Origin of the sequence: Phyllobacterium sp. CL33Tsu (assembly GCF_900113985.1) — a bacterium.
GTDB classification, from domain to species: Bacteria; Pseudomonadota; Alphaproteobacteria; order Rhizobiales; family Rhizobiaceae; genus Phyllobacterium; species Phyllobacterium pellucidum.
This window is the reverse complement of sequence record NZ_FORJ01000001.1, coordinates 169,052-626,218: the sequence shown is the minus strand read 5'-3', so window position 1 is coordinate 626,218 and position 457,167 is coordinate 169,052. Positions and strand designations below refer to the sequence as shown.

The window sequence follows — 457,167 nt, the reverse complement described above, 5'->3', positions numbered from 1 at the left end:
GTCACAGGGCTTTCCGCAGTCGCGCTTCGGCGGGGATTGCCCGAAACTTCCGGTGCATTCCGCCTTCGCCCAACCCGGCCAAATCCTTGTCGAGGCGGTCGAGATGCCGGGCGGCGCGGAGTTCCTGACGATTGCCCGCACGCTGGAGGGTCCGCAAGGCGCTTTCAACGAGCGTCCACGCCGCACAGCGATTCTCGTTGGCTGCGATATCGCGTTTGCCGATGATACGGTCTATGGCAGCGCGCTCGGCAACCGCAGCATCAGTGCTGCTCCGCTTGGCAAGTTCATCGGCATGACACAGGTTGGCCCCGCATGCCGGCTGTGCGAGCGGGTGGCGTGCCTCTCGCGCGCCGAGCCGCCGGTGACGCGGCCGCTCGGCCTCGACGAGATGGTGACGGGTCTGAGCGCATTTGATTTTCAATGAATGTGGCGATGGCGCAAAACCGATAATAGCTGGTCGCTCTGGTAGCTTTACCGCGCGCAAAGCTTAGGCATTCTCCGCGCATGAGCGCCACTGCAATTCCTATGCCTCCCGTCATTGGGCCCGATCCCGTCAAGAGTTCGGCGGAGACCGCGATCGGCTGTTTGCTCGTTGCAGGCTCGGCGATCGCCTGGGGCACGGGCGGCGCGTTTGCGCGGTTCCTCGATGTATCCGACAATTGGACAGTCGTTTTCTGGCGATCTGTTTTTGCGGCGCTGTTTCTCCTGTGCTTCATGCTGGTGCGCGACGGTCCACGCGGCACGTTGCGGCTTTTCCGGCACATGGGTTTGGCCGGGGTGGGCGTCGCCATATGCTTTGCCATCGCCTCGTCGTGCTTCATCATCGCGCTCTCCTATACGACTGTTGCCAATGTGCTCCTGCTGCAAGCTGGCGTTCCTCTGTTCGCCGCGCTGATCTCCTGGGTGCTGTTTCGCGAACGCGTGAGCGTTGCGACCTGGATCGCCATAGGCACCGTCATGGCCGGGGTGGCGATCATGGTGTCGGATTCGCTCGACGGCGAAGTTTCGCCCATCGGCGACATGCTGGCGTTGCTGATCGCCATATCCTTCGCCACTGCGACAGTGATCACCCGGCGTAAAGCGCACCTGCGCATGACGCCCGCCGTTTTCCTCGGCGTCGTCATCGCTGCAAGTGTGGCTTCGACTATGGCAGGCGAGTTTCGTGTCAGCGCCCACGATTTCGGACTGCTTTTCGCGCTTGGCGCCATCAATCTTGGCCTTGGGCTCGCACTCTTCGTCAGCGGTGCGCGCCTCATCCCGTCGGCGCTGGCCGCGCTGATCGGAACGCTCGAGCCAGTCCTTGGTCCGGTGTGGGTCTGGCTCCTCCATAATGAAGTGCCTTCGCCGCGCACAATCATCGGCGGCACTATTATTCTCGTGGCGCTGCTGCTGCATCTCGGCTGGGAATACCGCCGCCAGCGCCATCTTCGGACAGCCTGACGCGTCGCGCCGATGCCAGGCGCGTGCACAAAAATCACGCTCGCGCAAAATTAAGCAGCGAAGTCTTCGCAACACGGTTGACGAAGCAGTTGCAATCTAAAAAGGTAGGTCCAGCAAGGGAACACGGCGCGCCGCGGGAATGGCGTGCCGGCAGCATGGAGACCTAAATGGGAATGAAAACTGTACTGTTGACGGCGACACTCGCGCTCGGCCTTGCGAGTTCGGCATTGGCCGCGGACCGCGTCGTCAACGTCTATAACTGGTCGGACTATATTGATCCCACGATCCTTGAAGAATTCACCAAGGAGACTGGTATCAAGGTCGTCTATGACACGTTCGACTCCAACGAGATTCTTGAAACGAAGCTGCTCGCCGGTGGAACCGGCTACGACGTCGTGGTACCAACCGCCAACTTCCTGCAACGCCAGATCGCTGCTGGCGTGTTCCAGAAGCTCGACAAGTCGAAACTGCCCAACCTTTCCAACGCCTGGGACGAGATCACCCAGCGCATCTCCACCTATGATCCCGGCAACGAATACTCCGTCGACTATATGTGGGGCACGACCGGCATCGGCTACAATGCCGACAAGATGAAGGAAATCCTCGGCTCAGATGAGAAACCGAGCTGGGACGTCCTGTTCAAACCTGAACTTGCGGCCAAATTCAAGGATTGCGGCATTCACATCCTCGACTCTGCTTCCGATGTCATGCCATCTGCTCTCAACTATCTCGGGCTCAATCCTGACAGCAAGGACCCGGATGAACTTGCAAAGGCCGGCGCCTTGCTTGAAACCATCCGCCCCTATGTGCGCAAGTTCCACTCTTCGGAATATATCAATGCGCTCGCCAACGGCGATATCTGCCTTGCGCTGGGTTATTCCGGCGACATCCTGCAGGCGAAGACCCGCGCTGACGAGGCCAAGGCCGGCGTAAACGTTGCCTATACGATCCCTTCGCAGGGTGCGCAGATGTGGTTCGACCTGATGGCGGTCCCGGCCGATGCGCCGCACGTCGCTGAGGCTCACGAATTCATCAATTACATGCTCAAGCCCGAAGTCGCCGCCAAGGCCTCCAACTACGTTTCCTATGCCAACGGCAACAAGGCTTCTCAGGCGTTGATGGACAAGGCCGTGTTCGAAAATCCGGAGGTCTATCCGGATGAAGCGACCTTGAAGAAACTCTTCACTGTCACACCCTACGACACCAAGACCCAGCGGATCGTCACGCGCCTGTGGACGAAAGTGGTCACAGGCCAGTAACTCCAAAAAACCCCGGCATCCCTGCCGGGGTTTTTCACGTTATGAATAGAGACCGGGGCAGGACATGAAATCACTGGGAAGCTTTCGCCGTAAATTCGCACCTTGGAACGATCCGGAGGCCAAGCCTTTCATCGCCATCGAGAACGTCACGAAGAAGTTTGCCGATTTCACCGCGGTCGATGACCTGTCCCTCAATATCTACAACCGGGAATTTTTCGCCCTTCTTGGGGCTTCCGGTTGCGGCAAATCTACCTTGCTGCGCATGCTCGCCGGATTCGAGGAGCCGACCGCCGGCCGCATTCTTCTTGACGGCCAGGATATGCGCGGCATCCCGCCCTACAAGCGGCCCGTCAACATGATGTTCCAGTCCTACGCGCTTTTCCCGCATATGACGGTGGAAGCGAACATCGCCTTCGGCCTGAAGCAGGACGGCATGAACAAGGCCGATATCGACACGCGCGTTGCGGAGATGATCAAGCTCGTCAAACTCGAACGGTTCGTCAAGCGCAAGCCGCACCAACTATCGGGTGGCCAGCGCCAGCGCGTCGCCCTCGCGCGTGCCGTCGCCAAGCGCCCGAAAGTCCTGTTGCTCGACGAGCCGCTCGGCGCGCTTGACAAGAAGCTGCGCGAAGAAACCCAGTTCGAACTGATGGACCTGCAGATGAAGCTCGGCCTGACATTCGTGGTCGTCACGCACGATCAGGAAGAGGCGATGACCATGGCCGACCGCATCGCGGTCATGGACAAGGGCAAGGTCATGCAGGTGGCGACGCCCGCCGAGGTATACGAGGCGCCGAACTCGAAATTCGTCGCGGATTTTATCGGCAATGTGAACATGTTCGAAGGCATGACCGAGAACGTGGCAAACGGAAAGATCGAAATTGCCGTCGCGCCCGACAACATGCTCATTCGCACCGATGCGACCAAGACTTGCTCGGTGGGGCAGCCGGTTGGATTTGCGATCCGGCCGGAGAAAATCCGTATCAGCCGCAAGCAGCCTGCCGACGCCACGTTCAACTCCGCCTACGGCGAAATGTGGGATATCGCCTATTTCGGCGACATGACGGTCTTCCATGTGAAGCTTGACAGCGGGCGGATCATCAAGGCCGCAAGCCTCAATGCCATGCGGACGGTCGAGGACCCATTCGGGTACGATGACAAGGTGTGGATCAATTTCGATACCGATGCGGGTATCGTGCTCACTGCGTGAGAAGGGGCGATGTCATGCAAAGACTGATATCGTCAATCGCGAGCCGGCTCGTCATTGTCGTGCCCTATATCTGGCTGCTGGTTTTCTTCCTTGTTCCGTTCTTCATTGTCTTCAAGATTTCCCTGTCGGAAGTTGCGATGGCGATTCCGCCTTATTCGCCGGTATTCGACCTTTCTGCCGGCTGGACAGCATTCAAGGACAGCGTTTCGAAGTTCTCTTGGGATAATTATATCTGGCTGACGCAGGACCCACTCTACTATAGGGCGTATCTCTCCAGCCTCTTTATCGCCGGCGTTTCGACCGTCCTCACACTGCTCGTCGGCTACCCCATCGCCTATGGCATGGCGCGCGCGCCCGCCACTGTAAGGCCGACGCTGCTGATGCTGGTCATCCTGCCGTTCTGGACGAGCTTCCTCATCCGCGTCTATGCCTGGATCGGCATTCTCAAGCCCGAGGGCCTGCTCAACCAGTTCCTGATGTGGGCGCATGTCATCGACACGCCGCTGAACATTCTCAACACCAACACCGCCGTCTTCATCGGCATCGTCTATTCCTACCTGCCGTTCCTCGTCCTGCCGATCTACTCGGCGCTGGAGAAGATGGACTATTCGCTGGTTGAAGCGGCCGAAGATCTTGGCTGCCCGCCGATTGCCGCCTTCTGGAAGATCACCTTCCCGCTATCGCTTCCCGGCGTCATTGCCGGATGCTTCCTGGTCTTCATTCCAGCCGTGGGCGAGTTCGTCATTCCCGACCTTCTCGGCGGTTCGCAGACGCTCATGATCGGCAAGACGCTGTGGAACGAGTTCTTCTCCAACCGCGACTGGCCTGTCTCTTCAGCCGTCGCGGTCATATTGCTGCTGCTGCTCGTCGTTCCAATCGTGCTCTTCCAGCGCGCCGAAGCGCGAGCCCAGGAAAGCGAGAAATGAGGCACATGAAATGAACACGACCTGGTCCCGCTTCAACATCGCTTCGTTGGTCGTCGGCTTCGCCTTCCTCTATCTGCCTATCGTCCTCCTGGTCATTTACTCCTTCAACGAATCGCGCCTCGTCACGGTCTGGGCCGGCTTTTCGGTCAAATGGTACGTCTCGCTTTTTCACAACCAGAGCTTCATTGACGCAGCATGGGTGACGATCCGCGTCGGTCTGTTTTCGGCGACCGTCGCCACGATTCTCGGGACGCTCGGCGCTCTCGCAATGACCCGGTACATGCGGTTTCGCGGACGCCTGCTGTTTTCAGCAATGATCTATGCGCCGCTGGTGATGCCTGAAGTCATCACTGGCCTTTCGATGCTTTTGCTCTTCGTTGCCGTTGGCATGGATCGCGGCATCTGGACGATCACGCTTGCGCATATCACCTTTTCCATGTGCTTCGTGGCGGTGGTCGTTCAATCGCGCCTTGTGACTTTCGACCGCTCCCTCGAGGAAGCCGCGATGGACCTTGGGGCGACACCGGTAACGACCTTCTTCAAGGTGACGCTGCCGGTCATTCTGCCTGCCGTCGTGTCCGGCTGGATGCTGGCATTCACCCTGTCGCTCGATGATCTCGTCATATCGAGCTTCACATCGGGGCCGGGCGCAACGACGCTGCCGATGCGCATCTATTCGCAGGTTCGCCTCGGTGTGACGCCCGAGATCAACGCGGCCTGCACCATCCTCATCGCCATTGTGACCGTCGGCGTCATCATCGCGTCGATTGCCAACAAGCAGCGCGAAGTGCAGCGGGCGCGCGACGAGCAGGCGGCAGCCAGAAACTAGAACGTTCAAGCCATAGCTTTATCAATACTGCATTAGCTCGATGCGATTCCCGAATGGGTCATGGACGAAGCGACGTTCGATCCCATCCAGCGGCGACGCTTCATCGCTAAGGGTAATGCCGGCGGCTTCCAGTTTCTGCTGCAGCAATGCCAGATCATCGACCACGAAGGCCGGATGGGCCTTGCCTGCCGGGATGAAGTTTGGGTCTACACCGAGATGGACCTTGACCGTTCCGGCTTGGAACCAGCACCCGCCACGCGAGATGAGCTGTGCGGGCTTTGCGACCTCACGCAGGCCAAGGAGCCCATCATAGAAGGCGCGTGCGGCCGCTTCGCCGTTGACCGGCATTGCCAATTGAACATGGTCCATACCGATGATGCGCATTATTCAATATCCAGTCAGTTCTGCGGCGAGATGATCGGCGAGATGAAGGGATTGTCCCACGATCCACCGATGAAGAAGCGCGTATGGTTGACGGCGGGCTCCGCCGCCGGCGTTGGCTGCTCGGTTCCTTCCGCTGCCTTCGGCGCGGGTATTGGCGCGGCGTAGTCGCCGGTTAGCGCAAGGCTCTTGCCGGCGAGCGTGACGATCCCGGCAAAGTTCAAGGTGCCGGATTTGTTTTGCATCTGGGCTGTGTCGATGGCGGCGACCCCATCCATGATGTTGGCCTTGATCTCGAGCCGGTCAAATGCCAGCCAGGCATTGGTTTGTTCGTTGAGGCTGAAAAAGCGGTCGGTCTTGGCCTTGCCGAGCAGGCTGTTGAAGTCGAGGCTGCGGATTTGGCCGGCGCCAAAGCGCATGCTCAATGTTCCCTTGGCGTTGGCGAGCGCCGATGACCAACGCGAAATCGGACCCTTGAGCACCAGCGAAATCGTCCCTTTGCCGAGTTCGAAGCGATCGCCCAGGCTGAGCAGCGAGGCGATGGAAGCGCTGTTGACGTCTGTCCCATTGAGGCGCAGTTCGCCGAGCGTAGCGCCATCGCCTTCATCGGCAAGCTGGAAGCTTGCCGCCACCGAACCGTCAAAGGCAGATGCCTCGCCAATGTCGAATATTGCCCGGCCGTTGCGAATTTGCGCAGTTGCGGCCACTTTGGCGAGGTTGACCGATCCAAGCGTCGCCTTCTGCGTGGAGAGGCGCAGATCGAGATTGAGTTTTTTAAGAAAGGCCGTGTCGATCACGGCGTTGGAATTTTCCGGGCTGTCCGGCAGAGGCATGAAACCGGAAAAGACGGAGCGCAGGTCGAGAGTCTCGAACGCAAGCGTCCCTGTGACACTCGGCGTGCCATCGTCAAGCACAACCTCGATGACACCCTTGGCCGGATTGTCGTTCAGCGTAGCCGTCAGGCCGTCGAGCTTCATGCGCGACGCGGAACCCGAGACGGACGCATCGAGTGCGAAACTGCCGACCGGCGCGCCCGGGATCGAGACCATTCTCGACCATTCGAGCGTTCGGCGCAGCGAAGGCGAGGTCAGCGACAGGGTGCCCTCGAAGAACTGGTCCTTCGATATGTTGGCCGATCCGTTGAAGGAGAGGGTCAACGGTGTCGAACTGAGGTTCATCTGCAGCGGGCTGGTCCCCCCGGCCAAAAGCAACAGGGCCTTGGTAGCGGAACTGTCGATCTCGGTTTCCTCGTCGTGCCAGATGGCCGTGCCGCGGAAGCTTGCGACGCCGGATGTCTGGGGCCAGTCGAATACGCCGCTGATGCTCGATATCTCTTCCTCGACGCCATTGATGGGCCGCTTGAAGGTAACTCTTGCATCTTCGAGACGCACGCGGCCGAATGGTTGCGACGAGACCGTGCTCATATCCGGCTTGGACGGGTTCGCCTCAACGGCGGAACGTGCCTCGCGCACGACATCGCCAATGCGCCCATCGCTCTTAGCCAGCGCTTCGCCAATTTCGGAAAGGCTCTTTATCGGCTCATCGATGACAAAGCGCGGCCGCACGATTTTGGTTTCGGTGAATTCGATATTCCCCATCAATGCCGAAAGCAGCGACAGGTCGACTTCGATACGCTCGGCCTCCATGAAGGCGGCGCCGCCACGCTGCCATGGATTGCGTATGGTGATATCGCCAAGCGAGGCGCTGAAGACCGGGAAGAATGCGATTTGCGGCGACTGGCGGGACTCGACGCTGTAGCCGGTCCAGTTGCTGATTTCCTGGATCAGGCGCGCCCGGATCAGCTCCGTGCTCACCAGATAGGGCAGGGCAACGAGAACGCCGCCGGCAACGAGAGCCATCACCACAACCGTTGCGAGAAGGTTCCTTGGCCTGTACCAGGACATGAGCGTTTCCGAATTTGCCTTTGCGTGTGTTGGCCGCGCAAAACTTTATGCTTAACGACGGTTTAGCGATCATGCATGGCAATTCAAGCCGGTACAGGCATTTCCGCGTCAAATTGTTGCATATTGTAATAATTGCGTGCGTTACGCGACGTTGAGCGCGGCATACCCGCTCATCACCGCCGCCGCCGCCATCCCTCCAACCGCCGTTATCCTCGGGGCATTGCCGGCGTGACGGCGGAGAGGTTAAGAATCAAACAGTCAGCTGCCGTACGCTTCTTTCCCCAAAAGGCCGACAAAGCCCGCCCGGCGTTATTCGGCCAGCACGCGTGTCGAGGGGAAGGTGATCTCGACCATCGTGCCGCGCCCGGGCGTCGATTCGATGCTGAAATTGGCGCGGTTTGCCTCGGCCATGGCCTTGGTCAATGGCAGGCCGAGCCCGGTACCGTCGGTGCGTGCATGGCGCGGCGTGGTAATCTGCTTGTAGGGCCGCAGCGCCTGCTCGACCTCCTGCCGCGTCATGCCGATGCCAGTGTCGCGAACCCGCAGCAATACGTCTCCGCTGGCCTCATAGTTCGTTGAAACGATGACTTGCCCCCCCGGTCCGGTAAAACGGACGGCGTTCGACAAGAGGTTGAGTGCGATCTGCGTGATGGACCGATGGTCGGCCACGATATCAGGAAGGCGCGACGTCAGGCTCGAGCGGATGATGACGCGCTCGCGGTTTGCCTGGGGCTGCATGATGGCGACAGCTTCGGTCAGCGCATCGTTGAGCGAGACGGCCTCGAAGTCCATCTCGACGGCCCCGGCCTCTATCTTCGAAATGTCGAGGAGATCGTTGACAAGCGAGAGCACATGGTTGCCCGACCGGCTGATATCCTTCAGGTAATCGCGGTAGCGCTCGCTGCCGATGGGCCCGAATTTTTCGTCGGCCATCAACTCCGAAAAGCCGATGATCGCGTTGAGTGGCGTGCGGATTTCATGGCTGATGCGGGCAAGAAACTCGCTCTTCTGGCTCGACGTGCGCTCGGCTTCGCGTCTTGCGCTGACAAGCTCTTCTTCTGCCCGCTTCCAATGGGTGATGTCACGCAGGACCGCGCAATAGCCCTTCGAGACATCGAGCTTGCCGATGGTCATGAACAGCGGAATGAACCGGCCCTGGCTCTCGCGGCCGATAACCTCGCGGCCGTCATTGAGGAGGCTCGCGACGCCGTTCTCCGAGAGGCTGTTCAGATAATCCATGGCGGCGCGCTGGCTCTCGATCGCAAAGAGCAGCGAGAAGGGTTTCCCCGACACATCCTCCGGCTCATAGCCGAAAAGCGCCGCCGCCGAATGGTTGATCGAGCGAATCGAACCCGCCGCGTCGAGCAGGACCACGCCATCGGTGGCGGTATCGAGAATGGCGTCGAGTTCATCGATGCGCGTCTGAAGTTCGAGCCGCTCTTCATCGCCAATGACGCGCGGCGCAGCGGCCGGCTGCGGCGAGAGCGCAAGGAGCAGTGCGCGCTCGCCGTCGTCGTCCCAGCGCACGGCCTGAAGGTGCGCCGCAACGCGCAAGATCGTACCATCGCTGCGGTGCAGGGATGTACCAGCTTCATCGCCGTCGTCAGCATCCTGTGGCGCATCGGCAAAGAGCGCGCCAAGGCCGCCGGCGTCGTTGATCGCCTCCAGCGTCCCGTAGGCCAACGCATCGAGAAGCGCCGGATTGGCATAGAGGATTTGCCCGTTGCGGTGGATGAGAACCGGCAGGGGCAGGGCTGCCAGGATGGACGTATCGACCCCCTTGCGGGCCTGCTCGCTGATCCGCCCGGCAAATGTACCGCCATGCCCCGCAACCTCGACTGCATCATCCCCGCGCGACGAGACGGCAAATCCCGGTCCGACGAGTTCGGCGTCGGGCACCATATCGGCAGCGGCGAAGGATTCGGCCTGTCGAGGCGTCACATCGACTGGAGCGGCTGGTTCGTGGGTTTCGTCCTTCGGCCGGGGCGATTCAGCCAGTACCTCGCGGCGCAGCCGCTCGGCGATCTCACGGAATGCATTGCGTTCCGCATCGTTGAGGCGGCCCTCATTGCGGGGCGGGCGCTGCGTATTCAAGGATATGACATTATCGCCTGCGGTCGGCGCAATATCGAGCACGGGAGTCTCGGGGCCAAAATCCTCAGAGGGAGAGACCTCGACGGCTTGCGTTTCCGCCGGACCGGCGCGATTACCGAGCGCAAGGCCCGTTGCTCTCGGGTCCGTTTCGGTTTCGCTCATCCGGGCGACGCCAAACCCGCGAAAACCCATGAAGGTTCGATCGCGCGAATAGATCGGAAGTGCCGCGAGCTCGATCGGCGCGCGCAGGTCCGTTCCCTCGATCGGCCAGAATACGGTACGGCCGGACCAGGTGTCGCGGCGTTCGAGCAATGAAGCGATCTCCTCGCTCTCGGCAAAGGCGTAGTCGGAGGCAACCTCGCGGAACGACCGGCCGACGATGGCGGCAGAGGCAGGGCCGACGGCCCTTGCGAGTTCGGGCGAGATTTCATTGAAGCGCGCATCGGCATCGACCTTCCACACGAAACGCACCGGCGCATCGGAAGGCACATAGCGGAAGTGTTCCACTTTGTCGGAATCGACTGGATCCTCATCGCGTGCGGCACTGGAAGCGTCTGTCTGCGGCCGATGGGGCGCAGGCCCGGCGGGCTTGGTTGCTGCAACCGGGCCAGTCTCGATGAGGGGCAGTGACTTTTGCTCCACGGCTTGGCGTTGCCCGGCCGGTTTTCCTTCATCGATCGCCGCAGCCTCCGCCTCGACGGCAAAAAGCAGGTGCAGGGCAGGGCTGTCCGTCAGCCGCGCAATTCCGGTCGGAACGACACCGCTCGCGGTCTTGACGGGACGCTTCACGAGACGATTGCGTTCGTGGCGCACATCGCGCACCAGATCGCCGAGTACGCGTTCACCGAGGCCAAGCCTCACGAAATGCTCCGAGGCGGCCATGACCTTGCCGAAGGCGTCGAGTATGGCGGCGTGGGTCGTCTGGTCGCCGAAGCCCTGGATCGCCCGGGCCGCAGCCTGTTGATCCGAACCTTTGCGATCGCCATCGTTGATGGTCAACAAAATGGCGCGTTCCCCGCGCGGCAGGGCGATGTCGCTTGCCTGAAAGGTGAGGATGCGGCTGGCGAGACCATGCGCGACGCGCAGGGAAACGATACGCCCATGGCCGATTGCCGGAAAACCTTCGAGCGCCATTAACTGGCGCCGTGCGCGCACGTCAAAAACCTGATCGCTGCCGAGGATGTCGTCGATGGAGCCATATCCCAGCATCGCAGCCCCGGGACCGTTCGCCCAGATGATCGAGCCGAGGTCAGGCGCGACGACCACCAGCGCATCGCCATTGGCAAAGTGCTCGCGAATATCGTCGAGAACCGCAATGTCGATGAAAGGATAGGTACCAAACGCCATGTGCCGACCAGCTACTCCCAGAGCGAACGATCGCATTCATGCGGCCGTCTTAATACTTTGTTAATAATGGTGCGGCCGCCGCCCGTCCACTCGCAGCCCCTTATCTTACATGCCTTTCTCTTGGTTTAGTTAACTTCGGGCCGGGCCGGCCAGCCATCCACATAATAATTTCGATTGAGAAAACAGGCATTTAATTGTGCGCTGCAAAAGAAATGTTGCAATGCACAAAAAAATGGATTATATCGGGGTCATCAAATCAGATGCAGACGGAAGAACCATCTGCACAAGGAAGGATCCACTGTAATGAGCAAGACCACCAAACAGACTGCTGATGCGTTCTCGATCCCTGCTTTCGATGCCACCGCTGTAACCGACCAGGTTCGCGAATTCACCGAGAAGGGCGTTGCCCAGTCCAAGGAAGCTTATGCCAAGATCAAGGATCAGGCCGAAGCTGCTCAGAAGACCCTCGAATCCACTTTCGAAACTGCACAGTCGAACACTGCTGCTCTTTCGCTGAAGGCACTGGCTGCCCTGCGCGCCAACACCGAAGCCAGCTTCGCTCATATCGAAGCGCTGATCGGCGTGAAGTCCTTTGGTGAAGTGATCGAACTGCAGAGCGCATTCGTTCGCAAGCAGGCAGAAGCCTTTACCGGCCAGGCCAAGGAATTCCAGGCTGTCGCCACCAAGGCCGCTGAAGAAATCGCGGCGCCGGTCAAGTCGGCTGTCGAGAAGGCCTTCAAGGACGTCAAGGTCGCCTAACAGGCTACTGACAATCAAAAAGCTCCGTTGGCACTCCTCCTCCCAGCCATCGGAGACGCGAGACCCGGTCCCTCCCTCCCTCGGGGGCTCGCATTGATGGAAAAGGCCGGATTAAACTCCGGCCTTTTCTTTTTTCTGTGAGTTTTTGCCTTTGTTGCATCGAGCGCTTGCAAAAAGCGTCAATCCTCCGTATGTGACGCCTGTCAAAAATCATGACGGTACGCGGTCGTAGCTCAGTTGGTTAGAGCGCAGGATTGTGGCTCCTGAGGTCGGTGGTTCGAGCCCACCCGACCGTACCATTCCCACTCCAAAATCACTGTTGATGAGAAATCTGTCTTACTTGTCGCCAAAAGTCGGTTCTATTTTAGTAACCGCCAGGGTTTTGCGTTGCGCGTTCTGAACCGTTTCGCCGATTGGATAAGTCCAGAAATCACCGGCTTGCGCGCAGTCGGTTTCTGAAGGACCGGCCCCGCTTTCATCCGCCGCCAAGTTCTTCAGATCGAAGTTCAGGTATTTTGCCACAAGCTTGGAATAGTCATCATTGGCGTCGGCAACGACGCCGTAGTCCTTGGATTGAGCCAGTTTGACGGCAGCCAGCATTTTGGATGAGGTGTCCTTGCAAGGGAGCGTAAGGACCGATGGCTGGTTGGCACTGGTCACGATGAATCCGGATTTATCGGCATCGTATGTCCACTTGGCCGCGAGGCCGATCGATATGGGCGGGATTGGCCGGCCCGGAACGGAGCATTCGTCCGTGGGTTCGGGCGCAATCTTGGTGACCTCCAACGGTATTGACGGTCCGGACGGGCAGATGAAAAATTGCACGGTGGTCGCGCTGGTTTCGAAGTAGTAGCCGCGTTCGAGGTTGCCCTCGGTGTGAACACCGAACTTACGTTTTCCTATGGCAGCAAAGGTCCCCGCTTTATAGGTGGAGAAAAATGTCTCCCAATCCTTGCCCGCAATGTTGTCCTGCGCCAAGGCGCTCGTACCAATGAAGGCGAATGTCGAGATCGCAAGGAGCATGGTCTTCATCGCTTGAACTCCCTTAATGGCAAAAAACCAGTCCCGTCATTCGATTGGACCAGAAGCAGGCCTTCCGTGGGCGTCGCCCGGCATACGGCATAGGTATATTTGTCTGTCGTAAGGATGTGCAGTAGCCCCGTTCTGCATCGTTCAAAGCGAAGCGCGGTACTCGCTGACATTTCAAATTCATATTTGGAGAAGGGCGCCTTGAAGCTTACCCAGGCCGTGTCTCCGCTCAAGACCTTCTCGCTACGCTGATCCGCCGCAACCTGTGCGATCTTGTTGATCAGCAATCCCGCCACAAAAACCCCGATGATCATTATGACTGCGAGACCGCTTCGCGTGGCGATCACGGACTTTAGTTTGGCATCACTTAGTGCGAGCAGCGCCACAATCGCCAGTCCGATCGATGCAAGGAGAAAAACCGGATTGGAAAACACGTTGAAGGAATAAGAAAGCACGATTGGAATCGGCAGATCGACCTCGTGCACCGAGATCGAAAATTTTGCGAGGTAGGCCGATAAATAAGCGATGCCCGCGAAGTAGGCCAACACAAGCGGGGCTGTTGCCGCGATGACTTCCAGTATTTTCTCGTTCAGTTTGTCCAAATCTTCGGACCCTTCGCCGGAAACACGTGGCAACCTAATTGTCAAAACCCGCGAGCGTGTGACGCTTCATGCCTGCAGTCAGCACGAACCGGAGGGCGTGCTACCTTGGCCGGTCGTGCATGGGTCGCCATCGTGGCCACGTCCCTTGCCACTGTTTCCGCCGCTGCCGCCTTTTCCGCCTCCAGAGCCACCGCCGCCGCCTTTGCCGCCGCCGCCGCCGCCCCCACCACCACCTCCGCCACCGCCACCGCCACCGCCACCGCCGCCTTTAGCGGCAGTGATCTCCACGGCATAGGTACATGCGAGGATTGCGCCGGCGATGATCAATACGCGGCGCGACAGATGTGATTGACGTGAATGTTCGTCGGATGTCTTTCCCATGATCCCCTCCAGTTGACGGATGATTTGGTGAAAGCCTGTCCCTCAAGACCTCCATCAGAAGCAGCATCCGAGCCCCGTCATTATGGACCGCAATTTCGGGAATGCATGTTGCTCTATCGGGCTACACCGATGGGACAGTTCACCGCCTCGTCATAATGTTTGCTGGCACTCGTGTTTCGTGCCAATGAAAGCGCCATGCGTATATTGCTCGTAGAAGACACGCGCGATGTGGGGGAAGCCATCTGCAAGCGTTTTGAGGCGACCGGCCATGCGGTCGATTGGGAAACCAATGGGCGCGACGCAGCTGAGATCATCGACTTCACGGACTATGCGCTGGTTATCCTCGACGTGATGCTGCCCGGTATGAACGGCTTTGAGATCCTCAAGCATATCCGCAAGTCCGGCAATGCGGTGCCGGTCCTTGTCCTGACCGCCCGCTCCGAAATCGACGATCGCGTTGGTGCGCTTGATCTCGGCGCCGATGATTATCTGGTCAAGCCTTTCGATTTTCGCGAGCTCGAAGCGCGTGCGCGCGTTCTTATGCGGCGGCGCACCGGCGGGGAAGCAACCAATCTCATCAAATGCGGCGATATCGCCGTTGATCGGGCCGCGCGCTCCGTCCATGTCGGCAAGCGCGAAGTTCAACTCAAACGCCGCGAATTGACCTTGCTGGAAGTGCTCGTGGCGCGTCCTGGCCGCGTTTTCAGCAAGGATGAGTTGCTCGATCAGATTTTCGGGTTCGATGAAGCTGCCAATGCCAATGCGATCGAACTCTATATCGGCCGGTTGCGCAAGAAGCTCGAAGGCGCAAAGGCGCGCATCGTGACTGTGCGCGGCCTCGGCTACCAACTGGTTTCCGACGATGCGCCGTGAACCGTCGCTTTTTGCCCGACTTGCCCGGCGTATTTCCGTCGTTCTCGGCATCGGCGCGGCCTTGCTCGTGACTGCCGCCTGGTACTATGCGGAAACGGCCGCCAACAAGGCCTACGACCGCCTCCTCGTCGGCGCCGCACTTCAGATGTCCGAGAGTCTTGCTGTCGAGGACGGAATATTGACGGTGCGCCTGCCGACCTCGGCCTTCGAGCTTCTCGGCCTTGCCGAACGCGACCGGATTTTCTACCGCGTCATCAATACGCATGGTGAGACGCTGACCGGTTATGACGACCTCGAAAGCCCGGTTCCGCTCGATCGCATCGAAGACGTATCGAACGCGGAAGAGGGGTTCTACAAGGGCGAGCCCGTCCGCATTGCCAGTGCCAAGCGCGTCCTTGCGGACCCCGCTGTTTCAGGCGAGGCTTTTGTCATTGTTGCGCAGACAAACGAGGCCCGCTCGGCGCTGACTCGGGAATTGACGCTCCGCGCGACCATTCTCGTGCTCGTCATGAGCCTCCTCGCCTTCGTCGGCGCGATGCTGGCAATTCGTTATGCGCTGCAGCCCGTCGAACATCTCGGCACGGCGGTGCGGCGGCGCGATCCGCATGATTTGACACCCGTTACTGTCGATGTTCCGCGTGAACTCGATCCTTTCGTCGGGTCGATCAATCACTTCATGGGTCGTCTTAATGAGCGTGTCGATCTCTTGCAGCGCTTCATCGCTGATGCCGCACATCAGATCCGCACCCCGCTGACAGCGCTTTCGGCGCAGATCGACCTCCTTGGCGGCGACAAACTCGACAAGGCCGGGCGTCAGCACTACGAACGCGTGCAGGAGCGCGCGGGGGAGCTGGCACGCCTTACCAATCAGTTGCTGAGCCACGCCATGGTCATTCACCGGGCGGATTCTGTGCAACTTGAGCCGATCAGTCTGGTCGATGTGGCGCGGCGCGCCTATCGCGCCGCCATTCCGATTACTGTCGATCCGGATATCGTCATCTCCTTCGAAGCGCCCGACGAGCGTCCATTTGTCCTTGGCGACGCGGTGAGCCTGCGCGAAGCGATCGTCAATGTCATCGACAACGCCTTGCGGCACGGGGCCAAACACCGTCTGGAAGTGCGCGTTCGCACAAACGATGACGAGGCTTTCGTCGAAGTCGAAGATGACGGGCCCGGTATTCCCCCTGAAGGCTGGGAAAAGGCGACGCAGCGCTTTGCTACCTCCAAGTCACACGAAGGAAGTTCGGGGCTCGGCTTTGCCATTGCACTTGAAGTTGCCAAGGCCCACGGCGGCACGTTGAGCTTCCGCGCGCGCGACGAAAGGGGATTTACGGTGATACTTGCGCTTCCGCTTTTGAAGGGTGGTACATCATGATCCGGATAATCCTCGCAAGCCTCGTCGTCGCCTTCAGCGTCTCGCTCGCGAAAGCTGCGGACGACGACAAGACGGTGTTTCCGGCGAGCGGTGTTGAGACAGGCCGTTTGACGATCTATTCGACCACCGATCTCGTGGCGATGAAACCATTGATCGAGGATTTTCAGAAATCGTCGCCGGGCATCACCATCAACTATATCGAATATCTGACCAACGAACTGAATTCGCTTGCGAGCGAGGCCTGCCGCAAGGGCGAGCCGCTTGGTGATCTGCTCCTGTCTTCCTCCGTGGATCAATTGGTAAAGCTTGCCAATGACGGCTGCGCGACGGCTCACCGATCCCCGGAAACGGCAAGGGTCGCCGAATGGGCCAATTGGCGCGACGAGGTTTTCGGCTTTACCTATGAACCGGCTGTTTTCGTCTACAACAACCGTTTGGTTCCAGCCAATGAAGTGCCGCGCACCCACGTCGAACTCGCGGACCTTTTGCGCGAACGCCTCGACTACTATCGCGGGCGCGTCGGCACCTATGATATTCGCTTGTCGGGTATCGGCTATCTTCTTGCTTTCAACGATGCGCGCCAGACGACCACCGTTTTTGGCCGGCTGCTCGAGAGCATGGCGCGTGCTGCGGCGGTGGCGCGTTGCTGCACCGGCGAAATCATCGAGGAAGTCGCCAAGGGCAATCTCTATATCGGCTACAACATGCTGGGGTCCTATGCCTATGAGGCGGCGCTGCGCCATCCGCAACTGCGCATCGTCGTGCCGCGCGATTACACGCTGGTTCTCAGCCGTGGCGCGCTCATCCCGAAAGCCGCCAAACAAGCCGAACTCGGCGCACAATTCCTCGATTTCTTGCTTTCCGAACGGGGACAGGCAATCGCGCGAAGCAACGCCTTCTATTTTACGGAAACCGGTGGGCTGCCGCCCGATGTCGACGGGCCGCAGAATATGAAGGAGTCCGGCATCGCCCAGCCGATCCGCATCGGCCCGGCACTGCTTGCGGTGCAGGATCGCGCCCAGCGCCAGCAATTTATCGACGATTGGTCACAATCACTGATCGAACTCAATAGTCCTGACTGGACGCGGGAATAGTCAGAAAAGCGAGCCCTGCGAGCCGCTTGGCACTGGCGGCTTCTTGGCCGGGGCAGGGGCAGGCCGTTCGGGTTTTGGCTTGGCCGGGCGCTCGCTTGCCTCCGTGGCGACGGCCTGCACGTCGCCGTCCTGAAAACGTAGCGTGAGGTCATCGCCACCGGCAATGTCCAGTGCCCGCTTTATCGGAGCACCTGAGGGGTCGAGCACAATCGCAAAGCCGCGTTCCAGCACGCTTGCATGCGATAGCGTGCGCATCAGCCGTTCGAGTTCAAAGCTTTTCCGTTTCGCGCGGTCGAGCCGAAGATCGATCGATTGACCAAGCCGCCGGTCCAATTGCTGCAGATGCTGACGTCCGCGCTCGGTCCGGCGTCCGGTCGCTTCGATCGAAAGGCGGCCAGTCCGTCGGTGATAGAGCGCCCGAAGATCGCGCACGAAGACATCGAGTGCACGCGGCAAACGAACAGCAAGTATGCCGGTCTCGCGCCGCTTTTCACGCAACCTGTGTTGGAGCAGGCGCGGTGACAATTGCCGGGCCCGCCCGTCGAAATGAGCGCGTTTCCCCTGGGTGTTCGCCTGGAGCGCGCGGGAAAGACGCGCGGCGGTCTCGTCGAAATGCCGTCGCGGCAAAGCCAGCAATTGATCCGCCGACGGCAACGCCCGCGAAAGGGCGCGCTGCGTTTCGCGGCGGCGGTTCAAATAGCGCGACATGCTTGAGGCGAGCCGCGCACCCATCATGGCGATGTGCGCCGCAAGGTCTGCTTTTACCGGCACGGCCATCTCCGCCGCGCCTGTCGGTGTCGGCGCCCGCACATCCGCGGCAAGGTCGATCAGCGTCCAGTCGGTTTCGTGCCCGACCGCCGAAATGACCGGAATGCGCGAGGCCGCGACCGCACGCACTACGGCTTCATCGTTGAACCCCCAAAGGTCTTCAAGGCTTCCGCCGCCGCGCGCGATGATAAGCACATCAGGGCGAGGCAGAGCACCGCCGTCCAGGCCGTTGAAGCCATTGATCGCATTGGCAACTTCCATGCCGGAGGTCTCGCCCTGCACGCGGACCGGCCAGACCAGGACGTGCAATGGGAAACGGTCGGTGATCCGGTGGATGATATCGCGAATGACCGCGCCCGTCGGTGAAGTGACGACGCCGATGATGCGCGGCATGAAGGGGAGGGCCCGCTTCGCCGAAGCATCGAACAGGCCTTCTGCGCCGAGCCTGCGCTTGCGCTCTTCGAGAAGCGCCATCAGCGCGCCGGCACCCGCTGGCTCCATCTGCTCGATGACGATCTGGTATTTGGATGAACCCGGATAGGTGGTCAGTTTGCCGGTGGCAATGACTTCCATGCCTTCTTCCGGCTGGAAGCGAAGGCGGTTCATGGAACTGCGCCAGATCACCGCTTCAATACGGGCCTTGTCGTCCTTCAGCGAAAAATAGGCATGGCCGGACGAATGCGGTCCACGATAGCCGGAAATCTCCCCGCGCACGCGCACATGGCCAAAAGCATCTTCAACGGTGCGCTTGAGCGCGCCGGATATCTCGGAGACGGTATATTCGGCGGCATTGGTGGCAGATTCGGGCACTTCGCTCATGACGTATAACTATCGGGGCCAGAAACAAGGTCAAGTCTCGCCCAACCATCGATTGCGCCATTGTCAGCCGACGCGATATCGCCTTTAACTTGGGAAAAAAGGAATCGTCATGTCTGCAACAGCCTCCCTAACCGCCAAGCGACTGAAATTGCGCCATTATCTGCTAATCGGAGCGCTGATGATCGCTGCCGCTGCCGCGATCCTTTTGTGGATGGGCCGCAATCCGATATGTACCTGCGGTACAATTAAGCTGTGGGTGGGCGAGACGAACTCGTCCGACAATTCGCAGCACATCGCCGATTGGTACACGCTGTCGCATATCATTCATGGCTTCCTGTTCTACGGTCTGCTTTGGCTTGTCGCCCGCAGGACGCCGCTTGGGGCGCGGCTCTTGATCGCAATTCTGATCGAAGCGTCCTGGGAGATATTCGAGAACACCGACATGGTCATCAATCGCTACCGCGAGGCCACGATTGCTCTGGGCTACGTCGGCGACAGTGTCCTGAATTCCGTATCCGACATCCTGTTCATGGTCATCGGCTTCTTTTTTGCGGCCCGCGCGCCCATCTGGCTGACCGTGGTTTTGGCGATCTTCTTCGAGCTTCTGGCTGCGTGGGTGATACGCGACAACCTTACGCTCAACGTCTTGATGCTGCTTTATCCCCTCGACGCGGTCAAAGCCTGGCAAGGCGCAATGTAAGCGTCTACTTACCAGCCCGGCGCGAGTTCCGTGGCGCGCACCTGGCGCAGTCGCTGGTTCGCAAGGATCGGAGCCGCGGCCTGGGTCAACGTGACCGGCGTCGGCATCGACAGGTTGTCGAGGCTTTCGACGATATGCTGTGCCAGCGCATCGACGATCGCCGAGGGCTTGGTATGCCCGCGCATGATGCCGATGCCGAACTCCGGCAACCGGCCGAAACCATCGGCCTCGGTCAGGACGCGCATGCCTGGACGCAAGGCACATTCCGGCAGGATGGAGACGGCAAGGCCCGCAAGGACGGCTGCCGCCAGCACGGTTGCCGACCAGCTGGTGAAGAGGATGCGGTAGTCGTGGTTCATCCGGTCGAGAACGTCGATGGCGGCAGCACGCCAGATGCAGGTCGGCCGGCCGACTGCGAGCGGCAAAACAAGCTCCTCATGGACATTGTGATGCGCGGACGTTACCCAAAGTAATTGCTCGCTGCGCACCACTTCCGATCGCCGCTGTTCGTCGCACTGGGTGACAAGTGCAATATCGAGCTGGCCCTTGCGGATCATCTCGTCGAGATTGACGGTGGGCTCGCATACGACGGACAGTTCGACCCGCGGGTTGGAGCGCGAGAAACGCGCCATGATTTCGGGCAAGAAGCGATCGGCATAGTCGTCGGGCGTGCCAATGCGGATGTGACCCTGCAACTGCGTATCATCAAAAGCGGCGATGGTTTCATTGTTGAGCTGGAGCATGCGCCGCGCATAGGCGAGGAGGCGCTCGCCGTCCTCGGTCAGCCGATTCGTGCGCCCATCCCGTTCGAACAGCGCCTTTGCGACCCGTTCTTCGAGGCGGCGCATCTGCATCGAGACCGCGGACTGTGTCTTGTTCACCTTGTCGGCGGCTTTGGTGAAGCTGCCAAGGTCGGCGATTGCTGTAAATGTCTGCAACTGGTCAAGATCGAGCGGTGCGTTCATGGTCGTGCTCCCAGGCGGCTCATCCATCATTATTATTGAACGTTTACATTAAAAACATTCGTTTGAATAATCAATTCTTATGGATCATTCTGAGGATGTTCAGGAAGCGCTGGCAACGATAGGCCAAGCGTGATGCGTGGGAATGGTTCCTGCGCGGTTTAACTTTCTTGATCAGCGCCACCAAAGGAGTAACGGCGATGACGACGACGACCAGATTGACTGAAGTAACCGGTTCCACCCGCCCGACCGCAGGATTTGCGTCGCAAGTGGCCAACTTTGTCACCCGTATGCTCGTCGCTCGCCGCAATCGTAAAACGATTTTGAGCCTTGGCGAATGGAGTGACGAGATGCTGCACGACATCGGCGTCACCCGAGCTGATCTGCATTCGGCTATTGGTACCTCATTGCTCGATGATCCAAGCGAACGCTTGGGTGCGTTGGCTGACATGCGCACCCGCGTGCGCGCTGCCCGCAGCATCGTCTGAGGACCTGACTGGTTAGCAGGCGCCCATTCACGCCGGAATCCCCTCCCGGCGCCTCGCCTGCCTACTGCCCGGCCCACCTTGCATCTGCAGCGTGGCCGGGCTTTTTCTTTTAGCGGTTGCGGTCCATGCCGCGCAGATATTGGTCGAATATCGACTCAAGTCCCTTCTGGTACTGGTCGTTCGCCTGGCGGCCGGTGTCGAACATCTGACCCAGTATGTCTTTCAGTGGATTGTCGGACGGCGCCGGCGGCGCATCGGGATCCGACTGCGCCTGCCGCTGCCTTGCCTGCGGTTGCGGCGGTGGCGTGCCCCGCGGGGCACCGCCGCCCAGCATCTCCTCGAAAATCTTGCCGAGCGGATTGTCGCCAAAAGGATTTTGCCCCTGTGCGGTATCCTCGCTTCCATCGTCTTGCGGCGCGCGGCTGCGTGGTGTCGGTGCCTGCTGGGCGGCACCCGGGAGGCCACCCTTCATCATCTCTTCGAATATCTGGCCGAGCGGATTGTTTCCAAGCGGATTGGCCGATTGTCCTTGGCCCTGCTGCCCGGCCGCACCGCCGCCGAACATGCCTTCCAGGATCTGGCCCCAGGGATTTGCCGAGGCGTCGGGCGCGCTCTGGCGATTGGGGGCCGGCTGACCTCCGCCCATGGCGGCGCCGCCCTGCCGCATCATCTGCTCGATGAGATCGCCGATGACATTGCCGCCGCCGAGCCCTGAGGCTGCGAATTGGCCGGTTGATTTATTGTAAAGTCCACCCATCATCATCGAAGCGATGACCGGCAGCATCTGCCTGAGCGTTTCCGCTCCAAGTCCTGTCATCTGCGCCGCATGGTCGGCGACAGCGCGCGACAAGTCTTTCGAGCCAAACAGCTGACCAAGAATATTATTGCCGTTGGCGATGCCGGACGAATTGAAGGCTGCCTGCGGATTGTCGAAATAATTGGTGTGCTGGCCGGCGGACAGTGCCTGAATGAAAGCGCCGAAGCCCATCGGATCGGCGGCATTTCGCTGCAGTCCTTGGGAGAATGCCGGCATCAGCGCTTGGATGGCGGCGACGGTCTGCTGTTGGGACAGGTTGAACTGACGGGACAGCGCCTCGATATTCTGGCCCCCTTGTCCCTTTAGAAACATGTCTACAAGATTCATGGCGGCGATCCTCCTTCGCACTGGGCTGGGCAGAGTTTAGCGCCGCCAAAGGACAGACTCCAATGCTTTATTCGTGTTCGACCGAGCGACCTTCGTAGTATGGAGAAGCGCCTCTGCGCCCTAGTCGGGCAAACCGGCAATGCGCAGTGCCTCTATATACCTGTCTCGATCATCTGGCCGCCGGAACGGCGGCAGTATCTCGGCGAGGTTTGAAATACGCAGTGTCGGATCGAATGCGCAAAGGCGAGCAACCATTTCCCGCGCTTCGGCAATCCGCCCCGCCTTGGCGAGGCCGGCAGCCGCGACGCGCATTGCACTCGGGTAATTGGGCTGGTGCCGCATCGACTTTCCCGCCCAGGCGGCGGCCTCGTCATAGCGGCCGGCACAAAAATGCGCGAGCCCGACATTGAACTGCCAGGCAAACAGGCGCGGATCAAACGGGCTAAGACGCATGGCAAGCGAGGCGTGCTCGATCGCCGTTTCCGGCTCGCCCAAGCAAATCTTGACCCAGCTGCTGACGCCAACGGCGGCGGCGAAATTCGGATTGAGAACGAGCGCCCGCTCGATGCATGCCGCGCTGGCGTCGAGATCACCGCTGACATAGCCAAGAACATATCCGCCATAGGAAAGCGCAATCGCGTCATCCCAGCCAAGTTCGACCGCCCGCCGGGCAAGCCTGGTCGCCTCGGCGGTTTCCTCCGCGCGGTCGATCATCCAGCCATTGCTCTTTCGGGTCGCATAGCAGCGCGAGGCCCGCGCATAAGCCACGGCGAACTCCGGGTCCCGCTCGATTGCCTGCATGAAAAGGCGCAGGGCCTCCTCAAGAGACGCTCTGTTTGTGATCGTCCGGTCAAATGCCGCCAGCCCCCGCAGGTAGTAGTCATAGGCGTCGAGGCTTTCTGTAGGCTTGCGCTTGGCGCGCTCGATTTCGGCCTCCTCGACCTTGGGGGTGATGGCGCCCACGATGCTTGCGGCGACCTGGTCCTGCAGATCGAAAACGTCGGCCAAGGTCCCGTCAAAACGATCGGCCCAAAGGTGGGCGCCCGTCGATGCATCGATCAGCTGCCCGGCAATGCGCAATCGGTCGCCTGTCCGCCGCACGCTGCCTTCAACCACATAGCGCACGCCGAGTTCGCGCCCGACCTGCTTTATGTCTACGGCCTTCCCCTTGTACGTAAAGCTGGAATTGCGTGCGATAACATAGAGATGGCGGAACTGGGCGAGGGCGATCGTGATGTCTTCTACGATGCCGTCGGCAAAATATTCCTGCTCCGGGTCTCCGCTGAGATTCTGGAAGGGCAAGACAGCGACCGACGGCCGGTCGTGAAGCGGGGTCGAAACGGACGGCGCCGGCGGCTTTGGCCCAGTGGCAGCGTTAGCCTCGGGTGCAGTCAGCGGAAGGTCGCCTGCCTTGCCCGCCTGCAAGGAAGCCGCGAGCGCGGTCGTTTGGGCCTCTGGTTCTGCGCCGAGGTGCCGCTTCAACAGGGCCTTGCATAATTCAAACTGGCGTAAAGCCGCGTTCTCATGGCCGCGCAGCGTATGTATGCGCATCAGTGCCCGATGCGCAGCCTCTGCGGTTGGGTCCGACGCGAGCAGCCTTTCCGCAAGCCCTTCGCAAACAGTTTCTTCCGGGGAGCCAGGCTGGGACAACGCAAGACTGAGCCGTTCCACCAACTGTTGCGCCTTCTGCTCGTATTTGTTCTGGTGGGGTCCAAACCACTCGTCCATGCCATCCGGAAGGGCTTCCCCCGCAAGCATCTCGCCGCGGTAAAGGTCCGCGGCGATCGCAAGATCGGAAGGACGGTCCGATTGTAATTTGAGGTCGAATACGGAGATGTCCGTTTGGTCGGGATCGACAATCAGGGCGACCGAATCCTGATCTCCGTCGATATAGGTGGTGGCATGCTCTCCGGGCGGGAACGACCGCCGGATGTCGACAAGCGCCTGCCGCAGGCTGTTGCGGGCTTGCCCGTCGGCTCGTCCCGGCCAGAAGAGTTCAGATAGCTGGTCGCGGCGATGGCCGCGGCGGCCAGCGAGGACGAGGGCGGCGAATAGAAGCGAAGTCTTGCGCGTTGTGAAGCGGACTTGCCGGTCATCCGGTGAGGTAACTTCTAGGCCGCCCAGCAACCTGATGCGCACAGATCATCTCCAGTTTATTGACCGCATTCGCAGAATAACATTCCGATGCCAGGATTTAACAGCGATTTAGCGCTATTGCGCGCCTCTTTCACGCGCCGCCGAACAGCCGCAAAGCGCGCCGGTGCCACACTCCCATCTGCAAACATGCAAAAAGGGAGATTGAAAAATGGCTCACACGGAAACCCACATCGGCCGCGCCCCGACTGAAACGCAGGTATGGGGGACGAAGCTCAACATCGTTGCAACAGCGATTGCTGCTTTCAGGAAGCGGAGGCAGGCCCTCGCAGCCCGAAGAGTTCTCGCCGAACTGACGCCCGAACAACTAAACGACATGGGTCTGCCGCAGGCCAATCACCCGGCGCTCGATATCAAGGCGGCTCTGATCACCAATCTTATGTCTATGCGATAACTTGGATCTCGAAGTATTTGGTGCGGGGTTCGATATTGGTGGAAGCCTTTCGATTATATCAAAAGAACCGCGCCAGATTATCGCGAATACGCTCGAGCGGATCGACATCGGCGCTACCGGGGTCGAAGGTCCTGTTGGTGATCGTTTCGTAAGCGTGGATGTAAACCTTGGTGGTCGCGTCGATCACGTCTTCCGGGATTTCCGGGATATCGTCCTTGTAAGGATCGCAGCGTTCGACCACCCAGTTGCGCACGAAATCCTTGTCGAAGCTCACGGGCCGCTTGCCTGGCGCATAGCTGTCGGCAAACCAATAGCGGCTGGAATCGGGTGTGTGGATTTCATCGGCGAGCAGAATATTGCCCGCTTCATCCATGCCGAATTCGTATTTGGTGTCGGCAAGGATCAGGCCCCGGCCGGCAGCGATTTCCTGGCCGCGGGCGAACAGCTTGAGCGCGTGGCTGGAGACGGTCTCCCACTGGTCTTGCGTGAGAAGCCCTTCAGAAAGGATCGCCTCGGCTGTCAGAGGCTCGTCGTGGCCGCCGTCGAACGCCTTTGATGTCGGTGTGATGATCGGCGCTGGAAGCTTCTCATTGTCCTGCATGCCGTCTGGCAAAGTGAAGCCGTACATTTCGCGCTTGCCGGCTTTGTAAAGCGTCAGGATCGACGTGCCGGTGGTGCCGGCGAGATAACCGCGCACCACGATTTCGACCGGCAGGATCGTCAGCTTGCGGCAGACGAGCACGTTCGGATCCGGATACTCGATTACATGATTGGGGCAGATATCGGCGGTCTGCTCGAACTGGTAGCGCGCAGTCTGCGTCAGCACCTGGCCCTTGAGAGGGATCGCCGCAAGAATGCGGTCGAAGGCGCTGATGCGGTCGGTGGCAATGATGATGCGCCGGCCATCGGCGAGGTCATAGTTCTCGCGCACCTTGCCGCGGTAATAGTTGGGCAATTCGGGAATATAGGCTTCCGCCAACGCTTTGAACTTTGCCATGGTGTCAGAAATTCCGCTGAAAAACGATATCGTCCCGCATAACACATATGCGGGAGGTGGCGAGTCAAAATTGTCGGGTAAAGAAGATTTACCGGCCGCCGGTGACGTCGAGAAGCGACCCTGTCACATAGGATGACGCGTCGCTCAAAAGCCAGACGATCGCCTCACCAACCTCATCCGCGGTGCCGGCGCGGCCGAGCGGCGCGGTCACGCCAAGGCGCTGGGCCCGGTCGGGCTGGCCGCCACTTGCGTGAATTTCTGTCTCGATCAGTCCCGGCCGGATGGCGTTGACGCGAATGCCTTCGGGGCCGACCTCCTTGGAAAGTCCGATGGTCAACGTATCCATTGCGCCCTTGGAACCGGCGTAATCGACATATTCATTGGGTCCGCCGATGCGGGCCGCAGCGGAGGAAAGCAGCACGATCGATCCGCCATTGCCGCCACGCGAGCGGGCAAGATGGCGCACCGCCTCGCGTGCGCAGAGATAGGCGCCAAGCACATTGACGTCGAAGATGCGGCGCATGCGTGCCGTGTCCATGTCCATCAGCTTGGAGGCCGGAGCAACGATCCCGGCATTGACGACCACTCCGTCGAGCGTGCCGAGTTCGCTTGCCTGTTCGAACATTGAAACAACATCGGCTTCGACCGAGACATCGCCCCGGATGGCCCTGGCTTTCCCGCCAGCATCTGCAATTGCCGCGACGACCTCGTCGGCGGCCGCTTTGTTACGCGCATAGTTGACCGCGACCGACCAGCCCATTCGCCCGGCAAGAATTGCGGTAGAGCGGCCGATGCCTCGGCTGCCGCCGGTGACGAGAATTGTCTTGGTCATGTCAGAGATCCCTCAGTAGGCATATTCCAGGAATGCGGGTTCCACCGAGCTGCCCCAGACCGAGTGATACTGGGAGAGCATCTGTTCGGCCGAGGTCGTTCCGCGCGCAACGACCTCTTCCAGCGAGGCGAGATAGTGCGTTTCGTCGAAACCTTCGCTGTTCAAACGGGCACGATTCTTGAGGCCGAGGCGTGAAATGGCAAGTGCGTCTGTTGCAATCTCACGCACTGCCCGGTTGCGGAGGGTAGCATTAAGCCCCTTTGCCGGAACCTCATCGCGTAGAGCCTGGACTTCCGGATAGGTCCAGTCTTTCGTCATCGCCTCGGCGGCGTTCAATGCCTCCGCATCATAGAGCAGGCCGACCCAGAAGGCGGGAAGGGCGCAAATGCGCCGCCACGGACCACCATCTGCGCCGCGCATTTCAAGAAAGCGCTTCAGGCGAACTTCCGGGAAAAGCGTCGAAAGGTGGTTCGCCCAATCCCCCATGTTGGGCGTGCCGTCCGGTATTTCGTGCTTGAGCGCGCCGTTCATGAACTGCCGGAACGTGACATGGGTGCAGTCGTGGTAGCGGCCATGGCGCATGACGAAATACATCGGAACGTCGAGCGCCCATTCGACATAGTCCGCAAAGCCGAAATTTTCGTTGAATATAAACGGCAAGACGCCGGAGCGGTTGTTGTCCGTGTCCCGCCAGATATTGGAACGCCAGGAAAGAAGCCCGTTTGGCTTTCCTTCGGTGAAAGGAGACATGGCGAAGAGGGCCGTCGCGATCGATTGCAGCTTCACGGATACCTGCATCTTGCGGCGCATATCGGTCTCGGAGGCGAAATCGAGGTTCACCTGGATCGTGCAGGTACGGTACATCATGTTGAGACCATCCTTGCCGACCTTCGGCATATAGTTGGTCATGATGTTGTAGCGCGACTTAGGCATGCGCGGCGTCTCGGCCAGTGTCCATTTCGGGCTGCCGCCAAGGCCGAGGAAGCGGATGCCGAGCGGTTCGGCGATTTCCCGAACCTGCGCGAGATGCGCATTGGACTCCCGGCATGTCTGGTGGATCGACAGCAGCGGTGCGCCGGAAAGCTCGAACTGCCCGCCGGGCTCGAGCGAAATCGCGCCCTGTCCGGTCGGCTCGACGAGCCCGATGATATTGCCTTCGTCGATGATCGGCTCCCAGCCGAGCTTCGATTGCATGCCTTCAAGAATCGCCCGAATACCGCGCGGTCCATCATAGGGGACCGGGCTGTTGTCTTCGGTGTAGAACGGAAACTTTTCGTGTTCCGTGCCGATGCGCCAGGCGGACTCCGGCTTTGATCCCGCGGCAAGATAGTCAGCCAGTTCTTCGGTGTTCGAGATCGGTGTTTCGTCTGTCGTGTCGCGCGCCATGGACGGTGCTTTCCGCTTGGATGGAGGTGGTTGCGCGTGATTGGCCGTTTTCAGGCAGGAGCGCAAGCGAATTTCTCTTATCGTCTTATCAAGAGAATTTGTATCTCACCAATCGCCGATTGTCGCCTGAATCAGGGCGAGGGCGGCCACCGCTGCGGTATCCGCCCTGAGGATGCGCGGGCCGAGCGGTATCGCGGTGACGAAGGGGCGTTTGTGCAGGGCCAGGCGCTCCTGTTCCGAGAAGCCGCCTTCCGGTCCGACGAGGACTCCAAGCGGTCCGCGGGGAAGGGATTGAAGCTGCGGCAAGGGGTTATGCGTCTCGTGCCCTTCGTCGCAAAAGATCAGGCGGCGTCCAGGCTCCCAGCCATCAAGCAACTTGTCGAGCTTCAACGGCTCACGCGTCTTAGGGATCGCCAGCACGCCGCATTGTTCTCCCGCCTCGATGGCGTTCGCCTCGATACGATCAATACCGATGCGGGCAACCTGCGTATGTTGGGTGATGACCGGTTGCAGGATACCCGCACCCATCTCCACGGCCTTTTGCACGAGATAGTCCAGCCGTCCCTGTTTCAGTGGCGCGAAGCAGTAGACAAGATCAGGCGTGGCCGGCTGGTCGCGCGTCCTTTCGAGCGGTTCAAACGCGAGTTTTTTCTTCGTTTCGAACCGAAGGGCGACGCGCCATTCACCGTCCCGGCCGTTAAAGGCCAAAATCTCGTCGCCATCCTTCATGCGAAGCACATTGGCAAGGTAATTGACCGCATCGGGCGTCGCATCGACGCGTGCAGCCTGGGCGAGATCACCGGCGACGTAGAGTCTCTGCATCTTGTAGTTGGCGCGCATGCTGAACCTGATCAGGAAAGAGGTGGCAAGCGACGCTTCACAGGCGACGACTTGACGATCGAGGTGTTGGTTTCAGCTTTTTCCGCGATCCGGTCAAGAATGGAATCAAGCTGCTCCATACTGCGAAACTGCAGCTTACCGATGAAGCAATCATCCCCGGTGACCTTGTCGCATTCTGTGATTTCGGGCGTTTCCTGGAGCAGGCGCTCGACGATATGCAGCATGCCGGGCAGGGGACGAATGCGGACGATCGCCGTCAATCCATAACCAAGCGCCACGGGATCGATGTCCACTGTGAACGAGCGAATGATATTCTTTTCCTCGAGCCGGCGGAGCCGCTCGGAAACGCTTGGCGAAGACAGGCCGACTTTCTGGCTGAGTTCCTTCAGCGAGATGCGTGCATCATCGATAAGAATTTCTAGAATTGTTCGGTCAAGTTCGTCCATGACAATGTACCCGTAAGGTGTTTCCCGCACTTCACCTGCATTAAAAAGGAGAAGCTGGTCCTTCGCCTTTCTTCAAACATAGCAAACGTTGCCGCATCCGCCTAGTCTTTGTCTCGCAGCATAAGGAGCAACGACATGGAAAAGGATATCGTCAGAGGCAGCGTCGAGATGACCGCCGCCATGATCATTTCGGGAACGATTGGCTGGTTCGTCTTGATGTCCGGCCAACCGGTATTCTCGGTCGTGTTCTGGCGGTGCGCCATCGGTGCCCTGACGCTGCTCGCCGTTTGCGCGGGTCTTGGCCTGTTCCGGCGAGACATCATTTCTCCCAAGCTCTTCGGGCTCGCCGTAGTGGGCGGCATGGCGATCGTCGCCAACTGGGTGCTTCTGTTTGCAGCTTATCCGCGCGCCTCCATCGCCATCGCCACGACTGTCTATAATGTCCAGCCTTTCATGCTCGTTGGCCTCGGCGCCTTGATCTTCAAGGAAAAGCTCACCGCCACCAAGCTATTCTGGCTGCTTGTCGCTTTCGCCGGAATGCTCCTGATCGTCCAGGCCAAGCCCGGCGCCGCCTATAGCGGCTCGGACTATATGACCGGGATCGGTCTCGCGCTTGGTGCTGCGTTTCTTTATGCGATCGCGGCTATCGTCGCCAAGCGGCTGAAGGGAACCCCGCCACACCTGATCGCCCTGATTCAAGTGTGCGTCGGCATCGTCATGCTTGCCCCGCTCGCCGATTTCAGCGCCTTGCCGCAAGGTGCCGGGCAATGGGCGAGCATCGTCACGATCGGCGTCGTTCACACCGGCCTCATGTACATCCTGCTCTATAGCGCGATCCAGAAATTGCCGACTCACATCACCGGGTCACTTTCGTTCATCTATCCGGTCGCTGCGATTCTCGTCGACTACCTCGCATTCGGCCATGCGCTGCAGCCAAGTCAATTGGTGGGGTCCGCCGCGATCCTGATCGCCGCTGCCGGAACAAGCCTGGGCTGGAGTTTCGGCAGGCGCGCGCCTGGGGGCGTGAACCTCAGAAGCCGTGCATGAGCGGCCGGTAGCCTGCGCGCAGCGCCCGCACTGTGGAGGGCGGCGTCAGCAGCATGGCGTCGCCATCCGGCCTCGCGCCCTCGTAGCCCTGCCACGACCAGCGATACGTGTTCCCGTTTCTTACGATAAAGGCGTTGTCGCCGCGGGTGATCATCGCGCCATCGGGAAGATCGCGGACGTGGCCCTTGATCGCGTGCAACGCCTTGCCGCTCTCATGATCAAGCCGCTCCCCGTGCAGGACGCGATCCATCTCCGGCGCTTTCATGGGGCGCCCATTGCCTTCCGCCCAGGCAGCTTGAAAGGCGAGTGCGCGTTGACGCTGGCAATAGAAACATGGCCGGTGCCCTGCGGAAAGCGCAGTTGCCTCATCGAGGAAGAACAGTTCCGTCCAGCTTTGCCGCGCCATGACGGGGCGGCGCACGTTCTTGAACTTGCAGACGCAAATGATCCAGGCGTCATTGGTCCAGCGCTTCCTCAACAGCGTCCGCGTGGCCGGATCGTGGATGATGCCGCGATTGCCCATCATCGTGCCGCGATAGGGTGCCGCGACAATCTCGCCAAAAGGTGTCACTCGGTTCTGCAGGGTCATTTGACGGCTTTCGACTCGTTCGGGGCCATGCTATCCGACAATCCACTTGGGTTTGGGGCACTTATCATGCGCGTTCTCGTCGTTCAGAATTATCAGGATACAGGGCTTGGGCAAGTGGGACGGGCGCTGGCGGAAGCGGGGGCTGCCATCGATTTGCGCCAGGCCTATCTCGGCGAGGCCCTACCGGCCGATGCCTCGGGCCACGATGCGCTGGTGGTACTTGGAGGCGATCAGAACGCGCTTGCCGACGCCACGCATCCGTACCTTCCGGAACTGGCGCAATTGACGAAGCGCTTCGGCGACGCAGACAAGGCTGTGCTCGGCATTTGCCTTGGCAGCCAGTTGGTCGCGCGCGGCTATGGGGCTGACAATATCCTCGGCCGCACGCCGGAATTCGGCTGGCACGAAGTCACCCGCAACGAGGCGAGCGAAGCCGATCCGGTGCTGGCATCCGTACCCGTTCGTTTTCCGATCTTCCACTGGCACAGCGACACGTTCACGCTCCCGGAAAATGCCATCCGCCTTGCATCGAGCGATGTGACCGCCAACCAGGCATTTCGCATCGGCCGCGCGGTCTACGGCATTCAGTTTCATTTCGAGGCGGATACAACTCTGGTCGAGGAGTGGCGGCGGGTCTTCCACGACCAGATCGCGTCCAATTATCCGGGATGGCTCGACAATTACGACAGCTACGTTGCCCGCGATGGCGCGGCGGCGGATGCCGCCGGGCTGGCGCTGGCCCGCGCCTGGGTCGCTCAGATCCAGCGTTAAATTAGGCTTCTTCTTCCCTCGCAAGTAGCACGCGCCACACGGATTCGTTGCAACTCTGCAACAGGTAAATCCAGAATCGGATAGCGACTGGCGATTCCTTTGGAACGTGTCTTCGATTCACTAGTTGGTAAGCAAACTGTCCTGTAGTGCCCCCACGGCTAACCGGCATCAAGCCGCGCCCTAAACGATGGAAACGCCTAAAATGACCACCAAGAGTGCTGCACTTTTGACTGCCGTAATGCTCTCAGCCATTCTGTTCATGGGCGTAGGTCTTTTCTCGGTGGATGCCGGCGGGCGTGTCGTCTCCAGCGATGGTTACGGTGTAAGCACGTCGTCGCGCTGAGCCACCTCCAGCAACAGCTTCCTGTCCTCTTCGATCATCAAGCCGCTGAGCCGGCCACTGGCAAAGGCGCCGGTATCGAGGTTCACGCGGTTTGACCGGACGTCCGCGTCGTCAACCGGCGTGTGGCCGTGCACGATGACCTTCGGATGAAGCGTTGCATTGTTGAGGAATTCGCCGCGTATCCAGATAAGGTCATCCGGGTTCTGCAGGTCGAGTGGGACGCCGGGCCGGATGCCGGCATGGCAGAAGTAAAAATCGCCGAAGGCGACCGAACGCTTGAGCCCGCGCAGGAATTGCTTGTGCGCATGGGGTATGGCGCGAATCAATTCTTTCCACCCCGCAAGCACCGAGACCGCATCGTCGAAATCGATATCGACACCGTAAGAAAGAGCTGTCTGCCGTCCGCCATTATGGGCGAAAACGCCGAACGCATCGCCGGTTGAAAGAAAGTCCAGCAGTCCGATATCGTGATTGCCGGCAAGTGCCAGCATATTGCGCGACTGCCTCGTCTCGCGCTCCAGCAGATCAAGCACCTCTCGCGATTGCGGCCCGCGATCGACATAGTCGCCGAGGTGGATGACGAGCCAGTCGTGCGGCGGCTGTTTGGCGTTTTCCCTGGCGATCAGCCGGTGCATCCCTTGCAGCAGATCAAAACGGCCATGCACGTCGCCAATGGCATAGATGCGCAGTCCGGCTGGCCCGCGTGCATGGTCGAACCCGATCATCCGCGTTCCGACTCGCGCTGGTTCCGGCGCAGGCGCGATACGTTCTGCCAGGCGCTACTGCGCGCTGCTTCGCTCTGCGCCTGCTCGATGTAGTCTATATGTTGCCCGACTGCCGCGCGCGCCGCCGTCGGATTTGAATTGATGATGGCCGCGAATATCGCCTTGTGCTGGTCCAGCAGTTTTTCGCGCGCCCCGGGGAAACCGTAGATCACCGTACGATTATAGAAGACATCGTCGGCGAGCAGGCGGTAACAGGAGCGTAGCGTGTGCAGCAGGATAATATTGTGCGCGCATTCGCCAATGGCATTGTGCAGCTCGACGTCGAGTTCGGCTTCCCGCTTGAAATCATTGGCCTTATAGGCCTCCTCCATCGCGGTCATGATGCGATGTAGCATGAGCCTGTCATCCTCCGTCGCGCGCCGTGCGGCGTATTCGGCAGCGACGCTCTCGATTTCGCGCCGGTATTCGAGATAGTCGGCGGCGGCCTTGCGGTGGCTGGATATGAGATCCATCATCGGCTTGGAAAACACCTCGCCGATGACATCGGCGACGAAAGTTCCGCCGCCATGCCGCGTCACAAGCAGGCCCTTAGTCTCCAGGAGTTTCAATGCATTGCGCAGGATCGGTCGCGAGACGTCAAACTGTACCGAAAGGTCGCGCTCGCCGGGGAGACGATCACCGACGCGCAGAACACCTTCGAGGATAAGCGTTTCGATCTGGCCGACAATATCATCGGCCGTGCGGGAGGACTGGATGCGCGCGAAGATAGGGCTGCTCATGGATAGCGGGTCCGCAAGAAAGATATCGATCCGCAGCGTAGCGGCAAAAATCGAAACTGGTCAAATCAATGATCCAGTTGCAAGGCAGTGCGGGGTCTTATTTGCCGCAGCCACGACAAAATAGAATCTGTTGAAAGCCGGACCCAATCCGTTCACGATCCTGTGACAGCCGATCAAGCCCAAGACCGGTCAGGGGATATATGGCCAAGAGACTAAAATCAGTCGCGACAGCTGCCGAGCTTGCGTCCGTTGTCGGCGGCGTTCTCGGTTTTCCCGCGCATGCGGAACGCGCCGTGGCGCTCGGCGAGGTGCATGCGCGGCCCTATCCGCTTGTCGATACGCCCCGCCTCCTGATCCAGCTCGCCTTCATGACCGAAGGCGGCTCGACGGTCGATCATGCGGTTCTGGCCGAACTCAGCCGCAGCATCGGCATCGCGCCGCCTGCGCGCGATGCCCGCCACCACGTCATGCCGTGGGGCAATGGTACCTTGCGCTGGGAACGCCATACCGAGTTTTCGACCTATCTCTGGGAAGGTCCTATGCCGCGCAGCGGCGCGGGGGCGCAGCATCCTTTCGGCCATGGTTTCAACCCGCCCGGCACCGTCATCGATGGCGTGCGGCTGGAGATCGTCAAGAAGGACGCAAATGCGCTGGCGATGATCAGCGAGTTCGATCCCGCAAGCCTTTGCTACAGTGATGTCGAAGGTGGTCTCGCCTCGATCGTCACGGATTTTCGCCAGGACCGCGACGGCCTGACGCGCATTCTCATCCTCGACAATGGGCTGTCCCCAGCGCGTGCCGGCGCGCTGTCGCAGCGTGTCATCGAGATCGAGACTTACCGGACGCTGGCGATGCTCGGCCTCCCGCTGGCGCATTCGCTGTCGCCGCGCATCCGCCGGATCGAGGATCGTCTTGCCGGCCTCACCAATGAGATGCGCCATGCAACCTCAGACAGCCACAAATTGCTCGACGAATTGACCTCGCTGGCGGCCGAACTCGAAGCGGACGCAGCTTCGAGCCTTTACCGCTTCGGCGCCAGCCGCGCCTATAACGGCATAGTCCTTGAACGCCTTGCGGCGTTGCAGGAGGAACCGGTCACCGGCTATGAAACCTGGGGCGCCTTCATTCAGCGCCGCATGGCGCCGGCGATGCGCACGTGCCGCTCGGTCAGCGAACGGCAGGAGAGCCTCTCCGAGAAGCTTTCGCGCGCGGCGACATTGCTGCGGACTTCGGTCGATGTGGAGCTCGAACGCCAGAACCGCGATCTCCTGACCTCGATGAACCACCGCGCGCAACTGCAGTTGCGGTTGCAGCGGACGGTCGAGGGCCTGTCCGTCGCGGCGATCTCCTACTATGTCGTCGGCCTGTTCTATTACCTGGCCAAGGGTGCGGAAACTTACATTCCCGACCTGCATTCAACGGTCCTTACCGCCATATTCGTGCCGGTTGCGATCATCGCCATGTGGTTTGTCGTAAAGTCGATCCGTAAATCGCATGCCGACGATTGATCAGTGCCTGTCCCATGGCGGCACCGGTCCATAGAGCGCCGCAAGATAGTCGATGAACAGGCGCACTTTCGCCGGCAGGAATTGCCGCGACGGATACACCGCATAGATGGCGACGTTGCGCGAGGCGGCATAGTCGCCGAGAACGCGCACAAGTTGTCCCGTCGCCAGTTCGGGACCGATATCCCAGGTGGAACGCAGGGCGATGCCGAGTCCGCCGAGCACTGCCTCGCGCACCACTTCACTCGAATTTGTCAGGAGCGGCCCGGAGGGGCGCCAGACCACAGCGCCGTAAGTGCCGACCAGACGCCACGGGTCGCCATTATGCGCCGCAAGGCAAATATGATTTTCGAGATCGGAGAAGGATTTCGGCGTCCCGTGCTCGGCCACGTAGCGAGGGGAGGCGACCAGAAAGCGCTCGACCGGCGCAAGCTTGCGCGCAACGAGGCTCGAATCGGAGAGTTCCGCAATTCGGACCGCAAGGTCGTAGCCTTCGCCGACGATATCGACGAACTCGTCGGCAAGGACCAGGTTGACGGCAAGGTCGGGATTGGCGCGCATGAACGGTTCGAGGTGCGGCGCGATATGCATGCGCCCGAACGTCGTCGGCACGGCAACCTTGAGCATCCCGTGCGCCTGTTCGGAACGGCGCGACACGAAGGCCTCGGCCTCCTCGACCCCGGCGAGGATTGCGAGCACGCGCTCGTAATAGCCTTGCCCGGTTTCGGTGAGCGCGATCTGGCGCGTCGTACGCTGCAGAAGCCGCGTGCCGAGCCGTTCTTCCAGCCGCCGCAGCCGCTTGGAGACGACCGCTGGCGAAAGGCCAAGCTCGCGGCCCGCTGCCGACATGCTGCCGGCGGCAACCACGCGGGCAAACACTTCCATATCGTTGAATTCACTCATGCGCGCACTCTCACTGGCGCAATTCAAACGTCAAGTCCCTAGGCCCGGAAATTCATCGCAGGCGAGATCGCCCGCACTGCCTGTTCTCTCCGATCGAGAAAGGTTCTAAACTATTTACATTCGTGCTGGGCAAGAGGTAAAGATAGTTTACCAGTTGCGCGTGCGGTGCTGGCAAGGGAGAGGCAATGACCGGACTGACAATGCCGAAAAGTGATGAAGCGACGCTTGGCCGCCGGGCCGAGATCGTTGCGGCATTACGCGCGATCGTTCCGGGCGAGGGCGTCGTCGACGTCACCAACGAAATGCGCGCCTTCGAGTCCGACGCATTGACCGCCTATCGGCAATTGCCGCTCGTGGTGGTTCTACCGCAAACCGTCGCCCAGGTTTCCCGCGTCCTCAAATATTGCCACGAAAACAATGTAAAGGTCGTGCCGCGCGGCTCTGGAACCTCGCTTTCCGGCGGTGCACTGCCGCTTGAGGACGCCGTGCTCCTCGTCATGTCGCGCTTCAATCGCATCCTCGAAATCGATTTTCCGAACCGCGTTGCCGTCGTCCAGCCCGGCGTGACGAACCTCGGCATAACGAAGGCGGTCGAGCACGAGGGCTTCTACTATGCCCCTGATCCATCGTCGCAGATTGCCTGCTCGATCGGCGGCAACGTCGCTGAAAACTCCGGCGGCGTACACTGCCTGAAATACGGGCTGACGGCCAATAATGTCCTCGGCATCGAGATGGTCCTCATCAATGGCGACATCATTCGCCTTGGTGGCAAGCATCTCGATAGCGATGGCTATGATCTGCTTGGGCTGATGACCGGCTCGGAAGGGCTGCTGGGGGTCGTCACCGAAGTGACCGTCCGCATTCTCCAGAAGCCGACAACGGCACGTGCCCTGATGGTTGGCTTTCCGACCAGCGAGGAAGCCGGTCAGTGCGTGGCCGATGTCATTGCCGCCGGTATCATCCCGGGCGGCATGGAGATGATGGACAGGCCGGCCATCCATGCCGCCGAGGACTTCGTCCATGCCGGCTATCCGCTCGATGTGGAGGCTCTGCTCATCGTGGAACTTGACGGTCCCGTGGTCGAGGTCGATCACCTCATCGCCATGGTCGAGGCGATTGCGCGCAAGAATGGCGCAACGACCTGCGTCGTCTCGCAGAGCGAAGAAGAACGAATGATATTCTGGGCGGGACGCAAGGCGGCATTTCCCGCCGTAGGCCGTATCTCGCCGGATTACCTTTGCATGGACGGTACCATACCGCGCAAGGAATTGCCGAAGGTGCTGGCCGGCATGCGCGAACTCTCGGAGAAGTATGGATTGCGCGTTGCGAATGTCTTTCACGCCGGCGACGGCAACCTGCATCCGCTGATCCTCTATGACGCCAACATCCCGGAGGAACTGCACAAGGCGGAAAGTTTCGGTGCCGACATATTGCGGCTCTGCGTCAAGGTGGGCGGGGTTCTGACCGGTGAACACGGCGTTGGCGTCGAGAAGCGCGATCTGATGCCGGAAATGTTCAATGACACCGATCTCAATCAGCAGATCCGCGTCAAGTGCGCCTTCGACGAGAAGCATCTGCTCAACCCCGGCAAGGTATTCCCGCAACTGCACCGCTGCGCTGAACTCGGGCGGATGCACGTGCATCAGGGTAAGATGCCGTTTCCCGACATTCCGAGATTCTGAGCGTGAGCACTTTCCAGCCTAAATCCGAGGATGAGATCGTCGAAGCTGTGCAATGGGCTCTTGGCGCCAACGCGCCGGTGGAAGTCGTCGGCCAGGGCTCCAAGCGCGGGCTCGGCCGGCCGTTGCAGACCGAGCATACGATCGCATTGTCGGATTATGCCGGCGTCACGCTCTACGAGCCGCATGAACTGGTCTTGAGCGCCAAGGCAGGCACGCCAGTTTCCGAACTCGAAGCACTGCTTGCGGCAAGCGGGCAGGCGTTTCAGTTCGAGCCGATGGATTACGGACCGCTTCTGGGACAGCCTGCCGGTCAGGGGACGCTTGGGGGTTTGCTGGCCACCAATCTTTGCGGACCCCGGCGTCTCAAGGCGGGATCGGCGCGCGACCACGTGCTCGGCGTGCGGGTGGTCTCCGGCCGGGGTGAACTGTTCAAATCCGGCGGACGCGTCGTCAAGAACGTGACCGGTTACGACCTGTCGAAAGGCATGGCCAATTCCTGGGGCACGCTCGGGATCGCCACCGAGATCACCTTCAAGGTGCTCCCGGCGCCCGAGACCGAATCGACGCTCGTCATACGCGGTCTTGCCGATGACGAGGCGGCGCGCGCCATGGCAATCGCCATGGGGTCGAGTGGCGAGGTGGCATCTGCCGCCCATCTTCCGGGCAACGTTGCGGCAAGGGTCATCGATGGCGCGCTCGGCGGCGAGGCTTCGACCCTGCTGCGGCTCGAAGGGTTTGCGCCTTCGGTTGCCGACCGCATGACCATGCTGAAGAACCTCCTGGCCTCGGCAGGCGAGATGGCGGACGTCTCCGGCGACCAGTCGCGCCGGCTCTGGCAGGAAATCCGCGACGTCATCCCTTTCGCCGACGGTACGGAGCAGCTGGTTTGGCGTGTTTCCATGGTGCCGATGGAGGCCTGCAAGCTCGTCGCCTCCCTGCGCATGGGAGCGGCAGTCGATGCCTATTACGATTGGCAGGGCGGCCTCGTCTGGTTGCGCATGGAGGGCGAGCCGGAAGCGGACGCCGTAAGGGCGCTCTTGCGCAAATATGGCGGCGGGCATGCAACCTTGGTACGGGGGCCCGCAAGTGTTCGGGCGGCCGTCCCCGTGTTCGAGCCGCAGGCCGCCCCGCTGGCGGCGCTTTCGAAGCGCCTCAAACAGCAATTCGATCCGAGCGGCATTCTTAATCCCGGCCGCATGGTTGCAGGAGTGTAGCGTGCAGACAAATTTCAGCCCCGAGCAGCTTCTCGATCCGGGTGTCGCCGAGTCTGAAAAGATCCTGCGCAAATGCGTGCATTGCGGCTTCTGCACGGCCACTTGTCCGACCTACGTGACGCTCGGCAACGAACTCGATAGCCCGCGCGGCCGCATCTATCTCATCAAGGATATGCTGGAAAACGGCCGTCCGGCCGACGAGCAGATCGTCAAACATATCGACCGCTGCCTTTCGTGCCTTTCGTGCATGACGACCTGCCCATCGGGGGTCAACTACATGCATCTCGTCGACAATGCGCGCGCCCACATCGAGAAGACCTACAAGCGTCCGCTTATGAACCGGATGACCCGCGGCGTGCTTGCCTTCGTCCTGCCCTATCCCGGGCGGTTTCGCCTGGCGCTCAACCTCGCAAGGTTTGGGCGGCCGTTAGCTGGACTGTTCGGCTCGCTGACGGCAACAAAGCCACTGGCGGCGATGCTCGAACTTGCGCCGAATTCCGTCCCGGCAACATCGTCCTCGGCCGTACCCGGGGTGCACAAGCCAAACGGCGAAAGAACGGGTAGGGTAGCGCTTCTCAGCGGCTGTGCGCAGCCTGTCCTGAAGCCGGGTATCAATGAAGCGACGATCCGGCTTCTCAATCGCCTCGGCGTCGAGGTGGTCCTGCCAAAAGGCGAGGGCTGCTGCGGCTCGCTGGTCCACCATATGGGCCGCGAAGAGGAAGCGCTCGCGGATGCGCGCCGCAACGTCGATGCGTGGACACGCGAACTTGAGACAGGCGGTCTCGATGCGATCATCATCACCGCCTCGGGTTGCGGCACGACGATCAAGGATTATGGCTACATGCTGCGGCTCGACCCGGCTTACAAGGACAAGGCGGCGCGCATCTCGTCGCTTGCGAAGGACGTCACCGAATATCTTGCCACGCTCGACATGCCGGCGTCGCAACAGGCGTCCGGCCTGACCGTCGCCTATCATTCCGCCTGCTCGATGCAGCACGGCCAGAAGATCACGCGCCAGCCCAAAGACTTGCTGAAGGCGGCAGGTTTCATCGTCAAGGACCCGGCCGAGGGCCATTTGTGCTGCGGTTCGGCCGGCACCTACAACATCATGCAGCCGGAAATCGCCCGCACGCTGCGGGATCGCAAGGTCAAGAATATCGAGGCGACCGGCGCCAGCATCGTCGCCACCGGCAATATAGGCTGCATCACCCAGATCGCCGGCGGATCAAGATTGCCGATCGTCCACACGGTCGAACTGCTCGACTGGGCCTATGGCGGCCCGAAGCCCGAGGGGCTTCCCGCGCCGAAAAACATCCTGCAGGCGGCCGAATGAAAAAGGGCAGCGGCTTTCTCGAGAAAGCCGCTGCCCGTTCCCGGCACCGCCCCCGGTGCCGGCCCCCACTAACCCTTATCGGACGATGACTTTCGTGCCGACATTGACCCGTGCATAGAGCTCGGTGACATCCTCGTTGCGCATGCGTATGCAGCCGCTCGACACCGCGTGGCCGATGGTCCACGGCGCGTTGGTGCCATGGATACGGTAGAGCGTGGAACCGAGATAGAGCGCACGGGCGCCAAGCGGATTGGCGATGCCGCCCTCCATGTGCGCCGGAATATAGTGGCCCTTTTCGGCCTCCCGATCGATCATGTCCTGCGGCGGGTACCAATCAGGCCACATGGCCTTGCGCGTAATATTGTTCGTTCCCGACCACGCAAAGCCTTCCTTGCCGACGCCCACGCCGTAGCGTCGCGCCTTGCCGCCGGCTTCAACGAGATAAAGAAAACGCTCGGACGTATCGATAACGATCGTACCCGGCTGTTCAGCGCCATCATAAGCGACGCTTTGCGGCAGGAACTGCGGATCCATGGCCTGCTTCCTGGGCTGGTCTTCGCCCAGCGGGACGTCCGGGCGCTGGAACGAGACCTCCCGCGCGGCAGGATTGGAAAGATCGCGATTGCGGCGCGGCCTCGTCACGCGCTCCGGGCGCTCGCTGAAGACGACATAGCCGCGCGGGTTCACCGGGCGTCCGACCTGGTTTACTGCTTCGCCGACTGGCCGCTTGCGCAGTTGCGTCACCCATGGCGCGGAAAGATCGGGGCTCATGACGACAGGAGGCTTGGTCGCATAGCGTTCGCTCGCCATTGCGGACGGGATCGCCGCTGAGAGAACCGCTGATGCCAAAACCAATAATGCCGACTTCATTGAAATTACTCTGGAACTCTCCTGACAGGATTTGTCAGGTTTCGGATTGAGTTTGCCGATTGGCAGGTAGAAAAAAGTGAATCAGAATCAATAAAACATAAAATGCCGCGAAAACCGTGGGTTATAGTTACCGGCGGGTTTGCAAGCACGGTTAACAATAGGAAAGGGACAGGCGCGATGCAAGACGAAACTCCCCCGAAAACCGGACTTATCACGGATGATGCGGGCGAGACGCGCTGTTTTTGGCCGGGAACGCTGCCTGAATATGTCCACTACCACGACCACGAATGGGGACGTCCGGTGACAGACGACACCCGGCTCTTCGAAAAGATCTGCCTCGAAGGCTTCCAGTCCGGGCTCTCCTGGCTGACGATCCTGCGCAAGCGCGAGAATTTCCGCAAGGCGTTTGACGGTTTTGACTATCACAGGATTGCAGGCTACGGCGAAAAAGAGGTGGACCGCCTGCTCGCCGATGCCGGCATCATCCGCCATCGCGGCAAGATCAACTCGGCGATCAACAATGCCGGGCGCGCCATCGAACTCGTCAAGGAAACCGGCTCGCTCGCGGCCTATTTCTGGCAGTTTGAACCGCCGGCGGACGAGCGGCCGAAGGTGGTCGACTACCCGACCTTGATCGCCAACCCAACCTCGCCGACATCGGTTCGTCTTTCCAAGGATTTGAAAAAGCGCGGCTGGAGCTTCGTCGGCCCGACGACCATGTATGCGCATATGCAAGCAATGGGTCTCGTCAACGATCACATCGAGGGCTGCAAGTGCCGCCAGGAGATCGAGAAGCTGCGTTCGAACTTCAAGCGGCCGGCCTTGGCTTCATAGCGTCGAGACCCGCGCCATCAATCCTTGCCCTGAACACCTCTATGCGTTAGAGCAAACCGGCTTGGGCTCGGGACCGTCCTGAACTCGCGAAAAGCTTCATTTCAGGGTATCGGAACAGCATCATGACGACGAAGGCAGACAGGGTAAAAGCGCGGCTGCCGCGCGGTTTTGTGGACCGTGCGCCTGACGATTTGCGCGCTGCCGACAAGATGATGGCCGAGATCCGCAAGGTATACGAGCTGTATGGTTTCGAGCCTGTCGAGACCCCGCTTGTCGAATATACGGATGCGCTCGGAAAGTTCCTGCCCGACCAGGACCGCCCGAATGAGGGCGTGTTCTCGTTCCAGGACGATGACGAACAATGGTTGTCGCTGCGTTACGATCTCACAGCGCCGCTCGCGCGTTTCGTTGCCGAGAATTTTGAAAGCATCCCCAAGCCCTACCGCAGCTACCGCGCCGGCTGGGTGTTTCGCAACGAGAAGCCCGGCCCCGGCCGCTTCCGCCAGTTCATGCAATTCGATGCCGATACTGTCGGCGCGCCATCGGTCTCGGCCGATGCCGAAATGTGCATGATGATGGCCGATGTCATGGAGGCGCTCGGCGTTCCGCGCGGCGACTACATGATCCGCGTCAATAACCGCAAGGTGCTCGACGGCGTTCTCGACGCCATCGGCCTTGCTGGAGATGACAATGCGGGCCGGCGGCTGAACGTGCTGCGCGCCATCGACAAGCTCGACAAGTTCGGGCCGGAAGGAGTGCGTGAATTGCTCGGCAAGGGCCGCCTCGATGAAAGCGGCGACTTCACCAAGGGCGCCGGCCTCGACGAGGCGGCGATCACCAAGGTGCTCGATTTCACCTCTGCCGGCGGCGCAACTGGCAGCGAAACCATCGCCAATCTCGAACACGTCATCAGCGGCAACGACAAGGGCGTCGAGGGCGTCGCCGAACTTGCCACGATCGAGGCGCTATGCTCGGCGGCCGGCTACGAGGGCCGGGTCAAGATCGACCCCTCCGTCGTGCGCGGCCTCGAATATTATACGGGTCCCGTCTTCGAAGCCGAACTGACCTTCGACGTTACTAATGAAAAGGGCGAGAAAGTCGTCTTCGGTTCGGTCGGGGGCGGCGGCCGTTATGATGGTCTGGTTTCACGCTTCCGCGGCGAGCCGGTACCGGCGACCGGCATTTCCATCGGCGTCTCTCGCCTGATGACGGCATTGAAGAACCTCGGCAAGCTCGACGTCTCCGACAATATCGGACCGGTCGTCGTCCTCGTCATGGACCGGGATACGACAAGCCTCGGACGCTACCAGAAGATGGTGTCGGACCTTCGACAGGCCGGCATCCGGGCGGAGATGTATCTCGGCGGATCGGGCATGAAGCCGCAGATGAAATATGCCGACCGCCGCGGTGCGCCCTGTGTCATCATCCAGGGTTCGCAGGAGCGCGACAATGGTGAAGTGCAGATCAAGGATCTCATCGAGGGCGCACGGCTGTCGGCCGAGATCGAAGACAATGTAACTTGGCGCGAAAGCCGCCCGGCGCAGATCACCGCGAAGGAAGGCGATCTCGTGATCGAAGTGCGCAAGATTCTCGAGGCGCAGGCCGAAGATCGCGCCAAAGGTCTGAAGTAAAGCTGACGCACATGCTGCCATTTGTCATTTCACCCCCCTCTGGGCTGCCGCCCATCTCCCCCACAAGGGGGGAGACCAGCATTCCTGTACGTCTCGACGAAACGCAGGTCGTTGGTGCCCAATGCGCCGCTGATGCCGTTTCGATCTCCCCCCTCGGGGGGGAGATGTCCGGCAGGACAGAGGGGGGTGAGTGCTGCCATTCGCGAGGAATGCGCCAAGCATGACCGCATCCCGCGCCCCTGCCTTTTCTGCCGATCTCGCGGCGCTGATTGCCGGCCGCGATGCCGAACTCGTGGATATTCCGGTCATCCAGCCCGCCGACCAGTTTCTCGATATGGCGGGCGAAGATCTGCGCCGGCGTATTTTTCTCACCGAGAACGAAAACGGCCAAAGTCTCTGCCTGCGTCCCGAGTTCACCATTCCGGTCTGCCGCAATCATATCGAACGCAATGCCGCGACGCCCAAGCGCTACGCTTATCTCGGCGAAGTCTTCCGCCAGCGCCGCGAAGGCGGCAATGAGTTTTTCCAGGCCGGCATCGAGGATCTCGGCGACGCGAACCGCGCCCGTGCCGATGCCCGGTCACTTGCCGATGCGATTGCATCAATCAGGCTGGCCGCGCCCCAGGCCCAACTTGAAACGCTCCTGGGTGACCAGGCCATTTTCGAAGCTGTGCTCGCCTCCCTCGGCTTGCCGCGCGGCTGGCAGAAGAAACTGGCGCGCGCTTTCGGCAATCATGCCCAGTTGAAAGGCCTGCTTGCCGATCTTGGCTCAGACCGCGAAAAGGGAACGCTACCGGATCGGCTGGCCGCACTTGTCGAAACAGGTGACGAAACAGAGCTTGCCGCCGAACTCGAAAAGGACATGCAGGCCGCCGGCATCTCACCGGCATCCGGGCGGGCACCGGTGGAAATCGCCCGGCGTCTCATCGAAAAGGCGAGCCTTGCCTCGGTTCGCCTGCCGGTGCGCACCATTGCGGCGCTTGAGGAGTTTCTCGCCATCCGCGTGCCTCTCGCAGAAGCCGCCGGCTATCTTCTCAGCTTTGCCCGCGCCAATGAGTTCGACCTCGGCCTCGCACTGGAACAGTTCGAGGCACGCGCCGTATCGGTTAAAGAGGCAGGGATCGGCAACGAAACGATCATCTACGATGCGGCCTTCGGACGCCCGATCGACTATTACACCGGGCTTGTCTATGAGACGCGCGCGATTGATCGGCCTGACCTTGGCGCAATTGTCGGCGGCGGCCGCTATGACCGGCTGCTGACGATGCTCGGCGCGGTAGGTTCCATTCCCGGTGTCGGCTTTTCCGTTTGGCTGGACCGGCTTGAAGAGATCGCGGGAGATGCACAATGACCGTCACTCTCGCGCTTCCCTCGAAAGGCCGTCTCAAGGAACAGGCGCTGGAGGTGCTGGAAAATGCCGGCCTCAGCGTCATCCTGCCCAAGGATCAGCGCAGCTACCGGGCCAAGGTCAAGGGCAACAGTGACATTGACATTCTGTTTCTTTCGGCCTCCGAGATCGCACGCGAGCTCGGCTATGGCAGCGTCGATCTTGGTGTCACGGGTGAAGACCTGATCCGCGAAACGCTTGCCTCCGCCGACGAACGCGTTCGCGTCGAAGCGCGGCTCGGATTTGGCCATGCGGATGTCGTCGTTGCCGTCCCGGAGGTTTGGTACGACGTATCGACGATGGCAGACCTCGATGATGTCGCTGCGGATTTCCGCCAGAGGCATGGCCGACGCCTGCGCATCGCCACGAAATACTGGCGGCTGACCCAGCAGTTCTTCTCGCAAATGCACGGCATTCAGGTCTATCGGATCGTCGAGAGCCTCGGCGCTACCGAGGGGGCGCCTGCTTCCGGCGCCGCCGACATCATCGTCGATATTAGCTCGACTGGATCGACGCTACGCGCCAACCATCTGAAAATCCTAGATGATGGGGTCATTCTGAAATCGGAGGCCTGCCTGGTCTCGTCCCGGCAAACCGCTGAAACCGGGGCCGTTGCGGAGCTTTTACAGCGTATTGCGGCGGCACAAGCAAAGCACTGATCCATCAACTCTACGTGATGGACGGGTTGCACTGTAACCTTTCGGTCGATCCTTACGTATTTCCCTGCAGAATACCGGGCATCCTCGGTATCTTTATGCTGGGAGTTATCTCATGATGACACGTCGAACGCTTTTTAGCGGTGCGCTTGCAGGGCTCGGCGCCCTCGTCGCGGCAAGGTTCGCAAATGCGCCCAAGGCCGTGGCGGCAGGCACATTCGAAGTCGAGCACAGCGACGCCGAATGGAAGAAGTTGCTGACGCCGGAGCAATATTACGTCTTGCGCCAGGAAGGCACGGAACGTCCTTTCACCAGCCCGCTCAATCACGAAAAGCGCAAGGGCACCTTCACCTGCGCCGGGTGCGACCTTGCTCTCTTCGACTCCGATACCAAATTCGACAGCGGCACGGGCTGGCCAAGCTTCTGGACAGCGATGAAGGGCGCTGTCAACGAGACCAAGGACAGTTCGTTCGGCATGACGCGTACGGCCGTGGAGTGTCACCGTTGCGGCGGCCACCTCGGCCACGTCTTCGATGATGGCCCAAAGCCGACAGGGCTGCGCTATTGCATGAATGGGGTCGCACTCAACTTCAAACCGGTTGCTGCTTGAACGCGCAAAGGGATAAGACCATGAAACCATATCATTTTATGCTTGCTGCGGGCCTGTTGCTGTCACCCGGCTGCGCGCTTGCCGGTGAAGACGTCACCATGGTGCCGCCCCCGGCTGTCGACCAGACGGCATCGGCGAAGTCCGAATCCATTGTGCTTGCCGGTGGTTGCTTCTGGGGCGTGCAGGGGGTCTACCAGCACTTGAAAGGCGTGACGAGCGCCGTTTCCGGCTATGCCGGCGGCAAGAAGGAAACCGCCAGCTATGAAATCGTGAGCGGCGGCGATACCGGCCATGCCGAGTCGGTGGAAGTCACGTTCGACCCGAAGGTGGTCAGTCTCGGCAAGGTTCTGCAGGTCTATTTCTCCGTCGCGCATGACCCGACGCAATTGAACCGGCAGGGCCCGGATTCAGGGACCCAGTACCGCTCGGCGATCTTCACGACCAGCCCCGATCAGGAGAAGATAGCGAAGGCCTATGTCAGCCAGCTCGATAAGGCGAAGGCCTATCCGAAGCCGATCGTCACCAAGATTTCTGCTTTGGAAAAGTTCTATCCGGCCGAAGCCTATCACCAGGACTATGCGACGCTGCACCCTTCGCAGCCTTATATCGCGTATAATGACCTGCCGAAGATCGCGAACCTCGGCAAATACTTCCCCGGCGACTACCGGGAAAAACCGGTGCTCGTCGGCGAGGCGAAGCCGTCGAACTGATCGTCAAACAAGAAAAAGGCCGCTCGAAGCGGCCTTTTTAATCGATGCTGTATTTGATCAGCCGCGTTTTGCGTCGATCGACAGGGCGCCTGCGCCGCATGCAGCAAGCACGAAGAAACCGCCGGCTACGCCGAGATTCTTCTGGAAGAACATCCACTGCACCATGCCGGCGTCGCCCGTCCAGTTCAGGTGGGCCGCAGCAGTTGCCGCAAGCGTGAAAATGCCAAGCGCCAGAGCAGCAATCCGCGTCTGGAAGCCAACGAGTACGGCAAGGCCGCCTAGAAGCTCAAGCAGCCCGACGAGCACCGCCACGATGGTCGGCGCCGGAAATCCGAGGCTGCCGAAATATCCGGCGGTGCCACCGATGGCAGTGAGCTTTCCATAGCCAGCCAGGATGAACATGAATGATAGCAGTATGCGACCTATAAGAATGAGTGCGCTGTTGTTCGCCATAGAAAGTCTCCAGGGTTTGTCGTGACAGGCCAATAGCTAGATTCGATTGTCAAACAAAGCCACTATTTTCTCGACAGATTGTTCACAATAGAATGATTTTCCGGGGTTACTCCGGCGATATCATTCGTTCGGGACGCACGAGGCGATCATAGTCCTCGGCCGAGACGCCGCTGGCGAGTGCTTCTTCGCGCAACGTCGTGCCGTTCTTGTGGGCTGTCTTGGCGATCTTGGCTGCGTTGTCATAACCAATAGCAGGGGCAAGCGCAGTAACCAGCATGAGCGAACGATCGAGCAGGTCCTTGATGCGGACCTCGTCGGCCTCGATGCCGTCCACGCAATTATCTGCGAAGGATACCATGGCGTCGGAGAGAATGCGGATCGACTGGAGCACGTTGAGCGCCACCACGGGCTTGTAGACGTTGAGCTCAAAATGGCCCTGGCTGGCTGCGATGGTAACCGAGGTATTGTTGCCGAACACTTGCGTCGCAACCATGGTCAGGGCTTCGGCCTGGGTCGGGTTGACCTTGCCCGGCATGATCGATGAACCCGGTTCATTTTCCGGAAGCTTCAGTTCGCCGAGGCCCGAACGTGGGCCCGAGCCGAGGAAGCGAATGTCGTTGGCCATCTTGAAGAGATCGGTCGCCAGGGAATTGAGGCTGCCGTGGAAGTTCGTAAGAGCGCCATGGCTCGCCAGTGCTTCGAACTTGTTCGGTGCCGTCTTGAACGGCAGGCCGGTAATGTCCGATACGGCCTCGGCGAAAGCCGTATCAAATCCCACCGGGGCGTTCAGTCCCGTTCCGACCGCGGTACCGCCCTGGGCAAGAAGGAAAATATCGGCAAGGCTCTGCTCGATGCGCTTGCGCGCATACTCGAGTGCGGCGCGATAACCGGAGAACTCCTGCCCGAGGGTGACAGGTGTCGCATCCTGCGTGTGGGTGCGTCCGATCTTGATGATGTCGGCGAAGGCCTTTTCCTTCTTGAGTACCGCCTCCGTCAAGTGGGTGAGCGCCGGAAACAGCCGATGCGTGGCTTCAATTGCGGTCGCGATATGAATTGCCGTCGGGAAAGTATCGTTCGACGACTGGCTCATATTGACGTGGTCGTTCGGATGGACCGGCTTCTTCGATCCCATTGTACCGCCGAGCATTTCGATGGCGCGGTTGGAAATGACCTCGTTGGCATTCATGTTCGACTGCGTGCCCGAGCCGGTCTGCCAAACGACGAGCGGGAAATGATCGTCGAGCTTTCCTTCAATGACTTCCTCTGCGGCAACGGTGATCGCGCGGCCGATGACTTCATCGATCTTTCCGAGGGAGAGATTCGTTTCGGCTGCTGCGCGCTTGACGATACCGAGCGCCCGCACCAGCGGAATGGGCATTCTTTCGCCACCGATCTTGAAATTGTGCAGCGAACGTTCCGTCTGCGCGCCCCAATACCTGTCGGCTGCAACGTCGATTGGGCCAAAAGTATCTGTTTCCGTACGGGTAGAACTCATCGTGTCATTTTCCTGGTGGGAGTTGGCAAGAGCACTACTGCGAAGCTCCCGGAGAGGCAAGGTTTGGCGATGGAATGTTGGTCTGGATTTCGCCCGGCTTTCGGATAAAATCGATTAAGCGCTTATGATCAATCAACATTGGCGATGCGGCGTGAGACAGTCAGGCAACGAATCCATCCCAGCGCATTCAGCCGGGCGCTACCGCGAGTTCTCGCCGACGGCCGAGTTGCGGCCGCATTTCCTCTGCGCGTGGAACCACGAGGGTATCGGCGAATTGGCGGCGACCGTGGCGGTCTTTCCCGATGGTTGTGTCGACATATTGTGGTCGGAAGGCAAACTGACGATTGCGGGTCCCGACACGGCCCCACATATCGTCGATGGTTCCCTGGCCAATATCGTCGGCATCCGCTTTGCTCCAGGCGCTGCGAGCAAATGGCTTGGCATTCCAATGTCCGAACTCGTCAATCAGCGTGTCGACGTGTCCGAGCTTTGGGGTGCGCGCGCCGAGGCTCTCGCCGAAAAACTTGTCGTAGCGAAAACCATCGGGGACGCGACGGAACGGCTCCAGTCTGCCTTGTCGGACATCGCTCCATCGATTGCATCGCCCGACAGGGCCATGGTTGCCGCCTTCGACACGCTCAAGCGCTCGAAAGATATTGTGGCTATTGCCGAATTGGCGACAATGCTCAATGTGAGCGAGCGCACCTTGCGCCGGCAGTTCCTGCACAATTTCGGATATGGGCCAAAAACGCTGGAGCGCATCCTGCGTTTTCAGAGATTCCTGAAGCTCGGCCGGCGCGATCCCGGAAGCGGCATTGGTGCTCTGGCGTTCGACGCGAACTATGCCGACCAGGCGCATTTGAGCCGCGAGGCAAAATCCCTGTCAGGTCTTTCGCCCTCGGCGCTCCTGCAGCATCTCGCGGCATAAGTGGCCGTTTTGTTCAAGACAGAAAGTCGTTAGGCGCATAAGCTTGCCGTACGCGATGAGGGAGGACAACCATGGCTACACATGAAGCAAGGACCCTTCAAATTTCAATCGGACGCAATTGGCAGGATGTTTATGACTACGTCAGCGTTGCGGAAAATCTGCCGCAATGGGCATCCGGCCTGACATCCGCCTTGCAGAAATCCGGTGATGAATGGCTGGCCGATGGGCCGGCGGGCAAACTTCGATTGCGCTTTGCGCCGAAGAACGAAGTCGGGGTTCTCGATCATTGGGTGGTTATGGAGACCGGGGACGAGGTCTATATCCCTATGCGGGTGGTGCCCAACGGCGACGAGAGCGAACTCATATTTACGCTTTTTCGCGTGCCGGGCATGGATGACGAAAAATTCAACGCAGATGCGGCCTGGGTCAAGCGTGATCTTCAGGCGCTGAAGGACCTGCTCGAAGCGCAACTTATAGGATGAGGACGATGGCCAGTTCAGGCAAAGATAAATGTATCGACTATGTCGAATTCAATGTCAGCGATATTGGCGCGGCGCGCAGCTTCTATGGCGACGCGTTCGGATGGACATTCACGGACTATGGTCCGAGCTATTGCGAGTTTTCCGACGGGCATCTCAAGGGCGGCTTCACCACCGAAGGCAAACCGCGTCCCGGCGGCGCGCTGATCATTCTTTTCGCCGATGATCTTCAAGGCACGCTCAAACAGGTCGAAAAAGCCGGTGGCAAGATCACCAAGCCGGTATTTACCTTTCCCGGAGGCCGGCGCTTTCACTTCGCCGACCCGGACGGATACGAGCTTGCCGTCTGGTCGGATAAATAGCCGACAGTTCAGCGCGCCAGCGTCAGCATGTACGCTTCATATTTTTGCAGGAAGGCGTGCAGTAGCTGCGGATATTCCGGCGTTACCGCCTCGCGAACGCTTGGATGCGCTGCGAGTGCTTCGCGCCATGCCCGCACTTTCGGGTAGTCGGTGAAAATGCCGAGTTCTACGATCTCGTCGAATGTATCGAAGTAGCGGAAAATCGGGGCGTAAACCGCATCGACTAGGCTGAAGCCAGCGCCCGCAAAGACGGGACCGTCGCCAAGAACCTCTTCGACGCGGCCGAACTTTTCAGTGATCGCCTTGCGCTTCTCTTCGAAAACCGCAGCGTCCTTCGTTGTCTCCAGCGCCCAGAGGTCGGAAAGGATCGATGAACCAAATTCCATCCAGCCGCGATGGCGTGCCCGCGTCAGCGCGTCGTCGGGATGAAGTTTCGGCCCCGGCTGCGATTCGTCGATATATTCAGCAATGACAGAACTCTCGAAGAGAATCGCCTCGCCGCCATCCGCCTGGGGGACGCGCAGAAGCGGCACCTTGCCGAGCGGCGATATTTTCAGGAACCAATCTGGTTTCGCTGCAAGGTCGATATAGATCTTTTCAAAGGGCACGCCCTTTTCAGCGAGCGCGATTGCAGCACGCTGGACATACGGGCACAGCAGATGGCTGATCAGAACGAGCGACGCCATGACGATGATCCTCCGGATTTGCCGGCTGGGCGATCGCGTTTCGACCGCCCAGCCCAGCGATCAGGCCGCGCGAGCGGTCTTCAAGGCGTTGGCCCACCAGACGAGCTGGTCGAGCTGGCTGGTGGCTGCTTCATTGAGATGCGGGTAGTCGCCGAGCTTCTTCTCGCCCTTGACGGCGCTCAGATACTCGGAATAGGCGATGTGAACGCCGGTCTTTACCGAAGCCGATCCCATTTCGACGAAGATGAGGCGCAGATGCTCGATGGCGCGCGCGCCGCCCACGCCACCATAACCGACAAAGGCGACCGGCTTCTGGATGAAATCGCCAAGGTCGATGGCGTTCTTAAGGACAGCCGTCGGGCCGTGGTTGTATTCGGCGACCGTGAAAACATAGCCATCGAATTCGCGCAGCTTCTTCTTCCAGCGTTCGGCGGTCTCGTTCTGGGCGTCGCTGGTGCGTTCTTCGCCGAAGAAATTCATGGGATAGTCAAGCAGATCGATAATTTGGACCTCGACATCTCCGCGCTGTGCAGCGACGTCGGCAATCCATTTGGCGGGAAATTCGGCGAAACGGCCGATACGGGTGCTGCCGACAATAACGGCGATCTTGGCTTTTGACATAAAAATTCCTTCGTCTTGGGGGGATGGTAACTAATAGTGCCCGGCGCTATATAAGTGACTGTTCGAAACCCCCGCAAGGAGGCACTTTTGTGAAACCAGATCACTTTCAGGTAACCTCGGCATGCACTGCGGTTAATCACATTCTGGCGCGCGTCGGCGATAAATGGACGGTTCTCGTCGTCAATTATCTCGGCAATAAATCGATGCGCTTCAATGAGTTGAAGCGGACCATCAATGGTATCTCGCAAAAGATGCTGACGAGCACGCTGCGCGGACTCGAGCGCGATGGTTTCGTGACCCGTACGGTTTACCCGACGATCCCGCCACGCGTCGACTACGAACTTACCGATCTCGGCCGCGACCTTCTGGTGCCTGTCCGCGCGCTTGGCGACTGGGCGATCCGCAACGAACAGCGGGTCGCCGAAGCACGCGCGCGGTTCGATGCCATTCATGAAGGTTCGGAGCCAAAGCAGATCTTCTCCCAGGCGGCTGAGTGAAGAAAAGTTCAACGCGCATTAGGTGGCACTGCCCCGATAGAAGGATTCTCTCGGCGTCTTGAAACTTGAGTAAAAATCGCTGTGCCACAAGTGCGGCGGACGAACGAGCCGCGCGAGCAGAAGTTGAAGAACACGCAAATCAAAACAAAAAGGCGGGTCGAAACCCGCCTTTTCCGTATGTCGCTGGATGAGGACTTCTTAGAAGTCCATGCCGCCCATGCCGCCCATGCCGCCGCCCGGCATTGCCGGAGCAGCCGAGTCTTTCTTCGGCGCTTCAGCAATCATGGCTTCGGTGGTGACGAGAAGGCCAGCAACCGAAGCTGCGTCCTGGAGAGCGGTGCGAACGACCTTGACCGGATCGACGATACCGAGCGTGATCAGATCGCCATACTCGCCATTGGCCGCGTTGTAGCCGTAGGTGTCCTTCTTGTTCTCAAGGATCTTGCCGACAACGATCGAAGCTTCATCGCCTGCGTTCGTTGCGATCTGGCGGGCAGGAGCCTGCAGAGCACGGCGAACGATGTTGATGCCAGCGTCCTGATCGGCATTGGCGCCCTTGATCGTAAGAGCAGCCGAAGCGCGAAGCAGGGCGACGCCGCCGCCAGGAACGATGCCTTCTTCAACAGCCGCACGGGTTGCATTGAGGGCGTCGTCGACGCGGTCCTTCTTTTCCTTCACTTCGACTTCCGTCGCACCGCCGACGCGGATGACGGCAACGCCGCCAGCGAGCTTGGCAAGGCGTTCCTGCAGCTTCTCGCGGTCATAGTCGGAAGTGGTCTCTTCGATCTGCTGCTTGATCTGGCCAACGCGAGCGTTGATTTCGCCCTTCTTGCCATTGCCGTCGACGATCGTGGTGTTTTCCTTGGTGATCGACACCTTCTTGGCGCGGCCGAGCATGTCGAGCGTAACGCTTTCGAGCTTGATGCCGAGGTCTTCGGAAATAACCTGACCACCGGTGAGGATCGCGATGTCTTCGAGCATGGCCTTGCGGCGATCGCCGAAGCCAGGAGCCTTGACAGCAGCAATCTTCAGGCCGCCGCGCAGCTTGTTCACGACGAGCGTTGCAAGGGCTTCGCCTTCGACGTCTTCGGAGATGATGACGAGGGGCTTCGAGGTCTGGACGACAGCTTCGAGAACCGGCAGGAGAGCCTGGAGGTTCGAGAGCTTCTTCTCGTGGAGAAGGATGTATGCGTCCTCGAGGTCAGCAACCATCTTTTCCGGGTTGGTGACGAAGTACGGCGAAAGGTAGCCGCGGTCGAACTGCATGCCTTCGACGACTTCGAGTTCGGTCTCGGCGGTCTTGGCTTCCTCGACGGTGATGACACCTTCGTTGCCGACCTTCTGCATCGCCTTGGCGATCATTTCACCGATTTCGGATTCGCCATTGGCAGAGATCGTGCCAACCTGGGCGACTTCTTCCGAGGTCTTGATCTTCTTGGCCTTCTTGACGAGGTCCTTGACGACTTCGGCAACAGCAAGGTCGATGCCGCGCTTCAGATCCATCGGGTTCATGCCGGCTGCAACGGCCTTGCCGCCTTCCTGAACGATGGCCTGGGCGAGAACGGTAGCGGTCGTGGTGCCGTCGCCGGCGATGTCGTTCGTCTTCGAAGCGACTTCACGGACCATCTGCGCGCCCATGTTTTCGAACTTGTCTTCGAGTTCGATTTCCTTGGCAACAGTGACACCGTCCTTGGTGATGCGCGGTGCGCCGAAGGACTTGTCGATGACAACGTTACGACCCTTCGGGCCGAGCGTTACCTTTACTGCATCGGCAAGGATGTTGACGCCGCGCAGCATGCGCTCGCGCGCATCACGGCTGAATTTTACTTCTTTGGCTGCCATTTTATCTCTCCTGGGATTAAACCCGGTTTGATCTAAATTCGTTGATTGCGGGGATGCGCGGCGATTAGCCGAGGATGCCCAGAATGTCGGATTCCTTCATGATCAGCAGGTCTTCGCCGCCGATCTTGACTTCCGTACCCGACCACTTGCCGAACAGGATCAGATCGCCTGCCTTGACATCGAGCGGTACGAGCTTGCCGGCTTCGTCACGAGCGCCGGTGCCTACGGCGATGACTTCGCCTTCCTGCGGCTTTTCCTTGGCAGTATCCGGAATGATGATGCCGCCAGCGGTCTTTGCTTCGGATTCGACGCGGCGTACGACGACGCGGTCATGAAGCGGGCGGAACTTGGTCTTGGCCATGGTTAGAACCCTTGATGTTGGTGTCAAAACGATGACGCGAATGGCAGCGCCATTCGCGGTATTAGCACTCGCTTGGGGTGAGTGCTAACTGCGGCCGGAGATAGTGGGATCGGTTTGAAGAGTCAAGGGAAAGCATCATTTAAAATGGCCTGGAGAGGCAATGCTTGGAAGCCGGGTCCATCTACAAACCGCTTTATGGCATATTCATGTGAAATGCGAATGACGTGACGGCAGAATTCACACAATGCTGCAAGTCGGCGTGGGCGCGATCGGCGGAAACACGCGCCCCAACCGCATCAATCCTCGGCGCTTTCTTCGCCCACGTGATGCGTCATGTCGACAAGCATGTCGCTGACATGCTTGTCGGCCAGTTCGTAGAAAATCTGTTTTGCCTGCCGGTTGCCGCGCACGAGCCGGGCGCCGCGCAAGAGGCGCAGATGATGGCTGACCAGCGATTGCGATAGGTCGAGGCTCGCGGCGATATCTCCGACTGAGCGCGGCGCTTCGAGGCAGAACAGGAGTATGCGCAGCCGCGTCGGATCGCCGAGGAGACGAAAGGTTTCGGCGAGAACCGTGAGTTCAGGGGGGAGAGGAGGGGTTGAGCTCAATGTTTGTGCCCCTCATGCCCGTGCTCGTGAGCGGCATGATCATGTCCGCCGTGATCATGATCGGCCTCGTCGTGGGCATGGCCGGAATGGTCGTGTTCGTGCCCTTGCTGGAGATCATCGCCAAGGCAGCAATCGTCCCTCGCTGTATCCTCCGGCCAGTCGATGGCAATCGTTGCGTGCGATATCTCGAACTTCTTCATGAGTTCGGCTTCGACCTGTTTCACCAGAAGCCGCGGATTCGTATCCGGAGCAGGGCGCACATGCAGCGTTGCCAGCGGCTTGCCCGAGGTGATCATCCAGACGTGGACATGGCGGACGGCGGCAAGTCCCGGAACCGTCTGCTTTAGATACTGCTCGATGGCTTCAGGTGCGGCATTGCCTGGCGCGCCTTCGAGCAGGATATGCAACGAGTTGCGCAGGAGCGCCCAGGCGCTGCGCAGGATCAAAATGGACACGAAGACAGAAAGTATCGGGTCGATTGGCGTCCATCCGGTATAGTAGATCACGATCGCGGCAACGATCGTGCCGACGGAACCTAGGAGATCGCCCAGTACGTGCAGCACCGCTCCCTTGATGTTGACCTGCTCGGTATCGCCGCCGCGTGTCAGGATCCAGAAAACCAGCATGTTTATTAAAAGGCCGACTGTGGCGACGATAAACATGGGACCGGCCAGGACTTCGCCAGGATTGCGGAAGCGCTCGATGGCCTCGTACGTTATCCAGATGAGAATGGCGAACAGCGTGACGGCGTTGATAAGCCCGGCAATGACCTCGAAGCGCATATAGCCGAAAGTGCGTTTTTCGTCGGCGGCGCGCCGGCCGAAACGGAAGGCGAAGTAGGCCAGTGACAGCGCCACCACATCGGTGAACATATGGCCGGCATCGGCAATCAGCGCCAGCGAGCCCGCCATGAGCCCGCCCACGATCTCGACGATCATGAATGAAAAAGTTATTGCAAGTGCAATGAGCATTTTCGTCTCGTTGCCCGCAGTGACTTTAGGCGTGTGGTCGTGGCCGGCATGGGGGTCTGACATTGTGAAGCCTCTAGCAAACATATCAATATGTGTTCATGTGTTTGTTAGGCGAAGGCAAAGGTCGTGTCAATCGCAGATAGTGCCCGTCCGAAACCCCGAACGGCACAACGTGAGCTTTTTCAAACATAACCGGCGTGACAGGTCAGGCACGATCCGCTAATCGAGACAGTCTCAAGACTCTCGTCGCATAGTATTTTGCCTGAAGGGACCGGCATGACCGACATGATACATTTGCAGCGCCTCGATGCATTGATGGATCGCTACGACGTACTGCTGTGTGATGTCTGGGGCGTCCTGCACAATGGCGTCGATTCCTTCGCACCCGCCTCGGCGGCCTTGCAAAGGGCCCGTCAGGCCGGCCTGACGGTGGTTCTCATCACAAATGCGCCGCGCCCCTTTGCCGGCGTAGCGGAGCAGATTCATGCGCTTGGCGTGCCGGAATCGGCCTATGACCGGATCGTCACATCGGGCGACGTCACCCGCGAATTGATCCGCAACGCGCCGCGCCGTGTGTTTCATCTCGGGCCGGAGCGCGACGAAACCCTCTATGACGGCATCGACGTGGAACTGGTCGAGGAGCGCGAAGCCGATGTCGTCGTCTGCACGGGTTTCTTCGATGACGATACGGAAACGCCGGAAGACTATGCCGACATGCTGGTGCGCTTCCGCTCGCGCAACCTGCCGTTCATCTGCGCCAATCCGGATATCGTCGTCGAGCGCGGCGATCGCCTCATCTGGTGCGCCGGGGCGCTTGCTCGCGATTACGGGCAGCTTGGCGGCCGCACGCTCATCGCAGGAAAGCCGCATCGCCCGATCTACGAGGCGGCGGTTGCCGCGGCGGAAGACGTGCGCGGCACCCCTGTCGAACGTTCGCGGGTACTTGCCATCGGTGACGGCATGCTGACGGATATCAAGGGCGCCGATCTTTTCGGCATCGATGTTCTCTATATCTCCGGCGGTATTCATGCCGGCGATTATGTGATGGGCGGTGTCCATGACCTTGAGAAGCTTCTGGCGTTCCTCGCAAAGCACGGAAGCAATCCCGTTGCGACGATGCCCGCCCTGGCGTGAGACAAAGATATGCCGATCCTGCGTCTGAACGATCCGTCTCATTTGCCCGATGAACTGAAGGGCGCCATTGTCGCCATCGGCAATTTCGACGGCGTGCACCGTGGGCACCAGGCCGTTCTGGGCCGGGCGCTGGAGACCGCACGCGCCGAGGGCAAGCCATCGCTGGTATTGACCTTCGAGCCGCACCCGCGCAGCGTTTTCGTGCCGGACCAGCCGGTGGACCGGTTGACACCCGCCGCCGAGAAGGCATCGATCCTCGAAGCGCTGGGATTCGATGCGGTGGTCGAATGCAATTTTACCCGCGAATTCTCGCAATTGACGGCGGATGTCTTTGTGGACCGCATTCTCGTTGATGGCCTTGGCGCAACCCGTATCGTCGCCGGCTTCGATTTTCATTTCGGCAAGGGCCGTCAGGGTGGCCCGGCGTTCCTGATGGCAGCGGGCGAAGAACGTGGCTTCCACGTCACGCTCGTCGATGCCTTCCGTGACGAGGGGGGCCATGCGATCTCGTCAAGCCGCATTCGCGATATGTTTGGCGCAGGTGAAGTGGTCGAGGCGGCCGGGCTCCTTGGCTACCGGCACCGCATTCGCGCCACGGTCGTCGGCGGCAAGCAGCTGGGGCGCACGATCGGCTTTCCGACCGCCAACATGGTGCTTCCGCCCGAGACCCATTTGAAGCACGGAATTTATGCGGTGCGCTTCCGCCGGGCCGACGGTACGCTTCTTGACGGCGTCGCCAGCTTTGGCCGCAGGCCGACCGTCGATACGGATGGCGAGCCGCTGCTTGAAACATATGTGTTCGATTTCAGCGACGATCTTTACGGCGAAACCTGCGCCGTCTCTTTCTTCGGCTATCTGCGCGGCGAGGAAAAATTTGACGGTCTCGAGCCGATGATGCAGCAGATCCGGCGCGACGAAGAGGAAGCGCGTGCGCTACTTCAAGGTGTCAAGCCGTTGTCGCCGCTGGACCAGAAGATTAATTTCGACTGAGGAAGATGGGCGCTTTACCCATGATCTGACAATAAGGGAGCGATGGAATGAGACTGATTGGAATGCTGGATTCGCCCTATGTGCGACGGGTGGCAATTTCACTGAAAATGCTGAACCTGCCATTTTCCCATGAGTCCCTGTCGGTTTTCCGGGCCTTCGAGGCCTTTTCGAAGATCAATCCGGTCGTGAAAGCACCGACGCTCGTGACGAATGAAGGCGTCGTCCTGATGGATTCGTGCCTGATCCTCGAATATGCCGAGCGCATTGCAGAACCCGCGCTGGGGCTGACACCGGCGGAAATTACGCATTTTACGCGCTCGCAGCGGATCATCGGCCTCGCGCTCGCCGCCTGCGAAAAGAGCGTCCAGATCGTCTATGAGCACGATCTGCGGCCTTCGGAAAAGCGGCATCAGCCCTGGCTTGATCGCGTGCATGGCCAGCTTGCCGATGCGTATCGTTTGCTGGAAGCCGAAGTGCAGCAGGCGGACCCATGGATCTTCGCAGATCGGCCGCTCCAGGCGGATATTACGAGTGCCGTTGCCTATCGGTTTACCCGTGAGATGCTGCCGGACGTGATCGCGGCCGGCGAATATCCGGCACTTGCCGCCCTCTCGGAGAAATCCGAGGCGTCGGAGGCATTTCTTGCCTTTCCATTCAGTTGACGCCAGTGTGGTAAATTGTTTACCACGTTGCTCAATGCAATTTTATCTATCACTCGATTAGTTTTGACGCGTACGCTTGCCACCCCCCAGACAGGCCCCGGAGTTATTTCATGTCTATTCGCCTTGTTAGCGCCCTCGCGAGCGCCATAATCCTTTCCGTTGCAGCACCCGCTTTTGCCGATGAATATTATTCCGACAACCAGACCCAGAGCTCGCGCGGCGACCATTGGTGGTCGGGCGACTGGTACATCACGCTCGGTGCGAAGGGTTTCGTGGCTCCGGATTATGAAGGCGCGAAAAATTACAAGTTCCGTGCCGCGCCGGTCATTTCGATCGGCCGTCCCGGCAGTTCGCTCAAGTTTTCTTCGCTTAACGACAATCCGTCCCTTGGCTTTATCGACACGGGTGTGTTCCGCGCCGGTATTACCGGCAAGCTCATTACCGGTCGCGATTCCAGCGACTATGATGAACTCAAGGGTCTCAACGATGTCGATTGGGGCGTCGAACTCGGCGGTTTCGCGGAATTCTATCCGACCGAGAATGTTCGTGGCCGCGTTGAGGTCCGCCGCGGCATCGGCGCTCATGACGGTGTCGTGGCCGATTTCGCCATCGACGCCTTCAAGAATCTGACCGACACGGTCCGCGTTTCAGCCGGTCCCCGTGCAACGGTGGCAACCAAGGACTATTTCAGGGAATATTACGGCGTAAACGCTAGCGAATCCGCTGCATCCGGCCTTCGCCAGTATTCACCGGGCGGCGGTTTGAATTCGCTCGGCTTCGGCGGCCAGATCACCTGGCAGACGACCGATAAGATCACCACCAGCGCCTATGCCGAATATAACCGCTTGATGGGCCCAGCGGCCGATTCCAGCATCGTCAAGCAGCGCGGCTCGGAAAATCAGGCGACCTTCGGCCTGCAGGCGACCTATCGCTTCGACTTCAAGCTCTAACATTGCGCGAGGCATCCGCGAAGATAATCGCGCATGCCTCTTTATTCTGCGGGCGGTGATTGCTAAAAGCGCGGTCATGAAAAGCGATCGCCGGTCCTGCGCAAGGTCCATACCTGTTCAGACGATACGAATTACTGGCCCGGCCTTCCCGCGGACCTGAAGCGTGAGCTTCGTGGGGCGGAAGGTCCGGGATAGCGCCGTTGCGCTTCAATGTTTTTCATGAAATCCCTGCCTGCGGCGATCACGCGCGGGCCCTTATACAAGCTGGAAAAATGACCGACACCGCCACGACACTCGATTATTCGAAGACACTTTATCTGCCGCAAACGGATTTCCCGATGCGCGCGGGCCTGCCCGCCAAGGAACCGGAATTCGTCAAGCGCTGGCAGGATCTCGATCTTTACCGGAAGCTGCGCGAAGACGCGAAGGATCGCCCGCGCTATGTCCTGCACGATGGCCCGCCCTACGCCAACGGCAATATCCATATCGGCCACGCGCTCAACAAGATCCTCAAGGACGTCATCACCCGCTCTTTCCAGATGCGCGGTTTCGATTCCAATTACGTCCCCGGATGGGACTGCCACGGCCTGCCGATCGAATGGAAGATCGAGGAACAATATCGCGCCAAGGGCAAGAACAAGGACGATGTGCCGATCAACGAATTCCGCCAGGAATGCCGCGAGTTCGCAACGCACTGGATCAAGGTGCAGTCCGGCGAATTCAAGCGGCTCGGCATCGAAGGCGATTTTGACAATCCCTATACGACGATGGCCTTCCATGCGGAAAGCCGCATAGCCGGCGAGTTGTTGAAGTTCGCCATGTCGGGCCAGCTCTACCGTGGTTCCAAGCCGGTCATGTGGTCGGTGGTCGAGCGCACCGCGCTCGCGGAGGCCGAGGTCGAATACCAGGATATCGAGAGCGATATGATCTGGGCGAAATTCCCGGTCGCAGGCGGCCGCGGTGACCTTGCTTCGGCGCATGTCGTCATCTGGACGACGACGCCCTGGACGATCCCCGGCAACCGCGCCGTCGCCTATTCGCCGCGTGTCGCCTACGGTCTCTTCGAGGTCGAAACGGCGGAGAATGATTTTGGCCCGCGTCCCGGCGAAAAGCTGATCTTTGCCGATGCGCTCGCCGAAGAATCGGCTGCGAAAGCCAAACTGACCTTCAAGCGGCTGCGCACGGTTACGGCGGATGAACTTGCGGCGATGACGCTTGCCCATCCGCTCCATGGTTTTAGCGGTGGTTATGATTTCGCCGTGCCCTTGTTGCCTGGTGACCACGTCACCGATGATGCAGGTACAGGCTTCGTGCACACGGCGCCGAGCCATGGCCGCGAGGACTTTGATGCATGGATGGACGCCGGTCGCGATCTCGAAGCGCGCGGCATCTCGTCGGTGATCCCATTCACCGTCGACGACGCAGGCTACTATACCAAGGATGCGCCGGGTTTCGGTCCGGATCGCGAAGGCGGTGCTGCCCGCGTCATTGACGACAACGGCAAGAAGGGCGACGCCAACAAGGTCGTCATCGAAGAACTCATCGCGCGCGACGCACTTTTTGCGCGCGGCCGGCTCAAGCACAGCTATCCGCACTCCTGGCGCTCGAAGAAGCCGGTGATCTTCCGCAACACGCCGCAATGGTTCGTCTACATGGACAAGGACCTCGGCGACCACACGACCCTGCGCTCGCGCGCGCTTGCGGCAATCGACGAGACGCGCTTCGTTCCGGCAGGCGGTCAGAACCGCCTGCGCGCCATGATCGAGGATCGTCCCGATTGGGTACTGTCGCGCCAGCGCGCCTGGGGCGTGCCGATCTGCGTCTTTGCCGATGAAAATGGCAATGTCCTCAAGGACGACGCCGTCAATGCCCGTATTCTTGCCGCGTTCGAGGAAGAGGGCGCCGATGCCTGGTTTGCCAAAGGCGCGCGCGAGCGGTTCCTCGGCGAAAAGGCGAACGAGCCGTGGACGCAGGTGACCGACATTCTCGATGTCTGGTTCGACTCGGGTTCCACCCATGTCTTCACGCTTGAAGATCGCCCCGATTTGAAGTGGCCTGCCGACGTCTATCTCGAAGGTTCGGATCAGCACCGCGGCTGGTTCCACTCGTCGCTGCTCGAAAGCTGCGGTACGCGCGGCCGTGCGCCTTACAGTACGCTCGTCACCCATGGCTTCACCATGGACGAGGAAGGCCGCAAGATGTCGAAGTCCCTCGGCAATACGGTCACGCCGCAGGATGTGATCAAGGATTCGGGCGCCGACATCCTGCGCCTCTGGGTCATGACGACGGACTACTGGGAAGATCAGCGTCTCGGCAAGAACATCATCCAGACCAACATTGATGCCTATCGCAAGTTGCGCAACACGATCCGCTGGATGCTGGGTACCCTGGCTCATGATGAGGGCGATGAGGTCCCCCATGCCGATATGCCGGAACTCGAGAAGCTGATGTTGCACCGTCTCGCCGAACTCGATGAGGTCGTGCGTGCCGGCTATGACGGTTTCGAGTTCAAGCGCATCACCCGCGCGCTGATCGATTTCATGAATGTGGAACTGTCGGCTTTCTATTTCGATATCCGCAAGGACGCGCTCTATTGCGACGCGCCCTCGAGCGTCCGCCGCAAGGCAGCGCTGCAGGTCGTGAGGCACCTTTTCGACCGCATCGTCACATGGCTCGCGCCAATGCTGCCTTTCACCATGGAGGAGGCCTGGCTCGACCTGCACAGGGATGCCGTTTCGGTGCATCTGGAACAGTTCCGCCCGACGCCGGCCGAATGGAGAAATGACGAGCTTGCCGCCAAATGGCGCAAGGTCAAGGATGTGCGCCGCGTCGTCACGGGTGCGCTCGAACTCGAACGCGCCGACAAGCGGATCGGCTCGTCGCTCGAAGCCGCTCCTATTGTTTATATCGCCGACGCGGAACTGCTGGCGGCGGTCAAGGATATCGACATGGCCGAGATCTGCATCACCAGCGCGATCACGATCAAGGGTGAAGCCGGACCTGCCGATGCGTTTGTCACGGATGACGTCAAGGGCGTCGCAGTTGTCCCTGAGCGCGCGACGGGAACCAAATGCGCGCGGTCATGGCGCTATACACATGATGTCGGTTCCGATTCGGCCTATCCCGACGTTTCGGCTCGCGACGCGGCGGCGCTACACGAATTGGCCCGGCTCGGAAAGCTCGTTGCCTAATGTATAGAATGGCGGGGAGACAAGTTCTCCCCGCCATTGATTTGCTTGAGATTCCTGTTGGCTTGCTAAATACAACCGGTCTCATATAAAAGGCTGCCATTGAACTGCCTGATTTCTAAGGCAGGGCATTGATCAAGCAAAATTGATTGGCAGATATGCTGCCCGGCTTATCTCTGGAAAGTTGCAAGGATGAATTTGAACGGACGCATAACGGTTCTTGGTGCAATGGTCGGCGCGCTTGCGCTTGGCGGCTGCGTCTCGTCACCCACCTATGGTACGGACAAGTCCGCCGGCACCCAGCTGCTTGACGACGTCGCCAACATGGCCGCCTTGGGTCCCAAGAAGAGCAACCAGATTGCCTACAATCCGCGTCCGGAACTCGTTCGCCCGGCGACCGGCAAGCCAATGCAATTGCCCGCCCCGCAGGATGCGGTCGAGACCGCCGGAAATCCGGCCTGGCCGGAATCGCCCGAGCAGCGGCGCAAGCGCATCCGCGACACTGCGACGGCCAACCAGAACAACGCCGAGTTCGTGCCGGAAGTGGCGCCCGATCCGGTCACGTCCAAGTCTGCGAGCAACAGGACCGAATACGGGTTCTTCAACGACAAGGTCCCGGCCAACCAGGGCAACAAGACCGATGTCGGCGCAGATTTCCGCGCCCGCAAGATGGCGTCTACCGCCGGATCGCCGACGAACCGTCGCTATCTGAGCGAGCCGCCGCTGGAATATCGTCAGCCCGCGGCAACAGCCGCCGCCGATCAGCTCGGCGAAGACGAGGCCAAGAAAGAGCGCGAGCGCAAGGCCGCGGCCCGCAAGAGCAAGGGCTTCAGCTGGAGCAACCTCATCCCCTGGAACTGACGCGTTCGCACGCGGTCCTGTGCCGAAAAACGTTCATACTGCTGCAATAGTTCGCTGAAACGGTGGATGCTTCGATCCGCCGTTTTCGTTTATAAGGGATCCATCGCCTCTCCAGTCGAGGACCGTAACAATTGTTCATCCTGCGATTTCTTGGGTTAGTTCTTCTTATCCTCCTGACATTTCTGGCATTTCTCTGGGGCGGGCTGGCCCTCTGGTATCAGCTGCCCCTTGGTATTGCAGCGACCATCGGCTGCCTGATCCTGTGGGTGGCAATCGCCTTCGCCGTACTCTGGCTGGAATTCAAGGGCCGTGTCTGGCGCGCGCTCATCGTCTTGATCCCGATCATGATCGGGCTCGGCTACTGGTGGGGTACGATCAAGCCGTCGCTCAACCGGATCTGGGCGGATGATGTTGCCCAGACGGTGACGGGCACGCTCACCGGCAATTATGTGACGCTTTCAAATGTGCGCAACTTCGAATGGCGCACCACGACCGACTACACACCGCGCTGGGAAGTGCGCACCTACACGCTGGACGATCTTGCGACCGTCGACATTTTTCTTTCCTATTGGTCGAACCCGGCGATCGCCCACACTTTGGTGAGCTTCGGTTTCAACAATGGCGAGCACGTGGTGTTCTCGGCCGAAATCCGCAAGGAGCGCCATGAGGAGTTCTCGGAGATCGGCGGCTTCTTCAAGCAGTTCGAGCTGGCGATGATTGCAGCGGACGAGCGTGACATCATTCGCCTGCGCACCAATGTGCGCAAGGAAGACGTCTACCGCTACCAGGTCAACCTCAGTCCGGAAACGCGCCAGGCGCTGTTCCTGTCCTATCTCGACAGCGCCAACCATCTGGCGACGACGGCGAAGTTCTACAATACGATCACCGCCAATTGCACGACGGTGATCTTCAGCATGGCACGGGCGATCGCGCCCGGAATTCCTCTCGACTATCGCATTGTCTTTTCCGGCTATCTGCCGGGTTACCTTTATGACCTTGGCGCGATCGATCATTCCAAGCCGTTGGACCAAGTCATCCGCGAAGCGTCGATCAATCAGCGCGCCATGGCCGCCGATAGTGCGCCAGATTTTTCGGCAAGGATCAGGCTGCCCGCGAACTAGGCTAGAGCCGCTTGGTGCGGAAGAACGCCTTCAGCATGTCTTCGGCTTCCTGTTCCCGGAAACCTGGATAGACTTCGGGAACATGCAAGCAGGTCGGCTGGGCATAGAACCGTGCGCCATTTTCGACGCCGCCGCCCTTGATGTCCTGCGCGCCATAGTAAAGGCGCCTGATGCGGGCAAAGGAAATTGCCGCCGCACACATCGTGCACGGTTCCAGTGTCACATAGAGATCGCAGCCGGTAAGCCGTTCGTTGCTCAAGGCGCGGCAGGCCTCGCGGATGACCAGCATCTCTGCATGTGCCGTTGGATCGTTGAGCTCGCGCGTGCGATTGCCGGCGCTTGCGAGGATCGCGCCATCCTTGACGATGACAGCGCCGATAGGAACTTCGCCCCGCATCTCGGCGCTTTTCGCTTCGGTGAGTGCCAGGCCCATCGGGTCAGTTTTTTGCGTCACGCCGCCCCGCAATCCAGAATTTGCTCGCAAGCCAACCTCATAGCTGGTAGTGAGCCCTGCTGAAAGGCTTAACTCCATGACAAGTTCAAATGACAATGACAAGGGCGGCAAACGCCCCTTTGCAAAGCGCAGCTTCGACAAGAAGCCCGCGGGTTCAGCCCGTGGCGGGCGCCCCGCGCCGCGCAAATTCGACGATGCCGCGGCTGTAGCGGAAGAGGGCGAGCGTATCGCCAAACGCTTGGCGCGTGCCGGCATAGCCTCGCGCCGCGAAGCCGAGACAATGATTGCCGCGGGCCGCGTATCCGTCAACGGACGGCGTCTCGACAGCCCCGCGATCAATGTAAAGCGCAGCGACCGCATTGAAGTGGATGGCAAGCCGCTGCCGGAAAAGGAGCGGACGCGCCTTTGGCTCTACCACAAACCTGCCGGCCTGGTTACGACCAATCGCGATCCGGAAGGTCGCCAGACCGTCTTTGAATCGCTGCCGAAAGATATGCCGCGCGTTCTTTCCGTTGGCCGTCTCGATATCAATACCGAAGGGCTGCTGCTGCTGACCAATGATGGCGGTCTCTCGCGGGCGCTCGAATTGCCGTCGACCGGCTGGCTGCGCCGCTACCGCGTGCGCGCCCACGGCTCGATCACGCAAGCAAAGCTCGACGGCCTGAAGGACGGAATTGCCGTCGATGGCGTTTTCTATGGCGCGATCGAAGCAACGCTTGAACGCGAACAGGGCTCGAACGTGTGGATCATGGTCGGGCTGCGCGAAGGCAAGAACCGCGAAGTCAAGAATGTGCTCGGTGCCCTCGGCCTGTCGGTGAACCGGCTTATCCGCATTTCCTATGGCCCGTTCCAGCTTGGCGATCTTCCGGAAGGCGCCGTGCGCGAGATGAATGGCCGCACGCTGCGCGACCAGCTCGGTGAACGGCTCATCGAGGAATCCGGGGCCGATTTCGATGCGCCGATCATCAACGTTTTCTCCAACGATGCTGTAAAGGGTGAATTGGCGCAGCCCGTTAGCGATGCGCGCGAGCGCCCGACGCGCGGCTCTTCCGAATGGATATCGAGCGCGCCTGTCGCCAAACGGCGGCCGCCGCGCAAGACTGCCGACGAAAAGCGCGAGGAATCCTTGTCACGCCTGACGACCGATCGCAGCGAGCGGCCGGCCCGCCCCCCACGCGACGAAGACCGCAAGCCACGCCCGCCGCGTGCAGCAGGGCCGAAGCCCGGCCGCGGCGCTAAAGAGGAAGAAATCCCGGCGCGTTCCGGACGCACCGCCAACGTCTGGATGGCGCCCGGTGCGCGCCCGCTCGGCAAGCCCAAGGCACGAACGGAAGAGAAGCGCGGCGAAAGCCGCAGCGACAGGCCCCAGCGTTCGAATGAAGGCGCGCCGCGCGCACGCAGCGATCGCCCGCGCGAAGAACGCTCGTTCGGCAGCCGACCGGGCGGCGAGGAAAAGCGCCGGCCATATTCGCCCCGGCCATTTGCCAATGACGATCAGGGCGTGGAGAAGCCAAAGCGCGCATTCGGTGCTGGCCGGACCGAGGGCGAACGCCCGGCGCGGCCGCCCCGTGCCGGCAAGCGCGAACGCGCCGAGATGAAAGAGCGCGAGCAGCGCGGCGACCAGTCATTCCAGTCGGAGCGGCCCGCCCGCGCCGATCGGCCCTATGGCGCGAGCGGCAAGCCCGCACGCGGCCCCGCAAAGTCCGGCGATCGTCCCTACAGCGGAGGCAAGCCGCGCGGCGATGCACCGGGTGGCGGCGGGCGTCGCGGGCCTGGCGGTCCGGGTGGTTCGCGTCCGCCGCGTGGCAACAAGCCGCGGGGCTGATCGTGCGCGTTGTCGGCGGCAGATTTCGCGGACGTTCACTCGCAACGCCGGCTTCGAATGCGATCCGGCCGACGACCGACCGTACGCGCGAAAGCCTCTTCAATATTCTGGTGCACAACTATCCCGAAAAGTTCGAGGCGACGCGAGTCCTCGACCTTTTCGCCGGCACCGGGGCTCTCGGCCTCGAAGCCATGTCGCGTGGCGCGCGGTATGGCGTATTCATCGAGGAATCGACCGAGGGCAGGGGACTGATCCGCACCAATGTCGAAGCCTTCGGCCTTCTCGGCAATACCAAGATTTTTCGCCGCGATGCGACCAAACTCGGTGATGCCGGCACAATCGAACCGTTCGATCTGGTCTTCGCCGATCCGCCCTATTCGAAAGGCCTTGGCGAACTGGCATTCAAGTCGGCCCTTGATGGCGGCTGGCTGAAAAGCGACACGCTGCTGGTCCTCGAAGAGGAGGCCGACGCGGTCGTCGAACTCGATGCGCGTTTTTCTGTTGTCGAGGAACGTCCGTATGGCGGAACAATCATTCGGCTTGTCACATTGAAGACGTAAACAGCGGGATTGTATCGCAATCCTGAACAACAGTACTGGACCGATTTCAATGATCCCGACTATACGCCGCACATTTGCGGCATTTGTTGTAACGGGCGCGCTCGCCGGCGCGGGCCTCTATGCCCCTGCCCAGGCTGAAACTGCCGTGCAAACGCCTGCGGCGACCGCTGAGAGCAAGGATGACCTCGTCTCGTCATTCTATCTCGACAACGGGCTCGAAGTCGTGGTTATCCCGGATCATCGGGCGCCGGTCGTCACCCATATGCTGTGGTACCACGTCGGTTCGGCCGACGAAGAACCCGGAAAGTCGGGCATTGCACATTTTTTTGAACACCTGATGTTCAAGGCGACCGAGACCTATCCGGCCGGCGAGTTTTCCCGCAAGGTCGCTGAGATCGGCGGGCAGGAAAATGCCTTCACCTCCTATGACTACACCGCCTTCTACCAGCAGGTGTCGCCTCAGGCCCTCGAAATGGTCATGACCTATGAGGCGGACCGCATGGAGAACCTGATCCTCAATGAGGATGTCGTAAAAACCGAGCGCGACGTCGTGCTCGAGGAGCGCCGTTCGCGCACCGACAGCAATCCCGGCGCGCTGCTTGCCGAAGAGGTCAACGCCACGCTCTACCAGAACAGCCCTTACCGCATGCCGGTTATTGGCTGGCTGCATGAGATGGAAAAGCTGAATCTCAAGGATGCGCTGGCCTTCTACGTGAAATATTACACGCCCAACAATGCGACCCTTGTCGTGTCTGGAGACGTCGATCCCGCAACCGTCAAAGCCTTGGCGGAAAAGACCTATGGCAAGGTGCCGCGCCGGGCGGAGCCGGGCAAGCGCGACCGGCCGCAGGAGCCGGAACAGAATACCAAACGCACGGTTTCACTTGCCGACCCGCGCGTGTCGCAGCCGAGCTTCCAGAAGATGTGGCTCGCACCCTCCTATACGAACGCCAAGCCGGGCGAGGCGGAGGCTCTCGACCTTCTGAGCGAAATCCTTGGTGGGTCTTCGCGCAGCCGGATTTATCAGGCCCTGGTCGTCAAGGATGGTTCGGCAGCAAGCGCCGGCGCCTTCTATCAGGGCGGATCGCTCGACGACGGCAGTTTCGGCGTCTATGGCTCGCCGCGCGGGGATGCGACCCTGAGCGATGTCGAGGCCGGCATCGATGCGCAAATCGCCCGTATCATCAAGGATGGCGTCACCGAGGATGAACTCGAAAAGGCGCGCAATCGCTTCCTGAAAAGCATGATCTTTGCCCGGGACAGCCAGGCGGGGATGGCCCGCATCTATGGTTCGACCCTTTCCACCGGCCAGACCATCAAGGATATCCAGGAGTGGCCGGATCGCATAAAGGCTGTGAAGGTCGCGGACATCCAGGCCGTGGCCAAGCGCTATCTCGTCGATGGCCGTTCCGTTACCAGCTACCTCATGCCCGAAGACGGCAAGCCCGATGTGCCCGCCGATGGGGAGGCGGCGCCCGGTACAGCCGAACACGAACAGCCGCAAGCGCCCGCCGAAGGAGTCGTCCAATGATCCGCGCCGTTACCCCAATCACGAGACGGCTGGCTGCAACTTTCCTGCTGTTGCTCGTTGCCGTCGTCCCGGGCTACGCGGTCGAGATCCAGGAAGTAGTATCGCCGAAGGGCATACGCGCCTGGCTGGTACAGGATGATTTCGTGCCGCTCGTGTCCATGCGCTTTGCCTTCAAGGGTGGTTCCGCACAGGACCCGAAGGGCAAGGACGGCCTTGCCAATCTCATGACCGGGCTTTTTGACGAGGGCGCGGGCGATCTCGATTCCAATTCGTTCCAGGACAAGCTCGACGATGTCGGCGCCGAGATGAGTTTCAATGCCGATGACGACAGTATAACCGGCTCGATGCGCATGCTGTCCGACAAGCGCGATGAGGCCGTCGAGTTGCTGACGCTGGCCGTCAACAACCCGCGCTTCGACCAGGCGCCCATCGACCGCATTCGCCAGCAGGTGATTGCCGGCATCAAGGCTTCGGAGCGCAATCCGAACACCATTGCCGGGCGCAAATTCGCCGAAGCCCTCTACGGCGACCACCCCTACGGCCGTCAATCGGAAGGCACGGAGCAAAGTCTCACGAGCATCACTCACGACGACCTTGCTGCATTTCACAAGCGGAACTTCGCCCGGGATAATCTGATTGTCGGCGTCGTCGGATCGATCAGCCCGGAGGAGCTAAAACCGCTTCTCGACAAGGTCTTCGGCGATCTGCCCGAAAAAGCCCAGCTCGCGACGGTCAGCGATGCAAAACTTGCCTTCGGCAAGACCACCCAGGTCGATTATGCACTGCCGCAGACCTCCATTTCGATGGTCTATCCGGGTGTCCGGCGCAAGGATCCGGACTTCTTTGCCGCCTACATCATGAACCATATTCTGGGCGGCGGGACGTTCTCATCGCGCATCTATAATGAGGTGCGGGAAAAGCGCGGGCTTGCCTATTCGGCCGGTTCCAATCTCGCCAACCGCGATCATATGGCGGCTTTGATGATCTCGACCGCAACGCGGGCCGATCGCGCCAGCGAAACGCTGCAAATCCTCAAGGCAGAAGTGGCAAAGATGGCCAAGGACGGACCGACCGAGGAAGAACTCGCAGAAGCCAAGAAATATCTCGTTGGGTCCTATGCGGTAAACAATCTCGACTCCTCGTCGGCGGTCGCCAGCACGCTGGTTGGCCTGCAGGATGAGAACCTAGGCCGCGACTACATCGACAAGCGTGCCGATCTCATCAATGCCGTGACCTTGGATGAGGTAAAGGCTGCGGCCAGGAAACTGTTGTTGACGGACCCGGCGATCCTGATCGTCGGCCCACCGCTTTCATAGGAAAAGGACCGATGGTCGCGCGCGAACTTGATCAGGCAAACGGGTCGATAGGCGCAGGTAAAACTCCGCGCGAGCCGACCTTTGCCGTAGCGTTCGGCGGTGGCGGGGCGCGCGGCATCGCTCATATCAACGTCATTGAAGCCCTGGACGAACTTGGCATCAGACCTGCCGCGATCTCAGGATCGTCCATCGGAGCGATCATGGGCGCGGGTATGGCGGCAGGCATGTCCGGGCTCGAGATTCGTGAATACGCGGTCGCGATCCTCTCCAAACGTGGTGAGATTGCAGCGCGCCTGTGGAAGCTGCGCCCGGCAAGCTTCGGCGAGATGTTTGGCGGCGGCATTCGTCTCGGCCAGTTCAACATCGAAAAGGTTTTGAAGCATTTCCTTCCCGGCCGCATTCCCGAAACATTCGAGGAACTTGCGATCCCGCTCAGCGTCACCGCGACCGATTTCTACGGACAGCGCGAGGTCGTGATGGCCGAGGGCGATCTTTATAATGCCGTCGCCGCCTCCGCCGCGATCCCCGCCTTGTTCCGGCCAGTGCGACGAGACGACCGTATCCTGATCGACGGCGGCATTTATAATCCCGTTCCCTTCGATCATTTGATGGACAAGGCGCGGTTCGTTATCGCCGTCGATGTCGTCGGCGGACCGGAAGGCGATATCGGCAGATCCCCCTCGTCAATCGAGGCCATGTTCGGTGCCAGCCAGTTGATGATGCAATCGATCATCGCGACCCGCCTGCGTACGCAGGCTCCGGCAATCTTCCTGCGCCCCAGCGTGGCACGGTTCGGCGTTCTGGATTTTCTGCGAATCCAGCAGGTGCTCGAGGAATCGGCGGGGATCAAGGACGAGTTGAAGCGCGCCGTTGACGCGGCTATCACCTATGCCGATCGTGGCGGCGACAGCGACGCGGAATGACAATAATCAACGGCCGCCAATGCCGATTGTTCGTTCGGCCCGCCTTGATAGGCGCAAATTTGCACCATATAGGAGGGTGCATGCGACCATACGATAAATTACCCTAATCATTCATATAATCAGGTATAAAATGAGCGACTCTTTGAACTCCCGTGAATTTCTAGACAAAGCGACCGCGCTCGTCGAAGCTGCAAAAAAAGCAGGCGCCGACGCGGCCGACGCAGTCGTTGCCCGCTCGCGTTCCGCGGGCGTTAGCGTACGGCTCGGAAAGGTCGAAGAGACCGAATCTTCCGAGAGCGATGAGTTTTCCCTGCGCGTCTTCGTCGGTCGCAAGATCGCCAGCATATCTGCCAACGGCGGAGCCGAGCCAAAGGCCTTGGCCGAACGCGCCGTCGCCATGGCGAAAGTATCGCCGGACGATAGCTTCGAGGGTCTTGCCGTTCCCGAAAATCTTGCCCGCCAAATTCGCGATCTCGATCTTTACGATCCGACCGTCGTCGATGCCGCGCAATTGACCGAAGCCGCGCTGGCCGCCGAAGCTGCCGCGCTCGCCGTCGAGGGTGTTACCAATTCGGGTGGAGGCTCCGCATCTGCTGGAATGGGCGGGCTCGTACTCGTCACATCAGGCGGATTTGCCGGACAATATGTGGGGTCGCGTTTTTCCCGCTCCGTCAGCGCAATCGCCGGCAGCGGTACCGCCATGGAGCGGGATTATGATTTTTCCTCGCGCATTTTCTATGACACGCTTGAAGACGCTGCAGCCATCGGGCGATCGGCCGGGGAGCGCGCGGTAAAGCGCCTTGGCGCGCGCCAGGCGGCAACCGGCCGTGTAAGCGTTGTTTTCGACCCGCGCGTCGCCCGAGGTATCGCCGGCCATATTGCCAGCGCCATCAATGGCGCGTCGGTAGCACGCAAGACGAGCTTCCTTAAGGATCGCATGGGCGAGAAGATCCTGAGCGACGCGATCAACGTTAAGGACGACCCGTTGCGGGTGCGCGGTTCTTCTTCGCGCCCGTTTGACGGCGAGGGCATCGAGGGCGTTCCCTTGACGATGATCGAGAATGGCGTGCTGAAACACTGGTTCCTGTCGACCTCGACAGCAAAGGAACTTGGCCTCGCCACCAATGGCAGGGGCGTGCGTTCCGGCTCGACAGTCACGCCCGCCTCGACGAACTTCTCCATCGAACCCGGCGAAAAGTCGCCGCAAGACCTGATGCGCGATGTTGGTACCGGTTTTTACGTTACCGAACTGTTCGGCCATGGTGTCGACATGATCACCGGCGAATACAGCCGCGGTGCTTCGGGCTTCTGGATCGAAAATGGCGAACTCGCCTATCCGGTCAGCGAAGTGACGATCGCCTCAAATCTCAAGGACATGTTCCTTAATCTCACTGCGGCAAATGACATCGATCGCAATTTCGGCATTGCCAGCTCGACACTCGTAATCGAAGGCATGACACTTGCCGGCAAGTAAGCTCAATCTTGAAGACCTGGAACTGATCCGGCAGGCCGCCGAGGGCGCAGGCCGGATCGCTCTGTCTTACTTTCGGCAGGCGCCGCAGGTCTGGATGAAAACCGGCAACTCGCCGGTAACAGAGGCCGATCTTGCCGCCGACAAGTATCTGAAGGACATGCTGCTGACGGCCCGCCCGGATTACGGCTGGATATCCGAAGAAACCCAGGACGAACGCGCCGCTTCCCCGCGAGAGCGCTTCTTCGTCGTCGACCCGATCGATGGGACACGGGCCTTCATCGAAGGTGCCGACGTCTGGTGCGTCAGCGTTGCCGTCATCGAAAACGGCCGGCCCGTCGCCGGCGTTCTCGACTGCCCGGCCCGAAGCGAAATCATCATGGCGACTCCCGACGGCGGGGCGACGCAGAACGGCGCCGCCATTCATGTCCAGGCCCAGCACCTTCCCTACAAGGTGGCCGGTCCCTCGGCCTTCATCAAGCGGCTGCCGGAACACTTTCTCTCCTCCATCGAACACATGCCGTACGTTGCCTCGCTCGCCTATCGGATCGCCATGGTGGCGCGCGGCGATATCGCGGGCACTTTCGTGCGGCCAAGTTCGCATGACTGGGATCTTGCAGCGGCCGATCTCATCCTCTCGGAGGCCGGGGGCCGGGTCGTCGCCGCGGACGGAAAGCCACTCACCTATGGTCTTACCGACACCAGTAATGGCGACTATCGCCACGGCGCGCTCGTTGCCGCAAGCGGATTGCTCATGGATAACATGTTGGACGTTGTCGCCGAAACCGCGTTCGGATAAACAGTCAGCAACCTTCTCGATCATTTGGACAGGCACATGAGCGAAAACACTTCGGATCAAAAGCAACTGCTTCACCTTGTATTCGGCGGTGAGCTGAAGAAACTCGGCGGTGTCGAGTTCCGCGACCTCGACAAGCTCGATATTGTCGGCATCTATCCGGATTTTGCCTCGGCGCAGCGCGCATGGAAGTCGAAGGCGCAAGCGACGGTGGACAACGCTCATATGCGCTATTTCATCGTCCACATGCATCGCTTGCTGGATCCTGCCACGGGCAAGGCGGACTGACCGCGTGCGCGTGGTCGGACAAAGATCGACATGATTGACCAGAATTCAGCAACGGCTAAAGCGCCTCGCCGCAAAGCTGGAGCGCTCAAGCGCTTCTGGCGCTCGGTGCGCGGCCCGCTGGCGAATTCGCCGATCGTCCGCAGCATGATCGTGTGGTTGATCACGCAGTTCTTCCGGCTGGTGCATCTGACCAATCCCCGGCTCAAGGGGTCTTCGGACCTCGAAGATATGAAACGCGGGGGTGAGCCGTTCATCGCCGTTGCCTGGCACGGCCAGCATCTGATGGCGCCATTCCTAATGCCGCGCGGCGTGCGCTTCGTCGCCATGTTTTCCAAGAGCAAGGACGCAGAACTGAATGCGCGCGTTGCCGAGCGCTTCGGCGTGGAGATCGTGCGCGGCTCGGGCGGTCGCGACCGCTCGAAAGGGACGGAAAAGGGCGGAGCACGGGCGCTGCTCGTTTTGAAAAAAGCGCTGGCCGAAGGCAAGACCGCGGCGATGATCGCCGATATTCCGCATGGAACGCCGCGCGATAGCGGTCCCGGGGTTATTCTGCTGGCCAAGCTTTCCGGACGGCCGATCCTGCCGATCTGCTACCTGACCACCCGCAGAAAAGTTCTGGAGAAGAGTTGGGACAAGACCACCATTCCCTTGCCATTCGGCAAATCGGGGTTGATTGTCGGCGACCCGATCTTTGTTCCCGAAGATGCAGATGAAGCAATGCTCGAAGCCAAGCGTGTCGAATTGACCAATAGTTTGAACGCGAACACCAAGCGCGTGCATGAACTCGTGGACGGCGCGGCATGAGCGAAAGATGGGCACGCCTGGTGCTTGGCACCTATCGCTGGATTGGCGCGGCAACATTTCCCATTGTCGGCGCCTATGTTGCCTTCCGTGCCAGCAAGGGCAAGGAGGAGCGTGGCCGTCAGGGCGAGCGCTACGGTGTGGCGAGCGTTGCCCGCCCATCCGGTCCGCTTATCTGGGTCCATGCGGCGAGTGTTGGCGAAACGTCGGCTGTCACTCCGCTTGTCGAGGCAATCGTCGACATGGACATCCATGTCGTTTTGACGACCGGTACGGTTACATCCGCTAAGATGGTGCAGGAGCGTCTGGGCGACCGCGTCATCCATCAATATGTGCCGCTCGACCTGAAGCCCGCCGTCGACCGCTTCCTCACCCATTGGCAGCCTGATCTTGCCATCATCTGCGAATCCGAGATTTGGCCGATGACGATCCTGGAACTTGGCACCAGGCGGGTTCCGCAGGTGCTCGTCAATGGACGCCTTTCCGATCGCTCCTTTGCCAGCTGGCACAAGCGGCCCTCGATTGCCGAGGCCCTGTTCGAAAATCTCGCCCACGTCGTTGCCCAATCGGATATCGACGGCGAAAGGTTCCGGGCCCTTGGCGCGAGGCCGGTGACGGTATCCGGCAACCTCAAGGTGGACACGGCCGTACCGCCCGTGAACAATACTGAACTTGCCGCAATGCAGCGCATGATCGGCACCCGCAAGACCTGGGCCGCGATTTCGACGCATCAGGGCGAAGAGGAGATCGTTGCGCAGGTGCATCACATGCTGAAAGCGCGCCATCGCGACCTTTTGACAATCATCGTGCCGCGCCACCCTGATCGTGCCCCGGAGATCGCCGAGGCAATCGAAAAAATGGGCATGAAGGTGGCGCTGCGCAGCAAGGCGGACCAGATCGAGCTCGATACGGATATCTATCTCGGCGATACGATCGGCGACATGGGCCTCTATCTGCGCCTTGCGGAGATCGCATTCGTCGGCCGGTCGCTGACCGCGCAAGGCGGGCAGAATCCACTCGAGCCGGCCATGCTCAAATCCGCGATCCTCTCCGGGCGCAATGTTCAGAATTTCCGCGATTCCTATCAGCGCCTGATCAAGAATGGCGCGGCGAAACTGGTGCGCGACAAGGACATGCTCGCGGGCGCGGTCAACTATCTCTTCAATAATCCGGAAGAACGCCAGGTCATGATCGACGCTGGCCTCAAGACCGTCGAGGACATGCGCGGATCGCTCGATCGCACCTTGACCGCACTTGAGCCTTTCATCCAGCCTCTCGTTCTGCAGGCACGCCTCAGCAATCGCGAAGGCGGCTGGAAATGATGAGTGAGGCCCCTCCATTCTGGTGGGAAAAGCCGGATTGGCGGGCCTGGGCGCTAAGCCCGTTTTCCAAAATCTACGGCAGCGTGGCCGGGCGCCGCATAAGGCGGGCGAAGCCACCGACGATTCCGGTCCCGGTGCTTTGCATCGGCAATTTCACTATCGGCGGCGCCGGAAAGACCCCGACCTCAATCACCTTTGCCAGGGCCGCAATCTCCGCCGGGCTGACGCCCGGCATCGTTTCTCGCGGCTATGGCGGCGCGTTTTCGGGCATGCATCGTGTCGATCCAGACCACGACAGCGCGCGCCTTGTCGGCGACGAACCACTGTTGCTCGCCCGGCACGCGGCGGTCATCGTCACGTCCGACCGCTTTGCCGCGGCACAGGCATTGCAGCAGTCCGGATGCGATTTCATCATCATGGATGACGGCTTTCAAAGCGCCCGCCTGCATTTCGATTTCGCACTGATGGTAGTGGATGCCGGCCGCGGCGTGGGAAATGGCCATGTCTTGCCGGGAGGACCGTTGCGCGCGCCGCTGATCGACCAGCTGGTGCGAACCGACGCGGTGCTCAAGATCGGTACAGCGAACGGCGCCGACCGGGTCATTCGCAATGCGGCACGGGCGGCAAAACCGATCTATGAAGGAGTTCTTAAGCCGATATCCACATCTGAGATAGCCGGCAAACGATTACTGGCTTTCGCCGGCATAGGCGACCCGTCCAAGTTTTTCACGACGCTTCGCGAAGCGGGCGGCATCGTCGAGAAAACGCGTGCCTTTCCAGACCATCATCCGTACACGGACGAAAATCTCGCCGAACTCGCTGAAGCGGCCGATCGGGAAAACCTGACGCCGGTCACAACAGCCAAAGACCTGGTGAGGCTACTCGACGGCAGCGAGGCGGCGAGGGCGTTTGCCGGCCGTACCTCGGTTTTGGAGGTGGAACTCGTTTTCAACCAGCCCGGCGCACCCGCTCGCATCATACGGGAAACGCGCGATCGCGCCCGTCACCGGCGCCGGGATGCCTCATAAAATGCCGGGGTACCTCCGGTTGATCCGCGGAGGCGCTTCGCGCATCGGAATATTAAGGCTTGTTCCCGTGGTCTGGCTGTAGAGCCTGTCGTTAGAGAAGAGCGTTCCACCAGCGCGGGTGATTTCGACGCCAAGGGCAACGCGGGTCGAGGCTGCCGCCGGAACCCTGATTTCATAGGCGACCGGGAACGTGCCGTTTCTGTTCAGTGTAAAGCTGGTGCGGGCCAGCCGCGGCATGGGAGCCGAATTACCCCGGCTTGCGTCGTAGGCAGTGACGAACACCACTGAACTTGCAGTCAGGCGCGCCCATGGCGGTCCCTGCAGATAGCCCCGGATTGTTTTAACCGGGCCCGTATACGCCGGCGCATTGCTGGCCGTATCGGTGGTACAGCCGCTCACAAGAAATCCAGCCGCGAGAAGAGTGAACAGGGTTGCGCGGCGGGTCAGCATATCGCTCAGCCTTTGCTTCGACTGCGCAGGTCGGGATTCATCTGAAGCTCGCGCTCGAGCGAAATGCGCGCATCGGCATAGGCCTCCTGACGCGCGACGCTCCAATATTTGAGTTCGTCCAGGGGGATCTTCTCCGAGGTAACCGCACAGAGTACATAGGAACCCGGCGACAGGACCTGAAAGTCGCCGTCGAGATAACGAATTTTGGCTTCGCGCGAGCCGGGTCCTTCAAATCTGTTCATATTCTGCCGATGTTCCAGTCGATTGAATGTTCATTTACGGCTCAGAGCCGCAGGTGGTCAAGCATTGCGAGATTGAAAGCCCCTTATCGCCGGCCGAAAAGACGCTCTATGTCGCTGAGTTTCAGCTCGATATAGGTAGGCCGACCGTGATTGCAGGTGCCCGAGCCCGGCGTTGCTTCCATTTGGCGCAAGAGTGCATTCATCTCTTCCGGCTTCAACCGCCGTCCCGAGCGGACCGAGCCATGGCAGGCCATGGTGGCCGCGACGTGGTCGAGAATGCCTTTCAAACCATTTGACGTATCGTGCTCGGCGATCTCGTCGGAAAGGTCGCGGACGAGTTGTTGCGCATCGATCTCACCTAGCATGGACGGCGTTTCGCGCACGGCGATCGCACCCGGTCCAAAGGCTTCGATACCCAGGCCGAAACGTGCCAACGTTTCTGCATGGGCCGCGAGCCGTTCGACATCCTCCTCCGGCAGGTCGACGATTTCGGGGATGAGCAGCATCTGGGCCGGCAGCGGCCGTGAATGCAATGCGTTCTTCAGTGCCTCGTAGACAAGACGTTCATGCGCGGCATGCTGGTCGACAATGACAAGGCTGTCCTCGGTCTGCGCGACGATATAGTTGGCGTGTACCTGCGCGCGAGCGGCTCCGAGGGGCGCGGAAAGCAATTCCAATGGAGCCTCCGTGGCCGCACCGCGTGCGTCGGCGGCCACGGCTCGCGCAACATCATAGAGGAATGGCTGCGCCGGTTCGGCAAATCCGCCACGGGTGTCGGCGGCGAGGGCGCCTTCGACTTCGAACGGACGGTATGGGGATTGTTCAACGGAGTAATTCTGGTTGACGGTAGCGTTGCCGCGCCAATTCTGATGGAGCGGGGCAGCACGCTTGCCTTCTGCGCCACCAAGCCTGAAAGCATGCAGCATCGCTTCGGCCCCGCTGGTTGCGGCCCGGATTCCGGATTGACCGAGGGCTTCGCGAATTGCCCCGACGATAAGGCCGCGCACAAGCCCCGGATCGCGAAAACGCACATCCGCCTTGGCCGGGTGCACATTCACATCGACCAGCGCCGGATCAAGATTGAGGAACAGGACGACGACCGGGTGGCGGTCGCGCGCGATCACATCGGCATAGGCGCCGCGGATTGCACCCCAGATTTGCTTGTCGCGCACTGGCCGGCCGTTGACATAGGCGAACTGATGCAGGCTGTTTCCACGGTTGAACGCCGGAATGCCGGCAAAGCCGGTCAGGCGCACGCCATCGCGCTCGGCATCGATGGCGATGGCATTTTCGGGGAACTCCTTGCCGAGCACCTGCGAAATCCGCTCCAGCATGCCTGACGATCCAGCGCCGGTCGCCGCCAGCTCGATCGGCGTGCGGTCGCTGCCCGCAAGCGAAAAGCGGATATGCGGAAAGGCGATGGCGATGCGCTTGACGACGTCGCTGATCGCCGATGCCTCGGCTCGGTCGGTCTTCATGAATTTGAGGCGGGCTGGCGTGGCGAAGAAAAGGTCGCGCACTTCCGCGATCGTCCCGCCGTTCATCGGCGTCGGGCGCGGCCCGTCCTGGCGGCCGCCATGGATGCTGATCTCGAAGCCGGAATCCGCGTCGGACGTGCGTGATTTCAACGACAGGCGCGAGACGGATCCAATAGAGGGCAGGGCCTCGCCGCGAAAACCAAGGGCGCGAATATCGTGCACATCATTGGTGAGTTTCGACGTGCAATGGCGCGCCACCGCAAGGGCAAGTTCGTCGGAGCGAATGCCCGAACCGTTATCGGTGATGCGGATAAGGTTCTTGCCACCACCGGCGGTGACGACCTCGATCCGCGTTGCGCCCGCGTCGATCGAATTTTCGACGAGTTCCTTGACCACGCTTGCCGGACGCTCGATGACTTCGCCGGCTGCGATCTGGTTGATGATGGTCTCGGTGAGCTGCTTGATGGGCATTGCAAAATCTATAGTGGATTCGCCGCGTCCGCGAAATCCGTGGAGCGCCGGCATCCCCGGAAAAATCGGCCGGGAAAGCATCTGGTCATCGGATTGGATTTGATGATAGGTCTTGCTTCACATCTAAGGAGGAAAAACAACTATGGCCAATTCCAAGCCGTCCTTCGTCTGGACTGATCCCTTTCTCCTGGAAGAGCAGTTGACCGAAGACGAACGGATGATCCGCGACAGTGCACGGGCGTTTGCGCAAGGCGAACTTCTCCCGCGCATCGAAGAGGCCTATCTGGAAGAAAAGACCGATCCTGCGCTTTTCCGGATGATGGGCGAGTCGGGGCTTCTTGGGGTGACGCTTCCCGAAGAATACGGCACGGCCGGTGCATCCTACGTCGCCTATGGCCTCGTCGCGCGCGAGGTCGAGCGCGTGGACAGCGGCTATCGCTCGATGATGAGCGTGCAGTCGTCACTGGTCATGTACCCGATTTACGCTTACGGCTCGGAGGAGCAGCGCCGCAAATATCTGCCGAAGCTCGCTTCCGGCGAATGGATCGGCTGTTTCGGCCTCACCGAGCCCGATGCGGGCTCTGATCCCGCCGGCATGAAAACCCGCGCCGAGAAGGTCGCTGACGGCTATCGCCTGTCCGGCTCGAAGATGTGGATTTCAAACTCGCCGATTGCCGATGTTTTTGTCGTCTGGGCGAAGTCGGACGCCCATGACGGTCAGATCCGCGGCTTCGTCCTCGAAAAGGGCATGAAGGGCCTTTCCGCGCCGAAGATCGGTGGCAAGCTGTCGTTGCGCGCCTCGATCACCGGCGAGGTGGTCATGGACGGCGTTGTTGTCGGCGAGGAGCATCTCCTGCCCAATGTCTCCGGGCTCAAGGGGCCGTTCGGCTGCCTCAATCGCGCCCGCTTCGGCATTTCCTGGGGCGTCCTCGGCGCCGCTGAAGATTGCTGGCAGCGGACCGTCCAGTACGGGCTCGACCGCAAGCAATTTGGCCGCCCGCTCGCCGCCACCCAGCTGTTCCAGAAGAAGTTCGCGGACATGCAGACTGAAATCACGCTTGGCCTGCAGGCCTCCCTGCGTGTCGGTCGCCTGTTTGACGAAGGCAAGGTCGCGCCGGAAATGATCAGCCTCGTCAAGCGCAACAATTGCGGCAAGGCGCTCGACATCGCCCGCATGGCGCGCGACATGCACGGCGGCAACGGCATCCAGATCGGCTATCATGTGATGCGCCACGCCCAGAACCTCGAAACGGTCAATACCTATGAGGGCACGCACGATGTGCATGCGCTCATCCTTGGCCGGGCACAGACTGGTATCCAGGCCTTCTTCTGACACTATCGTCGGATGGACTTCGGTCTGCGAAGCCAAGGGCGTCCGTATCGTCAAGTCGCTGAAAGACCAGGATTATGGTCAGCGCGCCTTCGTCTTCGCCGACCCGGACGGCAACCGGGTCGACGTCGGACAGCGGATTTAGACGCCGCCTTCGCGCTGTGCGATGAGCTTGTCCACGGCGGCAAGGAGGATGCACAGCGCGATACCTTCAGAAGCGAGACGCACCTCTTCCTGTGACGGAAACGTCGGAGCAAGGCGCAGCGTGCTGTCGTTGGGATCGCGGCCGTAAGGAGAGGTGGCGCCTGCCGGGGTCAGAACCACGCCGGCTTCGCGTGCCAGTTCTACCACGTCGCGCGCGGTGCCGTGCATGGCGTCGACGCAGATGAAATAGCCGCCATCCGGCTGCGTCCACCGCGCAACGCCAGTGCCGCCGAGGCGGGTTTCAAGCGCCTCGATGACCGAATCGAACTTCGGCGCGATGAGGGCGCGGTGAGCGTCCATATGGCGGGCCAGGCCCTCCATGCTTTTCAAAAAGCGCACGTGCCGCAACTGGTTCAGTTTGTCTGGCCCTATGGTGCGTTTGCCGGCCCGGGCGAGATACCATTTCACATTTGCCGCTGACGAGGCGAACAGGGCGAGCCCCGCACCGGCGAGCGTGATCTTGGAGGTCGATGCGAAGACGAAGGCGCGGTCGGGATGGCCGGCCTGCGCGCAGAGCTCGATAATGTTGGCGATCTCATGCCGCTCTGTCGTCAGGTGGTGCACCGCATAGGCGTTGTCCCAGAACAGGCGGAAGTCGGGCGCACCGGTTCGCATGGCTGCAAGGCGTTCGATCGTTTCGGTCGAATAGGTTTCGCCCGAGGGATTGGAGTATTTGGGAACGCACCACATGCCCTTGACGTCGGGATCGGCGACGAGTTCCTCGACCATATCCATGTCGGGGCCGTGCCCGGTTAGCGGGACGGGGAGCATGCGAATGCCATATTCCTCGCAGATGGCGAAATGCCTGTCGTAGCCGGGAACCGGGCAGATGAAGGCCGGAGAACCTGATTGCTGCGACCAGGGCTCCATTTCGCCCGGTACGCCCTTCACCATCGCCCAGAGCAAACAATCATGCATCATGGCAAGGCTCGAATTGTCGCCGACGACGATGCGATCGGCCGACGCACCCATCATGGGTGAGAACAATGCGCGGGTTTCGGCAAGACCCTGGAGCCCGCCATAGTTGCGGGCATCTTCGCCTGCCTCGCTATAATGGTCGCCATTGCCTGGAAGAACCAGCATGCCATTGGCGAGATCGAGTTGTTCCGGGCTCGGCTTGCCGCGGGTCATGTCGATATTCAGCCCCTTGGCGCGGAAGGCTTCGTAATCGCGCAGGACGCGGTTGCGCAGGGCGTCGAGTTCATCGGCGCCAAGATCAGCGATGGGGAGCATGTGGTTAGCCCTTCTGCTGCTGGACGATGCCGTAAATATTGGTCGAGCGGGCGCCCGAGCGGCAATAGGCGAGGACAGGACCCTCAGCCTCATCCAGCGCGCGCGCCATGGCGTCGACGTCGTCCTGTGTCAATTGCCCTGAAACCACAGGGACGTAGTAAATCGCTATGCCCGCTTTTTCGGCAACGTTCTTGATCTCGGCAAAGTTGGGCTGATCGGCCGATTCACCGTCCGGGCGGTTGCAAATGATCGTGTGATAGCCTGCCGCGGCGAGATCGCGCACGTCGTCGGGTGAAATCTGGCCGCTCACGGCGTAGCCTTCGTCGATTTGACGGATATCCATCTTATGTCCCTGGGAAGTGTGAAAGTCGCACCACCATACATCAAACGATGGTCAACGCCATCTGAAAAGCATATCTCTCGCCCAACGGTGATTAAATTATCATCACTAGTACATATATGACTAAAGTATAAGCGGAAGTGCCGAGTTTTAGCGACGCGCAAACCTCGCGCCTCCAAGCCAGCTTGGCGGGAGGAGGCGCTAAAATACCGATAAATTTGAATAATTTATAATTTTCAATGCGGCTGCCGAAGTTGGCACACTCATTGCTTTTAATCCCTTGGTACACACAACCAAAAAGAGGGGTTTACCTGAATGTCCAGTCTAACAGCCAGATTTATCGGGACTTTTGCGGCCGCGGCCATGGGCGCGGCGCTGGCTTTCTCGCCTGCTATAGCTGCGGATGACACGATCAAGGTCGGCATCCTGCACTCCCTTTCCGGGACCATGGCGATTTCCGAAACTACGCTCAAGGACACGATGCTGTTCCTCATCGATGAGCAGAACAAGAAGGGCGGCGTGCTTGGCAAGAAGCTCGAAGCGGTGGTCGTCGATCCGGCGTCGGATTGGCCGCTCTTTGCGGAAAAGGCCCGCCAGCTGATCGAGCAGGACAAGGTCGCGGCCGTCTTCGGTTGCTGGACCTCATCGTCGCGCAAATCGGTGCTGCCGGTCTTTGAAGAGCTCAACTCCATGCTGTTCTACCCCGTCCAGTACGAGGGCGAGGAAAGCTCGCGCAACGTCTTCTATACGGGTGCCGCGCCGAACCAGCAGGCGATCCCAGCCGTCGATTATCTTGCCAAGGAAGAGGGTGTCGAGCGCTGGGTACTCGCCGGTACCGACTACGTCTATCCGCAGACCACGAACAAGATTTTGAAGGCCTACCTCAACGCCAAGGGCGTCAAGGATGAGGACATCATGATCAACTACACGCCGTTCGGCCATTCCGACTGGCAGACGATCGTGTCCGACATCAAGAAATTCGGTTCGGCCGGCAAGAAGACCGCAGTTGTTTCGACCATCAACGGTGATGCGAACGTGCCCTTCTATAAGGAACTCGCAAACCAGGGTATCAAGGCGGAAGACATTCCCGTCGTTGCCTTCTCGGTGGGTGAAGAAGAACTTGCGGGCCTCGATACCAAGCCGCTGGTCGGCCACCTTGCCGCCTGGAATTACTTCCAGTCGGTGGATGCCGATGCCAATGCCGAGTTCATCAAGGAATGGCACGCCTATACCAAGAACGACAAGCGCGTGACCAACGACCCGATGGAAGCGACCTATATCGGTTTCAACATGTGGGTGAAGGCAGTTGAAGCTGCCGGAACCACGGATTCCAATGCGGTGATCGATTCGATCGTCGGCGTGTCGGTGCCGAACCTGTCCGGCGGATCAGCCACGATGATGCCGAACCACCACATCACAAAGCCCGTGCTGATAGGCGAAGTGCAGGACGACGGACAGTTCGACATTGTCTATCAGACGCCTGGTCTCGTTGTCGGCGACGAATGGTCCGATTACCTGCCGGGCTCCAAGGACCTCATTTCCGATTGGCGCAAGCCGATGTCGTGCGGCAATTTCAACGTCGTCAGCGGCAAGTGCGGCGGCGTGACCAACTGATGCCTACCCGGCTTCGGTTTGGGGCACATCCGAAGCCACTCCACCTCCACGCAAGTGGGGGTGGAGCCACTCCGAGGATACTCGTACCCAGGATTGTTTTATGCCATTGATCCGCTTGCTGGCCGTATTCCTTGTGCTCTCGGGCGTGTTTGCGCCTGGAATGGAGGCGCGGGCTGAAACGGTCGACGATGCCACGCTGCGGCCGCTCATCCAGGCCCTTGCTGCAGAAAATTTCGACGAGACGACGAAGGCGGTTTCCGGCCTCGCCAAGACCGGCGATGCGCGGGTATCCGCCATCCTCAACGCGCTGACCGCCGGCGATCTATACATCGTCAAGGCGGACAAGGCCGTTTTCATCGGCAAACGCGATGGCTCGGACTACGCCGCCACCGATCCCCTGACGGGTGCCAAGCTTGCACCCGTGCCGCGCAATGCCGCGGAAAAGATCAAGGTCAACAACCGTCTGCGCCGCGATATAGCCGCGGCGATCGGCGGGCTCACGCTGATGAGCGACAATCCTGCGGAACGACGCTCCGCCGCCGAAACAATTCTGAAGACGCGCGATCCCGAGTCCATCGCTTTGCTCGATCAGGCCATCGCGGCGGAAAAAGATAGCGGGATCAAGGCCGTGATGCAGCAGGCGAAAGCTGCGGCAGTGCTGAATTCGACCGCGCCGGATGACGCCAAGATCGCGGCTATTGCGGAGGTCACCGCCGGCAACAGCCGCGACGCCCTGGGACTCCTGACGCCGCTGCAGGGTAGCGACGGCCCGGTGGGCGACGCCGCGCGTTCGGCGATCGACAGCATCAACAGCAAGCTCGCCTTGTGGAACGGCATCCAGAATATCGTCTACGGTCTGTCGCTGGGTTCCGTGCTCCTGCTTGCGGCGATCGGTCTGGCGATCACCTTCGGCGTCATGGGCGTCATCAACATGGCCCACGGCGAAATGGTCATGATCGGCGCCTATACCACCTTTGTCGTGCAGCAGATCATCCGCGCCTCGGCGCCGGGCCTTTTCGATTATTCATTACTCATTGCGCTGCCTGCGGCCTTCATCGTCTCGGGCGCCGTCGGCGTCGTCATCGAGCGCGGCATTATACGCTTCCTTTATGGCCGTCCGCTGGAAACCCTGCTTGCGACGTGGGGCATTTCGCTGGTCCTGCAGCAGGCGATCCGCTCCTGGTTCGGCGCCTCAAACGTTCAGGTCGGCAACCCATCATGGATGGCAGGGTCGTTCGATCTCGGTCTCCTGACGCTCACCTGGTCGCGCCTGTGGATCATCGTCTTTGCCCTTTCGGTCTTCGCGGTGCTGCAGCTGGTGCTGAAGAAGACGATGCTCGGGCTGCGCATGCGCGCAGTTACCCAGAACCGGCGCATGGCCTCCGCCATGGGCATCAGGACGCCCTGGGTCGACGCGCTGACCTTTGGCCTCGGCTCCGGCATTGCCGGCATTGCCGGCGTGGCGCTGAGCCAGATCGACAATGTCAGCCCCAATCTGGGTCAGGGCTATATCATCGACAGTTTCATGGTCGTCGTCTTCGGCGGTGTCGGCAATCTCTGGGGAACGCTGGTCGGCGCGATGTCACTCGGCATAGCCAACAAGTTCCTCGAACCCTTCGCGGGAGCCGTCCTCGGCAAGATCCTCGTGCTGGTGCTCATCATCCTGTTTATCCAGAAGCGTCCGCGTGGTCTCTTCGCACTCAAGGGAAGGGCCATCGAGGCATGATCACGCAGTGGTTTTTCACCCATGTCGATCGTCGAGGTACAATCGTTATCGCCTTGCTGGTGGCGCTGGCCTGCCTCGTGCCACTCTCGAATCTGCTGCTGCCGCCGACCTCGGCCTTGCATGTGCCGACCTATCTCGTGTCGCTGATCGGCAAGTACCTGACCTACGCCCTGCTGGCGGTCGCTCTCGATCTCGTCTGGGGGTTCTGCGGCATCCTTTCGCTCGGCCATGGCGCATTCTTCGCGCTCGGCGGCTATGCGATGGGCATGTACCTGATGCGCCAGATCGGTCCGCGCGGCGTCTATGCCGATCCGGTGCTGCCCGACTTCATGGTGTTCCTCAACTGGAAGGAACTGCCGTGGTTCTGGCACGGCTTCAACCATTTCTGGTTCGCGGCGCTCATGGTTGTGCTGGTCCCCGGCATTCTCGCCTTCGGCTTCGGCTGGCTTGCCTTCCGCTCGCGTGTCACCGGCGTTTACCTGTCGATCATCACCCAGGCTCTGACCTACGCCTTACTCCTTGCGTTCTTCCGCAACGACATGGGATTTGGCGGCAATAACGGCCTCACCGATTTCAAGGATATTCTCGGCTTCAACATCCAGGCCGACAGCACGCGCTCGATGCTGTTTGCGGCAACGGCGTTGTTACTCGCGCTTGCCGTATTCGTAACCAGTTTCATTGTCCGCTCCAAACTCGGCAAGGTCCTCGTCGGCGTGCGCGATGCGGAGAGCCGCATGCGCTTTCTCGGCTATCGGGTCGATCGCTACAAGCTCTTCGTCTGGACGGTCTCCGCCATGATGGCGGGCATTGCCGGCGCGCTTTATGTGCCGCAGGTCGGCATCATCAATCCCTCCGAATTCGAGCCCGCCAATTCCATCGAAGCGGTGATCTGGGTTGCCGTGGGAGGCCGCGGCACCATCATCGGGCCAATTCTCGGCGCGGTGCTGGTCAATTTCGGCAAGACCTATTTCACCGCGGCATTTCCGGAGATCTGGCTGTTCGCGCTCGGTGCGCTCTTCATCCTCGTCACCCTGTTCCTCCCGAAGGGCATACTCGGCCTTTACGGCACATGGCAGACAAAGCGAAAGGACCGCATCGCTCGCAAGCGCAGCGAACCGGGCTCCCCGGCAACAGAACGTGCGACACCGATCGCCGAACCCCAGGCAGCGGAGTAGACCATGAAAGCCAAGGATACACTCCTCTATCTCGATGGCGTGTCGGTCTCGTTTGACGGATTTCGCGCCATCAACAATCTGTCGCTCGTGCTCCAGGCCGGTGAAATGCGCGCAGTCATCGGCCCGAACGGCGCCGGCAAGACAACGATGATGGATATCATCACCGGCAAGACCCGCCCGGACACGGGCGACGTTTATTTCAAGGGCGAGATCGATCTTACCCGCCACGACGAGGCGGAAATCGCACTGCTCGGCATCGGCCGCAAGTTTCAGAAGCCGACTGTCTTTGAAAGCCACAGCGTCGAGGACAATCTTGTGCTTGCGCTGGCCGGCCCGCGCTCGGCCTTCTCGGCGCTGTTCCATCGCCAGAGCGCCGATGAGGCGGAACGGATCGACGACATTCTTCACACGATCCGGCTGCATTCCAAGCGGGACTGGCTGGCTGCAAATCTTTCGCACGGCCAGAAGCAGTGGCTGGAGATCGGCATGTTGCTCGCACAAGATCCGAAGCTGCTGCTCGTCGACGAGCCTGTCGCGGGCATGACGGATGCTGAAACGGCGGAAACCGCCAAGCTCCTGCGCGAAATTGCCAAGACGCGCTCGGTGCTGGTGGTCGAACACGACATGCATTTCGTGCGCGAACTCGACGTCAAGGTCACGTGCCTCCATGAAGGCTCGGTTCTGGCGGAAGGCTCGCTCGACTATGTCAGCAACGACCAGCGCGTCATTGAAGTTTACCTCGGACGATAGGAACATCATGCTCAGCGTTGAAAATGCCTCTCTCCACTATGGCGCCGCTCAGGCGCTGCGCGGCGTATCGCTGGAGGTCAAGCCGAAGTCGATCACCTGCGTTCTCGGTCGCAACGGAGTCGGCAAGACGAGCATGCTGCGGGCCATCGTCGGCCAGCACCCGCTGTCATCGGGATCGATACGCTTCGAAGGCGCGCCGATCGACCGGAAGCCGTCCTACGAGCGTGCCCGCGCCGGCATTGCCTTCGTTCCGCAAGGCCGCGAGATTTTTCCGCTGCTCACCGTCCGTGAAAATCTGGCAACCGGATTTGCCGCCGCCTCACGCGGCAATCGCACCGTGCCCGCGGAAGTGTACGAGCTGTTTCCGGTGCTGAAGACGATGCTGGGTCGCAGGGGCGGCGATCTTTCCGGTGGCCAGCAGCAGCAACTGGCAATCGGCCGTGCGCTGGTGACGCGGCCGAAATTGCTGGTGCTCGATGAACCGACCGAGGGTATCCAGCCATCGATCATCAAGGATATAGGCCGCGCTATCCAGTTTCTGCGCGATCAGGCCGGCCTCGCCATCCTCCTCGTCGAGCAGTATCTCGACTTCTGCCGCGAACTCGCCGACCATGTCTACATCATGGATCGCGGCGAGATCGTACATTCCGGCGATGCGCCGAGCCTCGACCGGCCGGAGGTCCGCAAGTTCCTGACAGTTTGAATTTGCCTTAGGTATTCGCTATGAGTGAATCCGAGGTTTGAAATTTTGATCGCCATTTGATAATATTGTCATGAAGAAATTAATTACAGTCGGTCTGCGCTGAAAGTACTTTCGCGTTTGCCTGTGAATGTTGCGGGACGCATCCGATCGAAAATCGCGCAATATGCGTCGAATCCTGGCGCGCAGGCGGCAAATGTTGTCTAGCTGCAGGGGGAGGACGGGCTATAGGCTACGCATAGGTGACTGGCGTGTCATATTTGACGAAGACGGAACTGTTCTGAGCATTCTTCAGATTGGACCGCGCGGCGGAATTTATGAATAGAGGTTGTTATGAATGAGATGACGATTTTCACGACGCCGAGCGGCGATGAAATGGTGGTCGTGCCGCGCGCGCATTACGAAAAGCTCGTGCACGATGCCGAGATGGCGCAGGATCTCGTTGCCTATGACGAAGTAAAGGCCCGGCTTGTCTCGGGCGAAGATGAACTTGTTCCCTCAGCAATTGCCGACCGCATACTTGCAGGTGAGAACAAGCTTCGGGTTTGGCGAGAATATCGCGGTCTGTCCAACCGTGAACTTGCTTCGGCGGCTGGCCTCAGCCCATCTTACATGTCCGACATTCAAAACGGCAAGAAGGAAGGCGGGTTGTCGGCCATGAAGAAGATTGCCGCTGTGCTGCGCGTCGATCTTGACGACCTGGTCTGACGGAAATGTTTGCTGCAGAAAACTTGCCTTGCTGACGACAGGTCAACATCGCTAGGTTCGCTCCGAAGGAGCAACCTTGATGATCGACAAGCTGGAATTTTTCATCGCGCTGGCGCGGCATCGGCATTTCGGTCGTGCCGCCGAGGAATGCGGCGTAACCCAGCCCACCTTGTCGGCCGCCATCCGTCAGCTCGAGGACACGCTCGGCGTCGTTCTCGTCCAGCGGGGCTCGCGCTTCAAGGGCCTTACGTCCGAAGGCCAGCGCGTTCTCGAATGGGCGCGGCGCATCGTTGGCGACACGCGCACCATGCGCGAGGAATTGCGCGCCGCCCGCCTTGGACTTGCCGGTCACGTAAAGATCGCGGCTATTCCGACCGCGCTTGCCATGGTGTCGCGGCTGACGACGCCTTTTCGGGAGAAGCACCCGGACGTGACGTTCTCGGTAACGTCGCGCACTTCGCTTGAAGTGCTGACGCTGCTCAGCAATTTCGAGATCGATGTCGGCATCAGCTATCTCGACAATGAGCCGCTCGGGCGTGTCACTTCGGTGCCGCTCTATACCGAGCGCTACCAGCTCATCACATCGGCCGGGAGTACCCACGCCGACCGGCAGTCCGTCACCTGGAGGGAGGTGGGGCAATTGCCGCTCTGCCTGCTCACCATGGACATGCAGAACCGCCGCCTTATCAACAAGCATTTGCAAGAGGCGGGAATCGAGGTCCATCCGACGCTCGAATCGAATTCGATGATCGTGCTGTTCTCGCATATCCGAACTGGTAAATGGGCGAGCATCATGCCGCTCAACCTTGCCGAGACGCTCGGATTTGCCGAACCGATCCGCGCCATCCCCATTGTCGAGCCCGATGCGCGCCACCTTGTCGGGCTCGTTGCGGCCGACCGCGAACCGCATACACCCCTGGTTTCGGCGCTTCTGCACGAAGCGCGGGCGCTTGCGCAAAGCCTGGACATGGTTTGATAGAAATCTTCTATCGAATGACGAGACTGCGATATTGATATATAATGCCATATTTGATCTGTTCTAAAGAACAGGGAGAAACATGAGGGAGGGCGCTGCACAGTATGCAGAGTGCAAGTACCGATATCGCCGAAAGGGCGATAGGCATAATCGATCAATTGAAGGGCAAAGAAGGCCCTCTGCTTCCGATCTTGCACGAGTTGCAGGCTGAGTTCGGCTATGTTCCAAGGGAAACGCTGCCGATCATCGCCAGCGCTCTCAATATTTCGCGCGCCGAGGTCCACGGCGTTTTCACATTCTATCACGACTACCGCGATCATCCGGCCGGGCGGCACGTTTTGAAACTGTGCCGGGCTGAATCCTGCCAGTCGATGGGCGGCGATGCGCTGGCCGATCGCGCCCGCGAGCTTCTTGGAATTGACTGGCATGGCACCACTCCTGATGGCGCCGTAACACTCGAACCGGTCTATTGCCTCGGTCTTTGCGCCTGCTCGCCTTCGGCGATGCTCGATGGTGAAGTGATTGGTCGCCTTGACGCAGAAAGGCTTGAAGAGATCGCGACGGAGGTGCGGCTATGACCGTCACCTTCTACGTTCCGCGCGATTCAGGCGCGCTCGCGCTCGGCGCCGAGCGGGTTGCAAAGGTTCTTCAGTCCGAAATCGACAGCCGCGGTCTCGATGCCCGCATCGTGCGCAATGGTTCGCGCGGCATGTACTGGCTTGAACCTTTGGTCGAGGTCGAAACCCTATCTGGCCGCGTGGCCTATGGTCCGGTCAAGGCGTCGGAGGTACCGGCATTGCTGGACAACGGGATGGGCGAGGGCAGGGTGCATCCGCTCTGGCTCGGCCTTACGGATCAGCTGCCGTTCCTGGCGCGACAGACACGACTGACCTTCGCTCGTTGCGGCATCATCGATCCCGTGTCGCTTGAGGATTACCGTGCCCACGACGGCCTCAAGGGCCTGGAAAACGCGCTTACGCTGGCACCGGCCGAGATCGTCGCCCAGGTGACGGAATCCGGACTGCGCGGCCGTGGCGGCGCAGGTTTCCCGACCGGCATCAAGTGGAAGACCGTGCTCGACACCGCAGGCGCGCAAAAATACATCGTCTGCAACGCCGATGAAGGCGATAGTGGCACCTTTGCCGACCGCATGATCATGGAAGGCGATCCTTTTGTCCTTATCGAGGGCATGACGATTGCCGGCATCGCCACTGGTGCGACCAAGGGCTATGTCTATATCCGCTCCGAGTATCCGCATGCGGTCGCGGTGATGAACGAGGCGGTCGAGGTTGCGCGCCGGGCGGGCGTGCTTGGAAAATCGGTGCTCGGGTCGCCCTATGCCTTCGACATGGAGGTGCGCGTTGGCGCCGGCGCCTATGTCTGCGGTGAAGAGACCGCCTTGCTCGAAAGCCTTGAAGGTCGCCGCGGCATCGTTCGTGCCAAGCCGCCGCTTCCCGCCCACAAGGGCCTTTTCGACCGTCCGACCGTCATCAACAATGTGATCTCGCTGGCCTCGGTCCCGGTCATTCTCGACAAGGGCGCCACCTTCTACAAGGATTTCGGTATGGGCCGGTCGCGCGGCACCATCCCGCTGCAGATCGCCGGCAACGTCAAGCATGGCGGCCTGTTCGAAACGGCATTCGGCCTGACGCTGGGTGACATCGTCGATGATATTGGCGGCGGCACGGCAAGCGGCCGCCCGGTAAAGGCGGTGCAGGTGGGCGGTCCGCTCGGTGCCTATTTCCCGCGCGAACTCTTCGATACGCCCTTCGACTACGAGGCGTTCGCGGCGAAGGACGGCCTTATCGGCCATGCCGGTCTCGTCGTTTTCGACGATACGGTCGACATGCTTAAGCAGGCGCGGTTCGCCATGGAATTCTGCGCGGTCGAATCCTGCGGCAAGTGTACGCCCTGCCGCATCGGTTCGACGCGCGGCGTCGAGGTGGTGGACCGCATCGCGGCCAATGTCGAACCCGAAAAACAGATCAAGGTTCTGACTGATTTATGTAATACAATGAAGTTCGGCTCGCTCTGTGCCCTTGGCGGTTTCACGCCCTATCCCGTCATGAGCGCGCTGACGCATTTTCCTGAAGATTTCCGGCCGGCGCCTGTCGCCCAGGCTGCGGAATAGGAGAAGACAATGTCCCTGATTCATGAAATCGATTACGGCACGCCCGCCTCGCGGTCCGAAAAGCTGGTCACTCTGACCATCGACGGAAACGAGGTGACTGTGCCGGAGGGCACTTCGATCATGCGCGCCGCCATGGAAGCCGGCATCGAGGTTCCTAAGCTCTGCGCCACGGATATGGTCGACGCTTTTGGTTCCTGCCGCCTGTGCCTCGTCGAGATCGAAGGTCGCGGTGGCACGCCCGCTTCCTGTACAACGCCCGCGATGCCAGGTCTGGTCGTCCATACCCAGACGTCGCGCCTGAAGGATATTCGCAAGGGCGTGATGGAGCTTTACATCTCCGATCACCCGCTCGACTGCCTCACCTGCGCCGCCAATGGCGATTGCCAGTTGCAGGACATGGCCGGTGCCGTCGGGCTCCGGGATGTTCGCTATGGCTATGAGGGCGAAAACCACGTTTTTGCCAGGGCGGGGACTGTCGCCAATGACCAGTGGCTGCCCAAGGACGAGTCCAACCCCTATTTCACCTATGATCCGTCGAAATGCATTGTCTGCTCGCTCTGCGTGCGCGCCTGCGAGGAAGTGCAAGGCACCTTTGCGCTGACGATCCAGGGCCGCGGCTTCGACAGCCGCGTGGCCGCTGGCCCGCATGACAGTTTCGTCGAAAGCGAATGCGTATCCTGCGGCGCCTGCGTGCAGGCCTGCCCTACCGCGACGCTGACGGAAAAGTCGGTGATCGAGATCGGTCAGCCCGAGCATTCGATGGTGACGACCTGTGCTTATTGCGGCGTCGGCTGCTCGTTCAAGGCCGAGATGCGCGGCGAAGAACTGGTGCGCATGGTGCCGTGGAAGGACGGCAAGGCCAATCGCGGTCACTCCTGCGTCAAGGGCCGTTTCGCTTACGGCTATGCGACACACAAGGACCGTATCCTCAACCCCATGATCCGCGAAAAGATCAGCGATCCGTGGCGCGAAGTCAGCTGGGACGAGGCCTACAAGCACGTCGCCAGCGAGTTTCGCCGCATCCAGTACCAGTATGGCCGTAACTCCGTCGGCGGCATCACCTCGTCGCGCTGCACCAATGAGGAAACCTACCTCGTGCAGAAGCTGGTGCGCGCCGGTTTGGGCAATAACAATGTCGATACCTGCGCTCGCGTCTGTCACTCGCCGACCGGCTATGGCCTGAAGCAGACGTTCGGCACTTCGGCCGGCACACAGGATTTCGACAGCGTCGAGCATACCGATGTCGTCATGATCATCGGCGCCAACCCGACCGATGGACATCCCGTCTTCGCCTCGCGTTTGAAAAAGCGTTTGCGCAAGGGCGCCAAGCTGATCATCGTTGACCCGCGCCGCATCGATCTTGTCCGCAGCCCGCACATCGAGGCCGCCTATCATCTGCCGCTGCGCCCCGGCACCAACGTGGCGGTCGTCACGTCGCTCGCGCATGTCATCATCACTGAAGGGCTTTTTGACGAGAGGTTCATCCGCGAGCGCTGCGACTGGGACGAATTCCAGGATTGGGCAGCTTTTGTCTCGTCTCCGGAACACAGCCCCGAAGCCACCCAGCAGATTTCGGGCGTCGATCCGCAAATGCTGCGCCAGGCTGCGCGCCTTTTCGCGACCGGCGGCAACGGCTCCATTTATTACGGTCTCGGCGTTACCGAGCACAGCCAAGGTTCGACGACGGTTATGGCCATCGCCAATCTTGCCATGGCGACCGGCAATATCGGACGCCAGGGCGTTGGCGTTAATCCCCTGCGCGGCCAGAACAACGTTCAGGGTTCCTGCGACATGGGCTCGTTCCCTCACGAGTTGCCGGGTTACCGCCACATCTCGGACGAATCGACCCGCGATATATTCGACAAGCTCTGGGGCGTGAAGCTCCAGGATGAACCCGGCCTGCGTATTCCGAACATGCTCGATGCCGCTGTCGATGGCAGCTTCAAGGGGCTCTATGTGCAGGGCGAGGATATCCTCCAGTCTGATCCGGACACCAAGCATGTTGCTGCGGGTCTCGCCGCGATGGAGTGCGTCGTCGTCCACGATCTCTTCCTCAACGAGACGGCCAACTACGCCCACGTCTTCCTGCCGGGTTCGACCTTCCTCGAAAAGGATGGGACGTTCACAAATGCCGAGCGTCGCATCAACCGCGTGCGCAAGGTGATGAGCCCGCTCAATGGCTATGCCGACTGGGAGGTTACGCAAAACCTCGCCAAGGCGATGGGGCTCGACTGGAACTACACGCATCCATCGCAGATCATGGACGAAGTTGCGCTGACGACGCCAAGCTTCGCCGGCGTATCCTATGAACTCCTCGAAAGAGAGGGATCGGTGCAGTGGCCGTGCAACGAAAAGGCGCCGCTTGGCACGCCCATCATGCATATTGACGGCTTCGCGCGCGGCAAGGGCAAATTTATCCGTACCGAATATGTCGCGACCGACGAGCGTACCGGGCCCCGCTTCCCGCTGCTTCTGACGACGGGGCGTATCCTGTCGCAGTACAATGTCGGTGCGCAGACGCGCCGGACCGACAATGTCGTCTGGCATGAAGAGGACCGCCTCGAGATCCACCCGCACGACGCCGAGCAGCGCGGCCTGCGCGATGGCGATTGGGTGAAGGTCGCAAGCCGTTCCGGCGAGACAACACTGCGCGCCCTGATCACCGATCGTGTGTCGCCCGGCGTCGTCTATACTACCTTCCATCACCCTTCGACGCAGGCCAACGTCATCACCACGGACTTTTCGGACTGGGCAACCAATTGTCCGGAATACAAGGTCACGGCGGTGCAGGTGGCTGTATCGAACGGTCCCAGCGACTGGCAGGTCAAATATGACGAGCAGGCGCGCCAAAGCCGCCGGATTGCGGCGACGCTCGACGCGGCAGAATAGCAATGAGCGAGCGGCCGACCCGGCTTTCCGTCCCGCGCATCATCCGTCGCCGTAAAGGCGCGGATGACAACTATGCGGTGGGAGGCCGGATTGTGCCCGAGGAAACGCCGATTGCCTTCAGCTATAACGGCACCACCCACGCTGTCATGATGGCGACACCCGCCGACATGGAGGATTTCGCCGTTGGGTTCAGCCTTTCCGAAGGGATTGTCTCGCAGCTTGGCGAGATCAGCGAAATTGCCGTCGAGGAACATAGTGAGGGTGTAGATGTCCAGCTGCGTCTTGCGACCGAAGCCGGGCAGGAATTGACGGACCGTCGCCGGCGCATGGCGGGTCCGGTCGGCTGCGGGCTGTGCGGCATTGAATCGATCGAGCAGGCGTTGAAGCCGGTCGCTTCGGTGGACAAGGTGCGCCTGACGCTGACGCCGCAGGAGATCGCCGATGCCATGACCTCCTTGTCGAAGCGCCAACCGCTCCACGGCGAAACAGGTGCGGTGCACGCGGCAGGCTTCTATGTGCCGGGGCAGGGCATCGTCGCGGTGCGTGAGGATGTTGGCCGGCATAATGCGCTCGACAAGCTCGCTGGCGCGCTCTGCAGGGCCGGTGTTGACGGCGAGAGCGGCGCGGTTGTCATCACCAGCCGGGTTTCGATTGAAATGGTCCAGAAGACCGCGATCATCGGCGCTTCGATGCTCATTGCCGTCTCTGCCCCGACTGCGCTGGCGGTTCGTACGGCTGAAGCCGCCGGCATGACGCTCGTTGCGCTGGTGCGCGGCGAAGAGTTCGATGTCTTCACCCGGCCGGAACGCATCCCGCATGTGCTGACGCAGGTGAAGACCAAGGCCGATGAGGCGGCAGCCACTGCCCCGGCAAAGGCCAATCCCGATTCCGCCGCATCCACACTTATTCAAAGTCCGACAGTTCAATTGGTGCAATATGGATAGTGAAAGCCACAAGTCGACGGAACAGAAACTGGTCTACATGGCCAATCAGATCGCGGGCTTCTTCCACACGCAGCCGAAGGACGAGGCGATTGTCGGCGTCGCCGAGCATATCAACCATTTCTGGGAGCCGCGCATGCGCACCCAGCTCTTCGCCATCCTCGACAAGGACGGCAACGGCCTGGATGATCTCGTCATCGCCGCCGCCAAGCATATCCGCAAGCCTGGATCGGTGGCCGCCTGAATTGTTATTGGGGACACACCGAGCGGGCATCGAAAGGCAAATCAGCCAACTCGTCGAGGCCCATCGCCTCGAGAACGGGATGCGATAACGGATCCCGTTGCCAGTTGAGGATTTCGCTGTCGCCGTGCACCCGCTTTGCGACAGCGGACTGCCAGAAGATGCGCATCAAAAAGAAAATCTTCACAATCGATCTCCGTAAGCTCGAGATTTGCGCTATTATTGGCCGAGCAATCAGCACGTGCAATCAAGATTGCCGATATTGGCGTGAAGAAAATCTACATGAAGAATCTCAACCGGTTTCATTTGAACGGACTGAAAGCCGTGGAAGCGATCGGGCGACTTGGCTCATTGCCGAAGGCGGCCGACGAACTCGGCGTCTCGATTAGTGCTGTCAGCCAGCAATTGATCCGCACGGAAGAACAGATCGGCCAGGCGATCTTCGAGCGTACGCGGTCCGGTCTGGTGCCGACGGGCTTCGGCCGCAGCCTGCTGCCACGCCTTGCCGATGGTTTTCAGCAAATTTCGCAGGCGGTCGCGCTTGCCGAGAGTACCGAACAGGTGCTGCTCCTGTCCGTCGCGCCCACTTTCGCCTCGAAATGGCTGGTGCCGCGGCTCGGGCGGTTGCGCGCTGCTTACCCCGATCTTAAAATCCGCATCGATCCGTCTCCGGGGCTGCTCGATCTCAACCGATCCGATATTGATCTTGCCATCAGGCTCGGCAGCGGTGACTGGCGCGACGGCGCGCCGGAACGCCTGCTGCCGCAATCCATGTTCCCCGTGTGCACTCCGGCCTTTGCCGCACGGCTGTCTTCGCCAGCCGACATCTTTCGCCAGCCCATCATCTGTTACGAAAATCCGATGTTCAGTTGGGATGAATGGCAGGTCGCGACGGGCCTTCAAGGGCCGCTGCCGTTTGACGGGCCGACCTTCTCCGATCCATGGCTCGCGCTGGAGGCGACGATCAGTGGGCAGGGCATCATGCTCGCCTGGGACCTGTTCGTTGAGGACAGCCTTGGCGACGGGAGGCTCGTCGCGCCGTTTCCGGCCCGGGTGCCGTCGCCTATCGCCTACTGGCTGGTTTCCCCGAAAAACCGCAAGCCGACGCCGCCGATGCTCCAGTTCCAGCGCTGGATCCGCACTGAAATTCAACAGGAGGGCGCTGCAGCTTCCGTATGATCTGTTGACAAGTTACGGCGAAGTTTGAACAGTGCCCAGCGTCGACATTGAGGGCCGGAATCTGCCGGTCCTGAGCGTTGGGAGGCCCTGATGTCCATGCGTGCTGTTTTCGGCTTTTCTCTCTTGGTTTTCAGTATGTTCGCAGCTTACACGCCAGCCGGGGCAGCAGAGACGAACCGTGATGTGGTCGTAACCAAGGACGGCGATTATTTCGGTTTCGATCTTCGAACGGAACAGGATGTTACCCAAGACCAATGTGAGGTTGTTTGCCTCGCTGATCGCACTTGCAAGGCTTTCACCTATAACCCCAAGGCCAGGTGGTGCTTTCTCAAGTCGGATTTCAAAGAGCTGAAGCCGGCGCCGGGATCGATTGCCGGCAAGGTCGTCGAAACGGCGGCAGAACCTGATATCGGAGCGCCGCCGAAGCTGCAATTCCTGTCGGATCAGCTCGTTCAGGAGGCGCGGCAGGTCAAGGGAGGCCTGACGGCGACGGACGCTCAGAAGGCGCAAGGCGTCGATGGCTTTCTGGCCGCCGCGCGGGGCGAGCTCGCTGCGGGCAATCTGGAAAATGCGCTGAACAACTTCAAGACGGCTCTCGCGTTGACCCCCGATGACAGCGCGCTCTGGATCGAGACGGCTCGCGCTGCCAATCGCGCCGAAAAGAACACCTATATTGCCGGCCAGGCCACGCTGGCGGCGCTGAACGGCTACCAGCTGACGCGCACGGCTTCGAGCCGTGCCGATGCGCTCGCCGCCCTCGCCGCAGCACTGCAGAACGCCGAGAATTATCGCGCTGCCCTCAGCGCCTACAAGGCCAGCCTCGAGCTTGTCTACGACAAGACGGTGGCGGCTGCTTATGCAGACTTGAAGGCCCGGCAAGGCTTCCGCGTTGTCAACCATACCATTGACGCGGACAGCGCGACGCCGCGCGCCTGCGTGCAGTTCTCCGAGCCTCTGGTGAAGATGGGCACGGACTACGCGCCGTTCGTCACGCTCAACAGGGCACCGCCAAAAGCCATGGAGGCGAGCGGCAGCGAGATTTGCGTGGAAGGTCTGGAACACGGCCAGCGCTACAAGCTCGCCCTGCGGCCCGGTCTGCCGTCCTCCGTTGGCGAGGCGCTGGAAGCACCTGTCGATCTTGACCTCTACATCCAGGATCGCTCCGCCATGGTGCGATTCACCGGTGACAATTTCGTGCTGCCGAGCACCGTCCGTCGTGGAATTCCCATCGTTTCGGTCAACACGGCGAGCGCCAATCTGAAGCTTTACCGTATCGGCGACCGTGGTCTTGCGCCGCTGATGACAAGCTCGCAATTCCTGACCCAGCTCGACGGCTACAACGCGCAGCGCCTGCAGGACGAATCGGGTGAACTCGTATGGCAGGGCGCGATCGACATTCAGTCTGAACTCAACAAGGACGTGGTTACGAGTTTCCCGGTTGATGAAGCACTGCCCCAGCGCAAGCCGGGCGTCTATGTGCTGACCGCCGTTTCGCCGGATTCGAAAGCCGAGGAGTGGGATGCACAGGCAACGCAGTGGTTCGTCGTCTCTGACATCGGTCTGACGACCTATGCCGGTACGGACGGGCTCAACGTTTTCGCCCGTTCGCTGGCGACAGCACAGCCGCTTATCGGTGTCGAATTGCAGCTTCTCGCCAAGAATAACGAGATCCTCGGCACGGCCACCACCGACACGGAGGGAAGGGCGACCTTCACCGCTGGGCTAATGCGCGGCACCTCAGCCACCGCACCCGCCGTAATCACCGCCAAGAACGGCGATGCTGACTACGTGTTCCTCGACATGACGCGCGCCGGCTTCGACCTCTCCGACCGCGGCGTGACAGGCCGCGCCGCCCCCGGCGCAATCGACATATTAGCCTGGACGGAACGCGGCATCTATCGCGCCGGCGAGACGGTGCATGCCTCGGCATTGGCGCGTGACAACGCCGCCAACGCCATCGAAAAACTGCCGCTTACATTTATCTTCAAGCGCCCCGACGGGGTCGAAGACCGCCGCATGGTCAGCGACGGAGCGAATCTCGGCGGCCATACGCTCGATCTCGCGCTCCAGCCCAATTCCATGCGCGGCACCTGGACCATGCAGATCTTTACCGATCCAAAGGCATCGCCCCTCGCGGAAAAGCAGTTTCTGGTGGAGGACTTCGTGCCGGACCGGGTCGAATTCGACCTGACCAGCGATGCAAAATCGATCGAGATCGACCAGCCGACGCCAGTCAAGGTCGATGGGCGCTATCTCTACGGCGCTCCGGCCGCGGGGCTCAATCTCGAAGGCGAGATCGCCCTGAAGCCGACGCATGAAAGCGCCGACTTCAAGGGCTATTCCTTCGGTCTTGCCGATGAAGAGGTCAGTGAGGACTCGCGTATTCCGCTGGAGGATCTGCAGCCGCTGGACGATGCCGGCAAGGGCACCTTCGATGTCCTGATCAGCGACGCACCCTCGACAACGCAGCTTCTCAATGCCGACATTGTCGTGCGTATGCAGGAGGCAGGCGGCCGCGCCGTCGAGCGGACGCTGACGCTTCCCGTCAAGCCGGCAGGACCGATGATCGGGATCAAGGCGGAATTTGCCGGCGACCTGCCGGAAAACTCGGTTGCGAAATTCCATGTGATCGGCATCGACCAGAACAACCAGAAGCAGGCGATGCAGGGTCTCGAATGGAAACTGGTCAGCGTCGAGCGCAACTATCAATGGTATCGCGACGGCAATTCATGGAAATACGAGCCGATTCTTTCGACGAAGCAAGTCGCGAGCGGACAAGTGAACACGACAATCGACGGCGCGGAGATTTCGGTGCCCGTCACCTGGGGCCGTTTCCGGCTCGAGGTTGAAACCACCGCTGCGGACGGCCCTACATCGAGCGTCGAATTCGACGCGGGTTACTATGTCGCCGCAACATCGACGGAAACGCCGGACGGCCTCGAAATCGCTCTCGACAAGTCGAATTATGCGCCCGGGGAAACGGCGAAACTCAAGGTGTCGCCGCGCTTTGCCGGTGAACTTCTCATCGCCGTTGGCGCAGACAATCTCCTCCTCACCAAGCGCGCCAACATACCTGCCGAAGGTGGCGAAGTCGAAATTCCGGTCACTGCCGATTGGGGCGCTGGCGCCTATGTCACGGCAACTCTGTTCCGCCCGGGCAACGACCAGGAAAGCCACATGCCGATGCGCGCCATCGGTGTCAAATGGCTGGGGGTCAATCCGGGCGATCGCAACCTTGCCGTCAAGCTCGACGTCGTACCAAAGACGGAGCCCCGCAAACCGCTCAACATCGCGCTGCAGGTCACCGGTGCGGGGGCAAATGAAAATGCATTTGTCACCGTCGCTGCCGTTGACGTTGGCATTCTCAATCTCACGCGCTACGAAGCCCCCAACCCCGATGCATGGTATTTCGGACAGCGCGAACTCGGCATCGAAATTCGCGATCTCTACGGGCGCCTCATCGATGGTTCGCAGGGCGTGACCGGCAAGCTGCGCACTGGCGGCGACGGTGCGCAGATGCCGATGCAGGGGAGCCCGCCGACCGAAAAGCTTGTCGCCTTCTTCTCGGGTCCGGTAAAACTCGACCCGCAAGGCAAGGCCAATGTCAGCTTCGACATACCGCAGTTCAACGGCACGGCCCGTATCATGGCAGTCGCCTGGTCGAAGGCCGGGGTAGGCCATGCCACGTCTGATGTGATCATCCGCGATCCCGTCGTCGTGACGGCGAGCATGCCGAAGTTCCTCGCCCCCGGCGACAGGTCGTCGCTTCGGCTCGACATCGCCAACACCGACGCACCGGCCGGCGATTATCAGCTGCAGGTAACGACCAATCCGGTCGTCAGTGTCGAAGCGGCGAACGCCTCGCAGACCATCAACCTGCCCGCCGGTGGCAAATTCGACATTACCCTGCCGCTAAAGGGAGAACACCCGGGCGACGGCGTCGTTTCGGTGAAGCTTTCGAACGCGGCCGGCCTGTCGCTCGAACAATCCTTGAATGTTCCGGTACGCGCGGCAACGCTGCCGGTCACTGTACGCAAGCCAATCAAGATCGCACCGAACAGCACGCTGAAGGTGGATGGCGAATTGCTGGCGGGCAGCATCCTGCAAGGAGCTTCGGTGAGCCTTAACGTGACGCGTTCGGCTGCCTTCGACATTCCGGCGCTGTTGATGACGCTCGATCGCTACCCCTATGGCTGCGCCGAGCAGACGACGAGCCGGGCATTGCCGCTGCTTTACATGAGCGAACTCGCCAAGCAGTCGGGAATTGCGGAGGATACGGACGTGCAAAAGCGCGTCCAGGACGCGATCTACCGCGTGCTGTCCTACCAGTCATCTTCAGGCAGCTTCGGCCTCTGGAGCCCCGGCTCGGGCGATTTGTGGCTCGATGCCTATGTAACCGACTTCCTCACCCGCGCCCGCGAACAGAAATACGAGGTGCCGGAACAGGCACTGGTGCAGGCGCTGGAAAACCTGCAGAATTCGCTGAGCTATGACGTCAGCGTCAAGGACAAGGGCAATGAGATTGCCTATGCGCTCTACGTGCTTGCGCGCAACCGCAAGGCGGCCATCAGCGACCTGCGCTATTATGCCGACACGAAACTTGCCGAGTTCCCAACGCCGTTGGCGCGGGCGCATCTCGCCGCCGCCCTCTCGCTCTATGGCGATGCGCAGCGTTCACAAAGCATCTTCACCGATGCACTGCAGCAGTCCACACTCGTTACCAATGTCAGCCTCGCGCGCTCCGACTATGGTTCATCGCTTCGCGACGATGCTGCCGTCCTTGCCCTTGCCGCAGAAAGCCGCCCGGTCCCGCCGATCATTCCGCAATTGTCGAAGATCGTCGCCAGCGAGTGGGAGCGCAAGACCTATACGAGCACGCAGGAACAGACGTGGATGCTGCTGGCGGCGCGTGCCATCCAGGGCGGCGATCAGGATTTGAAGCTTGACGTGAACGGCACGGCGCGGACCGGCGGCTATGTCGCGCGCCTGAGCGGTGACGAGCTCCTCGCCCAGCCCGTCTCGATCACCAACACATCGGCGGAACCGGTCTCCGCAGTCCTGACGACCCTCGCGTCGCCGGCGCAGCCATTGCCGGCGGGCGGCAATGGCTTTGGCATCGAGCGCACCTACTACACGCTGGACGGCCAGGAGGCCAATGCCAGCGAGGCCAAGCAGAACGAGCGCTATGTCGTGGTGCTGAAGGTGACCCAGAACAATAGCTGGCCGTCACGCGTCCTCATCACCGACCTTCTGCCGGCTGGCTTCGAGATCGACAATCCCGGCCTCGTCAACAGCGCCAGCCTGTCGAATTTCGACTGGATCGGCGAAGTCGAAGCTGCCCATACGGAATTTCGCAGTGATCGCTTCGTTGCGGCCTTCGACCGCGCCAACGGCGACACTGGCGAGATAACGCTTGCCTATGTGGTGCGCGCCGTAACCCCCGGCACCTATGATCATCCGGCAGCGAGCGTAGAGGACATGTATCGTCCGCAGTTCTCGGCGCGCACTGCCACCGGCCGCATGGAGGTCGTCGCAGGACAATAATGTCGATCTGGCGCAAACTGTGCATCGGCATGGCGGCCAACCTGGCTTTGGCTACGACGCTGGCGTTTGGCCTTGATGCAGCCGATCGCGCTTATCCGCCGCCTTTGCAGAAGGCCCGCGACATCTCCCCGGAGGTCCTTGACGCTGACGGGCAGTTGCTTCGTGCATTTGCAACACCTGGTGGGCATTGGCGGCTGGGCACAAAAGCCACGGATGTCGATCCGCAATTCGTGCGGATGCTCATCGCCTATGAGGACCAGCGCTTCTGGCAGCATCGCGGTATAGATCCGATCGCGCTCGCCCGTGCTGCCGTACAGCTTGTCGCCAATGGCCGCATTGTATCGGGCGCTTCGACACTCTCCATGCAGGTGGCAAGGCTGATCGAGCCAAGAGAAGGGCGCTCGCTGACCGCCAAGGTGCAGCAACTCGTTCGTGCGCTGCAGATCGAGCGACGCCTCAGCAAGGCCGAGATACTCGATCTTTACCTGACGCTCGCGCCCTATGGCGGCAATCTGGAAGGCGTGCGCGCGGCAAGCCTCGCATATTTCGGCAAGGAACCGCGCCGCCTGACTGTGGCGCAAGCGGCGCTTCTCGTCGCTCTGCCGCAATTGCCCGAACGGCGCCGGCCGGACCGCAACCTTGCGCTTGCCGAGGCGGCGCGTTCGCGCGTCCTGCACCGGATGGCGGTTGAAAAGGTCGTCGGCGATGGAGAGGCGGAGCGCGCCGAACTCGCATCGATCCCGGCGCAAAGATTGCAGCTGCCGGCCTATGCTGCCCATCTCGCCGAAGCCGCAAGGCGCAAGGAGCCGGACACGCTCCGGCACATGACCACGCTGCGGCGGCCGGTCCAGCAGGGGCTCGAAGGCGTGGCGAAGGACTTTGCTGCACGGCTCGGGGCGAAAGTATCCGTTGCCATGGTAATGGCGGATGTGCGCACCGGCGAGATTGTCGGCGAGGTCGGATCCGCCAGTTACTTCGATGCCAGCCGTTCCGGCTGGATCGACATGACGCGCATCAACCGTTCGCCCGGATCGACGCTAAAGCCGTTTATTTACGGGCTCGCCTTTGAGGACGGCCTCGTCAGCCAGGAGACGATCATCGAAGACCGGCCGGCCGATTTCTTCGGCTACCGACCGCGCAATTTCGATATGAGCTATCAGGGCGATGTCAGCATCAGGCAGGCGTTGCAGCTCTCGCTCAACGTTCCAGCAGTGCGCCTTCTCGATGCGGTTGGCCCGGCGCGGCTGATGATGCGCTTTCGCCGCTCCGAAATCAGGCCGGTCCTGCCGCCGAATGAAGCGCCCGGGCTTGCCATCGGTCTCGGCGGCGTCGGCATAACGCTGAAGGATCTTGTCCAGCTCTATGCAGGGCTTGCCAACCGGGGCAGGCCCGTCCGTCTTGGCGACGGCATTCAGGACAAGCCTGGGCAAATCATGGCCGAACCGCTGCTCGAGCCGGTGGCGGCATGGAACGTCGCGGACGTCCTCTCGGGCGTCATGCCTCCACTCGGCGCCGGCCAGCGTGGCATCGCCTACAAGACCGGTACCAGCTACGGATACCGTGATGCCTGGTCGGTGGGTTTCGATGGCAATTATGTGCTCGGTGTCTGGGTGGGCAGGCCCGACAATGGCGCGGTTCCGGGACTCACCGGTTTCGGGTCGGCAGCACCGATCCTTTTTGAGGGCTTCGCCAAATCCGGCGTCGCCATTACACCGCTGCCTCCAGCACCTGCCGGTGCAGCACGCATCGCACAGGCGCAACTGCCGATCAGCCAGCGACGATTCTCGGTAACGTCGAGCGGCCTCGTCACAGCATCGACGCGGGAGCCGGCGCCGCAAATCGTCTATCCGCCCGAAGGAGCAAGGGTTGATCTCGGTGCAAAGGCGGACGGCGAAATCATGCCGTTGGCATTGAAGCTGCAAGGCGGTCGCGCCCCGTTCCGCTGGCTTGCGAATGGCAAGCCGTTGCCGGAAACATCGCGCCGCCGCGTCAATCAATGGCTGCCGGATGGCGGGGGTTTTTCGACGCTCACCGTCATCGATGCAGCCGGACGGGCAGCGAGCGTTCGCGTCTTTGTTGATTGAATCGAAAAGGGCGGCGTCTGAACGCCGCCCTTCGAATATTTTCTACGCTCAGCGAGCCTGGACAAGCGCGGAAATGATACCCGTCGCGATGCTGACCATGACGTAGTCATTATCGGCCTTCACCCACTGATAACCGCGCGGTGGGGTGCGCAGGTGATAACGATGGTAATCACGCACGACATGGCGGCGGTAGCTCGGCGGAAGCTGCTTACCCCGCGACCAGTGATTTCTTTTCACGGTCACCGTTTTCTTGACGACAACTTCGTTTTGCGGATGGCCGTAGCGGTAACCCTGGTGCGAATGTTGCTGCTGGGCGAAAGCCGCTGGGGATGCCAGCAACGATAGGGCAAGTGTTGCCAGAGCGATCTTTTTCATTGTGTTACCTCGTCTGTTGCGTGGCTGAACTAAGCCACAGGTTGTCTTGGGAGACACCCCTGGTTTAGTCCTGACGAGATGAATGAAATCTGAACGCCAATCTAAACAATTTGTAATGTTTAAAATGGGTTAGCCGTACCGCGTGATTTCAAGCGGAGATGCGTCGACATCCGGCGATTTGCCAGAGACGATATCGGCAAGGACGCGCCCGGAACCGCAGGCCATGGTCCAGCCAAGCGTGCCGTGTCCAGTATTGAGGTAAAGATTCGAATATTTGCTGGCCCCGATAATCGGCGGACCATCCGGTGTCATCGGCCGCAGACCGGTCCAGAATGTCGCCTTGGAAAGATCGCCGCCACCCGGGAAGAGATCGCCGACCGAGTGATGCAGCGTTGCCCGCCGCGCGTCGCGAAGGCTCAGGTCGTAACCGGAAATTTCGGCCGTTCCGCCAGCGCGAATGCGATCGCCGAGACGCGTGATCGCGACCTTGTAGGTTTCGTCCATAACCGTCGAAACCGGTGCCGAATCCGGATCGGCAATTGGCGCCGTGATGGAGTACCCCTTGATCGGGTAGACCGGGATGTGAACGCCTATGCGCCGCAAGAGGAAAGGCGAGTAACTGCCGAATGCCACCACATAGGCGTCGGCAGTGAACTCCTCCGTTTCCGTCGAGACGCTGGCGATGCGATTTCCGGATGTGTTTATCGATGTGATGGTGGTGTTGAAACGAAAGGCGACGCCCTGTTCGGCGCATAGCTTTGCCAGCTTGTCGGTGAAAATCTGGCAATCGCCGGTTTCATCGCCGGGAAGACGCAGGCCGCCGACGAACTTGCCTTTGACATTGGCAAGTGCAGGTTCCGCACCGATGCAGCCCGCGGGATCAAGAAGTTCATAGGGAACGCCGAACTGCTTGAGCACCTCGATGTCGCCGGCCGTTCCTTCATATTGTTTCTGGGTGCGGAAAAGCTGCAATGTGCCTTGCATGCGCTCGTCATAGGCGATGCCGATTTCAGAGCGCAGCTCCTTCAGGCAGTCGCGGCTATATTCGGCAATGGGCACCATGCGCGCCTTGTTGCGGGCATAGCGGGCCGAAGTGCAGTTACGCAGCATGCGGATGAGCCAAAGCGCCATATAGGGATCGAACTTTGGCCGCACGACCAGGGGCCCGAAATGCATCAGCATCCACTTGATCGCCTTTACCGGAATGCCGGGACCTGCCCATGGCGAAGAGTAGCCGGGTGAAATTTCCCCTGCATTGGCAAAGCTTGTTTCGAGCGCCGGCCCTGGCTGGCGATCGACGACGACGACGTCATGTCCCGCCTGCGCCAGATACCACGCCGATGTGACACCGACGACGCCACTGCCGAGAACAAGAACTTTCATCGCCGCAATACTCCTTCAATGCGGATTCGTTACCGCCGCACTGTCATATGGCGTGATGCTTCTTTCCAGACATTTCTTTGCAATGCGATGAAATGTCTTGGTTTTCCCGAATGTCAAAAATCCGGACAAAATAAAAGGCCGGGAAAACCCGACCTTCTCAAATTCATCTCGCAACCAGTGCCAGTACATCCGTGGTCAAAGACCGCAGAGACGAATTATCTTTAGGCAGCCTGCAGCTGATCAGCTGTCATCTTGCCGGACTTGTTGTCACGGACCAGCTGGAAGCTGATCTTCTGACCGTCGTTGAGGCTGCGCATACCTGCGCGCTCAACTGCGGAGATGTGAACGAACACGTCTGCCGAACCATCATCCGGCTGAATGAAGCCGAAGCCCTTTGTGGAATTGAACCACTTTACTGTTCCAGTGCTCATGATGAACCCTTTCAATGGAAATATTTCTACCCTCGGCACGACGCGCCAAGCAGTTTTTTAGCTCGATTTTTGAAGAAGGATTTTTTCAGAGCGCCTAGTGGCGCAATAAAAGGACTGACAAACTACCAAATACCGATGGGACTTATATAAACACCAGGCTTTATTTCGTCAATGCCACAACCCAATAAAATATTTGCGTGTAATATAACGAATTGCCTCGGTCCTTCAGATACCCATTTCTATTTAAAAATATTTATCGCCGCCTTCAATGGGCGGAGAACGGCCGTCCGTCCGTGCGAACCCGGATTGAGCTCAAGAATGGGATCATCTCGCCTTTGCCTTGCGCACAGTCTTTGATTTCGTCGCAGGAGCACGCGTGGAAACGTCCGTCTGTTCCGCAGCTTCCTTTGCCAGGCGCAAGGCCTTGAGACGCGCGGTCTTGTTTTCCCATTTTGCGGTTTCATCGTTGATGATGGCGGTCGCGGCAAGCGTCGTCGCCAGGTTCTTCTGCTCGGAAGGACTTAGAACGGGTTTTGGCTTTACGCCGACCGCGGGTATTTGTTTAGGACTATGTTTCATCGTGCCTCGCTTTACTCTGCTACAAGCTTCGCACGTGACGCCGCTGAAGTCTATCGCGCCGGGGTCTGGCGTCCCGGCTTCCAGCCACGCGCAAAGCCATAAGACAGGGCGAGCGAGGCATACTCGATCTCGCGCAGAAGGAATTCGCGTTCGGAAAGCAGCGCGGCAATCGTCGCCCGAGCATCGCCCTGATGGTAGGCCAACGCCTCATCGATTTCATCCTCCGGTTGCCGGGATATCGCGTTCATCAGAATCTCCTTTTCCAAGAGATTGCCACAACCAGACCTATATGAAAAGGAATTTGTTCCTGTTTTGTTCGCGCGCGGAGCCTTGGTGGTGGATTGGTTTGGCGGGCCGATCGGTTGCGCTGCGGCTACTCCAGATACGTAACAAAATGCCCTTGCGCGGTTGCGGATTGGTGCTACCGCGCACTCCAACGTTCTGTTGATCAGTTCGGGAAGTGGTATGTCGGCTCGTCAACGCACAGACGCAATTACCACGCCGCCGCCGACCGCTTCACTCTGGGTGAAATTTGGTTCGGACCGCGCAAAGGCGCTGCCGACAAGCCAAATGACCACGAGGAAGATCAGGGTCGCTGCACACAAAAGTATAAGGCCGACTACGGAAACCGGCCTGTGCTCATGCTCTGGCATAAAGGATCCATCGGCTACGGTTGTACAATGATGAGATACAACCAGAAATTGCAAATAAAGCGTGTTACAGCAGTTCGTTGAGGGTCGGCGTGGGATTCTGGCGGAAGGTTCGACGGAACGCTACTAACATATGATCGCTGCTGCACATATTGGCCGCTTCTAATCCCTTTGGATTAATGGGGCGGAACATTCATGGAACAACAGGTTGCCAGATTTTACGACAGGAATGGATAAAGGCTCGTGATCTTGATGGACCGCGCTTCGCGCTAATTCAGCTCGTGCACTTTAATATTTGTCAAAGCGTGTTACATTATGTTCAACGTTAATTGAAAAAGCGTCCTGCTGCGTCCTTCAAGGTTCGCGCGGCGCTCAAAGGAAAATATCTTGAAAGACCCCGAAACGGGCGCGGGCAACGCGCCGCACGGAGGGGCGTCTGGCGGTGGCACGGTGCTGAATGGCAGCACAGGTCACTCCAAGAATGGGCCCGGGCCTCACGGGGATTCTGCGCTCGATGCGCGGAACGACCAGCCTGATTCCCAGGAAGGACGCTTCGACAAGAATCCCAGGAAACGAGCACGCCGTCGCAGGCGCGGCAAGTCGAAACAGGCGGCTGTTTCGAGTGCACCTTCGCTTGCGCCAACGCCTGTTTCAGTTTCCACCGGCGAAACGCCTCCCGCTGCCACCAAGCATGGAAAGAATCGCCGGCCCAATCGTTTTCGCAGGCGTGGCCGGGCCGGTGTAAAGCCGCCAGCGTCTGCAACGCCGGCGCCCGCGACCGTTTCTGCAAACGCATCGGCAACGCCGCAACCGCAGTCGTCTCGGCAAGACTTCCGCTTTTCTGGGCCCCTTTACGCCGCGCTCGATCTCGGCACGAACAATTGCCGCCTTCTCGTTGCCTCGCCAACGCGTCCCGGGCAATTCCGTGTCGTTGATGCATTCTCCCGCATCGTGCGGCTCGGCGAGGGACTTGGCGCCAGTGGACGGCTCGGCGACAGCGCCATGAACCGCGCCATCGAGGCATTGAAGATTTGCCGCGACAAGCTCGAGAATCACGATGTTCGCAAGGCGCGACTTATCGCGACCGAGGCCTGCCGTCAGGCAGAAAACGGTCCGGAATTTCTGGGGCGGGTCAAGGATGAGACTGGCCTCGAACTCGAGATCATCAACCGGCAGACTGAAGCACGCCTTGCCGTGTCCGGGTGCGGCACCCTGGTCGAGCGCGAGACCGATGCTGTCGTCCTCTTCGACATTGGCGGCGGCTCGTCCGAAATCGCGCTGATCGACCTCACGGAGCGCCGGTCGCCGCGTCTTGCCGAGCACATCATCGCCTGGACGTCGCTTCCGGTCGGGGTAGTAACACTTGCCGAACGCTTCGGCGGGCGCGACGTGACGACGGACAATTTTGCCGTCATGGTCAACCACGTCGCCGAGCTGCTCAATGATTTCTCCGAGCGGCACAAGCTCGGCGATCTCGTCAAGAGCCAGAATTTTCATCTTCTCGGCACGTCCGGCACCGTCACGACGCTGGCCGGCATCCATCTCGGTCTTGAACGCTACGACCGGCGCCGCATCGACGGCATCTGGATGGAGAACAACGACGTAACGGAAATGACGAGCAAGCTCCTCTCCTGGAGCTTTGACCAGCGCGTCGCCAATCCCTGCATCGGGGCTGACCGCGCCGACCTCGTTCTGGCCGGCTGCGCCATTCTCGACGCCATTCGCAATGTCTGGCCGAGCCAGAAGCTGCGTGTGGCCGACCGGGGTTTGCGCGAAGGTATCCTGACTGAACTCATGTCGCGCGATGGTGCGTGGCGCAATCGCTGGCACCGGAGTGCACATGGCTAAGACAACAACGGGCGGGCGCGGCGGCACGGGAACGCGCGGCCTTCATACCAAGATCAAGAAGAAGGCGGGGACGATCAAGGAATCGTCGCGCCGCTGGCTGGAACGGCACATCAACGATCCTTACGTGCAACGATCGAAGCAGGACGGCTATCGCTCGCGCGCCGCCTACAAGCTCATCGAGATCAACGACCGTTACAAGATCCTGAAGAAGGGCCAGCGTATCATCGATCTTGGCGCTGCCCCGGGCGGCTGGAGCCAGATCGCCGCGTCGATTGTCGGGTCGCCAGACGAGCAACCGACCGTCGTCGGCATCGACTATCTGCACGTCGATCCCCTGCCGGGCGTCACGCTTCTCGAAATGGACTTCCTGGACGATGCCGCGCCGGACAAACTGATGGAAGCGCTCGGCGGCCAGCCGGATATCGTGCTCTCCGATATGGCGGCACCGACCACCGGTCACCGTCGCACCGACCATATCCGCACCACGCATCTTTGCGAGGTCGCGGCGGATTTTGCCGTTGCGGTGCTGCGGCCCGGCGGGCATTTCCTGACGAAGACGTTCCAGGGCGGGACGGAAAACGAATTGCTGGCTTTGCTGAAGAAAAACTTCAAATCTGTTCATCATGTGAAGCCGCCGGCGTCGCGCGCCGAGTCTGTCGAGCTCTATCTGCTGGCACGCGATTTCAAGGGATGATGCCAGTATCCTGACGTGGAAATAACGAGGAAACTGCTAAATTCTGTCTTGGAGTGAGGGACGAGCGTTCGCCCGCCACCCGTTTCCTTATCGAATGAATTGAACCTGGATGCAGACTTGCCAGCCGATCCGGGTTCTTTTCATTGTAAGGGGGAAATACTCCCAAAAGCACCTCTTTAGCGTTCGCCTACTCCGCCGCGGCCGGCACTTTCACCAATGGCCGGTGGCCGGAAACTTCTGCGCCTGCATCGGCTCGCAATCCCCGGAACGACAGGCACGCGAAGCTCGATACTGCCGCGACGATAAAGAACGCGATGTGAAAATCGGAGAGTTGCAGCGGACCGCCATGCATCTTGGTCGACACCTCGAGGATGCCGCCCGCAACTGCAACGCCGAGCGCAATGGAGATCTGCTGGGCGACGGAACTGATCGGTGTTGCAAGGCTCGTCTGTTCGTTCGGGATGTCCGCATAGGCGAGTGCGTTCGTTCCGGTGAAGAACAGCGAGCGGAAGAAGCCGCCGGCTAGCAAGACGAGGATCATCAGCACATAGGGCGTTTCCGGGGTGAAGAAGCCATTGACGGCGATGAACGCTGCGGCGACCACCGATCCGTACATCAATGAGTTGCGGAAGCCGGTCTTCCTGTAAAACCATTTTGTTACCAGCTTCATGCTCATTGCTCCTGCGGCAGAGACGAAGGTAATGAGACCGGATTGAAACGGTGTCATGCCGAAGCCTATCTGGAACATCAGGGGCAGCAGGAACGGCACCGCGCCCACGCCTATGCGGAATAGACTTCCGCCGACGATCGATGCCCGGAACACCTGATTCTTGAAGAGATCGAGCGAGAGAAGTGGCTCCGGCGTCTTTCGCGCGTGAAGCAGGTAAAGGACCGCGGAGACAATCCCGAGCGCCAGCGTCGAAAAACCGACCCACGAGGGGAGGGCAGGCAGGCTCACGACGGAAAGACCGAAGACAATGCCGGAGGCGGCGATGCCACTCAGAAAAAATCCGGGAACATCGAGCGGCCGCTGGATCAGCGTTTCGATGGCCGGAAGATAGCGCGTGGCGAACCATATGCCGATAATGCCGATCGGAACGTTGATCAGGAAGATCCAGTGCCAACTGAAATAGGTCGTCAGAAACCCTCCAACCGGTGGACCCAGCAAGGGCCCTATGAGTGCGGGCATGGTGAGCCAGGCCATCGCACCGACAAGTTCGCTGCGCGGCGTCGAGCGGACGAGAACGAGGCGGCCGACCGGCGTCATCATTGCGCCGCCGACACCCTGAAAAAATCGCGACACGACGAAGGCAAACAGTGATCCCGATGCGGCACAGGCAATGGAGCCGAGGACAAAGACGACGATCGCGGCACGAAACACGTTCTTTGCTCCGAAGCGATCGGCCATCCAGCCGCTGACGGGGATGAACACGGCCAGTGAAACGAGATAAGCGGTCAGGGCGAGTTTCAGCGCAATGGGACTCGTACCGATATCCGCGGCAATTGCCGGAAGCGATGTCGAGATAACGGTGGAATCCATTTGCTCCATGAACAGAGCGACGGCAAGGACGAGGGGAACTATGCGGTTCACGATGTTTCCAGTTCTCACAACCGAGAAAACAGGAGGCAGGGTCCGATACGCAGGACTCAGTTGCTCTTGATGAAAGCTCCGATAGCACCGGCTGTTCCAGTGCTCAAGCTGCGATCAAAGAGATGTGATCCGGCAACGCCGTCTTGTGATCGATTTGCCATGGCCGCAAGGACGACGGCTTCGCATGCCGGTGTAAGCTTGGCTGTTGAACGAATACACAGGAGAGGCGTCATGCAAAGTTTCGAGATTTCCCGCCGCGACTTGCTCGTGGCCTCCACAGCAGCCATCGGAGGTTTGACGATGCCGCAATTGATTGCCGATTCCGCCATGGCCGCCGCCGTGCCCCAGTCGGACACGCCGCCGCCAGGCTTCAAGCGGTTCAAGCTTGGCGAGTACGAAATCACCACCGTCCTCGACGGACTGCGCCCCGGTGACGGACCCTATCCGACCTTCGGCGCCAACCAGACGCAGGAAGCCGTCTCGCAATTGATGCGGGCGAACTTCCTGCCTGAGACGAAATTCGTCAACGGCTTTTCCCCGGTGCTGATCAATACCGGATCGGACCTTATCCTGTTCGATACGGGCTTCGGGGCGGCCGGACGGGAGAATGGCCTCGGCAGGCTAGAGGCCAACATGAAGGCCGCCGGTTATACGCCCGACCAGGTTAGCATCGTTGTTCTCACGCATATGCATGGCGACCACATCAACGGTCTCATCAACGGCGACACGCCGGCATTCCCCAATGCCAGCATCGTTGCCGGCGAGCTCGAATATTCGTTCTGGACCGACCCGGCCCGCATGGGAACGCCGGCAGAAAACGGTGCGAAGGCCGTGGCCGCCAAGGTCAAGCCGCTTGCCGAAAAGATCAAGTTCATCAAGGCCGGCGATCCTGTCGCGTCGGGCATCACCAGCGAAGCCGCTTATGGACACACGCCGGGTCATATGATCTTCCACATTGAATCTGGCGGAAAACACCTCGTCATTACCGGTGACACGGCCAATCACTACGTCGCCTCGTTGCAGCGGCCGGATTGGGAGGTCGCCTTCGATACGGACAAGGCCATGGGGGCCGCAACCCGCAAGAAGGTCTTCGATATGATCGCGACCGACCGATTGCCTTTCATCGGCTACCACATGCCGTTTCCCTCGGTCGGCTTCGCCGAAAAACAGGAAGGCGGCTATCGCTTCGTTCCCGTCACCTATCAATTCGACGTCTGATCGTTGGCAGCCCTGTGGACCGCCGGCCGGGCATCGCGCCCGGCGGCGTGGATTTGCCTCAATATCGTGCGCCCGCAGCGCCGCGATAGACCACCTGTAGATCCGATGGCGATAAGTTGATCGTATTGGAATTGCGTTTGACCCTTTTCAAACGGACATATCCGTGTTACCAGCCCGTGCCAATTCATCTGAACTGAACGTGATCGGCGCTCCACCCGTGTGGTGCGCCCTTTAGTCTTTTACCGCAAGGAATTGGTCCATGGCAAAAATCGTTGAATCCGCAACAGGCGCATTGGCACTGACATTTGACGATGTCCTGCTGCAACCCGGTCATTCCGAAGTTATGCCCGGTCAGACCGACATTCGCACCCGCATCGCTCCGGATATCGAACTCAATCTCCCGCTGCTTTCCGCCGCCATGGACACGGTTACCGAGTCGCGGCTCGCCATCGCCATGGCTCAGGCCGGCGGCATGGGCGTCATCCACCGCAACCTCTCCCCGGAACGACAGGCGGAGGAAGTTCGCCAGGTCAAGAAGTTCGAATCGGGCATGGTGGTCAATCCTGTGACGATCGGCCCTGATGCTACGCTCGCAGATGCGCAGGCGCTGATGCGGTCGCACGGCATTTCCGGCATTCCCGTCGTCGAGAATGCAGGCGAAGGCAGTCGCAGGCCGGGCCGGCTCGTCGGCATTCTCACCAATCGCGACGTACGCTTTGCATCAAACCCTGCGCAAAAAATCCACGAACTGATGACGCGCGACAACCTCATCACCGTGCGCGAGAACGTGCAGCAGGACGAGGCGAAGCGTCTGCTGCATCAGCACCGCATTGAAAAGCTGCTGGTCGTCGACGATCGCGGCCACTGCGTCGGACTGGTTACGGTCAAGGACATCGAGAAGTCGCAGCTCAACCCGAATGCCGCGAAGGACGCCCAGGGACGCCTGCGCGTGGCGGCCGCGTCGAGCGTCGGCGAAGACGGCTTTGAACGGGCTGAACGGCTGATCGCCGCCGGTGTCGATGTTCTCGTCATCGATACCGCGCATGGCCATTCGCAGCGCGTTCTCGACGCGGTGACCCGTGCAAAGAAAATGTCGAATGCCGTGCGCATCATCGCCGGCAACGTGGCGACTGCCGCTGGAACGCAAGCCCTCATCGATGCCGGCGCCGACGCCGTCAAGGTCGGCATCGGCCCTGGTTCGATCTGCACCACGCGCATCGTCGCCGGGGTCGGCGTGCCGCAGCTTTCGGCCATCATGTCGGCTGTCGAGGCAGCGCAGAAGGCAGATGTTCCGGTCATCGCCGATGGCGGCATCAAATATTCTGGCGATTTCGCCAAGGCTTTGGCGGCAGGCGCCTCGGCCGCCATGGCCGGTTCGGCTTTGGCGGGTACTGAAGAAAGCCCGGGCGAGGTCTATCTCTATCAGGGGCGGTCGTTCAAAGCCTATCGCGGCATGGGCTCCGTAGGTGCAATGGCCCGCGGTTCGGCCGATCGCTATTTCCAGGCTGAAGTGCGCGATGAATTGAAGCTGGTGCCGGAAGGCATCGAGGGACAGGTCGCTTACAAGGGCCCGGTCGCGGGTGTGCTGCACCAGTTGGCAGGAGGCTTGCGTGCATCCATGGGTTATGTGGGTGCCAGGAACTTGGAAGAATTCCGCGAAAAGGCTACATTCGTGCGCATCACCAATGCCGGTCTGCGCGAGAGCCATACCCATGATGTCACGATCACACGCGAAAGCCCGAACTATCCGGGCGGCAACTGACAAAAGGGCGGAAGGCCATGTCTGACAGCGCCCTCCGCGACCACTTTTCGGCCATGGCGCGCAACAGCGCCTGGTCCAACCATCGCCTTCTGACCGCCTGCGAGCAATTGACCGACGAGGAATTCGCACAGGAGCGCACCAGCTTTTTCCCGTCGATCCAGCTTACGCTCAATCATAATCTGATCGTCGACCATATCTATATGGCCGACATGATCGGCAAGGGCCGGCAGAATGTGGGGATCGAAGGCGACGTGCCGTTTCCGAAGGCGAGCGATCTGAAGCGCGCCCAGGAAGAGTTCGACATTAGCCTGATCGAATTTTGCGATGGCTTGAGCCCAGAAGATCTGGACCGCGTCATTTCGATCACTTGGCGCACCGGCGACACCTCGCAGGAGCCGATCCGCCTCGTGCTGTCGCACCTTTTCGTCCATCAGATCCATCATCGCGGTCAGGCCCACGCAATGCTTGCGGGGACGCAGGTGCCGCCGCCGCAACTCGACGAATTCTTCCTCAACTACGACAGCCCGCGCCGTCAGGGCGAACTATTCACGTAGTGAGTCTTATGCGTGCGCGCGTCACTACGGCGTACCTTTGCTATACAAGGGCAACGATTTCGCGAAGACTGATATCGCGGCTGGCTGAGCCCTCGCACACCTTCAGGGAATGATTTTCCTGTCGCGAAGATCGCGGAAAACCCGCATGAACATTTCCTCGGTGTCCACATATTCGTGGAAGCCGGCGCGTCTGAGTTTCGTCCCGTCGGCAAAGAAATCGTAGTTCCAGCTGAAAACGGCATCGCCGAAGCCCCATGACGAAACGTCCTCATAGGGCGTATCAATAAGGTTGTGCTTGTCGATCATCCGCTTCCAGAGATCCGCCTTGTCCGCCATCACGACGCCGAGCGCCATCGGAAGCGGCGGCGCGACCTCGAGGTCGAAGAATTTCGCGATCTTCGGCCACATCTCGCTCCAGCGGAAAAGGTCGCCATTATTGATGTTGAAGGCCTGGTTGCCACATTGCGGGTGCGTCGCGATGAATACGGTTGCCCGCGCCAGAAGACCGGCGTCAGTCATCTCCATAAGGCTGTCATAGGCGCCGGGCTTGCCGGGGAAGCGCAAAGGTATGCCAAGTTCCCTGGACATCGACGCATAGACGGCGATGACGGAAGCGAGGTTCATCGGGTTGCGCAGGGCAAAGCCGATCACCACGGATGGGCGCAGCGCCGACCACGTCCAGGTCTTGCCCCTCTGCAGGGCTTCGAGAAAATCCTGCTGATCGATGTTGAACTCCGGCGGCATGTGATTGGCGTCGGTTTCCCGCGCCGGCGTCTTGAATGGCCCGAGATGCGCGCCGTAAACCTTGTATCCCTGCATGAGGCTGATGTGCTTAAGACGCGGTGCAATCGGCTCGATGGCATTCACCACATTGACCAGCATGGCGAGATTGGGCGGCACGAGCTCGGCCCAGCTCGGCCTGTCCTGGTAGGCCGCGTAAAAAATGTGGGTTGCGTCGGTAAGCCCCGCGAGTTTGTCCCTCGTATCATCGACGTCGAGCAAATCGACGGCGATGTGGGTTAGCTTGCCTGCCGCATTTCCGCCGCGCCGTGAAAGTCCAACGATCTCCCAGTCGCCGAGTTCGGCCAGATGGGCGATGAGATTGCCGCCAATGATCCCGTTGGCCCCGACGACAACCGCCTTCTTCCGTTCCGATTCCATTTGTGCCTCCTTGATCTGCTTCGAAGGCTAAAATGATTTATATGTTTCAATTTATGTAGACGCGAGATATTTATAACAATCATAAGTGAAGGTTTGAGGCCGTCATGGATCGTTTTGCGGCTATGAAGACGTTCGTTCGGGTTGCGGAGCTGGGCACGCTCTCGGCGGCGGCGCGTGAACTTGGTCTGACCCAGCCCGCCGTAAGCCAGCAGGTCATGGGGCTTGAGCGACACCTGAATGCGCATTTGCTGCATCGATCCACCCGCCGGCTGGCTTTGACGGAAGCCGGCGAGGCCTACTACCGGGAGGTGCGTGCGATCCTGCAATCCGTCGATGAGGCGGAGGAGAGCGTGGCAACGGCAACGATCGGCCTGCGCGGTAGCCTCAGGGTGCATGGTCCGGTCGGCTTCGGCCAGATGCACCTTTCCCCGGCCGTCATCGAATTTCAGCGGCTGCATCCGGACCTTGTGATCGAGCTAGTCCTTGACGACCGCATCGCCGACGTAATCGCCGAAGGGGTCGACGTCGCCATTCGGCTTGGCGAACTCAAGTCGTCCGGGCTGATTGCCCGCAAGCTTGCAACGTTCGAGCGCATTCTCGTGGCTTCGCCTGGCTATCTTGCCGAACATGGTACGCCGCAATCGCCGGACGATCTCATTCATCATCGGCATGTCCGTTTCGCGTGGACGCCGCTCGGAGAGGCGATCCCGCTGATTGGGCCGGCAGGGCCTGTTACCGTCCCGGTTCGCTCGACCTTTCTTGCCAACAACGCCTTCGTGCTCAACGACGCGCTTTGCGCAGGTCTCGGCATTGGCGGCGCACAGGTGCCGCTCGTCGAGGCGCGTCTTGATAGCGGCCGCTTGATCCGGGTGCTTCCCGACCATGCCTACGCGCCGCTCGATATCCACGCGGTCTACGCGACCTCCCGCTTCGTCCCACGCAGGGTCCGCGCGTTCATCGATCATCTTTCGACTTGTATGGCGGGGATTGAAGGCTTGCGCATGATCCACAAGCCTGACTAGAACGTATTCAACAATGGAGGGCTATGGATGTCACAGACCGCAATTTTCTGGCCGATGATCGCACTGACCTTTCTGATCTGCTGCGTTTACGCCGTGGTATTTCTGCGCCGGCGTGAGGCTGTAATCAGCGGTCAGGCACGACCGTCGGACTTCAGGTTGCCGCTTAACGAGCCAGAAGCAAGCGTCAAGGCAATTCGCAATCTGATCAATCTCTACGAACTGCCGGTTCTCTTCTACGTCGTCTGCCTGTCGCTCTATGTCGTCAACGGCGCCAATATTCTTGCCGTGGTTCTCGCCTGGCTTTTCGTCGCCTCGCGCGTCGCGCATACGATCGTGCACATCACGTCCAACCGCCTGCGGCTGCGGCAGCCGCTTTTCATGGTCGGGTTTATTTTGAACGGTGCACTATGGGTTATGCTGGCGCTGCATCTCGCATTGCCGCCTGTCGTATAGGTCCTCCCGATCACACTACCATCATCCTCGGGCTCTCGACCTGAGGATCCATGTTCGCCTGATGACGCTAGTGGGGGACTATGCGGCGAGCGTCTTCAATTCGTCCGCCGAGATGGCGAGTTGCCTGCCGCAATCGACGATCGTCGCGGCGAGCGCCTCGAAATCATCGCGCCGCTCGCTCTGCTTGCGCCAGATCAGGCCGATATCTCGCGCAGGTTCAGGATCAGCGAAAGCCACAATCCGCACATTGTTGCGCGTTGCTTCCGTGCGGACGGCGATTTCCGGTATCAGGGTCAGGCCCATGCCATGGCTGACCATTTGCAGCAGCGTCGCCATGCTCGTCGCGCCGTAGTTGACGAGTTGCCGCCGCTTCACATTGGTGCAAACAGCGAGCGCCTGATCTCGCAGGCAATGGCCTTCCTCCAATAACAGCAGGCGTTCGACGGCGACATCCTCCTGGGTCATCGGCGAGGTCAGGACATCGATATCATTGGTCGAGGTCGCGACGAGAAAACGGTCGCGAAACAGCGGCCGGGCGATCGTCCCTTCCGATTCGATCGGCAAGGCAGCGACCAGCGCATCAAGATCGCCGAGGCGCAAATCTTCGATAAGTTTGGAAGTGACCGCTTCGCGCAATTCGATCGATAGCTCGGGATAAGCCTCATGCAGGGCGGGGACGAGCAGTGGCAGGAGATAGGGCGCGATTGTCGGTATGATACCGAGCCGCAGCTGACCCTTGAGGATGCCGCGCTTTTGCGCTGCAAGCTCTTCAAGTGAACGGATCTCATCGAGAATCGTGCGGATGCGCGGCAGGAGCCGCTTGCCCATGTCGGTGAGGACAACGGTTCTGCGGGTCCGCTCGAACAGCGGCGCACCGAGCCGCATCTCCATCTCCGCGATCTGGGCCGAAAGCGCCGGCTGGGAAATACGCGCCATTTCCGCGGCCTTGCGGAAGTGGAGCGTCGTGGCGAGGATCTCGAAATAGCGCATTTGCCGGACGGAAAACATGATAACCAAATCCTATCAATAATTATTCTAAATACAATTGGAAACTATGATTAGAATGGTTCTATGGTGCGCGCGGATGCGGCAGCGCTGCACCGTGGGATTCTTTTTTCAACATGAAGATATTAGGGAGAGGCCAATGGCTGATCGTCCGACATTGACAACAACTGCCGGTGCGCCGGTTTCCGATAACCAGAACAGCATAACCGCCGGCGAACGCGGCCCGGTGCTGATGCAGGATTACCAGCTTCTCGAAAAGCTTGCGCATCAGAATCGCGAGCGCATTCCCGAGCGCGTCGTGCACGCCAAAGGCTGGGGCGCCTTTGGCACCCTGAAGATCACCGGCGATATTTCCCGCTACACCAAGGCGAAGGCGTTGCAGCCGGGCGCCGAAACGCCATTGCTCCTGCGCTTCTCGACCGTTGCCGGCGAGCTTGGCGCGGCTGATGCCGAGCGCGACGTGCGCGGCTTTGCCATCAAGTTCTATACAAGCGAAGGCAATTGGGACCTCGTCGGCAATAATACGCCGGTCTTCTTCGTGCGCGATCCGTTGAAGTTCCCAGACTTCATTCACACGCAGAAGCGCCACCCGCGCACCAACATGCGCTCGACGACTGCCATGTGGGACTTCTGGTCGCTTTCACCGGAAAGCCTGCATCAGGTAACGATCCTGATGTCGGATCGCGGTCTGCCCGTCGCCCCGATGTACATGAATGGCTACGGTTCGCACACCTATTCATTCTGGAACGACCAGGGCGAGCGGTTCTGGGTAAAGTTCCACTTCAAGACCCAGCAGGGCCACAAATTCTACACCAATGCCGAGGCTGAAAACCTGATCGGCAAGACCCGCGAATCCTATCAGGAAGAGCTTTTTGGCGGCATCGAACGTGGACAGTTCCCGAAATGGACTGTTCAGGTCCAGGTCATGACGGAAGCCGAGGCCGAGAGGACTTCCTATAACCCCTTCGACTTGACCAAAGTCTGGCCGCACGGCGAATTCCCGCCGATCGTGATCGGCGTCATGGAACTCAACCGCAACGCCGACAACTATTTCGCCGAGATCGAACAGGCGGCCTTCTCGCCATCGAATATCGTTCCTGGCATTGGCCATTCGCCCGACAAGATGCTGCAGGCGCGCGTATTTTCTTATGCGGATGCCCATCGCTATCGCCTTGGCACGCATTATGAAGCGCTCCCGGTCAATGCACCGAAATGCCCGGTCCATCACTATCACAAGGATGGCCCGATGAATTTCTTCGGCCAGAAGACCGGCAATGTCGATGCCTATTACGAGCCGAACAGCTTCTCGGGAGCTGTCGAACAGCCCGCCGCGAAAGAACCGCCGCTGCCCCTGTCGGGCGCTGCCGATCGTTATAACCACCGCATCGGCAATGACGACTATGGTCAGGTCGCGGCGCTGTTCGGCCTGTTCGATGCTGGCCAGAGGTCGCGCCTTTTCTCCAACATCGCCGCAGCGATGGAGGGCGTTCCGGGCGCGATCGTCGAGCGTCAGCTGGCACATTTCAAGCGCGTTCATCCGGACTACGAGGCAGGTGTCCGCGCCGCGCTGAAGGAAGCGCATGGCTATGAAGCAAGCTCGATCTCGCAGGAAGAAAAGTCCGAAGCGGCCGAATAATTACGCTGCATCGATCTGAACCGAGAAAAGCCGGGGCAACACGCTCCGGCTTTTCTTTATTGCCGCGGCCATGTATGCGACAGGGAAGACAGAAAAAGGAATGCACATGCGACTTGGCGGACGCCTGCAGGCGGCAATCGAAGTTTTGGACGATATCGAGAACCGCAAGCGACCGGCCTCCGATGCCTTGAAGGATTGGGGCCTGTCTCACCGTTTCGCCGGCGCCGGCGACCGCGCGGTCATCGGCAATATCGTCTATGACGCCCTTCGCCGTAAGCTCTCTTTGGGTTGGCGCATGGATAGCGATGCCGCCCGCCACATCGCTTTCGGGGTCCTGCTTTCCGATGCCGAACTCGACATGGAAGAGATCAATGCAGCGCTGGACGGCGACAAGTTTGCTCCCGCGCCGCTCGAAGCCGAGCGCCGCTCGATCTGGGAAGCGCGCGACCTTGCCTCGGCGCCCGACCACATCCGTGCCGATGTCCCGGAATGGTGTGTGCCGCATTTCGAGGCGATATTCGGCGATCGTTGGGTGAGGGAGGCGGCAGCTCTCAGCGACCGTCCGCCCGTGGACCTGCGCGTCAACACGCTGAAGGCCGATCGTGACAAGGTCCTGAAGGAACTGGCGCGGGCCGGCGCCAGCGCTGCGCCGCTGCTCGAAACCGCGGTGCGCGTCCCGCCTTTGCGGGCCATGGGGCGCCATCCCAACGTGCAAGCCGAGCCGGCCTTCCAGCGCGGGCTCTTCGAGGTGCAGGATCTGGGCTCGCAGATTGCGGCAAAGCTCAGCGATGCCAAGCCCGGCGAGCAGGTGCTCGACTATTGCGCCGGGGCCGGCGGCAAGACACTCGCGCTCGCCGCTGAAATGGGCAACAAGGGACAGATCCATGCCTATGACGCCGAGCGCGCACGGCTCGCGCCGATCTTCGACCGCCTGCGGCGGGCAGGGGTGCGTAACGCCCAGGCCCACGCAAATGTCGAAGACCTCGCGGTGCTCGAGGGGCAGATGGATCTTGTACTCGTCGATGCGCCGTGCACGGGTTCGGGAACGTGGCGCAGGCGGCCCGATGCGAAGTGGCGCCTCAGCGACCAGCAGCTTGAGCGCCGTGAAGTCGAACAGCGCGAGGTGCTCGATGCTGCCAAGGCCTACGTCAAGCCGGGGGGCAGGCTCGTCTATATCACCTGTTCCCTCTTCGCGCCGGAAAACGGCAACCAGGTCGATGCTTTCTTGAGCAGCAACCCAGCCTATGCACGCGTCGAAACAAAGCCGCTCTGGGACCGTGCGGTCAGCGAGGCCAAGGATCTTTCCCCGCTTTTCAAGGACGGAACAGCGATCCTTTCGCCGCTCGCAACCTCGACGGACGGGTTCTTCATTTCAGTTCTCAGACGGGAAAAATAACGTTACAAAAGCCGCAAGGCACGTCCTCCAGCAGAAGGTTCGAGCATGTCCCGTTCCATGGCGCTTCTCTTGTTTCTCGTGTTGGTTATCGGCGGTGGGCTCGCCATAGGCTACATCACGCTGCCCGGTGAATGGTATGCGGGTCTGGTGAAACCCTCGTTCAACCCGCCGAACTGGATCTTCGCTCCGGTCTGGACAATTCTCTACGTATTGATCGCCATTGCCGGCTGGCGGGTCTGGGACTACGGCCTGCCACGGCCGCAGCAATTCTGGTGGGCTCAACTCGTTCTGAACTTCCTTTGGTCGCCGACATTTTTCGGCTTCCAGCAGATGGGACTGGCGCTGATCGTCATCAGCCTGTTGCTCTTCGCGATCATCGGTTTCATAAAGGTGACATGGGAACCGGACCGAAGTTCCGCGCTGCTTTTCCTGCCCTATCTCGCCTGGGTGGCGTTCGCGACACTTCTCAACGCATCGTTGTGGATGCTCAATGCAACTGGATGACATGTACGCTTACCTGACGCCGATCGCCGGAAAAAACGTCGTCTTCGCCATGGCTGTCGATGCCGAATATGGTCCGCATCTGCGAAGACTGTTTACCCCGATGATTACCGGGGTTGGTCCGGTCGAGGCGGCGGTAAGCGTTGCCGCAACGCTTGCCAGCCTCGCTGCCAACCGCGCGCTCCCCGATCTCGTCGTTTCGCTTGGCTCGGCCGGTTCGCGCACGCTCGAACAGGCCGAAATCTACCAGGTGACGAACGTCAGCTACCGCGACATGGACGCCTCGCCGCTGGGGTTCAAGAAAGGCGCGACGCCCTTCCTCGACCTGCCGGTTGTTGTTCCGCTGCTGCATCGCATTCCGGGCGTCAAGGAGGCTTCCCTGTCGACGGGCGCCAACATCGTCTCCGGCGAGGCCTATGACGGCGTCCACGCCGAAATGGTCGACATGGAGACGTTCGCCGTGCTGCGGTCCTGCCAGCGTTTCGGTCTGCCGCTCATCGGCCTGCGCGGTATTTCCGACGGCAAGGAGGAACTGCGGCATCTCAACGACTGGAAGGAATATCTTCATGTCATCGACGAAAAGCTTGCCCTTGCCGTCGAGGCGATGGGCGCGGCGTTGGCAGACGGGCGCATTGCTGTTTGAACTTTAATATCAGAATTTTATTGATACTATTTAGTGATACTATTATATGAATTTAAGCACCAAGCATAAAGCGACGCTCGCCGCAGTTTATGCCGATCCTGTTCGGGCCCAACTTCCGTGGCGGGATATCGAGGCATTGTTTATCGCGTGCGGAGCCGAGGTGAGCGAGGGCCATGGCTCTCGCGTTCGGGTAGCACTTCGCGGAGTTCGCGCCGTTTTCCATCGGCCGCACCCGCAAAAGGAAACCGATAAGGGCGCGGTTAAAGCTGTAAGGCGCTTCCTGAACGAGGCGGAGGTAAGGCCATGACGATGATGCATTACAAAGGCTACGAAGCCGTCATAGATTTTGATGAGGAAGCGGACCTCTTCCACGGCGAAATCATCAACCTTCGCGACGTAATTACATTTCAGGGTTCGTCGGCATCCGAACTCAAGACGGCATTGGCGGCTTCGATAGAAGATTATCTCGCCTTCTGCGCTGAGCGCGGCGAAGAGCCGGAAAAGCCATTCTCCGGCCAATTCGTGGTGCGCACCGAGCCGAGCCTGCACAAAGCCATCTCAGGCGCTGCCCGGAGAGCAGGAGTGAGCCTCAACAAGTGGGTTGTGGCGACACTCGAACGCTCGATCCGGTAGGAATTGAGCGACTTACTTGAATCAAAATCGCAAGCTCTTCACCTCTTCCCTCAACAACCGGAATCACTTTTTCAGTGCGGCGCGGTAACCCATTGCACCGACTCGACATTTGCTTTAAAGGCCCGCCATGAACACTCCCGTGCACCCAGATACAGTCCTCATCGTCGATTTCGGCAGCCAGGTTACACAGCTGATCGCCCGCCGCGTACGCGAGGCCGGCGTCTATTCCGAGATCGTTCCCTTCCAGTCTGCCGGCGAGGCTTTCCACCGCATCCGTCCCAAGGCTGTGATCCTTTCCGGCAGCCCGCACTCGACCGTCGACATCGGCAGCCCGCGCGCCCCGCAGGACGTTTTCGATGCGAACATTCCGGTCCTTGGCATCTGCTATGGCGAACAGACCATGTGCGCCCAGCTTGGCGGCAAGGTCGAGGGGGGCCACCACCGGGAATTTGGTCGCGCCTTCCTCGATATCCAGGAAGAGTGCGCGCTGTTCGAAGGCGTTTGGGCCAAGGCCACACGCCATCAGGTATGGATGAGCCATGGCGACCGCGTGGTTGAAATTCCGGAAGGCTTCAAGGTCGTGGGCACATCGACCGGCGCGCCCTTCGCGGCGATTGCCGACGAGGCGCGCAAATACTATGCCGTCCAGTTCCACCCGGAAGTCGTGCACACGCCGGATGGCGCCAGGCTTCTCCAAAACTTCGTCCACCGCATCGCCGGTATCGAGGGCGACTGGACGATGTCGGCCTATCGCGAGCAGGCCGTCAATGCCATCCGCAAGCAGGTGGGCGACAAGAAGGTGATCTGCGCGCTTTCGGGCGGCGTCGATTCCTCCGTGGCCGCCCTTTTGATCCACGAAGCCGTCGGCGACCAGCTGACCTGCATCCTTGTGGATCATGGCCTGATGCGCAAGAACGAGGCCGCCGACGTCGTTCAGATGTTCCGCGAGCACTACAATCTGCCGCTCATTCTCGTCGACGCCTCGGAGCGCTTCATCAGTGCGCTCGAAGGCGAATCGGACCCTGAAAAGAAGCGCAAGACGATCGGCAGGCTTTTTATCGAAGTCTTTGAAGAAGAAGCCAAAAAGCTCGGCGGCGCCGATTTCCTCGCGCAAGGCACACTTTACCCGGACGTCATCGAAAGCGTCTCCTTCACCGGCGGACCGTCGGTGACCATTAAGTCGCACCACAATGTCGGTGGTCTGCCCGACCGCATGAACATGAAACTGGTCGAGCCCTTGCGCGAACTCTTCAAGGATGAGGTGCGCGTGCTCGGCAAGGAACTTGGGCTGCCGGACCATTTCATCGGGCGGCACCCATTCCCGGGTCCGGGTCTTGCCATCCGCTGCCCGGGCGGTATCACGCGTGAAAAGCTCGAAATCCTGCGCGAAGCCGACGCCGTCTACCTCGACGAAATCCGCAAAGCCGGTCTCTACGACGTGATCTGGCAGGCCTTCGCCGTCCTTCTGCCGGTACAGACCGTCGGCGTCATGGGCGATGGGCGCACCTATGAGTTTGTCTGTGCGTTGCGCGCGGTTACCTCCGTCGATGGCATGACGGCGGATTTCTACCACTACGATATGGGCTTCCTCGGCCAGGCGGCGACGCGGATCATCAATGAAGTCAAGGGCATCAACCGCGTTGTCTACGACGTGACTTCAAAGCCGCCCGGCACGATCGAGTGGGAGTAGGCTTTTGCCGCCGAGCCTCGTTCGTCTAAAAATGCTGACACTTGTCGGTTTCCGAAAGCCCCGTTCGTCGTTTGTATGAATGGCCGATGAGAGCGGCTCAAACAAGGAGACAGACGATGCGTGTGATGGTTTTGGTAAAGGCGACCGAAGACAGCGAAAAGGGGCTTCTTCCCACGGCCGAGATGTTCGAGGCCATGGGCAGGTACAATGATGAACTAACCAAGGCGGGAATCTTGCGCGACGCCGATGGGCTCAAGCCGTCCTCACAGGGCAAGCGCGTTGCGTTCGATGGGGCGAACCGCACGGTTATCGACGGTCCATTCGCCGCACCGCGCGAACTGGTCGCCGGCTTCTGGCTCTGGGACGTCAAGGATATGGACGAAGCGGTCGCATGGGTGAAGCGCTGCCCCAACCCCATGCCCGGACCGAGCGAGATCGAAATCCGTCCGCTTTATGAGATGGCTGATTTTCAATGACGAACCGCGGCGGTCGTAGGTTTAGCGCGGCTTTCACGTTGAAAACGTGCGCTTAAAGTACTCGTTGCCCCGGTCTAAAGCAGTAAGGTCATTCGCCCCAATCTGGGGCGTGTGTCTATTTTCCGTACACGAATATTATTGACGCAAATGAATTTTCGTGTACGAATAATCCATGAAGATTACTTATGACCCTCCGAAGCGCCAGACCAACCTTGAAAGTCGAGGTTTAGACTTTAAGGATCTCGACCTTGATTTCTTCGCTGCGTCGGTTGTGCTTCCTGCCAAGGATGGCCGCTTGAAGGCGGTCGGCCTGTTTCGTGGCCAGATCCTTACAGTCATCTTCAAGCCGCTTGGCGCCGAGGCAGTCTCGGTAATTTCAATGCGTCGGGCCAGCAAGAAGGAAAGGAACCTGCTATGAAGAATAAGTCTGTAAACGCACGGCCTCTCACCGACCGGGAAGAGGCTGAAATCCAGCGTCAAATCGCGGCTGATCCCGATGATAGCGAGGCTACAGATGAACAACTCGCCCAAGCAAAGCCCTTCAGGGAGGCACTGCCCGAGCTTTATGCCAGTATCCAACGCGCTCGTGGCCGTCCTAAAGCTGATGCGCCAAAAGAGGCCGTTACGCTTCGGCTTGATCCGCAAACGCTTCAACGCTTCAGGGCCACCGGCAAGGACTGGCGGACAAGAATGGCTGAAGTGCTTGAACGCGCCAAGATATAGAACCGCGCTATTTAGGCGTATGCCACCATGTCCGACCCCCCGATCGCGGACGAGCTCGGTCGGTGAGGAGGGTTAGATGCATTTGGATGAAAAAACGCTGATTGCCGCTCGGGACCAGCTTTGTCGGACCGCCACAGGGTTCTTCTCGGCCGATCCAGCCGTCGTCGGTATATTTCTTGGCAGGTAGCTCGCGGCCGGTAGGTGCTGGGAGTTTTGCGGTGTCATATCTGCCGCAATTACGATCCACCGAGCATAATTCGCTTATTAGTCTCATGGTGATATTCTTGAAATTTTCAATTGTTCTTCCGATTACGCTACTAGGAGCGTCTTTCGCGATAGTTCCGTCGAACGCGGCCGATCTGCTCTTACCCATCACCTTCGATCAGCGTTCGACACCTATGGTCAGCTTGGAAATCGAAGGCGTCCCGCATCAGTTGCGGCTTGACACCGGATCAGAGGAAGGGTTGCACCTGCGCCGCGATCTGTTGGACCGAATTGAAGGCGTCCGCTTCACCGGCGAAATGCAGCGATCCAGCGACATGGCTGGCAATGTTCAGGAAAATGCCCGCTTTGTGATTGCCGAGCTTTCGGTGTATGGGCACACGTTCCGAGATATACGCGGCGTCGAATTTTCTCCGTGGGGGATCACCGTGCGCGAGGATAGCCAGCTTCCAGAGTCGTCAGTTCTAGGACTTGGGTTCTTTAAAGGACAACGCATCCTGATCGACTATCTTTCCAAAGAGCTGACGGTCTTCGATGCAGCGTCCGATTTTGATCCGAACCGGGATACGAGCTGGATCGAGGTGCCTTTCCGTCACTCGGAGGAGGGGCTTGTTCTGGAAGCGGTGATTGCCGGCCAACCTCACGACATGGTGCTCGATACCGGTGCGACCATTTCTTTCGTGGTTGCTGACCGCATTGCGGATACCGTCGCGGCCGTGCCATGTCAAAGTATCTATCCAAGCCTACAGCAAGAAGGATGCCGTCTCATTGCGGTCAATACCAGATTTGGCGACACCGCCGCCCTCGTCCATGCTTTCCTGATAGAGAACGAGCCCGGAAACTTTACGGCCACCGGCCTTCTCGGAGGTGATTTTCTCCAGCATCACGCGGTGTTTGTCGATTTCGCAGGCAAGCGGATGTTCGTGCGGCCAGATCATAATCAGCAAGACTAGGGGACCTGTCGCGGAAATCCTGAGATTTGCTGCGGACCCCCCCTAACAAGGCCGCTTGTCCGGCGTTCAGATCATGAGTCGAGGCAGCCCCGCTGCAAGGGCGTCGACCGCCACGCGAACCTTCAAAGACAATAGTGGATTCTGGAGCCACAAGGCGTGGCAATCGTATAGGAAATTTTCCTGATCAGGTAACAACCTTACGAGGCTTCCGTCCGCCAATCGATCTCGAACCAGCCAGAACGGCAGCCATGATATTCCCATGGCCGCAACCGTCGCATCCACCACAGCTTCCAGATCATCGAGGCGGACACGGCTGTTTGGCGCCATGGTGATCACCGGTTCGTCGTGTTGAGGAAAGCGCCAGAGGGGAATCGGACCGGAACGACGGTATATGACTGCCTGATGGCGCCCTAAATCATCGACTGTTTCGGGGTGACCATTGCGCTCAAGGTAGCCCGGCGCCGCGCAAACCACCATTGGTTGGCGAGCGATACGCCGAGCAATCACTCCGGCCCTATTGTCCACATTTCCGGTGCGGATCGCCAGATCATAGCCGTCTTCTGCCAAATCAACCAATCGGTCTCCGAATGAAAGATCGAGTTCGAGGGCTGGATAAGTCCGCACGAGGTCCAGGAGCACCGGCAGCACGCAGTGCCGGCCAAAATGTGTTGGCATCGTAACCCGCAATTTCCCCCGAGGTTCGGATCTTTGATCTTCCGCCAAGGCATCGGCAGCCTCAGTCTCAGCCAGAATTATTCGGCACCGCTCATAATAGTCTTTTCCAAAGTCCGTCAGGCTTTGGCGCCGGGTTGTCCGGTTTAGTAGCCGAGCGCCAAGTCGATGTTCGAGAAATTGTATATGCTTACCTACCATAGGAGCTGACAGCCCGAGCGAATCTGCTGCGGCCGCGAACGATCCGAGATCGACTGCTCTAACAAATGCGTTCATGCTCGAAAGTCGATCCATATTCGAAACCAATAGTTCTTAGTGAAGTTAGCAGAGGCCAATTTATCGCGATCTTTGCCTCGGATATAGGGGGTTAATCGCAGATAGTTTGGAGTTGTGATTATGGGGAGAGTTGTACGATTTTATCAGTATGGGGGACCAGACGTTCTAGTAATTGAGGACCAGCCCGATAAATCTCCTGGCTCTGGTGAGGTTCGGATAAGAGTGAAGGCTTTGGGCCTCAATCGCGCCGAAGCGCTGCTGAGGGCTGGCACCTACATCGAGACACCAACTTTGCCATCAGGACTGGGCTTGGAGGCTTCGGGTATTGTTGATGCCGTTGGTCCAGCGGTGGTCCGTCTTCGCCCGGGCGATGCGGTCAGCGTGATTCCGCCAATATCGATGGTTCGATGGCCGGCTTACGGCGACACGGCTATCTTTCCCGAGACCATGGTGATTGAACACCCGGTTTCGCTTGGCTTTGAAACGGCAGCGGCTCTTTGGATGGCCTTTCTAACTGCCTATGGCGGCCTGATCGAACTTGCTGCGCTTGCGGAAGGCGATGTCGTGGCCATCACCGCGGCATCGAGCAGCGTTGGGCTCGCAGCCATACAAATCGCCCGCATGGTGGGAGCGATCCCGATCGCGGTGACCCGCACGTCGGCCAAACGGCAACTGCTTCGTGATGAAGGTGCTGCGTGCGTAATTGCATCCGAGGAGGAAGATTTGGAAGGACGACTCAAGGAAATGGCCGGTGAGCGGGGTGTCCGGGTTGTATTCGACGCAGTAGGCGGACCAATTTTCTCGCCGCTGACGGCAGCAATGGCCCGCGGGGGTGTACTGATTGAATATGGGGGGCTAAGTCGGGAGCCCACGCCATTCCCCCTAGCGCAGGTCTTAGGGAAATGTCTGACGCTGAGAGGATATCTCGTTCATGAGATCACTGATGATCCTTCGCGGCTGGAAAAGGCAAAAGCCTTTATTCTGCGTGGCATTGCGGATGGAATTCTGAAACCTGTCATCGATCACGTATTTCCCTTCGAGGATATAGTTGCGGCCCATCGTTACCTCGAATCAAACCAGCAGTTCGGGAAGATTATCGTGACGATCTAGCTGGGTTCACGGCCTATTGATTTTGTTTGAGAGGTGATTCAGGCTTTCAACTGGAGGTGCGGCCGGTTCAGCATCAGCAAGACAGGCGACCTGTCGCGCAAATCCTGACTTTTGCTACGGAACAAGCCGGCCTGTAATGTCGCAGACCTCACTCGCTAAAGTCAGGGTTCGCGACGGCCATTTGTGGCATCTCACGATAGGCTGATCGGGCAATCGTTCCGAGGGCGACTGGCATTGCCAACGGTATTTGCGCCAAGACGAACGCGAACTATGCGCGCTAAGCTTTTAAATTAGCGTTGACTAATGAATTAGCACTCGCTAATGTATTCTCATGCTCGATGCTACTCCCATCACCAACGTCATGCGTACGCTCGCCGATCCAACCCGGCGCGCCGTGTTCGAGCGGATCGTTCGGACCGATGAAATCACGGTGGTGGAGCTAACGCGGGGAAGCGGCGTGACGCAGGGCGCCATATCGCAGCACCTGAAGTCGCTGAAACGCGCCGGCCTGGTTGCCGAACGGCCCGAGGGGCGCAACGTCTATTATCGCGCCAGGCCCGAAGGACTGGAACCGCTGTTTGACTGGATGAACCACTACGGCGTCTTCTGGCGCGAGCGGTTCGCCAATCTTCGCAGCCTTCTCAAGGAGATCGATCCATGAACGACGCCGCATTGAACGCCGATACACACGACATCGTCGTCGACGAGGTCTTCCCGCATGCGCCGGAGACGATCTGGAAGACGCTGACCACCGGCGCATTGATCGGCCGCTGGATGATGGCGGCCAAGGGTTTTGAACCCGTGAAGGGCAACCGCTTCACCTATCAGACAACACCGGCGGGAGAGTGGGACGGCACCATTCACTGCGAGGTTCTCGAGGCCATACCCAATGAACGCTTCGCCTATGCCTGGAAAGGCGGTCACGAGAGCAACACCGGCTATGGTTCGCGCCTCGACACGATCGTAACATTCGTCCTGAAACCGATCGACAACGGCACGCGGCTCACGCTGACCCATTCCGGCTTCATCACGCCGAAGAACGATACAGCATTCAGGAGCATGAGCGAAGGCTGGAGAAAGATCATCCCGCGTATCGGCGATGTCGCCGACGAAACGAACTAACTTCCCAATCCGGACATAACCATCCTTGGAGGAAACTCATGAGCAAGCCTTATACCGGCGGCTGCGCCTGCGGCTCCGTTCGCTATGAAATCGCGGCCGAACCCGTATTCTCTAACGATTGCCAATGCCGTGACTGCCAAAGGCGCAGCGGCACCGGACACGGATCCTACATGACCTTTGCCGGCGCTAACCCGAAACTCAGCGGCGAAGCGAAGCTGTGGGCGCTTGCGGGCGACAGTGCCAACATAAAGTCGCACGGCTTTTGCCCGACCTGCGGATCGCCGGTCTATCTGACCTTCGCGACCATGCCGGAGCTCTTTACCATTCATGCGGCAAGTCTCGACGATCCGAACCGCTACGTGCCGCAGGTCGTGACCTACGCCATGCGCGCACTACCCTGGGATCATGTCGATCCGGCCCTGCCAAAGTTCGACAAGATGCCGCCGGACATGTGATCTCGTTGTTATTCCGGGCGGATGGTCGCGGTTCGCACGGCGACCGCCAGTGCAAGGAGCGCCAGAACCGCAGCAGCCGCGAAGGTCACCTGCATGCCTGCCATAATCGCATCGGCGGGTGCTGCCGCGATATCAAGCGCCGAGGATGCCCGGGCAAAAACCGCCCCCATCACCGATGCGCCGGTGATCAAGCCAAGATTGCGGGAGAGGCTGAGCATGCCCGAGATAACGCCGCGCTGGTCGGCGGCGACGTTCTTCATGGTCGCAGTATTATTGGCCGCCTGAAACAGGGCATAGCCCGGCGTGAGTATGGCAATGGCGGTGACATAGCCGGCAATGCCGAACGTCGCCGGTATCAGGCAGAGCGCAAGTGAACCCGCCACCATAAGGGAGAGGCCGGCAAGAATGATGGCGCGCGTGCCGCGACGATCGACCATCCGCCCCGCCGGCACGCCGCTCACGGCTGAGATGATCGGCCCGCCCGACATGACAATGCCGACGAGGGCGGCGCTCAGCCCAAGTCCGCGCGCCAGGTAGAAGGGGCCGACGACCAGCGTCGTCATCATGACGGTCGAGACAAGCCCGTTCATGGCAAGGCTACCGCTCAATACCCGGCTGCGCAGTATCGCCGGCCGAACCAGAGGAGATTTCGTCCTTTTCTCCACAAGCACAAAAAGCATGCCCGCCACAACCGCAAGCCCGATCAGGCCTGCGCTGAGGCCGCCGAATCGGCCCCGACCAATCGTCATCGCCAGGGCATAGGCGGCAAGTGTCACCGCCAGCAGCAATGTGCCCGGCAGGTCGAAGCCGGTGCGGGTTGAAAGGCCTTTGCGGCCTTCGCCGGGCAGATAGCAATAGGCGAGAACGAAGTTGCCGATGCCGAGCGGCACCATCACTAGAAAGATCGCGCGCCAGCCAGCGCCGGCGATCAACACGCCGCCGAGCGAAGGACCGAGCGCCGTTCCGATTGCCGACATCGTTCCGAGCAAGCCCATCGCGCTGCCGATCCTTGCCTTCGGAATCGTTTCGCCAACAAATGCGATGCTGAGCGACATCAGGATAGCCGCTCCAAGCCCCTGCGCCGTGCGGGCGGCAACCAGCATCCACAATGTGGGGGCCGCGGCGCACAAGGCGGAGGCAAGGGTGAACAGCAGGATTCCGGCGATGAGCACCTGCCGATGGCCGACAACGTCCCCGAGGCGTCCCACGCTTACGATGCAAATAGTCACGGCAAGAAGATAGGCGAGGATGATCCACTGCACGTGCTGGAACGGCGCGGAGAATGCCTGCGCCAGCGTCGGTAACGCGACGTTGGCGATGCTGATGCCAAGGGCGGAAAGCAGCGTCGAGAGTGCAAGCGCGGTGAGCGTCAACCGAGCGGATACCTCCTTGCTTCCGGCTGCCGGTTCCGTTCGATCAATCGCCATCTGGTCCATCCTTGGGCTCCTTGCCACTTCCCCCGGTAGGCTAAGCGCTTGCGACAGATGGCGGAAGACGCAGCATTTGCACTTCAATCGTGCGTTTGACGCCATATCTCGAAGTCCTTATTGTTGTGACATGACGCCGCCCGACCTGAACCTGCTCGTTACGCTCGATGCGCTCCTCGCGGAGGGCAGCGTCGCGCGCGCCGCCAAACGTCTGAGACTGAGCCCATCGGCGATGAGCAGGGCGCTCGCGCGTCTGCGCGAGACGACAGGCGACCCGCTCCTTGTACGTGCCGGGCGAGGTCTTGTCCTGACACCGCGTGCTCTTGAACTACGCGAGCGCGTGGGTCCACTCGTGGAGGATGTGCGGGCCATTCTGCGCCCGCGGGAATCACTCGACCTCAGGGGCCTCAAGCGAAGCTTTGCCCTGCGCACCAGCGACGGCTTCGTCGAAACGTTCGGGCCGCAACTGATGGCACGGGTCGGCGCAGAAGCGCCGGGTGTACGCCTGCGTTTTGTGCAGAAGGCCGACAGGGAAAGTGCCCCGCTTCGCGACGGCACCGTGGATCTTGAAACAGGCGTCGTCGGCAAGGCAACGAGCCCGGAACTGCGCATCCAGACGCTGTTCCGCGATCGGTTCGTCGGTGTGGTTCGCAAAGGCCACGCACTCGCCGCGGGCGAGGTGACCACCCGGCGCTACGTCGGGGGGCGGCATGTCAGTGTTTCGCGGCGCGGGGTCGACAGGGGACCCATCGACGAGGCCCTGGAATTGCTGGGGCTTGAACGAGAAATCGTGGTGACCGTCGGCGGATTTGCGAGTGCGCTGGCGCTTGCCCGCGGTTCTAACCTGATCGCCAGCGTGCCAGAACGGCACACGACCGCCCTGCGCATGGGCATGCACAGCTTCCCGCTTCCGGTGTCGATGCCCGTCGTCACCGTTTCGCTGCTTTGGCATCCCCGCCACGATGCCGATGCCGCGCACCGCTGGCTGCGAGGCTGCGTGCAAGCGGCCTGCGCCGAACAAGTCGAGCAGGAATAAACTGGCTCGCTTGACATTGAGATAAGTGTTTGCTTATCTCAACCCATGGAACAAATCGTTTTCAAAGCCCTTGCTGATCCGACGCGCCGGGCCATTTTTGAAAAGCTCGCTGCCGCGCCGCAGAATGCCACCGAATTGCGTCAAGGCTTCGGCATAACCCAGCCTGCCATGTCGCAGCATCTGTCGGTCCTGCGCGAAGCGCGGCTTCTGAAGGAGCGCCGCGAAGGGCGGTTCACCCAATATGAAGTCGAGCCCGATGGCCTTTTGATATTGGTCAACTGGCTTGCCAAATATCGCACCTATTGGCCTGATCGCGCTGCCGATCTGGCGGACCTGCTCAAGGAGATGGACCAGTGAATGAAGCCCCTTCACGTTCCGAGCCGCAGCTCGAGTTTAGCTTCGAGTTCGAGGCCGACCCAGACAAGGTGTGGAAGGCGATCAGCGTCGAAGCCTTCCGCAAGCGCTGGCTCCCCGACCAGAATGTGCTCGAGGTTCTGCACGAAACGCAACGCGAGCAACTTGAGTTGCTGATCGAGGAGACCGAGCCACCGCACCACCAAGGCATCGTGACTTTCAGCGTGCGTGCAAATGGCCGTGGCGGTACCATTTTTGGAATCGTTCACCGGCGAACCATGGCCCGGGTGGCTGCGAACGACGCCGTGCCAAGAATGCTGCTCGCCGCTTAATACTCAAAACATCAATCGGAAATCTGGAGGTTGCGCATGCGCGACACGATGCAACTCGTCCCTATGGTGGTGGAACAATCCTCGCGTGGAGAACGCTCATTCGATATCTATTCGCGCTTGCTGCGCGAGCGCATCGTTTTTCTGAACGGCGAGGTGAACGATGCCATGTCGGCAACGGTCTGCGCGCAGCTGCTTTTCCTTGAAGCGGAAAACCCCAAGCTGCCCATCGCGCTCTACATCAATTCCTATGGCGGCGTTATCACCAGTGGGCTTGCCATGTATGACACCATGCAGTTCATCCGCGCTCCCGTACACACATTGTGCATGGGAACTGCGCGATCGATGGGGTCTTTTCTTCTCATGGGCGGCGAGCCGGGGCACAGGGTTGCCTTGCCGAATGCCAGCCTACATGTCCATCAGCCGCTCGGAGGATTTCAGGGCCAAGCGTCCGATGTCCTGATCCATGCCGAGGAAATGGCACAGGTTAAACATCGCATGATCACACTTTACGCCAAGCATTGCGGGCGAACCTACGAAGAGGTGGAACGGACACTTGACCGCGACAAGTTCATGAACGCTGAGCAGGCGGTGGAGTGGGGGTTGATCGACCGGGTGCTGACGTCACGAAACAACGACATGGAGGCGCGCTAGGGAGGGACGCTCCTCCCTGATCGGCCGATAGGTAGGAGCCGCTGGCCTGCCTTGTCGCATCAACAAATTGTGACCGGCCGTGGCTCGCGTTAAACGTGCAAGCACTTTCAATTTTTTAAGGGGTATGAATCGGCCCTTGTTTGGCTATTGAGGAAGGCGTTATCTGGATTTCGAGGCCCGCCTTCGGCGGGAGACGCAGAGGAAATGGCCATGGCTCAACGAACCTATTCCGCTCCCCACGGGGGCGCACCCGCGCAAACGCAGCTCCTGACAGACCGCGCGGTGTTTACCGAAGCCTATGCCTTGATCCCCAAGGGCGTGATGATGGATATCGTCACAAGCCTCCTGCCGTTCTGGGACGACACCCGGCTTTGGGTGCTTTCGCGTCCGCTCTCCGGCTTTGCCGAGACATTTTCGCAATATATCATGGAAGTAGCGCCCGGCGGCGGCAGCGAGCGGCCCGAACTCGACGCTGGCGCCGAGGGCGTGCTTTTTATTCTCGAAGGCGAACTGAGCGTCACGCTCGATGGCAAGAAGCAGGTGATGCAGCCCGGCGGCTTTGCCTTCATCCCGCCGGCAAGCAACTGGAAAGTTCGCAACGAGAGCAGCGCCCCGGTCCGCTTCCAGTGGATCCGCAAGGCTTATGAAGCCGTCGAAGGCATCGACATGCCGGAAGCCTTTTTCGCGAATGAAGCGGATATTGCGCCGGCGCCGATGGCGGGCACAGAGGGCAAGTGGGCGACGACGCGTTTTGTCGATCCGTCTGATCTGCGCCACGACATGCACGTGACGATCGTGACTTTCGAGCCTGGCGCCGTCATTCCCTTTGCCGAAACCCACGTCATGGAACATGGTCTCTACGTACTCGAAGGCAAGGCCGTCTACCGGCTCAACCAGGATTGGGTTGAAGTGGAGGCGGGCGATTTCATGTGGCTCCGCGCCTTCTGTCCGCAGGCGTGCTATGCTGGCGGTCCGGGCAAGTTCCGCTATCTGCTCTATAAGGATGTCAACCGCCACATGAAGCTCAGCCTGACGCCGCGGCGCTAGGCTCGGTTTTTAGTTTGTATCTTCGAGCGACTTCGGCGTCCCGAACCGCTTGAGTTCGCCGCGGTCGGTTTCAACAGCTGTCCAGTCCTTGGCATTGAAATCGATCACGGCAATGCCGGCGGTCGGGAATTTTTCGCGCAGCCGCGAAAGATCGGGTTCGGGCCCACCCGCCACATGCTGGCGCGCGAACTCTTCAAGCCCGGGATTGTGGCCGACGAGCATCAGGGTCGAGATGGTGGCGGGTGCCTGCCTGACAACGTCGAGAAGTGCGTTGACGGGTGCATCGTAAAGGCGCGGCTCGGCTTTCCATTCGAGCTTTACTCCAAATTCGGCGGATGCCAGCTCAAACGTCTGCATGGCTCTTCTCGCGGTCGAAACGAGGGTAAGATCGGGAAGCAACTGCTGACGCGCTAGGAACGCACCCATCAATGGCGCCGTCCGCCGGCCACGTTTGGCGAGCGGCCGTTCATGGTCCTCGACGCCCGCCGGCCATTCCGATTTTGCATGCCGAAAGAGGATGAGCCTGCGCATCGAAGTCCTCGCATTTACGACGTTATCCGAAACTCCCCCGACAGATTTTCTGGCTCTGCAATCTCAGACACGACATCCTTTACCGACGCACCGGGCGGCCCCTGCCAGAACCGATCGAGCATCGAGGATACCGCGTTCTCCGGCCCCTCGATAAAGGCCAATACGCTCCCGTCCGGTTCGTTGCGGACCCAGCCCCCCAATCCGAGCTTGCGCGCTTCCATGCGCGTCCAGACGCGGTAGCTTACGCCCTGTACGCGGCCCGATATGCGAACCATCTTCGCCTGATGCTCCTCCGGCATCGCGTCTCCTGCCGATTATTCGGTGGCGGACCCGAATGTTATCAATCCGACCGCAAGTATAGCAAAGATGATGCCGAAGGATTGAACAATCGACAGCTTCTCGCCAAAGAAAACCAGCGCGATGAGATTGACCGCAATAAGCTGGATGACAGCCGAGAGGCTGAACGCCGATGCCATGCCGAACTCGCGTACCAGACGCAGCATGATGAGATTGCCGACGGAATAGAGAACAATGGTTAGAACCAGCTTCGCGTTGCTCGGCGCCAGCGCCCATGCCTTTGCGCACGTCGCGGCGAGCAGGAACGTGAATGTCGAAGCGGTGAGCTGCAAAAAGCCCGTCAAAGTCATGTCGATCTCCGGTCGATAGGTGCGTGTTACGTCTCGGTCAGTCTGCTGTTAAAGCGGTCAGATCGACATGTCGATGCTAATGCTGCGAGTTCTCGATTGCAATATTGTCGACAATCTGATTTTCTTGCATCGGAACGAGGATCCATCCATGAGCGCTACGGATTTTGACCCCATTGTCGATACGACCCGTAGGGCCGAGATCGTCAGCCTGCTCAAACGGGCCATCCTCACCGGCAAGCTCGAACCTGGCCAGAAACTCAACGAACTGCGCATCTCCGAACAGATGCGGGTGAGCCGCGCGCCCTTGCGCGAAGCCATGCGCGAGTTGGTCCAGGAGGGCATTCTTACCAGCATTCCCTATGCGGGCACATTCGTGATCGAAGTGACGGCGAAGGATATCGAGGATGCCTATTCGCTCAACCAGGTTCTCGACGAATTTGCCATCGAAAGAACGTGGCCGCTCCGCACCGAGGTCTTCTTTGCCGAACTTGACAGACGTCATGCTGCGGTGAAGCAGGCGACCCTCGACATCGACACGACCAGGCAGATCGAGACGGCGCTGCAGCTGCACGGCCTGATCTATGAATGGGCCGATCACCCGCTCCTGCTGGATACGTGGCAGCGCCTCACCAGCCGCCTGCAAATGTATTTCGCCTTGCATCAACGGGCACGCAACGAACCCGTGCCCTCGCTCGACGTGCACGAGGAATATGTGCGTCTTCTCAAAGGCAAGGACATGAAAGCGGCGCAGCGGCACGCCCGTGAGCACATCGCCCTCGATTTTGAGGAACTTGTTGCTTTTGCGCGTGGGCTTGAGGAGAGGCAGGCAGCCAAAAAGCCGGGGACCCGTAAACGCCTCGAAAATTGAGCGCGGACAGCAGGCGCTCTCCACACAATAGAACACGGGAACGATATCGTGCAGATCAAGTCCATCAAAGCCTACAGTCTTATGCAGCCCTTCGTCGGCGGCCGCTACAATATGTCGAAGGGGCGTGGTGCGGACGGTTTCGATGCAATCCTCGTTTCTATTACCTCAGATACCGGGGTGACCGGCTGGGGCGAGATGGCGCCACTTGGAAGCTTCTATTCGGCTGCCTTTGCTGCAGGCGCCAGGGCAGGGGTTCCGGAGATCGCACCACACCTGCTCGGTAGGGACCCGCGCGGGCTCGCGCAGATAAACCGCCTGATGGATACTGTCTTCAACGGCCACCCCTATATCAAGGCTGCCTTCGACATGGCCTGCTGCGACCTCACGGCCCGCGCCGCCGAGGTCCCGCTGGTGACGATGCTCGGCGGCCGCGAAAGCGATATGGCCGATCTCTACAAGGTCGTCACCCACGGCTCCGTCGACGCGATGGTTGATCTTGCCAGGCGCATCGTCGGCGAAGGGTTTCATCGCCTGCAGGTCAAGGTGGGCGGCAAGGTCCACGACGATATCGAGCGGGTAACCGCCGTCGCTGCGGCGGTGCCGAAAGGCACGGTGATCTTCTGTGATGCCAATGGCGGTTGGACCGCCTATCAGGCACGCCAGTTCGCCGATGCGACACGCGCCATCGACTACACGATGGAGCAGCCGTGCCTCGCGATCGACGATTGCCTCTCCGTTCGCCGTTCGCTCGACAAGCCGATGGTGCTCGATGAATCGGTCACCTCGCTCGAACAGATGCTCGAAATTCATCGCAAGGGCGCGGCTGACGGACTGACCCTCAAGATCTCGCGGCTCGGCGGCGTCACCAAGACCCGCCAGATCCGCGACGTCGCCGTCGATCTCGGCTTCATGATCACGGTGGAAGACACAGGCGGCGCCGAGGTTGACACGGCTGCCATGGCCCACCTCTCGCTATCGACGCCGGAAGAGCGGCGCTTGCATGCCATCGCCTTTCACGAATGGGTGACGGTCCGCACTGCACGCAACGCGCCCCCGGTTGTCGGCAGCCGCATGGGCGTGCCGGACGGTCCGGGGCTCGGCATCGATGTCGATACCGATCTCCTCGGCAAGCCGTTTCTCGAACTGAGCCACTGACATGAAAATCCGCCGCATTACCGCAACCCCGATCAACCTGACGCTCGAAGCGCCCTATGTCTGGGTGTTCGGCGAACTCGACGGCTTTTCGCCAACCATCGTCGAAGTCGAAACCGATGATGGGATTATCGGGCTCGGCGAAGCGCCGAGTTCGGCGGCCGCCGCGATCATCAATGACACGCTGGCGCCTCGCCTGATCGGGCGCGATCCGATCGATATTGCCGGCGCCGAGAACGTTTGCCTGCCGTTCTGGACCGGCGTCCAGAGCATCAACGATCGCACCCGCATCCTTGCCTTTGGCGCAATCGAGATGGCGCTCTGGGACATTCGTGGCAAGGCCTGGAACCAGCCGCTCTATCAATTGCTCGGCGGGGCGGTGCGCAAGGAGATACCTTTCACCGATTATTTCTCCCTGCGCGGCGATGGCGCGGCCACGATTGGCGAGAAGACACCGGAGGAAGTTGCCGACTATTGCGTCGAGCTCAACGAGCAGTTCGGGACCACGTTTTTCGAGGGAAAGTTCTCGACCGAAGACCCGAAGGTCTCGCTGCGTATGCTCGAACTCATCCGCAAGAAGCTCGGCGACGACGTGGTGCTGCGAATCGATTCCAACCAAGCTTATTCACTTGCAACTGCTCGGCAACTTGTGCGAGCCTTGGAGCAGCTGAACGTTCGCAACTGGGAAGATCCTGTCGCGACAATCGAGGAAATGCGTGAATTGCGTCGCCATTGTTCGATACCGTTCTCGACGCACAACATCGACATTGCCCGCGCCATGGAATTGCGGGTGCCGGACGCGATTGTCGGCAACCCCGCGACCCACGGCGGCATCGGCCGCCTCGTCCGCTTCATTGGCGCCTGCGAACACGCCGGCATCGATTTCTGGTGCTATAGCGGCGATTCGGGCGTCGGCAGCGCCGCTTACCTTCACCTCTGCGCGGCGCTCGGCTGGATAAGGGAGCCGAACCAGTCGCTTTTCCGAATGCAAACCACCGACGTCATCGAGGAAGGGCCGTTTTCACCGCGAAACAATGTCGTTCCAGTGCCAGAAGGGCCGGGACTCGGAGTTACACTCGATCGGGACCGCCTTGCTGCCTGCCACAGGGATTTTGCCGAGAACGGCCCGAAGAACAAGTATCACGACTCTGCGAAGCCCGGTACCTACCGGCGCTTGCCGCTGAACTGAAAAGGAGAATTTTCGCTTGCTGCCTGACCCGGCGCCAAGACCGGGCATTACGCGATCGGAGGAAAAGGCATCTTAAGTTTGTCGGTCACGGACGATCCGGCAACTCGGCGACCAGGAGCGCTGCCTAACTCATCGTTCGGTTAAAACATGATCCAGGGGAAAGAGCAGAAGCCATGAAAAATTACAAGTTCCTCGATATGCTCCGGCGCGGCCGGACCGATCTCGAAAACCATCTCATCGACGGCCTGGTCGACGGCAGGGTAAGCCGCCGAGAATTCATTCGTCACGGCAGCCTGCTTGGCCTGTCCCTGCCTTTCCTCGGCAGCGTCGGATTCGCCGCCGGCATGGGCGGCATGCCCAGCCTTGCCCGCGCGCAAGGCACGGCCGGCGCCACGATCCGCGTTGCCAGCAGCGTGCCTGCCGCGGCGATCGAACCTGTCAGCGTCGCCGATGCCGGCGGCTTGCTCATGTTGCAGCAATGCGGCGAGTTCCTGTGCCTCGATGGCCCGGATCTCGTCCTGAAGCCGATGCTGGCCGAAAGCTGGAAGCCGAATGACAAGGGTGATGTCTGGACCTTCAATCTGCGCAAGGGCGTCAAATTCCACAGCGGCGGCGAGATGAAGGCCGACGACGTCGTGGCGAGTATCGATCGCCTCGCCGACCCGGCGAACTCGTCCAATGCGCTTTCGGTCTTTACCGGGTTCCTGCAGAAGGGCGCTACCAAGAAGATCGACGATTACACGGTCGAGTTCCACCTCGACGCGCCAAACGGCAACTTCCCCTACATGGTGTCGTCGGACAACTACAACGCGATCATCATTCCTGCTGATTACAAGGGCGATTTCGAGAAGAACTTCAACGGTACCGGGCCGTTCAAGCTCGAGAAGTACACGCCGAAGGTCGGCGCATCTTTTGTGCGCAATGAGGACTACTGGGGCGAAAAAGCACTCCCGGCCCGGACGGAATTCACCTTCTTCGGTGATATCCAGCCGATGATCCTTGCGCTTCAGGGCCGTCAGGTCGACGTAATCAACCAGATGCCAGTGCTTGCTGGCGTCGCACTGCTCACCGATCCGAACGTCGAAATCATCAGCCTGAAATCCGTGGCCCATCACCAGGTCCACATGCGCACGGACATGGACCCGTTCAAGGATCCCCGGGTGCGCCGCGCCGTAGCGCTCAGTATCGATCGCAACAAGCTGCAAAAGGGCCTGATGCGGGGTCGGGCCTCGCTTGGCAATGACAGCCCGTTTGCGCCGGCCTTTCCGTCAACGGATACGACCGTTGCGCAGCGCCAGCAGGATCTGAAGCAGGCAAAGGAACTGATGGAGGCTGCTGGAGCCGGCAAGGGTTTCAAGGTTACGCTCACCACCGAGCGCTATCTGGAAATTCCGGAATATGCCCAGCTCATCCAGAATGCGGTCAAGGAGATCGGCATCGACCTCCAGCTCAACATTCTCGATCAGGGCGCCTATTACGGCGATGCGGTGTTCGGCAAGTCCAACTGGCTCGATTCCGTCATGGGCATCACCGACTACGGCCATCGCGGCGTGCCGAATGTCTACCTCTCCGCGCCCTTGAAGAGCGAAGGCACGTGGAACTCGGCGCATTTCAAGAACAAGGACTACGATACGCTCGCCGCCGGATACATCGCTGCGCTCGACCTTGAGGCGCAGAAGGAGACGGCCGGCAAGATACAGCGGCTGCTGCTCGAGGAAACGCCGGTCATCTTCGGCTATTTCTTCGATTACCTGACGGCGACGGCAAAGGGCGTTTCCGGCGTACAGCCGACGGCAATGTCGCAGAACTATCTCGACCGCGCCTCGAAGGCGTAAGGGAGGAACGGACATCCTGCAACAGCCAGCTCCACGCAGGTGGGGCTGGCTAACATGGGAGCTAGAGCCATACTTTCCTTTCTGCTGAAGCGCATTGCCCTTTCGATCGTAACCCTGTTCCTTCTCAGTATCATGGTGTTCCTGGGAGGGCAGGTGCTGCCCGGAAATGTCGGGCGCGCCATATTGGGACCGCTCGCCGACCAGCGTGCCGTCGACGCGCTCAACCATTCGCTCGGCCTCGACCGGCCGCTGCTTGTACAATATTGGGACTGGATTTCCCATTTCGTTCAAGGCGATATGGGCACTTCCTATATTTTCCGGGCGCCTGTTGCGCCTTTCGTCATCGATGCTCTCGGCAATTCGATGAAGCTTGCGCTCGTTGCTTTCATCATGGTGGTGCCGCTCGGCATTCTCGGCGGCATCATCGCCGCGCTGAATGTCAATCGGCCCATCGACCGCATCATCAGCCTGGGGGGGCTTTCGGCAACCGTACTGCCGGAATTCGTCACCGGCATCATCTTCATTCTGCTCTTCGGCGTCTGGCTGAACTGGCTGCCGATTGCAGCAGTCTGGCCGCCGGGTTCGGACATCTTCACCCAAATCTACTATTTGATCCTTCCGGCATTGCCGCTGTTCCTCGTGCTCTTCGGCTACATCGCGCGCATGGCGCGATCAGGCATGATCGAGGCGCTCGATGCCGACTATACCCGCACCGCCGTTTTGAAGGGCCTGCCCTGGCATACGGTCATCTGGCGGCACGTGCTGCGCAATGCGCTGCTGCCGACGATCACGGTCATCGCCACCCAGACCGGCTACCTCATTGGCGGGCTCGTCGTGGTCGAGACGCTCTTCCGTTATCAGGGCATCGGCTCGCTGATCTTCACGGCCGCACGCGGCAAGGATTTCCCAGTGCTTGAAGCCGGTATCCTGACGATCGGCATCGTCTATGCGGTGGCGACGCTGATTGCCGATCTTCTCTATTCCGTCCTCAATCCACGCATCCGACTGGGGACCGATCAATGACGGCGACCGATATCAAACAGCCTGACCTGCCCGCGCCGCCGATCAAGCGTAGTCCCGCAATGGAAGTGGTGGCGGCGCTCGGCCGCTCCGGTTCTTTCATCACGGGTCTCGTCATCGTTGTCTACTGGGTCCTGTGTGCGCTCTTCGGCGAATATTTTACGCCGCACGATCCGCTTGCGGATGACATCATCAACGCGCTCATGCCGCCCTCCGCCGATAACTGGTTTGGCACCGACCAGCTCGGTCGCGACGTGTTCTCGCGGGTCATCGTCGGGTCGCGCGATATATTGACGGTCGCGCCGCTGGCGACGTTGCTGGCCACCATCGCCGGCACAACGCTCGGCCTGTTTACCGGCTATTTCCGCGGACTTGTCGATGACGTGATCAGCCGCGTCCTCGAGGCGTTCATGGCAATCCCGGTCGTGATCGTGGCACTGCTCGCCATTGTTGCGCTCGGAACGTCGAAGACAACGGTCATCATCGTCATTGGCCTCAGCTTTGCGCCGATCATTGCCCGCACCGTGCGTTCGGCCGTTCTGTCGGAGCGCGAACTCGACTATGTCGCGGCGGCGCAATTGCGCCGCGAGAGCGCGCTGCACACGATGTTCGTGGAAATCCTTCCCAACGTCATACCGCCAATCCTCGTCGAGACGACGGTGCGTCTTGGCTATGCCATCTTTGCGGTTGCGACGCTGAGCTTCATGGGCTTCGGCATTCAGCCGCCATCGCCGGACTGGGGTCTGAGCATTTCAAGCAATTACGGGATGATCGGCGGCGGCTTCTGGTGGACCGTGCTCTTCGATGCGTTCGCTATCGCCTCGCTGGTGATCGGCGTCAATCTTGTGGCCGACGGCGTGCAGGGGGCCTTGAATGACTGACTTATCGACACCCAATGCGCTCGAACTGCATCACCTCTCCGTCGCCTATAGGGTTGGCGGTCGCAACCGCGCTGTGCTGCGCGATCTGAGCCTTACGATTCGCCCGGGCGAAGCTTACGGCCTTGTCGGCGAATCCGGCTGCGGTAAATCGACGGTTGCCCTGTCTGTCGTGCGCTATCTTCCCCGCAACGGGGTCATCACAGCCGGCGAAATCGCCTTGGCCGGCCACAATGTCATGAAGCTCGACAACGAGTCGCTGCGCCGCATGCGCGCCGAAAGCGTATCGATGGTCTATCAGGATCCCGGCAAGGCGCTGAACCCGTCGATCCGCATCGGGCGGCAAATGACCGAGATTTTCGAACTGCGCGGAATTTCCGGCCAGGCCGCCGTCGATCAGGCCATCTCCATGCTCAACCGCGTCCGTATCTCCGATCCGGTACGGGTCATGCAGCGCTATCCGCACCAGCTCTCCGGCGGCATGCAGCAGCGCGTCGGCATTGCCATGGCGCTCGCCAGCGATCCGACAATGCTGATCCTCGATGAGCCGACCACCGGCCTCGACGCGACGGTCGAGGCAGAGGTGCTCGACCTCATTGCCAAGCTCAGGCAGGAACTTTCGGCGTCGATCCTCTTCATCAGCCATAACCTCGCGGTGGTCTCGCGCATGTGCGACCGCGTTGGCGTTCTTTACGCCGGCATGCTGGTCGAGGAGGGGACGACCGCCGAAGTTTTCAACAATCCGCGCCATCCCTACACCGTGGCACTGTTGCGCTGCCTGCCGCGGGGCGGCCAGCGCAAGGATCAGATCAGGCTCGACACAATTCCGGGATTTCTCCCGGCGCCGGGCGCAACGATCACCGGCTGTCCCTTTGCCGATCGCTGCGCCCTTGCCGACAGCCGGTGCCATAATGAACTGCCGCCGTTGCACGACCTCGGTGGCCGCCTTTCGCGGTGCCACTATCACGAACGCGCGCAGGACCTGCCGCGTACGACGCCGGGAAGCATTGCGGCAGCGCCCGCGGTCCATGGCGGCGAGCCGGTTTTGCGCATCAAGGATCTCAACAAGACCTATGCTGCCCATGGCCACGCCCTGCGTGCGGTCAACGACGTTTCCCTTGATCTGATGCCGGGACAGACCCTAGGCCTCGTCGGGGAATCGGGAAGCGGCAAGACTACCTTTGCCCGGCTCCTCCTCGGCCTCGTCCCGGCCGACTCCGGCGGCTCGATGCAACTCGATGGCCGGCCGCTCGCGTCGAAACTCGAAAGCCGCAGTGCCGATCAGGTCAAGGCGATGCAGATCGTTTTCCAGAACCCCGATTCGGCGCTCAATCGCGCGCATTCGATCCGCCACATTATGGGCCGTGCCTTGCGGACGCTGGCCGGCCTGAAAGGCGGGGCGCAGCAAAAACGCCTCATCGAGCTGGTCCGATCTGTCCGGCTGACAGAGCGTCATCTTAGCGTCAAGCCGCGCCAGCTTTCGGGTGGCCTCAAACAGCGTGTGGCAATCGCCCGTGCCTTTGCCGGCGATCCGCGCATCGTCGTGTGCGACGAGCCCACCTCGGCGCTCGACGTGTCGGTGCAGGCGGCGATCCTCAATCTCCTTGCCGATCTGCAGACAAAGGAGCATGTCAGCTACATCTTCATCTCGCACGATCTCGCCGTCGTTCGTTACCTGTCCGACCACATCGCGGTGCTCTATCTCGGGCGGATCATGGAGATCGGCCCGTCCGAACGCGTGTTCTCCGGGCCGCACCATCCCTATACCGAAGCGCTGCTTTCGGCCGTACCGAAGCTCGACGAGACCGAACCGAGCCGCGTCCGGCTCGACGGGGAAATTCCAAGCGCCGTCAATCCGCCGTCCGGGTGCGTTTTCCATACGCGCTGCCCGCGCAAGATCGGCGCGATCTGCGAGGAACAGGAGCCGCCGCTCTTCGATTCCGAACCCGAACACAGGATCCGCTGCCACATTCCGTTCGAGGAATTGGCGCGGCTGCAAAAGAAGCAAGAGGTGATACCGGCATGAGCGACGAGAGGGTGATGACCTATGACGAAATCGAAACGCTCGCGGCGAGGGCCCTGATCGCCTCTGACGTTGCTCCGGAGAATGCGGCGGCGGTCGCAAAATCAATTGCGGCGGCCGAACGTGACGGACAGGCGATCGTCGGCCTTTCCTATCTTCCGACCTATTGCGACCATGCCGCCTGCAAGAAGGTGGACGGCCACGCGCAGCCTCGTCTTGAGCAATTGTCGCCTGTCGCGCTTCGCGTTGAGGCCGGCACCGGCTTTGCCCATCCGGCGATCGCGCTCGGACTTCCGGCGCTCATCGACGCGGCCCGGCAATCGGGCATTGCGGCGCTGTCGGTCACAAATTCCTATGCCTGCGGGTCGCTCGGCTATTTTGTCGAGGATCTGGCAGCCGAGGGGCTCATTGCACTGATGACGGCCAATGCTTCACCCTCGATTGCGCCCTTCGGAGGCAAGACGCCGTTCTTCGGCACCAATCCGCTCGCCTTTGCCGTCCCACGTGACGGGCATGCGCCACTGGTCATCGACCAGTCGTCGAGCGTCGTCGCCAGGGTTGCGGTCATCGACGCCTATAATCGCGGTGTGCCGCTGCCTGACGGCTGGGCCATCGATGCAGAGGGCGTGCCGACCAACGATGCGGCCGCGGCGATGGAGGGTAGTCTTCTGCCGATCGGAGGCTACAAGGGTTTCGGGCTTGCACTGATGGTCGATATTCTTGCTGCCGGTCTTGGCGGCGCGCACTGGTCCTACGAAGCATCATCCTTTGGCGATTGCGAAGGTGGGCCGCCGCGCACGGGCCAGTTCATCATTGCCATTGATCCCGACATGTTTGCCGGGCCCGGCTTCGCCGGTCGGCTCGAGCAGATGCTGACGGCGGTCAAGGAAACGCCTGCCGTGCGGCTTCCGGGCGACCGGCGTCTCGAAGCACGCCGCCAGCATGCCAACGGTGTCGCGCTGCCGGCCGCCGTGGTGGCGACCATCGAGCGCTATGCGCGCGACGGCTCACCGATGCTGACGAAATAGGCAGTATTGTCAGCGCCGCAGATCGCTGCGAGACCGAACGCGGATGCAGATTGGGCGGCCTAAACGAATACTACCTTTGGAAGCTCGGCAGCCAGATGATCGATGAAGACGCGAACCAATGGCAGCAGGCCTTGTCGGTATGGGATCAGGGCGGTCAGCGTGGAGTCGTGCGGTTGAGCAAGCGAACGCCCAACTCGGACTCAAGCCGCCTGATCCTGTGGCTCAACGTCGATTTGGGCACGCGCAACGTTCGCTGTAAAGCCGCCCCGATCCACAACCTGAACGAAATAATAAAAGTCGTTGAGATCGAGCATGCCGGCTCCTTCGTCCAAAGAGATGGACGTTAAGTCTGAAATTTGCCCTCTTCTTGGCCGGAAAGCCAGCCCTTAAGTTCGTCCCGTCGCCGCAAAGGTAGCGACTCCGGGCGAGCCATGGTGGCTGTCCGGGAAATTGACGGAGGCATCATGGAACGGCGTCACTTCCTCCAGACAGCAGCAATAGGAGCGGCTGCGACGGCATTCGGCCTCGCTCCCTCGCTTGCCGCCGCAATTCAACCACGCCGACCGCAGGAGTACGAAATGTCCGACCAGGTCCGTCCTTATGAACCGCTCACTTCCGACAATACGGCGCTTGTTCTCGTCGATCATCAGATCGGCCTGATGACTGGTGTGCGGGACTATTCCACCGGGGAGTTGAAGCACAACATTGTCGCTCTGGCAAAGGCGGCCCGCGCCCTCAATCTCCCGATCATCGTCACGACCACGGCGAGCGATAGCATGTGGGGGCCGACGTTTCCCGAACTCGTCGAAGCGCTGCCCGGCACAAAGATAATCGACCGGTCGTCGGTCAATGCCTTTGATGATCCGACCGTGGCGCGCGCCATAGAAGCGACCGGCCGCAAGAAGCTAATCTTCGCGGGCATCTCCCTCGAGGTTTGCGCGGCGTTCCCTGCGATAAGTGCGATCGGCAAGGGCTATGATGCCTATGTTGCAGTCGATGCGTCCGGCACATTCAACCAGACGAAGCGAGAGGCCGGCTTGCTGCGCATGCTTCAAGCCGGTGTTGTCGTCTCAGACTATGCGACCCTGATGGTCGAAATCCTCAAGGACAATGCGCGACCCGAAGCCGGCGCCGTTTATGGGGCTCTCGATATGCCATGGGCAAAACTCGTAGGGCAGATCGCGCTGGCCAACGGCAAATGAATTGATCCGCCGTCGAGGATGTCGCGCGCCGTGGTGGCGACCGTCGAGCGCTATGCACGCGACGGCTCACCGATGCTGACGAAATAGGCCGAGTTACATTTCGCTCTTGATATAAGCGACCATCTGGTCGAGCACGGTGCCCCAGCCATCGTGGAATCCCATCTCCTCGTGCTGCTTCTTGCCCGCACTGTCGCGATGGATCGCGATGGCCCGGTAGCGCGTGCCGTTTCCTTCGGGTTCCAATGTCAGATAGGCGGTGAAAAAGGGCTTTTCCGACGGACGATAGCCGGGGAGCAGCGCATCTGTCCACACGAGCTTCTCATTGGGAACGACTTCGAGATAGCAGCCGACATTCGGAAACGACTGGCCTTCGGGTGAGAGCATGGTCGTCCGGAACACGCCGCCCGGCCGAAGGTCGATCTCGCAATCGGTGGTCTGCCAAGGCTTCGGCGTGAACCATTTGACGATATGTTCGGGCGTCGTCCACGCCTTCCATACAAGTTCGCGCGGCACATCGACGACGCGTTCAAGAACGAGATCGAGTTCCGGATTTATTGCGGGTAGCTGCGTCATTTATCCTGCTCCTTGAGTTGAATGAGATAGTCGTCGAGCTGATCGAGGCGGCGTTCCCAGAGGGAACGTTGCTTCGCGAGCCAATCCTCGATCAATTGCAGCGGCTCCGGTTCGAGCCGGTAGGTTCGCACGCGGCCGGTTTTCGCCGACCGCACAAGGCCGCACCCTTCGAGCACCTTGAGGTGTTCGACGAAGGAGGGCAGCGCCATATCGAATGGCGCTGCAAGTTCGCTGACCGAAGCCGGGCTGCTTCCAAGCCGTTCGAGCACGCGTCGCCGCGTCGGGTCTGAAAGCGCGCGGAAGATGCCGTCAATCGGCGCCATCGCTTGCGCAGCACCATGGGTAGCACCAAACATAATCGCACCTCCTTCCGTGCGGATAAACACTTAGGATATTTCCTAAGTGTTGGCAAGCCGCCTGCAATCGATTACCGCGAATAACCCAACCATCAAATTTATTGGCTTGTCAGTGTGCACTGCAGCGATAATGTCCCGCCATGCAATCGCAGACCTCATCCTCCGTCCGCCTCGCGCTTGGCGGGCTTGTTTCCATGGCCGTCGGCATGGGCATCGGCCGCTTCATCTTCACGCCGATCCTGCCAGGCATGATGAGCGATCTCGGCCTGTCGCCGGGCGATGCGGGCCTTATCGCCTCCGCGAACTATGTGGGATATCTACTCGGCGCGGTGGTGGCGGGTTTCAGCTGGTGGTCCGGCTATGAACGGCCGCTCGTCTACCTCGCGCTGGCGTCGAGTGCCGCCCTCTGCTTCATCATGAGCATAAGCGATGGCGTCTTGGTCTTTTCGCTGGTGCGGTTCCTTGCCGGCATGGCCAGCGCCTTTATGCTGGTCTTTGCGGCGACGATCGTCTTCAGCCACCTTGCAGCAGCCAACCGCCAGGACCTGCAGGCGATCCATTTCGGCGGGGTCGGCACCGGCATTGCCGTTTCATCGCTGCTCGTCGCCTTCAGTTCCGCCAATGGTTATGGCTGGCGTGAAGACTGGATAGGCGCTGCGATCCTTTCGCTACTGGGCCTCCTGGCCGTACTTATGCTCATCAGGACCGGTCCCGTTCGCAGTGGCGCGGCGGTCGAGGAACCGCCGCTTTCCTGGACGCCCGCTTTCATCAAGATCAATATCGCCTATGGCATATTCGGCTTTGGCTACATCATTACGGCAACCTTTATCATCGCCATCGTGCGCTCCAGCCAGGGTGGGCCGTGGATGGAGGCGCTGGTCTGGCTCCTGACCGGCATCGCCGGGGCGGTTTCGGTCTGGCTGTGGACACCGCTTCTGCACCGGACCGGCCCGTTCATCGCCCTTTCGCTCGGATGCGCGGTGCAGGCGATCGGCGTTGCGGCAAGCGTCGTCCTGCCGGCGCCCTATGGTCCGATAATCGGCGGTCTCCTGCTCGGACTGACATTCATCGTCATCACCGCCTTCGGCTTCCAGGCGGGCCGGGTACTCTTGCCGCATTCGCCGCGCAAGGTCATGGCTGTGATGACGGCGGCTTTCGGTATCGGCCAGATCATCGGTCCGCTCGTCGGCGGCTACCTTGCCAATATCACCGGCGACTTCATCTTCGCGACGCTCGCCGCAGCGGCAAGCCTCATCATTGCCGCGGCCTTTGCCTATTCGGCGCGCCGCGGGCAGGGTGGCCGCTAGCTGGTTCGCCCGGCGTCCTGCGCCAATTGGTGCAGTAAGTTCATGGCCTCCTCGGCGCGATCTTCCGGTACGAACAGGTGGTCGTGGTAATACCCGGCGACTGGATTGACGCCCATGCCCGCCTTCGCAAGGCAAGCAGTGATCGCCGCTAGAAAGCCGACGGCCTCCAGCGAGGAGTGAACGTCGAGCGTTATCATCCGCGAGCGGAATATCGCTGGAAGCCCGTATTGCTTGGCCGTAGTCTCGTCGACGATCAGCGTCAGGCCTTCCGCCTCGCGAAACATCATCACCGGCTCGACGCCGGCCGGGGCCGGGTCACCCTTGGTGACGGTCGCAAACATATAGACGCCCTCGGCGAGAACCGGACGCATCGTTGCCAGAAGCTTGCCAAGATCCGTTTCACCAACCATCGCGTCCTCCATTGTTCGATCATTGCAACCAGCAAGCTGGGCAAAAGTAAACGTTGAGCCTTGCCTAACTGCAGACACCATGCACTAGGTTTGAGAAGAATATTATCTAACCAACTGATTTCACAACCATAAATTGCTAGAGATTGCATAAGGAACGCGCCGCGTGTTTGTATCGTTTTTTCCCAAGCCCAAACTCTTCTTTATTTCTGCCGTGCTCTGGTCGCTTGCTGCCGTGCTCTTCTGGATATTCGCGGGTGAGCCGTTGGGCGCGCGGTTCGGCTTGCCGCCGGCGGCGCCCGATGCGCCTCCGATCATCGGCATTGCCAGCTTCTGGTCGACGCCGTTCATCTGGTTCTGCATCTATTTTGCCATCGTCGTCGTTATCTTCGCCGCATTCTGGGCCTGGTTCTCCCCGCACCGCTGGCAGCGCTGGTCGGTGCTTGGCTCGGCTTTCATCCTGTTCGTCACCTATTTCCAGGTGCAGGCTACCGTCGCCGTCAATAACTGGTACGGACCGTTCTACAATCTCATCCAGACGGCAGTGTCGAAGTCCGCGCCGGTGACCTACGAGCAATTCTATGAGGGCGTGAGCCAGTTCCTCGGCGTCGCCCTTGTCGGGGTCACCGTCAGCGTGCTTCTCGCCTTCTTCGTCAGCCATTACATCTTCCGCTGGCGCACCGCGATGAACGAATTCTACATGTCGCACTGGAGCCAGCTTCGCCATATCGAAGGCGCTTCGCAGCGTGTGCAGGAAGACACGATGCGCTTTGCCGAGACGATGGAAGGACTCGGCGTCCGGCTCATCGATTCCTTCATGACCTTAATTGCCTTCGTCCCGGTGCTGATCGCGCTTTCGGCCAATATCACCGAACTGCCGATCGTCGGCGAAGTGCCGCATCCGCTGGTCTTTGCCGCCGTTTTCTGGTCGATCTTCGGAACGGTGGTGCTCGCCGGCGTCGGCGTCAAATTGCCGGGACTGCAGTTCCGCAATCAGCGTGTCGAAGCCGCCTACCGCAAGGAACTCGTCTATGGCGAGGATCATGACGACCGCGCGCAGCCGCCAGTGGTGAGGGAGCTCTTCGCCAATGTCCGGCGCAATTATTTCCGGCTCTATTTCCACTATATGTACTTCAACGTCGCCCGCTATCTCTACCTGCAGACCGACAATATCTTCTCGCTGATCGTGCTGATCCCTTCGATCGTCGCCGGCAAGATCACCCTCGGGACGATGAACCAGATCACCGGCGCCTTCTCGCAGGTAACGGTGTCGTTCCAGTACCTCGTCAATTCGTGGACGACCATCGTCGAGCTTATATCGATCTACAAGCGCCTGCGCGCCTTCGAGGCGGTGATCTATGATGAACCGCTGCCGTCGATCGACGAGCACTACCTGCGTACGCAGTCGGAGAACAGCTAAGTCATTCCGTTACGGCGGGCGATTGCAAATCGCCCGCCTGTAACCTCGCCATCCCCATTTTCCAATCGCCAGATCATTACAGCAATTTAATCGCTGTTGAGCGATGTTTGACCAATTCGTGCTGTTAAGTGCAATTCAGAACAACTATGAATTGCGCAACTTTTCACGCGGAGAACGTGTCACTGTGTTCGTTTCATTCTTCCCAAGGCCGAAGCTCTTCTTCATTTCGGCAGTGCTCTGGTCGCTTGCTGCCGTCCTTTTCTGGTTTACCATAGGCGAACAGCTTGGCGCCCGGTTCGGCCTGCCGCCGGCGGCGCCCGATGCGCCGCCGATCATCGGCATTGCCAGCTTCTGGTCGACGCCCTTCATCTGGTTCTACATTTATTTTGCCATCGTCGTCGTTATCTTCGCCGCATTCTGGGCCTGGTTTTCCCCGCACCGCTGGCAGCGCTGGTCGGTGCTCGGCTCGGCCTTCATCCTGTTCGTCACCTATTTCCAGGTGCAGGTCAGCGTGGCCGTCAACAACTGGTACGGACCGTTCTACAATCTCATCCAGACGGCAGTGTCGAAGTCTGCGCCGGTTACCTACGAACAATTCTATGAGGGCGTCAGCCAGTTCCTCGGCGTCGCCCTTGTCGGGGTCACTGTCAGCGTGCTTCTCGCCTTCTTCGTCAGCCATTACATCTTCCGCTGGCGCACTGCGATGAACGAATTCTATATGTCGCACTGGAGCCAGCTTCGCCATATCGAAGGCGCCTCGCAGCGTGTGCAGGAAGACACGATGCGCTTTGCAGAGACCATGGAAGGGCTCGGCGTTCGGCTCATCGATTCCTTCATGACATTGATTGCCTTCGTCCCGGTCTTGATCGCACTTTCGGCCAATATCACCGAACTGCCGATCGTCGGTGAAGTACCGCATCCGCTGGTCTTTGCCGCCGTTTTCTGGTCGATCTTCGGAACGGTGGTGCTCGCCGGCGTCGGCGTCAAATTGCCGGGCCTGCAGTTTCGCAACCAGCGTGTCGAAGCTGCCTACCGCAAGGAACTCGTCTATGGTGAGGATCATGACGACCGCGCGCAGCCGCCGGTGGTGAGGGAGCTCTTCGCCAATGTCCGCCGCAACTATTTCCGGCTCTATTTCCACTATATGTACTTCAACGTCGCCCGCTATCTCTACCTGCAGACCGACAATATCTTCTCGCTGATCGTGCTGATCCCTTCGATCGTCGCTGGCAAGATCACGCTCGGCACGATGAACCAGATCAGCGGCGCCTTCTCGCAGGTAACGTCGTCGTTCCAGTACCTCGTCAATTCGTGGACGACCATCGTCGAGCTGATATCGATCTACAAGCGCCTGCGCGCCTTCGAGGCGGTGATCTATGATGAGCCACTGCCGTCGATCGACGAGCACTACCTGCGCACGCAGACCGAAGACGCTTGAGACTGACGAAGTGAGGGGCGGCTCAGATGCCGCCCTTTGCCGCGGGTTGTGAAACTTCCGCCCGGGCAACGGGCATGGCAACACCGCCCGTTTCCTTCAAATATTGGCTGTACGTCGTGCACCGCACATCGGCTTTGGTGCAGACCTCTTCGGTAAAGCGCTCCAGCGCCCGCCAATAGGCATCGCCATTCATCAGCGTGAAGTGCAGCCCGATCTGGAACGGGATGCGCTGGCCTTGATACTGTCGGTCGAAAGCGCCCTTGAAGGCGTCATAGGCGCGGCCCTCGAACACGTTCAACTGGTCGGGACGCTCCACCGCGCCCGAATGGCGGACGTAAAGATTATAGTCCATGGCGATCACAGGGCGATTCTGCGGGCCTTCGCTGATCGTCGGCAGCCCGAACTGATAGATGCCGCCCGAATGCACCGGCAAGGCCGGCCCTCGCGAAACGCCGCTGCCGTCGAAGGCATAGCCCTGAGCGCGGAGCGCCGATATCAGCGCGGGACCCTCGGAAAGATAGGGCGCGCGGAATCCGCGTATCTCGTCGGCGACAAAGTGCTTCCAGCCTTCGGGCTCCGCATCGCTTCCATATTTCGCCCAGGCGCCGGTCAACACCTGCTTGTAGGCGACAAGTTCCCGCTGCCAGTCCGCCTTTGTCCAGTTCTTGCCGTCGAAGTGGCCGCAGGCATGGCTCGCGATTTCATTGCCTTCGTTGCGCGCCCGCCAGATATTGTCGAGGCGCTTTGCGATATCCTGTTTCGATGTGGCGAAGCCGATGTTCGAACGCCCCGGCGCCTGGCCGGGAGCCTGGTAGGACTTCCGGTCGGACTGATCGATCAGGAAGACGCAGGAAAGAAAGTAGGTGAACTTCGCATTGCTGCGCTGCGCAAGTGCGCGGCTGCGATCCCAAAGCTCGTTGCTGCCGGAATTGTCAAACGAGATCAGCACATATTGCGGCTTTGCGCCCGGCGTATCGCGCGCCGCCACGCCGCCATCGGCCAAGGCCGGCATCGAAAACAACAGGCTCATGGATGCGGCGGCGAGGATGGTCGAACGCATGATGGGGTAACGCGGCTCCGGGAAGGGAAATAACGTCGCTACAGGGCAATTGTGGCGATGATCGGACGCGGCGATCCACCGCAAGCGATCAGCTTGGAACTATTCCAATGCCGCTATAGTCTCAGGCATCTTTCGGGGAGGGCGGCCATGCTGGTACTGATTCTTGGGATCATTGTTTTTCTCGGCGTTCATTCGGTCCGCATCGTTGCGCCGCAATGGCGGCTCGCCAAGATCGAGCAGTGGGGCGAGAACAAGTGGAAGGGCTTCTATTCGGTACTCTCGCTTGCCGGCTTCTTCCTCCTCGTTTGGGGATACGGCCTTGCCCGTCCAGATGCCCCGATCCTTTACGAACCACCCGTCTTCATGAAGCATATCGCCGGTCTCCTGATGCTGTTTGCCGCGATCTTCCTCGGCGTCTTCATCGCGAAGCCCGGCCGGATGAAACCCGCGCTCAAGCATCCGATGCTTATCGCCATCAAGACATGGGCATTGGCGCATCTTCTTGCCAATGGCGATCTGGCCTCGCTGATCCTGTTCCTGTCGTTCCTCGCCTGGGCGGTGGCCGATAGGATTGCCATCAAGCGGCAGGAGCGTGCCGGTCTAATTAGCGCCCCCAACATTGTGGCAGGCCCGGTGTCCAATGACATCATCGCGGTCATGATTGGCGTCGTGCTCTACGGCCTGTTCGTGTGGAAATTGCACGCTTTGTTGATCGGCGTTCAGCCGATGTAACCGGCGACGATGACCTAATTTTCGTTTGCCACTTACATCCTTTGAGTTTTCCGACTAAAAGCGCCTGAACTCCATGCGCGGGCGGCTCTGCTGCACCGCGTTTTTAACAATTGTACTTTGGCGCAAGCTGAACCAAGAGGCACTATGACTGACGACGGCTTTTTCCGTGAAGTGAATGAGGAACTGCGTTCCGACAAGGTGAAGGCTTTCTGGAAACGCTACGGCTCGCTGCTCATCGGCGGCGTGGTGGCAATCGTCGTCGGCACCGCGGCCTTCTCCTTCTACGAATACTGGACCGAGAGGCAGGCTTCGCAATCGGGCGACAAGTTCCTGGCTGCGCTCAACCTTGTTCGGGACGGCAAGAACGACGACGCCCTGAAGACGCTCGATGAACTCGAGAAGGATGGCTATGGAGCCTATCCGGTGCTCGCACGCATGCGCGCTGCTGGCGTTCTGGCCCAGAAGGGCGACAACGCCGGCGCGGTCGCCGCCTTCGACAAGGTCTCCGCCGATAGTTCGATCCCGCAGGCCATTCGCGATCTTGCCAAGCTGCGCGCTGCCTTCATTCTCGTGGACACTGGATCCTATGAGGATGTGGCAAGCCGCGTCGAGACGCTGTCTTCCGATTCAAGCCCGATGCGTCATTCGGCGCGCGAAGCGCTGGGTCTTGCGGCCTGGAAGGCTGGACGCGGCGCCGATTCCGCCAAGCTGTTCCAACAGATCGCCGACGACAAGTCGGCTCCCGCCAATGTTCGCCAGTTCGCCGATACCATGCTGGATATGTTGCGCAGCACCGGTGCGGCGCCTGCTGCAACAGCCGGCTGAGACAGGAAACCGAACGGATGAGTTTCACCCTTGCCATCGTAGGGCGCCCGAACGTCGGCAAGTCCACACTTTTCAACCGCCTTGTCGGTCGCAAACTGGCACTCGTCGACGATTTGCCGGGCGTGACCCGCGACCGGCGCATTCATTCGGCGAAGCTTTACGATCTGAACTTCGATGTGATCGACACGGCCGGCCTTGAGGAAATGCCGAGCGAATCGCTCGAAGGCCGCATGCGCGCGCAGACCGAAGCCGCCATCGGCGAGGCTGACCTCATTCTGTTCCTGGTGGATGCCAAGGCGGGCGTCACGCCCACCGACGTTACCTTCGCCGATCTCGTGCGCCGCTCCGGCAAGCCCGTGGTTCTCGTTGCCAACAAGGCGGAAGCGCGTGGCGCAGAGGCCGGGATGTACGATTCCTGGCAGCTCGGCCTTGGCGAGCCTTGCCCGATATCGGCCGAACACGGCCAGGGCTTTCCCGATCTGCGCGACGCAATTATCGAGGCGATGGGCGAGGAGCGCGTCTTCCCGGACGAACATGCTGAAAAAGACGCAGATGATTCGGTCGCTGTCAGCATTCCGGCTGCGCCTGGGCCATCGGCGGATCTCATCGGCGACGATATTGATGATCCCGATGCCGAGGACGTTCCCGACTACGATTCGTCGAAGCCCTTGCGCATTGCGATTGTCGGCCGTCCGAATGCCGGCAAATCGACGCTTGTCAATACGATGCTGGGCGAAGACCGTCTGCTGACGGGACCTGAAGCCGGCATTACCCGTGACTCCATCTCGGTCGACTGGGAATGGAAGGGCCGCAAGATCAAGCTATTCGATACGGCTGGCCTGCGCCGCAAGTCCCGCGTCCAGGGCAAGCTCGAAAAGCTCTCGGTCGGCGATGCACTGCGTGCGATTCGCTTTGCCGAAGTGGTTATCATCGTTCTCGATGCGACGATCCCCTTCGAAAAGCAGGATCTGCAGATCGCAGACCTTATCATTCGCGAAGGTCGCGCCCCGGTCATCGCCTTCAACAAGTGGGACCTCGTCGAAAACCGCCAGATGGTGCTCGCCGATCTCCGCGAGAAGACGGAACGCCTGCTGCCGCAGATCCGCGGTATTCGCGCGGTGCCGATTTCGGGCGAACGCAATCAGGGCATCGACAAGCTGATGGCGGCCGTCGCCACCACCGACGAAATCTGGAACCGGCGCATTTCCACTGGCCGTCTCAATCGTTGGCTCGAGGGCGTGACGACGCATCATCCGCCGCCCGCTGTTGCCGGACGCCGCCTCAAGATCAAGTACATCACACAGGTCAAGACGCGCCCGCCGGGCTTCGTCATCTCGTGTTCGCGTCCGGAAGCCTTTCCGACATCCTATGTGCGCTATCTGTCGAACGGCCTGCGCGAGACATTCGACATGCCGGGTGTTCCGATACGCGTCGTGTTGCGCGCATCCGACAATCCGTTCGCGGGCCGCGCCAGGAAGAAGCGCTGAGCATCGCGGATAATATCCGGCGTGGGCTCGTTCGCTAAACTTCTGCCTGCGCCGTTAACTCTCCATCAAGGTTAATGCTTCATTTTTTAGCTCGAACTGTTCGGTTTGAGTGGGGTTATCGGCGTGCGTTTCTCTGAGTATGTGCGGGCATTGCGTTCCCTGCGAACCAACCAGACCGGCAAGAGCTATACGGCGCCTTTGCTCATTGGCGCGGCGCTTTATCTCTTTTCCCCGACCGTGACCGCATACCAGGATATGACGAGCCTCCTTTCCGGATCCGAATCGGGGCAGGGGCGCTGGAGTTCCTATCTCGAAAAATCGCCGGCAGGTTCGATCCAGAAGGCCAACATGTCGTTCGTCGATGAAAAGGCGATCACGGGTTCGATTCCTGCAAGCGGTGTCGATGCGCCCGGCATCGGTCCGATCGCCATCAAGGGTACGCAGAAGTCGCGTGGCGCCACTCCGGATGAGGAGCGGATCAATCGCGCCGAAAAGCAGGGGCGAATCGTTTCGATCAGCAAGAAGGCGCCGCCGAAAGCCTTCAACGCCGGCTCGATCCTTCAGCGCCAGAGCATGCTGGTTCGCCCGTCCAAGGATATTGAAGTCGCAATGGCATTCACCAGGCCGAATATCGCTGGCAAGGAATTTCAGATCGCGCTCGCATTTCACAACCGGGCTGCGGAAAAGCCGGCTTCCGACATGCCGCCAATGCTGGCGAGCCTCGTCAATAATGACAAGCCTGATGTTCTGGCACTCGGCTATGCGCCGGCGACGCCGGATTATTCGAAGACCTCGCCATTCGATTCGATCCTTACCGAGCCGAAATCGCCGGGACGCTTTGTCCCGCAGCTCGGTGCCGGCGACCACTATTGGCTGGCAACGCCTTTGCCTCCCGTCGTTTTCACCAAGGAAGAACAAAAATGCCTGGCGACAGGCATTTATTTTGAGGCGCGCAGCGAGAGTATCAAGGGACAGGCGGCAGTGGCGCAGGTCATTCTCAACCGCGTGCGCAACCCGGCCTATCCGAAGACGATTTGCGGGGTCGTCTACCAGAACGATGACTGGATCAATCGCTGCCAGTTCTCGTTCGCCTGCGAGGGCCGCAAGCTCCACGTCACGGAGCCGAGGGAATGGAAAGTAGCGCAGCAGGTGGCGCAGGCCGTGACATCCGGACAGATTTTCTTGCCTGAAGTTGGGTCCGCAACCCATTACCATGCAGTTTATGTTCGCCCCAACTGGGCGCGAACGATGAAGCGTGTCGACAAGATCGGCGCGCACATCTTCTATCGAACATTCGGCGGCGGCTGGATTTGATCCGACTTTCGTCGTCTTGGAATTGGTGCGAGAGCTGCTATATTGTTCTTGGAGTGGGGAACGAGCTTTCGCCCGCCCCCCGTTCCTGATTAGTTGAATTGAACCCGGATCGACATTGTCCAGCCAGTCCGGGTTCTTTTCATAATCAGGGTGATGCTAAGTGGCTTGAACCACATGCTTCACCTCCAAGTTCGAGGGCAAGGCCTTTGCCATGGTCGAAGCGGCCCATCCTCCTCGATACGCCGGCTGGCTCGGCGCACCTGCTTCCCCCTCAAACTGTCGGTGCCGCATTTATCGGAAAGTTCGCTGTTGCCCGCAAGAAACGCAGGGTTGCGAATACCTGTTTCGGGGCGTGTGTCTGGTTGGTGCGTACTAGAACCGATGCTTCACGGGCGGCGATCGGCGAGGATTCGAACCCGAATTTTCGCCAAAGAGGTGAGACATAAAGTCATATTTGCCTAACATATTGAATTTTACGGCGAAAATTACCCTTGAGAGTCTCCTTCCAGCGCCTTGACTAGCGCGGATCGGGACAATATGTTGCGCGCGACTTCGAAGCGGGGGTGAAGCCTCGCATTCAGCGTGTAAAGGACATGCCATTGGCCAACGGGAAAGAACCCGATACGTCAGGTCCTGTCGGTGACACGCCGGGTGCTGGACGCAGACTGACTTCGGATGAACTGGAGAGTCGCAGTCGCTCTCTGGCGGCAAAATTGGCTGCCAGGGGTGTAGGTCTCAAGCCCAGTTCGCAAGACAAGGGGACGGAAACCGCCTCCGGTGTCGCGCAGGCCGTGAAATTGTCGAGCGAGTTCATCGCCGGCGTTCTGGCTGGTGCGGGGTTGGGCTGGTTAGCTGACCGATTTTTGGGTACTTCACCTTGGGGGCTGATCGTGCTGCTCCTCCTTGGTTTTTGTGCTGGAACGCTGAACATCCTGCGCTCGACGGGACGTGTGGCGGAGAACCAAGGTGCGGAGCTCGGCAAGGGTTCGGACACCAAGAAACCGGAATAGGCTTCGGCCAAGGTCGCAAGACTGGACCCGCAAGTAGAGACATTACAGACGAGGTTAGAGTGTCAAACGATCCGATTCATCAATTCCATATCAACAAGTGGATTCCCATTGATGTGGGTGGAGTCGACCTCTCCTTCACCAACTCGTCGGCCTTCATGGTCGCAACGGTTGCTGTCGCTTCGGCATTTCTCTATTTCACCTCGTCCAACCGCGGATTGATCCCGACCCGCCTCCAGTCGGTTTCCGAGATGGCCTACGAGTTCGTGGCCTCGACGCTGCGCGATTCGGCTGGCAGCGCCGGAATGAAGTTCTTCCCGTTCGTTTTCTCGCTTTTCATGTTCGTGCTCGTTGCCAACATGCTCGGCATGTTTCCGTACTTCTTCACGGTCACGAGCCAGATCATCGTCACCTTCTGCCTCGCAATCCTCGTCATCGGTACCGTGCTGGCCTATGGCTTCGCCAAGCATGGCTTCAAGTTCCTCGGCGTCTTCGTACCGTCCGGCGTTCCCAAGCTTCTGCTTTTGCTCGTGGTGCCGATTGAAATCATTTCATTCCTCTCCCGTCCGATCAGCCTTTCAGTTCGTCTTTTCGCCAACATGCTTGCTGGCCACATCACACTGAAGGTTTTTGCCGGCTTCGTTGCCTCGATGAGCGCTCTCGGCGCTCTCGGCATTGGCGGCTCGATCCTGCCGCTCGCCATGACGGTCGCGCTGACGGGTCTCGAATTCCTGGTGGCTTTCCTTCAGGCCTACGTCTTCACCGTGCTCACCTGCATGTACCTGAACGACGCAGTACATCCTGGCGGTCACTGAGAAAACTTCACCGGCGGTCTCCGCCAAATGCAAATCTATCAATGAGAATTCTATCCAAAGGAGTTTAATATGGATCCGGTAGCAGCAAAGTACATCGGTGCAGGTCTCGCCTGTTTTGGTATGGCCGGCACGGCCCTCGGCCTCGGCAATATCTTCGGCAGCTATCTGTCCGGTGCACTGCGCAACCCGTCGGCAGCTGACGGCCAGTTCGGCCGCCTGGTATTCGGCTTCGCCGTTACCGAAGCTCTGGGCATCTTCTCGCTGCTCATCGCTCTTCTGCTTCTCTTCGCTGTTTAATTCACGACAGCGCACTATTACTGGCTGCGCTGCGCGCGGCCAGTAATCATATGCAGCAATCCAGTTTGCTGATTTGGGAAACGCCCGAACCCAAGGGGACAACATATGTTTGTGTCTTCGGCGCATGCCGCATCCACAACGGAAACAATCGTCGCTCAGACCGATACGCATGGCGCTGCCGGGACGGCCGCTCCTGCGGCGCCTGACGCTCATGCAACCGAAACCCATACCGAAACCGGTGTGGCGCATGAGAAGGCTGTCTTCCCGCCCTTTGATACGACCCACTTCGCCTCCCAGGTTCTGTGGCTCGCACTGACATTCGCGGCGTTTTACCTCTTCCTCTCTCGGGTGATCCTGCCTCGCCTCGGCGGCATCATCGAGACGCGCCGCGATCGTATCGCGACCGATCTCGACCAGGCTGCCCGCATGAAACAGGAATCGGACGAAGCACTTGCCGCCTATGAGCAGGAACTTGCCGACGCCAAGAAGAAGGCGGGCTCCATCGCCCAGACCGCGCAGGACGAAGCCAAGGCCAAGTCCGATTCGGAAATGGCGAAGATTACCGCCGAACTCGAACAGAAGCTCAGCGAAGCCGAAGCCAGCATTGCCGCCATCAAGGACAAGGCAATGAAGGAAGTCGGAACCATTGCCGAGGACACGGCGACCGAGATCGTTAACAAGATCATCGGTGGCAATGTCGACAAGGCAAGCGTCTCTGCCGCTGTCAAAGCCGTGCGGGGCTGAGGAGAACGAAAATGGAATTGGACGCAACATTTTACGCCCTCGTAGGCCTGGTCATCTTCCTCGCGCTGATCGTCTACCTCAAGGTACCGGGTGTAGTCGGCAAGTCGCTCGACAGCCGCGCCGATCGTATCCGTGACGAGCTTGAGGAAGCACGCCGCCTGCGTGAAGAAGCCCAGTCGCTGCTCGCTGAATTTCAGCGCAAGCGCAAGGACGCCGAAAAGGAAGCCGGTGAGATCGTGGCCATCGCCCAGCGCGAAGCCCATGGCCTGCTTGAGGAAGCCAAGAAGAAGAGCGAAGAATATATCGCGCGCCGCCACAAACTGGCCGAACAGAAGATTGCCCAGGCCCAGGTCGAAGCGGTCAACGAGGTTCGCGCCACGGCTGTCGATGTTGCAGTTGCAGCAGCGAGCAGGGTTCTCGCTGACAAGGTCGATACAAAAACGTCGGCTGACCTCTTCAAGTCTTCGCTGTCCGAGGTAAAGTCACGCCTCAACTAAGTTTGGCTGAATGCCTGTCGAGAAGCCGCCTCCGGGCGGCTTTTTTGTTTGCCGCTACCTGTGGAAGAGCGGTGGATGGTGCGCTGCGATGTGCCAAGCAATCCGGTCCCTTGGACGGACACTGTCCAAACAGGCAGCGCTCTAGACCTGCCGATCCTTGAGCGGCGAGAAACTGAAGCGGTGCAGTCCGACCACCGGGCCATGGGCTTCCATGGCATTGCGATGATATTCGGTGGCATAGCCGACATGCGACTCGAGACCGTACAGCGGCAGATACTTGCCCGTCTGGGTCATCATGCGGTCGCGCGTCACCTTGGCAAGGATCGATGCTGCAGCGATCGACACCGATCGCTGGTCGCCCCGGATCAGGGCCGTTGCAGGGCAGGGCAAGCCGGGCGCCACGTCGCGTCCGTCGATCAGTGCGTGGCCGGGCTGAATGGCGAGCCCGCAAACCGCCCTGCGCATCGCTTCGAGCGCGGCTTTCAGAATATCTGTGGCGTCGATTGCCGGCGCCGAAACGCTGGCCACCGCGCAGGAGAGCGCCGTGGCCGTAATGATATCGAAAAGTTCCTCGCGTCGCTGCGCTGTCAGGCGCTTCGAATCGTCGAGCCCATCGGGAATTTTCTTCGGATTGAGGATCACCGCGGCGGCGACCACCGGGCCGGCCAGCGGGCCGCGCCCCGCCTCATCGATGCCGACGATATATTCGACGCCGCTGCGCATGAGCTTACGCTCGCTGGTAAAGTCCGGTTTTACCGGCTCCAGGGGAAGAAGCAGAGAATCAGAACGCGATCGAGCCATGTTGCGACGAAACTCGCATTCGTTCTGATTCTCTGCAAGTCCTCAGGTAGCGATGGGGTAGGCTACCCAAGGTCACATCAGGCCGGGATGGGGGCGCGGCCTGACGGAAACCCTTGTTAAAACAAGGAAAGTTGCTCGCTTCCCGGAGTTGGGGAAAAAAGATCGGTGCGCAAGCGCCGTTTGGCGAGATTCATCCCCAGCCGCTTGGCCGCGATCTCGAAGCGGCGGCCGATCTGCCAGGCATAAGGCCCGTCGCCGCGCATGCGCTTGCCCCATTCAGCATCGTAGTCCTTTCCGTCGCGCATGGACCGTACCAGCGAAAGCACGTGGCGGTAGCGGTCTGGATAGTTGCGCAGCAGCCATTCCTTGAAGATCGGGCTGACTTCGAGCGGTAGCCTGAGCAGGACATAACCCGCCTCGAGCGCACCCACTGCCCTCGCGCTATCAAGGACGCGCTCGATCTCATGATCATTAAGACCGGGGATGACCGGCGCAACCATGACACCGACCGGAACGCCGGCATCGGCGAGACTGCGCAGTGCCTGCAGGCGGCGCGTTGGCGTCGAGGCCCGGGGTTCCATGGTTCGCGCCAGCTTGCCGTCCAGCGTCGTGACCGAAAGGCATACCTTTGCGAGTCCCTTTTCCGCCATGCGTGCAAGGATGTCCTGGTCACGCATAACCAGCGCCGATTTCGTCACGATGCCCACCGGATGCTGGTGTGCCTCAAGCACCTGGAGTATGTCGCGCATGATGCGCCACTTCTTCTCGATGGGCTGGTAGGGGTCGGTATTCGTACCGATGGCGATCGTCTTCGCCGTATAGCCCGGCTTCGAAAGTTCCTTGTCGAGCATCTTCGCTGCATCAGGTTTGGCGAAAAGTTTCGATTCGAAATCGAGCCCGGCTGAAAGCCCCATATAGCTATGGGTAGGCCGCGCAAAACAGTAAATGCAGCCATGTTCGCAGCCGCGATAGGGGTTGATCGAACGGTCGAAGCTGATGTCGGGCGATTCATTGCGCGTGATGATGACGCGCGGCTTCTCGATCTGAACCTCGGTCTTGAAGGGCGGCAGGTCCTCGATCGTCTCCCACCCATCGTCATAGACATGGCGGCTCTCGGCTTCAAAGCGTCCCGACGGATTCATGCCTGCGCCGCGGCCACGGCGGCGTTCCGAATCGATGCGCAGGCCCGCTTCGTCGATCACGGCATTGGCGTGTTGTGAACGGCCTTGCCCGAAGGCGGCTTTGTCCGCTTGCACCACAATGTTCATTTGCGTTCTCCTTGGACCGAAGCGATTCTCGATTCGCTTATCACAGCCGCAACATGAATCTATTCCTAGCAAAAACCTAGAACAAAGCAAGAACAATATTGACGCGATCCCACCCATCTGTGCGCCGAAAGGACAGATGGATATTCGGCCGATTATGCGATAGAGCGTTCGAAATGATCTCCGTTCTGATTGAAACGCAAAATTCGGATGAACCTCTGGCAAGAACGCTCGCCGGGCTGGTGGGTGGCGCGGTCGAAGGATTGCTCAGCGACGTCGTCGTGGTCGACGAGGGATCCGTCGATCAGACGCACCGGGTCGCAGACCAGGCAGGTTGCATCTTCTTGCAGGACCAGACGCTGCTTGATGGTTTTCGCCGGGCGCGAAGCGAGTGGTTTCTTTTTCTGGAGCCGGGCGCGCGCCTGCTCGACGGCTGGATCGAGCCCGTTGCCATGCATGTGGAGCGCATGCAGGGGCCGGCCTGCTTCACCCGTTCTCATGCGCATCGCAGGCCGTTCCTCAGCCGGGTGTTCAAGCCGGGAAATCCGCTCGCAGACGGATTGCTTATATCCAAGCGTCAGTCGATGGCGCTGTTCAATCCGGGCAAGAAATCGGTGGATATTGCGCGAGGCCTGGCAATGAAGCGGCTGCGCGCAGAAATTATTCCCGCCCCGTTGAAGGGCTAGAACTCCTATCCAGCAAGCTGCTTTAAGCTTTTCCGGTACGCTTCAGGTGCTCGTCGAGCCTCGGCATGATCTCGACGAAGTTGCACGGCATATGCCGGTAATCGAGCTGATGCTGCAGGATACCGTCCCACGCGTCCTTGCAGGCGCCGGGCGAACCCGGCAGCACGAAGACGAAGGTGGCGTTGACGACGCCGCCGGTCGCACGCGACTGGACCGTCGAGGTGCCAATCTTGTCGTAGGAAATGCGATGAAAGACTTCGGAAAATCCATCCATGCGCTTTTCAAAGATGGGTTCGAGCGCTTCGGGCGTCACATCGCGGCCGGTAAAGCCGGTGCCGCCGGTGGTGATGATGACGTCGATACCCGGATCCATCGACCAGGACAGCACCTTCTCGCGGATTTTGTTGACGTCGTCGGTCACGATGGCGCGTTCCGCCAGCGTGTGGCCGGCGGCAAGCAGGCGTTCAGCCAATGTGCTCCCGGATTTGTCGTCCTCGAGCTTGCGCGTGTCTGAGACCGTCAGCACGGCGATCTTCACTGGAACGAAGGGTCTTGTTTCATCAATGCGCGCCACGGTCAGTTTCCCTCCATGGCACTATGCGTTGCAACGACAAACCAGCCAGGATGATCACGACGGAGTTTTGCCGCCGCCCCTTCGGCGTCGCTGTCGCTGTCGTAAATACCAAAGCAGGTTGCGCCTGAACCGGACATGCGCACCAGCCGCGGCGATGTCCGTTCGAGCGCAGCGATCGTATCGTCGATCCCGGGGGTCAGCGCTCGTGTCGCCTGGAACAGGTGATTGTGCGTTGCCTTGAGATAGCCGCAGACGTCATCGAGCGAGCGCATCGCGCGCAGAGCCGGCAAGGGCGGGTTGTCGCGCTTGTCGAGGGCGGCAAAAACCTGTGGTGTCGAGATCGAAGCGCCGCAATTGGCAAGCAGAAGCGGCAGTCGCGGAAATGTCGCCATCGGTTCGATCTCCTCGCCAACCCCGCGCGCAATCAGCGGCTGGCCGTAGAGGCACATCGGAATATCGGCGCCAAGCGGCAGACCGATTGCTGCTAAAGCGTCGATGCCGACATCAAGGGCCCACAGGCTGGAAAGGGCGGTAAGGGCTGCGGCGGCGTCGGTCGACCCACCGCCTATGCCCGATGCGACTGGAAGATGCTTTTCAAGATGGATGGCAACAGGTGTTGCCCGATCTGGGAAGGCCACGCGCAGCGCATCGCGCGCCTTGAGAACGAGGTTGGACGCATCACCGGGCAGGGCGTGACCGTAAGGACCTGATATGGCAAAGTCATCGAGCGCAGCACGCTTGACGCTTATCCTGTCGCCGAAGCCGGCAAAGACGACGAGACTGTCGAGAAGGTGATAGCCATCGCTGCGCCTACCGGTCACGTGCAGCGCGAGATTGATCTTGGCCGGAGCCGTCAGAGTGATCGTTCGATCAAGGCTGTCGAGCATTGCGATCAATCTTTGCGCAGTCGATATTCGCCGGTCTCAGGATCCTGCACAAGGGTTCCTTGCGCGTGGTTTTGTACTTCCTTCTCCGCTTCGCGCACGCGCCGGGAAACGCGCTGCGCTTCCTTCTTGAACGAGCGGTAGCCGTACACGGCAGCGACGCCGACAAGAGCGAAAAAGATCAATTGGGGCATCAAGCGCAAACCTCGAAAAGCAATCCTATCGACTTCATTCTAGCACGCTGTGGAGGGGATGAAAAACAGTCTCCGCGTCCATCAGAGACCGAATCGCGACCAGAGCGCACGCTCTTCGGCAGCGCTGATGATACCGCCGGCAATATTGGCGCCAAGCTCCCCCATTCTGGTCTCCGCAGAAGGCAGCTTGCGCCCGAAGAGACCACGTGGCTGCGCGATCACCCTGAGCCGCGTTTTCGGGCCGTACTGGGCGCGAAGATAGGAGCGCATGTCGCCGAGCCCATCAACGAGGCCGAGTTCCAGCCCGCGCATTCCCGTCCAGAACTGGCCGGTGAAAAGGTCGGGATTATCGGTCAGCTTCTCGCCGCGCCGTTCCTTGACGAGGTTGATGAAGGTCTCGTGGATCTCGAGCTGCAAGGACTTCAGATGTTCGACATCTTCCTTGTTCTCGGGCCGGAACGGATCGAGCGTCGCCTTGTTCTTGCCTGCCGTATAGACGCGTCGTTCGACACCGATTTTCTTGATCAGGTCGGTAAAACCGAAACTCGCGGAGACGACGCCGATCGAACCGACGATGGATGAAGGGTCGGCAATAATCTCGTCGCCGGCGATGGCGATCATGTAGCCACCGGATGCGGCAACATCCTCGACGAACATATAGACTTTCTTGTTCTTCTCCGCGGCGAGGTCGCGAATGCGCCGGAAGATCAGGCGCGATTGCACGGGCGATCCGCCCGGTGAGTTCACTGAAATTGCAACGGCCGGCGAATCCTTGTCGCCGAATGCCTTTTCGAGAACGGAGGCCGCGGTCGCAAGTGAGAGATTCTGCCGGAATGGGCCGCCACCCGTCATGATTGTGCCATGCAGCCGGACAACCGGTATTTCGACGTGATCGGGCCGCCAGCGGCGTGGCAATAGTTTCCGCACGAATCTCACCAAGCGTGTCTCCTTTGTAAACAATGCTTTCGGAGCATGTAGGCGGTGCGCGACAATTCGCAATGCCGCGATCTAAAAAAGCGCGGCGAGACCGTTATTGATCGCGTCCGCCCGTTCGGTGAAGCCGTTGCCGCTTGCGTGGTGCATGACCAAGGCCGGCTCCAACGTCAGGCCGGCGCGGCTGCCGCGCGTTCCCTTGATCACAATACGGATAGCAGCTTCCTGCGGGCGAGGCTGAACCGGCACGATCATCAATCCGCCGAACCTGCCTTTGAGAGCGTCGAGAAGATCTGCGATCGACGTCGGACGGGCAATGATGCCGATGCCGCCGCCCGGCTTGACGATGGCGGCCGCCGTTCTGATCCATTGCTCCATCATGCCGGGCGTCATGACATGCGCCTCCGCCTTAACAGGGTCCGGAGTCGAGCGATCCGTCGGCAGGTTGAAGGGCGGGTTCATGATGGCAAAATCGAATTCATTATCGCCGAGCCCGGCGGAGATTCGCGCTTTTCCGGCAAGGGTGACGTCCGCCTCGATCACCTTGGCGCGCCCCGAAAGCGGTGCGTTTTGCGGCAGATCAAGCGAATTGCGTGCGAAGGCGGCCATGTAGTCGGAACGCTCCACCAGGGCGGCGCTGGCGTCGGGGCAGCGCGACAGGACGGCAAGGCCGGCGGCGCCGGCTCCTGCCCCGAGATCGGCAACGCGCCCGGAAAAGCCGCTCGGCACGGTGGCTGCAAGTATCATGGCATCGACGCCCGAACGGTGGCCCTTGGCGGCAGGCTGAAGCAGATGGAACCGGCCGCGGTGGAACGCGTCAATCGTGTGGGGAACGTCCCGGGCGAGCATGGTTCAGCTGCGCAGCTCCTGTTCTACTCCAGCATCTTTCAGAAGCTGCCGGGCTTCCATCTCGCGTTCGCCATCGACCATGATCCGGCGCGCGAGGACGCCAAGCGATCCCTCCATGATGCTCATGTTCGAATCGGCAATGAAATGGGCGATCCCCGCCTCTTTGAGGAGTGACTCCACGAAGGAAATCACGACGGGGTCGTTGGTGCGCATTATTTCGATCATGGCCATACCGCGTTGGAGCACAGGGTTCAGGCCAGCGCTTATCACGAATTTGTATCCCTTGCTATTTCTGCGCGCCAATTCGCCGCTTGCGGGATATATCCTGTCAAAATAAGGTGTCGCCGCATCAGGCCAGAACCGCAGGAGTTTCGTTTTGGGCGTTGTTGTCAGTCTTGACGAGAAGAAGAATACGACGGGATCAGTGCAGCCATTGGTCGATTTGACCAAGGCGGACATGGGCCGCGTCAACGAACTCATCCTTTCCAAGGCTGGTTCTGACGTCGAGATGATCCCGGAAGTGGCGAACCATCTGATCTCGTCCGGCGGCAAGCGTTTGCGCCCGATGATCACGCTCGCTGCCGCGCGCATGTTCGGCTATCAGGGCGACGGGCACGTAAAGCTCGCCACCAGCGTCGAGTTTATGCACACCGCGACCTTGCTCCACGACGATGTTGTCGATGAAAGCGACCTGCGGCGTGGCAAGAGCACGGCCCGCATGATCTGGGGCAATCAGGCGAGCGTTCTCGTCGGCGATTTCCTGCTTGGACAGGCCTTCAAGATGATGGTGGATGTCGGCTCGCTTGACGCGCTCGACGTGCTCGCAACCTCCGCTTCCATCATCGCCGAGGGCGAAGTAATGCAGCTTGCGGCCGCGAAAAATCTCGAAACGACGGAAGATGAGTATCTTGCCGTGATCAAGGCGAAGACCGCCGCGCTGTTTTCCGCCGCCGCCGAAGTCGGCCCGATTATCGCTGCCGCCTCGCGTACGGATCGCCAGGCCTTGCGCTCCTATGGGCTCAATCTCGGCCTTGCCTTCCAGCTTGTCGACGATGCGCTCGACTATGGCGGCAACGCCAAGGATCTCGGCAAGAACACGGGCGACGATTTCCGTGAAGGCAAGATCACGCTGCCGGTCGTGCTTACCTACCGGCGCGGAACCTCGGAAGAGCGCCACTTCTGGAAGGAAGCGCTCGAAAACGGCGCAAATGACGACAAGGGCCTCGAGAAAGCCAAAGGTTTGATGACGCGATATGGCGCGCTCAATGATACTATACAGCGTGCGCGCCATTTTGGCGGCATTGCCCGCGATGCGCTGGCCCCCCTCGACCGCTCGCCGGAAAAGGATGCGCTTCTCGAAGTCATCGATTTCTGCATCAGCAGGGTCAATTGACACGAAATTGATCAAGCAAAGCCGCTGTGGGGCCATCGCGGCGGTTCTAATCTTTCAATGAATGTTGAGAGAGAACCGTAAAAAGGCCATGGTTGGCTCACTGGATTCGGCCAAACATGCAAACTGGAAAGATAATGAGGTTTTCTGTTATGCGGCGTAGTAAATTGCTCGGCTCCGTTATGGGGGCAACACTCGCCGTCTTGACCGTGGGTGCAGCTGCTGCGGAGGCAGCCACTAGCAAGGCCCCGCCACCTTTGAACGCAGGCACGCTTTCAGGCGCATTTCTCTCGGCACGTAGCGCCGAGCGCGACAATGATTTCGGGAGCGCGATCAACTTCTACCGGCAGGCGCTGACATTCGATCCGAAGAACACCGAGCTGCGCCAGAGCCTGCTCCTTGTGCTTTTGACCGACGGCCAGTTCAAGCAGGCCCTGCCGATCGCCGAAGAGTTGAAGGCCGTGCCGGAGATCGAACGCTTCTCCCGCCTCGCGCTCGGCATCGATGCGATGAATCGCAAGCAGTATCAGAAGGTCAATACCCTGATGATGCTGTCGCTGCAGTCGGACCTCGACCGGATGATCACCGGGCTGATCTCGGCCTGGGCAAAGGCCGGTGCGGGCAAGCCGAACGAGGCGCTTTCGATGATCGCCAAGCTTGAGGGTCCCGAAGGCTTCAACCTGTTCAAGACATATAATTCGGCGCTGATCGCCGACATGGCCGGGCAAAAGGACAAGGCTGCGAAGTTTTACCAGGACGCGATTGACGACAAGGTCAGTGTCGCCGCGGCGCCCGATACCTATGAGCGCCTGGTTGAGGCGTTTGCCTCGTTCAAGTTCAGGAATGGCGATCGTGACGGCGCGGTTGCCCTGATCCAGCAAGCTTCGGAAATGCTGTCGGGACGTATGGTGCTGACCGAATTCGGCAAGGAAATTGCCGATGCCAAGACGGTGAAGCCGCTGATCCAGACGCCGCAGCAGGGCGCTGCCGAAGTGCTTTATACGATTGCGACGGCGATCGATCGCAATGGCGCCGAGGCCTTCTCCAAGCTTTATCTGCAGATGTCGCTGCCGCTGCGTCCGGACAACGACGCCACTTTGTTCCAGCTCGGCGATATCAGCGCCAAGCTCGAACAGCCTGAAAAGGCCATCGACTATTTCGGCCGCATTCCCGCCGATTCGCCCTATAGCCGCGACGCGAAGATGCAACTCGCGATCAATCTGGCAATCCTCAAGCGCAATGACGAGGCGATTGCCGAGTTGAACAGCCTGCTCGGAAGCAATCCCCAGGATATGCGCACCTATCTTGCGATCGGCAGCATCTATTCGCAGGACAAGAATTTCCGGCAGGCCGCCGAGACCTATGACAAGGCCGTCGCCGCGCTTGCAAACCCCAAGCGGGAAGACTGGTCGATCTATTACCAGCGTGGCATCGCCTATGAGCGGCTGAAGGAATGGGACAAGGCCGAGCCCAATTTCCTCAAGGCGCTCGATCTTTATCCGGACCAGCCGCAAGTGCTGAACTATCTGGGCTATTCCTGGATCGACATGAACATGAAGCTCGAGCAGGGCCTCGACCTGATCAAGAAGGCCGTCGCAGCGCGTCCCCAGGACGGCTATATCGTCGATTCGCTCGGCTGGGCATACTATCGCCTCGGTCGTTACGACGAGGCGGTTGCACAGCTCGAACAGGCGGTGAAGCTGCGGGCCGAAGATGCGACGATCAACGACCATCTGGGCGATGCCTATTGGCGCGCCGGCCGCAAGCTCGAAGCAACCTTCCAGTGGGCCCATGCGCGCGATTCCAAGCCCGAGCCGGAAGATCTGGCGAAGATCGAGGAAAAGCTCAAAAACGGATTGCCCGATGAAAAGGATCCGGGTGTCGCCAAAAACGGCACCGAGACGCCCAAGCCGCCCGTCGAGCCTGCGCCTGCGCCGGCACCCGACAAGAAGGGCTGATCACGTCGTTTTGCTTGACCGGTAGGAGTGCACGCCTTAGGACGTGCACTCCAATCCTTCTTGCCAAAAGGTCGCCCGGTGTCTTCCTCCTTGCCCGATCACTTGCAGCCGGCCCGCTCGTTCCAGGGTCTCATTCTGACGCTTCACAACTATTGGGCAGAGCACGGCTGCGTGATCCTGCAGCCATACGACATGGAAGTGGGAGCGGGCACGTTCCACCCGGCGACGACGCTGCGCTCGCTCGGGCCGAAGCCGTGGAAAGCCGCCTATGTGCAGCCATCGCGCCGCCCGAAGGATGGACGCTACGGCGAGAACCCCAATCGTCTTCAGCATTATTACCAGTATCAGGTGATCATGAAGCCATCGCCGGCGAACCTTCAGGAACTCTACCTCGGTTCCTTGCGCGCCATCGGCCTTGATCCGCTCGTGCACGATATACGGTTCGTCGAAGACGACTGGGAAAGCCCGACGCTCGGTGCCTGGGGCCTCGGCTGGGAATGCTGGTGCGACGGGATGGAGGTCTCCCAGTTCACCTATTTCCAGCAGGTTTGCGGTATTGAATGTTCGCCCGTATCCGGCGAATTGACCTATGGTCTCGAGCGTCTCGCCATGTATGTGCAGGGCGTCGACAATGTCTATGATCTCAATTTCAACGGACTTGAAGGCAACGAGAAAGTCACCTACGGCGATGTATTCCTGCAGGCCGAGCAGGAATATTCGCGCTATAATTTCGAGCATGCCAACACGGCCGTGCTGCTTCGCCACTTCGAGGAAGCCGAGGTCGAATGCGAGGCCCTGCTCAAGGCGGGCGCCCCCAGGGAAAGCGACAATTCCACCATCCATAAGATGGTGCTGCCGGCCTATGACCAGTGCATCAAGGCCTCCCATGCCTTCAACCTTCTCGATGCGCGCGGCGTCATCTCGGTCACCGAGCGGCAGAGCTATATTCTGAGGGTACGCAATCTCGCCCGGCAGTGCGGCGAGGCATTTTTGCTCACGGAAGCCGGTGGCGTTAATTTCAGAAGCGAGTCCGTATAATGCCTGATCTATTGCTCGAACTCCGCTCGGAAGAAATTCCCGCTCGCATGCAGCGCAAGGCTGCGGGGGATCTAAAAAAGCTTGTCACGGATGGTCTCGTCGAGGCTGGCCTGACCTACGAGGCGGCAGGCGACTACTGGACCCCGCGCCGTCTGACGCTGGACGTCCGCGGACTGACCGCGCGCTCCAAAGATATTTACGAGGATCGCAAGGGACCGAGCGTCAAGGCGCCGGAACAGGCAATTGCCGGTTTCCTTCGCTCCGCCGGTCTCTTTGATATCTCCGAGGCGCATGTCCACACCGACCCCAAGAAAGGCGATTTCTACGTTGCTCACCTGAAAAAGCCGGGTCGTCCCGCCGAAGAGATCATCGCCGAGTTGATGCCGAAAATCATCCGTGAGTTCCCCTGGCCGAAATCGATGCGCTGGGGTACCGCCTCGTCGAAGCCTGGAAGCCTGCGATGGGTGCGTCCGCTGCAGTCGATCCTCTGCACTTTCGGTCCGGAAACCGAGGAGCCCGTTGTCGTCGATTTCGAGGTCGATGGGCTGCGCGCCGGCAACGTCACCTATGGCCATCGGTTCCTCAGCGACGGCAAGCCGATAACCGTTCGCCGTTTCGATGACTACGTCGCAAAGCTTGAAAAGGCCAAGGTGGTGCTCGACGCCGACCGGCGGAAGGAAATAATCCTTTCCGATGCCCAGAACATTGCCTTTGCGTCCGGCCTTGACCTGGTCGAGGATGAGGGCCTGCTTGAGGAAGTATCCGGGCTTGTTGAATGGCCGGTCGTCCTGATGGGCGAGTTCGAGGAAGAATTCCTCGCGATCCCGCCGGAAGTAGTCCGACTGACGATCAAGACCAACCAGAAATGCTTCGTTACGCGCAAGCAGACGCTTCATCCCACTCCGGAGCTGAGTTCCGACCCTGCCCGTCACGAGGATAAGAATGCCTCCACCTCGCCCTCGGATGGGGGTGGTCGCAGCGAAGCTGCGGGGCCAGGGGAAAATCCCCTGTCGAACAAATTCATCCTCGTTTCGAACATCGAAGCGAAGGATGGCGGGCGCGAGATTGCATTTGGTAACGGCAAGGTCGTGCGCGCCCGGCTCTCCGATGCTCTTTATTTCTGGAACACGGACCAGCATGACCTGCCGGACATGCACACGCTCGCCGCCGCTGCGATCAGGTTCGATCTCGATCTTGCGAAGCCACTCGACCAGCGCATGGCGCGGCTCGACGCGCTCAACGTTACGTTCCACGCCAAGCTCGGCACACAGGGCGAGCGCATTATCCGCATAAGGGCGCTTGCCCGCGAGATCGCACCGCTTGTCGGCGCGGATCCGGCGCTTGCCATGCGCGCCGCCGTTCTCGCCAAGGCGGACCTTACGACCGAGATCGTCGGCGAATTCCCGGAATTGCAGGGCGGCATGGGCCGTAAATATGCGCTCTTGCAGAGCGAGCATCCTTCGGTCGCTGCTGCAATCGAAGAGCATTATAAGCCGCAGGGCCCCTCTGATATCGTGCCAAGCGACCCGGTTTCAGTGGCGGTGGCGCTGGCCGACAAGCTCGATACGCTTGTCGGGTTCTGGGCGATCGACGAAAAGCCGACGGGATCGAAGGACCCGTTTGCCCTTCGCCGTGCGGCACTCGGCGTCGTTCGTCTTTTGCTTTCAAACGACTGGAAGATCGAACTGATGCCGGTCTTCGAAATGGCACTTTCGCAGCTGCGCGAAGACAGTATCGAAAAGCGCGTCGAAGGCTACGAGCAACATCAGGCCGCTCAGCAGTCGGGCGACGTCGATGGCGAAGAAGATGTCATCAACGCCGTTTCCGGTTTTGAAAAGCGCCTTCGCAGCGATGTAATCGAAGAGGCGCATCCCGTGCTGCTTGATTTGCTCGCCTTCTTCCATGACCGCATGAAGGTCTACCTCCGCGACCTCGGCGCCCGCCATGATCTTATCGATGCGGTGCTTACCGAGCGCGCGGACAACCTGTTGCTGATCGCCCGCCGTGTCGAGGCGCTTGTCGTTTTCCTCAACACCGAGGAAGGTCAAAACCTGCTCGCGGGCACCAAGCGCGCCGCGAACATTCTGAGCGCCGAGGAAAAGAAGGGAACGCAGATCGCCAATGCTGTCGATGCTGCGCTATTTAATCTGGACGAGGAGCGGGCCTTGTCCGCAGCGGTGAATCAAGCCGAGAAGGAAGCCGCGCAAGCGATTCAAAAGGAAGACTTTTCCGGCGCCATGATCGCACTTAGTGCATTGCGCGAACCAGTTGATTCATTTTTTGAGAAGGTGCTCGTCAACGACGAGAACCCGGCTATCCGGGCCAACCGCCTGGCGCTGCTCGCACGCATCCGCACGGCCACGAATACCGTGGCGGACTTCTCGAAGATCGTTGGGTGACGAAGCGTGAGGCGCTCCCTCTTCAGGTGGAGCGCCCTACGTTTACTGCATGCCTGTGCGCAGCGGCGTGTCCGCCACATCAGCGAGTGCCCTTTGCGGCACTGGCTCGCCGGCCGGCACGAGTTCGGCGGCATTCGCTGCAATCGGTGAAGCAGATACCGGAGCGGGGGCGGTTGCCGTTGAAACTGGAACTTCGCGGCCCTGCAGGCGCGCCATATATTGCCGCGACCGTTCGCGCCGCTCGGCATAGGCTTTCAGTCGCGCAGCTTCCGCGGCCTGCTGTGCTTCACAAGGCGTGCAGATCGGGTTGCCGGTTGCGTCGAAACTGTCAAAACCCACATAGGAGATCGAGTTCGGCGTTGCCGATCCGCTCACAACGTCGATGGAGCCGCCTGCGTAAGCGGGGGCCATTAGCATGATCATGGCGGTGGCAGCGATGGTCTGGCGCAGCATTTTCGTCTAATCCCGTGACGTTTCTTTGTTAAAAGCGAGCTTTAACAGCGATTTATTGCCAAGCCTTGATTCGGATCGATACAATTTTACGCATGAACTCATTCGGCGTGTTCATCAGCCGATACTTGCGAGGCGATAGCGGCATCGTGTAGGCAAGTCCGGTATCGGAGAGCGCCTTGGCGACGATTTTGAAGACAGACGATCAGGCAGTGCGAACGGCAGCCAATGCGCTCGCCGAGGGCAAGCTTGTCGCGATTCCGACCGAGACCGTCTATGGCCTTGCCGCCGATGCCACCAATGGCGACGCCGTCGCCGGCATATTCGAAGCCAAGGGCAGGCCGCACTTCAACCCGCTGATCTGCCATGTTTCGGATATCGACATGGCCGAACGCTACGCTGTGATCGATCCATTATCGCGGCGTTTGATGCAGGCTTTCTGGCCAGGGCCACTCACCCTCGTTCTGCCGCTCAAGCCCGATACCGCCATTCACCCCCTCGTTGCCGCCGGTCTCGACACGATTGCGCTGCGCATGCCGCGCGGCGTCGCCGGCAGCATCATCGCGGCGCTCGGCCACCCGCTGGCCGCGCCAAGCGCCAACACCTCCGGCAAGATCAGCGGTACCAGCGCCGAAGCGGTCAACGAGGATCTGGGCGCGCGGATCAGCCTCATTCTCGATGCCGGCCCCTCGGAGGTCGGCCTGGAATCGACCATCGTAAAGCTCGACGGGACGCGCGTCGCACTGCTGCGTCCGGGCGGCTTGGCGGCTGAAGACATCGAGTCGGTCATAGGGACCAGGCTCGAACGCATTGATCAGCGTGCGGCGATAGAGGCGCCAGGTATGATGGCTTCACATTATGCGCCCTCGGCGCGTGTGAGGCTGAACGTGCATGAGGTCAGGGAAGGTGAGGTACTGTTGGCATTCGGGCCGAGCCGTGCCCAAAAGGCTGAAAATGCCAGTGCCACCCTCAATCTCAGCGAGACGGGGAACTTGCGCGAGGCGGCCGCCAACCTCTTCGACTTCATGAAGCGCCTCGATCGCCTGAAACGTCCGGTGATCGCCGTGGAGCCCATACCTTTCGAGGGACTTGGCGAAGCGATCAATGACCGGCTTGTTCGTGCCGCCGCACCCCGTGACGCGGCAATTGCTGAAATGGATGAGATAAAATGAGTTTGACGCCTGATCTTCTTGCGCGCTTTTCCGCCATCGTCGGCGAGGGCAATGCGCTGCGCAACGCCCACGATATCGAGCCGTACCTGATCGAACCGCGCGAAAAATTTGGCGGCAGGACAGCGCTGGTCCTGCGACCCTCGACCGTCGAGGAAGTCTCGGCGATCCTGAAACTCGCGACCGAAACCGGTACGGCGATCGTGCCGCAAGGTGGCAATACCGGGCTTGTCGGCGGGCAGATGCCCGATGCCAGCGGACAACAGGTGATCCTTTCGCTTTCGCGGCTCAACCGCATTCGCTCCATCGACCCGGCAGGCAACCTTGCCATCGTCGAAGCCGGCGTCATCCTCCAGACGTTGCAGGAGACAGCGGAACGCGAAGGCCGGCTGTTTCCGCTGTCGCTCGGTTCAGAAGGATCATGCCAGATCGGCGGCAATCTCTCGTCGAATGCTGGCGGTACGGCCGTGCTTGCCTATGGCAATACGCGTGAACTCTGCATCGGCGTCGAAGTCGTGCTGCCGACTGGCGAGATTCTCAATGACCTTCGCTATGTCAAGAAGGACAACACCGGCTACGACCTCAAGGACCTCTTCGTCGGTGCGGAAGGAACGCTTGGCGTGATTACCGCGGCGGTCATGAAGCTCTTTCCCTTGCCGCGCGGGAAGGGCGTCGCCTATGCCGGGCTGGCTAGCCCCGAGGATGCCTTGAAACTGCTGGCGATAGCGCAAAGCCATGCCGGACCGTCGCTCACCGGTTTTGAGCTGATGCCGCGCATCGGGGTCGAGTTCTCCGTCGCGCATACGGATGGCGTGCGTGATCCGCTGCAGGGCGTCCACCAATGGTATGTCCTTATCGATATATCCTCGTCACGTTCCGCCGAGGATGCGCGCGAGACCATCGAGGCGATCCTCACCGAAGCCTACGAGGCCGGTCTCGTCGAAGATGCGACCATTGCCGACAGCACGGCGCAGGAGAAATCCTTCTGGCACATGCGCGAGGCCATGTCGCTCGCCCAGAAGCCTGAGGGCGGATCGATCAAGCACGACATTTCCGTACCAGTCGCCCGCATCCCCGAATTCATCGCCGAGGCCGATGCAGCTGTGCTCGATCTTGTTCCTGGCGCGCGCATAGTCTGCTTCGGCCACATGGGCGACGGAAACCTCCACTACAATATTTCGCAGCCGGTTGGTGCGGACAAAGAGGCGTTTCTAGCGCGCTGGGTCGAGGTGAATACGCGGGTCCACGATATTGTCCGCGCCTATCGGGGCTCGATTTCCGCCGAGCACGGCGTCGGCCAATTGAAGCGCAAGGAAATCGCCGAGACGAAATCACCGGTGGCGCTCGACCTGATGCGCCGCATAAAGAAGGCATTCGATCCGGCCGGAATCATGAACCCGGGCAAGGTGCTTTAGCTTCCCAGCGCATTTAAGCTAGGATCGCCCTCGGTGCAGGACCTACCGGGCTTTGGCTTTTAGCCCCAAAGCATCTTCATCCTTGGGATGGGCGGCAGCCCTGGGAAACGCCCAGCGCCGCGGCTGTATCCTAACCTTTCATTCATCCGCCTTACCAAAATCTTGGAGCCGGTTGGTTTTCGATAACCATCCTTCGCGATGAGAAAGAGTTAACCCCGTTCATTAAGCGGGATTGGCAGAGTCGGCGCCTATTGTTTCCCCATACGAGACCAAAAACGGTCCGCTCTACAGGGAAAATAAAACGAGATGACCGGAACACCGGCTCTCAGGATCGACAGAAGGCGTCACATGAACAAAGCCGGAGCCAAGCCGGTTTGGGCAGGTCGGGAGTTCCGGCTTGATCCATTCCACCTGCCACAAACGGTCACCTATGCCACGCGCGATGATCGCGGCGATGTCACTTTCACGCTGCATGAGCGCGGTGCGGTGGTAAAACGCCTGTTGCCGGCGAGCCATTTGCCGGTCTCACTAGCATTGCCGGCTTGCGCCTTTCTGGGCGTGACCGCGCGGGCAACCGAAGACGACCTCGGCGATATCACCGTCACGCTCGAACTCATGCACACCGACCCGCATCTTTCCGTGCCGCTGCTGGTCGCCCACGACCTCAACGACATCGCCGCCGACTGGCGCGCCTGGTCCTCGCTGTTCGCCCTGCCGATGATGCTGGTCGAGGAAGACGGTATTGCGCGGCAGCTCGAACAGAGCATCGGTCCCGTGACCGTTTCCGCGCCGAAGGAGCGCCGGCAGGGCCGCGAGCCACGTCGCCGCCGGCCAAGGTTCCTCGCCCGGCGCAAGGTCGGCGATCTTGGACTGCGATTGGTTATCGGCGGCCAGGAGGTGATTGCTCAGGGCTCCAGATAGGCCGGAGCCCCGGCAGTCAGAACATCGGCTTGACCACGGTCCACAATCCGCCGAAGACGAGGCCGAGGAAGATCAGCCAGCCGACGACGCTATTCGACTTGAAGAGGCGCAGGCACTCGGAAGGGTTGTCGATATCGAGGGTCATGATCTGCCGGTACATATGCGCGCCGGCGGCCAGCAGGCCAGCGACCGCTGGCATCGGCACTTCCGCCATGGCGAAGGCCCAGAGAAACAGCGCGAGCGCTCCTCCATAAAGGAACATGAGCGCTTCGCGCGTGCGGTTGCCGAAAAGGCGTGCGGTTGAGCGCACACCGACAAGCGCGTCGTCTTCCTTGTCCTGGTGGGCGTAGATCGTATCGTAGCCGATGACCCAGAGGATCGTTCCGGCATAAAGCAGGACAGCCGGCCACGCGAGCGCGCCGAAATGCGCCGACCAGCCGACAAGCGCGCCCCAGGAAAAGGCAAGCCCGAGCACGAGTTGCGGCCAATTGGTGATTCGCTTCATGAACGGATAAATCGCCACGATCACCAGCGATGCGATGGCAAGCAGGATCGTGAAACGATTGAACTGCAGCAGCACCGCCAGTCCGACCAGGGTTTGCAGAACGAGGAAGACCTTGGCCTGTTTGCGCGTCACCTGTCCCGATGGCAGCGGCCGCGAGCGCGTGCGCGCCACCTTGTTGTCGATATCCTCATCGGCAAGGTCGTTGTAGGTGCAGCCGGCGCCGCGCATGGCGACGGCGCCGACGAGGAACAGAATAAGGTGATAGGGCGAGGGCAGAACCGACCACACCGGGTCGCCCACCTTTGCGCCAGCGCTGGCGGCGAGCGCCGCGCCCCACCAGCAAGGCCAAAGCAGAAGCCACCAGCCGATGGGACGGTCCCAGCGCGCCAGCTGGGCATAGGGCCACAGCCAGTTCGGAAGCGTGCGATAGACCCAATGGCCCGACGGCGCATCGAATACGCGGCCGCGCGATTGTGTCGACTGGATCGTGTCTTTCTCTGAAGTCATGGCCTGACCTTGCAGTGGGCAGCGATGCAGTCAAGCATTATAGACGTATTTCCGGGCAAATTTGCGCGAGGTGCTTGACCCTCAAGCGTCAAGGCCATACCGACACGGCAACTCGTAAACATGCGGAGCACGATGTCGATGAAAGTCCTGCTTATTGGGTCCGGTGGCCGGGAACACGCGTTGGCATGGAAGATCGCGGCCTCGCCCGTATTGACGAGGCTCTATTGCGCGCCGGGCAATCCCGGCATTGCCAAGGTCGCGGAGTGCGTCGCGCTCGACCCCGCCAACCATGCGCAGATCGTCGCTTTCTGTAAGGAAAACGCCATTGATTTCGTCGTGGTCGGACCCGAAGCGCCTTTGGTTGCCGGCATAGCCGACGAGCTTCGCGCCGCCGGCATTCTGGTTTTCGGTCCGTCCAAGGCTGCGGCTCGGCTTGAAGGCTCGAAGGGATTCACCAAAGACCTTTGCGCCCGTTTCGATATTCCGACCGGCGCCTACCAGCGTTTCACGCAGGCCGATGCCGCCAGGGCTTATGTCCGGCAACAGGGCGTGCCGATCGTCGTCAAGGCTGATGGTCTCGCCGCCGGCAAGGGCGTTGTGGTGGCATTCGAGTTGCAGGAAGCGCTCGACGCTGTTGAAGCCTGTTTTTCCGGAGCCTTTGGCGGTGCCGGCGCCGAGGTCGTGGTGGAGGAATATCTCGATGGCGAGGAGGCAAGCTTCTTCTGCCTTTGTGACGGAAAGACCGCGCTTCCATTCGGCACCGCCCAGGATCACAAGCGCGTCGGCGAAGGCGATACCGGCGTCAACACCGGCGGCATGGGTGCTTATTCGCCCGCCCCGGTTATGCCGCAGGCGATGATCGACCGGACGATGCGCGAACTGATCGAGCCGACCATGCGCGGCATGGCGGAAATGGGCGCGCCGTTCAACGGTATCCTCTTCGCGGGCCTGATGATCACCAAGGACGGGCCGAAGCTGATCGAGTACAACACCCGGTTTGGCGATCCGGAAACGCAGGTCCTGATGCTGCGCCTGAAGGACGATCTGCTGCTGCTGCTCAAGGCCGCCGCCGACGGCATGCTCGATCAGGTTTCGGTGCGCTGGAGTGATGAACCTGCATTGACCGTCGTCATGGCCGCCCGGGGCTATCCGGCTGCACCTGAAAAGGGCAGTGTCATTAGGGGGCTCGATTTGGCTGCCGCCGACGGTTCCGTCGAGATATTTCATGCCGGGACGGCAGAGAAAGACGGCGAACTCGTCGCCAATGGCGGGCGCGTACTGAACGTCACCGCAAGCGGCCGTACCGTGGCGGAGGCTCAGGCCGCAGCCTACGCCGCCATTGCCAAGATAGACTGGCCGGAGGGCTTCTATAGGCGCGACATCGGCTGGCGCGCCATCGAGCGCCAGAAGACCGCCGCTCTATAGGAAGGGATCGAGCGCAGCAAGCTGCCCTTCCACCGTTTGCCTGGACTTGGGCACGAAGTATTTGAAGCAGTAATGGGTTACCACGACGCGCTGGTCGGGCGCCGCCGGCTCGGAGGCTTCGCGTAGACTGGTCCACAACTGCTCCACGGTCGCCTTGCGTGCCGAAAGGCCATTCAGCCTTTCGTCGGTATCCAACTTCAGCGAGATCGAAGCTGTTATCGACTGGTCGACCTTGTCTGTGCGCGGGTCATTCCTTTCAAGCAGTGTCGAGGCTTCGGCAAGGAAGTTCGCTGCGGCGGCGTGCAATGTCACCGTCATTTCCTTCAGGCGCCGGTAATCAATAAGCGGCGGCTGTGCCGCTGCCATCAATATATCGTCGCGCGGCGAAGGGCGATTGCCTGGCGTCGGCAAGTCGTCAGGTGGTATCGCATCGACCAGTTCGCCGAACGGCCACGCCCGCCGCAACTGCGCCACGGTCATATCGGTGATGTTGACGTCGATGTCGCGGTTTGTTCCGGCCGGGCGATAGGGGCACTTCTGCTTGTTGCAGTTGCTCGGCGAGGTAAATTGCCAAAGGGCGTAATCGCGCCAGTTGCCTTTGGGAAAATGCGGCGCGATATCGCTTTCGTAGCGCGCGTACCAGAGCTGCAGGCGAGACAGGATCGGAAGCTCCAGGCGATGGTCGGCGATGTAACGCGCGGTCGTGCCATTCGTATAAAGGACCGGATAGCGCCCGATCCTGAACTTGATGTGCTCGGCGAAAATCTCCGCATCCTGCAGCGACATGAACTTCGACGGATCGTTCTCTTCGATATCGATGGCGACGAGTTCGTCGTCGCTCGGTTCGGCATAATCGACGAAATGGTTTGCCTGCTCGATTGGATTGCCCGGGCGCGCGAGATGATAAGCGCCCCATTTTAACCCCAGCGCCTTCGCCAGAATCCGGCGTGTCTGGTAAAGCTCGCGTGAGACTGCATAGTTGCGCCAGATGCGTTTGCACAGCTCCTGCTGCATGGCATCGGCAATGCGCTTGCACTGGTAGTTTGCCGGCAGGCCGTCCGATCCCTTGTGGATGAACGCCGCAATCCTGGGGTCCTTGGCGATTTCAACGAGATTGAAGGAATTGTGCTCGTAGCCGTCGAGGACGATGGCGCGCGCCTTGTTCGACCATGGGGTGGTGAATTCGGATGCCGCCTGCGCCGGGTCGCCGAGAAACAAGGCCGCGAGGACCGTTGCAATGGCAAATCTGGGCACGCGGATCGTCAAACGGAAATCCTTCACACGGTGCGATCAAACCCATACTAACCAAGGATGGTCGCCGCATCGCGGTTAATATTTGGTTAGTCACCGATTTTGCACCCGCTGCGCCCATCACGAAGCGAGAGCGCCTTCTCCAAATATCTTACGTTTACGTAAAAATACACTTGCTTGCGCCCCGATGCGGTTGCAATGTGCGCCCGCTGCCATCACGCATGAGGAGACGTGACATGTACCGCGCGCCCGTCGAGGAAATTATCCACACGCTCAGAGTGACCGCCGGTCTTGACGCCGCGTTGGAACAGGGCCGCTTCGGCGACCTTTCGGGTGACCTTGTCGATGCCATTGTCGAAGAGGCCGGACGTTTTGCGTCGACGCGCGTCGCGCCCCTGCTTGAAGTCGGCGACAAGCATGGCACCCCGCTCAAGGATGGCGAAGTGACGACCCCGCCCGGCTGGAAGGAAGTCTATCGCGAGTGGATCGGCGGCGGCTGGAACGCCTTGACCGGCCCCGAAGAGTTCGGCGGGCAGGGCCTGCCGACGATGCTTGCAATTGCGACATTCGAGATGTGGAATTCGGGCTCCATGGCCTTCGGGATCGGCCCGACGCTGACCCTTGGCGCCATCGAGGCGCTGGACGCGCATGCTGGCGACGATCTTAGGCAGCTTTATCTGCCGAAGCTCGTCTCCGGCGAATGGATGGGCACGATGAACCTTACGGAGCCGCAGGCCGGCTCCGATGTCGGCGCATTGCGCACGCGCGCCGAACGCGCCGAGGATGGCACCTATCGCATTTTCGGCAGCAAGATTTTCATTACCTATGGCGAGCACGACCTGACCGACAACATCGTCCATCTCGTCCTCGCCCGGCTTCCCGACGCACCGCAGGGAACGAAAGGTATCTCGCTGTTTCTCGTGCCGAAGGTCCTTGTCAACAAGGACGGCTCGCTCGGCGCCCGCAATGATGTTTTCTGCGGCGGCGTCGAACACAAGATGGGCATCCACGGCTCGCCCACCTGCACGATGATCTACGGGGACGGATTTGCCAAGGATCGCGAGCCGGGTGCGGTCGGCTGGCTGATCGGTGAGGAAAACCGCGGTCTCGCCTGCATGTTCACCATGATGAACAACGCCCGCCTTGCGGTCGGGATACAGGGGGTCGCTGTTGCCGAGACTGCCTATCAGAAAGCGCTCGCCTATGCCGAGGACCGCCGCCAGATGCGAGCGCCCGGCTGGAAGGGCGAAGGCATGAGTCCGATCGTCGAGCACCCCGATGTCCAGCGCAATCTATTGACGATGAAGGGCCTGACTGGTGCCGCGCGCGCAACAGCCTACGCCTGTGCTCATGCCATCGACATGGCCAAGACCGGCGAAGGCGATGAGGCGCGGTTTTGGTCCGATCGGGCCAATCTCTTGACCCCCGTCGCCAAGGCTTTCTCGACCGATATAGGCGTAGACGTTGCGTCAATCGGTATCCAGGTTCATGGCGGCATGGGCTATATCGAGGAGACGGGCGCCGCACAGCTGCTGCGTGATGCGCGCATTGCGCCAATCTATGAAGGCACCAACGGCATTCAGGCCATAGACCTTGTCCAGCGCAAACTATCGCTTGCCGGCGGGCAGCATTTCGCAGGCTATATCGCCGAGCTTCGAGAAATCGCCGAAGCCGTCAACGCCTCGAACAGCATCGAGTTTGGCGAGACCGCAAAGCGCCTGTCTGGCGGCCTCGACGATCTTGCCGAAGCGGGTACCTGGCTGCAGGCGGCGATCGCCGAGGGCAGGGTCAGCGACGCCTTTGCGGGGGCGACGCCTTTCCTGCGGCTCTTCGGTCTTGCCGCGGGTGCGGCCTATCTCGCCAAGGCAGCCCTCGGCGGCAACCACGCCGGGCGCTCGGCACTTGCACGATTCTTCGCCGAAAATCTTCTCGCCGAAACGGCGGCGCTAAAGGACCGCGTCATTCATGGCGCCGCCAGCCTGCTCGCCGCGCGCACGGCGCTTTCCTAACAGGGGACCGATATGTCTGAGCATATACAGATCGAGCGCAACGGCGCGGTTCAAGTCATTCGCATGAACCGACCCGACAAGAAGAACGCGCTGACACGCGCAATGTATGCGGCGATGTCCAGGGCAATCATCGACAGCGACAGCGATCCGGACATCCGCGCCAATGTCTTTTTCGGCGTGCCAGGCGCATTTTCCTCCGGTAACGACCTGCAGGACTTCATGGCCTTCGCTACCACGGGCCAAATGGGCACCGAGGTCGTCGACTTTCTCGTAGCGGTGGCCAACGCGAAAAAGCCGCTGCTCGCGGGTGTAGACGGCCTTGCCATCGGTGTCGGATCGACGCTGCAGCTTCATTGCGACTTGAGCTTCGCTACACCACAGTCCTATTTCAAGACGCCGTTTGTCGATCTCGGCCTCGTCCCGGAAGCGGCATCAAGCCTGCTCGGACCAGCTCTGATGGGTCAGCAACGCGCCTTTGCCTTTCTCGCCATGGGTGATGGCCTGAATGCGGTCGAGGCGAAGGAAGCCGGGCTGATCTACCGGTTGGTGGAGACAGACGAACTCGAGGCGTCCGTGTTGAAGGCGGCGACCGAAATCGCCGCTAAGCCGCCGCAAGCGATGCAGATTGCCCGCGATCTGTTGCGGATGCCGCGGCAGGAAACCATCGACCGCATCCATCTCGAGGCCAAGCTCTTTGCCGAGCGCCTTCAATCCGATGAGGCGCGGGCGGCGTTCATGGCCTTCCTCAGCCGCAAGAAAGGCTAGAGCCGAGATCTTGAACGCAGCTTATGGATAGAGCCGCGTCTTATTCCAGTCACCGGCTGGCTCGTCGCGGCTGAAGACCACGCGGTCGTGCAAGCGGAACGGCCGGTCGTGCCAGAATTCAATGGATGTCGGGCGAATCCGGAAACCTGACCAATGGTCGGGACGCGGGATCTCGCCGATCGCATAGCGGGCCGTATATTCTGCCACGGCCTTTTCCAGCGCAAACCGGCTTTCGAGCGGTCGCGACTGCTTAGATGCCCATGCGCCGATGCGGCTGCCACGCGGCCGCGTGGCATAATATGCGTCGGCCTCTTCCTTGCTGACGATTTCGACCGGGCCGCGTACACGCACCTGCCGGCGCAGTGACTTCCAGTGGAAGCACATGGCAGCCTTCATCGATCCGAGGATTTCCTCGCCCTTCCGGCTTTCAAAATTCGTATAAAAAACAAAGCCTTGTGTATCGAACCCTTTTAAGAGAACCATGCGCACATCCGGCAGGCCGTCCGCATCGACCGTCGCAAGCGCGACAGCGTTCGGATCGTTGGGCTCGGTTTTGGTGGCATCCCCCAGCCATTCCGCGAAGAGGGCGAATGGCTCGGAATTCTCAGTGAAGTCATCTGTTGACGTCATGGGTCTTGATCATTCCCTAGGTTTCGAAGACGGGTGCCGAGGTCGCTTGACGGCGTATCCTCAACTCCGGTTAGAGTCTTCGAATTTTGTTACCTTCTCCATGCCCTGCATGGCAAGCGGCACCTGGCTTCCAGCTAAATAAGATGGCACGTGAGCGCGCTTGAGGTCTGCGACGGGACGTTAATGAACCGATTCCTCGGCCTATTTATGAAACATTTTCGAATCAGTTACATTTATTGAGTGTGGCGCCGCAAGTGTTTGCGTGAACCGCCCGCACAACATTCTGGAGTTGAGGACGCCTCGTTGAACAACACATGCTATCCTTCGCGCAACTCCATCGGACTTCGGCACCGTGGTTTTCTGGCGGCGGTCCGCACGTGGCTCAAAGAGCGAAACGCTGCTCCTCTCCTGTCAAGCCAACTTGGAATGCATCAGATCGCGACAGCGACATCACAATATACGGATAGTGACATTGCAGTTGTGGTGCCGGTCAGAAACGAAAGGAAGTTTCTAGGTTCGTTTCTGACGCACTACAGAAAGCTCGGGGTGGCGCGTTTTATCGTTATTGACGACCAATCCTGCGATGGAACCGTCGAATATCTAACCGCCCAGAATGACGTCGACCTCTGGCGGTCGACGGTTAGATACGCGGACGCTCAACGCTCGATCCTGTGGAGGGAATGGATTTTCAACCACTATGGTCAGAACCGGTGGTACCTCAATCTGGATGTAGATGAGTATCTTGTTTATCAGGATTGCTATCAGCGACCGATTACTGACGTTGCTGCGCATCTTTCTATCCAGCAACATTTTAGAATGGCCGCCCCCATGATCGACTTATATCCGGGGGAGCATTCATGCGCGAACCTTTCCGATGATGTTCCGCCCTGGGAGATAGCAAACCAGTTTGATGCCACCGGGTATGTTATCGGACAGGCGAGTTCGGGATGGTCGATAAAGGGCGGTTTACGAGGCAGGAAGTTCGGCTTGTCGAACCAACTGATAAAATACCCGCTTACCTACTGGGATAGCGAAAGCTCGTTGTCTCGTGGAATACACAAGCCCCGGCCGTTCAAGCGCAATTTCGGCCCGATATACGGTGTTCTGCTGCACTTCAAATTTTTCTCTGATCTTAAGCAGAAAGTCGACACAGCTATCGAAGACTGCCAATACTTCTCCAATGCTGCGGAATATCAGCTTATCGCCAAAGTCCTTGCCGAAACGCCCGAGCTTCAACTGCATGATGTCCAATACTCTGCCGGGTACGAGGGACCTGGCCAACTCATCGGGCTTGGCTTCATGAGGGAGCTATGGGTGATCATGGCCGCGTTCATGGGATTCGCCAGCACGTTTCAATTCCTGCTCGATGGAATATGAGGGGCGTGCAGACACCTCGTTTCGTGGGTTACTCCTCGCAACCGAGGTTGGTGCACGCCTGTCACGGTTCGCGTCCAGGTGATGCTTCTCTCTAGCTTTCCAAAAGAGCTTTCCACAGAAAACCGGCACGTCTTTCAAAGCTGACTTGGATACCCGAAAGCTAACGATTTGATAACGTTCGATGGGTGGGTAATCCGTTGTTAACTTCATTTAATCCATAGTCCCATAGTCATTTCGAATTGACCCTGTTAGAGAAAGGCATGTTTTTGGCGTTTCCACGATCCGGTAGCAAGCAATTCCGTGCAGATAAGCGGCGTGTAGGCGGGCTCTTTAAAGGCCCCGCGATCATCGTCGTCTTTGGCTTGCTCCAGGGCTGTGCCATGAAGGGTTTCAGCATTGAGAAGGCGGTTCCTGACCAGACAGCGGTGACCGGTTCGGTCGCTCCGGCGCAAGCCGTCGATGCGAAAGGATCGTCCGATCAGACGACCGTCCGCAATATCGTCTCCGCGCTTAATTTCACCCAGTGGGGCAAAAAACCCGTGCCGTGGTCCAACCCGGAAACCGGCAGTCAGGGTACCATCACCGCTATTGCCGAAAAGAAGAACGAGACAGAACTTTGCCGCGAATTCCAGACATCGCGCGAGTCGTTCGACGGGGTCATGCTCTATAAGGGCGAGACGTGCATGCAAAATGGCGGCCAGTGGACGTTGAAATCGTTCGCCCCTATGTAAGCGGTTGCAAGCTTTGAGCTGTTTTCGTAGTTTTTTGCATCAAATCTCTGGAATTTCTTCCTATTCATGAGCATATAGCTGCGGAATCCCAGGACATCTCGCTCGTGCGAGGAAAGGCAGACACATGCGCGATCCCTATAGCGTGTTGGGCGTCGCCAAGACGGCGAAGCCAGAAGAAATAAAATCGGCGTTTCGCAAGCTCGCCAAGAAATACCATCCCGACCAGAATCAGGATGATCCGAAGGCGCAGGCAAATTTCTCCGAGATCAACCAGGCCTATGAAATTGTCGGCGACAAGGAGCGCCGGGGCCAGTTCGATCGCGGCGAGATTGACGCGGAAGGCAAGCAGCGCGCTCCCCATGGTTTTGAAGGTTTTGGTGGCGGCGAGGGCGATCCTTTCGCCGGTTTCGGCGGTGCGCGCCATCGGCCGGGCGGTTTCGAATTCCGCTCGAGCACGGCCGGCAATTCCGGCTTCGGGGCGGAAGACATATTGAGCAGCCTCTTCGGCGAGGGCGCCGGCATGGGTGGCGCCGGCTTCGGCGGCGCGCGCCGCGCTGGACCGCGCAAGGGCGCTGATCTCCAGGCAACCATCGATATCACGCTCGAGCAGGCCGCGGGTGCCGAGAAGGTCGAGGCGATTTTTCCGAACGGCAAGCGGCTTGCGATCAAATTGCCTACCGGCGTCGAGAACGGCCAGACGATTCGCCTCAAGGGTCAGGGCGAGGAAGTATTGGGTGGCACCGCGGGCGACGCTCTTGTGACGATCCGTTTCAAGCCGCACCCTGAGTTCCGTGTCGATGGTCGGGACATCCATGTCGAACTGCCGGTATCGCTGCGCGATGCCGTTCTCGGATCGCGCCAGGAAGTTGATACGTTGAATGGCCGCGTGGCGGTCAAAGTCGCGCCCTGGACGAGCTCCGACCGCGTTTTGCGGCTGAAGGGCAAGGGTTTGCCGAAAAAGGGCGAGGGACATGGCGATCTCTTCGTTCATGTTCGCATCATGCTGCCCGAAAATCGCGATCCGGCGCTCGAAGCATTCCTGCGCGAATCCGGCAACTGAAAAACCAAAACGACATTGAGAGCATGCTTGAAGCCCGGCGCGGGCTGTGCGATACCGCACATCGATCACAAGTCTCATGAAGGGTTGGTATATGACCGCCAAAACCGGTTTGATGCAGGGTAAACGGGGCCTGATTATGGGCGTGGCCAATAACAGGTCCATCGCCTGGGGCATTGCCAAGGCGGCTCATGACGCCGGCGCCGAACTCGCTTTCACATATCAGGGCGACGCTTTGAAGAAGCGGGTCGAGCCGCTTGCGGAGGAACTCGGCGCTTTTCTCTGTGGCCATTGCGATGTCGGCGACGCCGCGACCATCGATGCCTGTTTTGCAGCTCTCGAAGAGAAATGGGGCAAGCTCGATTTCCTCGTGCACGCCATCGGATTTTCCGACAAGGACGAATTGACCGGCCGTTATGTCGACACGTCCGAAGCCAATTTCAGCAAGACCATGCTGATCTCAGTCTATTCGTTGACGGCAGTTGCCAAGCGCGCCGAAAAGCTGATGACAGATGGCGGCTCCATCCTGACGCTCACCTATTACGGCGCCGAAAAAGTGATGCCCAACTATAACGTCATGGGCGTTGCCAAGGCCGCGCTCGAGGCGAGCGTCAAATATCTCGCGGTTGATCTCGGCCCCGACAATATTCGCGTCAATGCCATTTCCGCCGGGCCGATCAAGACGCTTGCAGCATCAGGCATCGGCGATTTCCGCTATATCCTCAAGTGGAACGAGTACAATGCGCCGCTGCGCCGCACGGTCAGCATCGAGGAAGTGGGCGACGCCGGTCTCTATTTCCTTTCCGACCTTTCCCGCTCGGTCACCGGCGAAGTGCATCACGTCGACAGCGGCTATCACGTCGTCGGCATGAAAGCCGTGGACGCACCTGACATTTCCGTCGTGAAAGATTGAGCATCGCAGTGATCCCGCCCGACACGCTGATTTATTTCTCGCGTCACGGCGAGACGGACTGGAACGTGACGGAGCGAATCCAGGGGCAGGAAGATATCGATATCAATGAGCGCGGCCGCGCTCAGGCCGACCGCAACGGCGATCTTATCAAGTCGCTCATCGGCGATGGCGCAGGATTCGATTTCGTTGCGAGTCCGTTGCGCCGCACGCGCGAGACCATGGAACGCATCCGCACCCGAATGGGTGTCGATCCGGCTGCCTACCACACCGATCCGCGCCTGATGGAAGTCAGCTTCGGCGACTGGCAGGGCTATATGATCGAGGACATCGCCAGGAAGACGCCGGAACTTGTCGAGGAACGTGCGCGCAACAAGTGGACCTTCGTGCCGCCCGGTCCAACAGCCGAGAGCTATGCGATGCTCGGCATCCGCGTGGCGAGCTGGCTGTCCGAGGTGAAGGGGCCGACCGTGTGCGTTACGCATGGCGGCTGTCTTCGCACCATTTTCCAGATGATCAACGGGTTGGATGGCCACGACGCGGCCAACCTCGCCATTACGCAGGATCACATCCTGCGCCTTGAGCACGGCAAGCTTACCTGGCTCTAGCCCAGATTATTCCTGGGTTTCTTCGATATCGGTGATGAAGCGTTCCTTGTTGACGACGTCGAACATCAACGTGACCTTCATACCCTTCTCGATGACGCTAAGATCGAACTCGCCCGGCAATTTATAGACCTTGCCGTCGTCGAGCGTGATCGTCGAATTGTCCTCGTCGATCTTGGTGATTGTCCCTTGTGCATCGTCCGCAAGCGCACCGACCGGGAGCAGGGAGGCAATAAACATGAATGTTGCTACAAAGAAGCGCATTTTCGAATCCTCTTTATCAAATCGGTGGTCGGGCGACGCGCACACTTAGAGCGATGATTTGTGGCAAAAGAATTGCGAATCTGCGGTAGATTTGTTGAAATCAGAACCGTCGACCCGAACGCGCCCTCCATCCGGAAACGGCATAAGCTACAGCTCCTGGTTTTCCATGGCTCTCGCGATTTTGATCACCGCGGCCGGCCGCCGGCCGGATTTGACGGCCTTGCACACGGCTCCTTTGCCGCGCTTTGTTAAGTCCCTCATACCGCCATAAGTCTTATTGCTTAATCCCTGCACGCCGTTATGTTTTGATGATTACGATATGCATTGAATCAACCGAGATTATGGAGGAGATATTCATGGGGTTTAACAGACGCACTGTTCTTGGACTTGCCGCGGGTTCGATCGTTGCATCGGTATTGCCTGCAGCTGCCGATACATTTCCGGAGCGCGCCATTACGTTGGTGGTGCCTTTTGCTGCCGGCGGATCCACCGATCTCGTTGCCCGCCTCGTCGCAGCCAATATGTCGAAATCGCTCGGGCAGCAGGTGATCGTCGAGAATGTCGGCGGCGCCGGTGGCAATCTCGGTGCGGCTCGCGTCGCCAAGGCCGATCCCGATGGCTATACGATTCTGATGGGAACCGTCGCGACCCACGCGCTCAATCCGCTCATGCTGAAGACAAAGCCCTATGACCCGGTGACGGATTTCGCGCCGGTCTCGCTTCTTGTCGTCGTTCCCAACGTGCTCGTGGTCAATCCGCAGCTGCCGGTCAACAATGTCAAGGAACTCATCGATCTGTTGAAGGCCAATCCCGACAAGTACTCCTATGCTTCATCCGGGAACGGTACGCCGCTGCATCTTTCGGGTGAGCTGTTCAAGAGCATGGCCGGCGTGAAGATGGAGCATATTCCGTATAAGGGCGCAGGTCCGGCCTTGAACGACCTTCTCGGCAATCAGGTTTCGATCATGTTCGACAATCTGCCCTCTTCGTCGGCCCATATAAAGGCGAAGTCGCTCAAGGGCCTCGGCGTCACGACGAAGGAGCGTGCGCCGTCCTTCCCGGATATGCCGACGGTGGCCGAGACCGTGCCTGGCTATGAGACCTACACCTGGAACGCGCTGTTTGCGCCTGCGGGCACCCCGCCTGAGATTGTCGCCAGCCTCAACAAGGCCGCCAATACCGCGCTCACCAATCCCGAACTGATCACGCGCATGAACGATTTCAGCGCGCAGATCGTCGGATCGACGCCGGAAGCGCTTGCCGACCATGTGAAGGCGGAAATCGCCAAATGGGAGCCCATCGTCAAAAGCACAGGCGTGACTTTGGACTGATCTGTTTCCAAGATCTTTTCGTCGGCGGCGAAACCGTCGCCGGCGAAAGCAATCGCGGGAGCATAAGGATCCGCACCGCATTGAGAATTTAGCAGCGACGGGTTTGACCACGGGAGGAAACACTCATAAAACGCCTCCCAAAGGCGGGTAACCCACATGTCGCACAATACCTTCGGTCATCTTTTTCGTGTCACCACCTGGGGCGAAAGCCACGGCATAGCGCTTGGCTGCGTGGTCGATGGCTGTCCGCCGGGAATTTCCTTCACGGAAGCCGAAATCCAGGCCTATTTAGACAAGCGCAAGCCCGGCCAGTCGAAGTACACGACGCAGCGGCGCGAGCCTGACCAGGTCAAGGTCTTCTCGGGCGTGATGTTGCAGGATGACGGCGTCACCATGATCTCGACGGGAACGCCGATCTCGATGATGATCGAGAATACCGACCAGCGCTCCAAGGATTATGGCGATATCGCCCGCCAGTATCGCCCCGGCCACGCCGATTATACCTACGATGTGAAGTATGGCATTCGCGACTATCGCGGCGGTGGGCGCTCCTCGGCCCGCGAGACCGCCGCGCGCGTCGCTGCCGGCGCCATTGCGCGCAAAGTCGTGCCGGGTCTTGTGGTGCGCGGCGCGCTGGTCGCAATGGGGATACATTCGATCGACCGTGCTCGCTGGGACTGGGCCGAGGTCGACAACAACCCGTTCTTTACACCCGATGCCGGCTCGGTCGAAACCTTTGCCGCCTATCTCGATGGCATCCGCAAGGCGGGCTCGTCGATCGGTGCGGTCATCGAGGTTGTCGCGGAGAATGTGCCTGCAGGTCTTGGCGCGCCGGTCTATGCCAAGCTCGATCAGGATATTGCAAGCTACCTCATGTCGATCAACGCCGTGAAGGGCGTTGAAATCGGCGACGGTTTCGAGTCGGCCAGGCTCAGCGGCGAGGAGAACGCCGATGAGATGCGCATGGGCAATGACGGCAAACCCATATTCCTCTCCAATCATGCCGGCGGTATACTGGGCGGAATTTCGAGCGGCGCGCCGGTCGTTGCCCGCTTTGCCGTCAAGCCGACCTCGTCGATCCTGACCCCGCGCCGCAGCATCGATGCCGATGGCCAGCAGGTTGATGTGATGACCAAGGGCAGGCACGACCCTTGCGTCGGCATCCGTGCCGTACCGATCGGCGAAGCGATGGTCGCATGCGCCATCGCGGATCATTATTTGAGGCATCGCGGCCAGACCGGCCGCATTTAGGGGGGCGCTTTCATGGCTTACAATCAAAAACGGGTCGTCGATGCTCTGCGCGCCTTCGAACGCGGCGAAATCGTCGTCGTGATGGATGATGACGGACGCGAGAATGAGGGCGATCTGATCGTTGCGGCCGTGCATTGCACGCCGGAAAAGATGGCGTTCATCGTCCGCCACACCTCGGGCATCGTCTGTACGCCCATGCCCCGCGACCATGCGCGGCGTCTCAATCTCGCGCCGATGGTCGCCGAGAACGACGCGCCGCATGCAACGGCGTTCACCGTGACGGTGGATTACAAGCATGGCACCACGACGGGCATTTCCGCCGATGATCGTACGCTCACCGTGCGCAATCTCGCCAATCCCAATGCAGGCGCGGCGGATTTTGTCCGGCCCGGACACATTTTCCCGCTTGTCGCGCGCGAAGGCGGCGTCCTCATGCGCTCCGGACATACCGAAGCTGCCGTCGACCTGTGCAAGCTTGCCGGGCTTCCGCCAGTCGGCGTCATCTGCGAACTCGTCAATGACGATGGCTCGGTAATGCGCGGCCCGCAGGTCGCGGCCTTTGCCGAGACGAACAATCTGCACCAGGTAACGGTGGCCGACCTCATCGCCTATCGGCAGCGCAAGGAGACCTTGATCGAGCGCATCGGCGAATATGATATCGACACGTGCGCTGGCAAGGCGAGGGCCATTACCTATGCCTTGCCGTGGGAGCCCATGCACCACGCGGCTATCGTCTACGGCGATATTCGTGACGGCGAGGATGTGCCGGTACGCCTGCAGCGCGAAGACGTCTTGAGCGATGTATTCGGCGCGCGCAACACGCTCGACAGCATCATGAAGCGCATTGCCGAAGAAAAGCGCGGCGTCATCGTTTATCTGCGCGAAGGCTCCGTCGGCGTCGGCCGTGACGATGACCGCAATCGTGCCACCCTGCAGGACCGCGAGGCCCACGCCGAGGCGAAGGTGCGCGAGGAGGAATGGCGGCAGATCGGTCTTGGCGCGCAAATCCTGAAAGATCTCGGCATCACCTCGATCCGGCTTCTGTCCTCGCGCGAGCGCCACTATGTCGGCCTCGAGGGTTTCGGCATCCAGATCACGAAGACGGACATCCTCTAACCTTCAAACTGTTGCGATTAGCCGGGCAAATTCGCAAGGAACGGTCTTCCTATCTGCTATAGTCTCGCTGGTAAGGCTACCAGCGAGGAGACTGTTATGACCGCGCCCCATCCCTCCAAAACCCGCATCGGCAATCACGAGTTGCATCCTGAAACCCTGATGCTCAATTACGGTTATGATCCGGAATTGTCCGAAGGCGCGGTGAAGCCGCCAGTATTTCTCACCTCGACCTTCGTGTTCAAGTCGGCGGAGGAGGGGCGGGATTTCTTCGATTTCGTCTCGGGGCGGCGCGAGCCGCCGGAGGGCACCGGCGCCGGGCTCGTCTATTCGCGCTTCAACCATCCGAACAGCGAAATCGTCGAGGACAGGCTTGCCGTCTACGAGCGTACGGAAAGCTGTGCCCTGTTCTCGTCCGGCATGTCGGCCATCGCAACGACGCTCCTCGCTTTCGTCCGTCCCGGCGATGCAATCCTTCATTCGCAGCCGCTTTACGGCGGCACGGAAACGCTGCTTGCGAAGACCTTCCTCAATATGGGCGTAGCGGCAGTCGGCTTTGCCGACGGTGTGAACGAGACAACCGTTCAAGCTGCCGCCGAGGACGCGATCAAGCGTGGGCGGGTCTCCGTGATCTTGATCGAAACGCCAGCCAATCCGACGAACAGCCTCGTTGACGTGGCGATGATCCGCCGGGTTGCCGACGCAATTGCCGAAGCGCAAGGCCATCGCCCAGTGATCGCCTGCGACAACACGTTGCTCGGGCCGGTGTTCCAGCGCCCCATCGAGCATGGCGCCGATATTTCACTCTATTCCCTGACCAAATATGTCGGCGGCCATTCCGATCTTATCGCGGGCGCGGCCCTCGGCTCCAAGGCCGTCATGAAACAGGTCAAGGCGCTGCGCGGCGCTATCGGCACCCAGCTCGATCCGCACTCGTGCTGGATGCTCGGCCGCTCGCTCGAAACGCTTGGGATTAGAATGGAGAAGGCCAATAACAACGCGGCCATCATCGCCGACTTTTTGCGCGAGCACCCGAAGGTCGAGAAAATCCACTACCTGCCTTATCACGACCCGGCATCGCCGCTCGGCAAGACCTTTGCCGCGCAATGCACCGGCGCGGGCTCGACCTTCTCGTTCGATATTGTCGGTGGTCAGCCTGCGGCATTCAAGTTCCTGAATGCCCTGCAGATCTTGAAGCTTGCGGTGAGCCTTGGCGGCACGGAATCACTTGCCAGCCACCCGGCGACGATGACGCATTCGGGCGTGCCTTTCGATGTGCGCCAGCGTATAGGCGTTCTCGATTCGACCATCCGCCTGTCGATCGGCATCGAGCATCCGGACGATCTGGTCGCAGATCTTGCGCAGGCCTTGAGCGAAGCCTAGCGCGCGGTTGCGCCCTGCAACTCGATAGGGAAGGGCGCTGGCTCGAAATAGCTTTCGAGTTTGAGCGCCGCGATCGAGTTCAGTTGCTGCTTGCGGAGGAAATCAAGGAGGCCTTGCCGGTCGCGGGCGAGAAGCAGGGGATAATATTTGGGCACGCAATCCTGTTTGCCACTGGCCAAGCCCGCGTCAAGGATCGATGCCGCCTTGTCGAGATCGCCTTTGACGATGGCAATCGTCGCCAGGAGATCAGGATCGGCAAAAAAGTACCGCGAATTTTCCGGGTCATTCGAGCGGTGTGCGACGAAATCGTCGATCGTATTGATGGCGCGCAACTCAGGCAGCGCCTCGAACTCGATCATATCGCGAAGAAGCTGCAGCGATTCCGCATCGCGCGTGTCCCAAAGCCGTCCCGGTATGTAGAGCATTCGCCCACCGCTCAGCGACCAACCGCCAAAGTTCAAAAACGACAGGTTCACGGCTGTATCGGCAGCAAACGTGAACGGGTCACTCCGACGATCTATGCACACAAATCGCAGGACATGTCGGACCGGCTTGATTATCAGCTTGCGGTTGACGAGCGCGAGGTCATGGTGGCGCTCGAGCAAGGGAGCTACGAGTTTCTTGACATCGGCAATGGTGGTCATGTGTTCACGCGCAATTGACGGGACCTTGTTATGAGAGGGTCGTTCGCTACGCCACGTCAATTCGACTTTCGTACCAATCCGTCCACTTTCGTCTTGAACAAGCTGCTCCGACCGGTGCAAATTCTCTCTGCAACTGATCGGTCATGCTCATGCCCTTTTGGCAGCGCAGAAAGTTTTCATGGTTACTCGCCTTTATACGCATCCGATCTATCTCGAACACCTGACGCTCCCGGGCCACCCCGAGCGTCCCGACCGGCTGCGCGCGCTCGCCAAGGTGCTGGAGGATAGCGCTTTTGACGGTCTGGACCGTGCCGAAGCGCCGATGGGCGATGAGGCGACGATCCTTTATGCGCATCCGCAGGAATTTATCGAGCGCGTCCGCGGCACAATACCGGATGAGGGGCTGACGCGCGTCGATGCCGATACGACAGTCAGCCCGAAAAGCTGGGAGGCGGCCTTGACCGCGATCGGCGCGGCCACCGCCGCCGTCGACGACGTGTTTGCCAAGCGGGCGGACAATGTCTTCGTTGCCTCGCGCCCGCCCGGCCATCACGCCGAGCGCAACAAGGCCATGGGCTTTTGCCTTTTTAACAATGCCGCGATTGCCGCACGCCATGCGCAAAAGGAGCACGGCGTCGAACGGGTCGCGATTGTCGATTGGGACGTCCACCACGGCAACGGCACCCAGGACATTTTCTGGGACGATCCCTCGGTGCTCTATTGTTCGACGCACCAGATGCCGCTCTATCCCGGCACCGGTGCGAAATCCGAAACCGGCGCCGGCAATATCGTCAATGCGCCGCTTGCGCCGATGACCGGCAGCGACCATTTCCGCGAAGCGTTCACCACGCGGATTCTGCCCGCTCTCGATACTTTCCAGTCCGAACTCATCATCATTTCGGCGGGCTTCGACGCGCATCGCCGCGATCCTCTCGCCGAAATCAACCTCGATGAAGAGGATTTCGACTGGGCAACCGCAATGCTCATGGAAAGAGCTGGGAGCTTTGCGGGAAATCGCCTTGTCAGCCTTCTTGAAGGCGGCTACGACCTCAAGGGAATGTCGCTCTCCGCGGGCGCGCATATCAAACGCTTGATGGAAGGTTGACCATGGCCGACGCCCCGAACAATACCGATATCGCTGCCATGAGCTTCGAACAGGCGCTCGACCAATTGGAGAAGATCGTCGATGACCTCGAGCGCGGTGACGTGCCACTCGAACAGTCGATTCGCATCTACGAGCGCGGCGAAGCGCTGAAGAAACATTGCGATGCCTTGCTGAAAGTGGCCGAAGACAAGGTTGAGAAGATTCGCCTCGGCCGCGACGGACAGCCGGTCGGCACCGAGCCGCTTGATCCCGAGTAATTGAGCGACGCTGTTCAACGGCGCGCCGGGACTCTATGGTTGGTATCAATTCGGGTCGTGGTGTGACCCAAGGAGTGCGCCCATGAGCTTTTTCCCTGGCAATGACCCCGAGCCCGGCGACAGGACGGCCGCCGACGCCATCGAAACGCTGATCATTCCTCGCACCAGCGATATCGGCAATCTTGAAGTGCGCCGCGCGCTGCCGACCGCCAAGCGCCGGCTCGTCGGCCCTTTCATCTTTTTCGATCGCATGGGCCCGGCAATTCTGCGTCCGAGCCAGGGGATCGATGTGCGCCCGCACCCCCATATCGGCCTTTCCACGGTGACCTACCTGTTCGACGGCCAGATACGCCATCGCGACAGCCTCGGCACCGAAATGGTTATTCGTCCAGGCGACGTGAACCTGATGACGGCGGGGCGGGGCATCGTCCATTCGGAGCGGTCGCCGGAAGAATTGCGCAAGGAGCCGCTGCCGATTTCCGGCCTGCAGACCTGGCTCGCCTTGCCCGACCATCTCGAAGAGATCGACCCGGCCTTTGCCAATACCGGTGTTGCCGAGCTTCCTTCGATGAGCGAAAACGGCATCGACGTGCGCGTGGTCATGGGAACGTTCCACGGCGCCAAGTCAGCGGTAAAGCAGCACGCCGAAACGCTCTATGTCGATATTCGCCTTGCACCCGGAAAACGCATCCAGATACCGGGGACAGCGGCCGAAGAGCGGGCGATCTATACGCTGGAAGGCCCGGTCGAGGTCGCCGGCGAGACATTCCCGGCTGACCGCCTGCTGGCGTTTCGCAGCGGCGACGAAATCATCATCAGCGCACCGGAAGGCGCGCATTTCATGCTTTTTGGCGGCGCAGCTCTGCCCTCTCAGCGCTATATCTGGTGGAATTTCGTCTCGTCGTCCAAGGAGCGTATCGAACAGGCCAAGGAAGAGTGGCGCAGCGGCCGCTTCGATATTGTCCCTGGCGACGAAGAAGAATTCATTCCCCTGCCGGAGGGGTAGGGCAAAGGCCCGGCTCCTTGCCGCACAGGTCGATTTACTCTAGGAACGCCTGACTTTTAAACGGAGCCTCGCACCTTGGCCAAGAATTTTGACACACCGCTGCTCGACCGCGTCAAGATCCCCTCGGACCTGCGCGCGCTACCGGAGTCGGACCTGCCGCAACTCGCTTCTGAGCTGCGCACCGAGCTTATCGATGCGGTGTCGACGACCGGTGGTCATCTTGGCGCGGGCCTCGGCGTCGTCGAGCTCACCATTGCGCTCCACCATGTCTTCAACACGCCGCACGACCGTATCATCTGGGATGTCGGCCATCAGGCCTATCCGCACAAGATCCTGACCGGTCGGCGCGACCGCATCCGGACCTTGCGCCAGGAGGGCGGGCTTTCCGGTTTCACCAGGCGGAGCGAAAGCGAATACGATCCATTCGGTGCTGCCCATTCGTCCACCTCGATTTCCGCCGGGCTCGGCATGGCTGTCGCCAGCGACCTCGCCGGAACGAGGCGCAATGTCGTCTCCGTCATCGGCGATGGCGCCATGTCGGCGGGCATGGCCTACGAGGCGATGAACAATGCCGGCGCGCTCGATGCGCGGCTCGTGGTCATTCTCAACGACAACGACATGTCGATTGCGCCGCCGACCGGCGCAATGAGCGCCTATCTTGCGCGCCTCGTTTCCGGCCGGGCCTATCGCACGTTTCGCGAGACGGCAAAGCAATTGGCAAAGAAACTGCCGAAATTCCTGCAGGAGAAGGCGCGGCTTTCGGAAGAATATGCGCGCGGATTCTGGACTGGCGGCACCATGTTCGAGGAGCTCGGCTTCTATTATGTCGGCCCGATCGATGGCCATAAGCTCGATCATCTGCTTCCGGTTCTGAAGAACGTGCGAGACACGATGGACGGTCCCGTCTTGATCCACGTCGTCACGCAAAAGGGCAAGGGCTATGCCCCTGCCGAGGCGGCAGCCGACAAATATCATGGCGTCAACAAGTTCGACGTGATCACCGGCGCGCAGGCAAAACCGCCTGCAAACGCACCGAGTTACACGAAGGTCTTCGCGACGAGCCTTATTGAGGAAGCGCGCCATGACGACAGGATCGTCGCTGTCACGGCGGCGATGCCGGGCGGAACCGGTCTCGATCTCTTCGGGGAAGTATTTCCGCAGCGCACGTTTGACGTCGGCATTGCCGAACAGCATGCGGTAACTTTTGCGGCCGGCATGGCGAGCGAAGGATACAAGCCCTTCGCCGCCATTTATTCGACTTTCCTGCAGCGCGGCTATGATCAGGTCGTCCATGACGTGTCGTTGCAGAACTTGCCCGTACGCTTTCCGATCGACCGCGCTGGACTTGTCGGCGCCGACGGCGCAACGCACGCCGGCTCGTTCGACACCGGCTTTCTTGCTGCCTTGCCGGGTTTTGTTGTCATGGCCGCATCGGACGAGGCCGAACTTCGCCATATGGTCCGAACGGCCGCCGCTTACGATGAAGGTCCGATTTCCTTCCGCTACCCGCGCGGCGATGGCATCGGCGTCGACCTGCCGGAGCGTGGAGCGATCCTCGAGATCGGCAAGGGACGCATTGTCCGCGAGGGCGCCAAGGTCGCGCTGCTGTCGTTCGGAACGCGCTTGCAGGAGTGCCTCGTTGCCGCCGATGAACTCGACGCCGCCGGTCTTTCCACCACGGTCGCCGATGCACGGTTCGCCAAGCCGCTCGACGAGGACCTCATTCGCCGCCTCGCGCGCGAACACGAGGTTCTCGTCACCGTCGAGGAAGGCGCGGTCGGCGGCTTCGCCTCGCACGTGCTGCATTTCCTCAGCCGCGACGGGCTTCTCGACCATGGCCTGCGCGTCCGCGTGCTGACCCTGCCGGACGCCTACCAGGATCATGCCAAGCCCGAAGCCATGTATGCGCGCGCCGGGCTCGACAGCGCCGGTATTGTACAGGCCGTATTCAATGCGCTCGGACGCGATCAACTGGTTGCGCCAGCACGCGCGTGACAATGCGGCTTGACCAGCTTCTGGTCGAACGAGACCTCTTTGCCAGCCGCTCGCGCGCCCGCGATGCGATCGTGCGTGGGACTGTCAAAGTGGATGGTGCCGTCGTCACCAAGCCGGGCGCGGTGATTGGCGCAGCCGCCATCATCCTCGTTGACGACCCCGCCAGCGCCTACGTTTCCCGCGCTGCGCTCAAGCTCATTGCCGGCCTCGACCATTTCGACATTCCCGTTGCTGGGCGAGCAGCCCTGGATATCGGCGCTTCGACCGGCGGCTTCACGCAAGTGCTGATTGAACGCGGCGCGGCCCATGTTACCGCTGTCGACGTAGGGCACGGACAGTTGCATGAGCGGTTGCGCGGCGACCCGCGGATAACCAACCTTGAATCGCTCAATGCGCGGGAACTGACCCGAGACCATCTTGGCGGCCTGAAGGCCGATCTCGTCGTCTCCGACGTCAGTTTCATCTCGCTGAAACTTGCATTGCCGCCAGCCCTCGATCTGGCCGAACCTGGGTCGCACTGCGTCCTCCTCGTCAAGCCGCAATTCGAAGCCGGGCGCGAGGCCATCGGCAAGGGCGGAATTTTGCGCGACCCGAAGGATGGCGAACGGGTGGCGGATGATCTAAGAAAATGGCTTGATGCAATGCCGGACTGGAACGCGCTCGGACTTTGTCCTTCGCCGATCGAAGGCGGCGACGGCAACCGCGAGTATCTTCTCGCCGGATTGAAAAGAAAAGTTTGATGAGCACACGCGTTACAATCGAGAAGATGGGAGCGGGCGGCGACGGCATTGCCTCGACGGCATCCGGGATCGCCTACGTTCCGTTCTCACTTCCAGGCGAGACCGCCAATATCGCGCTCGACAATGGTCGGGGCACGCTCATGGCTTTGCTCGAAGCCTCGCCGGAGCGCGTCGCCCCTGCCTGCCGCCACTTCGAAGAATGCGGCGGCTGCGCGCTGCAACATTGGCAGGATGAACCCTATCGGGTGTGGAAGCGCTCGCTGGTGCAGGAAGCCCTCGCGGGAAGGGGGCTCGCTTTCGATCTTGAACCGCTGGTGCCCTGCATGCCGCAGACCCGCCGGCGCGTGGTGTTTGCGGCTCGCACGAGCGATCACGGCGCGGTGCTCGGCTTCAATCGCCATCTCAGCCATGATCTCATCGACATTTCGGAATGCCCGGTGACCCTGCCTGATATCGTGTCGCGCCTTGATGACCTGCGCGATCTCGTTGCGGTTGTCGGTGGGGGGATGAAGCCGTTTCGGTTGACCGTGACGGCAACGGCCTCGGGTCTCGACATCATGGTCTCGGGTTGCCAGGCCCCGGACGCCGCAAAGCGCCAGGCCCTGACGGCGCTGGTGCTGAAAAAGGGCTTTGCCCGCTTGACCTATGAAGGCGAAATCATCGTCGAACCGCGCAGGCCCATGGTTCAATTCGGCAGGGTGCCGGTGTTTTTGCCAGCCGGCGGCTTCCTGCAGGCGACAGTCGATGCAGAAAACGCCATGGCAGCTCTGGTGACCGCCCATCTCGCCAAGGCCAAGAAGACGCTCGACCTTTTTGCGGGTGCCGGCACGTTCGCCTTGCGCATTGCCGAGAAATCCGCGGTGCATGCGGTGGAGGGTGATGCAGCGGCGGTGGCCGCGCTTGACCGTAGCGTGCGCCAGGTGCAGGGCCTGAAGCCGGTGACCGCCGAACGCCGCGATCTCTTCCGCCGGCCGTTTCTTGCGCGTGAACTCGCGCCCTTCAACGGACTTGTTTTCGATCCGCCGCGTGCCGGCGCCGAAGCGCAATCGATCGAGATTGCCAAATCCACCGTGCCGAAAGTCGCGGCGGTGTCATGCAATCCCGTCACCCTGGCACGAGACTTGAGCATACTCGTCAAGGGCGGCTACCGGATCGACCGGGTGATCCCGATCGACCAGTTTCTTTGGTCGCCCCATGTCGAGGCCGTGGCGCTGTTGAGCAAGAAATAGAGGGCTTGAATTTGAAGCACACCCTCTGTCCTGCCGGACAGAGGGTGAATCTTGCCTGTCCACATCTAGGCGATAAAGGCCGGTTAAACCGAGGTGCCGCCGACCGTCATCTGGTCCATACGCAGATGCGGTTGGCCGACGCCGACGGGGACCGACTGCCCCGCCTTGCCGCACATGCCCATTCCGGTATCAAGCTGCAGGTCATTGCCGATCATCGAGATGCGCTGCATCGCGTCCGGTCCGTTGCCGATCAGCATGGCGCCCTTGATCGGCGCACCGACCTTGCCATTCTCGATCAGATAGGCCTCGGTGCAACCGAAGACGAATTTGCCGGAGGTGATATCCACCTGACCGCCGCCGAACGAGACGGCGTAGATACCCTTCTTGACCGAAGCGATGATTTCCTCGGGCGTCTTGTCGCCGTCGAGCATATAGGTGTTGGTCATGCGTGGCATCGGCACGTGCGCGTAGGATTCGCGCCGGCCATTGCCGGTCGGTTGCATGCCCATGAGACGGGCGTTCTGCCGGTCCTGCATGTAGCCGACGAGAATGCCGTCTTCGATCAGCACCGTCTTGTTGGTCGGCATGCCCTCGTCGTCGATCGTCAATGATCCGCGCCGTTCCGCAATGGTCCCGTCATCGACCACGGTGACGCCCTTGGAGGCGACCCGCTGTCCGAGCAGTCCGGCAAAGGCGGACGTCTTCTTGCGATTGAAATCGCCTTCAAGGCCATGGCCGACAGCTTCATGCAGCATGACGCCGGGCCAACCACTCGAAAGCACGATATCCATGGTGCCGGCGGGGGCGGGGATGGCTTCGAGATTAACGAGCGCCTGTCGCAGTGCTTCGTCCGCGGCGTGATGCCATTTGTCGGTCGCGATGAACTCGCCAAAACCTTTGCGGCCGCCGGTGCCGAACGATCCGCTTTCCTGGCGGTCACCTTCACCGACGACGACACTGACGTTGAGGCGGACCATCGGGCGTATGTCGCGCACGAAATGGCCGTCGGCGCGCAAAATCTCGACCTGCTGCCACGACCCAGCGAGCGAGACCGAGACCTGTCGAACCTTGGGATCCTTGTCGCGAAGGTAGGCGTCGATCTCCTGCAGCAACTTGACTTTCGCCTCGAATGTCGGCGACCCGAGCGGATTTTCGTCGCTATAGAGGCTGCGATTGGTTCCGGGTGGGGCAGCGGTATAGGTGCCGGCATAGCCGGTACGGATCGCGGATGCGGCATCCGCGGCGCGCTTCAGGGCACCAAGCGACAACTCGCCCGCGTGAGCATAGCCGACGCCTTCACCAGCAACGGCGCGCAGGCCAAAGCCCTGATCCTGATTGAAAGACCCGTTCTTCAGGCGGCCATTGTCGAAGACAAGGCCTTCCGATTCTCTGTACTCGAGAAACAGTTCGCCATCGTCGGCGCCGGCAAGGCTTTTCTTGACCGTTTCAAGGACTTTTTCACGGGGCACATCAAAACTGTCGATAAGGCTTTTCATAATAAAACGTCCGTTTCAAAATACATGAACGGCATGTAGGCCATTCATCGTCCCACGACAAGTACAAGACGCGCGTGTTTGTTGATATGAGCCGACTATGGAAGGGCGTCGAAGCCTTCGCCAAACCCGTTGAGCTCGACGGGAATGCCGATGCCTTCCTCGGGCGTCTGGAATACAATGAAGGTTGCGGCCTTGCCGGTCTTCAATGTCTGGACCAGTTGGTCTTCGAGTATGACTTCTGCATAACAGCCATCTTCGAAGCAGCGCACGAAATAGGCGCGGCCGATGTCCTTGCCATCGACATTGAGGCCGAGCCCGTTGGGCAAGAGGACGCCGAGGGGCGCGAGCACCCGCAGGATTTTAGCCTTGTTGTCCGCAGTCTTCAGCACGACGACGGAGAGGCCCATTTCGGGCCGGTCGGCGGCGACGACATTCTGTATGAGAGCGCACTGTTCGGATTTGGCGCCTGCGGGCGTATCGCAAAGGATCGACCATGCTCCGTGCGTGGATTTGACCGTACCGCTCTGCTGCGCTGCCATGGCAGTGCCCGCAAGGGCGGTCAACGACAGGGTAAGCAGGCCGATGGCGATGCTGCGTAGCGGAAAAAACGACATATAGGCTCCAAAACGAATCATCCAGACGTTAAACCTACCCGTCGAAGATGAAAAGAATGCCGCACCAACACTCCCCAGCATAGAGCGGCCATCAATGTGTCGTGTAATGCAATAATGGCCGGATTGTGAGCCCTTTTATGCCTTGGGCAGCAAAAACGCGGCGGATGCGAAAAAACATGCCCGTTCAAGCCGCCGTGTGCCTCCGCAATGGAAAGCTGCGCGCAAAAATGCCGCATGAGATCACGTTCGCCTTCCTTGCGATGTAAGCTAATGTGTGGTTTGAACGCGGCATATGACCGGGCCTTCCTGCGCCCGGTGTTATCGTATGGAATCAAAGCTTCATTCGGGAGATTTCTAGGTGAAGAAGAATTTTGTCACGCTGATGGGTGTCCTGGGTGGCCTGCTCGGTGCTGGAACAGCTGCTCATGCAGCAAAGCCCGAGCCCTGGCAGATGACGTTCCAACCCGCTGCTACCGGCATCATGGAGCAGATCGTCTGGTTCGAGCGCTATACTTTATGGTTTATCGTCCCGATTACGCTGTTCGTGATGGTGCTTCTGGCCTGGGTCATGATTCGCTATCGTGCGAGCGCCAATCCGGTTCCCTCGAAGACCAGCCACAACACGGCCGTCGAGATCGTGTGGACGGTTGGACCAGTCGTCATCCTGCTTTTCCTGGCAATTCCCTCTTTCCAGCTCCTGACAGCCCAATATTCTCCAGAAGAGCCCAAGCTGACGATCAAGGCGACCGGCTACCAGTGGTATTGGGGCTATGAATATCAGGCCGGTGAGGCGCCGGTTTCGTTCGATTCGGTGCTTCTGAAGGATGCCGACCGCCCCACCCTCGGCAAGGAAGATCGCGAAGCTTTCCCATATCTCCTCGCCGTCGACAACGAGATGGTCGTGCCGGTCAATACCACGGTCCGCCTTCTCGTCACCGGCGCCGACGTGATCCATTCCTTCTCCATGCCGGCCTTCGGCGTGAAGATGGATGCCGTCACCGGCCGCAGCAACGAGACCTGGTTCAAGGCTGAAAAGGAAGGCCTCTACTACGGTCAGTGCTCGCAGATCTGCGGCAAGGACCATGCCTACATGCCGATTGCGATCCATGTGGTCTCGCAGCAACAATACGATACGTGGTTCGCCGCTGCCGGAAAGGATCTTCCGGGCGCATACAAGGCGTTGACCGCGAAAATCGATGCAGACAAGAACGTGAACGTCGCCGGCAACTGAGCTGGCTGACGCACTAGATTAGGAACGGGAGCACTTTGATGGCAGGTTCTGCAGCTCACGAAGCCCACGACGCTCACAAGCCGACAGGCTGGACGCGTTGGGTTTATTCGACCAACCACAAGGATATCGGTACGCTGTATCTGATCTTCGCGATCGTGGCCGGTCTCATTGGCGGTTCTCTTTCGATCGCCATGCGCGCCGAGCTGCAACAGCCCGGCATCCAGATTTTCCATGGCCTTGCGTCCATGGTCTATGGCTATGAAGGCGACGCCGCCATCGATGGCGCCAAGCAGATGTATAACGTCTTCTCGACGGCGCACGGCCTTATCATGATCTTCTTCATGGTCATGCCGGCGCTCATCGGCGGCTTTGCCAACTGGATGGTGCCGATCATGATCGGTGCGCCGGACATGGCGTTCCCGCGCATGAACAACATTTCGTTCTGGCTGCTCCCGCCAGCGCTCCTGCTCCTCATCCTGTCGATGTTCGTTCCGGGTCCTGCCGGTGGCTACGGCACCGGTGGCGGCTGGACGATCTATCCGCCCTATTCGACCACGGGCCAGCCCGGGCCGGCGATGGATTTCGCGATCCTTTCGCTGCATATCGCCGGTGCGTCCTCGATCCTCGGTGCGATCAATTTCATCACCACGATCTTTAACATGCGCGCTCCGGGCATGACGTTGCACAAGATGCCGCTCTTTGCCTGGTCGGTGCTGATTACCGCCTTCCTGCTGCTCCTGGCTCTGCCGGTTCTGGCTGGCGGCATCACCATGCTTCTGACCGACCGCAATTTCGGCACGACCTTCTTCTCGCCTGAAGGCGGCGGCGATCCGCTGCTGTTCCAGCATCTGTTCTGGTTCTTCGGTCATCCGGAAGTTTACATCATGATCCTGCCGGCCTTCGGCATCATCAGCCACATTGTCTCGACCTTCTCGAAGAAGCCTATCTTCGGCTACCTCGGCATGGCCTACGCAATGGTTGCCATCGGCGTCGTCGGCTTCATCGTCTGGGCGCACCACATGTACACCGTGGGTCTCTCGCTCGAGACCCAGCGTTACTTCGTCTTCGCGACGATGGTCATCGCCGTGCCGACGGGCGTGAAGATCTTCTCGTGGATCGCAACGATGTGGGGCGGCTCGATCGAATTCAAGCCGCCGATGATCTGGGCGATCGGGTTCATCTTCCTCTTCACCATTGGCGGCGTGACGGGCGTCCAGCTCGCCAATGCCGGTCTCGACCGCGCCATGCACGACACCTACTACGTGATCGCACACTTCCACTACGTGCTTTCGCTCGGCGCCGTGTTCGGTATCTTCGCCGGCTGGTACTACTGGTTCCCGAAGATGACGGGCTATATGTACAACCACGCGATCGCCAACACGCACTTCTGGGTGATGTTCATCGGCGTGAACCTCGTGTTCTTCCCGCAGCACTTCCTCGGCCTTGCCGGCATGCCGCGCCGCTACATCGACTATCCGGTCGCCTTTGCCGGCTGGAACGAAGTATCGTCGATCGGTTCGTACATTTCCGGTGTTGCCGTGCTGATCTTCCTCTTCGGTGTCTTCGAGGCTTTTGCCAAGAAGCGTGAGGCAGGGGCAAACCCATGGGGCGTCGGTGCGACCACGCTGGAATGGCAGCTTTCTTCGCCGCCGCCGTTCCATCAGTGGGAACAGCTCCCGCGTATCAAGTAAGACAATGGCTGTCCGGACCATTCATGGTAGTGGTCCGGATGGCCCTGACGACAATCTATCGGACTGCAGCAAGAACGAACAAATGGCATTGGTTGAGAAAAACGCGAGCATGGATACGAGCATCGGCCTTTCGGAGGCCAGTGCGTCGGATTATGTCGTGCTGCTCAAGCCGCGGGTTATGTCGCTCGTGGTCTTCACCGCGCTTGTCGGCTTGCTGGCGGCGCCGGGACATATCAATCCGGTCCTTGCGGGCATAGCCATTCTTTGTATCGCCGTCGGGGCAGGCGCCTCGGGCGCGCTCAACATGTGGTACGACGCCGATATCGATGCCGTGATGAAGCGCACGGCCAAGCGGCCGATTCCCGCCGGGCGTATCAGCCGCCAGGAAGTGCTGACCTTCGGCCTGTTGCTCTCGGCGTTTTCGGTCGTCACGCTCGGCCTTTTCATCAATGTGCTTTCGGCACTCCTGCTGGCCTTTACGATATTCTTCTATGCGGTCGTCTATACGATGTGGCTGAAGCGTTCGACGCCGCAGAACATCGTTATCGGCGGCGCCGCCGGTTCATTCCCGCCCATGATCGGCTGGGCTTGCGTTACCAATTCGGTGAGCATGGAAAGCATCGTGCTGTTCATGATCATCTTTTTGTGGACGCCGCCGCATTTCTGGGCGCTGTCGCTGTTCATGTCGGACGACTATGAAAAAGCGAAGATCCCGATGATGCCGAATGTGATGGGTCCGGCATCGACCAAGTTCCAGATTTTTCTCTATACGCTCCTCGTTGCGCCCGTTGCGGTTCTGCCATGGATCATGGGCTTCGCCGGCCCGGCCTACGGCCTTTTCGCCGCGGCCATGGGCGTCGCTTTCATCGTCTATGCCTGGCGGGTATGGCGGGCGCCGGTGGGCAAGGACATGATCAAGCCGGCAAAGAAGATGTTCGCCTTCTCCATCCTCTATCTCTTCGGAATCTATGCTGTCCTTCTCGGCGAAATTCTCGTGCGCAAAGCACTACTATTGGCAGGCCTGATATGAGCAACGATCGCGTGACCCTAACCGACAAGCAGAAGAAGGCGCAGCGCAGCCGTTCTATCGCACTTGCGCTGGCGCTCGCTGCTTTTGTCATCATCGTCTATGTCGGCACCTGGGCGAAGCTCGGCGCCAACATCCTGATCCGGCCGATGTAATGAGTGGTTCAATGTCTGAGGAAACCGTAAAGAGCGCAGATGCGCCAACCGGGCGGAAGCGGAAGGTTTCGGATCGCACGATCGCGATTTCGTGCCTTGCTTTCTTCTTCGGCATGGTTGGCATGGCCTTTGCGGCGGTTCCGCTCTACGCGATGTTCTGCCAGGTGACCGGATATGGCGGGACGACGCAACGAGTCGAACAGATGTCCGACACGATTCTCGACAAGACGATCACGGTCCGCTTCGATGCGAACACCTCCGGCGCCCTGCCGTGGAAATTTGAGCCCGTGCAGCGCGAAGTCACGATGAAGATCGGTGAGACTTCGTTGATCAAGTACGAGGCAAAGAGCATCGCGGACAAGCCGACGGCCGGACGCGCGGCTTTCAACGTTACGCCGCAGGCCGCCGGCGCCTATTTCAACAAGGTCGAGTGCTTCTGCTTCACCGATACGGTGCTCAAGCCTGGCGAAGACCTTGAAATGCCGGTCGTCTTCTTCGTCGATCCGGACATTGTCAACGCGCCCGAACTGAAGGGCGTCAATACCATCACCCTGTCCTACACGTTCTTCCCCATCGCAATGCCGGCCCCGCTTGCCGCCAATACCGATGTCAAGAAAGAGAACGGGTCAGGACAGCTTTGAACTTGCGCCGGCTCTCGCCGGTGTCTTACAGATGAACAGAAATTGCGGGGGTTAGAATGGCCGAAGCACACCAGAAACATCACGACTACCACATCATCGATCCAAGTCCGTGGCCGTTCCTCGGATCGGTCGGTGCCTTCGTCCTGGCCCTCGGCGGTATCGCATTCATGCGCTACCACGCCGGCGGTGAACTCGTGCTGTTCAGGGCCAACCTGACGAGCCCATGGATTTTCCTCATCGGTCTCGTGATCATCCTTTACACGATGTACGGCTGGTGGTCGGATACGATCAAGGAGAGCAAGCAGGGCCATCATACCCGCGTTGTCCAACTGCACCTGCGCTACGGCATGATCATGTTCATCGCCTCGGAGGTGATGTTCTTCGTTGCCTGGTTCTGGGCCTTCTTCGACGCAAGCCTATTCCCGGGCGAGGTCGAGCAGGTCGCCCGTACCGCCTTTACCGGTGGCATCTGGCCGCCCAAGGGCATCGAGGTGATCGATCCGCTGCATCTGCCGCTCTACAACACGATCATCCTGCTGCTTTCGGGAACCACCGTTACCTGGGCGCACCATGCGCTCATCCACAATGACCGCAAGGGCCTCATCACGGGCCTCACCCTGACGGTTCTGCTCGGCATGCTCTTCACCTTCGTGCAGGCCTACGAATATGTGCACGCACCGTTCGCCTTCAAGGATTCGATTTACGGCGCGACCTTCTTCATGGCGACCGGCTTCCATGGTTTCCACGTCATCATCGGCACGATCTTCCTGGCGGTCTGCCTGTTGCGCTCGATCCGCGGCGACTTCACCCCGCAGAAGCATTTCGGCTTCGAAGCTGCAGCCTGGTACTGGCACTTCGTTGACGTCGTCTGGCTGTTCCTCTTCTTCTCCATCTATGTATGGGCCGGTTGGGGCGCACCGATGGCCGTCGAATAAGCGGCATCTGTCGAGACATGAAGGGGCGGGCATGGCGACATGGCCCGCCCTTTTCTTTGGGATGTGCTTCAACTTGGCTTCTGGACAGATCAACCAAACGGCGTCACTAATCGCCGTGGCCTTAATCTGGACGCTTGTGCCGATCACAACGCCAACTGAAACAATCCTTCGAGCGCAGATTTCAATGAACGAAGACACAGCCCTTTACCCGCCGACCGATCCGATCGTGGCTGGCATCAAGGCCAAATGCCCGCGTTGCGGCCAGGGCAAATTGTTCGATGGATTTGTAAAGCCCGCTCCGCGATGCACCAATTGCGGTCTCGATTATTCATTCATCGATACGGGCGAGGGGCCGGCCGTCCTGGTCATGCTGCTGATCGGCTTCATCGTGGTTGGCCTTGCCCTGTGGATGGAGGTCAATATCGACCCGCCGCTCTGGGTCCATTTCATCCTGTGGATACCGCTAGCACTCGTGCTTTGTCTCGCCACGCTTCGCTGGATGAAGGGCATTCTCATCGCCCTCCAGTACAAGCACAAGGCCGCCGAGGGACGGCTCGACCGCCCGACCGCTCATGAGTAAGACATACGTAGCGGCGGACCGCCCAAGATTTCCCTGGATCACGCTTATCCTTGGCGCAGTGCTCTTCGCAATTCTCGTGGCGCTCGGCACGTGGCAGGTCGAACGGCTCTACTGGAAGGAAGGTCTCCTTGCGGAGATCGAAGCGCGGACCCATGCCGCACCAGTTCCGCTCGCCGAAATCGAAAAGGTTTGGAACGAAGGTCAGGATGTCGATTACCGCACCGTCAAGGTTGCCGGCCGGCTGCTGAACGACAAGGAGCGGCATTTCTTCGCGACCTATGAGGGTTATTCCGGCTTTTACGTTTATACGCCGCTGCTGCTTGATGACGGCCGCACGGTTTTCGTCAATCGCGGCTTCGTGCCCTACGACCGGAAGGAACCGGCAACGCGCCCAGCGGGCGAGGTCGAGGGTCGGGTGACGATAACCGGCCTTGCCCGCAACCCGCTGGATGCCAAGCCGTCCTCGCTTGTTCCGGACAATGATCTTTCCGCCAATATCTACTACTGGAAAGACCTCGCGACGATGGCCTCGCAGTCGGGGATCGGCAAGGAAAAGCTCGTGCCCTTCTTCATCGACGCCGACAAGACGCCCAACCCGGGTGGTGCGCCGGTCGGCGGGGTCACGATCATCGATCTGCCCAACAGCCACTTGCAATATGCCGTCACCTGGTATGGCCTTGCGGCAACCCTGGTCGTAATTTTGGCAATCTCGCTGCGGCGACGCTATAAACTCCCAGCGGAAAACAAGACGGCTGTCGATGGAGCATCGTCTTCCGACTTGACTTCCCGCTGATTGCCGCCCAAGTCCAAGTAGCATTTCAACCGGTTCCGCGAGACGATAAAGATGCCTGAGAAGAGACCGCTGACAATCCGCCTTTGCGGACCGCGCGGATTTTGCGCCGGGGTGGACAGGGCGATCCAGATCGTGGTTCTGGCTCTAAAAAAATACGGCGCACCGGTCTATGTGCGCCACGAAATCGTGCACAACCGCTATGTGGTCGAGGGCCTGCAGGCCCGGGGCGCCGTATTCGTCGAGGAACTCGACGAAATCCCAGCGGAACATCGCGACCAGCCCGTGGTCTTTTCCGCCCACGGCGTGCCTAAATCTGTTCCCGCGGATGCGCAGAACAAGAACCTCTTTTATCTCGACGCCACCTGTCCACTGGTCTCCAAGGTGCACAAGCAGGCGATGCGGCATCAGCGCCTCGGCCGGCACGTGATCCTGGTCGGTCACTCCGGCCATCCGGAGGTTATCGGAACGATGGGCCAACTGCCGGAAGGCGCCGTTACGCTGATCGAAACGATCGAGGACGCCGAGGCTTACATGCCCGTCGATCCGGACAATCTCGGCTTCGTGACGCAGACAACGCTGTCGGTGGACGACACCGCCGGAATTATTGCTACCCTGCAGCAGCGTTTTCCAGCCTTGATGGCACCGGCCGCCGAATCCATCTGCTATGCAACCACCAACCGCCAGGACGCGGTGAAAGCGGCGGCGCCGGGATGCGACCTCTTCCTCGTTGTCGGCGCGCCGAATTCATCCAATTCGAAGCGGCTCGTCGAAGTCGCGGAGCGTTCGGGCGCAAGCCACTCGATGCTGGTGCAACGCGCCTCGGACATCGAGTGGGACCAGGTTGGCGACATATCCGTGGTCGGACTTTCCGCCGGCGCCTCGGCTCCTGAAATCATCGTCGACGAAATCATTCAATTCTTTTCGGAACGCTACACCGTGTCCATCGAACTTGCTGAAACGACCATCGAGACCGAAAACTTCCACGTCATGCGCGATCTGCGTGACGTGGAACTGACAAGCCTCGACATGGCCTTCGTCAACGGAAGCCGCTGATCATGGCCGTCTACACCGACATCAACGAAATCGACCTGGCGCATTTTCTCAAGGACTATGAGATCGGCGAGCTGCTCTCCTATAAGGGCATTGCCGAAGGTGTCGAGAATTCGAACTATCTCCTGCACACAAGTGCAGGCTCGTTCATTCTGACGCTTTACGAGAAGCGGGTGAACAGCCACGACCTGCCGTTCTTTCTCGGTCTCATGCGCCATCTCGCGGGCAAGGGGATCAGTTGTCCATTGCCCGTGAACCAGAAATCCGGTTCAAGCATTGGCGAGCTTGCCGGCCGCCCCGCCGCGATCGTTACCTTCCTTGAAGGCATGTGGATGCGCCGCCCGACGGTGCAGCATTGCTTCGCGCTTGGCGAGGCGCTAGCGCGGATGCACATTGCGGGAGAGGATTTCCCCATGCGGCGGAAGAACGCGCTCTCGGTCGAAGGCTGGCGGCCGCTCTGGGAGAATTCCAGGGCAGGAGCGGATGGAGTGGAACCCGGCCTTGCCAGCGAAACCGAAGCCGATCTCGCGTTCTTCGAGGCGAACTGGCCATCGCACCTTCCGCACGGCGTCATCCACGCCGACCTTTTTCCGGATAATGTCTTTTTTCTCGGCAACAAGCTTTCCGGCCTCATCGACTTCTATTTCGCCTGCACCGACCTTCTCGCCTACGACGTCGCGGTGTGTCTCAACGCGTGGTGCTTCGAAAAGGACAATGCGTTCAACCTCACCAAGGGTACTGCGCTGCTGCGCGGCTATAATTCCATCCGGCCGCTTTCGGCCGACGAGGCGGCAAGCCTGCCGATTCTTGCGCGTGGCTCGGCCCTGCGCTTCATGCTGACCCGCCTCTATGACTGGCTGAACACGCCCGAGGGCAGCCTCGTCGTCAAGAAGGACCCGATGGAGTATCTGCGCCGCATGCGGTTTCATCGTCAGATCAAGTCCGCCGAGGAATACGGGCTGGTCCTCGAAGGACAACGCGCATGAAGGATATCGAAGCGTTCACCGACGGCGCTTGTTCCGGCAATCCTGGCCCGGGTGGCTGGGGCGCTGTCCTGCGCTGGAATGGCAACGAAAAAGAACTTTCCGGCGGCGAGGCCGACACAACCAACAACCGCATGGAACTCATGGCGGCGATTGCGGCGCTGAGCGCGCTGAAGGAACCTTGCCACGTCGATCTCTATACGGACTCAGTCTATGTGCGCGACGGTATTTCAGGCTGGATCGAAGGCTGGAAGCGCAATGGCTGGAAGACGGCGGCCAAGAAGCCGGTAAAGAACGCCGAGCTTTGGCAGCAGCTTGATGAGGCGCGCAAGCGACACAAGGTCGTGTGGCATTGGGTAAAGGGGCACGCCGGCCACCCGGAAAACGAGCGCGCCGATGAACTGGCGCGGGCGGGCATGGCTCCGTTCAAGCGCAAGCCGGTGGTCCAAGGAGGCGAGGGCCGGTAAAGCCCTCGCAGCCGTAAGATCAGAGCTGCCCGAGCAGGGTTGCAGCGCTCGATGTAACGGCCTGTCCAGGCGCTTCCTCGATGTTGAGTTCCTTGACGACGCCGTCCTCGACGAGCATGGAATAGCGCTTCGAGCGCACGCCCATATTGCCGGCGGCAAGATCGATATCGAGGCCGACGGCCTTGGTGAAGGTCGCATTTCCATCCGACAGATACTGGATCTTGCCTTCGCCGTTGGTCGCTTTGGCCCAGGCGCCCATGACGTGCGGATCGTTCACGGCGACGACGACGATGCTATCGACGCCCTTCGCGAGAATAGCGTCGCGGTTTTCGAGATAACCGGGGAGGTGGTTCATGCTGCATGTGGGCGTGAAGGCACCTGGAACGGCAAAGAGAACGACCTTCTTGCCCTTGAACAGGCTGTCGGAGCGTACTTCGCTGACGCCCTCATCGGTCTTGGTCTTGAATGTGGCATCGGGCAAACGTTCGCCTACCTTGATAGTCATGAATCGCTCCTCTTGAGATTGCGCAAAGGCCTATCGCAGATAGGGTGCGGATGGTGAAAAGTCGAGCTATTCCTTGAAGGGAATTGTTCCGGATACCGACTTGTCGCCCTGCACCAGCGTATAGTAGAGGAGGCCAGGCTTTGCCTGTGCGCCCGAAACGAGCGGCACGGCAAAGACGGCGCTTTTGTCGTCGCGGCTCTTCAATTTCGACATGCCGAAATTGGCCCCGCCTTCCGCAGCCACGAATAAATCGATCTCTTCGCTGCCCGCCGCAAGATCAGCCGTGAAATCAAGATGGTCATTGTCGCGCGTGACGGCTCGAACGCCGAATTCCGCCGATGCTGGTGCCGGCAATTGATCAAATGCGGTCGATATCTGCGCTTTGGTCAGCGGGTCGCTCGGCGTACCGTCGATGGCAATATCGAACTCGGCCGTGACGGGAATGCAGATTGTTTCGCATATGCCGAGGAAGGCGTGCCCCTTGAGATGGGCCGGCTTGGCTGGGTCTTCCAGCGTCAGCGTGAACGGGAGTGACACGGGCTTCTTGTACCCGGCCCACTGCGTGCCTCCATCGGCGAAACGGTGCGGCGTCGGGAAGGCAAGCGCATAGGCTTTGATGTTGCTGCTCGCGGTGAGATCGAGTTCCGGGGGCACGCCTGCGTCACCCGGTTCCTTCCAATAGGTTTTCCAGCCCGGATCGAGATTGATCTGGATGGCGCCGCGGACCTCCGGGGTACCGACCGCAGGATTGTCGACGATGACGCGGACCTTGCCGCCGGGCGTGCTGGTCCAGTCTGAACTGGCAGCGGCTGCCGGAAGAGCGAAGAGCAATGAGGCAACGAGGTAAAGGAATTTTGTTTTCATGGCGGCGACAATTACAATGCTTTTCGTTGCGATCAAGGAGATGAGGGGATTTGCCCATCATATCTGTGTGACGAAGTCGTGTTCAGCCAAACTTTTCTTCCCGGTAACCGCTGTCGTTTACAATTCGTTACCATTGGGCGTTGTCATTTATAGAATCCTTGGTACCCTTATTCTTATGGGAAACTTGAGAGACGCGACCAACGAAGCCGGTTTTCTGAATGGACAATTCCTTCTCGCCATGCCGGGGATGGAAGACAGCCGTTTTGCGCGCTCGGTTATCTACATCTGCGCCCACTCGGAAAATGGCGCGATGGGTCTCATCATCAATCGCGCCCAAGAAATGGAATTTGCGGAAATTTTGGTGCAGCTTGGCGTGCTCGATGAGCAGCAAGTCATCATGATGCCGGACAGAACGCGCGATTTCCTCGTCCGCAACGGCGGGCCCGTCGAAGTGCGCCGCGGCTTCGTCCTCCATTCCGACGACTATCTTACGGATTCCACAATGCCCGTTGCCGAGGAACTCTGCTTGACGGGAACGGTCGACATCCTGCGCGCCATCTCAGGCGGACGTGGTCCCCGCAAGGCATTGATGACCTTGGGTTATTCGGGATGGGCCTCCGGCCAGCTCGAAAACGAGATCGCCAATAATGGCTGGCTTACTTGCCAGGCGCCGCACGATCTGCTCTTCGATCCGAACATTGACAGCACCTATGATCGGCTGCTCGCCTATATGGGTATCGATCCGTCGCGCCTCGCCACGGTCGCCGGCCACGCCTAAATTAACCTATCGGTTTTGACATTTTTTCTGTCGCGCTGCAACGCGATACAGCAAGGGATTCAACCCTGCATTTCTTGTTAGGAATCCAAATCCAAGCAATCAATGAAAGCGAGAGCCAAGTAGCAGCATCAAGCCAGCTGGTGCATCGGGACAATGGGCCTCCCGACCGTGGCAACGGCCTTGCTCTCAAACTCGGAGAATAGGCATGTGGTTTTTGCCACTGACTATTACCTTTGAAATCAAAAGAACCCGGACGGGCTGGCAAGTCTGCATCCGGGTTCGATTGATTACCTAAGGTAAAGGTGGGGCGGGCGAAAGCTCGCCCCACGCTCCAGTTACGAATAATAGCAGTCTATTCGCCAATTCCAAGCCCGCTTTTAGTCTTACGACGCAGCCTTCGACTGCTGGAACTGTTCGCGCAGAAGCTTGGTGGCGACGTCGAGCGTCAAAGGCGGGCTGAACATGAAGCTCTGCGCATATTCGCAGCCCATCTGGCGCAATTGCAGCGCATCGCTTTCATTTTCGATACCTTCCGACACGACGGCAAGACCGAGGTCATGCGCCATGCTGATCATCGAGCGCAGCAACGTCACCTTTTGCGGCTGATCGGCCTTGAGGAACGAACGGTCGATCTTGATCATATCGAACGGGAATGACGTGAGATAGGAAAGCGAAGAATAGCCGGTGCCGAAATCATCGAGCGAGACGCCGACGCCCATTGCCTTGATGCTGGAAAGCACATAGCCGGAGCGCTCCGGATTTTCCATCATCAGAGATTCTGTGAGCTCGAGCTTCAGGCTGCTTGGCTCGATCTGCGTCTGCAGCAGGACCGAGCGGACGTCATCGATGAGATCCTGGCGGATCAACTGGCTGCTCGAAATATTGACCGAGACGAAGAGCGGTGTCGCACCGAGGGTGCGGCGCCAATTGACGAGATCTTCGGCAGCTTTTTGCATCGCAAAGAGGCCGAGCTGGACGATGAGGCCGGAACTTTCCGCGACGGGAATGAACTCTGACGGCGGGATCGATCCGCGGCGCGGATGATCCCAGCGCATGAGCGCTTCAAAGCCGGCTATGCTGTTGTCATCGAGGCGCACGATCGGCTGATAGGCCATATGGATTTCACGTCGTTCCAGCGCGCGCCGCAGGTCCGATTCAAGCTGAAGGCGATCGCTTCCGACCGCGCGGAAGGCCGGACGGAAGGGCTCGATGCGGTCGCCGCCAAAGCGTTTCGCCTGGTACATCGCCAGCTCGGCATCCTTCACGAGATCCTCCGGCGAGGCGGCGCTGCCGCTCGTCCATGTGATCAGGCCGAGCGATGCGGTAAGAACAATCTCGCGCTTGGCAAAGGCGATGGGCGCGCGGATCGCCTGCTTCACCGCATCGGCGAAGGCGGCAATCTTGGCGGGCTCGCTTTCCGATACGAGGATCAGGCCGAACTGGTCTGCAGAGAGGCGGCTCAGCGTATCCTGTGGGCGTAGCAGGCGGTGCAGGCGGCGCGATATGGTCAGCAGGAAGGTGTCGCCGGCAGAGAGGCCGAGGCCGTCATTTACCTGCTTGAAGCGATCGATGTCGATGATGAACACCGTCGGGCGAATTTTGCTTTCCGTTTGCGCCATGGTGATCACCGAGCCGAGGCGATCCAGGAAAAGTTCGCGGTTGGGAAGGCCGGTCAGATTATCGTGGACGGCATCGTGGAGCAGCCGCTCCTCCGCCTTCTTCTGTTCGGTAACGTCAATCAGGGTGCCGACGCAGCGTACGATCTCACCATCCGAACCGATGACCGGGCGCGCCTTCAAGGAATACCAGTAGTAATGACCGTCGTTGGCGCGCAGGCGGAAGGTCTGGGAGATGCGACCGCGACGGTTCTCGAGAATGACGTCGAGCGTAGTCCGGAAACGGTCGCGGTCGTCGGAATGCAGCATCGGCAGCCAATTGCGCACGGCCCCGTGCAAGGAACTTGCCGACGCTCCGAGGAAATTGGTCAGGTCAGGCGTCGTGACAACGCGGTCGCGCGGCACGTCCCAATCCCAGACGATATCGCCCGAACCGATGATGGCGAGCGCCTGCCGCTCGACATCGGAGAAGAGCCCCTGCTGCAACGCGCCTCCGGAAAAAGCGTGCTGCATGACCGTAAAGCCGATCAGGAGCACGATGAGGACGAGGCCGCCTGCGAGGGCGGGCTGGATGATGTCGTTGGCAAGAATGCCGGCAACGGTAAGCCAGCTGCCCATCAGCCAGACCAGGAGCAGGATCCACGTCGGGATGAGCATGATCGCCCGGTCATAGCTCCGGAACGAGAAGAATCCGATCAGGATTGTGCCGGCTATGATGGTCAGCGCAAAGGAAAAGCGGGCGATGCCGGCTGCAATCGGCGGGTCGAAGATCGCGACGCCGGAGACGATGCCGAGACCGAGAATCCAGGTCAGCGCGCCATAGCTGAAATTATCGTGCCAGCGATTGAGGTTGAGATAGGTGAAAAGGAAGATCACGAGCGTCGCGGCCAGCGCTACTTCGGTGCCCGCCCGCCACATTTGTTCGTTGCCCGGCGCGATTTCGATGAGCTTGCTCCAGAAGCCGAAATCGACGCAGATATAGGCAAGAACCGCCCAGGCGAGGGCTGCCGTCGCCGGGAACAGCGAGGTACCCTTGACGACGAAAAGGATCGTCAGGAACAGCGCGAGCAAGCCGGCAATACCAAGCAGAATGCCGCGGTAGAGCGTATAGGAATTGACCGTATCCTTATAGGCATTCGGCTCCCACACATAAACCTGTGGCAGGTTGGGAGAAGCAAGCTCCGCGACAAGGGTGATAACCGAACCCGGGTTGAGCGTGATCAGGAAAATATCCGCGTCGTCGCTTGCCTGCCGGTCGAGGGCGAAGCCTTCGCTGGGGGTAATCGACGTGATGCGTGTCGAACCGAGGTCGGGCCAGATGAAGCGCGATCCGACAAGACGGAAATGCGGCGCGACGATCAGCCGGTCGATCTGTTCGTCGGTCGGATTGGCGAGCGAAAAGGCCGCCCAGTCGCCGGTCGAACGCTTGTCGTTTGCCTGCACCTCGATACGCCGAACGATGCCGTCCGTACCGGGTGCCGTTGAAATCTGGAACGTCTCGCCCTGGTTCCGATAGACCTCAACGGCCTTCGACAGGTCGAGCGCCGTGCTTTCCTTGGTGATCTTGATTGTTTCGAAGGCATTGGCGGCGGTATGGGCCGCGAGCAGCATGAATATGAGGACCAGAGCCCGCGATAAGCCTTTCAGCATCTGTCGTCCCAACAAAGCCACCGATACTTTTTCATTTGCCAGCCCTTGCATCATCCTCAATCAGCGCGAAGAGAAGATGATCTTGCCACATTCCGTTTATCTTTAGGTAAGAACGGAGCAGTCCTTCTCTCTGAAATCCGGCTTTTTCGAGAAGGCGGATCGATCTTTCATTGCTTGGAATACAGGCAGCTTCCAGGCGGTGCAACCTCACCTTGGTGAAAGCATAGGGGATGAGCAGGCTCAATGCTTCGTGCATGAACCCCTGTCCGGCGAAGGGTGCGCCGATCCAGTAGCCGATCATGCCATTCTGGCCGACACCGCGGCGGATGTTGCCAAGTGTGATGCCGCCGAGCAAGCGCTGGTCGGTATTGCGGAAGAGAAAGAACGGATGGGCCGTGCCTGCCGCCGCCTCGTCGTCATAATGGCGAATGCGATGGCGGAATGCGCCGCGCTCCAGATCATCGACCGCCCAGAGCGGCTCCCATGGCGCGAGAAATTCGCGGCTTTCGGCGCGCAGCGATGCCCAGGCGCGATAGTCGGAAAGCGTCGGCGGACGCAGGTAAATGCGCTTGCCCTGCAAGGGCGGGGCCACGCTTTTGAGAAAGGGCAGGGCGATCATTGCCGCTCCGGATCGCCGTCAGACCGCTATCTTTCTCGGGCTCGACGCTGGGGCAGTCAGTCCATGACGGATATCGGCGAACTTCATCAAGGAACCGATCGGGCCGACCGCAGCGACTGTAGGCGTCGTGTCGAGGAACAGGCGTCCGGCAAGGTCGGTCAAACGTTCAACAGTGATCTTCGAGAGACGCTCGACCAGTTCGTCGGTCGATATCGGATTGCCGTAGAGAAGCATCTGGCGTGCGATCTGTCCGGCGCGGCTTGCTGCGCTTTCATGCGACATCAGCAGGCTCGCCCGATATTGCGCCCGTGCCCGGTTCAATTCCTCCTGGCTGATATTGCGGGCAGCAGCGTGCAGCTCGTCTATGATCACGGGTACGAGCTTTTTCAAATGATTGCGCCCGGTTGCAGCATGGACCCCGAAAACGCCGGTCTCGGAGAACCCCCAATGGAACGCATAGACCGAGTAGCACAGGCCCCGCTTTTCCCGCACTTCCTGGAAGAGGCGCGAAGACATGCCGCCACCGAGGATCATCGCCAAAAGCTGCGAGGCATAGAAATCGCGCACATGATAGGCGCGGCCCTCAAAACCGATCACCACCTGGGCGTCCATCAATTCGCGCTGTTCGCGGAAATCGCCGCCGACATAGTGGGAGATTTCGGGTTCCGGGGCCGTCGATTTCGGCCGGAACGAACCGAGGCGCTTTTCGACCTCTCGGACGAATTCGTCGTGCTTGACGCCGCCGGTGGCGACGACGACCATGCGCTCGGCGCTGTATTGCTCGTCCATATAGCGGCGAAGGTCGGCCGACGAGAAGGATTGGACGGTCTCCGGCGTGCCAAGGATGGTACGTCCAATGGTCTGGTTCTGAAAGGCCGCTTCGGTGAAGCGATCGAAAACCACATCGTCGGGCGTATCGTGCGCAGCACCGATCTCCTGCATGACGACGTTCTTTTCGCGCTCGAGTTCCTCGGCGTCGAACTTCGAACTCGTCATGATGTCGGCGAGAATGTCGATCGCGAGCGGCATGTCATCGCGCAGGACGCGAGAATAATACGAAGTGGTCTCGACGCTGGTCGCGGCATTGATTTCACCGCCCACATCCTCGATATCGGCGGCGATCTTCCAGGCGGAGCGGTTCTCGGTGCCCTTGAAGGCCATGTGTTCGAGAAGATGGGCTATACCGTGCTGGTTGCTTGCCTCGTTCCGTGACCCTGCCTTGACCCAAATGCCAAGGGCTACGCTCTCCACATGCGGCATTGTTTCTGTCGCAATCGTCAAACCGTTGGAGAGGCGACTGATTTCAACGCCCATGCAATGCTCCTTACTTTGCCGCTCTTGAATGCCGGCTCACATACTCTTCCACATTTTTAAGGTCGTTGGGAAGTACCGTGTACTGTTCTTTTCGTTGCATGAGATCACCCAGCCAGAGTGGCAGGTCTGGATGGACACCGCTTGCCTCCTTCACGGCATCCGGGAACTTGGCCGGATGAGCCGTGGCAAGGACAACGCTTGGCGCCGTCGACCGCAGAACTTCGCGTGCTACCTTCAGGCCGATGGCCGAATGCGGATCGAGCAGATAGCCGGACTGCTTCAGGACGCTCGCGATAACCCCGGTTGTCTCCGCCTTGCTGGAGCGGCCGGCATCGAATTCGGAGCGGATGAAGCCGAGTGCCTTTTCGGCGATCGAGAAGCTTCCGGATTGTTTGAGGCCGTCCATGAGGCGCCGCACCGAGGCCGCGTCACGGCCGTGCGCTTCAAAGAGCAAGCGTTCGAAGTTCGACGAAACCTGGATGTCCATCGATGGCGAGGTCGTATGTACCACGCCACGCGTTTCGTAATTGCCGGTCTCCAGCGTCCGGGCAAGTATATCGTTGTCGTTGGTGGCAATGGCGAGGCGTTCGATCGGAAGTCCCATGCGCTTTGCAACGTAACCTGCAAAAATATCACCGAAATTGCCGGTTGGCACAGTGAACGAAACTGGGCGGTCGGGAGCGCCGAGGCTGAGCGCCGCCGTGAAGTAATAGACGATCTGCGGCATGATCCGCGCCCAGTTGATCGAATTGACACCGGAGAGCGAGAGCGCGTCGCGAAAGTTGAGATCGTTGAACATGCCTTTGACGAGCGATTGGCAATCGTCGAAATTGCCATCGATGGCGAGCGCATGAACATTGGACGCTGCTGACGTCGTCATTTGCCGCTGCTGCACGGGCGAGACGCGGTTGTGCGGAAACAGAATGAAGATGTCGGTCCGGTCGCGGTTGGCAAAGGCCTCGATAGCCGCACCGCCCGTGTCGCCGGACGTTGCGCCGACGATGGTCGCCCGCTCGCCCCGCCTGGCAAGACTGTAATCCATCAGCCGCGCCAGAAGCTGCATCGCCACATCCTTGAATGCGAGCGTCGGACCATGGAAAAGCTCGAGCACGAACTCATTATGTCCGGTCTGGACCAAAGGGCAGACCGCCTCATGGCGGAAGGTGGCGTAGGCTTCGTGTACCATCGCCTCGAAATCGGCCTGGTCGATATCGCCGGCAATGAATGGCGTCAGCACGTAAATCGCGATCTCGGCGTAGGTCTTGCCCCGCAGCGAACGGATCTCGTCTGCAGAAAATTGTGGAAATTCCTGGGGCAGATAGAGCCCGCCATCGCGCGCAAGGCCGGCGAGAAGGGCATCGGAAAATCCTAAAACCGGCGCTTCGCCGCGTGTACTAACGTATTTCATCTCAAATATCCCTTGCCTTTGGATGCACGCGCCGCCTTGGCAAAAAGCTTGCGCAGCCCCGTCGCATTCTCATCGAACCGTTGATATAGAACACGTTCGTTCGTCAAGGTTCGTTCTACGAGGAAAGTTCAGTTCATGAAGTCAGAAACACAAAAAACTCTGCCCTTCTATCAACTTTGCGCCCCAATTTGTGCATTGGTCTTTGCTGCGGGTCTTGCGGCCTGTTCGACGAGCGGCGGGACCGTGGACACGAACTCCCCGAAGGCCCAGGCCACCGCCGAGGCCGACAAGCGCCTCACCGCCTCGCAACTGCGCGCCTTCTGCCCACCCGTCACGATCCGCGAGGGAACCTCGGTCATCAACAATTACGGGAAGACCGCCGACAAGAACCCGGCGAACCTGATTTATCAGGCATCCATGTCGGACGAAACCCGCTCTTGCAATTCGGACGACACGACGATGACCATGACTGTCGCCGTTTCGGGCAAGATCGTTCCCGGGGCGAAGTTCACGCCCGGTACGGTAACGGTGCCAATCCGTGTTGCCGTCATCCAGGGCTCCGATGTTGTCTACTCCAAGCTGAGCAGGCAGGCGGTTGCGGTCAACGACAGTGGCGCGGCCACCCAGTTCATCTTCAACGATCCGAACGTGAGCTTCCCCAAGCCGGCGAGCCGCAACGTTCAGGTGTTTGTCGGCTTCGACGAAGGTCCGGACGATAGCGCCAAGGCAAAAACAAAGAAAAAGAACTAGATCGTCAACAAAGACGGCCGGTGGAAATACCGGCCGTCTTCTTTTTGACTGAGGCTGGATCAAACGGCTTCCGACCACACCGACATGGCTTCGATCACGGCCGGCAGATCGCGGTGGCGGCTGATGACTGTTTCAGCACCGGCATCCGTCAATTTGTCTGCATGACCCGGATAGGTGTGGGCGCCGCCGGTAAAGCCGATAACCCGCATGCCCGCTGCCCGGGCCGCGTGAACCCCATGTGTCGAGTCTTCGATGACGATCGCCCGCGCTGGATCTACGTTGAAATGCCGCGCCGCAAAGAGATAGACATCCGGCGCCGGCTTCGGCTTCTGCGATCCGACCTCACGCGCCGAAAAGATGTGCGGGGCAAACAGATCGTAGAGCGTGCTCTGCTCCAGCATCATCTTGAGCGAGGAACTGATAGAGTTCGAGGCGATGCATTTCGGATATTTCAGCGCGGCAACGACCTGCTCGACGCCATCGATGACGTTGAGCTCGTTGCGCAGCTTATAATCCATCTGCTTGGCGGATTCTTCGATCAACTGCGCGGAAATTGGAATTCCTGCTTCCTTCTCGACCTGAAGCAGGATGTCGGTCCAGGTCAGGCCGGCAAAGCGCTCGGCAATGTCTTCGGGTTCGATCGGATAGCCTGCATCGGTCAGGAGCTTGGACTCGACCTGTGCGGCAAGGAATTCGGAATCGACGAGCACGCCATCGCAGTCGAAAATAATGAGCTGTGGTTCCATTAAATCATACCTGTTCGTGAAAATAGCGCTGCCATCGTGCAGCATTTCGGTCGCTTGGGGGATTTACCGGCATCGACTACACGCTAATTGGCCGGGCGTCAAAGAAAAGCGGGGCTGTGGCGATGAGGGCGGCGCTGAACTTACCCCCGCCATCCCGCCCCGAAAGGTTGGGGCGCTGTGCACCACGAACAGTTTCCCGCATAACGCCGGCTCTTAACGCGAAATTTACCGCGTCCGGTAACCATGAGGCTCTGTAATGCGTCCCCAGTAGTCGAGTACCCCATGTCCGTTGTTCGTCTCGTGAATGAACTGCCCCAGGCAGCGCCGCAATCCTCCTGGCTCGATACAATTTTAAAGGGTGACTGCGTGGCCGCCCTCAATCGGCTGCCGGATCATTCCGTCGATATCATCTTCGCCGACCCGCCCTACAATTTGCAGCTCGATGGTGACCTGCATCGGCCCGACCAGTCGAAGGTCGATGCGGTCGATGACCACTGGGACCAGTTCGAAAGCTTTCAGGCCTATGATGCCTTCACCCGTGCCTGGCTGCTGGCGTGCCGACGCGTTCTCAAGCCCAACGGCACGATCTGGGTCATCGGGTCCTATCACAATATTTTCCGCGTCGGCTCGATGATGCAGGATCTGGGCTTCTGGATGCTCAACGACATCATCTGGCGCAAGAACAATCCCATGCCGAACTTTCGCGGCCGCCGCTTCCAGAATGCGCATGAGACCATGATCTGGGCATCGCGCGACCAGAAGTCCAAGGGCTACACATTTAACTATGAGGCGATGAAGGCTGCCAATGACGACCTGCAGATGCGGTCGGACTGGCTCTTTCCCATTTGCACCGGTGCGGAGCGTCTGAAAGATGAGAATGGCGACAAGATCCACCCAACGCAGAAGCCAGAAGCCCTGCTTGCCCGCATTCTCATGGCATCGTCAAAACCCGGCGACGTCATTCTCGATCCCTTCTTCGGTTCGGGAACCACGGGCGCGGTGGCAAAGCGCCTCGGGCGACATTTCGTCGGCATCGAGCGCGAGCAGAAATATATCGATGCTGCGACGGCTCGCATCGCTGCCGTGGAGCCGCTGGCTGGGGCTGAACTCACGGTCATGACCGGCAAGCGCGCCGAGCCGCGCGTCGCCTTTGGCAGTATCGTCGAGTCCGGCCTGTTGAAACCCGGCGCCATCCTCAGCGATGCGCGGCGCCGTCACGCGGCCATCATCAGGGCCGACGGCACGGTCACGGCAGGTGGCGATGCGGGCTCCATCCACCGGATGGGCGCAAAGGCGCAAGGCCTCGATGCCTGCAACGGCTGGACTTTCTGGCACTATGAAGATGCAGGCGTTCTCAAGCCGATCGACGAGTTACGCAAGCAGGTGCGAAGCGGCATGACGACAGCCGGAGGCTGACGTTCCGATCGGACGCGGACCTCCAGTGCCGTTCTGATCCGAAACGCTCAGGCTTCTGCCTGAGCGTTTCGTCTTTGGCGGTCAGACGCGAATGCCGAGATTATTGAGATCTACCTTCAGCGCCTCTGGACCGGTGAATTGCACGGACTGCCAGCCAGCCTCCTGTGCCCCCGCGACGTTCCTGGCGCTGTCGTCGATGAACAGTGTTGCAGCTGGATCAAGGTTGAAGGCCGCGACATGGTGATCGTAGATGGCCTTGTCCGGCTTGATCAGCCCGATATCGCCTGAAACGGTTACGCCGCGGCTCTCGGTCAAGAAGGGAAAGCGTTCCCAGGCCTCGCGTAACGTGTCAGACGCGAAATTGGTCAACATGGTGACGTCATGACCGTCGGCGATGAGCTGGCGCAGGATCGTGACGCTGCCATCGATCGAATGAGTGATCATCATGTGCCAGTTCTTGCGAAAGGAGCGGATATGATCTTCCCGGTCGGGAAAGTCCGCAATCAGCAGCGCCTCGGCATCGGCCCATTTGCGGCCACGGTCCTGTTCGATGTTCCATTCATGCGTGCAGATATTGTCAAAGAACCATTTCCGCTCGGCGGCGTCCGGAATGAGTTCCCGAAAAGCGGCATCGGGCTCGTAGTGGATGAGAACCTGGCCAATGTCGAAAACGATATGCTTGACGGGTATCATACGTCCTTACCTCTTTTTGCAAAAGCGTGGGGGATGGCTGCTGCAATGACTTTTTTCATGATCGTAGGCAACGCCTCGGCTGAAAGTTTTTCGATTTTTACCCACCAACCGTCAAGGTTTTGCATTGCAGGGATATTGCCTGCCTTGAAGACGGCAAGCCGCAACTCGAAATGCGTGAAAATGTGCGTGATGTTGCCGGCAGCAATCCAGTCGGCCGCAAATGGCGCGCTGGCGATATCCGTCGCGCCGTCCTGCCGCGCTGTCCAGGCTGTGGTGGGCACCTCGGCCATCCCGCCAAGCAAACCGGTTTCGGTGCGGCTGCGCAGCAAAACTTCGTTGTTCGCAGAGACGGCAACAAACGCCGCCCCAAGGCGGATCGGCCTTTCCTTCTTGGCCGCCTTGACGGGATAAAGTTCCGGATCGCTCGTTTGCAGCGCTTCGCAGCCCTCTTTCACGGGGCAGACAAAACAGGCCGGCCGCTTCGGCGTGCAAATTGTCGCACCGAGATCCATCATGGCCTGCGCGAAATCGCCGGGACGTTCGTCAGGGGTGAGCGCCTGCATGCGGGCGCGGATTTCAGACTTGGCGGCGGGAAGAGGGGTGTCGATTGCGTAAAGGCGGCTGATAACACGCTCCACATTGCCATCGACGACCGCGACAGGCCTGTTGAACGCGATCGACGCAATCGCCGCGGCTGTATAGTCGCCGATCCCCGGCAATGACTTCAACCCGTTGATATCAGAAGGGAACGATCCGCCGTGATCGGCGCACACGGCATCGGCGCACTTCTTCAGATTGCGCGCCCGCGAATAGTAGCCAAGCCCCGCCCAAGCGCGCAGCACTGCATCCTGACTGGCAGCGGCAAGGTCCTTCACGGTCGGCCACTTTTCGACAAAGGCGTTGAAATAGGGCTTCACGGCCTCGACCGTCGTCTGCTGCAACATGATCTCGGACAGCCAGATGCGGTAGGGATCCACAGCTTTCCCGGCCTTCTGCTCGCGCGGCGAAATGCGCCATGGTAGAATCCGGTGGTGAGAATCATACCAATCGAGCAGGTTGGCGGTTATTGGTTGCATCAATCTCAAACTGCGCTACACGGGGCCAACGGTTCATACAGAACCGCTGCGAGTACAAGAACAAAAATATTCGGAATCATGAATGTTTCCAGATCAGTTGACCAAGCCCTTGATGTTCCCCGCCAGGGGGCATTTTATTGGAATCGATCGCAATAATCGCATTTTCACATTTCTCTTCGCGCTTTTCCCGGGCCTTTTGGCAAGTGGGACGTCAGTTACGCTCGTCCTTGCCTTCATATGGGCAGTTATCTCGCTGGCGTTCAAGCGCTTCCCCTTCAAACTGACACCGACTGAAAAACGCGTCGCCTGGTGCGTCACTTTCTATATCGTCGTTACGGTCGTCTCGGTCGTCCTCCATCCCAATGCGAAAGCCGGCCTCACCTACATTCTGAAAATGATCCCGTTCCTCGCCGTTTGGGCGGTACTTCCGCGGCTTCATGCCGGCGTTTCCGGCCGCCTCGTACCCTTCCTGATCACCGGCGCGGGCATCGGCATGATCGGAGCACTCGCCTACAGCCTCGTCCAGATAGCTTTCTTTGCCACGCGCGCTGAAGCCGGCGCCGGCAATGCTGCGGTCTTTGGCCTGTTTGCTGTGCTCTTCGGCAGTATCGCGCTACTCAACGCCCACTCAAATAGCAAGACTGAGCGTGTGATTGCGATCCTGGGCTTTGCCTGCGGAATGGCTTGCGCTTTTCTTTCGGGGACGAGATCGGCCTGGCTGGTCATGCCGGTACACTTTGCGATCCTCTATTGGTATTTGCGCGGCCAGTCGTTGCCGTCGCTGACCAATGCGGCGAAGGTCGTGGGAACCGTCCTGATCGTGGCGGTCATTTCCGTCGCGTCGATCAAGGTAACCGAGCGCTACCATGCGCTCGAAAGCGATATCACTCACCTTGACCAGCCGCAGGAGAACATCAACTCGCTGAAGGCCCGTCTTATGCTCTGGTCGGCCGGCGCGCAGGTATTCCTGCAGTCGCCGCTTCTCGGCGAGGGTCCGCAGAACAGAATGTCCTCGGTCAACGCGGTGTTGAATCTGCCGCCTGAAAAGCAGATGACCTTTACCCATGTTCACAACGGACTTTTGAACGCTGCGGTTGATGGCGGCATTCTCGGCGTCCTCGGTGTTCTGGCCCTCCTTGCTACCCCTATCATCGGTGCGCGCCAAAAGGAGCCGGGGCCGGGCCGCGATCTTGCGACGGCAATCGCGTTGCTCTTGCTATCGAGCTACATCATAACCGGCATGTTGGGGATCATGTTCGGCCACGACGCCACCGACGCGGTGTTTATCTATGTGACCATCTTGATCTGCTGGATGCCGGGCAATGCACCATTTCTTTCGATCCCCCAGGTTGCCCAACACGCCGAGGCTGACGTTGCGGCGCTGGGTGCAAGGGCATGAACTTGGGCAGGTCGCAAAGGGAAACGGGAGAACGATGAAGGCCATTGTCACAGGAGCCGCAGGCTTTATCGGCTTTCACGTTGCAAGAAGGCTCGCAACGGAAGGCGTCGAGATTGTCGCGATCGACAATGTCAATGACTACTATCCGGTAGCGCTCAAGGAAACGCGGCTTTCGGCCCTTGATGGACATGCCGGCATCCGCTTCGTGCGTGCCAACATTGCCAATGCCGGCGAACTCGCCGCTGCGATCGGCGAGGACACCGATGCCGATGTCGTCATTCACCTGGCCGCCCAGGCGGGGGTTCGCTATTCGGTCGAAAATCCCGCTGCCTATGTCGACGCGAACGTCCATGGCCAGGTCACGGTCTTCGAACAGGCATTGCGGATGAAAAAGCGACCGCCCATCGTCTATGCGAGTTCGTCTTCGGTCTACGGGACCAACAGCAAAGTGCCGTTTTCCGAGAGCGATCCTGTCGATAATCCGGTATCCGTCTATGCGGCGACCAAACGTTCCGGCGAGCTCCTGGCCCATTCTTACCGGCATGTGCACAAGATTGCGTCCACCGGACTGCGTTTCTTCACCGTTTACGGCCCCTACGGCCGCCCTGACATGGCGCCTTGGTTGTTTACGGATGCGATCCTCAAAGGGGAGCCGATAAAGGTTTACAATCACGGCAAGATGGAACGGGATTTCACCTTCATCGACGATATCGTCAATGGCGTCCTTGGCGCAATGAACCGCATCCTGACCAATCCGGAAGCAACGGCCCCGGTCTATAATCTCGGCAACAACAAGCCCGTCGCCCTGATGCGCTTTATCGAGATTATCGAAAAGGCATGCGGCCGTGAGGCGACCAAGGAATTTGCGCCCATGCCGCCCGCCGATGTGCCGCGCACCTACGCCGATACCGACCTTGCCGCACGCGATCTCGGTTTTTCGCCCTCGACTTCCTTGGAAGAAGGCATACCTTTGTTCGTAGAGTGGTTCCGCGGCTACAATGGCCGCTGACATGATGGCGATGATCCGATGAACGATAGCCAACAGCGGAAAGGATTCCGGCCCTTGGCCGATCCCGCCGCCGGCATCCTCGATCCTGTGTTGCGCAAACGGGCCGGGATCACGATCGAACTCGTCCAGGCGTGGGACGAAGTCGTCGGCTCGAGTCTTGGCGGATTGTCCCGCCCGCTGAAACTCATCTGGCCCCGGCGCGCCCGCGAGGATGATCCGTTCCAACCGGCCACCTTGGTCATTGCTTGCCAGGGATTCACCGCGATGCGCGTTCAGCATGAGACCGGCGAAATCATTAGCCGTGTCAACGCCTTCCTGGGCTTTGCTGCGGTCGGGCGCATCAAGATCGAGCAAAAGCCGGTCGCGCTGCCCGTCGTGAAAAAGCGTTCCTTGCCGCCCGTCGACGCAGAGACCTCACGCAAGATCAGCCATGCCGTCGAGCCTATCGAGCATGACGGATTGCGCGAGGCACTCGAGCGGCTTGGAAACAGCATCCATGCGGAGCGTAAGGGGCGCTGAGCTGCCACCAACGGACCTTGATCCTTCACGAAAAATTCAAAGACAGAACGCTGTCTCTGCCTTAAAGAGACTGCCATGGGGCTCTAACGAGTCAGTAGACAGATCAAACACCGGAGACAGGTGAACTTATGACTGAATTCTTCACCCGCAGAAACGTACTGGCGCTCGCCGCCGCCTCGACGGCCGCAATTGCTCTTGCATCCGGCCAGGCATGGGCCCAGGAAGCAGCAAAACCTGCGGATGGGACGGCGCCGGTGAAAGCCCCAGAACCGGCGGGCAAGATCGACGAAGCCAAGCTGATGGCGCCAGGCACCTTGAAGGACATCGTCATGGGCAAGGCCGAGGCGCCTGTCACCATCGTCGAATATGCGTCGATGACTTGCCCGCACTGCGCGCATTTCGCCACGACGACCCTGCCGACTATCAAGGAAAAATACATCGACACCGGCAAGGCGAAGCTCATCCTTCGCGAATTCCCGTTCGATCCGCGTGCTGCAGCCGCCTTCATGCTTGCCCGGTGCGCGCCGGAAGATCGCTATTATCCGATGGTCGAAATCCTCTTCGCACAGCAGGAACAGTGGGCGGGCGCAGCAAATGCAGAAGAACCTTTGCTGCAAATCTCCAAATTGGCCGGTTTTACACAGGAGTCGTTCAAGGCTTGCTTGACGAACCAAAAACTTCTGGATGATGTGAATGCTGCGCGTGAGCGCGGAGCCAATGAATTCGGAGTAAATGCAACTCCGACTTTCTTTATCAATGGCTCGAAATACTCGGGAGCCCTTTCGGTTGACGAAATGTCGGCGATCATCGACGGCCTGCTCTAGTACCTCCGGTTCAGTTTTCGGCGGGTGCTTCGGTGCGCCCGCCGTTTGCATTCGGGCGCCGGGTGACGGGAAGGGCTGCTGATGCGCTTCACCAAACTCCGCCTCCTCGGCTTCAAATCCTTCGTCGAGCCTGCTGAATTCGTCATTGAAGGCGGCCTGACCGGCGTTGTCGGCCCCAATGGCTGCGGCAAGTCCAACCTTGTCGAAGCGCTGCGCTGGGTGATGGGCGAGAATTCCTACAAGAACATGCGCGCATCCGGAATGGATGACGTGATATTCTCCGGGTCGGGAACGCGCCCATCGCGCAATACGGCCGAAGTGACGCTCTTTCTCGACAATCAGGATCGCACTGCACCCTCTGCATTCAACAATGCCGATGAACTGCAGGTATCGCGCCGCATCGAACGTGAGGCAGGGTCCGTCTACCGCATCAACGGCAAGGATGCGCGCGCCAAGGATGTGCAATTGCTGTTTGCCGACCAGTCCACAGGAGCACGCTCTCCCTCCATGGTCGGACAGGGCCGCATCGGCGAGCTTATTCAGGCAAAGCCCCAAGCCCGCCGTGCATTGCTCGAAGAAGCTGCAGGCATTTCTGGTCTGCACACGCGCCGGCATGAGGCGGAGCTGAGACTGCGCGCGGCCGAGCAGAATCTCGAGCGGCTTGAAGACGTTGTCGGCGAACTCGAAACCCAGATCGAAAGCCTGCGCCGGCAATCGCGTCAGGCAAACCGCTTCAGGAGCCTTTCCGCCGATATCCGCCGGTCCGAAGCGATCCTGTTGCATCTGAAGTGGGCGGTCGCCAAGGCTCATGAAGGCGAAGCCCAGTCGGCGCTGTCGGTGGCGACATCGGGCGTCGGCGAGCAGGCCCAGCTGCAGATGAATGCCGCCAAGGAACAGGCCATCGGCGCGCACAAGCTGCCGGACCTGCGTGAGGCAGAGGCGAAGGCCGCCGCGGTTCTTCAACGCCTTACCATCGCCCGCGCACAACTCAACGAAGAGGCAGAGCGCATCCGCGCCCGTCAGGGTGAACTTGAAAAGCGACTTGTGCAGTTTACGGCGGACATTGCCCGCGAGGAGCAAATGGTCCGTGACAATGCCGACGTTCTCGCTCGGCTCGAGGCAGAAGAACAGGCGCTTCACGAAGAAAATGCCGGCGCCGGCGAACGCGAGATTGCGACACGCGCCGAATTCGAACGCGCCGATGCGAAGCTGAAGGAAAGTGAGGCTGCGCTTACCAAGCTTACGGCAGAACGCGCCGAAGCTTCCGCCGAACGGGCGCAGATCGAGCGCAATATGCGCGATAGCGCGGAGCGCCGCGACCGTTTGGTTCGCCAGCTTGGCGATGTCGAACGCGATCTCGCCAGTGTGATCGGCGAGATCTCGGCCTTGGCAGACCCGGTCGAAAAGCAGGGACTGGTTGAGGCAGCCGAAGCCGAGTTGGCGCAGGCCGAAGAGTCCGCGATCATTGCCGAAACTGCCGTCGAAGATGCGCGCCAGCGAGAAGCCGAACTGCGGCAACCCTTGCAGGAGACGCGTGCTGAGCTTGGCCGTATCGAAACCGAGGCGCATACGCTTGCCAGGATGATCAACGCCGGAGGCACGGACCTTTTCCCGCCGGTTGTCGAATCGATCAAGGTGGACAAGGGGTACGAAGTTGCGCTCGGTGCCGCGCTCGGGGAGGATCTCGACGCACCGACCGATCATGGCGCGCCCGTATTCTGGGGCGAAGTCGACAATGGGGGCGGTGATCCGGATCTTCCGTCCGGCGTGCGGTCGCTCTCGGAGTTTGTCCGCGCCCCACAGCAATTGGCACGCAGTCTGGCGCAGATTGGCGTCGTCGATGAAGGCGATGGCGCTCGGCTGCAAGCGTCGCTGCGGGCCGGGCAACGGCTAGTCAGCCGCTCCGGTGCGCTATGGCGCTGGGATGGCTATACCGCAAGGGCCGATGCACCAACGCCGGCGGCGCAGCGGCTTGCCCAGAAGAACCGGCTGGCAGAACTCGATCTCGAAGTTGTGGCGGCAACCAAACGTCTGCGTGAGGCGGAAGCCGCGATTGCCGGCGCGGAAGCCAGTGTCCGTCAATTGGTCGATGCCGAACGTGGAGCCCGCGAGCGGGTCCGCGGCACGCAACGCGCAGTGAGCGACGCACGCGAAGCGCTGGCAGCGGCCGAGCGGGCGGCGGGCCAACTGTCGAGCCGCCGAGCAGCGCTCGAAGAGGGCAAGACACGGCTCGCCGAAACGCTCGAAGAAGCGCACGAACAGTATGTGGACGCCGAAACGAGGCTGGCCCATGCGATCGACCTGCAGGACCTCGATTTGCGTCTCGCCCACCTGACGAGCGAGGTAACGCAGGACCGCGCCGGACTGTCGGAAGCGCGCTCCATTCATGACGGGCTGCGCCGCGAGGCGGACAATCGCATGCGCCGGCTCGAAGCCATTGCATTTGAGCGCAAGAGCTGGATCGGGCGCGCCGACAACGCCGACCGCCAGATCAAATCGCTGATCGAACGGCGGCTCGAAACCGAGCGCGAATCCGAGCAACTGGCGGATGCGCCGGAGGAAATAGAGGATCGCAACCGTACTTTGCTGTCGCAGCTTTCCGAGGCCGACCTGCTTCGCCGCGATGCCGCAGACCGGCTTGCCGTGGCCGAAAACCGCCAGCATGAACTCGACCGGGCCGCAACCGAAGCCATTCAGGTGCTGGCGACAGCGCGTGAGGGCAGGGCGCGCGCCGAAGAACGCCTCGCGGCGGCGGAGGAGCGGCGCAAGGATACCGAAGCGCGCATCACCGAGGCCCTTCACTGCGCACCGCACGAGGCCTTGAAGCTGACAGGTCTCGGACCCAATGATCCGCTTCCGGATGTGGACGCGACCGAACGAAATCTTGAGCGGTTGAAAATCGAGCGCGAACGGCTCGGTGCAGTCAACCTGCGCGCCGAGGAAGAGCAGGAGGAACTTTCCGCCCGCCTCGAAGCGATCGTCAGCGAGCGCGAGGACATCATTGAGGCCGTCAAGAAACTGCGCCAGGCCATCCAGAGCCTTAACCGCGAAGGTCGCGAGCGCTTGCTTGCAGCTTTCGAGGTGGTGAACGTCCAGTTCCAGCGCCTGTTCACCCATCTCTTCGGCGGTGGCACGGCGGAACTGCAGCTGATCGAATCCGACGATCCGCTCGAGGCAGGGCTCGAAATCCTTGCGCGGCCGCCGGGCAAGAAACCGCAGACCATGACGCTACTCTCCGGCGGCGAACAGGCGCTGACGGCGATGGCGCTGATCTTCGCCGTGTTCCTCACCAATCCCGCACCGATCTGCGTGCTCGACGAAGTCGATGCGCCGCTCGACGATCACAATGTCGAGCGCTTCTGCAATTTGATGGACGAGATGGCTTCCTCCACGGATACGCGGTTCGTGGTCATTACCCACAACCCCATCACCATGGCGCGGATGAACCGGCTGTTCGGCGTCACCATGGGCGAGCAGGGTGTAAGCCAGCTTGTTTCCGTTGATCTCCAGACCGCGGAGCAATTGCGCGAAGCGAGCTGAGTTCCAGCCGCTGAAATGACGAAGCTTTTCAAAGCTTAATGCTGTTTTACTCTGCTAATCGATTTGAATGGTGCAATGCAGCATTTTTCGGTGGTGCTTGACGGATCGATCGCGTAGACCTCTCTTGTGCCAAGGGAGGCTGCTAGAATGAAATGGGTCTACACGTTCGGTGACGGCAAGGCAGAGGGTTCTGCCAATGATCGAAATCTCCTGGGAGGCAAAGGCGCCAACCTCGCCGAGATGTGCGCACTCGGCCTGCCGGTTCCTCCGGGCTTTACGATTACCACCGATGTGTGCAGCTGGTTCTACGAGAACGGCCGCAAATACCCTGAAGCGCTCAGCGCCGACGTCAAGAAGTCGCTGGAGCATATTGCTGCCGTGACTGGCCGAACCTTCGGCGACAAGGCAAAGCCGCTTCTCGTTTCGGTGCGCTCGGGTTCGCGAGCATCGATGCCCGGGATGATGGATACGGTCCTCAATCTCGGCCTGAATGACGAAACCGTGGAAGCAATTGCTGAGGAATCGGGCGATCCCCGTTTCGCCTATGATAGCTATCGCCGCTTCATCCAGATGTATTCCGATGTCGTCATGGGCCTCGACCACTCGGTTTTCGAGGAAATCCTCGAAGACACTAAGGCCAGTCTCGGCCACGAGGTCGATACGGCACTCAGCGCCGACGATTGGAAAAACATCATCGAGCTCTACAAGGAAAAAATCGAGGAAGAGCTGGAAAAACCATTCCCGCAGGATCCCGAGGAGCAACTTTGGGGCGCGATCGGCGCCGTATTTTCGAGCTGGATGAACACGCGTGCGATTACCTATCGCCGCCTGCACGGTATTCCGGAAAACTGGGGCACCGCCGTGAACATCCAGGCGATGGTCTTCGGCAATATGGGCGATCGCTCGGCGACAGGCGTCGCCTTCACGCGCAATCCATCAACCGGCGAAAAGAAGCTTTACGGTGAGTTCCTGGTCAATGCCCAGGGCGAGGATGTCGTTGCCGGCATTCGCACGCCGCAGAACATCACCGAAGATGCGCGGATCGCCGCCGGGTCCGACAAGCCGTCGCTCGAGAAAGTCATGCCCCAGGCTTTTGCCGAGTTCTGCGCCGTCTCGGACCGGCTTGAGAAGCATTATACCGACATGCAGGATCTCGAATTCACCATCGAGGACGGCAAATTGTGGATGCTGCAGACGCGGGCCGGCAAGCGCACGGCCAAGGCTGCGCTAAGGATTGCCGTCGACATGGCGAACGAGGGGCTGATTACCCGCGAAGAAGCCGTGTTGCGCATCGATCCGGCCTCGCTCGACCAGTTGCTGCACCCGACCATCGATCCGAAAGCCAAGCGCGACGTGATCGGGACCGGCCTGCCTGCATCTCCGGGCGCTGCCACGGGTGAACTTGTCTTCTCTTCCGAAGATGCCGAACAGGCGAAGGCCGAAGGCCGCAAGGTCATTCTCGTGCGTATCGAGACGAGCCCGGAAGACATCCATGGCATGCATGCGGCAGAAGGCATCCTGACGACGCGCGGCGGCATGACCAGCCACGCGGCTGTGGTTGCGCGCGGCATGGGCAAGCCTTGCGTCTCCGGCGCTGGTTCGTTGCGGGTCGACTACCGCAATGAAACGCTGCTCGCCATGGGCGTCGTTCTTAAGAAAGGCGACATCATCACCGTCGATGGCGGCACGGGGCAGGTGCTGAAGGGCTCCGTGCCCATGCTGCAGCCGGAGCTTTCGGGCGATTTCGGCCAGATCATGGAATGGGCCGACAAGACGCGGCGCATGAAGGTGCGCGCCAATGCCGAAACCCCGACCGATGCGCGCACGGCGCGCTCCTTCGGCGCCGAGGGCATCGGCCTTTGCCGCACTGAACACATGTTCTTCGAGGGCGAGCGCATCGTCGCCATGCGCGAGATGATCCTCGCCGACAACGAAAAGGGCCGCAGGATCGCGCTTGAGAAGCTGCTGCCGATGCAGCGATCGGATTTCGTCGAATTGTTCGAGATCATGAACGGTCTGCCGGTCACGATCCGTCTGCTCGACCCGCCCTTGCATGAATTTCTGCCGAAGACCGAGGAAGAAATCGCCGAGGTTGCCGCTGCGATGAATGTCAGCGCCGACAAGTTGCGCGAGCGAACCGACAGTTTGCACGAATTCAACCCGATGCTTGGTCACCGTGGTTGCCGCCTCGCAATTTCCTATCCGGAGATCGCGGAAATGCAGGCGCGTGCCATTTTCGAGGCAGCCGTTGCCGCAGCCAAGTCGACCGGTGCGCCGGTCGAACCGGAAATCATGGTGCCGCTGGTCGGGCTTCGGGCCGAACTCGATTTCGTCAAGGCGCGCATCGATGCGGTGGCTGCCGATGTGATGAAGGAAGCCGATATCAAGATCAATTACCTTGTCGGCACCATGATCGAATTGCCGCGCGCCGCCGTGCGGGCGCATTCGATCGCCGAGGTCGCCGAGTTTTTCTCCTTCGGTACCAATGATTTGACGCAGACCACGTTCGGCATCTCGCGCGATGATGCGTCCTCCTTCCTGACGACCTACCAGGCGAAGGGCATTATCGAGCAGGATCCGTTCGTCTCGATCGACGTCGACGGGGTCGGCGAACTCGTCCGCATCGCCGTGGAAAAGGGCAGGGCGACACGCCCGGGTATCAAGCTCGGCATTTGCGGCGAACATGGCGGCGATCCGGCCTCGATAAAGTTCTGCGACGAAACCGGGCTCGACTATGTGTCCTGTTCGCCGTTCCGTGTGCCCATCGCTAGGCTCGCAGCGGCGCAGGCATCGGCGAACCCGAAGAAGGGCTGAGCGGTTCTGCCTTAAATCCGCTCGGTTTGCTTGGCGTATCTGCGCGCGAGATTCCTCCAAGAACGGCGAACACCGTGCGCAAAGCCTTGCCAGCCCTCACCGCCCTCCTGCTGGCGCTCCCCATGGCGAATGCCGTGGCTGGCGATAAGCCGCATTTCGTTGAGCCGAAACTCTACATTGCGAAGGGCGGTCACGCCGCGCCGCAAGTTGCCCTGACTTTAGATGCCTGCGCCGGCCAAACCGACATGCGCATCCTTAATGCCCTTGTGGACAATCGCATTCCGGCGACGATCTTCGTTACCGGTCGTTGGCTCAAGCGTAATCCGGAAGCCGTCGCAATCCTGCAGGCACATCGCGATCTGTTCGAACTCGAGAACCATGGCCTCAATCACGTACCGGCGATCGACAACCAGCACGAGATGTTCGGGCTGAAGACGGCAGGCTCGCAGGAGGCGATCCAGGCCGAGATCGCCGGCGGAGCGCTCGCCATGGAGGCATCAGCCAAGGTAAAGCCCGTATGGTATCGCGATGCAACGGCTCGCTACAGCGACGACGCCATCGCACTGATCCATTCGATGGGCTATCGCGTCGCGGGCTATTCGCTCAACGCCGATATGGGTGCATCGTTGATGTCGGCCCAGGTTGAAAAGCGTATCGCCGGAGCCAAGGATGGCGACGTCATCATCGCTCACATCAACCAGCCGTCGCGCGTTGCCGGTGCTGGCGTTGTCAAGGGCGTCCTTGCCCTCAAGCAAAAAGGCTTCCATTTCGTTCGTCTCGAGGACGTGACGGAGAGCGAAAAGTCGATACAGTCGGGCGTCTAGAAAAAACGGCCGCGCAAGGCGGCCATTTTCATTTCTGTGAATGCTCTGATCAGGCAGCAGCGCGCAGGCTGTTGCTGGATACATGCGCTTCTGTATCGGCAAGCGCGAGTTCGAAGCGATTGAAGAGCTCGTTGAGCTCGGCCTCGGTGATGATCATCGGCGGGCAGAATGCGATGGAATCGCCAATGGCGCGCAGGACGGCGCCGTGACCCTCCAGGAAACGCGCGAGTTGCGCCGCAACCCCGTGCGCCGGATCGAACGAGCGCTTGGTGGCCTTGTCAGCGACGAGTTCGACCGCGCCCATCAGCCCGCAATTGCGTACATCGCCGACGAGCGGATGATCCTTCACCCTGGCAAGCCGCGCCTCGAAGGTCGGCGTCAGGCGGCGGACCTCCTCGACGATATTGCGGCGCTGGTAAATCTCGATCGCCTTGATGCCGAGCGCGCAACCGACAGGATGACCGCCATAGGTGAAGCCATGGCCAAACGTGCCGAGCTGGGCGCTGTGATCGACATAGGCCTGGTAGACGTCTTCGGGCACCAGCACGGCACCCAGCGGCGAATAGGCGGCGGTAAGCTGTTTGGCAGCCGAAATCGTCGTCGGCGTCATGCCGACGCTCTGGCTCCCCCACCAGTTGCCGGTGCGACCGAAACCGTTGATCACCTCGTCGGAGATGATGAGGATGTCGTGCTCGCGCAGGACGGGTTCAATTGCCGCGAAGTAGTTCGCCGGCGGCACGATGACCCCGCCCGCGCCCATGACCGGCTCGGCGATGAACGCGGCAATCGTCTCCGGACCTTCGCGCTCGATCATGTCCTTCAACGATTGTGCGAGGCGCGCGACGAACTCCGCTTCGCTCTCGCCTTCAAACCCGAAACGATAATAATGCGGGCAATCGGTGTGCAGGATGCCGGGAACCGGCAGGTCCCAACCCTTGTGGTTGCCCGGAAGTCCGGTAAGCGAAGCCGACATGACTGTGACGCCGTGATAGGCTTTGACGCGCGAGATGATCTTCTTCTTGTTGGGCCGGCCAAGCGCATTGTTATAATACCAGGCAAGCTTGACCTGCGTATCGTTGGCCTCCGAACCCGACGACGTATAAAACACCTTCGAGATCGGCACGGGCGCCAGTTCCTTGAGTTTTTCGGCAAGCTCGATGGCGGGCTCCATGCCCTTGCCGCCGAAGAGGTGATAATAGGGCAGCGTGCGCATCTGCTCGGTTGCCGCCTCGATCATTTCCTCGTCGCCGAAGCCGAGCCCAGCGCACCAAAGCCCCGACATGCCCTCGATATACTCCTTGCCCTGCGTATCGTAGAGATAGACGCCCTTGCCATGGCCCATAACGAGCGGCCCCATCTCCTGGAGCTTGTGGATCGGGGTATAGGGATGAAGGATTGCGTTGACGTCGCGCTGCTGGACATTGGTGAGGGGACGGCTATTCGCCATTTCAGGACTCCGGCTTGAGAGGAAGGTTCAATCTTAGCGAGAGTTGTCGGCAAGCGAAAGGCGACGCGCGTGAAAAGGCGTTAGCGCCGCAGGCCTTTCATGACAGCGGCGAAATCCGGCCCGAGCTTGTCGAAAAGCGTCGTCTGGTCCTGTTCGGGCGTGACGCTTAGCGTGGTCCCGTCCTTGCCGAGCATGATAAAAACGGTCTGGTCCGTTGTACCGTCGGAAATCGAGATGGCGCCAATACGTTGCTCGTCGCTATCTTCGGGAGCCCGGATGTTGAAGATCACCTCGCCATTGACGAGTTCCGCAGCCTTTTGCAGTGCGCCTTCGAAACCGTCTGCCACGATATCCTGCGCACCGAGCGCAAGCTCGATCTCCACAACCTCTAGTGACACCGGCTTTTCAACGTCTGGAATCATGCCCCAGCCTCACATTCTCTATCTATTTATTTTTATTACTTAACTGGCCCGCCGACTGCCGCTTTTTCTGCGCCGTGGATGCAGCCCAAATCACCACTGCGATGATGTCAGCAGAGCGACGAACCATCCACTCACGAAATGTAAACGCGCAAAACGTGCGGTCGGTCGTGCGGCAAGATGATGCAGGTTCCGGAATGTCGGGGCGTGTCATCCAGCTATTACATTTGCCCCGTATTCGGTTACCCCACTTCAGGATTTTGACGCGTGCTTTCTCATGTAAGGGGTTGTGCGCCATCTTTTTAAGAAAACGATTTTCGCAGCGACCCGCCAGTTAATTGGCCGGCTATTTATTTGGAGAAATTATTTTGAAGAACAATCTTTTCGCTCTCATTCCGCTCGTCCTCATTTCTGCCTGCGATGGTTCGGACTCGTCGCAACCGGCGCCCAATTCCGTTGCGCAATCGACGTTCGACGCCCAGTCCGTAGAACTTGAAAGCGCCAAGAAAGAGAACGCGGAACTCAAGAAGACCATCGAAGTGGTCAGCAGCGAAAAAGCGTCCATCACCACCACATTTCAAACCGTTGCGGCCGACAAGGACAAGCTTGCTGCCGAGCTCAAACAAGTCTCGGCCGAGAAGGAAAGCATTTCCACGCAACTGTCGCAGATGGTTGCCGACAAGGACAAGATCGCCGCCGAACGCGACCAGAAGCTCACGGAGATTGAGGCCAATCTGGCGAAGATTGCCGTACTCGACAAATCCGTCGTGGAGAAAACCACGGAACTCACGGCGCTCAAAACCCAGCTTGCCACGACTACCGGTGACAAAGCGGACCTGACCAAAAAGCTCGAGCAGTCCGGCAAGGATCTCGCTGCCATAACCGCCAAGCGCGACGATCTGCAAAAGAGCGTAGACACGGCGACGGCGGAGAAGGCCATTCTGACCAAGAAGCTTGAGACGGCTGGTGCGGATCTGGCTGCCGTGACCACCAAGCGGGACGATCTGCAGAAGAGCTTCGATCAGGCGACGACCGACAAGGCCGCTCTTGCCAAGCAGCTTGAGACGGCCAGCTCGGATTTGACGGCGATGACCGCCAAGCGCAACGAACTGCAAAAGAGCTTCGATGAGGCAACTGCCGGCAAGGCCGAGCTAGCCAAACAGCTTGAGCAGTCCGGCAAGGACCTGACCGCGATGACCGCCAAGCGCGACGATCTGCAAAAGAGCTTCGATCAGGCGACGACCGAAAAAGCCGCGCTTGCCAAGCAGCTCGAGACAGCCAGCTCGGATCTGGCGGCGATGGCCGCTAAGCGGGACGAGTTGCAAAAGAGCTTCGATCAGGCGACGACCGACAAAGGCGATCTGACCAAACAGCTTGAGCAGTCCGCTAAGGATCTGACCGCCATGACCGCCAAGCGAAACGAGTTGCAAAAGCAAAGCGATCAGGCACAAGCGCAGATCGACAGCCAGAAGACCGAAATCGCCAAGAAGGAAGCGGATATCAAGGCCGCGCAGACCGAGCGTGATGCAGCGTTTGCCGCCAAGGACAAGGCCATCAAGGAACGTGATGCTTCCAATGACAAGCTTCTGAAGATCGCCAAGAGCGTTTGCCAGTAAGTTTTTTCATGCCGTTTTGATTTTTCATTAACGAACTGGTTTTCAGGGAGTTTATCCATGGATAGACGCGATTTTATCAAAATGCTGGGTCTTGCCGGAACCAGCGCAGCAGCCTACGCGGCGTGCTCTAGTTACATGATGGAGGCTCTTGCCGACGCGCCCGCCACCATCGAAGATCTGCTGGTCGCATCGAACGACTGCATCAACAACGGCTCGCTAAACGATATCGAGCACGTCGTATTCCTGATGCAGGAAAACCGGTCGTTCGACCACTATTTCGGCACGCTGCGCGGCGTGCGCGGTTTCGGTGATCCGCGTCCGCTGCGCATGCGTGACGGACGTCCCGTGTGGGAGCAATTGCAGGCCGGATTCGATCCGACAAAGGAGCCCCCGGCTCCGGATGCGCAGCGGATAAAGCCGTACCGCATGCCGAATATTGCCGCCAACAAGCCTTCGGACGATACAAGCCCGGAAGGAACCGTGGGCGGGGTGTTCATTACGGACCCTGCGCATGACTACGGCAGCGGTGTCGGTGCGTGGAACTACGGGCGCATGGACAACTGGATCCCGAAGAAGCAGATCGTCACCATGGCGCATTATGTGGAAGCGGATATTCCACTCTATTTCAAGTTGGCCAAGGCATTTACCTTGTGCGATGCGTATTTTTGCTCCGTTCACGGCTACACCGATCCCAACCGCAGCTATTTCTACACCGGGCACAGCAACGGAAAGATCGGCAACGATTCGTTCAGCGGCTCCAAGGACGGCGCAAGGCCGAACTGGAAGAGTTACCCCGAGCGGCTGGAAGAAATCGGCGTGGACTGGAAATTCTACCAGGACGGCCTTACTTGGACGAGCGATCCCTTTGCGGGCAACTACGGCGACAACACGCTCGAATATTTCCAGCAATACCGCGATAACACCACGCCGATCTACAAGAAGAACCAGACGGTAAATTCGATCTTACGAACCGATCCCAACAAGCCTTCGCAGTTCGAGCAAGACATCATCGACGACAAGCTGCCGGCTGTTTCCTGGATCGCCGCGCCTGAAGCCTTCTGCGAGCATCCGAAATGGTCTCCGCATCTTGGTGAGTACTACGTCCACGAAATTCTTCGCGCATTTACAGCCAACGTCGAAGTGTGGAAAAAAACTGTATTCATCATCACCTATGATGAAAATGGCGGCTTTTTCGACCATGTTCCCGCGCCGACCCCTCCATTTAGCAGCACCTACGGCGAAGCCTCGCCCGGTATCAAGGTGACGGGCCTGATTACCGCCACCAGCACTCCGCAGCGCGATATTGATTCAGAAGCAGCCGTAACAAGCAACTCAAAGCTTATGAATATGATGGGCATGGGTGTACGGGTCCCGACGCTCGTGATTTCTCCATGGAGCGTCGGCGGAAGGGTGTGCTCGGAAATCTTCGATCATACATCGGCCATCCAGTTCGTCGACGCCTGGCTCATGGCAAAAGGCAAGAAACTTAAGGACGACTTCTATCCCCTTTCGTCCTGGCGCCGGGCCATCGCCGGCGATTTCACGAGTGCGCTCGATTTCAAGCGCAAGGTGCTTACTAAACCGGAAGCTGTGGCCGATACGACCAAGCTGGGCGTCGTCTTTACCGCCGCGCAACAAAGCAATGCCAGGAAGACGCCGGGCCTCAACCCTGACCTGACCATCTACAAGAGCGATCCCGACATCGCCAAGCCGACGCTCCTGAAGCAGGATCGGACGCGTTGCGAGATCATGCCGCTCGACTATGATTTCTTTGTTGGTGCTACCGTTACCGCCAATGACGTGAAATATCCGATCACCAATCGAGGCAAGCTCGCCGCCTCGTTTTATGTCATCCCCTATGACAGGCCAGGCACATGGCCGGGCGACGGTCCCTGGTATTTTTCGGTCGAAGGCTCGAAAGGAACGCCGGTTACGGTGAAGGATCAGGCCTATGCAAATTTCGGCGCGAAAAACGCGACCACCAAAAACTACTCCTATGCCGTGCATGGCCCCAATGGCTATCTCTTTGAGTTCATGGGGGCCCCGGGCGCCAATCCGACGGAATTGCAACTCGCCGACGTTTCCGATGCTGTTTCCATCGACGAAGCAAAAACCATCCGCTTCACGCTGAAGTGGCCCGGCGTCAACGGCCGCCTGAAGGTCACCAACGCCTATACCGGCAATATCGTACTGGTTGAAGCCGGTACCACCACGGTCGATATTCCGACGTCCGATGGTTGGTACGATGTCTCGTTCGTGGACGCGGTAAATGCGCCGTCGCGTTATCTGCGACGCTATGCCGGACATCTGGAGAACGGCAAGATCGGCAAAAGTGATCCCGCTATCGGCCTGCAATATGACGAAAAGGAAAGGGTCTACAAGCCGCTCGTCGCCTGATCGGATTTAGCCCGCACCGACTTACCATTTTGATGCCGGATGACGATTTCATCGTTCGGTCACTGGATTAATGAATTCATTTAAGAGGACTTTTTATGCAACGACGTGATTTTATCAAGTTGCTCGGCCTTGCCGGCACCAGCGCCGCCGCCTATGCGGCATGCTCGGCCTACATGGCGGAGGCACTCGCACAGTCGGCTTCAACCATTGATGAATTGCTGACGGTGGAAGGTGAGTGCAAGGAAGGTTCGCTCGCCGATATTGAGCACGTCGTTTTCCTGATGCAGGAAAACCGGTCCTTCGATCACTATTTCGGCACGCTGCGCGGTGTTCGCGGCTTTGGCGACCCGCGTCCAATGAAATTGAGGAACGGCAAATCGGTCTGGCAGCAATCGGCGGCCTGGCCCAGAAAGCCTGACCCCGTCACCGGCATCATACCGGATTCGACGCCCTATCGCATGTTCAAAGACAAGCGCGCCGTACCAACTCTGCTGGAGCCGGTCGACCCCTCGAGCGCCGGCGGTACCTACATCGAGGATCCAGCGCACAGGTTTGGCGATAGCCTGGGTGCCTGGAACGGTGGTCTTATGGACCAGTGGATCGAGAAGAAAAAAATCGTCACCATGTCCCATTACACCGAAATCGATATTCCGCTGTACTTCAAGCTGGCACGAGCCTTCACGCTTTGCGATGCGTACCATTGTGCGCATAACGGCGGCACCGACGCAAACCGGAGCATATTCTTTACCGGGACGTGCAAGGGCAGAACGGAGAACGACTATTTCAGCCATGCCAACCCTGCAGATCGGGATAAGCTGGACTGGACAAGCTATCCCGAGAAACTGGAGTTACTGGGGGTAAGCTGGAAATTCTATCAGGAGGGCCTGGACGGAAATACGTTCACCGGCAATTACGGTGACAATGTTCTCGACGCCTTCAAGCAATTTCAGGACAAGTCCACAGCGATCTACAAGAAGAACCAGACGGTCAATCCGGTTCTGCGAACCAGCGTCGACGTGCCATCGCAATTTGAACAGGACGTAAGGGATAACACGCTTCCGGCCGTTTCATGGATCGTCGCGCCCGAGGCGTTCACCGAACACCCGCACTTCCCGCCACATTTCGGCGAATATTACGTGCACGAGATCCTGCGCGCCTTCACGACCAACAAGGAAGTGTGGAAGAAAACGCTGTTCATCATCAATTATGATGAAAATGGCGGGTTCTTTGACCATGTCGTGCAGCCGGTCCCACCCATCGACCCCGTCAACGGCAAGACCACGCCCGGCATAACATTCGACGTCCCTGGCACTGCTAACTCTGAAACCTCGATCCAATCTAAAAACCCCATCGGGATGGGGACTCGCGTTCCCGCGTTGATCATTTCGCCCTGGAGCACGGGCGGCCGCGTCAATTCGGAAGTTTTCGATCACACCTCGGCCATCCGCTTTCTTGATAAATGGCTTGTCGCTCGCGGCCTTCAAAAGCCGGACGCGCCGGCCTTCGAAAATCTCTCGTCGTGGCGGCTGGCGATCGCAGGTGACCTTACCAGCACACTGGATTTCAAACGGTCGGAAACCACCGCCCTCGAGCAGGTTGTACCGGCCGCGACTAAAGCCCGGATCATGTCAAGTGAAGAAAAAAAAATAGTGCCCGTTGGGTGGCTTCAAGGAGCTACAGCTGGGGTCGATCATATGAAGGCTGATCCCCTTCACACCAAAACCGCGCTGAAACAAGACCGCGCACGCTGCGAAAAATTGCCCATCGCTTATGACTTCCACGTAATCACAGCGGTCGAATCGAAATCCGTGCGGCTGACATTCAGGAATCCTGGGCCGCTCGGTACGGCTTTTACCGTTATTCCCTATACCACCAAGGACAAGGTGAAACTCTATAGCGTTGAAGGCGCAAAGAAAGACGGCTTGCGAAGCGAGCTTTCGGACGTCCTGACACCCACGAGTCCGGATGGTCTGTATTCCTATGCCATCCATGGCCCAAATGGCTATCTTCTTGAACTGCGCGGTAATTTCCAGACTGCGACGCAACAGCTGGTCGCCGAAATCGTCGATATCAAGTCGAAAGCCGATGCCGCGAAGATCGAGTTCAGCTTCGGCAAGTGGAACCCGAACGGCAAGCTCACCATGGTAAATGCCTATACGGGTGAGACCAAGTCCATCGCCGAGGGAACGACCGCTTTGGAAACTGCAACGGCGGACGGCTGGTACGACGTGGCTTTCTTCGATGACGGCACTTATCTGCGTCGTTACGCGGGCCGGCTCGAAAATGGCAGGATCGGCAAGAGCGATCCGGCCATCGGCATGCAGTTTGACGAGGCTACGCGCGTCTACAAGGATTACGCCGTCTAAGCTGATCGAGAATAAGTAAAACTCTTCCGTGCCGGCTCTCGTGCCGGGGCGGGAGAGTTCAGGAACGGCAAGTGAATGGATGGATGGATGGTGCTGGAAACTAAAGCACGTGATTTGTCACGCGCGCTTGCCACGTATCGATTATGCGATTAGCTCTTGGCGAGACGTTTTGTGCATCGCCGGGATACCATGCGCCATCATTTTCGCCGTCGTCAGTCGATTTCAGCCAGATGGTCGGTGCGCGTGGCTTTTCTGGCCGCGATCCTCTTCGTGCTGTCCGGGCTCGGGCATCGCTTCGAGCGCATCGAGACGCCGGAATTTCTCTGGCTGCTTGCGGTCGTCGCCGGCCTGGCGCTGCTTGCATTGCTCTTGAGCTTCAAGGGCTTCACCAGCCTTTGGCGCCGGGGAGATCGCGGCGGACCGAGTGCATTCTGGGGTGGGGTCATAGCGCTCATCGTTCTGGCGCCCTTCGCGATGACCCTCTATCAGGCACTGGCGCTGCCGACACTCTACGACGTTTCCACCGATATAGCCGACCCGCCTGAGCTTTTCGCTGCCGGCCAGCGTAGCGAGCGGATGAACCCGCTCGTCAATGATGAGGAAAGCCGGGGACTGCAATCGAGCGCCTATCCGCAGGTCACGGGCCGCCGCTATGACGGTTCGCCCGATCGGATCCTGACGGCGGTGAATACCGTTATCTCCAACAATGGATGGACGGTGCTGAGCCAGAAGGGGGAACCCGGCGACGACGAGGAAATCCTTCTCGAAGTCGTGGCCCGCACCTGGCTGCTCGGCTTTACCAGCGACGTCGTTATCCGCCTCACCGACGAAGGCGAGACTACCTATGTCGACATGCGCTCCGTCTCCCGCTACGGCATTCATGATCTTGGCGAGAATGCCGACCGCATCACTGCATTCATGACGGCGCTTGACACGGAGGTGCAGGGCACCCAGCCCGACGAGGAAACGACGCAGCCGGAGCAGCCCTAGCCGATCGCTACCAGTAGACGCCGTCAATGGCTGGATTGCCGTCGGTGTGGACGACGCCGCGCGCGACGAGATCTTCGAGATGGGCAAGAACCGAAAGGCCGGCGGCGCCATGCAGGCGTGGATCGGTTTCCCGGTAAATGACGCCGACCATGGCAGAAATCGTGCGGTCGCCGGCCCGCACGCGCTCGAGGATGGCGCGTTCGCGCATTTTGCGGTGCGCCTTCAGGCCGCGCACAAAGGTCTTTGGCTTGGTGACAGGTCCGCCGTGCCCGGGGAAATAGATGCGGTCATGGCGGTGAAGCAGCAGGTCGAGTGAGCGCATGTAGTCTGACATTGCGCCATCCGGCGGCGCTACGATCGATGTCGCCCAGGCCATGACGTGGTCGGCGGAAAATAGCACGCCGATCTCCTCGAGTGCGAAAACCATATGATTGGCGGTGTGACCGGGCGTATGGATCGAACGCAACGCCCAGCCGTCACCTTCGATCACCGACCCGTCGCTGGCCACGAGATCAGGAACGAAGTCCGTATCGCCGCTGGCGTCGAGAAGGTTGACTTCACCGACATGCAGCGGCCGCGCCGGACGATGCGGCCCTTCGGCGACGACGACGGCGCGGAGTTCATCGCGCAAGCGCGCGGCGAGCGGTGAGTGGTCGCGGTGGGTATGGCTGACGAAGATGTGGCTGACCGGGCGCCCGGCGATGGCGCGGATGAGCGCTGCGTGATGGGCGTCATCCAGCGGTCCAGGATCGATCAACGCCAGCGTATCGTGGCCCACGAGATAGGAGTTCGTGCCGTGAAAGGTGAACGGGCTTGGATTGTTGACGGTTATCCGCTGAACCTTCGGGGCAATGTCGACCGCTTCACCGTAGCGCGGCGCAAAACTGGTGTCGAAAACTAGAGACATGAACGCAAGCGGACCCTTCAAAGCCTTTTCGACATATTGCGGCGCGGCATAATCCCCAATATACCGTTTTCACAAACGGTGGAAATACCGCCCCACGGCGAAGGCTATACAGAGGATATCGACATGATCGCTGCGCAAACCCGTTCCCTTGCCCAAGAATTCCAGCCTGAAGGTCAACTCGCCAAAGCGGTCTGGTATGTCACGCTCGCCCTGATCGGCACCGCGCTGATGACACTTGCCGCCAAGACCAAGGTAGACATGGTCTTCGTCAATGTGACGATGCAGACTTTCGCCGTATTCGCCATCTCGGCCGCCTACGGCTCGCGCCTTGCCGTCGCTACCATGGCGCTCTATCTGCTTGAAGGCGCGCTTGGCATGCCAATTTTCACCGGCACGCCAGAAAAAGGCATCGGCCTTGCCTATATGGTTGGACCGACGGGCGGCTACCTCGTCTCCTATCTCGTTGCTGCGTGGATTGTCGGCACCGCCGCCGACAAGGGTTATGCCCGCAACCCGATCGTTCTCGGCGCGGCGATGCTAGCGGCAGAGGTTGCGATTCTCGGCCTCGGCTTCCTGTGGATGGCCTATCTCTTCGGCTTCGAGAAGGCGTTCACCTTCGGCGTTGGTCCATTCATTGTCGCTGACATTTTGAAGCTCGCTCTGGCGGCTGCCATCGTTCCGGCCATTGGCTCGTTGCTCAAGCGCCGTTAAGAACTTGCCGCAAGCATTGTTGGGCCGCGGCATCGTCCGCGGCCTTTGTTTTTGCGCCGGCCATTGACTTTGCGATGCGGCCTTCGCAGTTTCTCATGATACTCGTTCAAAAAGAGGCACGTCTTGTCAGATTATCCGCGGGATTTGATCGGCTATGGCCGAAACACGCCCGACCCGAAATGGCCGGGCGGCGCACGCATCGCCGTGCAGTTCGTTGTCAACTACGAGGAAGGCGGCGAGAGCTCGATCCTCGATAATGATCCGGCATCGGAGTGCCTTCTGTCGGAGATTGTCGGCGCGCAGCCCTGGCCGGGCCAGCGCAACCTGAACATGGAATCGATCTATGAGTATGGCGCACGGGCCGGTTTCTGGCGGCTGTGGCGCATGTTTACCAAGCGCAAGATGCCGGTCACGGTCTATGGGGTTACCCTTGCCATGGCGCGCAACCCCGAAGCTGTCGCCGCCATGAAGGAGGCCGATTGGGAAATTGCGAGCCACGGCCTGCGTTGGCTCGAATACAAGGACTGTCCCGAGGACACTGAGCGACAGCACATTCTTGAAGCGGTACGCCTGCATACCGAGATTACCGGGTCGCGGCCGCTCGGGATCTACCAGGGTAAACCGTCGGATAATACGCTGAAGATTGTCATGGAGGAGGGCGGCTTCGTCTATTCCGCCGATAGCTATGCCGACGAGTTGCCCTATTGGGTCAAGGGTCCAAAGGGCCCGCATCTGATCGTGCCCTACACGCTCGATGCCAACGACATGCGCTTTGCGACGCCGCAAGGGTTCAACTCGGGCGATCAGTTCTATACCTATCTCAAGGATACGTTCGATGTGCTTTATGCCGAGGGCAGGGAAGGCGCGCCGAAGATGATGTCGATCGGCCTGCATTGCCGGCTGGTCGGGCGCCCGGGACGCGCGGCGGCGCTGGAGCGCTTCCTCGATTATGTCCAGCATCAGGAAGGCGCCTGGATTACCCGGCGCATCGATATCGCCAATCATTGGCACGAACATCACCGCCCGGCAGACGAAAACTAAGATGGAAATCCTCAGCCTCAATGTCACGCCGCTGACGCGGGCGGCATTCACACCCTATGGCGACGTCATCGAAACCGCAGGCGCGCAGATGCGCCTTATCAACGGCGGCACGACGCAGCGCTTCCACGACCTTGCAAAGGTCGATGTGACGGGGCCGGGAGCCCGCGTGCTGGTCAACATATTTCGCGGCCAGAGTTTCGCGCCCCCGATCGACATCAAGATGCTGGAACGTCATCCCTTCGGCAGCCAGGCTTTCATGCCGCTGCAGAACCGGCGCTACCTTGCGGTGGTGGCCGAAGATGAAGGCGGGCGGCCGGGATCACCGGTCGCGTTCCTGTGCCAGGGCAACCAGGGCGTCAACTATGCCCGCAACGCCTGGCATCATCCGCTGATATCGCTCGAGGCCGAATCGGACTTCGTGGTCGTCGACCGCGGCGGCGAGGGCACCAATCTCGAAGAATTCTTCTTTGAAGACCGTCTTTACCGGATTGGCTCCATCTGATCGCCCCCAGGGTCATTGCGCAATCTCGCCACTTGACGCCCACGCCCAGCCGGTCGAAGCTGCTCAAATGGCTACGACGATGCGGTTTTTTCTCAATGGTCAATTGCAGGAAGCTGCAGTTCGACCCGATATGACGGTGCTGGATTGGTTGCGCGGTCCGGCGCGCCTGACAGGTACCAAGGAAGGGTGTGCGGAAGGCGATTGCGGGGCGTGCTCTGTCCTCGTCGGCGATCCTTCGGTAGAGGGCGCCGAACCCCGCGTGCACTATCACGCCGCCAACAGCTGTATCCTTGCGATGGGCCAGATCGACGGCCGTGCGCTGGTTACGGTTGAGGGCTTGAAGGGCGAACACCTGCACCCGGTCCAGCTCGCGATGGCGGAAAACGGCTCTTCCCAATGCGGCTTCTGCACGCCCGGCATCGTCATTTCGATCGCGGGTCTCGCCGCGGCCAACCCGGAATCCGGCGAACAGGATATTCACGATGCCCTTGCCGGCAATCTGTGCCGGTGCACCGGCTACAGGCCCATAGTCGAAGCAGCACGCAAGGTAATCGGTGCCGGTGGCGCCGGCATAAGCGGCCCTGCCGTCACGGCTTTTGCGAAGATTGAGCCGCGCCGATCGGTTTCGGCCGGCGGTGCGTCGTTCGATCAGCCAGCGACGCTCAATGCGCTTCTGCAACTGCGCAAGGAGAGACCGCAGGCGATTTTACTTGGCGGCGGCACCGACCTCGGCGTGGCATTGGCGGATTATCACAGCGATTGGGACGATGTGATTTCGCTGGCTCGGGTCAGCGAATTGCGGGCGATTCGCGAGACCGACAATCATCTGAGTTTCGGCGCGGCGGTGACGTGGGAGGAAGTGCTGGCTGCGGTCACGCCGATTTATCCATCCTTCGCTACGCTGATCCGGCGCTTCGGTTCGACGCAAATCCGGTCCATGGGCACGATTGGCGGCAATATCGGCACCGCGAGCCCCATCGGTGATGGACCGCCCGCGCTGATTGCCCTCGGCGCCGAAATCGAGCTTGCCTCCCAGAGCGGCCACCGTTTCCTGTCGCTGGAAGATTTCTTCCTCGATTACCGCAAGACGGAACTGCGTCCCGATGAGGTGATCGCTTCTGTCTCGATCCCCAAGCCCAGGGAAGGCCAGGATTTTCGCGTCTACAAGATATCGAAGCGCTATGACCAGGATATATCCACCGTCTGCGCTGCGTTTTCGATCGTGCGGGAGGAAGGGCAGGTTCGCAACGCCCGCATCGCCTTTGGCGGCATGGCGGCAACACCGCGCCGCTCTCCTGAAGCTGAACGCGCTCTCGTCGGAACCAGTTTTGACAGAAAGGCAGTTGCAGCCTGCGCCGCAGCGATTGCAACCGAGTTCAAGCCGTTGACCGATTGGCGGGGCAGCGCCGATTATCGCCTCGAGGTCGCTGCAAACCTTGCCGAGCGCTTCTGGCGCGATGTGGCAGGCGAGACGGTGGAGGTGATGGCGCTATGAATATCGATGCCAAGATCGTTCACCGCAGTATCGTCGGCAAGGGTATCGCCCATGACTCTGCGGCAAGGCACGTCGCTGGCGAAGCCGCCTATATCGACGATATGCCGGAACTGCCTGGGACATTGCATGCGGCCTTCGTTCTTGCGCCGGTGGCGCACGGCAGGCTTCTTGGTATCGACGCTTCGGAAGCGTTGGCGATGCCGGGCGTCGCCGGCATCTGGTCGGCGAAGGACATACCCGGTCACAACGAAGTTGGCCCTATCCTCCACGGCGAGACGCTGTTTGCGGAAGATATCGTCGATTACGAAGGACGGGTGGTCGCCGCAGTCGCCGCGTCGGATTTCGAGACAGCCTATCGCGCCGCCAAACGCGTCAAACTGAACATCGAAAAGCTCGAACCGCTTTTGGACATCGAGGAAGCACATCATAAGAAGAGCTATGTTCTTCCTGCGCAGCAGGTCATCGAAGGCGATGTCGACACGGCGCTCTCCGGCGCACCCCATGTCATCTCCGGCAAGCTGCGCATGGGCGGACAGGATCATTTCTACCTTGAAACCCATATCGCCTACGCCATTCCCGGCGAGAACGGCGAAATGCTGGTCCATTCTTCGACCCAGCATCCGACCGAAGTCCAGCACCATGTAGCCCTCGTCCTTGGCGTTCATGCCAATGCGGTCGAATGCCAGGTGAGGCGCATGGGCGGCGGTTTCGGCGGCAAGGAGAGCCAGCCGACCATCATCGCCTGCGCGGCGGCGCTGATCGCGGCCCAGACGGGCAAGCCGTGCAAGATGCGCCTGAAGCGACGCGACGACATGGTCGCCACCGGCAAGCGGCATGATTATGTCGTCAACTGGAAGGCGGGCGTCGACAACACGGGCCGCATAGTTGGGCTCGACATCGAGTACCTTGCCCGGGCCGGCAATCTCCCCGACCTCACAGGGCCGGTGATCACGCGCACCCTGACCCATTCGGACAATTCCTATTTCATCCCCCATGCTCGCTTTGTCGGTCATGCCTGCAAGACGAATACCGTTTCGAACACCGCATTTCGCGGCTTTGGCGGGCCCCAGGGCATTATCGCCATCGAGTGCATCATCGATACGATCGCACGCGAGCTGAAGCTCGAGCCCAACAACGTCCGCGCCATCAATTATTATGGCGATGAAACCGGGGATATGACGCCGTATGGCCAGAAGGTAGAAGACAACCGCCTGGTCGAGGTCACCGAAGCCGTGCTTGCCTCAGCCGACTGGAGCCGCCGTCGTGCCGAGATCGATGCGCATAATGCGACCAATCCTGTCATAAGGCGCGGCCTCGCCATGATGCCGATCAAATTCGGCATTTCCTTCAATTTGACCTCGCTCAATCAGGCCGGCGCGCTCGTCCATGTCTATCTCGACGGCTCGATCTTCCTCAATCACGGCGGCACCGAGATGGGGCAGGGGCTGTTCGTCAAAGTCGCGCAAGTTGTCGCCGAAGTGTTCCAGGTCGAGCTCGACATGGTGCGGATATCCTCCACTGCGACCGGCAAGGTGCCGAACACCAGCGCGACGGCCGCTTCGACCGGCTCAGACCTCAACGGCATGGCAGCCTTCAAGGCGGCGACCGCGATTAAGGCGCGCATGACGCGGGTGGCCGCCGAACATTTCGACGTCGAGGAAGACGTGATCGTCTACCGCGAGGGCCGCGTTCATGCCGGCAATGAATCGATTTCGTTCGGCGAACTTGCAAAAATGTCCTGGGCCAAGCGCGTTCAGCTTTCCGAGGCCGGCCATTATGCGACGCCCAAGATCCATTGGGACGGCAAAACGATGAAGGGCCGCCCGTTCTTCTATTTCAGCTACGGAGCAGCGGTTGCTGAAGTTGCGATCGACACGCTGACCGGCGAGACCCGTTGCCTCAGAGCCGATATCCTTCAGGACGTCGGCTCGCCGCTCAATCCCGCCATCGACCTTGGCCAGATCGAGGGCGCTTTCGTGCAGGGCATGGGCTGGGTGACCTGCGAGGAACTGTGGTGGGACAAGGCCGGCAAATTGCGCACCGTCGGACCTTCGACCTACAAGATACCGGGATCGCGCGACGTTCCGCCCGAATTCAACGTCCGCATTCTCGACAATATGCCGAACCAGGAGGAGACGGTATTTCGCTCCAAGGCGATTGGCGAACCACCATTGATGCTCGGCATTTCGGTCTGGCTGGCGATCCGCGACGCTATCGCCTCGATCCACGGAGGCGTTCCGTATCTCGATTCTCCGGCAACGCCGGAAAATGTTCTAAGGTCAGTAGGGGAGGCCAAAGCCAACCGAACAGCTTGAGAGGGAGGGGACATGAGGCTTGAACAACTGAACAGTGCCAGCACGGAGGAATTCGTTGGCGCGCTCGGCGGTGTCTTCGAACATTCGCCGTGGGTCGCCGAGGCGGTCGCCGGCCAGCGGCCATTCACCAGCGTCGAGATCCTGCACGGCGCCATGGTCGTCGCCGTCGAAAAGGCCGGTCAGGCGGCACAATTGGGCTTGATCCGTGCGCATCCGGATTTGGCAGGGAAGGCGGCGCGCCAGGGCAGTCTTACCGTCGAATCAACCAGCGAACAGCGCGGAGCCGGACTTGACCGGCTGACCGACGAGGAATTCGAGGAGTTTCATCGCCTCAACAACGCCTATCAGAGCCGTTTCGGTTTTCCATTTATCCTTGCCGTGCGCGGCCATAACAAGCACTCGATCATGGCGGCGTTTCGCCAGCGCCTCGATCACAATGCCGGCGAGGAAGTCGCCGAAGCTTTACGGCAGATCGCGCTGATTGCGCGGTTTCGCTTGCACGATTTGATCACTTAAGGACCTCACATGGGAAAGTTATCCACGCATGTTCTCGATAATTCCGCCGGAAAGCCCGCGGACGGGATGGCCCTGACACTCCATCGTATCGAGGAGGGCGGGCCTGTCCTGCTCAAAACCGCCGTTACCAACGCGGATGGCCGCACCGACAAGCCCCTCCTTTCCGCGGACGAGATGGCGGTCGGCCGCTACGAACTGACGTTTTTCGTCGAGGAATATTTCAAGCACAAGCTCGTTGCGCTCGACACCCCGGCCTTTCTCGACGATGTGCCGATACGCTTCGCGATTGCCGACACGAACGCAAATTATCACGTGCCGCTTCTGGTCACTCCCTGGTCCTATTCGACCTATCGGGGCAGTTGATCAGCCATAGACACCGACAACGTTGAACACGCGCGTCTCATCACCGCGGAAATAGACGAGGTTCGCTCCGGACTGAGGTGACAGATCGGAACTTGGCAGGACGAGGCTGCCGACGGGATTGCCCGAATTGACGATCGTGAGCAGCACACCGTCCTGTGCGAACACGCCGCCGAGCCGCTTTTGCATCAGCGGCGAGATATCGATAGCGATTGTCTTTTTGACCGGATCGACGATCTGCAGCGCATCGCCGGAGGCCCATTGCTTGATATGATCGGCGTTTACGACCTGAAGTCCGTTGTGGGCGGTGTCCCATTTGACCCAGGCCGACTGGGCTGGCGATTTGGTGACATTCCAGAGCCGGACCATCGCGACGTCGCGCATGGCCGTTCCAAACAAGCTCACGGCGCTATTGGCAGCGAGCGTGATGATGTCGGCGGCGATCGAGGCGACCTTGGCGGCGGCCGGCGTGGCGCTGCCCGGCATTTGATAGATCGTCGCATCGGGCCCGGCCGGCAAAAAGACAAGCCCGGAAAGGCGTTTACCGGTGGCAGCGCTGGCAATGCCATTGGGGAAGCGCACGACGCCGGTCGCATTGTCGGCGATCATGACATCGCGCCAGCTACTGCCGTCCGCACTGGTCTTGATACGGAAGTCGCGGCCCCACAACGTGCCCATTTCGGCGCGGCCCTGATAGTTCGACTGGAAGAGGAGCGACGCTGCCTGGTTGTCGTCGGACTTGTTGATCTTGATTTGATGGCTCGTGCCCGCGTGGTCGAACAGTGATGCCGGACTTTTCACGGCGAGGCGGTTCGTATCATCCGCGACAGTCTGGATGCCGACCGCATTCACGGGATTGGTACCACCGCTTGCAGCGGCCTTCCACGCGCCATTCGTAAACACAAGGAAGTTCGCGGTCTTGGCGATCCATGCGGACCAGCCCTCAAGGGGCTGAAAGAACGCCCATGCACCATCCTGAAAGGCGGCGACCTGCTGATCCTTGCCGGCCCAGGCCCCGCTTGCCCCGGATCCGATAATGTAGCGGTCGCCTTCAGCGGGATTGGATGGCGCCGCCTGCGCATTGCTGCTCAGCACCGACAATTGCACCAGAGCATCGAGCGCGCGTATCGCCTCGTTGTGCGTTACGTGCTTTTGCGCCTGCGAGGGGGCGATATAGGGCAATTTGAGGTTCGACGTCTGATCCATGTGGCTGTCCTTTCCGCGCTTCGCCATTGCCGGGGAAAGTACAGCCGTTGTGATTGTGTTGGATAAACCGGCGATGCACATGGTGATTGATTGACGAGCTGCCGGTCATTGCATTTATGTAGCCCTATGTTACTGGTCTTGCGTCCGTTTGGGGTTCCGTTGTAGGGCGAGACGCCTGCCCGGCTCATCCCTTGCGCAAAGGTGCTTTTGAACGTCCCTTATCAAGCCCGTCTGCATGCCGTGAACATCGAGGATCAATGACACTGGAAAATTTTCGGCAGGGCGTCTCGATGATGCCGCGTCGTTACAAGCAACTGATCCTGGTCGTATTCGACGTGATCGCGCTGACCTTTGCCGTTTGGCTCAGCTATCTGCTGCGATTTGGCACGTTCTTCATCCCCAACAGCGAACAGGCACTTTTGATGGTTGCCGCGCCGCTGATCGGGCTGCCGGTGTTCATCCGCTTCGGACTCTATCGCGCCGTCATCCGCTACCTGCCGGACAAGGCCATCTGGACAATGATCCAGGCCGTGACCATCTCTGTCATTCTCTGGGTCTGCCTGGCGTTCCTCACGCTCATGACCGGCGCTGAGGGCGTGCCGCGCGCTATTCCCTTCCTCTATTGGGTGCTGAGCATTGGAATCATCTGCGGCAGCCGCTTCGGCGCCAAATGGCTGCTGTGGAGTGCACTGCGCGACAAGCTCATGGCGCGGCAATGTCTGATTTTCGGTGCGGGTGATGCGGGACGCCAGCTTGCCAATGCGCTGCGCAGCCAGAACGAAGTATCCGTTGCCGGTTTCATCGACGACGACCGGAGCCTGCATGGCATGGATATTCTCGGTATCCGCGTCTATCCTACGCAACACCTTGAAACGCTGATCGATAATTTCGGTATCAGCGAACTGATCGTCACGACATCATCGCTGAGCGGCATCGAGCGTCGCCGGCTGATCGGTCGATTGAAGGCTCTGGACGTCAAGGTTCGTATTCTCCCGGCTATCTCCGACCTTACGGCCGGCAAGTATCTGGTCAGCCACCTGCGTGATATCGACATTGACGACCTGCTCGGCCGCTCGCCGGTTCCGGCCGACCCGACGCTGCTCGACAAGACCGTGGAAGGCCGGGTGATCCTTGTTACCGGCGCCGGCGGCTCGATCGGCTCGGAGCTTTGCCGCACCATCGTCAAGCTTGCGCCCGCCAAGCTCATTGTCTTCGATGTCAACGAGCACAGCATCTACCAGCTCCAGCGCGAGCTGGCGGGCATGACCGATTGCGTGATCGTTCCGGCGCTTGGTTCGATCAGCGATGCTTCGCTGATCCGCGCGCTGCTCGCCGAGCACAAGGTTGAAAATGTCTACCATTGCGCCGCCTACAAGCATGTGCCGCTTGTCGAAGAGAACGTCGTCGAGGGCGCGCGCAACAATGTCATCGGCACCGATGTGCTGGCCGCAATATCACAACAGGCCGGAGTGCGGAACTTCGTGCTGATCTCGTCCGACAAGGCCGTTCGGCCCTCCAATGTCATGGGGGCGACCAAGCGCTGGGCGGAACTTATCGTACGGCATCAGGGCGATATCGCCAGGGAGCAGGGGACCGGGCAGATATTTGCTTCGGTCCGTTTCGGCAATGTCATCGGTTCAAGCGGGTCGGTGGTGCCGCTCTTTCGCGAGCAGATCGCGCAGGGCGGGCCGCTGACGGTTACCCATGACGACATGACCCGCTATTTCATGTCCGTGCGCGAAGCTGCCGAACTCATCATCCAGGCCGGAGCGCTTTCCGAGGGCGGTGATATATTGCTGCTGGAAATGGGCGAACCGGTGCGTATCCGCGATCTTGCCGAAAACATGATCCTGCTCGCCGGACTGTCGGTGAAAGACAGCAGCAACCCCGATGGCGACATCGAGATCGTCACGGTGGGCATTCGCGACGGTGAAAAGCTGCATGAGGAACTGTTCTACGATCCCACCGGCGTCGGGTCGACGAGCCATACGAAAATCCTGCGCGCCCAACGCCGGTCCAATGCCGCCGACCACCTGCCGGATGCTGTGGCAGAGCTCCAGCTTCTGATTGAGCGGCGCGATACGGAAGGCGTCCGCAAGCTGCTCTACGAGCGCGCAACGTCTTAAAGAGTTCGTCGTCCAGCGCTGCGAAAGCGCGACAGCAGGAGCGTCACCGCCAGCAGTCCGGCGCAGATTGCGCAGGCGGCAACAAGCCCGCCATCGAATGTCAGGAAGGCGCAGATGCCGAGAATGAAATTCAGCGCGCCGACGCTGGCAACGATCTGCCAGACCGACCAGCCCGACCGTTTGGCGATCTGATAGGCATGCTTGGAGTGGGCAGCGAGAATGTTCTCGCGCGCCGCAAGCCGCATGAACAGCGTCGATGTGGCGTCGGCGATAAAGAACAGCGGCAAAAGCAAGCCGGCGGCGATTGAAAGGTCGCGTGCAACCAGGAAGAAGGCAAGCCCGCTCAAAAGCCCGATCGGGAGGCTACCGGAATCGCCGAGAAAAACCAGCGCTTTCGGGCGGTTAAACAGAGCAAATCCAAAGAGGCCCCCGGCGAGGCAGGCGGCAAGCACGCCCGTACCGGAAGCCACGAGGCCAATTGCCGCAAGAACCGCAGCCAGCGCCAGCGGTATGCCAAGCCCGGAAACGACCATCAGGTCGAGACCGTCCATGAAGTTGGTGAGGTTGATGAAATAGACGAGCGCAAAGGCAAGGAGGAGCCTCTCGACGGCGAAAGGAAGGAGCTCGGGCAGCAGCCGGAATTCACCACCGAGGCCATAGACGGCTATTCCGGCCGCAAGAAACTGTGCGATCAGCCGGACGCTTTCGGGCAGATGATGGCGGTCGTCGAAATACCCGGTGACCCACAGGATAAGCGCGGCGGCGCTGCTCGAGGCAAGAAATTGCCAGTCGAGACTGGCTGCCGGGCCGAATATCCAAAGCGCCAGGAGGACTGCCGGGATAATGGCAAGACCACCAAGCTGGCGCGCCGGCTGCGTATGGTTGGACCGCTCCGTTATGGCAGCACCGAGGAAATCGCTCGGCAGGAGCCTTATGATGGCCGCAAGCAGTATGGCGGCGCCGATGGCGGTGGCGATGAATGGCGCAAGCAATGCAGCAAAGGGCAATCCGGGCCTCGTTCGGAACGGCGTGAATTCGAAGTCACCCTTGTCACGAAAATTATATGGAAACAATTGCGAAGAGCGACAAATGGCCGATCATTCACGTTGCGCAACCCCGAGCCAGAGGTTATAAGGCCGCGCGGTCGGGCGCTTCGCCTTGACAGAACGCAAGATTTTGGGGCGTAGCCAAGTGGTAAGGCAGCGGTTTTTGGTACCGCCATTCCCTGGTTCGAATCCAGGCGCCCCAGCCATCCCGGACATCACGGAAATCTTGGCCTGGGCACTCGAAATATCGACCGTTCTGCACTTCTAAATTGCACACACTTTAACATTTCAAATAACATTTGTTCTATGCACCGCTTCCATATTGACAAGCGCCGCATCATCTTGAATGTTAAATGAAACGTTTCATCACGTAAGTATGAATCGCAGGGAGTGAGCATTCGCATCTGGACGGGAGTGGTCCGGCGCGAAGATCGGCAAGGCAGAACCAAGGTCGCGGCGCGCAATGCCGCGTGGTTTGATCGTTTGCCTCCAGTTTTCTTCCTGACACTTCGAAAGGTCGGCGGGTGGCTATGCCATTCCGCACGGTTTGGGCAACAACCAAGGAGGATATGCCTGTGAAGAAACTGCTCGCATCACTCGCCATTGTCGCGGCTCTTGTCGCGCCGGCAAAGGCCGAAGGGCCGATCGATACATCCAAAGTCAAAAAGGAATATGTCACGTCGGCTAGCGGCAAGACCTATTCCATCGCCACCGTGGTCAAGGTCGACGGCATTGCCTGGTTCGACCGCATGCGCGCCGGCGTTGAACAGTTCAAATCGGATACCGGGATGGATACCTGGATGGTCGGGCCGAGCCAGGCCGACGCTGCTGCGCAGGTCCAGATCGTTGAAAACCTGATCGCACAGGGCGTCGATGCCATCTGCATCGTGCCGTTCTCGGTCGAGGCGGTGGAGCCGGTGCTGAAGAAGGCCCGCGACCGCGGGATCGTCGTCATCGCCCATGAAGCCTCCAATATCGTCAATGTCGATTACGAGCTCGAAGCCTTCGACAACAAGGCCTATGGCGCCAAGCTCATGGAAGTGCTTGCCAAGAACATGGGCGGCAAGGGCAAGTATCTTGCGACGGTCGGTAGCCTGACCTCGAAGTCGCAGATGGACTGGATCGACGGCGCCATCGAATATCAGAAGAAGAACTTTCCTGAAATGTCGCTCGCGACCGAGCGTCTCGAAACCTATGACGACGCCAATCAGGACTACAACAAGCTGAAAGAGGCGATGACCACCTATCCGGACGTTACCGGCATTCTCGGCGCGCCGATGCCGACTTCGGCCGGCGCAGGGCGCCTGATCGCAGAGGGCGGTCTGAAGGGCAAGGTCTTCTTCGCGGGAACAGGTCTGGTTTCGGTCGCCGGTGAATACCTGAAGAATGGCGACATCCAGTATATCCAGTTCTGGGATCCCGCCGTTGCCGGCTATGCCATGAACGAACTTGCCGTCATGGCGCTCGAAAAGAAGAATGCCGAAATCAAGCCCGGCCTCGACCTCGGCCTTCCCGGCTATACGAGCCTCACCGCGCCCGACGCCTCCAAGCCGAACCTGCTCTACGGCGCTGGTTGGGTTGGCGTCACGGTCGATAACATGGCCCCTTACAACTTCTGATTTGCCTATTGTCCGGGCGGCGGCAGCGTTGTCGCCCGGACATTTCGAATGGCCGGAGCAAGCATGAGCGAGTATCTTCTGGAGCTGAATAATATCAGCAAACGTTTCGGCGGCCTCGTGGCGCTGGACGCGGTTTCGCTGGCAATCAAGCCCGGTGAAATTCACTGCCTTGCCGGTGAGAACGGTTCCGGCAAATCCACGATCATCAAGATCATGGCTGGCGTCTACCAGCCGACCGAGGGCGAAATACGCATCGACGGCGTCCCGGTAACCGGCATGACGCCCGCGCATTCGGTACAGCATGGCATTCAGGTCATCTACCAGGATTTTTCTCTCTTCGGGAACCTCAGCGTTCTCGAAAACCTCGCGCTCAATACGATGCTTCTCGAAAAACGCCGCATCGTCGACTGGACGCGTGCCCGCAACCTTGCCCAACAGGCACTCGCACGTCTCGGCGTTACGATGGACCTTGACGCCGATGTCGAAACCTTACCGACGTCCGGCAAGCAGATCATCGCAATTGCCCGCGCCGTCATGGTCAATGCCCGGCTCATCATCATGGACGAGCCGACGACGGCGCTGACGCGGCCAGAGGTCGATGCGCTCTTCCGTATCGTGCGCGATATCCAGGCGCAGGGCATCGCCGTCCTGTTCGTCAGCCACAAGATGCGCGAAATGCTCGAAATCAGCGAACGGCTGACCGTCTTGCGCAACGGCAAGAAGGTGGCCGAAGGCCCGATTACCGATTTCAACGAGCCGAAGATCACCCGCGCCATGACCGGGCATGATCTCACCGATCAGAGCTACGTTTGGGAGCCAGCCGCCGGAAACAGCCCGCCGCGGCTAGAGGTGCGCAATCTCTCTGTGCCGGGGAGTATCGAGGATATCAACCTGACGCTCCATGCCGGCGAAATCGTCGGCCTGTCGGGATTGATCGGCGCCGGCCGCACCGAGCTTGCGCTGGCGCTCTTCGGCATGAACCCAAAATTTACCGGGACAGTGACGGTCGACGGCAGGGAAGTGCATCCGGCGACAGTGCAGCAGGCCATCGGATCCGGCATCGCCTACGTTCCGGAGGATCGGCTCAGCGAGGGTCTGTTTTTGCCGCAATCGATCGAACGCAACATGCTGGCGACATCGCTGAATAATTTCGTGCGCGGCATCTTCATTGATCGAAAGCGAACGGCTGCGGCAACGTTGGGCATGTTCGGTGCGATGCAGATTGCTGCGCCAGGTCCGCAAACGCCGGTCAACCATCTGTCCGGCGGCAATCAGCAGCGCGTCGTGCTGGCGCGCTGGTTGCTGACGGGCGCAAGGGTGCTCATTCTCAATGGCCCGACTGTCGGCGTCGACGTTGGCTCCAAGGCGCAGATCCATCGCAAGATTCGGGAACTGGCCGTCGAGAACGGTCTGGCCGTGTTGATGATCTCCGACGACGTGCCGGAACTTGTCCAAAACTGCAACCGCATCATCATCATGCATAGGGGGCGTTTCGTCGATGAAATCGGACCTGATTCCTTGCATGAAGACGCTTTAAACGACCGGCTGAAGGCCTTGAAATGACTCTGTTTCGTCGATCGGAATTCATCATCGCCTGCATTCTTGTTGCTGCGATGATCATCATCGGACTTATCAACCCGGCCTTTTGGTCGCTGGACAACCTGTTCGGACTCTTGCGGGCCAATGTGATCATCGGCATCCTGGCGCTTGGCGTCCTTGTTGTGATGATTTCTGGCGGCATCGATGTTTCCTTCACAGCTTTTGCCGTCGCCGCCATGTACCTTACGATCAAGGTCATGATCTATTATGGCTATGGCGGTGTGCTCCTGCCCTTCGTCGCCGCAACGCTGATCGGCACTTTTCTCGGGGCTTTCAACGCCTTCTTCATCCATACCTTCCGCATGATCCCGCTGATCGTCACCCTCGGCACGGGCAGCGTCGTGCGCGGCCTGCTGCTTGGCCTCGTTGGCACCAGCATGATCAACATCGACAAGATGCCTCAGCAGTTGATCGCCTTCGCCAAGACGGACCTCATCAGCCTGACGTCTGCAAGCGGCACCAATTTCGGCCTGACCGCGATGATCCTCATCTATTTCGGCCTCGCGCTCCTCACGCATTTGTTCCTGCGCTACACCATGATGGGGCGCTCGGTGTTCGCTCTCGGCGGTGCGCCGGAGGCCGCAAGCCGGGTCGGCTTCAATACTCGCAACACGCTGTTCGTCGTCTACTGTTTCGCCGGTGCGCTGGCCGGATTTGCCGGGCTGTTACACGGCTCGATGATCTGGCTTGCCAATCCGCGCGATTTCGTCGGGCTCGAGCTTGATGTGATCGCGGCTGTGGTCCTCGGCGGCGCGTCCATCTTCGGTGGGCGCGGCAGCGTCATCGGCACGCTGCTTGGGGTGTTCATGCTGGTTATGGTCAAGAACAGCCTCATCATAATGAAGGTCGATACCACCTGGCAGCGGGTGGTCGTGGGCCTCATCATCATCATCGCCACGGCGCTCACCGCCTGGCGCGACCGCAAGAAACTGGTGTGAGACAGGACATGCAGAACAGCTCTATCGCCAAGCGCATTTTGGGGCAGGACCGCAATATCCTGCAGCTTCTCGTGATCACCGTGCTGGTCTTCGCGCTGATGTCCTATCTCAACCCCGATAAGTTCCTGCGCTACTACAATTTCGAGTCCATCACCTACATCATGCCGGAACTCGGCATTCTCGCGATCGCCATGATGATCGCGATGCTGACTGGCGGTATCGATCTTTCGGTCGTCGGCATCGCCAACCTCGCCGGGATTCTCGCGGGCGTGTTCTTCCACCATGTCATCACCGGAACTGACCAGTCCACCGGCATGATCATGCTTTATACGGGCATCGGCATATTGATGGCGCTGGCGATCGGTCTCTTGGCAGGTGTCCTCAACGGCTTTCTCATCGCCAAACTGCGCATCACGCCGATCCTTGCGACGCTCGGCACCGGCCAGATCTTCACCGGTCTCGCTGTCGTCCTCACTGGCGGCCCGGCGATCGTCGGATTCCCGGATGGCTGGAACTATATCGGCAACGGCAAGATCCTGGGCCTCGCAACGCCGTTCATCCTGTTCGTCGTCGTTGCCGGTGCTGTCGCCGTTCTGCTCACGCGAACCACACTCGGTGTCAATCTCATGCTCATCGGTACCAACCCGCGAGCCGCCGTCTTTGCCGGCCTGCGCAAGGATCGGATGATCTTCTATTCCTATATGCTGACCGGGTTTCTCGCGGCCATTGCCGGCATCATTCTTTCGGGGCGCACCAATGCCGCGAAATCGGATTACGGCGCATCCTACCTCTTGCAAGCCATCCTGATCGCTGTTCTTGGCGGCACAAACCCGGCTGGCGGCAAGGGCAGGGTGCTTGGTGTGTCGATCGCGCTGGTGGCACTGATGCTGCTCTCATCCGGCTTCCAGATCCTGCGCTTCTCCAACCACCTCATCGATTTCATATGGGGCGGCTTCCTGCTTTTGGTCATTGCTCTCAACGCATTTCGCAACACCGATCGATGAGGCCCCGTTTCTTTCCGCAAGATCGCTGATATAGAAAAATTCCAAACGACTGGACTACACAAGGAATACGCACATGGCCCACCGTATCGCCGTTGTCGGCAGCAACATGACGGATCTGGTTACTTCGATCGTCCGCATGCCCGCACCCGGCGAGACAGTCGAAGCGCCGGCATTCGCCATGGGGTTCGGCGGCAAGGGCGCCAATCAGGCGGTCGCGGCCGCAAGACTCGGCGCCGACGTCATGATGGTGACCAAGGTGGGCGACGATGTCTTCGGCCAGAGTACGATCCGCAATTTGCAGGACAATGGCATCGACATCACCCATGTCGATACGGCTGCCGGCCAGTCAAGCGGCGTTGCGCCGATCTTCGTCGACGAGCATGGCGAAAATTCCATCCTGATCATCAAGGGCGCCAACAACGAGTTGAAGCCGGCGGATATCGATGCCGCGGCAGAAGACCTGAAGCGATGCGATCTCATTCTCATGCAGCTGGAAGTCCCGTTGGAGACGGTCTACTACACGATCGCCTTTGCCGACCAGCATGGCATCGAGACCATTCTCAATCCGGCGCCGGCCGCGCCGGATCTCGATGCCGGCAAGGTCACCAAAGCGACGTTTCTTGTGCCGAACGAAACGGAGCTCGCCTTGCTGACCGGCATGCCGACCGGTACCGATGCCGAAATCGAGACTGCGGCCCGCTCATTGATCGCCAAGGGCATTCGCACCGTCATCGTCACCCTTGGCTCGCGTGGCGCGCGGCTGATCACTGCTGACAAGGCGACGCTGATCGAGCCGCTGAAGGTCCAGCCCAAGGATACGACGGGAGCTGGCGACGCCTTCATCGGCAGCTTTGCCCGGTTCTACGTGGAAGGCCGCGACGTCGAAGCCTCGCTGCGCAAGGCTGCGCTCTATGCCGCCGATTCGATCACCCGCGAAGGCACGCAGAAGTCCTATGCCGATGCGAAAGCGTTCGATAAATTCATTGCTGGTCTTGGCGACAGCAAGGCCGGATGAATTTTCCACGATAGAAGGTTTTTAAAACGGTTGTGGTTGGACGCCACTCGACAGGAGCATGGCGTTCTTAGATTTCGCCCGCAACGGCAATAAATTGGCGTCGATTTTGCGCGAGGCGTGAAACCATCCTTTTCTAAACCGCGACTGTTCCACTATGTTTGCGGCACGTTCCGGCAGTCGAAGGACGCCGGTGTCCTGAATGATTTTTGCTGGCGTCGATAACGCGTCCGGCACAAGTGGATAGTGATTTTGATGACCAAGAACCTGACGCATCTTCAGCGTCTTGAAGCCGAGGCAATCCACATTTTCCGTGAAGTTGCGGCAACCTTCGCCAAGCCGGTGATGCTCTATTCCATCGGCAAGGATTCGTCCGTCATGCTGCATCTGGCGATGAAGGCGTTCTATCCGGCAAAACCGCCATTTCCGTTTCTCCATGTCGACAGCACGTGGAAATTCAAGGAGATGATCGCGTTTCGTGATTCAGAAGCTAAGCGGCTTGGGTTCGATCTTCTTGTCCACAGCAACCAGGAAGGCATCGAGCAGGGCATCAGCCCCTTCGTTCATGGTTCGAACACGCATACCCACATTATGAAGACGATGGCGCTGCGCCAGGCACTCGACAAATATGGCTTCGATGCTGCCTTTGGCGGCGCGCGCCGCGACGAAGAGAAGTCACGCGCCAAGGAACGCATCTTTTCCTTCCGCAATGCCCAGCATTCCTGGGACCCGAAGAACCAGCGTCCGGAAATGTGGAAGATCTACAATACCCGCGTCGCTAAGGGTGAATCGATCCGCGTCTTTCCAATTTCCAATTGGACCGAACTCGACATCTGGCAGTACATTATGCAGGAGGAGATTCCGATCGTTCCCCTGTATTTCGCCGCCAAGCGGCCCATCGTGGAGCGCGATGGCATACTGATCATGCGCGATGACGAACGGATGCAGATGCTGCCGGGCGAGGTGCTGCAGGACAAGATGGTTCGGTTCAGGACCCTTGGCTGCTACCCGCTGACCGGCGCTGTTGAATCGAGCGCCACGACGCTTCCGGAGATCGTCGGCGAAATGCTAGTTTCCCGCACGTCGGAGCGGCAGGGCCGCATGATCGACAAGGACGAAGCCGGCTCCATGGAAAAGAAAAAGCGTGAGGGCTATTTCTGATGAGTAAACCAGCCCAGATCGAGTTGTCCGCAGCCGAAGCAGCCGCCGAGGAAATCAACGCCTATATGGCCGAACAGGAAAAGAAGTCGCTCTTGCGCTTCCTGACCTGCGGCTCCGTCGATGACGGCAAGTCGACGCTGATCGGCCGGCTGCTCTACGACACGAAGCTGATCTTCGAGGATCAGCTTGCAGCCCTAACCAACGACAGCCGCAAGCACGGCACGAATGGCGAGGATATCGACTTCGCCTTGCTTGTCGATGGCCTTGAGGCCGAGCGCGAACAGGGCATCACCATCGATGTGGCCTATCGCTTCTTCTCGACGCCGAAACGCAAGTTCATCGTCGCAGATACGCCCGGGCACGAGCAATATACCCGCAACATGGCGACCGGTGCTTCGACAGCGGATCTCGCCATTGTGCTCGTCGATGCGCGGCAAGGCGTGCTGCAGCAGACGCGGCGTCACAGCTTCATCGCCTCCCTGCTTGGCATCCGCAATATCGTGCTGGCCGTCAACAAGATCGATCTCGTCGATTACTCCGAGGAGATTTTCGACAGGATCGTCGAGGAATATCAGGCATTTGCGGGCAAGCTTGGATTCAATTCGATACAGTCGATCCCGCTTTCGGCGCGCTACGGCGACAATGTCATCGGCGCATCGGATAAGTTGCCCTGGTATAAGGGGCCATCGCTGCTCGAACATCTCGAAACCGTGCCGCTTTACCGCACCGCCGAAGAACGCCCTTTCCGGTTTCCGGTTCAATTCGTCAATCGCCCCAATCTCGATTTTCGCGGGTTCGCTGGCACGATTGCCTCGGGTTCCGTAGCGCCCGGCGACGAGGTCGTGGTGGCGAAGTCCGGCAAGACATCGCGTGTCAAGCGCATCGTCACCTGGGATGGCGATCTCGATCGCGCCGGCGAGGGCGAGGCGGTTACCATCGTGCTGGAAGATGAGGTCGAGGTTTCGCGCGGCAACATGCTGGTTTCGCCGGGCGCGCGCCCTGAAGTCGCGGACCAGTTCGCGGCCCATCTTGTCTGGTTCGCCGAGCATGCGCTCATTCCGGGCCGTTCCTATATCCTGCGCACCGAGACCGATCAGGTCACCGCCACGATCACCGATCTCAAACATCGAATCGATATCAACAGCTTCGCCGAAGTTGCTGCCAAATCGCTCGATTTGAATGAGGTCGGGGTCTGCAATATTTCGACGCAGGAGCCGATAGCCTTCGATTCCTACAGGTCCAACCGTTCGACCGGGTCGTTTATCCTCATCGATCGTCTGACCAATGCCACGGTCGGCGCGGGCATGATCGATTTTGCGCTTCGCCGCGCATCCAACGTGCACTGGCAGGCGCTCGACGTCGATAAGGCGTCGCGCGCGGCACTGAAGGATCAAAAGCCGGCCGTGCTGTGGTTTACCGGGCTCTCCGGTTCGGGCAAATCCACGGTTGCGAACCTTGTCGAAAAGCGCCTCTCATCGCTCGGCAAGCACACCTATATCCTTGACGGCGACAATGTCCGCCACGGCCTCAATCGCGATCTCGGTTTCACCGAGGAAGATCGCGTCGAGAATATCCGACGCGTCGGCGAGGTGGCAAAGCTTATGGTGGATGCGGGGCTGATCGTGCTGGTCTCGTTCATTTCGCCTTTCCGCTCCGAGCGGCGCATGGCGCGTGAATTGCTTGGCGACGGCGAATTCATGGAGATCTTCGTCGATACGCCCTTCGAGGAATGCGCCCGCCGCGATCCGAAGGGTCTTTACGCCAAGGCGCTGCGCGGTGAGATCAAGAACTTCACCGGTGTGGATTCGCCCTATGAGGCGCCGGAGAACCCGGAGCTTCATCTGAAAACCGTCGGGCGAACGACGGAAGAGCTTGCCTCCGAGGTCGAAAACCTGCTTGCTGAGCGTGGCATCATCTTCAATTACGACCAGAGTTCGTGGTCCATCTAGATCAAGTCATGCAATTCGCACTCACGCCCCTATGGGTTGCCGCCCATCTCCCCCACAACGGGGGAGGTCGCATAGGTATGTCCGCCTGCACTTCGAATGTTGCTGAGCGTGACAGAACCTGCGCGTTGGTCTACCCGCTTGGAATGAAAATGCCCGGCAGGGCAGAGAGCGCTGCATGACATTCCACTCTGATCTGCTCACCCTCTTCGAAGAAACCGCGATCGTTGCAGGTCAGAAGATCCTGCGTATCTACGAGGAAGGCTGCGCTGTCGAACTCAAGGACGACAAGTCACCCGTGACTGCAGCCGACCACGCAGCCGAGGCGATCATCCTTCAGGCGTTGCGGGGTGCGACACCGGATATACCCATCGTTGCCGAGGAAGAGATCGCAGGCGGCCACGTGCCCGGCGATCTCGGCACCCGCTTCTATCTGGTGGATCCACTCGATGGTACGCGGGAGTTTGTCAGCCGCAATGGCGACTTTACCGTCAACATCGCGCTCATCGAAAACGGCGTACCGGTGCTCGGCCTCGTCTACGCTCCCGTGCGCGGCCTGCTCTTCACCGGCGGCTCCGAGGGGGCGCAACAAGTGACGATCGATCGCAACGGCAGCGTGCTCGAACGTTACGCCATTGCCTGCCGTTCAGCCCCCGACGTTCTGGTCGCGGTTGCGAGCCGCTCGCACCGGACGCCTGAAACCGACGCCTATCTCGGCCAGTTCGCCATCGCCGATTGTGTTTCGGTTGGTTCATCGCTGAAATTCGGCCTGCTCGCGCGCGGCGAGGCTGACATCTATCCGCGGCTGAGCCGCACCATGGAGTGGGATACGGCGGCGGGCGATGCCGTATTGCGCGCGGCCGGCGGCATGACCTTGACGCTCGAGGGCCGGCCGCTGACTTACGGGCGGCGCAACCAGGCGCATGACGCGGATTTCGCCAACCCGCACTTCGTGGCTCGGGGCCGGCTTTAGCCTCGCGGTTTTCGCAAGAGCATCGTTACCACGAAGAACGCCCCGACCGAACTCGTCACGATTCCGATCGGCAACTCTTGCGGCGCGAGCAGCAGGCGCGCGGCAAGGTCGCTGAGCAGGATCAGGATGGCGCCGAAAATGGCGCAGGCAACGATCAGTCCGGCGTGAAGCTGGCCGGCGAAGCGGCGGGCCATGTGCGGGATCATCAGGCCGACAAATCCGATGACGCCGGCAACCGAGACGAAAATCGCGGTCGAAAAGGCGCATACGATAAAAACGACACTGCGCGTGCGCGCTACACGCACGCCGAGGCTTTCGGCGGTGCTTTCTCCGGCGAGAAACGCATCGAGCCGGCGGTGGTTGAAGAGCGCAAAGGCGAGGATCGCGGCAAGGCCGGTGATCGCCAGCGGCAGATTATCCCACCGCGCTAGGCCGAGACCGCCGAGTGTCCAGAACAGCACGGAGTGGGCGGCGCGCTGGTCGCCGAGGAAGACGATATAGTTGGTGAGTGCGGCAAAAAGGAACGAGACGGCAAGACCCGCGAGGATCAGCCGTTCGGGTCCCTGGCCTTCGATGCGCCGAACGAGCACCAGCACCAGCAGGGCCGCGAGCATGCCGCCCGAAAACGCGGCAATCGGCAAGGTCCAGATGCCGAAGCGATCGCCGAAGATGCTGATCACCGAGACGGCGCCGGCGGCCGCACCCGAGGAGAGGCCGAAGAGGAACGGGTCGGCGAGGTCGTTGCGCGTGACGGTCTGCAGCATCGCGCCGATGACGCCAAGGCCTGCACCGACGCAGAGCGCAAGGATGACGCGGGGCAGGCGAAGGTCGATGATGATGCGTTGCACCGGCGCGGCGACGGACGTGTCGCTGAGACCGGCGGCATTTGCAAGTGCACGCATGACGTCGTCGAGCGGGATCAGGGTCGAGCCATAGGCAATTGAGGCAAGGACAAGGGCGAGCATCGCCACGCTTCCGCCGATAAGCATGCGTCGTTGCGCGGGGGCGAAGCTCATTCACCCCCCTCTGGGCTGCCGCCCATCTCCCCCACAAGGGGGGAGAAAAGCCTGCAGTCATCTCGGCGCAATACCCTGCCGGTGGCGACTGAACTAATCGCCGGAAGCCAATCGATCTCCCCCCTTGTGGGGGAGATGCCCGGCAGGGCAGAGGGGGGCGAGTGGATCATTTCGTCAATGATTTTCGAATGCGTTGCCGCCTTTCCCTCCCCCTTGTGGGGAGGGTGGCTGCGCAGCAGCCGGGAGGGGCATGCCTGGGATGCCTCGAAGGGCTTCGCGGTCGCAAGAACCCCGCCCCGGACCTTCGGTCCGACCCTCCCCACAAGGGGGAGGGAAAGGCGCGAACCCGCAGAGGCCAACGCCTCTTTCGAGTAGCGAATGTGCGAAACCGCCAATCGATCTCCCCCCTTGTGGGGGAGATGCCCGGCAGGGCAGAGGGGGGTGAGTGGATCATTTCGTCAATGACTTTCGTATGCATGGCTCCGCCTTTCCCTCCCCCTTGTGGGGAGGGTGGTTGCGTAACAGCCGGGAGGGGCGTGCCTGTGATGCCTCGAAAGGCTTCGCGGTCGCAAGAACCCCGCCCCGGACCTTCGGTCCCACCCTCCCCACAAGGGCGCGAACCCGCAGAGGCCAACGCCTCGTTCGAGTAGCGCGTGTGCGAAGCCGCCAATCGATCTCCCCCTTGTGGGGGAGATGCCCGGCAGATCATTTCGTCAATGACTTTCGTATGCATGGCGCCGCCTTTCCCTCCCCCTTGTGGGGAGGGTGGCTGCGCAGCAGCCGGGAGGGGCGTTGCTGGTCACCCCTCAAAACGCTTCCGGGTGCATCGCACGAGCTATCTTGCCGATAGCCTCGATATTGGCAGGGCCGGGCGTGATCTCGGCGTAGCGCAGAGCGACGAAGCGTTCGTTCTTCACCGCATCCGTCTCCTTCATCGCCGGGTGTGATTTGAGGAAGTTCAAAAGCTTCTGATAGCCGGCATCATCCTGATAATCGAGAAGGACGAGGAATTGGGGGTTGCGCGCGGCGACCGTTTCCCACGACGTCGTGCCCCAGCTCGTCTCCATGTCGTCCATGATGTTGACGCCACCGGCTTCGCGGATCAATGCCGACGGCATGGCGAACTTGCCGGCCGTGAACGGCTTGTCCTCACCGGAGTCATACAGGAAGACGCGGGTGTCGCCGTTCCCGCCGATCTTGCCCTTGATCGCGGCAAGCTCCGCCTTCCAGCCAGACACCAGCTTGTCGGCCTCGGCGTCCCTGCCGAAAATCTTGCCGAGCTTTTCAATATCGCCATACAGCAGATCCATCGAGGCGGCGGGACGATTCTTGTCGAGATGAACGCAGCTCTCCGTCAGGACGAGCGTCTTGATACCGTAGGGGGCGAGCGTGTCCGGTGTAACGTCGCCGCCCGGCTTCATGCCGTAGTACCAGCCGGCAAAGAAGAAATCGGGATTGGCGGCGACGAGGTTCTCGATGGTCGGATATTTGGGTGCAAGCTCGGGGATCGAACCTTGCTGCCTCTTGAACGCTTCATCTAGCTTGTACCAGCCGGTGATGCCGGTCACGCCGACGATCGAGGGCTGGAGGCCGAGCGCGAAAGCCATCTCGCTCATGTTGATATCCTGGATGACGGCGCGTTTCGGCGCCGCGTCGAAGGTCAGCGGCGTGCCGCAATTGTCGACAGTGACCGGAAAGGCATATGCCGGCGCGGATAGCAGCGTGAGCGCGAGTGCGATGAGGGCTTTTTTCATGGGAGTCTCCGTGACTTATCAGATTGAACGGGGCCGGGAACGTCGAACACCATGAGTTCGCGGTCCTGATGCGGGTGGCGCAGGCGCAGGACGTCGAGGTCGAACACGTCGCTGACGATCCGCGGGGTCAATGTCTCGTTGGGCGTGCCGGTGGCGACGATCTTGCCGGCATGCATGACGGCGACATGGCTGGCGAACGGCGCGACGAGCGGCAGGTCGTGCAGGACGGCGACGGTGGTGATGCCGAGCCCGGAAACGAGCGAAAGCAGGGCGCTGCGTGCCTTCGGATCGAGGTGATTGGTCGGCTCGTCGAGAAACAGGATCGCCGGTTGCTGGGCGAGAGCGCGCGCCAGCTGCAGCCTCTGCCGCTCGCCGCCGGACAGCGAACCAACCGTCCGCGCCGCAAATGACTCTACGCCGGCACGATCCATGGCTTCCCCAACAATCTCGCGGTCCGTCGCGGCGCTGTAGCGCCCGCCATGCGGAATACGGCCAAGCGCTACATAGTCGATGGCGCGCAACTGGCGGTCCGGCGTATCCGTCTGGCCGACGAGGGCGAAGCGGCGTGCCCGATCCAGCGGGGTCAAGCGGTTAATATTCTCGCCTTCAATGTGAATGGCCCCGCTTGTCGGCGCCGCAAGCCCCGCCAGCATCCGCAGCAGCGTGGATTTGCCGGCGCCGTTCGGACCGATGATGGCGAGCCGCGATCCGCGTGAAATTTGCAGCGATGCAGCTTCAACCAGGCACTTGCCGCCGATTCGATAGCTGACCGTGTCAGCGCTGAGAAGGATGGAATTCATGGCTGGCGTTTTCCGGCAATCGAAAATTTTCGCACCCAGGAAACTTCGATCAAATTATGTAATGTTATATCGTATGATAGCAAACGCGAAGTAATGTCAACCGGCAGGATCCAGCCAGGGTGCGGGCACAGGCGATGATGATGATGAGGGTCGATGTGCATACCTGTCCTTCATGAGGACAGGAACAGGGAACGTGGATATTCCAATCACGGCACGCCTCAGCAGTTGCTCAAGGTCATCCGTAAACGGCAACATCGCATCGCTCCCGGTACACCCCGTCCGGTTCGAATCATTTGCTTGATGGCAGGTCTCCTGGCTCGCGGGTCTCAGCTTTGCCCGGCCTTCCCGATCGTTCGATCAGTGGCATCGTCAGGCAACGCTCGCCGCTTACAGTTGCGGGGGCAGCCACGGTCTCGGTCCCTATTGGGTACGCCTCACCGTGTTCCCTTTTCATCTCCGGTGTTGTCATCCCGGAGAAACCATCGGCGCGGATGCTATGCGGGGATTTCTCCGCTGGCAAGCACGTTTATACGGCAAAATTCTCAAGTGCTAAAATAATTGGCAATAGGACATTTTAAGACGTGCCCTATGAAAGAGAGTAGTTTAGGTTTCAGTTTGTTTCGCGCGATGCGCGGCCAGTTATTTGAGGCGATATGGCAATTCACGCTGCGGTCTACCATCTGACGCACTATAAATATGACCGTCCGATCATGCTCGGACCTCAGGTCATTCGCCTGCAGCCTGCGCCGCATTCGCGTACGAAGGTTCTCAGCCACTCCCTAAAAGTCAGTCCTTCCAATCACTTCGTCAACCTGCAGCAGGATCCCTACGGGAATTTTCTCGCCCGCTTTGTGTTTCCCGAGCCCGTCACCGAACTGAAGATCGAGGTCGACCTCGTTGCGGACATGACGGTCTACAATCCCTTCGATTTCTTCGTCGAGCCCATCGCGGAGACGTGGCCCTTCGCCTATCCTGAGGATATCCGGGACGACCTCTCGATCTATCTGAAGCCGGAGCCAACGGGTCCGCTGCTGAGCGCGTTTCTTGCAACGGTCGACCGCAACCCGACCAATACGGTGAATTTCGTCGTCGACCTCAATGCGCGTATCCAGCGTGAGGTTGGCTATGTCATCCGCATGGAAACCGGCGTGCAGGAGCCCGATACGACGCTGGGCGTCGCGACCGGTTCCTGCCGCGATTCCAGCTGGCTGCTCGTACAGGTCCTGCGCCATCTCGGCATCGCGGCCCGGTTCGTCTCCGGCTATCTGATCCAGTTGAAACCCGATCTCGTCGCCCTTGATGGCCCGGCGGGCACGAACAAGGATTTCACCGACCTTCACGCGTGGTGCGAGGTTTATCTGCCGGGCGCGGGCTGGATCGGACTTGATCCGACCTCGGGCCTTCTGACCGGCGAAAGCCATGTTCCGCTCGCCGGAACGCCGCACTACAGAAACGCCGCACCGATTTCCGGCATGGCCGAACCCGCCAATGTCGAGTTCAATTTCGACATGCATGTGACACGGGTCTCCGAACACCCGCGCATAACCAAACCGTTCTCGGACGAATCCTGGGCCGCGCTTGATGCTTTGGGCGACAAGGTCGATGCGATGTTGACGCAGCGCGACGTGCGGCTGACCATGGGCGGTGAGCCTACCTTCGTGTCGATCGACGATTTCGAATCCGGCGAATGGAACACCGATGCGGTCGGCCCGACCAAGCGCGAAAAGGCCGACATGCTGATCCGCCGACTGCGCGATCGCTTTGCGCCCGGCGGCTTCCTGCATTACGGGCAGGGCAAATGGTATCCGGGCGAAAGCCTGCCGCGCTGGACCTTCTCGCTCTACTGGCGCAAGGACGGCAAGCCGATCTGGGTCGATCCGAACCTCATCGCTGCCGAAAACAGCAAGGGCGAGATCAAGCCGGCGGACGCCGAAAAGCTCTTGACCGGCATGGCGAACGTTCTTGGCGTCGAGACGGAGATGGTCGCGCCGGCATATGAGGATCCGGCCGAGTGGCTGGTCAAGGAAGGCAATCTGCCGGCCAATGTCGATCCCTCCAATTCCAAACTCAAGGACCCGGAAGAGCGCAGCCGCATGTCCCGCGTCTTCGAACGTGGCCTGACTGAACCGACGGGTTATGTGCTTCCGGTACAGCGCTGGAACAGCCAGGCTGTCGCCGGCCCGCGCTGGCGCAGCGAAAAGTGGACGACACGCCGTGGCAAGCTCTTTCTGGTGCCGGGAGATTCGCCGGTCGGATACCGCCTGCCGCTCGGAGCGCTGCCGCACGTCCCGCCTTCGGAATATCCTTATATCGTGCCCGTGGACCCCTCCGTGGAACGCGGACCGCTTGCCGACTCGATTGCTCAAGCAGAGCCGGCGGGCCGGGACACGCCGCAGGCTGTCGCGTCATTCACAGCCGCCGAAGGGGGCCAGCAGGAGCGGGTCGAACAGGAACTGGGCGATATCGGCGGTGCGGTGCGCACCGCGATCTCGGTTGAGCCGCGCGAGGGCCGCCTCAGCGTATTCATGCCGCCGGTTGAAGCGCTGGAGGACTATCTCGAACTCGTCGGCGCCGCCGAGGCTGCCGCGGCGAAGCTCGGACTGCCGGTTCATATCGAGGGCTACAGTCCGCCGCAGGACCCGCGCATCAACGTCATTCGCGTAGCGCCGGACCCGGGTGTCATCGAGGTCAACGTCCATCCTGCCGCCAACTGGCGTGAGTGCGTCGAAACGACAACGGCGATCTATGAGGAAGCGCGCCAGTCGCGCCTCGGCGCCGACAAATTCATGGTCGACGGCAGGCACACCGGCACGGGCGGCGGCAATCATGTCGTTGTCGGCGGCGAAACGCCAAATGACAGCCCGTTCCTGCGGCGGCCGGATCTCTTGAAGAGCCTTGTTCTTCACTGGCAGCGGCATCCATCCTTGTCCTACCTGTTTTCCGGCCTCTTTATCGGCCCGACAAGCCAGGCCCCGCGCATCGACGAGGCGCGCCATGACAGTCTCTATGAGCTCGAAATCGCCATGGCGCAGGTGCCGATGCCGGGTCGCGGCGCACCGCCTCTGCCCTGGCTGGTCGACCGGCTTTTCCGCAACCTTTTGATCGACGTCACTGGAAACACCCACCGGGCGGAAATCTGCATAGACAAGCTGTTCTCGCCCGACGGACCAACGGGACGGCTTGGCCTCGTCGAGTTCCGCGGCTTTGAAATGCCGCCCAATGCCCGCATGAGCCTCGCGCAGCAATTGCTGGTTCGGGCGCTGGTCGCACGCTTCTGGAACAAGCCCATCGAGGGCGGGTTCGTGCGCTGGGGCACGTCGCTCCACGATCGCTTCATGCTGCCTGCCTTTGTCTGGGCGGATTTTCTAGATGTTCTCGCCGATCTGCGCGAAAACGGCTTCGAGTTCCGGCCGGAATGGTTCGAGGCACAGCTCGAATTCCGCTTTCCGTTCTGCGGCGAGATCGAACGCGAGGGCGTCAAGCTGGAACTGCGCCAGGCGCTGGAACCGTGGCATGTCATGGGCGAGCAGGGCGCCATCGGCGGGACGGTGCGCTTCGTCGACAGTTCGGTCGAGCGCCTGCAAGTGAAGATGGAGAACTTCAATCCTGCGCGCCACAGCGTTGCCTGCAACGGGCGCGAAGTCCCGCTGCGGATGACCGATACCCAGGGTACAGCCGTCGCAGGCGTGCGCTACAAGGCGTGGCAGCCGCGCAGCGGGCTCCATCCGATGATCCCGGTCAATACGCCGCTTGTCTTCGATATTTACGATCAATGGTCGGGCAGGGCGATCGGCGGCTGCGTCTATCATGTCGCACATCCGGGTGGGCGCAGCTATGATACTTTTCCCGTGAATTCGAACGAAGCGGAGGCGCGCCGCCTTGCCAGGTTCGAAGGGCGGGGACACACGGCGGGGGCCTATGAACTCAGGAAGGAGCAGCCTTCCGGCGAGTTTCCGATGACCCTCGACCTCAGGCGGCCACGGCCAAGTTGATGCGACGAATGCGAGATCGGATGGGTCTGAGTTTTACCCCGGCTCTGTCTAGCCAGATGCCCCGCCACCGCGGCCCGAGGGGTGTGCAACCATGCCATCGCCCGTGAGAGCGCCAAATGTGTCAGGGCTGCTCGCGGGTTATCAACCGCTGCCCAATGTTGCCGACGAAATGATCGACCCCTCCGGCGCAGTGCGTCCGGGTTGGGAATCCCTGCTTCGCAGGCTCGATCAAATCGGTCCTGAAAAGCTCGCGACCCGCTTTGCCAAGGCCAGCCAATATCTGCACGATGCGGGCGTTTATTACCGGGTCTACGATGAAACCGGCACGCAGGAACGAGAATGGCCGCTGGCGCATATCCCGCTTCTGATTGACGAGCATGACTGGCAGTCGATCACGCGCGGTCTTGCCGAGCGTGCGGATCTCCTGGAAGACATCGTCGCCGACATTTATGGCGAGAACCGGCTGATCGGCGAGGGCGTGCTGCCGCCCGATCTTATTGCTTCGAATTCCGAATATTTGCATGCAGTGGCAGGCGTGGAGCCGGCGAGCGGGCATTTCCTGCATTTTTGCGCCTTCGAACTCGGCCGGGCGCCCAACGGCAGGTGGTGGGTTCTCGGCGACCGCACGCAGGCGCCGTCGGGTGCCGGTTTTGCCCTTGAGAACCGCGTCGCAAGTACGCGGGCTCTGGCGGATGTTTCCGCATCCATGAACGTTCACCGGCTTGCGGGGTTCTTCAAGGAGTTTCGCGATTCGCTGCAGGCGCAGGTCAAGAACCCGCAGGGACGTGCGGCAATTCTCACGCCCGGACCCAACAACGAAACCTATTTCGAACACGCCTATATCGCGCGCTATCTCGGCTTCATGCTGCTGGAGGGTGATGATCTCACCGTCAGCAAGGGCAAGGTCATGGTGCGCACCGTTTCGGGCCTCAAGCCCGTGGATGTGCTGTGGCGACGCATGGACGCCGCCTATATGGACCCGCTTGAACTGAAGGCGGATTCCTGGATCGGCACCCCCGGCATGGTGGGGGCTCTCCGGCAACGTTCTGTCTCGCTCGTCAACGCACTTGGTTCAGGCATCCTGGAGACGCGGGCCTTGCTGGCGTTTCTCCCGGCCATTTCCAACGCGCTGCATGGGCGCGACCTTGCGCTGCCCAGCATCGCCACATGGTGGTGCGGCCAGGACAAGGAGCGCCGGCACGTCATGGATCACCTTGACCAGATGATGGTGGGACCGGCGATGTCGAGACAATTGCCGTTCGAGGATATGGGCGCGACCGCGCTCGGCGCCGGCCTTGACGAGGGCGCACGCAGCGAACTGCTTGCACGGCTGAAGGATGACGGGCGCAGCCTTGTCGGGCAGGAGGCGGTCAAGCTTTCGACGACGCCGGTCTATGTCGACGGCAAGCTGGAACCGCGCCCCTTCGTATTGCGGGTCTTCGCCGCGCGGACCAAGCATGGCTGGAGCTTTCTGCCCGGCGGTTTTGCGCGCGTAGGCCTTACACTAGATACCGCTGCGATCGCCATGCAGCGTGGCGGGCAGGCCGCCGACGTGTGGATCACGAGCAGCGGACCGGTCGGCAAGGACACGCTGCTGCCGCGCGAGGATGACGCTTTCCGGCGCAACGTGCCGGGAACGCTCCCGAGCCGTGCCGCTGAAAACCTCATGTGGATGGGACGCTATATCGAGCGGGCGGAAGGAACCGCGCGCATCCTCCGGGCCTGCCACGCGCGTCATGCGGAGGCGGCCAACAGGGAACTTCCGCTGCTCGCGGAAATGCGCGCCTATCTGAAGCCTCTCGGCGTCGATCTCGACAGCGCCATTCCCAAGGGCCTCTCGCGCTCGATCGACGGAGCAATGCTCAGCGCCAGCCGTATTCGCGATCGCTTTTCGCCGGATGGCTGGCTGGCGTTGCGGGATCTTTCGAAGACGATCCATCGTTTTCATGATGTGGTGGCTGCGGGCGACGACACAACCCGGGCAATGACCATCGTTCTGCGCAAGCTTGCCGGCTTTTCCGGCCTCGTGCACGAGAACATGTACCGGTTCACCGGCTGGCGCTTCCTCGAAATCGGACGCCGCATCGAGCGTAGCATCGGCATGGCGCGCATCCTGGCAACGCTATCGCGTCCGGACGCAGCGGATGGGGCGCTCGAAATGCTGCTGGAGATCGGCGACAGCGTCATGACCCACCGGCGCCAATATAGCGTCTATTCCGGACGCCTCAGCGTGCTCGATCTTCTGGCGCTCGATCCGCTCAACCCGCGCTCCATTCTTTTCCAGCTGGAGGCCCTGAAGACGGAGTTCGGGCTTCTGCCGGCGCGCGATTCGAGCACCGAGATGCCGGTACTTATGAAGAAGGTGCTTCGGCTCCACACCGACCTTGCCATTATGGAAGCGTCGGAGCTCACGCCGGACAAGCTCCATGGACTTGCCTATGAAATCGGAGTGCTCTCCGATACGATCTCCGACACCTATTTCGCCTGAGGCGACCGATGCTCTACAATATCCGCCTGCACCTACACTATGATTACGAGCGCTCCGCCGCCGGCGGGCGTCACCATATTCGCGTCATGCCGCAGACGATGCCGGGCATCCAGCGGGTGATCGCCTCAAGCCTGTCCTTCGACCCGTCTGCAGCCGAGCGATCCGAGTTTACCGATTTCTTCGCCAACACCGTAACATCGATAGCCTACCGCAATCCGCACGAGACGCTCGATGTGACAATGACGGCGCGGGTAAATGTCACGCGTCCGCCGACAATGCTCGATGTATCGCCGGACATGGCTGGCCTTCAGAAGGAAATACGCAGTGTTCGGTCGATAGCAGCGGACGCACCGCATCACTTTCTGAACTCCACCGATTATGCCGCAATCGATCCGCAGATCACCGCCTATGCGGCGGAGAGCCTTGCCCAGGCGCGCACGGTGATGGAGGTCGTGAACAGCCTCAACCACCGCATTTACAAGGACTTCACCTATGACGGCGAGGCGACAGACGTGCGCACGTCGGCGCGGCAGGCATTCGATCTCAAGGCCGGGGTCTGCCAGGATTTCAGCCATGTGATGATCGCCGGATTGCGCGGACTCGGCATCCCGGCCGGCTATGTCAGCGGTTTCTTGCGCACGATACCGGCACCGGGCGAGGAGCGGCTCGAGGGCGCCGACGCGATGCACGCTTGGGTACGGGCCTGGTGCGGCCGCGAAGCCGGCTGGCAGGAGTTCGACCCGACCAACAACATGGTTGCCGGCAATGACCACATCACCATCGGCTATGGTCGCGACTACGCCGATGTGTCGCCGATCGTTGGCATCTTGAAGACAAGCGGTTCGCAGGAAGGCAAGCAGTCCGTCGATGTCATCCCGCTTGAGCCCTAGCGCTCAGCCGCGATCGGAGTCGAGGATCGTGTCGAACAGTTCGATCGTGTACTTTTTCTCGACGAACTCGATCAGATCGAGCGGCGGCCCGGCTATCTCCGGCCTATGCCAGCGCACCTCATAGGTAACCGTCACGTGGTTACTGTCAGGCCGGCGATATTGTTTCATGAAGCGCGCCCGATAGCCGATGGACGCGAGTTCCTGCTCGAATGCGCGCTGCGTTTCGCCGTCCTGGCGCACGATCGTAAGAAAAGCCTTTCGCTCACGGGAAATCCGGATATCGATAAGTTTCATCGCCCAAAGAATCAAATAGACAAGGGTGGTCGCAACGCATGCCAGTTCGATGAGACCGCTGCCGAAAGCGAGCCCGATCGCCGTCATGATCCACAACGTCGCCGCCGTCGTCACCCCGCTGACGAGGTCGCCGCGCTTGAAGATCGCGCCGCCGCCGATGAAGCCGACGCCGGTGAGTATCCCGAGCGGCAAGCGCATCACGTCGATATTGACGAAGGAATCAGGCGGTTTGCCGACTGTTGTCAGAAGCAGGTTGGCCTGGATCATCGCGATGCAGGCGGCAAGGCCCACCAGGAGCGTCGTCCGCAGGCCGGCAGCGTGCCCACTCGCCTCCCGGTTGAACCCGATGATCGCACCCGCCACAACAGTCAGGCCGAGGCGAATGGCGATGTCTTCCCATGTCAGATAAAGGTCCACCGTTGCACCTTGAGGCTTGTTTCTCGCCACGGATAGGGGGACGTCAGCGCCATGGCCCCTATCCACCCCACCGTCATTCTTGGCCTATGTCCCGATTGACCCACAGGTAGGTGTGGCATGTACAACCAAGGAGCGCGCACGGGTAATCTATCCGGGACCTAGCCAGAGCATGGCGGTGGAGAGGATCGTGCAGAGGGGAAACAATTGTCAACGCGCTTCCGTCTCCACTGGCTTTCGCCTAGGCGAGCATCCTCAGTTTCGGCTCGCGGTCCCAATAACGCTTGGTAGCGGCATCGGTGAAGCCTTTTTCAACCGGCACGACGCCTGCATCGTCCTTGATACCGGCGGCGTCGAGCAAAGCCTTGGACGAGGCCGTATAACCGATCGCCTTGAGATGGCCGAAGGCGTCCATTACCCACTGTTTTGCCGCTCCCTCATTTGCCAGCCTGCCGGCAGCATCGGCGGAGACGATAACCGCGACAGCGTCGAACAATTGCGACGGCGTACCGAGCAATTGACCATCGGCTTTCATTGTATCGCCATTGGCTAGTTTGGCGCCACCGATCTTTGGCGCGACGATGACGGGTTTGCCGCCTGCCTGCTTGACTGCATTGGTAAGCGCGCCGAGCGCCGCGGCATCGCTGCCGCCATCGATCAGGATACCGACCGAACGTCCGTCAAGCGTGGGTTTCATGTTTCCGTGGATGCTGAGAGCAGGTGAGGGCTCCATGTCGAGCGGCGCGCGTGCGGCCTCCGACTTTTCCGGCAATTCGATGCCAAGCCCGTTTGCCACGCGCTTGGCGAGATCTTCGTCAACGTTGCGCAAGTTTGCGACCATGCGGGGCGGTACCTGCGCAAGGGTTACTTTCGAGAGCTCGAACACGAAGGACGAGGCAATGTGCGCCTGTTCGGAAGGCTGCTGCGAGCGCCAGAACAATCTTGCCTGGCTGTAGTGATCGGCGAAGAGTTCAGCACGTATCCGCAATTTGCCGCCGGTTTCCGCTTGATCGGTCCGGCCTTCTGCAGTCGTAAACCCGGTGACCGGACATTCGCGCGGCCCGCCTTCCTCGCCATGCGCGGCAAGGCTGTTGGGTTCGTAGTTGGCGCGTCCTTTCGGAACATTCATCTGCATCTGGCCATCGCGCTGGAAATTCATCACCGGGCATTTCGGTGCATTGATGGGAAGCTGATGGAAGTTGGCTGTGCCAAGCCGCGATTTTTGCGTGTCGAGATAGCTGAACAGCCTGCCCTGAAGCAGCGGATCGTTGGTAAAATCGACACCCGGGACGATGTTTGCCGGGCAATAGGCGACCTGTTCGGTCTCGGCGAAGAAGTTGTCAGGGTTGCGATCGAGGACGAGCCGTCCAACTCTGCGCACCGGAATGACTTCTTCAGGAATGATCTTGGTCGGGTCAAGCACATCGTAGGGCTGGGCATCGGCGAACTTCTCGTCGAAAAGCTGCAGGCCAAGTTCCCATTCGGGGAAATTTCCGGATTCGATTGCTTCCCACAGATCGCGCCGGTGATAGTCATTGTCCGCCGCTTGCAACTTAAGGGCCTCGTCCCACACGGTCGATTGCAGACCGAGCTTGGGCTTCCAATGGAATTTGACAAAGGTGGATTCGCCCTTGGCATTGACGAGACGGAAGGTGTGGATGCCGAAGCCCTCGATGGTGCGGAAGGACCGGGGGATGGTCCGGTCAGACATGGCCCACATCAGCATGTGCGTCGTTTCGGGCATGAGCGAGGCCCAGTCCCAGAACGTATCGTGGGCGCTGCCTGCCTGCGGGAACGCGCGATCGGCCTCCATCTTCACAGCATGAACGAGGTCGGGAAATTTGATCGCGTCCTGGATGAAGAGATCGGGATGTTGTTGCCAACGAGGTCCCAGTTCCCTTCCTTGGTATAGAACTTGACTGCGAACCCGCGCACGTCACGCGGTGTATCGACCGATCCCGCACCTCCAGCCACGGTGGAGAAACGGGTAAACACCGGCGTCTTCTCGCCCTTGCGCTGAAAGAGGTCGGCCTTGGTGATGTCGGCAAGGGATTCGTAGAGCTCGAAATAGCCATGTGCCGCCGATCCGCGCGCGTGCACGATGCGCTCGGGGATTCGCTCGTGGTCGAAGTGGAAAATCTTCTCGCGAAGGACGAAGTCTTCGAGCAGGGTCGGTCCGCGTTCCCCGGACCGCAAGCTGTTCTGGTTGTCGCTGACGTGAATGCCCTGGTTGGTGGTGAGGTGCCCCTCGGCTCCATGCGGGCCTTTTTCGGGCACGTGCTGATGGGTTTCACCGCCATTACCCCGGTCGGTGACGAAATTGTTTTCCGTGGCCATGGTACCATCCTCGTTTTCGGTGGGAATACTTCCTAACGAAGGGTAGGCGCCAAGGTTCCAAGCGGCGTCCTATTCGAACCTGACTTTCCTCTGGTCGAACGCGCCATAACCGCGGATGGCCGCGACCTCCGGCTTCGGCTCCTCATAGGACCACATGGCATCGTCCGAGGCCTCGCCCTGACCGAGCACACGCCAATAGGACGCGGTGCCTTTCCATGGGCACTCCGTGTGCGTTTCGGTCTTTTCGAGATGGACGAAATAGATGTCGTCGAAGGGGAAATAGAGGACCGGCTCATGTCCGGGCTCGTGCAGTTCGACTGCGTGATCGCTCGACGCTATCACGACGTCGTGGAACCGGACCGTTACCGGCTCCGGATGCGGATTGATGGTGATGCCGCGATTCATATCCTGCTCCTCGGTTGATTTCGTCCACGTCTTTCAATGCAAAAGCAAAAAGCTGCGCCGAAGGTTCCGCATTCGCTTGGCAAGAACGCTTGGCGGCGGTCCGAAATGATGTAGAAATCATATGGGAGCGGGCAACCAGGATCGCCAGTGAAGATCGCCACATACAATATCAACAATATCAACAAGCGACTGTCGAATCTTCTGCATTGGTTGGAAACGTCCGCGCCGGATGTCGTCTGCTTGCAGGAGTTGAAGTGCGAGGATGCGAGCTTTCCGGCAGAGGCGCTGCGCGATGCCGGATATGAAGCGGTCTGGAAAGGCCAGAAATCATGGAACGGCGTTGCGATCCTTGCGCGCGGCGCCAAGCCGATCCTCACGCGCGACAGGCTGCCGGGTGACCCCGAGGATGTGCAAAGCCGCTACATCGAGGCAGCGGTGAACGGCGTTCTGATCGCGTCGATCTATTTGCCGAACGGGAACCCGCAACCCGGACCGAAATTTCAGTACAAGCTCGCCTGGTTCAAGCGGCTGCATCAATACGCGGCGGAACTTCTCGAAATGGACATACCGGTCATCCTCGCGGGTGACTTCAACGTGGTACCGACCGATTTCGATATCTACAATACGCGCTCGTGGATGGACAATGCCTTGCTGCAACCGGAGAGCAGGGAGGCATTCGCCAAGCTGTCGGCGCAAGGGTGGGTCGACGTCGTTCGCACGCTTTATCCGGAGGAGCCGATGTACTCATTCTGGCACTATATGCGCAATGCATGGGATCGCGATGCGGGTTTGCGGCTGGATATGCTGATGGCATCGCCCGCGGCCTATGAACGGGTGACGGATGCGGGCGTCAACCGCGACGCGCGGAGCTTGGCCAATGCAAGCGACCACGCGCCTACCTGGGCCGAATTCGAAGATTGAAGCTTTTCCTTGTCACGAATCAGGGAAATTCCGCTTCAGGATCGATTCGAACTGGGGAAGGCGGGAGACATTGTCGGCAATGGTGTTGAGCTTGGGCAACGCCTTGGCGAAGGCTTTCTTGCCCGGCCGCCAATGCCGCATGACCGCAATGTAAAAATCGACAGCCGAAAGCCTCTCTCCAAGAAAATAGGGGTCGTCGGCGACCTGCTCGACGTTTGCCCACAACTCCATCCGGTATTGATCGATGGCATCCTTGTATGGCTGGCTTTTTGTCTCGGATATTTTCCAACGGTCGGGATCGTCGGCGAACGTTGTCGTCGGATAAATCTCGCTGTTGATATAAAGCAGCCAGCGGAGGAACGCCGGACGCTGGGGATCGCTGGATGAGGGCACGAAGCGTTGGTCGGGGAAGGCATCCGCGAGGTGGAGGATGATCGCCGCACTCTCGGTCATAACGCTGCCATCTGGCATGATAAGCGTCGGAACCTGACCAAGCGGGTTGAGTTCGAGCAGACGGTCCCGGTCCGGTCCGGGTTCGAGGTAGGGGATTTCTTCGAGTTCGAACTCTGCCTGGGCTTCGCGCATGGCGAGTTCGACGATCACCGATCCACATCCTTCCGAACCGATCAAGACATATTTGCTCATGATGCCGTCCTGTTTTCTTGCCTGGGCCAGGGGTTTACTATGGCGAACAAATGATGCCTGCGCCAGAAAGTTCCTTGAGAGCCGAGCCCCGGTTTGTAGCTTCGAAATATTCGCATTGCCGAACGGCCAAGGATTGAAAGAGTTTTCCTTGGTTTCCGGCATTCGGCAGAATATGGTCTGCGTCGGCGACAGAGCATCGATGAGGACGGGACGAGTTCGGCAGTGCAATCCAGGCTTCCCATTCCGCCAATGATGCTGACGACCGGGCCGGTCCCGGTTTACCCCGAAGTGCTCCAGGCAATGGGTCGGCCGGTGATTTACGATTATCACCCCGCATTCCAGACCTATTATGCCGATGTCATCGATAAACTGCGCAGGGCCATGCGGACCCGGCTCGCGCCAGTCATCATGCAGGGCGAGGCGATCCTCGGTATCGAGGCGGCCGCTGCGGCGCTGATCGAAAAGAGCGACATCGTCCTCAACCTCGTATCTGGCGTCTACGGCAAGGGCTTTGCCGCCTGGGCGGCGCGTTATGGCAAGGAGGTCGTCGAGCTTGCCGTTCCATTTGACGAAGTGATCGATACGGAGGCGGTTCGCCAGGTACTGCGGCGCCGGCCGGAGATCACGGTCGTTTCGGTCTGTCACCACGATACGCCATCCGGTACGCTCAATCCCTTGGCCGAGATCGGCAAGGTCGTCGCTGAACACGGGGCTTACCTCATCGTCGATGCCGTTTCTTCCTTTGCCGGCCTTGATGTCCATCCCGACGCCGTAGATGCGGATATTTTCATCACCTCGCCGTCGAAGTGTCTCGGCGCTTCGCCGGGCCTCAGCCTCATTTCGGTAAGCGAGCGTGCCTGGCAAAAGATTGAGGCGAACAGGGACGCGCCGCGCGGCTCGTTCCTCAGTCTCCTTGGGTGGAAGGACGCGTCGGAGCCTGGACGAAGCCTCCCCGTAACGCCGTCGATCTCGGAGATATACGGGCTAGACGCCGCGCTCGATCGCTATTTCAGTGAAGGCGCCGAAAATGTCTGGGCCCGCCACGCACAAACGGCGGCGATTATGCGCGATGGCTTAAGGCAAATCGGTGTCCAGCTTTGGCCGAAGCGCGAGGAATGGTGCGCGCCGACGACGACCGCATTTTGCGTGCCCGAGGGCTGGAGCGATGCCGCCCTGCGCGACCGGCTGCTCGATGATCACGGTATTCTGGTTTCGCTCGGCCGCGGCGAAACCGCCGGCAAGGTGCTGCGCGTCGGCCATATGGGCGCCTCCGCCGAACCTTCTTTTGCCCGCGCCGCCGTCAAGGCCCTCGACGAAATCCTGTCCAATCGAACTTCCACCTGAGCCGGAGAGGTTACCAATGTCCCGCATCATCCTCAATCGACGCGCATTTCTTGCTGCGACCGCCAGTGCCGGTGCAATCGCCGCTCTTGGCGGCAAGGGCTGGGCGGCGGAGCAGCCGGTCAAGGGCGGCCGTTTGATCGTCGCCGGTGATAGCGAACCGGCCAATCTCAACCCGGCTATCGTTGCATCGAACGGCGTGTTCTTCGTTGCCAGCAAGGTCATCGAACCGCTCGCCGAGCAATCCTACGAGGGCAAGGACGGGCTTTCGCCGCGCCTTGCGACGTCATGGGAGGGGTCACCCGACGGATTGTCGGCGACATTCAAACTGCGCGAGGGAGTGACCTGGCATGATGGCAAGCCGTTTACCTCCGCCGACATCGCATTCTCCGCGCTCGAAGTCTGGAAGAAATTACAGAATCTCGGCCGCGTGGTGTTCAAGAACCTCGACAGCGTCGATACGCCTGATGACCACACGGCTATATTGATGTTTTCGCAGCCGACACCGTTCCAGCTCATTCTCAATGCCCTGCCGGTCGTGACCTCCGTGGTGCCGAAGCATATCTATGAAGGCACGGACATCGCAAAGAATCCCGCCAATCAGCAATTGGTCGGCACGGGACCCTTCAAGTTTGGCGAGTACAAGCCGGGCGAGTATTATCTCCTCAAGCGCAACGACGCCTATTGGCAGAAGGACGAGCCCCTGCTCGACGAAATCGTCTATCAGTTCCTTCCCGATCGCGCTGCCGCCGGCAATGCGCTCGAGGCGGAACAGATTCAGCTTGCAGCTTTTTCCGCGGTTCCGCTTGCCGACCTCGACCGGATTTCGAAGGTGCCGGGCCTCAAGGTCTATGCCAACGGCTATGAAGGCCTGACTTATCAGCTCATCGTGGAAATAAACCATCGCCGCAAGGAACTCGCCGACCTCAAGGTACGCCAGGCAATCGCCCATGCCATCGACCACGACTTTGTGGTGAAGACGATCTTTCTTGGCTATGCGAAATCGTCATCGGGCCCCGTACCCGCCTATGACAAGACGTTCTTTGAACCCGATGTCACAAAATATGCTTTCGATCCGGCGAAGGCGGAGGCGCTGCTTGATGAAGCCGGCTACAAGCGCGGCGCTGACGGAAACCGCTTCACCCTTAAACTGTTACCGGCACCGTTCTTCAACGAAACCAAACAGTTCGGCGATTATCTTCGCCAGGCTTTGGCCAAGATCGGGATTGACGCCCTGATTGTCAGCAACGACACGTCAGCCCACCTGAAGGCGGTTTATACAGACCATGACTTCGACATTACGGTGGCGACCCCCGTCTACCGCTCAGATCCTGCAATCTCGACGACGATCCTGTTTGAGAGCGGTCTGCCGGCCGGGGTGCCCTTCTCCAACCAGTACGGCTATGCCAATGCCGACATCGACAAGCTGATCAAGGACGCTGCCTCGACCATCGATGCAGACAAGCGGGCAGGGCTCTACAAGGAACTGCAGAAGAAAGCTGCCGACGATCTGCCGTTGATCAATGTCGCCGAATTCTCGTTCATCACGGTTGCGCGCGACTCGGTGCAAAACGTGTCGGACAATCCGCGCTGGGCAGTTTCCAACTGGTCGAACGTTTGGGTGAAGCCATAGCAGCCACAGGAACCGCTTCAATTTCAATGGCAAAACCTCTAGCCTAGTGCTGGAATCAATCGCACACGTCGCCCGACCGGAGTAATCTTGCCGCCTCTCGTTTCCCTGTTGCTGAAACGTCTGCTCGGCGCTCTTCCTGTCCTGGCGATCGTTCTCGTCGGCAGTTTCCTGCTGCTTGAGGCGGCATCGGGCGATGCGGTCGATTCTTACGTCGCGCGTTCGGGCACGCTCGACGCCGAGCAGTTGGCGCAATTGCGCCAGGAGTGGGGACTCGACAAAGGTCCTGCATACCGGTTCAAGGCCTACGCCACCGCACTCGCGCAGGGAGACCTCGGCTGGTCCACCGCATATCAGCGGCCGGTCGGCTCGGTGATCCTCGAGCGCCTGCCCATTACCCTCCTGTTGATGACCCTTGCCACGACGCTGGCATTTTTCATTGGATCCTTGCTAGGCGTGATTGCCGGCGCCAGTCCCGGTTCGATACGCGACCGATTTCTTTCGGTCACCTCGCTGGCGATTTATGCCGTTCCGGGTTTCTGGCTGGGCTTGGTGCTTATCGTAATTTTCGCGGTCGATCTGCGCTGGCTGCCTGTCGGCGGCATCGAGTCGATTGCTTCCGGCAAGTCGGGGTTCACCCGTATCGGCGATATTGGCGCGCACCTGATCCTGCCCGTCACCTCGCTCGCCATGGTCTACCTCGCCCTCTATTTGCGCCTCATGCGCGATCGCATGGGCGAAATCTGGCATGAGCCATTTGTGCAGTCGCTGCGGGCGCGCGGCATCGGCCATTGGCGTATCGTCTGGCGCCATGTCGCCCGCAACGCGGTGCTGCCGGTCGTCACCATGCTCGGGCTTCAGGCGGCGGCCATGCTCGGCGGCAGCGTCGTCGTCGAGAGCGTCTTCGCCATCCCCGGCTTTGGCCGCCTTGCCGCCGAAGCGGTGGCGCGGCGCGACACACCGCTGCTCCTCGGGATTATTCTTTGCAGCGCCATAACCGTCATAATCGCCAATCTTCTCGTCGATCTGGCCTATGGCAAGCTCGATCCGCGCGTGAGGACCGGCCGATGAATGCCTGGCGCAATCTCAACGGCGAAGGGCGGATCGGCGCGGTAATCCTGATGGCGCTCATTCTCATGGCGCTGCTGGCGCCCATCCTAGCGCCGGGGGATCCCTTGGCGATCAGCGGCGAACCGTTGCTTCGCCCCTTCGCCGACGCAGCCCATCCGCTCGGGACCGATCGGCTCGGCCGCGACGTCCTCGCTGGCCTGTTGCACGGGACGCGCACCACGCTGCTTGTTGCCTTCTTTTCGGCCGCCGCGGCACTCATCGTCGGCAGCGTCGTCGGCACGCTGGCGGGTTTTCTCGGCGGTATCGCCGATGCGATCCTGATGCGGATCACCGAGGCTTTCCAGACCGTTCCCGGCTTTCTGCTGGCGCTTGCCGCCATCAGTGTTACCGGGCCCAGCGTGCCGACGCTCATCTTTGCAATCAGCCTCGGCACCTGGACGCAAGCGGCTCGCGTCACCCGTGCCGAGGTTCTGTCGTTGCGCGAACGTGATTTTGTCGCGGCGGCGCGCACGCTTGGCATGCACCCGCTCGAGATTGCCTTTCGTGAAATTCTGCCCAATGCATTCGGGCCGGCAGCATCGCTTGCCGCTATTTCCGTCGCCGCCGCCATCCTCATCGAGGCGGCCCTGTCGTTCCTCGGCTTCGGCGACCCCAATCGCGTGACCTGGGGGAGCATGATTGCGGAAGGGCGCACTGTTCTTCGCTCCGCGCCATACCTTTCCATCGTCCCGGGAATTGCGCTTGTCGTTACTGTCCTTGCCGTTCATTTGCTCGGCCGTGGCTTGTCGCGCTCAGAAAGGCTGCAGCCATGAGCAAGCCCTATTTGCATATAGCAGGCCTCGGCGTGCGTTATGACGCGGACGTTGCTCTTGAAGATATCTCGCTCGAGGTGAGCCAAGGTGAAAGGCTCGCGCTCATCGGCGAAAGCGGTTCCGGGAAATCCACGCTGGCAATGGCGGTCGCCGGGCTTCTGCCCGAGGGGGCAAAGGCGACAGGGTCGGTTGATTTTTCCGCACTTGGATACAAGCCAAGACCGGGCAAGGATATTGGTGTTCTGTTCCAGGATCCTAATGGCAGTCTTGACCCGGTGATGAATGTGGGTGACCAGATCGCTGAAGTTGCGATAATCCACCAGGGGATTGGCTGGATTGCCGCCCGGGTCCGCGCCGCCGAATTGCTGGGGGCGGTCCAGATTTCACGTCCTCTCGCTCGGCTTAACAGCTATCCGCACGAATTTTCTGGAGGCCAGAAGCAGCGTATCGCCCTTGCCATCGCGCTTGCGGGAAATCCTTCGCTGCTCATCGCCGATGAGCCGACGAGCGCGCTTGATACCATCGTACAGCGACACATTGTCAATCTGCTCGATCGGCTGGTCAGGGACAATGGGCTGACGCTGATCTTCGTCACGCACGATATCGCGCTGGCATCGGAGCGCGCCGACAAGATCGGCGTGCTCTATAAAGGAAGGCTCGTGGAGTTCGGTTCTGCGGCAGACGTGCTCGGCGCGCCCCGCCACCCCTATACGCGTGCGCTTGTCGACACGCACATTTCGCTCGATACACCGCGTAGAAAGCGCCTTGCCGAAATCGATACGGCAGGTCTCGAATGACGTCGCCCACTCCGATCCTCGAAGTCAAAAATATCAGCAAACGCTTCGGCGATCGCGGCGGGGCTGGCCTGCGAGATATAAGTTTTGTGCTCGCTCCGGGCGAAACGCTGGCCGTGGCCGGTGCCTCCGGTTCGGGCAAGACCACGCTCGCGCGCCTGATCATGCGCCTTGCCGACCCGGACAAGGGGTCCATCCATCTGGCCGGGCAGGATATCACCGCCTTGAGCGGCGAGCGTCTGCGCCGGCGTCGCAGCCGATTCCAGATGGTATTCCAGGATCCGCTCGCGGCTTTCAATCCACGCGCCACCGTCCGCGATGTTCTTGAGGACCCGTTGCGCTTGCATGGACTTGCCAACCCCGGCGACTATGGCGCGACGATCGGCGCCGCACTCGAGCGCGTCGGACTCGGCACAGATTTGATCGATCGTCCGCCACGTCAGCTTTCAGGCGGCCAGCGGCAAAGAGTGGCGATAGCGAGGGCGATCATGACCAAGCCGGAACTGATCGTTTTGGACGAGCCCGTATCCGCGCTCGATGTTTCGGTGCGTGCCCAGATCCTTAACCTGCTCCTCGATCTGAAGGAGCAAACCGGCGTTGCCTACATCTTCATATCGCACGACCTTGCCGTCGTCCGCGCTTTCGCCGAGCGCTTGATCGTGCTGGACGAAGGGCGAATCGTCGAAAGCGGCGATACGGATACGGTGCTCAAAGCGCCAAAAACCGAGACCACGCGTGCGTTGATCGAGGCTGTTCCGCGGCTCATATTTTAGAGCGCGCAAACATTCGCGAATGCTTGGCCGCTTGGTCTACAGCGGAGGCACGTAGAACAGATATGCACCAATGACCGTAAAGATGGAAAGCAGGATAAGAGTAGCGTCGTTCACATCAATAACCCCTTATTGATCACGCCATTCTAGCAAAGCTGCACCGCAATGGATTTACACCACTGTGGGCTAACCTCATGGGGTTAAGGGATTTGTTCTGGCCACAATGGAAATCGGGCCTGATTCAACTGGTCGGAGTGAGAGGATTCGAACCTCCGACCCCCTGCTCCCGAAGCAGGTGCGCTACCAGGCTGCGCTACACTCCGTAACCAGTGACGCGCGGTATATACCGTCCGGTCTCGGTACCTGCAAGTCGTTTCTATCCACTTTTTGATAAGGCTCTGGAAACCTTTTTCCGAGCGTCCTACGCCTTATTTTCCTCTGTGATCGCCTTCCAAACTCCTGTATCGATTGGCATCAAGTCTTCAATGCGTAGAAAGTGCGGGGCTGCGTTCGATGGCGGCGGAAAAGCAGAAGATCATCAGCTTCGTCATGAGCGGCGGTGTTGGTTCGCGGCTATGGCCGCTTTCGCGCGAGGATTTTCCGAAGCAGTTCCACAATCTTTCCGGTCAGGGCTCAATGCTGTTGCGAACGGTCCGGCGCATGAGCGCGCGGGCAAACGACACGGCCGTACCTGTCTATCTTCTCGCCTCGGAACGACACGCCGCGCGCATCCAGCATGATCTTGCTGGCGTCGACCTCGCGGGTGGGCGGCCGATCCTCGAGCCGATGGGCCGCAACACTGCCTCGGCCGTGGTGCTTGCCACCGAAGTGACCTTGCGGGAGCATGGCGACGACCTTGTGCTCGTCGTGCCTTCCGACCATGAGATCACCACCGATCGCGATTTCTGGAACACCGTTGAAGCCGGCGTTGCCGCGGCAAAAGCCGGGCGGATCGTTGTCTTTGGCATCAAGCCGGACCGTCCCGAGACCGGCTTCGGCTATATCGAGGTCGGGGCGACGGGCGAGGGCACGCGCGATGTCGTGCGCTTTGTCGAAAAGCCGAACGAAGCCAAGGCCAGGGACTATCTGGAATCGGGCAATTTTTTGTGGAATGCCGGCATTTTTCTTTTCCGTGCCAGTGCCATGCGCGCAGCCTTCAAAACGCACGCTGCGGAAATATGGGACAAGGCCGTCGCCGCGCTTGATGCTGCCGACACCAATGTTTCTGGCACCTATCTTCCCTATGAGCTTTATGCCGAAGTGCCCTCGATTTCCGTCGACTACGCCATCATGGAACGGGCTTCGGGTATCGCGCTCGTCCCGGCGACCTTCCGCTGGAACGACCTCGGCTCCTGGCAGTCGTTGCTCGATGTCGGTTCGGTCGACGCCAACGGCAACGTCATCGTTGGTGATGTCGTCGCCATCGACTGCGAGCACAGCTATCTGCGCAGCGAAGGCGGGCTGCTGTCTGTCGTGGGCCTGCGCGACACCGCTGTTGTGGCGACGGCGGATGCAACCTTCGTCGCACCGGTCAGCGAAAGTCAGAACGTGCGCAAGATCGTCGAGCAACTGGAAAAGTCGGGACGGCTCGAAACCAAGTTCACCCCTTCGCAAGACCGTCTTCCTCAGGTCGGCGCCTATGCCAACCGCGTGCGCCACTGGCTGTTCAGTGAGACGCTGCCGCTGTGGTCGACCGTCGGCGTTGATGAGCGTTTCGGCGGATTTCACGAGGCGCTGTCCTTCGAGGCGACGCCGGTTGCCAAGCCGAAACGCATGCGCACCATCGGCAGGCAGATCTATGCCTTTGCCGTCGCCCACGAAATGGGCTGGGACGGCCCGGCAGCGGCGCTGATCGATCACGGGATCGATTTTATCACCAGGAACGGCCGTACCGACCGCGGCGGCTGGGTCAAGACCTTCAACCCAGACGGCAGCGTGCTCGACGCCACGGAAGATGCTTATGACCAGTCCTTCGTCCTGCTGGCGCTTGCCCATGCGCATAAGGCTGGCCATTCGGGAGCGCTCGCGCTCGGCACCGAAACATTTGCCTTCATCGACGAGTATCTCGCCGATGCGCGCCTGACCGGCTTTCTGGAAACCCCGGACGGCAAGGGCCTGCGCCGCTCCAACCCGCACATGCACCTGCTCGAAGCGTTTCTGGCCTGGTATAATGCCACCGGCAATCGCGACTATCTGCAACGGGCGGCCCGCATCGTCGACCTTTTCCGCCACCACATGTTCGATGCGGAAACCTGGACGCTGGGCGAGTACTTTACCAATGATTGGGAGCGGGCGCCCGGCGAGGAAGGCGAGTGGACCGAACCCGGCCACCACTTCGAATGGGCTTCGTTGCTCGTCAATTTCGCCGCCGCATCCGGGCAAAAGGATCTTGTCCGCTTTGCGCGCAAGCTCTATTCCTCGGCCATTGCCAACGGCCTCAACCGGGCGACGGGCCTTGCCTATGGCGCCGTGTCGCGCCATGGCCTGCCGCTCGACACCAATTCACGCAGCTGGCCGCAGACTGAAGCTGTGAAGGCGGCTATCGCGCTCGACGGCAATGGCGGCCCGAATTTGAAGCCGGAGATCGAGGCGCGTGTGGGCCGGCTGTTCCGCTGGCACATCGAACCGGCGCCGAGGGGGCTGTGGATCGATCTCATCGACGAGACCGGCCGCGCCAAGGCGGAAGACGTTCCCGCCTCGATCTTCTATCACCTCGTCTGCGCGCTCACCCAATACGTGGATTATGTCGGCAAGTAGCGGTCACCCAGTCGATCAGTAAGGGCTTTCGACCTTCCCCGTCTCCACATAGACCGATTTGATCTGGCTGTAGTGGTAGAGCGCGGCGAGGCCATTCTCACGCCCGACGCCGGACTGCTTAAACCCGCCGAAAGGCATTTCCACCGGCGCCAGATTATATGTGTTGATCCAGCAGGTGCCGGCCTTCATCTGGCTGATGACCCGATGTGCTCGCGCAAGATCCTGCGTAAACACGCCCGCCGACAGTCCAAATTTCGTGTCGTTGGCGCGCTCGATGACCTCATCCTCGTCCTTGAAATCGAGAACGGCCATGACCGGCCCGAATATCTCCTCACGGGCAATGATCATATCGTCGGTCACATTAGTAAAAATGGTCGGCCCGACGAAGCAGCCCCCCTCAAACCCTTGCATCTGCGGTACGCCGCCGCCGTAATGGAGCGTCGCCCCCTCTGCCTTGCCCTTCTCGATGTAGGACACGACCTTGTCGCGCTGCGCCGCGTTGACGAGCGGTCCAAGGTGGATCTCAGGGTCGAGCGGATCGCCGAGGCGGATAGCTTTCGTGCGGGTTGTCAGGCGCTCCAGGAAGCGATCCTTGATACCGCCCTGGACGAAAACACGTGTACCGTTGGAGCAGACCTGGCCAGTCGAATAGAAATTGCCGAGAAGCGCACCGCCGACCGCATTCTCCACGTCGGCATCGTCAAAGATGATGAGCGGGGACTTGCCGCCGAGCTCCATCGTGGCGTGCTTCATGTGCGAGCCGGCCTGGGCAAGGACCCGCTTGCCGGTAGGCACGGAGCCGGTCAACGATACCTTGGCGACGAGCGGATGGTCAACGAGCTGGGAGCCGACATCGCCAAAACCCTGGACAACGTTGAACAGGCCGTCAGGCAGGCCGGCTTCCTTGTAGATTTCCGCGAGCGCCAGAGCAGAAAGCGGCGTGTTTTCCGAAGGCTTGAAGATCATGGCGTTGCCCGCTGCGAGAGCCGGTGCCGATTTCCAGCCGGCGCCCTGGATCGGGTAGTTCCAGGCGCCGATGCCGACGCAGACGCCGAGAGCTTCGCGCCTCGTATAGGCATAGGAGCCGCCAAGCTCGATCATCTCGCCATTAAACCCGGCAATGATGCCGCCGTAGAATTCGAGTGCATCGGCGGCCGAGGCTGGATCGGCGACGAGCGTTTCCTGAATGGCCTTACCTGTATCGAGCGTTTCAAGTTCAGCGATCTCGGCATTGCGGGCGCGCAGGATATCGGCGGCGCGGCGCAGGATGCGGCCACGCTCTACCGGTTTCAGCGCGGCCCAGGCGGGCTGCGCCGCGGCTGCCGCCTGAACCGCCTCGTCGATGAGGGCAGGCGTTGCGCCGAAAAGCCTGGCAATGGTCTCGCCGGTAGCCGGGTAGATCACATCAAGCGGCTTGCCCGCCTTGTCCTCGACAAACCGGCCGTTGATGAAATGCGATGCCTTGGGCTGCGCGCGCATGGGTGCTCTCCTTTGAATGCGTATGGATACCTTACCGGTCACTCACCTGCCAGCGCGGATTGATCCAGGGCTCCTGGTTGGAACGCGGCAGTGGATCGCGACCGAGAATATGGTCCGAAGCCTTTTCGCCGGTCATGATCGATGGACCGTTGAGATTGCCGTTGGTCACGCGCGGAAAAATCGACGAATCGGCAACGCGAAGTCCCTCCACCCCGATGACACGACATTGCGGATCGACCACGGCGGTCGGGTCACTGGTCGCGCCCATCTTGCAGGTACCGCAGGGATGAAAGGCGCTCTCGGCATGTTCGCGCAGGAAATCGTCGATTTCATCATCCGATTGCACGTGCGAGCCCGGGGAAATTTCGCGGCCGCGATAAGGCGTAAGTGCGGACTGGCCGAAAATCTCGCGGGTCAGGCGCACGGCATGGCGGAAGTCGCTCCAGTCGTCCGGATGCGACATGTAGTTGAAGACGATCTTTGGCTTTTCGAACGGATCCGATGAGGCCAGCGTTACGCTGCCGCGCGACTTCGAGCGCATGGGTCCGACGTGGGCCTGGAAGCCATGGCCCTTGGCAGCCGCCTTGCCGTCGTAGCGGATCGCGGCGGGCAGGAAATGGTACTGGATGTCCGGATAATCGATACCGGGTTTCGACCGCACGAAGGCTGCGGATTCGAAATGGTTTGTGGCACCATGCCCGCTTTTGAAGAACAGCCACTCGGCCCCGATCATCGCCTTGGAAACAAGCCCGAGTTTGGAATTGAGCGTTATCGGCTTGAGGCTTTCCTGCTGGATATAGACTTCGAGGTGGTCCTGCAGGTTCTGGCCGACACCTGCCCGATCAGCGACAACATCGATGCCGTGCGCCTTGAGGTGCGCGGCCGGACCGATGCCGGACAGCATGAGCAGCTTGGGGGAGTTGATGGAAGAGGCGGCAATGATCACTTCGCGCCGCGCCCGGATAATTTCGGTTTTGCCGCGCCGCGCTATCTCGATACCGGTCGCGCGCTGATTCTCGATGATCACGCGGCGCGCGAACCCATTGATCAGGCTTACATTCTGGCGCTTGAGGGCAGGGCGCAGATAGGCGTTCGCCGTCGACCAGCGCCGCCCCTTGTAGATGGTCTGCTCCATAGCTCCGAAGCCTTCCTGCTTCGAGCCGTTATAGTCGTCGGTGACTTCGAAGCCTGCTTCTTTGCCTGCCTCGACGAAGGCGTGAAACAGGGGATTGTCGCGGCGCCCGCGCTGGACGTTCAGCGGGCCGTCCGTGCCGCGCCATCCCGCCTCGCCGCCATGCGAATTTTCCATCCGCTTGAAGTAAGGCAGCACATCGGCATAGGACCAGCCGGCGGCGCCGGTCTCGGCCCAGTGATCGAAGTCGTGAGCGTGGCCGCGCACATACACCATACCGTTAATCGACGACGATCCACCGATGACCTTGCCACGCGGCGTGACCAGCCTGCGACCGCCGAGGTGCGGCTCGGGTTCGGAGCTGAAACCCCAATCATAGGTGCTCATGTTCATCGGGAAGGAAAGCGCAGCCGGCATCTGGATGAAGGGCCCGATATCGGTGCCGCCATATTCGATGACAATCACCGAATGCTTGCCGTCTTCCGACAGGCGGTAGGCCATGGCGGAGCCGGCGGAACCCGAACCGATAATGACGAAATCTGCTTCCATGCCCGGTCTCACTCGCCACGCGGATAGCGGGCATTCTCTTCCAGAACGTTCAAATCCATATGGTTGCGCATGTAGCGCTCGGACGCTTTTTGCAGCGGCTGATAGTCCCAGGGGTAATACGAGCCGTTGCGCAATGCTTCATAGACCACCCAGCGTCGCGCCTGGCTCTCGCGCACTGCTGCATCGAAGGCGGCCATATCCCAGCGCGCACGAGCCTTTGCCGTGAAATCGGCGACGACCCCAGCATGACCGGGATCGCCCGCAAGATTGTTGAGTTCGTGCGGATCCGATTCAAGATCAAATAGTTGCGGCGGGTCGATCTCGCAGTGCACGAACTTGTATTTGCCGTCGCGCAACGCAACGAGCGGCGCATTCGAGCCTTCAGCCGCATATTCCATAAGCACGGGTGATCTGCGCGCCCCATCGCCGCGCATGAGCGGGCCAAGATCCTCGCCATCGGTCCAGGGCAAGACTTCAGCAATATCCACACCGCCAAGTGCTGCCAGCGTTGGCGTGATATCCAATGTCGATACGGGCGCTTCGACAAGGTGCGCGTGGATGTCCCTGCCAGCGATCATGAGCGGCACGCGTGCCGAGCCTTCGAAGAAGTTCATCTTGAACCACAGGCCGCGCTCGCCGAGCATGTCGCCGTGATCCGACGTGAAGACGATGATTGTATCCTCAAGCATCCGGGTCGTCTGCAGAACGTCGAGAATCTCGCCAACCTTGTCATCAATATAGGAAATGTTGGCGAGGTAGCCCTGGCGCGCCTTGCGTACCTGATCGGCCGTAATGTCGAAGGCCTCGTAGTCGCAGGCCTTGAGCAGGCGCTGCGAATGCGGATCCTGATCGGCAAAACCAATCTCGCCGACAGAGGGGTCGAGGGCTTCCGAACCTTCGTAGAGGTCCCAATATTTGCGGCGGGCGACATAAGGGTCGTGCGGATGCGTGAAGGAAACAGTCAGGCACCAGGGGCGCCGTGCATGATCATCGGCTTCGCGCGAAAGCTGGTAGAGCTTCTGCCGGGCGTGGAACGCAACCTCGTCGTCATATTCCATCTGGTTGGTGATTTCGGCGACACCGGCGCCGGTCACCGATCCGAGATTGTGATACCACCAGTCGATCCGCTCGCCGGGCTTGCGATAGTCAGGCGTCCAGCCGAAATCGGCAGGATAAATATCGGTGGTCAGCCGCTCTTCGAAACCATGAAGCTGGTCCGGTCCAACAAAATGCATCTTGCCAGAAAGGCCGGTATAGTAGCCGGCACGGCGCAAATGGTGCGCGTAGGTCGGAATGTCCGAAGCGAATTCGGCAGCGTTGTCGTAAACCCGCGTGCGCGAAGGCAATTGGCCCGACATCAGCGATGCCCGCGCCGGGGCGCAAAGCGGCGAGGCCGTATAGGTTTTTGCAAATCGGGCTGAACGCCTGGCAAGCGCCTTCAGATGCGGCGCGTGGATGAAAGGCGCCGGGCCATCCGGAAAAAGCGTGCCGTTCAATTGATCGACCACGATGATGAGAATGTTGGGCCTTGTCATTGCAGTGCTCCGGCGGCTGCGAGTTTGATATTCACGTAATCTTCAACGAGGGCGATGGCCGACGCCGCCTCATGTGCGCCATTGCGCAGCGCATGGCGGATATAGAGGCCGTCGATCATTGCGCCTGCCCCTTCGGCGATCTGCGCTGCCGTCGCCCGGTCGGTCATTTGTCCCAGCGCATAGGCCAGGTTCGAATGGGTGCGCCTCGCATAGATGCGCAGGAGACGGCGCGTTTCATCGGATTTTTGTGCATGGACATAGAATGTCAGCCACGCTGCCACCGTCTCCGGCGCGAATTGCGAGGCCGAAAAGTTGACTGCGATGACCGCCGCAACGCGCCCAGCGGCTGTTGGCGCCTTGTGCAGCGCATTGCGCAGATCGTTGCCGAGTTCCTTCAGGAGATGCCGCATGGTTGCCAGGATCAGCTGTTCCTTGCCGCCGAAATAGTGATGCGCCAGCGCCGCCGAAACACCGGCTTCGTGGGCGATCTCCGCAACAGTCACATCAAGCGAGCCGCGTTGGCCGATGGTGCGGATCGCAGCATCGATCAACTCGCGTTTACGCAACGGTTCCATTCCTAATTTCGGCATTGCCCGGCATCCTGTTTCCCGCAAATCTATTCTTGATTGACTGGTCAATCAATAAAAATCTCTGCGCCGGTGTGTGGAAAGGAGTAGGATTAAGAGCACGAGTTTGGGCGGTCTTGTTCGCCACGACGGGCATGCACCTTGAACAAAAGTCTGATCGTGGTTAGGTCAATGGCCATGACATTTGTGGAGGAAACAAGATGACAGCCTGCATCGTCGGATGGGCGCATTTGCCGTTTGGAAAACTCGAGGGTGAAACGGTCGAAAGTCTGATCGTCAAGGCCGCGATCGGAGCGCTCGAGCATGCCGGGATCGGTCCCGAGGATGTCGACGAGATCGTGCTTGGGCACTTCAACGCGGGGTTCTCGCCGCAGGATTTCACGGCCAGCCTCGTCCTCCAGGCCAGCGATTCGCTGCGTTTCAAGCCCGCGACCCGCGTGGAGAATGCCTGCGCCACGGGTTCGGCGGCGGTTCATCAGGGGATCAAGACCATTCGGGCGGGCGCGGCCAAGGTTGTACTCGTCGTCGGCGTCGAGAAAATGACCTCTACACCTGGCCCGGAGATCGGCAAGAATCTGCTGAAAGCATCTTACCTTCCCGAGGAAGGCGATATTCCGGCGGGTTTTGCCGGCGTTTTCGGCCAGATCGCCGCCGCCTATTTCCAGAAATATGGCGACCAGTCCGATGCGCTGGCCATGATCGCCGCGAAGAATCACAAGAACGGCGTCGGCAATCCCTATGCGCAGATGCGCAAGGATCTCGGCTATGAATTCTGCCGGCAGGAGAGCGAAAAGAACCCATTCGTGGCCGGCCCGCTCAAGCGCACCGATTGTTCCCTCGTCTCCGACGGCGCTGCGGCGCTTATCCTAACCGATACAGAAACCGCGCTCAAAATGAAGCGCGCCGTCGCATTCCGTGCCGCCCAGCATGTTCAGGATTTCCTGCCCATCTCGAAGCGTGACATCCTCTCATTTGAAGGATGCGCATTAGGGTGGAAGCGCGCCTTGGCGCAGGCCGGGGTTACAATCGACGATCTCTCCTTCGTCGAGACTCATGACTGCTTCACGATTGCCGAACTTATCGAATATGAGGCGATGGGTCTGGCGAAACCGGGCGAGGGCGCCAAGGTCGCGCTCGAGGGCCAGACTGCCATGGATGGTCGCCTTCCGGTCAATCCGTCAGGGGGACTCAAGGCGAAGGGGCATCCGATTGGTGCAAGTGGGGTGTCGATGCACGTTTTGTCGGCGATGCAGCTTACCGGTGAGGCAGGCGGCATCCAGGTCCCCAGCGCAAAGCTTGGCGGCATCTTCAACATGGGCGGCGCGGCGGTCGCCAACTACGTTTCCGTTCTCGAACGGATCAAATAGGTTCGGCCACAGGTTGAATCGGCTTGAAGGCGCTGATTCAACCTTTCAGCTTCGCGCGCCAACCCCATGAAATGATTCCGATTGGCCGAGCTTGGTATCAATGGCGGGACGGCCTATAAATCGGCGAGGCGCAAGATTTTCGACCCAATTGAAAGATGATCTCCCATGACTAATCCGGTTCTCGTTGAGGTTTTCCGCGGTGAAACGGTCGAAAGCCGTCATCGCGGCTCGGTGGTTGTTACCGATGGCGACGGCAAAATCGTCTATTCGCTCGGAGATATCGAGCGCCCGACATTTCCGCGCTCTGCGATCAAGGCGATCCAGGCGCTGCCGCTTGTCGAAAGCGGCGCAGCCGATGCTTATGGTTTCGGCAATGAGGAGCTTGCTATGGCATGCGCATCGCATTCCGGCGAGCCCCAGCATGTGAGCCGGGCAGCCGACATGTTGGCACGAGCCGGCCTTGATGTTTCGGCGCTCGAATGCGGCGCCCATTGGCCGACACAGCAGCCGGTACTCATTGCGCTGGCCAAGAGCGGGCAGGAGCCGACGGCGCTCCACAACAATTGCTCGGGCAAGCATGCGGGGTTTCTTTGCACCTGCCGGCACCTTGGCGTCGAGACGCGCGGCTACTCTGCGCTGGGCTCGCCTGAACAGGATATGGTGCGCGAAGCGATGGAAAGCGTTACCGGCGCTCCCCACACGCTGGACTATTGCGGCACCGACGGCTGCTCCATACCGACCTATGCTATTCCCCTCAAACACCTCGCACATGGCTTTGCGCGCATGGCGACGGGGACCGACCTTGCGCCAGAGCGCGCGAAGGCGGCACGGCGCTTGATGGACGCGGCGATGGCCGCTCCCTTCTATGTCGCCGGCACACATCGCGCCTGCACCGAACTTATGGAAATGGCTCCGGGCCGCATATTCGTGAAGACGGGTGCGGAGGGTGTATTTGTCGGTGCCGTCCCCGAGCTTGGACTCGGCATCGCCGTCAAGTGCGACGATGGCGCGACGCGAGCTTCCGAGGCAATGATTGCGACGGTTCTGGCGCGTATTTTCCGCAATGAAGCGGAGCTTGAATCGAAGCTCGACAGGTTTGCCGATCGCGAAATGCGCAATTGGAACGGCATCACCTATGGGGTCATCAGCCCGACGGAAGAACTGACTGAGGCGGATATTAACTGACGATATTTCGCTCGACGACGAGGTTGGGATAGGCCGAGCCCTTCTGGGTAAGATCCTTTATCGCAACCTCTTCCCACTTGTGGCCGACAATCGCGCCTTTGGCTGCACCCTGAATGATATTGTCGGTGATGATGGCCGCTCCAACCCCATCGACGACCGTTACATAGATGCCTTCGCCGGAATTGCGGACGATGTTGCCGCTGGCAACGAGATTGCGCATGTAGGGTCCCCAGCCGAGCTGGAGGCCGTAAGTCGGCGCGCCCTCAACAAGATTTCCGGTAATGGTACTGTCCGCTTCCGCCGAAATCCCGATGCCGAACGTGCCTGCGTATGGGCCCTTCACCGACAGATTGCGTACGATATTGCCGGTGCAGGTACCGAGGCGCCCGCCATCGTCGAAGTTCACGATCGATATGCCATTGGCGGCGCCGTCGACGATATTGTTGGCGATGATGGCGCCCTCGAACGCAAACTCGGAGTAAATCGCCGTCTCGCCGCTGCCCGTGCAATTGTTGCCGGTGATCTGGATGTTTCTGGCGCTGTTGCCGCGCACGGCCGTGAAGGCGCAGTCGCTGACGACATTGTCTGCGACGATGACATTATCGGCCTTGTAGACATTGATGCCATTGCCGTTCTGGCCCGTTCCGCCGGAATCGGCCCGGATCTTTTGCACGCGATTGCCGCTGATGATGGTTCCGTCGCGGCCCTTGTCGTAACGATGAACAAGGATGCCGCCATTGCCGCAATCGCTGATCGTGTTGCGGGTGATCGCAAGGCCCGTAGAACTGGCGGCAAATATCGCGGCGTCGGCTACGCCCGAAATCCGGTTGCCGTCGATTGCGCCGCCCGATTGAAAGAGCGAAAGCCCGTTCTGCGCCGATCCAACGATTGTGCAATCGCGGATCAACAAGGTCCTGACATTGTTGGCCTCGATGAGCCCCTTCGCCTTGTCGCCGAGCTCTTTTCCGTTGCCGTCAAAAACGAGTCCGGTGAACTGGATCAGCTTGGAGTCGCTTGCCTGGACAAAGCCGCTTGTGCCCGCATAGACGATGCGGCTTTGGCCGGTCACGCCGAGAATATTGACATAGGACGGGCATAGGATGGCGGAAACGATATAGGTCCCGGCGGGCAGGAAAACCTGATTGCCTTTGGCGCTTGCGCTCTCGAGAAGCGCGTTGAATTTCGCCGTTTGATCCTGTGTCGATCCCGGTTGAAGACCGTAATCGACGGCGTTGAGCGGCTCAGACGCGTTGGATGCTGCTTGCGCAACCTGCTGGAAGCCGTGGTTGAAGGCGACCCCGGTCAGACCGGCGAGGACAAGTCGTCTGCTGATCATGATTGTTCCTTGGCGTTGCAGGCAGAATAGAACGAGGGTCTGGATACATCAAAGGATTGCACTTGCTGTTGGGGCGGGCAATCCCTACTTTGGAGTAATGAGCAGTGCTTTTACCAAACAGGACGACAGCAATGCCTCGATTGATTTTGGCGAACGTCCGATCAGTCCGCATCGCAATCTCGTAACCGAACGCGGGCTCGCCATGATCGATGCCGAGATCGCCGCGCTGCACGAGGAATTGGCCAAGGGCAACGCGGAGGCGGATCGCGAGTTGATCGCCCGGGCGTCGCGCGACCTGCGCTATTGGACGGCGCGCCGCGAAACGGCCGAAGTCTCGCATCCCGATCCGAAGAGTGATGTTGTGCGTTTCGGCATGAGCGTAACCATCGCCGATGATGCGGGAAAGACCCAGACCTGGCAGATTGTCGGTGAGGATGAGGTCGACGCCAGCCACGGCAAGATCTCGCACGTGGCGCCGATGGCGAAGGTGATGTTCGGAAAGTCAGTCGGCGATACGTTCGAGTTGAACGGTCACGAATGGGAAATCACGAAAATAGCCGTCTCGCCTTGAAGTTGAATCACAACTGAAGACAACTAAGCCAGCCGACTCAAATCATTGAATTTTAGATCGCTTCAATGTGGTCGCGGAAAAACATCGCCGCGCCGGTTTCGTCGATTTCGCCGGCGGCGACACTTAAAACCAGTTGGATGATGTCCTCAGCCGGTGCTTCGATGCTGAACCCATTGAAAACAAGAAAAAGATCGGCTGCCGCGAATCCGGTGCGTTTGTTGCCGTCGATGAACGGATGATTTTTGACGATGCCATAGAGATAGGCCGCGGCAAGCTCGCAAAGATCGGGGTCGCCGTAAGCTTCCTTCTGCAGCGGCCGATTTAGAGCTGATTCAAGCATTCCGACGTCGCGCACACCCGGAGCGCCGCCATGCAGGCGCAGTTGCTCCGCGTGAAGCGACTCCACGAATTCGCGAGAATGGAACTCGATCATTTGGCGAGAGCGCGATAGGCGGTCTCGTACTTCTTCATACGCTCGCGTGCGATCTGCATTTTTTTCTCAAACGCTTCGGGATCATCGTGCAAAGCCCGAAGAGTAAGGCCATCGGCGTCTTCAGTCAGAACCAACTGATCGCCTGCCTTGAGGTTGTGGCGATCGAGAACGTCCTTTGGCAGGATCACGCCTTCGGAATTGCCGATCTTTCTTAACGTGACATTCATGGCTCAGCTCCAATGTTATAACAAAAATTATAACACGGAAAATCGCCAATCTTCAAGTAGACCTTCGTAGGGTGCGCTACAGCCAGCCCTTCTTGCGGAAGATCAGCAGCGGAACCACCGCCGAAGCAATCATAATGCAAAGGGCCATTGGATAGCCCCAGCGATAGTCGAGTTCCGGCATCAGATGGAAGTTCATCCCGTAGATCGAGGCGACAAGGGTGGGAGGCATGAAGGCAACGGCCGCGACCGAGAAAATCTTGATGATGGCGTTTTGTTCGATCGAGATCAGGCCGACCACGGTGTCGAGCAGGAACGTCACCTTGTTTGAAAGGAAGTCAACATAGGTGCTCAGCGATTGCGTGTCGCGCTCCAGGGACTTGATCCAGCCGCGCGTATCCTTCTTGTACGGCTCCTGGTTGGTGAAGGCAGTCATATAGACGAGAAGGCGGCTGACGCCCGTGATGCTTTCACGTACTTTCGAAAGGAACGCACCCGTTATGCCGATCTGGTTGAGGCTGTCCCTGAAATTCTTGGTGGTCATCGGCTTATCGGTTTCGGAGCGCCGGAAGATTGCGTGCGAGTTCAGATCAATTCGGCCGGCAACGTCTTCGAGGATGTCGGCGAGGCGATCGGTCACCGCTTCGATAAGACCGAGAAGGATGCTGACGCCCGTGCATTTTTCGTTGATCAGGCCGTTGCCGGGCTTCGTTGCGCGGCTGATGTAGAGGTTGAACGATTTTGGCTCGGTATAGCGAACCGTAACCAGGCGCTGACCCGTCAGGATGAAGGAAATCGGGCCGATGCCATGGCTGTTTTCGCCTGTGGAGTAAAGGACCGGAGCTGTCAGATATTGCGCACCGTTCTCGGCGTAGAAGCGGCTCGATTCCTCGATCTCATGCATGTCGTCACGGGTCGGGATCGACGCCTTCATCCAGCTTTCGACGTGATGATCTTCCTCGTGCGTCGGGTTGAGGAGGTCAACCCAAACGGTGTTTGCCGGCAGCTCAGCGCCCGCAAGTGCGGCGCTCGCCATCAGGTAATCGTCTTCGAGCGTATAAACAAAGATCATGTCACAATGAATCCAGCAATTTATCGATCAACTTTTCGGCGGCCTCGCCAATGACGGTGCCGGGCGGAAAGATCGCGGTCGCGCCGGCCTCGAGAACCGCGTTGAAATCCTGCGGCGGGATGACACCGCCGACGATGATCAGGATGTCATTGCGGCCGTGACGTTTCAAAGCTGCCTTGAGTTCCGGCACCAGGGTAAGGTGGCCTGCCGCAAGCGATGATACGCCGACGATGCGCACGTTGCTTTCAACGGCTAGATCGGCAACCTCCTCAGGTGTCTGGAACATGGCGCCAACGATGACCTCGAAGCCGAGATCGCCGAATGCAGTTGCGATGACCTTCTGGCCGCGGTCATGGCCGTCCTGACCCATCTTGGCAACGAGAATGCGCGGCTTCTCTCCGGTGCGCTTCTCGAAGGCGGCTGCCTTCGCCTGCACCCGGTCGACCGCATCGCTCTTGCCGATCTCCTTGCGATAGACGCCGGAGATCGTGTGAATCTCCGCCACGTGACGGCCGTAAGCCTTTTCGAGTGCTAGGGATATCTCGCCCACCGTCGCGCGGGCGCGCGCAGCCTTGATGGCAAAATCAAGGAGATTGCCGGTTCCAGCCTTCGCCGCGCTTGTCAGCGCGGAAAGTGCGGCGTCGACCGCAGCAACGTCGCGCGTGCCCTTGAGTTGCTGGAGCTTGGCAAGCTGGCGAGCGCGGACCTCCGCATTATCGACCTTGAGGACGTCCACTTCGACGTCCTGCGTCGGGCGATAGGAATTGACACCGACGACGGGCTGCTGGCCGCTGTCGATCCGGGCCTGCGTGCGCGCCGCCGCAGCCTCGATGCGCATTTTGGGAATGCCTTTTTCGATTGCCTTCGCCATGCCGCCGAGCGCTTCGATTTCCTCGATATGCGCCAGAGCCCGCGCCGCAAGATCGTGCGTCAGGCGCTCGACATAGGCCGATCCACCCCAGGGATCGATGATCCGCGTCGTGCCGGATTCTTTTTGCAGGATCAGCTGCGTATTGCGTGCAATACGGGCCGAGTGATCGGTCGGCAAGGCCAGTGCTTCATCGAAGGAGTTGGTGTGCAACGACTGGGTGTGCCCCTGCGTTGACGCCATCGCCTCGATCATCGTGCGCATGATGTTATTGTGCGGATCCTGCGCGGTCAGCGACCACCCAGACGTCTGGGAATGGGTGCGCAGCGACAGGGAGCGCTCGTCCTTCGGATTGAAGTTCTTCTTCATCAGCGCTGCCCAGAGCAGGCGTGCCGCGCGCAGCTTGGCGACTTCCATGAAGAAGTTCATGCCGATCGCCCAGAAGAAGGAGAGGCGGGGCGCAAAACTGTCGATGTCCTGGCCAGCCGCAACACCGGCGCGGGCATATTCGATGCCATCGGCAATCGTATAGGCAAGTTCGAGATCGGCGGTCGCACCGGCCTCCTGCATATGATAGCCGGAGATCGAGATCGAGTTGAACTTCGGCATGTTCTCCGACGTGTAGGAGAAGATGTCGGAGACGATCCGCATCGATGGTTGCGGCGGATAAATATAGGTGTTGCGAACCATGAACTCCTTCAGAATGTCGTTCTGAATGGTTCCCGCCAGCTGCTTCTGCGCGACCCCCTGCTCCTCGGCCGCAACGATATAGAGCGCAAGGATCGGCAAGACGGCGCCATTCATGGTCATCGAAACCGTCATCTCGCCGAGCGGGATGCCGTCGAACAATTGCTGCATATCGAGAATGGAGTCGATGGCGACGCCGGCCATGCCGACATCGCTGGCAACACGCGGATGGTCGCTGTCATAGCCGCGATGCGTTGCAAGGTCGAACGCAACGGACAAGCCCTTCTGGCCAGCACCAAGATTGCTCCGGTAGAATGCATTGGATTCTTCGGCGGTCGAGAAGCCCGCATATTGGCGAATCGTCCAGGGCTGCTGCACATACATGGTCGGGTAGGGCCCGCGAATAAAGGGCGCGGCGCCGGGATAGCTGTCGAGATGCGGAAGATTTTTAACGGCTGCGTCGCCATAGCTGCGCTTGACCTTGATCCCTTCAGGCGTCTTCCAACTTGACCTGTCGAGCCTGGATGGCAGCGGTTTCGGCTCTTGCCAATCGATGGTGGTGAAATCCGGAATTCTCATTTTACTCGGCGGCCTGGAAGGTTTCGTCTATGCGCGGAAAGCTCAGCGGTTCGCAATGTACAACACCGTCGGTCGGCAGCGGCATGTGCGGTGCGTCGATTACCTGTACCGGCCTTTCCTTTTTCGGCGGAAAGATGGTGGTGCCGACGATTTCCCGTTTACCCGTCGCATATTCGGCGGCGCGCCGGTTGCGGGCCTCAACGATGCGCGCCTGGAATTTGCCGTCGACGAGGCTTTGCAGAATACCGCCGTCGCGCTCAAGCGCCTGGAACTCCTTCCATGCCGCCTTGCACAGCGCTTCGGTGAGCCCCTCGACAGCCCCGGACCCGCACCCGGGATCGGCGACGAAGGCGAGATTGCTTTCGTCGGCGAGAATAAGCTGCGTGTTACGGGCGAGGCGGCGGGCAAACGGATCAGGCAGGCCATGGGTGATCGTATGCGGCAGGATTGCGATCGAGTCGGCGCCGCCGACAGCGCCGGCGAAAGCGGCAATCGTCGTGCGCAGGATGTTGGTTTCCGGGTCGCGCTTCGTCATCATGCGCATGGAAGTTTCGGCATGGATCACAGCGGGAGCAGGGCGAACGCTGCCGCAGACTTGCTGGAGCCGCGCCCACAGCCGGCGCAACGCCCTGATCTTGGCGATAGACAGAAACTGGTCCTGATCGAGCGAAAGCGCAAAGCCGAGATGCGGCGCCGCATAGACGATGGGCTGGCGTGCTTCTTCGAATAGCCGGAAATGCCCGGCGGCGATCGACAGCATGGCGCCGAGTTCCTGCGCCTCGGTAGCGCCGGCATTGTGATAGACGCGGCCATCGGCTTCGAGAACGATGCCGGGCAGGTCGGGCGAAAAGAAACCCGAGAGGGACTGCGGCAGCGATGCTTTCAAGGCTGCAAGCGTCATGCGAAGCCGGCCCGTACCGGCAAGCGTCGCCGCCGGATCGATGCCGAGCGAAAAGCTCAGCGTCTTGGGGTTGACGTCGCGCGGGCGCATATAGTCGACGAACCAGTCGGCACAGGCGCGGCTGCGCGGGTGCACATCCATGCGCAGGTGGATCATGTCGAGATGAACGCCGTAGAGCACTTCGTCGACAGCCTCGCGGGTCGAGGGAAGGCCGTAGCCGAAGGCGTTTGGCGCGCCTTCGAAGACGAGTGCGATGCCGGTAGCGCCGTTCTCAAGATCCTCAAGCAACTGTTTGTTGGCGCGCGCCGGATCCGGATCGTCGATGCGCTGGACGATACGCCACGGCTGCGCAGGGTTCTTGCGCGGCGTGAGCTGCGCCTTGCGCCGGCACTCGTAAAGCGGCTCGATCTTGATGTTATCGTCGGTCCTGGATGTCAGGGATTCGTCGAAATCGGCGCCTTTCAGGGCCTTTTGCGCAAGCTTGACCCAAATATCCCGGTCAATTGCCGCAAACTCCGTTTCCTTGATCAGTGACGAGTCCATGCTTACTCCCGGTCGGCGCATTTTTGTCGGCGACTTTAGGAGGACTCATGCTGCTTCGCAACAAAGCAAAGTGCGGTTTGGCCAACATATTGAGAAAGCGGGCTTTTTTGCCACGTTTGCTAAGTGTTGGACAACGCGCAGGTTTCGGGTGGCTGGCGCTGCGCGGTTGTGAAATTTCTGCATCAGGATCGAAACCTGAAAGGCAGCAAAAATGGACAGACTCAAAGGCAAGACGGCGCTCATCGTCGGCGCAAGTTCCGGGATAGGCCGTGCAACGGCGCTGCTATTTGCGAACGAGGGTGCAAACGTGGTCGTGACGGCACGGCGTCAAGATGAACTCGACGATCTTGTCGATGCCATCGAAAGCAACGGGGGCAGGGCGGCCGCACTTGCGGGAGATGTCACGGACGAAGAATTTGCTGCTGCGTCGGTGGCATTGGCGGAGAGCCGTTTCGGGGGGCTCGACATCGCCTTCAACAATGCCGGAATAAACGGTGAGATGGGACCCAGCGCCGCAATATCGCTCGAAGGCTGGCGCAACGCACTCGACGTCAATCTGACGGGCGCTTTTCTGGGCGCAAAACATCAAATACCGGCTTTGCAGCGTCGCGGTGGTGGTTCGCTGATATTCACGTCCACTTTCGTCGGCTACACGGCGGGAATGCCGGGCGCTGCTGCCTATGCGGCGAGCAAGGCGGGAATCATAGGCCTCATGAAAACGCTTGCGGCCGAACTCGGGCTGAGCGGCATAAGAGTAAATGCGATCCTGCCGGGCGGTACTGCGACGCGCTTGGCGGATGCCTGGACCGATACTCCCGAGAAGCGCGCATTCGTCGAGGGAATGCACGCGCTGAAGCGGATTGCGACCCCGGACGAGATTGCCCAGTCGGTGCTTTACCTCGCCTCGGATGAAGCAAGCTTCACGACAGGATCGGCCATGCTCGTGGATGGTGGTGTTTCGATCAATCGCACCTGAAAAAGGTAAAGCGCGCGCCAGGCGGCGCGCGCTTTTATAAAAATGGCATAAAATCAGACGAACTGGCTGAGGCCGGGTATCGAATTGACCACTTCGTCAACCGGGCCGCTGCCGGCCTTTTCGCGGGCAAAAGCGATGGTTTCCTTGGAAATGCCGCTGATTTCGCCCATGCCGAGCCCGAGCCCCATGAGCTTCGAGCCGAGGCCCATAACGCCCGGCATCAGGCCGGAAAGTAGGCCGCCGCCTGACTGCGCCTCAGCAATGGCGGCTTCGGCACCGGGAAAGCCTGAAATGAGTTCGCCGACCTTGTCCGCGGGACCTTCTTTCTGCAGGAAAGCGAGGATCAGGCCGACGGCCTTGGTGGCGGTTGCCGGATCGGTTCCGACATTGGCGGAAATCCGCGCGATGAGTTCTTCCATGAGGCTAATCTCCCGTCTCGTTATGAATTACGTTTACGTAATATGCGCGAAATCCGCGCCGCACAAGTCTATTTCAGCTTGGATGACACCTCTAAAACGCACCTCGGCAAATTATCGTAGAAGGGCGGAAAATTACCGCTGGGCCTTGCGACGCAGGCAATAAAAATCACGCAAATCTGCGTGAACGGGTCCCGTCACATACGCTCAAGCTGGCTTGCCCTCGCCATTATTCCCAAGCAACCATTGTCGCATCCAGATTGGCTGTCTATACCGTGTAATGAGTGACTTCCTGCGAGGATCGAACGACATGGCCGCTGACAGCATTTTTCTTGGTGCAAGCCGCAAACCCGACGACAGCTACCAGCAGGCAGAATCGCTGCTGCTGAAATTCGGCAACCGGCACGGCCTCATCACCGGCGCGACAGGGACCGGCAAAACGGTGACACTGCAGGTGCTGGCAGAGGGTTTCTCCCAGGCGGGCGTCCCGGTGTTCTGCGCCGACATCAAAGGCGATCTTTCCGGCATCGCAGCCAAAGGCGAGGCGAAGGATTTTCTCGTCAAGCGCGCCGCCGATGTGAAGCTCGATCCCTATGAGCTCAGCGCATCGCCGGTTATATTCTGGGATATATTCGGCGAGCAGGGACATCCCATTCGCGCCACCATCTCGGAAATGGGCCCCTTGCTGCTCTCACGCCTGATGAACCTGACCGACGCTCAGGAGGGGGTGCTGAACATCGCCTTCAAGATTGCAGACGAGGACGGATTGCTGCTCCTTGACATGAAGGACCTGCAGGCCTTGCTGGTCAACGTCGCCGAGCGGGCCGAAGAGCTTTCTACCAAATATGGCAACGTCACCAAGCCGTCCGTGGGAGCGATCCAGCGCTCGTTGCTCGTCCTCGAGCAGCAGGGCGGCACCAAGTTCTTTGGCGAACCGGCCCTGAAGATCTCCGATATCATGCGCACCGGCACCGATGGGCGCGGCGTTGTCAGCGTTCTTGCCGCTGACAAGCTGATGAACAATCCGCGCCTCTATTCGACATTCCTGCTCTGGCTCCTGTCGGAGCTTTTCGAGGAATTGCCCGAAGTGGGCGATCCGGAAAAGCCGCGTCTGGTGTTCTTTTTCGATGAGGCGCATCTGCTTTTCAACGAAGCGCCGAAGGCGCTGCTTACCCGTGTCGAGCAGGTCGTTCGCCTCATTCGTTCGAAGGGTGTCGGCGTCTACTTCATTTCGCAAAATCCGCTGGATGTGCCGGAAACCGTGCTTTCACAGCTTGGCAACAGGCTGCAGCATGCACTGCGCGCCTATACGCCGCGTGAACAGAATGCGGTGAAAACGGCTGCCGATACGTTCCGGCCGAACCCCGACTTCAATACATTCGCGGCAATCACCAACCTCGCCACCGGCGAGGCGCTGGTTTCGACGCTTGCTGAGAAGGGCGTGCCGTCCATGGTTCAGCGCACGCTGATCCGGCCGCCATCCGGCCGCATCGGACCGCTGACCAGCGACGAACGCCAGCGCCTGATCAATGCCAGCCCCGTTGCCGGTCAGTATGACGAGATGGTCGATCGCGAATCCGCCTACGAACTCCTGCAGAAGAAGGCCGAACAGGCCAAGACCGAAGCCGACGCCGCCAAACAGGTCGAGGAAGCGGACAGCACCAGCGGCTGGACGCTTCCGGATATCCTCGGGGGCAGCAGCAAGCCCGGTCCACGCGGTGGCCAGCCACGAGGCCGGCAGACGGTAGCCGAGGCGGCGATGAAGTCCGTCGTCCGTTCGGTGGGAAGCTCGCTCGGGCGTGCCCTGGTGCGCGGCATCCTCGGAAGCCTGAGCCGGCGATAGGCACCGTCATCGTAGTATTGATCAGCATTGCGAAAGGCCGGCGGGTTGCTGCCGGCCTTTTTTCGTCAGTTCGCTAGATCACCAGCACCGGCGTCTTGTTCGGAACGCGATCGTACAGATCGATCACATCCTGATTGATGAGTCGGACGCAGCCGGACGAGACCGCCTTGCCGATCGACCACCATTCCGGCGAGCCGTGTATTCGATAAAGCGTATCGACACCGTTCTGGAATAGGTAAAGCGCGCGTGCGCCGAGCGGGTTCTTGAGACCGGGCTCCATGCCGCCATTCCGGGCGCTGTACTTTACGAGGTCCGGCTGGCGGGCGATCATTTCGTCCGGTGGCGTCCAGGTCGGCCAATGGCGCTTCCACTGGACCACCGCGCGGCCGGACCATGAAAAGCCCTGCTTGCCGATGCCGACGCCGTAGCGAACAGCCTGGCCGTCTTCGCGTACGAGATAGAGGAACTTGTCGTTGGTGTCGACAACAAGCGTTCCGGGGCGCTCACCGGTCGGATCGGGGACGATCTGGCGCAGATAGCGCTTGTCCATCTTGGCGATCGGTATGGCCGGCAGGGAATGTCCGCCGTCTTCCCGGGCGGAGTACATTTCCGCGTAGGAAGCAAATGCCGGATCCACATCCATTTGCGGCTGCATGAGCGGATTGCCGGCATCGTCCACCTGGATGACAGGAAGATCGTCGCGGATTGTAGCGCAACCGGAGAGGCCGGCGGCGGCCGTCGCAGTCAACGCCGCAAGAAAGCCGCGACGTGATATTGTATTTTGCATGATTGAACCAAATTCGTGGAAGGATGGGTTTGAACAAACGCTTGTGGTTGCTCTAGACGCACAATGATTATGGCCGCGAGCCGATTACAATAGGGCGTAATGAAGGCGGTGGCGCCACTGTTGCCGCCGAGCAACAAAACGGCGCGGGAACGACTGAAAGCGCGTTCACCGGCGGATAAACACTTCGTGAAAGATCGTAACGTCTGCTTCTAACTGGTCGAATTGTTCGAACGGGGTCGGCATAAAAAAACAGACCCTGGCGGGTCTGTAAAGATTTCCTCGCCAAAGGGGAGATATCGGCGAGGAGCAGGAACACTGTGATTTTATAATCCTGGAGTCCGCGCATTTTGGCAATTAGACCTTCGTCTAAGAACATGAAGAGCCAATAGGTACTTGGCGTTCGAAGCCGAAACTGCCATTGATTTTGAAGGCAATTAGCCGTTCGATAGGAAAAGCAGATCACAGGGAATGGAAGCAGCATCATGGCCGTCAGTACGCAAGCCCAGACATTGACATGGACCTATGTCGATGGCGACTGGTATGAAGGAAATGTGCCACTCATCGGCCCGCGCAGCCATGTGATGTGGCTGGGATCATCGGTCTTCGATGGAGCGCGCTGGTTCGAGGGCGTTGCCCCCGACCTCGACCGTCATGCGGCGCGCGTGAATGCCTCAGCGGTTGCGCTCGGGCTCAATCCGACGATGAGCGTCGATGAAATCATCGGGCTGACCCATGATGGATTAAAGAAGTTCGACGGCAATACCGCCGTTTATATCCGGCCGATGTATTGGGCCGAGCATGGCGGCTATATGGGCGTACCCGCGGATCCGGAATCGACGCGGTTTTGCCTGTGCCTCTATGAGGCGCCGATGATTGCGCCGAGCGGTTTCTCGGTCACTGTCTCGCCATTCCGGCGCCCGACCTTCGAGACGATGCCGACCAACGCCAAGGCAGGGTGCCTTTATCCCAACAATGCACGGGCGATCACGGAAGCGAAATCCCGTGGCTTCGACAACGCGCTCGTCCTCGACATGCTCGGCAACGTCGCGGAAACCGGCACCTCCAATATCTTCCTCGTCAAGGACGGTCACATCTTCACGCCAGCGCCAAACGGGACGTTCCTTTCCGGGATCACGCGCGCCCGTACGATCGACGTGCTTGCCGATTACGGTTTCCGCACGACGCAGGCGACGTTGAGCGTTCATGATTTCCTCAGCGCCGACGAGATTTTCTCGACGGGGAACCATTCGAAGGTCGTTCCCGTTACCCGCATCGAGGATCGCGACCTTCAACCGGGTCCGATCGCCAAGAAGGCGCGGGAGCTTTATTGGGAGTTTGCGCATTCCACGCCGAAAATTTAACCCGCCGAAAGGCAATGGCCAGAAATATTGATCCGTTTCGCATTGCTCCTGAAGTAATTGGGACCTATGTAACGAAGGCAGGTTTTGTCAGGATTGGCGACCAACGCACCGGTACCCAGCCGGGCGGCCAATCCGGTCACAGAATTAATCGAAGAGGAGACTTCCATGGCTTTCGAATTGCCCGCACTGCCGTATGATTACGATGCGCTTGCGCCCTTTATGTCGCGTGAAACGCTCGAATACCATCACGACAAGCACCACAAGGCTTACGTTGACAACGGCAACAAACTGGCTGCCGAAGCTGGTCTCGAAAATCTTTCGCTCGAAGAGATCGTCAAGCAGTCCTTCGGCAAGAATCCCGGCCTCTTCAACAATGCCGGCCAGCATTACAACCATCTGCATTTCTGGCACTGGCTCAAGAAGGGCGGCGGCGGCAAGAAACTGCCGGGCGCGCTCGAAAAGGCCGTGGAATCCGATCTTGGCGGCTACGACAAGTTCCGCACGGATTTCATCAACGCCGGCACCACGCAGTTCGGTTCAGGCTGGGCCTGGTTGTCTGTAAAGGACGGCAAGCTCGAAATCACGAAGACGCCGAATGGCGAGAATCCGCTCGTTCATGGCGGCACGCCGATCCTCGGTGTCGACGTGTGGGAGCACTCCTATTACATCGACTATCGTAACGCCCGTCCCAAGTACCTCGAAGCGTTCGTCGACAATCTCATCAACTGGGATTATGTGCTCGAGCTCTACGAAAAGGCCAAGTAGGGGCTGTTTCTCGAAGTAAAGCGGCCCCGTCCTTGCGGGGCCGTTTTTGTTTGGAGCTTAGCCCAAGCAATGCCCGCCACGCTGACATTTCGCGCCCTCGCATAATAGCAATGATCTCGCCCGGCGCTCAGATCGGGTAGAATATACGAACTTCCGTTCCGACGAACGGCGTCGATTGTATCTGAAGCTTCCCACCCATTGACTTAATTAATTCAACTGAATTGGTCAGCCCGAGCCCGACATGGACCCCAGCCTTGGTCGAGAAGAATGGTTCGCGCGCTTTGGCAAGCAGGCCGGCGCTCATACCCTTACCGTTGTCCTTGACAGCAAGGACAAGGCGAGCCGCTCCCATGAAGGTGCGATGGATGTCGGCCTCTATCGTGATCTGCGGCTGCTTGGATGCTGGTATCGCGTTGATAGCGTTGCGAACTAGCTCATCGATAAGCAGATGAAATTGCGCTGCAGGAACGCGGATGGCGAAGGCTTCTTCGCTGGCTCGAATTATCAGAGTCTGCTTGTTTTTGCCGGCGATCTCGGCAACGACATCGCCAAGCGGCATTGAGCGCGCGTCGGAACGCCTGTGGCCAATCAGCATGAGCCCTTCATTGATTGAATCGAGTTCGAGAATGGTGGCAAGAGCAGCCTCCGTCATTTCCGCGGATGGTTGAACTCTCCCATCGATATAGGTGAGGAACAGGCGCAGCGCTGCAATGCGCGTGCGGGTCATATGGGCGAAAAGCAGAGAAAACGACCTTATGTGCTGATCCTCGCGGCTCTTGTCCCTGTTGTGCTGGTAAATCGCTATGGCGCTCAAGATGATCACCGAAAGCGCCGCGAAAAACGTCAGGCGATTCCGGGCCGCGTCAATTCCAATGCGCGTTGTAGCGCTTATCGCCTGACTATGGTCCACCGTCGCGCCCAGAAGGCCGGCCAGGTAGAGGTCGATGAGGGCGACGTCATGCAGAACCTCGTTATAATTTGTCTGAGCCAATACGTTGGGTAGAACGACCGTATCGAGCATTCCTATCGAGCGGTCGAGGCCGTTGGGGTCGTTTGGTGGCATGAAATCTTTGGCGTATTCGAGGGCTGAAAGTGATTTGAGGTTGAATCGCAGCATCCGGATCTCCGTGAGCAAACGCGGGTCACGCTGCCCTGTCTGGACTGCGATGTTCAGATAGCCAACAATCCGCGCCACCTTGTCGCGCGATTGCGATGCTCGCCACTGCACCTCCGAACTCTGCCCGAAAACGATTTCAGTCTCTCGCCTGTAGACATCTGTTCGCAGGAGCACCCAAATCGTCAAGCCTACCGACGTCAGGAGGCCGGCGTAAAGAAGAAACGAGCAAACTTGCGACAGATACCTTTTCATGAAAGAGCCTTGATCGATATGACGAACCAAACCCAAATAGCGTTGCGGCTGGGGAGATATCTTGGCGGTAAGTCGTGGAGCGGCCAGATGAGATAAAGTGGCCCGCCATCGTCAATTGACAAGAGCCGATACGTTTGGCCGGGGCTGCAAGCGCCGCTGTACTTGTCTTCGTCCGTGCATTTCTTCTCTGTCGCGAGAATGGGCGCGTAGCGCTCGATCTCCTCTGAACTGATCTTGGCTACGAAACTGTCGGCGCCGCTAATTTCAAATGAACCGCCGACGAGGTTGTTCTTCGCCAATATGTCTTTGAGGAAGGGCCCGCGAAAGCCGACAGGTACACCTAGGCTCCAGGGCGTATCGGTGGTTCGTTCCCGAGGCGTGAATTCTTCCCGGAATTGATCACGCGTATAACTCCTGACAATCTGACCTGACGCATCTTTGAGAACTAATGCCGCGTCGTCCGACTGTTGGGCTACGGCACATCCTGCAACGAGACAAAGGCCGACGGAAACAACAAGCGACCAAGCCTTGAGCAACCTATACGCTGGCAAGAGCGAAAGCATCGTCAAATGCCCGTGGCGTCAGATCGCGGGTAAACAATGCGCATGCTCCGCTGGAGCCGCGCGGATCAAAAGCAAAACCGTTCGCCGCCATCGCCGCTATGATCTGCATAACACCATCCAGCCCGTAAAGATGGTCGTGCAACTCCAGGAAGACGCGCTCGACACCTGGTAATTGCGCGCCGCGGAGTAACTCGTATTCACCACCCTCGATGTCCATCACGAGGATCGTTATCCCTGCGGCGGCTATGATCTCGTCAATTTCCACTGACCGGATAGTGATGACGTGCTCATAGGGGCCCTGGTCTGCGAATGTCGAAGACATCCAGAAATCTTTGCGCACATAGAATGGTACCTCGCGCGGTTCGCCGGCCATGAGAAGGCCGTGGCTGATGGTCACATTATCGAAGCCATTTGTATCGATCACCCTTCGCGCCAGCGCGACGACTTCAGGATTGGCGTCGAACGCCAGAATGCGAACGTCATCGGTTGCCGCCATTACCGACGCAATGATGCCGAGACCCGTGCCGAGCTCCAGAATTCGATCGCCGGGACGGACGGCTCGCTTCACCCAAAAAGCTTCCTTGGCCTCATAGGTACCGTTCTGCAGTGCCGACCAGATTTTCTCCGATACGTCGCCGGGAAGAATTGGCACGATTATTTCGTGCGCATCGAAAGTAATTCTCATAATATCCATCGAACAACATTGTCCGCGGGCGGCAAAAGAATAACGGTGAAGGCCCAGCGATTTGCCAGAGGTCGTGACCGCTTAGAATTCCCTGACCGGTGCGGAAAAAGCTAAAATAAACAGAATCAAACAACGAACAGACATTAGCACATATCAAAACAGATTCGACAACACACCGATCTTCAAAAGCTTTGCCTTCGCCCGCTTGTAATAGCGCTCGGCCGAAGCCGCGTCGATGTTGAGATGCGATCCCAGTTGATCGTAAATTTCCTTTCTGCTGACGCCGGACGGCCTTTGCCGCATCCAGACAAGTACCTCCTGCTCGCGCGGGGACAGGGCCGAATGATAGACCTCCGGCTCGGTGCTTTCATCGTGGTCAAGGCCGACCGATTTTCCCGCTTCGGCGATTTCCTGCACGATATCCGCCATGGCGCCGGGCCTGAGATTGTTCTTCGCGATGTACCCGGCAACGCCGAGCCGTTGGCACGCCTCCCATTCTTCCAGGCTGTCCGAGCCGGTGATGACGACATGGATGGCCGCCGGTGTCTGCTCCACGATCGACCTGATGACGTGCAGGCGGTCGCGCGCTGAATGGGGATCGTAGCCGGGAAGGCCCGGGTCGATGAGTACAAGCGCGAAAGGGATCAATTCGGCCAGTTCAATTACCGTACTTATGCTCCCCGCTGCATGAACTACCGAGGCAGGAAATGCGGTTTGGAGTTCGTGGACCAAGGCGAGTCGCATCAAGTGTTGATCTTCGACGACCAGGAGATCAGCCCCGAAACTGGATGGCGGCATGCAAATATCTTTCAAAAATTACTCAATCCGACCAATGGGATAATTATAAACAATCTCGATACGGGCAAATAGGGACAACGTTGTCACTTTTCCCAAAAAGTTCCAACGCTATAACGAACACATTCAAGAAAATGCCTTTGAGATTTTAGTCACTTAATACGGAAGCAGTTAATGAAACGATATATTGCCACCCTTCTGCGGTCGAAAGCTAAAAAAATCTGCTGAGCGCACATGCATATCGAACTGTACCGATGCAGGGCGTTGCTGCCCTTAACGGACGGTCTCAAGGGCTCAAAGTCTTCAACACATCAGCTGCCAAGGCCGTGCTTCTTTTACCGTGCCTTATGTTCCTACCGACTAGCGAAGCGGGTGAGCGCTCCTCAAACCATCGTCAATAAAAAACTTTCAACAAGCGATGATTCTCACAACTATCCAGGCAGCAAGATCGCTAGTCACACAAACGGCCCCGTTCTCACGGGGCCGTCTTGTTTTTCACGGCCGCCTCAATCAGTGCAAAATCACCAGCGCTGATCTGAAGCAGGCCGAAGCGCAGTTGGGCGCCCCAGTTTGGCCTACCCGCAGTGAATTCAAGCTTGTCGAGCAGAGGACGTATCGACGCTGTGTGTGCTTCGTCCCAATCGACGTCACGCCGGGACGGGACGAAGCCATTTCCCATATCGAAATTGTAGAGATCGCCGGTTTTTACAGTACCAATGGCCGTGAATGATTGCAGCCCGTCCTTGCTGCCGAGTATTTCAGTTGGCGAATAATAGGCGACATGATCCCCGGCCTCGATACGATTCAATGGTGCAATCTTGCCGTGGCAAACCTGCATGAAGCCGCCCTTGAGCCCCCTGCGGACGTGGTCGGCCGATGCGACGGCGATCCAGTGCCGGGTCATTGGGTAGCGTCCTCCGCCGGCGCATAGACGCGCAAACGGTGTCCATCCGGATCAAGCGCGACGAAACTATACCCAAAATCCAGCCGTATCGGTTGTTGAGCAATGGCGAGATCACGGCCTATCCATTCACTATACAGCGCTTCCAGCGCCGCATCGCTATCGACGCTGAAAACCAGTTCGCTCCCGCCAGCCTGTTCGGTGGGTGCCGGCAGGACCTTTTCGCGCGACCACATTGCGAATTTGAGGCCCGAATCGAGGACAAACATCGCAAAGTAGGAAGACTCCTCTACAGGGTCTCGATCGAACAATTCGGCATAGAAATGCCGGCTGCGTTTTGCGTCTTTCACGTAAATCAGCATGAAATTGGAATTGAACATCTTTGCCTCCTGTTTGACGGGAGTAATTTAGCCTGCATTACTGTCAGTTTTTGGCAGTAGCAGACGCTCAATCCAGCGATTGTATGCCTTCGGCCTCCCGCCACTGTTTGATGAGCGCATGGCGGCGTTTGGGATAGCGTGTATCCGTGGTCTGAAGGGCCAAAATCCGGTCGGCGCGGAAATGGCGATTGTCCTGACGCAATTCGCACCAGGCGACAACGACACGGATGCGATCAAAGAAACCGAGAGCGAAAGGCCAGATCAAACGGCGCGACTGTGTTCCATTGCCATCGCTGTAGGTGATTTCAAGTTTGCGTTCTGAACGAATCGCTTTCCTGACCGCGGCGAGGTCGATCGTATCCGGCGAAGAACCCGGTGGGCCGACGAGTAGGGCCGAGGAATTGACATCGCTGCGCAAGTCATCCGGAAGAACAGCGACGATCTTCGATAGTGCGTCTCGCGCGGCAAGCGCCAGTCGTTTGTCTGGCTGCTTTTCGACCCAGCGGGAGCCGAGGACCAGCGCTTCAAGTTCGTCTTCGGAAAACATAAGCGGCGGCAACATGAAGCCCGGACGCAACATATACCCGAGACCCGGCTCGCCTTCGATATGCGCGCCCTGCGCCTGAAGCGCGGCGATGTCGCGATAGAGCGTACGAATACTCACGCCCGTCTCATCGGCGAGCACCTTACCGTTTACCGGACGGCGGTGGCGGCGCATGATCTGGATAAGGTCGAGCAGGCGTTCTGATCGGGACATTGCAAAATCTCTCTGAAATATCATGCCATATTTTGTCAGTATCCGCACCAAATGGCGTTTGACGCGGCCCGACACGCTTAAAACTCTATTAACCCTAACATTCCAGCGCACAATGGCTGAGCGAGTTATCACTCTGAAAACATTAGGATATTCGCGAATTGGACGAGAAATTGTAACAGTCTCAAAATAACGACTAGCAACTAATAGGGAAAGCAAGCCACAAACCGCTCTGATCTAGTAAAAATAATAAAAATAATCGGCGTAAACGGAGGTTAACCATGAAAAAGTGCGCATATATTGTTATTGTGGGGTTGTTGAATTGCGTTGCATTTTACTCAAATTCTTTTGCTGCTACGCAAGCTCTGTCGGTTTCGCTTGAAATATTACCGTCAAAGAAAATAATCAAAAGAACGTCTGAAGGTTCGCTTCGAAACCGTCCGAACGTCGTCACTTATTATTCGCCCAATTGGAAGCGTGGCCGCCCAGGGATAGCAGGGTTGAGCGCGCGGCATGGCCAAGACAATGTCACATATGTGAGCAAATTGACTCGATAAGTGATCGCGGCGGATCGATCCAATCTCTGACACATTCGTTATTCATCCAGCGTTCAGGAGCTTTGCCTAAAGTCTTAGGCTCCATATTGAACACGCTGAAGCCAACTGAAGCGGCTTTCACTGGAGGAATGATGCGAAAATTGATTTCGGCCATATGTGCCACGCTTATTTCGTTTGGAACGGTCGGTGCGACCGGAATCGCAAGCGCTGCGCCCGTCGCTATTGAACGGCCGGTCGATGCCACGCGTGCCGGTGTTCCAAACCCGAATGTACAACCGGTCCATGATCGCTGGGACCGCCGAAACTATCGTTGGGAAAGGCGTCATCATCGTTGGGATCGCCGGTGGGATAGACGCTGGGATCGCCGTTGGGACCGTCGGCACTATGGCCGTTGGGATCGTCCATACCATCGCCGCTGGGATCGCCCGCACTATCGCGGGTGGGATGATCGGCGATACAATCGCGGGCGTTACTATCGTACCGGCGTCTACTTTTCACTCTGAGACGCACAAACCCCGGCCAAGTGCCGGGGTCTTTTCAACAAACGAAAAGTTGATCGAGCGCTACGGGTGATTTTTGCTGCCTTTGATCTAGAGTGCCAACCGGAAACCCTTGAAGCCAAACCATATTTAGCCACAAGAGTTGGGAGACACCCATGAATAGACTGATCGCTTTGACTGCGACGCCGCTGTTTGCGGTCGCTGTTTTTTCGATGTCAGCGCATGCAGATCCGATCGCCGACCGACAGGCACTGATGAAGGATCAGGGCAAGACCGTGGGTAGCATCACACCGATCATCAAGGGCGAAAAGCCTTTTGACGCCCAATTGGTCATGACCGCGCTGAAGCATCTGAACGAGGATGCGCAGAAAATCGATATCGCGACGCTATTCCCGAAAGGCTCCGAGACGGGCGGCAAGACAACAGCCTCGCCGAAAATCTGGGAAGACAGCGCTGGTTTTGAAGCGGCCATGACCAAGTACAAGGCCGACGCCGCCAAGGCAGCAGCCGCCGAGCCAAAGGATCTCGACAGCTTCAAGGTCGTCTTTAATCAGGTGACCGAGAATTGCGGCACGTGCCACAAGGCATTTCGAATCAAGAAAGACTGAGACCGTATCGATGATGCGCAGGGCCGCGCTCATCGTCATCTTGCTCGCGGTCATCGCTGGAGCGGGTTTCTGGTATCTTACGGCGCCCGTCCGGCTTGATCCGTCACAACTTGCCGGGGTGACACCCGGCGATGTTCAGCGCGGTGTAAAAGTGTTTTGGCAGGGCGGCTGTGCTTCTTGCCATGCAGCACCGGGCTCAAAGGGTGATGCACGGCTGGTCCTGGCCGGCGGCGTCAACCTGGTCACCCCGTTCGGGACCTTCGTGACGCCGAATATATCCCCCTCAAAACAGGGTATCGGCGATTGGTCGTTCGAGGACCTCGCCAATGCAATGATGGCTGGCGTTGCGCCCGATGGCCGGCATTTCTACCCAGCGTTCCCCTATACGTCCTACGCGCGCATGCAGCCAAAGGACGTTGCCGATCTTTACGCCTACCTCAAGACCTTGCCGCCTTCGGACAATGTTTCCGGTCCGCACAAACTCGGCTTCCCCTTTAATGTCCGGCGTGGTCTGGGGCTCTGGAAGCGGCTTTATCTTTCGCCGAAACCCGTCCTTGCCATTGCCGAGGCGACGGATGCGGTGAAGCGCGGCCAGTATCTTGTTGAGGGTCCCGGACATTGTGGCGAGTGTCACACACCGCGCAACGCCATAGGCGGGCTCGACAAGGGCAGATGGCTTGCGGGGGCCAAGGCGGCAGAAGGCAAGGGCGTCGTCCCCAACATTACGGACGGGGAGGGCGGCATCAGCGATTGGTCGGAGAAGGACATCGCTTACGCCCTCGAGAGCGGTTTCACGCCGGAATTCGATTCGCTTGGAAGTTCCATGGCCGACGTCGTTCAGAACATGGCCCAGATCGATGCGTCCGATCGTGAGGCAATCGCCGCCTACCTGAAGGCAGTGCCGCCGCACCCGAATGGCTATCCGGCTCCGGCGCCACAGTGAATACCAGCGATCAGCGCCGTTCGCAGCGGATCAGAACAGATGGGCCATCATTATATTTGCTGCGCATCGTATAGAGCCAGCCCTGGCATTCCTGTAACGAAGTGAAACAACGGACCGCAAAGACGGGCGCTTCATCGCCGCCAAACGAGATGATCGGATTGTCGGTCGTGCCTGAATAATAGCCGATGATGATGCCGGAGCCGCGCGGCGGCGTATTGCATCGCCGCCCGGCATATTCGCTTACATTCTTGAGTACGGCCGCCGCACGATCAATGTGGGCAACGGCGAGAAAAGGCTGGGCGGCGAGCCCCATAGCAGCCAATAGCATGAGCCTGCTTTGTAACATTGCAAGAAACCTCCGTAGCCAACACAGCAGTTATACTCAATCTGCCGCAACATTGCGCGTTCGTTTCATTGAGCAACGGCACGGGGCACTCGGAAGTTTCTGCGATGGTGTTCACATTTGTGTTTTTCCGGCGAGCTTCAGCGCATAGGCGTACACATAGGCCACCTCTTCCAGACGTGAGAAACGCCCCGAAGCCCCCGCATGCCCGGCTTCCATATTGATGCGGAAGAGTACTGGGTTGTCGTCGGTCTTGAGCTCACGAAGTTTGGCCACCCACTTCGCTGGTTCCCAATAGGTAACGCGCGGATCAGTCAGGCCCGCGACGGCCAGAATTGGCGGGTAGGCCTTGGCTTCAACGTTGTCGTAGGGGGAATAGGAGGACATATATTCATAGTCGGTGGCCGAAGTGATCGGATTTCCCCATTCCGTCCACTCGGGCGGCGTCAGCGGCAGCGTATCGTCGAGCATGGTGTTGATTACGTCGACGAATGGCACCTCGGCGATGATGCCGCCGAATGTATCCGACGCCATGTTAGCGATGGCGCCCATCAGCATGCCGCCGGCCGAACCGCCTTGCGCGACGATGCGATCGTGGCTCGTGTACCCTTCGGCTACGAGGTGCTGTGCAGCGGCAATGAAATCGGTAAACGTGTTTTTCTTGTTGAGCCGCTTGCCGTTCTCATACCAGTCATAGCCCTTGTCCTTGCCGCCGCGAACATGCGCAACCGCGTAGATAAATCCTCGGTCGGCAAGCGAGAGGCAATTGGTATTGAAACTCGCGGGTATGCTGATCCCATAGGAGCCATAGCCATAGAGCAGGCACGGTGCTGTGCCATCGATCCTGGTGTCGCGATGATAGACGATCGAGACAGGTACAAGCTCGCCGTCGGGAGCAGGGGCCAGCAAGCGACGCGTCACATAATCCTCAGGATTGTGCCCGGAGGGTACTTCCTGCGTCTTCAGCAAGGTGCGCTCGCGGGTACGCATGTTGTAGTCATAGACCTGCGTTGGCGTGGTCATTGACGAATAGGAGAAGCGGATGACGTCGGTGTCGTACTCGGCGCTTCCCTCGAGACCAAGCGCATAAGCTTCCTCGTCAAAGGCGATGGCGTGCTCTTCGCCGCTCTTGCGATCGCGAATGAGAATACGCGGCAGACCGTTCTCGCGTTCAAGCCAAACGAGATGGCTGGAATAGGCGGAATGACCAAGGAGAAGACGTCCGGATTTGTGCGCGACCACTTCGGTCCAATTCGACTTTTCGGGCGCGTCCACCGGAGCGCTCATGATTTTGAAATCCTTGGCGCCCTCATCATTGGTGAGGATGTAAAACACGTCGCCGCCTTCGGTGAGACTATATTCGACGCCCGGCTCGCGCCCTGCAACGAGTTTTGGCTTGGCGGTCGCGTCGTTGGCGGGGATCAGCCATATTTCTGACGTCTGGTGATCGTGGATATCGACGAAGATGAAGTCGTTCAGCGAGCTGCCGCCGACGCCGAGAAAGAAGCCTGGATCCTTTTCCTCATAAATGAGGCGGTCCTCGCTCTCCGGTTGGCCGAGTTCATGATAGTAGAGACGCGATGGCCGGTGATTGGCATCGACCCGCGTATAGTAAAAGCCATTGGATTGCGCATTCCATACACCGCCGCCGGTCGTGTCGCTCACGCTGTCGGTCTGGTCCTGAAGCTTTGCCAGGTCGCGTACCTTCAGCGTGAAGAACTCGGAGCCCTTGTCGTCGTATCCCCAGATCATCTTGTTGTGATCGGGCGAGTGATCGGCCGACGCGAGACGGAAATAAGGCTTGCCTTCGCCTTCGAGATCGCCGTCGAGCAGCATGGTCTCATCGCCGCCATCGCGCGGCGTGCGGAAAAACCGCGGCTGTTGGCCACCAACCTTATAGGACGTGCCATATGCATAAGGACCATCTCTCGAAGGTACTGACGAATCGTCTTCCTTGATCCGGCCTTTCATCTCGTCAAAGAGCCGCTGCTGAAGCGGTTTGGTATCTTCCATCAGCGCTGTCTGATACGCGTTTTCCGCTTCGAGATGCTGGCGAATTGCCGGATCAAGCGTAGCGGGATCGCGAAAAACGTCCTGCCAGTTCTCGGCCCGCATCCAACCATAGTCATCGACGCGGGTAATTCCGTGGCGTGTGTCGGAGACGGGCCTTTTTTCGGATTGAGGTGCAGCAAGAGCGGGGAAGCGCGAAGGATTGGTCATCTAAAAACTTTCATGGTTACCGACGGGAGCGTCCCGCGAGCGGAAATACACGTGAAACTATGTGCAAGAAACGCCGGCGCCGCGTCAATCCTCATCGAAGACGAGCGCATTGCCGTTCATGCAATAGCGCACGCCCGTAGGCGGCGGCCCATCGGGAAAAGCGTGGCCGAGATGGGCGTCGCAGTCCGAGCACTTTATCTCCGTGCGCAGCATGCCGTAGGAGCGGTCGTCGACAGCAAAAACGGCCTCAGGCTCAATGGGCGCGTAGAAGCTCGGCCAACCTGTGCCCGAGTCATACTTTGTCTCGGAGCGGTAGAGCGGCCGGTCACAACAGACGCACTTGTAGGTCCCCTTCAACTTGCTGTCGAAGTTCGGACTGGAAAAAGCACGTTCCGTCCCGTGATTTCGCGTGATCTGGTATTGTTCGGGTGTCAACTGTTCACGCCATTGTGCATCGGACTTGACGACCTTGAATGTTCTTGTGGTCATTGAGGGTTCCTTTTTACGCCAGATGTAGGCATGAACACTAGAATCGGCAATATCTGTTATTATAGAATGCTTGGGACGCGGATCGGTGTTCCTCATTTTTGCCATTTTTTGTCTTAGTGGTATGCCGCAAATCGCTGTCAGCATTCCCTAAGTGTTGTCGCACCTGTGGCCGGGCCCTGGCTTTCTTGCGTCCATCGTCGTTTGCGTCCTGTTAATCTCTATTCACGGGATTATTTGAAATATTTCTTTTTTGAACGAAGTATTGATTTGACAAATAAAATGCGTTCCGCAATAGAGTGTCATCAAAGGCGTTGGAGACCTCGCGTGTTCTCGACTTTATATTGGTGATTTTAATCTACCTACCGAGATAAAAAAATAGACGAAGGAATTGGACTTAGATGACCACGTTCGACAATTCAAACACAACTGCCGGCGACGTCCTGCTTGAACTCACTGCCGAACTGGTTGCTGCCTATGTCAGCAACAATTCGGTGCCAGCCGGTGACTTGCCTACTCTCATCGCCGACGTTCATGCTGCGCTCGGCCGAGTTGGGGGCAGCGTCGAAACAGTCGTTGCTGTTCAGGAAAAGCCGAAGCCGGCCATCAACCCGAAGAAGTCCGTTGCGGACGACTACATCGTCTGCCTCGAAGACGGCAAGAAGTTTAAGTCTTTGAAGCGCCACCTGATGACCCACTACAGCCTTACGCCGGAACAGTATCGCGAAAAGTGGGATCTGGACCCGTCCTATCCGATGGTCGCTCCGAACTATGCAGCAGCGCGTTCGCGCCTGGCCAAGAACATGGGCCTCGGTCGCAAGCGCAAGAAGGCTGCCTGATCGAGCAACGGGCGTATGCACGCAGACGGGACGGCGCCGCATGGCGCCGTTTTTGCATTCAAGCGGTGCGGGTCTGTTTCTCCGGCTCACTGTCAGAAAGCGATATTTTAAGCGTTTCAAGCGCCTGCTTCAGGCCAATATGGCGGTTGAGATCGTAACTCCAGTGGCCTGCGGCGCCCTTGAGGCGTTCGCGTTCGATCAGCCGCTTCAGCCGCTTGCACAAATGTTCCTTCTTCGCGGCGTCTAGCAATAGAACCGTACTCAGATCCTCGCCACAAAGAATTTGCAGCGCAAGTCGCTGGCGAGCATCGCTTGTCTCTTGCTCCTGCGATTTTAGAAATGCGATTTTCTGCCTGTTCCAATCGATCGCCGACACGTTTTGTCCCCTCTGTTGTGGATCAAACGAGTATGCGTGATGACGCTGGGTGTAGGATTTATGTCCTGATTTTGAAGCCAGATGGGAAAAATACGATGTAGATACAGATCGTTAAGTTAGTCTGTCAGGAAAACTTATCCACGCACTTGAAGGGTCCAATATAAGAAGATATTCCTATTAGAAATTGGAGCCAGGATGTCTTCGAGTTTGCTCAATCTGATCCGTTCCGCCCCTGAGGCCAAGGGGATGGTCCACTCGCTTCGGCCAAGGCGCGGTAAGCCGAAGATACCGGAGCTTGTGTCCATCGACGAGGAAGCGCCTCTCGACGAGCGGCTGCTCCAGGTTTGCGATGGCCTCATCGATATTCTTTCGACGTTTTTCAATGTGAGCGGCCGCGAACTGCGCTCACATTCACGCTGCGAGCGCCCGGTGGCAAGGGTTCGGCAGATCGGCATGTATGTTGCGCATGTGACGCTTGCTCTGACCATGAGTGAGGTAGGGCGCGCCTTCGGCCGCGACCGGAGCACGGTGAATCACGCGTGCCATCTTATCGAGGACATGCGCGAGGAGCTGGAGTTTGACCATATTGTCCAGACGATCGAGAACATCGTGAAGGTCGCGTTCATGCGCGACGGGACGGTGCGCTGATGAGAGCAGCGAACGACAAGAGCCGCGAGTTGCGACTGTTGCGCTTCCTGGCAAAAGGCCCGGGTTTAGTTGTCGATCAAGCCGGAAATGGGAGGGTGATGTTGGAAAGCTGCGAGCACGGCGCGATTTCGGTCGAGCATGCCGCAGTCAAATCGGCACTAAGCAACGGCAGCGCGACGCTGCGCGGAACGGAACTTTCCATCAGCGAAGCCGGCAAAGCACATTTGCGCCGGGTCGTCTTGTCGGACGATCCTTTCGCCGGCCAGCATCGCGAAGAGACGACGGTGGTCCTCGCTGACCGACATGGCACATCGCAGGTACGCAGCAACCAGTGTGAATCGCCCCTTGCCACGCTCCGCAAGCGCAAAGATGCCGCGGGAGCGCCCTTTATCAATGACGAAGCGTTCAAGGCGGGCGAACGGCTTCGCGCGGACTACACGATTGGTAATCTGATGCCCTCGATCGGGGCAAATTGGGACGTGACGGGCAGCGCCTCGCGTTCAAACGGCGTCCTCGAAATCACCGATGCCGCGCTTGCTGCCCGTCAGCGTGTCGAGCGCGCACTGGAAGCGGTGGGGCCGGAGCTTTCCGGCGTCCTGGTCGACGTTTGTTGCTTCTTGAAGGGGCTGGAGCTTGTCGAACGGGAACGGCAGTGGCCCGTCCGTTCGGCAAAGCTGATTTTAAGAACGGCGCTTGCTGCGCTTGACCGTCACTATCATCCGGCAATGCCGTCACGGCACAGCCAGCGCATCATTCACTGGGGAACCGAAGATTACCGTCCGGCACTTTGAAGATTACGCTGCGGCGAGGGCAGCCTGCGCTTCGCTGCGGATCCGGCCGATCATGGCGCGCAGGCCATTCGACCGCTGCGGCGTGAGATGCTCGTCGAGCCCAAGCTTTTTCAGGATGGCGTCGGGATCGATCGCCATGATCTCCGATGCGCGTTTGCCCGAATAGAGCACCATCATGATGGCGACGAGGCCGCGAACGATATGCGCATCTGAATCACCGAGAAAATCAATGACAGGATCCACGTCGCCATTCAGGGAGCTTTTCAGCCAAACTTGGCTGACGCATCCTCTCACCTTGTGGGCAGCATCGCGGGCGGAGTCGGGATAGGGCTTCAAGTCACGCCCGAGATCGATGACATAGCGATAGCGATCTTCCCAATCATCGAGAAAATCGAAATCAGCAATAATGTCGTCGATTGTCTGTGCCATGCCTTGGATCCTTTCATGGCACATATAGGCAACCTGACGGCAAACGTCACGGGATTAGAGCACGTCATGTCTAGATAAAAACAGTTCTGCTTCTCGGATGGCCTGACAATCCACGCGGAAGCTTCCCGAAGGGCAGGGTGAATTTGCCCCAAATCCATCGGGCTTCGGTTTCGTCCGATGGATGGAACATTGGCCTCGCCACGCCGGCTAGTTACGGATGACTGTACCGGTCTGCGCCTTCTTGTCGACGCTGGTCGACGCTTCGCTCTGGCGGTCAGCGGCTTCGATCAATTCGCGCAATGCGAGTTCGCGCAATTTCGCCTTGATGGCATCGGCGCCTGCAACGGGCTTTGCGTCGCCATGAGCTGCGGCGACCGCGGCGTCCGGGCGGGGCACGTCCTTGCCGAGTTGTGTGTCGAGATAGTCGTAACCTGCCTTGGCAACGTCGCCGGCGCGTTCGCCGGCATTGGCAAAGGCGGCTTTACCCGTCTCGCAGGCCTGCGGCTTGCGGTTGCAGAAATCGCCAAGGTCGACAATGGCTTCCCGTGCAGCCGTGAAAGCTTCGAGCGGACCAGGCTGGTTTCCGCCATGCTCGTCCTTCGCTGGCGGAATGAACAGCGATACCAGCATCATCCAGAAGCAGAACTTGATCGCAAATCTGATCAGGAAACCCATTCCTTTTCCTTTGCCCGATCCCTAGTGGTGGCGTTTTATGGGATAAGCCTGCCACACAACCGGCAAGAACTCGTTGCGGCAAACCTCCGAATTTGAGCGATCATAGAAACGAAGGATTAAGAATTCTTCGAAGCGGAACTGCATGCTTACGATTCGAAAGGAAGCGCGACGGCCAAGGGCAACCCTTCATTTACCATGCCCGCCACAATCGCTCGAAACGGGCCACAACCGGCCGGGGTGTGCCCCGCTTTATCCTTTCCTTAAAGCCTCGTCTGCAAAAGTTAACGCCGACAAGAATGTTGCAAGCGACATTCGGAAAATGACCGCATTTCATCCGGCGCAGGCCGGAACGTGCGGAAAGCAGGAAAAAGCTGGTGCCGATTCATTCCGTCATTCGATCTAGTATTGTCGAGACCTATGAACGTCTCTGCAAGCGCTGGGTAAATGCATCCGTCGTGGACGCGGCGGAACGAGCACGCGACGCACGCATCGCCGGCAGCATGTTCCCGATGCCGTTGCTGCTGGCGGTAGCTATGCTGACAACTCATCCTTTGACGAATGATATCGCAGTCATCGTGAGCCTCGTCGTCGGGGTTCTGGCATTGCCGATGATCTTCTGCGGCACGCTTTCGATTTCGCGAAAGAGCGCGACTGTCGGCACAGCTGCGCTAATTGCTTATGGCGCGGCAATTGCCGCCATCAGCGTCAGCGCAGGATCAGCCAGCCTGCTTTTGTGGCTGATGACGGCCGCGATCCCGCTCGAGACATGGTTCGTCCATAAATCCAGGACTGCGCTGGGAGTGGCCGGCTGCACTGCCGGAACGGTCCTTGTTGTCCTTTCGATTGTGGCATTCGAGAGCGGCGGTTTGGTGGCCCTTTCTGCACCTGTCCTTCTCGCATCGCTTGGCTATATGGGCATCCTGCTGGCCCGGACGGGCATTGCGCTTTCCCGCCATGCACGGTCGGCACGCCGCGACGATCGCATCGCCGATCTCGAAAGCGTCATCGAAGGTGTAGTGATCAGGCTTGCGACGGATGGAACGATCGAGTGCCTTTCGCCGCGGGCTCAGGAACAGTTCGGCATTGCGCGCAACCTGCTCATCGGCACAGCTTTGATGGAGAGAGTGCACGTTTCGGACCGTGTCCAGTACGCGAATTTCCTCGCGGATCTAAAGGGAGGGGCGCCCGTCGCCACCGCCGATATAAAGCTGCGCAGCGTCGCAGCCGGCGAAACGTCGAAGCATACGCACACTATCCGCTTTGCTACGCACCATCTGCGCGCGGTTCCGCACAGCGAAGGCACGGGTTTCCTCGTGGTTGCCACGGATATCGCCCAGGCCGTTGCCGACAGGAACGCACTTGCCCATGCGCGCCGCGAGGTTGAAACCGCCGAAATCGCCAAAAGCCGGTTTCTTTCTTCGGTCAGCCACGAATTGCGCACGCCGCTGAATTCGATCATCGGCTTCTCGGACCTGCTGCTTCAGGAAATCTGCGGCAAGCTGCCGGATTCGCGCCAGCGCGAATATGTCGAACTGGTGCACCGTTCGGGAACACATCTCCTTTCGGTTGTGAATGCCATCCTCGACGTTTCGAAGATCGAAGCCGGGACCTATCCCATTGTCACCGAGCGTTTCGCCTTCAAGGATGCCGTGACGATGGTCCATGACATGATGGCGCACCAGGCCGCGCAGAAGGGCGTGACTCTGTGCGACCGTGTCAGCCCGCGGGTCGGGACCGTGGTTGCCGACCGCCGCGCCATCAATCAGGTGCTGATCAATCTCGTGTCGAATGCTGTCAAGTTCACCGAGAGCGGCGGCGTGGTTACGATCGATGCGCTTATCGAAGATGAAATGCTGGCCTTCTCCATCAGCGATACGGGGATCGGCATTCTGGAAGCCGACCTGAAGACGCTGGGCCAGCCCTTCCGGCAGGTTCAGAACGATTACACGCGCAAACACGAAGGTACCGGTCTCGGTCTTGCGACCGTCAAGGGCCTCGTCGGCCTGCATGGCGGCAGCCTCAACATCAAGAGCACTCCGGGCGAGGGCACTGTCGTCGACGTGCGCATCCCGCTCGAAGGTCCGCAAATGGAAGATCATATCGAGGATGAGGCGGCAAACGTGGTCGAGTTCAGAATTGATAGCGATATGAGGGGAGGTTCACATGCCGAAACCCGTAAATCGGCCTAAGAAGCGGCGCGCCCCGAAGCGCGGACGGGTAACCATGGTTCTGCTGGCCGCCGGCGGGTTGGTGGCGAGCAATCCGGCCATCGCCGGTGGAACGACCGCCTTCCTGGTGACGCTCGGCTTCATCTCTGCCAATGCGCTCTGGTATCAGCCGCACGTGCATGATAGTGTGTTCTTCCGCACAAGGCCGGAGCTCGTTTTCAAGCCGATCAAGCAGCAAGCGAACCCGCTCGGTAAGGCATCCGATAACTCAGACAATCAGCCAGCGGATGCGCCGATCCGCAAGGTGACGTCGGTTCCCGTTCCCCAGAGCCAGGATCCGATTGCCGCCGCCATCAACGGCGATCCGGTGCTGGCGCCTGGCGGCGATCCCGAGGTTGCCAAGCTGCAGCAAAAGCTGCTGGCGCTTGGGCTCTACACCGGCACGGTTGATGGCATTTCCGGCAAGGGTACCCGGGCGGCTATCGAAGCCTATCGCAAGGCAGCCGCCGAAATCGGCATCGATACCGAGGCAACTGTCGATAAGCCCAGCGAAACAACGGCGAGCATTGCGGTTCCGGCTAAGAAGCCGCCCCAGACCGAAGAAGCGACCGTCCAGAAAATATCTACAAATCCCGCGCAGGATGTCGCCGTGAGCAGCGCAGCCGGCGGCCTTTCGCCCGCCGAGATCGTTCGCGTGCAGGCGGGCCTGCGTGCATTCGGCAATGATATGGTGGAGATCGATGGCAAGGTTGGCGCATCGACCAAGGCTGCCGTAAGCGAGTTTCAGAAACTGTTCCGACTTCCGGTGACGGGAGAGCCTGATACGAAACTGCTTGCCAAGATGCAGGAAATCGGCCTGATCAACTGATTGGAGCCTAAAAAATGCGTCTTACATCAGAGTTCTGGGTTTCGGCGCTCGTGCGCCGCGTCAATAATAGCGGTGCGTTCGCGGCGCTCTCCAACAAGGGCGCTGCCGAGGCTGGTGCGATCTTCATCAAGTTCCGCAATGCCGACGGAACCTATGACCTCTTCGGTCCGGCGCCGCAAATGGCCTATGACGAAACGAAGCCGCAGGAGCGGTTGTTTTCTGCCCTCAGGCAAGGTGTGGAAGAGACCACAGCCGATGCCGACCTCGAAAAGCAGAAGCGCTGGGACCGTGATCTTTGGGTCGTCGAGATTGAGGACTACCGCGATGATCGCGCCGGACTCTTCCCGATTGCTCCCGAGTAATTTGGCGGTAGAGCGCTTCTTGGATAGGAACCGCTCTAAGACACCCGGCGTCTGCCGTCTTCGTAATCCTCGGCCATCTCGCGCAGCTTTTGCCGCAGCTTTTCCGAGTTTTCAGCGGTTTTCCAGCGATCGACGGTCGTCTGCGCCTTGTCGCGGTCGATCTGGCGATAAGACTGGATAAACAAACGCAGGGATCGCAGATCCTTGTGCACCAGGCCGAAGAGCCCGGTAAGGACCAGATGTGCCGCTTCCGCTGAAAGGCCAAGCGACGCCAGAGCAATGGTCAATTCGGCATTCAATCCGTGGCCGATGATTTTTCGTGCCGTCTCGACATCAAGGTTAAGCGCGATGGCCAACTCCCGTTCGAACGACATCGTCTCGTCAAGCAGTGCAGCATCGACAAGGTAGTTGGCGAGCGTGCCTTCATCGGACAAGGCAGCATTACGCATCAGAGCCTTCAGCGCTTCGCGGGTTTCGCGCAGCCGCGGCGATTCTGGCGCGAGGGCACCGTCAGCAATGGGCGCATCGTCGCCGAGGTCGAAATGAGATTTGATCTCGAGCGCATTGTCTATGGCCGTATCCTTGAAGCTGCGCAGGACACCCAGAAGTTGCGGATCATCCGATCGCCGGCGGGCTATGACCCGGGCGTGCGAGATCCCCTTGTGGGTTATGATGTCGATGAGGTCCTTTGGCGTGAGCAGCGGCGAGCGCAGCAATACCGATGCCGAGATATCGATATCGTCCTCGGCAAGTGCGAGGATCAGGCGCTTCGGTGCGTGCGGAATTTCCGACAGGGCAGCAGCCGCATGGCGACGGACGCGCGGCGAGGCGAGGGCGAGCAGGGGAACTGCAAGGTCTTCGAGTTGCTGTGCGTCGCTCCGGGCCGGCCTTGCGACGCAGCAGAAAGCGGTAATCGATGCGGTGAGGAGATCGTCAGCCTTGCTGCCGCCGTTGCGGTCTTCAAGCGCCCGAAACTCAGGATACTTCACGAACACACTCCACTCGGAACACAACGCGGTTAAACAATGGCTAAAATTAGCCGCCAAGCGTTAGCAAGCCGTTAACCATCGGTATGTCTAATGAAATTATGGCGCAGTTCATGCGCGCGTAGGCATCGGAGTATCCAGGGAGATCAACCAGAGACCGATACGGATGAAGTCATGGGATTTGTCATCGCATTTCCAGGCAGCACCACCAGCAAGCGCCGGCCTAGCGCAGAGATAAATCGGCACCACCAGGCCGAAATCACGATCTTTCCGGGTGTGCGCTACGAACGCTATGCGCCTGAGCCGCCAAAGCGCGCCAAACCGAAACCAAATCGCAGGTTCCTTGATCGGGTGCCCCAGCCGGGGTAGTCGGCACAACCGTCCTAAAGCAGCGGCGTGCACGCAGCGCTGTCAAGAAACGCCGTTACCTGGCTCTGCCAGGAGGCGTCCGGTACGAAACTGCGCACGACCACAAAACCCTCATCCATGTCGGCTTCGATCAGGACTGAATTCTCGGCGGACTCGGGCTTGGTCTTGTTGAGCTCGATCATTTGCAGGGGCGTTGCCACGACAAGGTCGAGCTGGTCGGCGATCGCCGTGCGGTCGTTGATCGAATAAAGGTTTTCGCCTTGCCGGTTGTAGACTGAAATCGACCAGTAAGGGGTCGTTCCAAGGCCGGTAATGTGCGCGGGCAGATCCGTGATGTCGAAGCGGCAGACGGATGCCTGGAACAGCGGATCGAAGGCGAGGGGAACCATCCCCGGCGCTCCGTCGCGGGTGACGCGATGGAACTGCCAATCGTCGCCATAGGCGGCGACCCGGGACCAGCTGTTGCGGTCGGAGTAATAGGGCACCAGCAGCACCACCACGAGGTGGATGATGGCGGCGCCGACAAGGCCAAACAGGATTGCACGAAGAAATCTAGGCATCGCACCCGATCCTCGTAACCGTCGGGAATGCCATATTGACCAGACCGGAATTGCCGGCGATCGGAGTGTCATAGAGCGTCATGACGAGCACCATGCGTCCGCCGCCGCTTGTGGCCAGCCAGTTGCCCGGCTGCGCCGTCGGCGAAACGCTGATGCTGAAACCGCCATCATCATTGCGAAATATCTGCCGCGAGTGCAGCGCGGGGAGTTTGTCCTTGCCTGGCTCGAGCGAGGTCAGCGCGCGGTCGGCGGCATAAAGTGTCCAGAAACGGGTGTTTGGCGTATTTCCTTCCACCTTGTACGTGCAGCGCCGATCCAGCGTTTTGCCCTCATTGTCGCTATAGGCGTAGAAGACGAGGCCCTCGGTGCCGCCCAGCGGAAAGGCGCCTTCGCGCGCCGCCCGCGCTTTCGCATAAGGATCGGAGAGGGGCGTGCCAGCATCGGGATGCGCCGTCCATTGTCCGATGGCGAGCGAACCGAAGCCGTCGAAACGGCTCACCGCATACCATGCGCTCAGCGTTCCGCCGCCGACGGCAATCACAAGCGCAAGGAGGGCAAGGAGAACATTGCGAAGCATGAAGACGATGACTACACGGGCGTGCTCGGGGACGCAATCAAAGCACCGAGACCTTTTCGGGCGGGACCGGCAGTTTCAATTGCGGGGCGGCTTTCAGGGCCTGTCCGATCTCGCGCACGGCCGTAGCGGTCGCCCCTGAAAGGACCCGCGGCCGTTCGATGGCGGTCAGGGCATCGGCGTCATCGTCGGCGGCCTTTTGCTTGGCCTCGGCGACCTTCTCCTGTTTCGGCATGGTCGGGTCAATCCCTGGTATGGCCTTGAGTTCGATGTTCTGATGCGCGTAGTTCATGAAGCGCTGCCAGGTCATTGCAGGAAGGATGCCGCCCGTGAGTTCCTTGGTCGGGGTGAAATTATCGTTCCCGAACCATACGGCGGCCGTGTAGTTGCCGGTGAATCCGACGAACCAGGCGTCACGATAGCTCTGCGTCGTGCCAGTCTTGCCGGCAACGCGCGTCATGGATAGCGCCGCACGCCGACCGGTGCCCCATTCCGGCACCTGAGCCAACATGATGTTCATATTGTTGTTGGCCGTCTCGGAAAGAACGCGGTGCGGTTTCTCGCCATCCTTCTTCCAGTCCCAAAGCACGTCGCCATTCTGACTGAGGATTTGCGTAAAGGGATGCCGCATCCCGGCAATGCCCCCGGTGGCAAAGACGTTATAGCCGGTCGCCTGATCGAGCACCGTCATGCCGGATGTGCCGAGGACCATGGTCTTGTGCGAACTGATCGGCGATTCGACCCCCATTGCCTTGGCGAGCGCAACGATGGGCGCGGTCGTCAGGTAGTCCTTGGCAAGCCGGACGGGAACCGTATTGATGGATTTGACCAGCGCCGTCGTCAGGTCGATCTTGCCGAGATATTGCCGCGAATAATTCTGCGGCGACCAGTTGCCCCAGGAGACGGCGCCGCCGGACACCAGCGTCTTCGGTGTCATGCCCTTTTCCATCGCGGCGGCATAGACATATGGCTTGAACGACGATCCCGCCTGACGCTGCGCCGCAGTCGCGCGGTTGAACTGGCTTTCGCCGTAGTCGCGTCCGCCGACGATTGCCCGCACAGCGCCATTGTTTTCAAGAACGACGATGGCCGCTTGCGTGACGTTGTATTCCTTGCCGTACTGGCGAAGGTGATACTCCGCTGACTCTTCGGCCGCTTTCTGGATGCCCATATCGATCGTCGTCCGCACGACGAGCGTATGTGTCGGCAACTTCTGGGCGACCTTGCGGACTTCATCGAAAGTCCAGTCGAGGAAATAGTCCGGACTTTCGGACCGGCCGCGATCGACGACGGTCGCCGGATTGCGGCGGGCGCCGACCACCTGGCCTTCGGTCATCAACCCACCCTGGACAAGGTTCGTCAGCACGACATTGGCGCGGGCGCGGGCCGCTGGCAGGTTTACGTGCGGTGCATATTTGGCGGGTGCCTTGAAGAGGCCGGCCAGCATCGCCGCTTCCGCAAGATTGACGTCCTTGATGCTCTTGCCGAAGTAGAACTGCGACGCGGCCGCGATGCCAAAGGTGCCACCGCCCATATAGGCGCGGTCCAGATAGGTCTGGAGGATTTCCTTCTTGGTGAGGTTCGATTCGAGCCAAAGGGCAAGGAAGGCTTCCTTGATCTTGCGGTCGAGGCTGCGTTCGTTGGTAAGGAAAAGGTTCTTGGCAAGCTGCTGGGTGATCGTCGAGCCGCCCTGCACCACGGAATTGGCGCGTAGGTTTTCCGTCATGGCGCGCGACAGGCCGAGGAAATCAATGCCGAAATGATCGAAAAAACGCCGGTCCTCGGTGGCCAGGACCGCTTTGATCACGTGATCCGGCAATTCATCGATAGGAACGGCGCTGCGATGGAGAATACCGCGCTGGCCGATTTCATTGCCATAGCGGTCGAGAAACGTCACCGCAAAGTCGTCGCGCGTGCGCCAGTTCTTCTCGGTTTCGTGAAAGGCGGGAATGGCAAGCGTCAGCATCACGACCGACCCCGCGGTGCCCCAGGTAAAGCCTTCGCCCAGCAATTCTATGATGACGCGACGCCAGCCGGTGACATGGAACCGGCGAAAGAAAATCGTCGTATCTTCCCAGAACTCGACGAGGCGAAAACGCAATTCGTAAAGGGTTGAATCGATCCAGGCATCAAGGCCCAGCAGCGGCGAGACCTTGAATCGCTTTCGTTCTTTGCCTGGCCTGGGCTCTTCCATGAGTTCTTGCCTGCCTTACGCTTGGCACGTCTACCCTGATTGGACATGGTGTAGCGGATTACATTTAACAGCTTCTTAGGACGGCTGTTTTGCAGAGATTATATGGTGGCTTCTTAGACTAAAGAATACCGCTTTTATGACTAAGGCCACAAGACGCGACGAGCCGCGCAAGTTGATTTGATCGAGGAGTGTTGCCGAAGCGCAAGCCTGCAAATTGCGCTTGCAATTGGTAGCCACCGGTGGATTGATGCCATTTTTTAATCGAGGATGGTACGCATGTCGATTGAACATTGGCTCGCATTCGTTGCGGCATCTGCAATTCTCCTGGCCATTCCCGGCCCCACCATCCTTCTTGTCATCTCTTACGCACTCGGCCATGGCCGCCGCTTTGCCGTGGCAACGGTTGCCGGCGTCGCGCTTGGCGATTTTACCGCGATGACAGCTTCAATGCTCGGCCTTGGCGCCCTGCTTGCCGCCTCCGCAACGATCTTCACCGTCCTCAAATGGGTGGGCGCTGCCTATCTGATTTATCTCGGCATCAAGCTCTGGCGAGCGCCTGTTTCCAATCCTGATGGCGGCGATGCGGCGGTCAAGGAGGAGAAGGCGCTGCCGGTCTTTCTTCATGCCTATGTCGTCACCGCCCTTAACCCGAAGAGCATCATCTTCTTCGTTGCGTTCCTGCCGCAGTTCCTCGACCTGTCGCGTCCCGTGCTCGGCCAGATGGTCATCTTCGAGACGACATTCCTGGTTTTGGCAACGCTCAACGCCGGCTCATATGCGCTGATGGCATCCATGGCCCGCCACACGATCCGCAAACCCAAGGTGCAGCGCATCGTCAATCGCTCCGGCGGATCACTGATGATTGGCGCTGGTATGCTGGCTCTGGGTCTGCACAAAGCGGCCTAGAAAGAAAAAATTCATATATAGGAAAATAGTCCTTGACTGCGTAACGGTCGTCCTGTAGGTTCTGGTCATCGTCGAAAATGTGACTTCAGCGCTCCGCAGGGCAGCATCGCTGCGATCGTTGACGGTTCGCAAAGCGATCTCTCAGGACATTCATGGCCTTTTCCTCGTCCGTCATGCGGCGGCGGAGCGCAGTTGCGCTCTGCCGTGACTATGGCATTTCATCAGCCGAGATCGCGCCGTTGTTCGGGGAGGACGAAGCGCAGTTCCTGCGCGCCCTAAAGCGCCATGGGTTGTCCGGCGGAGGGTTCGAACAAAAGAGCCGGCAATTGCGGCTCGCCGAGAAGATCATGAACCTCTTGCAAAAAGAGGTGGAAGCGCTGACTGCGCTTGAGGAAGACAGCCTCAGCAAGACCAAACTCGACACGCTGGCGTTGCTCACCCGCACCATCGAAAAGGTGGGCGATCTCCAGGAACGATTTGCCGCCGTAAGACTCGAAGCCGTTGGCGGCCTCAGCACCGACGAATTGCGCAACGTCCTGACGCGCATTGACGAGAGGATCGATGAACTTGCGGAAATGCGGGCAAGAGAATTGGTCCAGATCCAATCTGAACGAACGGGAGTCGAGAGCCGCGGTCCGGGAATGGATGATCCAGGGGCGCGATGCACAACAGCCGCCACGCGGTGAATGGCACGCATGGCTGATATTCGGCGGGCGCGGCTCCGGCAAGACACGGATGGGTGCAGAATGGGTCAACGGCATGGTTCACGCACTTCCGCCCTTTTCCACGGTCAAATCCGGCAATATCGCACTTGTCGGCGAAACCCATGCCGACGTGCGCGAAATCATGATCGACGGACCTTCGGGGATCATGGCGGTGTCGCGGGCCGAGCGTCCGCGCTTCGAAGCAAGCCGCCGCCGGCTTCTCTGGGCTAATGGCGCGACGGCCTCGATGTTCTCCTCGGAGGATCCGGATAGCCTGCGCGGCCCGCAATTCGACGCCGCCTGGTGCGATGAACTGGCGAAATGGCGCAATCTGCAGGAGACCTGGGACATGCTGCAATTCGGATTGCGGCTCGGCACCAAGCCGCGTCAGGTTATTACGACGACGCCGCGTCCCTTGCCGCTCCTGAAAGCCATGATCGCCGATCCGGCAATTCCGGTCTGGCGCATGCGAACCGAAGAGAATGCGGCGAACCTCGCCCCGGGCTTTATCGATCATGTCAGCGAACTCTATGGCGGAACGCGTCTCGGCCGACAGGAACTTGATGGTGAACTGATCGAGGACAACCCCGACGCCCTGTGGTCGCGCCCATTGCTGGAGAAGATCCACTGTCCTGATGTGCCGGATCTGAAGCGCATCGTTGTGGCTATCGATCCGCCGGCAAGCGCGAACAAGAAGTCGGACGCATGCGGGATCGTCGCCGCAGGGCTCGATGGCGCGGGTATCGCCTGGGTACTGGCCGATGCGAGCCTTGCCCCGGCCAAGCCGCACGAGTGGGCGAGGCGGGCAATTGCACTCTTTCACCGGCTTGAAGCGGACCTCATCATCGCCGAGGTCAACCAGGGTGGCGATATGGTCGCGGCGGTTATCGCAGCCGAGGATGCAGCGGTGCCGGTCCGTTCCGTACGGGCCAATCGCGGCAAGGCTTTGCGCGCCGAACCGATCGCGGCGCTCTACGAACAGGGCAGGGTGCGTCACGCCGGGGGGTTCCGGCAATTGGAGGACGAGATGTGCGATTTCACCGCCTCCGGTCTATCGAGCGGACGTTCGCCCGATCGTGTGGACGCCCTGGTCTGGGCGCTGGGCGATCTGTTCCGTCGCCGCGACGGCAGTCCGCGCGTGCGCGTCGTGGCCTAACGGCGACTGCCTCAATTCAATCCGTCAGACGGAGAGCAATAGTCAAATGGCAATTCAATGGCCGTGGCGCCGCGGCGCCGCGAACGAGAACCCGCATCTCCAGCGTAAATCCGCGCCGGGCCTGGTGGCACTGCAGCTCGAGCGCGAAGCGCGTTGGTCGCAGAGCGGCTATTGCGGACTGTCGCGGCAAGGCTTCATGCGCAACGCTGTCGTCTATCGCTGCGTACGCCATCTCGCCGAAGCTGCAAGTTCGATCCCCTGGCTGCTCTATGAAGGCGATGCTGAAGACAGCCGCCATCCCGCCCTCCAGCTTCTCGCCGATCCGCATCGCGGGATGGATGGGTCGAGCTTTTTCGAAGAGCTCTATGGTCACCTCCTTCTGTCGGGCAATGCCTATGTGGAGCGGGTGGAAAGCGGCAGCGGCGCGAGCGAACTCTATCTTCTCAGACCCGACCGCGTGCGTATCGTCGCGGACGATCGCGGCTGGCCGACGGCGCTCACCTATGGTGCCGGCGTGCAGAAGCGGACGGTGCCGCTCGGCGAAGACCGCTGCCTGCATTTAAAGTTGTTCCACCCGCTCGATGATCATTACGGCTTTGCGCCGCTCGAAGCGGCGTCGATGGCGCTTGACATCCATAATGCTTCAGCGACCTGGAACAAGGCGTTGCTTGACAACTCGGCGTGCCCATCGGGCGCTCTGGTCTATGCGCCGGGCGAAACGAGCCATCTTAGCGAAGAACAGTTCGACCGTCTGAAGGCCGAGCTTGAAGAAGGTTATACGGGCGCCGCCAAGGCGGGACGCCCGCTCCTGCTTGAGGGCGGACTGGACTGGAAGTCGATGGGTCTGTCGCCGCGCGACATGGACTTTGTCGCCGCCAAGAATACGGCAAGCCGCGACATAGCGCTCGCCTTCGGCATCCCGCCGATGTTGCTGGGCATTCCGGGCGACAACACCTACGCCAATTATGCGGAAGCCAACCGCGCATTCTATCGCCTCAGCGTCATTCCGCTGGTGGTGCGAACGGCAAAGGCTTTCAGCAATTGGCTCGGCCCCGCCTATGGCGGCAAATTCAGGCTCGAACCTGATCTCGACCGCGTCGACGGATTGGCGCAGGAGCGCGACGCCCTTTGGCAACGCATCGCCGCCGCGCCGTTCCTCAGCGATGAGGAGAAGCGCGAGGCCGTCGGCTACACGCAGAAAACTTCGGGAGATTGACTATGACACATTGGTCGGACGCCGCCTGGATACTCGCGGCGAAAGCGGTCGGCGCCGTAGCAGGATCGGCTGTTTCGCTTGCCTACATGTTGCCGAAGGACAAGAGCGAAGCTGCGATCCGCTTTATCGTCGGTATTGTCTGCGGGCTCGCTTTCGGCGGTGCCGCAGGCGTCAAGATCGCGGTGGAGCTCGATATTCGCGGTCAGCTCGGTGACGGCGAACTGATGCTGATGGGCGCAACGGCCGCAAGTCTCGCGGCCTGGACGGCGCTCGGCCTGTTTGCGCGGCTTGCCGCCCGCACGGGTGAATCGAAAACTCCGCATTGTCACGCAAGCAATGGAAACAAAAAGGATATCGCGGATGCGCGCTAAAGCGATATCTCCAGTGATCGAGAAGAAATTTGCCGGGCTTTCCATCGAAAAGGTTACGCCCGATGGCAGCTTCTCCGGTTACGCCAGCCTCTTTGGCGAGGTCGATCTAGGCAAGGACGCCATAGAACCCGGCGCCTTTGCCAAATCCGTACGCGAACGCGGCGCGCTCGGCATCCGCATGCTCTGGCAGCATGATCCCAACCAGCCGATAGGGGTATGGACCGAGATAAGGGAAGACAGCCGCGGTCTTTATGTAGAGGGCCGGCTGACCAAGGGAGTCGCCCGTGCCGGGGAAATCCTCGAACTGATGCGAACGGGGGCGATCGATGGCCTTTCGATCGGGTTTCGAACGGTGCGCGCCAGATCCGGCAGGGCCGGCATCCGCCATATCCAGGAAGCCGATCTCTGGGAGATCTCGGTGGTGACATTCCCGATGCTGCCCTCGGCTCGCGTCGGCCAAGTGAAGAGCCTCGCCCGGCAGGCTCCCACCGAAGCGGAGCGCCTCTCGGTCAAGCTTCGTGCCGCTGCCAGATACATCAGGGCCGTAACGCCATTTCAATGACCAAAGGGAAAAACGATGACCCAACAGACATCAATGCTTGAGACAAAAAACGCGAGCAGCGTGGACGATTCCTTCGATGCGTTCATGCGCTCGTTCGACGAGTATAAAAGCACCAACGAGTACCGGCTTGCGGAAATCGAGCGCCGGGGCGGAACGGACGTGCTGACGAATGAAAAGCTCGACCGGATCAATGACACGCTTGACGAGCAAAAGCGGGTCATCGACCACATGCTGCTGAAGCGGGCACGTCCCCACCTCGATGGCGGTTTTGACCCTTTGGTCTCGCTCGAGCACAAGACGGCTTTTGACAACTATGTCCGGCGCGGCGACGAAAGCGGTCTGCGCCCGATCGAAGCCAAGGCGCTGTCGATAGGCACCGCCGCCGATGGTGGCTACCTCGTGCCCCCGGAGATGGAACGCGAGATCGGCACACGGCTGGCCGCAATCTCGCCAATCCGCAACCTTGCCTCGGTGCGGCAGGTTTCGAGCTCGCTGCTGAAGAAGCCTTTCTCGATCAAGGGGCCGGCAGTAGGCTGGGTTGGCGAAACCGATGCGAGGCCGCAGACCGATGCCTCCAAGCTGGCAGAGCTACAGTTCCCGACCATGGAACTCTACGCCATGCCGGCGGCGACTGCATCGCTGCTCGACGATGGCGCGGTCGACGTCGAACAGTGGATCTCGGCGGAGGTGGAAACCGCCTTTGCCGAGCAGGAAGGCAAGGCATTCGTCTCCGGCGACGGCGTCAACAAGCCGCGCGGGTTTCTGAACTACGACACGGTGGCGGAAAATGCCTGGGCGTGGGGCAAGATCGGCTTCCTCGCGACCGGCGTTGCCGCGAAGTTTCCGGCAACTGCCGCCTCCGACATTCTTCTCGATACGATCTATTCGATAAAGGCCGGCTATCGCCAGAATGCGAATTGGGTGATGAACCGCAAGACGCAGGCGGAAGTGCGCAAGCTCAAGGATAATGACGGCAACTATCTCTGGGTACCGCCTGCCGCGCCGGGCCAGCAGGCGTCTCTGCTCGGCTTTGGTTTGACTGAGGCCGAGGACATGCCGGATATCTCCAGCAGCGGCTTTGCCATCGCCTTTGGCGATTTCGCCCGCGGTTATCTGGTCGTGGATCGCATGGGCGTGCGTGTTCTCCGCGATCCTTACTCAGCCAAGCCCTACGTGCTTTTCTATACGACCAAGCGCGTCGGCGGCGGGGTCCAGGATTTTGCAGCGATCAAGCTGCTGAAGTTCGCGGCCTCATAAGGAACCCGGCACGGCGGCACTCTTCCCGCGCGGAAGAGTGCCGTGTGGCACCAAAAACCCATTCCAATCAGGACACTTCCATGACTCGTGCAATTTTGACGGCGCCGGCGCTCGAGCCGGTGACGCTGGCGGAACTGCGCCAGTTTTTGCGTCTCGACAATGTCAGCGAGGACGCGCTCCTGATTGGTCTGATCAAGGCGGCGCGTGAAACGCTGGAGCAGCAATCCGGGCTTGCGCTCATCACCCAGACCTGGCGACTTTACGCCGATTGCTGGCCAAGGCATGGCTTGATCAAGATTGCCAAATATCCCCTGCGCTCCATTGTTTCGGTCACAGCATACCAGGACGACGGGACGCCGGTCGCTCTTGCACAAGACTCTATTCACTTGAACGGTTCGACCCGTCCAGCGCGGCTTTACCTTGCTGCACCGAGCCATGCGGCGCTCTCCGGCCTCGAGATCGATTTCGAGGCCGGTTTCGGGGACGCAGGCACGGACGTCCCCGATGCATTGCGCCACGCAATCATGACCCTTGTCGCGCACTGGTATGAGTTTCGCGGCGTCTTCGATGTCTCGCAACAGCCAGTCTCCTATCCGCCAGCCTTCGAGCGGACGGTCGACCTTTGGCGCAGGATATCCCTTTGATGCCGACGCTGTTCATCGATCCTGGAAGATTGTCGCAGGAATTGTCGCTGGAGGAGCCCCGGTACGACATGGACGATGCCGGCAGCCTTGTCGTCGCCTGGACCGAAATCGGCACGCTTTGGGCGCAGGTCGAGCCCATAGACGCAGGGGTGCGCTGGCTGGGCGAACAGGCGCTTCCCGAGGCGACGCATCGCATAACCCTGCGCATGCGCCGCGATATCACGAGCGCCATGCGCCTGCGCAAAGGCAACCGCATTTTCCAGATTTTGACACTGCACGATCCGGATGAGAGCGGCCGCTATCTTGTCTGCCGCGTGCGCGAGGAGGTTCAATGAAAATCACCATGGAGCTGACGGTCGCCGATCTCATAAGGACCCTGCGCTGGCAAGCTATCGCTTTATCCGAGAAGGAAATCGCAGCACCGAAGCCTGAGACACCGGTGCGCGTCTCAAGCCAGCCCATGCCGGAGCCGAAGCGATGACAAGCGCCGGACTGGAACTCCAGAAGGCGGTTCTAACACTCTTGAAGGCGGATCCGTCGCTGAAAAGCTTGATCAATACCCGTGTCTACGACCGCGTGCCGGCGCAGGCGGAATTTCCCTATGTGACGCTTGGCGCCTCGACGACTTACGACTGGAGCACGGCGAGCGAGCGTGGCAGCGAACATATCTTCACGCTGAATGTCTGGGATCGGGCGAGCGGCCGCAAATCCGTGATGCAGATCATGCATGCAATCGATCGGCTTTTGACCGGGACGCAACTGACGCTCACCGGCCACCGGCTGATCAACCTGATTCCGCAATCGTCGTTGGCGCGGCCCGAAGACAATCGAGACGGCTACCTCGGTGTGCTCCGCTACCGCGCCGTCACCGAAGAACAGCCATAAGAAAGGACACGAGATGGGTGCCCAAAGAGGCAAAGACATTCTGTTGAAGATCGCCAACGCCGCCGGCAGCTATATGACCGTTGCCGGCATGCGCTCCAAGCGCATCGCCTTCAACGCCGAAGCCGTCGACGTGACGGATGCCGACGCCATCGGCCGCTGGCGCGAACTGCTCGGCGGAAGCGGTGTGCAGCGCGCCTCGATCGGCGGCTCCGGGCTGTTCAAGGATGCACAATCCGACGCGCTTATCCGCCAGGCCTTCTTCGACGGCACCATCGCCAATTGGCAGGTCGTCCTGCCGGATTTCGGCATCCTGCGCGGACTGTTCCAGATCATGGCGCTGGAATATGGTGGCGCGCATGACGGCGAGGTGACCTTCGAGATCGCGCTGGAATCCGCGGGTCCGGTAGAATTCACGGAGGCGGCCCATGCCTAACCGCCGCCGTGGTGAGATCAGCGCCAATCTCGACGGACGCGACTTTACGCTTTGCCTGACGCTTGGCGCCCTTGCCGAACTCGAGGACGCCTTTGGGGCGCAGGACCTTGGCGCATTGCTGAGACGCTTTGCCGGCGGCGCGCTTTCTGCCGGCGATCTCATAAAGATCATCGCTGCTGGACTTAGATGCGGCGGGAACGACGTAGGGCCAGAGGCAGTGGCTCTGATGCGCACGGAGGGCGCAGCCGCCGGCTTTGCAACCATCGTGAGCGAACTGCTGAGCGCGACCTTCGGTGATTCAAAATCGGAGCAAGCGCCGCCAAACCCTTGAAAGCCGCAGCAGATCAGCCAGTCGATGCCTTTCCATGGGACGCCATCATGAAGGCGGGATTGGGCCTGCTGCGGCTCGCGCCATCGGCGTTCTGGGCCATGACCTTGCGCGAGCTCAACGCCGCCTTCGCGCGGCCGCGCGCGCTCCTGGCACCTACACGATCCGAAATTGAACAACTTATGCGCATGTTTCCCGATGATGTGGAGCAATGAATGGCCACCGAAGAATTTGCCGTGCCGTTGAAAATTACGGCCGATGCGAAGTCCGTTGAAAACGTTCTCTCCAACCTTGAAGCGAGGTCAAAGCAATTCGGCCGCTCCATAAGCGACGCGCTGAAGGGTGCGGCCGTCAGCGGCAGGAGTTTTGAGGATGTCTTGCGCAACCTCGGAATGAGCCTTGCCAACATGGCCCTCGGCGCCGGTCTTGCACCCTTGCAGAAAATGGCGTCCGGCTGGTTTGAAGGGCTGTTCAACGGTCTCCAGGGGGCAAAGCCGCATGCGAAGGGCGGTGTCGTCAACAGTCCTACTTACTTCAACGATGGCGGTGCATTGGGATTGATGGGCGAAGCCGGCGCCGAGGCGATCATGCCGCTGGCGCGCGGTGCCGACGGCAAGCTTGGTGTCGTATCCCAGGGTGGCGGCGCACCCCTCCATGTCACCTTCAACGTGACGACGCCGGATGCCGCCTCCTTCCGCAAATCGGAAGCGCAGATGACCGGCATGCTGGCGCGTGCGGTTCAACGCGGGGCGCGAACCCTTTAAAGGCGGCCAACCATGACTGGTTTCCATGACGTGCGTTTTCCAACCGGCGTGTCGTTCGGCGCGACCGGCGGCCCCGAATGGCGCAATGAGATCGTTCCGCTGACCTCCGGTCTCGAACAGCGCAATGCGCGCTGGGCCCAATCGCGGCGTCACTATGATGCGGGCACCGGCATTCGGTCGCTCGCCGATCTCGAGAGCGTATTGACATTCTTCGAGGCGCGCCGCGGCTCGCTCTACGCTTTCCGGTTCCGCGATCCTTTCGATCATTTGTCATGCAAGTCTGGACAGTCGGTTTCTCCTGCCGATCAGTGGCTTGGGCATGGCGATGGCGTTAACGCCATATTTCAGTTGACCAAGCGATACGGTGAATATGTGAGGCCTATCACCAAGCCCGAGCCCGGCAGCGTGCGCGTCGCGGTCAATGGGGTAGAGCGAAGTGGCGGCGATTTCGCCGTCGATATCATGAGCGGACGCGTCAGTTTCCAGCAGGGAAAAGTCCCGCCTGCGGGAGCAAGCATCACCGCCGGTTTCAGCTTCGACGTGCCGGCCCGCTTCGATACGGATCGTCTTGCAATCAGCCTGAGATCATTCAAGGCAGGCGAAATTCCATCCATACCGATCATCGAGGTGAAGGCATGACGCAAATTTCGCCATTGCTGGAATCACATCTTGCAGGTGAAGCTACAACGCATTGTTTCTGCTGGATTATCCGCCGTCGCGATGCAGTGGCCTTCGGCTTCACAGATCACGACCGGACACTCTCCGTCGCCGGCGTTGCCTGCGAGCCCCAGACGGGCCTCAGCGGCAGCGAGGCAACGACCTCATTGGGGCTCAGCGTCGACAGCGCGGAAGTGGAGGGCGCGCTTTCGTCTCTGAGCATCGCTGTTGCGGACATCGAACGCGGGGCATTCGATCTGGCGGTGGTAGAAACCTGGCTCGTCAACTGGAATGCTCCCGACCAGTGCACCCTTCTGCGAAGTTCGCGTATTGGCGCGATTATCCGCTCAGGCGGGCGTTTCGTGGCGGAACTGAAAAGCAGTGCCGCCGACCTCGATAAGATCAGCGGCAGGCGCGTCACTCGTCGATGCGACGCCCAACTCGGAGACCGTCGTTGCGGCTACGGTGCGGCTAAACAGGCCGGCGTGGTGATCCAGATTTTATCCGATCGCGAAATCGTGGTCTCGGGTTTGCAGCCGCCGACTGGCCAGTGGTTTGACAATGGAGCGCTCACTTGGATGAACGGCACGTCAAATGTTGCTCTAAGCAGCGGGCAATATGGCGGCGGAATACGGCTCGGCCTGCGCGACGCGCAGTTTCCGGATCCGAAGGTCGGCGATCGGTTCGAACTTTTGCCGGGATGCGACAAGAGTTTTGCCCAATGTAAGGCGAAGTTTGGCAACAGCGTCAACTTTCGCGGCTTCCCGCATCTGCCGGGCAACGATGCCGCCTACAATTACGCCGACGGCAAGGGCAATTTTGATGGCGGGCCGTTGGTACCATGACGGCTGCTGACCTTGCTGTTGCCGAAGCGCGCCGCTGGATCGGCACACCCTACCGCCATGCGGGATCACGTTGCCAGGTCGGATGCGACTGCCTGGGCCTCGTACGCGGCATCTGGCGTGCGCTATATGGCAGCGAGCCGCAACAGGTCTCACCCTATTCGGCGGATTGGGCAGAGGCGGGCGGTGGCGATCCGCTGCTTGAAGCCGCGCAGCGGCACATGATCGAAAAGCCGCCTTGCGAAGCAGGCACCGGCGATCTGCTCGTCTTTCGCTGGCGAGACAATGTCGCTGCGAAGCATCTCGGTATCCTGGCCGGTCCTGAGCGCTTCATTCACGCCTATGAAGGACATGCGGTACTGGAATCGGCCCTTGTGCCGCAATGGCGCCGCCGGGTTGCCGGAGCCTTCGCATTTCCTGAACCGGCAGCAGATTGCTGAAAGATCCAATTAGATGGCAACAATTGTTCTGACAACTGCGGCGGGATGGCTGCTGGGCCAGGGTACGGTGGCAGCCGCAATCGGGACCGCGGCCGCCTCGCTCGGTGGCTATCTCATCGATCAGGCCCTGTTTGGCGAGCGCGTCGAAACGGGCCGGATGTCGTCGATGCGGCCGACCGTTGCAGAAGAAGGTGCCGGGCTGCCGCGTCTCTACGGAACCGCGCGTTTGCCTGGCACATTGGTCTGGGCGACGCGTTTCGAAGAGGTCAAGAGCGATCGGCGCGGCTCCAAGGGCGGGCCGAAAGTCACCGAATATTCGTATCTTGCCAATTTTGCCATCGCTGTGGCCAATGGCGAGATCAGTCTGATCCGCCGCATGTGGGCCGACGGCAAGGAATTCGACCAGACGAAATGCACGATGCGGGTGTACAAGGGCAGCGAGACCCAGCCGTCCGATCCCTTGATCGAAGCCAAGCAGGGAGCCGGCAATGCCCCCGCCTATCGCGGCACGGCCTATGTGGTCTTCGAGCGCATGCCTGTCGATGAGTTTGGCGGGCGTATTCCGCAATTCCAGTTTGAGGTGGTTCGCGCTGTCGGTGCTGCCGCTCGTGATCTGCCGGCAGTCGCTTTGATACCTGGCGCGACCGAGTTCGGATTATCGCCGCAACCTGTGACAGACGAGCCGAGCAAGGGCGAGACGCGATCGCTCAATCGCAATTGCCTGCGCGCACAGAGCGACTGGCAGGCCTCGATGGACGAGCTACAGGCGCTTTGCCCCTCGCTGAAGCATGTCGCGATCGTGGTCCCGTGGTTCGGGACGGACCTACGCGCCGGTGAGTGCCGGATCAAGCCGGGCGTGATGGAGCGCAAGGCGCGTGGCGAAAGCAAACCCTGGTACGCCGGCGGCATCGCTCGATCCGATGCTCATTTGATCTCGCGGACTGCTGAGGGCGCGGCCTACGGCGGCACGCCGTCCGATGCGAGCGTGATCGCCGCGATTATGGATGCGAAGGCGAGGGGGCTCGGGGTGACGCTTTACCCCTTCATCATGCTTGATATTCTGGACAGTAACCAACTGCCCGATCCCTACGGGGGTAGCGGTCAAGCGACCTTTCCGTGGCGGGGCCGCATAACCTGCCACCCGGCGCCGTTGCGGCCCGCCACCGCCAATCGGACGGCCAACGCGGCGGCTCAGATCGCGGCATTTCTCGGGAAGGCAAAAGACTTCAGCGTCAAGAAGGGGCAGGTCGAGTTCAAGGGAGATGCCGACGATTGGGGTTATCGGCGCATGATATTGCACATGGCGCATCTCGCTCAACTGGCGGGCGGCGTCGACGCCTTCCTCATCGGCTCGGAGTTGTGCGGACTGACCATCGTCAGGGACCAGTCGAACGGCTTTCCGTTTGTCGACGGGCTGCGCCAACTCGCGTCCGATGTCCGTAAGGTGGTCGGCGCCGGCTGCAAACTGACCTATGCCGCCGACTGGACCGAGTATTTCGGCCACCATCCACAGGACGGGTCCGGCGATGTCTATTTCCATCTCGACCCTCTTTGGGCGCATCCCGACATCAATGCCGTTGGCATAGATAATTATATGCCGCTCAGCGATTGGCGCGACGAGGACTATAGCGTGCCAGGGCCGGACGGTTTCGCGGCACCTTACGACGTCGCCGCCCTGCGATCGCAGATTGCTTCCGGTGAAGGGTTTGATTGGTACTATGCATCCAGCACCGACCGGACGACGCGAAAGCGGACGCCGATCACCGATGGGCGAGGCAAGCCATGGATCTACCGCTACAAGGACATTCCGAGCTGGTGGCAGAACCTGCATTTCAACCGCATCGGCGGGGTTGAAAGCGCCACGCCGACCGCCTGGCGGCCGATGATGAAGTCGGTCTGGCTTACGGAGCTTGGATGTCCGGCGGCCGACAAGGGGCCGAACCAGCCGAATGTCTTTCCGGACATGAAATCCTCTGAAGGCGCATTTCCCTATTTCTCGGACCACGGGCGCAATGATCTTGCCCAGAACCGATATTTGCGCGCGCACTTCAGTCATTGGATTGCGGGCGGCGATGGCCAGATGCTGGACAAGGAGCGCCTCTATGTCTGGGCCTGGGACACGCGACCGTTTCCGGAGTTCCCGCTCAATCGCAAGCTGTGGGCAGACGGAGGCAACTGGACCACCGGTCACTGGTTGAACGGACGGCTTTCCGGCGTGGCGCTGGACGAGCTCCTCTCGGCGATCCTCCGCGATTTTGGGGCGACAAATTTTGACACAAGCGCCGTCGACGGCTTCGTCAGTGGCTACGTCATCGATGAGCCCACAAGCGTGCGGGCGGCGCTCGAGCCGCTGTTGACGCTTTTCGGGATCGACGCCTTCGAGGATGGCGGGCGGCTGATCTTCAGAAGCAGTTCGCGGCTCAGCGGCGAGGCGGCTCTGATCGACGAGTTAGTGGAACAGGAGGATTCCGGCCCGGTCAAATGGCGGTTGGACGAGTTGATGGACCAGCCGTCACGCGTCGAAATTGCCTATCGCGATCCCTTGCTCGACTTTCAGGGGGCTGTGGCCTTCGCCGAACGGCCCGACGGCAAAGGCACGGAAAACCTCACCTTTGCAGGAATGATCGATGAGGGACAGGCCGTTTCGCTGGCCGAGGAGCGGCTGCAAGCGCGCCGCGCCGCACGCCGTTCGCTCGTATGCGAACTCCCTTGGAAGCACGCGGCGCTGAAACCCGGCGACAAGATCAGGCTCCCCGGCGAGAATGCCGCATCGGTTTTCGTGGTCACCTCCTTCGAGGATGGCGGAACACGCCGCGTTGCCGCGAGGGCGATGTCGCGCCACGTCCGCTACCCCGTCAAGGCAGACCTTCCTGCGGCCCCCGTTGCCGGCAGCGTCATGATCGTCGGGAAGCCGCATTTCGAGCTCATCGATCTGCCGATGTGGCCCGGGATCGAAAAGCCTGCGGATCAATTCCGGATTGCGGCTCTCGCCAAACCCTGGCGTGGGGTCAGCGCCTTCGCTTCACCGGAATTGTCGGGCTTCGAAGCCCGGGCGAAGCTGACAGACCCGGCCATAATGGGCGAACTGACTGTTCCTTTTTCTGTCAGTGGCGAAAGCGGACGGCTCATCTACGGGCAATTCCTCGAAGTTCATCTCCACTCCAGCGAACTGCGGTCAATTACCCTTTCCCAAATGCTCAACGGCGGCAACACTGCTTTGCTGGCGACCGCAGGCGGCCATTGGGAAATGCTGCAGTTTCAGAACGCCGAAGAGGTTGAGAGCGATCGCTGGCGGCTGTCCGGGCTGTTGCGTGGGCAGTGCGGAACAGAGCGGGAAGCGCGCGAAGCAAGGCCGGCAGGAACGACATTGATCCTGCTCGACCGTGCCGTCGCGCCGATCGGACTGAAACCGCAGGAGGCGGGGCTTACCCTGAATTGGCGCATCGGAGCGTCCGGCGAGGAATTTACCGACCAATTCTATACGACCGTCGCGGCGACGGCTGGCCTGCGCGCTCTGCAACCGCTTGAGCCGGTGCACCTGCAAACAAGCCTTGAGGCCAATGGCGATTTGCGCTTCCGCTGGATCAGGCGCGGCCGAATCGATGCGGATAGTTGGCTTGCCGCCGACATACCACTCGGCGAGGAACGAGAGGCCTACCGCATCGAGATTCGCCTTGGCGAGCGCGTGGTGCGTTCCGTGGAGGTTGCTGGTCCGAGCTGGCTTTATGGCTTGCCGCAGCGCCGGGACGACTTGGGCAATCCTGATGCAGACTTTGACTTCTACGTCGCGATGATTTCGGCCGTCACGGGACCCAGCCGGCAGGCTCATTTGGCAATTCGCCATAAACTATTGAAATAAAGCCATTTTTTAAAGGGATTTGATTATGACCAATGAAAAACCCTGGTACCTTTCGAAGACGATCTGGGCATCGATCGTTACGGTTTTGCTATCCTGCTCGGGCTTCTTCAACATTTCCGTTGAGCATGTTCAACCGGCCGAACTCACCGAGACCATCGTACAATTCATGACCGCGCTCAGCGGAATCGCAGCGCTATTTGGCCGCATAAGTGCGACGTCGCTCATTTCACGTAAAGAAATATAGTGTTAAAAGGCGTGACGTAGTGGCAATCCTGCCCTTTGCATCCCAACTGTTCATGCATCGTTCAGACACCAAGCGATACTAATAACGCCATGATGAAACACCTGATTTTCTCCCTGCCCCTTGCGGGCCTTATATCGGTCGCTGGCGTCCTTGGGGCCGGCAGCGCCCAAGCCGCGGATTGTTCGTCTGTCGGCCAACAGGTCGCGGACTCGCAAGGCGGCACCCTTGCGCGCGCCACGTCCGTTGTGCAGAACGGCAAGGAAGTATGCGTGGTTGTGGTGCTCATTCCAGGCCGGGATGGCGAACGGCCACGCCGCGTCGAAGTGGCCGTTCCGGCAAACTGAGTTTGCGCTTGGGAAACAATGGATGAGAATACTCGTCGTCGAAGATGATCGTGACCTCAATCGCCAACTGGTCGAAGCGCTGACCGAGGCCGGCTATGTGGTCGACAAGGCTTTTGACGGCGAGGAGGGGCACTTCCTGGGGGATACGGAGCCCTATGACGCGGCAGTGCTGGATATCGGTCTGCCGCAGATGGACGGCCTGACGGTTCTTGAAAAGTGGCGGCGGGACAACCGCAGCATGCCGGTCCTGTTGCTCACTGCGCGCGATCGCTGGAGCGACAAGGTTGCCGGTATCGATGCCGGCGCGGACGATTATGTGGCCAAGCCCTTTCACATCGAGGAAGTTCTAGCGCGCCTGCGTGCCCTTATCCGCCGCGCCGCAGGACATGCTTCGTCAGAGATTACATGCGGACCGTTGCGGCTGGACACGAAGACATCGAAAGCCACGGTCAACGGTACGCCGCTGAAATTGACCTCGCACGAGTTTCGCCTTCTATCCTACCTGATGCATCATATGGACGAAGTGGTCTCGCGCACCGAACTCGTCGAGCATCTTTACGACCAGGATTTTGACCGAGATTCCAATACGATCGAAGTCTTTGTTGGACGTCTGCGCAAGAAGATGGGCATGGATCTGATCGAAACGATCCGCGGCATGGGCTACCGGATCAAGTCACAGGACAGCAAGTCCTGATTGTGTCCGGCCACCGCTGCTGACTAGCTTTCGATCATCACAAGGACAAAGGGCGACGCGTGAACATCCGCCTGAGCAGCTATCTTCCCAGCCTGCGTTCGCTTTCTCTGCGCGTCATCACCCTGTCGACGCTCTGGACCATCATTTCGTTTTTCGCGATTGCCACGATCATCTCGGCGCTCTATGGCGAGGCGCGCCTGCAAAGCTTCAAGCAATTGCTCTCGGCCCATCTCTTCAGCGTCATCGCGTCGGTCAGCGTCAATGACGGCACACTTGCAGGACGCCCCGATCCTGGAGAAGTGCGCTATTCGAGCCCCATGTCGGGCTGGTACTGGTCGGTCGAGCCGGTGGGTGACAATCTCAAGGGCTCGCTCCGCTCCATTTCGCTTGGCGACAAGAGCATCGACTCTCCGTCCACGCTCCTCGTTCCCTTCGACACCTCGTTTCAACGCTCATACACGGAAGAAGGGCCAAATGGGCAGCAGCTCTCTGTCGTCGAAACGGAGGTCGTCCTCGACGCGGAGAACCGTGTCGCCCGGTTCCGCGTCATGGGCAATCTCAGCGAAGTTGAAGGCGAAATCGCCAATTTTCGCCATACGCTGTATTTTTACCTCGGTATCTTCGGGCTGGGCGGCACGCTGATCAACGCTGCCGTCATTCTTTTCGGCCTGAGACCCCTCGACCGTGTACGAAGGAGCCTTACCGACATTCGCGAAGGCAAGGTAACACGCCTCAACGAGAACCTGCCCGATGAGATCGCGCCGCTTGCCCGCGAGATGAATGCGCTGATCGACAACAATCGCCGCATCATGGAACGGTCGCGGACCCAGGTCGGAAACCTCGCCCATTCGTTGAAGACGCCGCTTTCGGTCCTCGTCAATGAAAGCCGCACGATCGGCGGTACCGAGGGGCGCCTCATCGCCGAGCAGAGCGCGGCTATGCAGGTACAGGTCCAGCACTATCTGCAGCGCGCCCGCGTCGCCGCCCAGCGCGACAGCGTGGTGTTTCGAGCGCCGGTGACACCGATCCTTGAACGGTTGGTGCGCGTAACGGCGAAGCTCAATCCCGATAAGGAGGTACGCTTCGACAATTATATGGACGATGCCATCTTTGCAGGCGAACAGGAAGACCTTGAAGAAATGGTCGGCAATCTCCTTGAGAACGCCGGCAAATGGGGAAATAGCGTCATCAGGCTTAGGCTCAGCCAGGTAGATGCCGGATTCGAGATCAGCGTCGATGACGATGGATCGGGGCTCGCCCCCGAACAGATCAAGGATGCCCTGACGCGAGGCAAGCGACTTGACGAGAGCAAGCCGGGCACCGGTCTTGGGCTTTCCATCGTCCACGACACCGTGCGTGAATATGGCGGCACACTTCGGCTGGAACGCAGTGCCGATCTTGGCGGCTTGAGCGCCCGTTTGACACTGCCCGTCGCCGGAACCTGAATGAGGCTTGCAAGACGGCGCTCAATCAGGCCATAAACGATTGCTGCCCATGTATTTGATGTATTTGTAGACGGACAGATGATGAAACTTGAGATTGCCATTTCCCTCCTAGCGGTCGCACTCCTCGCCGGCTGCTCGACGACCTCAGCATCGAAAAGTGGCGGCGGAACCATCAGCGGCCTCACTGGAGGCGCAAAGGCGCCGGCCTCCGGCGTGATTGCAGCCCTCGGCAATGGGCTGGTCGGCAATGCGTCGCTCGATGCCTCCGATCGCAAGCGCGCCCTGCAAGCCGAATACCAGGCATTGGAGTATTCTCCCGCCGGCAAGACCGTCGAGTGGAAGAACAGCACTGGCACTCGCTCCGGGGAGGTGGTTGCCGCGCAGCCCTATCAGGTAGGATCGCAAAATTGCCGCCAGTACACGCATACGGTGAGGATAGACGGCACCCCGCAATCAGCGCGCGGGACGGCTTGCCGAAATGAAGACGGCAGCTGGACACCGCTTACATAGCTGCAATCTGATCACATTTTAGTTTTGCGGCGAAATGCCCTATCTGCGAAATCCCTTGGATTTTAGGCGGATGGGAGTCTATGTCTCAACCCATGGTTTTCTGGATATCCGCTGCAATTTTGACCGTGGGCGCGACGTTGCTCGTGCTTCTGCCCTTGACGCGCCGCGTCAAGCCATCGGCATCGGACAGTCAATACGATGTCGAAGTCTACCGGGATCAGCTGCTTGAACTTGACGCGGACGAACAGCGCGGGCTCATAGACCATGTAAGCAGCGAACAGGCGCGGGCCGAGATCGGCCGCCGCCTGCTGAAATCTGCAAAGGCTGTCGAAGCCGACAGGACGAGCGTTCGCCCGCAGAAAAGCGCGTTGCGCGAATGGCTTACGCTCGCAACCGTTATTGCCATTCCCCTGATTTCCTGGGGCATTTATACGAAGACGGGTTCGCCTGATCTTCCGGCGCAGCCGCTGGCCGAGCGCCTGTCGCGCCCGCCGGATCAGAGTACGCCCGCCGAGCTCATAGCGCGCGCCGAGGCCCATCTTACGCTCAACCCGGACGATGGGCAGGGCTGGGAGGTGCTGGCGCCAATCTATCTTCGCATTGGCCGGCCTGCCGATGCGATAACCGCGTTCCAGAACGCAATCCGCCTCAATGGCGACACCGCGACGCGGCAACTGGGCCTCGGGCAGGCGATGACGGCTGCCGCCGACGGCAAGGTCACGCCTGAGGCGGAGGCGGTCTTTAAGCACGCGCTTGAACTCGATCCAAAGGACATGCGTCCGCAATTCTTCATCATTGACGGGTGGATGCAGCAGGGTCGCCTCTCGGAAGCCCGCGATCTGATCAGGAAGCTTTTGGTCGAAGCACCCGCGGACGTTCCATGGCGCGATCAGGCGCAGGCCGCGTTGACCAGGTTGGACCAGGAAATCTCAGGTGATGCGCCGGATGTCAGCAATGTCGAAAAGACGGGCCCCGATGCCTCGCAGGTCGAAGCGGCAGCCGGCATGAGCAGCCAGGATCGTGCCGAGATGATCGAAACGATGGTCGCCGGGCTTGCCGAAAAATTGAAACAATCGCCTGATGATGTGGAGGGCTGGGAACGGCTGGTTCGCTCCTACGTGGTTCTCAACCGCCCAAACGATGCGATTGAAGCGCTTGGGCGTGCAAAGTTGGTTCTGAGTGCCGACAAGGTCGCTCAGCTTGATGCGGTTGCCAAGGACCTCGGGCTTGAAGACGAGCCCGGGACGCCGGAGAAAAATTGATGACGCGCAAACAGAAACGGCTTTCGGTGATCGGCGGCGGGCTGCTCGTTCTCGGCGTCGCGGCAGCGCTCGTGCTGTTTGCGCTTCAGCAGAAGATCGCCTTCTTTCGCATGCCGTCGGATATTCAGGCAACCGATATGCAGTCGGAGTCGCGCTTCCGGCTGGGCGGGCTCGTCGAAAAGGGTACCGTCGTGCGCGGTGAGGGCGCGAAAGTAAGTTTCGCCGTTACCGATCACATCAAAAGCGTGCCTGTGACGTTTGAGGGCATTTTGCCGGACCTCTTCCGAGAGGACCAGGGGGTGGTGATCGAGGGCAGGTTCACACCGGGCGGTGCATTCGTTGCCGATAGCGTCCTCGCCAAGCATGATGAGAACTACATGCCCAAGGAGGTTGCAGACAGTCTGAAAGCCAAGGGTGTCTGGCAAGGGGAGGCAAAGCAGCAATGACAGTGGAACTTGGACATTTCGCGCTGGTACTCGCCCTTGCCTTGTCAATAGTGCAGGCGGTCCTGCCTGTTCTGGGCGCGCGCCGCAACGACGAGCGGATGATGGCGGTCGCAGTTCCCGCGGCCTTCACGGTCTTCGCCCTGATCGCGCTCTCCTTCGTTGCGTTGACGACAGCCTATGTCCTTTCCGATTTCTCGGTGCAGAACGTCTTTGAGAATTCCCATTCGCAAAAGCCGCTGCTCTACAAATTCACCGGCGTATGGGGCAACCACGAAGGCTCCATGTTGCTTTGGGTGCTGATCCTCAGCTTCTTCAGCGCGCTCGTCGCTTTCTTCGGCAATAATTTGCCGCCGGCGCTCAAAGCTAATGTTCTGGGTGTGCAGGCCTGGATCGGCAGTGCCTTCCTTCTGTTCATCGTGGCGACGTCCAATCCCTTCACCCGCATCAATCCCGCGCCCATCGAAGGCCAGGATCTCAATCCGATCCTGCAGGATATCGGCCTCGCCATCCACCCGCCCATGCTTTATCTCGGCTATGTCGGGTTCTCGGTCTGCTTTTCCTTCGCCGTCGCGGCCCTGATCGATGGCCGGATCGACGCCGCCTGGGCGCGCTGGGTGCGCCCATGGGCTTTGACCGCCTGGCTGTTCCTGACCGGCGGCATCGCCATGGGCTCCTACTGGGCCTATTACGAACTTGGCTGGGGCGGCTGGTGGTTCTGGGATCCGGTCGAGAACGCTTCGTTCATGCCGTGGCTCGCGGGAACGGCGCTGCTGCACTCGGCGCTCGTCATGGAGAAGCGCTCGGCGCTGAAAATCTGGACGATACTGCTCGCGATCCTCACTTTCTCGTTGTCATTGCTGGGCACATTCCTTGTTCGCTCCGGCGTGCTGACGTCGGTTCATACCTTTGCGACCGATCCGGGACGCGGCCTGTTCATCCTCGCGATCCTTGTGCTCTTCATCGGCGGATCGCTGGCGCTCTTCGCCTGGAGGGCGCAGACGCTGGAACCCGGCGGCCTGTTCCAACCGATCTCCCGCGAAGGAGCGCTCGTCTTCAACAACCTCTTCCTGACAACGGCAGCGGCAACTGTTCTGATCGGCACCCTTTACCCGCTGCTGCTCGAATCGCTGACCGGCGAGAAGATTTCGGTGGGCGCGCCCTTTTTCAATCTCACCTTCGGCCCGCTGATGCTACCGTTGCTGGCCGCGGTGCCGTTCGGACCGCTCCTTGCCTGGAAGCGCGGAGATATTCTCGCCGTAGCGCAACGATTGATGGCCGCGTTCTTTATCGCGCTCATTGCCGTTGGTCTCGTGCTCTACCAGACGTCGGCGTCCGGCGTTCTCGCGGCGTTTGGTATCGGTCTTGCAGTGTGGCTGATGCTTGGCGCGATCACCGATCTCGTTCTCAAGACCGGTTTCGGCAAGACCTCTGCAAGCACTGCCTTCCAGCGCCTCGTCGGTCTGCCGCGTTCGGTTTTCGGCACGACGCTCGCGCATTTCGCACTCGGCGTCACTCTGCTCGGCATTGTGGCGGTGTCGACTTTTGCAACGGAAAGCGTTCTCGTGATGAAGCCCGGCGATACCATCGCCGCGGGCGGTTATACGTTGCGTTTTGACCGGACCGAGTCCGTGAAATCGTCCAACTACACCGAAGATCAGGGTCACTTTACGGTCCTTAACAGTTCGGGTACCGAAGTGACGGTTCTCCTTTCGTCAAAGCGTTTCTTCCCCGTCCGCAAGATGCAGACGACGGAGGCGGGCATCAAGACGTTCTGGTTCAGCCAGCTCTATGTTTCGCTCGGCGATGCGGCCAAGGATGGCGGCGTCGTTGTGAGGGTGTGGTGGAAACCGTTGGTCACTCTGATCTGGCTCGGCGGCGTTGCGATGATGGCTGGCGGCTGTCTCTCGCTGTTCGACCGGCGTCTTCGCATTGGTGCTCCCGCGAAAGCGAAGATATCGAAGGCGCGGGCGACGGCATGAAGCGCCTGCTCGTTCTAATTATCCTCGGCCTCTCTTTGTGCCTGGCTGGCGCAGCGCAGGCGGTGTCGCCTGACGAAATGTTGAGCAATCCGGCCCTGGAGAAACGTGCCCGTACCATCTCGGCAGAATTGCGCTGCATGGTTTGCCAGAACGAGTCGATCGACGATTCGAACGCCGATCTTGCCAAGGACTTGCGGTTGTTGGTGCGCGAGCGACTGGTCGCGGGCGATACTGACCAGCAGGTGCTCGACTTTCTTGTCGCGCGCTATGGCGAGTTCGTGCTTCTGAAACCGCGGTTGCAGTTCTCGACGCTCCTGCTTTGGGGCTTCCCGATCGCTGCGCTTGTTGCCGGAGGATTCGCCATTCTTATTTCGATACGGCGGCGTCGCGCTAATCCTGCGCAGATCACACCGCTTACGGATGGCGAAAAACGCGAGTTGAAAAAGATCTTCGCCGCTCCGAAGGAATAAGGCGGACTATTCTTCCGCTTCTCCCGAGAGAACTGCCTTGATGTTCTCGCGGTGCACGACCTCGTAGGGAGCGAAATAATGGATCGCTCCTGACCGAAAATCCTCTTCTGCAAATGCTTGAAGGTCGTCGCTCGCGAGATCCCTGTTTTGGCGCACCGTGATCAGCTTCTCGACATAGTTTCTTGTTGCATCGATAAGGCTCGCCCCATAACCGCCCGCGACAATGATATCCTCCGCGCCATGATTGGGCAGGATCTTCGAGAAATCCCAGGTCGCCATGCGGGCGAGATCGGCAAGATGCTCTTTCAGCCTGGTGGGTTCAGCGACATAGGTTATCGGATCCTCGAGCGCATCGCCGGCAAACAATAGTTCCATTGCCGGCAGCAGCAGCATCGTGCCATCGCGGATGTGAATATCGACGACGCGTAAATCGACCTCGAACGCACCGATCTTCAAGCTCAATTCATCCTCGAAAATGCGGTTGGGCATGACCAGCGGGCGGATTGGCGGATCCCTGTTTTCCAGATTGTCGCGATGATTGCGCAACGCCTTTTCCGTCAGGCTATTGGCGATGATCTCGCAATCGGCGAAAACTTCGTTGCCGGCAACGTGATCCACATGCCAGTGGCTCAGCACGACCGTAATCCTGCGTGCTCCGGCATCTTCGAGGGTCTTGCGAATTATTCGGGCGTGGGGAAGAGAAATGCTCGTGTCATAGACAAGCGCCTCATCTCCAGACAGCAGTGCATAGGAACATACGCCAAGCGAATAAGCGCCGTCATCCAGCCAGTTGGGACGTTCGGAATAGGCGCGCACCCCGTCAATCCGTCCATCATAGAAGGCATAAACGCCTTCGTAAGGCTTATGGATACGCAGCGTTGAGCCAAGCGGCGGCATGGGTGTCTCCAGGTAACAGAAGGTGGAAGCGCCTGCGGTTTGTAGCCAGCTTTCCACATGTCGTCCAACGTCAATCTTACAAATTTGTCATGTTGCGGAAATAGCGGGGTAACGTTCCTATCTGTATCACTACTGCTATAAAGCGATCGTCCTCCTAACGATCGGACTTTCAAGGAGATACATTCATGCCGAATATTCGCAAGTCCTCACACTTCCGCAAGGGCATCGCTGCCGCAATGTTGTCCTCGGCGCTCGTCGGGGGCTTTCTGGCAACGGGTCCGCTCGCCGCTATCGTTCCGGCTCAGGCTGAAGCCGTACGTGTCGATGCTCCCCAGCAGCCCGGCTTTGCCGACGTTGTCGAGAAGGTCAGCCCCGCGGTCGTGAGCGTCCGCGTCAAGAGCGCCGTTCACCAGACCGCCGACGATGGTTCGGGGGGCATGCCGGGCCTTGATCAGCTGCCGGACGACCATCCGTTGAAGCGCTTCTTCTACGATTTCGGTGGCCAGGGCGGCCAGCGTATGGAGCCGCGCAAGGGTGGCCCGCGCGATCATAACCGTCCGGACCGCATCCGTCCGACTGCCCAGGGTTCCGGTTTCTTCATCTCTGAAGACGGCTATCTCGTCACCAACAACCACGTCGTTGAAGACGGCAGCGCCTATTCGGTCGTGCTGAATGACGGCACCGAACTCGACGCCAAGCTGATCGGCAAGGACAAGCGTACCGATCTCGCCGTCCTCAAGGTCGACGACAAGCGCAAGTTCACCTATGTCTCGTTCGGCGACGACAACAAGATCCGCGTCGGCCAGTGGGTCGTTGCTGTCGGCAATCCGTTCGGCCTCGGCGGTACCGTTACGGCGGGCATCGTCTCGGCTCGCGGCCGTGATATCGGCGCAGGTCCTTATGACGACTTCCTGCAGATCGACGCTGCAGTCAACCGCGGCAACTCCGGTGGCCCGGCCTTCAATCTCAACGGCGAAGTCGTCGGCATCAACACCGCTATCTTCTCCCCATCGGGCGGCAGCGTCGGCATCGCCTTCGCCATCCCCTCGACGACAGCCAAAAACGTTGTCGATCAGCTCATCAAGACCGGATCGGTTTCGCGTGGCTGGATTGGCGTACAGATTCAGCCGGTCAACAAGGAGATCGCTGAATCCCTTGGCCTTGCCGAAGAGAAGGGCGCTCTCGTTGCCGAACCGCAGGCTGATGGCCCCGCCGCAAAGGCTGGCGTATCGGCAGGCGACGTGATCACGGCCGTGAACGGCGAGACCGTCTCCGACCCACGTGACCTTGCCAAGAAGATCGCTGCGATCAATCCGGGCAAGGATGTCGAGCTGACTGTATGGCGCAAGGGTGAGGCAAAGTCCTTGAACGTTGCGATCAAGGCGATGCCGGGCGACGACCAGCTGGCCTCGAAGAACACGCAGCCGGACCAGGAGACTGCAAAGCCTTCGGCTCTTGATGACTACGGCCTGACCGTCATGCCTTCCGACGACGGCAAGGGTGTCGTGGTTACCGACGTAGACCGCCAGGGCGACGCAGCCGACAAGGGCATCACCACGGGTGACATCATCGTTTCGGTCAACAACCTGCCGGTAAAGAGCGGCGCGGACATTGAGACGGCGATCACCTCTGCAACGAAGGCCGGCCGCAAGGCGGTCCTCCTGCAGGTCCAGACCAACGATCAGTCGCGCTTCGTGGCGCTGCCGATCAATCAGGGTTGATCCTGATCTAAAGGTTGCGGCGGCGCTTCACATCCCCCACCCCGCAAGCGCCAACGCAAACAAGGGCGGCAGATCTCCTTCGATTAATCTGCCGCCCACTTCTTTTGGGGCACCACTTAACGCATTCACCAAAACCGGCTTAGAATTGCGCCATGAAGATTCTCGTCATTGAAGATGACCGCGAAGCGGCCCGATATCTGGAAAAGGCCTTTGCTGAGGCCGGCCACACGGCCGATGTCGCCGGCGATGGCGAAACCGGTTACGCGCTGGCGGAGCAGGGCAGCTATGATGCGCTCGTCGTCGACCGCATGCTGCCGCGTCGCGATGGGCTTTCCGTTGTGGCGGCGCTTCGGGCGCGCGGCAATGACACGCCGGCCCTGATCCTCTCTGCCCTCGGCCAGGTCGATGATCGCGTTACCGGTCTTCGCGCTGGCGGCGACGATTATCTCACCAAGCCCTATGCTTTCTCCGAACTTCTCGCACGGATCGAGGTGCTTCAGCGCCGCTCTAGCCCAAAAGAGGCCGAGACCGTTTACCGGGTTGGCGATCTCGAACTCGACCGTCTTTCCCATACGGCCAAACGTGCGGGCCAGGTCATCATCCTGCAGCCGCGAGAATTTCGCCTGCTCGAATATCTGATGCGCCATGCCGGGCAGGTCGTCACCCGTACCATGCTGCTCGAACATGTCTGGGACTATCATTTCGATCCGCAGACCAATGTAATCGATGTCCATGTCTCGCGCCTGCGCGGCAAGATCGAGAAGGATTTCGGTACGCCGCTCCTGCATACGGTGCGCGGTGCCGGCTACATGCTCAAGGCAGCCGAGACCGGTGCATGAGCCGTTTCTCCGCCATGATGAAGATGACGGCCGTCCGGCTGTCGGCACTTTACCTCCTGCTCTTTACGGTTTGCGCGCTGGGCCTCGTATTCTACATGACCAGCCTTTCCGTGCGTCTTCTGACCACCCAAACTGAGACCGCCGTCAACGAAGAGATCGAAAGCATCGGTCAATCCTATGAGCGCGGCGGCATTGCCGGGCTTGTGCGTTCGATCGATCGGCGTGGCCGCCAGCCCGGCGCCTATCTCTATCTGGTGACCGACCCCGCCGGGCGGATCGTCGCCGGAAACGTCCAGAGCATTGAAATCGGCGTCCTCCAGACTGAAGGCTGGATCGAACGTCCCATCACCTATGAGCGTTACGGCGAGGGCAACGAGGCAAAGACCCACACCGCCATTGCCCGCGTCATCGTCATGCCGAACGGGATACGCGTCATGGTCGGGCGTGACCTCGGGGAGCCCGAGCAGGTTCGCCTCGTTGTACGCCGCGCGCTCATGGCCGCTCTCGGTACCATGGGCATCGGCGCGTTCCTGATCTGGTTCTTCGTCGGCCGCCGCGCGCTTCAGCGCATCGACAAGGTTTCCGTCGCATCGCAGCGGATCATGGGCGGCGATCTCGCCGGCCGCCTGCCGGTCAGCGGGTCCGGTGACGAGTTCGACCGCTTGTCCGAGAATCTCAACGGCATGCTCGCGCGCATCCAGGAACTCAATGAAGGCGTTCGGCATGTTTCCGACAATATCGCCCACGATCTGAAGACGCCCCTGACGCGCATGCACAATCGCGCCGAATCTGCCCTCGCCAGCGCGAGGACGACGAAACAGTGGCGCGCTGCCATGGAAGGCATGATCAGCGACTCCGATCAGCTTATCCGCACTTTCAATGCGATCCTGATGATCTCGCGCCTGGAATCCGGATATTCCACGGAAGCGCTCGAACAAATCCCGCTCTCGGTGATCGCCGAGGACGTGTTCGAGCTTTACGAGCCTTCCGCCGAGGAGGCCGGTGTCCAGCTCTTGCTCGGACCCGTTGATGCAACGCCTGTCAGGGCCAACCGGGAACTTGTCGCGCAGACCGTGTCCAATCTTGTTGACAACGCGATCAAATATGCCAGCGGCGTCGACCGTCCCGTGGAGGTTTCGCTTTCCGTCGTGAGAGCGGATGACAAGGTGAAAGTCATCGTTGCGGACAATGGAACAGGCATTCCCGCCGATCAGATGGAGCGCGCGACAGAACGCTTTGTGCGACTCGAGGAAAGCCGTTCGCAACCCGGTTCCGGTCTTGGTCTCAGCCTTGCCAAGGCGGTCATGAAATTGCACGGTGGTTCCCTGGAACTAGCAGACAACGCGCCGGGGTTACGGGCGGTCCTGACATTTCCGGCGGGAGAGGAAAGCGGATGAGCGGAATATCCAAGGCGGCGAATGCTGATGCGCCATTCTTTTCGCAGGTATTGCGGGAACTGGCGCCCTTGGATAAGAAGAATGCTGCGGCTCTCTTGCGCGAGTTTCTTGCCCATGCCGGGGAAAAGGGCTGTGGCTTCAGCACGGCGCTGAACGACAACAAGCCCGCTGCCGGTTTTCTGTCTGCCGTTCTTGATCTTTCGCCCTATCTGCGCGGTACGCTTCTGCAGCGTCCGCAATTGCTCGATCCACTGTTCGAGCGTTCGCTCCCGCGGCGGCTTGAAGCGCTGTTGCATGAGATCACGGCGGGCAGCGATGCGGAAGACCTCACCGAAGCCGATCTGATGACGGCACTGCGGCAGCACAAGCTCGAAGGGCATCTGCTTATCGCACTCGGCGATCTGTCAGGTGTTTTTTCGGCCGATGATGCCACGTTCTGGCTTTCGCGCCTGGCCGAAGAGAGTGTTGGAGCGGCCGCGCGCTTCCTCCTTCGCGACGCCCATGCCGCCGGCAAATTGAAGCTCCCCGATCTGAAGCATCCGGAGGTTGATTCGGGCTGGATCATCCTCGCCATGGGGAAATTCGGCGCGTTCGAACTGAACTATTCCTCCGATATCGATCTCATCGTCTTCATCGACGAGCACAGCCCGGCCATTCCCGACCCCTATGACTGCGTTGAAACGTTCTCGCGACTGACGCGCCGCCTGGTGCGCATCCTTCAGGACCGTACGGCGGACGGTTACGTTTTTCGCACCGACTTGCGGCTGCGTCCCGACCCGGGCTCGACGCCGCTGGCAATTCCTGTCGGCGCCGCCCTCAATTACTACGAGGGTCGGGGTCAGAACTGGGAACGCGCTGCAATGATCAAGGCGCGGCCCGTCGCCGGCGATATCGCTGTCGGCAAGCGGGTGATTGCGGAACTTGCGCCGTATGTCTGGCGAAAATATCTCGATTATGCTGCGATTGCCGACGTGCATTCGATCAAGCGGCAGATCCACGCGCATAAGGGCCACGGCGAAATTGCCGTGCGTGGCCACAATGTGAAGCTCGGCCGCGGTGGTATTCGCGAGATCGAATTCTTCGTCCAGACGCAGCAACTGATCGCTGGCGGCCGTTTTCCCAAGCTCAGAGGCTCGCGCACCGTCGATATGCTTGCGGCACTGGAGGATCTCGGCTGGATCGGCGAGGAAGCGCGCGACACGCTTACGCGAGAGTACTGGTTCCTGCGCGACGTCGAGCATCGCATCCAGATGATTGCCGACGAGCAGACGCATATGCTGCCGGAAGACGACGAGGAGTTCCTGCGCGTTGCGCATCTGATGGGCTATCGCGATGGCGAAAGCTTTGCGGCGGATTTCCGCGCCGCGCTCACGACCGTCGAGACACACTATGCCGCGCTGTTCGAACAGGCGCAGGAACTTACCGGCGAGGCCGGAAACCTCGTGTTCACCGGCGATGTAGATGATCCGGACACATTGAAGACGCTCGCCAATTTTGGCTTCGAGCGCCCGAGCGATATTTGCCGCGTCATCCGAACCTGGCACTTTGGCCGCTACCGTGCCACGCAGTCGGCGGAATCGCGCGAGCGCCTCACCGAATTGACGCCGGTCCTGCTGAAGGCCTTCGGCGCGACGAGCCGTGCCGATGAAGCGCTGATGCGGTTTGACGAAATGATCAAGGGATTGCCGGCGGGAATACAGCTCTTCAGCCTGCTGCAGTCAAATCCGCGCCTCCTCGACCTTCTGGTGTTGATCATGGGCGCGGCGCCAAGACTTGCCGGAATTATCACCCGCAAGCCGCATATTTTCGACGGCATGCTCGACCCGGCGATCTTCGCCGATGTTCCAACGCGCAGCTATCTTGCGGAGCGGCTGGAGAATTTTCTCGGGCCCTCCAAGGTTTACGAGGATATTCTCGACCGGCTGCGCATCTTCGCCGCCGAGCACCGTTTTCTCATCGGCATCCGCCTGCTCACCGGCGCGATCGACGGCGCGCGCGCTGGCAAGGCCTTTTCGGACCTTGCCGATCTCGTCATCGACCGCGCCCTGCAGGCGGTGATCGACGAATTCGCCGTAAGACATGGTTCGATCAAAGGTGGACGCATCGCCATTCTTGGCATGGGTAAGCTCGGCAGCCGCGAATTGACCGCCGGCTCCGATGTCGATCTCATCCTGCTCTACGATCATGACGAGGATGCGGACGAGTCAGATGGCGAAAAAGGCCTGGCGCCGTCGCAATACTACATGCGCCTGACGCAACGCCTCATAGCGGCTCTTTCGGCGCCGACGGCGGAAGGCGTTCTCTATGAAGTCGATTTCCGGCTGCGGCCGTCCGGAAACAAGGGCCCGGTCGCCACGCACATCGACGCCTTCCGCAAATACCAGCGCAATGATGCCTGGACGTGGGAGCATATGGCCCTGACCCGGGCGCGCACGGTAGCCGGCGATGCCTCTTTCTTCCCCGAAATTCAGGAAGACGTGGCCGGCATCCTTGCGATGCCACGCGACGCGTCGAAGATCGCCAAGGATGCCGCCGAAATGCGGGCTCTGATTGAAGCGGAGAAACCCCCGAGCGACGCCTGGGACCTGAAACTTGTCGCCGGCGGCATCATCGATCTCGAATTCATCGCCCAGTTTGCGGTGCTCACCGGCAATGTCGAAGGGCCCGTCGTGGCCCTTTCCACGGCAGAAGTGCTGCGCAAGCTGAAGCCCGAGTTCGTCGATCCCGCAACAGCGGACCGTCTTGTCGAGGCCGCGAACCTCTATACCGGCGTTACCCAGATCATCCGCCTGTGCCTCGATGGCGATGTCAAGCGCGAGGATTTCCCGCCAGGGCTTGGCGATCTTCTCTGCAAGGCCTCCGACCTTCCCGATCTTGATCGCGTGGAGGCGCAACTTCAGGAGACAGCCATGTCGGTACGCAAGACGTTTGACTCATTGCTGCAGAAAGCAAAGAAGTAGCTAGGCGACTTCCAGCGCCCGCGTCGGGATGCGCACTGAGACAATGGTGCCGACCCCCTCGGTTGAACGGATCTTCAGCGCGCCGCCGTGAAGCTCCGTGAGCGAGCGGGAAATGGCGAGCCCAAGTCCGGAGCCCGCATGCGACTTGGTGAACTGGTTTTCCACCTGCTCGAAGGGCTGGCCGATTTTCTTCAGCGCCGATTTCGGGATGCCGCAGCCCGTATCCTCGACTGTGAAGACCAGCGCGCCCGAGACCTTGCGCGCCCGCACCGCGATGCGCCCGCCCGTATCGGTGAATTTCACGGCATTGGAGAGAAGGTTGAGCAGCACCTGCTTGATCGCGCGGCGGTCGGCGTCGATCGTGACGCTGTCGGCAATGCGCGTATCGACCTTGATGTCCTTCTCCTGCGCCTGCAGCGAGATGACCCGGACGGTTTCGTGGATGAGCGGGCAGAGATCGATTTCCTCGCGATCGAGCGAGAAATGTCCCGCTTCGATCTTCGACATGTCGAGGATGTCGTTGATGACGTTAAGCAGATAATTGCCGCTGGTGTGGATGTCGTGCACATATTCGACATAGCGGTCGGAGCCGAGTTCGCCGAAGGTTCCCGAATGCATGATCTCGGAAAAGCCGATAATGGCGTTGAGCGGCGTGCGCAGTTCGTGTGACATGTTGGCGAGGAACTCGGACTTGGCGCGGTTTGCCGCCTCCGCACGTTCCTTTTCGACCACGTATTTGCTGTTGAGCTCCGTAAGCTCGAGCGTACGCTCGACTTCGGATTTGCGGGCGAGGCTGAGGTCGTGAATGGTCGCCATCAGGCGGCGCTCGCTGTCGACCAGCCGTTCCTCGTGCACCTTCAATTGAGTGATGTCTGTGCCGACTGAGACAAGCCCGCCATCCTGCGTGCGCCGCTCGTTAACCTGCAGCCAGCGTCCGTCAGCAAGCTGCCTTTCGAAGGTCAGCGCGCCGTTGCGACCATTCTCATTGGCCATGCGCTTTTCGAAGGCGACGGCGCGGATGCGCGGCTCCAGCTCGTCACGACCGATACCGGGCAAAAGACACTCATTCGCAAGTCCCGAATACTCGTTGAACTTGCCGTTCGACATGACGAGCCGGTTGTCGGCGTCCCAGAGAACGAAGGTCTCGGAGATGCTTTCGATCGCTTCACGGATGCGCTGGTCGGCCTGCGCCGTCGCCTGGGCAAAGCGATGCTGCTCGCTCACATCCACGGCGACACCAACGAGATGCAGGTCGCCTTCGCCCGCGACCTGGGCGCGGACCCGCATCCATACCCAATGGCCCTCGGCATGACGCATGCGGAAGACGCGATCCATCTGGTTGATTTCGCCGGCCGCGACCTGCGAGGCGACATGATAAAGCTTGTCGTCGTCGGGATGGATGATCGACGAAATGTCACCGAGCGAGAGGATCGCATCATGCGCTTCATAGCCCAGCATTTCATACATGGAACGTGACCAGTAGACCCGCCCGCGTGCCATGTCCCAGTCCCACAAACCGCAACGCCCGCGGGCGAGGGCGGTATCGACCCGTGCCTGCGTGTGCTGGTAGAGCTCGTCTGCATCCTGGGCCCGCGCCGACTGGCTGAAATAGGCGTAGAGCACGATCAGCATGATCGTCGCTGTTCCTGCGAACATCGTCACATTGACTGAGACGGTGCGCCGCCACTCGGCAAAGACGTCCTCGACCGGCTGCATGGCGAAGACAGAATGCGCCGCATTGGCTGTTCGGCTATAGGCGGCAAAGGCAGGCGTTCCCTCGACCTTGACGGGCATGGTGCCGGCACGCTCGCCAAACAAGAACAGCGGCTGCCCCTCGGTGACGAAGGTTTCGAGATTGCGTTCGCGCCAGCGCTCGCCGCCTTCGGACGAGGCGATAATGCGCGCATCCGCGTCGGCAATTGCAAACCACATGCCCTGAGGGATGAGGTCGCTGGCGCGGGTCTCGGCGATGATGTTCTGAAGATCGCCGCGGCCGAGTTTCTGGCCGCCGTTCATCCGATTGTCGATGATGCTCGCCATATGGATGGCAGCCATTGAAAGGGTAGCGCGGGCCGTCCGTTCGGCATCGTCGCGCCAGGCGAGCAGTGACATCAAGCGGATGACGGCGAGCACGATGAGAAAGACGACGATGAGCGGCGGAATGGCGCGGCGCAGGTAGGGTTCGGTGGCGAGAAGCTTGCCATAGGCGGGGTCGGCAAGAAGCTTTACGTGGCCCGAGAGCCGGTTGCGCCCCCGCGCAGTCGTCCGGTCCTTGGCGTAAATCTTCCCCGTCGGCGCGCGATACGCGTCCGCATTTGCCATTGAATGGCCCCCTCGAATTGCCGTTGTGTCCCGTGATTTGCTCCGGCACGCCGCACATCCGAAGCAGCTACAGTGAATCAAAACTGATTCTTTGTGTCTAGTCCCTTTGTTAAATATTTATCAATAGTTTAGGCAATTCGAGGCCTCCGATGAACGACGGATCGTAACACCTTGAAATGACTCGAATTCCCTGATCGCAGGTTGCCGGGAGACCCGGCCTAAGCCAGCGTTCGCTCCACAATATCGCGAACATCCGCCGAAAGATCGCCGACTTTGGCGATATTTGCCAGCGCTTCGCGCGCATGTTCGCGCCGCACCGGCTCGAAGGAGCGCCAAGAGCGCATCGCCGTCAGCAGGCGCGCGGCAAGCTGCGGGTTCTTCTTTTCGATCGTCAGGATCGTTTCGGCAAAGAAGACATAGCCATTGCCGTCGGCGCGGTTGAAACCAGTCTGGTTGCCGCTCGAAAATGCGCCGATGAGCGCGCGCGCGCGGTTGGGGTTGTCGAGAGAGAACAGCTTGTGCTTCATCAGGCGCTGCACCCTCTGCAGCGCTCCGACGCCGGGTTGCATCGCCTGGACGATGAACCATTTGTCCATGACCAGCGCGTCACTGCCGAAGCGGTCCTCGAACGCCTTGAGCGCCTGGCTGGTCGCATCGCTGCCGCTGAAGCGCTGGACAAGCACATGCAACGCCGCTGCACGGTCCGACATGTTGTCGGCGCCGTTGAATTGAGCAGCCGCCCGCTTCGGATCCGCTTCCGCGACACTCAGATAATCGAGGAGGACGTTGCGCAGCGCACGCCGCCCCGCACTTGCGGCATCGGGCTGGAACGGCCCGTCATCGGCAAGTTGCTCGTAAATCTGGGTGAACTTTTCCTCATTGGCTTCGGCAACAGTCTTGATCAGCGCGTCGCGGCTCGCGAGGATCGCGTCGGGGTCGATATTGGCGCCGAGCTCGCGCGCAATATCGCTCTCGGATGGAACGCTCAGGCAAAGCGCGCGGAAAGCCTCGTCCAACGCAACATTGGCCGCGATCTCCCCGAGAAGTTTGATCGATGAGCTTTCGATGGTCGCCGGCTTGCCGCCGCGAATACGTTTGGCGTTGCTGGTGAGCTTGCTGTTGAGAAGCTCGGTCAATGCCTGCCAGCGATTGACCTCATCGCCATCGTTGCGTGCAAGAAAGATGAGGTCAGTCCGGGTCAGCTCACTCGTCATCGTCACTGGCGCGGAGAAGCCGCGCAGCAGCGATGGCACCGGGCGCTCGGCGATGCCCGAAAGGGTGAAACGTTCCTTGCGCTTGCGCAGATGGATCACGTCGCCATCGACGAGCCCGCCCTTCGCCGACCGCGGCTTGAGTTCGCGGCCCTTGGCACCGAGCAGGCCGAACTTGATGGGAATGTGCATTGGCTTCTTCGACGCCTGTCCGGGCGTCGGCTTCAGCGACTGTTCGATTTCGATCTCGAACGTCTTGGTTGCCTGGTCGTAGTCGTAAGTGACGGCGAGATTGGGCGTTCCCGCCTGGTCGTACCAGAGGCCGAACTGGCTGAGATCCTCGCCGGAGGCGTCTTCGAAGACCTTGATGAAATCTTCAATGGTCGCTGCATCGCCGTCATGGCGTTCGAAATAAAGATCCATGCCCTTGCGAAAAAGGTCGGGTCCAAGGATCGTGCGGATCATGCGCACGACTTCCGAACCTTTTTCATAAACCGTCGAGGTGTAGAAATTGTTGATCTCGCGAAACTGGCGCGGGCGCACCGGATGGGCGAGGGGACCTGCGTCTTCCGGGAACTGATGCGCCTTGAGCGCCTTGACCTCGGCAATACGCTTGACCGGCCGCGAACGCATGTCGGCCGAAAACTCGTGATCGCGGTAGACGGTCAGGCCTTCCTTGAGGCAAAGCTGGAACCAATCCCTGCAAGTGATTCTATTGCCTGTCCAATTGTGGAAATATTCGTGGGCGATGACGGCCTCGATGCCGGCATAGTCGGCGTCGGTGGCAGTCTCGGGATCGGCAAGGACATATTTGTCGTTGAAGACGTTGAGACCTTTGTTCTCCATCGCGCCCATGTTGAAATCGGAAACGGCGACGACGTTGAAGATGTCGAGATCGTATTCGCGGCCGAATGCCTCCTCGTCCCACTTCATCGAACGTTTCAGTGCGTCCATCGCATAGAGCGCGCGCGCTTCCTTGCCATGTTCGACATAGATGCCGAGATCGACATAGCGGCCGGAAGCCGTCGTGAAGCTGTCGGTGATGACGCCGAGATCGCCGGCGACGAGCGCAAAGAGATAGGCGGGCTTGGGATGCGGATCGTGCCAGACTGCAAAGTGGCGCCCATCCGTAAGCGCTCCCTTATCCTTGGGGTTGCCGTTTGAAAGCAGGAGAGGCGCCTCGCTGCGCGCCGCTTCGATGCGGACCGTATAGACGGAAAGAAGGTCCGGCCGGTCGAGGAAATAGGTGATCCGACGAAAGCCTTCAGCCTCGCACTGGGTGCAGTACACGCCGCTCGAGCGGTAGAGGCCGGTCAATTGCCGGTTGAGAGTAGGATTGATCTCCGTGGTTATTTCAAGCGTAAACCTTCCGTTTTCCGGCAGGCCGCGGATCTCGAGTCGCTCCGGCGAGGCCATATAGGCATTGTCGCCGAGCGGGGTGCCGTCGATGCGGATATCGACAAGCTTGAGTCCGTCACCATCGAGAATGAGCGGTGCATCGGCGCCGACGCCTGCGCGGCGTTCGACGATAAGCTTCGATTTGACAATCGTGCGCTCCGGATCGAGCGTGAAATCCAGATGTGTTTCGGGAATGAGGAAATCGGTCGGCTTGTAATCTTCCAGATGAAAAACCTTGCCGGTATCGGTACGCATAGTCGAAAAATCCTTTGTGTGGTGCCGGAACCTAGAGCAAGTTGCGTCGGTAGGAAACCCTGAGGGCAGCGATCACCCGATTGTTTGAGCGCCAAACGCAACGTGATCGGAATTCCATCTGGTGTGCCTGCGAAAACAAGCATATAGATATATCAGTTTCCAGTCCCCATCATTTCGCTCGCCGCCTACCCCCAAGGAATTCCCGTTGTGACCACTATCGTTCACCCGCAAGAAGGTGAACCGCCCGTTGCAGACAAATTGCGTACGACCAATGCGATGCTCGGAATTGGTCTGAAAGTCGCCTCCGTCTGTGTCTTCGTCTGCATGTCGAGCCTGCTCAAGGCATCGGATGGCATTCCCGCCGGCCAGCTCGTCTTTTTCCGCTCCTTCTTCGCGATCTTTCCGGTCATTGCCTTCATCGCATGGCAGGGACAGATGACCGTCGCCTTCAAGACGAGCGAGCCCTTCAGCCATTTCTGGCGCGGCTTCGTCGGCGTCAGCGCCATGAGCCTCAGTTTCTACGGCCTCACCAAACTGCCGCTGCCGGAATCGATTGCGATCTCTTACGCGACGCCGCTCCTGACCGTCGTCTGCAGCGCGATATTTCTGCGCGAGACGGTTCGTCTCTATCGCTGGTCGGCGGTATGCTTCGGGCTCGTTGGTGTCCTGATCATCCTTTGGCCGCGCATGTCTTTCTTTACCGGGGCGACGGAATTTGGCGGCGGCGAGGCGATCGGCGCGCTTGCCACGCTCGGCGGCGCCGGGCTTGCTGCCGTTGCCATGCTGCTCGTGCGCAAGCTCGTGCAGACGGAGCGTACACCCACAATCGTCGTCTATTTCTCGATCGCGTCGAGCCTTATCGCGCTCGTAAGTTTTCCATTCGGATGGGTGTGGCCGACGGGCTTGCAGGCAACCTATCTGATCATGGCCGGGATCGCCGGCGGCGTCGCGCAGATCCTGCTGACTGAAAGCTACCGCCACGCCGACATGTCGACGATTGCGCCGTTCGAATACACATCCATGTTGCTCGGGATTACTATCGGCTATCTGCTCTTCGGTGATATCCCGACCGCGGAAATGATCACCGGCGCGGTCATCGTCATTAGTGCCGGCATCTTCATCATCTACCGTGAGCACCGGCTAGGCCTTGCACGCGCAAGGGCGCGCAAGGCATCGACGCCGCAGGGGTGATTGCCCTACTGCTGCTCGCCCTGAGCCGCTTCGCTTAATGGGTGCAGTTGCAAGGTTTCGGGCGTTTGCGGGCGGTCATGTGGGCGAATGGCGAAATCCGGCCGCGTCGAGGGCGCCTGCGCGGCACGGCGCAGGCTGCGCCAGAACGCGTAGGATCCGTAGGCGGCGTAGGTAATCGCCATCGTCACGAAGAATCCGGACGGGCCGTTCAAGTCCATCAGCCGGCCCGCGATCTGCGGCCCGATCATGCTGCCAACACCGTAAACAATGAGCAGTCCGCTCGACACCTTGACGAATTCGCTCGGCTCGGCGAAGTCGTTGGCATGGGCCACGTTCAGCGAATAGATGGGGAAGAGCACGGTCCCGAAAGCGAACATAAGCGTATAGATGACCCATGGCGTCGTTGGCTGCAGCATGATCATCGTCAATGATATGGCGACACCGCCAATCCCGGCGACGACCATGACGTAGCGACGGTCGATGAAATCCGACATGCGGCCGATGGGGTACTGGAAAATCGCGCCGCCGATCATCGATGTGGCAATCATCGTGGCGATGCCGAAGGTGGAAAGCCCGATATCGCGTCCGTAGACCGCCGACAAGAAATTCCATGCACCCGCGATGATACCGGCAAGCAGCGAGCCGACCAGCGCCGCAGGCGACTTGCGGAAGAGGCCGGGCAAATCCAGCGAGACCTGGGTGAGCGGACGCGGCGACTGCGCATTGGAAAGGCCCGTCGGTATGAGCGCGGCGGCGTAGATGAGGGCGCCGATCATGAACAGCGCCTGCGTCAAGGGGTTGCCGAATGGCAGGATATATTGCCCGACAAGGAGGCCGATCATCGACACGATCATATAGATCGAAAACACCATGCCGCGCGTCGAATTGGTGACGCGCTCGTTGAGCCAGCTCTCAATGACCATATAGCTCCCGGCGAGCGAAAATCCGGCCAGAGCGCGAAAAACGGTCCAGGCCCAGGGATCGACGATCAAGCCATGCAGGAGCATCGACATGCTGAGCAGCGTCAGGAGAACGGCGAAGACCCGGACATGGCCGACACGCCGCACAAGTCGTGGCACGACGATGCAGCCTCCGGTGAAGGCAAGCGCGTAGCCCGTACCCAGCCAGCCGATCGTCGTCGGCGACCAGCCCTCCATGCCGGCGCGCAGCGGCAACAGAATTCCCGCGAGGCCCCCCGCCGTCAGCATCAGAAACGTGCTGGTCAATAGCGCCGTAATCGGCAAGAGCTGGAGAAACATCGAAGGATCCTGCGTGTCAGCCTGGAAAGCTACAGGTTTCGTTCGGCCCGCAAGCCGATAATTACGACACTGCCTTTCCAGTTTTGCGCCAAGCCATTGGATTATTCGGCCAGGCTGCGCAACCGCATTTTGACATTGAGGAAATCGCGCCAGGCAAAGCGCTTCTGCGCCGGGTTGCGCAGGAGATAGGCCGGGTGAAGCGTTGGCATCACCGGTATCTCGATGCCGGACGGCGTAAGATGGGTTTTCCAGTTGCCGCGCAGCCGCAAAATGCCCTCGCTGGCATTCGTCAATGCCTTGGCAGCTGGGCCGCCGAGTGCCACCAAAATCTTTGGGTTGGCGAGTTCCACCTGGCGCTCGAAGAACGGACGGCAGATTTCCGTTTCGAGCGGCGTCGGCGTCCGGTTGCCCGGCGGCCGCCAAGGGATTGTATTGGCGATATAGACACTGCTGCGATCAAGGCCGATGGCGGCAAACATGCGGTCAAGCAATTGCCCGGAGCGGCCGATGAAGGGCACGCCCTCCAGGTCCTCTTCGCGTCCGGGCGCTTCGCCTACGAACATGATGGATGCGGCGGGATTGCCGTCGGAAAAGACGAGATTCTTGGCTGTGAACTTCAGGTTGCACCCGTCGAAGGCGCCGAGCTGCTCGCGCAGTTCTTCGAGCGAGCCTGCCCCTAATGCAAGCTGGCGCGCCATTGCGATCTTAGCGTCGTCAGGCACGGACGCTTTGGCAAGCGCCGGCGCGGCTATACTGGCTTGAGGGCGTTCAGAAGCCGGCTCGGATGCGGACCTCGCAGGAGGGGAAATGGGCGCGACTGGCGAAGCACGCTTTGCCTCGACCTGCGAAAACCTGTCGACGGGCACATCCTCGAGCGGCGTGTCAACACCGGCCTCGGCATAAAAGTGCAAGAGCTCGCGCAGGTTGGGCAATGGGAAATCCTTTTCCTCTGAAGTCGCAAATTGTGCGGGCGATTGCAAGTTCAAGAGGACGGAATGCGTGGGTCCTGCACCAGATAGAACACACGCTTCGGCGTAAAATCAGCGATTGGAAACTGGAACGTAGCATTCTGGCCGGGATCGAGTTTGCCGCCACTGAACACAAGGCGGTCGTAAGGCTCGAAATCGTCGCTGTAATGGGCAAAGCCCCTCGACTTGACCAGGTCGGTCTTGTCTCCCGGTTGATAGAACGACAGGCCGTCGCCATAGTCGCTCGGCACATTCAATTGCTCCTGCAGTTCGAATTCGAACTCGATCCACGGATGGCCGCTGCCGTTGATCGCCCGAACCTGCAAGTAGAAGAGAATGCCGGCATCCTCGCTGGGATTTGCAAGAGCGACCCTGTCGGTGCGGATGACAAGGGTTGTCGGCGTTGCGGAAGGAAACTCCTCGGTGAGGATGATGGGGTCTTTCAGCGTACCCGTTCCGCTGATCGACCGGATCGTAAAGCCGCCGAGTTCGTCGGAAAATGAATAGGGCCCCGCCACCCAAAGTTCGGGTTCTTCGGCTGCGATTGCAGTGGAAACGGCGGCGGCGAACAGCAAAGCGGCGGCGAGGACGCCTTTGAGCATCGAGATTGCCCGGGGTCGTGTCATCCGGTCTCCAATCATCAAACGATGGGCACCAGCTTCGCTATGTTCGTGGCTAAGTATGAACGAATTGCCGCATCGCGCAACTGTCACAAGGCGGCAGTTGATTGACGTTTACGTCAAGGTAAAATATGAATCGCTGCGCTCGTCGTAACATGAGGGCAATTGGCCGCATCTGGAATGCTTTCTAGGCACTGTCTTGCGGCTATTGTTGCGTTACAAATCGGAAAAACACGGGCAGGAATCGTGTTACGGGGCACATACCAGGTATTCAGGAGGAAAGCATGAGCGAGACACCAGAACTTCCAGAGCGCGAGAGCATGGAGTTTGATGTCGTGATAGTCGGGGGTGGACCGTCGGGCCTCTCGGCGGCCATCCGGCTCAAGCAGATCAATCCTGAACTTTCCGTCGTCGTTCTCGAAAAGGGCGGCGAGATCGGAGCCCATATCCTTTCCGGCGCCGTTGTCGATCCCATCGGCATAGACAAACTGCTGCCCGGCTGGCGCGACGAGGAGGGCCACCCCTTCAAGACGCCGGTAACGGCCGATCATTTCCTGGTGCTGGGACACTCGGGCTCTATCCGCCTGCCTAATTTCGCCATGCCGCCGCTGATGAACAATCATGGCAATTTCATCGTTTCGCTCGGCAATGTCTGCCGCTGGCTCGGTACCAAGGCGGAAGAACTCGGCGTTGAGATTTACCCCGGCTTCGCCGGCACCGATGTTCTTTACGATGATAACGGCGCAGTCATCGGCGTAGCCACCGGCGACATGGGCATTGAAAAAGATGGCACGCATGGGCCCGCCTATACGCGCGGCATGGCTCTTCTTGGCAAGTATGTCCTCATCGCCGAAGGGGCCCGCGGGTCGCTCGCCAAAGTGTTGATCAACAATTTCAAGCTCAGCGAGGGCAAGGAGCCGGCGAAGTACGGCATCGGCCTGAAGGAACTCTGGCAAGTCGATCCCTCCAAGCACAAACTCGGGCTCGTGCAGCACTCCTTCGGCTGGCCGCTCGACATGAAGACGGGGGGCGGTTCATTCCTCTATCACCTTGAGGATAATACCGTCGCCGTCGGCTTCGTCATGCACCTCAACTACAAGAATCCCTACCTGTCGCCGTTCGAGGAATTCCAGCGTTTCAAGACGCATCCGGCCATTCGCGGTACGTTTGAAGGCGGCAAACGCCTTTCCTATGGCGCGCGCGCCATCACCGAGGGCGGCTGGCAATCGGTCCCGAAACTGTCGTTCCCGGGCGGCGCGCTGATTGGTTGCTCGGCAGGCTTTGTCAATGTTCCGCGTATCAAAGGCTCCCACAACGCCATGCTGTCCGGCATGCTGGCGGCCGAGCATGTCGCCGAGGCGCTTGCGGCAGGCCGCGCCAATGATGAACTTATCACTTACGAGAATGCCTGGCGCTCCAGTGAAATCGGCAAGGACCTGAAGCGCGTGCGCAACGTCAAGCCGATGTGGTCCAAGCTCGGCACCATTGGCGGCGTCATGCTCGGCGGTCTCGACATGTGGCTCAACACGATCTTTGGCGGCTGGTCGCCGTTCGGAACCTGGAAGCACGGCAAGACCGACGCTGCCTCGCTCGAGCCCGCGAGCAAATACAGCCCGATCGCCTACCCGAAGCCGGATGGCGTTCTCACATTTGACCGCCTTTCGTCGGTGTTCCTGTCGAACACCAACCATGAGGAGAACGAGCCGGTTCACCTCATCGTCAAGGACCCTGCGCTGCAGAAGTCATCGGAACATGATGTCTTTGCCGGGCCATCGACCCGATATTGCCCGGCGGGTGTATATGAGTGGGTCGAGGAGGCGTCGGGTCCGAAATTCGTCATAAACGCCCAGAACTGCGTTCACTGCAAAACCTGCGATATCAAAGACCCCAATCAGAATATCAATTGGGTGCCGCCGCAGGGCGGCGAGGGGCCCGTCTATACGAACATGTAGTTCTCAAAGCCCGGCCATCGTGCCGGGCTCCTGATTGCGGAGCATGACGGTCTGCTCGTCCGGTCCATTGTCATCCACGCCCTCTATTGAAAATCGCAGCAGCAGCGGCAGATGGTCGGAGCCGACCGGCTGAAGCGAATCCACCGATTTTGCCGCAATGCGCTCTGATACGAGCACATGGTCGATCGGTAGGCCGATCCAGCGCGCGGCATGGGCAAAAGTGCCATTGATCAGCCAACTTGGACGCAAGCCGTCGACTGGATGCGTGTTGCTGGCGTCGAGGAGGTTCCTGATGGTCTGGCTCCACGGTGCAGCGTTGAAATCGCCGGCAAGGATCATCGGACCGCCAAGGCGCACGAGATAGGGCTGCATCTCCTCGACATTTTCCGCCTGCTCGAAAGGCCAGGGCCAGCCAAGGTGCACGGAGGCTATGAGTGCGCTGCGCCCGCCGAAATCGATGCGCGCCAGCGCCATCAAACTGTTCCCGACGCATTGCGGTGTCGTACCGAGCGCGAAAGGCCGCCGCGAAAGGATGGCAACGCCGCCGACGCGCTTCGTGCTTGGGCAGACGATCTTGTGAGGATATCGTCCTTCAACAGCTTTGAGTCTGGATCGCCAGTCGTCGGATACTTCTTGCAAGGTGATGACGTCGGGCGTTTCGCGCGCGATCGTTCGAATGACTTCCGACTGATCGCGATTGTCGTAGCGAAGGTTGAGCTGCATCAGCTTGAATTCGGGCAGGCCGCCATTCGATGCGGGCTCTTTTCCGCCTTCGGCCGAAGGAGCAGGTGTGGGTATCAATACCGTCCCTAGCGCCGTCAGCGCGAAGACGATCGACATCAGCCCCTCGCGCCATAGGCCAAGGATGAGCGCAGGGATTGCCGAGATGGCCATCAGTACGGCGAGATGCATGCGAAAATGCGCAAAGGCATCGAAGAGCGGATGCGCCGATCCGAAAAAGCCAAGAACCAGCGGCACCGAGATCAGGCTCGGTATGAGGACTGCAGCGAGCCTGAGCCGCGAATGCGATGATGGGGTCGTCATTGGACGCATTAAACCGGCAATTGCGACGCAATCAAGATGATGACTCCAAGAGGGTGTTACGTCCGTGCCTGCAATCGGTGTCAACTTTTTCGCGCAGCATTTGCAACCCTGAATTCGTTGCCGCGCGGCCCCTTTCCCGCGATGTTTTGCACTGTTTGCAGGCAAAGCAGCAGGCACCACGCCAGCCGGTGCATCGGGAAGATTGGCTCCCCGACTGAGGCAACAGCCTTGCTGTCAAACTTGGAGGTGAAGTTATGTGGTTCAGACCACTTAGCATCACTCTGGAAGTGAAAAGAACCCGGACAGGCTGGCAAGTCTGTGTCCGGGTTCATTTTACATAACCAGAGAAAGGGGACGGGCGAAAGTCCGTTCCCACTCCAAAAATAGTATAGCATCCTCTGCTCGGTTTCCAAGATGCAGCGCGTTGGACTTTCGGCGCACGGGAATCGCATTGGGTCTTTCACTGCATCATTCGCGAAGCTAGATATCCATGAGCCAATCTGTACCGTCGAACCGGAGCACTTAATGACCGTCAAGCGCATCGTCGCCAATCTCGCTGTTTCCGATCCTGCCGCCGTTCGGGCGTTTTATGAAGATTTGCTCGGCCTGAATGTGGTCATGGACCATGGCTGGATACTGACCTTCGCGTCCGACGCTACGACCAGGCCTGAGCTCAGTATTGCCAGCGAAGGCGGTTCAGGAACGCCCGTGCCCGACCTTTCCATCGAAGTCGATGATGTCGATGCTCTCTATGCGCGGGCGGTGGCGGCAGGCTACGAGATCACCTATGGCATCACAGACGAGCCATGGGGCGTGCGCCGCTTCTACGTACGCGATCCGTCGGGCAGGATCGTCAACATTCTCGCGCATGCTTGAAGATCAAAGCAACTTTGCCAGATTGCTGAGAAGGCGATCATGTTCGTCATTGCCGAGAAGCGCCTGAATGTCCTTATGCGTGCTGGTCCATACCGGCAAAACGTCGGACAGGAGCTTGCTCCCGGCCGGCGTGAGCGCCAATAATCGGCTGCGCTTGTCCTCAGGGTCGATCTCCACTTTCACGAGGCCGCGACGCTCCAAAGGTTTCAGCGCTGCGGTCAGTGTGGTGCGGTCCATGGCAAGGAGCGATGCCACCGAACGCAGGTTCGGCGGCTGCGGACGATTCAGCGACATGAGCAAGGAGAACTGCCCGTTGGTGACATCGTAGGGGCGCATCGCCTCGTCGAAGCGACGGGCAAGGGCGCGCGCCGTCCGCTGCACGGCAAGACACATGCAGGTATCACGGACATAGAGGGTGGTTTCGAAAGGAACGGAAATCGGCTTTGACATGGCCTATATATGTTGATATCAACCTAAATGTCAATATTTAATCACGAGATCCCGATATAGTCCGGCCAATCATGGAGGAGGTACTAACATGACCACACCCGGCAATTTCATTTGGTATGAATTGATGACCACCGACGCCGAGGCGGCAGAGGCTTTCTATAGTGATGTCGTCGGCTGGGACCCAAAGGATTCTGGACATCCCGACATGCGCTATACGTTGCTTAACGTGGGCGCCGCGCCAGTGGCAGGCCTGATGACGATACCGGACGACTGCGGCCCGGACATGAAGCCGGCGTGGACTGGCTATATCTGGGCGCAGGACGTCGATGCGAAGGCGAAGGAAGTCGAGCAACTCGGCGGCAAGGTTTATCGCGCGCCGGCGGATATCCCCAATGTTGGCCGCTTTGCAGTTGTCGCCGACCCGCAGGGCGCAACGTTTCAGCTATTTGCGCCAAGCATGACGGACCAGGGCGATATGCCGAAACCGCCGGCGCAGGGCACGATCGGCTGGCATGAGCTTAACACCGAGAACTGGCAGGGCGCGTTCGACTTCTATTCGAAACTCTTCGGCTGGACCAAGGACCAGGCGATCGATATGGGCGATATGGGCACTTACCAGCTCTTCGCCGCCGGTGCCGAAGCAATCGGCGGGATGATGAACCGGATGGACAAGTCGGTCCCGCCAATGTGGAATTTCTATTTCTGCGTCGACAACATCGATGCGGCGCAGGAACGGGTGACGAGCAAGGGCGGCAAGGTCCTGTTCGGGCCGCAGGAGGTACCGGGCGGCGCCTTTATCCTCCAATGCCTTGATCCGCAGGGCGCGATGTTCTGCCTGGTAGGCATGCGCAGCTGAGCCAGATCGCTTGATGTGCTACTGAAATGCCATCTCGTAGAAACTGCGCAGCTTGCGCGAGTGCAGTTTCTCGGGTGGCATTTCAGCCAGCTTCTCCAGCGCGCGAATGCCGATCTGCAAATGCTGGGCCACCTGGCGCTTGTAGAACTCCGTCGCCATGCCCGGCAGCTTGAGTTCGCCATGCAGCGGCTTGTCGGAAACACAGAGCAGCGTGCCGTAAGGGACGCGGAAGCGGAAGCCGTTCGCAGCGATCGTCGCCGATTCCATATCGAGCGCAATGGCCCGCGACTGTGACAGGCGTTTCACCGGACCGCGCTGGTCGCGCAATTCCCAATTGCGGTTGTCGATCGTCGCCACCGTGCCGGTGCGCATGATGCGCTTCAGATCATAGCCCTCGAGCCCGGTAATTTCGGCGACAGCCTGTTCCAGCGCCACCTGGACTTCGGCAAGGGCAGGGATCGGCACCCATACGGGCAGGTCATCGTCAAGCACATGGTCTTCGCGCACATAGGCATGGGCCAGCACATAGTCTCCGAGCGCCTGCGTATTGCGCAGGCCCGCGCAATGCCCGAGCATCAGCCATGCATGCGGACGCAAGACCGCGATGTGGTCTGTGATCGTCTTGGCATTGGAGGGGCCAACGCCGATATTGACCATGGTGATTCCCGAACCGTTGCGGCGTTCGAGGTGGTAGGCCGGCATTTGCGGCATGCGACCGGCCGGAACGCCGGATGTCGGCGCGCTGCTGCCTGCCTCGGTGATCAGGTTGCCTGGCTCAATGAAACGCTCATAGCCGCCACCACCGGCTGCCATGAGCTTGCGCGCCCACACGCAGAATTCGTCTATATAGAACTGATAGTTGGTAAACAGCACATAGTTCTGAAAATGCACCGGATGCGTGGCCGTATAGTGCGACAGCCGGTGCAGGGAATAATCGACGCGCTGTGCCGTGAAAGGCGATAGCGGCATGATGCCATCGAGGTCGTCCGCCTCGTATTCGCCATTGACGATGCGGTCGTCGGTTGCATTGAGGTCCGGCACATCGAAAAGATCGCGCAGTGGCCGTGTGAACGCATCGGCGATCGAGGATTCAACATGCGTTCCTTCAAGGAAGGCGAAGTGGATCGGGATAGGCGTCGTCGATTCCTGCACAGTCACCGGTCCGCCGTGGTTGCGGATCAAGAGCTTTATCTGTTCCTCGAGGTAACTTGCAAATAGGTCGGGGCGGGTAATGGTCGCCGCGTACTGGCCGGGCGAAGACACATGGCCGAAGGCAAGGCGCGAGTCGATCTGCGCATAGCTTGACGTGGAAAGCTGCACCTCGGGGTAAAAGGCGCGAAAATGCAGCGTGTCCTTGGCTTCGCCTTTCGCGACCTTGTCGAAGGCGTCGCGCAGGAATTGCGTATTGCGCTCGTAGATCCGGCGCAGCGCGTCGACAGCCGCATGCTCGTCCATGAACTCTTCGGGTTCAACATGCGGCGGCATGCTGATCGTGACAGGCTTTCTTGTTCCGATTCGTTTATCCATCCCCGCAATATAGTCGCTCCGGGTGACAGTTGAAATGCACCTGTCTCAAACGCGCTGCAAGGCGACGAGGAGTACGAGCCCAACGCCGCCATTGGCGAGCGGCTTTCATAGCTGGCCGCAAAGGCGATGACCGGCCCGACGAGGATCGCCGAAAAGACAAGCGCCCGCAGGAAAATCAGCGAAAAGTTTGCTGTCGACCGCATCATGTCCCGGAATCTCCTCGGCCCGCTTCGGCACCCATCGTATCGAGCGCAAATTAGGCGAGGCGTGCTGAACCAAAGCTGAGACCGCCGTTCATCTGGCGTTCAACGGAATTGCATGGGCCATCTTGCGCGCGGCCATGGAAGTTCTATTTCTCTTGAACATTCCCCCACGCATGGAGACTGCGATGACCTCCCAAACCAGACCGATCGAACTCTATTACTGGCCGACGCCCAACGGCTGGAAGATATCCATCATGCTCGAGGAGCTCGGCGTTCCCTACGATCTGAAACTTGTCAACATCGGCAAGGGCGAACAGTTCGAGCCTTCTTTCCTGAAGATCGCCCCCAACAACCGTATGCCGGCCATCATCGACCCCGAGGGACCGGGCGGAAAGCCAATCTCGGTGTTCGAATCCGGCGCGATCCTGCAATACCTCGGCCGGAAATTCGGAAAATTCTATCCGCAGGAGGAACGCAGCCGCGTCGCGGTTGAAGAATGGCTGTTCTGGCAGGTGGGCGGTCTCGGCCCGATGGCCGGCCAAGCGCATCATTTCCGTCAATATGCCCCCGAGAAGATCGAATATGCGTTCAATCGCTATACCAACGAGGTAAACCGCCTTTATGGCGTGATGAACCGGCGGCTTGCCGAGCACGACTATCTTGCCGGCGATTATTCCATCGCCGACATGGCCGCCTTTGGCTGGGTCGTGCCGCATGCCAATCAGGGTCAGGATTTGAATGAGTTTCCAAATCTAAAGCGCTGGTTCGAAGCTATCGGTGCGCGGCCCGCCGTGAAGCGGGGGCTCGAACTCGGCAAAGAAGAGCGGCGCAATCTCGCCGACGACGAGGAAGCCAAGAAGGTGCTCTTCGGCCAGCGGGCCCGCTGAACCCTGCACAATTGAAGCCCTGGCGAGGCAGGGCTTCAATTCAGCCCGTGGAAGAGATACCACGCCATGCCGGCCAATGATGTGGCAAGAAGTGTCGGCAACATTCCCCATCTCAGCCAGAAAATGGCGGCGATTGCGCTGGCGGTCAGCGCGACGGAAGCGAGGTTGACAGAAGAGAGCACCGGCACGTCGATCGTGATGCCCAATGCCTCCCAGCGAACGATGCTGGTGAACATCACGTGCAGCGCGAACCACACGGCAAGGTTGGTGATCACGCCGACGATGGCGGCGGTAATCGCGGTCATTGCTCCCGTCAGTGCCCGGTTGTTGCGAAGGCGCTCTATGAAGGGAGCCCCAAGGAAAATCCACAGAAAACACGGCACGAACGTCACCCATGTCGTCAGGATCGAAGCGAGCACGGCTGCCGTGAGCGGGGGCAACGAGCCGGGCGCTCGATAGGCGCCGAGGAAACCGACGAACTGTACCACCATGATCAGCGGTCCCGGCGTCGTCTCCGCCATGCCAAGCCCGTCCAGCATTTCCCCGGGCTGCAGCCATCCATAATGCTGGACCGCCTGCTGGGCGACGTATGAGAGAACCGCGTAGGCGCCGCCGAACGTTACCATCGCCATTTTACTGAAGAAAATGCCGATTTGGCTGAACACATTGTCCGGTCCGAGAGCGAGGACTATGGCACCGACCGGCGCAAGCCAAAGGACGAGAAGGACGGCGCCTATCTTCAGCGACCAGGCTAGATTCGGCCGGGCGTGTTCGGGCGTGTCTTCGCCGAGCGCCGAGTCCCGGTCCGCAAGACCGGAGGCCGCATCGCCATGACCTCCGCCTAATTGAAACAGCGTCGATCCGGTTTTTCCTCCGATGAAGCCGATCAATGCCGCGATGAGAACGATGAGTGGAAACGGCACGTGCAGGACGAAAATTGCCACAAAAGCGGCAATGGCGATTGACATCATGACCCAATTCTTGAGCGCGCGCCCGCCAATCCGCACCAGCGCCTGCAGCACGATGGCAAGCACGGCTGCTTTGAGGCCGAAGAACAGCCCCGCCACCATCCCGACATTGCCAAACAGGACGTAGATAATGCTGAGGCCGAGGATCGACAGAAAGCCGGGAAGGACAAACAGCGTGCCGGCAACAAGGCCGCCTTTGGTCCGGTGCAGCAGCCAGCCAATATAGATCGCCAGCTGTTGCGCCTCGGGTCCGGGCAAGAGCATGCAATAATTGAGGGCATGCAGAAACCTGTTCTCGCCGATCCAGCGCTTCTCATCGACCAGAATGCGATGCATCACCGCGATTTGCCCGGCGGGCCCGCCGAAGCTCAATGATGCGACACGCATCCAGACGCGCAGGGCTTCGCTGAACGAGATGTCATTGCCCGTTCGCCCTTGGGATACGGCGTTCACGCCATCGGGTGCTGAAACGGTCAACTCATGCACCAAGCTTGCGATTAGGCCAGTTATGCGTTTCGCCCGTCGCATCACGGCACCAGCGATAGAATGCGTCGTAGAGCGTCATGCCAGCTTCCAACTGTGCCAGATCGTCAGAATACATTCGGGACAGGCCGAGCGATGCGGCAAGCAATCCCGGTGCCTCGGGTGCAAGGTCCGGCCGGGCGGTATCCGCACCGCGCACAATCGTTGCAAGGCGCGATAACGGTGCTGACGTCAAGCCGAATTCCTCGATCATCACGTCGAAAGTGCAAAGTTCGCCGCGATGGCTCCAGAACACGTCTTCGATGTCAAACGGCGTCGCGCCGAAACGCTCGGCGACCGCCTCGACCTCCGCAGGCGTGACGAACAGGAACACGGCATCAGGGTCGACAAACCGACGGATCAGCCAAGGACAGGCAATCCTGTCGATCTTCGGCCGCGCCCGCGTAACCCAGATTGTCGGTCCATTCGGGTCTGCCGCCGGCAGCCGTAACACGCGAACCAGCGGCAGAGATGCCGTGACCCACGCCTCGTAACCGCCGTCGAGCGATTCGGCCGGCACGCCGTGATAGCGCAGCAGCGCCGCGGTCCCCTCGCTGAGCTTCCTGCCTTGCTGGCAGATGACGATCGCCCGTTTGCCGACGAGTTCATCGCGCCAGGTTTCGATTGCCGCATATGAACGGCGGCGTGAGCCGGGAATCAATCGCTCATCGAAGGCAAAGTCCTCGTCCGTACGGACGTCGATAAGGACAGGGCATGCCGGCGTTCCGATAAGCCGTGCCAGTTTTTCGTGTGAAATTCGTGTCGTCGAAGACATTTCGCGTCCCTCCGCTAAAGTGGGGTTGTTGGACGCGATACTTGGGCATGACGCCTCGTGGGGAGATCGCAATCCCCATAAGGTTATGATTGTCACGAAACAGGATTATGTCAACAAGAGCGAAAGCAAGAGGCTGTCCCCGCGGGCACCCCAGCTAAGAGGGTCTGCAAACTCGTCTCAACCAACTCGTGTAGCAAATTCACTTCCGACACCAAGGCTTAAAGTCCTTAGCCAACACGGCGCTGCAAGCTCGCTGCCGTTGACAAGGCTCGGCAAACTCGTCTCAATCAACGTGCATAGCCAATTCACTTCCGCCATCAAGGCTCAAAGTCCTGAGCCAACACGGCGCTGCAAGCTCGCTGCCGCTGCGAAGGCTCGGTAAACTCGTCGCAACCAACTCGCGCAGCAAATTCACTCCCGCTACCAAGGCACGGCGAAGTCTGCAAACGACAGGGTTTGGCGAATGCCGTGCCGTCACCAAAGCTAGGCAAACTCGTCTCAACCAACTCGCGTAGCGAATTCACTTCCGCCGCTTGGGCTCGGCCAAGTTTCCCAACCAACAGGGCCGGGCGACTCGCTGCCGCCTACAGGGCTCGGCCAATGCCTCGGCCAGCGCTCGGCAACTCGCGGCCGCTAAAGGCGTAAAGTCGTCCGCCCACGCGGCGCTGCAAAATCGCTGCGACCAGGCACGGGAAACCCATCCACCACAAGAAAAAGGCAGCCATGGGGGGACTTCCATGGCTGCCGGTCTTTTTGCCCGTAACCAGCGACGGAGCTGCTCGAGCGCATTGGTCCTGCGGTTGCCTGCCCGACAAAAGTTCGGGCACATGCCTCAAGAAAGGAATGGCCTACGCACCATTCTATCCCTGATCCTCCCGAAATTTCGGCTTTATGTGCAGGGAGGGTTTGCACATAAACGACTGGATACTTAAGACACCAGCAACCGCAGGATAAAGGTGGTCAACAACAGTGCATTTCGAAAACAACTACACGCTAAAATCGATTTCTTTATAGCCGGGGGAATTGTTCGAAACAATTAGACATTAGTCTAATATGCTGTAAATAAAGGGCTTTTCACGGCGTAGAGTGTTGTTTTTGCTCGTTCATTTTTTTAGAACTCAAAATTCCATCTAAAGATGGCGCACTTCCTGCGGCCGCCGTTCCCAGTGGTCGTGGAGCCCATCCTGATACTCCAAGGGCGCCGCTACCAGGTCTTTGACAGGCATATCATCGAGGCAGGCGACATTGACGCCATAGAACTTTCCCATGCTTTCCATCTCGCCCTGACCGAACGGTTTCATGCCGCATGTGTCGCAAAAGAAATGGGTAATTGCGCCGCCGCCAAAACGATACGCGATCAATTTTTCTGACCCAGTAACGACACGGAGCTCATCGCCGCCGACGATCACTTTCCAGAAGCGACCTTTGGCGCAGACCGAACAATTGCACTTGCTGGTGCCCTGAGTGAGGTCGATGTCGGCCTCGAAACGAACCGCTCCGCAATGACAGCTCCCATGATAGGTCTTTCGCATCGTTCCCTCCTAAGTTTACCAAGAAGTTAAATAACCTAAAGGTTTACTATTGGTCAAGTTCAGACGCTCTTTTTCGTCACAGTTTCTCCACGGAATTTGCCAGTTCGGATCGCAGCTTTCGCCACGCGTGAATCGCGCAGTCGGTTTGTAAGACATGGAGATATGAAATGAGTGGTTCAATTACCCGCCGCGGAGCATTGCTCGGATCGATGCTGGTGATACCGGCATTGGCGTTGCCGAGGGCTTTGGCCTATGCCGCGCCGGCCGAAAGGGTTGATCTCGATGCGGCGTTCAAGGGGCTAGAGGAAAAGACCGGTGCACGCCTTGGGGTTGCAGCACTCGACACGGCGAGCGACAGCAAGATCGAGTACCGCGCGCATGAGCGCTTTGCGATGTGCAGCACGTTCAAGTTCCTGGCCGCAGCAGCGGTACTGGCGAAAGTCGATCGCAAGGAAGAAAAACTTGATCGGGTCATTAAATATGGCAAGGGCGACCTTGTTGCCGGCTCGCCCGCCACGGGAAAGCATGTCGACGAGGGCATGACCCTTGCTGCACTCTGCGAAGCTGCGATCACGTTGAGCGACAATACCGCCGGCAATCTCCTGCTGGACAATCTCGGCGGACCGAAAGGTCTGACACAATATGCGCGCAGCCTCGGCGATGCGACGTTTCGACTGGACCGGCGCGAGACAGAACTGAACGAGGCGGCGCCCGGCGATCCGCGTGACACCATTACGCCGGCGCACATTTTGAAAGATCTGCAGAAAACGGTTCTCGGCAACGCGCTGGCGAAATCCTCACGCGATCAACTCATCGAGTGGCTGCTTGCGAACAAGACCGGCGACAAACGTCTGCGCGGCGGCTTGCCCAAGGGCTGGAGCGTCGGCGACAAAACCGGTACCAGCGACAGCGGCATGGCCAATGATATCGCCGTGATCTGGCCGCCAAGCCGCAAGCCGATCCTGCTGGCCGTCTATCTCTACGATCCGAAGGGAACCGCGGATAGCCGGAATGAAATTCACCGGAAGGTGGCAAGCCTGGTCGCTGAGAACATCTGAGATTTGCTGGGCGGCGATCCGGTCGCCGCTCAAACAGAACGCGGGCAGAGTGGTCCCTGCTGTTATCAGCGCCAAGTGTGCCGTACGATTCCCACGGCGGTTATCCCCCGGCGGTCCCCACTTGCGTCAAAAAGGGTCATCTGCACTGCGTCGCCTCGGGCCGTTCTCGTTTTCCGCTATCCTTGGGCTCCCCTCACTGCCGCCATCCACGGGATCTCCTCTCCGTCTTCCTCGGGCCCTTGTCCCGAGGATCCATCGCGGACGCTGTTTGCGCCGCGAAGGGAAGAGTGGGTCCTCGGGGCTAACGCCCGAGGATGACGGCGGAGAGGGTGGATGATGGGAATTTATGCGAGAAGCTCCGCCACTCAGCCATCGAAGTCCGCTCGTTCGACTCCGTCCTATGGATAAACATCGGACGGGGGAGTGCAGACGGCGGACTGACCCACTACCGTCACCGGTGGCCGCGCTCACGTCCTCCATCCTTCGGCAGTCTGCACTGCCGTCACCGCGGACGCTGTTCGGCCACGGAGGGAGAACGTCCCTCTGGCTCCCCTCACTTCCGTCATCCTCGGGCCCTTGTCCCGAGGATCCATCGCGGACGCTGTCTGCCCACGAAGAAAGAATGGGTCCTCGGGTCTAACGCCCGAGGATGACGGCGGAGAGGGTGGATGATGGGAATTTATGCGAGGATTGCCGCCACTCAGCCATCGAAGTCCGCTCATTCGACTCCGTCCTACGGATAAACATCGGACGGGAGAGTGCAGACGGCGGACTGACCCACTGCCGTCACCTTGGGCCTGTTCCACTTCCTCCATCCTTCGGCAGTCTGCACTGCCGTCACCGCGGGCGCTGTTCTGCCACGGAGGGAGGACGTCCCTCTGGCTCCCCTCACTTCCGTCATCCTCGGGCCCTTGTCCCGAGGATCCATCGTCGACGCTGTTTGCCCCGCGAAGGAAGAATGGGTCCTCGGGTCAAGAGCTCAAAGAGGGTGGATAACGCAAACGCACGCGAGGAGCGCCGCTACCCGGCTCACGAAAGTCTACCCCACCCGACCTCTACTGGCGCGTCAGGCTCTCGCTCTTGCAGATGAGCCCGCCCATGACACAGCCTGAAAGCGAAAGGGTCGCCCCGGTTGCCGTCGCCTTGCCATTATAGGTCTTGCCCTCGTCGAGCTTGTTGACCGTGCCCTTGTAGGAACCGCTCTTGCCGGACATCGAGCCGATCGACTTTCCCTTGTATTCGCCGGTCATCACCGTGCCGCAATAAGTATCTGTCCCACAGGAGGAATATTGAATGATGGTGCCGTTTGGCCGCTTCCACGATCCGACGATCGCTTCTTCTGCAAGGGCAGGGCCAGCCATAAGGACAAGGCCGGTGCAGGCCAAAACTATATTGCGCTTCATGAATTTCCTCCCGATACGCGACGATCTCTCCAGCATCGCCTTTCTTACGCAAACGTAAACGTAAATCAAAATACCAGGGAAAGAAAGCAGTCCCAGCCGAAAATCCGCCTGTTTTCAAGCAGCGTGGCGTTCGGGTGAATTGCCGAAGTTCAGATTCGCAAACCGCGCGTTTGGTTATCAAACTCTTCAGGCGGTCGGATCCGATTTTAGGCAAATTTGCGGCAAATGCCTGCAATTGCTGGCGTGCTATATTTAATGAATTGCGAAGTTTACGAGTTGTTTTTGTTTTGTTTGTGGGCGGTTAATCATGGCTTTTAACAGCAATTTCAAGCCTATCGTTCATTCTCGAAAGCATCGAAAGAGCACGCCGAAACAAACAAATGGCGGTTCTCAGAAGTCTAACAGGGCTTTTCGTTCGACGCGAATTTGGTTCAACAAGGGGTTTGACTGAAATGGCACGCTTTGATCTTCAGACTGTCGAAACCGGCGACGCCGGTGGCTCCGCCCAGACCGACATCCTCTTCGAAATGGGCATCATGTATGCGACCGGTCGCGATTGCGCCATCGACCTGGTGGCCGCGCACAAATGGTTCAACATCGCCGCCATCAAGGGCTGCGATCGCGCCGCGGAACTGCGGGCCGAACTTGGCAAGACAATGTCCAAGATTGATCTCGCAACCGCCCTGCGCGAAGCCCGCGAATGGATGACGGCACACTGATCTGTCGGAATGGACACAACCTTAGCGTGTAGAAAATTCTCATCTGCACTCTATGGCTAGATTGCCAGCCGTGGATGGACACAAGATTGTGATTACAGTATAAGTTGGCCATACTGCTGCGCTACAACTATAAGTATTGTATTTATTGCAACCACGGCGGACGGACATTCATGGATGAACTCGAAGAATTGCTCGCTAGGCTCACGGCTGCCCAAAGGCAGCTGATAACGAGCTCGGCCAAGACCAAGACATTTCCTGACAACAATACTTTGCAGAAGATCGCAACGCTGGCCCTCAACATTTCATCGGTCGAGACCATGATTGTTGAGACGCAAGCCCGCGCGCAGGTGGCAAGGCTGGCCAAGGCGAACGATTAGGCACGTCTTGTTTGGATAGTATCGGTCTGCCGAGGAAATTACGCAAACAAACCGGCCGCCAGGACGGCCGGGTTATCCGCAACGGATCGATCAGACGCCAGCCGGGCCGACGCGCGATGCTTCAAACAGGAACCAATGGCGCCGCTCGGACTCGTCGATATAGTTCTCTATGATGCTGGTCGTGGCGCTGTCATTGTATTCGCTGCAAAGCTCATGCACCTGGCGCAGATAGCCGATGAAGCTCTTTGTATCGTCGCGTAGCTCGGCGATCATGTCTTCAGGCGTCACGAAATTCGCGTCATTGTCGAGAAGGCGCTGTTTCGACGAAATCTGCCCGATGGACTTGAGCGTGGTGCCGCCGATCTTGCGGACGCGTTCAGCAAGAACGTCGGTCATGGCGAAGATCTGTTCGCCCTGCTCGTCGAGCATCAGATGATAGTCGCGAAAATGCGGGCCGCTCATGTGCCAGTGAAAATTCTTGGTTTTCATGTAAAGCGCGAATGTATCGGCAAGCAGCGCATTGACGGCAGCCGAAATATCGCGCGTCGCCTTTTCCCCAAGGTCGGTAGGGGTGGCGAGGGGCGCGCGCTTTATCGTCTGGAGGGATTTTGTGGCCATAGGTAATCTCCTGAATTAAAGGCGGGAACATAGCCCGGTGCCCGCTGCTGCGGGCCCCGCGCCACTTTCCTAGCATGCCGAAGGCGTGCTTGCTGCCTCAAATCTTTGAAGAATCATTGCCCGCGTCTTCAAACCGCACGAGCGACGACTTCTCTTTGACCTGCGTGCCTTCGCTGGCAATTTCGGCAATCCGGCCATCATGCGGTGCGGTAATCGAATGCTCCATCTTCATGGCTTCGAGGACGAGCAAAACCTGCCCCTTCTTGACCTGATCGCCCGCCGCAAAGCGTACAGATTTCACGAGACCCGGCATTGGCGCAGCAAGGCGATCGCCTCCACCGCCTGCCGCTTCGGCAAGGAGAAACGGGTCGGCAACGCTGAACGTCGCCGCCGCGCCCTTGGCAAGCACCGCGACCCCATGCGGTATCGTCATGGCCTTGGCGTGAAGATTGATGCCCTTGCCGGTGACATGCCACGTGGCCGGTCCATGGCGAACGCGCAGTTCCTGCATATCGGCGGGACTGGAAATTCTGTATCGCTCATCGCCGAGAACCGACACCTCGTAACGAGTGATCGCTCCGTTTTCCTCAAGCATCACAGGATAGGCGAGGGCTGCATGATGGCTGTAACCGCGCAAGGCGGTCCAGGGATCGGTGGAAACGGGGCGCTTGAGCAGGCCGCTTGCGAAGAGGATGGCGAGTTCCTTCGCCCCTGCTTCAATCGCAACCGGCGCGATAAGCCCGGCAAGATCGCGGTCGATCAGCCCCGTATCAACATCGCCTGCGGCAAATCCAGGATGCCGCACCAGCGCCGCGAGAAAGGCCGTGTTCGTGACCGTCCCGGCGACTTCCGTCTCGCTCAGCGCGTTTTGCATCGCGCGGAGCGCGGCAGCCCGATCCGCGCCGTGAACTACAAGCTTGGCGATCATCGGATCGTAGAACGGCGAAATCTCGTCGCCGCTGCGAACTCCGGTCTCGACCCGTACCGCACCGTCCTTGACGGCATTGGGGAAGGCGAGGTGATAGAGCGTCCCGGTGGCAGGCAGGAAGCTCTTTGCCGGATCCTCCGCATAGAGGCGAACCTCGATGGAATGGCCGTTAAGAGGGATATTCTCTTGGGCCAATGGCAGCTTCTCGCCGGCAGCCACACGCAGCTGCCATTCCACAAGGTCGAGACCGGTGACCATTTCCGTCACGGGATGTTCGACCTGAAGGCGCGTGTTCATCTCCATGAACCAGAAGCGGTCGGGCCGCAGGCCTTCCGTTGCGTCGACGATGAACTCAATCGTACCTGCGCCGGAATATTTGATCGCCTGCGCCGCCTTGACCGCGGCTCCGGTCATCGCCTCGCGCATTTCCGCGGTTATTCCGGGGGCAGGAGCCTCCTCGATCACTTTCTGATGCCGGCGTTGCAGCGAGCAATCGCGCTCGTAAAGGTGAACGGCATTGCCATGATTGTCGCCGAAGACCTGCACTTCGATATGCCGGGGCTTCGCGATGTATTTTTCGACGAGAACCCGGTCGTCGCCGAAGGCACTCTTGGCTTCGCGCCGAGCGCTACCGAGGGCTTCGGCGAAGTCGTCGGGGCTGTCGACCTTGCGCATGCCCTTGCCGCCGCCGCCAGCGCGGGCCTTGATCAGCACCGGATAACCGATTTCACGCGCTTTGGATGCGAGCACGACGAGTTCCTGCGCCTCGCCATGATAGCCCGGAACGACGGGAACGCCGGCCTTTTCCATCAGCCGCTTCGCCGCGTCCTTCAGACCCATCGCGCGGATCGAATCAGCCGACGGTCCGATGAAGACAAGGCCGGCTTTGACCACGGCATCGACGAAACCGGGATTTTCCGAAAGGAAACCGTAGCCGGGGTGGATTGCTTCGGCTCCCGTATCGAGCGCCGCCTTGATGATGTGGTCGGCGCGAAGATAACTGTCGGTGACCGGCGCCGGACCGATATTCACGGCCTCATCGGCCATGCCGACATGCAGCGCATGGGCGTCCGCATCGGAATAGACCGCTACCGTACTTATGCCGAGCTTCTGCGCCGTGCGAATGACACGGCAGGCGATCTCACCGCGATTGGCGATCAGGATTTTGGAGAACATTTTCGTCATGGTCTTTTTCCCCTACATCCTGAACACGCCGAAGCGGGTTTCATCCACCGGCGCGTTCAGTGCGGCAGAGAGCGACAGCGCCAACACATCGCGGCTCTTGGCGGGGTCGATGATCCCGTCATCCCAAAGCCGCGCCGACGAATAGAGCGGGTGGCCCTCGCGCTCGTATTTTTCGAGAATCGGCGCGCGGAACGCAGCCTCTTCAGCCGTGGTCCATTCACCGCCCTTGCGTTCGATGCCTTCGCGCTTGACCAGGGCAAGCACCCTGGCGGCCTGCTCGCCCCCCATCACTGAAATGCGGGCGTTCGGCCACATCCAGAGGAAGCGCGGCGAAAAGGCCCGTCCGCACATGCCGTAATTGCCGGCGCCGAACGAGCCCCCGACAATCATCGTGACCTTGGGGACCCGCGCCGTTGCAACGGCCGTGACGAGCTTGGCTCCGTCCTTGGCAATGCCGCGCGCCTCGTAGGAGCGGCCGACCATGAATCCTGTGATATTTTGCAGGAAGACGAGGGGAATGCCGCGCTGGGTGCACAGCTCGATAAAATGCGTACCCTTGAGTGCGCTTTCCGAAAAGAGCACGCCATTATTGGCGATGATGCCGACAGGCATGCCGTAGAGATGGGCAAAGCCCGTGACCAGCGTCGTGCCGTAGTTCTGCTTGAACTCGTCGAACTCAGAGCCGTCAACGATGCGGGCGATCAGTTCGCGCACCTCGTATGGCTGGCGCAAATCGGTCGGAACGATGCCGTAGAGTTCGGCCGGGTCATACAGCGGCGGACTCACTTTGCGAAGATCGAGCCCTATCGTCTTCTTTCGATTGAGATTTGCGACAATGCGGCGGGCAATGGCGAGCGCATGTGCGTCATCCATCGCGTAGTGATCGGCCACACCGGATTCGCGTGTGTGAAGATCGGCGCCGCCAAGGTCCTCAGCCGACACGTCCTCGCCCGTCGCCGCCTTGACCAGCGGCGGGCCACCGAGGAAAATCGTTGCCTGCCCCTTCACCATGATCGTTTCTTCCGACATCGCCGGAACGTAGGCGCCGCCCGCGGTGCACGATCCCATGACGACGGCAATTTGCGGAATGCCCGCCGCCGACATATTGGCCTGATTGTAAAAGATACGGCCGAAATGCTCGCGGTCTGGAAACACTTCATCCTGGTTCGGCAGGTTTGCGCCGCCGGAATCGACGAGGTAAATGCAAGGCAGGTTGTTCTGGAGCGCGATTTCCTGGGCGCGCAGATGCTTCTTCACAGTGAGCGGGTAGTAGGTGCCGCCTTTGACCGTGGCATCGTTGACAACGATCATGACTTCCTTGCCCGATACCCGCCCAATACCTGCGATAAGCCCGGCAGACGAAATGTCGTCGTCATACATGCCCCAAGCGGCAAACTGACCGATTTCGAGAAAGGGCGAGCCTGCATCCAGGAGTTGGGCCAGGCGGTCGCGCGGCAGAAGCTTGCCGCGCGACGTATGGCGCTTGCGCGCCTCTTCGGTGCCGCCAAGATTGACCTTTGCTGCCTTAGTCTCGATTTCGCTGACCAGCGCCTGCATCCGCGCCCGATTCGCGATAAAGACGTCGGACGTGGTGCTGACCTCGGATGAAAGAATCGTCATGCGGTCTCCTGTAGGATCAATTGATTGGCAGCGGGGACTCGAAACGCGACAGGCAGCTATTGTGACTCTGCAAACATCTCCCTGCCGATCAGCATGCGGCGAATTTCGCTGGTGCCGGCTCCGATTTCGTAAAGCTTTGCATCGCGCAGAAGCCTGCCGGTCGGATAGTCGTTGATGTAGCCGTTGCCGCCGAGCGCCTGGATGGCCTCGAGCGCACACCACGTTGCCTTTTCGGCGGCGTAGAGAATGCAGCCGGCGGCGTCCTTGCGGGTAGTTTCGGCGCGATCGCAGGCCGCCGCCACCGCGTAGACATAGGCGCGGCAGGCGTTCATCGTCGTATACATATCGGCGAGCTTGCCCTGCATGAGCTGGAACTCGCCGATCGGCTGGCCGAATTGCTTGCGCTCATGCACATAGGGAACGACCACATCGAGGCAGGCCGCCATGATGCCGAGCGGACCGCCGGCAAGAACGACGCGCTCATAGTCGAGGCCGGACATCAGAATTTTGACGCCCTTGCCTTCCTCGCCAAGGGCGTTCTCGAAGGGGACTTCACAATCCTCGAACACGAGTTCGCAGGTGTTCGAACCGCGCATGCCGAGCTTGTCGAGCTTCTGCGCCGTGCTGAACCCCTTGAACTCCTTCTCTATCAGGAAAGCCGTGACGCCGCGCGAGCCGGCAGCAGCATCGGTCTTGGCGTACACGACGAGCGTATTGGCGTCCGGACCATTGGTGATCCACATCTTGTTGCCGTTGAGAACGTAGCGGTCGTTCTTCTTGTCGGCCCGGAGCTTCATCGAAACGACGTCCGACCCGGAACCCGGCTCCGACATCGCAAGTGCGCCCACATTCTCGCCGGTACAGAGTTTCGGCAGGAATTTTGCCTTTTGCTCGTCGGTGCCCCAGCGATTGATCTGGTTGACGCAGAGGTTGGAATGCGCGCCATAGGAAAGGGCGACCGAGGCCGACGCGCGCGACAGTTCCTCCATCGCCACCACATGAGCGAGGTAACCGAGCCCGGAACCACCAAATTCAGGATTGACAGTCATGCCGAGAAGGCCGAGCGCACCCATCTCCTGCCACAGGTGCATGGGAAACTGGTTGGTACGGTCGATCTCCGACGCGAGCGGCGCAATCTTCTCCTGGGCGAAACGATGTACGGTGTCGCGCAGCGCCTCGATGTCTTCAGAAACTCCGAACCTTAGTCCTGACTGATACATTGCGTCCTCCCGTGGTAGCTGTCTCGATCTTCTTGGCGCCAACAAGGCGCAATCCCATCTGAACGTATTTTTCCGCCACCTCGGTGACAGTAAGCCTGTCATCGCTGCGGAACCAGAGATTGATACCGGTCGTCATTCCAATGATCGCGCGTGTCATCAGCGCAATGTCATCGATGACGAACTGGCGGGCATCGAGCCCGTCGTCGAGAATTTCGCGCAAGCTGTTCTCATATCGCCCGCGCAAGGCGACGATCACGGCGCGATTGTCGGCGTTCAGGCTGCGCAATTCCATATTGCCGATATGCACGTCATCGCGACGATCGGCATGATAAGTGATGTGGAATCGTATGAAAGCGGCGAATCGCTCGACGGGGTCTTCCACGCCAGAGCTGGTCTCCTCCCATGCGTCGATCAACCGGACCATGTGCGCCCGCATGAGCGAGAACAGCAATTGCTGCTTGTTGGGATAATAGTGATAGAAGGCGGCCGACTGGACGCCAACCTCATCGGCAAGCTGGCGCATCGACATCGCCTCATAGCCGACGCGCGCAATAAGACGCTTCGCAGCCGCGTCAATCGCGCTGCGTGTCTTAACGCCTTCAGATCCTGTGGTTCGTGCCATGGCGGGTTAATAAAACGATCGTTCGATTAATTCAACCCTACTTTTCCTATACGAAAGTCTGCATGGCAAGGAGCGAAAGGTGCATGTAGGATCACACTGTTAGAGCTTTTTGATGATTCATTTTCAGAGCAGGTTTTCATGATCGAATACCGAATCGCCCGCAAAACTATTGCCCTCGTCGCCGTCCTCGTTCCTTTGAACTACACCTTGCCCGCCAGCGCTCTCAGCATGAAAGAATGCAGCGTCAAATACAAAGCTGCGCAGGCGGCAGGTCAAGCAGCCGGTGTGTCGTGGAATGATTTTCGCAAGGCCAATTGTGCGTCCGATGCCGCAAAGACGCCGACAGCGGCAGCTGAAACCGATGCCCAGCCATCCGATGCCACAGCAGCGGAGGAACCTGTCGCAAAGCCGAAAAAGTCGCCAAAGAAGACCGACACCACGGCGACATTGAACTCCGGCAAGGCGACGTACCCCTCATCGGTGGCGGCGAAATTTGCTTCAGAAACGCCGGCCAAGGCGCGGATGCACACCTGTCTCGAGCAATATCACGCCAACAAGGAGAAGGGCACTTTGGGCGGCTTGCGCTGGATCCAGCAGGGCGGCGGCTATTACTCGACGTGCAATGCGAGGCTCAAGGGTAACTGATGCCGCAGAAACCGTTGCCGATCCATTCCTCCAAATGCGGCGGCGGTGGCACAGTCGATCTCCCAGAAAAGAGGATCGCGTTTTTCGAAAAATCTTCCGAAAAGTGGATGCAAGCGGGATATCTTGACGGGGAATACGGCGAGGCCGAGGGAAGATGTTTTCTATCTGAAAGGAAGCGTCAACCGTTGCGGTCTGCCGAATCTTTCGGCGAGCTTCGCGGGCGCGTTAACAGCCTGCCGAACATTGCCAGACTTGCCCGCCTCTCGAGCCTGCCGTCGGCGCCTTTGCAATCATAAACAATTGGCCGATGGCGAGCCATTTATCTATGGCTTTTGAAATCCAGCCCGCGAAAAGCCGTCGCCGCAACGATCAGCCATCCAAGAATAAGCAGTGAGCCGCCCAGCGGCGCTGCAAACGCGAAGAGCCGGTCGCCGGTATAATCGCGTGCCGCAAGATCGCCGATAAAGAACAAGAGCCCGAGCACCAGCACCAGACCGCCGAAATAGGCGGCCTTGCTCATCCTCGCGAGAATAGCGAGGGCAAGAAACGCCGGCGCATGGATGAAAAGGATCGGCGCAATCGTCGCCATATGTCCGCTTGCGCTATGAGCCGCGGCCGCATAGGCGGCGATGCCCGCCGCTCCGAAAAGACCGCCAAGGCCAACAAAGGCGCGATTGATATCCACCGGGGTTTCTCCGTGATTTTGAGGCTTCAAGCAAGTGAGGCGAGGGCGAGCGAAAGCTGCTCGGCGAAATAATCGAGTTCGTGTTCCAGCCCCACACTCACCCGAATGCAGCGGTCGAGCCCGGGCGCCATGGGCTTGCGCACAAAGACGTCACGCTCGATAAGCGCGTTGAGGACGGAGAGCGCGAAGGGCCCGTCGCGGCCGCAATCGATGGTGACGAAATTCGTGGCGGACGGGATGGCCTTCAAGCCATTTTCCGCGGCGATCTGCGCGATACGGTCGCGACCGGCTATGATCCGCGCGATGACCGACGTCAGGTAATCCTGATCCTTCAACGCGGCGAGCGCTGCCGCCTGGGTCAGCCGGTTCATGCCAAAATGGTTGCGTATCTTGTCGAAGGCAAGGATTTGCCGCTCAGCGCCGATGGCATAGCCACAGCGCATGCCGGCAAGGCCATATGCCTTGGAGAATGTGCGCATGCGCAACACGTTGGGGCGCGAAACGTCGATCGGCGGCATGGCAGAGGCAGGCGCGGTTTCGCCATAGGCCTCGTCGAGGATCAGCATCGTCGTGGTAGGCAGCCTTGCGATGAAACGTTCAATATCCGCCGCCGCCCACCACGTTCCCATCGGGTTGTCTGGATTGGAGAAATAGACCAGCGGTGCGTTTTCGCGCTCGACGGCGTCAAGCAGAGCGTCAAGGTCTTCCCTGTCATCGCGATAAGGCACCGTGACCAGTCGTCCGCCAAATCCCGCGACATGGAAATTGAATGTCGGATAGGCGCCGAGGGAGGTGACGACGGGCGTACCCTGCTGAACATATTGGCGCACCGCAAGCCCGAGCAGCGTATCGACGCCTTCGCCGACGACGACGTTGCCCGGCGCCACACCGAGATGGGCAGCCAGCGCCTGCTTCAGATCGAAGTTCTCCGGATCGGCATATTTCCAGGCATCCGCCGCATTTTCCTGCATGGCGGCAATGACTGACGGCGCCGGACCGAAACTGTTTTCATTGGCACCAAGCCGCGCCCGGAAAATGCGGTTGCGTTTGCGCTCGAGCGCTTCAGGTCCGACGAATGGCACTGTCGAGGGCAAGGAGTCGATGAGGGGGGTAAATTGCGGTTCCATGGCAAAAGCGATAGCAGTTTTTGCGTCGGTGAAAAGCAAAACTTCTGCGTTTACTTGGCCGATAGCGGATTGATCTTGCGGCCATCATTGCCAATCATCGGTCTTATCGCCGCCCAGAAGGCGGGTATCAGACAGGCCATCAGGACCCACCAGGTTGGCCGGATCGAGTGGCTGAAACTGAGATTGGCGAGGAGGACGCGGGACGGGGGGATCCGCGTCGCAACGGCGAACCAGGCATATTCGATGAGGACTGTTCCAAACGCCGCGATGACGGCGATGGCGATGAGCGTCGGTACTGCCGCTATATCAAAATCCCACACCTTGGCCACGCGATAGGCGAGAAGCGCGAGCAAAAGCCCCGCCATTAAGGTGGGCTCCGTCACATCGGCCTTCGACTGCATGAAGAAATGCAGGATACCGAGGGCGGCCAGCGGATAAGCCAGACGGTGCAGCCTGTTCCAGTTTTTCCCCATGCGCCGGATCATGGCATCCGTCGAGGTGACGCCGAGCGCTACCAATCCGAGGAGGGTGACAAAACCGATAAGCAGGTAGATGCGCAGCCAGATTTCGGTGGCGACCCTTGAAAGGTTGAAGTTCTGATCGACGATGTAGAGCGAGAAATGCAGGAGCGCGTAGGCAAGGGCCGTCAGCCCCAATATGCGCCGGACAAGAATGAGCTTCGACCAACGCGTAATGGCGCGAAGTGGTGAAATCGTCAGCGAGACCAGAAAGAAACGGATGGCCCAATCGCCGGTCTCGTGGATCGCCTGGGTTATTGGCCGGGGCCCCAGAATGTTGGTCTTGTAGCTTGCAGCAATCCACAACAGAGGCAGAAAAGCGACCGCCAGCGCCGCGATCTTGATGACCGATGGCTTACCGGCTCGATCATTCCACGGATACTTCATGGCGATCCTGTTTTGGCGTTTCGTCTGCGTCATTTACGGCCATAACCGACCCGAAGGTTCAACACAACAAGCCGTGAAGCCAATGCGCCTGCCATTTTCTCGGAACCATATCGGCCCCCGCGGGGTTTTCCCTGCGAATGAAACAGGAGAGGTCACAATGAACAAGGTTCTCACACTGACGGCAGCCGCGTTGTTTGCAACGACCGGTTTCGCCCTTGCGCAGGACGTGCTCGTGGAAGTGCCGCAGGGCGCCCGTGACTACGTGATCGCGAATCCGTCCGATCCGGTGGTGCTCGACGACAGTGTTTCACAGGGCTATGTCGTGCCGGAGAGGATCGTTATCCACGAAATTCCGGATAATCCCGATTTTGGCTATGTCTACGTCAACGGTCGTCCGGTGATCGTATCGATGCGCAGCCGCCAGGTGGTCTACCTGTCCGAAAGTTCAAAAGCCGTGCCGGACGATGCGATAACCTATATTGAGCGACATCCGGTCGACACCGTGATGATCGATGGTCCCGTTTCGAGCGGCACGGTCATTCCGGGAGATGTAATGCTCAACGATATCCCGGACCAGCCGCGCTATTCCTACGTCTACGTCGACCAGAGGCCAGCGCTCATCGACCGGAGCACGAGACGCGTCGTTTGGGTGCGTTAAACCGATAGCTGTCGATCACGGCCCGAAGCCGGTTGCGCCTGCAACCGGCTTCGTAGTGTTTTGCAGTTGCTCACGGTGCACATTTGCGTCATCCGGTTCAATCTGGGGGCGACATCTGCGCGCCCGCCACTTATAGATAGGCCCTTCGTCACGTTCCGGCGCAGCCCATCTGCATCATCAGGGAGTCCGACATGGAGTATCGTCAGCTTGGCCGCTCCGGCCTCATCGTGTCTTGCTTGAGCCTCGGTACGATGACCATGGGCGGCAAGGGCAATTTCGCCAAGACCGGCGACACGGACCTTGAAGGCGCGAAGCGTCAGATCGGCATGGCCCTCGACGCCGGCATCAACCTTTTCGATACGGCGGATATCTATTCGGCCGGCGCCTCGGAGGAGATCGTGGGCCAGGCCCTGAAAGGCAAGCGCGACAGCGTCCTGATCGCCACCAAAGCGCGGTTCCGGATGGGCTCCGAAATCAACGATGCCGGCCTGTCGCGTTACCACATTATCCGCGCGGCCGAGGCCAGCCTGAAGCGGCTTGGCACCGACCATATCGACCTTTACCAATTGCACCAGTGGGACGGGCTGACGCCGATCGATGAAACGCTTGAGGCGCTCGACACGCTTATCCGATCCGGAAAAGTGCGCTATGCCGGCGTTTCGAATTTCTCGGCATGGCACCTCATGAAGGCAATCGGCACCGCGGCGCTCAAGAACTACATAGCGCCGATCAGCCAGCAGATTCACTACAGTCTCGAAGCCCGCGAAGCCGAGTATGAGCTCATTCCGGCAACGCTCGACCAGCAGCTCGGCGTGCTTGTCTGGAGCCCGCTCGCCGGTGGCCTGCTTTCCGGCAAATATCGCCGCGACAAGGACGCGCCCGAAGGCACGCGGCAACTCGCCAATTGGGGCGAACCGCCTATCCGCGACCAGGAGCGGCTCTACGATATTGTCGACGTGCTGGTTGAAATCGCAGAAAGCCGCGATGTGTCTGCGGCGCAGATCGCGCTAGCCTGGCTGCTCGGGCGCTCGGGCATCACGTCCGTGATAGTCGGCGCGCGCACGGACGAGCAACTTGCGGACAATCTCAGGGCCGCTGAAATCAGCCTGACTTCCGAGGAGCGGGAAAGGCTCGACAAGGTGAGCCTTCTGCCGTTGATCTATCCCTATTGGCATCAGGCGCGCACCGCGTCCGATCGCCTGTCGCAGGCCGATCTTTCCCTGATCGAGCCACATCTATAAGCCACACACAACCGGCGAAGGTGGAGCGCCGGTCTCGAAAGATCGATTTTGATGCCCCATTCCCGCGACGCCGCCCAAATTGAAACTGCCATCACGGACACGCCCGAATTGCCGGGACTTTCGCCGGCTCTTACGTTTCTGTTCGCTTTCGCCTGCGGGGCGATGGTAGGCAATATCTACTATGCGCAGGCCTTGATCGGCCTGATCAGCACCGACCTCGACATGCATGGCGGCATGGCTGGCTTCATCGTCACGGTGACTCAGCTCGGTTATGGTGCCGGACTGCTCTTCCTGGTCTCCCTTGCCGATCTTGTTGAAAATCGTCTCCTCGTCCTTCTAACTCTGGCTGGCACGGCGATCGGGCTTGCCGGCGCTGCCATGTCCGGATCGGCAACGACATTTCTGTTCTTTTCCTTTGCTATCGGCTTTTTTGCCTGCGGCGCGCAGGTGCTCGTACCCTTCGCCTCGCATCTGGTGCCGGCGGCATCGCGCGGGCGCACCATCGGCAACGTCATGGCCGGTCTGCTGACCGGCATCATGCTGGCGCGGCCGCTTGCCAACCTTGTTGCCTCGGAGTTCGGCTGGCGGGCTATATTCTGGATTTCCGCGGGGGCCATGCTCGTCGTCCTCGCCCTACTGCGCATTGCGCTCCCGCTCCGCCGTCTCCACGGTTCAATTGGCTACGGCGCAATCCTGAAATCCATGGCGCATCTGCTGGTGACCACACCCGCCCTGCAGCGCCGGGCAATCTACCAGGGCATTATCTTTGCGAGCTTCAACCTGTTCTGGACGGCGATCCCGCTGCTGCTGACTGAAAGATTTGGTTACAGCCAGCGTCAGATCGCTCTCTTCGCCCTCGCCGGAGCAGCGGGCGCGGCAGCGGCGCCGATCGCCGGGCGGCTTGCCGATCGCGGCCACACGCAACGCGGGACTGCGATCGCCATGATCACGCTGACGATCTGGTTTCTTGTGGCAGGTTGGGCGGGCACCGCTATTTCCATCGCTGCGCTGGTGCTTTCGGCGATCTTCATCGACAGCGCCGTGCAGACCAACCAGATCCTCAGCCAGCGCATCATCTTCTCGCTGAACGACCATGCGCGCGGACGCTTGAATGCCGTCTATATGACGATCGTTTTTCTGCTTGGCTCGGCGGGATCCGCGCTTGCGGCGGCAACCTATTTCTATGGCGGCTGGTGGGCGACGGCAGCGTCAGGTGCGGCCCTTGGCCTTTTGGTTCTGCTGATCTTTGCGACCGAGCGAAAAGCGGTCTAGACGGCCCACTGCCTGACGTCGTCGCGCTCTCCAATGAGTGCGAGCCCATGGGCGATAGACAGGAGTTCACCGCCGGTCTCAATGCGGCTGTGATCGAAGCGCTCGGTAAAGATGCGCCGCACGGCGGGCACGAACGAGGTGCCGCCGGTCAGGAATACCTTGTCGATTGCCCCGGCAGGCGTCGCCGTCTTTTCGAGAACGTCGTCGAGCGCGCCTTCAATGCGGGCAAGGTCGCCCGCGATCCACGACTCGAAGTCGGCGCGCCGGATCGTCTTGTGGCCGCCGCGACCAAGCGGTGCGAAATCGAACGCCGCTTCATCGCCGGACGAAAGCGCGATCTTGGTGGCGGAGACTGCCTGGTAGAGCGGGTAGCCCTCGTCATGTTCGACGAGATCGACGAAGAGTTCGAGCCGTTCCGGATCGAGGCTATCCCGGACAAGTTTCTTCAGCGCCGAAAATTCCTTCGAGGTCTTGAAGATCGAAAGCTGGTTCCAGCGGCCGAAATTGGCATACCAGGAGGAGGGTACTTCCAGTGTCTTGTCGAAGCTCTTGAAGAAGCTGCCTTTTCCGATCTGCGGCGCGACGATCTGGTCGATCATTCGATAGTCGAAATGGTCGCCGGCAATGCCGACGCCTGAATGTCCGACTGGAGTGGCGCTGAGTTTGCCGCCGGTCGTTTCGAAGCGGATGATCGAATAGTCGGTCGTGCCGCCGCCGAAATCGGCAACGAGCACTGTTGCGTCGGATTTCAGGTTCTGGGCGAAGTAGAAGGCCGCGGCCACAGGCTCGTAGACGAAATGAATTTCTGGGAAGCCGAAGCGGGTCAGCGCCGCGTTGTAACGTTCGACGGCCAGTTGCGGATCGGGATTGGCGCCGGCGAAATGCACGGGCCGTCCGGTGACGATCCGCGATATATCGGCCGGCCAGTGATCGCCGGCATAAGTCCTGAGCCGACGCAGGAAAATCTCCATCAGGTCTTCGAAGGTCTGGCGCTTGGCGAAGATCAGCGTGCCCTGAAACAGGGGGCTTGCGGCAAATGTCTTGATCGACTGCAGGAAACGGCATTCGCCGGGATGATCGATGAACTGGCGGATGGCAGCGTGGCCGGCCTCGACTTTGAGGGCCGCGGCGCCAGCGCGCGGGTCCTTCATGAAGGAGAGGGCGGTGCGCATGCTGTCGGCGGTGCCGGCCGTGCTGGTGAAGGCAAGGGAGCGTGTCGAACGGCCCTCCGCGAGCGCCATGACCGTATTGGTCGTGCCGAAATCAAAGCCCAGCGCGTGTGCCATGGCAGCGCTCCTTCTATCGCGTGATGTCATTAAGGTCGGAATTCAGCGGATGCGAAATGCGCACCCGGCAAGGGAGGCGCGTCATGGCATAGTCGCCGCTGCGATGCAAGGCCAGCGGTTCTATTTTGACGGCGATTTAGCGGATGCCTTTATGAAGTCGACGAATGCGCGCAACGGTGCCGGCATGTGTTTGCGGCTTGGATAGTAAAGGCGGGGGCCGGTAAAGCTCTGCCAATATGGGCTGAGGACCGCGACCAGCGCGCCGCTGGCGAGCGCTTCGGCAAGAAATTCCTCAAATGTATAGACCAGCCCCAGACCATCGATCGCTGCTTTGACCTCCATTTCGGCTGTCGACGCAATGAGTGGGCCCTTGGGCGTCACCTTGATCACTTGTCCATTCCGTTCGAATTCCCAATGCGGAATGTAGCCACTGCTGAAGCGGTGACGGATACAGGCATGGTTCACCAGGTCGCGCGGATGGGCGGGGACGCCGTGGGCCGAAAGGTAGGAGGGCGCCGCCGCTGCGACGAACCGCTGGGTCGGGGGCCCGATTGGGATTGCGATCATGTCGCGCTCGATACGTTCATCATAACGGATGCCGGCGTCGAACCCAGCGGCGAGCACGTCGATGAATGTGTCGGAGGCGGTGATCTCGAGCGTGATACCTGGATGGGCCGCAAGAAAAGCGTTGATGATTGGCGGCAAGATCCGTTCCGCTACGATGACCGGAACATTGAGCTTGAGCGTCCCCGTCGGACTGTCGCGGAAACTGTTCATGCTGTCGAGCGCGCCGGCGATCTCGCCAAGGGCCGGCGTTAATCGTTCGATGAGGAGTTTGCCGGCCTCGGTCGGGGTAACGCTCCGCGTGGTGCGGTTGAGAAGCCGCACGCCGATACGGGCCTCAAGGCGGCGTATGGCTTCGCTCAGCGCGGAGGCGGACACGCCGCGCATCGTCGCTGCGGCGCGGAAATTCCGCGTCTGCGCCACCGCAACCAGCGCGCTGAGATCAGAGAGATCAGGATCCGACATTGTGCAATTTTCCGAACAACCCATGCACAATATAGCGGATTATCGCACAAATACAGAGAGCCTATATTGCTTCCAACCGAGGCAAAGGAATTGAACGAAATGCAACATCATCAACTTGGAAAGACCGGGCCGCGCGTATCGCAGATCGGGCTCGGCTGCATGGGCATGTCGGGCATGTACGGGCCGTCAGATCGCGCTGAAAGCATTGCCACCATCCACGCCGCGCTCGATGCGGGTATCAACCTCATCGACACCGGCGATTTCTACGGAATGGGTCACAACGAATTGCTCATTGCCGAGGCGCTGAAGGGCGCCAGGCGTCAGGACGCGGTGCTAAGCGTCAAGTTCGGCGGGCTGCGCGACCCAGCAGGCGGCTGGACCGGCTTTGACGGACGGCCGCAGGCCGTGAAAAACTTCGCAGCCTATTCGCTGCAGCGCCTCGGTGTCGATTACATCGATATTTATCGCCCCGCGCGGCTCGACCCTGCCGTACCGATCGAAGAAACGATAGGCGCAATTGCCGACCTCGTGAAAGCTGGCTACGTCAGGCATATCGGTCTTTCCGAAGTAGGCTCGGAAACGATCCGTCGTGCTGCCGCGGTCCATCCAGTCGTCGATTTGCAGATCGAGTATTCACTGATTTCGCGTGGCATCGAGGACAATATCCTTGAGACCTGCCGCTCACTTGGCATTGCCATCACAGCCTATGGCGTGCTGTCGCGGGGGCTGATCAGTGGCCACTGGACGAAGGAGAGCGCGCAGACCGGTGACTGGCGTGCCCATAATCCCCGTTTCCAGGCGGAAAATGTTGACGCCAACCTGGCGCTCGTCGAGGCGCTGAAGAAGATCGCGGACGCAAAGGGCGTGTCAGTCGCGCAGATCGCCATTGCCTGGGTCGTAGCGCAGGGGAGCGATATTTTCCCTGTCATGGGCGCGCGCCGCCGCGATCGTCTTGCTGAAACGCTTGGTGCTCTCGATGCAAGCCTCAGCCGCGATGACCTTGCGGCTATCGAAAAGGCCGTGCCCAAGGGTGCCGCAGCCGGCGACCGCTATGCTGCGGTCCAGATGGCCCATCTCGACAGCGAGGCGGCGGCACATCGATAAGGTCTACGAGATCCTGAGGCCCGCCTTGCAAGGCGGGCCCGCACCTAGCTCCCCGACGCCGCAGCCAACCCGACTTTGTCGCAGCGTCGGGGGAGAACCGTTAAACTGAATGCGCCCATAATCCAGGCGGCAGCTGCGCCATAGAGCATTACCCAGCCAAAACCATCGTTCAACGCGCCTATCGCTTTTACGTGTGAAACGCCTGCGGCGCCTGCCTCGGAGAAATTGCCGGCGGCTATGGCATCGATCAGGGCCGCAGATGCGGGAAAATTCGGGGCGAGGGCGCCGGAAATGCCCAGAACGAGTATGAAGCCCATCAAAGCGATGTTGACCGCCAGCGAGATCATGCGGGCGCTCATGTCCATTCCCGATGCCATGCCCGCGCGTTCGACGGGCAGTGCGCCGGTGGCGGTGTTGGTGACGGGCGTATTCGTCAATCCCAATCCGATCCCGGCAACAATGCAGCCGGGCACAATCGCAATGCCAGCTTGATCACCGAACGTCGCAAAGCGCATCAGCAGAAAGCCCGTACCGATCGTAAAGAGGCCGAGAGGAATGACGAAGCGCGGTCCCCGCTGCAGGAGCAGGCGCTCGGCAAGCGGGGGAACGACAAGGCTGGGAACCGTGTAGGCAAGCAGAATGAACCCTGCTTCGATACTGTCGTAGCCTAGGACCGCCTGCAGGAAGATCGGCAAGTAGATGACGAATGGCCAGAAGCTGAAGTTCATGCCGCTCGATCCCAAGAGAGCACCGGAGAAGAGGCGCACTTTAAAAACGCGGAAGTCGAACATCGGCCGGGCAATCGAGTTCTCGATGACGATGAATGCCAGCAGGCTGATGCTGCTCGATGCCAGAATTGCCAACCCGTGCAGACTGGTCAATCCAATGGCTTGCCCCTGGGTGATGAAGTAGACAAGGCAGAACACGGATAGCGAGAGGGTCGCCATGCCGGCAAAGTCGATCCGCGTCGCGTGCGGATCGCGCGACTCGACCACGCCCGCGAGCGTAAGAAAAGCGGTGCCGACCGCAAGCACCGTGTGGATCAGGAATACCCATTGCCAGCCTGCAAAGCTCGCGATCAGGCTTCCAATAATGGGACCAAAGCCGAGCCCGATCCCGAAAATGATGCCCCACCAGCCAAATGCGCGTGCCCTTTCCTTGCCGCTGCGAAACTGGTCCGAAAGAACGGCGACCTGACACGCCAGCATTGCGGCGCCGCTTGCGCCTTGCAGAAAGCGTGCACCGATGAGCAGCGATGGGGTGTTAGCCCGACCGCAAGCGAAAGATGCCGCGCCAAAGACAAATATCCCGATCAGGAAAATCCGCTTGCGGCCAAAACGATCCGCCAGCGCGCCCATCGCCATCAACACCGTGCACATGGCGATCGTATAGGCATTCATTATCCATTGAAGCTCCTTGAAGCTTGCCGGCAGAACGCTCTGGAGCGTCGGCAGGATGGAGGGAATGCTGGAGATTTCGAGCCCGAGCATAAGCGCGGACAAGCAGACGGCGGCCAGCGCCATCGTATTTCTTGAAACGTCGGTTGTCATGATTGCCTTGATCGAATGAGCGGCCAGTACCTTGGCTGCGAGGGAACACCGACGAGCAAAATGTCGCGAAGTTGATGACAACACAATCGTATGATAACGTATATCAGTGATAACAAATCTGGATGATAGAAGTGATTTCACTTGAAGTGGATGCCGTACGAGCCTTCGTGACCATTGCCGATTTTCAAAGCTTCACGCGTGCAGCGGAGGTGCTGGGAACGACTCAGGGCGCAATCAGCGTAAAGCTGAAACGACTGGAGGACCGGCTGGGGCAAAAATTGCTGGAGCGAACGCCGCGCCAGGTCAGGCTCTCGGCCCAGGGCGAGATGTTCATTCAATCGGCGCGGGCCTTTCTTACTGCCCATGAAAGGGCATTGGCCGATCTGACCGCCTCCCGCCGGCGCTTTGCGCTTGGCATAGCGAGCCATGTCATGGGCCCGGAGGTATCATCGTTATTGGCAAAGCTGAAGTCGCTGGATCCGACACTGATAATCGAGGTTCGTGTCGACAGTTCGCGGTCGCTTTTGGATTTGTACGATGCCGGTTCACTCGATGCGGTCATAATCCGCAGCGATGATGACAGGCGCGATGGCGAAACCCTGGGACCCGAGCATTTCGGGTGGTTCGCCGCGCCGGGATTCGTTCACTGCAAGGGCGAACCCTTGCGCATTGCCGGGCTCTCACCTAGCTGCGTCGTTCGCGACGTTTCGACCAGCCTGCTGGATCGGGCGGCGATTTCGTGGACGGAGGTTTTCATTGGAAGCACGTCCGCAATTGTCGCCGCCCTCTCGGCAGGGCTTGCCGTCGCCGCATTTCCACATAGGCTGGCGCCGGCCGATGTCGTGGACGTCAGCGAAAGATTTGCGCTGCCGCCGTTGCCTTCCCTGTCGATTGTCTTGCACTCTTCCCTGACGGATCCGAAGAGCCGGGAAGCGCTTCGGGCCATCACCGCGGCTTTTCGCGAGCATCCGCGGCCAGCCCCGCAAAGGACAGTCACAAGTCTGTCTGGCCGCGGATAATGGGCCGCGCACGCGCGCGATCCCATTCATTACATCGGCGGAACGATACCGTTGGTCCCGACGACGATGCGCTTGGTCGAAAGGCTGTCGCCATTGCCGCGCTCGGCTGAGATGAATACCGTGGCGCCGGGCTTCAGGTCATCCTTGCTGGCTTTGGCCAGGGTAACGATGGGCGTTCCATCAGGGATAGCGATCTTCTTTTCCGTACCGTGATAGACGACCGTCAGCGTCCGTCCGTCGATGTCCTCGACCGCATCGGCGACCGTCGCGTTGGTCATGCTGCTATTCGGCTTCAGATCCCAGGGCCGGTCGCCTTCGCCCGTGCCTTTGAGAGCGGCCGGGAAGATCACGACCTCGACGGCGCTCGCAACACCTTCGCTTTTCGGCACATTGGTTATGCCGACGAAATCGCCCTTCTTGATATCGTCGATCGAAGCCTTGGCGACGCCGCCGACCTGCCAGCCGTCACTCAAGGCAACGGTCGCATCGGGTCCTTCGCGAGTTTTCACCACGATCGCAGTGTCGCTCAAGCTTTCGATCGCGCCGCGAACGTTGACGCGTTTGGTGGCTGGCGTTGCTGCCGTCTGCTTGGACATTGTGTTCTCTGCGTGAACCGCGAGCGGGAAGGCGAGCGAAAGCACTCCTCCCAACAGCGCTGCCGGGAAGCCAAATCTCGATGTTATCCTAGCCATGTTTCTGCTCCTGTCAGACAGGCAGCCGGCGCAACCCTATTGCCCGCCGGGCTTGGCCTGCTTTTCCACGTGTCCGCCAAATTCACGGCGCATGGCGGACAGAACCTTGTTGGCGAAATCGGCATTGCCGCGTGAACTGAAGCGCTCGATCAGCGCGGCGCCGAGCACAGGGGCGGGCACCGCCTCGTCGATGGCGGCAATCAGCGTCCAGCGGCCTTCGCCGGAATCCGACACATGCCCCGCATAGCCGGCGAGGCCCGGATCTTCGTAAAGCGCGTCGGCCGTGAGGTCGAGCAGCCATGAACTTATCACGCTGCCACGCCGCCAGACTTCAGCAATGTCGGGAAGATTGAATTGATACTGATAATGTTCAGGGTTCTTGAGCGGTGTCGTCTCGGCATCCGCCTCGTGCGAGCGCAGGCCAATATCGGCATTGCGCAGGATGTTCAGCCCCTCCGAATAGGCGGCCATCAGGCCGTATTCGATGCCATTATGCACCATCTTGACGAAGTGACCGGCGCCGTGCGGGCCGCAATGGAGAAAACCCTGATCTGCGGTGCTTTCGCCCGCCAGCATGGCACGGCGGCTCTCGGTCTCGGGCAGATCGCCCTTTCCCGGCGCGAGTGCTGCGAAGATAGGCGAAAGGTGCTGCACGATGTCCGGTTCCCCGCCGATCATCAGGCAGTAACCCCGTTCAAGGCCGAACACGCCGCCACTCGTCCCGACATCAACATAATGGATGGCGGATGATTTAAGCGCCGCGCCGCGCCGGATGTCGTCGTGGTAATAGGAATTGCCGCCGTCGATGACGATATCATCCTTCTCGAGCAGCGGTACCAGCTTGGCGAGCACCGTATCCACCACAGCTGCGGGCAGCATCAGCCATACCGCACGCGGACGCGACAGCTTTGCCACGAATTCCTCGAGCACGGTCGAGCCATCCGCTCCGAGCCGCTGCAGTTCGGCTACGCTCTCGGCTCTTGTATCGTAGACCACCAGCTCGTGGCCGTGTTTCAACAGGCGCTGCGTCATGTTGCTGCCCATGCGCCCCAGCCCAATCATGCCAAGCTGCATTTTAAATCTCCCAGGTCAGAGTAATTTGCATGCAGGCTGCACGTTATCGGCGGCGCGTTCAACAGCCAAGTTATGCCCCGGGCTTTGGCGGTACAAGCACACGCGCGAGTCATAAGATCGTGATGGCCGGAATTGCTGGTGCCTCAGTCCGATGACAGACTCATGAGAGGTTTTGATTGGCTTTCGCCATCGCTCCTACCACCAGCCGGGTCCGTAATAGGGCGGTCCGTAAATGAACACGGGCTGGTTGAATTGCATCTGCGCACGACGATCGGCACGCCGGTCGAGATCGAGGCGGAGCAGGCAGTTTGAGAAGGCGGTCGTACCGCGCTTGAAGCCGAAGGAGGCACACTTCTGGTTGTCCATGGCCCGCTGCTGTTCGGGGGTGATGGTCTGACATGCGGCAACGAACAGCAGCAGCAAGAGCGCGAACAACACCGTAAATCTCATCTGTCCCTCCTGGGCCACCAGAATACGAACTTGTCGGCCCGCCGCCATTATGTCGCTTGGCTGGCAGGTTGAACAGTCAGACTTTGGGCATATGAAATAAGATGGGGGAGGGCGTCTTCAGATAAACAACAAGCCGTGCAGAGGCTGCTTTGAGCCGCGTTCGTGATCCCCCTTTCCAAGCTCCGCGAGCTTCGAAAGACGTTCGGCATCCAATTCTCCATCTTCCGTCATGTCCAGCGTTCTCCCGCTGGTCTCTCGCGATCAAGAATAACCATTTCTGGCGCGCCGGGCGGCATGCGCTGGTGCATCCGCCTTCTGGCGATGGCGCGCCTGCCCTCCTTCAGGACCTTTAGTCAGTTGTCGACTTAGGAGGTGTAATGCGTGCGAAACTTCGGGGATGAGACGAGATTGGCGGACCGGTATGAATAAATGACCCCAAAGGATCACCAGCTTGGGGTATCGTCCCGCAAAGATCCAGCGGGCGCCGCCCATTCTGGCGACTTGCCTTCAAGGCGGACTGGGAATTTTAGTCGCCTGGCCGGTCCCCAAGCCGTGGCTTCGAGGGCAGGCGCCAAATCGGCTATGCTTTCATCAAGTGCAGAGCCTTGAAAATCGCGGGCACCTGCGGCGGTCAGCATTGCCGCGGTTCGGGCGAGAGACACGCGGGCGGATAAGCTGACGCCAGTCGACTGGCACTGGCGTAAAGCACGCAGGACCGTTGCGGCCATCAGATATCCTGTCGCGTGATCAAGCGCCTGTACTGGAAGCGGCACCGGCCGGTCTGCCGTGGCCCGCCGCATTCCCTCGTAGGCAATCCCGCAACTCATCTGGACCAAGCTGTCGAAGCCGCGCCGACTTTTCCATGGCCCGCTCCAGCCATAGGCATTCAGGCTGACATCGATCAGGCCGGGCGACAGGCGCTCCCGCTGTTCATCGTCGTAGCCCAGTTTATCGAGCGCGCCGGGGCGGTAGCCGTGCACCAGAACATCGGCTTCGGAAAGCAGGGTCTCGAATATGCGGCGATCGTCCGCCAGGTGCAAATCCAACCCCGCCCGGCGCTTTCCGAGAGTAACTTCCGGTTCCACACCCGGTTCATGCCAGCCGGGCGGGTCGATGCGCAGGACCTGCGCGCCAAATCCTGCAAGGAACCGGGTCGCAACCGGGCCGGCCAGCACCCGGGTTAGGTCAAGCACCCGTCGACCGCGCAGGCCCGTGAACCGGCACCCCTGTCCGCTTTGCCGCCAGGTGATCAATGGTTCAGCGGCCACTGCCCGCCCCTGCGGATGCCCCGCCCATTCCTCCAGACTGTGCATGGCCGCGGCCGCGCCGCCAGCCGCCACGACCGCATCTTCCAGCACCCCTTTCCGCCAAGCAACTACCGCCTTGGAAACACGTGCGCTATCAGCACCGCAGCCCAGCACCTGCAGCGCGGCATCGCGGTGATGTGGGGCATTGGTGTGCAACCGGAGCCAGCCATCTGCGGTCTGGTAATCGCCCGATATCGGATCCCAGGCCGCGGGGAGGCTCCAGCCCGAAGGCCTCAGCGTCATGCCGAACCACATCAGCGCCAACCGACGGTCAACCGAGACTTCGCGCGCGCCAGTCAACGCAGCGAGTTCCCTTGCCGCGACCCGGAATGCGGCTTCTGCCAGATCCGACACCCGAAAACAGGATCTGAGTTCGCCGCCAGCGCATTGCAACACGTCGATGTCTGGAGAAAGATCAAGGCCCAGCGCCTCGTCGATCTGCCGCTCGAAATCATCCGTCATTGGTGCCTCCTTGCCGTGAAAGGCGCATAAAATCGTCCAATTGACAGGCTGTAAATCTTGATCAATATAATCAATATGAAATCGCTGGACTGGCTCGATACCCGCACGGCCTGCGCATTGCTTGGAGTCAAACCTCAGACGCTCTACTCCTATGTCAGCCGCAGCCTTCTGCGTGCTCAGGCTGATGCCGGGGACGCGCGGCGTAGCCTTTACGCGCGCTCTGACGTGGAAGCCCTGCTGCAACAGAACCACCGCCCGCGAGCCCGCGCAGAAGTTGCCGAACAGGCGCTTCGCTGGGGGCAACCTATACTTGCCACCGCGATATCCGAGGTGCGGGAGGGCATGATTTGGCTGCGTGGAAGGTCGATTGAGGAGTGTGCGAACATCCTGACGCTTGAGGATATGGCCGCGCATCTATGGACGGTTGGCGCGGTTGATTTTGCCGCGAGCGATGTCGCGAGTTTTTTGCCGGATCCGGTCAGTCGGGCGCTGGAAACGCTTGCGCTCAGCATTCCGAAGGCCTCCGCGATGCAAGATCTTACGCCCGAAGGCATCGCTCGCGAGGGGGGTAGGCTGATCTCCGATGTGACGAATGCCCTGCTTGGCGCACCAGCATCCGGGCCAATTCATCTGCGGTTGGGCCAGGCTTGGGGGACAGACGCGCAGGGATGCGATGATCTGCGCCGTGCACTGGTCCTACTGAGCGATCACGAGTTGAACCCATCGACTTTCTCCGTGCGGATCGCTGCATCGACGGGGGCGAGCCTCGCGGCTGCGTTGCTTTGCGGTCTCGCGACGCTCAGTGGCCCCCGGCATGGCGGTGTCGCATCGCTGGCACGGCATGCGCTGCAGGCCACGCAGGACGGAGACATGGAAGGCTTTCTGACTGAGCAAGCCGGGCAACCGCCTTATGGCTTCGGCTTCGGGCATCCTCTGTATCCCGACGGCGATCCGAGAGCGCGGTTCATTCTGGATCGCCTCGCGCCGGATGCCCCGCCTGTGGTCGCTGTTTGGTCTCTGTCCCGGCATCTGGGCGTGCTGCCAAATATTGATACAGCGCTGGCCGCATTGAGTATATCGCGAGACCTGCCGGAGCGCGCCGCGTTCACCATCTTCGCAACCGGACGGATGGTGGGGTGGATCGCACACGCGATCGAACAAGTGCAGAGCGGAGAGATCATCCGTCCGCGGGCACGGTATTGCGGTTGAGGCTGGACGGGGTTGGCAAGGGCCGTCACGCAACTGGCCGCCGCCATTATGTCGCTTGGCTGGCAGGTTGAACAGTCAGACTTTGGGCATATGAAATAAGATGGGGGAGGGCGTCTTCAGATAAACAACAAGCCGCCAATCATCAAAAGCACGATGGCGCCCGCCAGGATCGGCAGTATGGAAAAACCTTGGGACGTGTTTTGCGGCCTCAATACCAATTGGGCACGGTCAGCAGGAAAGTTGCTGCGACTTCGGTCAGAAACACAAAGACAACGAAAGGGATAAATCCGTCGCTGACCTTCCGATTATCATTGGCTGCGGCAAAGCTGCTCAAGGCGTTCTCCTGATTTTAACGACCCCCGCGACAGGCGGTAGGATCATGATCGTCAGTGCCGAATTCGGCGGTCACATAACTGTAACAGTTTGAAACCTTTTGTCACCCAAAAAGTTCCATAACCAAATTGAAATTCGCGCTGGACGCCTTCTGGCGGAAAAAATCGATGCTGGATCAATGCTTTGATTCGAGCGGCGCGGGTGGGATTAAGCCCGCGCCGCCGCGTTTTTTTACTCTGCCGGCGACGGGGCCGGAAGAATCACGTCCGAATTATGGCCTGATGTTGCTTCGAAATGGCTCCCATGCGTCGCATGACGCAAAGGCCGATTCCCGCTGAGCGCCCGGACCAGAACGTAGAAGACCGGGGTCATGAACAGTCCGAACAGGGTCACGCCAATCATGCCGGCAAAGACCGCGACGCCCATGGCGCTGCGCATTTCAGCGCCCGCCCCGGTCGAGGTAACCAGCGGTACGACGCCCATGATGAAGGCGAGGGACGTCATCAGGATCGGGCGCAGGCGCAACCTGCTCGCTTCGACGACGGCCTTGAAGGGTGTCGCCCCCGCAAATTCGAGCTCGCGCGCAAATTCGACAATCAGGATCGCGTTCTTGGCCGACAGACCGACCAGAACGATCAACCCGATCTGCGTGAACACGTTGTTGTCGCCAGCCGTCAGCCAGACGCCGGTCAAGGCAGCGAGGAGCCCGAGCGGCACGATCATGATGATCGACAGCGGCAAGGCCATGCTCTCATACTGGGCCGCAAGTACAAGGAACACGAGAAGGATCGACAGCGGAAAGATCAGATAGGCGGAGTTGCCGGCAATGATCTCCTGGTACGTCAGTTCGGTCCATTCGAAACCGATGCCTGCCGGCAGCGTCTCGGCGGCGATCTTCTCGACAGCTGCGCGAGCCTGACCGGACGAATATCCGGGCGCGGCATTGCCGTTCACATCGGCGGAGAGGAAGCCGTTATACCGCATCACCCGGTCGGGGCCCGCACTGGAATCGACCTTGATCAGGGCGGAAAGCGGGATCATCTCGCCAGTTCCCGAGCGTACCTTGAGGTCGCCGATATCCTCGGCCTTCGCCCGGAAATTCGACTCCGCCTGCATCCGCACCGAATAGGTACGGCCGAACTTGTTGAAGTCGTTGACGTAAACGGAACCGAGATAGATCTGCAGCGTGTTGAAGATCTCCGGCAGCGATACGTTGAGCTGGCGCGCCTTGGCGCGATCGACATCTGCGTAAAGCTGCGGAACGTTGATCTGGTAGCTGGAGAAGAGGCCTGTCAGCTCCGGAGCCGCTGCCGCCTTGCCGAGGAATGCCTTGGTTGCGTCGTCGAGCGCCTGGTAGCCGAGGCCGTTACGGTCTTCGATCTGCAACTTGAAGCCGCCGATCGCACCGAGACCCTGCACCGGCGGAGGCGGGAACACGGCGCTGAACGACTCCTGGATGCCGAACAGTTGCTGGTTGAGCTGCATCGCAATCGCTCCGGCGCTGAGTTCCGGCGTCTTGCGCTCTTCGAAGGGCTTGAGCGAGACGAAGACGATACCGGCATTGGCGCTGTTGGTGAAGCCGTTGATCGAGAGGCCCGGGAAAGCAATAGTGCTCTGGACGCCCGGGATCTTCAGCGCGATGTCGCCGATGCGGCGGACGACCGCCTCGGTCCGGTCAAGGGTGGCGCCATCCGGCAACTGGGTGAAGCCGACCAGATATTGCTTGTCCTGCGGCGGAACGAAGCCGCCGGGAACGCTCTTGAACATGAACGCCGTCGCGCCGATGAGGACGAGGTAGATCGCCATCATCAACGTCTTGCGCGAAATGACACCGCGCACGCCCCGGCTATAGCCATTGGCGCCGCGTGTGAAGACGGCATTGAAGCCACGGAACAGCCAGCCCAGCGACGCGTCCATAAACCGTGTCAGCCGGTCCTTCGGGGCGTCATGTCCCTTGAGGAGCAGGGCGGCGAGGGCAGGCGACAGGGTCAGCGAGTTGAACGCCGAGATGACGGTCGAAATGGCGATCGTCAGCGCGAACTGCCGGTAGAACTGGCCGGTCAGCCCGGTGATGAACGCGAGCGGCACGAACACGGCGACGAGCACAAGCGCAATGGCGATGATCGGTCCCGAAACTTCGCGCATGGCCTGGATGGTCGCCTGGCGGGGCGCAAGCCCGTTCTCGATATTGCGCTCGACATTTTCCACGACGACGATCGCATCGTCGACGACAATGCCGATGGCAAGGACGAGACCGAAGAGACTGAGCGCATTCACCGAAAAGCCGAAAAGATGCATCACCGCAAAAGTGCCGATGATCGAGATCGGCACGGCGATCAGCGGAATGATCGAGGCGCGCCACGTCTGCAGGAAGAGAATGACCACGAGGACGACGAGAACGACAGCTTCAAGCAGCGTATGAACCACGGCCTCGATCGAGGCGCGCACGAACTGCGTCGTATCGTAGACGATTTCGTAGTCGACGCCCTCCGGCATGGTCAGCTTCATCTCGTCCATGACGCTGCGGACCTGGTCCGCGATCTGGATCGCATTGGAACCGGGCGCCTGGAAAACCGGGATTGCCACCGCAGGCTTGTTGTCGAGCAGCGAGCGTAACGAATACTGCGCCGCGCCAAGCTCGACGCGGGCAATGTCCTTCAGCCGGGTGATCGCCCCGTTGGCCGCCGTCTTGACGATGATCTGTCCGAATTCCTCTTCAGACTGAAGCCGCCCCTGCGCGTTGACCGACAGCTGCAGATTGACGTCGTTGGGGCTCGGTGAAGCACCGATCACGCCCGCAGCCGCCTGCACGTTCTGGGCGCGGATTTCGCTAAGAACGTCGGTTGCCGAGAGACCAAGCTCGGCGGTCTTCTGCGGATCGAGCCAGATGCGCATCGAATAGTCGCCCGAGCCAAACAATTGCACATCGCCGACACCAGTGATGCGGGCAAGCCGATCCTTGATGTTGATCAGGGCATAGTTGCGCAGATAGGTGATGTCATAGCGGTTGTTGGGGGAGATGAGGTTCACGACCAGCATCAGGTCCGGCGAACTTTTCACCGTGGTGATGCCGAGACTGCGCACCTCCTCGGGCAGGCGCGGTTCTGCCTGCGAGACGCGGTTCTGTACTAGCTGCTGCGCCTTGTCTGGATCGGTACCAAGCGCGAAGGTGACGGTCAGTGTCATCTGGCCGTCGGCAGTCGCCTGGCTGCCCATGTAGAGCATGCCTTCGACGCCGTTGATCGATTCCTCGATCGGCGTCGCCACCGTTTCCGCAATGACCTTGGGATTGGCGCCCGGATACTGCGCGCGCACCACGATCGAAGGCGGTACCACGTCCGGATATTCCGAGACGGGCATCGCCGTGAGGGCAATCAGGCCGCCGAGAAAGATGACGAAAGAAAGAACGCCCGCAAAAATCGGGCGATCGATGAAGAAGTTGGAAATGTTCATGTCATTCCACCTGCCCGGAGGGGCTCTGGATTATTGCTTTGCGGGTTCCGCAAGCGCTTGCTGGTTAGCCGCCGCCGTTGCCCCCATTGCCACCATTTGCGGTGCGACGAGTGAACCGGGACGGATGCGCTGCAAGCCGTTGACGACGATCTTTTCATCAGCCTGCAGGCCCGCCGTCACGATGCGAAGGCCTTCGGCCCGCGCGCCCAGCGTGATCTCGCGATATTCGACGATGTTCTGCGGATTGACGACCATGACGAACTTCTTGTTCTGGTCGGTACCGACAGCCTTTTCATCGACGAGCAGTTCCTGGCGCTCATTGGCCTGGCCCATGCGCACCTTGGCGAATTGGCCCGGCATCAGCCTGCCGTCGGCATTATCGAAGACCGCACGCACCTTGACCGTGCCGCTCGACACATCGACGCTGTTGTTGATGAGCTGGAGTTTTCCGGCAACGCCGTTCGACCCCTGCACATCCATCTGCACGGGAATGCGATCCACGAAGTCACGGCCGTTGAGACCGCTCGGCAGATCGGCGAGCGCCTTGGCGACGACGTTCTCGTCGGCCTCGAAGCTTGCATAGATCGGGCTGATCGAGACGAGCGACGTCAGAAGCGGCGAACTCGGGCCGGCAGCGATCAGGTTGCCGGGTGTGATCTCGATGCGCCCGACGCGTCCGGTGATCGGTGCGCGGATATCCGTATAGTCGAGATTGAGCATGGCCGTCTTGAGAACGGCCTCAGCTGCCTGGAGGTCAGCCTGCGCGCCGGTCTGCACGTTCATGCGCTGGTCGTAATCGCTCTGCGATACGGTGCGGGAATCGATCAGGCGCTTGCCGCGCTCAAGCTCGTTCTTGGCAAAGGCGAGCTTCGATTGTGCAGCGCTAACCTCGGCGCGAGCCCGCGCAACCTCTGCTTCGAACGGCGCCGGGTCTATTTTCACCAGAAGGTCGCCCTGCTTGACGATCGCGCCTTCCTTGAAATGGATCGACTGGACAGCGCCGGCAACGCGCGAGCGCACTTCCACCGAATCGATTGCTTCAAGACGGCCGGAAAATTCGTTCCACTGCGTCACGTTTTTCGGCTGGACGAGCGCTACCGACACCGGCATTGCCTGAGCGGGAGCCTGCTGCTTTTCAACTTCTGCATGACCTTTGGAGAATTCAAAAACTTTTGTGCCACCTACGGTTGCAAGCGTTAGAACAATGCCGCTGACGAGGAGGCTCTTCTTAAAAGTGCTGATTGACATCGTGGTCACCTGCTTTGAAAATATATGCCACTTGGGAGGATGGCAGATCGGAACTCGATCATTGACGTTCTATACCGATCGGTATAGAAGCGGTGATATAAGGCTGCGGTACAGCAGCTGTCAACCGATTTTATACCGAGCGGTATAATTCTTTTAGGGAGTCTTGTCCATGGGACGGCCGAGGGAATTTGATGCGGACGATGCCTTGCAGACGGCTTTGGAGCTGTTCTGGCGCAAGGGCTACGAAGGCACGTCCATCACTGACCTTACTGACGGCATGGGCATAACAAAACCAAGCCTCTACGGCACATTCGGCAACAAGGAAGAACTCTTCCGCATGGCGCTGCAGCGTTACGAAGAGCACTATATGGCGTTCTTCTGGAGCGCGCTCGAACAGCCGGAAGCCCGCACGGTCGCCTTGGACATTTTGCGCGGATTCGTCCGGGCGCAGACCGAAGCGTGCAATCCCGGCGGCTGCCTCGTCGTCAACGCCGCAAGTTCCTGCAGCGATGCCGCACTCGAGATCCACAAGACCATTGTCGAGCGTATTCAGGTCGGTCAGAAGGCGCTGGCGCGTCGGTTCGAGCGCGCCAAGCGCGAGGGCGACCTGCCTGACGACAGCAATCCCGAGGACCTTGCCCGGTACATTTTGACCGTTGCGCAAGGTACCGCCGTGCAGGCGTCGAGCGGCGCCAGCCGTGAAGACGTCTACAGGCTTGTCGATATCGCGATGAAGTCTTTTCCTGACAAATAGCCGCCGTTTCATGTCAGCCGGTTGCGGAACAGCCACGCCGAAAACGGCAGGGTGACCGCGGCGATCGCGACCAGCGCCAGCATTTCCGGATAGAGCTCCCTTACGCCTGCATCCTCCAGATAGACCTGATGCGTGATACTGATCGCATAGCGCAGTGGATTAACGAGGGTCATATACTGCAGGATCTCGGGCATGTTGCCGATAGGCGCCGTCAGGCCGGAAAGCAGCATGAACGGCATAAGCAGCACGAACGAATAGATCATGGCCTGCTGCATGTTGGCGGCGAGCGACGAGATGAACAGTCCGATGCCGACGGCTGCGGCGAGAAACAGTATTAATCCGAGATACAGCATGAAATAGGACCCGGTAAACGGGATCTGGAACCATAATTGGGCAACGAGAAGAATCGTCGTTGCCTGGCTGAGCCCGACCAGCATCGAGGGCAGGGCCTTGCCGATCATGATCTCGGAGGGCCGAAATGGCGTGACCAGCAATTGGTCGAACGTGCCTGCCTCGCGCTCCCGCGCCACGGACATTGCCGTGAGCATCAACGTCATCATCATCGTGATCGTGCCGATCAGCGAAGGGATCATGTACCAGCGCGTCTCAAGGCTTGGATTATACCACGCCCGGGTGGTGAGCTTCATGCCGCCGGGCGGATCCTGACCATTATCTGCCCGCCAGCGCGTGGCGAAGTCCGATGCGATCGTGCTGATATAGCTCTGCGCCGTGCCCGCCGTGTTGGAGTTGCGGCCATCGGCGATCACCTGCAGCTTGGCCGGCATCCCCGCCATCAGCCGCTTTTCGAAATCCTCGTCGACGACGATGACAAGGAGCACGCGCCCCTCATCGATGAATTTCGCGATGTCCGAGGTCCGCTGCAGCGTTGCCACGCGCGTGAACGTTCCAGAGCCGTCAAGCTTGGAGATGAATTCGATGGAGGCCGCGCTGTGATCGTGATCGAGGATAGCATAGGGAACGTTGTTGAGGTCATAGCTCGCCGCGTAGCCAAAGATCAGGCACTGCAGGATCGGCGGCAGCACAAGCACGATCCGGCTCTTCGGATCCTTGAAGATTGCCAGCAATTCCTTGCGGATCAGGGCGATGATGCGGAAGAATGACTCCTTCATGACTGGCTCACCCGAGTTTCTTGCGCGTTGCGAAGACCGAGGCGGTCATCAGCACCGCTGCCATCGCGGCCAGCACAGCGGCGTTTGGCAGGATGACCGGCCAGATATCGCCGGCCAGAAACAGCGTCTGCAACACGCTGACGAAATAGCGCGCCGGGAAAACATGGGTAATGACCTGGATCGCATAGGGCATGCTCCTGATGTCGAACATAAACCCCGAGAGCATCATTGCCGGCAGGAATGTGACGATCAGCGTGATCTGGCTTGCTACAAACTGGTTCTTGGTCAGCGACGAAATCAAGAGCCCGATGCCGAGCGCAACCAGCAGATAGAGCGTCGAAACCACGACCAGGATCCATAGCGATCCGCGCAGCGGAACGCCGAACAGAACCTGGCTGCCGATGACCGAAAGCGCAAGTCCGAGCATGCCAAGCACGAAATAGGGCACCGTCTTGCCGAGGAGGATCTCGCTTGGCAGCGCGGGGGTGACGAAGAGCGCCTCAAACGTGCCGCGCTCCCATTCGCGCGCGATGACCAGCGCCGTCAGCAGGGCGCCAATGAGCGTCATGACCAATACGATGAGCCCGGGGACGAGGAAATAGGTGCTGTCATTGGCCGCGTTGAACCAGAGGCGCGGTTCAAGATCGATCGTCGCGCCGTTGCTGACCATCTTGCCCTCGGCCATCTGCCGGGCAACTGCAATACCGACGGCACCCTGCGCATAGCCGAGTGCAATCCGGGCGGTATTGGCGTCACTGCCGTTGACCACGAACTGGATTTCCGCCGTCCCCGCCTCGACATCGCGGGCAAATTGCGGCGGTATACGAACGATACCGTTGACAATCTTGTTCATCAGAAGACGCTGCGCCTCGGCCATGGTCATCACCCGATGCGTTTGAAAATAGGGCGAGAGTTCGAAACCGGAGACGGCATTGCGGGCCTCGGCTGATGAATCTTCGATCACCATCGCCACAGGCAGGTTCTTCAGGTCGAAGGAAAGACCGTAGCCGAACAGAATCAGGAGGATCATGGGCATGACGATGCCGACGGCGATGCTGCTCGGATCGCGCACGACTTGCCAGGATTCCTTGCGCACCAGCGCCAGGATGCGGCGCAGGCTGTTCCTGGCGGGATGCGAAGCGGTCGCGTTCGTGGCCGAGCCCTCGCTGGTTTGCTTGGCCATCACGCTGCCTTTTCGCGCGTTTCGCGGCGCGATTCCTCGACGATGGCGATGAAGGCGTCTTCCATGTTGGCCTCCTCACCTTTCTTCGGCTTGGCATGGGCTCGGATTTCGGCGGGGGTGCCCTCGGCAAGATTGCGGCCGGCATCGAGAATGATGATGCGATCGCAATACTCGGCTTCTTCCATGAAATGGGTGGTTACGATCACGGTAACGCCTTGTTCGGACAGCGCAGTGATGCGGCCCCAGAATTCGCGCCGCGCCAGCGGATCGGCACCGCTGGTCGCCTCATCGAGGAAAAGGATATCCGGCTCGTGCAAGAGCGCCGCCGCCATGGCGAGACGCTGCTTGAAGCCTCCGGGCAATTGCCCGCTTGGCAGTGTCGACAGGCTGTCGAGTTCGAATTGATCTTTTGACCATTCGATACGCTGGCGCTTCTTCGCACCGCGCAGGCCATAGGCGCTGGCAAAGAAATCAAGGTTTTCGTCCACGGAGAGATCGCCGTAGAGCGAAAACTTCTGCGCTACATAGCCGAGATTTTCGCGGGCCTCGGCGCGGGACGTCCGCAGATCCGCCCCAGCGACGCGCAAGGTGCCGCTCGTTGCCGGCATCAGGCCGCACAGCATGCGGAAGGTCGTGCTCTTGCCCGCGCCGTTCGGGCCGAGCAAACCGTAAATTTCGCCGCGCCTTACCTCGAACGTGACGTGATCGACGGCAGTGAAGTGACCGAACTTGCGCACGAGATCATGGACTTCGACGGAGATCTCGCTGCCCCCAGCCGGCTTCGGCCTGTCGAGAGTGACCGCGCTCGACTGGCTTTTCCTGGCCACGGCGCTGAAGAGGATCATGAAGCCGTCCTCGAAGCGCGGCTTCACTGGTTCGAGCTCGACAAGCTTGTCGTCGATGCGGATATCGCCGCCGAAATCCGGCTGCTTCACGACGCGTACCCTGCCGGCTTCCGGCACGGCGTCGGCGACGCCTTCCTGGCGAAACAGCCGCGCCTGCAGGGACCTGGCGGTCGTGCCGGCGTCGGGCGTTGCGATGAACACCTGGTCCTTTGCCCTGGCGGTGATTTCCTCGGGCTTGCCTTGCGCCAATACCTTGCCGAGATGCATGACCACGGCATGATCGCAAAGCTCCGCCTCGTCGAGGTAGGAGGTGCTGACGACGACTGTTAGCCCGTCTTCCCGCACAAGTTTGGTGACAATTTCCCAGAGTTCACGCCGCGACAGTGGATCGACGCCGACTGTCGGTTCGTCGAGAAGAAGAAGCTCTGGCGCGCGAACGAGGGTACAGGCAAGGCCGAGCTTCTGCTTCATGCCGCCGGATAGCTTGCCGGCAAGCCGATCCGTGAAGCGGCCGAGGTCGGTCATTTCCATCAGGCGAGGGTAGATTTCCTTGCGCGTGTCATGACCGATACCGTGCAGATCGGCGTAAAGATCGAGATTCTGCTGAACGGTCAGATCCTCATAGAGGCCGAATTTCTGCGGCATGTAACCGATACGGTTCTGAATGTTCTGCGGGTCCGCGGCGACATCCACGCCAAGCACGGAAAGCTCGCCCTTTTCAGCGGTCATCAACCCGGCGATCAGGCGCAGGATCGTTGTCTTGCCGGCGCCGTCCGGCCCAACGAGCGCGGTCAACGTGCCGTGCCGTGCCTCGAATGAGACATCCTCCAGCGCCTTGACCGTCTCGCCGGTTTCGCGGTGAAACGTCTTGAAGAGGTTTCTTGCGACAACCGGTGCGGAAGGCGCGGCTTCTGTCATGACTTTGCCTTGGCGTCGGTCTCCTGGCCGCCGGCCGGCAGTGGCTTCAGCGGTTCGTTCGGCAGAAGCGTGACAGTAGCCGGCATGCCAAGCCGTAAAAGATCATCCTTGTCATCGACAAAAACCCGGACCTCATAGACGAGGCTCGATCGCAAATCAGCAGTCTCCACGGTTTTCGGCGTAAACTCCGCCACCGGCGATATGAATCCGACCCAGCCATCCTGCGGTTTGTCCGGGAAGCTGTCAGTGGTGATCCGCGCCCGCATGCCGGGTTTTACATGCCCGAGATTGGGCTCGGAGACATAGGCCCGTACCCATTTCGTCTTGATCACGGCGAGCGAAAGCACCGGTTTCATCGGCCCAGCCATTTCGCCCGGCTCCATCAGGCGCGAGCGCACCACTGCATCGACGGGTGCAATCAATTCCGCATCGTTGAGTTGTTCCCGTATCAGCGCCAATTGCGCTTCGCTGCCGCGCAGCTGTGCTTCGGCCTGCAACAGGTCCTCGGCGCGGGGACCGGCGATGGCGAGTTCCAGCGCGCTCTGGGCGACTTCGACCTTGGCGTCGGCAACGGCGGCCGCTGCCTTGGTGGTGTCGAGTTCCTGCTTGCTGATCGTGGAATTGACCGTCAGGCTCATCCGCCGTTCAAGCTGTATGTTGGCGTTGTCTGCATCGGCCTTCGCCGACGTGAGATTGGCGCGGGCCTGCGCGATCTCCTCCGGCCTGCTGCCATTGCGCAGTTTCAGGACCATGGCGCGCTGTGAGGCAACGGTCGCGTCGGCCTCGCGGACCTGCGGCGCAAGCCGGCCGGTATCGAGGCGGGCCAACACCTGTCCCTTTTTCACGACATCGCCTTCCTCGACAAGGACCTGATCGATGCGTTCCGAGCCATTGAAGGCGAGGGAGGCCTGCCTCAAGTCGACATTGCCATAGAGTGTCAGTGCGTCGGCGGTTGCCGGACGGTGCCAGTACCACCATGCGCCAACGCCAAGCGCAGCAAGAACGACCAGAATGATCAATATGCGGATTTTTTTGCCCATGGCCGCACATCATATTCAACTTGCGTGGTTATGTCAAATTAGAATTTGAATTTCAACTTTGAAAAACGTGTAGACTCCGCTACAATGATTCCATGGCGAAACAGAGCACTCGAAAACTTCCCGGCCGGCGCGAGGATGGCGCCACAACCAAGGCTCAGATTCTGGAGGCTGCAGGGGAGGTCTTTGCCGAAAAGGGATTCGATCGAGCCACCGGCAAGGAAATTGCCGAACTGGCAGGCAGCAACTCCGCCGCCGTCAACTACTATTACGGTGGTATCGACGGTCTCTACGGGCAAGTGCTGCTCGAGGCACACCGCCGCCTCCTGACCTATGAAAGTCTTGTGACTGTAGCGGAAGGTCCGGGTGACCCCAGGGAAAAGCTGCGTAGCCTCATCGGATTGCTCGCACGCGCGGTGACGGGTTCGGCTCGATCGTCGTGGGCGCTCGGGGTGCTCGGACGTGAGATTCTTTCGCCATCACCGGCATTTTCTTTGCTTCTCGACAAGGAAATTTTGCCGAAGAAGCTCGTGGTTACGACGATTGTCGGCGAGATTCTGGGATTGCCGCATGACGATCCGGCGGTGACGCGTTGCGCCCTCAACATCATTTCGCCCTTTGCCATGCTGGTCGTCGGCAACAAGCAGATCTTCACGCGCGTCCTACCCGGGTTAAACCCCGCCGAACCCCAGGCCCAGAATGAAATCGTCGAGCATTTCCAAAGATTTGCCATGGCGGGGCTCGAGGCTACTGCCTCGGCGCTTCGTTCCGCTCATTGATGCATCTGAATGGGCGGCCAGCGATAGGTATCCGCAACGGCTTTGATTTCCGCGGGCTTTTTCTCAGCCTTTTCGGACAACTCCTGAGACTTGGCGATCGCCTCGCGCAGCATTTGCCATTCTCTTTCGTGGCGTTGATAAACATCCTGCGGAACGGTCGGTGTCGTCATTCTGCAACCTCCAGTATTCGATTGGGTGTAGTCCTTAAGCGTCGCGATAACGGTCAAATAGGGTCTCGGTTCCGCCTGTGCCATTCAAGAATTGCAACCGGCATTTACAGATCCGCGCATGTCTGCGATCTGCGGTAGCAATTGCGTGAACAGGGAACCAATCCGTTCACGACAAGTTCATGCTTCGAGGTGCATTTGAGAACTGTACCGCTTTTATCAGGAGGCATTTATATGCAAAGAACACTTTCCGCCTTGTCGGCCGCAATCGTCGGTTTGGCGATGTTGCTGGGCTCGGCCATATCATCGTTTGCCGCGCCGGTCCCTTCCCAGCCCGTGCAGGTGACGTCCAATATTGAGCAAGTACGTTCGCGCGACAGGTATCGTCCGTACTATCGTCACGGTTGGGACAATCGCCGTAACTGGAACAGATCAAATCACCGCTACAACCGAAACTGGGGCAGGTCCCATTGGGGCCGGTCCGATTGGGAGCGCCGCAATGTTCGCACCTATCGCGACCGCAGGTGGCGCGAAAACCAGATGGGTGGCAGCGGCCGCAGTCATCAGTAATTGACACCGAGGGCGGCGCAAGCCGCCCTTTTCGTATCCGGACTAATTCCCTTTTCGCTTGATAGCCTCGTAGCCAACGCGCACTTTTTCAGCGAGTGTCAACAATCTGTCCTTGCAGGTCTTCGCGTCGAAATCGCCTGGTTGTTTCGGCCCCGCGTTTACCTCGCGTAGCCAGCTGCGCACGGTCTGATCGGCTTGATCGGCGGATTTGCCCAGCGCCTTCAACACGGTTTCGCTGCTTTCGATAGCCGAGTAGTGCGGTTCGCGCCCCAAGGCGTCCTGGCACTGATATGAGGCGATAACCAGGGTCCTTGCATCTGCCACGACTTGATCCGTGCCTGCGGTGTTGCTGTTGGTGGTCGTGCATGCCGCCACGAATACGGCCAACGTGCAGCAGCCTAATGATCTGAGTTGCATGCAGATTCCCCCATTTTCTCGAATGGAGGCTAGCCAACCAGCGCCGTGGTGTCGAGCATCAGGGAACGAGGAAATGCGTGGTCCAGTCTTTTTCGGGCACGAGATCGCCGATCTTATATTTGAACGCGACGATCTGCATGTTGTCGGCGCTCGTCTCGCACTTGTATTTGAGGTGGTACCACGCGCCGCCGCTGCGAAAAGCTGCGCCGCGGGTCTGGATGCCATGCGCCTGCATGCGTGGCTCGGCAAAGGCATAGGCCAGAACCTTGTCCGGGTTGAATTTGCCTTCGTCTTTGCGAATGCGCTCCATCGCTTCGACATCGCAACGTTGTTCGAGCCGGGTTTGCGGATCGAGTTTGCGCAGGCCTGTCTCTTCGCGTGCATCCATGGCGAAGACCGGCTGGGATGCCACAACGGCAAGCGCGACCGCAACAAAGACTGTTTTCATACGAGACCCATCCAATTTTCTGCGGTGCGAGCGATGTGCGAGACTACGAGAAGGGGGAGTTGCTCGCCAAGTCCCCGAAATCACACAACCCACAGGTTTGATTCGACGCGGGCACGATCAGCAACAATGGCCCGGTGAATAGCGGCTAGGCCGGGAAATTGTCAGAACTTGGTCACCTCGCATGAATATTATCGGCGATGGATTTGCCAGGATCGCGCACCGGCTCGCCTGCGGCATTTTTTACGGAAAAGCCAACAAAGCCCTTGCAAACAAGGGGTTTCATCTTTAGTCAGCGTCCTCGGAGAGGTGGCCGAGTGGTCGAAGGCGCTCCCCTGCTAAGGGAGTAGGGCTCAAAAGGCTCTCGAGGGTTCGAATCCCTTCTTCTCCGCCATAATTTTGAAATTGTTAGATAATTTTACTGCCTTCCAGCGGTGGCTGTGGCTTGTGAAATGGCCTGTACGGATATTCACGGAACATACCGTGAACTGCGCCTGCAATCTCAAAAAATCCCCGCTGTCACTTACATATCTGCCAATTCGAAAATGCTCAGCGTATCGGTCGTGCTCGAAATCGAAAAAACGAACACGCTGGGTCTTCAGTGAAGTTAAAACTCTAGGAGCGCGGCTCGGGATAAATTCCAGCCTCGAACGTAGGGAGGGATTTCGAGACGCCTGATTATAAAAGCGATCCACGTAAGGGAACATTTGTGTCCCGATGATCTTCCCACTATCTGAGCAGTGGCGGACGGATAACACGCGCCACTTAGCGACAAGGTTGAGGGAACGAAACTTCGGCGTTACAGCTATGTAACCTGTTTTGAAACGCCCACACGCTCACTTCTATCAAGATGGAAGAGGCATGCTATGAGCAACCGCCGCGACGTTCTGATTGGTCTTGGTTCTTTACTGGCGTGCTCGACATGCTTGCGACCTGTTCTGCATGCAGCCAGCGCTCAGGACTTGCCGACTATGCCGCCGCGCAATCCCTGGCTTGCCGAGAGCGTCTATCCGACCTCGCATTTCAATCCCGGCGCGACGGATTCGGTGCTGTTCGCCGGTCCCGTGCATGGTCGCAAGCTCAAGACCGAAGAGGTCAAGACCGTTCCGATGGTCATCACCTCCAATCCCACGCTCAAGAAGTTGGGCGATCAGACGATCGCTTTTGCCAGTGGAGCGGTGGGCGTTCAGAAGCTTCGCCTGACGGGGAAGACGATGGAGGCCGGCAATTTCGTGCCGTATCCCGGCTTCGAGGCGGATGCGGAAATGGCATCCAACGAAAGCATCCACGCTGTCCTCGACAAGCTTGATGCGGCATCTGGCGCTCGCGACGAAAGCCAGATTGTCGCCGCGCTTGCTACAATGGGTTCCATGGGCCTCAACATTCAGACTGGCATCAACGGGGTCTACAACCTCTTTGACAAGGATGGCTATCACTACTGCGTTTATGGCGGGACCAAAGTGCTCAAGTCATTCGATAACAACGATCCCGAGGCAGACGTTCGCATCGTAGCCTCCAAAAATCTGGTGGAGGACCTTCCGGCCGACATCGCCAAATCCGTGTCACGGATCATCGGGCTGGCCATGACCTATGATGGCTATCTTGCTGCGGCTGCCCCCGGCGCAGCGCTGATCCTCGATCGCGATCTCAATGTGAAGTCCTATGTCGGATTTGGTGACGAAGCAGTCGACAACTCCATCTGCATCGATGACAAGGGCGGGGTCTATGTCGTCACCAGCAAGCGCATGCTGCGTCTCGCCTGGACAGGTGAGAAGCTATCAACCGACACCGCAGACGGTGCATGGGAGTCGCCTTACGAGTCGATGGACCCCAAAAAAGCCATGGCGCTTGGCGCAATCTCGCGCGGGTCGGGCACGACGCCGACGCTGATGGGGTTTGGTGACGATCCCGACAAACTCATCGTTATTGCCGATGCCGCGGAGGCCGGGACCAATCTGGTCGCGTTCTGGCGCGACGCGATCCCGGATGGCTTTCAGCAGAAACCCGGCACTCCGTCCCGACGAATTGCCGACCAGATCAAGATCGACATATCCAGCCTTACAATCGAACCTTCCCCCAACGTACTGGGTTACGGGGTTGCCGTCATCAATGGCAGCTACCCCGAACCGTTTCCGGAGCCCGGGCCGCCCAACCAGTTCACCGCCGGGGTTACGCGCAAAGCCCCGCTTGGCGTTCAGAAATTCACCTGGGACCCGAAAGAGAAGAAGTTCGAAAAAGCGTGGGTCAATATGGAGGTCGACAACACCGATATTATGGTGCCCGTCGTCTCCGCGGCCACCAACCTCATCTACTGCGCGACCAAAATCAGCGGGAATTATGCCTATGTCGGGCTTGACTGGACGACTGGCGAGACGAAGCAAACGTGGCTCTTTCCCGACGACAGCCGAAAGTGGAATGCGCTGGGTGGCATCACGACAATCCTCGAGGATGGCGATCTACTGATTGGCGGCGCATTTGCCATTAAGCGGATGATAGATGCACCTTAGTTTTGGATAAGACAACGGGACGGTACAACCGAACAGGGCCGGTCGTAATATCACGATCTCCACGGACTGGTGTGCCGCGATTCCGAATTGTCAGTTTATGTGTTGCGAGAAAGGATGGTGCGTTGGATTGTCATTTATAGAGCTTTCGCAAGTTCAGTGACCATCCCTCTTTTTTGCCTTGAGCATTAGCGTCCATCCCCAATCTCTTTTCTCCATGAAGTCACGGAGCCCATGACCAAGCAATGGTGCGGTAAGCCGATTTACTTTGTTGGATGTCAGCAGTCTTCTGAAGTGTTTGTGAGCGATTGGCGTAATCGAGAACAATGATTCTATTTCAAAATGCTTGCTTGCCAGCGAAGCCAATTCCGTGCGGTCCACCCACTTCCTGAGCTGGCCGGGTTGCTGGGTCGGCACCCTGCAGTAATTTTGCAGAACGGGACGATTTTGCGTCGCAAGGAAGAGGTGCCCGCCGGGCTTGAGCAGTTCCGCGAGACGCGCGAAGAATTGGTTCTGGTCAGCAACGTGAGACAGCACTTCGAGGCTGACCAGCACGTCAAAAGACATGGGTGCAAAATCGAGTTTGGCGAAGTCGCCGGCGACGAACTTTATTTGGGGCCAGCGCGTTCGTGATGCCGATAAAACCTCGTCGGAAATGTCCGTTCCGGTGACATTGCCAAACTTTGCCAGGGTTGGGCAGAACCAGCCGTTACCGCAGCCAACTTCGAGGATGTTGAGATCGCGTCGTCCCAACTCGACAAGCCATTCCTCGATAACCTGGGATTGCCGACGGGAAATTTCTCCTACATCGTGCTGACGATTTTCGGAGTTCCACTTATTCCAAAACGTGCGTTGTAGTTCGTCGCTCTGTTCCATAAACGAAGGATTGCAAGCTCTCTATGGTGGCGCAATGTAATACAAGGAGGTAACTCCATGTATTGATACGCAGCCTTTTCGGCTCGTCTAGATGCATTACACCAAACGGGTTTGCGAACCGCTGGATGGTGGGAGTACCCACGCTTTCCCGATGGGCGCCGATGTACCGGAGTGAAAACAGCCGGGCTCGGAGATCGAGGGAGCGCAACTTTGAGCCCGTACTGATGCTTGATGCTTATTTGCCTGATTGGCTTGCGGGGATATTCACAAAAGGTAGGTAAGCCCGACAGCCAAGGCTACGCCGACGAAAAACAACGCCCCGTACATCAAGGATGTTCGGAACTTGGGAGCTGGTCGTTTCTCGTTATATTCGTCATAGGCTTTCATACCCGTTTAACGTGTCTCAGCTTCGATCGTTCCGGGTCGAGCAGATTATCCCTTTCGACAGCCAATCCACTGGACAAGAACCCGAATTCGCAGCGTAACATCATACGCGTTCGGGAAGACAAGATCGTTGAGTGTCTGGAAACGTTAAGGGGCTGGCGGCGATGCCGCCGCTCCACGAGCATCTTGCTACGCACGGAAACAGCATCCAGAGCCTGCCACATCGAAAATAGTCGGAAGCGCGAAGGAGGAGGGGAAGAAGGTTCTCGTTCAACCCGGGAGCATCTGCGAAATAATGACTGCGACTGAAACCGCAAAAGCGAAAATGAGAAGATGACGCCACATCGGGGTGGTGTAGTGCGAATAGATTTCGTCTTCTTCGTCTTCGAACATTTCCGGCCTTTCTCCCATTTCAGCCGTGCCTATCAGTGCAATGTGAAGCCTGGATGTCAAGTTAATGCATTAATCTGAAGCCGCTCGATCGTTGAGGTATGATGGTCGACTAGTCCCTCCCGCCTTATAATCAACGCGGTGTCGGCGCAGAATGTTCCCGTGCATGGTGCAATCCGCCAAAACCCCTATATTGGCTTGCACCTCAGATTCGGGAAACTTCATGCCACACGATTTTCAAGCTGATATTGATGCCATTGCTCGCATCGATGCAGTTCCAACCATACTCGATGTCGTCTGCCGGACGACAGGCATGGGATTCGCGGCTGTCGCACGGGTGACCGAAGATCGCTGGATCGCCTGTCAGGTGCTCGACAATATTGCGTTTGGCTTGAAGCCCGGGGGCGAACTTGAGGTCAAGACCACGATCTGCGATGAAATTCGCGGCAGTGGCAAAGCCGTCGTTATTGACGAAGTCTCGCAGGATTTGGTTTATTCAACCCACCACACGCCGCAGATTTATGGCTTTCAAAGCTACATCTCGATGCCGATAACACTGCCGGACGGGACTTTTTTCGGCACGCTTTGCGCCATCGATCCAGCGCCGGCGCGCCTGAAGAATCCACAAGTGGTCGGCATGTTCAAGCTCTTCGCCGATTTGATTGCTTTCCATCTCGACGCCAATGACCGCCTTGCCAAAACCGAGGCTGCCCTGGTCGACGAACGGACGATCTCGGAATTTCGCGAACAGTTTGTCGCGGTCCTCGGTCACGACCTGCGCAATCCTGTTGCCTCGATCGATTCGGGCACGCGCCTGCTTCTGCGTACGCCACTCGACGAAAAGGCGGAAGCCATCGTCAAGTTGATCCGCGGCAGCGTTGTGCGCATGTCTGGCCTTATCGATAACGTTATGGACCTGGCGCGGGCTCGCCTCGGCAGCGGCGTCATGGTCGAGATCAAGCGCAATGCCGAATTAAAGCCCACGTTGACGCAGGTCGTCGATGAACTCGGGTCGGTCCGCCCCGATCGCGTCATCGAGACCAGCTTCGAATTCGATGATCCGATCCGCTGCGACCCTCTGCGGGTCGGCCAGCTTCTGTCAAATCTTCTTGGCAACGCCTTGGCCCACGGTTCCGAAGACGGGGCGATCCGCGTGGATGCCCGAACTACCTATGACGCATTTGAACTGTCGGTTACCAATCGCGGCGAGCCTATACCTGCGGAATCGGTCGACCAGCTGTTTCTGCCCTTCTTCCGCCATGGCGCCAAGACCGGCCAGCAGGGGCTTGGCCTCGGACTCTACATCGCGTCCGAAATCGCCAAGCTGCATGGCGGCGTCATCGAGGTCGATTCGAACGACGGGAAAACGCGCTTTACGTTCCGCATGCCGCTCGAAGCGTAGGGCCGGCAGCGAGGCGACGCTAAGTAACAGCGCAGGGTTAAGGTGAGGACGCCTTGCCCTCCCGCTTGCGGGGAGCGTCGCAAAGCAGCGACGCGGAGGGGCTTCGTGCGCCCGCGCCTCATTCGAAATACGCCGGTATCCGGCCTTGATTGAAGTTTGCTGGCGCCCCCTCCCTGTTTCGCTCAAACCGGTCAGGTGCGCCATATTCCGCTCAATGGTGCTCCAACACAGCAACGCAGGAATCAAGATCATTGGTGGCAAGGTGGGCGTAGCGCATGGTCATCTGCAGGGTCTGATGTCCAAGCCACATCTGCACGCGACGGATGTCGATACCGCCGCGAACCAGCCTCGAGGCGCAGGTATGGCGTAAGATGTGCGGGACGACCTGATCGTCGCGACCGAGTCCGACTTCGGCTTTTGCCTCATTCCAGATTGCCCGAAATCGCACCTGGCTGTGCATGGAGAACGGACCCTTCAGGCGCCCGCGGGGTATCAGCGTCGCTTCGCGAGCCCTGGAGGTGAGGGGAACGGTCCGGCTACGCCCGGATTTTGTCAGCCAGAAAGTCGAGCGGCTATCCTGCAGATCGTTCCATGAAAGGCCGATCGCCTCGCCGAGACGGCACCCGGTATCGACCAGAAACACGCTGAGGCGGTAACTGTCTTCGCAACGTGCCCGAATTGCAGAGAACAAGCGCTGTTCTTCTTCGAATTCGAGGAAGCGAATCCGCCCTTGCCGCTCTTTCTGGCGGCGAAACTCCGGCAGGTTGTAGATATCGCCCATCTTGCACGCTTTCCGCAGCAATTTGCTCAAGGCCGCCATCTTGCGATTGATGGTGGCATTGCTGTTTCCGCGTTCGCGCAAGGTTCCAATTACGAAATCGAGCATCTCCTGGCTGAATACGCTGAATCGCTCGCCGCCCACAATCTCGGCGATCTCGCCGAGAAATGATCGGACATTGACCTTATGCGATCCTTCATCCCAGAGAATGCCGATATATTGCGCGGTCAATTCCGCGAGCGTGTGATCCCGAACCAGTCGTCGCGTCTGGTGAGCGCTTGAGGAGTAGTGCAGATCATATTCGAACTGGACCGAAAAACGGGCGTCCTGCTGCGTGTCCAAGGGGGCGACTAGCATAATGATTGCGCTCTGAAACAATTTAGAAGCATCGGAAAAATATGCGGCAAGTTGTAGCCGCCAATCCGAAAAACGCAATCCCGGAACGTCTGCCCATTTAGGCTAATAGACTTCCGTATGATAAAGCGACAGGCTTTATCAGTTCTCAACCCAACGGGCTGCAGTTCGAGCATTTCCACGTCTCCTCGGTCCGCGACCGATCAGAAATCCTTTCTCTGAAAATTGCTGTGCGCCGAAGAATGCGAACGCTGAAAATTGCTGTTGCTTAGAATTGTTGGTTCAATTGGAAAAGCCGACGCCGGAAAAACCGGCGTCGGAAGTATTCAGGTCAGATGATTAGAAATTGCGCTGGAAGCGGATAATGCCCTGCACGGCATCCTCTTTCTCAACGAAGTAACTATCGTCAAAGTGTGTGTAGTTGACTTCTGGCGTAATCTTGAAGCCCGGCACGAGTTCGTAGCCGACGTTCAGAGCAGCAGCGATGCGACCCTCGTCTTCGTAGCCAACCTGCGCGTTGATGGTTGCCTTGTCGCTTGCCTTCACTGCTACACCGCCCCAGACGGCATAGTCGCCAAGCCAGGTGCCGTAGTAGTTACGCTCGGCTACAAAATTACCTTCAGCATCGGTATGAGAATCGCCCCAGCCGGACTGATAGCCACCCATCACCCAGGCAGAGATCATGTCGTTGACCTTAACGTCCAGTCGGATTTTCCCGGCGAACTCTTCAACGATTGAATCGTAGCCGCCAACGGCCGAGATGGCACCCCAGCCCTGCTCAAACTTCACACCTGCAACGATATGCGGAACATAATCATCGATGACGTATGAGCTGGTTGTAACTACATCTGTGTCATAGTCGATGGATTTGTAGCTGTCACCACCCTGTTCAAGGCCAACCATGGCCGAGAAGCCGTTGCCGCCAGCAAACGTATAGCTCACCTGGTTGGTGTTGTATGGACCTTCGGCAATGACGTCGTCGGAGATGATGTCGCCGAGATAGCCGGTCCAGGATGTGAACTGGGAGTCGACCGCGCCGACCCGGAAACCGCCGAGTTCGATATAGGCCTGATTTAGGTCAACTGTCTCTGAGTCGGCGCCGTTCTTGAAGTTGAAGCGGGTTTCGACGAATGACTTCAATGTACCGAGTTCGGTCTCGCTACGAGCGTCGAAGCGAAGATCAGCACGGGTCTTTTTGTCCCAAGTGCCACGCTCATAACCGGTATACGGATCATCGCCGCCCTTGGCATCGTAACGGACATAACCGCTGATCTTCAAGCAGGTCTCGGTTCCCGGAATGTAGAAGAAGCCTGCGCCGTAAGCGTCGCAAACGCGAACGTATTCGACAGGCTCTGGTTCGGCGACGACGATTGCATCGGCAGCACGTGCGCCGGTTACTGCGACGAGAGCCGCAGCGGAGCCGAGAAGAAGGCTCTTGATGTTCATTTCTGACCTCCAGTCAAGATTCGCTGGAGATCGGTGGAAAACGGTCGTTAGTGGCCGACTGTATTCGAAAACAGATTGACGATGAGAACGCCGGCAATGATGAGGGAAAGACCAATGATTGCAGGCATATCGAGGGCCTGGCGGTACCAGAACCAACCGACAGCTGCGATGAGAACGATGCCCGCGCCGGACCAGATCGCATAAACAATGCCAACCGGAATCGTCTTGATCGGAATCGACAGCAGGTAAAAGGCGAGGCTGTAGCCGACGACGCACACGAGCGAGGGCCACAGCCGCGTAAATCCGTCCGCCTGTTTCAGTGCGGATGTGGCGACCACTTCACAGACTATGGCAACAACGAGGTAGAGATATGTCATGTCAAATCACCATTGCGGAAGGAGCGGGCGGATTGCCGATTCGAATCGAGGAACGCCAAGAAAACCACCGGTTCATGGGCGATTCTCAAGCCAGGTAACGTCCCAATACCGGCATTCAAGGGCAAGATTTCATTAAAAAACCAGTTACCTCTATTAAGGAGTGGTAAAGATATTGGAGGGTGCGCGGCGATTTCGTGGCATTTGTGCAACAGCGATCTTGCATAGACGCTTTGGAACCCTTCCGGCGAGACTTTCATGGTTGAAACGCCAGCGCTGGCGAGTATGGTCAGTCGGGAGGAAGGGCGTTCATCGCATTTCTTCTTGGACTTAGGGGATGGGGACAGGTTGTCCTTCAGCCAAATTGGAATGCCCAGACCCATTTTTAACTTTGACTGGAGGTCAGAAATGAACATTAAGAGCCTTCTACTCGGCTCCGCTGCGGCCCTCGTCGCAGTAACCGGCGCGCGTGCTGCTGATGCAGTCGTTGTTGCCGAACCAGAGCCCGTCGAATACGTTCGCGTTTGCGACGCTTACGGCGCAGGCTTCTTCTACATTCCGGGGACCGAGACCTGCTTGAAGATCAGCGGTTATCTGCGTTACGACGCTGCTGGTGGCGACGATCCGTACAATGGTTCGAACGTTGGCGCCAACGACAACGAAACCTGGTACAAGCGCACCCGCGCTGAAGTCCGTTTCGACGCACGTTCGGAAACTGAACTCGGCACTCTGCGTTCCTACGCTCAGACCCGTTTCCAGTTCACCAACGGCAGTGACAACGGTGCTTCGCTTCCGCAGGCATTCATCGAACTCGGTGGTTTCCGCATCGGTGTCGCCGACGAAATCTTCGGTTCGTGGACCGGTTATGCTGGCAACATCATCAACGACGATGTGATCAACTACCAGTCGGGCACGACCAACCAGGTTAGCTACACCTTCGCAGGCGGCAACGGCTTCTCGGCCATCATCGCTGCTGAACAGGGCCAGAACGACTTCGGCAACTTCGGCTTTGACTACGTCATCGACGACTACATGCCGCACGTTCTTGCTGGTGCGAAGTGGGAGCAGGGCTGGGGCGGCATCTCCGGTGTTGTTGGTTATGACTCGGTTGTCGAAGACGTTGCTGTAAAGCTGCGTTTGGACCTCAAAGTCACCGACACCATCTCGCTCTTCGCAATGGGCGGTTATCAGTCTGACTACAGCGCACCGGACTTCGACACGACGACTGGCGTTGTAACCGGCGGCAACCAGAATTGGTTCGGCACCTGGGAAGGCGATTGGGCTGCTTGGGCAGGCTTCTCGGCTAAGCTCTCCGACAAGGCAACTCTTAACGGCCAGGGCGCATACGAAGAAGAAGGCACCTACGCTTTCGCTCTTAACGTAGCCTACGAACTGGTTCCTGGCTTCACGATCACGCCGGAAATCAACTACACCAAGTTCGACGGCGTTCGTAAGGACGTTGCTGAGTTCGACAACGGTAACGACGACGCATTCGGCGGTATCATCCGCTTCCAGCGTAACTTCTAATCCTTTACTGGATTGGTTGATAAAGACCCGGCGGCGCGAGCTGCCGGGTTTTCTTTGTTCATGGGCCGGTCGTCGTGTTGAAATGGCCATGAACATGGGGCAAGACATAGCTCCAGCCCACCGAGACTGAGAGAAAGCCTTAGGAATATGCGTACCATCAGGAGCTGGTTCTGGCCCGGTGTCATCACCGTCGCACTTCTGACGGTTCTTGCCGGCTGGTTCCTCACTGATCCAATCGACCAGCAACTCACGGATGCGGCCAATGCTGCGCTGAGCGCCGATAATTCCTGGGCGAGCGCCGATATTGACGGCCGCGATCTTACCTTGAAGGGTGTCGCTCCATCCGAAGAGGCGCTTGCGGCCGCTCTTGGGATCGCCGCAAGCACGCCCGGCGTGAGAACCATAGATAATCAGGCGACGCTTTTGCCCCTGGCCGAACCGTTTTCCTTCGTCATCACCAAATCCGACGACGGCATATTGCTGTCAGGGAACGTCCCCTTCGGCGATTCGCGCGCGCGAATTCTCGCGTCCGCCGAAAACGCCATGCCGGGCATTGAAATCCTCGACGAATTGGCCGTTGCGCGCGGCGCGCCGGAAGGTTTTCTCGATCTTGTCGACTTCGCATTGAGTCAGGCGGCGCAACTGACCAACGGAGAGGTGGAAATCTCGGGCAAGACCTATAGTATCAGCGGCACCGCGGCCAATGCCGCCGATTACGATGCAATCAACGCCGCCTTGCGCGCTCCCATTCCCGGTAATGGCAAGCCGGGCGAGATCAAGCTCGAGGCCGCGGTCAATACCAGCGGAGGCTAGAAACATGTGGTTCATGATCGGTCAGCTCTGGCTCTTCCTGTTGATTGCTGCTCTTGTCGGGTTCTATGTCGGTTGGTCTACATACGACCGGGGCCAATGATGCGAACCAGGGGATAGACAATGGTTGTATTTCTTCTCCAGTCATTGTTTCTCATTGCTGCAGCCTTTGTCATCGGCGCGATTTTAGGCAATCGTTTCAAGCGGATGTCACCGAAACGCGAATCCGTTTCTGAAGTATCCACACGCGCTGCCGATGCGCGCCTGGCAACAAGCTCCATTCTTCCGGCAAATGATGATGTGAGGCAGTCGGCGCGGGAGGCTGCCGCAATGATACCGCCAGCAGAACCCGTGCCGCCGGCGGAAGTCCCAGTGAGCGGCAAGCCGGCGCGCAAGACGGCCGCAAAGCGGGTGGCCGCGAAGACCGCTATCGAACGCCGATCCAATCCGAGACAGGACGACAGGCACCGGCCCGTTATGCTCAAGGCGGCGCGGCGCGGAAAACCCGACAAACTCACCGATATCGACGGCATTGGCACGGCCATACAATCGCGGCTTTTCGATATGGGGCTGTTTCATTTCGACCAGATTGCTGGCTGGTCGATTGAGGAAGCTGCGTGGGTGGGCGAGGAAATAGGATTTCCCGGCCGCGTGCAGAGGGAAGGGTGGATCAGACAGGCTGCGGCAAGGGTAAAGATGCCTGCGGCAGATCAACTGGCGAAGCCGAAACCAACAGCGCGGCGCAAGGCTGGAACGACCAAGCCCTCATAGACCGTTCAGGCAAGCGCGGTTTCGCGAAGGTCGATTCCAGCGGCAAAGGCTGCGATAAGTTCAGGCAAGCGTCCGGTTTCGAGCAAAGGCGCATGGCCTTGACCCGCCACATTGATGACCTGCATTGCGGGATGCCGGCGCGACATTTCCAGCACTGTTTCAGGTGTCAGCAGGCTGCTGTTTTCGCCGCGAATGACCAGGAGCGCCAGCTTTTCAAAGAGGTCGAACTGCTGCCAAAGGTCGGGCAGCTTCTTGTGGAAATCAATATTCGCCATGGTTTTCAGGAGGTTGAGATCGTAGTCCGGGCGAATGGTTCCGCGCTGCCTGCGATAGATCGCGCGCGCGAAGCGCATCCAGTCCGCTTCGGTCAGCGCCGGAAAGGCCGCTCCGTGCAGATTGCGCTGGCGCTCGATCGCCTCCGGCCAGGTGCGCGGATTGCGCGACTTGCGCAGATATTGAGTGATCTGGCGCAAGCCTTCAGGGGCAATTTCTGGCCCGATATCATTGAGGATGACACCGGCCAGCAACGTCGGCGCCACCGATGCCAGAATGTGGGTGATCAATCCTCCACGCGAGGTTCCGAGAAAGATTGCACGGTCCATGCCGAGCGAACCAAGACCTGCAATAATGTCATTGGCTTCGACGCCAATATTGTAGTGGGACCAGTCGCGATCATATGCGGACAGTCCGCGACCGCGATAGTCGAATGTTATGACCTGGCGCGGCGTGTCGGGATGCTGCGACAGAAGTGCTGCGACTTCGTGAAAGTCGCGGCTGTTGCGGGTGAGGCCGGCAAGGCACACGAGCGGCACCGCCCCGGCGCGCTCCAATCCATAAACCCGGCCATGGAGCTTCAGTCCATCGGGTGCATCGTAGCTGATCTCGCGATAGGCCTCGACCAAATTCAACCCCGCCGTCCGGCCGTGAGATCGCTCTCTATCTGCGCCTTGCCCGTCAACCGCGCCTTGTAGACTTCATAGTTCTCCATGACCCGCTGCACGTAGTTGCGAGTTTCGGTATAGGGAATGCGCTCGATCCAGTCGACGACTTCATCCACCGGCTTGCCACGCGGATCGCCATACCGCGCCACCCACTCGCTGGCGCGGCTCGGGCCGGCATTGTAGCCGGCAAAGGTAAGCACGTACGAACCATCGAACTTGGCGATCTGCTCGCCGAGGAATTTGGCGCCGAGCGTTGCATTATAGGCAGCATCCCCGGTCAAACGGTCCTTGGAGTAGGTCATGCCGGCGCGCTGGGCGACGCCCTTTGCGGTGCCCGGCAGCAACTGCAGCAGGCCGCGTGCCCCGGCGCTCGATACGGCAGTCGGGTTGAACTCGCTTTCCTGGCGGGCGATTGCATAGGCGAGGGCGGCACCGGAACCCGAAATATTGGCATTGCCTGGGATGGCGCCGACCGGATGCGACAGTGCACCGACGTCGATGCCGCGTTGCGCCGCGGTCTTGCCGACGCGCAGCGCCACGTAATGGTTGCCCTTGCGTTCGGCCATCACGGCGAGGAGAGCCAATTCGCCTGGGCTGTCGAGCTCCTGTGCAAGGCTGGAATAAAGAATCGCCGCCCGGGAATCATAGCCGGTATCCTCCAGCCTCTGTATGGCTCGCACGGCTTCGCGCTGGGCAAATCGAGAACGTTCTGCATCGGACGGCTTGGGATAGGGGAGTTGCAGCCCGGATTGCCCGAGCTTCGCGGCTGCAAGCTGCCCGTAAAATGTCGTGCCATAGCGCGATGCGCGTGCGTAATAATCGCGCGCGCTGCCTGCCGCGCCCGCTTCCGCGGCACGGCCCAGCCAGTAATAGGCGCGCGATGCCGACATCGGGCGCGAGGAAATCTCGGCGATGCGCGTGAAATGGCGCTGGGCCGTGTTGGGATCATTGAGGCCGCGCAATGCGTACCATCCGGCGTGGAACTCCGCTTCGGCGGCAACCGAAGGTGTTTCGGCGCTGTGCATTGCCGCCACGCGATAGGCGCGCTTGACGTCGCCCTGATCGAGAAGTTCGCGTGAAAGAACGCGCCGTTCCGTCCACCAGGCATCGGGGTCTACCAGCGCTGCGGCATCGCGCGGCGCGGTCGCCATTACATCGGCTGCCTCACGGAATTTTTCCTGGCGGCGCAAATATTGCGCCTTGGCGAAGATATAGGCCGCATTTGACGCCCACGCGCCATGAACGGCCGCAAGCTTCTGGCCCGCATCCGGTGATTTTTGCAGGACGGCTGCGAATGCCTGGAACAAGGATTCTGCGTTGGCCAGCTTGGCGACACGCCCGGCCGACTTTACCTTGCCCTCGTAAAGCATCGTCAGCATGCGCGTCAGATGGTCGTCGCGGGAAATGACCTGCGAAAACTCCTTGAGGATCATTGTCTCCTGCGTGTCTTCGAGCTTCTTGGTCCGCCAGAACGCGCCGAGGATTTGCCGGGCGCGCGGAGCATTGCCGCTCGCCACATAGGCGCGGGCGAGGATAACGACGCCCTCTGTCGTCTGCGGCGCGGTGTTGCCAAAGGCGTTGATGACGATCGAAGGCGCGGGATTTTCCTTATAGAGCGCCCGCTCCGAATTGTTGCGGAAGGTCGCCATGCCGGGCCAGCCGGGCAGTTCCTGCGCGGCATGGGCAATCTCCGAGCTTGGTATGCCCGGTGCGTTGGAAAGACCGATCGCCCAGGTGAGGATATGGCGGTCGAGCGCGTCAACGGGCAGGCCGTTGCGAATGCCGAGCGCACGCTGCGCGTCGCCGGCGGAGAGGGCGTCAAGCCCGCTCTTGAGACTGCCGGCAATCGCCGAGGGCTTCGATGGTTGGGTGATGCCGGCGGTGGTGACCGGATCGGGCCGGGCCAGTACCTGCGTTGTCGGGCTCACGCGCGTTTGCGTCGACGCGAACGGCTTCAATCCGGGAACCGGGACGGCTGCCGAAGGTACGGGTGTTTGGGCATGGGAAGCCGTCGCCACCAACGCAAGCGTGGACGCGAGAAGAACGTGACGCAAAACAGAAGTTCTCAGCATACAACTACCAGTTTTTTTGGAGCGGATCAGAGGGTCCCCCGGATCCGTGGAGACAATGAAGACGATAATAGTGGCGGACGTATGAAAGCACTCTTAACAAAGGGTTATCCGAGCCCGTTGCATTAAACCTATTGCAACTCATGCTAGCGGAGATATGCATCAACTTGATGTGTTTCATCAGGCAAATGAACTTGCTCCAGACGATCTGCGCGATTATGGTGCGCCACCTTTAGCCCCCGCATGGACGGGGGTAACCAACTGCCATCCCGGAGTTTCGCAATGCTGAAAGGCTCAATCACCGCTCTCGTAACGCCCTTCCTCGAGGATGGTTCGTTCGACGAGAAAGCCTTTCGCAGCTTCGTTTCCTGGCAGATCGCCGAGGGCACCAATGGCCTCGTCCCGGTTGGCACCACCGGTGAATCGCCGACGCTGTCGCACAGCGAACATAAGCGCGTGGTCGAGGTCTGCATCGAGGAAGCTGCAGGCAAGGTGCCGGTGATCGCCGGCGCCGGCTCCAACAACACCCGCGAAGCCATTGAACTCGCAGAGTTTTCGCAGAAGGCGGGGGCAGACGCCATTCTTGTGGTGACGCCCTATTACAACAAGCCGAACCAGCGCGGGCTTTACGCACATTACAAGGCGATTGCCGAGGCTGTAACGCTGCCGATCATCATCTATAACATTCCGGGCCGCTCGATCATCGACATGACGCCGGAGACGATGGGTCAGCTCGCATACGACTTCAAGAACATCAAGGGTGTGAAGGATGCGACCGGCAAGATCGAGCGCGTTTCCGAGCAACGCCTGACCTGCGGCAAGGAATTCATCCAGCTTTCCGGCGAGGATGCGACCGCGCTCGGCTTCAACGCGCATGGTGGCGTCGGCTGCATCTCGGTGACGTCCAATGTCGCGCCGCGCCTCTGTGCCGAATTCCAGGCGGCGACACTTGCCGGCGACTACGGCAAGGCAGTCGATTTGCAGGACCGGCTCCTGCCGCTGCACAAGGCTTTGTTCCTGGAGCCAAACCCGTCCGGCCCGAAATATGCGCTCGCCAAGCTCGGCAAGATCAAGAACGCATTGCGCTCGCCGCTCGTCGCGGTCGAGGCTGCAACCGCCGAGCGGATCGACAGGGCCATGCAACATGCCGGTTTGATCAACTGACAAATCAGTTGAAACGCACTATATAGCCTGCATGAACAAGCCGAAATCTGCGTCAAAACCCACGACGGCTCGCAAGATCATTGCCGAGAACCGTAAAGCGCGCTTCAACTTCGAGATTCTCGATACGCTCGAGGCTGGCCTCGTGCTTGCGGGTACGGAGGTCAAGTCGCTGCGCCGCAACCAGTCGAACATTGCCGAAAGCTATGCCAGCTTCGAGAACGGCGAGTTCTGGCTGATCAACAGCTATATTCCGGAGTATCTCGAGGCCAACCGCTTCAACCATGAGCCGCGGCGTCACCGCAAGCTGCTGATCAACAAGCGGGAAATGTCGCGGCTGGCGCAGTCTGTCGACCGCGAGGGCATGACGGTCGTTCCCCTGAAGCTCTATTTCAACGACCGCGGCCGGGCGAAGCTCGAGATCGCCGTCGCGCGCGGCAAGAAACTGCACGACAAGCGCGAGACCGAGAAACAGCGCGACTGGAACCGCGAGAAGTCCCGGCTCCTGCGCGATCGCGGCTGATACCTGCATGAGCGGTCGAAGATGGATCCTCGGGACAAGGGCCCGAGGATGACGGCGGGGTGCGTGCAGCGATCGAAGTCCTGAGAGGCATCGGCGGCGGGCTACAGCGACGGAGAGGGTTGTGCCGTTTGCCGGGGTAACGGAGACGTTGGAGCGTCGGGCGAAGGCTCACGACGGGCAAATCTCCGCCCGGCGCAGGTGGGTGGAGACATCCTCCGTTCCCCGCGGCCGTCATACTCGGGCTCGTCTCGAGGACCCAACTTCCTTACCGGCACCGCAATGAAGTCCGGGGCAACTGATCACTAGACCCATGAACGTGCGGCGCGCCAAATCTAAACCGGCCTGTTGTGCGGCTGGAATAGCCGTCCGCGTTCGGCGATAAGCACAAACACCAATCCGATCAGCGACAGGACGAAGAAGCCGGCGACAAGCGGCAGCGTCGTGCCGTTAAAGGCCTGGCCGATCACTGCTCCGACAACGCCGCCGCCGGCCGTACTCATGAAGCCGAGGACCGACGAGGCCGTGCCCGCCACGTGTCCCAGCGGTTCCATCGCCAGCGCGTTGAAATTCGAGCCGATCCAGCCGAACTGGAACATCGCCAGTGCGAATAGCAGCAGGTAAATCGGGAACGGCGTCGGATTTGGCCCAAGGATCGTCAACAGCAGCCAGAATCCATTGACGGCAAGGAACGAGAGGAGAGCGCCATGGGACAGGCGCCGCATGCCGAACCGGCCGACAAGGCGCGAATTCAGGAACGACGAAACGGCCATGGTCACGGCGACCGCTGAAAACGCGACCGGGAACCACACGCCAAGATCATAGATGCCGACATAGATCTGCTGGGCCGAATTGATGAAGCCGAACAGCGCGCCGAAGATGAATGAATTCGCCAGCGTGTAGCAAAGCGCGACGCGATTGGTGAGCACGATCCTGAAGCCTTGCAACACCGACTTTAGGGTAAAGGGGCGAACATCGGCCGGATCGAGCGTTTCCGGCAGGCGCAGGTAGACCCAGACCAGAACGGCGCTCGCGATCGCAGCCATGAAGATGAAGATGAGGTGCCAGTTGCCGAACAGCATGACTGTCTGGCCGGTTCCCGGCGCGATGACCGGGACGATCATGAACACCATCATGATGAGCGACATGACCTCCGCCATGCTGCGGCCGCCATAAACGTCGCGCACGATCGAAATGGTAATGACGCGCGTTGCTGCCGAACCAATGCCCTGCAGCAAACGGAACAATAGAAGCGACGTGAAAGTCGGCACGAACACGCAGGCGAGCGCCGAGCCGATATAGACGACGAGGCCGACGAACATCGGGACGCGGCGGCCGAAGCGGTCGGAGATCGGGCCATAGAACAATTGCGAAACGGCAAAACCCATCAGATAGGCCGAGATGACATATTGCCGATGATTTTCGCTGGCAACGCCGAGGCTCGCCCCAATCTGCTGCAGGCCGGGAAGCATGATGTCTATGGCAAGCGCATTGATCGCCATCAGCATCGCCATCATCGCGATGAATTCCGCTTTCCCCATTCCCCTCAGGCGGGCGGCGGAAGTGGTCGTCGAACTGTCCATGATCAAACCTGCAAATATCAACAAAGACAAAGGCGTCGGAGCGGCCGACGCCTTTCGAAACAAGGTACCGGGCAATCCCGGAACCGATTGGAACTATTGCGTAATCAGGCGGCCTTGGTAGCGACGCCCTTTTCGCTGAGGAGGTTTTGCAACTCGCCTGCCTGGAACATTTCGCGGATGATGTCGCAACCGCCGACAAATTCACCCTTCACATAAAGCTGCGGAATGGTCGGCCAGTTGGAATAGTCCTTGATGCCTTGGCGCAGTTCGTTGGATGAAAGAACGTTCACACCCTTATAGTCGACGCCGATATAGTCGAGAATCTGCACGACCTGGCCGGAAAAGCCGCATTGCGGAAAGCCGGGCGTGCCCTTCATGAAGAGAACGACATCGTTGCTCTTGACCTCACTGTCGATGAATTCATTGATACCGCTCATTTCGGCAACCTTTCACCCCAAGATGTGACGAATCGTCATTTCATGGTTCAATTGTTTTCGTTGTTTACAGATAGCGCTTCAATTTAGTCAAAACAAGGCTGGTGAGGGTGTCATATCGTATCATCATCGCTGCCGGCGTGCTTCTTGCCGCAATCGCGGCGGGATTAATTGCCCAACTTGGGCAATTGCGGCCGGCGACCGGCGTCAGGAGGTACTATGGTTTCGCTTCCTTTTGACCGCAAGGACCTGCCGGCCCCTTGCCGCACTGTCGACTTCGAGGGCAGCGGCAACATCGTCTGCGAAGTTGATCTGCGCTCCTACGAGGTCCGGCTTGGCCTCGATGGTGCGGATGGCAAGCCCTATGGCTCGCTCGCATCATTCATGGCGGGACAACCGGCCGCGGCGAAGCTCGTTCTCTCAATGAATGCCGGGATGTACGAGCCCGACATGAGGCCGGTTGGCCTTTACGTCGAGGAGGGGAAAGCGATTGCGCCTCTCAACACTGGAGAGGCTCCAGGCAATTTCTACTTGAAACCCAACGGCGTGTTCTTCGTCGCAAAAGATGGCACGGCCGGCGTTGTTTCGACCGAAGCCTACGGGAAGGCAGCCCCTGATGTTCGCATTGCCACGCAATCAGGGCCCATGCTCGTCATCGACGGGAAGGTGCACCCGCGCTTCGAACCGAACGGCACGTCGCGCTATGTCCGCAATGGCGTCGGTGTCCGCGATCCGAATACGATCGTACTGGCTATTTCCACGGAACCGGTCAGTCTCGGCCGCTTCGCGCGCCTTTTCAGGGATGAGCTTGGCTGCGCCAACGCTCTGTTCTTCGACGGGATGATTTCTGCCCTGTCAAACGACCGGAAGGTGTTGCTTGGAGGAACCGATCCGGTGGGACCGATTCTGGCAGTGTACGAAAAGTCTTAGTCCGGGGCGCTCGTCTGCAGGGCGAGGGCGTGCAGTACGCCCCCCATATTGCCCTTCAATGCGTCGTAAACCATCTGGTGCTGCTGCACGCGCGACTTGCCGCGAAAACTTTCCGCGACAACCTCGGCAGCATAGTGATCGCCGTCACCCGCGAGATCGCGGATCGTCACTTTTGCATCCGGAATGGCGTCTCGAATCATTTTCTCGATGTCGCGTGCATCCATTGCCATGCTGTTCTCTCCTCAAGCGGCCTGATTCTTATCGTCCACGTGACCGCTCATATAGTCAGGGAACCACGATTCGTGTGCTTGTGTCAGGTCTGACACAGATATGGAGAGCAGACCGCCGATCGTCAATGCGTTGCCGCCAACTGTCCCAAGCTTGCGGAACGGGAGACCGGAACCCTCGGCATTCAGGGTGATCATGTTTGCCATATCCGGGGCCACTGCAACGACGTAACGGGACTGATCTTCGCCGAACAGCAAGGCATGGGGCGCGCCATCGCCGATCTCGACCGTCGCACCCTTGCCAGAGGCCATGCACATTTCGGCCAATGCAATGGCGAGGCCGCCGTCCGACAGATCGTGGCAAGCGGTCAACTGGCCGTTGCGGATCGCCGAGCGGACGAAATTGCCGTTGCGCTTTTCGACGCCGAGATCGACTGCTGGCGCCGGACCGTCGGCGCGGCCATGCAGATCGCGCAGGTAGATCGATTGTCCGAGATGCGTGCCGTCGACGCCGAGCAGGATCAGCACGTCACCATCCTTCATGCCGCCGACCTTGGTGGTCTTCGTCCAATCTGGGATGAGCCCGACGCCGGCGATGGTCGGCGTCGGCAGGATCCCCTGGCCGTTGGTTTCATTATAGAGCGAGACATTGCCCGAAACGATCGGGAAGGAGAGGGCCCGGCAGGCCTCGCCGATGCCACCGATCGCCTTGACCAGCTGGCCCATGATCTCCGGCCGTTCCGGATTGCCGAAATTGAGGTTGTCGGTAGCGGCCAAAGGTTCGGCACCGACAGCGGTGAGATTGCGCCAGCATTCGGCCACCGCCTGCTTGCCGCCCTCGTAAGGATCGGCCTCCACATAGCGGGGCGTCACGTCGGAAGAAAATGCGAGCGCCTTGGTTCTATTGCCGTCGACACGAACAACGCCGGCATCGCCGCCGGGAACCTGCAGGGAATTGCCCTGAATCAGCGTATCATATTGCTCATAGACCCAGCGCCGCGACGAAAGATCGGGCGAGCCGACCAACTGCAGCAGCGCTGCGCCATAGTCTGCGACTTCCGGCACATTGGCAGCCGGCAGCGGTGCATGCTTGCCGGGTTCCATCCACGGGCGGTCATATTCCGGCGCCTGGTCGCCGAGGTCCTTGATCGGAAGGTTGGCGACTTCATGTCCGCCATGCAGGACACGGAAGCGCAGATCGTCTGTTGTGTAACCGACTATTGCAAAGTCGAGGCCCCATTTGCGGAAGATCGCTTCGGCCTCCTCTTCCTTTTCCGGGCGCAGCACCATGAGCATGCGCTCCTGGCTTTCTGAAAGCATCATCTCATAGGCGGTCATGCGCTCTTCGCGCACGGGAACGTTGTCGAGATTGAGCTCGATGCCGAGATCGCCCTTGGCGCCCATTTCAACAGCCGAGCACGTCAGACCGGCCGCGCCCATATCCTGGATGGCGATGACGGCGCCGGAGGCCATCAGTTCAAGCGATGCTTCGAGAAGGCACTTTTCCGTAAATGGATCGCCCACCTGCACGGTGGGGCGCTTTTCGTCGATCGATTCATCGAATTCCGCCGAGGCCATGGTCGCGCCGCCGACGCCGTCGCGGCCCGTCTTGGCGCCGAGATAGACGACGGGCAGGCCGACGCCCTCTGCCTTGGAATAGAAAATCGCATCGGTCTTGGCGAGGCCGGCCGCAAAGGCGTTGACCAGAATATTGCCATTATAGCGCGCGTCGAAATTGACCTCGCCCCCGACCGTCGGAACGCCGAACGAATTGCCGTAGCCGCCGACACCCTCGACGACGCCGGAAACGAGGTGGCGGGTCTTCGGATGGGTCGGGTCGCCGAAGCGCAGCGCATTCATCGCCGCGATCGGCCGCGCGCCCATGGTGAACACGTCGCGCAATATGCCACCGACGCCGGTCGCAGCGCCCTGGTATGGCTCGATATAGGAGGGGTGATTGTGGCTCTCCATCTTGAAGACCACGCATTCGCCGTCGCCGATATCGACCACGCCGGCGTTTTCGCCAGGGCCCTGGATGACCTGCGGTCCGGTGGTCGGCAAGGTGCGCAGCCACTTCTTGGAAGACTTGTACGAGCAGTGCTCGTTCCACATGGCGGAAAAGATGCCGAGCTCCGTAAATGTCGGCTCGCGTCCGATCAGATCGAGAATACGCTGGTATTCATCCGGCTTCAGCCCGTGCGAGGCAACGAGTTCCGGTGTAATCGGGCGGGTATCGGGATTTGTCATGGGTTCTGGAGCATCCTTGGCAAGGGGGGCGGCTTTCGGCCACTCTTTAACCTATGTAGTGCGGTCGCGCGACAGGAAAATAGCCCAAATCGACAAGGCCCCGGCATGCCCGAGACGACCTGCACTTGTTCGGGAGATGGGCCGCGCGTAACGTCATGTCGGATCATTTCATGGGGAGACAGGCATGACGTGCAGGCTTCAGGACAAGGTGGCGATCATATCCGGCGGCGCCACGGGAATGGGGGGAGCGGCGTCGAAGCTCTTCGCCGCCGAGGGCGCAAAAGTGGCCATCGTCGATCGCAACGAGGCGGCAGCCGCTGCAACCGTTGCCGAGATCAGTGCGGCGGGCGGCGAGGCCGCCTACTTCGTTGCCGATGTTTCGGATGAGGCTGAGGTGAACAGGGCCGTTGAAGCGACGTTCGAGCGCTTCGGCCCGATTACCGTATTGTTCAATCACGCCGGCACAATCGTCATCAAGCCGTTCCTTGAAACGACACTCGAGGAATGGGATTGGCTGCATGCGGTCAACGTGCGTTCCATGTATCTGATGACGAGGGCAGTAATCCCTCACATGCTCGAGGCCGGCGGCGGCTCGATCGTCTGCACCTCGTCGATCTCGGCGGTTGCCGCAACGCCGATGGAAGTGCTCTACGATACGACCAAGGGCGCGTGCCACATGTTCGCTCGCGCGATCGCCGTCGAGTTTCGCGACCGCAACATCCGCTGCAATGCGGTTTGCCCCGGCTTCATCCGCACCCCGCACGGCTTGCGCGAGGTGGATGAATTGCAAAAGCGCGGCGTCGATGTGTCGGACGCGGCCATGCAGGCGGCACAGGGCCGGATCGGCGAGCCGGAGGAGGTTGCGCGCGCGGCGCTGTTTCTTGCCAGCGACGAATCCTCCTTCATCACCGGTACGCATCTCTTCGTCGACAATGGA

General features: G+C 59.7%; 434 protein-coding genes, 4 tRNA genes, 3 pseudogenes and 1 riboswitch (2 of these 442 only partly in view). Of the genes and pseudogenes, 270 read left to right on the top strand and 171 right to left on the bottom strand.

The genetic code is table 11. The features are described from left to right. The 6 genes from BM074_RS03135 to BM074_RS03110 form a co-directional block, all read left to right on the top strand. On the top strand, positions 1–424 hold the final stretch of the coding sequence (locus tag BM074_RS03135) for a helix-turn-helix domain-containing protein (RefSeq protein WP_027230258.1). It extends 1,019 nt beyond the left edge of the window; the window shows 424 of its 1,443 coding nt (coding positions 1,020–1,443); its start codon lies beyond the left edge, outside the window; it ends in the stop codon at positions 422–424. Between the two features lie 101 nt (positions 425–525). Beyond that, positions 526–1,440, top strand: coding sequence for a DMT family transporter (locus BM074_RS03130; protein ID WP_091919684.1), 915 nt, complete (start codon positions 526–528; stop codon positions 1,438–1,440). Positions 1,441–1,607: 167 nt separating this feature from the next. Beyond that, positions 1,608–2,699, top strand: coding sequence for a polyamine ABC transporter substrate-binding protein (locus BM074_RS03125; RefSeq protein ID WP_175492381.1), 1,092 nt, complete (start codon positions 1,608–1,610; stop codon positions 2,697–2,699). A 64-nt stretch (positions 2,700–2,763) separates the two neighbouring features. Then, the gene (locus tag BM074_RS03120) at positions 2,764–3,909 is read left to right on the top strand and encodes an ABC transporter ATP-binding protein (protein WP_027230255.1); all 1,146 of its coding nucleotides are present in this window, start codon (positions 2,764–2,766) and stop codon (positions 3,907–3,909) included. A 14-nt stretch (positions 3,910–3,923) separates the two neighbouring features. Further along, positions 3,924–4,835 carry an ABC transporter permease subunit gene (locus tag BM074_RS03115; protein WP_091919682.1) on the top strand — a complete coding sequence of 304 codons (912 nt, stop codon included), beginning with the start codon at positions 3,924–3,926 and terminating at the stop codon, positions 4,833–4,835. Positions 4,836–4,845: 10 nt separating this feature from the next. Next, entirely contained in the window at positions 4,846–5,664 is an 819-nt protein-coding gene (locus BM074_RS03110) for an ABC transporter permease (protein WP_091919680.1), read from the top strand. A gap of 21 nt (positions 5,665–5,685) precedes the next feature. Here the strand turns inward: BM074_RS03110 and BM074_RS03105 are convergent, their stop codons facing one another. The 3 genes from BM074_RS03105 to BM074_RS03095 all read right to left on the bottom strand — a co-directional run bounded on the left by BM074_RS03105 (position 5,686) and on the right by BM074_RS03095 (position 11,390). Then, positions 5,686–6,048 carry a VOC family protein gene (locus BM074_RS03105; RefSeq protein ID WP_091919678.1) on the bottom strand — a complete coding sequence of 121 codons (363 nt, stop codon included), beginning with the start codon at positions 6,046–6,048 and terminating at the stop codon, positions 5,686–5,688. Positions 6,049–6,062: 14 nt separating this feature from the next. Beyond that, entirely contained in the window at positions 6,063–7,949 is a 1,887-nt protein-coding gene (locus tag BM074_RS03100) for an AsmA family protein (RefSeq protein ID WP_091919675.1), read from the bottom strand. Between the two features lie 309 nt (positions 7,950–8,258). Further along, the gene (locus tag BM074_RS03095) at positions 8,259–11,390 is read right to left on the bottom strand and encodes a PAS domain-containing sensor histidine kinase (RefSeq protein WP_091919673.1); all 3,132 of its coding nucleotides are present in this window, start codon (positions 11,388–11,390) and stop codon (positions 8,259–8,261) included. A gap of 303 nt (positions 11,391–11,693) precedes the next feature. Between BM074_RS03095 and BM074_RS03090 the strand changes: the two genes are divergently transcribed. Continuing rightward, complete coding sequence (locus BM074_RS03090; RefSeq protein ID WP_027230249.1) at positions 11,694–12,149, top strand: phasin; 456 nt, start codon at positions 11,694–11,696, stop codon at positions 12,147–12,149. A 222-nt stretch (positions 12,150–12,371) separates the two neighbouring features. Then, positions 12,372–12,448 (top strand) — tRNA-His (locus BM074_RS03085). A gap of 37 nt (positions 12,449–12,485) precedes the next feature. Here BM074_RS03085 and BM074_RS03080 read toward each other — a convergent pair. The 3 genes from BM074_RS03080 to BM074_RS22930 all read right to left on the bottom strand — a co-directional run bounded on the left by BM074_RS03080 (position 12,486) and on the right by BM074_RS22930 (position 14,161). Continuing rightward, complete coding sequence (locus BM074_RS03080; RefSeq protein ID WP_139217615.1) at positions 12,486–13,127, bottom strand: hypothetical protein; 642 nt, start codon at positions 13,125–13,127, stop codon at positions 12,486–12,488. A gap of 50 nt (positions 13,128–13,177) precedes the next feature. Then, complete coding sequence (locus BM074_RS03075; protein ID WP_091919669.1) at positions 13,178–13,780, bottom strand: hypothetical protein; 603 nt, start codon at positions 13,778–13,780, stop codon at positions 13,178–13,180. 78 nt (positions 13,781–13,858) lie between these two features. Then, positions 13,859–14,161: a hypothetical protein gene (locus BM074_RS22930; protein ID WP_175498869.1), complete on the bottom strand. Its 303-nt coding sequence runs from the start codon at positions 14,159–14,161 to the stop codon at positions 13,859–13,861. A 195-nt stretch (positions 14,162–14,356) separates the two neighbouring features. Here BM074_RS22930 and BM074_RS03065 point away from each other — a divergent pair, with 195 nt between their 5' ends. From BM074_RS03065 to BM074_RS03055, 3 genes are read left to right on the top strand one after another with little or no spacing between them, the layout of a single operon-like run. Then, positions 14,357–15,034, top strand: coding sequence for a response regulator transcription factor (locus BM074_RS03065; protein ID WP_027230246.1), 678 nt, complete (start codon positions 14,357–14,359; stop codon positions 15,032–15,034). Continuing rightward, positions 15,024–16,409, top strand: coding sequence for a sensor histidine kinase (locus BM074_RS03060; RefSeq protein ID WP_091919665.1), 1,386 nt, complete (start codon positions 15,024–15,026; stop codon positions 16,407–16,409). Before BM074_RS03065 ends, BM074_RS03060 begins: the two co-directional genes overlap by 11 nt. Beyond that, positions 16,406–17,503 (top strand): ABC transporter substrate-binding protein, encoded by a 1,098-nt coding sequence (locus BM074_RS03055; protein ID WP_091919664.1) that lies wholly within the window; start codon positions 16,406–16,408, stop codon positions 17,501–17,503. Before BM074_RS03060 ends, BM074_RS03055 begins: the two co-directional genes overlap by 4 nt. Here BM074_RS03055 and xseA read toward each other — a convergent pair whose 3' ends face one another. Beyond that, entirely contained in the window at positions 17,504–19,090 is a 1,587-nt protein-coding gene (xseA, locus tag BM074_RS03050; RefSeq protein WP_091919662.1) for an exodeoxyribonuclease VII large subunit, read from the bottom strand. Between the two features lie 109 nt (positions 19,091–19,199). Between xseA and BM074_RS03045 the strand changes: the two genes are divergently transcribed. After that, complete coding sequence (locus BM074_RS03045) at positions 19,200–19,790, top strand: DUF2585 domain-containing protein (protein WP_091919661.1); 591 nt, start codon at positions 19,200–19,202, stop codon at positions 19,788–19,790. A gap of 8 nt (positions 19,791–19,798) precedes the next feature. On the opposite strand, the gene BM074_RS03040 is transcribed toward BM074_RS03045, so the two are convergent. Next, positions 19,799–20,755 carry a LysR substrate-binding domain-containing protein gene (locus BM074_RS03040; protein WP_027230241.1) on the bottom strand — a complete coding sequence of 319 codons (957 nt, stop codon included), beginning with the start codon at positions 20,753–20,755 and terminating at the stop codon, positions 19,799–19,801. Positions 20,756–20,952: 197 nt separating this feature from the next. Between BM074_RS03040 and BM074_RS03035 the strand changes: the two genes are divergently transcribed. Continuing rightward, complete coding sequence (locus tag BM074_RS03035) at positions 20,953–21,240, top strand: DUF1127 domain-containing protein (protein WP_051614531.1); 288 nt, start codon at positions 20,953–20,955, stop codon at positions 21,238–21,240. A 109-nt stretch (positions 21,241–21,349) separates the two neighbouring features. Here BM074_RS03035 and BM074_RS03030 read toward each other — a convergent pair whose 3' ends face one another. Then, positions 21,350–22,384, bottom strand: coding sequence for a DUF937 domain-containing protein (locus BM074_RS03030; protein ID WP_091919658.1), 1,035 nt, complete (start codon positions 22,382–22,384; stop codon positions 21,350–21,352). Between the two features lie 120 nt (positions 22,385–22,504). Continuing rightward, positions 22,505–24,523, bottom strand: coding sequence for a BTAD domain-containing putative transcriptional regulator (locus BM074_RS03025; RefSeq protein WP_091919656.1), 2,019 nt, complete (start codon positions 24,521–24,523; stop codon positions 22,505–22,507). A 166-nt stretch (positions 24,524–24,689) separates the two neighbouring features. On the opposite strand from BM074_RS03025, the gene BM074_RS03020 reads away from it, so the two are divergent. Further along, positions 24,690–24,932 (top strand): YjiS-like domain-containing protein, encoded by a 243-nt coding sequence (locus BM074_RS03020; RefSeq protein ID WP_091919655.1) that lies wholly within the window; start codon positions 24,690–24,692, stop codon positions 24,930–24,932. 58 nt (positions 24,933–24,990) lie between these two features. On the opposite strand, the gene BM074_RS03015 is transcribed toward BM074_RS03020, so the two are convergent. From BM074_RS03015 to BM074_RS02995, 5 genes are all read right to left on the bottom strand, one after another. Then, positions 24,991–25,929, bottom strand: coding sequence for a phosphoribosylaminoimidazolesuccinocarboxamide synthase (locus BM074_RS03015; protein WP_091919653.1), 939 nt, complete (start codon positions 25,927–25,929; stop codon positions 24,991–24,993). Between the two features lie 88 nt (positions 25,930–26,017). Further along, on the bottom strand, positions 26,018–26,761 hold the full coding sequence (locus BM074_RS03010; protein ID WP_091919651.1) for an SDR family oxidoreductase: 744 nt from the start codon (positions 26,759–26,761) through the stop codon (positions 26,018–26,020). A gap of 12 nt (positions 26,762–26,773) precedes the next feature. Continuing rightward, positions 26,774–28,147, bottom strand: coding sequence for a glutamate--cysteine ligase (locus tag BM074_RS03005; protein ID WP_091919649.1), 1,374 nt, complete (start codon positions 28,145–28,147; stop codon positions 26,774–26,776). 105 nt (positions 28,148–28,252) lie between these two features. Next, positions 28,253–28,987, bottom strand: coding sequence for a 16S rRNA (uracil(1498)-N(3))-methyltransferase (locus BM074_RS03000; protein ID WP_091919647.1), 735 nt, complete (start codon positions 28,985–28,987; stop codon positions 28,253–28,255). A gap of 11 nt (positions 28,988–28,998) precedes the next feature. Next, positions 28,999–29,433 (bottom strand): Lrp/AsnC family transcriptional regulator, encoded by a 435-nt coding sequence (locus BM074_RS02995; RefSeq protein ID WP_091919645.1) that lies wholly within the window; start codon positions 29,431–29,433, stop codon positions 28,999–29,001. A 135-nt stretch (positions 29,434–29,568) separates the two neighbouring features. Here BM074_RS02995 and BM074_RS02990 point away from each other — a divergent pair, with 135 nt between their 5' ends. Then, a complete protein-coding gene (locus BM074_RS02990; RefSeq protein ID WP_091919644.1) occupies positions 29,569–30,480 on the top strand; it encodes a DMT family transporter in 912 nt (303 codons plus the stop codon). Here the strand turns inward: BM074_RS02990 and BM074_RS02985 are convergent. Next, on the bottom strand, positions 30,464–31,069 hold the full coding sequence (locus BM074_RS02985) for a hypothetical protein (protein ID WP_027230232.1): 606 nt from the start codon (positions 31,067–31,069) through the stop codon (positions 30,464–30,466). The genes BM074_RS02990 and BM074_RS02985 overlap by 17 nt on opposite strands. A gap of 66 nt (positions 31,070–31,135) precedes the next feature. Between BM074_RS02985 and BM074_RS02980 the strand changes: the two genes are divergently transcribed. Further along, positions 31,136–31,840: a type 1 glutamine amidotransferase gene (locus tag BM074_RS02980; protein ID WP_091921409.1), complete on the top strand. Its 705-nt coding sequence runs from the start codon at positions 31,136–31,138 to the stop codon at positions 31,838–31,840. A 202-nt stretch (positions 31,841–32,042) separates the two neighbouring features. Then, a complete protein-coding gene (locus BM074_RS22925; protein ID WP_174207689.1) occupies positions 32,043–32,183 on the top strand; it encodes a hypothetical protein in 141 nt (46 codons plus the stop codon). Here BM074_RS22925 and BM074_RS02975 read toward each other — a convergent pair. Both BM074_RS02975 and BM074_RS02970 read right to left on the bottom strand, forming a co-directional pair. Then, positions 32,156–32,908 carry a metallophosphoesterase gene (locus tag BM074_RS02975; protein WP_091919642.1) on the bottom strand — a complete coding sequence of 251 codons (753 nt, stop codon included), beginning with the start codon at positions 32,906–32,908 and terminating at the stop codon, positions 32,156–32,158. The two genes, BM074_RS22925 and BM074_RS02975, sit on opposite strands and share 28 nt — an antisense overlap. Next, on the bottom strand, positions 32,905–33,687 hold the full coding sequence (locus BM074_RS02970) for an FCD domain-containing protein (protein WP_027230229.1): 783 nt from the start codon (positions 33,685–33,687) through the stop codon (positions 32,905–32,907). The genes BM074_RS02975 and BM074_RS02970 overlap by 4 nt, the downstream gene beginning before the upstream one ends. A 200-nt stretch (positions 33,688–33,887) precedes the next feature. Between BM074_RS02970 and BM074_RS02965 the strand changes: the two genes are divergently transcribed. Further along, entirely contained in the window at positions 33,888–35,195 is a 1,308-nt protein-coding gene (locus BM074_RS02965; protein ID WP_091919640.1) for a DUF3422 family protein, read from the top strand. Here BM074_RS02965 and BM074_RS02960 read toward each other — a convergent pair whose 3' ends face one another. Continuing rightward, a complete protein-coding gene (locus BM074_RS02960; RefSeq protein ID WP_244532716.1) occupies positions 35,196–36,095 on the bottom strand; it encodes a LysR family transcriptional regulator in 900 nt (299 codons plus the stop codon). It abuts the gene before it with no gap. Positions 36,096–36,280: 185 nt separating this feature from the next. On the opposite strand from BM074_RS02960, the gene BM074_RS02955 reads away from it, so the two are divergent. The 3 genes from BM074_RS02955 to glcF are packed head-to-tail and all read left to right on the top strand — an operon-like array spanning position 36,281 to position 40,324. After that, on the top strand, positions 36,281–37,777 hold the full coding sequence (locus BM074_RS02955; protein ID WP_091919639.1) for an FAD-linked oxidase C-terminal domain-containing protein: 1,497 nt from the start codon (positions 36,281–36,283) through the stop codon (positions 37,775–37,777). A 2-nt stretch (positions 37,778–37,779) separates the two neighbouring features. Then, entirely contained in the window at positions 37,780–38,991 is a 1,212-nt protein-coding gene (locus BM074_RS02950) for an FAD-binding protein (protein WP_091919637.1), read from the top strand. Between the two features lies 1 nt (position 38,992). Further along, the gene (gene glcF, locus BM074_RS02945; RefSeq protein WP_091919635.1) at positions 38,993–40,324 is read left to right on the top strand and encodes a glycolate oxidase subunit GlcF; all 1,332 of its coding nucleotides are present in this window, start codon (positions 38,993–38,995) and stop codon (positions 40,322–40,324) included. A gap of 75 nt (positions 40,325–40,399) precedes the next feature. Here glcF and BM074_RS02940 read toward each other — a convergent pair whose 3' ends face one another. Then, entirely contained in the window at positions 40,400–41,194 is a 795-nt protein-coding gene (locus BM074_RS02940) for a L,D-transpeptidase (protein ID WP_091919633.1), read from the bottom strand. A 177-nt stretch (positions 41,195–41,371) separates the two neighbouring features. On the opposite strand from BM074_RS02940, the gene BM074_RS02935 reads away from it, so the two are divergent. The 6 genes from BM074_RS02935 to msrA all read left to right on the top strand — a co-directional run bounded on the left by BM074_RS02935 (position 41,372) and on the right by msrA (position 47,022). Next, on the top strand, positions 41,372–42,028 hold the full coding sequence (locus tag BM074_RS02935; RefSeq protein ID WP_091919632.1) for a DNA-3-methyladenine glycosylase I: 657 nt from the start codon (positions 41,372–41,374) through the stop codon (positions 42,026–42,028). Positions 42,029–42,150: 122 nt separating this feature from the next. Continuing rightward, entirely contained in the window at positions 42,151–43,659 is a 1,509-nt protein-coding gene (hisS, locus tag BM074_RS02930) for a histidine--tRNA ligase (protein WP_091919630.1), read from the top strand. Between the two features lie 220 nt (positions 43,660–43,879). After that, on the top strand, positions 43,880–45,010 hold the full coding sequence (locus BM074_RS02925) for an ATP phosphoribosyltransferase regulatory subunit (protein WP_091919629.1): 1,131 nt from the start codon (positions 43,880–43,882) through the stop codon (positions 45,008–45,010). Further along, positions 45,007–45,705 carry an ATP phosphoribosyltransferase gene (gene hisG / locus BM074_RS02920; RefSeq protein WP_091919627.1) on the top strand — a complete coding sequence of 233 codons (699 nt, stop codon included), beginning with the start codon at positions 45,007–45,009 and terminating at the stop codon, positions 45,703–45,705. The genes BM074_RS02925 and hisG overlap by 4 nt, the downstream gene beginning before the upstream one ends. A 112-nt stretch (positions 45,706–45,817) precedes the next feature. After that, entirely contained in the window at positions 45,818–46,312 is a 495-nt protein-coding gene (gene msrB / locus BM074_RS02915) for a peptide-methionine (R)-S-oxide reductase MsrB (protein ID WP_091919625.1), read from the top strand. Between the two features lie 20 nt (positions 46,313–46,332). Then, on the top strand, positions 46,333–47,022 hold the full coding sequence (gene msrA / locus BM074_RS02910) for a peptide-methionine (S)-S-oxide reductase MsrA (protein ID WP_027230218.1): 690 nt from the start codon (positions 46,333–46,335) through the stop codon (positions 47,020–47,022). 57 nt (positions 47,023–47,079) lie between these two features. On the opposite strand, the gene BM074_RS02905 is transcribed toward msrA, so the two are convergent. After that, positions 47,080–47,475, bottom strand: a complete 396-nt coding sequence (locus BM074_RS02905) for a DoxX family protein (RefSeq protein ID WP_027230217.1) — start codon at positions 47,473–47,475, stop codon at positions 47,080–47,082. A 106-nt stretch (positions 47,476–47,581) separates the two neighbouring features. Continuing rightward, entirely contained in the window at positions 47,582–48,970 is a 1,389-nt protein-coding gene (gene fumC / locus BM074_RS02900) for a class II fumarate hydratase (RefSeq protein WP_027230216.1), read from the bottom strand. Between the two features lie 151 nt (positions 48,971–49,121). On the opposite strand from fumC, the gene BM074_RS02895 reads away from it, so the two are divergent. The 3 genes from BM074_RS02895 to BM074_RS02885 all read left to right on the top strand — a co-directional run bounded on the left by BM074_RS02895 (position 49,122) and on the right by BM074_RS02885 (position 50,739). Further along, positions 49,122–49,898: an AraC family transcriptional regulator gene (locus tag BM074_RS02895; protein ID WP_175498867.1), complete on the top strand. Its 777-nt coding sequence runs from the start codon at positions 49,122–49,124 to the stop codon at positions 49,896–49,898. Positions 49,899–49,969: 71 nt separating this feature from the next. Continuing rightward, positions 49,970–50,380 (top strand): SRPBCC family protein, encoded by a 411-nt coding sequence (locus BM074_RS02890; protein ID WP_027230214.1) that lies wholly within the window; start codon positions 49,970–49,972, stop codon positions 50,378–50,380. A 5-nt stretch (positions 50,381–50,385) separates the two neighbouring features. Then, on the top strand, positions 50,386–50,739 hold the full coding sequence (locus BM074_RS02885; RefSeq protein ID WP_027230213.1) for a VOC family protein: 354 nt from the start codon (positions 50,386–50,388) through the stop codon (positions 50,737–50,739). An 8-nt stretch (positions 50,740–50,747) separates the two neighbouring features. Here BM074_RS02885 and BM074_RS02880 read toward each other — a convergent pair whose 3' ends face one another. Together BM074_RS02880 and BM074_RS02875 are read right to left on the bottom strand one after the other, a co-directional pair. Further along, positions 50,748–51,425 (bottom strand): glutathione S-transferase family protein, encoded by a 678-nt coding sequence (locus tag BM074_RS02880; protein WP_027230212.1) that lies wholly within the window; start codon positions 51,423–51,425, stop codon positions 50,748–50,750. Positions 51,426–51,485: 60 nt separating this feature from the next. Further along, positions 51,486–52,046, bottom strand: a complete 561-nt coding sequence (locus BM074_RS02875) for an NADPH-dependent FMN reductase (RefSeq protein WP_091919621.1) — start codon at positions 52,044–52,046, stop codon at positions 51,486–51,488. A gap of 89 nt (positions 52,047–52,135) precedes the next feature. On the opposite strand from BM074_RS02875, the gene BM074_RS02870 reads away from it, so the two are divergent. After that, positions 52,136–52,543, top strand: a complete 408-nt coding sequence (locus BM074_RS02870; RefSeq protein ID WP_228019132.1) for a winged helix-turn-helix transcriptional regulator — start codon at positions 52,136–52,138, stop codon at positions 52,541–52,543. Between the two features lie 198 nt (positions 52,544–52,741). Here BM074_RS02870 and groL read toward each other — a convergent pair whose 3' ends face one another. The 4 genes from groL to BM074_RS02850 all read right to left on the bottom strand — a co-directional run bounded on the left by groL (position 52,742) and on the right by BM074_RS02850 (position 56,388). Next, positions 52,742–54,385, bottom strand: a complete 1,644-nt coding sequence (gene groL, locus BM074_RS02865; protein ID WP_027230209.1) for a chaperonin GroEL — start codon at positions 54,383–54,385, stop codon at positions 52,742–52,744. 64 nt (positions 54,386–54,449) lie between these two features. After that, positions 54,450–54,746, bottom strand: a complete 297-nt coding sequence (groES, locus tag BM074_RS02860; RefSeq protein ID WP_027230208.1) for a co-chaperone GroES — start codon at positions 54,744–54,746, stop codon at positions 54,450–54,452. Positions 54,747–55,042: 296 nt separating this feature from the next. Next, entirely contained in the window at positions 55,043–55,354 is a 312-nt protein-coding gene (locus BM074_RS02855) for an ArsR/SmtB family transcription factor (protein WP_091919618.1), read from the bottom strand. Next, positions 55,351–56,388 (bottom strand): cation diffusion facilitator family transporter, encoded by a 1,038-nt coding sequence (locus tag BM074_RS02850; protein ID WP_244532715.1) that lies wholly within the window; start codon positions 56,386–56,388, stop codon positions 55,351–55,353. The genes BM074_RS02855 and BM074_RS02850 overlap by 4 nt, the downstream gene beginning before the upstream one ends. Before the next feature lie 222 nt (positions 56,389–56,610). Between BM074_RS02850 and BM074_RS02845 the strand changes: the two genes are divergently transcribed. From BM074_RS02845 to BM074_RS02815, 7 genes are all read left to right on the top strand, one after another. After that, a complete protein-coding gene (locus BM074_RS02845; protein WP_091921405.1) occupies positions 56,611–57,459 on the top strand; it encodes a TIGR01459 family HAD-type hydrolase in 849 nt (282 codons plus the stop codon). Between the two features lie 9 nt (positions 57,460–57,468). Next, positions 57,469–58,449: a bifunctional riboflavin kinase/FAD synthetase gene (locus BM074_RS02840; protein WP_091919614.1), complete on the top strand. Its 981-nt coding sequence runs from the start codon at positions 57,469–57,471 to the stop codon at positions 58,447–58,449. A gap of 47 nt (positions 58,450–58,496) precedes the next feature. Then, positions 58,497–59,111 carry a glutathione S-transferase gene (locus BM074_RS02835; protein WP_091919612.1) on the top strand — a complete coding sequence of 205 codons (615 nt, stop codon included), beginning with the start codon at positions 58,497–58,499 and terminating at the stop codon, positions 59,109–59,111. A gap of 110 nt (positions 59,112–59,221) precedes the next feature. Further along, positions 59,222–60,061, top strand: a complete 840-nt coding sequence (locus BM074_RS02830; protein WP_091919611.1) for a MipA/OmpV family protein — start codon at positions 59,222–59,224, stop codon at positions 60,059–60,061. A 272-nt stretch (positions 60,062–60,333) separates the two neighbouring features. Continuing rightward, the gene (gene ileS / locus BM074_RS02825; protein ID WP_091919609.1) at positions 60,334–63,252 is read left to right on the top strand and encodes an isoleucine--tRNA ligase; all 2,919 of its coding nucleotides are present in this window, start codon (positions 60,334–60,336) and stop codon (positions 63,250–63,252) included. A gap of 189 nt (positions 63,253–63,441) precedes the next feature. Further along, positions 63,442–64,110 carry a hypothetical protein gene (locus BM074_RS02820; RefSeq protein WP_027230200.1) on the top strand — a complete coding sequence of 223 codons (669 nt, stop codon included), beginning with the start codon at positions 63,442–63,444 and terminating at the stop codon, positions 64,108–64,110. A gap of 131 nt (positions 64,111–64,241) precedes the next feature. Next, a complete protein-coding gene (locus tag BM074_RS02815; RefSeq protein WP_244532714.1) occupies positions 64,242–65,231 on the top strand; it encodes an Lnb N-terminal periplasmic domain-containing protein in 990 nt (329 codons plus the stop codon). 1 nt (position 65,232) lies between these two features. Here the strand turns inward: BM074_RS02815 and BM074_RS02810 are convergent, their stop codons facing one another. After that, on the bottom strand, positions 65,233–65,664 hold the full coding sequence (locus tag BM074_RS02810) for a nucleoside deaminase (protein WP_027230198.1): 432 nt from the start codon (positions 65,662–65,664) through the stop codon (positions 65,233–65,235). Between the two features lie 97 nt (positions 65,665–65,761). Here BM074_RS02810 and BM074_RS02805 point away from each other — a divergent pair, with 97 nt between their 5' ends. The 11 genes from BM074_RS02805 (at position 65,762) to lpxK (ending at position 77,546) form a co-directional block, all read left to right on the top strand. Next, positions 65,762–67,510 carry a pseudouridine synthase gene (locus BM074_RS02805; protein WP_091919607.1) on the top strand — a complete coding sequence of 583 codons (1,749 nt, stop codon included), beginning with the start codon at positions 65,762–65,764 and terminating at the stop codon, positions 67,508–67,510. A 2-nt stretch (positions 67,511–67,512) separates the two neighbouring features. Beyond that, a complete protein-coding gene (gene rsmD / locus BM074_RS02800; protein WP_091919605.1) occupies positions 67,513–68,070 on the top strand; it encodes a 16S rRNA (guanine(966)-N(2))-methyltransferase RsmD in 558 nt (185 codons plus the stop codon). A 49-nt stretch (positions 68,071–68,119) separates the two neighbouring features. Further along, the gene (locus BM074_RS02795; RefSeq protein WP_091919603.1) at positions 68,120–69,601 is read left to right on the top strand and encodes a M16 family metallopeptidase; all 1,482 of its coding nucleotides are present in this window, start codon (positions 68,120–68,122) and stop codon (positions 69,599–69,601) included. After that, on the top strand, positions 69,598–70,917 hold the full coding sequence (locus tag BM074_RS02790; RefSeq protein WP_091919602.1) for a M16 family metallopeptidase: 1,320 nt from the start codon (positions 69,598–69,600) through the stop codon (positions 70,915–70,917). Before BM074_RS02795 ends, BM074_RS02790 begins: the two co-directional genes overlap by 4 nt. Before the next feature lie 11 nt (positions 70,918–70,928). Then, positions 70,929–71,840, top strand: a complete 912-nt coding sequence (locus tag BM074_RS02785; protein ID WP_091919600.1) for a patatin-like phospholipase family protein — start codon at positions 70,929–70,931, stop codon at positions 71,838–71,840. A 130-nt stretch (positions 71,841–71,970) separates the two neighbouring features. After that, positions 71,971–73,314, top strand: a complete 1,344-nt coding sequence (locus BM074_RS02780; RefSeq protein ID WP_091919598.1) for a TldD/PmbA family protein — start codon at positions 71,971–71,973, stop codon at positions 73,312–73,314. Continuing rightward, a complete protein-coding gene (locus BM074_RS02775; protein WP_091919596.1) occupies positions 73,301–74,110 on the top strand; it encodes a 3'(2'),5'-bisphosphate nucleotidase CysQ in 810 nt (269 codons plus the stop codon). The genes BM074_RS02780 and BM074_RS02775 overlap by 14 nt, the downstream gene beginning before the upstream one ends. 36 nt (positions 74,111–74,146) lie before the next feature. Then, complete coding sequence (locus tag BM074_RS02770; RefSeq protein WP_027230190.1) at positions 74,147–74,395, top strand: DUF4170 domain-containing protein; 249 nt, start codon at positions 74,147–74,149, stop codon at positions 74,393–74,395. 30 nt (positions 74,396–74,425) lie between these two features. Then, a complete protein-coding gene (locus tag BM074_RS02765; protein WP_036813294.1) occupies positions 74,426–75,199 on the top strand; it encodes a lysophospholipid acyltransferase family protein in 774 nt (257 codons plus the stop codon). Further along, positions 75,196–76,518 carry a lipid IV(A) 3-deoxy-D-manno-octulosonic acid transferase gene (waaA, locus tag BM074_RS02760; RefSeq protein ID WP_091919594.1) on the top strand — a complete coding sequence of 441 codons (1,323 nt, stop codon included), beginning with the start codon at positions 75,196–75,198 and terminating at the stop codon, positions 76,516–76,518. Before BM074_RS02765 ends, waaA begins: the two co-directional genes overlap by 4 nt. Then, positions 76,515–77,546 carry a tetraacyldisaccharide 4'-kinase gene (gene lpxK / locus BM074_RS02755; RefSeq protein WP_091919592.1) on the top strand — a complete coding sequence of 344 codons (1,032 nt, stop codon included), beginning with the start codon at positions 76,515–76,517 and terminating at the stop codon, positions 77,544–77,546. Before waaA ends, lpxK begins: the two co-directional genes overlap by 4 nt. On the opposite strand, the gene BM074_RS02750 is transcribed toward lpxK, so the two are convergent. The 3 genes from BM074_RS02750 to mutL form a co-directional block, all read right to left on the bottom strand. Then, a complete protein-coding gene (locus BM074_RS02750; RefSeq protein ID WP_091919590.1) occupies positions 77,541–77,996 on the bottom strand; it encodes an SAM-dependent methyltransferase in 456 nt (151 codons plus the stop codon). The genes lpxK and BM074_RS02750 overlap by 6 nt on opposite strands. Before the next feature lie 5 nt (positions 77,997–78,001). Continuing rightward, positions 78,002–78,238 (bottom strand): DUF2093 domain-containing protein, encoded by a 237-nt coding sequence (locus tag BM074_RS02745; protein ID WP_091919588.1) that lies wholly within the window; start codon positions 78,236–78,238, stop codon positions 78,002–78,004. Between the two features lie 83 nt (positions 78,239–78,321). Beyond that, complete coding sequence (gene mutL / locus BM074_RS02740; RefSeq protein WP_091921401.1) at positions 78,322–80,187, bottom strand: DNA mismatch repair endonuclease MutL; 1,866 nt, start codon at positions 80,185–80,187, stop codon at positions 78,322–78,324. 142 nt (positions 80,188–80,329) lie between these two features. Here mutL and BM074_RS02735 point away from each other — a divergent pair, with 142 nt between their 5' ends. Together BM074_RS02735 and BM074_RS02730 are read left to right on the top strand one after the other, a co-directional pair. Further along, entirely contained in the window at positions 80,330–81,520 is a 1,191-nt protein-coding gene (locus tag BM074_RS02735) for an acyl-CoA dehydrogenase (RefSeq protein ID WP_091919587.1), read from the top strand. A gap of 19 nt (positions 81,521–81,539) precedes the next feature. Then, positions 81,540–81,662 (top strand): annotated as a pseudogene (locus BM074_RS02730) (VOC family protein); the annotation flags it as partial. On the opposite strand, the gene BM074_RS02725 reads toward BM074_RS02730, so the two are convergent. Together BM074_RS02725 and BM074_RS02720 are read right to left on the bottom strand one after the other, a co-directional pair. After that, on the bottom strand, positions 81,659–82,954 hold the full coding sequence (locus BM074_RS02725; protein WP_091919585.1) for an aspartate aminotransferase type Ic: 1,296 nt from the start codon (positions 82,952–82,954) through the stop codon (positions 81,659–81,661). The pseudogene BM074_RS02730 and the gene BM074_RS02725 overlap by 4 nt on opposite strands. 4 nt (positions 82,955–82,958) lie before the next feature. Continuing rightward, complete coding sequence (locus BM074_RS02720) at positions 82,959–83,297, bottom strand: protein tyrosine phosphatase family protein (RefSeq protein WP_091919583.1); 339 nt, start codon at positions 83,295–83,297, stop codon at positions 82,959–82,961. Between the two features lie 360 nt (positions 83,298–83,657). Here BM074_RS02720 and urtA point away from each other — a divergent pair, with 360 nt between their 5' ends. From urtA to BM074_RS02655, 12 genes are all read left to right on the top strand, one after another. Beyond that, positions 83,658–84,908, top strand: coding sequence for an urea ABC transporter substrate-binding protein (gene urtA, locus BM074_RS02715; RefSeq protein ID WP_244532766.1), 1,251 nt, complete (start codon positions 83,658–83,660; stop codon positions 84,906–84,908). Positions 84,909–85,068: 160 nt separating this feature from the next. Continuing rightward, positions 85,069–86,634: an urea ABC transporter permease subunit UrtB gene (gene urtB, locus BM074_RS02710; protein ID WP_210186476.1), complete on the top strand. Its 1,566-nt coding sequence runs from the start codon at positions 85,069–85,071 to the stop codon at positions 86,632–86,634. After that, the gene (gene urtC, locus BM074_RS02705; RefSeq protein ID WP_091919577.1) at positions 86,631–87,809 is read left to right on the top strand and encodes an urea ABC transporter permease subunit UrtC; all 1,179 of its coding nucleotides are present in this window, start codon (positions 86,631–86,633) and stop codon (positions 87,807–87,809) included. The genes urtB and urtC overlap by 4 nt, the downstream gene beginning before the upstream one ends. Positions 87,810–87,812: 3 nt before the next feature. Further along, entirely contained in the window at positions 87,813–88,559 is a 747-nt protein-coding gene (gene urtD / locus BM074_RS02700; RefSeq protein ID WP_091919575.1) for an urea ABC transporter ATP-binding protein UrtD, read from the top strand. Positions 88,560–88,566: 7 nt separating this feature from the next. Continuing rightward, complete coding sequence (gene urtE / locus BM074_RS02695; protein ID WP_027230177.1) at positions 88,567–89,262, top strand: urea ABC transporter ATP-binding subunit UrtE; 696 nt, start codon at positions 88,567–88,569, stop codon at positions 89,260–89,262. Between the two features lie 339 nt (positions 89,263–89,601). Next, positions 89,602–89,967 carry a helix-turn-helix domain-containing protein gene (locus BM074_RS02685; RefSeq protein WP_091921400.1) on the top strand — a complete coding sequence of 122 codons (366 nt, stop codon included), beginning with the start codon at positions 89,602–89,604 and terminating at the stop codon, positions 89,965–89,967. A gap of 79 nt (positions 89,968–90,046) precedes the next feature. Further along, a complete protein-coding gene (locus BM074_RS02680; RefSeq protein ID WP_027230176.1) occupies positions 90,047–90,943 on the top strand; it encodes a LysR family transcriptional regulator in 897 nt (298 codons plus the stop codon). 104 nt (positions 90,944–91,047) lie between these two features. Next, positions 91,048–91,521: a formate dehydrogenase subunit gamma gene (locus tag BM074_RS02675; RefSeq protein WP_091919573.1), complete on the top strand. Its 474-nt coding sequence runs from the start codon at positions 91,048–91,050 to the stop codon at positions 91,519–91,521. Next, entirely contained in the window at positions 91,518–93,074 is a 1,557-nt protein-coding gene (locus BM074_RS02670; RefSeq protein ID WP_091919572.1) for a formate dehydrogenase beta subunit, read from the top strand. Before BM074_RS02675 ends, BM074_RS02670 begins: the two co-directional genes overlap by 4 nt. A gap of 9 nt (positions 93,075–93,083) precedes the next feature. After that, positions 93,084–95,963: a formate dehydrogenase subunit alpha gene (gene fdhF / locus BM074_RS02665; protein ID WP_027230173.1), complete on the top strand. Its 2,880-nt coding sequence runs from the start codon at positions 93,084–93,086 to the stop codon at positions 95,961–95,963. A gap of 2 nt (positions 95,964–95,965) precedes the next feature. Next, positions 95,966–96,907: a formate dehydrogenase accessory sulfurtransferase FdhD gene (gene fdhD / locus BM074_RS02660; protein ID WP_091919570.1), complete on the top strand. Its 942-nt coding sequence runs from the start codon at positions 95,966–95,968 to the stop codon at positions 96,905–96,907. Then, entirely contained in the window at positions 96,900–97,148 is a 249-nt protein-coding gene (locus tag BM074_RS02655) for a formate dehydrogenase subunit delta (RefSeq protein ID WP_027230171.1), read from the top strand. The genes fdhD and BM074_RS02655 overlap by 8 nt, the downstream gene beginning before the upstream one ends. 4 nt (positions 97,149–97,152) lie before the next feature. On the opposite strand, the gene BM074_RS02650 is transcribed toward BM074_RS02655, so the two are convergent. Continuing rightward, positions 97,153–97,332 carry a hypothetical protein gene (locus BM074_RS02650; protein ID WP_091919568.1) on the bottom strand — a complete coding sequence of 60 codons (180 nt, stop codon included), beginning with the start codon at positions 97,330–97,332 and terminating at the stop codon, positions 97,153–97,155. 95 nt (positions 97,333–97,427) lie between these two features. On the opposite strand from BM074_RS02650, the gene BM074_RS02645 reads away from it, so the two are divergent. The 3 genes from BM074_RS02645 to pbpC all read left to right on the top strand — a co-directional run bounded on the left by BM074_RS02645 (position 97,428) and on the right by pbpC (position 105,952). Next, entirely contained in the window at positions 97,428–98,324 is an 897-nt protein-coding gene (locus tag BM074_RS02645; RefSeq protein ID WP_091921398.1) for a LysR substrate-binding domain-containing protein, read from the top strand. Between the two features lie 96 nt (positions 98,325–98,420). Then, the gene (locus BM074_RS02640) at positions 98,421–103,868 is read left to right on the top strand and encodes an alpha-2-macroglobulin family protein (RefSeq protein WP_091921396.1); all 5,448 of its coding nucleotides are present in this window, start codon (positions 98,421–98,423) and stop codon (positions 103,866–103,868) included. Continuing rightward, positions 103,868–105,952, top strand: coding sequence for a penicillin-binding protein 1C (pbpC, locus tag BM074_RS02635; protein WP_091919566.1), 2,085 nt, complete (start codon positions 103,868–103,870; stop codon positions 105,950–105,952). Before BM074_RS02640 ends, pbpC begins: the two co-directional genes overlap by 1 nt. 48 nt (positions 105,953–106,000) lie before the next feature. Here the strand turns inward: pbpC and BM074_RS02630 are convergent, their stop codons facing one another. From BM074_RS02630 to BM074_RS02610, 5 genes are all read right to left on the bottom strand, one after another. After that, positions 106,001–106,327 (bottom strand): RcnB family protein, encoded by a 327-nt coding sequence (locus BM074_RS02630; protein ID WP_027230167.1) that lies wholly within the window; start codon positions 106,325–106,327, stop codon positions 106,001–106,003. A gap of 129 nt (positions 106,328–106,456) precedes the next feature. Continuing rightward, on the bottom strand, positions 106,457–107,710 hold the full coding sequence (locus tag BM074_RS02625; protein WP_091919564.1) for a D-amino acid dehydrogenase: 1,254 nt from the start codon (positions 107,708–107,710) through the stop codon (positions 106,457–106,459). A 221-nt stretch (positions 107,711–107,931) separates the two neighbouring features. Continuing rightward, positions 107,932–108,141, bottom strand: a complete 210-nt coding sequence (locus BM074_RS02620) for a cold-shock protein (protein ID WP_027230165.1) — start codon at positions 108,139–108,141, stop codon at positions 107,932–107,934. Positions 108,142–108,465: 324 nt separating this feature from the next. Further along, positions 108,466–108,720: a hypothetical protein gene (locus BM074_RS02615; RefSeq protein WP_091919562.1), complete on the bottom strand. Its 255-nt coding sequence runs from the start codon at positions 108,718–108,720 to the stop codon at positions 108,466–108,468. Between the two features lie 50 nt (positions 108,721–108,770). Then, positions 108,771–108,968 carry a hypothetical protein gene (locus tag BM074_RS02610; protein ID WP_027230164.1) on the bottom strand — a complete coding sequence of 66 codons (198 nt, stop codon included), beginning with the start codon at positions 108,966–108,968 and terminating at the stop codon, positions 108,771–108,773. 789 nt (positions 108,969–109,757) lie between these two features. On the opposite strand from BM074_RS02610, the gene BM074_RS02605 reads away from it, so the two are divergent. Both BM074_RS02605 and BM074_RS02600 read left to right on the top strand, forming a co-directional pair. Then, a complete protein-coding gene (locus BM074_RS02605; RefSeq protein ID WP_091919561.1) occupies positions 109,758–111,218 on the top strand; it encodes a Ppx/GppA phosphatase family protein in 1,461 nt (486 codons plus the stop codon). Beyond that, a complete protein-coding gene (locus BM074_RS02600; protein ID WP_091919559.1) occupies positions 111,211–111,912 on the top strand; it encodes an RlmE family RNA methyltransferase in 702 nt (233 codons plus the stop codon). Before BM074_RS02605 ends, BM074_RS02600 begins: the two co-directional genes overlap by 8 nt. A gap of 187 nt (positions 111,913–112,099) precedes the next feature. Here the strand turns inward: BM074_RS02600 and BM074_RS02595 are convergent, their stop codons facing one another. Then, on the bottom strand, positions 112,100–113,503 hold the full coding sequence (locus BM074_RS02595; protein WP_036813283.1) for an MFS transporter: 1,404 nt from the start codon (positions 113,501–113,503) through the stop codon (positions 112,100–112,102). Between the two features lie 231 nt (positions 113,504–113,734). Between BM074_RS02595 and BM074_RS02590 the strand changes: the two genes are divergently transcribed. From BM074_RS02590 to BM074_RS02580, 3 genes are all read left to right on the top strand, one after another. Then, positions 113,735–114,721, top strand: a complete 987-nt coding sequence (locus BM074_RS02590) for an MBL fold metallo-hydrolase (RefSeq protein WP_051614525.1) — start codon at positions 113,735–113,737, stop codon at positions 114,719–114,721. 259 nt (positions 114,722–114,980) lie between these two features. Continuing rightward, complete coding sequence (gene guaB, locus BM074_RS02585; RefSeq protein WP_091919557.1) at positions 114,981–116,483, top strand: IMP dehydrogenase; 1,503 nt, start codon at positions 114,981–114,983, stop codon at positions 116,481–116,483. Positions 116,484–116,500: 17 nt separating this feature from the next. Continuing rightward, entirely contained in the window at positions 116,501–117,037 is a 537-nt protein-coding gene (locus BM074_RS02580) for a DinB family protein (protein ID WP_091919555.1), read from the top strand. A 102-nt stretch (positions 117,038–117,139) separates the two neighbouring features. Here BM074_RS02580 and BM074_RS02570 read toward each other — a convergent pair whose 3' ends face one another. After that, positions 117,140–118,198: an SDR family oxidoreductase gene (locus tag BM074_RS02570; RefSeq protein ID WP_091919553.1), complete on the bottom strand. Its 1,059-nt coding sequence runs from the start codon at positions 118,196–118,198 to the stop codon at positions 117,140–117,142. Positions 118,199–118,320: 122 nt separating this feature from the next. Between BM074_RS02570 and BM074_RS02565 the strand changes: the two genes are divergently transcribed. Together BM074_RS02565 and BM074_RS02560 are read left to right on the top strand one after the other, a co-directional pair. Beyond that, a complete protein-coding gene (locus BM074_RS02565) occupies positions 118,321–119,220 on the top strand; it encodes a LysR family transcriptional regulator (RefSeq protein WP_210186467.1) in 900 nt (299 codons plus the stop codon). Between the two features lie 27 nt (positions 119,221–119,247). Next, positions 119,248–119,673 carry an MAPEG family protein gene (locus BM074_RS02560; protein ID WP_091919549.1) on the top strand — a complete coding sequence of 142 codons (426 nt, stop codon included), beginning with the start codon at positions 119,248–119,250 and terminating at the stop codon, positions 119,671–119,673. Between the two features lie 78 nt (positions 119,674–119,751). Here the strand turns inward: BM074_RS02560 and BM074_RS02555 are convergent, their stop codons facing one another. Next, on the bottom strand, positions 119,752–120,681 hold the full coding sequence (locus tag BM074_RS02555; protein ID WP_091919547.1) for a hydrogen peroxide-inducible genes activator: 930 nt from the start codon (positions 120,679–120,681) through the stop codon (positions 119,752–119,754). A gap of 136 nt (positions 120,682–120,817) precedes the next feature. On the opposite strand from BM074_RS02555, the gene BM074_RS02550 reads away from it, so the two are divergent. From BM074_RS02550 to BM074_RS02500, 11 genes are all read left to right on the top strand, one after another. Beyond that, positions 120,818–122,314, top strand: coding sequence for a catalase (locus BM074_RS02550; protein ID WP_027230154.1), 1,497 nt, complete (start codon positions 120,818–120,820; stop codon positions 122,312–122,314). Between the two features lie 106 nt (positions 122,315–122,420). Further along, positions 122,421–123,710, top strand: a complete 1,290-nt coding sequence (locus BM074_RS02545; RefSeq protein WP_091921394.1) for an RsmB/NOP family class I SAM-dependent RNA methyltransferase — start codon at positions 122,421–122,423, stop codon at positions 123,708–123,710. A 45-nt stretch (positions 123,711–123,755) separates the two neighbouring features. Then, positions 123,756–124,214 carry a TspO/MBR family protein gene (locus tag BM074_RS02540; protein ID WP_091919545.1) on the top strand — a complete coding sequence of 153 codons (459 nt, stop codon included), beginning with the start codon at positions 123,756–123,758 and terminating at the stop codon, positions 124,212–124,214. Beyond that, positions 124,201–124,854, top strand: a complete 654-nt coding sequence (locus tag BM074_RS02535; RefSeq protein ID WP_244532713.1) for a 5'-methylthioadenosine/S-adenosylhomocysteine nucleosidase — start codon at positions 124,201–124,203, stop codon at positions 124,852–124,854. Before BM074_RS02540 ends, BM074_RS02535 begins: the two co-directional genes overlap by 14 nt. Before the next feature lie 46 nt (positions 124,855–124,900). Beyond that, positions 124,901–125,161, top strand: a complete 261-nt coding sequence (locus BM074_RS02530; protein ID WP_091919542.1) for a type II toxin-antitoxin system HicA family toxin — start codon at positions 124,901–124,903, stop codon at positions 125,159–125,161. Further along, entirely contained in the window at positions 125,158–125,487 is a 330-nt protein-coding gene (locus BM074_RS02525; RefSeq protein WP_172982616.1) for a type II toxin-antitoxin system HicB family antitoxin, read from the top strand. The genes BM074_RS02530 and BM074_RS02525 overlap by 4 nt, the downstream gene beginning before the upstream one ends. 127 nt (positions 125,488–125,614) lie before the next feature. Further along, positions 125,615–127,177, top strand: coding sequence for a glutamine-hydrolyzing GMP synthase (gene guaA / locus BM074_RS02520; protein WP_091919540.1), 1,563 nt, complete (start codon positions 125,615–125,617; stop codon positions 127,175–127,177). Positions 127,178–127,293: 116 nt separating this feature from the next. Beyond that, the gene (locus BM074_RS02515; RefSeq protein ID WP_027230149.1) at positions 127,294–127,653 is read left to right on the top strand and encodes a YciI family protein; all 360 of its coding nucleotides are present in this window, start codon (positions 127,294–127,296) and stop codon (positions 127,651–127,653) included. 172 nt (positions 127,654–127,825) lie between these two features. Next, on the top strand, positions 127,826–128,071 hold the full coding sequence (locus tag BM074_RS02510) for a BrnT family toxin (protein ID WP_091919538.1): 246 nt from the start codon (positions 127,826–127,828) through the stop codon (positions 128,069–128,071). Further along, on the top strand, positions 128,068–128,376 hold the full coding sequence (locus tag BM074_RS02505) for a BrnA antitoxin family protein (protein ID WP_091919537.1): 309 nt from the start codon (positions 128,068–128,070) through the stop codon (positions 128,374–128,376). The genes BM074_RS02510 and BM074_RS02505 overlap by 4 nt, the downstream gene beginning before the upstream one ends. A 218-nt stretch (positions 128,377–128,594) precedes the next feature. Further along, on the top strand, positions 128,595–129,551 hold the full coding sequence (locus BM074_RS02500; RefSeq protein ID WP_139217613.1) for a pepsin/retropepsin-like aspartic protease family protein: 957 nt from the start codon (positions 128,595–128,597) through the stop codon (positions 129,549–129,551). A 66-nt stretch (positions 129,552–129,617) separates the two neighbouring features. On the opposite strand, the gene BM074_RS02495 is transcribed toward BM074_RS02500, so the two are convergent. Next, on the bottom strand, positions 129,618–130,517 hold the full coding sequence (locus BM074_RS02495; protein ID WP_091919533.1) for a LysR family transcriptional regulator: 900 nt from the start codon (positions 130,515–130,517) through the stop codon (positions 129,618–129,620). Between the two features lie 102 nt (positions 130,518–130,619). Between BM074_RS02495 and BM074_RS02490 the strand changes: the two genes are divergently transcribed. From BM074_RS02490 to BM074_RS02475, 4 genes are all read left to right on the top strand, one after another. Next, a complete protein-coding gene (locus BM074_RS02490; RefSeq protein WP_091919531.1) occupies positions 130,620–131,609 on the top strand; it encodes a zinc-dependent alcohol dehydrogenase family protein in 990 nt (329 codons plus the stop codon). Positions 131,610–131,940: 331 nt separating this feature from the next. Beyond that, entirely contained in the window at positions 131,941–132,270 is a 330-nt protein-coding gene (locus BM074_RS02485; RefSeq protein ID WP_091919529.1) for an ArsR/SmtB family transcription factor, read from the top strand. Continuing rightward, positions 132,267–132,731, top strand: a complete 465-nt coding sequence (locus BM074_RS02480; RefSeq protein WP_091919527.1) for an SRPBCC family protein — start codon at positions 132,267–132,269, stop codon at positions 132,729–132,731. The genes BM074_RS02485 and BM074_RS02480 overlap by 4 nt, the downstream gene beginning before the upstream one ends. 38 nt (positions 132,732–132,769) lie before the next feature. Beyond that, positions 132,770–133,186 (top strand): GFA family protein, encoded by a 417-nt coding sequence (locus tag BM074_RS02475; protein ID WP_091919525.1) that lies wholly within the window; start codon positions 132,770–132,772, stop codon positions 133,184–133,186. An 8-nt stretch (positions 133,187–133,194) separates the two neighbouring features. Here BM074_RS02475 and BM074_RS02470 read toward each other — a convergent pair whose 3' ends face one another. Beyond that, positions 133,195–134,613: an MFS transporter gene (locus BM074_RS02470; RefSeq protein ID WP_244532712.1), complete on the bottom strand. Its 1,419-nt coding sequence runs from the start codon at positions 134,611–134,613 to the stop codon at positions 133,195–133,197. Positions 134,614–134,743: 130 nt separating this feature from the next. Here BM074_RS02470 and BM074_RS02465 point away from each other — a divergent pair, with 130 nt between their 5' ends. The 5 genes from BM074_RS02465 to BM074_RS02445 all read left to right on the top strand — a co-directional run bounded on the left by BM074_RS02465 (position 134,744) and on the right by BM074_RS02445 (position 138,033). Then, positions 134,744–135,649, top strand: coding sequence for a LysR family transcriptional regulator (locus tag BM074_RS02465; protein ID WP_091919521.1), 906 nt, complete (start codon positions 134,744–134,746; stop codon positions 135,647–135,649). A gap of 45 nt (positions 135,650–135,694) precedes the next feature. Beyond that, on the top strand, positions 135,695–136,006 hold the full coding sequence (locus BM074_RS02460; RefSeq protein WP_027230143.1) for an ArsR/SmtB family transcription factor: 312 nt from the start codon (positions 135,695–135,697) through the stop codon (positions 136,004–136,006). Then, on the top strand, positions 136,003–136,335 hold the full coding sequence (locus tag BM074_RS02455; RefSeq protein ID WP_091919519.1) for a hypothetical protein: 333 nt from the start codon (positions 136,003–136,005) through the stop codon (positions 136,333–136,335). The genes BM074_RS02460 and BM074_RS02455 overlap by 4 nt, the downstream gene beginning before the upstream one ends. Before the next feature lie 36 nt (positions 136,336–136,371). Next, positions 136,372–136,986, top strand: coding sequence for an ATP-dependent Clp protease proteolytic subunit (locus BM074_RS02450; RefSeq protein WP_091919517.1), 615 nt, complete (start codon positions 136,372–136,374; stop codon positions 136,984–136,986). Positions 136,987–137,196: 210 nt separating this feature from the next. Beyond that, positions 137,197–138,033, top strand: coding sequence for a bifunctional allantoicase/(S)-ureidoglycine aminohydrolase (locus tag BM074_RS02445; protein ID WP_091919515.1), 837 nt, complete (start codon positions 137,197–137,199; stop codon positions 138,031–138,033). 9 nt (positions 138,034–138,042) lie between these two features. Here BM074_RS02445 and BM074_RS02440 read toward each other — a convergent pair whose 3' ends face one another. From BM074_RS02440 to BM074_RS02430, 3 genes are read right to left on the bottom strand one after another with little or no spacing between them, the layout of a single operon-like run. After that, the gene (locus tag BM074_RS02440) at positions 138,043–138,564 is read right to left on the bottom strand and encodes a SixA phosphatase family protein (RefSeq protein WP_027230139.1); all 522 of its coding nucleotides are present in this window, start codon (positions 138,562–138,564) and stop codon (positions 138,043–138,045) included. A gap of 14 nt (positions 138,565–138,578) precedes the next feature. After that, positions 138,579–138,863 (bottom strand): acylphosphatase, encoded by a 285-nt coding sequence (locus tag BM074_RS02435; RefSeq protein WP_091919513.1) that lies wholly within the window; start codon positions 138,861–138,863, stop codon positions 138,579–138,581. Positions 138,864–138,878: 15 nt separating this feature from the next. Beyond that, a complete protein-coding gene (locus BM074_RS02430; protein WP_091919512.1) occupies positions 138,879–139,211 on the bottom strand; it encodes a hypothetical protein in 333 nt (110 codons plus the stop codon). A 148-nt stretch (positions 139,212–139,359) separates the two neighbouring features. Between BM074_RS02430 and BM074_RS02425 the strand changes: the two genes are divergently transcribed. The 8 genes from BM074_RS02425 to BM074_RS02390 all read left to right on the top strand — a co-directional run bounded on the left by BM074_RS02425 (position 139,360) and on the right by BM074_RS02390 (position 149,204). Beyond that, positions 139,360–140,079, top strand: coding sequence for a GntR family transcriptional regulator (locus BM074_RS02425; protein ID WP_091921390.1), 720 nt, complete (start codon positions 139,360–139,362; stop codon positions 140,077–140,079). A 48-nt stretch (positions 140,080–140,127) separates the two neighbouring features. Then, positions 140,128–141,234 (top strand): mandelate racemase/muconate lactonizing enzyme family protein, encoded by a 1,107-nt coding sequence (locus BM074_RS02420; RefSeq protein WP_091919510.1) that lies wholly within the window; start codon positions 140,128–140,130, stop codon positions 141,232–141,234. Position 141,235: 1 nt separating this feature from the next. Beyond that, on the top strand, positions 141,236–142,420 hold the full coding sequence (locus tag BM074_RS02415; RefSeq protein WP_091919509.1) for a mandelate racemase/muconate lactonizing enzyme family protein: 1,185 nt from the start codon (positions 141,236–141,238) through the stop codon (positions 142,418–142,420). A gap of 173 nt (positions 142,421–142,593) precedes the next feature. Further along, positions 142,594–144,255 carry an ABC transporter substrate-binding protein gene (locus BM074_RS02410; protein ID WP_091919507.1) on the top strand — a complete coding sequence of 554 codons (1,662 nt, stop codon included), beginning with the start codon at positions 142,594–142,596 and terminating at the stop codon, positions 144,253–144,255. Between the two features lie 54 nt (positions 144,256–144,309). Next, the gene (locus BM074_RS02405; protein WP_175498865.1) at positions 144,310–145,278 is read left to right on the top strand and encodes an ABC transporter permease; all 969 of its coding nucleotides are present in this window, start codon (positions 144,310–144,312) and stop codon (positions 145,276–145,278) included. Next, positions 145,275–146,156: an ABC transporter permease gene (locus BM074_RS02400; RefSeq protein WP_081815751.1), complete on the top strand. Its 882-nt coding sequence runs from the start codon at positions 145,275–145,277 to the stop codon at positions 146,154–146,156. Before BM074_RS02405 ends, BM074_RS02400 begins: the two co-directional genes overlap by 4 nt. Continuing rightward, complete coding sequence (locus tag BM074_RS02395) at positions 146,149–148,179, top strand: dipeptide ABC transporter ATP-binding protein (RefSeq protein WP_091919505.1); 2,031 nt, start codon at positions 146,149–146,151, stop codon at positions 148,177–148,179. Before BM074_RS02400 ends, BM074_RS02395 begins: the two co-directional genes overlap by 8 nt. Next, positions 148,176–149,204, top strand: coding sequence for an Ldh family oxidoreductase (locus BM074_RS02390; protein ID WP_091919503.1), 1,029 nt, complete (start codon positions 148,176–148,178; stop codon positions 149,202–149,204). Before BM074_RS02395 ends, BM074_RS02390 begins: the two co-directional genes overlap by 4 nt. A 163-nt stretch (positions 149,205–149,367) precedes the next feature. On the opposite strand, the pseudogene BM074_RS02385 reads toward BM074_RS02390, so the two are convergent. Beyond that, positions 149,368–149,518: pseudogene (locus tag BM074_RS02385) on the bottom strand (LysR family transcriptional regulator); the annotation flags it as partial. A gap of 150 nt (positions 149,519–149,668) precedes the next feature. On the opposite strand from BM074_RS02385, the gene BM074_RS02380 reads away from it, so the two are divergent. Then, positions 149,669–150,406, top strand: a complete 738-nt coding sequence (locus tag BM074_RS02380; RefSeq protein ID WP_036813836.1) for an isochorismatase family protein — start codon at positions 149,669–149,671, stop codon at positions 150,404–150,406. A gap of 93 nt (positions 150,407–150,499) precedes the next feature. Here BM074_RS02380 and BM074_RS02375 read toward each other — a convergent pair whose 3' ends face one another. Beyond that, the gene (locus BM074_RS02375; RefSeq protein ID WP_027230128.1) at positions 150,500–150,979 is read right to left on the bottom strand and encodes an SRPBCC family protein; all 480 of its coding nucleotides are present in this window, start codon (positions 150,977–150,979) and stop codon (positions 150,500–150,502) included. Continuing rightward, positions 150,976–151,335, bottom strand: coding sequence for an ArsR/SmtB family transcription factor (locus BM074_RS02370; protein WP_051614523.1), 360 nt, complete (start codon positions 151,333–151,335; stop codon positions 150,976–150,978). Before BM074_RS02370 ends, BM074_RS02375 begins: the two co-directional genes overlap by 4 nt. Positions 151,336–151,475: 140 nt before the next feature. On the opposite strand from BM074_RS02370, the gene BM074_RS02365 reads away from it, so the two are divergent. Then, a complete protein-coding gene (locus BM074_RS02365) occupies positions 151,476–152,642 on the top strand; it encodes a YbfB/YjiJ family MFS transporter (RefSeq protein WP_091919493.1) in 1,167 nt (388 codons plus the stop codon). Here the strand turns inward: BM074_RS02365 and BM074_RS02360 are convergent. Further along, entirely contained in the window at positions 152,639–153,052 is a 414-nt protein-coding gene (locus BM074_RS02360; RefSeq protein WP_091919491.1) for an ACT domain-containing protein, read from the bottom strand. The genes BM074_RS02365 and BM074_RS02360 overlap by 4 nt on opposite strands. 163 nt (positions 153,053–153,215) lie before the next feature. Between BM074_RS02360 and sbmA (BM074_RS02355) the strand changes: the two genes are divergently transcribed. Beyond that, positions 153,216–154,469 carry a peptide antibiotic transporter SbmA gene (sbmA, locus tag BM074_RS02355; protein WP_091919489.1) on the top strand — a complete coding sequence of 418 codons (1,254 nt, stop codon included), beginning with the start codon at positions 153,216–153,218 and terminating at the stop codon, positions 154,467–154,469. Between the two features lie 184 nt (positions 154,470–154,653). Then, on the top strand, positions 154,654–155,907 hold the full coding sequence (sbmA, locus tag BM074_RS02350) for a peptide antibiotic transporter SbmA (RefSeq protein WP_091921387.1): 1,254 nt from the start codon (positions 154,654–154,656) through the stop codon (positions 155,905–155,907). Positions 155,908–155,929: 22 nt separating this feature from the next. Here the strand turns inward: sbmA (BM074_RS02350) and BM074_RS02345 are convergent, their stop codons facing one another. Then, positions 155,930–156,967: a polysaccharide deacetylase family protein gene (locus tag BM074_RS02345; RefSeq protein ID WP_244532711.1), complete on the bottom strand. Its 1,038-nt coding sequence runs from the start codon at positions 156,965–156,967 to the stop codon at positions 155,930–155,932. A gap of 147 nt (positions 156,968–157,114) precedes the next feature. Here BM074_RS02345 and BM074_RS02340 point away from each other — a divergent pair, with 147 nt between their 5' ends. The 9 genes from BM074_RS02340 (at position 157,115) to BM074_RS02300 (ending at position 164,685) form a co-directional block, all read left to right on the top strand. After that, positions 157,115–157,699, top strand: a complete 585-nt coding sequence (locus BM074_RS02340) for an NnrU family protein (RefSeq protein WP_091919487.1) — start codon at positions 157,115–157,117, stop codon at positions 157,697–157,699. 144 nt (positions 157,700–157,843) lie between these two features. Then, on the top strand, positions 157,844–158,524 hold the full coding sequence (locus tag BM074_RS02335) for a tetratricopeptide repeat protein (protein WP_027230121.1): 681 nt from the start codon (positions 157,844–157,846) through the stop codon (positions 158,522–158,524). Between the two features lie 17 nt (positions 158,525–158,541). Then, a complete protein-coding gene (gene der, locus BM074_RS02330; protein ID WP_091919485.1) occupies positions 158,542–160,011 on the top strand; it encodes a ribosome biogenesis GTPase Der in 1,470 nt (489 codons plus the stop codon). Between the two features lie 150 nt (positions 160,012–160,161). Beyond that, positions 160,162–161,325, top strand: a complete 1,164-nt coding sequence (locus BM074_RS02325) for a cell wall hydrolase (RefSeq protein WP_244532765.1) — start codon at positions 160,162–160,164, stop codon at positions 161,323–161,325. Positions 161,326–161,918: 593 nt separating this feature from the next. After that, positions 161,919–162,335, top strand: coding sequence for an AtpZ/AtpI family protein (locus BM074_RS02320; RefSeq protein ID WP_091919483.1), 417 nt, complete (start codon positions 161,919–161,921; stop codon positions 162,333–162,335). A 59-nt stretch (positions 162,336–162,394) separates the two neighbouring features. Then, complete coding sequence (locus BM074_RS02315; RefSeq protein ID WP_027230118.1) at positions 162,395–163,147, top strand: F0F1 ATP synthase subunit A; 753 nt, start codon at positions 162,395–162,397, stop codon at positions 163,145–163,147. Positions 163,148–163,216: 69 nt separating this feature from the next. Further along, positions 163,217–163,444, top strand: a complete 228-nt coding sequence (locus BM074_RS02310; RefSeq protein WP_008125314.1) for a F0F1 ATP synthase subunit C — start codon at positions 163,217–163,219, stop codon at positions 163,442–163,444. Positions 163,445–163,549: 105 nt separating this feature from the next. Next, entirely contained in the window at positions 163,550–164,188 is a 639-nt protein-coding gene (locus BM074_RS02305) for a F0F1 ATP synthase subunit B (RefSeq protein WP_091919481.1), read from the top strand. Positions 164,189–164,205: 17 nt separating this feature from the next. Beyond that, the gene (locus BM074_RS02300) at positions 164,206–164,685 is read left to right on the top strand and encodes a F0F1 ATP synthase subunit B (protein WP_027230116.1); all 480 of its coding nucleotides are present in this window, start codon (positions 164,206–164,208) and stop codon (positions 164,683–164,685) included. A gap of 141 nt (positions 164,686–164,826) precedes the next feature. Here the strand turns inward: BM074_RS02300 and BM074_RS02295 are convergent, their stop codons facing one another. Together BM074_RS02295 and BM074_RS02290 are read right to left on the bottom strand one after the other, a co-directional pair. Next, the gene (locus BM074_RS02295) at positions 164,827–165,486 is read right to left on the bottom strand and encodes a ribonuclease HII (RefSeq protein WP_036813274.1); all 660 of its coding nucleotides are present in this window, start codon (positions 165,484–165,486) and stop codon (positions 164,827–164,829) included. 116 nt (positions 165,487–165,602) lie between these two features. Further along, the gene (locus BM074_RS02290) at positions 165,603–166,754 is read right to left on the bottom strand and encodes a PA0069 family radical SAM protein (protein WP_091919477.1); all 1,152 of its coding nucleotides are present in this window, start codon (positions 166,752–166,754) and stop codon (positions 165,603–165,605) included. 173 nt (positions 166,755–166,927) lie between these two features. On the opposite strand from BM074_RS02290, the gene BM074_RS02285 reads away from it, so the two are divergent. Beyond that, positions 166,928–167,437 carry a glycosyltransferase gene (locus BM074_RS02285; RefSeq protein WP_091919475.1) on the top strand — a complete coding sequence of 170 codons (510 nt, stop codon included), beginning with the start codon at positions 166,928–166,930 and terminating at the stop codon, positions 167,435–167,437. Between the two features lie 22 nt (positions 167,438–167,459). Here BM074_RS02285 and moaB read toward each other — a convergent pair whose 3' ends face one another. From moaB to BM074_RS02255, 6 genes are all read right to left on the bottom strand, one after another. Continuing rightward, positions 167,460–168,011 (bottom strand): molybdenum cofactor biosynthesis protein B, encoded by a 552-nt coding sequence (gene moaB / locus BM074_RS02280; RefSeq protein WP_027230112.1) that lies wholly within the window; start codon positions 168,009–168,011, stop codon positions 167,460–167,462. Positions 168,012–168,013: 2 nt separating this feature from the next. Then, positions 168,014–168,898 (bottom strand): 4-(cytidine 5'-diphospho)-2-C-methyl-D-erythritol kinase, encoded by an 885-nt coding sequence (locus BM074_RS02275; RefSeq protein WP_091921383.1) that lies wholly within the window; start codon positions 168,896–168,898, stop codon positions 168,014–168,016. A 5-nt stretch (positions 168,899–168,903) separates the two neighbouring features. Then, complete coding sequence (locus tag BM074_RS02270) at positions 168,904–169,089, bottom strand: hypothetical protein (protein WP_027230110.1); 186 nt, start codon at positions 169,087–169,089, stop codon at positions 168,904–168,906. Positions 169,090–169,170: 81 nt separating this feature from the next. Next, positions 169,171–170,028 (bottom strand): S49 family peptidase, encoded by an 858-nt coding sequence (locus tag BM074_RS02265; RefSeq protein ID WP_091919473.1) that lies wholly within the window; start codon positions 170,026–170,028, stop codon positions 169,171–169,173. Between the two features lie 69 nt (positions 170,029–170,097). Next, complete coding sequence (locus BM074_RS02260) at positions 170,098–170,871, bottom strand: tRNA1(Val) (adenine(37)-N6)-methyltransferase (RefSeq protein WP_091919472.1); 774 nt, start codon at positions 170,869–170,871, stop codon at positions 170,098–170,100. A 3-nt stretch (positions 170,872–170,874) separates the two neighbouring features. Then, positions 170,875–171,096: a putative signal transducing protein gene (locus BM074_RS02255; RefSeq protein WP_027230107.1), complete on the bottom strand. Its 222-nt coding sequence runs from the start codon at positions 171,094–171,096 to the stop codon at positions 170,875–170,877. A 151-nt stretch (positions 171,097–171,247) separates the two neighbouring features. On the opposite strand from BM074_RS02255, the gene BM074_RS02250 reads away from it, so the two are divergent. The 4 genes from BM074_RS02250 to BM074_RS02235 all read left to right on the top strand — a co-directional run bounded on the left by BM074_RS02250 (position 171,248) and on the right by BM074_RS02235 (position 177,656). Beyond that, positions 171,248–172,264 carry a polyprenyl synthetase family protein gene (locus BM074_RS02250; RefSeq protein WP_027230106.1) on the top strand — a complete coding sequence of 339 codons (1,017 nt, stop codon included), beginning with the start codon at positions 171,248–171,250 and terminating at the stop codon, positions 172,262–172,264. A gap of 149 nt (positions 172,265–172,413) precedes the next feature. Continuing rightward, positions 172,414–174,219, top strand: a complete 1,806-nt coding sequence (locus BM074_RS02245) for a tetratricopeptide repeat protein (RefSeq protein ID WP_091919470.1) — start codon at positions 172,414–172,416, stop codon at positions 174,217–174,219. A gap of 78 nt (positions 174,220–174,297) precedes the next feature. Next, the gene (locus BM074_RS02240) at positions 174,298–175,257 is read left to right on the top strand and encodes a glycine--tRNA ligase subunit alpha (protein WP_091919469.1); all 960 of its coding nucleotides are present in this window, start codon (positions 174,298–174,300) and stop codon (positions 175,255–175,257) included. Beyond that, on the top strand, positions 175,257–177,656 hold the full coding sequence (locus BM074_RS02235; protein WP_091919467.1) for a glycine--tRNA ligase subunit beta: 2,400 nt from the start codon (positions 175,257–175,259) through the stop codon (positions 177,654–177,656). Before BM074_RS02240 ends, BM074_RS02235 begins: the two co-directional genes overlap by 1 nt. A 42-nt stretch (positions 177,657–177,698) precedes the next feature. Here BM074_RS02235 and BM074_RS02230 read toward each other — a convergent pair whose 3' ends face one another. Next, positions 177,699–178,109 carry a hypothetical protein gene (locus BM074_RS02230; protein WP_091919465.1) on the bottom strand — a complete coding sequence of 137 codons (411 nt, stop codon included), beginning with the start codon at positions 178,107–178,109 and terminating at the stop codon, positions 177,699–177,701. 185 nt (positions 178,110–178,294) lie between these two features. Between BM074_RS02230 and BM074_RS02225 the strand changes: the two genes are divergently transcribed. The 3 genes from BM074_RS02225 (at position 178,295) to BM074_RS02215 (ending at position 181,611) form a co-directional block, all read left to right on the top strand. Further along, the gene (locus tag BM074_RS02225; protein ID WP_244532764.1) at positions 178,295–179,278 is read left to right on the top strand and encodes an L-threonylcarbamoyladenylate synthase; all 984 of its coding nucleotides are present in this window, start codon (positions 178,295–178,297) and stop codon (positions 179,276–179,278) included. After that, positions 179,275–180,690: an FAD-binding oxidoreductase gene (locus BM074_RS02220; RefSeq protein ID WP_091919462.1), complete on the top strand. Its 1,416-nt coding sequence runs from the start codon at positions 179,275–179,277 to the stop codon at positions 180,688–180,690. Before BM074_RS02225 ends, BM074_RS02220 begins: the two co-directional genes overlap by 4 nt. Before the next feature lie 348 nt (positions 180,691–181,038). Continuing rightward, complete coding sequence (locus BM074_RS02215; protein ID WP_091919461.1) at positions 181,039–181,611, top strand: DUF6101 family protein; 573 nt, start codon at positions 181,039–181,041, stop codon at positions 181,609–181,611. A gap of 16 nt (positions 181,612–181,627) precedes the next feature. On the opposite strand, the gene ubiA is transcribed toward BM074_RS02215, so the two are convergent. After that, a complete protein-coding gene (gene ubiA, locus BM074_RS02210; RefSeq protein WP_091919459.1) occupies positions 181,628–182,623 on the bottom strand; it encodes a 4-hydroxybenzoate octaprenyltransferase in 996 nt (331 codons plus the stop codon). A 138-nt stretch (positions 182,624–182,761) separates the two neighbouring features. Here ubiA and purD point away from each other — a divergent pair, with 138 nt between their 5' ends. After that, positions 182,762–184,048 carry a phosphoribosylamine--glycine ligase gene (gene purD, locus BM074_RS02205; protein ID WP_091921381.1) on the top strand — a complete coding sequence of 429 codons (1,287 nt, stop codon included), beginning with the start codon at positions 182,762–182,764 and terminating at the stop codon, positions 184,046–184,048. Here purD and BM074_RS02200 read toward each other — a convergent pair. Then, positions 184,043–185,314, bottom strand: a complete 1,272-nt coding sequence (locus BM074_RS02200) for a glycoside hydrolase family 25 protein (protein ID WP_244532710.1) — start codon at positions 185,312–185,314, stop codon at positions 184,043–184,045. The two genes, purD and BM074_RS02200, sit on opposite strands and share 6 nt — an antisense overlap. 221 nt (positions 185,315–185,535) lie before the next feature. On the opposite strand from BM074_RS02200, the gene BM074_RS02195 reads away from it, so the two are divergent. Next, a complete protein-coding gene (locus BM074_RS02195; protein ID WP_091919458.1) occupies positions 185,536–187,308 on the top strand; it encodes an acyl-CoA dehydrogenase family protein in 1,773 nt (590 codons plus the stop codon). 12 nt (positions 187,309–187,320) lie between these two features. After that, positions 187,321–188,073, top strand: a complete 753-nt coding sequence (locus BM074_RS02190; protein ID WP_091919456.1) for a crotonase/enoyl-CoA hydratase family protein — start codon at positions 187,321–187,323, stop codon at positions 188,071–188,073. 21 nt (positions 188,074–188,094) lie between these two features. Here the strand turns inward: BM074_RS02190 and pdxH are convergent, their stop codons facing one another. Then, complete coding sequence (pdxH, locus tag BM074_RS02185) at positions 188,095–188,703, bottom strand: pyridoxamine 5'-phosphate oxidase (RefSeq protein ID WP_027230096.1); 609 nt, start codon at positions 188,701–188,703, stop codon at positions 188,095–188,097. Positions 188,704–189,006: 303 nt separating this feature from the next. On the opposite strand from pdxH, the gene BM074_RS02180 reads away from it, so the two are divergent. From BM074_RS02180 to BM074_RS02160, 5 genes are all read left to right on the top strand, one after another. Then, a complete protein-coding gene (locus BM074_RS02180) occupies positions 189,007–190,080 on the top strand; it encodes a glycosyltransferase family 2 protein (protein WP_139217612.1) in 1,074 nt (357 codons plus the stop codon). Positions 190,081–190,340: 260 nt separating this feature from the next. Next, complete coding sequence (locus BM074_RS02175) at positions 190,341–190,811, top strand: RT0821/Lpp0805 family surface protein (protein WP_348271649.1); 471 nt, start codon at positions 190,341–190,343, stop codon at positions 190,809–190,811. Between the two features lie 124 nt (positions 190,812–190,935). Further along, positions 190,936–191,871, top strand: coding sequence for a DnaJ C-terminal domain-containing protein (locus BM074_RS02170; RefSeq protein ID WP_027230094.1), 936 nt, complete (start codon positions 190,936–190,938; stop codon positions 191,869–191,871). A gap of 91 nt (positions 191,872–191,962) precedes the next feature. Next, positions 191,963–192,781 (top strand): enoyl-ACP reductase FabI, encoded by an 819-nt coding sequence (fabI, locus tag BM074_RS02165; protein ID WP_027230093.1) that lies wholly within the window; start codon positions 191,963–191,965, stop codon positions 192,779–192,781. Between the two features lie 2 nt (positions 192,782–192,783). Further along, positions 192,784–193,386: a histidine phosphatase family protein gene (locus tag BM074_RS02160; RefSeq protein ID WP_244532763.1), complete on the top strand. Its 603-nt coding sequence runs from the start codon at positions 192,784–192,786 to the stop codon at positions 193,384–193,386. A gap of 6 nt (positions 193,387–193,392) precedes the next feature. On the opposite strand, the gene BM074_RS02155 is transcribed toward BM074_RS02160, so the two are convergent. After that, entirely contained in the window at positions 193,393–193,647 is a 255-nt protein-coding gene (locus BM074_RS02155) for a DUF1344 domain-containing protein (RefSeq protein ID WP_027230091.1), read from the bottom strand. Between the two features lie 356 nt (positions 193,648–194,003). On the opposite strand from BM074_RS02155, the gene BM074_RS02150 reads away from it, so the two are divergent. From BM074_RS02150 to BM074_RS02135, 4 genes are all read left to right on the top strand, one after another. Then, positions 194,004–194,978, top strand: coding sequence for a Bug family tripartite tricarboxylate transporter substrate binding protein (locus BM074_RS02150; RefSeq protein ID WP_175498864.1), 975 nt, complete (start codon positions 194,004–194,006; stop codon positions 194,976–194,978). Between the two features lie 156 nt (positions 194,979–195,134). Then, positions 195,135–196,229 carry a chorismate synthase gene (gene aroC / locus BM074_RS02145; protein WP_027230087.1) on the top strand — a complete coding sequence of 365 codons (1,095 nt, stop codon included), beginning with the start codon at positions 195,135–195,137 and terminating at the stop codon, positions 196,227–196,229. Positions 196,230–196,241: 12 nt separating this feature from the next. Continuing rightward, positions 196,242–197,345 (top strand): 3,4-dihydroxy-2-butanone-4-phosphate synthase, encoded by a 1,104-nt coding sequence (gene ribB, locus BM074_RS02140; protein ID WP_027230086.1) that lies wholly within the window; start codon positions 196,242–196,244, stop codon positions 197,343–197,345. A 96-nt stretch (positions 197,346–197,441) separates the two neighbouring features. Further along, positions 197,442–198,725, top strand: coding sequence for a cystathionine gamma-synthase family protein (locus BM074_RS02135; protein WP_091919451.1), 1,284 nt, complete (start codon positions 197,442–197,444; stop codon positions 198,723–198,725). On the opposite strand, the gene BM074_RS02130 is transcribed toward BM074_RS02135, so the two are convergent. Continuing rightward, entirely contained in the window at positions 198,722–199,150 is a 429-nt protein-coding gene (locus BM074_RS02130; RefSeq protein WP_139217611.1) for a hypothetical protein, read from the bottom strand. The two genes, BM074_RS02135 and BM074_RS02130, sit on opposite strands and share 4 nt — an antisense overlap. Positions 199,151–199,264: 114 nt before the next feature. On the opposite strand from BM074_RS02130, the gene BM074_RS23410 reads away from it, so the two are divergent. From BM074_RS23410 to BM074_RS02100, 7 genes are all read left to right on the top strand, one after another. Continuing rightward, a complete protein-coding gene (locus BM074_RS23410) occupies positions 199,265–199,387 on the top strand; it encodes a hypothetical protein (protein ID WP_280139057.1) in 123 nt (40 codons plus the stop codon). A 160-nt stretch (positions 199,388–199,547) separates the two neighbouring features. Then, positions 199,548–200,474 carry a histone deacetylase family protein gene (locus tag BM074_RS02125; protein WP_091919447.1) on the top strand — a complete coding sequence of 309 codons (927 nt, stop codon included), beginning with the start codon at positions 199,548–199,550 and terminating at the stop codon, positions 200,472–200,474. 2 nt (positions 200,475–200,476) lie between these two features. Next, positions 200,477–200,731, top strand: a complete 255-nt coding sequence (locus BM074_RS02120; RefSeq protein WP_027230082.1) for an exodeoxyribonuclease VII small subunit — start codon at positions 200,477–200,479, stop codon at positions 200,729–200,731. An 82-nt stretch (positions 200,732–200,813) separates the two neighbouring features. Next, positions 200,814–201,737, top strand: a complete 924-nt coding sequence (locus BM074_RS02115; RefSeq protein WP_091919445.1) for a pirin family protein — start codon at positions 200,814–200,816, stop codon at positions 201,735–201,737. Between the two features lie 75 nt (positions 201,738–201,812). After that, entirely contained in the window at positions 201,813–203,732 is a 1,920-nt protein-coding gene (gene dxs / locus BM074_RS02110; protein ID WP_091919444.1) for a 1-deoxy-D-xylulose-5-phosphate synthase, read from the top strand. Between the two features lie 2 nt (positions 203,733–203,734). Further along, on the top strand, positions 203,735–204,472 hold the full coding sequence (locus BM074_RS02105) for a TlyA family RNA methyltransferase (protein ID WP_091919442.1): 738 nt from the start codon (positions 203,735–203,737) through the stop codon (positions 204,470–204,472). After that, positions 204,472–205,701: a class I SAM-dependent RNA methyltransferase gene (locus BM074_RS02100; protein WP_091919440.1), complete on the top strand. Its 1,230-nt coding sequence runs from the start codon at positions 204,472–204,474 to the stop codon at positions 205,699–205,701. The genes BM074_RS02105 and BM074_RS02100 overlap by 1 nt, the downstream gene beginning before the upstream one ends. A gap of 83 nt (positions 205,702–205,784) precedes the next feature. Here the strand turns inward: BM074_RS02100 and tldD are convergent, their stop codons facing one another. Beyond that, positions 205,785–207,197: a metalloprotease TldD gene (tldD, locus tag BM074_RS02095; protein ID WP_091919438.1), complete on the bottom strand. Its 1,413-nt coding sequence runs from the start codon at positions 207,195–207,197 to the stop codon at positions 205,785–205,787. 95 nt (positions 207,198–207,292) lie between these two features. After that, positions 207,293–207,811, bottom strand: a complete 519-nt coding sequence (locus BM074_RS02090) for an invasion associated locus B family protein (protein ID WP_027230076.1) — start codon at positions 207,809–207,811, stop codon at positions 207,293–207,295. 382 nt (positions 207,812–208,193) lie between these two features. Between BM074_RS02090 and coxB the strand changes: the two genes are divergently transcribed. The 11 genes from coxB (at position 208,194) to rnhA (ending at position 217,364) form a co-directional block, all read left to right on the top strand. Then, complete coding sequence (coxB, locus tag BM074_RS02085) at positions 208,194–209,042, top strand: cytochrome c oxidase subunit II (RefSeq protein ID WP_036813808.1); 849 nt, start codon at positions 208,194–208,196, stop codon at positions 209,040–209,042. Between the two features lie 38 nt (positions 209,043–209,080). Beyond that, on the top strand, positions 209,081–210,733 hold the full coding sequence (gene ctaD, locus BM074_RS02080; RefSeq protein ID WP_027230075.1) for a cytochrome c oxidase subunit I: 1,653 nt from the start codon (positions 209,081–209,083) through the stop codon (positions 210,731–210,733). An 82-nt stretch (positions 210,734–210,815) separates the two neighbouring features. Further along, complete coding sequence (locus tag BM074_RS02075) at positions 210,816–211,763, top strand: heme o synthase (protein ID WP_091921377.1); 948 nt, start codon at positions 210,816–210,818, stop codon at positions 211,761–211,763. Next, positions 211,760–211,915 carry a hypothetical protein gene (locus tag BM074_RS22920; protein ID WP_027230073.1) on the top strand — a complete coding sequence of 52 codons (156 nt, stop codon included), beginning with the start codon at positions 211,760–211,762 and terminating at the stop codon, positions 211,913–211,915. The genes BM074_RS02075 and BM074_RS22920 overlap by 4 nt, the downstream gene beginning before the upstream one ends. Positions 211,916–211,926: 11 nt before the next feature. After that, on the top strand, positions 211,927–212,556 hold the full coding sequence (locus BM074_RS02065; RefSeq protein ID WP_228018977.1) for a cytochrome c oxidase assembly protein: 630 nt from the start codon (positions 211,927–211,929) through the stop codon (positions 212,554–212,556). A gap of 56 nt (positions 212,557–212,612) precedes the next feature. Then, entirely contained in the window at positions 212,613–213,491 is an 879-nt protein-coding gene (locus tag BM074_RS02060) for a cytochrome c oxidase subunit 3 (RefSeq protein ID WP_027230071.1), read from the top strand. A gap of 184 nt (positions 213,492–213,675) precedes the next feature. Next, positions 213,676–214,071 (top strand): DUF983 domain-containing protein, encoded by a 396-nt coding sequence (locus BM074_RS02055; protein ID WP_027230070.1) that lies wholly within the window; start codon positions 213,676–213,678, stop codon positions 214,069–214,071. Then, positions 214,064–214,864 (top strand): SURF1 family protein, encoded by an 801-nt coding sequence (locus BM074_RS02050; protein ID WP_091919434.1) that lies wholly within the window; start codon positions 214,064–214,066, stop codon positions 214,862–214,864. Before BM074_RS02055 ends, BM074_RS02050 begins: the two co-directional genes overlap by 8 nt. Positions 214,865–214,915: 51 nt before the next feature. Then, positions 214,916–215,917 (top strand): 4-hydroxy-3-methylbut-2-enyl diphosphate reductase, encoded by a 1,002-nt coding sequence (gene ispH, locus BM074_RS02045; RefSeq protein ID WP_091919432.1) that lies wholly within the window; start codon positions 214,916–214,918, stop codon positions 215,915–215,917. A 2-nt stretch (positions 215,918–215,919) separates the two neighbouring features. After that, positions 215,920–216,900 carry a homoserine kinase gene (locus BM074_RS02040; protein WP_091919431.1) on the top strand — a complete coding sequence of 327 codons (981 nt, stop codon included), beginning with the start codon at positions 215,920–215,922 and terminating at the stop codon, positions 216,898–216,900. Beyond that, positions 216,897–217,364 (top strand): ribonuclease HI, encoded by a 468-nt coding sequence (rnhA, locus tag BM074_RS02035; RefSeq protein ID WP_027230067.1) that lies wholly within the window; start codon positions 216,897–216,899, stop codon positions 217,362–217,364. The genes BM074_RS02040 and rnhA overlap by 4 nt, the downstream gene beginning before the upstream one ends. A gap of 19 nt (positions 217,365–217,383) precedes the next feature. Here rnhA and BM074_RS02030 read toward each other — a convergent pair whose 3' ends face one another. Both BM074_RS02030 and BM074_RS02025 read right to left on the bottom strand, forming a co-directional pair. After that, positions 217,384–217,869, bottom strand: coding sequence for a peroxiredoxin (locus BM074_RS02030; RefSeq protein WP_027230066.1), 486 nt, complete (start codon positions 217,867–217,869; stop codon positions 217,384–217,386). Between the two features lie 66 nt (positions 217,870–217,935). Then, entirely contained in the window at positions 217,936–218,733 is a 798-nt protein-coding gene (locus BM074_RS02025) for a protein-disulfide reductase DsbD domain-containing protein (protein WP_091919429.1), read from the bottom strand. A gap of 175 nt (positions 218,734–218,908) precedes the next feature. Here BM074_RS02025 and BM074_RS02020 point away from each other — a divergent pair, with 175 nt between their 5' ends. Beyond that, a complete protein-coding gene (locus BM074_RS02020; RefSeq protein ID WP_027230064.1) occupies positions 218,909–219,511 on the top strand; it encodes a YqgE/AlgH family protein in 603 nt (200 codons plus the stop codon). 383 nt (positions 219,512–219,894) lie between these two features. On the opposite strand, the gene BM074_RS02015 is transcribed toward BM074_RS02020, so the two are convergent. From BM074_RS02015 to thrC, 4 genes are all read right to left on the bottom strand, one after another. Continuing rightward, complete coding sequence (locus tag BM074_RS02015) at positions 219,895–222,738, bottom strand: EAL domain-containing protein (RefSeq protein WP_244532762.1); 2,844 nt, start codon at positions 222,736–222,738, stop codon at positions 219,895–219,897. Between the two features lie 70 nt (positions 222,739–222,808). Continuing rightward, positions 222,809–223,396: a GNAT family N-acetyltransferase gene (locus BM074_RS02010; RefSeq protein ID WP_027230062.1), complete on the bottom strand. Its 588-nt coding sequence runs from the start codon at positions 223,394–223,396 to the stop codon at positions 222,809–222,811. Positions 223,397–223,414: 18 nt separating this feature from the next. Then, positions 223,415–224,710 (bottom strand): M16 family metallopeptidase, encoded by a 1,296-nt coding sequence (locus tag BM074_RS02005; protein ID WP_027230061.1) that lies wholly within the window; start codon positions 224,708–224,710, stop codon positions 223,415–223,417. 10 nt (positions 224,711–224,720) lie between these two features. After that, positions 224,721–226,118, bottom strand: coding sequence for a threonine synthase (gene thrC / locus BM074_RS02000; protein ID WP_091919426.1), 1,398 nt, complete (start codon positions 226,116–226,118; stop codon positions 224,721–224,723). Positions 226,119–226,253: 135 nt separating this feature from the next. On the opposite strand from thrC, the gene BM074_RS01995 reads away from it, so the two are divergent. Next, positions 226,254–226,868: a hypothetical protein gene (locus BM074_RS01995; RefSeq protein WP_091919425.1), complete on the top strand. Its 615-nt coding sequence runs from the start codon at positions 226,254–226,256 to the stop codon at positions 226,866–226,868. Between the two features lie 59 nt (positions 226,869–226,927). Here BM074_RS01995 and BM074_RS01990 read toward each other — a convergent pair whose 3' ends face one another. Continuing rightward, complete coding sequence (locus BM074_RS01990; protein ID WP_027230058.1) at positions 226,928–227,614, bottom strand: HAD family hydrolase; 687 nt, start codon at positions 227,612–227,614, stop codon at positions 226,928–226,930. 282 nt (positions 227,615–227,896) lie between these two features. Here BM074_RS01990 and BM074_RS01985 point away from each other — a divergent pair, with 282 nt between their 5' ends. After that, a complete protein-coding gene (locus BM074_RS01985; protein WP_027230057.1) occupies positions 227,897–229,030 on the top strand; it encodes a site-specific DNA-methyltransferase in 1,134 nt (377 codons plus the stop codon). 81 nt (positions 229,031–229,111) lie between these two features. Here BM074_RS01985 and BM074_RS01980 read toward each other — a convergent pair whose 3' ends face one another. Continuing rightward, entirely contained in the window at positions 229,112–229,723 is a 612-nt protein-coding gene (locus BM074_RS01980) for an HAD family hydrolase (protein ID WP_091919423.1), read from the bottom strand. Continuing rightward, positions 229,720–230,799, bottom strand: a complete 1,080-nt coding sequence (gene mutY, locus BM074_RS01975; protein ID WP_091919422.1) for an A/G-specific adenine glycosylase — start codon at positions 230,797–230,799, stop codon at positions 229,720–229,722. The genes BM074_RS01980 and mutY overlap by 4 nt, the downstream gene beginning before the upstream one ends. Before the next feature lie 82 nt (positions 230,800–230,881). Between mutY and BM074_RS01970 the strand changes: the two genes are divergently transcribed. The 7 genes from BM074_RS01970 to BM074_RS01940 all read left to right on the top strand — a co-directional run bounded on the left by BM074_RS01970 (position 230,882) and on the right by BM074_RS01940 (position 241,728). Then, positions 230,882–232,198, top strand: coding sequence for an O-antigen ligase family protein (locus tag BM074_RS01970; protein WP_091919420.1), 1,317 nt, complete (start codon positions 230,882–230,884; stop codon positions 232,196–232,198). A 34-nt stretch (positions 232,199–232,232) separates the two neighbouring features. Then, positions 232,233–233,207 (top strand): SDR family NAD(P)-dependent oxidoreductase, encoded by a 975-nt coding sequence (locus BM074_RS01965; RefSeq protein ID WP_091919419.1) that lies wholly within the window; start codon positions 232,233–232,235, stop codon positions 233,205–233,207. Between the two features lie 18 nt (positions 233,208–233,225). Continuing rightward, positions 233,226–233,726, top strand: a complete 501-nt coding sequence (locus BM074_RS01960) for a DUF721 domain-containing protein (RefSeq protein WP_027230053.1) — start codon at positions 233,226–233,228, stop codon at positions 233,724–233,726. Between the two features lie 128 nt (positions 233,727–233,854). Further along, on the top strand, positions 233,855–234,550 hold the full coding sequence (locus BM074_RS01955; RefSeq protein ID WP_091919417.1) for a DsbA family protein: 696 nt from the start codon (positions 233,855–233,857) through the stop codon (positions 234,548–234,550). A gap of 81 nt (positions 234,551–234,631) precedes the next feature. Next, the gene (locus BM074_RS01950; RefSeq protein WP_091919416.1) at positions 234,632–238,090 is read left to right on the top strand and encodes a chromosome segregation SMC family protein; all 3,459 of its coding nucleotides are present in this window, start codon (positions 234,632–234,634) and stop codon (positions 238,088–238,090) included. A gap of 147 nt (positions 238,091–238,237) precedes the next feature. After that, positions 238,238–240,904, top strand: a complete 2,667-nt coding sequence (gene ppdK / locus BM074_RS01945; RefSeq protein WP_091919414.1) for a pyruvate, phosphate dikinase — start codon at positions 238,238–238,240, stop codon at positions 240,902–240,904. A 122-nt stretch (positions 240,905–241,026) separates the two neighbouring features. After that, on the top strand, positions 241,027–241,728 hold the full coding sequence (locus BM074_RS01940; RefSeq protein WP_091921375.1) for a polysaccharide deacetylase family protein: 702 nt from the start codon (positions 241,027–241,029) through the stop codon (positions 241,726–241,728). Positions 241,729–241,777: 49 nt separating this feature from the next. Here BM074_RS01940 and BM074_RS01935 read toward each other — a convergent pair whose 3' ends face one another. Both BM074_RS01935 and BM074_RS01930 read right to left on the bottom strand, forming a co-directional pair. Then, the gene (locus tag BM074_RS01935) at positions 241,778–243,175 is read right to left on the bottom strand and encodes an aminotransferase (RefSeq protein ID WP_027230049.1); all 1,398 of its coding nucleotides are present in this window, start codon (positions 243,173–243,175) and stop codon (positions 241,778–241,780) included. A gap of 80 nt (positions 243,176–243,255) precedes the next feature. Next, the gene (locus tag BM074_RS01930; protein ID WP_091919412.1) at positions 243,256–243,597 is read right to left on the bottom strand and encodes a hypothetical protein; all 342 of its coding nucleotides are present in this window, start codon (positions 243,595–243,597) and stop codon (positions 243,256–243,258) included. Positions 243,598–243,962: 365 nt separating this feature from the next. Between BM074_RS01930 and BM074_RS01925 the strand changes: the two genes are divergently transcribed. The 4 genes from BM074_RS01925 to BM074_RS01910 all read left to right on the top strand — a co-directional run bounded on the left by BM074_RS01925 (position 243,963) and on the right by BM074_RS01910 (position 250,963). Next, positions 243,963–245,210 (top strand): coiled-coil domain-containing protein, encoded by a 1,248-nt coding sequence (locus tag BM074_RS01925; protein ID WP_091919410.1) that lies wholly within the window; start codon positions 243,963–243,965, stop codon positions 245,208–245,210. 57 nt (positions 245,211–245,267) lie between these two features. Next, positions 245,268–247,607 (top strand): alkaline phosphatase family protein, encoded by a 2,340-nt coding sequence (locus BM074_RS01920; protein ID WP_091919408.1) that lies wholly within the window; start codon positions 245,268–245,270, stop codon positions 247,605–247,607. Positions 247,608–247,702: 95 nt separating this feature from the next. Next, positions 247,703–249,973 (top strand): phosphocholine-specific phospholipase C, encoded by a 2,271-nt coding sequence (locus BM074_RS01915; protein WP_091919406.1) that lies wholly within the window; start codon positions 247,703–247,705, stop codon positions 249,971–249,973. 243 nt (positions 249,974–250,216) lie between these two features. Then, positions 250,217–250,963, top strand: a complete 747-nt coding sequence (locus BM074_RS01910; protein WP_175498863.1) for a DUF1499 domain-containing protein — start codon at positions 250,217–250,219, stop codon at positions 250,961–250,963. A 7-nt stretch (positions 250,964–250,970) separates the two neighbouring features. Here BM074_RS01910 and BM074_RS01905 read toward each other — a convergent pair whose 3' ends face one another. Then, complete coding sequence (locus BM074_RS01905) at positions 250,971–251,870, bottom strand: MBL fold metallo-hydrolase (RefSeq protein WP_091921373.1); 900 nt, start codon at positions 251,868–251,870, stop codon at positions 250,971–250,973. A 123-nt stretch (positions 251,871–251,993) separates the two neighbouring features. On the opposite strand from BM074_RS01905, the gene BM074_RS01900 reads away from it, so the two are divergent. The 7 genes from BM074_RS01900 to uraH all read left to right on the top strand — a co-directional run bounded on the left by BM074_RS01900 (position 251,994) and on the right by uraH (position 258,813). Further along, positions 251,994–252,581 carry a biotin transporter BioY gene (locus BM074_RS01900; RefSeq protein ID WP_027230043.1) on the top strand — a complete coding sequence of 196 codons (588 nt, stop codon included), beginning with the start codon at positions 251,994–251,996 and terminating at the stop codon, positions 252,579–252,581. Positions 252,582–252,704: 123 nt separating this feature from the next. Further along, a complete protein-coding gene (gene puuE, locus BM074_RS01895; protein WP_091919402.1) occupies positions 252,705–253,622 on the top strand; it encodes an allantoinase PuuE in 918 nt (305 codons plus the stop codon). Position 253,623: 1 nt separating this feature from the next. Next, complete coding sequence (locus tag BM074_RS01890; protein WP_091919400.1) at positions 253,624–254,124, top strand: ureidoglycolate lyase; 501 nt, start codon at positions 253,624–253,626, stop codon at positions 254,122–254,124. Positions 254,125–254,191: 67 nt separating this feature from the next. Next, positions 254,192–255,619, top strand: coding sequence for a xanthine dehydrogenase small subunit (gene xdhA / locus BM074_RS01885; protein ID WP_091919398.1), 1,428 nt, complete (start codon positions 254,192–254,194; stop codon positions 255,617–255,619). Next, on the top strand, positions 255,616–257,934 hold the full coding sequence (xdhB, locus tag BM074_RS01880; protein ID WP_091919396.1) for a xanthine dehydrogenase molybdopterin binding subunit: 2,319 nt from the start codon (positions 255,616–255,618) through the stop codon (positions 257,932–257,934). Before xdhA ends, xdhB begins: the two co-directional genes overlap by 4 nt. 12 nt (positions 257,935–257,946) lie before the next feature. Further along, complete coding sequence (gene uraD, locus BM074_RS23215) at positions 257,947–258,450, top strand: 2-oxo-4-hydroxy-4-carboxy-5-ureidoimidazoline decarboxylase (RefSeq protein WP_027230038.1); 504 nt, start codon at positions 257,947–257,949, stop codon at positions 258,448–258,450. 9 nt (positions 258,451–258,459) lie between these two features. Next, positions 258,460–258,813 carry a hydroxyisourate hydrolase gene (uraH, locus tag BM074_RS23210; protein ID WP_027230037.1) on the top strand — a complete coding sequence of 118 codons (354 nt, stop codon included), beginning with the start codon at positions 258,460–258,462 and terminating at the stop codon, positions 258,811–258,813. On the opposite strand, the gene BM074_RS01865 is transcribed toward uraH, so the two are convergent. Further along, positions 258,814–260,016 carry a DUF2793 domain-containing protein gene (locus BM074_RS01865; RefSeq protein ID WP_175498862.1) on the bottom strand — a complete coding sequence of 401 codons (1,203 nt, stop codon included), beginning with the start codon at positions 260,014–260,016 and terminating at the stop codon, positions 258,814–258,816. Between the two features lie 257 nt (positions 260,017–260,273). Here BM074_RS01865 and BM074_RS01860 point away from each other — a divergent pair, with 257 nt between their 5' ends. Further along, entirely contained in the window at positions 260,274–262,142 is a 1,869-nt protein-coding gene (locus BM074_RS01860; RefSeq protein WP_091919392.1) for a polysaccharide biosynthesis protein, read from the top strand. Here the strand turns inward: BM074_RS01860 and BM074_RS01855 are convergent. Then, complete coding sequence (locus BM074_RS01855; RefSeq protein ID WP_175498860.1) at positions 262,139–263,149, bottom strand: MraY family glycosyltransferase; 1,011 nt, start codon at positions 263,147–263,149, stop codon at positions 262,139–262,141. The two genes, BM074_RS01860 and BM074_RS01855, sit on opposite strands and share 4 nt — an antisense overlap. 170 nt (positions 263,150–263,319) lie before the next feature. Here BM074_RS01855 and BM074_RS01850 point away from each other — a divergent pair. The 9 genes from BM074_RS01850 to cysQ all read left to right on the top strand — a co-directional run bounded on the left by BM074_RS01850 (position 263,320) and on the right by cysQ (position 273,440). Continuing rightward, positions 263,320–263,394 (top strand) — tRNA-Gln (locus BM074_RS01850). A 369-nt stretch (positions 263,395–263,763) separates the two neighbouring features. Continuing rightward, positions 263,764–264,807 (top strand): autoinducer 2 ABC transporter substrate-binding protein, encoded by a 1,044-nt coding sequence (locus tag BM074_RS01845; RefSeq protein WP_027230034.1) that lies wholly within the window; start codon positions 263,764–263,766, stop codon positions 264,805–264,807. A gap of 63 nt (positions 264,808–264,870) precedes the next feature. Continuing rightward, positions 264,871–266,370, top strand: a complete 1,500-nt coding sequence (locus tag BM074_RS01840) for a sugar ABC transporter ATP-binding protein (protein WP_091919389.1) — start codon at positions 264,871–264,873, stop codon at positions 266,368–266,370. Next, positions 266,367–267,344: an ABC transporter permease gene (locus tag BM074_RS01835; protein WP_091919387.1), complete on the top strand. Its 978-nt coding sequence runs from the start codon at positions 266,367–266,369 to the stop codon at positions 267,342–267,344. The genes BM074_RS01840 and BM074_RS01835 overlap by 4 nt, the downstream gene beginning before the upstream one ends. A gap of 8 nt (positions 267,345–267,352) precedes the next feature. Further along, on the top strand, positions 267,353–268,348 hold the full coding sequence (locus BM074_RS01830) for an ABC transporter permease (RefSeq protein WP_091919385.1): 996 nt from the start codon (positions 267,353–267,355) through the stop codon (positions 268,346–268,348). A 73-nt stretch (positions 268,349–268,421) separates the two neighbouring features. Continuing rightward, complete coding sequence (gene rbsK, locus BM074_RS01825; protein ID WP_091919384.1) at positions 268,422–269,363, top strand: ribokinase; 942 nt, start codon at positions 268,422–268,424, stop codon at positions 269,361–269,363. Between the two features lie 252 nt (positions 269,364–269,615). Further along, positions 269,616–270,521, top strand: coding sequence for a sulfate adenylyltransferase subunit CysD (cysD, locus tag BM074_RS01820; RefSeq protein ID WP_091919382.1), 906 nt, complete (start codon positions 269,616–269,618; stop codon positions 270,519–270,521). Next, on the top strand, positions 270,521–272,470 hold the full coding sequence (gene cysN, locus BM074_RS01815) for a bifunctional sulfate adenylyltransferase/adenylyl-sulfate kinase NodQ (protein ID WP_091919380.1): 1,950 nt from the start codon (positions 270,521–270,523) through the stop codon (positions 272,468–272,470). The genes cysD and cysN overlap by 1 nt, the downstream gene beginning before the upstream one ends. Positions 272,471–272,645: 175 nt before the next feature. Next, complete coding sequence (gene cysQ, locus BM074_RS01810; RefSeq protein WP_175498858.1) at positions 272,646–273,440, top strand: 3'(2'),5'-bisphosphate nucleotidase CysQ; 795 nt, start codon at positions 272,646–272,648, stop codon at positions 273,438–273,440. Here cysQ and BM074_RS01805 read toward each other — a convergent pair. From BM074_RS01805 to BM074_RS01785, 3 genes are all read right to left on the bottom strand, one after another. Continuing rightward, entirely contained in the window at positions 273,437–274,456 is a 1,020-nt protein-coding gene (locus tag BM074_RS01805) for a FecCD family ABC transporter permease (protein WP_091919378.1), read from the bottom strand. The genes cysQ and BM074_RS01805 overlap by 4 nt on opposite strands. Before the next feature lie 806 nt (positions 274,457–275,262). Then, positions 275,263–276,210: an ABC transporter substrate-binding protein gene (locus BM074_RS01790; protein WP_091919376.1), complete on the bottom strand. Its 948-nt coding sequence runs from the start codon at positions 276,208–276,210 to the stop codon at positions 275,263–275,265. Beyond that, a complete protein-coding gene (locus BM074_RS01785; protein ID WP_091919374.1) occupies positions 276,207–277,010 on the bottom strand; it encodes an ABC transporter ATP-binding protein in 804 nt (267 codons plus the stop codon). Before BM074_RS01785 ends, BM074_RS01790 begins: the two co-directional genes overlap by 4 nt. 284 nt (positions 277,011–277,294) lie before the next feature. Then, positions 277,295–277,509, bottom strand: a riboswitch (cobalamin riboswitch). A 154-nt stretch (positions 277,510–277,663) separates the two neighbouring features. On the opposite strand from BM074_RS01785, the gene BM074_RS01780 reads away from it, so the two are divergent. The 3 genes from BM074_RS01780 (at position 277,664) to BM074_RS01770 (ending at position 284,380) form a co-directional block, all read left to right on the top strand. Further along, positions 277,664–281,002, top strand: coding sequence for a transglutaminase family protein (locus BM074_RS01780; protein WP_091919372.1), 3,339 nt, complete (start codon positions 277,664–277,666; stop codon positions 281,000–281,002). Positions 281,003–281,093: 91 nt separating this feature from the next. Next, positions 281,094–283,490 carry a circularly permuted type 2 ATP-grasp protein gene (locus BM074_RS01775; RefSeq protein WP_091919370.1) on the top strand — a complete coding sequence of 799 codons (2,397 nt, stop codon included), beginning with the start codon at positions 281,094–281,096 and terminating at the stop codon, positions 283,488–283,490. Between the two features lie 8 nt (positions 283,491–283,498). After that, complete coding sequence (locus BM074_RS01770; protein WP_027230021.1) at positions 283,499–284,380, top strand: transglutaminase family protein; 882 nt, start codon at positions 283,499–283,501, stop codon at positions 284,378–284,380. 3 nt (positions 284,381–284,383) lie between these two features. Here the strand turns inward: BM074_RS01770 and BM074_RS01765 are convergent, their stop codons facing one another. The 3 genes and pseudogenes from BM074_RS01765 to BM074_RS01755 form a co-directional block, all read right to left on the bottom strand. After that, positions 284,384–285,091, bottom strand: a complete 708-nt coding sequence (locus tag BM074_RS01765) for an MgtC/SapB family protein (RefSeq protein WP_091919368.1) — start codon at positions 285,089–285,091, stop codon at positions 284,384–284,386. Between the two features lie 238 nt (positions 285,092–285,329). Beyond that, positions 285,330–287,425: pseudogene (locus BM074_RS01760) on the bottom strand (catalase). A gap of 69 nt (positions 287,426–287,494) precedes the next feature. Beyond that, complete coding sequence (locus BM074_RS01755) at positions 287,495–287,830, bottom strand: DUF427 domain-containing protein (RefSeq protein WP_091919366.1); 336 nt, start codon at positions 287,828–287,830, stop codon at positions 287,495–287,497. Between the two features lie 147 nt (positions 287,831–287,977). On the opposite strand from BM074_RS01755, the gene xth reads away from it, so the two are divergent. Further along, complete coding sequence (gene xth / locus BM074_RS01750) at positions 287,978–288,751, top strand: exodeoxyribonuclease III (protein ID WP_091919365.1); 774 nt, start codon at positions 287,978–287,980, stop codon at positions 288,749–288,751. Positions 288,752–288,763: 12 nt separating this feature from the next. Here xth and BM074_RS01745 read toward each other — a convergent pair whose 3' ends face one another. After that, positions 288,764–289,396 (bottom strand): glutathione S-transferase family protein, encoded by a 633-nt coding sequence (locus BM074_RS01745; protein ID WP_175498856.1) that lies wholly within the window; start codon positions 289,394–289,396, stop codon positions 288,764–288,766. A 222-nt stretch (positions 289,397–289,618) separates the two neighbouring features. On the opposite strand from BM074_RS01745, the gene BM074_RS01740 reads away from it, so the two are divergent. The 6 genes from BM074_RS01740 to BM074_RS01715 all read left to right on the top strand — a co-directional run bounded on the left by BM074_RS01740 (position 289,619) and on the right by BM074_RS01715 (position 295,817). Beyond that, positions 289,619–290,740, top strand: a complete 1,122-nt coding sequence (locus BM074_RS01740; protein WP_244532709.1) for a pyridoxamine--pyruvate transaminase — start codon at positions 289,619–289,621, stop codon at positions 290,738–290,740. A gap of 16 nt (positions 290,741–290,756) precedes the next feature. After that, a complete protein-coding gene (locus BM074_RS01735; RefSeq protein ID WP_091919361.1) occupies positions 290,757–292,370 on the top strand; it encodes an ABC transporter substrate-binding protein in 1,614 nt (537 codons plus the stop codon). 87 nt (positions 292,371–292,457) lie between these two features. Continuing rightward, on the top strand, positions 292,458–293,438 hold the full coding sequence (locus tag BM074_RS01730; RefSeq protein ID WP_091919359.1) for an ABC transporter permease: 981 nt from the start codon (positions 292,458–292,460) through the stop codon (positions 293,436–293,438). Next, positions 293,435–294,250 carry an ABC transporter permease gene (locus BM074_RS01725; RefSeq protein ID WP_091919357.1) on the top strand — a complete coding sequence of 272 codons (816 nt, stop codon included), beginning with the start codon at positions 293,435–293,437 and terminating at the stop codon, positions 294,248–294,250. The genes BM074_RS01730 and BM074_RS01725 overlap by 4 nt, the downstream gene beginning before the upstream one ends. After that, the gene (locus BM074_RS01720) at positions 294,247–295,047 is read left to right on the top strand and encodes an ABC transporter ATP-binding protein (protein WP_091919355.1); all 801 of its coding nucleotides are present in this window, start codon (positions 294,247–294,249) and stop codon (positions 295,045–295,047) included. Before BM074_RS01725 ends, BM074_RS01720 begins: the two co-directional genes overlap by 4 nt. Continuing rightward, positions 295,044–295,817 carry an ABC transporter ATP-binding protein gene (locus BM074_RS01715; RefSeq protein ID WP_091919353.1) on the top strand — a complete coding sequence of 258 codons (774 nt, stop codon included), beginning with the start codon at positions 295,044–295,046 and terminating at the stop codon, positions 295,815–295,817. The genes BM074_RS01720 and BM074_RS01715 overlap by 4 nt, the downstream gene beginning before the upstream one ends. A 243-nt stretch (positions 295,818–296,060) precedes the next feature. Here the strand turns inward: BM074_RS01715 and BM074_RS01710 are convergent. Next, positions 296,061–296,137 (bottom strand) — tRNA-Pro (locus tag BM074_RS01710). A 190-nt stretch (positions 296,138–296,327) separates the two neighbouring features. On the opposite strand from BM074_RS01710, the gene BM074_RS01705 reads away from it, so the two are divergent. Then, positions 296,328–298,571: an AGE family epimerase/isomerase gene (locus BM074_RS01705; protein WP_244532708.1), complete on the top strand. Its 2,244-nt coding sequence runs from the start codon at positions 296,328–296,330 to the stop codon at positions 298,569–298,571. A 15-nt stretch (positions 298,572–298,586) separates the two neighbouring features. On the opposite strand, the gene betB is transcribed toward BM074_RS01705, so the two are convergent. The 4 genes from betB to betI are packed head-to-tail and all read right to left on the bottom strand — an operon-like array spanning position 298,587 to position 303,856. Continuing rightward, positions 298,587–300,050 (bottom strand): betaine-aldehyde dehydrogenase, encoded by a 1,464-nt coding sequence (gene betB / locus BM074_RS01700; RefSeq protein ID WP_091919350.1) that lies wholly within the window; start codon positions 300,048–300,050, stop codon positions 298,587–298,589. Between the two features lie 31 nt (positions 300,051–300,081). Next, entirely contained in the window at positions 300,082–301,731 is a 1,650-nt protein-coding gene (gene betA / locus BM074_RS01695) for a choline dehydrogenase (protein WP_091919348.1), read from the bottom strand. Positions 301,732–301,739: 8 nt separating this feature from the next. Further along, on the bottom strand, positions 301,740–303,266 hold the full coding sequence (gene betC / locus BM074_RS01690; RefSeq protein ID WP_091919346.1) for a choline-sulfatase: 1,527 nt from the start codon (positions 303,264–303,266) through the stop codon (positions 301,740–301,742). Continuing rightward, entirely contained in the window at positions 303,263–303,856 is a 594-nt protein-coding gene (gene betI, locus BM074_RS01685) for a transcriptional regulator BetI (protein WP_091919343.1), read from the bottom strand. The genes betC and betI overlap by 4 nt, the downstream gene beginning before the upstream one ends. 197 nt (positions 303,857–304,053) lie before the next feature. On the opposite strand from betI, the gene BM074_RS01680 reads away from it, so the two are divergent. Together BM074_RS01680 and BM074_RS01675 are read left to right on the top strand one after the other, a co-directional pair. Continuing rightward, complete coding sequence (locus tag BM074_RS01680; RefSeq protein WP_091919341.1) at positions 304,054–305,220, top strand: acetyl-CoA acetyltransferase; 1,167 nt, start codon at positions 304,054–304,056, stop codon at positions 305,218–305,220. Between the two features lie 165 nt (positions 305,221–305,385). Beyond that, positions 305,386–306,405, top strand: coding sequence for an asparaginase (locus tag BM074_RS01675; RefSeq protein ID WP_091919339.1), 1,020 nt, complete (start codon positions 305,386–305,388; stop codon positions 306,403–306,405). Here BM074_RS01675 and BM074_RS01670 read toward each other — a convergent pair. Then, positions 306,398–307,741 carry a TIGR03808 family TAT-translocated repetitive protein gene (locus BM074_RS01670; RefSeq protein WP_091919337.1) on the bottom strand — a complete coding sequence of 448 codons (1,344 nt, stop codon included), beginning with the start codon at positions 307,739–307,741 and terminating at the stop codon, positions 306,398–306,400. The genes BM074_RS01675 and BM074_RS01670 overlap by 8 nt on opposite strands. Positions 307,742–307,838: 97 nt before the next feature. On the opposite strand from BM074_RS01670, the gene BM074_RS01665 reads away from it, so the two are divergent. Then, positions 307,839–308,312 carry a GreA/GreB family elongation factor gene (locus BM074_RS01665; RefSeq protein WP_027230001.1) on the top strand — a complete coding sequence of 158 codons (474 nt, stop codon included), beginning with the start codon at positions 307,839–307,841 and terminating at the stop codon, positions 308,310–308,312. Positions 308,313–308,364: 52 nt separating this feature from the next. Here BM074_RS01665 and BM074_RS01660 read toward each other — a convergent pair whose 3' ends face one another. From BM074_RS01660 to BM074_RS01640, 5 genes are all read right to left on the bottom strand, one after another. Beyond that, complete coding sequence (locus BM074_RS01660) at positions 308,365–308,745, bottom strand: type II toxin-antitoxin system death-on-curing family toxin (RefSeq protein WP_091919335.1); 381 nt, start codon at positions 308,743–308,745, stop codon at positions 308,365–308,367. Continuing rightward, positions 308,742–308,972, bottom strand: coding sequence for an AbrB/MazE/SpoVT family DNA-binding domain-containing protein (locus tag BM074_RS01655; RefSeq protein WP_027229999.1), 231 nt, complete (start codon positions 308,970–308,972; stop codon positions 308,742–308,744). The genes BM074_RS01660 and BM074_RS01655 overlap by 4 nt, the downstream gene beginning before the upstream one ends. 76 nt (positions 308,973–309,048) lie before the next feature. Continuing rightward, positions 309,049–310,041 (bottom strand): magnesium transporter CorA family protein, encoded by a 993-nt coding sequence (locus BM074_RS01650; protein ID WP_091919333.1) that lies wholly within the window; start codon positions 310,039–310,041, stop codon positions 309,049–309,051. A gap of 1 nt (position 310,042) precedes the next feature. After that, positions 310,043–312,175 carry a methylmalonyl-CoA mutase gene (gene scpA, locus BM074_RS01645; RefSeq protein WP_091919331.1) on the bottom strand — a complete coding sequence of 711 codons (2,133 nt, stop codon included), beginning with the start codon at positions 312,173–312,175 and terminating at the stop codon, positions 310,043–310,045. A gap of 1 nt (position 312,176) precedes the next feature. Beyond that, positions 312,177–313,619, bottom strand: coding sequence for a methylmalonyl-CoA mutase subunit beta (locus BM074_RS01640; RefSeq protein WP_091919329.1), 1,443 nt, complete (start codon positions 313,617–313,619; stop codon positions 312,177–312,179). Positions 313,620–313,830: 211 nt separating this feature from the next. Between BM074_RS01640 and BM074_RS01635 the strand changes: the two genes are divergently transcribed. Next, the gene (locus BM074_RS01635) at positions 313,831–314,595 is read left to right on the top strand and encodes an SDR family oxidoreductase (protein WP_091919327.1); all 765 of its coding nucleotides are present in this window, start codon (positions 313,831–313,833) and stop codon (positions 314,593–314,595) included. Positions 314,596–314,648: 53 nt separating this feature from the next. On the opposite strand, the gene BM074_RS01630 is transcribed toward BM074_RS01635, so the two are convergent. Then, a complete protein-coding gene (locus BM074_RS01630) occupies positions 314,649–315,014 on the bottom strand; it encodes a hypothetical protein (protein ID WP_091919325.1) in 366 nt (121 codons plus the stop codon). A gap of 307 nt (positions 315,015–315,321) precedes the next feature. Here BM074_RS01630 and BM074_RS01625 point away from each other — a divergent pair, with 307 nt between their 5' ends. Further along, entirely contained in the window at positions 315,322–316,854 is a 1,533-nt protein-coding gene (locus BM074_RS01625) for a helicase HerA-like C-terminal domain-containing protein (RefSeq protein ID WP_091919323.1), read from the top strand. Between the two features lie 73 nt (positions 316,855–316,927). Here the strand turns inward: BM074_RS01625 and BM074_RS01620 are convergent, their stop codons facing one another. Continuing rightward, complete coding sequence (locus BM074_RS01620) at positions 316,928–317,641, bottom strand: L,D-transpeptidase (RefSeq protein ID WP_027229992.1); 714 nt, start codon at positions 317,639–317,641, stop codon at positions 316,928–316,930. Between the two features lie 482 nt (positions 317,642–318,123). Between BM074_RS01620 and BM074_RS01615 the strand changes: the two genes are divergently transcribed. Together BM074_RS01615 and BM074_RS01610 are read left to right on the top strand one after the other, a co-directional pair. Beyond that, positions 318,124–319,002 (top strand): branched-chain amino acid aminotransferase, encoded by an 879-nt coding sequence (locus BM074_RS01615; RefSeq protein WP_153667904.1) that lies wholly within the window; start codon positions 318,124–318,126, stop codon positions 319,000–319,002. A gap of 165 nt (positions 319,003–319,167) precedes the next feature. Next, positions 319,168–319,767, top strand: coding sequence for a superoxide dismutase (locus BM074_RS01610; protein WP_027229990.1), 600 nt, complete (start codon positions 319,168–319,170; stop codon positions 319,765–319,767). A gap of 127 nt (positions 319,768–319,894) precedes the next feature. On the opposite strand, the gene BM074_RS01605 is transcribed toward BM074_RS01610, so the two are convergent. The 8 genes from BM074_RS01605 to BM074_RS22915 all read right to left on the bottom strand — a co-directional run bounded on the left by BM074_RS01605 (position 319,895) and on the right by BM074_RS22915 (position 326,015). Continuing rightward, a complete protein-coding gene (locus tag BM074_RS01605; protein WP_091919319.1) occupies positions 319,895–321,136 on the bottom strand; it encodes an ATP-binding protein in 1,242 nt (413 codons plus the stop codon). After that, on the bottom strand, positions 321,133–321,699 hold the full coding sequence (locus BM074_RS01600) for a hypothetical protein (RefSeq protein ID WP_091919317.1): 567 nt from the start codon (positions 321,697–321,699) through the stop codon (positions 321,133–321,135). The genes BM074_RS01605 and BM074_RS01600 overlap by 4 nt, the downstream gene beginning before the upstream one ends. Continuing rightward, positions 321,674–322,393, bottom strand: a complete 720-nt coding sequence (locus tag BM074_RS01595) for an FkbM family methyltransferase (RefSeq protein ID WP_091919315.1) — start codon at positions 322,391–322,393, stop codon at positions 321,674–321,676. The genes BM074_RS01600 and BM074_RS01595 overlap by 26 nt, the downstream gene beginning before the upstream one ends. Before the next feature lie 144 nt (positions 322,394–322,537). Beyond that, the gene (locus tag BM074_RS01590; protein ID WP_027229986.1) at positions 322,538–323,182 is read right to left on the bottom strand and encodes a response regulator transcription factor; all 645 of its coding nucleotides are present in this window, start codon (positions 323,180–323,182) and stop codon (positions 322,538–322,540) included. A 472-nt stretch (positions 323,183–323,654) separates the two neighbouring features. Then, positions 323,655–324,083 carry an EVE domain-containing protein gene (locus BM074_RS01585; protein ID WP_091919313.1) on the bottom strand — a complete coding sequence of 143 codons (429 nt, stop codon included), beginning with the start codon at positions 324,081–324,083 and terminating at the stop codon, positions 323,655–323,657. Beyond that, a complete protein-coding gene (locus tag BM074_RS01580; RefSeq protein WP_091919311.1) occupies positions 324,080–324,460 on the bottom strand; it encodes a VOC family protein in 381 nt (126 codons plus the stop codon). Before BM074_RS01580 ends, BM074_RS01585 begins: the two co-directional genes overlap by 4 nt. Before the next feature lie 67 nt (positions 324,461–324,527). After that, positions 324,528–325,217 carry a helix-turn-helix transcriptional regulator gene (locus BM074_RS01575; RefSeq protein WP_091921365.1) on the bottom strand — a complete coding sequence of 230 codons (690 nt, stop codon included), beginning with the start codon at positions 325,215–325,217 and terminating at the stop codon, positions 324,528–324,530. A 525-nt stretch (positions 325,218–325,742) separates the two neighbouring features. Further along, the gene (locus BM074_RS22915; RefSeq protein ID WP_162737279.1) at positions 325,743–326,015 is read right to left on the bottom strand and encodes a hypothetical protein; all 273 of its coding nucleotides are present in this window, start codon (positions 326,013–326,015) and stop codon (positions 325,743–325,745) included. 411 nt (positions 326,016–326,426) lie between these two features. On the opposite strand from BM074_RS22915, the gene BM074_RS01565 reads away from it, so the two are divergent. After that, positions 326,427–326,879, top strand: coding sequence for a c-type cytochrome (locus BM074_RS01565; RefSeq protein WP_027229981.1), 453 nt, complete (start codon positions 326,427–326,429; stop codon positions 326,877–326,879). A 10-nt stretch (positions 326,880–326,889) separates the two neighbouring features. Then, complete coding sequence (locus BM074_RS01560; RefSeq protein WP_091919307.1) at positions 326,890–327,822, top strand: cytochrome c; 933 nt, start codon at positions 326,890–326,892, stop codon at positions 327,820–327,822. 10 nt (positions 327,823–327,832) lie between these two features. Here BM074_RS01560 and BM074_RS01555 read toward each other — a convergent pair whose 3' ends face one another. The 3 genes from BM074_RS01555 to msrB (BM074_RS01545) all read right to left on the bottom strand — a co-directional run bounded on the left by BM074_RS01555 (position 327,833) and on the right by msrB (BM074_RS01545) (position 330,874). Beyond that, complete coding sequence (locus BM074_RS01555; protein WP_027229979.1) at positions 327,833–328,168, bottom strand: hypothetical protein; 336 nt, start codon at positions 328,166–328,168, stop codon at positions 327,833–327,835. 111 nt (positions 328,169–328,279) lie between these two features. Further along, entirely contained in the window at positions 328,280–330,385 is a 2,106-nt protein-coding gene (locus tag BM074_RS01550; RefSeq protein ID WP_091919305.1) for a S9 family peptidase, read from the bottom strand. A gap of 84 nt (positions 330,386–330,469) precedes the next feature. Continuing rightward, complete coding sequence (msrB, locus tag BM074_RS01545; protein WP_091919304.1) at positions 330,470–330,874, bottom strand: peptide-methionine (R)-S-oxide reductase MsrB; 405 nt, start codon at positions 330,872–330,874, stop codon at positions 330,470–330,472. A gap of 398 nt (positions 330,875–331,272) precedes the next feature. Here msrB (BM074_RS01545) and BM074_RS01540 point away from each other — a divergent pair, with 398 nt between their 5' ends. Further along, a complete protein-coding gene (locus BM074_RS01540) occupies positions 331,273–331,710 on the top strand; it encodes a Ros/MucR family transcriptional regulator (RefSeq protein ID WP_027229976.1) in 438 nt (145 codons plus the stop codon). A gap of 58 nt (positions 331,711–331,768) precedes the next feature. On the opposite strand, the gene BM074_RS01535 is transcribed toward BM074_RS01540, so the two are convergent. Continuing rightward, positions 331,769–332,077, bottom strand: a complete 309-nt coding sequence (locus BM074_RS01535) for a cytoplasmic protein (protein WP_091921364.1) — start codon at positions 332,075–332,077, stop codon at positions 331,769–331,771. Between the two features lie 204 nt (positions 332,078–332,281). Here BM074_RS01535 and BM074_RS01530 point away from each other — a divergent pair, with 204 nt between their 5' ends. Together BM074_RS01530 and BM074_RS01525 are read left to right on the top strand one after the other, a co-directional pair. After that, positions 332,282–332,734 carry a helix-turn-helix domain-containing protein gene (locus tag BM074_RS01530; protein ID WP_091919302.1) on the top strand — a complete coding sequence of 151 codons (453 nt, stop codon included), beginning with the start codon at positions 332,282–332,284 and terminating at the stop codon, positions 332,732–332,734. Positions 332,735–332,832: 98 nt separating this feature from the next. After that, positions 332,833–333,525 (top strand): DUF6456 domain-containing protein, encoded by a 693-nt coding sequence (locus BM074_RS01525; protein ID WP_244532707.1) that lies wholly within the window; start codon positions 332,833–332,835, stop codon positions 333,523–333,525. A gap of 3 nt (positions 333,526–333,528) precedes the next feature. Here the strand turns inward: BM074_RS01525 and BM074_RS01520 are convergent, their stop codons facing one another. Then, the gene (locus BM074_RS01520; protein WP_091919298.1) at positions 333,529–333,954 is read right to left on the bottom strand and encodes a SufE family protein; all 426 of its coding nucleotides are present in this window, start codon (positions 333,952–333,954) and stop codon (positions 333,529–333,531) included. Positions 333,955–334,161: 207 nt separating this feature from the next. Continuing rightward, on the bottom strand, positions 334,162–334,629 hold the full coding sequence (locus tag BM074_RS01515; RefSeq protein ID WP_091919296.1) for a DUF5330 domain-containing protein: 468 nt from the start codon (positions 334,627–334,629) through the stop codon (positions 334,162–334,164). A 374-nt stretch (positions 334,630–335,003) separates the two neighbouring features. Between BM074_RS01515 and BM074_RS01510 the strand changes: the two genes are divergently transcribed. From BM074_RS01510 to BM074_RS01500, 3 genes are read left to right on the top strand one after another with little or no spacing between them, the layout of a single operon-like run. After that, positions 335,004–336,818, top strand: coding sequence for a sensor histidine kinase (locus tag BM074_RS01510; RefSeq protein ID WP_091919294.1), 1,815 nt, complete (start codon positions 335,004–335,006; stop codon positions 336,816–336,818). Next, positions 336,793–337,665: a peptidoglycan-binding domain-containing protein gene (locus BM074_RS01505; RefSeq protein WP_091919292.1), complete on the top strand. Its 873-nt coding sequence runs from the start codon at positions 336,793–336,795 to the stop codon at positions 337,663–337,665. Before BM074_RS01510 ends, BM074_RS01505 begins: the two co-directional genes overlap by 26 nt. Before the next feature lie 14 nt (positions 337,666–337,679). Continuing rightward, positions 337,680–338,027 carry a DUF1491 family protein gene (locus BM074_RS01500; RefSeq protein WP_091919290.1) on the top strand — a complete coding sequence of 116 codons (348 nt, stop codon included), beginning with the start codon at positions 337,680–337,682 and terminating at the stop codon, positions 338,025–338,027. A gap of 35 nt (positions 338,028–338,062) precedes the next feature. Here BM074_RS01500 and BM074_RS01495 read toward each other — a convergent pair whose 3' ends face one another. From BM074_RS01495 to BM074_RS01475, 4 genes are all read right to left on the bottom strand, one after another. Next, positions 338,063–339,016 (bottom strand): hypothetical protein, encoded by a 954-nt coding sequence (locus BM074_RS01495; RefSeq protein ID WP_091919288.1) that lies wholly within the window; start codon positions 339,014–339,016, stop codon positions 338,063–338,065. A 380-nt stretch (positions 339,017–339,396) separates the two neighbouring features. Beyond that, positions 339,397–339,942 (bottom strand): DUF1254 domain-containing protein, encoded by a 546-nt coding sequence (locus tag BM074_RS01485; RefSeq protein ID WP_091919284.1) that lies wholly within the window; start codon positions 339,940–339,942, stop codon positions 339,397–339,399. After that, positions 339,935–340,519 carry a DUF1214 domain-containing protein gene (locus BM074_RS01480; protein ID WP_091919282.1) on the bottom strand — a complete coding sequence of 195 codons (585 nt, stop codon included), beginning with the start codon at positions 340,517–340,519 and terminating at the stop codon, positions 339,935–339,937. The genes BM074_RS01485 and BM074_RS01480 overlap by 8 nt, the downstream gene beginning before the upstream one ends. 37 nt (positions 340,520–340,556) lie before the next feature. Further along, positions 340,557–342,710 (bottom strand): transglycosylase domain-containing protein, encoded by a 2,154-nt coding sequence (locus BM074_RS01475; protein WP_091919280.1) that lies wholly within the window; start codon positions 342,708–342,710, stop codon positions 340,557–340,559. Between the two features lie 276 nt (positions 342,711–342,986). Between BM074_RS01475 and BM074_RS01470 the strand changes: the two genes are divergently transcribed. From BM074_RS01470 to BM074_RS01340, 28 genes are all read left to right on the top strand, one after another. Further along, positions 342,987–343,616: a LysE family translocator gene (locus tag BM074_RS01470; RefSeq protein WP_091919278.1), complete on the top strand. Its 630-nt coding sequence runs from the start codon at positions 342,987–342,989 to the stop codon at positions 343,614–343,616. A 152-nt stretch (positions 343,617–343,768) separates the two neighbouring features. Next, positions 343,769–344,302, top strand: a complete 534-nt coding sequence (locus BM074_RS01465) for a hypothetical protein (RefSeq protein WP_091919276.1) — start codon at positions 343,769–343,771, stop codon at positions 344,300–344,302. Then, a complete protein-coding gene (locus BM074_RS01460) occupies positions 344,262–345,476 on the top strand; it encodes a DNA-packaging protein (RefSeq protein ID WP_091919274.1) in 1,215 nt (404 codons plus the stop codon). The genes BM074_RS01465 and BM074_RS01460 overlap by 41 nt, the downstream gene beginning before the upstream one ends. A gap of 46 nt (positions 345,477–345,522) precedes the next feature. Further along, a complete protein-coding gene (locus BM074_RS01455; protein WP_091919272.1) occupies positions 345,523–346,692 on the top strand; it encodes a phage portal protein in 1,170 nt (389 codons plus the stop codon). 2 nt (positions 346,693–346,694) lie between these two features. Further along, positions 346,695–347,063, top strand: coding sequence for a DUF6107 family protein (locus tag BM074_RS01450; RefSeq protein ID WP_091919270.1), 369 nt, complete (start codon positions 346,695–346,697; stop codon positions 347,061–347,063). Further along, a complete protein-coding gene (locus BM074_RS01445; protein ID WP_091919269.1) occupies positions 347,053–347,625 on the top strand; it encodes an HK97 family phage prohead protease in 573 nt (190 codons plus the stop codon). Before BM074_RS01450 ends, BM074_RS01445 begins: the two co-directional genes overlap by 11 nt. Positions 347,626–347,640: 15 nt before the next feature. Then, positions 347,641–348,882, top strand: coding sequence for a phage major capsid protein (locus tag BM074_RS01440; RefSeq protein WP_091919267.1), 1,242 nt, complete (start codon positions 347,641–347,643; stop codon positions 348,880–348,882). An 80-nt stretch (positions 348,883–348,962) separates the two neighbouring features. After that, a complete protein-coding gene (locus BM074_RS01435) occupies positions 348,963–349,526 on the top strand; it encodes a head-tail connector protein (protein ID WP_139217608.1) in 564 nt (187 codons plus the stop codon). After that, positions 349,526–349,861: a phage head closure protein gene (locus tag BM074_RS01430; RefSeq protein WP_027229954.1), complete on the top strand. Its 336-nt coding sequence runs from the start codon at positions 349,526–349,528 to the stop codon at positions 349,859–349,861. The genes BM074_RS01435 and BM074_RS01430 overlap by 1 nt, the downstream gene beginning before the upstream one ends. After that, positions 349,858–350,007, top strand: a complete 150-nt coding sequence (locus BM074_RS22910; RefSeq protein WP_155810799.1) for a hypothetical protein — start codon at positions 349,858–349,860, stop codon at positions 350,005–350,007. The genes BM074_RS01430 and BM074_RS22910 overlap by 4 nt, the downstream gene beginning before the upstream one ends. Then, on the top strand, positions 350,004–350,411 hold the full coding sequence (locus BM074_RS01425) for a DUF3168 domain-containing protein (RefSeq protein WP_091919263.1): 408 nt from the start codon (positions 350,004–350,006) through the stop codon (positions 350,409–350,411). Before BM074_RS22910 ends, BM074_RS01425 begins: the two co-directional genes overlap by 4 nt. Before the next feature lie 13 nt (positions 350,412–350,424). Further along, on the top strand, positions 350,425–350,844 hold the full coding sequence (locus BM074_RS01420) for a phage major tail protein, TP901-1 family (RefSeq protein ID WP_027229952.1): 420 nt from the start codon (positions 350,425–350,427) through the stop codon (positions 350,842–350,844). Beyond that, positions 350,837–351,175 (top strand): gene transfer agent family protein, encoded by a 339-nt coding sequence (locus BM074_RS01415; RefSeq protein WP_091919261.1) that lies wholly within the window; start codon positions 350,837–350,839, stop codon positions 351,173–351,175. Before BM074_RS01420 ends, BM074_RS01415 begins: the two co-directional genes overlap by 8 nt. Beyond that, positions 351,172–351,387, top strand: a complete 216-nt coding sequence (locus tag BM074_RS01410; protein ID WP_280139055.1) for a rcc01693 family protein — start codon at positions 351,172–351,174, stop codon at positions 351,385–351,387. The genes BM074_RS01415 and BM074_RS01410 overlap by 4 nt, the downstream gene beginning before the upstream one ends. After that, a complete protein-coding gene (locus tag BM074_RS01405) occupies positions 351,388–351,936 on the top strand; it encodes a phage tail tape measure protein (RefSeq protein WP_091919259.1) in 549 nt (182 codons plus the stop codon). A gap of 12 nt (positions 351,937–351,948) precedes the next feature. Next, complete coding sequence (locus BM074_RS01400) at positions 351,949–352,575, top strand: DUF2460 domain-containing protein (RefSeq protein WP_091919257.1); 627 nt, start codon at positions 351,949–351,951, stop codon at positions 352,573–352,575. Further along, positions 352,572–353,438: a DUF2163 domain-containing protein gene (locus BM074_RS01395; RefSeq protein ID WP_091919255.1), complete on the top strand. Its 867-nt coding sequence runs from the start codon at positions 352,572–352,574 to the stop codon at positions 353,436–353,438. The genes BM074_RS01400 and BM074_RS01395 overlap by 4 nt, the downstream gene beginning before the upstream one ends. Continuing rightward, positions 353,435–353,875: an NlpC/P60 family protein gene (locus tag BM074_RS01390; protein WP_027229946.1), complete on the top strand. Its 441-nt coding sequence runs from the start codon at positions 353,435–353,437 to the stop codon at positions 353,873–353,875. The genes BM074_RS01395 and BM074_RS01390 overlap by 4 nt, the downstream gene beginning before the upstream one ends. 13 nt (positions 353,876–353,888) lie before the next feature. Next, positions 353,889–357,734 carry a baseplate multidomain protein megatron gene (locus BM074_RS01385; protein ID WP_091919253.1) on the top strand — a complete coding sequence of 1,282 codons (3,846 nt, stop codon included), beginning with the start codon at positions 353,889–353,891 and terminating at the stop codon, positions 357,732–357,734. A gap of 25 nt (positions 357,735–357,759) precedes the next feature. Then, entirely contained in the window at positions 357,760–357,978 is a 219-nt protein-coding gene (locus tag BM074_RS01380) for a hypothetical protein (protein ID WP_091919251.1), read from the top strand. A gap of 92 nt (positions 357,979–358,070) precedes the next feature. Then, positions 358,071–358,322: a hypothetical protein gene (locus BM074_RS01375; protein ID WP_051614801.1), complete on the top strand. Its 252-nt coding sequence runs from the start codon at positions 358,071–358,073 to the stop codon at positions 358,320–358,322. Positions 358,323–358,344: 22 nt separating this feature from the next. Further along, positions 358,345–359,016, top strand: coding sequence for a response regulator transcription factor (locus BM074_RS01370; protein ID WP_027229943.1), 672 nt, complete (start codon positions 358,345–358,347; stop codon positions 359,014–359,016). Positions 359,017–359,159: 143 nt separating this feature from the next. Then, positions 359,160–360,461 carry a sensor histidine kinase gene (locus BM074_RS01365; protein WP_091921361.1) on the top strand — a complete coding sequence of 434 codons (1,302 nt, stop codon included), beginning with the start codon at positions 359,160–359,162 and terminating at the stop codon, positions 360,459–360,461. Positions 360,462–360,542: 81 nt separating this feature from the next. After that, positions 360,543–360,971 carry a membrane protein gene (locus BM074_RS01360; RefSeq protein ID WP_027229941.1) on the top strand — a complete coding sequence of 143 codons (429 nt, stop codon included), beginning with the start codon at positions 360,543–360,545 and terminating at the stop codon, positions 360,969–360,971. Positions 360,972–361,051: 80 nt separating this feature from the next. Then, positions 361,052–362,233 (top strand): c-type cytochrome biogenesis protein CcmI, encoded by a 1,182-nt coding sequence (gene ccmI / locus BM074_RS01355; protein WP_091919249.1) that lies wholly within the window; start codon positions 361,052–361,054, stop codon positions 362,231–362,233. Beyond that, on the top strand, positions 362,233–362,679 hold the full coding sequence (gene ccmE, locus BM074_RS01350; protein WP_027229939.1) for a cytochrome c maturation protein CcmE: 447 nt from the start codon (positions 362,233–362,235) through the stop codon (positions 362,677–362,679). The genes ccmI and ccmE overlap by 1 nt, the downstream gene beginning before the upstream one ends. Further along, positions 362,676–364,658 carry a heme lyase CcmF/NrfE family subunit gene (locus BM074_RS01345; RefSeq protein WP_091919247.1) on the top strand — a complete coding sequence of 661 codons (1,983 nt, stop codon included), beginning with the start codon at positions 362,676–362,678 and terminating at the stop codon, positions 364,656–364,658. The genes ccmE and BM074_RS01345 overlap by 4 nt, the downstream gene beginning before the upstream one ends. Further along, positions 364,655–365,128, top strand: a complete 474-nt coding sequence (locus tag BM074_RS01340; protein WP_091919246.1) for a cytochrome c-type biogenesis protein — start codon at positions 364,655–364,657, stop codon at positions 365,126–365,128. Before BM074_RS01345 ends, BM074_RS01340 begins: the two co-directional genes overlap by 4 nt. A gap of 6 nt (positions 365,129–365,134) precedes the next feature. Here the strand turns inward: BM074_RS01340 and BM074_RS01335 are convergent, their stop codons facing one another. Next, complete coding sequence (locus BM074_RS01335) at positions 365,135–366,025, bottom strand: MBL fold metallo-hydrolase (protein ID WP_091919244.1); 891 nt, start codon at positions 366,023–366,025, stop codon at positions 365,135–365,137. Between the two features lie 185 nt (positions 366,026–366,210). Between BM074_RS01335 and BM074_RS01330 the strand changes: the two genes are divergently transcribed. The 4 genes from BM074_RS01330 (at position 366,211) to BM074_RS01315 (ending at position 372,942) form a co-directional block, all read left to right on the top strand. Beyond that, a complete protein-coding gene (locus tag BM074_RS01330; protein ID WP_027229935.1) occupies positions 366,211–367,746 on the top strand; it encodes a Do family serine endopeptidase in 1,536 nt (511 codons plus the stop codon). 152 nt (positions 367,747–367,898) lie between these two features. Beyond that, on the top strand, positions 367,899–368,585 hold the full coding sequence (locus BM074_RS01325; protein WP_027229934.1) for a response regulator transcription factor: 687 nt from the start codon (positions 367,899–367,901) through the stop codon (positions 368,583–368,585). Then, positions 368,582–369,982 (top strand): sensor histidine kinase, encoded by a 1,401-nt coding sequence (locus BM074_RS01320; protein ID WP_091919242.1) that lies wholly within the window; start codon positions 368,582–368,584, stop codon positions 369,980–369,982. The genes BM074_RS01325 and BM074_RS01320 overlap by 4 nt, the downstream gene beginning before the upstream one ends. Beyond that, on the top strand, positions 369,979–372,942 hold the full coding sequence (locus tag BM074_RS01315; RefSeq protein WP_091919240.1) for a bifunctional [glutamine synthetase] adenylyltransferase/[glutamine synthetase]-adenylyl-L-tyrosine phosphorylase: 2,964 nt from the start codon (positions 369,979–369,981) through the stop codon (positions 372,940–372,942). The genes BM074_RS01320 and BM074_RS01315 overlap by 4 nt, the downstream gene beginning before the upstream one ends. Here BM074_RS01315 and BM074_RS01310 read toward each other — a convergent pair whose 3' ends face one another. Then, the gene (locus BM074_RS01310; protein WP_091919238.1) at positions 372,943–375,264 is read right to left on the bottom strand and encodes a PAS domain-containing sensor histidine kinase; all 2,322 of its coding nucleotides are present in this window, start codon (positions 375,262–375,264) and stop codon (positions 372,943–372,945) included. Between the two features lie 218 nt (positions 375,265–375,482). Next, positions 375,483–378,128 carry an aminopeptidase N gene (gene pepN / locus BM074_RS01305; protein WP_091919236.1) on the bottom strand — a complete coding sequence of 882 codons (2,646 nt, stop codon included), beginning with the start codon at positions 378,126–378,128 and terminating at the stop codon, positions 375,483–375,485. 276 nt (positions 378,129–378,404) lie between these two features. Between pepN and BM074_RS01300 the strand changes: the two genes are divergently transcribed. Beyond that, entirely contained in the window at positions 378,405–379,319 is a 915-nt protein-coding gene (locus BM074_RS01300) for a DMT family transporter (RefSeq protein ID WP_091921359.1), read from the top strand. Between the two features lie 5 nt (positions 379,320–379,324). Here the strand turns inward: BM074_RS01300 and BM074_RS01295 are convergent, their stop codons facing one another. The 3 genes from BM074_RS01295 to BM074_RS01285 all read right to left on the bottom strand — a co-directional run bounded on the left by BM074_RS01295 (position 379,325) and on the right by BM074_RS01285 (position 382,172). Beyond that, entirely contained in the window at positions 379,325–380,578 is a 1,254-nt protein-coding gene (locus BM074_RS01295; protein WP_027229928.1) for an MFS transporter, read from the bottom strand. 101 nt (positions 380,579–380,679) lie between these two features. Further along, a complete protein-coding gene (locus tag BM074_RS01290) occupies positions 380,680–381,510 on the bottom strand; it encodes a uracil-DNA glycosylase (RefSeq protein ID WP_091919234.1) in 831 nt (276 codons plus the stop codon). A 50-nt stretch (positions 381,511–381,560) separates the two neighbouring features. After that, entirely contained in the window at positions 381,561–382,172 is a 612-nt protein-coding gene (locus tag BM074_RS01285; RefSeq protein ID WP_244532706.1) for a hypothetical protein, read from the bottom strand. Between the two features lie 278 nt (positions 382,173–382,450). Here BM074_RS01285 and BM074_RS01280 point away from each other — a divergent pair, with 278 nt between their 5' ends. Continuing rightward, positions 382,451–384,118 carry an electron transfer flavoprotein-ubiquinone oxidoreductase gene (locus BM074_RS01280; RefSeq protein ID WP_091919232.1) on the top strand — a complete coding sequence of 556 codons (1,668 nt, stop codon included), beginning with the start codon at positions 382,451–382,453 and terminating at the stop codon, positions 384,116–384,118. A 3-nt stretch (positions 384,119–384,121) separates the two neighbouring features. Here BM074_RS01280 and BM074_RS01275 read toward each other — a convergent pair whose 3' ends face one another. Next, complete coding sequence (locus BM074_RS01275; RefSeq protein WP_027229924.1) at positions 384,122–385,162, bottom strand: endonuclease/exonuclease/phosphatase family protein; 1,041 nt, start codon at positions 385,160–385,162, stop codon at positions 384,122–384,124. 525 nt (positions 385,163–385,687) lie between these two features. Here BM074_RS01275 and BM074_RS01265 point away from each other — a divergent pair. Continuing rightward, positions 385,688–386,038 (top strand): VOC family protein, encoded by a 351-nt coding sequence (locus tag BM074_RS01265; protein WP_091919228.1) that lies wholly within the window; start codon positions 385,688–385,690, stop codon positions 386,036–386,038. 3 nt (positions 386,039–386,041) lie between these two features. On the opposite strand, the gene BM074_RS01260 is transcribed toward BM074_RS01265, so the two are convergent. After that, positions 386,042–386,488 carry a MarR family winged helix-turn-helix transcriptional regulator gene (locus BM074_RS01260; protein WP_091919226.1) on the bottom strand — a complete coding sequence of 149 codons (447 nt, stop codon included), beginning with the start codon at positions 386,486–386,488 and terminating at the stop codon, positions 386,042–386,044. Between the two features lie 88 nt (positions 386,489–386,576). On the opposite strand from BM074_RS01260, the gene BM074_RS01255 reads away from it, so the two are divergent. Next, on the top strand, positions 386,577–387,344 hold the full coding sequence (locus BM074_RS01255) for a VOC family protein (RefSeq protein ID WP_091919225.1): 768 nt from the start codon (positions 386,577–386,579) through the stop codon (positions 387,342–387,344). Positions 387,345–387,362: 18 nt separating this feature from the next. Here BM074_RS01255 and BM074_RS01250 read toward each other — a convergent pair whose 3' ends face one another. Continuing rightward, entirely contained in the window at positions 387,363–388,871 is a 1,509-nt protein-coding gene (locus BM074_RS01250) for an AMP nucleosidase (RefSeq protein ID WP_091919223.1), read from the bottom strand. 388 nt (positions 388,872–389,259) lie between these two features. On the opposite strand from BM074_RS01250, the gene BM074_RS01245 reads away from it, so the two are divergent. Beyond that, the gene (locus BM074_RS01245; RefSeq protein ID WP_091921357.1) at positions 389,260–389,961 is read left to right on the top strand and encodes a glutathione S-transferase N-terminal domain-containing protein; all 702 of its coding nucleotides are present in this window, start codon (positions 389,260–389,262) and stop codon (positions 389,959–389,961) included. A gap of 35 nt (positions 389,962–389,996) precedes the next feature. Here the strand turns inward: BM074_RS01245 and chrA are convergent, their stop codons facing one another. The 3 genes from chrA to BM074_RS01230 all read right to left on the bottom strand — a co-directional run bounded on the left by chrA (position 389,997) and on the right by BM074_RS01230 (position 393,758). Next, positions 389,997–391,382: a chromate efflux transporter gene (chrA, locus tag BM074_RS01240; protein ID WP_244532760.1), complete on the bottom strand. Its 1,386-nt coding sequence runs from the start codon at positions 391,380–391,382 to the stop codon at positions 389,997–389,999. A gap of 25 nt (positions 391,383–391,407) precedes the next feature. Next, positions 391,408–392,226 carry a chromate resistance protein ChrB domain-containing protein gene (locus BM074_RS01235; RefSeq protein ID WP_091919220.1) on the bottom strand — a complete coding sequence of 273 codons (819 nt, stop codon included), beginning with the start codon at positions 392,224–392,226 and terminating at the stop codon, positions 391,408–391,410. A 1,130-nt stretch (positions 392,227–393,356) separates the two neighbouring features. Continuing rightward, positions 393,357–393,758 carry a GFA family protein gene (locus tag BM074_RS01230; protein WP_091919218.1) on the bottom strand — a complete coding sequence of 134 codons (402 nt, stop codon included), beginning with the start codon at positions 393,756–393,758 and terminating at the stop codon, positions 393,357–393,359. 167 nt (positions 393,759–393,925) lie between these two features. Between BM074_RS01230 and bla the strand changes: the two genes are divergently transcribed. Next, complete coding sequence (bla, locus tag BM074_RS01225) at positions 393,926–394,816, top strand: class A beta-lactamase (protein WP_228018794.1); 891 nt, start codon at positions 393,926–393,928, stop codon at positions 394,814–394,816. A gap of 1,055 nt (positions 394,817–395,871) precedes the next feature. Here the strand turns inward: bla and BM074_RS01220 are convergent. Further along, positions 395,872–396,219, bottom strand: coding sequence for a DUF2147 domain-containing protein (locus BM074_RS01220; RefSeq protein ID WP_091919208.1), 348 nt, complete (start codon positions 396,217–396,219; stop codon positions 395,872–395,874). A gap of 452 nt (positions 396,220–396,671) precedes the next feature. Between BM074_RS01220 and BM074_RS01215 the strand changes: the two genes are divergently transcribed. Both BM074_RS01215 and BM074_RS01210 read left to right on the top strand, forming a co-directional pair. Continuing rightward, positions 396,672–396,938 carry an SEL1-like repeat protein gene (locus BM074_RS01215; RefSeq protein ID WP_027229913.1) on the top strand — a complete coding sequence of 89 codons (267 nt, stop codon included), beginning with the start codon at positions 396,672–396,674 and terminating at the stop codon, positions 396,936–396,938. Between the two features lie 170 nt (positions 396,939–397,108). Next, positions 397,109–397,315: a hypothetical protein gene (locus BM074_RS01210; protein WP_091919206.1), complete on the top strand. Its 207-nt coding sequence runs from the start codon at positions 397,109–397,111 to the stop codon at positions 397,313–397,315. A gap of 90 nt (positions 397,316–397,405) precedes the next feature. Here BM074_RS01210 and BM074_RS01205 read toward each other — a convergent pair whose 3' ends face one another. The 5 genes from BM074_RS01205 to BM074_RS01185 all read right to left on the bottom strand — a co-directional run bounded on the left by BM074_RS01205 (position 397,406) and on the right by BM074_RS01185 (position 403,508). After that, on the bottom strand, positions 397,406–397,933 hold the full coding sequence (locus tag BM074_RS01205) for a Dps family protein (RefSeq protein WP_027229911.1): 528 nt from the start codon (positions 397,931–397,933) through the stop codon (positions 397,406–397,408). 97 nt (positions 397,934–398,030) lie between these two features. Further along, positions 398,031–400,037: an acetyl-CoA carboxylase biotin carboxylase subunit gene (locus BM074_RS01200; protein WP_091921353.1), complete on the bottom strand. Its 2,007-nt coding sequence runs from the start codon at positions 400,035–400,037 to the stop codon at positions 398,031–398,033. Between the two features lie 21 nt (positions 400,038–400,058). After that, the gene (locus tag BM074_RS01195) at positions 400,059–401,666 is read right to left on the bottom strand and encodes a carboxyl transferase domain-containing protein (RefSeq protein WP_091919204.1); all 1,608 of its coding nucleotides are present in this window, start codon (positions 401,664–401,666) and stop codon (positions 400,059–400,061) included. A gap of 56 nt (positions 401,667–401,722) precedes the next feature. Then, positions 401,723–402,886: an isovaleryl-CoA dehydrogenase gene (locus tag BM074_RS01190; protein WP_091919202.1), complete on the bottom strand. Its 1,164-nt coding sequence runs from the start codon at positions 402,884–402,886 to the stop codon at positions 401,723–401,725. Then, on the bottom strand, positions 402,852–403,508 hold the full coding sequence (locus BM074_RS01185; RefSeq protein ID WP_091919200.1) for a TetR/AcrR family transcriptional regulator: 657 nt from the start codon (positions 403,506–403,508) through the stop codon (positions 402,852–402,854). The genes BM074_RS01190 and BM074_RS01185 overlap by 35 nt, the downstream gene beginning before the upstream one ends. Positions 403,509–403,646: 138 nt before the next feature. Here BM074_RS01185 and BM074_RS01180 point away from each other — a divergent pair, with 138 nt between their 5' ends. Together BM074_RS01180 and BM074_RS01175 are read left to right on the top strand one after the other, a co-directional pair. Next, positions 403,647–404,153, top strand: coding sequence for a hypothetical protein (locus BM074_RS01180; protein WP_091919198.1), 507 nt, complete (start codon positions 403,647–403,649; stop codon positions 404,151–404,153). Next, on the top strand, positions 404,153–404,449 hold the full coding sequence (locus BM074_RS01175; protein WP_091919196.1) for a hypothetical protein: 297 nt from the start codon (positions 404,153–404,155) through the stop codon (positions 404,447–404,449). Before BM074_RS01180 ends, BM074_RS01175 begins: the two co-directional genes overlap by 1 nt. Before the next feature lie 23 nt (positions 404,450–404,472). Here the strand turns inward: BM074_RS01175 and BM074_RS01170 are convergent, their stop codons facing one another. Genes BM074_RS01170 through BM074_RS01160 form a run of 3 tightly spaced genes read right to left on the bottom strand, consistent with a single transcriptional unit; the run spans position 404,473 to position 406,903 of the window. Then, positions 404,473–404,838, bottom strand: a complete 366-nt coding sequence (locus BM074_RS01170) for a DUF423 domain-containing protein (protein ID WP_091919194.1) — start codon at positions 404,836–404,838, stop codon at positions 404,473–404,475. Positions 404,839–404,864: 26 nt separating this feature from the next. Beyond that, positions 404,865–405,965 (bottom strand): pyridoxal phosphate-dependent aminotransferase, encoded by a 1,101-nt coding sequence (locus BM074_RS01165; RefSeq protein ID WP_091921351.1) that lies wholly within the window; start codon positions 405,963–405,965, stop codon positions 404,865–404,867. A 50-nt stretch (positions 405,966–406,015) separates the two neighbouring features. Then, positions 406,016–406,903, bottom strand: a complete 888-nt coding sequence (locus BM074_RS01160) for a protein-methionine-sulfoxide reductase heme-binding subunit MsrQ (protein ID WP_091919192.1) — start codon at positions 406,901–406,903, stop codon at positions 406,016–406,018. Positions 406,904–407,027: 124 nt separating this feature from the next. Here BM074_RS01160 and BM074_RS01155 point away from each other — a divergent pair, with 124 nt between their 5' ends. The 3 genes from BM074_RS01155 (at position 407,028) to BM074_RS01145 (ending at position 410,041) form a co-directional block, all read left to right on the top strand. After that, positions 407,028–407,528 (top strand): DUF1236 domain-containing protein, encoded by a 501-nt coding sequence (locus tag BM074_RS01155; protein ID WP_027229903.1) that lies wholly within the window; start codon positions 407,028–407,030, stop codon positions 407,526–407,528. A 191-nt stretch (positions 407,529–407,719) separates the two neighbouring features. After that, positions 407,720–408,769 carry an aldo/keto reductase gene (locus BM074_RS01150; protein WP_091919190.1) on the top strand — a complete coding sequence of 350 codons (1,050 nt, stop codon included), beginning with the start codon at positions 407,720–407,722 and terminating at the stop codon, positions 408,767–408,769. A 51-nt stretch (positions 408,770–408,820) separates the two neighbouring features. Next, positions 408,821–410,041, top strand: coding sequence for an MFS transporter (locus tag BM074_RS01145; protein WP_091919188.1), 1,221 nt, complete (start codon positions 408,821–408,823; stop codon positions 410,039–410,041). Here the strand turns inward: BM074_RS01145 and BM074_RS01140 are convergent. Then, positions 410,038–411,327 (bottom strand): Hsp70 family protein, encoded by a 1,290-nt coding sequence (locus BM074_RS01140; protein WP_091919186.1) that lies wholly within the window; start codon positions 411,325–411,327, stop codon positions 410,038–410,040. The genes BM074_RS01145 and BM074_RS01140 overlap by 4 nt on opposite strands. Positions 411,328–411,447: 120 nt before the next feature. Continuing rightward, positions 411,448–412,356, bottom strand: coding sequence for a LysR family transcriptional regulator (locus BM074_RS01135; protein ID WP_091919184.1), 909 nt, complete (start codon positions 412,354–412,356; stop codon positions 411,448–411,450). Between the two features lie 99 nt (positions 412,357–412,455). Here BM074_RS01135 and BM074_RS01130 point away from each other — a divergent pair, with 99 nt between their 5' ends. Then, the gene (locus tag BM074_RS01130) at positions 412,456–413,460 is read left to right on the top strand and encodes an aldo/keto reductase (RefSeq protein ID WP_091921349.1); all 1,005 of its coding nucleotides are present in this window, start codon (positions 412,456–412,458) and stop codon (positions 413,458–413,460) included. Positions 413,461–413,504: 44 nt separating this feature from the next. On the opposite strand, the gene BM074_RS01125 is transcribed toward BM074_RS01130, so the two are convergent. After that, positions 413,505–415,010, bottom strand: coding sequence for an MFS transporter (locus tag BM074_RS01125; RefSeq protein WP_244532705.1), 1,506 nt, complete (start codon positions 415,008–415,010; stop codon positions 413,505–413,507). Positions 415,011–415,132: 122 nt separating this feature from the next. Between BM074_RS01125 and BM074_RS01120 the strand changes: the two genes are divergently transcribed. Next, positions 415,133–416,029, top strand: a complete 897-nt coding sequence (locus BM074_RS01120; protein ID WP_091919182.1) for a LysR family transcriptional regulator — start codon at positions 415,133–415,135, stop codon at positions 416,027–416,029. A gap of 29 nt (positions 416,030–416,058) precedes the next feature. On the opposite strand, the gene BM074_RS01115 is transcribed toward BM074_RS01120, so the two are convergent. The 4 genes from BM074_RS01115 to BM074_RS01100 form a co-directional block, all read right to left on the bottom strand. Further along, entirely contained in the window at positions 416,059–416,625 is a 567-nt protein-coding gene (locus BM074_RS01115; protein ID WP_244532759.1) for a hypothetical protein, read from the bottom strand. A gap of 132 nt (positions 416,626–416,757) precedes the next feature. Next, entirely contained in the window at positions 416,758–417,795 is a 1,038-nt protein-coding gene (gene gnd / locus BM074_RS01110; protein ID WP_091919178.1) for a phosphogluconate dehydrogenase (NAD(+)-dependent, decarboxylating), read from the bottom strand. A gap of 195 nt (positions 417,796–417,990) precedes the next feature. Continuing rightward, entirely contained in the window at positions 417,991–418,245 is a 255-nt protein-coding gene (locus tag BM074_RS01105; protein ID WP_091919176.1) for a hypothetical protein, read from the bottom strand. A gap of 443 nt (positions 418,246–418,688) precedes the next feature. Beyond that, positions 418,689–420,014, bottom strand: a complete 1,326-nt coding sequence (locus tag BM074_RS01100; protein ID WP_091919174.1) for a CoA transferase — start codon at positions 420,012–420,014, stop codon at positions 418,689–418,691. 57 nt (positions 420,015–420,071) lie between these two features. On the opposite strand from BM074_RS01100, the gene BM074_RS01095 reads away from it, so the two are divergent. Further along, positions 420,072–421,223 carry a citrate synthase family protein gene (locus BM074_RS01095; protein WP_081815739.1) on the top strand — a complete coding sequence of 384 codons (1,152 nt, stop codon included), beginning with the start codon at positions 420,072–420,074 and terminating at the stop codon, positions 421,221–421,223. Positions 421,224–421,431: 208 nt separating this feature from the next. Here the strand turns inward: BM074_RS01095 and BM074_RS23405 are convergent, their stop codons facing one another. The 3 genes from BM074_RS23405 to BM074_RS01085 all read right to left on the bottom strand — a co-directional run bounded on the left by BM074_RS23405 (position 421,432) and on the right by BM074_RS01085 (position 426,257). Continuing rightward, entirely contained in the window at positions 421,432–421,557 is a 126-nt protein-coding gene (locus BM074_RS23405; RefSeq protein WP_255453099.1) for a hypothetical protein, read from the bottom strand. Between the two features lie 230 nt (positions 421,558–421,787). Beyond that, complete coding sequence (locus BM074_RS01090) at positions 421,788–425,009, bottom strand: efflux RND transporter permease subunit (RefSeq protein ID WP_091919172.1); 3,222 nt, start codon at positions 425,007–425,009, stop codon at positions 421,788–421,790. A gap of 30 nt (positions 425,010–425,039) precedes the next feature. Beyond that, entirely contained in the window at positions 425,040–426,257 is a 1,218-nt protein-coding gene (locus BM074_RS01085) for an efflux RND transporter periplasmic adaptor subunit (protein ID WP_091919170.1), read from the bottom strand. A gap of 169 nt (positions 426,258–426,426) precedes the next feature. Between BM074_RS01085 and BM074_RS01080 the strand changes: the two genes are divergently transcribed. After that, the gene (locus tag BM074_RS01080; RefSeq protein ID WP_091919168.1) at positions 426,427–427,011 is read left to right on the top strand and encodes a TetR/AcrR family transcriptional regulator; all 585 of its coding nucleotides are present in this window, start codon (positions 426,427–426,429) and stop codon (positions 427,009–427,011) included. Between the two features lie 8 nt (positions 427,012–427,019). Here BM074_RS01080 and BM074_RS01075 read toward each other — a convergent pair whose 3' ends face one another. Genes BM074_RS01075 through BM074_RS01060 form a run of 4 tightly spaced genes read right to left on the bottom strand, consistent with a single transcriptional unit; the run spans position 427,020 to position 432,127 of the window. Continuing rightward, on the bottom strand, positions 427,020–428,141 hold the full coding sequence (locus BM074_RS01075; protein WP_027229891.1) for an ABC transporter permease: 1,122 nt from the start codon (positions 428,139–428,141) through the stop codon (positions 427,020–427,022). Between the two features lie 7 nt (positions 428,142–428,148). After that, positions 428,149–429,324 carry an ABC transporter permease gene (locus BM074_RS01070; protein ID WP_091919166.1) on the bottom strand — a complete coding sequence of 392 codons (1,176 nt, stop codon included), beginning with the start codon at positions 429,322–429,324 and terminating at the stop codon, positions 428,149–428,151. Then, entirely contained in the window at positions 429,324–431,087 is a 1,764-nt protein-coding gene (locus tag BM074_RS01065) for an ATP-binding cassette domain-containing protein (RefSeq protein ID WP_091919164.1), read from the bottom strand. Before BM074_RS01065 ends, BM074_RS01070 begins: the two co-directional genes overlap by 1 nt. After that, complete coding sequence (locus tag BM074_RS01060; RefSeq protein ID WP_091919162.1) at positions 431,084–432,127, bottom strand: HlyD family secretion protein; 1,044 nt, start codon at positions 432,125–432,127, stop codon at positions 431,084–431,086. The genes BM074_RS01065 and BM074_RS01060 overlap by 4 nt, the downstream gene beginning before the upstream one ends. A 92-nt stretch (positions 432,128–432,219) precedes the next feature. Here BM074_RS01060 and BM074_RS01055 point away from each other — a divergent pair, with 92 nt between their 5' ends. Beyond that, a complete protein-coding gene (locus tag BM074_RS01055; protein ID WP_027229888.1) occupies positions 432,220–432,903 on the top strand; it encodes a TetR/AcrR family transcriptional regulator in 684 nt (227 codons plus the stop codon). On the opposite strand, the gene BM074_RS22905 is transcribed toward BM074_RS01055, so the two are convergent. Next, positions 432,897–433,073, bottom strand: coding sequence for a hypothetical protein (locus BM074_RS22905; RefSeq protein WP_175498854.1), 177 nt, complete (start codon positions 433,071–433,073; stop codon positions 432,897–432,899). The genes BM074_RS01055 and BM074_RS22905 overlap by 7 nt on opposite strands. Before the next feature lie 231 nt (positions 433,074–433,304). Between BM074_RS22905 and BM074_RS22640 the strand changes: the two genes are divergently transcribed. Next, positions 433,305–433,640, top strand: a complete 336-nt coding sequence (locus tag BM074_RS22640; RefSeq protein WP_139217607.1) for a hypothetical protein — start codon at positions 433,305–433,307, stop codon at positions 433,638–433,640. Between the two features lie 42 nt (positions 433,641–433,682). Here the strand turns inward: BM074_RS22640 and BM074_RS01050 are convergent, their stop codons facing one another. Then, positions 433,683–434,057 (bottom strand): hypothetical protein, encoded by a 375-nt coding sequence (locus BM074_RS01050; protein ID WP_139217606.1) that lies wholly within the window; start codon positions 434,055–434,057, stop codon positions 433,683–433,685. Between the two features lie 58 nt (positions 434,058–434,115). Further along, complete coding sequence (locus BM074_RS01045) at positions 434,116–434,505, bottom strand: DUF930 domain-containing protein (protein WP_091919158.1); 390 nt, start codon at positions 434,503–434,505, stop codon at positions 434,116–434,118. A 300-nt stretch (positions 434,506–434,805) separates the two neighbouring features. Here BM074_RS01045 and BM074_RS01040 point away from each other — a divergent pair. Both BM074_RS01040 and BM074_RS01035 read left to right on the top strand, forming a co-directional pair. Beyond that, a tRNA-Ser gene (locus tag BM074_RS01040) sits at positions 434,806–434,896 on the top strand. 577 nt (positions 434,897–435,473) lie between these two features. Then, positions 435,474–437,009, top strand: coding sequence for a hypothetical protein (locus tag BM074_RS01035; RefSeq protein ID WP_091919156.1), 1,536 nt, complete (start codon positions 435,474–435,476; stop codon positions 437,007–437,009). A gap of 153 nt (positions 437,010–437,162) precedes the next feature. Here the strand turns inward: BM074_RS01035 and BM074_RS01030 are convergent, their stop codons facing one another. Together BM074_RS01030 and BM074_RS23400 are read right to left on the bottom strand one after the other, a co-directional pair. After that, positions 437,163–437,882, bottom strand: a complete 720-nt coding sequence (locus tag BM074_RS01030) for a class I SAM-dependent methyltransferase (RefSeq protein ID WP_091919154.1) — start codon at positions 437,880–437,882, stop codon at positions 437,163–437,165. A 654-nt stretch (positions 437,883–438,536) separates the two neighbouring features. Continuing rightward, positions 438,537–438,659, bottom strand: coding sequence for a hypothetical protein (locus BM074_RS23400; protein ID WP_255453098.1), 123 nt, complete (start codon positions 438,657–438,659; stop codon positions 438,537–438,539). 220 nt (positions 438,660–438,879) lie between these two features. On the opposite strand from BM074_RS23400, the gene BM074_RS01025 reads away from it, so the two are divergent. After that, positions 438,880–440,058, top strand: coding sequence for a GAF domain-containing sensor histidine kinase (locus BM074_RS01025; RefSeq protein ID WP_091919152.1), 1,179 nt, complete (start codon positions 438,880–438,882; stop codon positions 440,056–440,058). A gap of 211 nt (positions 440,059–440,269) precedes the next feature. Here the strand turns inward: BM074_RS01025 and BM074_RS01020 are convergent, their stop codons facing one another. From BM074_RS01020 to BM074_RS01005, 4 genes are all read right to left on the bottom strand, one after another. Further along, entirely contained in the window at positions 440,270–441,193 is a 924-nt protein-coding gene (locus BM074_RS01020) for a tyrosine-type recombinase/integrase (RefSeq protein WP_051614787.1), read from the bottom strand. Between the two features lie 336 nt (positions 441,194–441,529). Next, positions 441,530–442,636: a porin gene (locus BM074_RS01015; RefSeq protein WP_091919150.1), complete on the bottom strand. Its 1,107-nt coding sequence runs from the start codon at positions 442,634–442,636 to the stop codon at positions 441,530–441,532. Between the two features lie 47 nt (positions 442,637–442,683). Further along, positions 442,684–443,013, bottom strand: a complete 330-nt coding sequence (locus BM074_RS01010) for a DMT family transporter (protein WP_027229879.1) — start codon at positions 443,011–443,013, stop codon at positions 442,684–442,686. Then, positions 443,010–443,426 (bottom strand): hypothetical protein, encoded by a 417-nt coding sequence (locus BM074_RS01005; protein WP_091919148.1) that lies wholly within the window; start codon positions 443,424–443,426, stop codon positions 443,010–443,012. The genes BM074_RS01010 and BM074_RS01005 overlap by 4 nt, the downstream gene beginning before the upstream one ends. On the opposite strand from BM074_RS01005, the gene BM074_RS01000 reads away from it, so the two are divergent. The 3 genes from BM074_RS01000 to BM074_RS00990 all read left to right on the top strand — a co-directional run bounded on the left by BM074_RS01000 (position 443,419) and on the right by BM074_RS00990 (position 446,118). Next, positions 443,419–444,537 carry a porin gene (locus BM074_RS01000; RefSeq protein WP_027229877.1) on the top strand — a complete coding sequence of 373 codons (1,119 nt, stop codon included), beginning with the start codon at positions 443,419–443,421 and terminating at the stop codon, positions 444,535–444,537. The genes BM074_RS01005 and BM074_RS01000 overlap by 8 nt on opposite strands. Positions 444,538–444,684: 147 nt before the next feature. Beyond that, positions 444,685–445,350: a BON domain-containing protein gene (locus tag BM074_RS00995; protein WP_027229876.1), complete on the top strand. Its 666-nt coding sequence runs from the start codon at positions 444,685–444,687 to the stop codon at positions 445,348–445,350. Positions 445,351–445,470: 120 nt separating this feature from the next. After that, positions 445,471–446,118 (top strand): hypothetical protein, encoded by a 648-nt coding sequence (locus tag BM074_RS00990; protein ID WP_091919146.1) that lies wholly within the window; start codon positions 445,471–445,473, stop codon positions 446,116–446,118. A 5-nt stretch (positions 446,119–446,123) separates the two neighbouring features. On the opposite strand, the gene BM074_RS00985 is transcribed toward BM074_RS00990, so the two are convergent. Both BM074_RS00985 and BM074_RS00980 read right to left on the bottom strand, forming a co-directional pair. After that, on the bottom strand, positions 446,124–447,026 hold the full coding sequence (locus tag BM074_RS00985) for an alpha/beta fold hydrolase (protein ID WP_244532704.1): 903 nt from the start codon (positions 447,024–447,026) through the stop codon (positions 446,124–446,126). Continuing rightward, a complete protein-coding gene (locus tag BM074_RS00980; protein WP_091919141.1) occupies positions 447,023–449,131 on the bottom strand; it encodes a lytic transglycosylase domain-containing protein in 2,109 nt (702 codons plus the stop codon). The genes BM074_RS00985 and BM074_RS00980 overlap by 4 nt, the downstream gene beginning before the upstream one ends. 279 nt (positions 449,132–449,410) lie before the next feature. Here BM074_RS00980 and dapA point away from each other — a divergent pair, with 279 nt between their 5' ends. Next, complete coding sequence (gene dapA / locus BM074_RS00975) at positions 449,411–450,292, top strand: 4-hydroxy-tetrahydrodipicolinate synthase (RefSeq protein WP_091919139.1); 882 nt, start codon at positions 449,411–449,413, stop codon at positions 450,290–450,292. A gap of 31 nt (positions 450,293–450,323) precedes the next feature. Next, positions 450,324–450,812 carry an SsrA-binding protein SmpB gene (gene smpB, locus BM074_RS00970; protein ID WP_027229872.1) on the top strand — a complete coding sequence of 163 codons (489 nt, stop codon included), beginning with the start codon at positions 450,324–450,326 and terminating at the stop codon, positions 450,810–450,812. 332 nt (positions 450,813–451,144) lie between these two features. Here smpB and BM074_RS00965 read toward each other — a convergent pair whose 3' ends face one another. Both BM074_RS00965 and grxD read right to left on the bottom strand, forming a co-directional pair. After that, the gene (locus BM074_RS00965; RefSeq protein ID WP_091919137.1) at positions 451,145–452,350 is read right to left on the bottom strand and encodes a multidrug effflux MFS transporter; all 1,206 of its coding nucleotides are present in this window, start codon (positions 452,348–452,350) and stop codon (positions 451,145–451,147) included. Positions 452,351–452,496: 146 nt separating this feature from the next. Then, positions 452,497–452,829, bottom strand: a complete 333-nt coding sequence (grxD, locus tag BM074_RS00955; protein ID WP_027229870.1) for a Grx4 family monothiol glutaredoxin — start codon at positions 452,827–452,829, stop codon at positions 452,497–452,499. Between the two features lie 216 nt (positions 452,830–453,045). Here grxD and BM074_RS00950 point away from each other — a divergent pair, with 216 nt between their 5' ends. Beyond that, positions 453,046–453,756 (top strand): phosphodiester glycosidase family protein, encoded by a 711-nt coding sequence (locus tag BM074_RS00950; RefSeq protein WP_091919133.1) that lies wholly within the window; start codon positions 453,046–453,048, stop codon positions 453,754–453,756. Here the strand turns inward: BM074_RS00950 and BM074_RS00945 are convergent. Continuing rightward, the gene (locus BM074_RS00945) at positions 453,753–453,986 is read right to left on the bottom strand and encodes a BolA/IbaG family iron-sulfur metabolism protein (RefSeq protein ID WP_027229868.1); all 234 of its coding nucleotides are present in this window, start codon (positions 453,984–453,986) and stop codon (positions 453,753–453,755) included. The two genes, BM074_RS00950 and BM074_RS00945, sit on opposite strands and share 4 nt — an antisense overlap. Before the next feature lie 12 nt (positions 453,987–453,998). Next, positions 453,999–456,230: a phosphoribosylformylglycinamidine synthase subunit PurL gene (gene purL, locus BM074_RS00940; RefSeq protein WP_091919131.1), complete on the bottom strand. Its 2,232-nt coding sequence runs from the start codon at positions 456,228–456,230 to the stop codon at positions 453,999–454,001. Positions 456,231–456,414: 184 nt separating this feature from the next. Here purL and BM074_RS00935 point away from each other — a divergent pair, with 184 nt between their 5' ends. Next, positions 456,415–457,167, top strand: partial view of an SDR family NAD(P)-dependent oxidoreductase gene (locus BM074_RS00935; RefSeq protein WP_091919130.1) — the 5' portion only. Its footprint extends 15 nt past the window's final position; 753 of the gene's 768 nt are visible here — the first part of the coding sequence; its start codon is at positions 456,415–456,417; its stop codon lies off the right edge, out of view.

Excerpts from the sequence above, each read along its gene's own strand:
- BM074_RS02425 (WP_091921390.1), top strand. The coding sequence starts at position 139,360 with ATGAGCGCTACGGATTTTGACCCCATTGTCGATACGACCCGTAGGGCC.
- BM074_RS02100 (WP_091919440.1), top strand. The coding sequence starts at position 204,472 with ATGAGCACACGCGTTACAATCGAGAAGATGGGAGCGGGCGGCGACGGC.
- ubiA (WP_091919459.1), bottom strand. The coding sequence starts at position 182,623 with ATGACTTCAGAGAAAGACACGATCCAGTCGACACAATCGCGCGGCCGC.
- BM074_RS01275 (WP_027229924.1), bottom strand. The coding sequence starts at position 385,162 with ATGACGACCCCATCATCGCATTCGCGGCTCAGGCTCGCTGCAGTCCTC.
- ccmE (WP_027229939.1), top strand. The coding sequence starts at position 362,233 with ATGACGCGCAAACAGAAACGGCTTTCGGTGATCGGCGGCGGGCTGCTC.
- BM074_RS03125 (WP_175492381.1), top strand. The coding sequence starts at position 1,608 with ATGGGAATGAAAACTGTACTGTTGACGGCGACACTCGCGCTCGGCCTT.
- BM074_RS02155 (WP_027230091.1), bottom strand. The coding sequence starts at position 193,647 with ATGCGCTTCTTTGTAGCAACATTCATGTTTATTGCCTCCCTGCTCCCG.
- BM074_RS02805 (WP_091919607.1), top strand. The coding sequence starts at position 65,762 with ATGACAAGTTCAAATGACAATGACAAGGGCGGCAAACGCCCCTTTGCA.
- BM074_RS02905 (WP_027230217.1), bottom strand. The coding sequence starts at position 47,475 with ATGGCGAACAACAGCGCACTCATTCTTATAGGTCGCATACTGCTATCA.
- gnd (WP_091919178.1), bottom strand. The coding sequence starts at position 417,795 with ATGCAGCTTGGCATGATTGGGCTGGGGCGCATGGGCAGCAACATGACG.
- BM074_RS22930 (WP_175498869.1), bottom strand. The coding sequence starts at position 14,161 with ATGGGAAAGACATCCGACGAACATTCACGTCAATCACATCTGTCGCGC.
- BM074_RS01860 (WP_091919392.1), top strand. The coding sequence starts at position 260,274 with ATGACACTGGAAAATTTTCGGCAGGGCGTCTCGATGATGCCGCGTCGT.
- BM074_RS03010 (WP_091919651.1), bottom strand. The coding sequence starts at position 26,761 with ATGACCAAGACAATTCTCGTCACCGGCGGCAGCCGAGGCATCGGCCGC.
- BM074_RS02235 (WP_091919467.1), top strand. The coding sequence starts at position 175,257 with ATGCCTGATCTATTGCTCGAACTCCGCTCGGAAGAAATTCCCGCTCGC.
- BM074_RS03130 (WP_091919684.1), top strand. The coding sequence starts at position 526 with ATGCCTCCCGTCATTGGGCCCGATCCCGTCAAGAGTTCGGCGGAGACC.
- BM074_RS01485 (WP_091919284.1), bottom strand. The coding sequence starts at position 339,942 with ATGCCTAGATTTCTTCGTGCAATCCTGTTTGGCCTTGTCGGCGCCGCC.
- BM074_RS02465 (WP_091919521.1), top strand. The coding sequence starts at position 134,744 with ATGACGCCGCCCGACCTGAACCTGCTCGTTACGCTCGATGCGCTCCTC.
- BM074_RS02655 (WP_027230171.1), top strand. The coding sequence starts at position 96,900 with ATGGATAGTGAAAGCCACAAGTCGACGGAACAGAAACTGGTCTACATG.
- urtB (WP_210186476.1), top strand. The coding sequence starts at position 85,069 with ATGGAGGCGCGGGCTGAAACGGTCGACGATGCCACGCTGCGGCCGCTC.
- BM074_RS02640 (WP_091921396.1), top strand. The coding sequence starts at position 98,421 with ATGCGTGCTGTTTTCGGCTTTTCTCTCTTGGTTTTCAGTATGTTCGCA.
- BM074_RS01260 (WP_091919226.1), bottom strand. The coding sequence starts at position 386,488 with ATGTCAAAGCCGATTTCCGTTCCTTTCGAAACCACCCTCTATGTCCGT.
- BM074_RS03020 (WP_091919655.1), top strand. The coding sequence starts at position 24,690 with ATGGCTCACACGGAAACCCACATCGGCCGCGCCCCGACTGAAACGCAG.
- BM074_RS02570 (WP_091919553.1), bottom strand. The coding sequence starts at position 118,198 with ATGGAATCGGAACGGAAGAAGGCGGTTGTCGTCGGGGCCAACGGGATC.
- BM074_RS02555 (WP_091919547.1), bottom strand. The coding sequence starts at position 120,681 with ATGTTTTCCGTCCGGCAAATGCGCTATTTCGAGATCCTCGCCACGACG.
- purD (WP_091921381.1), top strand. The coding sequence starts at position 182,762 with ATGAAAGTCCTGCTTATTGGGTCCGGTGGCCGGGAACACGCGTTGGCA.
- BM074_RS01840 (WP_091919389.1), top strand. The coding sequence starts at position 264,871 with ATGAGCGAGTATCTTCTGGAGCTGAATAATATCAGCAAACGTTTCGGC.
- lpxK (WP_091919592.1), top strand. The coding sequence starts at position 76,515 with ATGATGAGTGAGGCCCCTCCATTCTGGTGGGAAAAGCCGGATTGGCGG.
- BM074_RS02890 (WP_027230214.1), top strand. The coding sequence starts at position 49,970 with ATGGCTACACATGAAGCAAGGACCCTTCAAATTTCAATCGGACGCAAT.
- BM074_RS01230 (WP_091919218.1), bottom strand. The coding sequence starts at position 393,758 with ATGCGAAAGACCTATCATGGGAGCTGTCATTGCGGAGCGGTTCGTTTC.
- BM074_RS01205 (WP_027229911.1), bottom strand. The coding sequence starts at position 397,933 with ATGGCCACAAAATCCCTCCAGACGATAAAGCGCGCGCCCCTCGCCACC.
- BM074_RS01280 (WP_091919232.1), top strand. The coding sequence starts at position 382,451 with ATGAGCGAGACACCAGAACTTCCAGAGCGCGAGAGCATGGAGTTTGAT.
- BM074_RS01070 (WP_091919166.1), bottom strand. The coding sequence starts at position 429,324 with ATGGCCAAGCAAACCAGCGAGGGCTCGGCCACGAACGCGACCGCTTCG.
- BM074_RS02365 (WP_091919493.1), top strand. The coding sequence starts at position 151,476 with ATGCAATCGCAGACCTCATCCTCCGTCCGCCTCGCGCTTGGCGGGCTT.
- BM074_RS02680 (WP_027230176.1), top strand. The coding sequence starts at position 90,047 with ATGATCGACAAGCTGGAATTTTTCATCGCGCTGGCGCGGCATCGGCAT.
- BM074_RS01090 (WP_091919172.1), bottom strand. The coding sequence starts at position 425,009 with ATGAACATTTCCAACTTCTTCATCGATCGCCCGATTTTTGCGGGCGTT.
- BM074_RS01010 (WP_027229879.1), bottom strand. The coding sequence starts at position 443,013 with ATGACATATCTCTACCTCGTTGTTGCCATAGTCTGTGAAGTGGTCGCC.
- BM074_RS02055 (WP_027230070.1), top strand. The coding sequence starts at position 213,676 with ATGAACGAAGACACAGCCCTTTACCCGCCGACCGATCCGATCGTGGCT.
- BM074_RS02345 (WP_244532711.1), bottom strand. The coding sequence starts at position 156,967 with ATGCGTTCGACCATCCTCGCCGCCGCATCCATGAGCCTGTTGTTTTCG.
- BM074_RS02360 (WP_091919491.1), bottom strand. The coding sequence starts at position 153,052 with ATGGTTGGTGAAACGGATCTTGGCAAGCTTCTGGCAACGATGCGTCCG.
- smpB (WP_027229872.1), top strand. The coding sequence starts at position 450,324 with ATGAACAAGCCGAAATCTGCGTCAAAACCCACGACGGCTCGCAAGATC.
- BM074_RS02980 (WP_091921409.1), top strand. The coding sequence starts at position 31,136 with ATGCGCGTTCTCGTCGTTCAGAATTATCAGGATACAGGGCTTGGGCAA.
- purL (WP_091919131.1), bottom strand. The coding sequence starts at position 456,230 with ATGACAAATCCCGATACCCGCCCGATTACACCGGAACTCGTTGCCTCG.
- BM074_RS02645 (WP_091921398.1), top strand. The coding sequence starts at position 97,428 with ATGAAGAATCTCAACCGGTTTCATTTGAACGGACTGAAAGCCGTGGAA.
- BM074_RS01660 (WP_091919335.1), bottom strand. The coding sequence starts at position 308,745 with ATGATCGAGTTCCATTCTCGCGAATTCGTGGAGTCGCTTCACGCGGAG.
- BM074_RS02875 (WP_091919621.1), bottom strand. The coding sequence starts at position 52,046 with ATGTCAAAAGCCAAGATCGCCGTTATTGTCGGCAGCACCCGTATCGGC.
- cysQ (WP_175498858.1), top strand. The coding sequence starts at position 272,646 with ATGACATTCCACTCTGATCTGCTCACCCTCTTCGAAGAAACCGCGATC.
- BM074_RS01395 (WP_091919255.1), top strand. The coding sequence starts at position 352,572 with ATGACGCAAATTTCGCCATTGCTGGAATCACATCTTGCAGGTGAAGCT.
- BM074_RS01065 (WP_091919164.1), bottom strand. The coding sequence starts at position 431,087 with ATGACAGAAGCCGCGCCTTCCGCACCGGTTGTCGCAAGAAACCTCTTC.
- BM074_RS02010 (WP_027230062.1), bottom strand. The coding sequence starts at position 223,396 with ATGATCGCCCTGCCCTTTCTCAAAAGCGTGGCCCCGCCCTTGCAGGGC.
- BM074_RS01735 (WP_091919361.1), top strand. The coding sequence starts at position 290,757 with ATGTCCCGCATCATCCTCAATCGACGCGCATTTCTTGCTGCGACCGCC.
- BM074_RS02440 (WP_027230139.1), bottom strand. The coding sequence starts at position 138,564 with ATGCGCAGGCTCATCCTCTTTCGGCATGCAAAATCGGAATGGCCGGCG.
- BM074_RS01785 (WP_091919374.1), bottom strand. The coding sequence starts at position 277,010 with ATGAATTCCATCCTTCTCAGCGCTGACACGGTCAGCTATCGAATCGGC.
- BM074_RS02405 (WP_175498865.1), top strand. The coding sequence starts at position 144,310 with ATGGGAGCTAGAGCCATACTTTCCTTTCTGCTGAAGCGCATTGCCCTT.
- uraH (WP_027230037.1), top strand. The coding sequence starts at position 258,460 with ATGGGAAAGTTATCCACGCATGTTCTCGATAATTCCGCCGGAAAGCCC.
- xdhA (WP_091919398.1), top strand. The coding sequence starts at position 254,192 with ATGGCTACGACGATGCGGTTTTTTCTCAATGGTCAATTGCAGGAAGCT.
- BM074_RS01190 (WP_091919202.1), bottom strand. The coding sequence starts at position 402,886 with ATGTATCAGTCAGGACTAAGGTTCGGAGTTTCTGAAGACATCGAGGCG.
- BM074_RS01905 (WP_091921373.1), bottom strand. The coding sequence starts at position 251,870 with ATGTCTCTAGTTTTCGACACCAGTTTTGCGCCGCGCTACGGTGAAGCG.
- BM074_RS02975 (WP_091919642.1), bottom strand. The coding sequence starts at position 32,908 with ATGATCGGGTTCGACCATGCACGCGGGCCAGCCGGACTGCGCATCTAT.
- BM074_RS01835 (WP_091919387.1), top strand. The coding sequence starts at position 266,367 with ATGACTCTGTTTCGTCGATCGGAATTCATCATCGCCTGCATTCTTGTT.
- ppdK (WP_091919414.1), top strand. The coding sequence starts at position 238,238 with ATGAAATGGGTCTACACGTTCGGTGACGGCAAGGCAGAGGGTTCTGCC.
- urtC (WP_091919577.1), top strand. The coding sequence starts at position 86,631 with ATGATCACGCAGTGGTTTTTCACCCATGTCGATCGTCGAGGTACAATC.
- dapA (WP_091919139.1), top strand. The coding sequence starts at position 449,411 with ATGCTGAAAGGCTCAATCACCGCTCTCGTAACGCCCTTCCTCGAGGAT.
- BM074_RS01000 (WP_027229877.1), top strand. The coding sequence starts at position 443,419 with ATGAACATTAAGAGCCTTCTACTCGGCTCCGCTGCGGCCCTCGTCGCA.
- BM074_RS01145 (WP_091919188.1), top strand. The coding sequence starts at position 408,821 with ATGCCCCATTCCCGCGACGCCGCCCAAATTGAAACTGCCATCACGGAC.
- BM074_RS01210 (WP_091919206.1), top strand. The coding sequence starts at position 397,109 with ATGGATGAACTCGAAGAATTGCTCGCTAGGCTCACGGCTGCCCAAAGG.
- BM074_RS01380 (WP_091919251.1), top strand. The coding sequence starts at position 357,760 with ATGACCAATGAAAAACCCTGGTACCTTTCGAAGACGATCTGGGCATCG.
- BM074_RS02060 (WP_027230071.1), top strand. The coding sequence starts at position 212,613 with ATGGCCGAAGCACACCAGAAACATCACGACTACCACATCATCGATCCA.
- BM074_RS02965 (WP_091919640.1), top strand. The coding sequence starts at position 33,888 with ATGGCCAAGAGACTAAAATCAGTCGCGACAGCTGCCGAGCTTGCGTCC.
- cysN (WP_091919380.1), top strand. The coding sequence starts at position 270,521 with ATGAGTAAACCAGCCCAGATCGAGTTGTCCGCAGCCGAAGCAGCCGCC.
- BM074_RS02435 (WP_091919513.1), bottom strand. The coding sequence starts at position 138,863 with ATGCCGGAGGAGCATCAGGCGAAGATGGTTCGCATATCGGGCCGCGTA.
- fumC (WP_027230216.1), bottom strand. The coding sequence starts at position 48,970 with ATGAGTTCTACCCGTACGGAAACAGATACTTTTGGCCCAATCGACGTT.
- BM074_RS01480 (WP_091919282.1), bottom strand. The coding sequence starts at position 340,519 with ATGCTTCGCAATGTTCTCCTTGCCCTCCTTGCGCTTGTGATTGCCGTC.
- BM074_RS02285 (WP_091919475.1), top strand. The coding sequence starts at position 166,928 with ATGATCTCCGTTCTGATTGAAACGCAAAATTCGGATGAACCTCTGGCA.
- BM074_RS01980 (WP_091919423.1), bottom strand. The coding sequence starts at position 229,723 with ATGATACCCGTCAAGCATATCGTTTTCGACATTGGCCAGGTTCTCATC.
- ribB (WP_027230086.1), top strand. The coding sequence starts at position 196,242 with ATGGCTTACAATCAAAAACGGGTCGTCGATGCTCTGCGCGCCTTCGAA.
- BM074_RS01915 (WP_091919406.1), top strand. The coding sequence starts at position 247,703 with ATGCAACGACGTGATTTTATCAAGTTGCTCGGCCTTGCCGGCACCAGC.
- xseA (WP_091919662.1), bottom strand. The coding sequence starts at position 19,090 with ATGAGCGAAGTGCCCGAATCTGCCACCAATGCCGCCGAATATACCGTC.
- BM074_RS01950 (WP_091919416.1), top strand. The coding sequence starts at position 234,632 with ATGCGCTTCACCAAACTCCGCCTCCTCGGCTTCAAATCCTTCGTCGAG.
- BM074_RS02320 (WP_091919483.1), top strand. The coding sequence starts at position 161,919 with ATGCCATTGGCCAACGGGAAAGAACCCGATACGTCAGGTCCTGTCGGT.
- xdhB (WP_091919396.1), top strand. The coding sequence starts at position 255,616 with ATGAATATCGATGCCAAGATCGTTCACCGCAGTATCGTCGGCAAGGGT.
- BM074_RS02530 (WP_091919542.1), top strand. The coding sequence starts at position 124,901 with ATGAATTTAAGCACCAAGCATAAAGCGACGCTCGCCGCAGTTTATGCC.
- BM074_RS01630 (WP_091919325.1), bottom strand. The coding sequence starts at position 315,014 with ATGGAAGAACTCATCGCGCGGATTTCCGCCAATGTCGGAACCGATCCG.
- BM074_RS01155 (WP_027229903.1), top strand. The coding sequence starts at position 407,028 with ATGAACAAGGTTCTCACACTGACGGCAGCCGCGTTGTTTGCAACGACC.
- BM074_RS03030 (WP_091919658.1), bottom strand. The coding sequence starts at position 22,384 with ATGAATCTTGTAGACATGTTTCTAAAGGGACAAGGGGGCCAGAATATC.
- BM074_RS02725 (WP_091919585.1), bottom strand. The coding sequence starts at position 82,954 with ATGCTCCCCATCGCTGATCTTGGCGCCGATGAACTCGACGCCCTGCGC.
- BM074_RS02780 (WP_091919598.1), top strand. The coding sequence starts at position 71,971 with ATGAGCGACTCTTTGAACTCCCGTGAATTTCTAGACAAAGCGACCGCG.
- BM074_RS01300 (WP_091921359.1), top strand. The coding sequence starts at position 378,405 with ATGCTCGGAATTGGTCTGAAAGTCGCCTCCGTCTGTGTCTTCGTCTGC.
- BM074_RS01005 (WP_091919148.1), bottom strand. The coding sequence starts at position 443,426 with ATGTTCATTTCTGACCTCCAGTCAAAGTTAAAAATGGGTCTGGGCATT.
- BM074_RS00965 (WP_091919137.1), bottom strand. The coding sequence starts at position 452,350 with ATGGGGAAAGCGGAATTCATCGCGATGATGGCGATGCTGATGGCGATC.
- msrB (WP_091919625.1), top strand. The coding sequence starts at position 45,818 with ATGATGACACGTCGAACGCTTTTTAGCGGTGCGCTTGCAGGGCTCGGC.
- betA (WP_091919348.1), bottom strand. The coding sequence starts at position 301,731 with ATGGAAGCAGATTTCGTCATTATCGGTTCGGGTTCCGCCGGCTCCGCC.
- BM074_RS02990 (WP_091919644.1), top strand. The coding sequence starts at position 29,569 with ATGGAAAAGGATATCGTCAGAGGCAGCGTCGAGATGACCGCCGCCATG.
- hisG (WP_091919627.1), top strand. The coding sequence starts at position 45,007 with ATGACCGTCACTCTCGCGCTTCCCTCGAAAGGCCGTCTCAAGGAACAG.
- guaB (WP_091919557.1), top strand. The coding sequence starts at position 114,981 with ATGGCAAAAATCGTTGAATCCGCAACAGGCGCATTGGCACTGACATTT.
- BM074_RS02790 (WP_091919602.1), top strand. The coding sequence starts at position 69,598 with ATGATCCGCGCCGTTACCCCAATCACGAGACGGCTGGCTGCAACTTTC.
- betI (WP_091919343.1), bottom strand. The coding sequence starts at position 303,856 with ATGCCGAAATTAGGAATGGAACCGTTGCGTAAACGCGAGTTGATCGAT.
- aroC (WP_027230087.1), top strand. The coding sequence starts at position 195,135 with ATGTCGCACAATACCTTCGGTCATCTTTTTCGTGTCACCACCTGGGGC.
- BM074_RS03100 (WP_091919675.1), bottom strand. The coding sequence starts at position 7,949 with ATGTCCTGGTACAGGCCAAGGAACCTTCTCGCAACGGTTGTGGTGATG.
- BM074_RS01150 (WP_091919190.1), top strand. The coding sequence starts at position 407,720 with ATGGAGTATCGTCAGCTTGGCCGCTCCGGCCTCATCGTGTCTTGCTTG.
- BM074_RS02175 (WP_348271649.1), top strand. The coding sequence starts at position 190,341 with ATGTTTTTGGCGTTTCCACGATCCGGTAGCAAGCAATTCCGTGCAGAT.
- BM074_RS01990 (WP_027230058.1), bottom strand. The coding sequence starts at position 227,614 with ATGGAACCACAGCTCATTATTTTCGACTGCGATGGCGTGCTCGTCGAT.
- BM074_RS00995 (WP_027229876.1), top strand. The coding sequence starts at position 444,685 with ATGCGTACCATCAGGAGCTGGTTCTGGCCCGGTGTCATCACCGTCGCA.
- BM074_RS01250 (WP_091919223.1), bottom strand. The coding sequence starts at position 388,871 with ATGGATAAACGAATCGGAACAAGAAAGCCTGTCACGATCAGCATGCCG.
- BM074_RS01585 (WP_091919313.1), bottom strand. The coding sequence starts at position 324,083 with ATGACCCGGCACTGGATCGCCGTCGCATCGGCCGACCACGTCCGCAGG.
- BM074_RS02955 (WP_091919639.1), top strand. The coding sequence starts at position 36,281 with ATGACCGGACTGACAATGCCGAAAAGTGATGAAGCGACGCTTGGCCGC.
- BM074_RS01140 (WP_091919186.1), bottom strand. The coding sequence starts at position 411,327 with ATGGCACACGCGCTGGGCTTTGATTTCGGCACGACCAATACGGTCATG.
- BM074_RS01185 (WP_091919200.1), bottom strand. The coding sequence starts at position 403,508 with ATGGCACGAACCACAGGATCTGAAGGCGTTAAGACACGCAGCGCGATT.
- BM074_RS01445 (WP_091919269.1), top strand. The coding sequence starts at position 347,053 with ATGCGCGCTAAAGCGATATCTCCAGTGATCGAGAAGAAATTTGCCGGG.
- BM074_RS01310 (WP_091919238.1), bottom strand. The coding sequence starts at position 375,264 with ATGGCAAATGCGGACGCGTATCGCGCGCCGACGGGGAAGATTTACGCC.
- BM074_RS02460 (WP_027230143.1), top strand. The coding sequence starts at position 135,695 with ATGGAACAAATCGTTTTCAAAGCCCTTGCTGATCCGACGCGCCGGGCC.
- BM074_RS01455 (WP_091919272.1), top strand. The coding sequence starts at position 345,523 with ATGGCAATTCAATGGCCGTGGCGCCGCGGCGCCGCGAACGAGAACCCG.
- BM074_RS01085 (WP_091919170.1), bottom strand. The coding sequence starts at position 426,257 with ATGTCAATCAGCACTTTTAAGAAGAGCCTCCTCGTCAGCGGCATTGTT.
- scpA (WP_091919331.1), bottom strand. The coding sequence starts at position 312,175 with ATGAGAATTCCGGATTTCACCACCATCGATTGGCAAGAGCCGAAACCG.
- urtD (WP_091919575.1), top strand. The coding sequence starts at position 87,813 with ATGAAAGCCAAGGATACACTCCTCTATCTCGATGGCGTGTCGGTCTCG.
- ileS (WP_091919609.1), top strand. The coding sequence starts at position 60,334 with ATGACCGACACCGCCACGACACTCGATTATTCGAAGACACTTTATCTG.
- BM074_RS00980 (WP_091919141.1), bottom strand. The coding sequence starts at position 449,131 with ATGCTGAGAACTTCTGTTTTGCGTCACGTTCTTCTCGCGTCCACGCTT.
- BM074_RS01345 (WP_091919247.1), top strand. The coding sequence starts at position 362,676 with ATGACAGTGGAACTTGGACATTTCGCGCTGGTACTCGCCCTTGCCTTG.
- BM074_RS01550 (WP_091919305.1), bottom strand. The coding sequence starts at position 330,385 with ATGACCAATCCTTCGCGCTTCCCCGCTCTTGCTGCACCTCAATCCGAA.
- BM074_RS01180 (WP_091919198.1), top strand. The coding sequence starts at position 403,647 with ATGATCGAATACCGAATCGCCCGCAAAACTATTGCCCTCGTCGCCGTC.
- BM074_RS01470 (WP_091919278.1), top strand. The coding sequence starts at position 342,987 with ATGTCGATTGAACATTGGCTCGCATTCGTTGCGGCATCTGCAATTCTC.
- BM074_RS02275 (WP_091921383.1), bottom strand. The coding sequence starts at position 168,898 with ATGCTCGACAGCCTTGATCGAACGATCACTCTGACGGCTCCGGCCAAG.
- BM074_RS02510 (WP_091919538.1), top strand. The coding sequence starts at position 127,826 with ATGAAGATTACTTATGACCCTCCGAAGCGCCAGACCAACCTTGAAAGT.
- BM074_RS01295 (WP_027229928.1), bottom strand. The coding sequence starts at position 380,578 with ATGTTTCTCCAGCTCTTGCCGATTACGGCGCTATTGACCAGCACGTTT.
- BM074_RS02015 (WP_244532762.1), bottom strand. The coding sequence starts at position 222,738 with ATGCTGCTCGCGGCCCATACCGCCGCCAATGCCTTCGAAACAATCAAG.
- BM074_RS02390 (WP_091919503.1), top strand. The coding sequence starts at position 148,176 with ATGAGCGACGAGAGGGTGATGACCTATGACGAAATCGAAACGCTCGCG.
- BM074_RS01335 (WP_091919244.1), bottom strand. The coding sequence starts at position 366,025 with ATGCCGCCGCTTGGCTCAACGCTGCGTATCCATAAGCCTTACGAAGGC.
- rnhA (WP_027230067.1), top strand. The coding sequence starts at position 216,897 with ATGAAGGATATCGAAGCGTTCACCGACGGCGCTTGTTCCGGCAATCCT.
- BM074_RS02005 (WP_027230061.1), bottom strand. The coding sequence starts at position 224,710 with ATGGGCGTTGAAATCAGTCGCCTCTCCAACGGTTTGACGATTGCGACA.
- BM074_RS01255 (WP_091919225.1), top strand. The coding sequence starts at position 386,577 with ATGACCACACCCGGCAATTTCATTTGGTATGAATTGATGACCACCGAC.
- BM074_RS01900 (WP_027230043.1), top strand. The coding sequence starts at position 251,994 with ATGATCGCTGCGCAAACCCGTTCCCTTGCCCAAGAATTCCAGCCTGAA.
- thrC (WP_091919426.1), bottom strand. The coding sequence starts at position 226,118 with ATGAAATACGTTAGTACACGCGGCGAAGCGCCGGTTTTAGGATTTTCC.
- BM074_RS02075 (WP_091921377.1), top strand. The coding sequence starts at position 210,816 with ATGGCATTGGTTGAGAAAAACGCGAGCATGGATACGAGCATCGGCCTT.
- BM074_RS01245 (WP_091921357.1), top strand. The coding sequence starts at position 389,260 with ATGACCTCCCAAACCAGACCGATCGAACTCTATTACTGGCCGACGCCC.
- BM074_RS01530 (WP_091919302.1), top strand. The coding sequence starts at position 332,282 with ATGTCTTCGAGTTTGCTCAATCTGATCCGTTCCGCCCCTGAGGCCAAG.
- BM074_RS01865 (WP_175498862.1), bottom strand. The coding sequence starts at position 260,016 with ATGGATCAGACGTCGAACCTCAAATTGCCCTATATCGCCCCCTCGCAG.
- BM074_RS01440 (WP_091919267.1), top strand. The coding sequence starts at position 347,641 with ATGACCCAACAGACATCAATGCTTGAGACAAAAAACGCGAGCAGCGTG.
- mutL (WP_091921401.1), bottom strand. The coding sequence starts at position 80,187 with ATGCCCATCAAGCAGCTCACCGAGACCATCATCAACCAGATCGCAGCC.
- BM074_RS01390 (WP_027229946.1), top strand. The coding sequence starts at position 353,435 with ATGACGGCTGCTGACCTTGCTGTTGCCGAAGCGCGCCGCTGGATCGGC.
- BM074_RS02115 (WP_091919445.1), top strand. The coding sequence starts at position 200,814 with ATGAGCTTTTTCCCTGGCAATGACCCCGAGCCCGGCGACAGGACGGCC.
- BM074_RS02885 (WP_027230213.1), top strand. The coding sequence starts at position 50,386 with ATGGCCAGTTCAGGCAAAGATAAATGTATCGACTATGTCGAATTCAAT.
- BM074_RS02770 (WP_027230190.1), top strand. The coding sequence starts at position 74,147 with ATGAGCGAAAACACTTCGGATCAAAAGCAACTGCTTCACCTTGTATTC.
- betB (WP_091919350.1), bottom strand. The coding sequence starts at position 300,050 with ATGCGCGCGCAGCCCAAGGCATCGCATTTCATCAACGGCCGGTTTGTC.
- BM074_RS01075 (WP_027229891.1), bottom strand. The coding sequence starts at position 428,141 with ATGAAGGAGTCATTCTTCCGCATCATCGCCCTGATCCGCAAGGAATTG.
- BM074_RS03095 (WP_091919673.1), bottom strand. The coding sequence starts at position 11,390 with ATGGCGTTTGGTACCTATCCTTTCATCGACATTGCGGTTCTCGACGAT.
- BM074_RS01460 (WP_091919274.1), top strand. The coding sequence starts at position 344,262 with ATGATCCAGGGGCGCGATGCACAACAGCCGCCACGCGGTGAATGGCAC.
- BM074_RS01955 (WP_091919417.1), top strand. The coding sequence starts at position 233,855 with ATGACTGAATTCTTCACCCGCAGAAACGTACTGGCGCTCGCCGCCGCC.
- BM074_RS01370 (WP_027229943.1), top strand. The coding sequence starts at position 358,345 with ATGAGAATACTCGTCGTCGAAGATGATCGTGACCTCAATCGCCAACTG.
- BM074_RS02245 (WP_091919470.1), top strand. The coding sequence starts at position 172,414 with ATGCGGCGTAGTAAATTGCTCGGCTCCGTTATGGGGGCAACACTCGCC.
- BM074_RS02630 (WP_027230167.1), bottom strand. The coding sequence starts at position 106,327 with ATGAAAAAGATCGCTCTGGCAACACTTGCCCTATCGTTGCTGGCATCC.
- BM074_RS22910 (WP_155810799.1), top strand. The coding sequence starts at position 349,858 with ATGAAAATCACCATGGAGCTGACGGTCGCCGATCTCATAAGGACCCTG.
- BM074_RS01105 (WP_091919176.1), bottom strand. The coding sequence starts at position 418,245 with ATGAGATTTACGGTGTTGTTCGCGCTCTTGCTGCTGCTGTTCGTTGCC.
- BM074_RS01020 (WP_051614787.1), bottom strand. The coding sequence starts at position 441,193 with ATGCTAGTCGCCCCCTTGGACACGCAGCAGGACGCCCGTTTTTCGGTC.
- BM074_RS03000 (WP_091919647.1), bottom strand. The coding sequence starts at position 28,987 with ATGCGCGCCAACTACAAGATGCAGAGACTCTACGTCGCCGGTGATCTC.
- BM074_RS02610 (WP_027230164.1), bottom strand. The coding sequence starts at position 108,968 with ATGAACGCGATATCCCGGCAACCGGAGGATGAAATCGATGAGGCGTTG.
- BM074_RS02120 (WP_027230082.1), top strand. The coding sequence starts at position 200,477 with ATGGCCGACGCCCCGAACAATACCGATATCGCTGCCATGAGCTTCGAA.
- BM074_RS03110 (WP_091919680.1), top strand. The coding sequence starts at position 4,846 with ATGAACACGACCTGGTCCCGCTTCAACATCGCTTCGTTGGTCGTCGGC.
- BM074_RS01890 (WP_091919400.1), top strand. The coding sequence starts at position 253,624 with ATGGAAATCCTCAGCCTCAATGTCACGCCGCTGACGCGGGCGGCATTC.
- BM074_RS03090 (WP_027230249.1), top strand. The coding sequence starts at position 11,694 with ATGAGCAAGACCACCAAACAGACTGCTGATGCGTTCTCGATCCCTGCT.
- BM074_RS03045 (WP_091919661.1), top strand. The coding sequence starts at position 19,200 with ATGTCTGCAACAGCCTCCCTAACCGCCAAGCGACTGAAATTGCGCCAT.
- BM074_RS02560 (WP_091919549.1), top strand. The coding sequence starts at position 119,248 with ATGTCACAGACCGCAATTTTCTGGCCGATGATCGCACTGACCTTTCTG.
- BM074_RS01620 (WP_027229992.1), bottom strand. The coding sequence starts at position 317,641 with ATGCAAAATACAATATCACGTCGCGGCTTTCTTGCGGCGTTGACTGCG.
- BM074_RS02765 (WP_036813294.1), top strand. The coding sequence starts at position 74,426 with ATGATTGACCAGAATTCAGCAACGGCTAAAGCGCCTCGCCGCAAAGCT.
- BM074_RS01965 (WP_091919419.1), top strand. The coding sequence starts at position 232,233 with ATGAAGGCCATTGTCACAGGAGCCGCAGGCTTTATCGGCTTTCACGTT.
- BM074_RS03015 (WP_091919653.1), bottom strand. The coding sequence starts at position 25,929 with ATGGCAAAGTTCAAAGCGTTGGCGGAAGCCTATATTCCCGAATTGCCC.
- BM074_RS01985 (WP_027230057.1), top strand. The coding sequence starts at position 227,897 with ATGTCCGTTGTTCGTCTCGTGAATGAACTGCCCCAGGCAGCGCCGCAA.
- BM074_RS01265 (WP_091919228.1), top strand. The coding sequence starts at position 385,688 with ATGACCGTCAAGCGCATCGTCGCCAATCTCGCTGTTTCCGATCCTGCC.
- BM074_RS02565 (WP_210186467.1), top strand. The coding sequence starts at position 118,321 with ATGAAGACGTTCGTTCGGGTTGCGGAGCTGGGCACGCTCTCGGCGGCG.
- BM074_RS01715 (WP_091919353.1), top strand. The coding sequence starts at position 295,044 with ATGACGTCGCCCACTCCGATCCTCGAAGTCAAAAATATCAGCAAACGC.
- BM074_RS01055 (WP_027229888.1), top strand. The coding sequence starts at position 432,220 with ATGGCGAAACAGAGCACTCGAAAACTTCCCGGCCGGCGCGAGGATGGC.
- BM074_RS01920 (WP_091919408.1), top strand. The coding sequence starts at position 245,268 with ATGGATAGACGCGATTTTATCAAAATGCTGGGTCTTGCCGGAACCAGC.
- BM074_RS02810 (WP_027230198.1), bottom strand. The coding sequence starts at position 65,664 with ATGGGCCTGGCACTCACCGAAGCGAAAAGCGCCGAGATGCGGGGCGAA.
- BM074_RS03120 (WP_027230255.1), top strand. The coding sequence starts at position 2,764 with ATGAAATCACTGGGAAGCTTTCGCCGTAAATTCGCACCTTGGAACGAT.
- BM074_RS02130 (WP_139217611.1), bottom strand. The coding sequence starts at position 199,150 with ATGCTCTACATACCGGGACGGCTTTGGGACACGCGCGATGCGGAATCG.
- BM074_RS02195 (WP_091919458.1), top strand. The coding sequence starts at position 185,536 with ATGTACCGCGCGCCCGTCGAGGAAATTATCCACACGCTCAGAGTGACC.
- groL (WP_027230209.1), bottom strand. The coding sequence starts at position 54,385 with ATGGCAGCCAAAGAAGTAAAATTCAGCCGTGATGCGCGCGAGCGCATG.
- BM074_RS02580 (WP_091919555.1), top strand. The coding sequence starts at position 116,501 with ATGTCTGACAGCGCCCTCCGCGACCACTTTTCGGCCATGGCGCGCAAC.
- BM074_RS01775 (WP_091919370.1), top strand. The coding sequence starts at position 281,094 with ATGCCATCGCCCGTGAGAGCGCCAAATGTGTCAGGGCTGCTCGCGGGT.
- fabI (WP_027230093.1), top strand. The coding sequence starts at position 191,963 with ATGACCGCCAAAACCGGTTTGATGCAGGGTAAACGGGGCCTGATTATG.
- BM074_RS22925 (WP_174207689.1), top strand. The coding sequence starts at position 32,043 with ATGACCACCAAGAGTGCTGCACTTTTGACTGCCGTAATGCTCTCAGCC.
- coxB (WP_036813808.1), top strand. The coding sequence starts at position 208,194 with ATGGGTGTCCTGGGTGGCCTGCTCGGTGCTGGAACAGCTGCTCATGCA.
- BM074_RS01415 (WP_091919261.1), top strand. The coding sequence starts at position 350,837 with ATGCCTAACCGCCGCCGTGGTGAGATCAGCGCCAATCTCGACGGACGC.
- BM074_RS01635 (WP_091919327.1), top strand. The coding sequence starts at position 313,831 with ATGGACAGACTCAAAGGCAAGACGGCGCTCATCGTCGGCGCAAGTTCC.
- BM074_RS02030 (WP_027230066.1), bottom strand. The coding sequence starts at position 217,869 with ATGACTATCAAGGTAGGCGAACGTTTGCCCGATGCCACATTCAAGACC.
- BM074_RS01215 (WP_027229913.1), top strand. The coding sequence starts at position 396,672 with ATGGCACGCTTTGATCTTCAGACTGTCGAAACCGGCGACGCCGGTGGC.
- BM074_RS02550 (WP_027230154.1), top strand. The coding sequence starts at position 120,818 with ATGGCTGATCGTCCGACATTGACAACAACTGCCGGTGCGCCGGTTTCC.
- BM074_RS22920 (WP_027230073.1), top strand. The coding sequence starts at position 211,760 with ATGAGCAACGATCGCGTGACCCTAACCGACAAGCAGAAGAAGGCGCAG.
- msrB (WP_091919304.1), bottom strand. The coding sequence starts at position 330,874 with ATGACCACAAGAACATTCAAGGTCGTCAAGTCCGATGCACAATGGCGT.
- BM074_RS01675 (WP_091919339.1), top strand. The coding sequence starts at position 305,386 with ATGACTAATCCGGTTCTCGTTGAGGTTTTCCGCGGTGAAACGGTCGAA.
- BM074_RS00990 (WP_091919146.1), top strand. The coding sequence starts at position 445,471 with ATGGTTGTATTTCTTCTCCAGTCATTGTTTCTCATTGCTGCAGCCTTT.
- BM074_RS01135 (WP_091919184.1), bottom strand. The coding sequence starts at position 412,356 with ATGTCGGATCCTGATCTCTCTGATCTCAGCGCGCTGGTTGCGGTGGCG.
- BM074_RS01115 (WP_244532759.1), bottom strand. The coding sequence starts at position 416,625 with ATGTCCAAGCAGACGGCAGCAACGCCAGCCACCAAACGCGTCAACGTT.
- BM074_RS01670 (WP_091919337.1), bottom strand. The coding sequence starts at position 307,741 with ATGATCAGCAGACGACTTGTCCTCGCCGGTCTGACCGGGGTCGCCTTC.
- BM074_RS01050 (WP_139217606.1), bottom strand. The coding sequence starts at position 434,057 with ATGCAACTCAGATCATTAGGCTGCTGCACGTTGGCCGTATTCGTGGCG.
- BM074_RS01045 (WP_091919158.1), bottom strand. The coding sequence starts at position 434,505 with ATGAAAACAGTCTTTGTTGCGGTCGCGCTTGCCGTTGTGGCATCCCAG.
- BM074_RS02720 (WP_091919583.1), bottom strand. The coding sequence starts at position 83,297 with ATGGATATCCGTCAAATCGACGAAGGCTACGCCGTGAGCGGCCAGATT.
- BM074_RS01465 (WP_091919276.1), top strand. The coding sequence starts at position 343,769 with ATGGCCTTTTCCTCGTCCGTCATGCGGCGGCGGAGCGCAGTTGCGCTC.
- BM074_RS01425 (WP_091919263.1), top strand. The coding sequence starts at position 350,004 with ATGACAAGCGCCGGACTGGAACTCCAGAAGGCGGTTCTAACACTCTTG.
- BM074_RS02220 (WP_091919462.1), top strand. The coding sequence starts at position 179,275 with ATGAGTTTGACGCCTGATCTTCTTGCGCGCTTTTCCGCCATCGTCGGC.
- BM074_RS01130 (WP_091921349.1), top strand. The coding sequence starts at position 412,456 with ATGCAACATCATCAACTTGGAAAGACCGGGCCGCGCGTATCGCAGATC.
- BM074_RS01615 (WP_153667904.1), top strand. The coding sequence starts at position 318,124 with ATGGCCGTCAGTACGCAAGCCCAGACATTGACATGGACCTATGTCGAT.
- waaA (WP_091919594.1), top strand. The coding sequence starts at position 75,196 with ATGAGCGAAAGATGGGCACGCCTGGTGCTTGGCACCTATCGCTGGATT.
- BM074_RS01330 (WP_027229935.1), top strand. The coding sequence starts at position 366,211 with ATGCCGAATATTCGCAAGTCCTCACACTTCCGCAAGGGCATCGCTGCC.
- BM074_RS02050 (WP_091919434.1), top strand. The coding sequence starts at position 214,064 with ATGAGTAAGACATACGTAGCGGCGGACCGCCCAAGATTTCCCTGGATC.
- BM074_RS23410 (WP_280139057.1), top strand. The coding sequence starts at position 199,265 with ATGTCGGACCGGCTTGATTATCAGCTTGCGGTTGACGAGCGCGAGGTC.
- BM074_RS01610 (WP_027229990.1), top strand. The coding sequence starts at position 319,168 with ATGGCTTTCGAATTGCCCGCACTGCCGTATGATTACGATGCGCTTGCG.
- BM074_RS01590 (WP_027229986.1), bottom strand. The coding sequence starts at position 323,182 with ATGCCGCCATCCAGTTTCGGGGCTGATCTCCTGGTCGTCGAAGATCAA.
- BM074_RS22640 (WP_139217607.1), top strand. The coding sequence starts at position 433,305 with ATGCAAAGAACACTTTCCGCCTTGTCGGCCGCAATCGTCGGTTTGGCG.
- BM074_RS01430 (WP_027229954.1), top strand. The coding sequence starts at position 349,526 with ATGCCGACGCTGTTCATCGATCCTGGAAGATTGTCGCAGGAATTGTCG.
- BM074_RS01360 (WP_027229941.1), top strand. The coding sequence starts at position 360,543 with ATGAAACTTGAGATTGCCATTTCCCTCCTAGCGGTCGCACTCCTCGCC.
- BM074_RS01540 (WP_027229976.1), top strand. The coding sequence starts at position 331,273 with ATGACCACGTTCGACAATTCAAACACAACTGCCGGCGACGTCCTGCTT.
- BM074_RS03115 (WP_091919682.1), top strand. The coding sequence starts at position 3,924 with ATGCAAAGACTGATATCGTCAATCGCGAGCCGGCTCGTCATTGTCGTG.
- BM074_RS01450 (WP_091919270.1), top strand. The coding sequence starts at position 346,695 with ATGACACATTGGTCGGACGCCGCCTGGATACTCGCGGCGAAAGCGGTC.
- BM074_RS01475 (WP_091919280.1), bottom strand. The coding sequence starts at position 342,710 with ATGGAAGAGCCCAGGCCAGGCAAAGAACGAAAGCGATTCAAGGTCTCG.
- BM074_RS02255 (WP_027230107.1), bottom strand. The coding sequence starts at position 171,096 with ATGATCGAAATAATGCGCACCAACGACCCCGTCGTGATTTCCTTCGTG.
- BM074_RS01325 (WP_027229934.1), top strand. The coding sequence starts at position 367,899 with ATGAAGATTCTCGTCATTGAAGATGACCGCGAAGCGGCCCGATATCTG.
- BM074_RS02940 (WP_091919633.1), bottom strand. The coding sequence starts at position 41,194 with ATGAAGTCGGCATTATTGGTTTTGGCATCAGCGGTTCTCTCAGCGGCG.
- BM074_RS02745 (WP_091919588.1), bottom strand. The coding sequence starts at position 78,238 with ATGAACAGATTTGAAGGACCCGGCTCGCGCGAAGCCAAAATTCGTTAT.
- BM074_RS02470 (WP_244532712.1), bottom strand. The coding sequence starts at position 134,613 with ATGGCGATTGATCGAACGGAACCGGCAGCCGGAAGCAAGGAGGTATCC.
- msrA (WP_027230218.1), top strand. The coding sequence starts at position 46,333 with ATGAAACCATATCATTTTATGCTTGCTGCGGGCCTGTTGCTGTCACCC.
- BM074_RS01340 (WP_091919246.1), top strand. The coding sequence starts at position 364,655 with ATGAAGCGCCTGCTCGTTCTAATTATCCTCGGCCTCTCTTTGTGCCTG.
- BM074_RS01665 (WP_027230001.1), top strand. The coding sequence starts at position 307,839 with ATGAGCAGTGCTTTTACCAAACAGGACGACAGCAATGCCTCGATTGAT.
- BM074_RS01960 (WP_027230053.1), top strand. The coding sequence starts at position 233,226 with ATGAACGATAGCCAACAGCGGAAAGGATTCCGGCCCTTGGCCGATCCC.
- BM074_RS02795 (WP_091919603.1), top strand. The coding sequence starts at position 68,120 with ATGATCCCGACTATACGCCGCACATTTGCGGCATTTGTTGTAACGGGC.
- BM074_RS01200 (WP_091921353.1), bottom strand. The coding sequence starts at position 400,037 with ATGTTCTCCAAAATCCTGATCGCCAATCGCGGTGAGATCGCCTGCCGT.
- BM074_RS02445 (WP_091919515.1), top strand. The coding sequence starts at position 137,197 with ATGGCTCAACGAACCTATTCCGCTCCCCACGGGGGCGCACCCGCGCAA.
- BM074_RS02340 (WP_091919487.1), top strand. The coding sequence starts at position 157,115 with ATGCTGGTACTGATTCTTGGGATCATTGTTTTTCTCGGCGTTCATTCG.
- BM074_RS01805 (WP_091919378.1), bottom strand. The coding sequence starts at position 274,456 with ATGAGCTTCGCCCCCGCGCAACGACGCATGCTTATCGGCGGAAGCGTG.
- BM074_RS02490 (WP_091919531.1), top strand. The coding sequence starts at position 130,620 with ATGGGGAGAGTTGTACGATTTTATCAGTATGGGGGACCAGACGTTCTA.
- BM074_RS01385 (WP_091919253.1), top strand. The coding sequence starts at position 353,889 with ATGGCAACAATTGTTCTGACAACTGCGGCGGGATGGCTGCTGGGCCAG.
- rbsK (WP_091919384.1), top strand. The coding sequence starts at position 268,422 with ATGGCCCACCGTATCGCCGTTGTCGGCAGCAACATGACGGATCTGGTT.
- ccmI (WP_091919249.1), top strand. The coding sequence starts at position 361,052 with ATGTCTCAACCCATGGTTTTCTGGATATCCGCTGCAATTTTGACCGTG.
- BM074_RS01420 (WP_027229952.1), top strand. The coding sequence starts at position 350,425 with ATGGGTGCCCAAAGAGGCAAAGACATTCTGTTGAAGATCGCCAACGCC.
- BM074_RS02430 (WP_091919512.1), bottom strand. The coding sequence starts at position 139,211 with ATGACTTTGACGGGCTTTTTGCAGCTCACCGCTTCGACATTCACGTTC.
- BM074_RS02335 (WP_027230121.1), top strand. The coding sequence starts at position 157,844 with ATGACTGACGACGGCTTTTTCCGTGAAGTGAATGAGGAACTGCGTTCC.
- BM074_RS02620 (WP_027230165.1), bottom strand. The coding sequence starts at position 108,141 with ATGAGCACTGGAACAGTAAAGTGGTTCAATTCCACAAAGGGCTTCGGC.
- BM074_RS01705 (WP_244532708.1), top strand. The coding sequence starts at position 296,328 with ATGGCGGCGGAAAAGCAGAAGATCATCAGCTTCGTCATGAGCGGCGGT.
- BM074_RS01505 (WP_091919292.1), top strand. The coding sequence starts at position 336,793 with ATGCCGAAACCCGTAAATCGGCCTAAGAAGCGGCGCGCCCCGAAGCGC.
- BM074_RS01580 (WP_091919311.1), bottom strand. The coding sequence starts at position 324,460 with ATGTTCAATTCCAATTTCATGCTGATTTACGTGAAAGACGCAAAACGC.
- BM074_RS02395 (WP_091919505.1), top strand. The coding sequence starts at position 146,149 with ATGACTGACTTATCGACACCCAATGCGCTCGAACTGCATCACCTCTCC.
- hisS (WP_091919630.1), top strand. The coding sequence starts at position 42,151 with ATGACGACGAAGGCAGACAGGGTAAAAGCGCGGCTGCCGCGCGGTTTT.
- BM074_RS01600 (WP_091919317.1), bottom strand. The coding sequence starts at position 321,699 with ATGCTTTCGCTCTTGCCAGCGTATAGGTTGCTCAAGGCTTGGTCGCTT.
- BM074_RS02615 (WP_091919562.1), bottom strand. The coding sequence starts at position 108,720 with ATGAAACATAGTCCTAAACAAATACCCGCGGTCGGCGTAAAGCCAAAA.
- BM074_RS02995 (WP_091919645.1), bottom strand. The coding sequence starts at position 29,433 with ATGGACGAACTTGACCGAACAATTCTAGAAATTCTTATCGATGATGCA.
- BM074_RS02105 (WP_091919442.1), top strand. The coding sequence starts at position 203,735 with ATGCGGCTTGACCAGCTTCTGGTCGAACGAGACCTCTTTGCCAGCCGC.
- BM074_RS02495 (WP_091919533.1), bottom strand. The coding sequence starts at position 130,517 with ATGGATCGACTTTCGAGCATGAACGCATTTGTTAGAGCAGTCGATCTC.
- BM074_RS01650 (WP_091919333.1), bottom strand. The coding sequence starts at position 310,041 with ATGATCTTTGTTTATACGCTCGAAGACGATTACCTGATGGCGAGCGCC.
- BM074_RS02820 (WP_027230200.1), top strand. The coding sequence starts at position 63,442 with ATGAATTTGAACGGACGCATAACGGTTCTTGGTGCAATGGTCGGCGCG.
- fdhF (WP_027230173.1), top strand. The coding sequence starts at position 93,084 with ATGTCCCTGATTCATGAAATCGATTACGGCACGCCCGCCTCGCGGTCC.
- BM074_RS02305 (WP_091919481.1), top strand. The coding sequence starts at position 163,550 with ATGTTTGTGTCTTCGGCGCATGCCGCATCCACAACGGAAACAATCGTC.
- BM074_RS02040 (WP_091919431.1), top strand. The coding sequence starts at position 215,920 with ATGGCCGTCTACACCGACATCAACGAAATCGACCTGGCGCATTTTCTC.
- BM074_RS02880 (WP_027230212.1), bottom strand. The coding sequence starts at position 51,425 with ATGGCGTCGCTCGTTCTGATCAGCCATCTGCTGTGCCCGTATGTCCAG.
- BM074_RS02675 (WP_091919573.1), top strand. The coding sequence starts at position 91,048 with ATGCAGAGTGCAAGTACCGATATCGCCGAAAGGGCGATAGGCATAATC.
- BM074_RS01235 (WP_091919220.1), bottom strand. The coding sequence starts at position 392,226 with ATGTCTTCGACGACACGAATTTCACACGAAAAACTGGCACGGCTTATC.
- BM074_RS02850 (WP_244532715.1), bottom strand. The coding sequence starts at position 56,388 with ATGTCAGACCCCCATGCCGGCCACGACCACACGCCTAAAGTCACTGCG.
- BM074_RS02845 (WP_091921405.1), top strand. The coding sequence starts at position 56,611 with ATGATACATTTGCAGCGCCTCGATGCATTGATGGATCGCTACGACGTA.
- urtA (WP_244532766.1), top strand. The coding sequence starts at position 83,658 with ATGGGCGCGGCGCTGGCTTTCTCGCCTGCTATAGCTGCGGATGACACG.
- BM074_RS01940 (WP_091921375.1), top strand. The coding sequence starts at position 241,027 with ATGGCGAATGCCGTGGCTGGCGATAAGCCGCATTTCGTTGAGCCGAAA.
- BM074_RS01720 (WP_091919355.1), top strand. The coding sequence starts at position 294,247 with ATGAGCAAGCCCTATTTGCATATAGCAGGCCTCGGCGTGCGTTATGAC.
- BM074_RS02505 (WP_091919537.1), top strand. The coding sequence starts at position 128,068 with ATGAAGAATAAGTCTGTAAACGCACGGCCTCTCACCGACCGGGAAGAG.
- BM074_RS02090 (WP_027230076.1), bottom strand. The coding sequence starts at position 207,811 with ATGTCGTTTTTTCCGCTACGCAGCATCGCCATCGGCCTGCTTACCCTG.
- BM074_RS01315 (WP_091919240.1), top strand. The coding sequence starts at position 369,979 with ATGAGCGGAATATCCAAGGCGGCGAATGCTGATGCGCCATTCTTTTCG.
- BM074_RS01605 (WP_091919319.1), bottom strand. The coding sequence starts at position 321,136 with ATGAAAAGGTATCTGTCGCAAGTTTGCTCGTTTCTTCTTTACGCCGGC.
- BM074_RS02735 (WP_091919587.1), top strand. The coding sequence starts at position 80,330 with ATGGCCAATTCCAAGCCGTCCTTCGTCTGGACTGATCCCTTTCTCCTG.
- BM074_RS02830 (WP_091919611.1), top strand. The coding sequence starts at position 59,222 with ATGTCTATTCGCCTTGTTAGCGCCCTCGCGAGCGCCATAATCCTTTCC.
- BM074_RS02370 (WP_051614523.1), bottom strand. The coding sequence starts at position 151,335 with ATGTTTGGTGCTACCCATGGTGCTGCGCAAGCGATGGCGCCGATTGAC.
- BM074_RS02215 (WP_091919461.1), top strand. The coding sequence starts at position 181,039 with ATGAACAAAGCCGGAGCCAAGCCGGTTTGGGCAGGTCGGGAGTTCCGG.
- BM074_RS02410 (WP_091919507.1), top strand. The coding sequence starts at position 142,594 with ATGAAAAATTACAAGTTCCTCGATATGCTCCGGCGCGGCCGGACCGAT.
- BM074_RS02475 (WP_091919525.1), top strand. The coding sequence starts at position 132,770 with ATGAGCAAGCCTTATACCGGCGGCTGCGCCTGCGGCTCCGTTCGCTAT.
- BM074_RS01035 (WP_091919156.1), top strand. The coding sequence starts at position 435,474 with ATGCCGCCGCGCAATCCCTGGCTTGCCGAGAGCGTCTATCCGACCTCG.
- BM074_RS23400 (WP_255453098.1), bottom strand. The coding sequence starts at position 438,659 with ATGTTCGAAGACGAAGAAGACGAAATCTATTCGCACTACACCACCCCG.
- BM074_RS02025 (WP_091919429.1), bottom strand. The coding sequence starts at position 218,733 with ATGAAAACAAAATTCCTTTACCTCGTTGCCTCATTGCTCTTCGCTCTT.
- BM074_RS01655 (WP_027229999.1), bottom strand. The coding sequence starts at position 308,972 with ATGAATGTCACGTTAAGAAAGATCGGCAATTCCGAAGGCGTGATCCTG.
- BM074_RS02935 (WP_091919632.1), top strand. The coding sequence starts at position 41,372 with ATGCAAGACGAAACTCCCCCGAAAACCGGACTTATCACGGATGATGCG.
- BM074_RS01640 (WP_091919329.1), bottom strand. The coding sequence starts at position 313,619 with ATGGACTCGTCACTGATCAAGGAAACGGAGTTTGCGGCAATTGACCGG.
- BM074_RS02925 (WP_091919629.1), top strand. The coding sequence starts at position 43,880 with ATGACCGCATCCCGCGCCCCTGCCTTTTCTGCCGATCTCGCGGCGCTG.
- BM074_RS03005 (WP_091919649.1), bottom strand. The coding sequence starts at position 28,147 with ATGGCGCGCGACACGACAGACGAAACACCGATCTCGAACACCGAAGAA.
- bla (WP_228018794.1), top strand. The coding sequence starts at position 393,926 with ATGAGTGGTTCAATTACCCGCCGCGGAGCATTGCTCGGATCGATGCTG.
- ctaD (WP_027230075.1), top strand. The coding sequence starts at position 209,081 with ATGGCAGGTTCTGCAGCTCACGAAGCCCACGACGCTCACAAGCCGACA.
- BM074_RS01435 (WP_139217608.1), top strand. The coding sequence starts at position 348,963 with ATGACTCGTGCAATTTTGACGGCGCCGGCGCTCGAGCCGGTGACGCTG.
- BM074_RS02065 (WP_228018977.1), top strand. The coding sequence starts at position 211,927 with ATGTCTGAGGAAACCGTAAAGAGCGCAGATGCGCCAACCGGGCGGAAG.
- BM074_RS01125 (WP_244532705.1), bottom strand. The coding sequence starts at position 415,010 with ATGACAACCGACGTTTCAAGAAATACGATGGCGCTGGCCGCCGTCTGC.
- BM074_RS01175 (WP_091919196.1), top strand. The coding sequence starts at position 404,153 with ATGCCGCAGAAACCGTTGCCGATCCATTCCTCCAAATGCGGCGGCGGT.
- BM074_RS02970 (WP_027230229.1), bottom strand. The coding sequence starts at position 33,687 with ATGAGCAGCCCTATCTTCGCGCGCATCCAGTCCTCCCGCACGGCCGAT.
- grxD (WP_027229870.1), bottom strand. The coding sequence starts at position 452,829 with ATGAGCGGTATCAATGAATTCATCGACAGTGAGGTCAAGAGCAACGAT.
- BM074_RS01025 (WP_091919152.1), top strand. The coding sequence starts at position 438,880 with ATGCCACACGATTTTCAAGCTGATATTGATGCCATTGCTCGCATCGAT.
- BM074_RS01680 (WP_091919341.1), top strand. The coding sequence starts at position 304,054 with ATGACAGCCTGCATCGTCGGATGGGCGCATTTGCCGTTTGGAAAACTC.
- BM074_RS02290 (WP_091919477.1), bottom strand. The coding sequence starts at position 166,754 with ATGAACATTGTGGTGCAAGCGGACAAAGCCGCCTTCGGGCAAGGCCGT.
- BM074_RS03055 (WP_091919664.1), top strand. The coding sequence starts at position 16,406 with ATGATCCGGATAATCCTCGCAAGCCTCGTCGTCGCCTTCAGCGTCTCG.
- BM074_RS02190 (WP_091919456.1), top strand. The coding sequence starts at position 187,321 with ATGTCTGAGCATATACAGATCGAGCGCAACGGCGCGGTTCAAGTCATT.
- BM074_RS01320 (WP_091919242.1), top strand. The coding sequence starts at position 368,582 with ATGAGCCGTTTCTCCGCCATGATGAAGATGACGGCCGTCCGGCTGTCG.
- BM074_RS01780 (WP_091919372.1), top strand. The coding sequence starts at position 277,664 with ATGGCAATTCACGCTGCGGTCTACCATCTGACGCACTATAAATATGAC.
- BM074_RS02450 (WP_091919517.1), top strand. The coding sequence starts at position 136,372 with ATGCGCGACACGATGCAACTCGTCCCTATGGTGGTGGAACAATCCTCG.
- BM074_RS01970 (WP_091919420.1), top strand. The coding sequence starts at position 230,882 with ATGTTTCCAGATCAGTTGACCAAGCCCTTGATGTTCCCCGCCAGGGGG.
- mutY (WP_091919422.1), bottom strand. The coding sequence starts at position 230,799 with ATGCAACCAATAACCGCCAACCTGCTCGATTGGTATGATTCTCACCAC.
- cysD (WP_091919382.1), top strand. The coding sequence starts at position 269,616 with ATGACCAAGAACCTGACGCATCTTCAGCGTCTTGAAGCCGAGGCAATC.
- BM074_RS01405 (WP_091919259.1), top strand. The coding sequence starts at position 351,388 with ATGGCCACCGAAGAATTTGCCGTGCCGTTGAAAATTACGGCCGATGCG.
- BM074_RS01160 (WP_091919192.1), bottom strand. The coding sequence starts at position 406,903 with ATGACGCAGACGAAACGCCAAAACAGGATCGCCATGAAGTATCCGTGG.
- BM074_RS02840 (WP_091919614.1), top strand. The coding sequence starts at position 57,469 with ATGCCGATCCTGCGTCTGAACGATCCGTCTCATTTGCCCGATGAACTG.
- BM074_RS22905 (WP_175498854.1), bottom strand. The coding sequence starts at position 433,073 with ATGACGACACCGACCGTTCCGCAGGATGTTTATCAACGCCACGAAAGA.
- BM074_RS02750 (WP_091919590.1), bottom strand. The coding sequence starts at position 77,996 with ATGCTGACCCGCCGCGCAACCCTGTTCACTCTTCTCGCGGCTGGATTT.
- BM074_RS01525 (WP_244532707.1), top strand. The coding sequence starts at position 332,833 with ATGTTGGAAAGCTGCGAGCACGGCGCGATTTCGGTCGAGCATGCCGCA.
- BM074_RS01565 (WP_027229981.1), top strand. The coding sequence starts at position 326,427 with ATGAATAGACTGATCGCTTTGACTGCGACGCCGCTGTTTGCGGTCGCT.
- BM074_RS02295 (WP_036813274.1), bottom strand. The coding sequence starts at position 165,486 with ATGGCTCGATCGCGTTCTGATTCTCTGCTTCTTCCCCTGGAGCCGGTA.
- BM074_RS02540 (WP_091919545.1), top strand. The coding sequence starts at position 123,756 with ATGTCCCGTTCCATGGCGCTTCTCTTGTTTCTCGTGTTGGTTATCGGC.
- BM074_RS02135 (WP_091919451.1), top strand. The coding sequence starts at position 197,442 with ATGACCGCGCCCCATCCCTCCAAAACCCGCATCGGCAATCACGAGTTG.
- pdxH (WP_027230096.1), bottom strand. The coding sequence starts at position 188,703 with ATGACGTCAACAGATGACTTCACTGAGAATTCCGAGCCATTCGCCCTC.
- BM074_RS01375 (WP_051614801.1), top strand. The coding sequence starts at position 358,071 with ATGAAACACCTGATTTTCTCCCTGCCCCTTGCGGGCCTTATATCGGTC.
- BM074_RS02485 (WP_091919529.1), top strand. The coding sequence starts at position 131,941 with ATGCTCGATGCTACTCCCATCACCAACGTCATGCGTACGCTCGCCGAT.
- betC (WP_091919346.1), bottom strand. The coding sequence starts at position 303,266 with ATGACAAGGCCCAACATTCTCATCATCGTGGTCGATCAATTGAACGGC.
- BM074_RS01935 (WP_027230049.1), bottom strand. The coding sequence starts at position 243,175 with ATGGCGAATAGCCGTCCCCTCACCAATGTCCAGCAGCGCGACGTCAAC.
- uraD (WP_027230038.1), top strand. The coding sequence starts at position 257,947 with ATGAGGCTTGAACAACTGAACAGTGCCAGCACGGAGGAATTCGTTGGC.
- BM074_RS02380 (WP_036813836.1), top strand. The coding sequence starts at position 149,669 with ATGGAACGGCGTCACTTCCTCCAGACAGCAGCAATAGGAGCGGCTGCG.
- BM074_RS02590 (WP_051614525.1), top strand. The coding sequence starts at position 113,735 with ATGCAAAGTTTCGAGATTTCCCGCCGCGACTTGCTCGTGGCCTCCACA.
- BM074_RS01555 (WP_027229979.1), bottom strand. The coding sequence starts at position 328,168 with ATGTTACAAAGCAGGCTCATGCTATTGGCTGCTATGGGGCTCGCCGCC.
- pepN (WP_091919236.1), bottom strand. The coding sequence starts at position 378,128 with ATGCGTACCGATACCGGCAAGGTTTTTCATCTGGAAGATTACAAGCCG.
- BM074_RS02260 (WP_091919472.1), bottom strand. The coding sequence starts at position 170,871 with ATGCTCGCCCGGGACGTTCCCCACACGATTGACGCGTTCCACCGCGGC.
- BM074_RS03105 (WP_091919678.1), bottom strand. The coding sequence starts at position 6,048 with ATGCGCATCATCGGTATGGACCATGTTCAATTGGCAATGCCGGTCAAC.
- BM074_RS02125 (WP_091919447.1), top strand. The coding sequence starts at position 199,548 with ATGGTTACTCGCCTTTATACGCATCCGATCTATCTCGAACACCTGACG.
- BM074_RS01165 (WP_091921351.1), bottom strand. The coding sequence starts at position 405,965 with ATGGAACCGCAATTTACCCCCCTCATCGACTCCTTGCCCTCGACAGTG.
- BM074_RS02415 (WP_091919509.1), top strand. The coding sequence starts at position 141,236 with ATGAAAATCCGCCGCATTACCGCAACCCCGATCAACCTGACGCTCGAA.
- BM074_RS01575 (WP_091921365.1), bottom strand. The coding sequence starts at position 325,217 with ATGTCCCGATCAGAACGCCTGCTCGACCTTATCCAGATCATGCGCCGC.
- BM074_RS01030 (WP_091919154.1), bottom strand. The coding sequence starts at position 437,882 with ATGGAACAGAGCGACGAACTACAACGCACGTTTTGGAATAAGTGGAAC.
- BM074_RS01790 (WP_091919376.1), bottom strand. The coding sequence starts at position 276,210 with ATGAAAAAAGCCCTCATCGCACTCGCGCTCACGCTGCTATCCGCGCCG.
- BM074_RS01060 (WP_091919162.1), bottom strand. The coding sequence starts at position 432,127 with ATGGGCAAAAAAATCCGCATATTGATCATTCTGGTCGTTCTTGCTGCG.
- BM074_RS01080 (WP_091919168.1), top strand. The coding sequence starts at position 426,427 with ATGGGACGGCCGAGGGAATTTGATGCGGACGATGCCTTGCAGACGGCT.
- tldD (WP_091919438.1), bottom strand. The coding sequence starts at position 207,197 with ATGAAAAGCCTTATCGACAGTTTTGATGTGCCCCGTGAAAAAGTCCTT.
- BM074_RS01770 (WP_027230021.1), top strand. The coding sequence starts at position 283,499 with ATGCTCTACAATATCCGCCTGCACCTACACTATGATTACGAGCGCTCC.
- der (WP_091919485.1), top strand. The coding sequence starts at position 158,542 with ATGAGTTTCACCCTTGCCATCGTAGGGCGCCCGAACGTCGGCAAGTCC.
- BM074_RS02270 (WP_027230110.1), bottom strand. The coding sequence starts at position 169,089 with ATGCCCCAATTGATCTTTTTCGCTCTTGTCGGCGTCGCTGCCGTGTAC.
- BM074_RS02625 (WP_091919564.1), bottom strand. The coding sequence starts at position 107,710 with ATGAAAGTTCTTGTTCTCGGCAGTGGCGTCGTCGGTGTCACATCGGCG.
- BM074_RS02525 (WP_172982616.1), top strand. The coding sequence starts at position 125,158 with ATGACGATGATGCATTACAAAGGCTACGAAGCCGTCATAGATTTTGAT.
- BM074_RS01595 (WP_091919315.1), bottom strand. The coding sequence starts at position 322,393 with ATGGATATTATGAGAATTACTTTCGATGCGCACGAAATAATCGTGCCA.
- BM074_RS02670 (WP_091919572.1), top strand. The coding sequence starts at position 91,518 with ATGACCGTCACCTTCTACGTTCCGCGCGATTCAGGCGCGCTCGCGCTC.
- BM074_RS01930 (WP_091919412.1), bottom strand. The coding sequence starts at position 243,597 with ATGATTCCAGACGTTGAAAAGCCGGTGTCACTAGAGGTTGTGGAGATC.
- BM074_RS02230 (WP_091919465.1), bottom strand. The coding sequence starts at position 178,109 with ATGCTGCGCCAGACCATCGCTGCCACCGCCATGATCATGCTAATGGCC.
- BM074_RS01520 (WP_091919298.1), bottom strand. The coding sequence starts at position 333,954 with ATGGCACAGACAATCGACGACATTATTGCTGATTTCGATTTTCTCGAT.
- BM074_RS02150 (WP_175498864.1), top strand. The coding sequence starts at position 194,004 with ATGGGGTTTAACAGACGCACTGTTCTTGGACTTGCCGCGGGTTCGATC.
- BM074_RS02515 (WP_027230149.1), top strand. The coding sequence starts at position 127,294 with ATGCGTGTGATGGTTTTGGTAAAGGCGACCGAAGACAGCGAAAAGGGG.
- BM074_RS03060 (WP_091919665.1), top strand. The coding sequence starts at position 15,024 with ATGCGCCGTGAACCGTCGCTTTTTGCCCGACTTGCCCGGCGTATTTCC.
- urtE (WP_027230177.1), top strand. The coding sequence starts at position 88,567 with ATGCTCAGCGTTGAAAATGCCTCTCTCCACTATGGCGCCGCTCAGGCG.
- BM074_RS00950 (WP_091919133.1), top strand. The coding sequence starts at position 453,046 with ATGGTTTCGCTTCCTTTTGACCGCAAGGACCTGCCGGCCCCTTGCCGC.
- BM074_RS01100 (WP_091919174.1), bottom strand. The coding sequence starts at position 420,014 with ATGACGGATGATTTCGAGCGGCAGATCGACGAGGCGCTGGGCCTTGAT.
- BM074_RS01625 (WP_091919323.1), top strand. The coding sequence starts at position 315,322 with ATGGCCGCTGACAGCATTTTTCTTGGTGCAAGCCGCAAACCCGACGAC.
- fdhD (WP_091919570.1), top strand. The coding sequence starts at position 95,966 with ATGAGCGAGCGGCCGACCCGGCTTTCCGTCCCGCGCATCATCCGTCGC.
- BM074_RS01120 (WP_091919182.1), top strand. The coding sequence starts at position 415,133 with ATGATAGAAGTGATTTCACTTGAAGTGGATGCCGTACGAGCCTTCGTG.
- BM074_RS01560 (WP_091919307.1), top strand. The coding sequence starts at position 326,890 with ATGATGCGCAGGGCCGCGCTCATCGTCATCTTGCTCGCGGTCATCGCT.
- guaA (WP_091919540.1), top strand. The coding sequence starts at position 125,615 with ATGAACACTCCCGTGCACCCAGATACAGTCCTCATCGTCGATTTCGGC.
- BM074_RS02020 (WP_027230064.1), top strand. The coding sequence starts at position 218,909 with ATGGGAAACTTGAGAGACGCGACCAACGAAGCCGGTTTTCTGAATGGA.
- BM074_RS02535 (WP_244532713.1), top strand. The coding sequence starts at position 124,201 with ATGCAACTGGATGACATGTACGCTTACCTGACGCCGATCGCCGGAAAA.
- BM074_RS02960 (WP_244532716.1), bottom strand. The coding sequence starts at position 36,095 with ATGAGTGAATTCAACGATATGGAAGTGTTTGCCCGCGTGGTTGCCGCC.
- BM074_RS02400 (WP_081815751.1), top strand. The coding sequence starts at position 145,275 with ATGACGGCGACCGATATCAAACAGCCTGACCTGCCCGCGCCGCCGATC.
- BM074_RS02310 (WP_008125314.1), top strand. The coding sequence starts at position 163,217 with ATGGATCCGGTAGCAGCAAAGTACATCGGTGCAGGTCTCGCCTGTTTT.
- BM074_RS02685 (WP_091921400.1), top strand. The coding sequence starts at position 89,602 with ATGACGATTTTCACGACGCCGAGCGGCGATGAAATGGTGGTCGTGCCG.
- BM074_RS02600 (WP_091919559.1), top strand. The coding sequence starts at position 111,211 with ATGGCTAAGACAACAACGGGCGGGCGCGGCGGCACGGGAACGCGCGGC.
- BM074_RS02785 (WP_091919600.1), top strand. The coding sequence starts at position 70,929 with ATGGTCGCGCGCGAACTTGATCAGGCAAACGGGTCGATAGGCGCAGGT.
- BM074_RS01195 (WP_091919204.1), bottom strand. The coding sequence starts at position 401,666 with ATGACGATTCTTTCATCCGAGGTCAGCACCACGTCCGACGTCTTTATC.
- BM074_RS01725 (WP_091919357.1), top strand. The coding sequence starts at position 293,435 with ATGAATGCCTGGCGCAATCTCAACGGCGAAGGGCGGATCGGCGCGGTA.
- BM074_RS02375 (WP_027230128.1), bottom strand. The coding sequence starts at position 150,979 with ATGACGCAGCTACCCGCAATAAATCCGGAACTCGATCTCGTTCTTGAA.
- BM074_RS01220 (WP_091919208.1), bottom strand. The coding sequence starts at position 396,219 with ATGAAGCGCAATATAGTTTTGGCCTGCACCGGCCTTGTCCTTATGGCT.
- BM074_RS01515 (WP_091919296.1), bottom strand. The coding sequence starts at position 334,629 with ATGGGTTTCCTGATCAGATTTGCGATCAAGTTCTGCTTCTGGATGATG.
- BM074_RS01015 (WP_091919150.1), bottom strand. The coding sequence starts at position 442,636 with ATGAACATCAAGAGCCTTCTTCTCGGCTCCGCTGCGGCTCTCGTCGCA.
- BM074_RS01830 (WP_091919385.1), top strand. The coding sequence starts at position 267,353 with ATGCAGAACAGCTCTATCGCCAAGCGCATTTTGGGGCAGGACCGCAAT.
- ispH (WP_091919432.1), top strand. The coding sequence starts at position 214,916 with ATGCCTGAGAAGAGACCGCTGACAATCCGCCTTTGCGGACCGCGCGGA.
- groES (WP_027230208.1), bottom strand. The coding sequence starts at position 54,746 with ATGGCCAAGACCAAGTTCCGCCCGCTTCATGACCGCGTCGTCGTACGC.
- BM074_RS02170 (WP_027230094.1), top strand. The coding sequence starts at position 190,936 with ATGCGCGATCCCTATAGCGTGTTGGGCGTCGCCAAGACGGCGAAGCCA.
- pbpC (WP_091919566.1), top strand. The coding sequence starts at position 103,868 with ATGTCGATCTGGCGCAAACTGTGCATCGGCATGGCGGCCAACCTGGCT.
- BM074_RS01285 (WP_244532706.1), bottom strand. The coding sequence starts at position 382,172 with ATGACACGACCCCGGGCAATCTCGATGCTCAAAGGCGTCCTCGCCGCC.
- BM074_RS01745 (WP_175498856.1), bottom strand. The coding sequence starts at position 289,396 with ATGAGCAAATATGTCTTGATCGGTTCGGAAGGATGTGGATCGGTGATC.
- BM074_RS02545 (WP_091921394.1), top strand. The coding sequence starts at position 122,421 with ATGCGACTTGGCGGACGCCTGCAGGCGGCAATCGAAGTTTTGGACGAT.
- BM074_RS02480 (WP_091919527.1), top strand. The coding sequence starts at position 132,267 with ATGAACGACGCCGCATTGAACGCCGATACACACGACATCGTCGTCGAC.
- BM074_RS03065 (WP_027230246.1), top strand. The coding sequence starts at position 14,357 with ATGCGTATATTGCTCGTAGAAGACACGCGCGATGTGGGGGAAGCCATC.
- BM074_RS02985 (WP_027230232.1), bottom strand. The coding sequence starts at position 31,069 with ATGACCCTGCAGAACCGAGTGACACCTTTTGGCGAGATTGTCGCGGCA.
- BM074_RS00945 (WP_027229868.1), bottom strand. The coding sequence starts at position 453,986 with ATGGCAATGGATGCACGCGACATCGAGAAAATGATTCGAGACGCCATT.
- BM074_RS01500 (WP_091919290.1), top strand. The coding sequence starts at position 337,680 with ATGCGTCTTACATCAGAGTTCTGGGTTTCGGCGCTCGTGCGCCGCGTC.
- BM074_RS01995 (WP_091919425.1), top strand. The coding sequence starts at position 226,254 with ATGAAGTCAGAAACACAAAAAACTCTGCCCTTCTATCAACTTTGCGCC.
- BM074_RS03040 (WP_027230241.1), bottom strand. The coding sequence starts at position 20,755 with ATGAACGCACCGCTCGATCTTGACCAGTTGCAGACATTTACAGCAATC.
- BM074_RS01400 (WP_091919257.1), top strand. The coding sequence starts at position 351,949 with ATGACTGGTTTCCATGACGTGCGTTTTCCAACCGGCGTGTCGTTCGGC.
- BM074_RS03035 (WP_051614531.1), top strand. The coding sequence starts at position 20,953 with ATGACGACGACGACCAGATTGACTGAAGTAACCGGTTCCACCCGCCCG.
- BM074_RS02835 (WP_091919612.1), top strand. The coding sequence starts at position 58,497 with ATGAGACTGATTGGAATGCTGGATTCGCCCTATGTGCGACGGGTGGCA.
- BM074_RS01755 (WP_091919366.1), bottom strand. The coding sequence starts at position 287,830 with ATGAATCGCGGCATCACCATCAATCCGCATCCGGAGCCGGTAACGGTC.